The organism is Pseudomonas sp. GL_093 (genome assembly GCF_057837605.1).
The window spans coordinates 2809182-3260483 of sequence record NZ_CM174448.1 but is presented as its reverse complement, the minus strand read 5'-3'; the positions used below and the strand labels follow the sequence as shown (position 1 = coordinate 3260483).

Annotated in this window: 436 protein-coding genes, 2 tRNA genes and 10 pseudogenes (2 of these 448 running past the window's edge); 209 read left to right on the top strand and 239 right to left on the bottom strand. The window is 59.5% G+C overall.

What is annotated here, in order from left to right; all coding sequences use genetic code 11:
• On the bottom strand, positions 1 to 226 hold the 5' portion of the coding sequence (locus AC3IUE_RS15140) for a DUF4946 domain-containing protein (protein WP_191623506.1). It extends 299 nt beyond the left edge of the window; the window shows 226 of its 525 coding nt (coding positions 1-226); the start codon lies at positions 224 to 226; its stop codon lies beyond the left edge, outside the window.
• 145 nt (positions 227 to 371) lie between these two features.
• Here AC3IUE_RS15140 and gloA point away from each other — a divergent pair, with 145 nt between their 5' ends.
• Positions 372 to 893, top strand: a complete 522-nt coding sequence (gene gloA / locus AC3IUE_RS15135; protein ID WP_056739858.1) for a lactoylglutathione lyase — start codon at positions 372 to 374, stop codon at positions 891 to 893.
• Between the two features lie 68 nt (positions 894 to 961).
• Here gloA and ahpF read toward each other — a convergent pair whose 3' ends face one another.
• The 3 genes from ahpF to AC3IUE_RS15120 form a co-directional block, all read right to left on the bottom strand.
• Positions 962 to 2524, bottom strand: coding sequence for an alkyl hydroperoxide reductase subunit F (gene ahpF, locus AC3IUE_RS15130; protein ID WP_489268461.1), 1563 nt, complete (start codon positions 2522 to 2524; stop codon positions 962 to 964).
• Positions 2525 to 2664: 140 nt separating this feature from the next.
• Positions 2665 to 3228, bottom strand: a complete 564-nt coding sequence (ahpC, locus tag AC3IUE_RS15125; RefSeq protein ID WP_489268459.1) for an alkyl hydroperoxide reductase subunit C — start codon at positions 3226 to 3228, stop codon at positions 2665 to 2667.
• 145 nt (positions 3229 to 3373) lie between these two features.
• Entirely contained in the window at positions 3374 to 4318 is a 945-nt protein-coding gene (locus AC3IUE_RS15120; RefSeq protein ID WP_489268457.1) for a site-specific integrase, read from the bottom strand.
• A 178-nt stretch (positions 4319 to 4496) separates the two neighbouring features.
• On the opposite strand from AC3IUE_RS15120, the gene AC3IUE_RS15115 reads away from it, so the two are divergent.
• Entirely contained in the window at positions 4497 to 5516 is a 1020-nt protein-coding gene (locus AC3IUE_RS15115; RefSeq protein ID WP_489268455.1) for a DNA-binding protein, read from the top strand.
• On the opposite strand, the gene gorA is transcribed toward AC3IUE_RS15115, so the two are convergent.
• Together gorA and galU are read right to left on the bottom strand one after the other, a co-directional pair.
• Positions 5513 to 6871: a glutathione-disulfide reductase gene (gorA, locus tag AC3IUE_RS15110; RefSeq protein ID WP_429509727.1), complete on the bottom strand. Its 1359-nt coding sequence runs from the start codon at positions 6869 to 6871 to the stop codon at positions 5513 to 5515. The two genes, AC3IUE_RS15115 and gorA, sit on opposite strands and share 4 nt — an antisense overlap.
• A gap of 130 nt (positions 6872 to 7001) precedes the next feature.
• Positions 7002 to 7841: a UTP--glucose-1-phosphate uridylyltransferase GalU gene (galU, locus tag AC3IUE_RS15105; protein ID WP_056739849.1), complete on the bottom strand. Its 840-nt coding sequence runs from the start codon at positions 7839 to 7841 to the stop codon at positions 7002 to 7004.
• Between the two features lie 266 nt (positions 7842 to 8107).
• Between galU and AC3IUE_RS15100 the strand changes: the two genes are divergently transcribed.
• Both AC3IUE_RS15100 and AC3IUE_RS15095 read left to right on the top strand, forming a co-directional pair.
• A complete protein-coding gene (locus tag AC3IUE_RS15100) occupies positions 8108 to 8296 on the top strand; it encodes a hypothetical protein (RefSeq protein WP_489268453.1) in 189 nt (62 codons plus the stop codon).
• Between the two features lie 138 nt (positions 8297 to 8434).
• Positions 8435 to 8716, top strand: coding sequence for a hypothetical protein (locus AC3IUE_RS15095; protein WP_056740098.1), 282 nt, complete (start codon positions 8435 to 8437; stop codon positions 8714 to 8716).
• Between the two features lie 11 nt (positions 8717 to 8727).
• Here the strand turns inward: AC3IUE_RS15095 and AC3IUE_RS15090 are convergent, their stop codons facing one another.
• Entirely contained in the window at positions 8728 to 8958 is a 231-nt protein-coding gene (locus tag AC3IUE_RS15090; protein WP_008155098.1) for a hypothetical protein, read from the bottom strand.
• A gap of 71 nt (positions 8959 to 9029) precedes the next feature.
• The gene (locus tag AC3IUE_RS15085; RefSeq protein ID WP_489268450.1) at positions 9030 to 9386 is read right to left on the bottom strand and encodes a hypothetical protein; all 357 of its coding nucleotides are present in this window, start codon (positions 9384 to 9386) and stop codon (positions 9030 to 9032) included.
• A 212-nt stretch (positions 9387 to 9598) separates the two neighbouring features.
• Here AC3IUE_RS15085 and AC3IUE_RS15080 point away from each other — a divergent pair, with 212 nt between their 5' ends.
• The 6 genes from AC3IUE_RS15080 (at position 9599) to ada (ending at position 13271) form a co-directional block, all read left to right on the top strand.
• Positions 9599 to 9901: a DUF1883 domain-containing protein gene (locus AC3IUE_RS15080; protein WP_024164534.1), complete on the top strand. Its 303-nt coding sequence runs from the start codon at positions 9599 to 9601 to the stop codon at positions 9899 to 9901.
• 28 nt (positions 9902 to 9929) lie between these two features.
• Complete coding sequence (locus AC3IUE_RS15075; RefSeq protein WP_156400794.1) at positions 9930 to 10106, top strand: hypothetical protein; 177 nt, start codon at positions 9930 to 9932, stop codon at positions 10104 to 10106.
• A 126-nt stretch (positions 10107 to 10232) separates the two neighbouring features.
• Positions 10233 to 10739: a methylated-DNA--[protein]-cysteine S-methyltransferase gene (locus AC3IUE_RS15070; protein ID WP_489268448.1), complete on the top strand. Its 507-nt coding sequence runs from the start codon at positions 10233 to 10235 to the stop codon at positions 10737 to 10739.
• The gene (locus tag AC3IUE_RS15065; RefSeq protein WP_489268446.1) at positions 10736 to 11440 is read left to right on the top strand and encodes a 2OG-Fe(II) oxygenase; all 705 of its coding nucleotides are present in this window, start codon (positions 10736 to 10738) and stop codon (positions 11438 to 11440) included. The genes AC3IUE_RS15070 and AC3IUE_RS15065 overlap by 4 nt, the downstream gene beginning before the upstream one ends.
• Positions 11430 to 12110, top strand: a complete 681-nt coding sequence (gene alkB / locus AC3IUE_RS15060; protein WP_489268444.1) for a DNA oxidative demethylase AlkB — start codon at positions 11430 to 11432, stop codon at positions 12108 to 12110. Before AC3IUE_RS15065 ends, alkB begins: the two co-directional genes overlap by 11 nt.
• 87 nt (positions 12111 to 12197) lie before the next feature.
• Positions 12198 to 13271, top strand: coding sequence for a bifunctional DNA-binding transcriptional regulator/O6-methylguanine-DNA methyltransferase Ada (ada, locus tag AC3IUE_RS15055; RefSeq protein WP_489268851.1), 1074 nt, complete (start codon positions 12198 to 12200; stop codon positions 13269 to 13271).
• Here ada and AC3IUE_RS15050 read toward each other — a convergent pair.
• Both AC3IUE_RS15050 and acuI read right to left on the bottom strand, forming a co-directional pair.
• The gene (locus tag AC3IUE_RS15050) at positions 13235 to 13723 is read right to left on the bottom strand and encodes a GyrI-like domain-containing protein (protein WP_489268442.1); all 489 of its coding nucleotides are present in this window, start codon (positions 13721 to 13723) and stop codon (positions 13235 to 13237) included. The genes ada and AC3IUE_RS15050 overlap by 37 nt on opposite strands.
• A gap of 52 nt (positions 13724 to 13775) precedes the next feature.
• Complete coding sequence (gene acuI, locus AC3IUE_RS15045) at positions 13776 to 14759, bottom strand: acrylyl-CoA reductase (NADPH) (RefSeq protein WP_489268440.1); 984 nt, start codon at positions 14757 to 14759, stop codon at positions 13776 to 13778.
• A gap of 189 nt (positions 14760 to 14948) precedes the next feature.
• On the opposite strand from acuI, the gene AC3IUE_RS15040 reads away from it, so the two are divergent.
• From AC3IUE_RS15040 to AC3IUE_RS15005, 8 genes are all read left to right on the top strand, one after another.
• Positions 14949 to 16013, top strand: a complete 1065-nt coding sequence (locus tag AC3IUE_RS15040; RefSeq protein ID WP_489268438.1) for an NAD(P)H-dependent flavin oxidoreductase — start codon at positions 14949 to 14951, stop codon at positions 16011 to 16013.
• A gap of 264 nt (positions 16014 to 16277) precedes the next feature.
• On the top strand, positions 16278 to 17045 hold the full coding sequence (modA, locus tag AC3IUE_RS15035) for a molybdate ABC transporter substrate-binding protein (RefSeq protein ID WP_489268436.1): 768 nt from the start codon (positions 16278 to 16280) through the stop codon (positions 17043 to 17045).
• Positions 17046 to 17726: a molybdate ABC transporter permease subunit gene (gene modB / locus AC3IUE_RS15030; RefSeq protein WP_489268435.1), complete on the top strand. Its 681-nt coding sequence runs from the start codon at positions 17046 to 17048 to the stop codon at positions 17724 to 17726. It begins immediately after the preceding gene.
• A gap of 3 nt (positions 17727 to 17729) precedes the next feature.
• On the top strand, positions 17730 to 18809 hold the full coding sequence (gene modC / locus AC3IUE_RS15025) for a molybdenum ABC transporter ATP-binding protein (protein ID WP_489268433.1): 1080 nt from the start codon (positions 17730 to 17732) through the stop codon (positions 18807 to 18809).
• Between the two features lie 75 nt (positions 18810 to 18884).
• Positions 18885 to 19925, top strand: coding sequence for a DNA topoisomerase IB (locus tag AC3IUE_RS15020; RefSeq protein ID WP_489268431.1), 1041 nt, complete (start codon positions 18885 to 18887; stop codon positions 19923 to 19925).
• 72 nt (positions 19926 to 19997) lie between these two features.
• The gene (locus tag AC3IUE_RS15015; RefSeq protein ID WP_046047413.1) at positions 19998 to 20219 is read left to right on the top strand and encodes a hypothetical protein; all 222 of its coding nucleotides are present in this window, start codon (positions 19998 to 20000) and stop codon (positions 20217 to 20219) included.
• Between the two features lie 127 nt (positions 20220 to 20346).
• Positions 20347 to 20577 (top strand): hypothetical protein, encoded by a 231-nt coding sequence (locus tag AC3IUE_RS15010; protein WP_007946177.1) that lies wholly within the window; start codon positions 20347 to 20349, stop codon positions 20575 to 20577.
• Between the two features lie 310 nt (positions 20578 to 20887).
• Positions 20888 to 21172, top strand: a complete 285-nt coding sequence (locus AC3IUE_RS15005; RefSeq protein WP_046047412.1) for a hypothetical protein — start codon at positions 20888 to 20890, stop codon at positions 21170 to 21172.
• Here the strand turns inward: AC3IUE_RS15005 and AC3IUE_RS15000 are convergent.
• Positions 21169 to 21588 (bottom strand): annotated as a pseudogene (locus AC3IUE_RS15000) (TetR/AcrR family transcriptional regulator); the annotation flags it as partial. The gene AC3IUE_RS15005 and the pseudogene AC3IUE_RS15000 sit on opposite strands and share 4 nt — an antisense overlap.
• 109 nt (positions 21589 to 21697) lie before the next feature.
• Between AC3IUE_RS15000 and AC3IUE_RS14995 the strand changes: the two are divergent.
• Positions 21698 to 21907, top strand: coding sequence for a hypothetical protein (locus AC3IUE_RS14995; protein WP_056739825.1), 210 nt, complete (start codon positions 21698 to 21700; stop codon positions 21905 to 21907).
• Between the two features lie 146 nt (positions 21908 to 22053).
• On the opposite strand, the gene AC3IUE_RS14990 is transcribed toward AC3IUE_RS14995, so the two are convergent.
• Together AC3IUE_RS14990 and AC3IUE_RS14985 are read right to left on the bottom strand one after the other, a co-directional pair.
• Positions 22054 to 22785, bottom strand: coding sequence for an SDR family oxidoreductase (locus AC3IUE_RS14990; protein ID WP_489268428.1), 732 nt, complete (start codon positions 22783 to 22785; stop codon positions 22054 to 22056).
• A gap of 26 nt (positions 22786 to 22811) precedes the next feature.
• Positions 22812 to 23405 (bottom strand): TetR/AcrR family transcriptional regulator, encoded by a 594-nt coding sequence (locus tag AC3IUE_RS14985; RefSeq protein WP_489268426.1) that lies wholly within the window; start codon positions 23403 to 23405, stop codon positions 22812 to 22814.
• Between the two features lie 101 nt (positions 23406 to 23506).
• On the opposite strand from AC3IUE_RS14985, the gene AC3IUE_RS14980 reads away from it, so the two are divergent.
• The 3 genes from AC3IUE_RS14980 to AC3IUE_RS14970 all read left to right on the top strand — a co-directional run bounded on the left by AC3IUE_RS14980 (position 23507) and on the right by AC3IUE_RS14970 (position 26468).
• Positions 23507 to 24478, top strand: a complete 972-nt coding sequence (locus tag AC3IUE_RS14980) for a quinone oxidoreductase family protein (protein WP_489268424.1) — start codon at positions 23507 to 23509, stop codon at positions 24476 to 24478.
• A 110-nt stretch (positions 24479 to 24588) separates the two neighbouring features.
• Entirely contained in the window at positions 24589 to 25437 is an 849-nt protein-coding gene (locus AC3IUE_RS14975; RefSeq protein WP_489268422.1) for an MBL fold metallo-hydrolase, read from the top strand.
• Between the two features lie 80 nt (positions 25438 to 25517).
• Positions 25518 to 26468, top strand: a complete 951-nt coding sequence (locus tag AC3IUE_RS14970) for a D-2-hydroxyacid dehydrogenase family protein (RefSeq protein ID WP_489268420.1) — start codon at positions 25518 to 25520, stop codon at positions 26466 to 26468.
• 221 nt (positions 26469 to 26689) lie between these two features.
• Here the strand turns inward: AC3IUE_RS14970 and AC3IUE_RS14965 are convergent, their stop codons facing one another.
• From AC3IUE_RS14965 to AC3IUE_RS14945, 5 genes are all read right to left on the bottom strand, one after another.
• Positions 26690 to 27571 carry a LysR family transcriptional regulator gene (locus AC3IUE_RS14965; RefSeq protein WP_489268419.1) on the bottom strand — a complete coding sequence of 294 codons (882 nt, stop codon included), beginning with the start codon at positions 27569 to 27571 and terminating at the stop codon, positions 26690 to 26692.
• 91 nt (positions 27572 to 27662) lie between these two features.
• On the bottom strand, positions 27663 to 28415 hold the full coding sequence (locus AC3IUE_RS14960) for a maleate cis-trans isomerase family protein (RefSeq protein WP_489268417.1): 753 nt from the start codon (positions 28413 to 28415) through the stop codon (positions 27663 to 27665).
• Positions 28416 to 28441: 26 nt separating this feature from the next.
• Complete coding sequence (locus tag AC3IUE_RS14955; protein ID WP_489268415.1) at positions 28442 to 29761, bottom strand: MFS transporter; 1320 nt, start codon at positions 29759 to 29761, stop codon at positions 28442 to 28444.
• Positions 29762 to 30006: 245 nt separating this feature from the next.
• Positions 30007 to 30111 carry a hypothetical protein gene (locus AC3IUE_RS14950; protein ID WP_489268849.1) on the bottom strand — a complete coding sequence of 35 codons (105 nt, stop codon included), beginning with the start codon at positions 30109 to 30111 and terminating at the stop codon, positions 30007 to 30009.
• A gap of 874 nt (positions 30112 to 30985) precedes the next feature.
• Positions 30986 to 31912, bottom strand: a complete 927-nt coding sequence (locus AC3IUE_RS14945; protein ID WP_489268413.1) for a LysR family transcriptional regulator — start codon at positions 31910 to 31912, stop codon at positions 30986 to 30988.
• Positions 31913 to 32008: 96 nt separating this feature from the next.
• Between AC3IUE_RS14945 and AC3IUE_RS14940 the strand changes: the two genes are divergently transcribed.
• From AC3IUE_RS14940 to AC3IUE_RS14930, 3 genes are all read left to right on the top strand, one after another.
• The gene (locus AC3IUE_RS14940) at positions 32009 to 32353 is read left to right on the top strand and encodes an NADPH-dependent FMN reductase (RefSeq protein ID WP_489268411.1); all 345 of its coding nucleotides are present in this window, start codon (positions 32009 to 32011) and stop codon (positions 32351 to 32353) included.
• Complete coding sequence (locus AC3IUE_RS14935; protein WP_489268409.1) at positions 32350 to 33189, top strand: pirin family protein; 840 nt, start codon at positions 32350 to 32352, stop codon at positions 33187 to 33189. Before AC3IUE_RS14940 ends, AC3IUE_RS14935 begins: the two co-directional genes overlap by 4 nt.
• A gap of 88 nt (positions 33190 to 33277) precedes the next feature.
• On the top strand, positions 33278 to 34357 hold the full coding sequence (locus tag AC3IUE_RS14930; protein WP_489268407.1) for an alkene reductase: 1080 nt from the start codon (positions 33278 to 33280) through the stop codon (positions 34355 to 34357).
• Positions 34358 to 34834: 477 nt separating this feature from the next.
• On the opposite strand, the gene ggt is transcribed toward AC3IUE_RS14930, so the two are convergent.
• The 3 genes from ggt to eutH all read right to left on the bottom strand — a co-directional run bounded on the left by ggt (position 34835) and on the right by eutH (position 38289).
• The gene (ggt, locus tag AC3IUE_RS14925; RefSeq protein ID WP_489268405.1) at positions 34835 to 36562 is read right to left on the bottom strand and encodes a gamma-glutamyltransferase; all 1728 of its coding nucleotides are present in this window, start codon (positions 36560 to 36562) and stop codon (positions 34835 to 34837) included.
• A gap of 66 nt (positions 36563 to 36628) precedes the next feature.
• Complete coding sequence (locus tag AC3IUE_RS14920) at positions 36629 to 36985, bottom strand: DUF1937 family protein (protein ID WP_489268403.1); 357 nt, start codon at positions 36983 to 36985, stop codon at positions 36629 to 36631.
• A gap of 56 nt (positions 36986 to 37041) precedes the next feature.
• On the bottom strand, positions 37042 to 38289 hold the full coding sequence (gene eutH, locus AC3IUE_RS14915) for an ethanolamine utilization protein EutH (protein ID WP_489268847.1): 1248 nt from the start codon (positions 38287 to 38289) through the stop codon (positions 37042 to 37044).
• Positions 38290 to 38780: 491 nt separating this feature from the next.
• Between eutH and AC3IUE_RS14910 the strand changes: the two genes are divergently transcribed.
• Positions 38781 to 39563 (top strand): DeoR/GlpR family DNA-binding transcription regulator, encoded by a 783-nt coding sequence (locus AC3IUE_RS14910; protein WP_489268401.1) that lies wholly within the window; start codon positions 38781 to 38783, stop codon positions 39561 to 39563.
• Between the two features lie 41 nt (positions 39564 to 39604).
• On the opposite strand, the gene AC3IUE_RS14905 is transcribed toward AC3IUE_RS14910, so the two are convergent.
• The 6 genes and pseudogenes from AC3IUE_RS14905 to AC3IUE_RS14880 all read right to left on the bottom strand — a co-directional run bounded on the left by AC3IUE_RS14905 (position 39605) and on the right by AC3IUE_RS14880 (position 47460).
• Positions 39605 to 40693 carry a methyl-accepting chemotaxis protein gene (locus tag AC3IUE_RS14905; protein WP_489268845.1) on the bottom strand — a complete coding sequence of 363 codons (1089 nt, stop codon included), beginning with the start codon at positions 40691 to 40693 and terminating at the stop codon, positions 39605 to 39607.
• Between the two features lie 357 nt (positions 40694 to 41050).
• Positions 41051 to 41137 (bottom strand): annotated as a pseudogene (locus AC3IUE_RS14900) (hypothetical protein); the annotation flags it as partial.
• A gap of 538 nt (positions 41138 to 41675) precedes the next feature.
• Positions 41676 to 43148, bottom strand: coding sequence for an amino acid permease (locus tag AC3IUE_RS14895; RefSeq protein ID WP_489268399.1), 1473 nt, complete (start codon positions 43146 to 43148; stop codon positions 41676 to 41678).
• 234 nt (positions 43149 to 43382) lie between these two features.
• On the bottom strand, positions 43383 to 44798 hold the full coding sequence (locus tag AC3IUE_RS14890) for an FGGY family carbohydrate kinase (protein WP_489268397.1): 1416 nt from the start codon (positions 44796 to 44798) through the stop codon (positions 43383 to 43385).
• A gap of 27 nt (positions 44799 to 44825) precedes the next feature.
• Positions 44826 to 46064, bottom strand: a complete 1239-nt coding sequence (locus AC3IUE_RS14885) for an NAD(P)/FAD-dependent oxidoreductase (RefSeq protein ID WP_489268395.1) — start codon at positions 46062 to 46064, stop codon at positions 44826 to 44828.
• Positions 46051 to 47460 (bottom strand): NAD(P)/FAD-dependent oxidoreductase, encoded by a 1410-nt coding sequence (locus AC3IUE_RS14880; protein ID WP_489268393.1) that lies wholly within the window; start codon positions 47458 to 47460, stop codon positions 46051 to 46053. Before AC3IUE_RS14880 ends, AC3IUE_RS14885 begins: the two co-directional genes overlap by 14 nt.
• A gap of 623 nt (positions 47461 to 48083) precedes the next feature.
• Here AC3IUE_RS14880 and pyk point away from each other — a divergent pair.
• Positions 48084 to 49525: pseudogene (gene pyk, locus AC3IUE_RS14875) on the top strand (pyruvate kinase).
• A 170-nt stretch (positions 49526 to 49695) separates the two neighbouring features.
• Positions 49696 to 49851 (top strand): annotated as a pseudogene (locus tag AC3IUE_RS14870) (integrase); the annotation flags it as partial.
• A gap of 94 nt (positions 49852 to 49945) precedes the next feature.
• Here AC3IUE_RS14870 and AC3IUE_RS14865 read toward each other — a convergent pair.
• The 3 genes from AC3IUE_RS14865 to AC3IUE_RS14855 form a co-directional block, all read right to left on the bottom strand.
• Positions 49946 to 50032 (bottom strand) — tRNA-Leu (locus AC3IUE_RS14865).
• A gap of 195 nt (positions 50033 to 50227) precedes the next feature.
• Positions 50228 to 50301, bottom strand: a tRNA-Cys gene (locus tag AC3IUE_RS14860).
• A gap of 204 nt (positions 50302 to 50505) precedes the next feature.
• Entirely contained in the window at positions 50506 to 50727 is a 222-nt protein-coding gene (locus AC3IUE_RS14855) for a DUF3079 domain-containing protein (RefSeq protein ID WP_033055179.1), read from the bottom strand.
• A gap of 170 nt (positions 50728 to 50897) precedes the next feature.
• Between AC3IUE_RS14855 and AC3IUE_RS14850 the strand changes: the two genes are divergently transcribed.
• From AC3IUE_RS14850 to AC3IUE_RS14830, 5 genes are all read left to right on the top strand, one after another.
• Complete coding sequence (locus AC3IUE_RS14850; RefSeq protein WP_462037688.1) at positions 50898 to 51245, top strand: hypothetical protein; 348 nt, start codon at positions 50898 to 50900, stop codon at positions 51243 to 51245.
• Positions 51246 to 51338: 93 nt separating this feature from the next.
• Positions 51339 to 51869 carry an iron transporter gene (locus tag AC3IUE_RS14845; protein WP_008153602.1) on the top strand — a complete coding sequence of 177 codons (531 nt, stop codon included), beginning with the start codon at positions 51339 to 51341 and terminating at the stop codon, positions 51867 to 51869.
• Positions 51870 to 52202: a cupredoxin domain-containing protein gene (locus AC3IUE_RS14840; RefSeq protein WP_489268390.1), complete on the top strand. Its 333-nt coding sequence runs from the start codon at positions 51870 to 51872 to the stop codon at positions 52200 to 52202. It abuts the gene before it with no gap.
• A 22-nt stretch (positions 52203 to 52224) separates the two neighbouring features.
• On the top strand, positions 52225 to 53079 hold the full coding sequence (locus AC3IUE_RS14835) for an FTR1 family iron permease (RefSeq protein WP_489268388.1): 855 nt from the start codon (positions 52225 to 52227) through the stop codon (positions 53077 to 53079).
• Entirely contained in the window at positions 53067 to 54446 is a 1380-nt protein-coding gene (locus AC3IUE_RS14830; protein WP_489268387.1) for a 4Fe-4S binding protein, read from the top strand. The genes AC3IUE_RS14835 and AC3IUE_RS14830 overlap by 13 nt, the downstream gene beginning before the upstream one ends.
• A gap of 30 nt (positions 54447 to 54476) precedes the next feature.
• Here AC3IUE_RS14830 and AC3IUE_RS14825 read toward each other — a convergent pair whose 3' ends face one another.
• The 13 genes and pseudogenes from AC3IUE_RS14825 to AC3IUE_RS14765 all read right to left on the bottom strand — a co-directional run bounded on the left by AC3IUE_RS14825 (position 54477) and on the right by AC3IUE_RS14765 (position 70956).
• Positions 54477 to 55181, bottom strand: a complete 705-nt coding sequence (locus tag AC3IUE_RS14825) for a methyl-accepting chemotaxis protein (protein ID WP_370655155.1) — start codon at positions 55179 to 55181, stop codon at positions 54477 to 54479.
• A gap of 396 nt (positions 55182 to 55577) precedes the next feature.
• Positions 55578 to 56096: pseudogene (locus AC3IUE_RS14820) on the bottom strand (MCP four helix bundle domain-containing protein); the annotation flags it as partial.
• 93 nt (positions 56097 to 56189) lie between these two features.
• Positions 56190 to 56885 (bottom strand): anaerobic ribonucleoside-triphosphate reductase activating protein, encoded by a 696-nt coding sequence (locus AC3IUE_RS14815; RefSeq protein WP_461998241.1) that lies wholly within the window; start codon positions 56883 to 56885, stop codon positions 56190 to 56192.
• Entirely contained in the window at positions 56882 to 57049 is a 168-nt protein-coding gene (nrdD, locus tag AC3IUE_RS14810; RefSeq protein WP_017338867.1) for an anaerobic ribonucleoside-triphosphate reductase, read from the bottom strand. The genes AC3IUE_RS14815 and nrdD overlap by 4 nt, the downstream gene beginning before the upstream one ends.
• A gap of 32 nt (positions 57050 to 57081) precedes the next feature.
• Positions 57082 to 59097, bottom strand: coding sequence for a ribonucleoside triphosphate reductase (locus tag AC3IUE_RS14805; protein WP_489268384.1), 2016 nt, complete (start codon positions 59095 to 59097; stop codon positions 57082 to 57084).
• 377 nt (positions 59098 to 59474) lie between these two features.
• Complete coding sequence (gene moaA, locus AC3IUE_RS14800; RefSeq protein WP_489268382.1) at positions 59475 to 60467, bottom strand: GTP 3',8-cyclase MoaA; 993 nt, start codon at positions 60465 to 60467, stop codon at positions 59475 to 59477.
• Positions 60468 to 60492: 25 nt separating this feature from the next.
• Positions 60493 to 61452 carry a peptidylprolyl isomerase gene (locus AC3IUE_RS14795; protein WP_489268380.1) on the bottom strand — a complete coding sequence of 320 codons (960 nt, stop codon included), beginning with the start codon at positions 61450 to 61452 and terminating at the stop codon, positions 60493 to 60495.
• 10 nt (positions 61453 to 61462) lie between these two features.
• Positions 61463 to 62143 (bottom strand): respiratory nitrate reductase subunit gamma, encoded by a 681-nt coding sequence (gene narI, locus AC3IUE_RS14790; RefSeq protein ID WP_461998237.1) that lies wholly within the window; start codon positions 62141 to 62143, stop codon positions 61463 to 61465.
• Positions 62136 to 62891 carry a nitrate reductase molybdenum cofactor assembly chaperone gene (gene narJ / locus AC3IUE_RS14785; RefSeq protein WP_134102494.1) on the bottom strand — a complete coding sequence of 252 codons (756 nt, stop codon included), beginning with the start codon at positions 62889 to 62891 and terminating at the stop codon, positions 62136 to 62138. The genes narI and narJ overlap by 8 nt, the downstream gene beginning before the upstream one ends.
• 2 nt (positions 62892 to 62893) lie before the next feature.
• Positions 62894 to 64432 (bottom strand): nitrate reductase subunit beta, encoded by a 1539-nt coding sequence (gene narH / locus AC3IUE_RS14780; protein ID WP_046047388.1) that lies wholly within the window; start codon positions 64430 to 64432, stop codon positions 62894 to 62896.
• A gap of 1 nt (position 64433) precedes the next feature.
• Complete coding sequence (locus tag AC3IUE_RS14775; RefSeq protein WP_461998236.1) at positions 64434 to 68207, bottom strand: nitrate reductase subunit alpha; 3774 nt, start codon at positions 68205 to 68207, stop codon at positions 64434 to 64436.
• 69 nt (positions 68208 to 68276) lie between these two features.
• On the bottom strand, positions 68277 to 69674 hold the full coding sequence (locus tag AC3IUE_RS14770) for a NarK family nitrate/nitrite MFS transporter (protein WP_056739478.1): 1398 nt from the start codon (positions 69672 to 69674) through the stop codon (positions 68277 to 68279).
• On the bottom strand, positions 69652 to 70956 hold the full coding sequence (locus AC3IUE_RS14765) for an MFS transporter (protein WP_461998234.1): 1305 nt from the start codon (positions 70954 to 70956) through the stop codon (positions 69652 to 69654). Before AC3IUE_RS14765 ends, AC3IUE_RS14770 begins: the two co-directional genes overlap by 23 nt.
• A gap of 304 nt (positions 70957 to 71260) precedes the next feature.
• On the opposite strand from AC3IUE_RS14765, the gene AC3IUE_RS14760 reads away from it, so the two are divergent.
• The 4 genes from AC3IUE_RS14760 (at position 71261) to AC3IUE_RS14745 (ending at position 74938) form a co-directional block, all read left to right on the top strand.
• Positions 71261 to 73063, top strand: a complete 1803-nt coding sequence (locus tag AC3IUE_RS14760) for a HAMP domain-containing protein (RefSeq protein ID WP_489268375.1) — start codon at positions 71261 to 71263, stop codon at positions 73061 to 73063.
• Complete coding sequence (narL, locus tag AC3IUE_RS14755) at positions 73060 to 73707, top strand: two-component system response regulator NarL (RefSeq protein ID WP_461998232.1); 648 nt, start codon at positions 73060 to 73062, stop codon at positions 73705 to 73707. Before AC3IUE_RS14760 ends, narL begins: the two co-directional genes overlap by 4 nt.
• An 86-nt stretch (positions 73708 to 73793) precedes the next feature.
• Entirely contained in the window at positions 73794 to 74468 is a 675-nt protein-coding gene (locus AC3IUE_RS14750; protein ID WP_489268373.1) for a Crp/Fnr family transcriptional regulator, read from the top strand.
• Between the two features lie 74 nt (positions 74469 to 74542).
• Complete coding sequence (locus AC3IUE_RS14745) at positions 74543 to 74938, top strand: putative zinc-binding protein (RefSeq protein ID WP_461959586.1); 396 nt, start codon at positions 74543 to 74545, stop codon at positions 74936 to 74938.
• A gap of 1091 nt (positions 74939 to 76029) precedes the next feature.
• Here AC3IUE_RS14745 and ubiT read toward each other — a convergent pair.
• The 7 genes from ubiT to norR all read right to left on the bottom strand — a co-directional run bounded on the left by ubiT (position 76030) and on the right by norR (position 82746).
• On the bottom strand, positions 76030 to 76500 hold the full coding sequence (gene ubiT, locus AC3IUE_RS14740) for a ubiquinone anaerobic biosynthesis accessory factor UbiT (protein ID WP_046046528.1): 471 nt from the start codon (positions 76498 to 76500) through the stop codon (positions 76030 to 76032).
• Positions 76494 to 77384, bottom strand: a complete 891-nt coding sequence (locus AC3IUE_RS14735) for a U32 family peptidase (RefSeq protein WP_095133606.1) — start codon at positions 77382 to 77384, stop codon at positions 76494 to 76496. Before AC3IUE_RS14735 ends, ubiT begins: the two co-directional genes overlap by 7 nt.
• A gap of 10 nt (positions 77385 to 77394) precedes the next feature.
• Positions 77395 to 78390, bottom strand: coding sequence for a ubiquinone anaerobic biosynthesis protein UbiU (ubiU, locus tag AC3IUE_RS14730; protein ID WP_033059066.1), 996 nt, complete (start codon positions 78388 to 78390; stop codon positions 77395 to 77397).
• A gap of 76 nt (positions 78391 to 78466) precedes the next feature.
• Positions 78467 to 79702, bottom strand: coding sequence for a molybdopterin molybdotransferase MoeA (locus AC3IUE_RS14725; protein WP_489268369.1), 1236 nt, complete (start codon positions 79700 to 79702; stop codon positions 78467 to 78469).
• Entirely contained in the window at positions 79699 to 80253 is a 555-nt protein-coding gene (gene moaB / locus AC3IUE_RS14720) for a molybdenum cofactor biosynthesis protein B (protein WP_489268367.1), read from the bottom strand. The genes AC3IUE_RS14725 and moaB overlap by 4 nt, the downstream gene beginning before the upstream one ends.
• A gap of 243 nt (positions 80254 to 80496) precedes the next feature.
• Positions 80497 to 81144 (bottom strand): pyridoxamine 5'-phosphate oxidase, encoded by a 648-nt coding sequence (pdxH, locus tag AC3IUE_RS14715; protein ID WP_489268365.1) that lies wholly within the window; start codon positions 81142 to 81144, stop codon positions 80497 to 80499.
• 72 nt (positions 81145 to 81216) lie between these two features.
• Positions 81217 to 82746: a nitric oxide reductase transcriptional regulator NorR gene (gene norR / locus AC3IUE_RS14710; RefSeq protein ID WP_489268363.1), complete on the bottom strand. Its 1530-nt coding sequence runs from the start codon at positions 82744 to 82746 to the stop codon at positions 81217 to 81219.
• Between the two features lie 155 nt (positions 82747 to 82901).
• Here norR and ytfE point away from each other — a divergent pair, with 155 nt between their 5' ends.
• On the top strand, positions 82902 to 83576 hold the full coding sequence (ytfE, locus tag AC3IUE_RS14705) for an iron-sulfur cluster repair protein YtfE (protein WP_056739463.1): 675 nt from the start codon (positions 82902 to 82904) through the stop codon (positions 83574 to 83576).
• A 75-nt stretch (positions 83577 to 83651) separates the two neighbouring features.
• Here the strand turns inward: ytfE and AC3IUE_RS14700 are convergent, their stop codons facing one another.
• Positions 83652 to 84092, bottom strand: a complete 441-nt coding sequence (locus AC3IUE_RS14700) for a CopD family copper resistance protein (protein ID WP_056739461.1) — start codon at positions 84090 to 84092, stop codon at positions 83652 to 83654.
• Positions 84093 to 84117: 25 nt separating this feature from the next.
• Positions 84118 to 85308 (bottom strand): NnrS family protein, encoded by a 1191-nt coding sequence (locus tag AC3IUE_RS14695; protein ID WP_489268360.1) that lies wholly within the window; start codon positions 85306 to 85308, stop codon positions 84118 to 84120.
• Positions 85309 to 85755: 447 nt separating this feature from the next.
• Between AC3IUE_RS14695 and AC3IUE_RS14690 the strand changes: the two genes are divergently transcribed.
• The gene (locus tag AC3IUE_RS14690) at positions 85756 to 86439 is read left to right on the top strand and encodes a Crp/Fnr family transcriptional regulator (protein ID WP_046046537.1); all 684 of its coding nucleotides are present in this window, start codon (positions 85756 to 85758) and stop codon (positions 86437 to 86439) included.
• Complete coding sequence (locus AC3IUE_RS14685) at positions 86436 to 86636, top strand: protein DnrP (RefSeq protein ID WP_218536985.1); 201 nt, start codon at positions 86436 to 86438, stop codon at positions 86634 to 86636. The genes AC3IUE_RS14690 and AC3IUE_RS14685 overlap by 4 nt, the downstream gene beginning before the upstream one ends.
• A gap of 173 nt (positions 86637 to 86809) precedes the next feature.
• Here the strand turns inward: AC3IUE_RS14685 and AC3IUE_RS14680 are convergent, their stop codons facing one another.
• The 6 genes from AC3IUE_RS14680 to AC3IUE_RS14655 form a co-directional block, all read right to left on the bottom strand.
• A complete protein-coding gene (locus AC3IUE_RS14680; RefSeq protein ID WP_489268358.1) occupies positions 86810 to 88651 on the bottom strand; it encodes a nitric oxide reductase activation protein NorD in 1842 nt (613 codons plus the stop codon).
• Positions 88652 to 88729: 78 nt separating this feature from the next.
• On the bottom strand, positions 88730 to 90157 hold the full coding sequence (locus tag AC3IUE_RS14675) for a cbb3-type cytochrome c oxidase subunit I (protein WP_056739455.1): 1428 nt from the start codon (positions 90155 to 90157) through the stop codon (positions 88730 to 88732).
• A 3-nt stretch (positions 90158 to 90160) separates the two neighbouring features.
• The gene (locus AC3IUE_RS14670; protein ID WP_033062194.1) at positions 90161 to 90601 is read right to left on the bottom strand and encodes a c-type cytochrome; all 441 of its coding nucleotides are present in this window, start codon (positions 90599 to 90601) and stop codon (positions 90161 to 90163) included.
• Between the two features lie 263 nt (positions 90602 to 90864).
• A complete protein-coding gene (locus AC3IUE_RS14665) occupies positions 90865 to 91122 on the bottom strand; it encodes a cytochrome C oxidase subunit IV family protein (RefSeq protein WP_489268356.1) in 258 nt (85 codons plus the stop codon).
• A gap of 10 nt (positions 91123 to 91132) precedes the next feature.
• Positions 91133 to 91720 carry a cytochrome c oxidase subunit 3 gene (locus AC3IUE_RS14660; protein WP_489268354.1) on the bottom strand — a complete coding sequence of 196 codons (588 nt, stop codon included), beginning with the start codon at positions 91718 to 91720 and terminating at the stop codon, positions 91133 to 91135.
• Positions 91704 to 92507, bottom strand: a complete 804-nt coding sequence (locus tag AC3IUE_RS14655; protein WP_046046542.1) for a CbbQ/NirQ/NorQ/GpvN family protein — start codon at positions 92505 to 92507, stop codon at positions 91704 to 91706. The genes AC3IUE_RS14660 and AC3IUE_RS14655 overlap by 17 nt, the downstream gene beginning before the upstream one ends.
• A gap of 199 nt (positions 92508 to 92706) precedes the next feature.
• On the opposite strand from AC3IUE_RS14655, the gene AC3IUE_RS14650 reads away from it, so the two are divergent.
• From AC3IUE_RS14650 to AC3IUE_RS14600, 11 genes are all read left to right on the top strand, one after another.
• The gene (locus tag AC3IUE_RS14650; RefSeq protein WP_489268352.1) at positions 92707 to 94395 is read left to right on the top strand and encodes a cytochrome D1 domain-containing protein; all 1689 of its coding nucleotides are present in this window, start codon (positions 92707 to 92709) and stop codon (positions 94393 to 94395) included.
• A 24-nt stretch (positions 94396 to 94419) separates the two neighbouring features.
• Positions 94420 to 94734: a c-type cytochrome gene (locus tag AC3IUE_RS14645; RefSeq protein ID WP_489268350.1), complete on the top strand. Its 315-nt coding sequence runs from the start codon at positions 94420 to 94422 to the stop codon at positions 94732 to 94734.
• A gap of 16 nt (positions 94735 to 94750) precedes the next feature.
• Positions 94751 to 95077, top strand: coding sequence for a c-type cytochrome (locus tag AC3IUE_RS14640; RefSeq protein ID WP_046046545.1), 327 nt, complete (start codon positions 94751 to 94753; stop codon positions 95075 to 95077).
• Positions 95074 to 96252, top strand: coding sequence for a cytochrome D1 domain-containing protein (locus AC3IUE_RS14635; protein ID WP_489268348.1), 1179 nt, complete (start codon positions 95074 to 95076; stop codon positions 96250 to 96252). Before AC3IUE_RS14640 ends, AC3IUE_RS14635 begins: the two co-directional genes overlap by 4 nt.
• Before the next feature lies 1 nt (position 96253).
• Positions 96254 to 96712, top strand: coding sequence for an Lrp/AsnC family transcriptional regulator (locus AC3IUE_RS14630; protein WP_046046547.1), 459 nt, complete (start codon positions 96254 to 96256; stop codon positions 96710 to 96712).
• Positions 96709 to 97224, top strand: a complete 516-nt coding sequence (gene ahbB / locus AC3IUE_RS14625) for a siroheme decarboxylase subunit beta (protein WP_489268345.1) — start codon at positions 96709 to 96711, stop codon at positions 97222 to 97224. The genes AC3IUE_RS14630 and ahbB (AC3IUE_RS14625) overlap by 4 nt, the downstream gene beginning before the upstream one ends.
• Positions 97217 to 97660 carry an Lrp/AsnC family transcriptional regulator gene (locus AC3IUE_RS14620; RefSeq protein ID WP_489268343.1) on the top strand — a complete coding sequence of 148 codons (444 nt, stop codon included), beginning with the start codon at positions 97217 to 97219 and terminating at the stop codon, positions 97658 to 97660. Before ahbB (AC3IUE_RS14625) ends, AC3IUE_RS14620 begins: the two co-directional genes overlap by 8 nt.
• Positions 97635 to 98150 carry a siroheme decarboxylase subunit beta gene (gene ahbB / locus AC3IUE_RS14615; protein ID WP_489268341.1) on the top strand — a complete coding sequence of 172 codons (516 nt, stop codon included), beginning with the start codon at positions 97635 to 97637 and terminating at the stop codon, positions 98148 to 98150. Before AC3IUE_RS14620 ends, ahbB (AC3IUE_RS14615) begins: the two co-directional genes overlap by 26 nt.
• A gap of 183 nt (positions 98151 to 98333) precedes the next feature.
• Complete coding sequence (gene nirJ, locus AC3IUE_RS14610; protein ID WP_489268339.1) at positions 98334 to 99512, top strand: heme d1 biosynthesis radical SAM protein NirJ; 1179 nt, start codon at positions 98334 to 98336, stop codon at positions 99510 to 99512.
• A 70-nt stretch (positions 99513 to 99582) separates the two neighbouring features.
• Complete coding sequence (gene cobA / locus AC3IUE_RS14605; protein WP_150655768.1) at positions 99583 to 100422, top strand: uroporphyrinogen-III C-methyltransferase; 840 nt, start codon at positions 99583 to 99585, stop codon at positions 100420 to 100422.
• On the top strand, positions 100419 to 101912 hold the full coding sequence (locus AC3IUE_RS14600; RefSeq protein ID WP_489268337.1) for a cytochrome D1 domain-containing protein: 1494 nt from the start codon (positions 100419 to 100421) through the stop codon (positions 101910 to 101912). The genes cobA and AC3IUE_RS14600 overlap by 4 nt, the downstream gene beginning before the upstream one ends.
• Before the next feature lie 1181 nt (positions 101913 to 103093).
• Here the strand turns inward: AC3IUE_RS14600 and AC3IUE_RS14595 are convergent.
• The 19 genes from AC3IUE_RS14595 to gabT all read right to left on the bottom strand — a co-directional run bounded on the left by AC3IUE_RS14595 (position 103094) and on the right by gabT (position 126900).
• Entirely contained in the window at positions 103094 to 103837 is a 744-nt protein-coding gene (locus AC3IUE_RS14595; RefSeq protein ID WP_489268336.1) for an SDR family NAD(P)-dependent oxidoreductase, read from the bottom strand.
• A 109-nt stretch (positions 103838 to 103946) separates the two neighbouring features.
• Complete coding sequence (locus AC3IUE_RS14590) at positions 103947 to 104450, bottom strand: nitrous oxide reductase accessory protein NosL (protein ID WP_489268334.1); 504 nt, start codon at positions 104448 to 104450, stop codon at positions 103947 to 103949.
• 32 nt (positions 104451 to 104482) lie between these two features.
• A complete protein-coding gene (locus tag AC3IUE_RS14585; protein WP_033062172.1) occupies positions 104483 to 105313 on the bottom strand; it encodes an ABC transporter permease in 831 nt (276 codons plus the stop codon).
• A complete protein-coding gene (locus AC3IUE_RS14580) occupies positions 105310 to 106233 on the bottom strand; it encodes an ABC transporter ATP-binding protein (RefSeq protein WP_489268331.1) in 924 nt (307 codons plus the stop codon). The genes AC3IUE_RS14585 and AC3IUE_RS14580 overlap by 4 nt, the downstream gene beginning before the upstream one ends.
• A complete protein-coding gene (locus AC3IUE_RS14575; protein ID WP_489268329.1) occupies positions 106230 to 107519 on the bottom strand; it encodes a nitrous oxide reductase family maturation protein NosD in 1290 nt (429 codons plus the stop codon). Before AC3IUE_RS14575 ends, AC3IUE_RS14580 begins: the two co-directional genes overlap by 4 nt.
• Positions 107520 to 107546: 27 nt before the next feature.
• Positions 107547 to 109469, bottom strand: coding sequence for a TAT-dependent nitrous-oxide reductase (gene nosZ, locus AC3IUE_RS14570; protein ID WP_489268842.1), 1923 nt, complete (start codon positions 109467 to 109469; stop codon positions 107547 to 107549).
• A 53-nt stretch (positions 109470 to 109522) separates the two neighbouring features.
• A complete protein-coding gene (nosR, locus tag AC3IUE_RS14565; protein WP_489268327.1) occupies positions 109523 to 111736 on the bottom strand; it encodes a transcriptional regulator NosR in 2214 nt (737 codons plus the stop codon).
• A gap of 283 nt (positions 111737 to 112019) precedes the next feature.
• The gene (gene hemN / locus AC3IUE_RS14560; RefSeq protein ID WP_489268325.1) at positions 112020 to 113408 is read right to left on the bottom strand and encodes an oxygen-independent coproporphyrinogen III oxidase; all 1389 of its coding nucleotides are present in this window, start codon (positions 113406 to 113408) and stop codon (positions 112020 to 112022) included.
• A gap of 22 nt (positions 113409 to 113430) precedes the next feature.
• Entirely contained in the window at positions 113431 to 114774 is a 1344-nt protein-coding gene (locus AC3IUE_RS14555) for an oxygen-independent coproporphyrinogen III oxidase (protein ID WP_489268323.1), read from the bottom strand.
• Between the two features lie 116 nt (positions 114775 to 114890).
• Positions 114891 to 115334 carry a CopD family copper resistance protein gene (locus AC3IUE_RS14550; protein WP_489268840.1) on the bottom strand — a complete coding sequence of 148 codons (444 nt, stop codon included), beginning with the start codon at positions 115332 to 115334 and terminating at the stop codon, positions 114891 to 114893.
• A 1397-nt stretch (positions 115335 to 116731) separates the two neighbouring features.
• A complete protein-coding gene (locus AC3IUE_RS14545; protein ID WP_046046902.1) occupies positions 116732 to 117172 on the bottom strand; it encodes a CBS domain-containing protein in 441 nt (146 codons plus the stop codon).
• 40 nt (positions 117173 to 117212) lie between these two features.
• A complete protein-coding gene (gene nirD, locus AC3IUE_RS14540) occupies positions 117213 to 117590 on the bottom strand; it encodes a nitrite reductase small subunit NirD (RefSeq protein ID WP_489268320.1) in 378 nt (125 codons plus the stop codon).
• Positions 117590 to 120151 carry a nitrite reductase large subunit NirB gene (nirB, locus tag AC3IUE_RS14535; protein WP_489268318.1) on the bottom strand — a complete coding sequence of 854 codons (2562 nt, stop codon included), beginning with the start codon at positions 120149 to 120151 and terminating at the stop codon, positions 117590 to 117592. Before nirB ends, nirD begins: the two co-directional genes overlap by 1 nt.
• 361 nt (positions 120152 to 120512) lie before the next feature.
• Positions 120513 to 121856, bottom strand: coding sequence for an OprD family porin (locus tag AC3IUE_RS14530; protein ID WP_489268316.1), 1344 nt, complete (start codon positions 121854 to 121856; stop codon positions 120513 to 120515).
• A 66-nt stretch (positions 121857 to 121922) separates the two neighbouring features.
• The gene (locus AC3IUE_RS14525; protein WP_056743923.1) at positions 121923 to 123128 is read right to left on the bottom strand and encodes an acetyltransferase domain-containing protein; all 1206 of its coding nucleotides are present in this window, start codon (positions 123126 to 123128) and stop codon (positions 121923 to 121925) included.
• Positions 123129 to 123156: 28 nt separating this feature from the next.
• A complete protein-coding gene (locus tag AC3IUE_RS14520) occupies positions 123157 to 123927 on the bottom strand; it encodes a DUF4198 domain-containing protein (RefSeq protein WP_489268314.1) in 771 nt (256 codons plus the stop codon).
• Positions 123928 to 124321: 394 nt separating this feature from the next.
• Positions 124322 to 124810 carry an Lrp/AsnC family transcriptional regulator gene (locus AC3IUE_RS14515; RefSeq protein ID WP_008055821.1) on the bottom strand — a complete coding sequence of 163 codons (489 nt, stop codon included), beginning with the start codon at positions 124808 to 124810 and terminating at the stop codon, positions 124322 to 124324.
• Positions 124811 to 124855: 45 nt separating this feature from the next.
• Positions 124856 to 125512, bottom strand: coding sequence for an HAD family hydrolase (locus tag AC3IUE_RS14510; RefSeq protein ID WP_489268311.1), 657 nt, complete (start codon positions 125510 to 125512; stop codon positions 124856 to 124858).
• A gap of 95 nt (positions 125513 to 125607) precedes the next feature.
• Entirely contained in the window at positions 125608 to 126900 is a 1293-nt protein-coding gene (gene gabT, locus AC3IUE_RS14505; protein ID WP_489268309.1) for a 4-aminobutyrate--2-oxoglutarate transaminase, read from the bottom strand.
• A 272-nt stretch (positions 126901 to 127172) separates the two neighbouring features.
• Between gabT and AC3IUE_RS14500 the strand changes: the two genes are divergently transcribed.
• The gene (locus AC3IUE_RS14500) at positions 127173 to 128099 is read left to right on the top strand and encodes a 2-hydroxyacid dehydrogenase (protein WP_489268307.1); all 927 of its coding nucleotides are present in this window, start codon (positions 127173 to 127175) and stop codon (positions 128097 to 128099) included.
• Positions 128100 to 128234: 135 nt separating this feature from the next.
• On the opposite strand, the gene AC3IUE_RS14495 is transcribed toward AC3IUE_RS14500, so the two are convergent.
• The 13 genes from AC3IUE_RS14495 to AC3IUE_RS14435 form a co-directional block, all read right to left on the bottom strand.
• Entirely contained in the window at positions 128235 to 129314 is a 1080-nt protein-coding gene (locus AC3IUE_RS14495) for a tartrate dehydrogenase (RefSeq protein WP_489268305.1), read from the bottom strand.
• A 25-nt stretch (positions 129315 to 129339) separates the two neighbouring features.
• Positions 129340 to 130797: an NAD-dependent succinate-semialdehyde dehydrogenase gene (locus AC3IUE_RS14490; protein WP_489268303.1), complete on the bottom strand. Its 1458-nt coding sequence runs from the start codon at positions 130795 to 130797 to the stop codon at positions 129340 to 129342.
• A 252-nt stretch (positions 130798 to 131049) separates the two neighbouring features.
• Entirely contained in the window at positions 131050 to 132207 is a 1158-nt protein-coding gene (gene argE, locus AC3IUE_RS14485; RefSeq protein ID WP_489268301.1) for an acetylornithine deacetylase, read from the bottom strand.
• A complete protein-coding gene (locus AC3IUE_RS14480) occupies positions 132204 to 133358 on the bottom strand; it encodes an NAD(P)/FAD-dependent oxidoreductase (RefSeq protein ID WP_489268299.1) in 1155 nt (384 codons plus the stop codon). The genes argE (AC3IUE_RS14485) and AC3IUE_RS14480 overlap by 4 nt, the downstream gene beginning before the upstream one ends.
• A complete protein-coding gene (locus AC3IUE_RS14475; protein WP_489268297.1) occupies positions 133355 to 134746 on the bottom strand; it encodes an FAD/NAD(P)-dependent oxidoreductase in 1392 nt (463 codons plus the stop codon). Before AC3IUE_RS14475 ends, AC3IUE_RS14480 begins: the two co-directional genes overlap by 4 nt.
• On the bottom strand, positions 134728 to 135036 hold the full coding sequence (locus AC3IUE_RS14470) for a (2Fe-2S)-binding protein (RefSeq protein ID WP_415769402.1): 309 nt from the start codon (positions 135034 to 135036) through the stop codon (positions 134728 to 134730). Before AC3IUE_RS14470 ends, AC3IUE_RS14475 begins: the two co-directional genes overlap by 19 nt.
• Positions 135033 to 136874, bottom strand: coding sequence for an ABC transporter ATP-binding protein (locus AC3IUE_RS14465; protein ID WP_489268294.1), 1842 nt, complete (start codon positions 136872 to 136874; stop codon positions 135033 to 135035). The genes AC3IUE_RS14470 and AC3IUE_RS14465 overlap by 4 nt, the downstream gene beginning before the upstream one ends.
• A gap of 1 nt (position 136875) precedes the next feature.
• On the bottom strand, positions 136876 to 137751 hold the full coding sequence (locus AC3IUE_RS14460; RefSeq protein ID WP_033062146.1) for an ABC transporter permease: 876 nt from the start codon (positions 137749 to 137751) through the stop codon (positions 136876 to 136878).
• Positions 137748 to 138704 (bottom strand): ABC transporter permease, encoded by a 957-nt coding sequence (locus AC3IUE_RS14455; RefSeq protein ID WP_056743945.1) that lies wholly within the window; start codon positions 138702 to 138704, stop codon positions 137748 to 137750. The genes AC3IUE_RS14460 and AC3IUE_RS14455 overlap by 4 nt, the downstream gene beginning before the upstream one ends.
• A gap of 45 nt (positions 138705 to 138749) precedes the next feature.
• Positions 138750 to 140387: an ABC transporter substrate-binding protein gene (locus AC3IUE_RS14450; protein ID WP_489268291.1), complete on the bottom strand. Its 1638-nt coding sequence runs from the start codon at positions 140385 to 140387 to the stop codon at positions 138750 to 138752.
• A gap of 95 nt (positions 140388 to 140482) precedes the next feature.
• Positions 140483 to 141757, bottom strand: coding sequence for an NAD(P)/FAD-dependent oxidoreductase (locus tag AC3IUE_RS14445; RefSeq protein ID WP_489268289.1), 1275 nt, complete (start codon positions 141755 to 141757; stop codon positions 140483 to 140485).
• Positions 141758 to 141814: 57 nt separating this feature from the next.
• The gene (locus AC3IUE_RS14440; RefSeq protein ID WP_056743952.1) at positions 141815 to 142483 is read right to left on the bottom strand and encodes a haloacid dehalogenase type II; all 669 of its coding nucleotides are present in this window, start codon (positions 142481 to 142483) and stop codon (positions 141815 to 141817) included.
• Between the two features lie 515 nt (positions 142484 to 142998).
• Positions 142999 to 144471 (bottom strand): aldehyde dehydrogenase family protein, encoded by a 1473-nt coding sequence (locus tag AC3IUE_RS14435; RefSeq protein WP_489268287.1) that lies wholly within the window; start codon positions 144469 to 144471, stop codon positions 142999 to 143001.
• 242 nt (positions 144472 to 144713) lie between these two features.
• Between AC3IUE_RS14435 and AC3IUE_RS14430 the strand changes: the two genes are divergently transcribed.
• Positions 144714 to 145571 carry a GNAT family N-acetyltransferase gene (locus tag AC3IUE_RS14430; protein ID WP_489268285.1) on the top strand — a complete coding sequence of 286 codons (858 nt, stop codon included), beginning with the start codon at positions 144714 to 144716 and terminating at the stop codon, positions 145569 to 145571.
• A gap of 40 nt (positions 145572 to 145611) precedes the next feature.
• Positions 145612 to 146325 carry a cupin domain-containing protein gene (locus AC3IUE_RS14425; protein ID WP_489268283.1) on the top strand — a complete coding sequence of 238 codons (714 nt, stop codon included), beginning with the start codon at positions 145612 to 145614 and terminating at the stop codon, positions 146323 to 146325.
• 81 nt (positions 146326 to 146406) lie between these two features.
• On the opposite strand, the gene AC3IUE_RS14420 is transcribed toward AC3IUE_RS14425, so the two are convergent.
• Both AC3IUE_RS14420 and AC3IUE_RS14415 read right to left on the bottom strand, forming a co-directional pair.
• The gene (locus AC3IUE_RS14420) at positions 146407 to 147633 is read right to left on the bottom strand and encodes an RtcB family protein (RefSeq protein WP_489268281.1); all 1227 of its coding nucleotides are present in this window, start codon (positions 147631 to 147633) and stop codon (positions 146407 to 146409) included.
• A 240-nt stretch (positions 147634 to 147873) separates the two neighbouring features.
• Entirely contained in the window at positions 147874 to 148818 is a 945-nt protein-coding gene (locus AC3IUE_RS14415) for an AraC family transcriptional regulator (RefSeq protein ID WP_489268838.1), read from the bottom strand.
• 174 nt (positions 148819 to 148992) lie between these two features.
• On the opposite strand from AC3IUE_RS14415, the gene AC3IUE_RS14410 reads away from it, so the two are divergent.
• From AC3IUE_RS14410 to AC3IUE_RS14395, 4 genes and pseudogenes are all read left to right on the top strand, one after another.
• Entirely contained in the window at positions 148993 to 150042 is a 1050-nt protein-coding gene (locus AC3IUE_RS14410) for an NAD(P)-dependent alcohol dehydrogenase (protein ID WP_489268279.1), read from the top strand.
• Between the two features lie 54 nt (positions 150043 to 150096).
• Positions 150097 to 150267: a hypothetical protein gene (locus AC3IUE_RS14405; protein WP_489268277.1), complete on the top strand. Its 171-nt coding sequence runs from the start codon at positions 150097 to 150099 to the stop codon at positions 150265 to 150267.
• Positions 150233 to 150433 (top strand): annotated as a pseudogene (locus AC3IUE_RS14400) (alpha/beta hydrolase); the annotation flags it as partial. The gene AC3IUE_RS14405 and the pseudogene AC3IUE_RS14400, both read left to right, overlap by 35 nt.
• A gap of 86 nt (positions 150434 to 150519) precedes the next feature.
• Positions 150520 to 151719 carry an MFS transporter gene (locus AC3IUE_RS14395; protein WP_489268275.1) on the top strand — a complete coding sequence of 400 codons (1200 nt, stop codon included), beginning with the start codon at positions 150520 to 150522 and terminating at the stop codon, positions 151717 to 151719.
• A 73-nt stretch (positions 151720 to 151792) separates the two neighbouring features.
• On the opposite strand, the gene AC3IUE_RS14390 is transcribed toward AC3IUE_RS14395, so the two are convergent.
• Positions 151793 to 152536 carry an SDR family NAD(P)-dependent oxidoreductase gene (locus tag AC3IUE_RS14390; RefSeq protein WP_489268273.1) on the bottom strand — a complete coding sequence of 248 codons (744 nt, stop codon included), beginning with the start codon at positions 152534 to 152536 and terminating at the stop codon, positions 151793 to 151795.
• A gap of 180 nt (positions 152537 to 152716) precedes the next feature.
• Here AC3IUE_RS14390 and AC3IUE_RS14385 point away from each other — a divergent pair, with 180 nt between their 5' ends.
• Positions 152717 to 153049 carry a winged helix-turn-helix transcriptional regulator gene (locus AC3IUE_RS14385; protein WP_201784098.1) on the top strand — a complete coding sequence of 111 codons (333 nt, stop codon included), beginning with the start codon at positions 152717 to 152719 and terminating at the stop codon, positions 153047 to 153049.
• 11 nt (positions 153050 to 153060) lie between these two features.
• Here AC3IUE_RS14385 and AC3IUE_RS14380 read toward each other — a convergent pair whose 3' ends face one another.
• The gene (locus AC3IUE_RS14380) at positions 153061 to 153990 is read right to left on the bottom strand and encodes a LysR substrate-binding domain-containing protein (RefSeq protein WP_489268271.1); all 930 of its coding nucleotides are present in this window, start codon (positions 153988 to 153990) and stop codon (positions 153061 to 153063) included.
• Positions 153991 to 154219: 229 nt separating this feature from the next.
• On the opposite strand from AC3IUE_RS14380, the gene AC3IUE_RS14375 reads away from it, so the two are divergent.
• A complete protein-coding gene (locus AC3IUE_RS14375) occupies positions 154220 to 155509 on the top strand; it encodes a dicarboxylate/amino acid:cation symporter (protein ID WP_489268269.1) in 1290 nt (429 codons plus the stop codon).
• A gap of 10 nt (positions 155510 to 155519) precedes the next feature.
• Complete coding sequence (cuyB, locus tag AC3IUE_RS14370) at positions 155520 to 156992, top strand: cysteate racemase (protein ID WP_489268835.1); 1473 nt, start codon at positions 155520 to 155522, stop codon at positions 156990 to 156992.
• Positions 156993 to 157544: 552 nt separating this feature from the next.
• On the opposite strand, the gene metC is transcribed toward cuyB, so the two are convergent.
• The 10 genes from metC to AC3IUE_RS14320 all read right to left on the bottom strand — a co-directional run bounded on the left by metC (position 157545) and on the right by AC3IUE_RS14320 (position 168314).
• A complete protein-coding gene (gene metC, locus AC3IUE_RS14365) occupies positions 157545 to 160298 on the bottom strand; it encodes a cystathionine beta-lyase (RefSeq protein ID WP_489268267.1) in 2754 nt (917 codons plus the stop codon).
• A gap of 23 nt (positions 160299 to 160321) precedes the next feature.
• A complete protein-coding gene (locus AC3IUE_RS14360; protein ID WP_489268265.1) occupies positions 160322 to 160978 on the bottom strand; it encodes a glutathione binding-like protein in 657 nt (218 codons plus the stop codon).
• Positions 160975 to 161571 (bottom strand): cysteine dioxygenase family protein, encoded by a 597-nt coding sequence (locus tag AC3IUE_RS14355; protein WP_489268263.1) that lies wholly within the window; start codon positions 161569 to 161571, stop codon positions 160975 to 160977. Before AC3IUE_RS14355 ends, AC3IUE_RS14360 begins: the two co-directional genes overlap by 4 nt.
• Before the next feature lie 17 nt (positions 161572 to 161588).
• Positions 161589 to 162425, bottom strand: coding sequence for an amino acid ABC transporter ATP-binding protein (locus AC3IUE_RS14350; RefSeq protein WP_489268261.1), 837 nt, complete (start codon positions 162423 to 162425; stop codon positions 161589 to 161591).
• Positions 162412 to 163200, bottom strand: a complete 789-nt coding sequence (locus AC3IUE_RS14345; RefSeq protein ID WP_489268259.1) for an amino acid ABC transporter permease — start codon at positions 163198 to 163200, stop codon at positions 162412 to 162414. Before AC3IUE_RS14345 ends, AC3IUE_RS14350 begins: the two co-directional genes overlap by 14 nt.
• On the bottom strand, positions 163190 to 163924 hold the full coding sequence (locus AC3IUE_RS14340; protein WP_489268257.1) for an amino acid ABC transporter permease: 735 nt from the start codon (positions 163922 to 163924) through the stop codon (positions 163190 to 163192). The genes AC3IUE_RS14345 and AC3IUE_RS14340 overlap by 11 nt, the downstream gene beginning before the upstream one ends.
• Positions 163921 to 165132 carry an aminotransferase class I/II-fold pyridoxal phosphate-dependent enzyme gene (locus tag AC3IUE_RS14335; protein ID WP_489268255.1) on the bottom strand — a complete coding sequence of 404 codons (1212 nt, stop codon included), beginning with the start codon at positions 165130 to 165132 and terminating at the stop codon, positions 163921 to 163923. The genes AC3IUE_RS14340 and AC3IUE_RS14335 overlap by 4 nt, the downstream gene beginning before the upstream one ends.
• Entirely contained in the window at positions 165129 to 166553 is a 1425-nt protein-coding gene (locus tag AC3IUE_RS14330) for an FAD-binding oxidoreductase (RefSeq protein ID WP_489268253.1), read from the bottom strand. The genes AC3IUE_RS14335 and AC3IUE_RS14330 overlap by 4 nt, the downstream gene beginning before the upstream one ends.
• Complete coding sequence (locus AC3IUE_RS14325) at positions 166550 to 167401, bottom strand: transporter substrate-binding domain-containing protein (RefSeq protein WP_056745083.1); 852 nt, start codon at positions 167399 to 167401, stop codon at positions 166550 to 166552. The genes AC3IUE_RS14330 and AC3IUE_RS14325 overlap by 4 nt, the downstream gene beginning before the upstream one ends.
• 70 nt (positions 167402 to 167471) lie before the next feature.
• On the bottom strand, positions 167472 to 168314 hold the full coding sequence (locus AC3IUE_RS14320) for a transporter substrate-binding domain-containing protein (protein WP_489268250.1): 843 nt from the start codon (positions 168312 to 168314) through the stop codon (positions 167472 to 167474).
• 252 nt (positions 168315 to 168566) lie between these two features.
• Between AC3IUE_RS14320 and AC3IUE_RS14315 the strand changes: the two genes are divergently transcribed.
• The gene (locus AC3IUE_RS14315; RefSeq protein ID WP_489268248.1) at positions 168567 to 169436 is read left to right on the top strand and encodes a LysR substrate-binding domain-containing protein; all 870 of its coding nucleotides are present in this window, start codon (positions 168567 to 168569) and stop codon (positions 169434 to 169436) included.
• Between the two features lie 35 nt (positions 169437 to 169471).
• Here AC3IUE_RS14315 and AC3IUE_RS14310 read toward each other — a convergent pair whose 3' ends face one another.
• On the bottom strand, positions 169472 to 169687 hold the full coding sequence (locus AC3IUE_RS14310; protein ID WP_008145745.1) for a TOBE domain-containing protein: 216 nt from the start codon (positions 169685 to 169687) through the stop codon (positions 169472 to 169474).
• A gap of 136 nt (positions 169688 to 169823) precedes the next feature.
• Entirely contained in the window at positions 169824 to 171086 is a 1263-nt protein-coding gene (locus tag AC3IUE_RS14305) for an OprD family porin (protein WP_489268833.1), read from the bottom strand.
• Positions 171087 to 171352: 266 nt separating this feature from the next.
• Here AC3IUE_RS14305 and AC3IUE_RS14300 point away from each other — a divergent pair, with 266 nt between their 5' ends.
• From AC3IUE_RS14300 to AC3IUE_RS14270, 7 genes are all read left to right on the top strand, one after another.
• Complete coding sequence (locus AC3IUE_RS14300; protein ID WP_489268246.1) at positions 171353 to 172300, top strand: LysR family transcriptional regulator; 948 nt, start codon at positions 171353 to 171355, stop codon at positions 172298 to 172300.
• Between the two features lie 91 nt (positions 172301 to 172391).
• A complete protein-coding gene (locus tag AC3IUE_RS14295; RefSeq protein ID WP_489268831.1) occupies positions 172392 to 173195 on the top strand; it encodes a putative hydro-lyase in 804 nt (267 codons plus the stop codon).
• A gap of 616 nt (positions 173196 to 173811) precedes the next feature.
• Positions 173812 to 174831 carry a substrate-binding domain-containing protein gene (locus AC3IUE_RS14290; RefSeq protein ID WP_489268829.1) on the top strand — a complete coding sequence of 340 codons (1020 nt, stop codon included), beginning with the start codon at positions 173812 to 173814 and terminating at the stop codon, positions 174829 to 174831.
• A complete protein-coding gene (locus AC3IUE_RS14285) occupies positions 174819 to 177839 on the top strand; it encodes an EAL domain-containing protein (RefSeq protein WP_489268244.1) in 3021 nt (1006 codons plus the stop codon). The genes AC3IUE_RS14290 and AC3IUE_RS14285 overlap by 13 nt, the downstream gene beginning before the upstream one ends.
• 47 nt (positions 177840 to 177886) lie before the next feature.
• Positions 177887 to 178939: an alpha/beta hydrolase family protein gene (locus AC3IUE_RS14280; protein ID WP_489268242.1), complete on the top strand. Its 1053-nt coding sequence runs from the start codon at positions 177887 to 177889 to the stop codon at positions 178937 to 178939.
• A 58-nt stretch (positions 178940 to 178997) separates the two neighbouring features.
• Entirely contained in the window at positions 178998 to 179528 is a 531-nt protein-coding gene (locus tag AC3IUE_RS14275) for a DUF2867 domain-containing protein (protein ID WP_489268240.1), read from the top strand.
• Positions 179529 to 179590: 62 nt separating this feature from the next.
• Positions 179591 to 180262 carry a DUF1214 domain-containing protein gene (locus tag AC3IUE_RS14270; RefSeq protein ID WP_489268238.1) on the top strand — a complete coding sequence of 224 codons (672 nt, stop codon included), beginning with the start codon at positions 179591 to 179593 and terminating at the stop codon, positions 180260 to 180262.
• Between the two features lie 195 nt (positions 180263 to 180457).
• Here the strand turns inward: AC3IUE_RS14270 and AC3IUE_RS14265 are convergent, their stop codons facing one another.
• Positions 180458 to 181033, bottom strand: coding sequence for a TetR/AcrR family transcriptional regulator (locus AC3IUE_RS14265; protein WP_056745095.1), 576 nt, complete (start codon positions 181031 to 181033; stop codon positions 180458 to 180460).
• A gap of 147 nt (positions 181034 to 181180) precedes the next feature.
• Between AC3IUE_RS14265 and AC3IUE_RS14260 the strand changes: the two genes are divergently transcribed.
• The 4 genes from AC3IUE_RS14260 (at position 181181) to AC3IUE_RS14245 (ending at position 185135) form a co-directional block, all read left to right on the top strand.
• Complete coding sequence (locus AC3IUE_RS14260; RefSeq protein WP_489268236.1) at positions 181181 to 182281, top strand: alkene reductase; 1101 nt, start codon at positions 181181 to 181183, stop codon at positions 182279 to 182281.
• Positions 182282 to 182353: 72 nt separating this feature from the next.
• Positions 182354 to 183142, top strand: a complete 789-nt coding sequence (locus AC3IUE_RS14255) for an SDR family NAD(P)-dependent oxidoreductase (protein WP_489268234.1) — start codon at positions 182354 to 182356, stop codon at positions 183140 to 183142.
• 47 nt (positions 183143 to 183189) lie between these two features.
• Positions 183190 to 184059, top strand: a complete 870-nt coding sequence (locus tag AC3IUE_RS14250) for an alpha/beta fold hydrolase (protein ID WP_489268232.1) — start codon at positions 183190 to 183192, stop codon at positions 184057 to 184059.
• 77 nt (positions 184060 to 184136) lie between these two features.
• Positions 184137 to 185135 (top strand): NADP-dependent oxidoreductase, encoded by a 999-nt coding sequence (locus AC3IUE_RS14245; RefSeq protein ID WP_489268230.1) that lies wholly within the window; start codon positions 184137 to 184139, stop codon positions 185133 to 185135.
• Between the two features lie 255 nt (positions 185136 to 185390).
• Here the strand turns inward: AC3IUE_RS14245 and AC3IUE_RS14240 are convergent.
• Positions 185391 to 185510: pseudogene (locus tag AC3IUE_RS14240) on the bottom strand (universal stress protein); the annotation flags it as partial.
• Positions 185511 to 185535: 25 nt separating this feature from the next.
• Positions 185536 to 186156 carry a cell wall hydrolase gene (locus AC3IUE_RS14235; RefSeq protein ID WP_489268228.1) on the bottom strand — a complete coding sequence of 207 codons (621 nt, stop codon included), beginning with the start codon at positions 186154 to 186156 and terminating at the stop codon, positions 185536 to 185538.
• 176 nt (positions 186157 to 186332) lie between these two features.
• Between AC3IUE_RS14235 and AC3IUE_RS14230 the strand changes: the two genes are divergently transcribed.
• Both AC3IUE_RS14230 and AC3IUE_RS14225 read left to right on the top strand, forming a co-directional pair.
• Entirely contained in the window at positions 186333 to 187184 is an 852-nt protein-coding gene (locus tag AC3IUE_RS14230) for a CAP domain-containing protein (RefSeq protein WP_046049321.1), read from the top strand.
• A 196-nt stretch (positions 187185 to 187380) separates the two neighbouring features.
• On the top strand, positions 187381 to 188280 hold the full coding sequence (locus tag AC3IUE_RS14225) for a bestrophin family protein (protein ID WP_489268225.1): 900 nt from the start codon (positions 187381 to 187383) through the stop codon (positions 188278 to 188280).
• 62 nt (positions 188281 to 188342) lie between these two features.
• Here AC3IUE_RS14225 and AC3IUE_RS14220 read toward each other — a convergent pair whose 3' ends face one another.
• A complete protein-coding gene (locus tag AC3IUE_RS14220; protein WP_489268223.1) occupies positions 188343 to 189131 on the bottom strand; it encodes a DeoR/GlpR family DNA-binding transcription regulator in 789 nt (262 codons plus the stop codon).
• Between the two features lie 462 nt (positions 189132 to 189593).
• On the opposite strand from AC3IUE_RS14220, the gene speF reads away from it, so the two are divergent.
• Positions 189594 to 191777: an ornithine decarboxylase SpeF gene (gene speF / locus AC3IUE_RS14215; RefSeq protein WP_489268221.1), complete on the top strand. Its 2184-nt coding sequence runs from the start codon at positions 189594 to 189596 to the stop codon at positions 191775 to 191777.
• Between the two features lie 4 nt (positions 191778 to 191781).
• Here the strand turns inward: speF and AC3IUE_RS14210 are convergent, their stop codons facing one another.
• A complete protein-coding gene (locus tag AC3IUE_RS14210; protein ID WP_489268219.1) occupies positions 191782 to 192675 on the bottom strand; it encodes a LysR family transcriptional regulator in 894 nt (297 codons plus the stop codon).
• An 85-nt stretch (positions 192676 to 192760) separates the two neighbouring features.
• On the opposite strand from AC3IUE_RS14210, the gene AC3IUE_RS14205 reads away from it, so the two are divergent.
• The 3 genes from AC3IUE_RS14205 (at position 192761) to AC3IUE_RS14195 (ending at position 196386) form a co-directional block, all read left to right on the top strand.
• Entirely contained in the window at positions 192761 to 193552 is a 792-nt protein-coding gene (locus AC3IUE_RS14205) for an NAD(P)H-dependent oxidoreductase (protein ID WP_056745112.1), read from the top strand.
• A 188-nt stretch (positions 193553 to 193740) separates the two neighbouring features.
• Entirely contained in the window at positions 193741 to 195417 is a 1677-nt protein-coding gene (locus AC3IUE_RS14200; protein WP_489268216.1) for an MFS transporter, read from the top strand.
• 117 nt (positions 195418 to 195534) lie between these two features.
• On the top strand, positions 195535 to 196386 hold the full coding sequence (locus AC3IUE_RS14195) for an alpha/beta fold hydrolase (RefSeq protein ID WP_489268214.1): 852 nt from the start codon (positions 195535 to 195537) through the stop codon (positions 196384 to 196386).
• Between the two features lie 183 nt (positions 196387 to 196569).
• Here the strand turns inward: AC3IUE_RS14195 and AC3IUE_RS14190 are convergent, their stop codons facing one another.
• A complete protein-coding gene (locus AC3IUE_RS14190; protein ID WP_489268212.1) occupies positions 196570 to 196992 on the bottom strand; it encodes an HD domain-containing protein in 423 nt (140 codons plus the stop codon).
• Positions 196993 to 197058: 66 nt separating this feature from the next.
• Complete coding sequence (locus tag AC3IUE_RS14185) at positions 197059 to 197430, bottom strand: PH domain-containing protein (RefSeq protein ID WP_046049313.1); 372 nt, start codon at positions 197428 to 197430, stop codon at positions 197059 to 197061.
• A 199-nt stretch (positions 197431 to 197629) separates the two neighbouring features.
• Between AC3IUE_RS14185 and AC3IUE_RS14180 the strand changes: the two genes are divergently transcribed.
• Entirely contained in the window at positions 197630 to 198055 is a 426-nt protein-coding gene (locus tag AC3IUE_RS14180; RefSeq protein ID WP_489268210.1) for a hypothetical protein, read from the top strand.
• 13 nt (positions 198056 to 198068) lie between these two features.
• Here the strand turns inward: AC3IUE_RS14180 and AC3IUE_RS14175 are convergent, their stop codons facing one another.
• Both AC3IUE_RS14175 and AC3IUE_RS14170 read right to left on the bottom strand, forming a co-directional pair.
• Positions 198069 to 198533 carry a GNAT family N-acetyltransferase gene (locus AC3IUE_RS14175; protein WP_489268208.1) on the bottom strand — a complete coding sequence of 155 codons (465 nt, stop codon included), beginning with the start codon at positions 198531 to 198533 and terminating at the stop codon, positions 198069 to 198071.
• Between the two features lie 220 nt (positions 198534 to 198753).
• On the bottom strand, positions 198754 to 199233 hold the full coding sequence (locus tag AC3IUE_RS14170) for a VOC family protein (protein ID WP_489268206.1): 480 nt from the start codon (positions 199231 to 199233) through the stop codon (positions 198754 to 198756).
• Positions 199234 to 199406: 173 nt separating this feature from the next.
• Between AC3IUE_RS14170 and AC3IUE_RS14165 the strand changes: the two genes are divergently transcribed.
• Together AC3IUE_RS14165 and AC3IUE_RS14160 are read left to right on the top strand one after the other, a co-directional pair.
• The gene (locus AC3IUE_RS14165; protein WP_461998745.1) at positions 199407 to 199949 is read left to right on the top strand and encodes a DinB family protein; all 543 of its coding nucleotides are present in this window, start codon (positions 199407 to 199409) and stop codon (positions 199947 to 199949) included.
• A 235-nt stretch (positions 199950 to 200184) separates the two neighbouring features.
• Entirely contained in the window at positions 200185 to 200553 is a 369-nt protein-coding gene (locus tag AC3IUE_RS14160; RefSeq protein ID WP_046049310.1) for a DUF5064 family protein, read from the top strand.
• A gap of 16 nt (positions 200554 to 200569) precedes the next feature.
• Here AC3IUE_RS14160 and AC3IUE_RS14155 read toward each other — a convergent pair whose 3' ends face one another.
• The 3 genes from AC3IUE_RS14155 to AC3IUE_RS14145 are packed head-to-tail and all read right to left on the bottom strand — an operon-like array spanning position 200570 to position 203931.
• On the bottom strand, positions 200570 to 202339 hold the full coding sequence (locus AC3IUE_RS14155) for a SulP family inorganic anion transporter (RefSeq protein WP_489268203.1): 1770 nt from the start codon (positions 202337 to 202339) through the stop codon (positions 200570 to 200572).
• 49 nt (positions 202340 to 202388) lie between these two features.
• Positions 202389 to 203210 carry a polyphosphate kinase 2 gene (gene ppk2 / locus AC3IUE_RS14150; protein ID WP_489268201.1) on the bottom strand — a complete coding sequence of 274 codons (822 nt, stop codon included), beginning with the start codon at positions 203208 to 203210 and terminating at the stop codon, positions 202389 to 202391.
• A gap of 58 nt (positions 203211 to 203268) precedes the next feature.
• A complete protein-coding gene (locus tag AC3IUE_RS14145) occupies positions 203269 to 203931 on the bottom strand; it encodes a VIT1/CCC1 transporter family protein (RefSeq protein WP_046049307.1) in 663 nt (220 codons plus the stop codon).
• Between the two features lie 180 nt (positions 203932 to 204111).
• Here AC3IUE_RS14145 and AC3IUE_RS14140 point away from each other — a divergent pair, with 180 nt between their 5' ends.
• The 12 genes from AC3IUE_RS14140 to AC3IUE_RS14085 all read left to right on the top strand — a co-directional run bounded on the left by AC3IUE_RS14140 (position 204112) and on the right by AC3IUE_RS14085 (position 216467).
• Positions 204112 to 205386, top strand: a complete 1275-nt coding sequence (locus tag AC3IUE_RS14140; RefSeq protein WP_489268198.1) for a peptidase MATCAP family protein — start codon at positions 204112 to 204114, stop codon at positions 205384 to 205386.
• A gap of 160 nt (positions 205387 to 205546) precedes the next feature.
• Positions 205547 to 206857 (top strand): flavin-containing monooxygenase, encoded by a 1311-nt coding sequence (locus AC3IUE_RS14135; RefSeq protein ID WP_489268196.1) that lies wholly within the window; start codon positions 205547 to 205549, stop codon positions 206855 to 206857.
• A 24-nt stretch (positions 206858 to 206881) separates the two neighbouring features.
• Entirely contained in the window at positions 206882 to 207298 is a 417-nt protein-coding gene (locus AC3IUE_RS14130; protein ID WP_415756678.1) for a RidA family protein, read from the top strand.
• A gap of 157 nt (positions 207299 to 207455) precedes the next feature.
• Positions 207456 to 208133, top strand: coding sequence for a DUF1028 domain-containing protein (locus AC3IUE_RS14125; protein WP_489268194.1), 678 nt, complete (start codon positions 207456 to 207458; stop codon positions 208131 to 208133).
• Positions 208130 to 209281: an acetylornithine deacetylase gene (gene argE, locus AC3IUE_RS14120; RefSeq protein WP_489268192.1), complete on the top strand. Its 1152-nt coding sequence runs from the start codon at positions 208130 to 208132 to the stop codon at positions 209279 to 209281. The genes AC3IUE_RS14125 and argE (AC3IUE_RS14120) overlap by 4 nt, the downstream gene beginning before the upstream one ends.
• A 355-nt stretch (positions 209282 to 209636) precedes the next feature.
• Positions 209637 to 211052: a purine-cytosine permease family protein gene (locus tag AC3IUE_RS14115; protein WP_489268190.1), complete on the top strand. Its 1416-nt coding sequence runs from the start codon at positions 209637 to 209639 to the stop codon at positions 211050 to 211052.
• A 192-nt stretch (positions 211053 to 211244) separates the two neighbouring features.
• Positions 211245 to 211463 (top strand): PLD nuclease N-terminal domain-containing protein, encoded by a 219-nt coding sequence (locus AC3IUE_RS14110; protein WP_489268188.1) that lies wholly within the window; start codon positions 211245 to 211247, stop codon positions 211461 to 211463.
• A gap of 566 nt (positions 211464 to 212029) precedes the next feature.
• Complete coding sequence (locus AC3IUE_RS14105) at positions 212030 to 212323, top strand: fructose-bisphosphate aldolase (protein ID WP_489268187.1); 294 nt, start codon at positions 212030 to 212032, stop codon at positions 212321 to 212323.
• Positions 212324 to 212517: 194 nt separating this feature from the next.
• Positions 212518 to 213996 (top strand): hypothetical protein, encoded by a 1479-nt coding sequence (locus AC3IUE_RS14100; RefSeq protein WP_489268185.1) that lies wholly within the window; start codon positions 212518 to 212520, stop codon positions 213994 to 213996.
• Between the two features lie 94 nt (positions 213997 to 214090).
• A complete protein-coding gene (locus tag AC3IUE_RS14095; protein ID WP_461998755.1) occupies positions 214091 to 214924 on the top strand; it encodes a suppressor of fused domain protein in 834 nt (277 codons plus the stop codon).
• Between the two features lie 381 nt (positions 214925 to 215305).
• Positions 215306 to 215824, top strand: coding sequence for a hypothetical protein (locus AC3IUE_RS14090; protein ID WP_489268183.1), 519 nt, complete (start codon positions 215306 to 215308; stop codon positions 215822 to 215824).
• Positions 215825 to 215837: 13 nt separating this feature from the next.
• Positions 215838 to 216467: a hypothetical protein gene (locus AC3IUE_RS14085; RefSeq protein WP_461998758.1), complete on the top strand. Its 630-nt coding sequence runs from the start codon at positions 215838 to 215840 to the stop codon at positions 216465 to 216467.
• Positions 216468 to 216515: 48 nt separating this feature from the next.
• Here the strand turns inward: AC3IUE_RS14085 and AC3IUE_RS14080 are convergent, their stop codons facing one another.
• The 4 genes from AC3IUE_RS14080 to AC3IUE_RS14065 all read right to left on the bottom strand — a co-directional run bounded on the left by AC3IUE_RS14080 (position 216516) and on the right by AC3IUE_RS14065 (position 222084).
• A complete protein-coding gene (locus AC3IUE_RS14080) occupies positions 216516 to 217064 on the bottom strand; it encodes a cupin domain-containing protein (protein WP_007895886.1) in 549 nt (182 codons plus the stop codon).
• 591 nt (positions 217065 to 217655) lie between these two features.
• A complete protein-coding gene (locus AC3IUE_RS14075; protein WP_489268180.1) occupies positions 217656 to 218939 on the bottom strand; it encodes an NAD(P)/FAD-dependent oxidoreductase in 1284 nt (427 codons plus the stop codon).
• 56 nt (positions 218940 to 218995) lie between these two features.
• Positions 218996 to 220486, bottom strand: coding sequence for an aldehyde dehydrogenase (locus AC3IUE_RS14070; RefSeq protein WP_489268178.1), 1491 nt, complete (start codon positions 220484 to 220486; stop codon positions 218996 to 218998).
• Positions 220487 to 220707: 221 nt separating this feature from the next.
• Entirely contained in the window at positions 220708 to 222084 is a 1377-nt protein-coding gene (locus tag AC3IUE_RS14065; RefSeq protein ID WP_415756690.1) for a glutamine synthetase family protein, read from the bottom strand.
• 280 nt (positions 222085 to 222364) lie between these two features.
• Here AC3IUE_RS14065 and AC3IUE_RS14060 point away from each other — a divergent pair, with 280 nt between their 5' ends.
• From AC3IUE_RS14060 to AC3IUE_RS14040, 5 genes are all read left to right on the top strand, one after another.
• Entirely contained in the window at positions 222365 to 223126 is a 762-nt protein-coding gene (locus AC3IUE_RS14060; protein WP_489268175.1) for a gamma-glutamyl-gamma-aminobutyrate hydrolase family protein, read from the top strand.
• 366 nt (positions 223127 to 223492) lie between these two features.
• The gene (gene potA, locus AC3IUE_RS14055; RefSeq protein ID WP_489268174.1) at positions 223493 to 224635 is read left to right on the top strand and encodes a polyamine ABC transporter ATP-binding protein; all 1143 of its coding nucleotides are present in this window, start codon (positions 223493 to 223495) and stop codon (positions 224633 to 224635) included.
• Between the two features lie 29 nt (positions 224636 to 224664).
• Complete coding sequence (locus AC3IUE_RS14050) at positions 224665 to 225546, top strand: ABC transporter permease subunit (protein ID WP_161990859.1); 882 nt, start codon at positions 224665 to 224667, stop codon at positions 225544 to 225546.
• Positions 225543 to 226427: an ABC transporter permease subunit gene (locus tag AC3IUE_RS14045; protein ID WP_056745156.1), complete on the top strand. Its 885-nt coding sequence runs from the start codon at positions 225543 to 225545 to the stop codon at positions 226425 to 226427. The genes AC3IUE_RS14050 and AC3IUE_RS14045 overlap by 4 nt, the downstream gene beginning before the upstream one ends.
• A gap of 59 nt (positions 226428 to 226486) precedes the next feature.
• Positions 226487 to 227584, top strand: a complete 1098-nt coding sequence (locus AC3IUE_RS14040; protein WP_489268171.1) for a polyamine ABC transporter substrate-binding protein — start codon at positions 226487 to 226489, stop codon at positions 227582 to 227584.
• A gap of 247 nt (positions 227585 to 227831) precedes the next feature.
• On the opposite strand, the gene thpR is transcribed toward AC3IUE_RS14040, so the two are convergent.
• Entirely contained in the window at positions 227832 to 228371 is a 540-nt protein-coding gene (gene thpR / locus AC3IUE_RS14035) for an RNA 2',3'-cyclic phosphodiesterase (protein WP_489268169.1), read from the bottom strand.
• A gap of 60 nt (positions 228372 to 228431) precedes the next feature.
• Here thpR and AC3IUE_RS14030 point away from each other — a divergent pair, with 60 nt between their 5' ends.
• Positions 228432 to 228626, top strand: coding sequence for a hypothetical protein (locus tag AC3IUE_RS14030; protein ID WP_033056474.1), 195 nt, complete (start codon positions 228432 to 228434; stop codon positions 228624 to 228626).
• Positions 228627 to 228640: 14 nt separating this feature from the next.
• Here AC3IUE_RS14030 and AC3IUE_RS14025 read toward each other — a convergent pair whose 3' ends face one another.
• On the bottom strand, positions 228641 to 228994 hold the full coding sequence (locus AC3IUE_RS14025; RefSeq protein WP_134097413.1) for a DUF1428 domain-containing protein: 354 nt from the start codon (positions 228992 to 228994) through the stop codon (positions 228641 to 228643).
• A 2-nt stretch (positions 228995 to 228996) separates the two neighbouring features.
• Positions 228997 to 230082, bottom strand: a complete 1086-nt coding sequence (locus tag AC3IUE_RS14020) for a hypothetical protein (RefSeq protein WP_489268166.1) — start codon at positions 230080 to 230082, stop codon at positions 228997 to 228999.
• Positions 230083 to 230517: 435 nt separating this feature from the next.
• Between AC3IUE_RS14020 and AC3IUE_RS14015 the strand changes: the two genes are divergently transcribed.
• A complete protein-coding gene (locus AC3IUE_RS14015) occupies positions 230518 to 230778 on the top strand; it encodes a hypothetical protein (protein ID WP_046049286.1) in 261 nt (86 codons plus the stop codon).
• Here AC3IUE_RS14015 and AC3IUE_RS14010 read toward each other — a convergent pair.
• From AC3IUE_RS14010 to AC3IUE_RS13985, 6 genes are all read right to left on the bottom strand, one after another.
• Positions 230750 to 231697, bottom strand: coding sequence for an NAD-dependent epimerase/dehydratase family protein (locus AC3IUE_RS14010; RefSeq protein WP_461998765.1), 948 nt, complete (start codon positions 231695 to 231697; stop codon positions 230750 to 230752). The genes AC3IUE_RS14015 and AC3IUE_RS14010 overlap by 29 nt on opposite strands.
• 3 nt (positions 231698 to 231700) lie before the next feature.
• Positions 231701 to 232816 (bottom strand): HlyD family secretion protein, encoded by a 1116-nt coding sequence (locus tag AC3IUE_RS14005; RefSeq protein ID WP_056745169.1) that lies wholly within the window; start codon positions 232814 to 232816, stop codon positions 231701 to 231703.
• A gap of 6 nt (positions 232817 to 232822) precedes the next feature.
• On the bottom strand, positions 232823 to 233671 hold the full coding sequence (locus AC3IUE_RS14000) for a hypothetical protein (protein WP_489268163.1): 849 nt from the start codon (positions 233669 to 233671) through the stop codon (positions 232823 to 232825).
• Between the two features lie 2 nt (positions 233672 to 233673).
• Positions 233674 to 235002, bottom strand: a complete 1329-nt coding sequence (locus AC3IUE_RS13995) for a glycosyltransferase family 2 protein (RefSeq protein ID WP_461998767.1) — start codon at positions 235000 to 235002, stop codon at positions 233674 to 233676.
• 5 nt (positions 235003 to 235007) lie between these two features.
• Positions 235008 to 236345, bottom strand: a complete 1338-nt coding sequence (locus AC3IUE_RS13990; RefSeq protein ID WP_489268160.1) for a TackOD1 domain-containing metal-binding protein — start codon at positions 236343 to 236345, stop codon at positions 235008 to 235010.
• Positions 236346 to 236878: 533 nt separating this feature from the next.
• Complete coding sequence (locus tag AC3IUE_RS13985; RefSeq protein ID WP_489268158.1) at positions 236879 to 237769, bottom strand: LysR family transcriptional regulator; 891 nt, start codon at positions 237767 to 237769, stop codon at positions 236879 to 236881.
• Positions 237770 to 237903: 134 nt separating this feature from the next.
• On the opposite strand from AC3IUE_RS13985, the gene AC3IUE_RS13980 reads away from it, so the two are divergent.
• Positions 237904 to 239334, top strand: a complete 1431-nt coding sequence (locus AC3IUE_RS13980) for an MFS transporter (RefSeq protein WP_489268156.1) — start codon at positions 237904 to 237906, stop codon at positions 239332 to 239334.
• 13 nt (positions 239335 to 239347) lie between these two features.
• On the opposite strand, the gene AC3IUE_RS13975 is transcribed toward AC3IUE_RS13980, so the two are convergent.
• From AC3IUE_RS13975 to AC3IUE_RS13950, 6 genes are all read right to left on the bottom strand, one after another.
• Positions 239348 to 239788, bottom strand: coding sequence for a cupin domain-containing protein (locus tag AC3IUE_RS13975; RefSeq protein WP_489268154.1), 441 nt, complete (start codon positions 239786 to 239788; stop codon positions 239348 to 239350).
• A gap of 561 nt (positions 239789 to 240349) precedes the next feature.
• A complete protein-coding gene (locus tag AC3IUE_RS13970) occupies positions 240350 to 241285 on the bottom strand; it encodes a Ppx/GppA phosphatase family protein (RefSeq protein ID WP_489268152.1) in 936 nt (311 codons plus the stop codon).
• Between the two features lie 104 nt (positions 241286 to 241389).
• Entirely contained in the window at positions 241390 to 242238 is an 849-nt protein-coding gene (locus tag AC3IUE_RS13965; protein ID WP_489268151.1) for a sugar phosphate isomerase/epimerase, read from the bottom strand.
• Between the two features lies 1 nt (position 242239).
• A complete protein-coding gene (locus AC3IUE_RS13960; RefSeq protein WP_489268149.1) occupies positions 242240 to 243481 on the bottom strand; it encodes an NAD(P)/FAD-dependent oxidoreductase in 1242 nt (413 codons plus the stop codon).
• An 18-nt stretch (positions 243482 to 243499) separates the two neighbouring features.
• Positions 243500 to 243820 (bottom strand): MocE family 2Fe-2S type ferredoxin, encoded by a 321-nt coding sequence (locus AC3IUE_RS13955; RefSeq protein ID WP_489268147.1) that lies wholly within the window; start codon positions 243818 to 243820, stop codon positions 243500 to 243502.
• Between the two features lie 37 nt (positions 243821 to 243857).
• Positions 243858 to 244970, bottom strand: coding sequence for a fatty acid desaturase family protein (locus AC3IUE_RS13950; protein ID WP_489268145.1), 1113 nt, complete (start codon positions 244968 to 244970; stop codon positions 243858 to 243860).
• Positions 244971 to 245150: 180 nt separating this feature from the next.
• Between AC3IUE_RS13950 and AC3IUE_RS13945 the strand changes: the two genes are divergently transcribed.
• Positions 245151 to 246194 carry a LacI family DNA-binding transcriptional regulator gene (locus AC3IUE_RS13945; RefSeq protein ID WP_489268143.1) on the top strand — a complete coding sequence of 348 codons (1044 nt, stop codon included), beginning with the start codon at positions 245151 to 245153 and terminating at the stop codon, positions 246192 to 246194.
• Positions 246195 to 246428: 234 nt separating this feature from the next.
• Here the strand turns inward: AC3IUE_RS13945 and AC3IUE_RS13940 are convergent, their stop codons facing one another.
• Positions 246429 to 248435: a sigma-54-dependent Fis family transcriptional regulator gene (locus AC3IUE_RS13940; protein ID WP_489268141.1), complete on the bottom strand. Its 2007-nt coding sequence runs from the start codon at positions 248433 to 248435 to the stop codon at positions 246429 to 246431.
• A 193-nt stretch (positions 248436 to 248628) separates the two neighbouring features.
• Between AC3IUE_RS13940 and AC3IUE_RS13935 the strand changes: the two genes are divergently transcribed.
• From AC3IUE_RS13935 to AC3IUE_RS13925, 3 genes are all read left to right on the top strand, one after another.
• A complete protein-coding gene (locus tag AC3IUE_RS13935) occupies positions 248629 to 249651 on the top strand; it encodes a Gfo/Idh/MocA family oxidoreductase (RefSeq protein WP_046049273.1) in 1023 nt (340 codons plus the stop codon).
• Complete coding sequence (locus tag AC3IUE_RS13930; RefSeq protein ID WP_489268139.1) at positions 249648 to 250436, top strand: TIM barrel protein; 789 nt, start codon at positions 249648 to 249650, stop codon at positions 250434 to 250436. Before AC3IUE_RS13935 ends, AC3IUE_RS13930 begins: the two co-directional genes overlap by 4 nt.
• 268 nt (positions 250437 to 250704) lie before the next feature.
• Positions 250705 to 251631 carry a sugar ABC transporter substrate-binding protein gene (locus tag AC3IUE_RS13925; RefSeq protein WP_056745199.1) on the top strand — a complete coding sequence of 309 codons (927 nt, stop codon included), beginning with the start codon at positions 250705 to 250707 and terminating at the stop codon, positions 251629 to 251631.
• A 57-nt stretch (positions 251632 to 251688) separates the two neighbouring features.
• On the opposite strand, the gene AC3IUE_RS13920 is transcribed toward AC3IUE_RS13925, so the two are convergent.
• From AC3IUE_RS13920 to AC3IUE_RS13910, 3 genes are all read right to left on the bottom strand, one after another.
• Entirely contained in the window at positions 251689 to 253092 is a 1404-nt protein-coding gene (locus tag AC3IUE_RS13920; RefSeq protein WP_056745201.1) for an MFS transporter, read from the bottom strand.
• A 626-nt stretch (positions 253093 to 253718) separates the two neighbouring features.
• Positions 253719 to 254156 (bottom strand): DUF1801 domain-containing protein, encoded by a 438-nt coding sequence (locus AC3IUE_RS13915; protein ID WP_489268827.1) that lies wholly within the window; start codon positions 254154 to 254156, stop codon positions 253719 to 253721.
• A 42-nt stretch (positions 254157 to 254198) separates the two neighbouring features.
• Complete coding sequence (locus AC3IUE_RS13910; RefSeq protein ID WP_489268136.1) at positions 254199 to 254435, bottom strand: hypothetical protein; 237 nt, start codon at positions 254433 to 254435, stop codon at positions 254199 to 254201.
• Positions 254436 to 254607: 172 nt separating this feature from the next.
• Between AC3IUE_RS13910 and AC3IUE_RS13905 the strand changes: the two genes are divergently transcribed.
• Complete coding sequence (locus AC3IUE_RS13905) at positions 254608 to 256371, top strand: L-lactate permease (protein ID WP_046049267.1); 1764 nt, start codon at positions 254608 to 254610, stop codon at positions 256369 to 256371.
• A gap of 996 nt (positions 256372 to 257367) precedes the next feature.
• On the opposite strand, the gene glcC is transcribed toward AC3IUE_RS13905, so the two are convergent.
• Positions 257368 to 258135 (bottom strand): transcriptional regulator GlcC, encoded by a 768-nt coding sequence (glcC, locus tag AC3IUE_RS13900; RefSeq protein WP_008157088.1) that lies wholly within the window; start codon positions 258133 to 258135, stop codon positions 257368 to 257370.
• A 234-nt stretch (positions 258136 to 258369) separates the two neighbouring features.
• Between glcC and glcD the strand changes: the two genes are divergently transcribed.
• Genes glcD through AC3IUE_RS13875 form a run of 5 tightly spaced genes read left to right on the top strand, consistent with a single transcriptional unit; the run spans position 258370 to position 264812 of the window.
• Positions 258370 to 259869 (top strand): glycolate oxidase subunit GlcD, encoded by a 1500-nt coding sequence (glcD, locus tag AC3IUE_RS13895; RefSeq protein ID WP_489268133.1) that lies wholly within the window; start codon positions 258370 to 258372, stop codon positions 259867 to 259869.
• Positions 259869 to 260933 carry a glycolate oxidase subunit GlcE gene (glcE, locus tag AC3IUE_RS13890; protein WP_489268131.1) on the top strand — a complete coding sequence of 355 codons (1065 nt, stop codon included), beginning with the start codon at positions 259869 to 259871 and terminating at the stop codon, positions 260931 to 260933. The genes glcD and glcE overlap by 1 nt, the downstream gene beginning before the upstream one ends.
• Before the next feature lie 3 nt (positions 260934 to 260936).
• On the top strand, positions 260937 to 262154 hold the full coding sequence (glcF, locus tag AC3IUE_RS13885; protein WP_489268129.1) for a glycolate oxidase subunit GlcF: 1218 nt from the start codon (positions 260937 to 260939) through the stop codon (positions 262152 to 262154).
• A gap of 20 nt (positions 262155 to 262174) precedes the next feature.
• Positions 262175 to 262576, top strand: a complete 402-nt coding sequence (locus AC3IUE_RS13880) for a heme-binding protein (RefSeq protein WP_489268127.1) — start codon at positions 262175 to 262177, stop codon at positions 262574 to 262576.
• A gap of 55 nt (positions 262577 to 262631) precedes the next feature.
• A complete protein-coding gene (locus tag AC3IUE_RS13875) occupies positions 262632 to 264812 on the top strand; it encodes a malate synthase G (protein ID WP_489268125.1) in 2181 nt (726 codons plus the stop codon).
• A gap of 113 nt (positions 264813 to 264925) precedes the next feature.
• Here the strand turns inward: AC3IUE_RS13875 and AC3IUE_RS13870 are convergent, their stop codons facing one another.
• Entirely contained in the window at positions 264926 to 266386 is a 1461-nt protein-coding gene (locus AC3IUE_RS13870; protein WP_489268123.1) for an MFS transporter, read from the bottom strand.
• A gap of 607 nt (positions 266387 to 266993) precedes the next feature.
• Between AC3IUE_RS13870 and yghX the strand changes: the two genes are divergently transcribed.
• Positions 266994 to 267881 (top strand): YghX family hydrolase, encoded by an 888-nt coding sequence (gene yghX / locus AC3IUE_RS13865; RefSeq protein ID WP_489268121.1) that lies wholly within the window; start codon positions 266994 to 266996, stop codon positions 267879 to 267881.
• On the opposite strand, the gene mug is transcribed toward yghX, so the two are convergent.
• A complete protein-coding gene (mug, locus tag AC3IUE_RS13860) occupies positions 267878 to 268399 on the bottom strand; it encodes a G/U mismatch-specific DNA glycosylase (protein WP_489268118.1) in 522 nt (173 codons plus the stop codon). The two genes, yghX and mug, sit on opposite strands and share 4 nt — an antisense overlap.
• A gap of 8 nt (positions 268400 to 268407) precedes the next feature.
• Positions 268408 to 269034 carry a TetR/AcrR family transcriptional regulator gene (locus tag AC3IUE_RS13855; RefSeq protein WP_489268116.1) on the bottom strand — a complete coding sequence of 209 codons (627 nt, stop codon included), beginning with the start codon at positions 269032 to 269034 and terminating at the stop codon, positions 268408 to 268410.
• A 226-nt stretch (positions 269035 to 269260) separates the two neighbouring features.
• Between AC3IUE_RS13855 and AC3IUE_RS13850 the strand changes: the two genes are divergently transcribed.
• The 5 genes from AC3IUE_RS13850 to AC3IUE_RS13830 all read left to right on the top strand — a co-directional run bounded on the left by AC3IUE_RS13850 (position 269261) and on the right by AC3IUE_RS13830 (position 275543).
• On the top strand, positions 269261 to 270397 hold the full coding sequence (locus AC3IUE_RS13850) for an HlyD family secretion protein (protein WP_489268114.1): 1137 nt from the start codon (positions 269261 to 269263) through the stop codon (positions 270395 to 270397).
• Positions 270397 to 271881, top strand: coding sequence for a DHA2 family efflux MFS transporter permease subunit (locus AC3IUE_RS13845; protein ID WP_489268112.1), 1485 nt, complete (start codon positions 270397 to 270399; stop codon positions 271879 to 271881). The genes AC3IUE_RS13850 and AC3IUE_RS13845 overlap by 1 nt, the downstream gene beginning before the upstream one ends.
• Positions 271882 to 271900: 19 nt before the next feature.
• Entirely contained in the window at positions 271901 to 273391 is a 1491-nt protein-coding gene (locus AC3IUE_RS13840; protein ID WP_489268110.1) for an efflux transporter outer membrane subunit, read from the top strand.
• 23 nt (positions 273392 to 273414) lie between these two features.
• Entirely contained in the window at positions 273415 to 274365 is a 951-nt protein-coding gene (locus AC3IUE_RS13835) for an aldo/keto reductase (RefSeq protein WP_489268108.1), read from the top strand.
• Positions 274366 to 274604: 239 nt separating this feature from the next.
• A complete protein-coding gene (locus AC3IUE_RS13830; RefSeq protein ID WP_461998794.1) occupies positions 274605 to 275543 on the top strand; it encodes a LysR family transcriptional regulator in 939 nt (312 codons plus the stop codon).
• Positions 275544 to 275606: 63 nt separating this feature from the next.
• On the opposite strand, the gene AC3IUE_RS13825 is transcribed toward AC3IUE_RS13830, so the two are convergent.
• The gene (locus tag AC3IUE_RS13825) at positions 275607 to 275879 is read right to left on the bottom strand and encodes a DUF2790 domain-containing protein (RefSeq protein WP_046046833.1); all 273 of its coding nucleotides are present in this window, start codon (positions 275877 to 275879) and stop codon (positions 275607 to 275609) included.
• Positions 275880 to 276117: 238 nt separating this feature from the next.
• Here AC3IUE_RS13825 and AC3IUE_RS13820 point away from each other — a divergent pair, with 238 nt between their 5' ends.
• Positions 276118 to 276570, top strand: coding sequence for a hypothetical protein (locus AC3IUE_RS13820; RefSeq protein ID WP_489268104.1), 453 nt, complete (start codon positions 276118 to 276120; stop codon positions 276568 to 276570).
• A 9-nt stretch (positions 276571 to 276579) separates the two neighbouring features.
• Here AC3IUE_RS13820 and AC3IUE_RS13815 read toward each other — a convergent pair whose 3' ends face one another.
• From AC3IUE_RS13815 to AC3IUE_RS13795, 5 genes and pseudogenes are all read right to left on the bottom strand, one after another.
• Positions 276580 to 278163, bottom strand: coding sequence for an ATP-binding cassette domain-containing protein (locus tag AC3IUE_RS13815; protein ID WP_489268102.1), 1584 nt, complete (start codon positions 278161 to 278163; stop codon positions 276580 to 276582).
• The gene (locus tag AC3IUE_RS13810) at positions 278160 to 278855 is read right to left on the bottom strand and encodes a 4'-phosphopantetheinyl transferase family protein (protein ID WP_489268100.1); all 696 of its coding nucleotides are present in this window, start codon (positions 278853 to 278855) and stop codon (positions 278160 to 278162) included. The genes AC3IUE_RS13815 and AC3IUE_RS13810 overlap by 4 nt, the downstream gene beginning before the upstream one ends.
• A gap of 460 nt (positions 278856 to 279315) precedes the next feature.
• A pseudogene (locus tag AC3IUE_RS13805) lies at positions 279316 to 279597 on the bottom strand (MFS transporter); the annotation flags it as partial.
• A 46-nt stretch (positions 279598 to 279643) separates the two neighbouring features.
• Positions 279644 to 280009, bottom strand: a complete 366-nt coding sequence (locus tag AC3IUE_RS13800) for a hypothetical protein (protein WP_489268098.1) — start codon at positions 280007 to 280009, stop codon at positions 279644 to 279646.
• Positions 280010 to 280221: 212 nt separating this feature from the next.
• Positions 280222 to 280539: a carboxymuconolactone decarboxylase family protein gene (locus AC3IUE_RS13795; RefSeq protein WP_489268096.1), complete on the bottom strand. Its 318-nt coding sequence runs from the start codon at positions 280537 to 280539 to the stop codon at positions 280222 to 280224.
• 212 nt (positions 280540 to 280751) lie between these two features.
• Between AC3IUE_RS13795 and AC3IUE_RS13790 the strand changes: the two genes are divergently transcribed.
• The 5 genes from AC3IUE_RS13790 (at position 280752) to AC3IUE_RS13770 (ending at position 287009) form a co-directional block, all read left to right on the top strand.
• Positions 280752 to 282125, top strand: coding sequence for a glutamine synthetase family protein (locus AC3IUE_RS13790; protein WP_489268094.1), 1374 nt, complete (start codon positions 280752 to 280754; stop codon positions 282123 to 282125).
• 10 nt (positions 282126 to 282135) lie between these two features.
• Positions 282136 to 283527, top strand: coding sequence for an aldehyde dehydrogenase family protein (locus AC3IUE_RS13785; RefSeq protein ID WP_489268092.1), 1392 nt, complete (start codon positions 282136 to 282138; stop codon positions 283525 to 283527).
• Between the two features lie 3 nt (positions 283528 to 283530).
• On the top strand, positions 283531 to 284691 hold the full coding sequence (locus AC3IUE_RS13780; RefSeq protein WP_489268090.1) for an iron-containing alcohol dehydrogenase: 1161 nt from the start codon (positions 283531 to 283533) through the stop codon (positions 284689 to 284691).
• Between the two features lie 154 nt (positions 284692 to 284845).
• Positions 284846 to 286411 carry an amino acid permease gene (locus AC3IUE_RS13775; RefSeq protein WP_489268088.1) on the top strand — a complete coding sequence of 522 codons (1566 nt, stop codon included), beginning with the start codon at positions 284846 to 284848 and terminating at the stop codon, positions 286409 to 286411.
• Positions 286412 to 286553: 142 nt separating this feature from the next.
• Positions 286554 to 287009, top strand: a complete 456-nt coding sequence (locus AC3IUE_RS13770; RefSeq protein WP_489268086.1) for a VOC family protein — start codon at positions 286554 to 286556, stop codon at positions 287007 to 287009.
• 14 nt (positions 287010 to 287023) lie between these two features.
• Here the strand turns inward: AC3IUE_RS13770 and AC3IUE_RS13765 are convergent, their stop codons facing one another.
• The gene (locus AC3IUE_RS13765) at positions 287024 to 287185 is read right to left on the bottom strand and encodes a DUF2986 domain-containing protein (RefSeq protein ID WP_080932575.1); all 162 of its coding nucleotides are present in this window, start codon (positions 287183 to 287185) and stop codon (positions 287024 to 287026) included.
• Between the two features lie 259 nt (positions 287186 to 287444).
• Between AC3IUE_RS13765 and AC3IUE_RS13760 the strand changes: the two genes are divergently transcribed.
• On the top strand, positions 287445 to 288782 hold the full coding sequence (locus AC3IUE_RS13760) for a M15 family metallopeptidase (RefSeq protein ID WP_489268084.1): 1338 nt from the start codon (positions 287445 to 287447) through the stop codon (positions 288780 to 288782).
• 217 nt (positions 288783 to 288999) lie between these two features.
• Positions 289000 to 289740: a hypothetical protein gene (locus tag AC3IUE_RS13755; RefSeq protein ID WP_056745259.1), complete on the top strand. Its 741-nt coding sequence runs from the start codon at positions 289000 to 289002 to the stop codon at positions 289738 to 289740.
• Between the two features lie 39 nt (positions 289741 to 289779).
• Here AC3IUE_RS13755 and AC3IUE_RS13750 read toward each other — a convergent pair whose 3' ends face one another.
• Positions 289780 to 290586: a hypothetical protein gene (locus tag AC3IUE_RS13750; RefSeq protein ID WP_489268825.1), complete on the bottom strand. Its 807-nt coding sequence runs from the start codon at positions 290584 to 290586 to the stop codon at positions 289780 to 289782.
• Positions 290587 to 290786: 200 nt separating this feature from the next.
• Between AC3IUE_RS13750 and AC3IUE_RS13745 the strand changes: the two genes are divergently transcribed.
• The 15 genes from AC3IUE_RS13745 (at position 290787) to AC3IUE_RS13675 (ending at position 306271) form a co-directional block, all read left to right on the top strand.
• Complete coding sequence (locus tag AC3IUE_RS13745; RefSeq protein ID WP_174553771.1) at positions 290787 to 291458, top strand: GntR family transcriptional regulator; 672 nt, start codon at positions 290787 to 290789, stop codon at positions 291456 to 291458.
• Between the two features lie 114 nt (positions 291459 to 291572).
• Entirely contained in the window at positions 291573 to 292505 is a 933-nt protein-coding gene (locus AC3IUE_RS13740; RefSeq protein WP_489268081.1) for a 4-hydroxyproline epimerase, read from the top strand.
• Positions 292502 to 293617 carry an NAD(P)/FAD-dependent oxidoreductase gene (locus AC3IUE_RS13735; RefSeq protein WP_489268079.1) on the top strand — a complete coding sequence of 372 codons (1116 nt, stop codon included), beginning with the start codon at positions 292502 to 292504 and terminating at the stop codon, positions 293615 to 293617. The genes AC3IUE_RS13740 and AC3IUE_RS13735 overlap by 4 nt, the downstream gene beginning before the upstream one ends.
• Positions 293610 to 293846, top strand: coding sequence for a (2Fe-2S)-binding protein (locus AC3IUE_RS13730; RefSeq protein ID WP_008157207.1), 237 nt, complete (start codon positions 293610 to 293612; stop codon positions 293844 to 293846). The genes AC3IUE_RS13735 and AC3IUE_RS13730 overlap by 8 nt, the downstream gene beginning before the upstream one ends.
• A complete protein-coding gene (locus AC3IUE_RS13725) occupies positions 293843 to 295099 on the top strand; it encodes an FAD-dependent oxidoreductase (RefSeq protein ID WP_489268077.1) in 1257 nt (418 codons plus the stop codon). Before AC3IUE_RS13730 ends, AC3IUE_RS13725 begins: the two co-directional genes overlap by 4 nt.
• 74 nt (positions 295100 to 295173) lie before the next feature.
• A complete protein-coding gene (locus AC3IUE_RS13720; RefSeq protein ID WP_489268823.1) occupies positions 295174 to 295923 on the top strand; it encodes an AraC family transcriptional regulator in 750 nt (249 codons plus the stop codon).
• 250 nt (positions 295924 to 296173) lie between these two features.
• Complete coding sequence (locus AC3IUE_RS13715) at positions 296174 to 296992, top strand: ABC transporter substrate-binding protein (protein ID WP_008157204.1); 819 nt, start codon at positions 296174 to 296176, stop codon at positions 296990 to 296992.
• Positions 296993 to 297002: 10 nt separating this feature from the next.
• Positions 297003 to 298781, top strand: coding sequence for a cis-3-hydroxy-L-proline dehydratase (gene lhpI, locus AC3IUE_RS13710; RefSeq protein WP_489268074.1), 1779 nt, complete (start codon positions 297003 to 297005; stop codon positions 298779 to 298781).
• A complete protein-coding gene (locus tag AC3IUE_RS13705) occupies positions 298774 to 299439 on the top strand; it encodes an amino acid ABC transporter permease (RefSeq protein WP_008157202.1) in 666 nt (221 codons plus the stop codon). Before lhpI ends, AC3IUE_RS13705 begins: the two co-directional genes overlap by 8 nt.
• Positions 299440 to 299449: 10 nt before the next feature.
• Positions 299450 to 300100 (top strand): amino acid ABC transporter permease, encoded by a 651-nt coding sequence (locus tag AC3IUE_RS13700; protein WP_056745275.1) that lies wholly within the window; start codon positions 299450 to 299452, stop codon positions 300098 to 300100.
• Positions 300093 to 300815, top strand: coding sequence for an amino acid ABC transporter ATP-binding protein (locus AC3IUE_RS13695; protein WP_008157200.1), 723 nt, complete (start codon positions 300093 to 300095; stop codon positions 300813 to 300815). The genes AC3IUE_RS13700 and AC3IUE_RS13695 overlap by 8 nt, the downstream gene beginning before the upstream one ends.
• A gap of 115 nt (positions 300816 to 300930) precedes the next feature.
• Positions 300931 to 301959 (top strand): trans-3-hydroxy-L-proline dehydratase, encoded by a 1029-nt coding sequence (locus AC3IUE_RS13690; protein WP_076030925.1) that lies wholly within the window; start codon positions 300931 to 300933, stop codon positions 301957 to 301959.
• Between the two features lie 138 nt (positions 301960 to 302097).
• On the top strand, positions 302098 to 303015 hold the full coding sequence (locus tag AC3IUE_RS13685; RefSeq protein ID WP_056745283.1) for a dihydrodipicolinate synthase family protein: 918 nt from the start codon (positions 302098 to 302100) through the stop codon (positions 303013 to 303015).
• Positions 303016 to 303088: 73 nt separating this feature from the next.
• The gene (gene abaF, locus AC3IUE_RS13680; RefSeq protein ID WP_489268070.1) at positions 303089 to 304486 is read left to right on the top strand and encodes a fosfomycin efflux MFS transporter AbaF; all 1398 of its coding nucleotides are present in this window, start codon (positions 303089 to 303091) and stop codon (positions 304484 to 304486) included.
• A gap of 204 nt (positions 304487 to 304690) precedes the next feature.
• Positions 304691 to 306271, top strand: a complete 1581-nt coding sequence (locus AC3IUE_RS13675) for an aldehyde dehydrogenase (NADP(+)) (protein WP_489268068.1) — start codon at positions 304691 to 304693, stop codon at positions 306269 to 306271.
• 139 nt (positions 306272 to 306410) lie between these two features.
• On the opposite strand, the gene AC3IUE_RS13670 is transcribed toward AC3IUE_RS13675, so the two are convergent.
• On the bottom strand, positions 306411 to 307418 hold the full coding sequence (locus AC3IUE_RS13670) for an Ldh family oxidoreductase (protein ID WP_489268821.1): 1008 nt from the start codon (positions 307416 to 307418) through the stop codon (positions 306411 to 306413).
• Positions 307419 to 307652: 234 nt separating this feature from the next.
• Here AC3IUE_RS13670 and AC3IUE_RS13665 point away from each other — a divergent pair, with 234 nt between their 5' ends.
• The 4 genes from AC3IUE_RS13665 to AC3IUE_RS13650 all read left to right on the top strand — a co-directional run bounded on the left by AC3IUE_RS13665 (position 307653) and on the right by AC3IUE_RS13650 (position 309765).
• A complete protein-coding gene (locus AC3IUE_RS13665; protein WP_415768568.1) occupies positions 307653 to 308093 on the top strand; it encodes an Ohr family peroxiredoxin in 441 nt (146 codons plus the stop codon).
• Between the two features lie 76 nt (positions 308094 to 308169).
• Positions 308170 to 308622, top strand: a complete 453-nt coding sequence (locus tag AC3IUE_RS13660) for an Ohr family peroxiredoxin (protein ID WP_489268065.1) — start codon at positions 308170 to 308172, stop codon at positions 308620 to 308622.
• Between the two features lie 107 nt (positions 308623 to 308729).
• A complete protein-coding gene (locus tag AC3IUE_RS13655) occupies positions 308730 to 309170 on the top strand; it encodes an Ohr family peroxiredoxin (RefSeq protein WP_489268063.1) in 441 nt (146 codons plus the stop codon).
• Positions 309171 to 309303: 133 nt separating this feature from the next.
• Positions 309304 to 309765 (top strand): MarR family winged helix-turn-helix transcriptional regulator, encoded by a 462-nt coding sequence (locus tag AC3IUE_RS13650; RefSeq protein ID WP_056745307.1) that lies wholly within the window; start codon positions 309304 to 309306, stop codon positions 309763 to 309765.
• Positions 309766 to 309802: 37 nt separating this feature from the next.
• Here the strand turns inward: AC3IUE_RS13650 and ptrR are convergent, their stop codons facing one another.
• A complete protein-coding gene (ptrR, locus tag AC3IUE_RS13645; protein WP_489268061.1) occupies positions 309803 to 310687 on the bottom strand; it encodes a putrescine utilization regulator PtrR in 885 nt (294 codons plus the stop codon).
• Positions 310688 to 310787: 100 nt separating this feature from the next.
• Here ptrR and AC3IUE_RS13640 point away from each other — a divergent pair, with 100 nt between their 5' ends.
• On the top strand, positions 310788 to 312179 hold the full coding sequence (locus AC3IUE_RS13640) for an aldehyde dehydrogenase family protein (RefSeq protein WP_489268058.1): 1392 nt from the start codon (positions 310788 to 310790) through the stop codon (positions 312177 to 312179).
• A gap of 44 nt (positions 312180 to 312223) precedes the next feature.
• Here AC3IUE_RS13640 and AC3IUE_RS13635 read toward each other — a convergent pair whose 3' ends face one another.
• On the bottom strand, positions 312224 to 312595 hold the full coding sequence (locus AC3IUE_RS13635; RefSeq protein ID WP_056745311.1) for a nuclear transport factor 2 family protein: 372 nt from the start codon (positions 312593 to 312595) through the stop codon (positions 312224 to 312226).
• 148 nt (positions 312596 to 312743) lie between these two features.
• Between AC3IUE_RS13635 and AC3IUE_RS13630 the strand changes: the two genes are divergently transcribed.
• Positions 312744 to 313424, top strand: a complete 681-nt coding sequence (locus AC3IUE_RS13630) for a glutathione S-transferase family protein (RefSeq protein WP_489268056.1) — start codon at positions 312744 to 312746, stop codon at positions 313422 to 313424.
• Positions 313425 to 313442: 18 nt separating this feature from the next.
• On the opposite strand, the gene AC3IUE_RS13625 is transcribed toward AC3IUE_RS13630, so the two are convergent.
• Positions 313443 to 314387: an aldo/keto reductase gene (locus tag AC3IUE_RS13625; RefSeq protein WP_489268054.1), complete on the bottom strand. Its 945-nt coding sequence runs from the start codon at positions 314385 to 314387 to the stop codon at positions 313443 to 313445.
• 408 nt (positions 314388 to 314795) lie between these two features.
• Between AC3IUE_RS13625 and AC3IUE_RS13620 the strand changes: the two genes are divergently transcribed.
• The gene (locus AC3IUE_RS13620; protein WP_489268052.1) at positions 314796 to 315584 is read left to right on the top strand and encodes an alpha/beta hydrolase; all 789 of its coding nucleotides are present in this window, start codon (positions 314796 to 314798) and stop codon (positions 315582 to 315584) included.
• A gap of 16 nt (positions 315585 to 315600) precedes the next feature.
• On the opposite strand, the gene AC3IUE_RS13615 is transcribed toward AC3IUE_RS13620, so the two are convergent.
• Together AC3IUE_RS13615 and AC3IUE_RS13610 are read right to left on the bottom strand one after the other, a co-directional pair.
• Positions 315601 to 315921, bottom strand: a complete 321-nt coding sequence (locus tag AC3IUE_RS13615; protein WP_489268050.1) for a DMT family transporter — start codon at positions 315919 to 315921, stop codon at positions 315601 to 315603.
• 83 nt (positions 315922 to 316004) lie between these two features.
• Complete coding sequence (locus AC3IUE_RS13610; protein ID WP_489268048.1) at positions 316005 to 316460, bottom strand: carboxymuconolactone decarboxylase family protein; 456 nt, start codon at positions 316458 to 316460, stop codon at positions 316005 to 316007.
• A 194-nt stretch (positions 316461 to 316654) separates the two neighbouring features.
• On the opposite strand from AC3IUE_RS13610, the gene AC3IUE_RS13605 reads away from it, so the two are divergent.
• From AC3IUE_RS13605 to AC3IUE_RS13595, 3 genes are all read left to right on the top strand, one after another.
• Positions 316655 to 317284, top strand: a complete 630-nt coding sequence (locus tag AC3IUE_RS13605; protein ID WP_489268046.1) for an FMN-dependent NADH-azoreductase — start codon at positions 316655 to 316657, stop codon at positions 317282 to 317284.
• Between the two features lie 27 nt (positions 317285 to 317311).
• Positions 317312 to 318730 carry a MocR-like pyridoxine biosynthesis transcription factor PdxR gene (gene pdxR, locus AC3IUE_RS13600; RefSeq protein WP_489268044.1) on the top strand — a complete coding sequence of 473 codons (1419 nt, stop codon included), beginning with the start codon at positions 317312 to 317314 and terminating at the stop codon, positions 318728 to 318730.
• Between the two features lie 121 nt (positions 318731 to 318851).
• Entirely contained in the window at positions 318852 to 319451 is a 600-nt protein-coding gene (locus AC3IUE_RS13595) for an LOG family protein (protein ID WP_489268042.1), read from the top strand.
• A gap of 2 nt (positions 319452 to 319453) precedes the next feature.
• Here AC3IUE_RS13595 and AC3IUE_RS13590 read toward each other — a convergent pair whose 3' ends face one another.
• From AC3IUE_RS13590 to AC3IUE_RS13575, 4 genes are all read right to left on the bottom strand, one after another.
• Entirely contained in the window at positions 319454 to 320731 is a 1278-nt protein-coding gene (locus tag AC3IUE_RS13590; RefSeq protein ID WP_489268040.1) for an epoxide hydrolase family protein, read from the bottom strand.
• A 401-nt stretch (positions 320732 to 321132) separates the two neighbouring features.
• On the bottom strand, positions 321133 to 322437 hold the full coding sequence (locus tag AC3IUE_RS13585) for an IS4 family transposase (protein WP_489268819.1): 1305 nt from the start codon (positions 322435 to 322437) through the stop codon (positions 321133 to 321135).
• A gap of 190 nt (positions 322438 to 322627) precedes the next feature.
• Positions 322628 to 323044, bottom strand: a complete 417-nt coding sequence (locus tag AC3IUE_RS13580) for an organic hydroperoxide resistance protein (protein ID WP_489268038.1) — start codon at positions 323042 to 323044, stop codon at positions 322628 to 322630.
• A gap of 150 nt (positions 323045 to 323194) precedes the next feature.
• Positions 323195 to 324526, bottom strand: a complete 1332-nt coding sequence (locus AC3IUE_RS13575; RefSeq protein WP_489268036.1) for an aminotransferase-like domain-containing protein — start codon at positions 324524 to 324526, stop codon at positions 323195 to 323197.
• An 83-nt stretch (positions 324527 to 324609) separates the two neighbouring features.
• Here AC3IUE_RS13575 and AC3IUE_RS13570 point away from each other — a divergent pair, with 83 nt between their 5' ends.
• Complete coding sequence (locus AC3IUE_RS13570) at positions 324610 to 325500, top strand: DMT family transporter (protein WP_489268034.1); 891 nt, start codon at positions 324610 to 324612, stop codon at positions 325498 to 325500.
• On the opposite strand, the gene AC3IUE_RS13565 is transcribed toward AC3IUE_RS13570, so the two are convergent.
• Complete coding sequence (locus AC3IUE_RS13565) at positions 325448 to 325855, bottom strand: hypothetical protein (RefSeq protein ID WP_489268032.1); 408 nt, start codon at positions 325853 to 325855, stop codon at positions 325448 to 325450. The genes AC3IUE_RS13570 and AC3IUE_RS13565 overlap by 53 nt on opposite strands.
• Before the next feature lie 173 nt (positions 325856 to 326028).
• Here AC3IUE_RS13565 and AC3IUE_RS13560 point away from each other — a divergent pair, with 173 nt between their 5' ends.
• Positions 326029 to 326889 (top strand): CAP domain-containing protein, encoded by an 861-nt coding sequence (locus tag AC3IUE_RS13560; protein WP_489268030.1) that lies wholly within the window; start codon positions 326029 to 326031, stop codon positions 326887 to 326889.
• A 16-nt stretch (positions 326890 to 326905) separates the two neighbouring features.
• Here the strand turns inward: AC3IUE_RS13560 and AC3IUE_RS13555 are convergent, their stop codons facing one another.
• The 4 genes from AC3IUE_RS13555 to AC3IUE_RS13540 form a co-directional block, all read right to left on the bottom strand.
• Entirely contained in the window at positions 326906 to 327535 is a 630-nt protein-coding gene (locus AC3IUE_RS13555; protein WP_489268029.1) for a Vgb family protein, read from the bottom strand.
• A gap of 36 nt (positions 327536 to 327571) precedes the next feature.
• Positions 327572 to 328792 carry a helix-turn-helix domain-containing protein gene (locus tag AC3IUE_RS13550; RefSeq protein ID WP_489268028.1) on the bottom strand — a complete coding sequence of 407 codons (1221 nt, stop codon included), beginning with the start codon at positions 328790 to 328792 and terminating at the stop codon, positions 327572 to 327574.
• A gap of 69 nt (positions 328793 to 328861) precedes the next feature.
• Positions 328862 to 329533: a DUF2238 domain-containing protein gene (locus tag AC3IUE_RS13545; protein WP_489268027.1), complete on the bottom strand. Its 672-nt coding sequence runs from the start codon at positions 329531 to 329533 to the stop codon at positions 328862 to 328864.
• Between the two features lie 110 nt (positions 329534 to 329643).
• Positions 329644 to 330561 (bottom strand): LysR substrate-binding domain-containing protein, encoded by a 918-nt coding sequence (locus AC3IUE_RS13540; protein ID WP_489268025.1) that lies wholly within the window; start codon positions 330559 to 330561, stop codon positions 329644 to 329646.
• 199 nt (positions 330562 to 330760) lie between these two features.
• Here AC3IUE_RS13540 and AC3IUE_RS13535 point away from each other — a divergent pair, with 199 nt between their 5' ends.
• The 4 genes from AC3IUE_RS13535 to AC3IUE_RS13520 all read left to right on the top strand — a co-directional run bounded on the left by AC3IUE_RS13535 (position 330761) and on the right by AC3IUE_RS13520 (position 335941).
• Positions 330761 to 332053 (top strand): MFS transporter, encoded by a 1293-nt coding sequence (locus tag AC3IUE_RS13535; protein ID WP_236713347.1) that lies wholly within the window; start codon positions 330761 to 330763, stop codon positions 332051 to 332053.
• 30 nt (positions 332054 to 332083) lie between these two features.
• Positions 332084 to 333310, top strand: a complete 1227-nt coding sequence (locus AC3IUE_RS13530) for a CaiB/BaiF CoA transferase family protein (RefSeq protein ID WP_489268023.1) — start codon at positions 332084 to 332086, stop codon at positions 333308 to 333310.
• The gene (gene scpB, locus AC3IUE_RS13525) at positions 333307 to 334101 is read left to right on the top strand and encodes a methylmalonyl-CoA decarboxylase (protein WP_489268021.1); all 795 of its coding nucleotides are present in this window, start codon (positions 333307 to 333309) and stop codon (positions 334099 to 334101) included. The genes AC3IUE_RS13530 and scpB overlap by 4 nt, the downstream gene beginning before the upstream one ends.
• A gap of 535 nt (positions 334102 to 334636) precedes the next feature.
• Positions 334637 to 335941, top strand: a complete 1305-nt coding sequence (locus AC3IUE_RS13520) for an IS4 family transposase (protein WP_489268817.1) — start codon at positions 334637 to 334639, stop codon at positions 335939 to 335941.
• A gap of 283 nt (positions 335942 to 336224) precedes the next feature.
• Here AC3IUE_RS13520 and AC3IUE_RS13515 read toward each other — a convergent pair whose 3' ends face one another.
• Positions 336225 to 337247 carry an IS110 family RNA-guided transposase gene (locus AC3IUE_RS13515; protein ID WP_489263402.1) on the bottom strand — a complete coding sequence of 341 codons (1023 nt, stop codon included), beginning with the start codon at positions 337245 to 337247 and terminating at the stop codon, positions 336225 to 336227.
• Positions 337248 to 338002: 755 nt separating this feature from the next.
• Complete coding sequence (locus AC3IUE_RS13510; RefSeq protein WP_489268019.1) at positions 338003 to 339409, bottom strand: purine-cytosine permease family protein; 1407 nt, start codon at positions 339407 to 339409, stop codon at positions 338003 to 338005.
• 325 nt (positions 339410 to 339734) lie between these two features.
• Here AC3IUE_RS13510 and AC3IUE_RS13505 point away from each other — a divergent pair, with 325 nt between their 5' ends.
• From AC3IUE_RS13505 to AC3IUE_RS13480, 6 genes are all read left to right on the top strand, one after another.
• On the top strand, positions 339735 to 340220 hold the full coding sequence (locus tag AC3IUE_RS13505; RefSeq protein WP_489268017.1) for a flavin reductase family protein: 486 nt from the start codon (positions 339735 to 339737) through the stop codon (positions 340218 to 340220).
• Between the two features lie 102 nt (positions 340221 to 340322).
• The gene (locus AC3IUE_RS13500; protein ID WP_489268015.1) at positions 340323 to 341366 is read left to right on the top strand and encodes an LLM class flavin-dependent oxidoreductase; all 1044 of its coding nucleotides are present in this window, start codon (positions 340323 to 340325) and stop codon (positions 341364 to 341366) included.
• Positions 341367 to 341429: 63 nt separating this feature from the next.
• Positions 341430 to 341582, top strand: a complete 153-nt coding sequence (locus AC3IUE_RS13495) for a hypothetical protein (RefSeq protein WP_177338838.1) — start codon at positions 341430 to 341432, stop codon at positions 341580 to 341582.
• A 92-nt stretch (positions 341583 to 341674) separates the two neighbouring features.
• Positions 341675 to 342352 carry a cysteine hydrolase family protein gene (locus tag AC3IUE_RS13490; RefSeq protein WP_489268013.1) on the top strand — a complete coding sequence of 226 codons (678 nt, stop codon included), beginning with the start codon at positions 341675 to 341677 and terminating at the stop codon, positions 342350 to 342352.
• A gap of 5 nt (positions 342353 to 342357) precedes the next feature.
• Positions 342358 to 343722 (top strand): purine-cytosine permease family protein, encoded by a 1365-nt coding sequence (locus tag AC3IUE_RS13485; RefSeq protein WP_489268011.1) that lies wholly within the window; start codon positions 342358 to 342360, stop codon positions 343720 to 343722.
• Between the two features lie 147 nt (positions 343723 to 343869).
• Positions 343870 to 344133, top strand: coding sequence for a hypothetical protein (locus tag AC3IUE_RS13480; protein WP_082555782.1), 264 nt, complete (start codon positions 343870 to 343872; stop codon positions 344131 to 344133).
• 217 nt (positions 344134 to 344350) lie between these two features.
• On the opposite strand, the gene AC3IUE_RS13475 is transcribed toward AC3IUE_RS13480, so the two are convergent.
• From AC3IUE_RS13475 to AC3IUE_RS13450, 6 genes and pseudogenes are all read right to left on the bottom strand, one after another.
• Positions 344351 to 345697, bottom strand: coding sequence for a glutamine synthetase family protein (locus AC3IUE_RS13475; protein WP_056740492.1), 1347 nt, complete (start codon positions 345695 to 345697; stop codon positions 344351 to 344353).
• Positions 345698 to 345721: 24 nt separating this feature from the next.
• On the bottom strand, positions 345722 to 346276 hold the full coding sequence (locus AC3IUE_RS13470) for a helix-turn-helix domain-containing protein (protein WP_008154577.1): 555 nt from the start codon (positions 346274 to 346276) through the stop codon (positions 345722 to 345724).
• A 24-nt stretch (positions 346277 to 346300) separates the two neighbouring features.
• Positions 346301 to 347590: an NAD(P)/FAD-dependent oxidoreductase gene (locus AC3IUE_RS13465; protein WP_489268008.1), complete on the bottom strand. Its 1290-nt coding sequence runs from the start codon at positions 347588 to 347590 to the stop codon at positions 346301 to 346303.
• A gap of 159 nt (positions 347591 to 347749) precedes the next feature.
• Positions 347750 to 347935: pseudogene (locus AC3IUE_RS13460) on the bottom strand (NAD(P)/FAD-dependent oxidoreductase); the annotation flags it as partial.
• A 19-nt stretch (positions 347936 to 347954) separates the two neighbouring features.
• Positions 347955 to 348290 carry a hypothetical protein gene (locus AC3IUE_RS13455; protein ID WP_056740486.1) on the bottom strand — a complete coding sequence of 112 codons (336 nt, stop codon included), beginning with the start codon at positions 348288 to 348290 and terminating at the stop codon, positions 347955 to 347957.
• 70 nt (positions 348291 to 348360) lie between these two features.
• On the bottom strand, positions 348361 to 348579 hold the full coding sequence (locus tag AC3IUE_RS13450) for a hypothetical protein (RefSeq protein ID WP_056740484.1): 219 nt from the start codon (positions 348577 to 348579) through the stop codon (positions 348361 to 348363).
• Between the two features lie 170 nt (positions 348580 to 348749).
• Between AC3IUE_RS13450 and AC3IUE_RS13445 the strand changes: the two genes are divergently transcribed.
• Together AC3IUE_RS13445 and osmE are read left to right on the top strand one after the other, a co-directional pair.
• The gene (locus AC3IUE_RS13445) at positions 348750 to 348989 is read left to right on the top strand and encodes a hypothetical protein (protein ID WP_056740482.1); all 240 of its coding nucleotides are present in this window, start codon (positions 348750 to 348752) and stop codon (positions 348987 to 348989) included.
• Between the two features lie 13 nt (positions 348990 to 349002).
• Positions 349003 to 349353: an osmotically-inducible lipoprotein OsmE gene (gene osmE, locus AC3IUE_RS13440; RefSeq protein ID WP_489268006.1), complete on the top strand. Its 351-nt coding sequence runs from the start codon at positions 349003 to 349005 to the stop codon at positions 349351 to 349353.
• Between the two features lie 57 nt (positions 349354 to 349410).
• Here osmE and AC3IUE_RS13435 read toward each other — a convergent pair whose 3' ends face one another.
• A complete protein-coding gene (locus tag AC3IUE_RS13435; protein ID WP_489268004.1) occupies positions 349411 to 349614 on the bottom strand; it encodes a DUF2188 domain-containing protein in 204 nt (67 codons plus the stop codon).
• Between the two features lie 211 nt (positions 349615 to 349825).
• Here AC3IUE_RS13435 and AC3IUE_RS13430 point away from each other — a divergent pair, with 211 nt between their 5' ends.
• Positions 349826 to 350188 (top strand): NUDIX hydrolase, encoded by a 363-nt coding sequence (locus AC3IUE_RS13430; RefSeq protein ID WP_489268002.1) that lies wholly within the window; start codon positions 349826 to 349828, stop codon positions 350186 to 350188.
• Positions 350189 to 350194: 6 nt separating this feature from the next.
• Here AC3IUE_RS13430 and AC3IUE_RS13425 read toward each other — a convergent pair whose 3' ends face one another.
• From AC3IUE_RS13425 to AC3IUE_RS13385, 9 genes are all read right to left on the bottom strand, one after another.
• On the bottom strand, positions 350195 to 350893 hold the full coding sequence (locus tag AC3IUE_RS13425; RefSeq protein WP_489268000.1) for an alpha/beta hydrolase: 699 nt from the start codon (positions 350891 to 350893) through the stop codon (positions 350195 to 350197).
• A gap of 41 nt (positions 350894 to 350934) precedes the next feature.
• Complete coding sequence (locus AC3IUE_RS13420) at positions 350935 to 351708, bottom strand: 1,6-dihydroxycyclohexa-2,4-diene-1-carboxylate dehydrogenase (RefSeq protein ID WP_489267998.1); 774 nt, start codon at positions 351706 to 351708, stop codon at positions 350935 to 350937.
• 189 nt (positions 351709 to 351897) lie between these two features.
• Complete coding sequence (benC, locus tag AC3IUE_RS13415) at positions 351898 to 352911, bottom strand: benzoate 1,2-dioxygenase electron transfer component BenC (RefSeq protein WP_489267996.1); 1014 nt, start codon at positions 352909 to 352911, stop codon at positions 351898 to 351900.
• 10 nt (positions 352912 to 352921) lie between these two features.
• Positions 352922 to 353410 carry a benzoate 1,2-dioxygenase small subunit gene (gene benB, locus AC3IUE_RS13410; protein WP_095129739.1) on the bottom strand — a complete coding sequence of 163 codons (489 nt, stop codon included), beginning with the start codon at positions 353408 to 353410 and terminating at the stop codon, positions 352922 to 352924.
• On the bottom strand, positions 353407 to 354771 hold the full coding sequence (gene benA / locus AC3IUE_RS13405) for a benzoate 1,2-dioxygenase large subunit (protein WP_461997946.1): 1365 nt from the start codon (positions 354769 to 354771) through the stop codon (positions 353407 to 353409). Before benA ends, benB begins: the two co-directional genes overlap by 4 nt.
• 311 nt (positions 354772 to 355082) lie before the next feature.
• The gene (locus tag AC3IUE_RS13400) at positions 355083 to 356042 is read right to left on the bottom strand and encodes an AraC family transcriptional regulator (protein WP_056740468.1); all 960 of its coding nucleotides are present in this window, start codon (positions 356040 to 356042) and stop codon (positions 355083 to 355085) included.
• A 210-nt stretch (positions 356043 to 356252) separates the two neighbouring features.
• Entirely contained in the window at positions 356253 to 357182 is a 930-nt protein-coding gene (catA, locus tag AC3IUE_RS13395; protein WP_056744826.1) for a catechol 1,2-dioxygenase, read from the bottom strand.
• A 55-nt stretch (positions 357183 to 357237) separates the two neighbouring features.
• Positions 357238 to 357528 carry a muconolactone Delta-isomerase gene (gene catC, locus AC3IUE_RS13390; protein ID WP_046047438.1) on the bottom strand — a complete coding sequence of 97 codons (291 nt, stop codon included), beginning with the start codon at positions 357526 to 357528 and terminating at the stop codon, positions 357238 to 357240.
• 10 nt (positions 357529 to 357538) lie between these two features.
• A complete protein-coding gene (locus AC3IUE_RS13385) occupies positions 357539 to 358687 on the bottom strand; it encodes a muconate cycloisomerase family protein (protein WP_489267992.1) in 1149 nt (382 codons plus the stop codon).
• Between the two features lie 127 nt (positions 358688 to 358814).
• On the opposite strand from AC3IUE_RS13385, the gene AC3IUE_RS13380 reads away from it, so the two are divergent.
• The gene (locus tag AC3IUE_RS13380; RefSeq protein WP_461997944.1) at positions 358815 to 359699 is read left to right on the top strand and encodes a LysR family transcriptional regulator; all 885 of its coding nucleotides are present in this window, start codon (positions 358815 to 358817) and stop codon (positions 359697 to 359699) included.
• 161 nt (positions 359700 to 359860) lie between these two features.
• On the opposite strand, the gene AC3IUE_RS13375 is transcribed toward AC3IUE_RS13380, so the two are convergent.
• From AC3IUE_RS13375 to AC3IUE_RS13355, 5 genes are all read right to left on the bottom strand, one after another.
• Positions 359861 to 360103 (bottom strand): DUF1652 domain-containing protein, encoded by a 243-nt coding sequence (locus AC3IUE_RS13375; RefSeq protein WP_056744830.1) that lies wholly within the window; start codon positions 360101 to 360103, stop codon positions 359861 to 359863.
• A 119-nt stretch (positions 360104 to 360222) separates the two neighbouring features.
• Positions 360223 to 361122: a polysaccharide deacetylase family protein gene (locus AC3IUE_RS13370; protein WP_489267989.1), complete on the bottom strand. Its 900-nt coding sequence runs from the start codon at positions 361120 to 361122 to the stop codon at positions 360223 to 360225.
• A 98-nt stretch (positions 361123 to 361220) separates the two neighbouring features.
• The gene (locus AC3IUE_RS13365; RefSeq protein ID WP_489267987.1) at positions 361221 to 361538 is read right to left on the bottom strand and encodes an AtuA-related protein; all 318 of its coding nucleotides are present in this window, start codon (positions 361536 to 361538) and stop codon (positions 361221 to 361223) included.
• The gene (locus AC3IUE_RS13360; RefSeq protein WP_489267985.1) at positions 361535 to 362899 is read right to left on the bottom strand and encodes an acyclic terpene utilization AtuA family protein; all 1365 of its coding nucleotides are present in this window, start codon (positions 362897 to 362899) and stop codon (positions 361535 to 361537) included. The genes AC3IUE_RS13365 and AC3IUE_RS13360 overlap by 4 nt, the downstream gene beginning before the upstream one ends.
• Positions 362900 to 364192, bottom strand: a complete 1293-nt coding sequence (locus tag AC3IUE_RS13355) for a CitMHS family transporter (protein WP_489267983.1) — start codon at positions 364190 to 364192, stop codon at positions 362900 to 362902.
• Between the two features lie 131 nt (positions 364193 to 364323).
• Between AC3IUE_RS13355 and AC3IUE_RS13350 the strand changes: the two genes are divergently transcribed.
• Entirely contained in the window at positions 364324 to 365241 is a 918-nt protein-coding gene (locus tag AC3IUE_RS13350) for a LysR family transcriptional regulator (protein WP_489267981.1), read from the top strand.
• 15 nt (positions 365242 to 365256) lie between these two features.
• On the opposite strand, the gene AC3IUE_RS13345 is transcribed toward AC3IUE_RS13350, so the two are convergent.
• Positions 365257 to 366204, bottom strand: a complete 948-nt coding sequence (locus tag AC3IUE_RS13345; protein ID WP_489267979.1) for an ABC transporter substrate-binding protein — start codon at positions 366202 to 366204, stop codon at positions 365257 to 365259.
• Positions 366205 to 366500: 296 nt separating this feature from the next.
• Here AC3IUE_RS13345 and AC3IUE_RS13340 point away from each other — a divergent pair, with 296 nt between their 5' ends.
• From AC3IUE_RS13340 to AC3IUE_RS13315, 6 genes are all read left to right on the top strand, one after another.
• The gene (locus AC3IUE_RS13340) at positions 366501 to 367499 is read left to right on the top strand and encodes an aliphatic sulfonate ABC transporter substrate-binding protein (RefSeq protein WP_489267977.1); all 999 of its coding nucleotides are present in this window, start codon (positions 366501 to 366503) and stop codon (positions 367497 to 367499) included.
• Positions 367500 to 367548: 49 nt separating this feature from the next.
• Positions 367549 to 368385: an ABC transporter permease gene (locus AC3IUE_RS13335; protein WP_489267975.1), complete on the top strand. Its 837-nt coding sequence runs from the start codon at positions 367549 to 367551 to the stop codon at positions 368383 to 368385.
• A gap of 3 nt (positions 368386 to 368388) precedes the next feature.
• Positions 368389 to 369102: an ABC transporter ATP-binding protein gene (locus AC3IUE_RS13330; protein WP_489267973.1), complete on the top strand. Its 714-nt coding sequence runs from the start codon at positions 368389 to 368391 to the stop codon at positions 369100 to 369102.
• A 65-nt stretch (positions 369103 to 369167) separates the two neighbouring features.
• A complete protein-coding gene (locus tag AC3IUE_RS13325; protein WP_489267971.1) occupies positions 369168 to 369848 on the top strand; it encodes an SOS response-associated peptidase in 681 nt (226 codons plus the stop codon).
• A 264-nt stretch (positions 369849 to 370112) separates the two neighbouring features.
• Complete coding sequence (locus AC3IUE_RS13320) at positions 370113 to 370385, top strand: hypothetical protein (protein WP_489267969.1); 273 nt, start codon at positions 370113 to 370115, stop codon at positions 370383 to 370385.
• A 91-nt stretch (positions 370386 to 370476) separates the two neighbouring features.
• A complete protein-coding gene (locus AC3IUE_RS13315) occupies positions 370477 to 370704 on the top strand; it encodes a DUF6555 family protein (protein ID WP_489267967.1) in 228 nt (75 codons plus the stop codon).
• A gap of 64 nt (positions 370705 to 370768) precedes the next feature.
• Here the strand turns inward: AC3IUE_RS13315 and AC3IUE_RS13310 are convergent, their stop codons facing one another.
• From AC3IUE_RS13310 to AC3IUE_RS13300, 3 genes are read right to left on the bottom strand one after another with little or no spacing between them, the layout of a single operon-like run.
• Positions 370769 to 370930 (bottom strand): hypothetical protein, encoded by a 162-nt coding sequence (locus tag AC3IUE_RS13310; RefSeq protein WP_008157331.1) that lies wholly within the window; start codon positions 370928 to 370930, stop codon positions 370769 to 370771.
• 59 nt (positions 370931 to 370989) lie between these two features.
• Positions 370990 to 371301: an AzlD domain-containing protein gene (locus AC3IUE_RS13305; RefSeq protein ID WP_165353329.1), complete on the bottom strand. Its 312-nt coding sequence runs from the start codon at positions 371299 to 371301 to the stop codon at positions 370990 to 370992.
• The gene (locus tag AC3IUE_RS13300) at positions 371301 to 371999 is read right to left on the bottom strand and encodes an AzlC family ABC transporter permease (protein WP_462051327.1); all 699 of its coding nucleotides are present in this window, start codon (positions 371997 to 371999) and stop codon (positions 371301 to 371303) included. Before AC3IUE_RS13300 ends, AC3IUE_RS13305 begins: the two co-directional genes overlap by 1 nt.
• Before the next feature lie 418 nt (positions 372000 to 372417).
• Between AC3IUE_RS13300 and dapA the strand changes: the two genes are divergently transcribed.
• From dapA to AC3IUE_RS13285, 3 genes are read left to right on the top strand one after another with little or no spacing between them, the layout of a single operon-like run.
• Positions 372418 to 373293 carry a 4-hydroxy-tetrahydrodipicolinate synthase gene (gene dapA / locus AC3IUE_RS13295; RefSeq protein ID WP_489267964.1) on the top strand — a complete coding sequence of 292 codons (876 nt, stop codon included), beginning with the start codon at positions 372418 to 372420 and terminating at the stop codon, positions 373291 to 373293.
• 60 nt (positions 373294 to 373353) lie between these two features.
• On the top strand, positions 373354 to 373728 hold the full coding sequence (locus tag AC3IUE_RS13290) for a DUF2784 domain-containing protein (RefSeq protein ID WP_489267962.1): 375 nt from the start codon (positions 373354 to 373356) through the stop codon (positions 373726 to 373728).
• 22 nt (positions 373729 to 373750) lie between these two features.
• Positions 373751 to 374668, top strand: coding sequence for a LysR family transcriptional regulator (locus tag AC3IUE_RS13285; RefSeq protein ID WP_415764468.1), 918 nt, complete (start codon positions 373751 to 373753; stop codon positions 374666 to 374668).
• A gap of 2 nt (positions 374669 to 374670) precedes the next feature.
• Here the strand turns inward: AC3IUE_RS13285 and AC3IUE_RS13280 are convergent, their stop codons facing one another.
• The 6 genes from AC3IUE_RS13280 to AC3IUE_RS13255 form a co-directional block, all read right to left on the bottom strand.
• Positions 374671 to 376248 carry a sensor domain-containing diguanylate cyclase gene (locus AC3IUE_RS13280; protein ID WP_489267959.1) on the bottom strand — a complete coding sequence of 526 codons (1578 nt, stop codon included), beginning with the start codon at positions 376246 to 376248 and terminating at the stop codon, positions 374671 to 374673.
• A gap of 844 nt (positions 376249 to 377092) precedes the next feature.
• The gene (locus AC3IUE_RS13275) at positions 377093 to 377860 is read right to left on the bottom strand and encodes an ABC transporter ATP-binding protein (RefSeq protein WP_489267957.1); all 768 of its coding nucleotides are present in this window, start codon (positions 377858 to 377860) and stop codon (positions 377093 to 377095) included.
• Between the two features lie 21 nt (positions 377861 to 377881).
• Positions 377882 to 378595, bottom strand: a complete 714-nt coding sequence (locus AC3IUE_RS13270) for an ABC transporter permease (RefSeq protein WP_046048148.1) — start codon at positions 378593 to 378595, stop codon at positions 377882 to 377884.
• Positions 378592 to 379281, bottom strand: a complete 690-nt coding sequence (locus AC3IUE_RS13265; RefSeq protein WP_489267955.1) for an ABC transporter permease — start codon at positions 379279 to 379281, stop codon at positions 378592 to 378594. Before AC3IUE_RS13265 ends, AC3IUE_RS13270 begins: the two co-directional genes overlap by 4 nt.
• 92 nt (positions 379282 to 379373) lie before the next feature.
• The gene (locus AC3IUE_RS13260) at positions 379374 to 380162 is read right to left on the bottom strand and encodes an ABC transporter substrate-binding protein (RefSeq protein ID WP_489267953.1); all 789 of its coding nucleotides are present in this window, start codon (positions 380160 to 380162) and stop codon (positions 379374 to 379376) included.
• A gap of 39 nt (positions 380163 to 380201) precedes the next feature.
• Positions 380202 to 381371: a M20 aminoacylase family protein gene (locus tag AC3IUE_RS13255; RefSeq protein ID WP_489267951.1), complete on the bottom strand. Its 1170-nt coding sequence runs from the start codon at positions 381369 to 381371 to the stop codon at positions 380202 to 380204.
• Between the two features lie 85 nt (positions 381372 to 381456).
• On the opposite strand from AC3IUE_RS13255, the gene AC3IUE_RS13250 reads away from it, so the two are divergent.
• The gene (locus AC3IUE_RS13250) at positions 381457 to 382446 is read left to right on the top strand and encodes a LysR family transcriptional regulator (RefSeq protein WP_162247456.1); all 990 of its coding nucleotides are present in this window, start codon (positions 381457 to 381459) and stop codon (positions 382444 to 382446) included.
• A 239-nt stretch (positions 382447 to 382685) separates the two neighbouring features.
• On the opposite strand, the gene AC3IUE_RS13245 is transcribed toward AC3IUE_RS13250, so the two are convergent.
• Positions 382686 to 383213: a DUF3087 domain-containing protein gene (locus AC3IUE_RS13245; protein WP_056744869.1), complete on the bottom strand. Its 528-nt coding sequence runs from the start codon at positions 383211 to 383213 to the stop codon at positions 382686 to 382688.
• A 211-nt stretch (positions 383214 to 383424) separates the two neighbouring features.
• Between AC3IUE_RS13245 and ppnN the strand changes: the two genes are divergently transcribed.
• Positions 383425 to 384798 carry a nucleotide 5'-monophosphate nucleosidase PpnN gene (gene ppnN / locus AC3IUE_RS13240; RefSeq protein WP_008151729.1) on the top strand — a complete coding sequence of 458 codons (1374 nt, stop codon included), beginning with the start codon at positions 383425 to 383427 and terminating at the stop codon, positions 384796 to 384798.
• A gap of 116 nt (positions 384799 to 384914) precedes the next feature.
• Here the strand turns inward: ppnN and AC3IUE_RS13235 are convergent, their stop codons facing one another.
• Entirely contained in the window at positions 384915 to 385976 is a 1062-nt protein-coding gene (locus tag AC3IUE_RS13235) for an alpha/beta fold hydrolase (RefSeq protein ID WP_489267948.1), read from the bottom strand.
• 74 nt (positions 385977 to 386050) lie between these two features.
• Positions 386051 to 386314, bottom strand: coding sequence for a DUF2790 domain-containing protein (locus AC3IUE_RS13230; RefSeq protein WP_489267946.1), 264 nt, complete (start codon positions 386312 to 386314; stop codon positions 386051 to 386053).
• Between the two features lie 184 nt (positions 386315 to 386498).
• Between AC3IUE_RS13230 and AC3IUE_RS13225 the strand changes: the two genes are divergently transcribed.
• The 4 genes from AC3IUE_RS13225 to AC3IUE_RS13210 all read left to right on the top strand — a co-directional run bounded on the left by AC3IUE_RS13225 (position 386499) and on the right by AC3IUE_RS13210 (position 389042).
• Positions 386499 to 387239: a response regulator gene (locus tag AC3IUE_RS13225; protein WP_046056498.1), complete on the top strand. Its 741-nt coding sequence runs from the start codon at positions 386499 to 386501 to the stop codon at positions 387237 to 387239.
• Between the two features lie 196 nt (positions 387240 to 387435).
• Entirely contained in the window at positions 387436 to 387738 is a 303-nt protein-coding gene (locus AC3IUE_RS13220) for a hypothetical protein (RefSeq protein WP_056744880.1), read from the top strand.
• 240 nt (positions 387739 to 387978) lie between these two features.
• Positions 387979 to 388710 (top strand): substrate-binding periplasmic protein, encoded by a 732-nt coding sequence (locus AC3IUE_RS13215; protein WP_489267944.1) that lies wholly within the window; start codon positions 387979 to 387981, stop codon positions 388708 to 388710.
• A gap of 107 nt (positions 388711 to 388817) precedes the next feature.
• Complete coding sequence (locus tag AC3IUE_RS13210; protein WP_010455083.1) at positions 388818 to 389042, top strand: hypothetical protein; 225 nt, start codon at positions 388818 to 388820, stop codon at positions 389040 to 389042.
• Positions 389043 to 389281: 239 nt separating this feature from the next.
• On the opposite strand, the gene AC3IUE_RS13205 is transcribed toward AC3IUE_RS13210, so the two are convergent.
• The 8 genes and pseudogenes from AC3IUE_RS13205 to AC3IUE_RS13170 form a co-directional block, all read right to left on the bottom strand.
• A complete protein-coding gene (locus AC3IUE_RS13205) occupies positions 389282 to 390721 on the bottom strand; it encodes an FAD/NAD(P)-binding protein (protein WP_489267941.1) in 1440 nt (479 codons plus the stop codon).
• Between the two features lie 23 nt (positions 390722 to 390744).
• Positions 390745 to 390831 (bottom strand): annotated as a pseudogene (locus AC3IUE_RS13200) (ABC transporter ATP-binding protein); the annotation flags it as partial.
• 27 nt (positions 390832 to 390858) lie between these two features.
• Complete coding sequence (locus tag AC3IUE_RS13195; RefSeq protein ID WP_489267939.1) at positions 390859 to 391764, bottom strand: AMP-binding protein; 906 nt, start codon at positions 391762 to 391764, stop codon at positions 390859 to 390861.
• A gap of 203 nt (positions 391765 to 391967) precedes the next feature.
• Complete coding sequence (locus AC3IUE_RS13190; RefSeq protein ID WP_489267937.1) at positions 391968 to 393371, bottom strand: LLM class flavin-dependent oxidoreductase; 1404 nt, start codon at positions 393369 to 393371, stop codon at positions 391968 to 391970.
• Complete coding sequence (locus AC3IUE_RS13185; protein WP_489267935.1) at positions 393371 to 393808, bottom strand: acyl-CoA dehydrogenase; 438 nt, start codon at positions 393806 to 393808, stop codon at positions 393371 to 393373. Before AC3IUE_RS13185 ends, AC3IUE_RS13190 begins: the two co-directional genes overlap by 1 nt.
• Positions 393809 to 393818: 10 nt before the next feature.
• Complete coding sequence (locus AC3IUE_RS13180; RefSeq protein WP_489267933.1) at positions 393819 to 395021, bottom strand: SfnB family sulfur acquisition oxidoreductase; 1203 nt, start codon at positions 395019 to 395021, stop codon at positions 393819 to 393821.
• A gap of 274 nt (positions 395022 to 395295) precedes the next feature.
• A complete protein-coding gene (locus AC3IUE_RS13175; protein ID WP_489267931.1) occupies positions 395296 to 395622 on the bottom strand; it encodes a hypothetical protein in 327 nt (108 codons plus the stop codon).
• A 155-nt stretch (positions 395623 to 395777) separates the two neighbouring features.
• A complete protein-coding gene (locus AC3IUE_RS13170; protein ID WP_489267929.1) occupies positions 395778 to 396341 on the bottom strand; it encodes a helix-turn-helix domain-containing protein in 564 nt (187 codons plus the stop codon).
• Between AC3IUE_RS13170 and AC3IUE_RS13165 the strand changes: the two genes are divergently transcribed.
• From AC3IUE_RS13165 to AC3IUE_RS13135, 7 genes are all read left to right on the top strand, one after another.
• Entirely contained in the window at positions 396336 to 397361 is a 1026-nt protein-coding gene (locus tag AC3IUE_RS13165; RefSeq protein ID WP_489267927.1) for a DMT family transporter, read from the top strand. The genes AC3IUE_RS13170 and AC3IUE_RS13165 overlap by 6 nt on opposite strands.
• Before the next feature lie 272 nt (positions 397362 to 397633).
• Complete coding sequence (locus tag AC3IUE_RS13160; protein ID WP_489267925.1) at positions 397634 to 400552, top strand: monovalent cation/H+ antiporter subunit A; 2919 nt, start codon at positions 397634 to 397636, stop codon at positions 400550 to 400552.
• Positions 400552 to 400896, top strand: coding sequence for a Na+/H+ antiporter subunit C (locus AC3IUE_RS13155; protein ID WP_007986256.1), 345 nt, complete (start codon positions 400552 to 400554; stop codon positions 400894 to 400896). Before AC3IUE_RS13160 ends, AC3IUE_RS13155 begins: the two co-directional genes overlap by 1 nt.
• The gene (locus AC3IUE_RS13150; protein WP_056744899.1) at positions 400893 to 402575 is read left to right on the top strand and encodes a monovalent cation/H+ antiporter subunit D; all 1683 of its coding nucleotides are present in this window, start codon (positions 400893 to 400895) and stop codon (positions 402573 to 402575) included. Before AC3IUE_RS13155 ends, AC3IUE_RS13150 begins: the two co-directional genes overlap by 4 nt.
• The gene (locus tag AC3IUE_RS13145) at positions 402572 to 403060 is read left to right on the top strand and encodes a Na+/H+ antiporter subunit E (protein ID WP_489267922.1); all 489 of its coding nucleotides are present in this window, start codon (positions 402572 to 402574) and stop codon (positions 403058 to 403060) included. The genes AC3IUE_RS13150 and AC3IUE_RS13145 overlap by 4 nt, the downstream gene beginning before the upstream one ends.
• Complete coding sequence (locus tag AC3IUE_RS13140; RefSeq protein ID WP_008151692.1) at positions 403057 to 403335, top strand: K+/H+ antiporter subunit F; 279 nt, start codon at positions 403057 to 403059, stop codon at positions 403333 to 403335. Before AC3IUE_RS13145 ends, AC3IUE_RS13140 begins: the two co-directional genes overlap by 4 nt.
• Positions 403332 to 403694, top strand: a complete 363-nt coding sequence (locus tag AC3IUE_RS13135) for a Na+/H+ antiporter subunit G (RefSeq protein ID WP_056744902.1) — start codon at positions 403332 to 403334, stop codon at positions 403692 to 403694. The genes AC3IUE_RS13140 and AC3IUE_RS13135 overlap by 4 nt, the downstream gene beginning before the upstream one ends.
• Positions 403695 to 403819: 125 nt before the next feature.
• On the opposite strand, the gene AC3IUE_RS13130 is transcribed toward AC3IUE_RS13135, so the two are convergent.
• Complete coding sequence (locus tag AC3IUE_RS13130) at positions 403820 to 404257, bottom strand: DUF3995 domain-containing protein (protein ID WP_489267919.1); 438 nt, start codon at positions 404255 to 404257, stop codon at positions 403820 to 403822.
• A 95-nt stretch (positions 404258 to 404352) separates the two neighbouring features.
• Here AC3IUE_RS13130 and AC3IUE_RS13125 point away from each other — a divergent pair, with 95 nt between their 5' ends.
• Both AC3IUE_RS13125 and AC3IUE_RS13120 read left to right on the top strand, forming a co-directional pair.
• Positions 404353 to 404739 carry a DUF2946 domain-containing protein gene (locus AC3IUE_RS13125; protein ID WP_489267917.1) on the top strand — a complete coding sequence of 129 codons (387 nt, stop codon included), beginning with the start codon at positions 404353 to 404355 and terminating at the stop codon, positions 404737 to 404739.
• Between the two features lie 89 nt (positions 404740 to 404828).
• Positions 404829 to 406961, top strand: a complete 2133-nt coding sequence (locus AC3IUE_RS13120) for a TonB-dependent receptor (RefSeq protein ID WP_489267915.1) — start codon at positions 404829 to 404831, stop codon at positions 406959 to 406961.
• A gap of 101 nt (positions 406962 to 407062) precedes the next feature.
• On the opposite strand, the gene AC3IUE_RS13115 is transcribed toward AC3IUE_RS13120, so the two are convergent.
• From AC3IUE_RS13115 to AC3IUE_RS13105, 3 genes are all read right to left on the bottom strand, one after another.
• Positions 407063 to 408079: an ABC transporter substrate-binding protein gene (locus AC3IUE_RS13115; RefSeq protein WP_056744909.1), complete on the bottom strand. Its 1017-nt coding sequence runs from the start codon at positions 408077 to 408079 to the stop codon at positions 407063 to 407065.
• Positions 408080 to 408197: 118 nt separating this feature from the next.
• On the bottom strand, positions 408198 to 408401 hold the full coding sequence (locus AC3IUE_RS13110) for a hypothetical protein (RefSeq protein WP_489267913.1): 204 nt from the start codon (positions 408399 to 408401) through the stop codon (positions 408198 to 408200).
• On the bottom strand, positions 408401 to 408871 hold the full coding sequence (locus AC3IUE_RS13105; protein ID WP_008151679.1) for a hypothetical protein: 471 nt from the start codon (positions 408869 to 408871) through the stop codon (positions 408401 to 408403). Before AC3IUE_RS13105 ends, AC3IUE_RS13110 begins: the two co-directional genes overlap by 1 nt.
• 413 nt (positions 408872 to 409284) lie before the next feature.
• On the opposite strand from AC3IUE_RS13105, the gene AC3IUE_RS13100 reads away from it, so the two are divergent.
• The 3 genes from AC3IUE_RS13100 to AC3IUE_RS13090 all read left to right on the top strand — a co-directional run bounded on the left by AC3IUE_RS13100 (position 409285) and on the right by AC3IUE_RS13090 (position 410291).
• Positions 409285 to 409533 carry a hypothetical protein gene (locus AC3IUE_RS13100; protein WP_489268814.1) on the top strand — a complete coding sequence of 83 codons (249 nt, stop codon included), beginning with the start codon at positions 409285 to 409287 and terminating at the stop codon, positions 409531 to 409533.
• A gap of 156 nt (positions 409534 to 409689) precedes the next feature.
• Positions 409690 to 409920, top strand: coding sequence for a hypothetical protein (locus AC3IUE_RS13095; RefSeq protein WP_461997903.1), 231 nt, complete (start codon positions 409690 to 409692; stop codon positions 409918 to 409920).
• 131 nt (positions 409921 to 410051) lie between these two features.
• On the top strand, positions 410052 to 410291 hold the full coding sequence (locus AC3IUE_RS13090) for a DUF2789 domain-containing protein (protein ID WP_008151672.1): 240 nt from the start codon (positions 410052 to 410054) through the stop codon (positions 410289 to 410291).
• Here AC3IUE_RS13090 and AC3IUE_RS13085 read toward each other — a convergent pair.
• From AC3IUE_RS13085 to AC3IUE_RS13015, 15 genes are all read right to left on the bottom strand, one after another.
• Positions 410288 to 410503, bottom strand: a complete 216-nt coding sequence (locus tag AC3IUE_RS13085) for a hypothetical protein (RefSeq protein WP_046048115.1) — start codon at positions 410501 to 410503, stop codon at positions 410288 to 410290. The two genes, AC3IUE_RS13090 and AC3IUE_RS13085, sit on opposite strands and share 4 nt — an antisense overlap.
• Before the next feature lie 933 nt (positions 410504 to 411436).
• The gene (locus AC3IUE_RS13080) at positions 411437 to 413041 is read right to left on the bottom strand and encodes a methyl-accepting chemotaxis protein (RefSeq protein ID WP_489268811.1); all 1605 of its coding nucleotides are present in this window, start codon (positions 413039 to 413041) and stop codon (positions 411437 to 411439) included.
• 200 nt (positions 413042 to 413241) lie between these two features.
• A complete protein-coding gene (locus tag AC3IUE_RS13075) occupies positions 413242 to 413646 on the bottom strand; it encodes a TraR/DksA family transcriptional regulator (RefSeq protein ID WP_007907888.1) in 405 nt (134 codons plus the stop codon).
• Positions 413647 to 413974: 328 nt separating this feature from the next.
• Entirely contained in the window at positions 413975 to 414997 is a 1023-nt protein-coding gene (locus AC3IUE_RS13070; protein WP_489267910.1) for an ABC transporter permease, read from the bottom strand.
• Positions 414998 to 415054: 57 nt separating this feature from the next.
• Positions 415055 to 416620: a sugar ABC transporter ATP-binding protein gene (locus AC3IUE_RS13065; RefSeq protein ID WP_462005065.1), complete on the bottom strand. Its 1566-nt coding sequence runs from the start codon at positions 416618 to 416620 to the stop codon at positions 415055 to 415057.
• Positions 416621 to 416690: 70 nt separating this feature from the next.
• Positions 416691 to 417617 (bottom strand): sugar ABC transporter substrate-binding protein, encoded by a 927-nt coding sequence (locus AC3IUE_RS13060; RefSeq protein ID WP_489267907.1) that lies wholly within the window; start codon positions 417615 to 417617, stop codon positions 416691 to 416693.
• Positions 417618 to 417773: 156 nt separating this feature from the next.
• Positions 417774 to 418826, bottom strand: coding sequence for a Gfo/Idh/MocA family protein (locus AC3IUE_RS13055; protein WP_489267905.1), 1053 nt, complete (start codon positions 418824 to 418826; stop codon positions 417774 to 417776).
• A gap of 135 nt (positions 418827 to 418961) precedes the next feature.
• On the bottom strand, positions 418962 to 419822 hold the full coding sequence (locus AC3IUE_RS13050; RefSeq protein ID WP_489267903.1) for a sugar phosphate isomerase/epimerase family protein: 861 nt from the start codon (positions 419820 to 419822) through the stop codon (positions 418962 to 418964).
• A 144-nt stretch (positions 419823 to 419966) separates the two neighbouring features.
• Positions 419967 to 420992, bottom strand: a complete 1026-nt coding sequence (iolG, locus tag AC3IUE_RS13045; RefSeq protein WP_489267901.1) for a bifunctional inositol 2-dehydrogenase/D-chiro-inositol 1-dehydrogenase — start codon at positions 420990 to 420992, stop codon at positions 419967 to 419969.
• A 42-nt stretch (positions 420993 to 421034) separates the two neighbouring features.
• A complete protein-coding gene (gene iolD, locus AC3IUE_RS13040; protein WP_489267899.1) occupies positions 421035 to 422966 on the bottom strand; it encodes a 3D-(3,5/4)-trihydroxycyclohexane-1,2-dione acylhydrolase (decyclizing) in 1932 nt (643 codons plus the stop codon).
• A gap of 147 nt (positions 422967 to 423113) precedes the next feature.
• Positions 423114 to 423935 (bottom strand): TIM barrel protein, encoded by an 822-nt coding sequence (locus AC3IUE_RS13035; RefSeq protein ID WP_489267897.1) that lies wholly within the window; start codon positions 423933 to 423935, stop codon positions 423114 to 423116.
• Between the two features lie 25 nt (positions 423936 to 423960).
• Entirely contained in the window at positions 423961 to 425463 is a 1503-nt protein-coding gene (locus tag AC3IUE_RS13030) for a CoA-acylating methylmalonate-semialdehyde dehydrogenase (protein WP_046049572.1), read from the bottom strand.
• 44 nt (positions 425464 to 425507) lie between these two features.
• Positions 425508 to 426317 (bottom strand): 5-deoxy-glucuronate isomerase, encoded by an 810-nt coding sequence (iolB, locus tag AC3IUE_RS13025; RefSeq protein ID WP_489267895.1) that lies wholly within the window; start codon positions 426315 to 426317, stop codon positions 425508 to 425510.
• Positions 426314 to 427207, bottom strand: coding sequence for a myo-inosose-2 dehydratase (iolE, locus tag AC3IUE_RS13020; RefSeq protein ID WP_489267893.1), 894 nt, complete (start codon positions 427205 to 427207; stop codon positions 426314 to 426316). The genes iolB and iolE overlap by 4 nt, the downstream gene beginning before the upstream one ends.
• Before the next feature lie 168 nt (positions 427208 to 427375).
• Entirely contained in the window at positions 427376 to 429313 is a 1938-nt protein-coding gene (locus tag AC3IUE_RS13015) for a bifunctional 5-dehydro-2-deoxygluconokinase/5-dehydro-2-deoxyphosphogluconate aldolase (RefSeq protein ID WP_489267891.1), read from the bottom strand.
• 311 nt (positions 429314 to 429624) lie between these two features.
• Between AC3IUE_RS13015 and AC3IUE_RS13010 the strand changes: the two genes are divergently transcribed.
• Positions 429625 to 430545, top strand: a complete 921-nt coding sequence (locus AC3IUE_RS13010; RefSeq protein WP_046049576.1) for a MurR/RpiR family transcriptional regulator — start codon at positions 429625 to 429627, stop codon at positions 430543 to 430545.
• Positions 430546 to 430621: 76 nt separating this feature from the next.
• Positions 430622 to 431233 (top strand): glutathione S-transferase, encoded by a 612-nt coding sequence (locus AC3IUE_RS13005; RefSeq protein ID WP_489267889.1) that lies wholly within the window; start codon positions 430622 to 430624, stop codon positions 431231 to 431233.
• A gap of 302 nt (positions 431234 to 431535) precedes the next feature.
• Here the strand turns inward: AC3IUE_RS13005 and AC3IUE_RS13000 are convergent, their stop codons facing one another.
• Complete coding sequence (locus AC3IUE_RS13000; protein WP_489267887.1) at positions 431536 to 432474, bottom strand: hypothetical protein; 939 nt, start codon at positions 432472 to 432474, stop codon at positions 431536 to 431538.
• Between the two features lie 301 nt (positions 432475 to 432775).
• On the opposite strand from AC3IUE_RS13000, the gene AC3IUE_RS12995 reads away from it, so the two are divergent.
• A complete protein-coding gene (locus AC3IUE_RS12995) occupies positions 432776 to 433459 on the top strand; it encodes a response regulator transcription factor (protein WP_489267885.1) in 684 nt (227 codons plus the stop codon).
• Complete coding sequence (locus AC3IUE_RS12990; RefSeq protein ID WP_489267883.1) at positions 433437 to 434831, top strand: sensor histidine kinase; 1395 nt, start codon at positions 433437 to 433439, stop codon at positions 434829 to 434831. Before AC3IUE_RS12995 ends, AC3IUE_RS12990 begins: the two co-directional genes overlap by 23 nt.
• 134 nt (positions 434832 to 434965) lie before the next feature.
• On the opposite strand, the gene AC3IUE_RS12985 is transcribed toward AC3IUE_RS12990, so the two are convergent.
• The 3 genes from AC3IUE_RS12985 to AC3IUE_RS12975 form a co-directional block, all read right to left on the bottom strand.
• On the bottom strand, positions 434966 to 435718 hold the full coding sequence (locus AC3IUE_RS12985) for an HvfC family RiPP maturation protein (protein ID WP_489267881.1): 753 nt from the start codon (positions 435716 to 435718) through the stop codon (positions 434966 to 434968).
• The gene (locus AC3IUE_RS12980; RefSeq protein WP_489267879.1) at positions 435711 to 436550 is read right to left on the bottom strand and encodes an HvfB family MNIO-type RiPP peptide maturase; all 840 of its coding nucleotides are present in this window, start codon (positions 436548 to 436550) and stop codon (positions 435711 to 435713) included. Before AC3IUE_RS12980 ends, AC3IUE_RS12985 begins: the two co-directional genes overlap by 8 nt.
• A 76-nt stretch (positions 436551 to 436626) precedes the next feature.
• Positions 436627 to 437961 (bottom strand): acetamidase/formamidase family protein, encoded by a 1335-nt coding sequence (locus tag AC3IUE_RS12975; RefSeq protein WP_489267877.1) that lies wholly within the window; start codon positions 437959 to 437961, stop codon positions 436627 to 436629.
• A 440-nt stretch (positions 437962 to 438401) separates the two neighbouring features.
• Here AC3IUE_RS12975 and AC3IUE_RS12970 point away from each other — a divergent pair, with 440 nt between their 5' ends.
• Positions 438402 to 439448: a class I SAM-dependent methyltransferase gene (locus AC3IUE_RS12970; RefSeq protein WP_489267875.1), complete on the top strand. Its 1047-nt coding sequence runs from the start codon at positions 438402 to 438404 to the stop codon at positions 439446 to 439448.
• Between the two features lie 89 nt (positions 439449 to 439537).
• A complete protein-coding gene (locus AC3IUE_RS12965) occupies positions 439538 to 440380 on the top strand; it encodes an NAD-dependent protein deacetylase (protein ID WP_489267874.1) in 843 nt (280 codons plus the stop codon).
• A gap of 115 nt (positions 440381 to 440495) precedes the next feature.
• Here the strand turns inward: AC3IUE_RS12965 and AC3IUE_RS12960 are convergent, their stop codons facing one another.
• A complete protein-coding gene (locus AC3IUE_RS12960) occupies positions 440496 to 441398 on the bottom strand; it encodes a LysR family transcriptional regulator (RefSeq protein WP_489267872.1) in 903 nt (300 codons plus the stop codon).
• A gap of 151 nt (positions 441399 to 441549) precedes the next feature.
• Between AC3IUE_RS12960 and AC3IUE_RS12955 the strand changes: the two genes are divergently transcribed.
• Genes AC3IUE_RS12955 through AC3IUE_RS12945 form a run of 3 tightly spaced genes read left to right on the top strand, consistent with a single transcriptional unit; the run spans position 441550 to position 444143 of the window.
• Positions 441550 to 442248, top strand: a complete 699-nt coding sequence (locus AC3IUE_RS12955; protein ID WP_045060543.1) for a CoA transferase subunit A — start codon at positions 441550 to 441552, stop codon at positions 442246 to 442248.
• A 36-nt stretch (positions 442249 to 442284) separates the two neighbouring features.
• Complete coding sequence (locus AC3IUE_RS12950) at positions 442285 to 442950, top strand: CoA transferase subunit B (protein ID WP_010455523.1); 666 nt, start codon at positions 442285 to 442287, stop codon at positions 442948 to 442950.
• Positions 442951 to 442961: 11 nt separating this feature from the next.
• On the top strand, positions 442962 to 444143 hold the full coding sequence (locus AC3IUE_RS12945; protein ID WP_046049589.1) for an acetyl-CoA C-acetyltransferase: 1182 nt from the start codon (positions 442962 to 442964) through the stop codon (positions 444141 to 444143).
• Positions 444144 to 444420: 277 nt separating this feature from the next.
• On the opposite strand, the gene AC3IUE_RS12940 is transcribed toward AC3IUE_RS12945, so the two are convergent.
• Entirely contained in the window at positions 444421 to 445023 is a 603-nt protein-coding gene (locus AC3IUE_RS12940) for an NADPH-dependent F420 reductase (protein ID WP_489267868.1), read from the bottom strand.
• A gap of 111 nt (positions 445024 to 445134) precedes the next feature.
• On the opposite strand from AC3IUE_RS12940, the gene AC3IUE_RS12935 reads away from it, so the two are divergent.
• Positions 445135 to 446037, top strand: a complete 903-nt coding sequence (locus AC3IUE_RS12935; RefSeq protein ID WP_489267867.1) for a LysR family transcriptional regulator — start codon at positions 445135 to 445137, stop codon at positions 446035 to 446037.
• A gap of 127 nt (positions 446038 to 446164) precedes the next feature.
• On the opposite strand, the gene AC3IUE_RS12930 is transcribed toward AC3IUE_RS12935, so the two are convergent.
• Positions 446165 to 447484 carry an Nramp family divalent metal transporter gene (locus AC3IUE_RS12930; protein WP_461997878.1) on the bottom strand — a complete coding sequence of 440 codons (1320 nt, stop codon included), beginning with the start codon at positions 447482 to 447484 and terminating at the stop codon, positions 446165 to 446167.
• Positions 447485 to 447641: 157 nt separating this feature from the next.
• Between AC3IUE_RS12930 and AC3IUE_RS12925 the strand changes: the two genes are divergently transcribed.
• From AC3IUE_RS12925 to AC3IUE_RS12915, 3 genes are all read left to right on the top strand, one after another.
• Positions 447642 to 448436: a hypothetical protein gene (locus tag AC3IUE_RS12925; RefSeq protein WP_489267865.1), complete on the top strand. Its 795-nt coding sequence runs from the start codon at positions 447642 to 447644 to the stop codon at positions 448434 to 448436.
• Between the two features lie 145 nt (positions 448437 to 448581).
• Complete coding sequence (locus tag AC3IUE_RS12920) at positions 448582 to 449256, top strand: glutathione S-transferase family protein (RefSeq protein ID WP_489267863.1); 675 nt, start codon at positions 448582 to 448584, stop codon at positions 449254 to 449256.
• Between the two features lie 28 nt (positions 449257 to 449284).
• Positions 449285 to 449611 (top strand): putative quinol monooxygenase, encoded by a 327-nt coding sequence (locus AC3IUE_RS12915; protein WP_046049596.1) that lies wholly within the window; start codon positions 449285 to 449287, stop codon positions 449609 to 449611.
• An 83-nt stretch (positions 449612 to 449694) separates the two neighbouring features.
• Here the strand turns inward: AC3IUE_RS12915 and AC3IUE_RS12910 are convergent, their stop codons facing one another.
• Positions 449695 to 450063 carry a DUF6124 family protein gene (locus AC3IUE_RS12910; protein ID WP_489267861.1) on the bottom strand — a complete coding sequence of 123 codons (369 nt, stop codon included), beginning with the start codon at positions 450061 to 450063 and terminating at the stop codon, positions 449695 to 449697.
• Between the two features lie 698 nt (positions 450064 to 450761).
• On the opposite strand from AC3IUE_RS12910, the gene AC3IUE_RS12905 reads away from it, so the two are divergent.
• On the top strand, positions 450762 to 451302 hold the 5' portion of the coding sequence (locus AC3IUE_RS12905; RefSeq protein ID WP_489267859.1) for a DcrB/PsbP domain-containing protein. It continues 47 nt past the right edge of the window; only the first 541 of its 588 coding nucleotides appear in the window; the start codon lies at positions 450762 to 450764; the stop codon falls past the right edge of the window.

The window sequence follows — 451302 nt, the reverse complement described above, 5'->3', positions numbered from 1 at the left end:
CACTTTCCACCTGAGTCATGGTCAACTCCATCACCATTACCGGCGTGCCGCCCTGATCGTTTTTCACCGCGCGCTGGCGGGATACCTGGGCGTTGGCATCATCTTGCGGGACGGCTTCGACCTCCCAGCCGTTGGGCCAGGTCATGACTGGCTCGTCTGCGTGAGCGCTGTTAACACCTGAAAGCACACAGATCAGGACGACCATCGATTTACAGAAACGAATCATTGCACTGAACACTCACGGATTGAACCGTAAAGTCTGAGCCTCGCCCGTCTGTCAGGCAATAGCCGACGCTTTGGGTTTGGTGATGTCCGAGCCCTTGCGTATCATTGTCGCCATTCGTTAGCCCCACTTATTTTCCGGAGGGCCCATGAGCCTGTACGAATTGAACACCTTCCCAGGCGTGACTGCCCAACCTGACACCGCCACCCAGAAGTTCGTCTTCAACCACACCATGCTGCGGGTCAAGGACATCACCAAGTCCCTGGATTTCTACACGCGCATTTTGGGTTTCTCGCTGGTGGAAAAACGCGATTTCCCGGAAGCCGAGTTCAGCCTGTACTTCCTGGCGCTGGTCGATAAAAACCAGATCCCGGCCGACGCCGCTGCGCGCACCGAGTGGATGAAGTCGATCCCGGGCATTCTCGAGCTGACCCACAACCACGGCACCGAGAACGACGCGGATTTCGCTTACCACAACGGCAACACCGACCCGCGCGGTTTTGGCCACATCTGCATCTCGGTGCCGGATATCGTCGCTGCGTGCGAGCGCTTCGAAGCGCTGGGCTGCGATTTTCAGAAACGCCTGAATGACGGCCGTATGAAGAGCCTGGCGTTCATCAAAGACCCGGATGCGTACTGGGTTGAAATCATCCAGCCTGCACCGCTGTAAAAAAAGCTCGCTGCCACAAAAAAACCCCATGATCGCTCATGGGTTTTTTGTGTTTTCAGCGTCGGGTTTTATGCCGGGGCCGAGGTCCGGATCAGGTGATCGAATGCGCTCAGGGAGGCTTTGGCGCCCTCGCCCACCGCAATCACGATCTGCTTGTACGGCACGGTGGTCACGTCACCGGCGGCGAACACACCCGGCATCGACGTTTCACCGCGGGCATCGACAATGATCTCGCCGCGAGGCGACAACTCGATGGTGCCTTTGAGCCAATCGGTGTTGGGCAGCAAGCCGATCTGCACGAAGATCCCTTCCAGCTCGACAGTACGCAACTCGTCCGACTGACGATCCTTGTAACGCAGGCCGTTGACCTTCTGACCGTCGCCCAACACTTCAGTGGTTTGCGCACTGGTGATCACGGTGACGTTCGGCAGGCTGTGCAACTTGCGCTGCAAGACCGCATCGGCGCGCAGCTGCACGTCGAACTCCAGCAGTGTTACGTGGGACACGATGCCCGCCAGGTCGATGGCCGCTTCGACGCCGGAGTTACCGCCGCCAATCACCGCCACGCGCTTGCCTTTGAACAGCGGACCGTCGCAGTGCGGGCAGTACGCCACGCCTTTGTTGCGGTATTGCTGCTCACCCGGGACGTTCATTTCACGCCACCGCGCACCGGTCGCCAGGATCACGGTCTTGGCTTTCAAGGTCGCGCCGCTGGCGAAGTGGACTTCGTGCAACTCGCCGTTCTTGCCCGGCACCAACTTGTCGGCGCGTTGCAGGTTCATGATGTCGACGTCGTATTGCTTGACGTGTTCTTCCAGCGCCACGGCCAGTTTCGGTCCTTCGGTTTCCTGCACGGAGATGAAGTTCTCGATGGCCATAGTGTCCAGCACCTGCCCACCAAAACGTTCAGCCGCCACGCCAGTGCGAATGCCTTTACGGGCGGCGTAGATCGCGGCCGCAGCACCGGCCGGGCCACCCCCGACGACCAGTACGTCGAAGGCTTCTTTGGCGCTGATTTTCTCGGCTTGACGCTCGATGCCGCTGGTGTCGATCTTGGCGAGGATTTCTTCCAGGCCCATGCGGCCCTGGCCAAAGTTCACGCCGTTCAGGTAAACGCTTGGCACGGCCATGATCTGACGGTCATCGACTTCGGCCTGGAACAGCGCGCCGTCGATGGCGACGTGACGGATGTTTGGGTTCAGCACGGCCATCAGGTTCAGTGCCTGGACCACGTCCGGGCAGTTCTGGCAGGACAGCGAGAAGTAAGTCTCGAAGCTGAACTCGCCTTTGAGCGAGCGGATCTGTTCGATCACCTCAACACTGGCTTTCGAAGGGTGGCCGCCGACTTGCAGCAAGGCCAGCACCAGGGATGTGAATTCGTGCCCCATCGGGATGCCGGCGAAACGCAGGCTGATATCGGCACCCGGGCGGTTGATCGAGAACGATGGTTTACGCGCATCGTCACCGTTGTCGAGCAACGTAATCTGGTTGGAAAGACTGGCAACGTCTTTGAGTAATGCGAGCATTTCCTGGGATTTCGCACCGTCGTCGAGGGAGGCAATGATCTCGATCGGCTGGGTGACCCGTTCCAGGTACGATTTCAACTGGGCTTTAAGATTGGCGTCCAACATACGGGCGATTTCCTTTTTTTGCAGTTACATAAAGAGCCGACATAAAAAAACGCCCGAGCGAATCTCGCCCGGGCGTTTTTATTGGGCGGTTGCAGCTTACTTAGGTGCGGAAACCCGCCCTGATGATGCGATCCACAGACTTAGATCTTGCCGACCAGGTCCAGGGACGGAGCCAGAGTGGCCTCGCCTTCTTTCCACTTGGCTGGGCAAACCTGGCCTGGGTGAGCAGCGACGTACTGAGCAGCCTTGATTTTGCGCAGCAGCTCGGAAGCGTCACGGCCAACGCCGCCATCGTTCAGTTCAACGATTTTGATCTGGCCTTCAGGGTTGATCACGAAGGTGCCACGGTCAGCCAGACCAGCGTCTTCGATCAGTACGTCGAAGTTGCGGGAGATGGCGTGAGTCGGGTCGCCGATCATGGTGTACTGGATTTTGCTGATGGCTGGCGAAGTGTTGTGCCAGGCAGCGTGGGCAAAGTGGGTATCGGTGGAAACGCTGTAGATCTCGACGCCCAGTTTCTGGAACGCGTCGTAGTTGTCAGCCAGGTCTTCCAGTTCGGTCGGGCAAACGAAGGTGAAGTCGGCAGGGTAGAAGAACACGACAGACCATTTGCCTTTCAGGTCAGCGTCCGACACTTTTACGAAGTCGCCATTTTTAAAGGCGTCAGCTTTGAACGGTTTAACTTGGCTGTTGATGATAGGCATCGATGACTCTCCGTCAGGGTTGAAAAGTTTGGTTGAGAAGTTGATGGAGTGAATCCTACCCACTCGATTGCCGGATGGCTCATTGGCAAAGCTCATGCTGCTCATTGGTTTTCGCTATTAGCGGTACGTATTAATAGAAGAAAACTTACTTAGCAGCGCCAATGGTTTTTTCCGCGAGCGGTGTCATCCCGAGAAACGGGCTGGCTTCAACATAGCGCATGGCGGACTTCATATCCTTCCAGCCCACGTAACTCATCAACGACTTCAAATCCCAACCGCTCTGATGCGCCCAAGTGGCAAAGCCGCGCCGCAAGGAGTGACTGGTGTAGTGCTCGGCCGGGATGCCCGCACGCTCCAGCGCCTGGCGCAGTAATGGAATCACGCTGTTGGCGTGCAGCCCCTCCTCGCTCAGGTGGCCCCAACGGTCGATGCCTCGGAATACCGGCCCGCGAACCAACGCGGCTTCGGTGATCCAGTCGATGTACGCCTGCACCGGGCACAGGCGCTGCAACGCCGGCGTCTGGTAAGTCTTGCCGAGGTTTTCGCGATCGCTCTTGGTTCGCGGCAAATAGAGCGTGATGCCTGAGCCGGCAGCCGCTTGCACATGCTCGATCTGTAGCCGGCACAGCTCATCACTACGAAAGCCGCGCCAGAAGCCCAACAGGATCAGCGCCCTGTCGCGCCTGGCCCGCAACAGAGCCGGTTGATCGTGTACAGATCGTGCGGTTTGCGCTTCTTGCTCCAACCAGGCAACCACTTGCTCCAGATGCTGAAGTTGTAACGGCTCGGCCTGTTTTTCTTGAGCCGGGTGCAGCGCACGAATGCCCTTGAAGACCTTGCGCACCACCGGCGCCTTGGTGGGATCAGGAAAACCCTGACTGTTGTGCCATTGCGCCAGTGCTGACAAACGCAACTTCAAGGTATTGATCGACAGCACACCCGCATGAGCGACGAGGTAGCGCGCCACGCTGTCGCTGGTCGCCGGCAGGAAGCCGCCCCAACTGACTTCGAAATGCTCGATAGCCGCCCGGTAGCTGCGACGGGTGTTGTCGCGGGTGGCGGCTTGCAGGTAACGATCCAGCTCAGTCATCGGCTCAACTCTCTAAAACGTACCGCTCTGGCGGGTGAAAACGCGCCACAGGGCTCATCACACGGGGTAATACCAGTATATCCCGCATGAATACCCATCGTATTTTAAGTTTTTCGTTAGCGTGGTACATTGTGTACTTAAGTGGCATGTACCACAGTACGAAATCGTAGGAGAACACATGGCTCGTGGCGGCGTTAATAAAGCAGTGGTGCAAGCGGCACGTTTGGCAATTCTCGCCCGAGGTGAAAACCCCAGCATCGACGCGGTACGGATCGAGATGGGCAATACCGGCTCGAAAACCACTATCCACCGCTATTTGAAGGAGCTGGATGACGGCAGCGAGCGCATCGAAACGCCTTCCGAGCCCATTGATGATGAGCTGGCAGGCTTGGTCTCACGCCTTGCGCAACGCCTCAAGGAACAGGCGCAAGAACCCATCGATCAGGCACGCGCGCAGTTCGATCAGCAGCGAAAAGAGTTGGAAATACAGCTGAAGGAAGCTCAACAAGCCAATGGCGAATTGCATCAGCAGTACGAGATTCAAAGTCTGGCACTGACCCAAGAGTCCGAGGCCCTGCAAGAAACCGGTGCCATGCTGCAGACCGAGCAAACCCGCAACGCCGGCCTGAACCAGGCGCTGGCCGATTTCGAGTTACGCTTGCAAGACAAGGAAGAGCAGATCCGCTCCCTTGAAGAGAAACACCTGCACGCTCGCGATGCCCTGGAACATTATCGCAACGCCGTCAAAGAACAGCGCGAGCAGGAACAACGCCGCCACGAAAGCCAGGTGCAGCAGATTCAGATGGAATTGCGCCAGGCCCAGCAGAGCGCATTGGTGCGCCAGGATGAGATCACGCAACTGCACCGCGACAACGAGCGTTTGTTAACGGAGAACCGTGGCACCCTGAGAGAGTTGAGCCTGCTGCAGGATCAACTCAAGCAAACCAACGCTCGACAGGATCAGTTGCTGGAACAGGTCAACCGTATCGACAGCGAGCGCACCCTCCTCCAGGAACGCTTGCGCGCTGCCCTGCTGGAAAGCCAGTCGTTGAAACAGAGCGTTGACGAGCAGTCGCAGATAAACAAAGCGCTGGAAATTGAGTTGCTCAAGACTCAGGCGAGCCTCGATGAGAGCGTGCGCCTGGCGGCCGTCATTGCGACAGCGCCAGACGCATCAGAGCCCCAAAAGGACGATTAACCTGCGACCGGCGTGCGCATGGTGACGAACTCTTCGGCGGCAGTCGGGTGCACGCCGATGGTTTCATCGAAATCGCGCTTGGTGGCACCCGCTTTCAAGGCGATCGCCAAGCCCTGCACAATTTCCCCAGCCTCCGGACCGACCATGTGACAGCCCAAAACCTTGTCGGTCTTGGCGTCCACCACCAACTTCATCAAGGTGCGTTCCTGGCATTCGGTCAGGGTCAGTTTCATTGGACGGAAGCGGCTTTCGAAGATCACCACATCGTGACCGGCCTCCCGGGCCTCTTCCTCGGTGAAACCAACCGTGCCGATGTTCGGCAAGCTGAATACTGCGGTCGGGATCATCTTGTAATCGACCGGGCGGTATTGCTCAGGCTTGAACAAGCGACGCGCAACGGCCATGCCTTCGGCCAACGCCACCGGCGTCAGCTGAACCCGACCGATCACATCGCCAAGCGCCAGGATCGACGGCTCAGCCGTCTGATACTGCTCGTCGACCTCGACGAAACCTTTCTTGTCGAGTTTGACCCCGGTGTTTTCCAGCCCAAGATTGTCGAGCATCGGACGTCGACCGGTGGCGTAGAACACACAATCCGCTTCCAGCTCACGGCCGTCCTTGAGGGTCACCTTCAGGCTGCCATCGGACTGCTTGTCGATACGTTCGATGTCGGCGTTGAATTGCAGGTTCATGCCGCGCTTGGTCAGCTCTTCTTGCAGGTGTTTGCGCACCGCACCGTCGAAACCGCGCAGGAACAGTTCACCGCGATAAAGCAACGTGGTGTCGGCGCCCAGACCGTGGAAGATCCCGGCGAATTCGACGGCGATGTAACCACCGCCTACCACCAGAACGCGCTTGGGCAGTTCTTTGAGGAAGAACGCCTGGTTGGAACTGATTGCGTGCTCATGCCCGGGAATTTCCGGAATCTGTGGCCATCCACCGGTAGCAATCAGGATGTTCTTGGCGGTATAGCGCTCGCCATTGATCTCGACCTGGTGCGGATCAACGATTTTGGCGTGGCCTTCATGCAAGGTCACGCCGCTGTTAACCAGCAGATTGCGATAGATGCCGTTCAGGCGATTGATCTCGCGATCCTTGTTGGCGATCAGCGTCGCCCAATCGAATTTCGCTTCGCCCGGTGTCCAGCCAAAACCCGAAGACTGCTCGAAGTCTTCGGCGAAGTGTGCGCCGTAGACCAGCAGCTTCTTCGGCACACAGCCGACGTTCACACAAGTGCCGCCCAGATAGCGGCTCTCCGCCACGGCCACTTTCGCGCCAAAACCGGCAGCAAAACGCGCAGCCCGCACACCGCCGGAACCGGCGCCAATCACATAAAGGTCAAAATCGTAGGCCATTTTCAATCTCCTCGGCAGTCCACAAGCATACCCGCAGACGTCCGCTGGGCAAGCGCTGCAATCGATATGGGGACGGAAAATGAAAAAGCCACCCGAAGGTGGCTTTTCAATACAAGTGGGTCAAAGGCTATCAGTAAGCCTTGCCAGTCTTGTAGAAGTTCTCGAAGCAGAAGTTGGTGGCCTCGATGTAGCCTTCAGCGCCACCGCAGTCAAAACGTTGGCCCTTGAACTTGTAGGCAATCACGCAACCGTTTTTCGCCTGCTTCATCAGGGCGTCGGTGATTTGAATCTCGCCGCCTTTGCCTGGCTCGGTTTGTTTGATCAGCTCGAAAATATCCGGCGTCAGGATGTAACGACCGATGATCGCCAGGTTCGACGGTGCGTCTTCCGGGGCTGGTTTTTCGACCATGTTGCGAACGCGGTACAAATCATCAGCGATCAGCTCGCCAGCGATCACGCCGTACTTGTTGGTTTCCTGCGGATCCACTTCCTGGATCGCAACGATGGTGCAGCGATACTGCTCGTACAGCTTGACCATCTGGGTCAGGACGCCATCGCCTTCGAGGTTGACGCACAAGTCGTCCGCCAGCACTACCGCGAACGGTTCGTCACCGATCAGTGGGCGGCCAGTCAGGATCGCGTGGCCCAAGCCTTTCATTTCGGTCTGACGGGTGTAGGAGAACGAGCACTCGTCCAACAGTTTACGGATGCCGACCAGGTATTTTTCCTTGTCGGTACCTTTGATCTGGTTTTCCAGCTCGTAGCTGATATCGAAGTGGTCTTCCAGAGCGCGTTTACCGCGACCGGTAACGATGGAAATTTCGGTCAACCCAGCGTCCAGTGCTTCTTCGACGCCGTACTGGATCAGTGGCTTGTTTACCACCGGCAGCATTTCTTTGGGCATGGCTTTAGTCGCTGGCAGGAAGCGAGTACCGTAACCGGCTGCTGGGAACAAGCATTTCTTGATCATATAAGTCCTTGATAGGGCTGTGTGTACGAGTTTCGGCGCAGTCTAATCAGGCGGCGTGCACCTTACAATGCCCCGCACTGGCTAACCGATGCCATCATAGAGAAATATTTTCGCGGATAGTTCCCGAGATAGCTCCGCAGCCTTTATAGATAGCACAGACCATCAGATCTGCACGGCCGCGAATCGAACCACCCTACACCATCAGCACCCGTTGAGTGCATTTGGCGCTATCATTGCGCGATTGAACCAGCCAACGAGGCAGATAGATGTCGGAAGCAAAAAGTGTCAACGGGTTCCTGATCAATCAGGCGAAAGACGGCCAGTGGTGGGTAGACAGTGCCAGCGGCGAGAATATCGCCGGGCCTTTCCCTACCGAAGTGTCGGCGATTGAAGTGGCATCCGTATTGGAGCTCGAACACCCAGCCCCGAAGCGTCGCGGCAAGGACAAGTCCTGAGAAGCACCCGACTCGACCCAAGCCCTGCTCGCGCAGGGCTTTTTTGTGATTGCCTGCAACCAAGTGGCCATTCGCTATAACCTTTTGATGCCAGCGCTGTCACAGGCTCAGCCCCTTCATCCTGACGACGACAACGACATGAATAAATTTTTGCCACTGATCGCGGCGCTGGCCCTGAGCGGCTGCGCCACTTCCGAAACAACCTACCTGAACAACGGCGAGCAAGGCCTGGCCATCGACTGCTCCGGGGAAGCCAATTCCTGGGCGACCTGCTACGAAAAAGCCGATGCCTCTTGCGCTGGCACCGGCTATCGGATCGTCGGTACCGACGGAACACCTTCGACCAAGGAAAGCGACAAGACGCTGGGTGTCGACGTCGGCAACTACAAGAACCGCAGCGTCGTGGTGGTCTGCAAGTAAGGCACCCTGCCCTACATGTGAATTTCGGCGAACTTGATCCCGAGGCCGCGCACCGTCTCGATCAATTCATCGAGGCTACTGAAGGATTCGACTTCATCGTTTTCATCCACCAGAAAATAACTGCGCCCGGCGCTTTTCTTGAAAAACACGATCCATTCTCCCGGATTCGCCGGATTCTGAATCACGTGGGTGGCAGAGATGTGACCCTCTGCATGGCGCTCCCGTACCTGCTCTCGCTTCATGCTCACTCCAGAAATGACAATGCCGCCAAAGCGCGGCTTTGGCGGCATCGGTGCTGACGGGCGACAGTCTATCAGCCGGAAATGCACGCCGTAGCGGCATTGCGTACATCCATGGGGCGCAACGGCACATTGGAGATGCGCTCATGCAATTTGATGCTGCTGCCGCCGGAGCGGTCTTCGATATCAAATACGGCGGCCGGGCCCGAGGAGAACTTCTGCGGAACGATGACTCGCATACCGTCCTTGTGCGGCTCGACTTGCAGGGCTCCCCGGCTGCTGGCCAGCTTTTCGGTCAGGCATTGCGCGTACTCATGAGGCTTCTTGCCTGAAATCACGCTCATGGTCGGCAGCGTCTGATTGATCTCCGAGACACTCGCACAACCACTCATCGCTATCGCCATAGGCAGGACCAGTACACCCCACTTCATACAACACCTCCGATAAAGACACTCCGACAGTACAAATGCTGTTTTTCTCCGAGGCTTGCTGCGTTTATCGCTCATAGAATTCCGTATAACTGTTTTTAATTGTCAAAGCAGACCTCGACGACCGGATAATAACCCGTTCGGGCTGATAAACTGCGCCAATCGCACATGCTATCGTTTTGATTTTGTAGAAAAAGCCCTTCTGGAGGCGCCTCATGAAATTTATCCACCAGCGCGAGCACCTCAACGAAGACGACATCGTCGTCATTCAATGCTCCCAAACATGCAATATCCGCTTGATGAACGACGCCAATTTCCGCAGCTTCAAGAATGGCGGCCGCCACACTTACCATGGTGGAGCATTCGACACTTTCCCTGCCCGGATTACTGCACCGAGCACCGGTTTCTGGAACATCACCATCGACACGGTCAACCGCCGGCCGATCAGCGTGACTCGCAAACCGACCCTGACTCACACCATCAAGATCATCCGCCGCTCCAGCACGAAACTGAGCTGAGTGACACCCAAACACCAAGACAGCAGGTATGACCGTGGCCCAAACGACCAAATACGTCATCAAATACAAACTCAATGGTGAGCGTCGCTTCGAATTTGCCCAGCTTGAAAACGGCACCGAAGAAGAAGCCAAGGCCGCGCTGGATGCTCTTCATGGTTCGAGCGACGACGTCATCAGCGAAATAAGCGTCAGCAAAGCGTTGTAACGGGATCTGGAGCGACAACATGGACGTCTGCTCCCGCCTCTCGAATTCAACCGCAAGCGCCGGAGTGTTCACTCCAGCCTCGCTCCCTAGACTGGCCACCTCAACCTTTGGTTAAGGAGTCAGAACATGTCTACTTCCTCGATTCGCTTCATCAGCAGCACTTCCAGCCTTGGCGTCTTGCTGCTCGCGTTCAGCGCCGAGGGTCTGTGTGCGCTGCTGATCGGTGATGACCTGGCAATGCTGGAACGCGATCTTTCGCGACGCTTCCCCGGCCAACAAGCACCGCAGCGCGATGAAGGCTTGATGCCTGCGCTGGAGCAAACCCTGCGCCACCTCGAAGATCCGCACTCCGCCCTGGATTTGCCGCTGGATCTGACGGGCAGCGTGTTTCAACGGCGAGTCTGGAATGCCCTGCGACAAATACCGATAGGTGAAACCGCCAGCTACCAGGACATCGCCCGACAACTGGGGCAACCCACGGCTTTTCGGGCGGTGGCCAATGCCTGCGGAGCGAACCCGCTGGCGGTGATCGTGCCGTGCCATCGAGTGCTGCGTCAGGATGGCAGCCTCGGCGGCTACCGTTGGGGGCTGGAGCGCAAACGGCAACTGCTGGAGCGTGAGGCACAGCAATGAGTGCACAATTTCTCGACGGACTGGACTGGGAAGCGCTGGCACAACAACTCGATCAGGATGGCTGCGCGATCATCAGGTCGCTTTTAAGCCACAAGGCATGCGATGAAATCAGCGCTCTGTATGCCCGCCCCGAGCCGTTTCGCTCGCAAGTGGTCATGGCTCGTCACGGCTTTGGCCGTGGCGAGTACAAATACTTCAAATACCCGTTGCCAGATGTCGTCGCCCGCTTGCGCAGTGCGCTCTATCCTCGATTGGTGCCAATTGCCAATCGCTGGTACGAGCAGATGGACCTGCCGACCCGTTTCCCTGAAACCCACGAAGCGTTCCTCGAACGCTGCCATGACGCCGGTCAGGAACGCCCGACACCGTTGTTGCTGCAATATGGACCGCAGGACTACAACTGCTTGCATCAGGACCTGTACGGCGAACACGTCTTCCCGCTGCAAGTGGCGATTCTGCTGTCAGAACCGGACGACGATTTCACCGGCGGCGAGTTCGTGCTGACGGAACAGCGCCCACGGATGCAGTCGCGCCCACAGGTCATTGGCCTGAAGAAAGGTGACGCACTGATCTTTGCCGTCAACCAACGACCGGTCAAAGGCGTTCGTGGCTATTACCGGGTCACCCTGCGCCACGGCGTGAGTCGCCTGCACAGTGGAAAACGGCATACCCTTGGAATCATCTTTCACGATGCGTTATGACCCCATGAGCCCGATCACCTTCGACTTGTTTGCCGACGCGGAACCCGAGCAGCAATCCAGGCTCGATCGGATCGGCGAACAGTCTTGCGTCCTCAGAGGTTTTGCCCTGCCCTGGCTGGATCAGTTGCTGCCCGCACTGGACGCGGTTCTGGCGGCGGCACCGTTTCGGCAGATGATCACGCCCGGGGGCTTTACCATGTCGGTCGCCTTGAGCAGTTGCGGCACGCTGGGCTGGACCACCGACCGCAGCGGTTATCGCTATACACGCCATGATCCGCTGACCGGAAATCCCTGGCCGAAAATGCCCGAGGTGTTTCTCGAACTGGCGCAAGCGGCGGCGCGGGAAGCAGGGTTTGTGGATTTCGTGCCTGATTCCTGCCTGATCAACCGCTATGTTCCCGGGGCCAAGATGTCATTGCACCAGGACAAAGACGAAGTTTCCTACGCAGCGCCCATCGTTTCAGTGTCCTTGGGATTACCGGCAATGTTCCTGTTCGGCGGCTTCGAGCGCAGCGATAAAAGCCAACGAGTGCCGCTGTTGCATGGCGACATTGTGGTCTGGGGTGGCGTGGATCGTTTGCGTTATCACGGGGTCTTGCCGATCAAGGACGGCCAACACCCGCGACTGGGCGAGCAACGGATCAACTTCACCTTTCGTACCGCCGGATGAAGCCTTCGAATTCGACCGCAAGACCCGGGGTGCAGCGACCCCGTCGGCTGGTTAATCTGCATGAAACGGATCAACGGACATGAAGCCATGACAAGCCATTCGACAAAGATTGCCACCGAGAACGATCCTCGCTGGGCCGCCGTCGTCGCGCGTGATCCCCGGGCAGACGGACAGTTTGTGTATGCGGTGAAAACCACCGGCATTTACTGCCGCCCCAGCAGCCTGGCGCGCTTGCCGAAACCGCAGAACGTCGAATTCTTCGACACCGCCGAGCAGGCCCAGGCGGCGGGTTATCGCCCCAGCAAACGCGCCGCGAAAGATCAAAGCGACATCGCCGCGCAACATGCTGCGACCGTGGCGGCCGCTTGCCGCCAGATCGAAACCGCGGAGAATCTGCCTGTCCTGAGCGAACTGGCTGTTGCTGCGGGCCTGAGTAGCTTTCACTTCCATCGGGTATTCAAAGCGGTAACCGGTCTGACACCCAAGGGTTACGCCGCGGCCCATCGTTCACGCAGGGTCCGTGAGCGTCTCGCGGACGGAGACTCGGTGACCGACGCGCTGTATGACGCCGGCTTCAACTCCAACAGCCGTTTCTATGAAGCCGCCGATCAGCTATTGGGCATGAAACCCGGTGATTACCGCGCCGCCGGTCAGAACAACGACATTCGTTTTGCCGTCGGCCAATGTTCCCTGGGAGCGATTCTGGTGGCGCAGAGTGAGCGTGGTGTTTGCGCGATCCTGCTGGGCGATGACCCGCACCAACTGGTCTGCGATCTGCAGGACAAGTTTCGACGGGCGAATCTGATTGGCGCCGATCACACGTTCGAGCAACTGATCGCCAAGGTGGTTGGTTTTATCGAAGCGCCGGCCCTGGGCCTGGACTTGCCGCTGGATGTTCGTGGTACCGCTTTTCAAGAACGGGTCTGGCAAGCCCTGCGGGAGATTCCCGCCGGCTGCACCGCCAGCTACGCCGATATCGCTCAGCGAATCGGCGCGCCAAAAGCGATGCGCGCCGTGGCTCAAGCCTGCGGCGCGAACAACCTGGCAGTGGCGATTCCGTGCCACCGCGTGGTGCGCAGCGACGGCAACCTGTCGGGCTATCGCTGGGGTGTGGAACGCAAGCGTCAGTTGCTTGAGCGCGAAAACCCGTCTGAGTCCTGAATGCCGATATAGACCGACACTGAATCCGGACTGGTATAGACCTCGAAGTCTGTGGCGAACGAGCGGCAAACCTGCGGGTTGTCCTTAAAGTAGGCCCAGATCAGGCCCCACGTCTGAATGACACTGTCCGGCATCGGCCCTTTGGCGCTGAACACCAGGTATTCGCCTCCCTCCACCTGAACCTGGGGAAAGTCCTCGGAGGGCGCAGTGACCGCCACCCCCGCAGTCACATCGAAGTGGCCCGAAGCGTCGGATTCGTAGTTGGAATAGACGCCGTACACAAAGGAATCCGGCTGTTTGTGGGCGATCTTGTCGAAGATTTGCTCAACGAAGAATTGTTCCCACATCGGGCCGATACGCGCAGTGTCTGGTTGATGCTCTGCGGCATTGCAGGTGCGCACTTGCAGACCCGAGACGCTAAAGGGCCGCACTTCACGCTGCTTTACATCCATGGTCGATAGTCCTTGTCTCTGTCGTTTGTCTGTTTGATTGGCGGTGAGACAGTCAACGATTGACGTCGACCACCACCCGCCCACGCAATTGACCGGCGAGCAATCGCGGTGCAGCCTCGATCACTTCGCTCAAACCGATTTCGTGGCTGATCAGCGGCAGCAAGGTGAAGTCTAGATCCTTGGCCAGACGATTCCAGGCCAGTATCCGCTTGGCTTTGGGCTGAGTCACGCTGTTGATCCCGGCCAGGGTCACACCGCGCAAAATGAACGGTGCGACTGAAGCCGGGAAGTCCATGCCTTGCGCCAGGCCACACGCGGCGACAGTGCCGTTGGACTTCGTGCTGGCACAGGCATTGGCCAACGTGTGGCTGCCGACCGAGTCGATGACCGCCGCCCAACGCTCCTTGGCCAAGGGTTTGCCCGGCTCGGACAGGGTGGCGCGGTCGATGATTTCGCTGGCGCCGAGTTGCTTGAGGTAATCGTGTTCGGAGGTGCGGCCAGTGGACGCGACCACCCGATAGCCGAGCTTGCTCAGCAGTGCGATGGCGAAACTGCCTACACCGCCATTGGCGCCGGTGACCAATACTTCGCCTTGATCGGGCGTCACGCCATTATGTTCCAGCGCCAGGATGCTCAGCATCGCCGTGTAACCCGCCGTGCCGATGGCCATCGCTTGCGCCGTGGTGAATGCCTTGGGTAGCGGAATCAACCAGTCGCCGTTCAAGCGAGCCTTCTGCGCCAGTCCGCCCCAATGTCCTTCGCCAACACCCCAGCCATTGAGTACGACCTGATCACCGACCTTGTAGTCCGGATGCCCACTGACTTCGACAGTACCCGCCAGATCGATCCCCGGCACCATCGGGAATTTTCGCACCACCGGGCTGCTGCCGGTGATCGCCAGGCCATCCTTGAAGTTCAGCGTGCTGTACGCCACACGCACCGTCACATCGCCCTCGGGCAGTTGATCGTCATTGATCTCTTGCAGTGTGGCCCGGTAACCGCTGTCGTCTTTGTCGATCAATATGCCTTGGAACATTGCTGCCTCCAGATGGAATCACTGAGTTGTTGTGCAGTTGAAATAACACATAGCAACATTTCACCGTACTCGACTTTAAGCCAAGAGTGGCATACGAAACGAAAACTCGACTGGCCTTATGTCCGTCATAACTGATACAAAAACGGTCCTACCGTCCCTGCCCTGTTATGACGTCGGAGAACCCCTCAAATGAGCAAATGGCCAGATACCCGCATTCTTGACCTGCTTGGCATTGAGCTGCCGATCATCCAGGCGCCCATGGCCGGCGCGACCGGTTCGGCCATGGTTATCGCAGCCAGTAACGCTGGCGGCCTGGGCTCGATGCCTGCCGCCATGTTGAGCATCGATCAGTTGCGCGAGGAACTGAAAACGATTCGTCAACACACTCAGCTCCCGATTAACGTCAACTACTTCTGCCATCAAACTCCCGCCGCCGATGAGCAACGCGCTCGAGACTGGAAGAATCTGCTGGAACCCTATTACCGGGAACTTGGCGTGGACTTCGACGCGCCGACGCCGGTGTCCAATCGAGCACCGTTCGATAACGCGGCCTGCGAAGTGGTCGAAGAGTTTCGCCCCGAAGTCGTGAGTTTCCACTTCGGCCTGCCGGAAAGGTCCCTGCTGGACCGCGTGAAAGCCACTGGAGCGAAAATTCTCTCATCGGCCACCACTGTCGAAGAGGCCATCTGGCTCGAACAGCAGGGCTGTGACGCGATCATCGCCATGGGGTACGAAGCCGGTGGCCATCGGGGCATGTTTCTCAGTGATGATCTGAGCAGCCAGGTGGGCCTCTTTGCGCTGGTGCCGCAGATTGTCGATGCGGTGAAAGTGCCGGTGATTGCTGCCGGCGGGATTGCCGATGCACGAGGCGTCGCGGCGGCTTTCCTGTTGGGGGCCTCGGCGGTGCAAGTGGGCACGGCGTACTTGTTCACGCCAGAGGCCAAGGTCAGCGCCTCTCATCACAAGGCGTTGCGCACCGCCAAGGAAAGTGAGACAGCCGTCACTAACATTTTCACCGGACGCCCGGCGCGCGGCATTCTCAATCGGGTGATGCGCGAACTCGGGCCGATGAGCGCAAAAGCACCAGCCTTCCCGCTGGCGGGTGGTGCGCTGATGCCATTGCGGGCCAAGGGGGAAGCGGATTTCAGCAATCTCTGGGCGGGTCAGGCATTCACGCTGGGCGTTGAAATGACCACGGGTGAACTGACCCGGCGTCTGGCTGAGGAAGGATTGGCGAAATTGGTGGGTCGGTAACGCACGTCCGTGTAGCAGCTGCCGAAGGCTGCGTTCGGCTGCGCAGCAGTCGTAAATCCAGCTGCCACGGTTAGCCTGAAAGACCGCGGTGTCTGGTTTTACGACCGCTTCGCGGCCGAACGCAGGCTGCGCCAGCTGCTACAAGGTTCAGCGTGGCCTCAATAACGCGCATTCAACACATTCCGTTTGCAGGCATTTCGCTATATATTCCGCTATATAGCGTTTACCCCCCCTCGCTGCACTTGCCTACAACGGAGCCGTTTCATGACCATTCGTGCCTCACGTTTTGCCCCCACCTGCCTGGCAACCCTGCTGGCAGTGTTCGCTTTCGGGTCCGCCCAGGCGGACGAAGTCCAGGTCGCCGTCGCCGCCAACTTCACTGCACCGATTCAGGCGATCGCCGCCGATTTCGAAAAAGACACCGGGCATAAACTGGTCACCTCCTTTGGTGCCACCGGCCAGTTCTATACCCAGATCAAGAACGGCGCACCGTTCGAAGTGTTCCTCTCGGCGGACGACACCACCCCGCAAAAACTCGAAACCGAAGGTGACACGGTCAAGGGCTCGCGCTTCACCTACGCCGTCGGCACCCTGGCGCTGTGGTCGGCGAAAGAAGGTTACGTCGATGCCAAGGGCAAAGTGTTGAGCGACAACCAGTATCAGCATCTGTCCATCGCCAACCCGAAAGCGGCGCCTTACGGTCTGGCCGCTACTCAGGTGCTGGCCAAGCTGGGCCTGACCGACAAGGTCAAAACCAAGATCGTTGAAGGCCAGAACATCACCCAGGCCTACCAATTCGTCTCCACCGGTAACGCCGAACTGGGTTTTGTGGCCTTGTCGCAGATCTACAAAGACGGCAAAGTCACCGGCGGCTCGGCCTGGATCGTTCCAGCCGACATGCACGACCCGATCAAACAAGATGCGGTAATCCTCAACAAGGGCAAGGACAACCCGGCTGCCAAGGCGCTGGTTGACTACCTCAAAGGTCCGAAAGCCGCCGCAGTCATCAAATCCTACGGTTACCAACTCTAAATGACGCTATCGAGTGCCGACTTTTCCGCCATCTGGCTGACCCTGAAACTGGCGTCGCTGACGACGGTTATCCTGCTGGTCATCGGCACTCCGATTGCGTTGTGGCTGTCGCGCACCCGCTCGTGGGTGCGCGGCCCGGTCGGGGCGGTCGTCGCCCTGCCCCTGGTGCTGCCGCCGACGGTGATTGGCTTTTATTTGTTGCTGGCACTCGGCCCTAACGGGTTTATCGGCCACTTCACCCAATCACTGGGCCTCGGCACCCTCACTTTCAGTTTTGCGGGGTTAGTGATCGGCTCGGTGCTCTACTCGATGCCGTTCGTGGTCCAGCCACTGCAAAACGCTTTTTCTGCCATCGGCACTCGCCCATTGGAAGTGGCCGCGACCTTACGCGCCAATCCCTGGGACACGTTTTTCAGCGTGATCCTGCCGCTGGCCCGCCCCGGTTTCATCACCGCTGCCATTCTCGGTTTCGCCCACACCGTGGGTGAGTTCGGCGTGGTGCTGATGATCGGCGGCAATATTCCCGACAAGACCCGCGTGGTCTCGGTGCAGATCTACGACCACGTCGAAGCCATGGAATACGCCCAGGCCCATTGGCTGGCCGGGGCGATGCTGGTGTTCTCCTTTATTGTGTTGCTGGCGCTCTACTCCAGCCGTAAAACCAAAGCGGGCTGGAGCTGATCGATGATTCATACGCGTCTGAAACTGAAGTATTCAGGGTTCGCCCTGGAGGTGGATCTGCAATTGCCCGGTCGCGGCGTCACTGCCCTTTACGGTCATTCCGGTTCAGGCAAGACCACCTGCCTGCGCTGCATTGCTGGCCTGGAGAAGGCCGAGCAGGGTTTCATCCAGGTCAACGATGAAGTCTGGCAGGACAGCGACAAGAAGATTTTCGTGCCACCACACAAACGTGCGCTGGGTTACGTCTTCCAGGAAGCCAGCCTGTTTCCCCATCTGTCGGTGCTGGCCAATCTGGAATTCGGTCTCAAGCGCATTCCTCGCCAACAGCGGCGGGTCGACATGGCACACGCGACTGAACTGCTCGGGATCGGCCACTTGCTGGATCGCCATCCGCAGCACCTTTCCGGCGGTGAACGGCAGCGGGTCGGCATCGCGCGCGCCCTGCTCACCAGCCCGAAACTGTTGCTGATGGACGAGCCGCTGGCGGCATTGGATAGCCAACGCAAAAACGAAATCCTGCCTTACCTGCAACGACTGCATGATGAACTGGACATCCCGGTGCTGTACGTCAGCCATTCCCAGGATGAAGTGGCGCGATTGGCCGATCACATCGTCTTGCTGAGTGAAGGCAAGGCGCTGGCCAGCGGTGCTATCGGAGAAACCCTGGCCCGTCTCGACTTACCCTTGGCGCTGGGCGATGACGCCGGCGTGGTGATCGAGGGGCACGTCAGTGCCTATGACACAGACTATCATTTGCTGACGCTGCAACTGCCCGACAACACCCTGAACATTCGGGTGGCTCACTCACCGATGACCCTGGGTCAGGCGCTGCGCTGCAAAGTTCAGGCGCGGGATGTCAGCCTGAGTCTGCAAAGCGTCGAGCACAGCAGCATCCTCAATCGCCTGCCGGTCACCGTGATCAGTGAAATGGGTGCGGACAATGCCGCCCATGTGCTGATCCGTCTGGACGCTGGCGGCACACCGCTGCTGGCGCGAATCACTCGCTACTCCCGGGACCAATTGGGCGTGCACCCCGGTCAGCAACTCTGGGCACAGATCAAGGCGGTGGCGGTGCTGGCATAAATCCGCTGGCACGACTGCAACGGCGCGCGGTCAATGGCTGTAACGGCCCCTGCTCCCTCGCCAAGGACTACCGCCATGCCCGATACCGCGCTGCCCGATGTGCTGCCATCCGACCTGCATTACGTCGATGACACCCAGCCCGGCATCACCCGCAAGAAACTGCGCGACAAGTTCTGCTACTTCGACCCCGCGGGTCAACGCATTACCGATCAAGACGAAATCAAACGCATCAATGCCCTCGCCGTGCCCCCGGCCTACACCGATGTGTGGATCTGTGCCGACCCGCGCGGCCATCTGCAAGCTACCGGTCGTGATGCCCGAGGCCGCAAGCAATACCGTTATCACCCGCGCTGGCGAGAAGTACGTGATGCCGACAAGTACTCACGTTTGCGGGACTTTGGGCTGGCGCTGCCGAAACTGCGCAAACAGCTTGAAGCACTGCTGGCGGCTCCCGGCTTCAGTCGCGACAAAGTCATGGCCACGGTCATCACCTTGCTCGATGCGACGCTGATCCGGGTCGGCAACACCCAGTACGCTCGGGACAACCGCTCCTACGGCTTGACCACCCTGCGCAACCGTCACGTCGAGGTCAACGGCAACGCGATCCTGTTCCAGTTCCGTGGCAAGAGCGGCGTCGAGCACCAGATCACCGTGAAAGACCGACGCCTGGCGCGGATTATCAAACGTTGCCTGGAAATTCCCGGACAAAACCTGTTTCAGTACCTGGATGAAAACGGTGAGCGGCACACCGTCAGCTCCTCCGACGTCAACGCCTACCTGCAAACCCTCACCGGTGCCGACTTCACTGCCAAGGACTACCGCACCTGGGCCGGCAGCGCGCTGGCGTTGGCGGTTTTGCGGGAACTGCAGTGGGAACCCGAGTCGGACGCCAAACGGCATGTGGTGGAGATGGTCAAGAACGTTGCCAAGCAATTGGGTAACACTCCGGCAGTCTGCCGCAAGTGCTACATCCACCCGGCGGTGCTCGATGGTTTTCTTTTGGGGGCGTTGGCTGAGCTGCCCAGACCACGAGCGCGAAAAGGGCTCAGGGCAGAGGAAGTCGGGCTTGCGGTGTTTTTGGAGAAGATGCTCGCAACCGTTGAAGCGACGAACTGACCTGTCTATTTTTTGCACGATCGCAAATGACTTCTATAGTTGTTGTGAACCTGAATTAGCTGTGGTGAGGCCATGGAAGACATTTTCGTTGTGAAGCGTTGCAACAAGATCATCATCTATGGCCGCCGAGCCGGAGATACCAACCATCCACCACCCGATGCCGCCGTCTGGTATCGCATCGCCGATACTCGAACCCGTGGCTTCATCGGTGACGGTTTCGACCATGAAGAAGACGCCCGGCGTGAATGCCGGCAGCTCAATGCCAGGTCGCAAGTGACGGTCCGAGAAGGCTGATGCTACCTGCCTTTCACGGGTCTATACTGAAAAAAGCTGAAGGATTAGCGACCCCATCGGCAGACAGCTCGCTCCCCCGCGGGCTTTTTGCTGCCAATTAAAGGTTTCTTGAACGGAGGTGTTTGCCATGTCCGAAAAAGAGTCCATCACCACCCTGCTCACCCTGCTCGACTCCCGTCAGGCTCGCCTGGCAGCGGCATGCAAGGAAATCGCCGACTGGGTCGATCATCAAGGCGGGCACCCGACGGCCCTCAGAATCCGTGATCGTCTGAACGACATCGAGAAGGACACGCCACTGATTCGCAATACGCTGTCGTCGCTCAAACCTGTCGACCCGCCCCTGCCGCGATTCAGATGATTCGATCTGGACATCCTCAAGGACACGGCCTGATTCAGGACGCATGAACGGCGACCTTATCGTCACCGGGTGCGTCCTTGCCTGAACACTTCCTGCTACATCCCCAACCCAGCCTGACGCTGGGCTTTTTTATGGCTGCGCGATCTGTTTCACACTGCATTCACATCTCAGGCTCTAGATTGATCGGACTCCTTTGAAGAATCTCCCTGGCCCGCCCGCATGCGGGCCTTTTTTTTTGCCCATTACGCAGGCAACGAACGTCACCGTACGGCGGAGGTCAAACGATCACACGTCACGAAGGAGGCGTCTGATGGTTACTCACTTCAAAGTCGGCGGGCATCTGGCCTGCGGTCACAAAGGCAGCAAACTCGTTTCAACCAGCGAACTTACCCGGGTGAAATGCAGAAGCTGCCGCAACACCGACGCGTTCAAGGATGCGCGCAAAGACCAGCGCAACGCTGCACGCCGCGCCGCACGCAAAGCCAAAGTTACGCATACAGCCAATGACTGGCGCGCGGCTTGGGTCGAACGGCTCACCGCAATGGAAGGACTGCAACGATTGCCTCGTGGTTTTACCGGTCAACCTTTCGTTTAACTGACAGCTTCGGCGGCTGAATCGAATTCACTCGATCCGGCCGCTGGCGCCATGATTTCCAGCAACGACATGCGCTTGAAGGCTTCGACCAGACCACGCCCCTCCTCGGGTGCACAGGTGATGGACAGCCGCATCGTCGCCTCCCCCAGATGCCAGATCAGAAACGCAGATTCCCGAACCCGCAACGCATCGCTGTCGGGAAATACCCAAAGCATCGCATCAGCCAATAACCCGCCCGCAATACGACTCTCCTGCAGTTCCAACGCCATGAGCTGTTTGTCTGCCTGCATCCCGGACCAGATATCACGCATCGCCGGTGTCGCAAAAACGATCTCGTAATACTGATCGAGCAGCTCCGAATAGGCTGCTTGCAATCCTTGCGCGTCCTCGACTGCACCCAACGCCTCTTCGATACTGCCCCTGGCATCCCGCCATTTTTGGCGGCAAACAGATTTCTCGACTAGGGTTCTATCGAACCAAAATTGCGCCGACGGTGTTGGCGGTCACTCATCAAGGAGGGGACAGATGACATCAATTCGAGATACCGAGAAAACCTATCGCACCTGGTCCAGCCCTATCTTGCTTGAACTCAAGGAGAGAGAGGACCAGCTAGACGCTGCAGCCCGCCAGGCCCTTCAAAATGTCTTGGTAGAGAGAAGGCTTGTCGACACCGGCAACCCTGCTGGCGAAGATCGACGCGGCGCTGCTCCAGGGGCTAGCGGCCGGGATCAATAGCCGTGGTCAACTCAAAATAGCGGACCAGAAACAAACAAGGGTTTGCATCAGCTTTCGCTCGCAAACCCTTGATTTAAAATGGTGCCCGACGTCGTAATCAACTCGACACACTAATAATTAAACAAATTTGCGGAAGGTTGTACCCGTCAGATCTGCGCTCTGCCGCCATCGACGAATAGTTCGATTCCCGTGACGAAACTGGAATCATCCGAGGCAAGGAATAGCGCGGCCTTGGCAATCTCCTCTGGAGAGCCCATGCGTCCCATCGGGATGGTGGATACGATACTCGCAATAGCCTCGGGAGGCTGCTGGTCCACCAAAGGTGTCTCGGTCGGACCCGGGCTCAGCACGTTTGAGCGAATGCGGCGGTCCTTCAACTCGACGGTCCAACCTCGCACGAAATTGCGGATGGCAGCCTTGGTCGCGCCGTAAACCCAGAAAGCAGCTGTCCCTTTGGCGCTGGCGACTGAGCCCGTGAGAATGATGGAGGCGCCGTCATTCAATAGCGGGAGGGCCTTCTGGACTGTGAACAGCGTTCCCTTCACGTTGACGTTAAACAGTTTGTCAAAATGTTCTTCGGTGATGCTGCCCAAGGCACACAACTCAGCCAGGCCGGCATTGGCGAAGATGACGTCGATTCGGCGCCCTTCTGCCTTGACGGTTTCGTAGAGTCGATCAAGGTCAGCCAAATTGGAGACGTCTCCCTGGATGCCGGTAACGTTGTCACCAATCGCTTTCACCGCGTCATCAAGCTCCTTCTGACGACGGCCAGTAATGAAGACGTAGGCCCCCTCTTCGACGAAGAGCTTCGCCGCTGCGAAGCCTATGCCTGTGGTGCCACCTGTAATGACCGCCACTTTGCCCTGTAATTTACCCACAGTTATTACTCCTGTTGATGACGGAGTTATGCCAACAATTTCATGGCGGCATCGACGAGGTCGCCCCTCAAATCAGCCGATTCAGCAATTAGGCCGGTGACGTACGCTCCATTGATGAGCAGCGCTAGTTGAGACGCGACACGGGTGGGATCAGCAACGCCAAGCTTGGCAACGATGGTCGCAAGTCTCACCCGCAATTCGTCCTTATTACCCCGAGCGATGACCCGGCCGGGATGGTTGTCGTCAGGAAACTCCGTCATCAGGTTCAGGAGCGGACAGCCGCGGTAATCGGGGCTCCCGATCCGCTCCACTATTCTAGACAGGAGCGCCTCCAGCAAAGCGTGCGGGTCATCAGCGTGCAGCTCCTCCGTGCGGTCCCACCACGCCCAGAACAACCGATTTTTTTCGGCGGCGAAAGCGGCGATCAAATCGTCCTTGGAGCCAAACAGGCGATAGAGGCTCGTCTTCGACACACCGGATTGCTCGACGATCGTGTCAACACCGATGGCGCGGATGCCCTCACGGTAGAACAAGTCGCTCGCCGTCGTAAGGATACGCTCGCGTGCACTGACTTCGCCCTTTGGCGGGGCACCCCGCCGGGGTCGGGTTTCTGACTTCATATCGCACGCTCCGCTTATTCCGATTTTCTGATTGACAAAGTAACAGACCTGTCATCAACTCACAAATAACTTACAGGTCTGTAACTTAATGGAGAGCGGCCATGCGTGCGATCGAGGCGGAAACCTTTTCGGGCTATGACGGGTTGCGGCAGGTTGAATTACCCAAGCCGCAACCGGCTCAGGACCGGGTGCTGGTCCGCGTAACGGTCGCCGGCGTCACGCCGCTCGAATACACGGTCTTGTCGGATGGACACCCTCGGGCCAAGGCGCCGTTGGTGCTTGGTAATGAGGGCGTGGGTGTCATTGAGGACGCAGGCGACTCCGGGCTCGCGGTGGGAGGCCGCGTGATGTTCACGGGACCCTATGGCGTTGGTGAGAATGGCACGTGGCAAGAATGGCTGCTGGTGAGACCTGAGCATCTGATGCTTGTGCCCGACGCGATCGACGATGTCGTCGCGGCCAGCATTCCGGTGGCCTATCTGACCGCGCAGATCACACTGACACAGGCCGGATTCGCGCCGGCCAAGACGGTGCTGGCTCCTGGAATTGGCGGGTCAGTCGGCAACGCGACCTATCAGCTCGCGCGGGCACAGGGCGCCGGCAAGGTGATCTCGACGGCGGGCAGCGCGGCCAAAGCGGCCAGGGCACGCGAGCTTGGTTTCGAAGACGTGATTGACCTCACCTCGGAAGGCCTCGCCGACGGTGTTCACCGAATAACGGCCGGCAAGGGCGTCGATATCGTAATAGATAGCATCGGCGCAAGCGTGACCAGCGAGGCGCTAAGTAGCCTCAGTCTCGGTGGCGTCTTGATCACGTTGGGCTACTCCGCGGGACGTAAAACCACGATCGATTTGACTGACCTGATCTGGAAACGCGCGCGGATGACCGGCTTCTCGCTGTTCGCCCAATCACCGGCCACGATCGCTACGGCGTGGCAGGACATCATCCCGCTGGTCGTGGGTGGATCCGTCAAGCCGATCGTCGAGCGGATCTTCTCCTTCGCCGAAGCAGGCGAAGCCCTGCGCCATCTGATCGAAGACCGGCCATTTGGCAAGGTTGTCCTAACGATGTGACCGATATGACAAGCGGATATTTTGGTGCGATCGATGTGCCTTGGCCGAAGCGGGTCAGGCGATGAGCGGACGAGGTTTCCTCGACGCGATACAACCATGAGGAGAACGTTATGTTGAGTTGGCAGGTGGGCTCAGTGAAAATTACCTGTGTGGTCGAGATCGTGATCCCCTTTCCCGATGGCGCCCTCCTGCCCGAGGCGACGCCGGAGACGCTAAAACCCAGCCCCTGGCTCTTCCCGCACTTCGCCACGGAGGATGGCACCCTCATCGCGGCCGTCCAAGCGCCGCTAGTGGAGGCGTCGGGGCTGAGGCTGGTGGTTGACACCTGCATCGGCAACGACAAGCCGCGCCATTTGACGGGTGGAAATCCGCTGGCGACGCCGTTCCTGCAACATCTGGCGGATGCGGGCTGGGAACCAGACAGTGTGGACTTCGTGGTCTGCACCCACCTGCACGTGGATCACGTGGGCTGGAACACCATGTTGGTAGATGGCAAGTGGGTCGCGACCTTCCCCAAGGCGCGGTACCTGATCGGCAAGCGCGAATTCGAGCACTGGAGCAACGAAGGCGACGATGAGCAGCAAGCGGTCATGGGAGACAGCGTGCGGCCGATATTCGACGCCGGCCTGGTCGACCTGGTTGAGATGGATCACTGCATCTCGCCCGAGGTGCGCCTGACGCCAACCCCCGGGCACACCCCAGGTCATGTCAGTGTGATGATCGAATCGCAAGGGCAGAACGCGGTAATCACCGACGACCTAACCCACCATCCTTGCCAAATGGCGCACCCCGACTGGGCGACGAGCTTCGACAGCGACGCCCAAGTCGCGGCGGTCACCCGCGCGAAGATGTTCGCCGAGTGGGCCGACCAGCCGATTCTGGTTATCGGCACCCACTATGCCGCGCCGACGGCTGGCCACGTGAAGCGTGACGGAGCGGCGTTCTGGTTCGAAGTTTAGAGCCGGGCGCTTTCGTCTACCTCCCACGTTAAGAAAAACTAATCCGCGTGTTTCATAGAAATTTTTCAGGAAGACAAAAAATGAATCCATCCTTGAGCTCCGTAAACGTTGCCGTGTTAGACGACTACCAAGGTGTAGCGACGAGTTTCGCCGACTGGTTGAAGGTTAGCGATCGAGCCAGCATTACAGTTTTCCGCGACCACCTGGCGGACGAAGACGCATTGGCTGAGCGGTTGGCGCCATTTGATGTCGTTTGCATCATGCGCGAACGAACCCCGATGTCGGGATCGTTGCTCAGGCGCCTTCCAAAATTGAAGCTGATTGCGTCCACTGGGCCCGTGAACGCATCGATCGACCTGGCTGTTGCTGCGGAGCGCGGCATCACCATCGCGCACACTGGCTATACCTCCGCACCGACCATTGAACTGACATGGGCCCTCATTCTCTCGAGTGTCCGTCATATTTCGTCCGAAGCTGCCTCGGTGCGTGCTGGCGGTTGGCAGCACACCATCGGCGACGATCTGGCCGGGAAGACCTTGGGCATTCTGGGATTGGGAAGGGTCGGGTCAGCGGTAGCAAAGGTCGGACTCGCATTTGGCATGGACGTGATTGCCTGGAGCCAGAATCTGACATCAGACGTAGCCGCGGCCGCAGGGGCTCGACGGGTGTCGAAGGAGGAGTTATTGCGCGAGGCTGACGTGATTTCGATCCATATGGTGTTGAGTGCGCGAACGATTGGACTGATCGGCGCGAAGGAGTTTGCGTTGATGAAACCATCGGCTCGACTCATAAACACCTCGCGTGGCCCTCTCGTGGTCGAGGCTGCGCTCTTGCATGCGCTCGCCAATAACCGGATAGCTGGGGCCGCTATCGACGTCTACGATGTCGAGCCTCTGCCGCAAGATCATCCCTATCGACATGCCGAAAACCTGCTTGCCACTCCTCATATCGGGTATGTCGCACGCGGTCTCTACGAGCGCTTTTATCAAGACTGCGCGGCTAACATCAGCACATGGCTTGACGGAAGATGAACTGTGGTGGGCGAACATGTCTGCCGCCAATCCGTGTGTGAATTTTCAGAGGTGGAACTACTCCGGGTGTTCGGCTCGCTCTTTTGGCGCTGCCAGGTCCATTTCGTGACTGGGTGGGGAAATGCACGCACTACCCGCGAGAGGTGTGCGAGATGGCACTCGCGCATGACGAGCGATCGGGATAGCGACGCATGAAGTTGGTCAGCAACCCGCAGACAAATTCACTCCCCCATCAAATGCCCCAAAAACAACCCTGCCGCCATCGACAATCCCTCCCGCGATCGCACACACAACGCCAATTCCCGCGACGCCCACTCCTCGTCCAGCACCACCGCCCGCGCGCCGTCCATCTTGTAAATCTCCACACTCCCCTGCGGCATGATGCCGATCCCGACACCCGCCTGAACCATCAAGCACAGCGCGTCGTAGCTGGAGACTTCCATGCGGATCTTCAACGACCGCCCCATGTCGTTCGCAGCTTTGATCAGCTGAAAATTCAGGTGCGTGCCGCTACGCAGGGCCACGTATTCGTAGTCGAGGGTGTCGGTGAACTTGATGGTTTTGCGGTCTGCCAAATGATGACCGTTGGGGACGAGCAGAATCAGGCGATCTTTACGAAACGGGAAGACTTCAATGTCGGCACCGTGGGGCAGCCGGGTGAAAATTCCGATGTCAGCACGGTTTTCGGCGACGGCTTTGGTGATGCCCAGGCTTTCCTTTTCTTCGAGGAGGACGTTGATCAGCGGGTAGAGGTCCATGAACGACTTGATCAGGCCGGGCATGAACTGGGTGATCGCAGAGATGTTCGCCAGCACATGAACAGAGCCGCGGCGTCCGTGGGAATAATCGCGCATCTGCACGACGATTTCGTTGAGGTTGTTCAGCGCGCTGCGGGCCATGTACAGCAGGGAAATACCCGCCGCTGTCGGGGTGACGCCTTTGTTGGTGCGGGTCAGCAGTTTCGAGTCGAGCAGTTCTTCCAGTTCACTCAGACGCTTGCTGACCGCCGCCGCAGCGATGTGTTCGCGCTTGGCGGTGGCAGCGATGGTGCCTTCTTCGATGACGCTGACGAAGAGTTGCAGTGAAACGGGATCGAGCTTCATGTGAGGCACCGGGCTTGCTGGCCTGAATGGCTGCCATAGTACCTCGTCATTCATGCGCCAAGAACGACCCTGCTACTGGAGTGACCGGCAATCAGTACTGGCCGGACAGCAGATGACCTGCGTTCGGCACCTGGGCTTTCAGTCCGAGGGTTTTCAGGATCTGGTACACGGTGGCGACCGAGGCCGACAGCACTGGCTTGCCGAGACGATCCTGCACGACTTGAATTGCTGGCAAAGATGGCATCTGGACGCAGCACGACAGCACCACGCCATCTGCCTGTCCGATGTTCAACCGATCAGCGTGGGCAACCAGGTCCATTGGGTCCAGACGGCCCACCTCCAGGTTGTCGGATACTTCCAGACTAATGGAGTCGACGACTTCGATGCCCGCCGCTTCGATGTAGTCGATGACCTGTTGGGTCAGCGGCTTCATGTAGGGGGTGATGATCGAGACTTTTTTGTAGTTCATCAGGTTGAGGCTGTCGATCAGCGCACCGGCCGAGCTGAGCACCGGGGTCGGCGCCTTGTTGGCTTCGACGGTTTTGCTCAGGCGATCCTGGGACACTTTGTGATAGCCAGCACCTTGGCACATGATCGCCACCAGACAGGCGTAGGCCATCACGTCAACGCGGGCATCGCTCAGTTCCAGCGCGCAACGGTCGCTGTCGATGTCCATCTTTTTCAGCTCTTCCGGGCTGACGTTCATCATGCGCATGCGCGACGAGTGGAAGGTGAAATGCTCTTCCGGCAATAGCGAGTAACGCGAGGTCAGCATCGCAGGGATTTCGGTTTCCATCGTAGTGTTGGAGCTGGGAACGATTTGGCCGATACGAAAGTTTTTCATGGTTCAGTCCTCTAAAAAATCGCAGATCAGTTGCCGCTGGTCAGTTGAACACCCTTGGTTTCCTGAAGGGTGAACACCATGACGGCGGCAATTACGTAGGAAACGGAGGCGAGCGAGATCGTGGCCGTGAAGCCGATAAGTGGAATCAAAACAGGGACCAGCTTGATGCCGGCAATGGCGCCGACGCGGCCGAAGTTGAAGCAAAAGCCCGACGCGGTGGAGCGGATGCTGGTGGGGAACAGTTCCGAGTACCAGGCGCCGAAGCCGCTGAAGTAACCGGTGAAGAAGCCCAGCAATGCAGCCATCGAACCGAGAGTGATGACGTTCTGGGTGGTGAGCAGAAGCTTGCCGTCCGTCAATGGCATCAAGGTCACCGAGTAGGCGAACACGGGCACCATGATCGCCATGCCGGCAAAGAAAACCGCAAACGACAAGCGACGACCGATACTTTCGGCCAGGTAGCCGTAGGCCAGATAACCGATGGTGGCGCCAATGCCGATCCAGATGACAAACACCGGTGCCTGATCGATACGCACATTCAGAATGTTCTGCAGGTAAGCCGGCATGAAGGTGGTGATGATCCAGTAGCCGTACATGCCCAGTATCGAAATGCTCAGGCCCAACAGGGTCGTTTTCAGGTACTGCGGGTGGAAGATTTCCATCAACCGGCCTTTGTCGGTGTTATTACGCATGAATTCGCGGTTGGCCAGCCATACCGGCGACTCCTTCACGAATAGCCAGATGAACACCAGGGTGAAATAGGCCGGGATCGAGGCATAGATGAACAGCGTCCGCCAGGATTCAGAGTTGCTGGCGTCCAGGAAGCTCCAGGCGAAAATCGCCGCCAGCAGACCACCACCCGACCAACCGGTCTGCATCACCGCAAAGGCCTTGGCGCGACCGGCCGGAGGCCAAACCTCCGAAATCAGCGCTGCAGCGGCGGACCACAAGCCACCGACGGCGATACCAACGCAGAAGCGGAACACATTGAGCTGCCAAAGGCTGTCGGCAAACCCACAGAGCAAGGTGCCGGTACCGTAGACGAACACCGAAATCATCATGGTTTTCTTGCGACCGATCTTGTCGGAGATGTTCCCGAGGCAGAAGCCGCCGATACCGGTCGCCAACAGAAACCAGGCCACAGTCGAGACGACATCACCAAGACCGACCGAGAAGGTTTTGGCGATGGCGAGCAGGACAAATCCGAAAACCGTGGCATCCAGGGCATCGAACAACCATGCCGCCCAAGAGCCGCCCAAAGTCATGTAACGCTGGCTGGCGGGCAGCTGACCGCTGCCGTCCACGGTAGCGACGGTTGCCGCCGGCGCTGCAGTAATGTTTTTCATGGGGGAACCTCGTGGGATTCAACTTATTATTTTCGCAAGCTCGCCCGGCAAGTGAAGGACGCTTGAAGGCGAATGGTCATCTGCGATCGATACTAGAAGTGAAGGATGGGGGGTGTATATCAAGCATTCGCGAGCCTGCCATCGCCGATCGCGATGGCAGAAGTCGTAAAAATTGAATTGCGCGCCGCGACATCGAGACGGCCAAACCGCGCGACGGTCTTGTCGACCAGATCGCGGACCCCATCCTACTTGCGGAGCTCGGCGCTGATGAATTCGATCTCCGAACCGATAGAGCGCAACGCCTCAGCGAGAGCCTTACCGGCTTCATCACGCCGACCGCAAACGAACACCTTCGCGCCTTCCTTGGCGAAGGCGACGGCGGTCGCGCGGCCGATGTCGGTGAGGCTCCGGTGATCAAAATAACGGGCTTGTCGTTCTACTCGCCTGGTCGTTATGGACAACGGGCAGCCGATTACGACAAGCGTGCTTAGAAAAAGATTTTGATGATGCGCGAGAGGCCGCCAGCATTCCGAAAGCTGACTTTCAAATGCGAGATTTGCGGGTGAATGCGGCAACAGATGAGGAAGAATTGACAGTTAACATACGCACAGCACGCAATCAGCTGGGACACACCACCGTCGGTATGACAGAGCAGTACATTCGGATACGACCGTCCAATCGCGGATCTTGATCCCCCAATTAGATGCGGGAAGGCTACGAGACTTCGTACAGCCGCCTCGCCGATTCGCGTCGCACCCAGTCTTTAGAGGTCAGTTGCAGAGACTAAACATCATTGGCAAGAGGGATCCGCGCCGACATTTGCAAGATTGGAAAGCTGCACTGGCCCATGTGCACACATTACCTGACGTTGACAGTTCGAGCCTGTTGATCACTGACATAACCGATGTCGCGATACAGCGAGGTGATTTCCTTTGCTTCTCCTCATCACTGACGCGTAGAAGCTGATGATCATCCACCTTAACTCCCTTTACCGGGTAACGCACATTTCCGCTGGCGGTCAGGAGAGCGCCTGAACTTTCACAGGTTACAGACAATTGGGGCTTTTCGGCGTCCGGTAGTTGGCGGACCAGCCCGCTGAAGCTGAGGTTGATCAACACGTTGCCGGACGACGCCCGATGTTCCGTCTCTTTCAGGCTGATGACGGGTGTTACGTCCAGACGGTAACCGTCCCGTTGTATAACGGTCATACACCCAAATACCGTATCAAGCCTGCAGGGGTAAAACCCTCGCAGGGAATGCTTCCTCTTTGAGCTTCTCCATCACCAATCCAATGAATGCTGAAACCGCCAACGGCAAATGTTGCCGACTAGGGTAAAGCACATGCAAGCCGTAACCAGTACGATGGTAATTCGGTAGCACAGGCACAAGGCGGCCAGCCTGAAGATCGAATTTAGTGATAGTGGGCGGTAGCAACGCAATGCCCAACCCAGCCAACGTGGCCTTGCGCAAAGCCTGAGCGGTGTTGCCATTAAATCGGCTGGTAATCTGCACCTCTTCCTCAACACCGTTTGGCCCATAAAGACGCCATGTGGTAACGCCGCTTGGATGACCGAAACTCACACAGTCGTGATCGACCAGATCCTCTAGCGTAATGGGCACACCTCGTTCACGCAGGTACTTAGGGCTGGCGACCAAACCTTCATTGCCTGCTCCAATGAGTTGGCGACCGACGTATCCTGAGTCCTGCAAAGTGCCGCCTCGAAACGCGATGTCGATCCGATCAGCGATCAAATCCGCACGCGCATCACTCAGTACGAAATCAAGCTGCACCCGTGGATATTCGGCTAGAAAATCGGCCACCCACTCCATAGGGAAGAAGTCGAAAAAGTCAGCCATCGCCGCAATGCGCACGATGCCACTCGGCTCCTGGCTTCCCGTCATTAACTGCTGTCCGGCATCGATCAGGCCTTCTACCGCGCCAGAGCACCGGTCATGAAAAGCCTGACCCGAATGGGTAAGTGTGAGCTTGCGCGTGGAGCGCTGCAGCAGCCGCGTGCCGAGCTGAGCCTCGAGCTGTTGAACGCGCCTGCTTAAGGTATTTGAGGGCATTCCAAGCTGCCGCGCCGCTTCGGCAAAGCTGCCATTGCGCACCACTTGTACAAACAACGCGACGTCGTTCAGGTCAAGCATGGCATCGCCACCACATCGAATAATGGATTAGTCCAATCCAATTATGCCATCTAATAAAGCAATGAACAGGCGCATATCCTCTAGGCATAGCTGCAGTTGACCTTCAATCTGCCGGAAAAACCTATGACCTCACCTCTCCCCCTCATCGGCATCGTAATCGGCTCGGCCCGTGAAGCTCGCTTCGGTGAAAAGCACGAGCTCTGGATCCACGAGATAGCAAAGCAGCGCAAAGATCTCGCCATCGAATTGATCAACCTGCGGGATCACTCGCAGCCCTTCTTAGACGAACCGCAATCACCAGCCATCGCTGAATTCATCGCTATCTGGCAACAGGGAAAGAACTTCAACGATTACCCGCATCTGGCCCAGGCAGCCAAAGAACTGCTCGACGATATTGTCTGGTGGGCCCAGGCGCTCAAATCCCCGAGAGAAAACATATGAGCACCGCCGTCACTGTTATGCAACGCGCCATAGTTCATCGCACCAAGGGCAGCACACACGGCCCTATAACACGGCTTATGAGCCCGGGCGATCTGGGTGAGCTTTTGAAACCTTTTATTTTCCTGGATATTTTCAGTTTAAACGCCAGTCGAGGTAAGTCGAGTTTCGGCATGCACCCGCACTCAGGGATCGCGACGGTTACCTTCATGACCAAAGGCGATGTCGCCTATGAGGACACCACTGGCGCGACAGGTGTATTGCTTGCCGGTGGTGTTGAGTGGATGCGCGCCGGCAACGGGGTGTGGCACGACGCTACGCTGGCCAACGAGTCCTCAATGCAGGGATTCCAACTCTGGGTAGCGCTACCACCGTCGTTAGAGAACGCTCCCCCGAAGAGCGTCTACCTGGCGCCCTCCCAAGTTCCGCAATCAGGCCCGGCTCGCGTGCTCCTGGGACGCTACGGTGCTGCGCACAGCCAGATCGAAGCTCCGAGTGAAATGAACTATCTCGCCGTGAATCTGAAAGACGGCGAGCGCTGGCGGTACACCCCGCCGTCCGATCACACCGTTGCCTGGCTCGCGGTTAATGCAGGACGGCTGGACGCAGGGGGCCTGATTAATACCGGCGAGCTCGCCGTATTCGAGGAGTCCGAGCAACACATCGATTTCGTGGCTCAAGGCGATTGCTCATTCGTACTGGGCTCAGCAGTGAAGCATCCGCACGAACTGGTGACGGGCTACTACTCGGTACACACGAGCAAGGCAGCTCTGGCACAGGGCGAAACTGAGATACAGCGTATCGGCGAACGCCTGCGGCGGGAGGGACGACTGGGCTAGCCCCTAAGGCGCGCCTTCAGTCGATACGACTCCCCGCTAAACATCCCGCCAATCCCGAATATCAATCCTCAACCTACTGAGATACATCATGACCACGAGCAATCTCGACCTATTTTTGTCACCGGCGCAGATCGGCCCCCTCCACCTGAAAAACCGCATGGTCATGGCGCCTTTGACGCGAAGCCGAGCTGGAGAAGGTGATGCTCCGACGCCCACCGTGGTTGAGTATTACCGGCAACGTGCCGGAGCCGGCCTTATCATTACCGAAGGTTCTCAGGTCTCGGCACAGGGCAAAGGCTACATGCGAACGCCGGGCATCTTTACCGCCGAGCAAATCGCTGGCTGGAAAGAAGTGACCGACGCTGTTCATGCAGAAGGTGGACGTATATTCCTGCAACTCTGGCATGTCGGGCGTCTGTCGCACCCACTGGTTCAGATCAATAGTGAACGGCCAGTAGCCCCATCAGCGATCAAGGCTGATGGCGAGATTTACACTCCTGAGGGACTGAAATCTTATGAGTTGCCACGGGCTCTAGATCTCGATGAGATTCCCAGCGTGATCTCTGATTTTCGCCAAGGTGCTGAAAATGCGAAACGTGCTGGATTCGATGGTGTCGAGATCCACGGTGCAAACGGTTATCTAATCGACCAGTTCCTGCGCGATGGCACCAATACCCGAAACGATGCCTATGGTGGTTCTGTAGAGAATCGCGCTCGATTTCTTAAGGAGGTAGTCGAGTCCGTTATCGAGGTCTTCGGGGCGAGCCGCGTGGGTGTTCGCCTGTCGCCAATTTTCAATTATTTCTCCATGAGCGACAGCACTCCCCAAGCGACCTTTAACTACGCGGCCAAGATGCTCGGTCGCTATGGGCTGGCTTACATTCACGTTGTGGAACTCGGAGAAGGACAATTCGATTTCGTAGAATTGAAGCGTCGTTTCGGTGGCGCCTACATCGCCAATGGTGGTTATGACGCAGAACGTGCAGAAGACACCCTAAGTTCCGGTAGTGCTGATCTAGTATCGTTTGGCACCGCGTTCCTGGCCAACCCGGATTTGGTAGAGCGTTTCAAACACGGTGAAGCCCTGAACGAAGCAGACCCGACGACGTTCTACCAAGGTGAAGAGCGCGGTTATACGGACTATCCGACCTTGGCGGAATCCCGGTAAACCCTAGAAGCCAAAATGGCCTTGCCCAAAACCTCGATGGCAAAGATATTTTGGACTTAAGTGCATAGGCCGTATCAATGCGTTCAACTGCTGTGCGCACACTCGGGCTGCTGATGCAGCCCGTCTGCCAGGAACGCACCAGGCCCTGGGGTAGTTATGGGGTAGCGCTCGTATTAAAAGATCATTCGAATTGATCCAAACACCTCCGGATCTAGACTGTACGCATCCCAACCGCCTTTCTTGCCGAGCACTGGACGTATTACGGGGCCTTTTGAGTCTACCGGAGCGCCGAACCTTTCTCTCTCCCAGCTCTGGTTGATCCCACCAAAAACAGTCTGTGGTTTGTTCAACTAGGCCGCTGCTTTCTCTTTGTCTGCAAAGACCTGCTGCAGTAAAGCCATTAGAGGTCTAGGTAGATTTGGCGGGAATGTCTAGTTCACCGCCAAAACCCTTTCCAACCTCTAGTCTTTCTAACTTTTAATAGCCCAGCGACAAACCAGTGTTACGTCGCGGGTCGTTCGCGCCGTAGAAGCGGTTGTTGCCTACCGGCTTGCCACCGAGCGACGGTGCGCCGACCAGGATCGCCGCCAGGTGGTTGGCGTCCTGGGGGCCGGCAAACTTGTGGCCCCAGCTCTCGAGGATCTTGCGGGTATCCGGACTGACCGCGAAACTCTCCAGGTTGGTGGTCTCCGGCATCCACTGCTGGTGGAAACGCGGCGCATCCACCGCTTCCTGGATGTTCATCCCGTAGTCGATGACGTTGAGCATGGTCAGCAAGGTCGCGGTGATAATCCGACTGCCGCCGGGCGTACCCACCACCATGACAGCTTTGCCATCCTTGGTGACGATGGTCGGGCTCATCGACGACAACGGTGCCTTGCCAGGGGCAATCGCATTCGCCTCGCCCTGGATCAGGCCGTACATGTTCGGCACGCCGATCTTGGAGGTGAAATCATCCATCTCATCGTTGAGGATGACCCCGGTCTTGCTCGCCATGACGCCGGCACCGAACCAGTCGTTGAGGGTGTAGGTCACCGACACCGCATTGCCCCATTTGTCGACGATCGAGTAATGGGTGGTGTTGTTGCCTTCATGGGGTGCTACGCCGGGCTTGATATTCTGGGAGATCCCGGCCTTCTGCGGTTCGATGGCCGCCCGCAGTTTCTCGGCATAGCCCTTGTCCAGCAGGTGAGCCACCGGGTTCTTGACGAAGTCGGGGTCACCCAGGTAGCTGTTGCGATCCACATAGGCGTGGCGCATGGCTTCGATCTGATAGTGCAGGCCCTGTGCCGAGTGATAACCCAGATCCGCCATCGGATAACCTTCGAGGATGTTCATGATCTCGCAGATCACGACGCCACCCGAGCTCGGCGGTGGTGCCGAGACTACGTGGTAACCACGGTAGTCGCACTCGACGGGCGCCAGTTCGCGGGTCTTGTATTTGTCGAGGTCGGCCTGGGTGATGATGCCCTTGCCGGCCTTGCTCGAATCGACGATGGCCGTGCCGACCCAGCCCTTGTAGAAGCCGTCGGTGCCCTTGGCGGAGATTTCCTTGAGGGTCTTGGCCAGGTCTTTCTGTACCAGCTTCTGACCGACCTGCATCGGCTCGCCCTTGTTCAGGAAGATCGAGCCCGAATCGTGAATGTCGTTCTTGAACTCATCGGTGGCGGTATGCAGCAGGTCGATATCGCCCTGCTCCAGCACAAAACCTTCGTCAGCCAGCTTGATGGCCGGGGCCATGACCTGCGCGCGTTTTTTCGTGCCATATTTTTCCAGAGCCAGTTCCATACCCGAGACGGTGCCCGGTACGCCGACCGCCAGGTGCCCTTTCGAACTCAGGTTGGGGACGACATTGCCGTCCTTGTCCAGGTACATGTTGGCCGTGGCGGCCAAGGGGGCTTTTTCGCGGAAATCGAGGAAGGTCTTGCGACCGTCGGCCAACTGCACGGTCATGAAACCGCCACCACCAAGATTGCCTGCCGCCGGGTAAACCACAGCAAGGGCGTAACCAACAGCCACAGCAGCATCAACCGCATTACCACCTGACTTCAGCACATCAACCCCTACATGTGTAGCAAGGTGTTGAGCGGTTACAACCATCCCATTTTCTGCGGCAGCGGGCGCCTGAGAGGCTGCTTGGGCAAAGGTGTGGTTAAAAAGAAAAGCAGTCGCAATTAACGGCGCGACAATACGTTCATAATTCATCTATTGAGCCTCATCCGTGGTAGTGATGCATAAAAAAGGAGCCCCTTGGCCCCCCTTTCAGATGGTTCAGTTGAACTCGCTAACTACTTCAGACCAAAGACTTACCTTTTGACCCCGATTCTTGAAGAACTCTATTTCGCGCTTGATACCCGAGCTGAGATCCCAACCTGGTAGATCCAGAATGATCAGCTCTTCCATCATGTCCATGAACACAGCGTCCACTGGAGCCCACAGTTTGCCGATGGCGGCGCTGTCTTTGCCTTCAAATGCCAGGTTGATAGGGTGGGACATTGAAACTTGGCTAAACACCACACTGCCCGACTCAATGATGGTTGCCGCCACTTTGTTGCATTGAACGAAACGATCGTGGGTAACCGAAGCGTCTGCATGGCTGTAAGGGCAGGCTAGAAAAATCTTTCTCATTTTTACCTCGTAAAATGGAAGGGCCTACTGCCCTTCCCGACTATGGATTTTCGATTTCAGGCGGTCTGGACTGCTGGGGTACCAAAGTGATCTGCGATTTGAGCTCGCTCCTTTTCCTCAGCCTCAAAACGCTGGGCAGCAGGTACGGATATCTTGATGGCGATCGCAACAGCGAGCAGGCCCCCGAAGAGCTTGGCGAGCACGATTGGCATGATCAGGGTCGGCTGGAAGTTCGCGGTGAAAGCCAAATGATCGCCAATGGTTGCTTGGGCGCAGACGCCCAAGGCAACACACAGGACTTTGTCCCGGGCATTCATCTTCTTGAAGAGGTGGTACACAGCAATGATGTTGGCGAAGACCATAACAAACGCCGCGGCACCATCTGCCGAAAGCCCGAGATGCTTACCCAGGACTTCCATTGGTTTTTTGCAGTAACGCTGGAACAGGTAGCAGATCGGAAATGTGCCCGCGAGCATGATGCCGATGTAGCCAGCAATTTCGATGGCGCGGAACAGCTCCTTCTGGTCAGCGAACATCGGGTCGAATCCCCAAACACCAAAATTCTTCATGAAGAAACCGGTGAAATGCTCGACGATTGCAAGGGCCAGGACGATCTTGATGAAGGCATCCATCAGCTTACCGAACACCAGAAAGCCGGCCACCATGAGCGAAGCTCTGTAGCGCAAGCCAGCGGCCAGCAAGAAGCAGAAGACAAATAGAGGAGCGAGCAATTTGACGCACCCGACGAAGTCGAGTGTCAGGTAGTGAAGCGCGGGTGAAGTCGTAGACACCATCTCACGTACCGGCAGATTGAATGCCGTGATCATCGTCAGCGACGCAAGCACCGCGAAAGGGATGCTGATCAGCCCTGCCATTGCACCTAAAGCCAAATACTTGTGGTCTTTGCGCTCAAGCATCATCAGGCCGACGGGAATGAGGTAAACGATCGTGGCACCGGACGTATAGCCGACGATCATCGCGGTAATCCACATGTCACGGTTTGCCGCAAGTGCATCAGCGAGCTGATACCCGCCCATGTCCACCGCAATGATGGACAGTGCCGCAATCGAGACGTCGGATCCCATCGCACCGAAATACGGCCCGAGGGCGATTTCGATGAATTTCGAGAGGTACGGGATGGCGACCATGATCCCCGCTTGCGCAAGAAACACAGGGCCTATGGAGTGGATACCATTCACGAACTCCTTACCAAGGCCACCTTCAGGCTTGATCACAGAGGCGAATGCACCAACAACGGCGCCTATCATGATCATATAAATTACGTAGTTCCCGATTTCCGCCATCGCCTTTACCTGCACATGTATTGATTCAGTTGCTTTTATGGGTGCAACCAGAATTGGTCGCACCGCCGGAAGAGCACGAAGGCTCATAAATTCATTACTGGATCGTTCCTGATAGTCCGTGGGGGAGTATCAGGCGCGTATCAATGTTCGAATGCCCGATTCTGCGAAAAGTTATCGTCGCAGTGCTGAAGATCAGCGTCCATATGCCTATTTTTCGCAGTATTACTAACCACGACCCATGCCATTTGTTGTTTTTATGTGGTTATGATTGTTAAACATACTAGAATCGGTCATTTTTATTGCGTACTCTTTAGCTGCCCCTTTGAAAGCAATGGGTCGGCCATGAGTGACGGTAAAAGCGAATGCCTAACTCTGAAGTCTCTCGTTGCGAGTAGATCTTCACTGACCTCGTTACCCCGGCATTAATTGTGTGCCTCGGTAACAGCAATGCGCTGCTAAAGAGCATTCGCGTAGCACTGAGAGGATTGAACATGCGCCCCAACGAAAGACGGCAACATATCCTCGAGCTCCTTCGCCAACGGGAGCGGATCTCGGTCGACGAATTGGCCCGAACGCTTAGCACGTCGCAAGAAACGATTCGAAGGGATTTGACCGCCCTATCGGAGGACGGCCAGGTCACCAAATTCCATGGAGGAGCATCGCTTCCTCCAAGCGGAGAGCACGAAAACGCCTTTCAAACCCGAATGAACGAGTTTTCCCAAGAAAAACGAGCGGTCGCCAAATACGCAGCTGGACTCTACGCACCGGGTGATAGCGTCCTCATCGATACGGGCACTACGACCTTATTTTTCGCCCGGGAGTTGGCCAAACTCAATCGCATCACAGTCATTACGAACTCATTGCTAATCGCGGCCAGCATTGGCGCCAGCGGCAATCGTGTATTCATGATTGGTGGGGAATATCGCCCCGAATCGGAACAGAATATTGGGGCATTGGCCATGGAGCAGATCGCGAGGTTTAACGCGGAACATGCCGTTGTGACGATTGGTGCGCTGAGCTCAGATGGCGCTTTCGACTTTTCGATAGAGGAAGCTGAAATCACGCGAGCGATGATTGCGCGCACTCGCTACTTAACCGTGATCGCAGACTCCTCAAAGATGGGAAAGAGAGCGCTATTTCAGGTGTTTCCACTCGAACGGATTGATCGACTGATCATCGATCGCAAACCTATGGGTGAGCTTGCGAAAGCTTTAGAAGAAGCCCAAGTTGAGGTCCTTGAGGCACCACCGCTGAACAAATCAGATTGGCAATGAACAACTGAGGGGCGAGCTCTTTTACACGCCCCCCTGGAGAGTCATCCAGCACGATTGCTGAGCGATCCCAGCCTGCGAGCCAAGTCCTGCATTCCTTGGCTTAACGTGCTGAGTGAGGCCGCATCGCGGGCTCCTTCCTCACTGGCGGCGTGGATGCGAACTGCCAGCTCATTGATCTCTTGAGTGACGTAACTTTGCTCTTGTGCAGACACTGCAATTTGCCGGGCTCTTTGCACAATGTCGTCGAAGCTGGCGACGGTGCCTTCCAATGATTCCTGGAGCACATCCGCTTGCTTCGCCACCACACGAGTGCGGGTCTCGCTCGCAACCATCGTGCTGACCGCTGTCTCAGAAGCTAATCTGAGATCCCCGATCATTTGTTGGATTTGGTCTGCAGAGGCCTGGGTACGTCCTGCCAAAGTGCGGACTTCATCCGCGACTACAGCAAAACCTCTGCCTTGCTCGCCAGCACGTGCAGCTTCGATCGCTGCATTGAGTGCGAGAAGGTTGGTCTGTGAGGAAATCGACTTGATGACATCCAGTACCCCACTTACGCTCTCAATATCAGCGCCTAATTGAGTAATGGCCTCAGCTACTCCTGAAATGTCTCCCGTCAGAGACGCAATGGTTTGACCGCTCTCCCTAACATAGCCTGGGCTGGCTCGAGCACTGGTCAGCGACAACACTGCTGTTTCCGAGCAATCTCCTGTGTTCCTCGCAACTTCCTGCGCGCTGGAAGCCATCTCCGTAACGGCAGTGGCGAGCATCGTATTCTCCTGCCTCTGCTGATCAACTCGCTCGGACATTACAACCGAGAGCTCAGCTACTGCATCCGCTTGCTTCAGGAGAGTTGATGACTCACGCGCAATACTGTCCAGCATGCCCTGCAACCTGCCTGCGTACCCATTGACCGCGACCCTGAGCAAACCGATTTCATCATTTCTCACAATCCTGAGTTGTGCATCACCTGAGCCGCCCGCACTGCCTAGATTATTGATTTGAAGAGTTGTCTCCTTAACGAGTCTCACCAAAGATTTGCCCGCAAGCCACGCCAGGCCAAACAGAATCATCAAGACAGGGATAAGTATCGTCAGAATGTCCCGAGTGAGCTGACCCGCAATTGCAGTCATCCTCTTTTCAGGTGTCACAAGGCCAATAATCCAGCCTGTACTCGGAAGGCTGACCAAACTTGCGTAGGCTCCTGATCCAAAGGATTTCTCAGATTCAATATAAATAGTGCCATTCCCCCCTGCCGACTTGTCCCGCCACTGTTTCACCTGATTCAACCATGGGTATTGAGTCGCCACGTCCGCAGAGTCCGACATCAGGGTTCCTGGCTGAACGTAAGGTAAATACAAAACATTGCCCGTGCGATCGATAGCGAATGCGTATCCCCCCGTCACACCGCCATTGGCTTTAAGAAAATCAGCGAGTCCATTCAACGTGAGGTCGGTTGTGGCCACACCCGCAAATTGCGAGTCTCGACTGTATGCGACAGAACAGGTTGTCATTAACACTTTGCTGACGGGGTCAACGTATGCGTCAGACCATCCACATTTTCCTGAGGTCGCCATGGCGCCTTGTTTGTACCAGTCAGCGTCTTGGTAAGGCGCGATCCAGGTAAGTTGTTTTCATTGGAAAATGTCAGGGCGCCTTGCGCAGATCGAGCCCAATAGAAGCTATGCAGGCTCACACCTGATTTGAACGCATTCGGCTCCGGCCACAAACCTCCCCCCGCTACTGAAATGTCACCGGTAGCGTCGACAATCTTGCTTAGACTCGCCTTCACTTGATCGCCGTCGAGCGGAAGCGACTCACCCAAACTTGCTATAGATGCGGTTCGTCCCTCTATTTCAGCCAGCTTGATTTCCAGCTGTCTGGATATGGCCATCGCTGATTGCTCAGCCGCCTGTGTCTGAGCTTCGATCAGCTTGGGTTCGCCACGCAGAACGATCACACCGTAAATAAACGACGCGATAAACAGCAGGATGAATACGAGTGCCCATGTAAACCGTGAAATTATTGTCTTCGGCACGAGAATGCTCCGCACAATCCTGGACGCAAAAAAAACCTGCGACCCGGAGGGCCGCAGGCAAAACCTAACTTCTGACGTTAAAGATATGAGCCCAAGGCAGGCATGCGCTCAAGTTGCTTTCGACGAGTGATCCAGACAAAGAGGAATACAAACAGGCCTACGGCCATAGATGCCAGGACATACATCTGAGCAACTCGAAAGTCAGCTGGAATAATGAAAACGCACATTTCTATGAAAAGCCAAACACAAGCCCCGACCACTACCGGCCACTCCCACTTACCCAAGCTGAAATCATCAGGGTGGTGGATGTGTTTATGCCGAGTGAAGATATAGAGCAGAACGGTGCCGCTATAGAGCAGCGCAGGGAACAATGTCGCTGCGCCTAATAGTTGGGTCAGGGCGTCAGGACTGGTATAAAAGCTAAGCACGATGCCGATTGAAACAACTGCAGCCAAGACCGTTGCCCATAATGGCCCCCCAGTCGGACGAGGAACGACACTGAGTTTCTCGGAGAAAGGAAGACGCCCGTCGCGTGCCATTGCGTGAATTAGGCGACTATTACTTGTCATAATCACCAAACCACAGGCGAAAATTGCAATACATACAACGACCAGCACGATCTTACTAAACACTTCCCCGAGCGTCATCCGAATGACATCTGCCACGGGAGCGGAACTCTTCGTTAACTCGGCGACATTATCACCCAGCCCAAGACTGATAACGATCAGAAAGAGGGTACCGAGCACTCCACTTACCAAGATGGCATTTACCATGGCACGAGGCACTACTTGCTTAGGATTATGTGTTTCCTCAGCGAGGTTCGCTGCCGACTCCCAACCTACCAAGGTGAAAGCGCCAAGTAAGCCCGACAACATGAACGGGCCCAGCCATCCGAAGTAGTTCTCACTGTGGATGACACCTGTTGAAACAAGATTGGACGTATTGCCTTTTCCGAAGAACAGTACCGCAGCACCGATCGCGACAATCAATCCAAAGACTGCAACGACCTCTGCACCGACCGCCATGTTGTTGATTTTTGTGAGGATGGGTGTAGACCAGATGATCAAAAGCATCTGTATCACAAGCACCGCTACCGTCGTTGAAGCTCCAGTGGCCGCTGTGTACTCCCATCCCAAGAGCGGAAACAACGCTACCTGTGCAAGGCTATAGTCCACCGCCACAGCGACGATGGCGAGAAAAGCAAAACTTGCCCATCCGAACCACCAACCGAGAACAGGATTGACCAACCGACTCGCCCATTGATAACTGAATCCCGACAATGGGATTTTGCTGGCGAGCAGGCCGAACACAAGTGCGACCAGAAGTGTTCCTAACGTAACAAGCGGCCAAGTCCAAATACCTGCTGGCCCACTCGAAGTCAACATACTTCCATAGGTGGCAAACAGACCTGTTGTAATCGAGATAAAGGAAAAAGCAACCGCAAAAGACTCAAACTTACCTAGCGTCCTTTCAAACTGGGCTTGATATCCAACTTCGCCCACTTTTGCGCTCAAGCCATCTGACCGGGCGCTGGCATTATTATTAGACATTGAATGTCTCCTGGATTGTGCAGTACGAACAGACCCCGCCATTTGCCTATTTAAAAGGCAAAAAGATGGAGTTGATATATTTAACGCACTTCGAATGCCAGACTGCCTTTGCGTTGTGGGATTGCGCCTTTGGCACCCCCGAAACGGTCAGACAGATGGCCAACTTCCAGCTGACGCGTTGCGGACAGACAATTGCTCCACGCCAAGCCGTCAGCCGTCAAACGCTCAATTCAATTAACGCCAGTCTCTGCAACGCTTCACCGCGTCGGAGAAAGTGGTTCGCCATTGCAGTGCTTCCTCAGAACTAACTTTCGGTCTGAACTTTGTACTTGTGTTGCGTGGGGGTTTTAATTCGATACCTATCCCTTTTGCGGCGAGCGCGGCGCACCCAAAAGAGGTCAATTCATCAAAACGTTGGGTGACAATGCACCGTTGGAGGGCATCTGCGAGAAACTGAGAAAAATAGGGGCTGCGCGCCAGTCCGCCATCAATGGATAAACGATCGGTCACACTCAGGAAACTATCCATGGCGGTGATCACTTCAACGCTGCGAAGCGCGACGCCTTCCAGCAATGCCTGACACAGATCCTGGCGAGTAGTACCGCCATTCATGCCAACCCAAAGTGCTGCTGCGCTTCGATCCCAGTGAGGGCAAGCCAGTCCGGACAACGCTGGTACAAATGCGAGTTGTCGGGAAATAGCAGGCGACTCATCAAAACCCGCCAGCTCCGAAAAGTCGGAGAACAATCCGAGCCGTCCCGCCCATTCAACCGCCGCACTCGCATCATAGACTCCGCCATCCATGGCATAGGTTGGCTTGCCAGCGATTTGCCAGGCAATGGTCGCCAAAAGCCCCTTTTCCGGAGCCCGTATAATTTGATCGCCGGTCAAGGTCAGAGCAAATGCACCTGTACCAAAAGTAATTTTCGCGTCACCTTCTGCACGGCAACCATGACCGTAGAGTGAAGCCTGCTGGTCGACAATGGACGCGGTAACAGGTGTTACGCCAATCTCACCAAAGTGCCCGACGGTGTCTCGAATCTCTGGTAGCGTCTCAATGGGCACGCCGAACAGTTCACATAATTCGCTGTCCCACTGTCCCGTCGACAGATTCATGAGAGAAGTCCGCGAAGCAGTCGTTACATCGGTTGCAAAGACACCGGCAAGGCGATCCAGGAAATAGGCATCGGTGGTGCCTAGACGCAGTCTTCCGGCTCTTAAAGCACTCTGCGCCGCCGGCAGATTTTGGACTATCCAGGCCAACTTGCTCGCAGAAAAATAAGGGTCGAGCGGAAGTCCGGCACGCTCAAGGGTCAATGCCTCGCACCCATCACTGCGCAGCTTGGCAATCTCTGCGGAGGTTCGGTTGTCCTGCCAAACAATGACTGGAGATAACGGCTCTCCCGTTTGGGCATCCCACGCCAGGCAGCTCTCACCCTGGTTGGCAATGCCGATAGCGTCCACACGGCCAGTGGATTCCAGGCAGCGCTGGAGGTTGTTTAACAGCTCGAGCGGATCATGCTCCACCCAACCTGGATGGGGATGATGCTGCTGATGACGAAGTGAGTGCTGAATGTCGGCAGAACCATTCTGGGTTACTACCAATACACGAGTGCTGGTGGTGCCTTGATCGAGAGCGGCAATACGCATTTTTAAGTCTCCTCGGCAGGTTTCTTGTTATTGGCCGACAAAGTCGACTTCGAGTTGCTGTACGCCCTTCGGCACGTTCAAACTTGCGATCGGTATCAGAATTCGCCGCTCTGGAAGGGAGGAACTTGGGCGTGACCAAAGTTCTTTGCCATCTGCTCGAACGACCAAACGCCCTTTCGCTGCCCTGCTCACCCGCATTTGAAGATGCTTCATCCCCACTACAGAGGAGAGACTTAGCCGTTGTGGTACGCAGAGCTTCAATTCACCCTTGCAGATAATCTCTACCGCCCGGTCTGCAGCAGGAAGCTGCCCATGCAGATCACGGGCGATCATCGCAGCTATTTTTTTTCCCTCACGGAACGACCAGCCTGCAGTTTCAACGGGGCGTAATAGATTTCCTGCGGCGAAGTAAACTGGGTCGGAACAGCGCCCATACTGATCAATTTCCGGCCCACCGCTTTTCAGGTCGAGCTTTAAGTCACTCAATCGGACAAGGCTGGATTCTGGGATAAACCTTCCTGTTAGCAGCACACCGTCACAGTCGAATTCCTTAACGTTCCCGTCAGCCAAACGAACACTCGCGCCTTCCACTCGGCCGGTGCCGTGGATCTCAAGAAGTTGCGCGCCGAAATGCATGGGAACGCCGCAAAGCCTAGGAAAAAGCGACAAAGGCCAACGTGCAGTAGCCCGGCTATTTGCCTCGATCATCGCAACAGGTTTGATCCCCGCACGACGGCAGCTCATAACCGAAGAGAGACTGACGAGCTCCGTGCCCACGATCAAAGGTCGATCAAAGGGTTTGAGGTGCTCCAGGTAGAGATAGGACTGAAAGGCCCCGGTATTGATAACACCAATCGGGCGATCACCACCCACAAGACGAGCCGAACGCGGTGTCTCCCTTGCCCCCGTCGCAATAAGCACCCGACGGGCCTGGATGATGAGTGCCTTCTCAGGACTCACAATCTCCAAGCGGCCGCCATCCCCAAGCCGCGTCACCGAGTGCTTTACACGGATGTCCACGCCGGCTTTTAGCGCTTCTGCGACGTTACGCTTGGCATAGTCAGGGCCTGTGTAGATCCTGCCGTATTCCCGGAATCCAAAAGGAGGATGTCCACAGTGGCGAGGTATGCCGCCAGCTTCTGGTTCACGCTCGATCACAACGACTTTATCTATGCCAAGCTTGCGCAGCTCTATCGCAGCCGAAAGACCAGAAGGCCCACCACCGATAATGGCGACATCAACATTTTCGATTTTATTTGGATTCATGACAAACACCTGTAGCCAGGGGAATGGCGAGATGGCCGGCGCTTAGCTCGGCCACTCGCGCCCCACAATAAAAACCTTGGCAACGTCCCATGCAGGCACGTGTCCGGCGCTTTAAACCGCCCAAGTCACCAGGCGGCAGCGCGCTGGACAATGCATTCTCAATTTCTCTGAGCGTGACCATTTCACAGTGGCAAATAATTTCCCCGTAGCCTGGCCGCTGATAATCCCGAGGCAAGTGTTCAGCCAGATTGGGTAGTGAAGGCCATTGAAGGTTGGTCGGTGCGATCGGCAGATGACGCCCTTCGTAAATACTGAAAACATGCTTTGCGATACCAAGCGCAGCCGTCAGGCCGGTGGAGCGAATGCCACCGACGGTAATCCAGTTCTTACCCTCAACTCGGCGTACTCGATATTCTTTCTTGTCACTTGCAGGTCGCAGTGCTGCATAGGTTGCAGTCACTGGCATTCCCTCAAGCGCGGGAATGCGCTCAACAGCGGCGTCCACCAATTGGCTCAGAATTTCACTATCAAGGCCCGCATGAATGCGATCTTCCTGCTCCTCAGCTGTAGGCCCGACGAGGAGATTGCCGTAGACCGTCTTCGTCAGGACGATGCCCTTGGTGCGCTCGTTGGGCACCGGCAGTACGATATTCGTTAGATAGCGCGAGGCTGCCTTATCGAAAACAACAAATTGGCCTTTACGAGGATGGATGGAGAAGCTCGATTTGCCGAGAAGCTTTTGCTCTAGCAAGTCACCGAACAAGCCGGCGCAATTGATGATCGTCTTGCCTCGAACCACACCGCTTGTGGTATCAAGCGACCAGGTTTCACCATCAAACTTCCCACCGTTAACTTCGCTGTTGAATTTCACTTGAGCGCCATGAATCAGCGCCTGCAGCAGATACCCCAAAGGGGCCGACCAAGGGTCAATCAAATACTCGCCGGGGACTTCTGCCGCCCCGAGCGCATTGAGTGCCAAGCTCGGCTCCAGGGCACGTACACGATTGCGATCAATCAACTTGACGTCCGCGACGCCGTTGTCATGCGCTTGCTGGACAATACCTTCCAGCTTCTGTAGATCATCCTCGTTCCAGGCAACGACCATCGCGCCTGTCTTAAGTACGGGTAGCGACATCTTTTCGTGAATGTCCAGGTACTCGCGGTAGCCATCCTTCATGCACTGGAGTTCAAGACTGCCTCGCGGTGCATCGAAGCCCGTATGCAAAATGGCGCTATTCCCTTTGCTAGCGCCTGAAAGGATATCGGGGCTTTTTTCCAGAAGAAGCACGCGGGCCCCTTCCAGAGTAAATCGCCGTACCATCGCGCATCCCACAACACCGCCGCCAATAACTACAACGTCGTAGGCATCGGTCTGATTCGGGAATGGTTTCGTCATGATCAAGCCTATCTGGTGAAGTAACAGCATCTTTAATGATCGAATAAGGGTGCACTGCATATGCCACTGACCGATTTTAGGTTGGAGTGACCGATTGCCCACTCCTTATCACTCGCTTATTTCCCGACCATCAAAATGATGAGCAAGAAAAACGAGCATAAAAGCTGAGCAGAAAACCAATGTTTATTGAGGTATAAGGCTAAAAAGGTAGATGCGAGAACCTCATTGATCGACTGACCAAATCCACGATCGCCACATGCATTCCGTCAAAACATCTATCCAAGTGAAATTCTGTGGAATCAGTCAACCTGACGAGAAGTGCTACGAGGCTACACAATGGAGCACCAAGTGGTTACCTTTGCACACTTTTATGACTAAAAGCCTTATTCCATATGGGTTACGAGCTATCGATCTTTAGCTGATAACGGCCAATTAAAAAATAAAACTCACAACCTTCGGGCCTTAACTTGCCTGCTGTCGGTCAACAAAACCAAATTAAAATGACAAATATTTAAATATAAACCACATAAAACCACACATAGAAATTACATAGGCACGGATGGTGCGATCTAGAAGGAGCTTTTGCCCGCCCGGGCTTTCCCTTCTTTAGAGATGTCATTGCCATGCAACGCAGAACTAAAATAGTCGCCACCCTCGGCCCTGCAACCAATACTCCTGAAGCGATCGAAGGCCTTGTAGAAGCGGGCGTCGACGTTGTGCGCCTCAACTTTTCCCATGGTTCAGCCGAGGATCATCTGGCCAGAGCCGAGCTCGTCAGGAAAATAGCGGCCAAACATGGTCGATTCATTGCTGTATTAGCCGACCTGCAAGGCCCAAAAATTCGCATTGCTCGCTTCACTGAAGGAAAAGTGAACATCACCAAAGGCCAACAATTCGTTCTGGATGCGACGCTTGAGCGCGACGCCGGTGATGAAACGCGAGTAGGCATCGATTACAAGGCCCTCATTACTGATAGCCGCCCTGACGACATTCTGCTGCTTGACGATGGCCGAATTGAATTGCGGGTACTGACGGTTAATCCCACATCACTTGTTTGCGAGGTTGTCGTCGGAGGGCCTCTCTCCAACAACAAAGGGATCAACCGCAAAGGCGGAGGGCTTTCTGCTTCTGCTCTTACTGAAAAAGATCGTGAAGACATCAAGACTGCAGCCCTGATGCGTGCCGACTACCTGGCAGTGTCCTTTCCCCGTGACGCAGCCGACATTCATCTCGCACGCCAACTGCTGATTGAGGCAGGCGGAGAGGCAGGGCCAAAATCGAGCGGGCAGAAACAGTGCAAGACACTCGAATTCTGGATGCGATCATTTTGGCTTCCGAAGGAGTCATGGTGGCTCGGGGCGACCTTGGGGTCGAGTTTGGCGATGCAGAACTGGTTGCAGTTCAGAAGCTAATCATTGACCGCGCCAGGACGCTGAATCGGGTTGTCATTACAGCTACCCAGATGATGGAAACCATGATCACCCAGTCGATGCCGACACGTGCGGAGGTGTTTGACGTTGCGAACGCAGTATTGGATGGCACTGATGCGGTCATGCTCTCCGCCGAAACAGCTGCCGGCGCGTATCCCATCGAAACAGTACAAGCTATGAATCGCGTCATTCTTGGCGCTGAAAAACACCCTCTGGCTCATCGATCTAAACACCGAGTTGATGAGGTATTTCACAAAATCGACGAATCCATTGCGATGTCCGCCATGTACGCAGCCAATCACTTGCATGGGGTCAAAGCGATAATTTGCATGACCGAAAGTGGCGACACTCCTCGGTTGATGTCACGTATCCGATCTCACCAGCCGATCTTTGCGTTTTCTCGCAACACTCGCACTCAGAACCGCGTTTCGCTCTTCCGAGGCGTAAGTACCGTTCCATTCGATAGCGACGCTTTTCCTCACGAAGAGGTTAATCGTCGTGCCGTTCAAGAGCTCCTGAATCGAGGCGTCGTTGCAGAGGGCGATCACGTCCTGATTACTAAAGGTGACTATTCCAATGCCCAGGGCGGGACGAACTCACCGCGCGTTGTGCGAGTAGGCGACGCCATTCATTGAGGGATGACCTGACCATGAAAACGTATTCCGCCGCTTTAATCGATTTCGCCCGCAAATCGCGCATTTGAAAGTCAGCTTTCGGAATGCCAGCGGCTTCCCGCGCATCATCAAATCTTTTTTTGAGCATGCTTGTCGTAATCGACTGCCCGTTCTCCATCAAGACCAGGCGAGAAATGCGCGATTTGCGGGCGAAGGCGGCGACGGACAAGGAAGAATCGACAGGCAATATACGGGCAGCCCGCGATCAACTTGGGCACACCACCGTCGGTATGACAGAGCAATACATTCGAATGCGCAAAGGGATGAAAGTCACGCCGACAAAATGACCGATGGTAGCGAGTTGCGGAGCAGAGATTGGATTTTGCGGGGCAAAAAAATAAGGGCTTGCGTGAGGTATGTCACGCAAGCCCTTGATATTCATGGTGCCCGAAGCCGGAATCGAACCGGCACGCCCTTACGAGCGGGGGATTTTAAGTCCCATGCGTCTACCAGTTTCGCCATTCGGGCGGTAGCGCGGTGAAGCAGTCTGAAGACTGTCAAATAACGATCTGGCAGTTCTGACGCCTGTGCAGCAGAGGGGGAAATATATACATCCCGCTCTGGTGAAGCAAGTTCGCGACGGACCTTTTCAAGACTAAATCTTGCAGGACAGTGCAAATAAAAAAGCTCCGTAAATCATAGATCTACGGAGCTCGTTTAAAGTGGAGGCCGAGGTCGGAATCGAACCGGCGTAGGTGGATTTGCAATCCACTGCATAACCATTTTGCTACTCGGCCTCAAGCATCGGATGTCATGTAGCACAACATCAAACGCGTACAAACTTGGAATCAGATACGTGATCTAACTCCTTGAAAACATTGAGCTTTTTCAGCAGTCAGTGCTTTCGATGGCGTGAATTATGTACTGATTTCCCGAGGCTGGCAACCCCTTGATTTCAAAAAAAATTCCGTCAGGTGGTTTCCATGTTTCAAGGGGGTTATTCAACCCTTCAGGCCGGGATCGTCCGTTACGTCTTCTACTGCGATCAACGGTTCAATGCCCCAGTCGCCATGCAAATACCAATCGTCTCCGATCATTTCGGCTGGATGCATTGTCCTGTCGGAGCCATTGCCGCACGCCAGGGAATTGGCTGGACAGTATCTGTCGCAGCCCCAGCAAATGCGCTCGGGATGTTTGGGGCTGATGGGAAAGTTCTTGGCCATGTCGATCCCCGGTTTGCCTCTAGGATGTGCCTCCAACCTACATCGCTCGCGCAAAGGTGGCCTTGATACGGATCAAGGTACGACTAAGCTTGTCCTGCCGGGAAATCGGCTACGGCATAGCGTTTTCCGGTCCTTGGGCAGCCACATAAAAACACCTGGAGAAGCTTCTTATGCCTGGTAAAAAAACACCTGCCGGAGACCAAAGCCCTGTCCGATTGTCGACCTGGGATGATGAGGGCGCGGAAAAATCACTCGATGCAGAAGCATTTTCCTCTCCCCCCGAATTGACCAATGCAGAACTGGTCCACCTTCGTGTCCGGGTGATTGCCCTGGAAAACCTGGTCATCGCGTTACTGACACAAGGTTCGGATCAACAGTTAGCCGTCGCTCGCGAAATGGCCGCCTACATTTCACCCCGGCCCGGCTTCACCCAGCATCCGCTGACGATTCACGCAGCTGCGCAGATGAGCGACAGCGTCGACCGCGCCGAGCGGTTTCGAAAGCGTTCCCAGTCATAGGCTTAATCGCTGAAAACTTGATAACAATCATTATTGTTCGCAGGAAAGCTTCCTACACTCGGGCTCTTACTCGTTAGTGCCCAGGAAGACATCATGCGTACGACCTTTTCGCTGTCACTCGCCCTGCTCTTGCTCACACCGTTGGCTCAGGCCAAGGAATACCCGATCGGGGAACCCCAGTTGTGTCCGGGGCTGGAAGTCGGGGCGGTGTATTTGCAGCCGATCGAGATGGCGCCTGCCGGCATGATGCGGGCCACAGCGGATTCCGATGTGCATCTGGAAGCCGACATTCGCGCCACGGCGGACAATCGACAGGGCTTTCAGGAAGGCAGTTTCGTGCCTTACCTCAATGTCTCGTTCAACCTGAAAAAACAGGGCAACGAGAACGAACTCAAAGGCGATTTCCACGCCATGGTCGCCAATGACGGTCCGCACTATGGCGACAACGTAAAGCTGCTCGGTCCAGGCAAATATCAGCTGACCTTCACCGTTTTGCCACCCGGTGGTCATGGGTCCCTCGGCCGCCATACCGACAAGGAAACCGGCGTAGCGCCCTGGTTTGAACGCTGCGAATTGCACTACGAGTTCATCTACGCCGGCATCGGTAAAAAAGGCGGCTATTGAATGAAGCGCCTGCAGATTGCCTGGCTGATGCTTGCCGGAGCAGTGGCGCCGCTCACGGCCTATGCCGAATTACCGAGCTATGAACTCAGCCTGCGCGATGGCCACTTCACCCCCGCGTTGCTGGAGGTGCCGGCCGGACAGCGCTTCAAAATCATCCTGAAAAATATCGGCCAAGGGCCCTCAGAGTTCGAGAGCACACCGTTGCGGGTTGAAAAAGTACTGTCGCCGGGCGTGACGACTTTCGTAGTGATTCATCCCCTCAGGCCCGGTCACTACCCCTTCTTCGACGAGTTCAATCCGCAACTGCCCGAGGGCGGCATCCTCGCGAAATAACCCGTTCCAACACGGAGTTTTCATGAATCAATCAATGTTCATTGTCTGGCGCGAAAGCGTCGAGGCGCTGCTGGTGATCGGCATTCTCCAGGCCTGGGTCAGCCAGCAGCATCAGGGCGATCGACTGGCGAAGTACTTGTGGGCGGGCGTCGTGCTGGGGTTGATGCTTTCGGGCCTGCTGGCGGTGTTGATTCTGTTTGCCGGTGAGGCCATGAGCGGCTCCGCCAGTGAATGGTTCCAGGCCGCACTCGCGCTGATGGCCAGCCTGCTCATTGTGCAAATGGTCGGCTGGATGCACCGCCACGGGCGTACGCTCAAGCACGATTTGCAACGACACGCCGACAGCCACCTGGCCCGGCAAGGTGGCGCAGGTCTGTTACTGCTGGCCATGCTCGCCGTCAGCCGCGAAGGCAGTGAAACGGTGGTCTTTCTCTATGGCGCCGGCGCTCAGTTGCGAGGTCCGCAGCTCGGTTTGTTTGCCATCGGCGGCGCAATGGGGCTGGTGCTGTCGGCGCTGACCATTGCCCTGCTGCACAGTAGTCGCCGGTTCATTTCGTGGCAGCGATTCTTTGCCATCAGCGAAGCTGTTTTGCTGGTACTCGGCGCGGCACTGCTAGTCAGCGGCACCGAGCGAATTGGCGGTCAATTACTTGCCATGGATTTACCGGAGGTGATGTACAGCATCGTTGGTGATGCGCTTTGGGACAGCAGCGCCTTACTCAGCGACAGCCATGGGTTGGGTGGTTTTCTTGCCGGCTTCGCCGGTTATCGCGCGACGCCCAGCGGCATGACGTTACTGGTGCTGGCCGGTTATTGGCTGACCGTCGGCGGTTGGCTGCGTCAACGTGCTGCGGAAAAAGTCCCATGCCTGAGCTGAGTCGCCACAATCGTTTACTCCAGCGACTGGGCGATGGCATGCGTCGCCATGCTCCCGTCATTCGTGCCGTGCAGTGGGTCGTCGTGTTGTTCTACGCGTTGCTGTTGGTGATCCCGGCGGTGTTGCCGCTGCCGGACAGCCAGGCACGGATGCTCGATAACCTGACCCTGTTCGCGCAGTTTCTGTTCTGGGGCGTTTGGTGGCCGTTCGTGCTGCTGTCGATCGTGCTGTTCGGACGACTCTGGTGTGGCGTTCTCTGTCCGGAAGGCTCACTCAGCGAATGGGCCAGCCTTTACGGCAAAGGGTTGGGTGTGCCGCGCTGGTTGCGCTGGGGCGGCTGGCCAACCCTGGCGTTCTGCCTGACGACCCTCTACGGCCAGTTGATCAGCGTTTATGACTACGCCCAGGCGGCGCTGTTGATTCTGGGCGGTTCGACTGTCGCCGCAGTCGTCGTCGGGCTGCTGTTCGCCCGGGGCAAGCGCGTCTGGTGCCGTTACCTGTGCCCGGTCAGCGGCGTCTTCGCCCTGCTCGCTCGCCTGGCTCCCGTGCATTTTCAGGTCGACGAACAACGCTGGATGGAAAATTCCGCACCACGCCTGCCGCCGCCCAACTGCGCGCCCTTGCTCGATATCCGTCGTATGCGAGGCGCCAGTGACTGCCATGCCTGCGGACGTTGCAGCGGACAACGCGGCGCCGTTCAGCTGATCGCCCGCTCCAGCAACCAAGAGATTCTTCACGCGACAGCGCAGACGCTTTCGCCGTGGGACGCGCGCCTATTGCTGTTCGGTGTGATCGGCCTGGCCATGGGCGCATTTCAGTGGACAGTCAGCCCATGGTTCGTCGCCCTCAAACAAACCCTCGCCCAATGGCTGGTCGAGCACGACCAACTCTGGGCCCTGGAGGACAACGCGCCCTGGTGGCTGCTCACCCACTACCCGCAGCTCAACGACAGCTTCAGTTGGCTCGACGGTTTCAGCATCGTCGTTTATCTCGGTTTGAGTTCGATGGTGTTGGGCACGGCGTTGATGATCCTGCTGCGCCTGACGGCGCGACTGGCGCAAAATCCTGCACTGTATTGGCCCCTGGCGCTGACACTCACGCCCTTGGGTGGTGCGGGATTGTTTCTCGGGCTGTCGGCCACAACGGTGAAATTGCTACGCTATGAAGGTCTGCTGCTGGAATGGGTACAACCGGCCAGGGCTTGTCTGTTATTGGCCGCGATGGGCTGGAGTCTGTTGCTGGGTTGGAAACGGCTGGACCGCGAAGGCCTTTCCCTGGCGCGGCGCGGGTTGGGCAGCGCGTGCCTGTTACTGGCCATCGGGACGGTTGGATGTGGCTGGTGGTTGCAATTCTGGGGCTGGGCCTGAGCCCCTCGACACAACCACCCACCGAATCAACTAGACCTTAAAACGCGCCACCGTCTGGTGCAGCGCCCCGGCCATCTGCGCCAAATCGTGACCCGCGGTGTGAGTATGTTGAGCACCCAGCAAAACCTGTTCGGACAAGTTGCGAATCCCCATCAGATTGCGATCCACCTCCCGCGCCACCAATGCCTGCTCTTCCGTGGCACTGGCGATCATCATGTTGCGCTCGTTGATCTGCGAGATTGACCGGGTGATCTCATCCAATGCATCGCCCGAGCGTTGCGCCACTTCAAGGGTGGCCCGCACCAGGTTGCTGCTGCTTTGCATGGCCGTCACCGCATGGCCGGTATCGAGACGAATGTTGCCAATCATCTGCTCGATCTCCTGGGTGGACTCTTGAGTGCGATGCGCCAGGGCGCGCACTTCATCGGCAACCACGGCAAAACCGCGTCCGGCATCACCGGCACGGGCCGCTTCAATGGCTGCGTTGAGGGCCAGCAGATTGGTCTGCTCGGCGATGCTGCGAATCACGTCCAGCACCTTGCTGATGTCCTGCACCCGGCCCGCCAGTTGCTCGATGCGTTGCGAGGTGTCGGTGACGCCATCGGCCAGTGCGCCGATTGAAACCACGGTTTCCTGAACCTGTTCACGCCCGCGCTGTGCGGTTTGCTCGGACTGCCGCGAGGCCTCGGAGGTGCTGACCGCATTGCGCGCCACTTCATCGACCGCAGCGGTCATCTGGTTCACTGCGGTGGCGGCCTGCTCGATCTCCAACCCCTGCAATTGCAGGTTACTGCTGGTCTGGCTGCTGACCGCGCTCAGCTCTTCGGAGGAACTGGCCACCTGGTCAACCGAGGTCGCGATGTGCTTGACCATGGCATTCAGACTTTGCTGCATCTGATGCATGTTCATCATCACGCTGCCGCCGACACTTGAGTTCACGGGCACCTGAATCGTCAGGTCGCCTTGAGCGATCTGACTCAAAAACCGTGCGGCATCATCCGGCTCGCCGCCCAATGGACGGGTCACACTGCGCGTGACGATCACCGCCGCGGCGATGACCAGCGCCACACAGAACAAAAACAACCCGAGCATATTGCGCCGGGCATCGCTGTACAGTTCCTGAGCCGACTGTTCCCGGTCGGCGAATATTTTCCCTTGCAGCACCATCAACTGATCCAGGCTGCCATAAACCTCGCGCTCGGCCGGCACGACCTTTTGTTTCAGCTGTGCCATGGCGTCGTCGAAGGCCCCTTGCCGGATCAACACCTGCACTTGGGTGAACGCCGCCACGTAGGCTTCGCGATTTTTCTTCAGCGTGGCATAAGCGGTTTTGCCCTCAGGCAAATAGAACAACGGCTCAAGCGTTTCGAGTGCCTGAGTGATCCGTTTCTTGGTGGTGTCGATCGACTGCTGCACTTGCTGATTGTTTTTATCGATCAGTAGATCCCGGGTGTTCCTGGCGTTATCGCGCACGCCGGTGGCAATGACCATGATCGGATCGATCTTCGGCCAGTCCTGCTTGACGATGACTACCGCCTGCTCCTTGAGCGTTGCCAGATCGTGCAACGCGTAAAACGCCATGCCCATCAATGCCAACGGCGCGATGGCAAAACCGATGACGATACGTTGTGCTGTCGTTAATTTGGCCATATCAAATGCTCCCCGTTTGATACCTGCCGATTGGCAGCGCATTTGAAAACCTAATGTTGGATGTCTCTGCTAAACGTAAAACCTCAGCCTCGGCTACCCCCGTAACACGAAGGCTGGAAACAACTCGCGCATGGCCTCCCACAGCTCAGGTAGCAAGGCTTGTGCCGAAACACTCGGCAGCAGCGGATCGAACATTCGCTCGGTGCGCACCAGTTGCACGGCGAAGCGTTTGACGCCGAGTTCGCTCAAGCGCTTGGCGAGGATCAGCAGACGCGCCGGTTCGAACAGATGCCAATGCACCGTGGTGCGACACTCGTAGTCGACACCGCTGGCCAGCAGATGCTCAAGGCTGCGCCAGTTGGCTGTTCCGCTGCCCTCGACCCGGGTGATCGCCTGGCAATCCTCGGGCAACGCCTTGACATCGAAACCGACCCAATCGGCCCCGGCCAGTGCCTTGGCGAACGCCAAGGGTTTGATGCCGGCGCTGTGCAAACCGATGCGAAATCCCATCGCCCGCACCTCATCCATGGCGCCGAGCAAACCATCCTGCAAGGTCGGCTCTCCACCACTGAACACCACCGCATCGAGCAGGTCCTGACGCCGTTGCAGAAACGCCAACACCCGCCGCCAATCCACTTCGTCTGTGCCACGAGGCGGGATCAACTGCGGGTTATGGCAGTAACGACAACGCCAGGCGCAACCCTGGCAAAACAGCACGCAGGCGAGCTGTCCCGGATAGTCGATAGTGGTCAGGGGCACCATGCCCCCGACCCGAAGCGTTCGACTCATTGGCGCCCGGCCAGCGCCGCGCTTTCGGTGAAGTGCACCCGCTCGCGGTGCTCCGACTGTTTGCCCGGATTGAACGCCGACACAGGGCGGTGATAGCCCATTACCCGGGTCCAGACTTCGCAGCGTTGACGTTGAGCCTGGGGCAATGTTTGCGATGCAGTCATGGTGAAGCTCCTTGCAGTTGAGTGGATCGAAATCAATGAACGGTGCCGAGTTTCTGTTCTTTCAGCAGCAGTGCTTCGTCGCACTTGGGGCAGAACTCATGCTCGCCATCGAGGTAGCCGTGCACCGGGCAGATGGAGAACGTCGGGGTCACGGTCAGGTACGGCAGGCGGAAGCGGCCAAGGGCTTTGCGCACCAGTTGCTTGCAGGCCTCGGTCGAAGAAATCCGCTCGGCCATGTACAGGTGCAAGACCGTGCCGCCGGTGTATTTGCATTGCAGTTCGTCTTGAAGTTCCAGGGCCTCGAAGGGGTCTTCGGTGTAGCCCACGGGCAGTTGCGAGGAGTTGGTGTAATACGGCGCTTGCACGCTGCCAGCCTGGAGAATCTCGGGGTAGCGCTTTAGGTCTTCCTTGGCGAAGCGGTAGGTCGTGCCCTCGGCGGGCGTCGCTTCCAGGTTGTACATGTGGCCGGTTTCTTCCTGGAATCGCAGCAGGGTGGCACGCACATGATCGAGCATCTTCAGGGCAAACTGGCGGCCGTGCTCGGTGTGCATGCCCTCCTCGTCGCCGGTGAAATTGCGCAGCATTTCATGCATGCCGTTGAGGCCGATGGTCGAGAAGTGGTTACGCAGGGTGCCGAGGTAGCGCTTGGTGTACGGGTACAAACCGGCATCCATGTGGTGCTGAATCACCTTGCGCTTGACCTCCAGGCTCTCCATCGCCAGCTCCATCAGCGTGTCCAGACGCTGCAGCAAACCGCTGGTATCACCCTTGAACACATAGCCCAGCCGCGCGCAGTTGATGGTGACGACGCCGAGCGATCCGGTCTGCTCCGCCGAGCCGAACAAGCCGCCGCCACGCTTGAGCAACTCGCGCACATCCAGCTGCAAACGGCAGCACATCGAGCGCACCTGATTGGGCTGCAGGTCCGAATTGAGGAAGTTCTGGAAATACGGCAGGCCGTAACGCGCAGTCATCTCGAACAGGCGGTCGGCGTTTTCACTGTCCCATGGAAAGTCATGGGTGATGTTGTAGGTCGGGATCGGAAAGGTGAACACCCGCCCTTTTGCATCGCCGGCCTGCATCACCTCGATGTAAGCGCGGTTGAGCAGCTCCATTTCGACTTGCAGGTCGCCATAGGCAAACGGCATTTCCTCACCGCCGATGACGGGTATCTGTTCACGCAAATCCTGCGGGCACACCCAGTCGAAAGTCAGGTTGGTGAAAGGCGTCTGGGTGCCCCAGCGCGAGGGCACGTTGAGGTTGTAGATGAACTCCTGGATCGCCTGGCGCACCTCCTGAAAACTCAGCTGATCCTTGCGCACATAAGGCGCCAGGTAGGTGTCGAACGAGCTGAACGCCTGGGCGCCGGCCCATTCGTTTTGCAGGGTGCCGAGGAAATTCACCATCTGCCCCAGGGCACTGCTCAAGTGCTTCGGCGGACCGGCTTCGACACGCCCCGGCACGCCATTGAGCCCTTCGTGCAACAGGGTGCGCAGCGACCAGCCGGCGCAGTAGCCGGCGAGCATGTCGAGGTCGTGCACATGCAAATCCGCCTCGCGGTGAGCCTGACCGATGGCCTCGCTGTACACCTCGTCCAGCCAGTAGTTGGCGGTGACCTTGCCCGACACGTTCAACACCAGACCGCCCAGGGAATAGCCCTGATTGGCGTTGGCCTGGACCCGCCAGTCTTCACGGTCCAGGTATTCGTTCATTGAGGTCGCCACTTCGACCAGGGTCCGGCGGTCGCGGCGCAAGCGCCCGTGCTGTTCGCGGTAGACGATGTAGGCTCGCATGGCGAGGAAGAAACCGGCGTCCATCAACACCCGTTCAACACGGTCCTGGATTTGCTCGACGTGCAGCCTCGGCAAACCTTCGAGCCTGGCCAATACCGCGTGAAGCAAGCCTTCAACCTCAACCTCGCCGTACTCCCCCGTCGCGTTGCCGGCGGCGATCAATGCCTGACGGATTTTGTCGGCATCGAAGGCGACCTGACTGCCATCGCGTTTGTGCAAGCGGTTACATCCTACTGCGATCAGCGTGCTCTGCATTTGGCCTCCAGACACTACATATAGACTTAAATAAACTTAAAACCACAACATGCAGTGAAGGCTACGGACAAAGTGCTGATCTGCAATTGATCGATATCAAGAATTGACGGACAAAAAAAACCGCCCGAAGACGGCAAAGGAAAACTGTTGGTAAGCCGGGGATTGGTACTCTGATCTGAAATCCACCCCTCACCCTAACCCTCTCCCCAGGGGGGCGAGGGGACTGACCGAGGTGTTCTTTCGAGTGACATCGACCTGAAAAGCCCGAGTCAAACTCAGGCTCGAAAAGCATGAAGATCGGCCCCCTTTCCCCCTCTCCCCTATGGGGAGAGGGCTGGGGTGAGGGGTGGATTTCGGATCAGCACACACCCCCCGAATCAACCCCCACTCATGTTCATGAATCTGACAATCTGTACCTCCCCGTCGGGGCTGAAATCATGGCGCAGAGGCTTACCGCGCAAGGCCTTCTGCACCGCGTTGATCACCGGTTGGTCATCCAGCGGATACCGCCTCAACAATCCACGTAAATCCAGCGCATCATCCTGCCCCAGACACAGCAACAGCTTCCCTTCAACCGTCATCCGCACCCGATTACAGCTGCCACAAAAGTTGTGGCTGTTGGGCGAAATGAAACCGATCCGGGTCTCGGGATGGCGTTCCAGACGCACATAACGCGCCGGTCCACCGCTGTTTTCGGTGCTGTCGAGCAACCGATGCCGACTAGCGATCAACGTGCGCACTTCGTCGCTGGAACAGAACGTTTCGCCCCGGGAACGACCGACGTCGCCCAAGGGCATTTCTTCGATGAAACTGATGTCGATGCGCTGGTCGATGGCGTATTGCACCAACGCCGGGACTTCATCGAAGTTGCGTCCTTTCATCACCACGCAGTTGAGTTTGATCCGCTCGAACCCTGCGTCCCGCGCCGCTTCAATGCCATTGAGTACCTGGTCGAGATCGCCGATGCGGGTGATCGCCCGAAACTTCTGCCCGTCCAGGCTATCGAGGCTGATGTTCATCCGCTTGACCCCGGCGTCGACCAACGGCCGGGCCAGACGGCCCAGCTGCGAGCCGTTGCTGGTCATCACCAGTTCGCGCAAACCGGGCAAAGCGGCGATGTTGCGGCACAGTCCGACAATGCCGGGGCGGATCAGCGGCTCGCCGCCGGTCAGACGGATTTTGCGTACGCCCAGGCCGACGAACAGCGTCGCCAAACGCTGCAATTCCTCCAGCGTGAGCACCTGCTGACGTGGCAGGAACGTCATGTTTTTCGCCATGCAATACACACAACGAAAATCACAGCGGTCCGTCACCGACATCCGCAGATAATCGATCTGCCGCCCAAAACCATCCTGCATCACAGCGTTCATCACTTCTCCCGGTTTGCCTTGATGCTCACTGCACCAGCGGTGAGTCGGCGCCCTGCAAGTGGATGCCACGAATATCGGCTGCACCGATCAGGGTTTGCAGGTATTGCACCAGCGCTTTCTGCCACACGCCTTGCTGCAATTGCGTGCGGATCGCCGTCGACACCACTTCATAGGGCAACGGCATGCCTTCGATTCGCTGATCGACACTGATCACATGCCAGCCGTAGCGACTTTCCAGCGGTTTACTGGCCAGGCCCGGTGCCAGGGTGAACAGCTGACGCTCCAGTTCGGGCACGGTCTGGCCCTTGCTGATCTGTCCCAAAGAACCGCCTTGAGCCTTCGACGGGCAGGCCGAATATTTCACGGCCAGCTCGGCGAAACTGCCGGGGAATTCTTCCAGTCGTTGCAGCAGAACTTCCGCCTGATCATGCGCAACGGCGCGCGCCTCGACATCATCCGGCGCGCATTCGAGCAGGATGTGCCGCACTGCCAGCAAAGGCGCGCTGTGGAAGCGCCCGCGATTGTTTTCGTAGTAACGCAGACTCGACTCCTCGTCGCACTGCGGCACTTTCACCTCACGTTCGAGCAGCAAGCGCGTGGCCGCTTCTTCTTCGTTCTCACCGGCGCCGATCTCCAGCGACACACCGAGCTCGGTGATGCGCTGCTGCAACAACTCGCGGATCACCAGCGCCCGGGCGGCCAGGTAGACCGCCTCCTCGCGGCTTTCGGCCGGGTGATATTGCAGCTCCTGGGCCATCGCCTCCGGGGTGATCGACACCTCGTTGACGCTGATGATCGGCCACTCCTGTTCACTGCTGGCGATCAACTGCGCCGGGGCGTCATCGGCCCCTGCGGGCTCAACCGGCAGGGCTTCAAACTGCGCCTCTGCGACCGGCGCGATGTCGAGAACGGCCTCCGCTTTTTTTGAAGAACCGCAGCCACCGCTGCTCCCATTACCGCCACCACATCCGCATCCACCTGACATGATTGTCTCCTCAGTACTTCTGACGAACGATTTGATAACGACGCCCCAGGTACCAGATCGGTGCGCTGATCATGTGTACGAGACGAGTGAAGGGGAACAGCACAAACAGGGTCAAACCGAGAAACACATGTAACTTGTAAGTCAGTCCGACCGGCGCGATGGACGCCGCCGCTTCCATCGGACGCAACAGCACGGTGTTCTGCGCCCAATCGGCGAGCATCACCATCACCGAGCCATCCATATGCGCGGTGGACGCCGCAATCGTCAGCAGACCGAGCAGCAATTGCGCCAGCAGCACCAGCAGAATCAGGATGTCCGAAGGACTGGAGGTGGCACGGACCCGAGGGTCGCTGAGCCGCCGGTTAACCAGCATCAGCAGGCCAATCAGGCACAACAGACCGAAGAACCCGCCCGAAACCATTGCCAGCAACTGCTTGTTCTCAGTGCTGATCACGTGGTGATAAATCGACGCCGGGGTCAGCAGGCCGACAAAGTGTCCGGCCAGCACGAACAACACACCGATGTGGAAGAAGTTGCTCGCCACGCGCATGCCGCGCTGATTGAGCATCTGGCTGGAGCCTGCTTTCCAGGTGTATTGCGACAGGTCGAAGCGGGCCCAACTTCCGATCAGGCAAATCGCCAGGGCTACGTAGGGATAGACCCCGAACAACAACAGGTTCCATTTAGACATTGCCTACCTCCTTGGCTGGCACGGCGGCCAACCCTTCATGCTGAAAATCCACCCAGTGCAACGGCACCGCGCTTTCCTCACGGGCCTTGCCCGGTGCGCTTGGCAGTCCACTGCAACGGTCCTGCTGTTCGGCCTGGAGGAAGTCCACGGCCTCCTCTTCCCAGATCTTGTCGAGGGCTTCGAGGGAGTCGTCGCGAGGTTCCGCCGCGACCTGCGCCCGCAGGTCGGCGACCGCTTGATGCGGCTCGGCCCCGGCAATTTGCAGCAGCGCCCGGAAGCAGCTGGCATAGGCGCTTTCGCGCTCTTCCAGACGTGCGGCGAGCAAGGCCAGCAAGTGCGAAACATCCGCCAGGCCCTCGCGGGCCTCGATGTCTTCGCGGGTGGAGAGGAACTCCAGGTACAGCGGGATGTAATCGGGCAGCTCTTTGACGCCGATGGCAAAACCGGCTTCTTCGTATTGCGCCATCATGTCGACCATGGCCTGGCCACGGTCGCGGGATTCACCGTGCACATGCTCGAACAACAGCAGCGACAGCGAGCGCCCCCGACCGAACAGCGCACCGTAGTGCTCCTGCCCGTCCATCAGGTCATTGCCGCAGATCAGCTCGAGCAATTCGAACAACGCACCGCGTTGTGTCGGGCTGATTTCCCGTGACTGGATGATCGCTTGCTCCAGTTCGTCGCGACCGCCAATCAGCGTCTCAGTCGGGTAGTCGAGCAGCAGCGAAATCACTTTGAGAATTTGCATGCTCATTCCTCCCACAACTGGACGGTTTTCAGGATGTCGCGGCGGTTGGCTTTCTTGGCGCCGAACATGTTGGTGTCGGAACTGCCGCTGCACCCGCTGCCGAAACTGAAGCCGCAACCAGAACGCTCGGCGAAGGCATCGCTCATGGCGTCTTCACGGTGGGCGCTCGGTACAACAAAGCGGTCTTCGTAGTTGGCGATCGCCAGGTAGCGATACATCTCCTCGACCTGGGCCACGCTCAGGCCGACATCCGCCAGCACTTGCAGGTCCTGAACACCGTCGACTTGCTCGGAACGTTTGTAGGCGCGCATCGCCAGCAAGCGTTTAAGCGCACGCTTGACCGGTTTTTCATCGCCCGCCGTCAGCAGGTTGGCCAGGTACTTCAGTGGAATACGCAGGCTGTCGACGTCCGGGATCACCCCGTTCATACCGACGGTGCCAGCGGTGGCGGCGTTCTGGATCGGCGACAGCGGCGGTACGTACCAAACCATCGGCAAGGTGCGGTATTCCGGGTGCAGCGGCAGTGCCAGTTTCCAGTCCACGGCCATTTTGTAGACCGGCGAACGCTGGGCCGAGTCGATCACCGACTGCGGCACGCCATCGGCCAAGGCCTGACGAATCACCGCCGGGTCATTTGGATCGAGGAAGATCTCCAGTTGTTTTTCGTACAGGTCCTGCTCATTGGCGGTGCTCGCCACTTCGCTGATGCGGTCGGCGTCATACAGCAACACACCGAGGTAGCGAATGCGCCCGACGCAGGTTTCTGCGCAAACGGTCGGCATCCCGGCTTCGATACGCGGGTAGCAGAAGATGCATTTCTCGGACTTACCGCTCTTCCAGTTGAAATAGATCTTTTTGTACGGGCAACCGCTGATGCACATCCGCCAGCCACGGCATTTCTCCTGGTCGATCAGGACAATCCCGTCTTCTTCACGCTTGTAGATCGCCCCGCTCGGGCAAGCCGCTGCGCACGTCGGGTTGAGGCAGTGCTCGCACAGGCGCGGCAAATACATCATGAAGGTGTTTTCGTACTCGCCATAAATGTCCGCCTGGATCTTGTCGAAGTTCTTGTCCTTGCGACGCTTGGCGAATTCGGTGCCGAGGATTTCTTCCCAGTTCGGGCCCCACTCGATTTTCTCCATGCGCTTGCCGGAGATCAGCGAACGCGGGCGCGCGGTGGGCTGATGCTCGCCCAGTGGTGCGGTGTGCAGGTGCTGGTAATCGAAGTCGAACGGCTCGTAGTAGTCGTCGAGGCTCGGCAGGTCCGGGTTGGCGAAAATGTTCGCCAACACGCGGAATTTACCTCCGATGCGCGGGTTGATCGTGCCGTTGGCATTGCGGATCCAGCCGCCCTTCCACTTGTCCTGGTTTTCCCATTCTTTCGGGTAGCCGATCCCGGGTTTCGATTCGACGTTGTTGAACCACGCGTATTCCATGCCTTCGCGGCTGGTCCAGACGTTTTTGCAGGTGATCGAACAGGTGTGGCAACCGATGCATTTGTCCAGGTTCAGAACCATGCCGATTTGTGAGCGAATCTTCATCTCAGTTCTCCTCAATATCGGTCGGCAGTGGACGCGGCAGATCATCACCGGATGAACCATCGAGCCAGTCGACTTTGGACATTTTGCGCACCACGACAAACTCATCGCGGTTGCAACCGACGGTGCCGTAATAGTTGAAACCGTAGGCTTGCTGGGCGTAGCCGCCGATCATGTGGGTCGGTTTGAGCACGACTCGGGTGACCGAGTTGTGGTGACCGCCACGGGTCTTGGTGGTTTCCGAGCCGGGCACGTTCACGATCCGTTCCTGGGCGTGGTACATCATCACCATGCCGTCCTTGACCCGTTGGCTGACCACCGCGCGGGCGGTCAATGCACCGTTGATGTTGAAGCACTCGATCCAGTCGTTGTCCTCGATGCCGGCGCTTTTCGCGTCGTTCTCCGAGAGCCAGACAATTGGCCCGCCACGGCTGAGGGTCAGCATCAGCAGGTTGTCGCTGTAGGTGCTGTGGATGCCCCACTTCTGGTGCGGGGTGATCCAGTTCAGGACGATTTCCTTGTGGCCGTTACTGCGCTTGCCTTTCACCCCTTCGATGGTGCGGGTGTTGACCGGCGGCCGATAACTCATCAGTTGCTCGCCGAACGCCTGCATCCACGGGTGATCCTGATAGAACTGCTGGCGACCGGTGATGGTGCGCCATGGGATCCCTTCGTGAACGTTGGTGTAGCCGGCGTTGTAGCTGACGTGATCGTCTTCAAGCCCCGACCAGGTCGGGCTGGAAATGATCTTGCGTGGCTGTGCCTGAATGTCGCGGAAACGAATGGCCTCGTGGGCCTTGGACAGCGCCAGGTGACTGTGGTCGATGCCGGTGAATTCCGACAGCGCGGCCCAGGCCTTGACGGCGACCTGGCCGTTGGTTTCCGGTGCCAGGGACAGAATCACTTCAGCGGCGTCGATGGCCGTGTCGATTTTCGGCCGACCCTGGCTGATACCGGCATCGCCTTCTTTGTGATTGAGTTCACCGAGGAATTTCACTTCGTCTTCGGTGTTCCAGTTGATGCCTTTGCCGCCGTTGCCGTGTTTTTCCAGCAATGGCCCGAGGGACGAGAACTGTTTGTAGATGTTCGGGTAGTCACGCTCCACCACATGCAGGTTCGGTGCGTTCTTGCCCGGCACCGGTGCCACGCCGTCGCTTTTCCAGTCGGTGCCGCCAAACGGTTGGGCCAGTTCGCCGACGCTGTCGTGCATCAGCGGGATGGTCACCAGGTCCTTCTCAACGCCCAGATGCCCTTCGGACATGCTGGAAAACGCCTTGGCGATGCCTTTGTAGATTTCCCAGTCGGAACGCGATTCCCACGCCGGGTCGATGGCGGCCGACAACGGGTGAATGAACGGGTGCATGTCCGAGGTGTTCATGTCGTCTTTTTCGTACCAGGTTGCCGTTGGCAACACGATGTCGGAATAGACGCACGTCGAGGACATACGGAAGTCCAGCGTAGTGACCAGATCAAGCTTGCCGATGGCGCCCTCGTCCACCCATTCGGCTTCTTCGGGTTTGCAGTCGCCGACCTGGCCGATGTCTTCGTTCATCACCCCGTTTTTGGTGCCCAGCAGGTACTTGAGCATGTACTCGTGGCCCTTGCCCGAGGAGCCCAGCAGGTTGGAACGCCAGATGAACATGTTGCGCGGGAAGTTGACCGGGCTGTCCGGCTGTTCGCAGGAGAAGCGCAGCGAACCGTCCTGCAGCGACTTGACCACGTAGTCTTTGGGGTCCATGCCGGCCGCAGCCGCATCACGGCAAATGTGCAAAGGGTTAGTGTTGAGTTGCGGTGCGCTGGGTAACCAGCCGGCGCGTTCGGCGCGGATGTTGTAGTCCAGGGCATGCTCGGGGAATTGTGATTTATCGGCCAGCGGCGAGAGCACGTCGTGCATGCTCATCTTCTCGTGGCGCCACTGCGAACTGTGGGCGTAGAAGAAGCTGGTGCCGTTCATTTGGCGAGGCGGACGGTTCCAGTCCAGGCCGAACGCCAATGGCAGCCAGCCGCATTGCGGACGGAGTTTTTCCTGGCCAACGTAGTGCGCCCAACCGCCACCGGTCTGACCGACACACCCGCAGAGCATGAGCATGTTGATCAGCCCGCGGTAGTTCATGTCCATGTGGTACCAGTGGTTCATCGCCGCGCCGACGATGATCATCGAGCGGCCCTTGGTCTTGTCGGCGTTGTCGGCGAACTCACGGGCAATCTGGATGGCTTTCTCACGGCTGACGCCGGTGATCTGCTCCTGCCACGCCGGGGTGCCAGGCACCGAGGCGTCGTCGTAATCCTTGGCTACGTTTTCACCACCGAGGCCGCGATCGATGGCCAGGTTGGCGGCCGACAGGTCGAACACAGTGGCGACTTTGGCTACGCTGCCGTCCGCCAGCACCACGTTGTGCACCGGCACGCGGCGGTATTGCACAGCATCGCCGGCCACGTGCTGGAAGTGCTCGTGGGACTCGCCGGCAAAATACGGGAACGCCACTTCGGCGACGTCATCGCCGATCAGGCTCAGCTTCAGATCGATCTCACGGCCTTCGCCGCCTTCACGAGGCAGGATGTTCCACTTGCCCTTCTCGCCCCAGCGATAACCGATGGAACCCTGAGGGGACACCAGTTCGCCGCTGACATCGAGGGCGATGGTTTTCCATTCCGGGTTGTTTTCCTGGCCGAGGTTGTCGGTCAGGTCACTGGCGCGCAGGAAGCGGTCCGGCTGATAACCGGCGCCCGGTGCCTTGTCGACCATTTGCTTGAGCAGTACCAGCACCGGCAAATCGGTAAAGCGCTTGGCGTAGTCGGTGAAATAGGCGCTCGGTTTGTCCAGGTGGAATTCTTTGAAGATCACATGGTTGAACGCCTGGGCCAGCGCCGCATCGGTGCCTTGTTTAGGGTTCAGCCACAAGTCGGTGAGCTTGGCGACTTCCGAGTAGTCCGGGGTGATCGCGACGGTCTTGGTGCCCTTGTAACGGACTTCGGTAAAGAAGTGCGCGTCGGGGGTACGGGTCTGCGGGACGTTGGAGCCCCAGGCAATGATGTAGTTGGAGTTGTACCAGTCGGCCGATTCCGGCACGTCGGTCTGCTCGCCCCAAACCATCGGCGAGGCCGGTGGCAAGTCGCAGTACCAGTCATAGAAACTCAGGCAGGCGCCGCCAATCAGCGACAGGTAACGCGAGCCTGCGGCGTAGCTGACCATCGACATGGCCGGGATCGGCGAGAAACCGACGATCCGGTCAGGGCCGTATTGCTTGATCGTATAGACGTTGGCGGCAGCGATGATCTCGTTGACTTCTTCCCAGTTGGAGCGAATGAAGCCACCCATGCCGCGCTTGCTTTTATAGGAGTCGGCCTTGGCCTTGTCCTCGACGATGCTGGCCCAGGCTTCCACCGGCGCCATGGTCTGCCGCGCATCGCGCCAGAGTTTGAGCAACGGCTTGCGGATTTTCGGGTACTTGAGCCGGTTGGCGCTGTAGATGTACCAGCTGTAACTGGCACCACGCGGGCAGCCACGGGGCTCATGGTTCGGCAGATCGTTACGGGTACGCGGGTAGTCGGTCTGCTGGGTTTCCCAGGTGATCAGGCCGTTCTTGACGTAGATCTTCCACGAGCAAGAGCCGGTGCAGTTCACCCCGTGGGTGGAACGCACGATCTTGTCGTACTGCCAGCGCGAACGGTAGACGTTCTCCCAGTCGCGAGACTCTTTGCGGGTCTCGCCATGACCGTCGGAAAACTCGTTTTGCTTGCGATTGAAAAACCGCAATTGATCCAGTAAATGACTCACGGTGTAGTCCTCTCAGGCTTTGTCGCGGAGTCTGTGCCCCGCCCACGCAATGGTTGGATTCGGGTCGTCTCAGCAGGGTGTCGCGGCGCCTTTGCGCGCGTACCACCACCAGGTCACCACGATGCAGCTCAGGTAAAAGCCGACGAACATGTAGAAGGCCATCTCCGGGCCGCCGGTCAGGGCCATCGAAGAACCGAAGGATTTGGGAATGAAGAACGCACCGAAGGCGCCCATGGCCGAACTGAAGCCCAGGACCGCGGCTGACTCTTTGCCGGCATTCTTCAGCGCTTGTTCGCGCACGGCGGGTGGTTTGCCGGCCGAGGCTTTTTCGTGCTGGGTGCGGAAGATCACCGGGATCATGCGGAAGGTGGAGCCGTTGCCGACACCGGTGGTAATGAACAGCAGCATGAACATGCCGAGGAAGCCGTAGAAGTTGCCGCCCGAACCGTTCTGCGGCAGGAAGTGCAACACGCCGAAGACCATCACGATCATCGCCACGAAGTTCCACAAGGTCACTTTCGCGCCGCCGAGCTTGTCCGCCAGCCAGCCGCCCAATGGACGTACCAGCGCACCGACCAACGGGCCGAGGAAGGCGAATTTCAACGCGATGACGTCAGGGAACGAGGTTTTGATCAGCAGCGGAAACGCGGCGGAAAAACCGATGAACGAACCGAAGGTCGCCAGGTACAACCAGCACATCAGCCAGTTGTGTTTGCGTTTGAAGATGACGGCCTGCTCGCTGAACGAAGCGCGGGCACTGGACAGGTCATTCATGCCGAACCAGGCCAGCACCGTCACCAGGACAATGAACGGCACCCAGATGAAACCGGCGTTCTGCAACCACAACTGGCCGCCATCCGGCAGTGCTTGCGGCGAGCCGCCCATGAAGCCGAACACACCGAAGGTAATCACCAGCGGCACACAGAACTGCATCACCGAGACGCCCAGGTTACCCAGCCCGGCGTTGAGGCCAAGGGCCGTGCCCTGCTGCGACTTGGGGTAGAAGAAGCTGATGTTGGACATGCTCGAGGCGAAGTTGCCGCCACCGAAACCGCAGAGCAAGGCAATCAACACGAACACGCTGTAGGAGGTGCTCGGGTCCTGCACGGCGAAGCCCATCCAGATCGAGGGCAGCAACAGCGATGCGGTGCTCAGGGCGGTCCAGCGACGGCCACCGAAGATCGGCACCATAAAGGAATAGAAGACCCGCAAGGTCGCCCCGGACAACCCCGGCAACGCCGCCAGCCAGAACAGCTGGTCAGTGGTGAAGGTGAAACCGATGGCGTTCAAACGCACGATCACCGTGCTCCAGACCATCCACACCGCAAAGGCCAGCAGCAGCGCAGGAATGGAAATCCACAAGTTGCGCGTGGCGGTCTGTTTGCCGCTACTTCCCCAGAATGCTGGGTCCTCGGGGCGCCAGTCATGAATGACCGGGCCTTTGTCAGGCTTTTGCAGAACGGACATGTTCTTCTCCTAAGGCAATGCTGGAAATCGGGGACGGGGTCAGCAGCGGCGCTTTACCCAGCACCGCGCTTTTGCGTATCTCGCTGAAGTACATCCAGGTGAGGGAGACCCAGACCACGCCGTACATCAACATGAAGCAGGAAGAGCGCACGCCGGTGAGGTCCACCAGGGCGCCGAACAGGATTGGCAACACGAAACCGCCCAGGCCACCGGCGAGGCCGACGATGCCGGACACCGCGCCCATGTTTTTCGGGTAGTCGTTGGCGATGTATTTGAAGACCGAGGCCTTGCCGAACGCGAAGGCGATACCCATGACGAACAGCAGCACGGTGAACAGCGCAGGATTGAGGCCGATGTGGAAATCCACCGGGCCGTTGATCGTTTGCACTTGCAGTTGGGTCTGGGGATACGAGAGCAGGAACAGGCAGATCCAGCTGACCCACAACACCCACCAGGTCACGCTTTGCGCACCCCAGCGATCCGATAACCAGCCGCCGACGGCACGCAGCACGCCACCGGGCAGGGAAAAACAGGCCGCCAGCAGCGCCGCGCTTTGCAGGCTGAAACCGTATTCCTGCACGTAGTACTTGGTCATCCACAGCGCGAGGGCAACATAACCACCGAAGACGATCGAGTAGTACTGGCAGTAGCGCCACACCGCCGGGTCCTTCAGCGAGCTCAACTGCTCACGCAAGGTGGCGCCGGTGGCAATGCGGTGGTCCTTGTTTTCGGCGCTGAGGAACCAGAACAACAACGCGGTAATAAACAGGATCGCGCTGAAGACTTTCGGCACCAGCTGCCAGCTACCGGCAGCGATCAGCGCCGGGGCGAGAAACTTGGTCACCGCAGCCCCGGCATTACCGGCGCCGAAGATGCCCATCGCGAAGCCCTGATTCTCCTTGTCGAACCATTTGGCGACGTAGGCAATCCCGACCGAGAACGAGCCGCCGGCCAGGCCGACGAACAAGCCCAGCACCAGGAACTGCCAGTAGGCGGTGGCGTGACTGATCAGGTACAGCGGCGCCACGCAGGCCAGCATCAGCAGGAAGAACACGCTGCGCCCGCCAAAGCGGTCGGTCAGCAGGCCCAGCGGCAACCGCACCAGCGAGCCGGTCAGGACCGGGGTCGCGGCCAGCAGGCCGAACTGGGTTTCGTTGAGCTGGAGAAGGTCCTTGATCGGTACACCGAGCACGGCAAACATCATCCAGACCATGAAACAGACAGTGAAGGCCAGCGTGCTCATGCCCAGCACCAAGCCTTGTCGTACACGCGGTGGGTTCACAAATGCTCTCCAATCAATTAGCCATGGCGGCAGACTAGAGAGGCCAACCCCGCAAAAACTTGATCCATGTCAACGAAGGCCTAGGGGGCATAGGCCTATGCTTGTGCGGTCTACCTCTAAGGAGGTAGTACAGGGAAACCCTGAAACCGTTGGTTTATCAGCGTCTTAAGGTTTTCCGCCAAGGTTTTTGCTGACAAGGATCAGTCGACAACTCTTTAGAGGTAGCGCGCCCGGGATCGGCGGCAAAACCCATCCTGGAGCTGCAGATGCTCGGTTTTCCTGATTTTTTCCCGGACCTGCGCTGATGGTGCGCTGGTTGCGCAGCTCCCTGCCCGCTCGCGCCGGGCTGGCGGTGATCCTGATCGCCGTGCTCGCCCTCGCCAGTTCGTTGAGCGCCGGACTGATCGCCTGGTTCAGCCAGGGCGATGCGGCCGCCATCAACACCGCGGGCTCGGTGCGCATGGAGACTTACCACCTGAGCTGGAAACTGGCCGCGGGTGCAACCGGCGAAGAAATCATCGCCATCAGCGACAGCCTGCAAACCCGCCTCAACAGCCAGTCACTCAAGGCAGTGCTGGAAGATGGCCCGACCGCCGCGCTGCAAATCAGCTACGGGCAAATTCAGCAACACTGGAACGAGGATTTGCGCCCGGCACTGGAGCGCGGCGATGCCGCCTATTTTCAAGTCCAGGCCCTGCCCTTCATTGAACAACTGAACCAGTTCGTCAACCTGTTGCAGCGCCAAAGCGAACAGAAGCAAGGCTGGCAACAGGTGATCCAGGGGCTGGCCCTGTTCACCACTATGATTATCCTGCTGCTGGGGCTCTACGAACTTCAGTGCGGCGTGGTCACGCCCTTGAAAGAGTTGGTGGATGCGACCCAGCGCTTCCGTCGCGGCGATTTCAAGGTGCGGGTCAATCATCAGTCCCAGGACGAACTGGGCCAGTTGGCCATGAGTTTCAACGCCATGGCCGAGACGATCGAAGATTCGCATCGCACCCTTGAGAGTCAGGTCCAGCAAAAAACCCTGAACCTGCAACAAGCCAATGCCGCCCTTGAGCTGCTGTACCAAAGCAGCCGAAGCCTGGCCACACGCCTGGCCAATGCCGAAGGGCTGGATGAGTTGATCCGGCGTTTCCAGCAACGCCTGCCCGGCTTGCGCCTGTCGCTGTGCCTGCAAGGACAAATGCAGGCACCCGCCCAGCAGTTGCTCGCCCTCCACGGCGCGAACATCCGCGAAGTCTGCGCCAGCAGCGATTGCGCCACGTGTCAGAAGCACCATAAAGCCAGTCCCCAAACGTTCAGCATCAGCAATCAGGGCAGTGAACTGGGTGAACTCAAGGCGCACTTTGTCGACGGACATCCGACGCAAGCCTGGGAAACCCAACTGATCCAGGCCCTGGCCAACCTGATTGGCACCTCACTGTCGCTCAAGCGTCAACGGGAACAGGATCATCGCCTGCTGCTGCTCGACGAACGCACGATCATCGCCCGCGAGCTGCACGATTCACTGGCCCAGGCCCTGTCCTACATGAAGCTGCAAGTCAGCCGCCTGCAGACCCTGATGCGTCGTGGCGAACCGGTCGAAACCCTGGAAAACGTCACCGCCGAACTGCGCGAAGGGCTGAACAATGCCTACCGCCAGTTACGCGAGTTGCTGACCACTTTTCGCTTGCAGATTCACGATGCGGGACTGGTGCAGGAACTCAAGGACACCGCCGAGGAGTTCTCCCGTCGCGGGGAATTCCAGGTGCACCTGCACGTCGATGCGCTGGCCTTTCAGTTATCGGCCAGCGAGCAAATCCACATCTTGCAGATTACCCGCGAGGCGCTCTCCAACTGCCTGCGCCACGCCCATGCGCAAAACGCCTGGCTGCAACTGCGTCAGGACGGTGAAACCGTCAGGCTCATCGTCGAAGACGACGGGCGCGGCTTCAGCGGCAACGTCGACCAACGCGAACACCACGGCCTGAAAATCATGGATGAGCGGGCCCGCAGCTTGCGCGGTCAACTCGAAATAGTCTCCAGGGAGCCGCAAGGCACCCGCGTCCAAATGGAATTCCAACCGGAGTTTCTCGGGCAGCAAACAGAAGGTAGCGTCACATGAACACCTCCCTGCAACACACCATCCTGCTGGTCGACGACCACCCGATGATGCGTCACGGCATCCGCCAGATGCTCGAACTCGAAGATGATTTCCTGATCGTCGGTGAAGCCAACAACGGTGAAGAAGCACTCAGTCTGATCGAACCGCTGCAACCGGATCTGGTGTTGCTCGATAACAACATGCCGCTAATGAATGGCATTGAAACCCTGCGCCAATTACGGGCGATGCACTACACCGGCAAGGTGCTGCTGTTCACGGTCTCGGATGCCGAAGACGATATTCGTGACGCACTGCGTCTGGATGCCGACGGCTATCTGCTCAAGGACATGGAACCCGAGCTGTTGATTCAGTACATACGCAATGCCTTGAACGGCGAATTGGTGATCAGCCCGGGGCTGACCCAAGTCATGGCCCAGGCACTGCGCTCACCGCAGCGCCAGACCGTGGTGGAACTGACCGAGCGTGAACGCCAGGTGCTGAAAACCATCGCCAGCGGCTTCAGCAACAAAGTCATCGGGCACAAGCTGGGCATCACCGAAGGGACGGTCAAGGTTCACGTGAAAAACCTGCTGCACAAACTCGGTTTGCGCTCGCGGGTCGAGGCGGCGGTATGGGCCATGGAGCATCTGCGCAACGCTGGCTGACGGGCATGCCTCCTTGGAGGTAGGCCGGCAGAGGCATATTTCATTCGCCTCTTGCTCTCTACTATGACCGTCAGCGGAGGTACGCCATGCTGACCCACCCTTCCATCGTTTTAACGTTGCGTCGTCATCATCTGTTCAGCCAGTTGCCGGAGAAAATCTTCGAGGAAGTCTGCGGCCTGGCGATGCTCAAGCGCCTGGCCTGTCACAACACACTCATGCACCAAGGGGACCCGGCCAAGCGCTTTTTCCTGCTGGTCAGTGGCCAGATCAAGTTGTACCGGCTTACCGGCGAAGGTCAGGAAAACCTGGTGGAGATCATTCAGCCCGGGCAGACCTTTGCCGAAGCCTTGCTGTTCAGCCAGGCCCGTCTCTACCCGGTGAGCGCCACGGCGCTGAAGGACAGCGTGCTGGTGAGTATCGAGGGCAGCCATTACCGCAACGCCCTCGAAGACCAGCCGAAAGTTTGCCTGGCGATCCTGGCGAGTATGAGTGTGCACCTGCACCTGCGTCTGCGGGACATCGACACCTTGACCATGGCCAGCGCGAGCCGGCGGGTGATCAACTTCCTGTTCCAGGAACGCAACCCGGTCAGCGGTTTGATTGTCTTGCAGGTGTCCAAACGCCTGGTCGCCTCGAAGTTGGGTATCCAGCCAGAAACCTTTTCGCGGATCTTGCACCGCCTGGTGGACAGCGGCCTGATCGCGATGGAACGGCGCAACATCAGCATCCTCGCCGAAGAGGATCTCGCGGCCTTCCAATAAACGGAATTGACCGCCGTCAATGCGCAATGCCACCGGCCTTGCACACTGAAGAAGTCCATCCATGGAGAACGCTCATGTCCCGTTCAACCTTGCCTCTGATTTACTCCTGCTCAGGCTGCTCCAACGTCGCCCAACTGGCCAACACCCTGGCCGTGCGGCTGGATCGCAGTGGCCTGGCTGAAATGTCCTGCATCGTCGGGGTCGGCGGGCATGTGGCGGCGTTGGTCAACAAGGCACGCTCGGGACGGCGGATTTTTGCGCTGGATGGTTGCCCGCTGCAATGTGTTGAAAATTGCCTGAAGCAGCATGGTCTGCATGCTGATGTGCATTTGATTCTTAGCCATTATGGGTTGCGCAAGCGTTATGGCGAGGATTGCACGGAGGCTCAGGGGGATGAGTTGTTTGAAGGAATCAGGCAGTTAATTGCCAGTGATGCTCGGCAGAATCACGCCTCTGAACTGATGGTTTGAGGGCAACGCAGATCAAATGTGGGAGCGGGCTTGCTCGCGAAGGCGTCTTTTGGCTCAGTACATATCCATTTCTGCGGTAACGGCTGCTATTGGTTTCGCTTTTACAGCGAGTCACTTTCGAAAAGCGCGAAAGTAACCAAAGCGCTCATGCCCCTGTCGTTCGGTGCCTCGCCTAGGCTCGGCATGCCCTCGCTCCGGTCCTGCTCCGTGGGCCCGCCGCCATCGGCCATCCATGGCCGGGGGCGGCTAACCCGGCATCCATGCCGGGTTGCCCACTGCGCAGAACCTCCACTCGGCCTCTCGAGGCGGCGAGTACCGCAAAAGCATCGCGAGGCGGCCTACCGGCCGGCCTGTCTCTTCAAGCGTACGCATTCTCCTGTGGGAGCGAGCCTGCTCGCGATGAGGTCCTGTCAGTCGACATCAATGTTGAAGGTAAGTCCGCCTTCGCGAGCAGGCTCGCTCCCACAGTTGGATTTTTGGCGGGCATGACATAGGTGTCCACCGCCGATGACCTTGACAGACATCAGGTCGGCTATCAGGCCGCCTGGGTTTGGCTTTTGATCTTGAAGCGCGAGGCGGCCTACCGGCCGGCCTGTCTCTTCAAGCGTACGCATTTCCCCTGTGGGAGCGAGCCTGCTCGCGATGAGGTCCTGTCAGTCGACATCAATGTTGAATGTAAGTCCGCCTTCGCGAGCAGGCTCGCTCCCACAGTTGGATTTTTGGCGGGCATGACATAGGTGTCCACCGCCGATGACCTTGACAGACATCAGGTCGGCTATCAGGCCGCCTCGCTCTGGCTTTTGATCTTGATCTTGATCTGCCCCGTCGGAAGGCCGAGCGCAGGTTCTGCGCAGTGGGCACCGCGGCAAGGATGCCGCGGTAGCCGCCCCCGGCCATGGATGGCCGATGGCGGCGGGCCCACGGAGCAGGACCGGAGCGAGGGTATGCCGAGCCTAGGCGAGGCACCGTACGTCAGGGGCAAGAGCGTTTGGTTACTTGGCGCTTTTCCAAGTGACTCGCTGTAAAAGCGAAACCAATAGAAGCCATTACCGCAGAAATGGATATGTACTCCAACCAAAAAAACAGCTCGACTAACCGGCCGCCAACCCCTTCCCTGCCCGCTCCAGATTGCGCCACAACCATACAGGCAGAACATCAGGATCAAGACTGTCGATCAAATTCTTCAGCGCCAACCCCAACTCCGTATCCCCCTCAATCACCAAACGCCTGCGAAAGAACAACGTATCCGGATCCTCCTGACGGCTCGCCAACAATAAAAACTCTCGCCAGTTACCGCTGATCGTCACATGCGCCGTGGCATGTTCGGCAATTCGCAACCCTTGACGGGTCAGCGTCAGATACCAGGACAACCCCAAATCCGGAATCCGCAAGCACAACCAACGCCCACGCAACACTTCAAACTCGCCATCACGCAACGGCTCGGCAAGGCAACGATTCAGCGCCTGCTGCAACGCCAGACGCTGCACCGCAAAGGGTACCCGGCGCACCAGCGGCAACAACCGGTCGGCACCTTTCAACAACCACTTTTTACGATTCAACACAGTCCGACCTCCTCGACGCGCAACATCCCGGCCTGGCCATGCCAGTAACCGTTGCAACCGTCGACAAACAGCGGCGGCGTCTCGCCCAGACGAACCCGTTGATAGGCAGCAATAACCTCGGCCATGCCCTGAGCGCGAGGGCTCAGACGCAACAAATCGGCGCCACAAGCCACCAACCCGGTGTAATCCGCCAGCAAGTTGGTCACCTCAGCCGACATCGTTTGAATACCGTTAATGGTGAACAGTGCCTGCCCTTCCTGACTGGTCAACGGCAGGCCGTCGGGGTAGTTAAGACAGCAAAACCGGCAGTCATCCTTGGGCAAGTTTTCCGCCCGAGCGGTGAAACAGCGTGCGGAATAAGCCAACGGCAAATGCCCATAGGCAAAGATCTCGACTTCCGGCACCTCACGGCCCAGTTCACGCACCTGATCGAGCACATCGCCAATCAGCGCCGCCGAGCATTCCACCGGCGGCACCCAACGGGTCATCCCGCAGTCCAGCAGTTGCGCCAGCGTATGACCGTTGTACAAATTCAGTGCCGGGCCGCCCACGAACGGCAACTTGCGCTCGGCCAAAAACTGCACCGCCCCCATGTCGTTGGCCTCCACCAGCAATTGGCCGTTGTCGCAGAGCCGGCGCAGGCTGGAAAGTTCGGAGGCCGCTTCGATCAGCGTCAGGCTGGAGATCACCAACTGTGCCTGGCTGCATTCCTGCAACTCGCGCCCCAGCCCCAGCCATTGATCCAGTGAAAAGGCCCGGCGTTTCGAACACACGGTTTCCCCCAGATAAATCACATCCAGGGGCAAGGCCGACATCTCGGCGTAAAAGTTGCTGAGTTGCTCTTTGTCCCAATAAAACAGGACCGGTCCAAGGCTGAGCTTCATGTCGCCTCCCTCATTGCCATGATCGATGATAAGCACCCAGGGTGGTCTGGCTGCCTTCGGACAAACCGGCCAGCACCCGACGCCATTCTTCCTTGACCCGAAAACTGCCCGGCGAGCCACGATGGGCATCCAGTGCCGCGCGCCAGACACGGGTGACCTGTTCGACATAGGCCGGACTGCGTTGCCTGCCCTCGATTTTGACCGCCTCAACGCCGATGGCCGTCAATTCCGGTAGCAAGTCCAGGGTGTCGAGGCTGGTGGGTTCTTCCAGCGCATGAAAGCGTTTACCGCCGACCAGGAAACGGCCTTTGCACAGGGTCGGGTAACCGGCGGGTTCGTCAGGTGTGTAGCGGTCGATCAGCACTTCACTGAGCCGTGCGCTCAAGCCGTCGGCGTCGTCGCTCCAGCGCACTGCTTTGGCCGGCGAACAGACGCCACAGAGGTTCGGCGACTCGCCGGTGATGTAGGACGACAGATGGCAACGCCCTTCGGCCATGATGCACAAGCTGCCGAAGCCAAACACTTCGATGGGCACCGGGCTGCTCGCGGCGACCTGACGCACTTGCGCCAACGACAACACCCGCGGCAGCACCGCGCGACGAATCCCGTAGCGTTGCGCATAAAACTCCAACGCCGCGGCATGGGTCGCCGAGCCCTGGACCGACAGGTGCAACGCCAATTGCGGATGCCGCTGGCTGGCGTAGTTGAGTACCCCGGGATCGGCGGCGATCAACGCATCCACGCCGAAATCGGCGGCGCGATCGACCGCCCGCTGCCAGCGTTCCCAGCCCTTGGGTTGAGGGTAGGTGTTGACCGCGACGTAGAGTTTGCGTTGATGCTGGCGGATGTGGGCGACCGCTGCGTCGAACTGTTTGTCGTCCATGTTCAGCCCCGCGAAATGCCGGGCATTGGTGTCATCGCGAAAACCGACATAAACGGCATCGGCGCCTTCGCGCACCGCCGCTTTCAGCGCAGGCAGGTTGCCTGCCGGGCAGACCAGTTGCATGGGTAATCCTCATGGAAAAACGCGCTGCCAGTCTAGCGAGACCGGCAGGCAGAGCCTTGACGGCAATCAATTGCCATCAATGCATCAGGTCGGCGAAGGACAGGAACATCACGTTGTCGTGCTTGAGCACTTGCTGCTCGCACTCGATCACCGCCAGCCCGTCGGCCCAACACGCGGCAGTCAACATCGCCGAGCTTTGCTGAGGGTGCAGCTCCACACTCAACTGGCCGTCAGCACCCGGGGTCAGCCGTGCCCGCAGGTACTGCCGACGCTTGTTGCGCTGCAACCAGTCGAACCCGGCGGGCACGGCCATTGGCACCGGCAACACGTCTTTCACGCCTTGAGCCCTGAGCAGGAACGGACGCACCACCACCAACGCGGTAATCAGCGCCGCCGAAGGATTGCCCGGCATGCCGATCCAGGGTTTGCCGGCCACTTCGCCGAAGGCCAGCGGTTTACCCGGCTGAATGGCCAGCCGCCAGAAGTCCAGGCTGCCGAGTTCCTCGATGGCCTGTTTGAGGTGATCTTCCTCGCCGACCGAGACGCCACCGGAACTCAACAACAGGTCGCATTCCGAAGAGGCCAGGCTCAAGGCATGTCGGCTGGCCGCCAACTCATCGGCCATCACGCCGTAGTCATGCACCTCGACGCCCCAACCACTCAACAACGCTGCGAGGCAGTAGCGATTGCTGTTGTAAATCTGCCCGGGCGCCAATGGATCGCCCGGCTCACGCAGTTCATTGCCGCTGCTGAGCAAACACACCTGCAACGGGCGGTAGACCTCGACCCGCGCAATGCCAGCGCCAGCCAGCAACCCCACTTCCTGCGCACGCAGGCGTTTACCGGCCTGGAGCAACAGGTCTCCCCGGCGAACCTCCTCACCTTCCTTGCGCACGTGATCGCCGGCGTTTACGGGCGGAAACCAGACGCGCTCGCCCTCGATCCGGCAGCGCTCCTGCGGCACCACGGTGTCGGCACCCGGCGGCAATGGCGCGCCGGTAAAGATCTGCACTGCCTGCTGCGCGAGCAACGGCGAGCACGCCTGATCACCCGCCGCAATTCGTCCGCCAATCAACAAACAGCCGCCGTCCAGTGGCAGGTCAGCGGCCCTGAGGGCATAACCGTCCATGGCACTGTTGTCCCAGGCCGGCAGGTTGACAGGGGAATGAATGTCCGCCGCCAGCACCCGCCCCAAGGCTTGATCCAGTCCGATCTTTTGCGCCAGGGGCGGCGGCGGTGCCTGATCCAGCAGACGGCTGATGGCCTCGTCTACCGGCATCAGGTGGCCGAGGTCGCACACCCGGCCAGTCATGAGCGTGTCTCGCAGGCGTCGATGACCCGCTGTGCTTGCGGTTTCAAATGCGGGGCGAAATTGCACGGGCCGGTGCGGCTGTCCAATTGTTCGAGCAGGATCTGGTTCCAGGCAGTTCGACACGCGCCCGGCGAACCCGGAACGCAGCACACCAGCACGCCGTTGCTCATCCCGGCCAATGCCCGGGATTGCAGGCTGGACATGCCGATCTCCGCCAGGGACACCTGACGGAACAATTCACCGAAGCCTTCCACGTGTTTGTCCAGCAATGGCAAAACCGCTTGCGGAGTGTTGTCGCGCGCGGTGAAACCGGTGCCGCCGGTCATCAGTATCACTTGAACCTGAGGGTCGGCAATCCAGTGAGAGACCTTGGCGCGGATCTGATAAATGTCGTCCTTGACCAGGTCACGGTCGATCAACACATGCCCGGCCGTTTGCAGTAAATCTGTCAGGGTCTGCCCCGAGGTGTCAGTGTCAAAGGTGCGCGTATCGCTGATGGTCAGCACGGCAATGTTCAGGGGTTCAAACGTGCGTTGCGCCAGATGGACCATATCCAAGCCTTCCCGTGTATGAGGGTATGGGATAAAGCCTGAACCGGAATTAGCAGTGAGCCTATTCCTCCAAGGAGGTACCTCGTCAGGGACATAAGAATATTGTGTTAGGCACACAAAACCTGTGGGAGCGAGCTTGCTCGCGATATCGGTTTGTCAGGCAACATTGATGTCGACTGATCCACCGCTATCGCGAGCAGGCTCGCTCCCACATTGTTCTCTATCGCTGCGCGTTCTGCGGTCTCAAGGCGCCAGGCGATTTCGTTGCCATACGCCGTCACACAACCGGTAATCGAGACGGTCATGCAAGCGGTCGGCACGTCCCTGCCAGAACTCCAGACGCTCAGGGTGCAGGCAGTAGCCGCCCCAATGTTCGGGCCGCGGCACGGTCTTGCCGGCAAAACGTTGGGTGGTTTGTAGCAACAGCGATTCAAGCTCGGCCCGATTGGCCAGCGGTCGGCTTTGCGGTGAAGCCCAGGCGCCCAGGCGGCTGTCTTGTGAGCGGGAATCGTAGTACGCATCCGACAGCGTCGGATCGAGCCTGGTGACCTGGCCTTCGATACGCACCTGACGCTCCAGCCCCGGCCAGAAAAAGGTCATGGCGGCATTCGGGTTAGCGGCCAGTTGCTGACCCTTGTCACTCTGGTAATTGCCGAAAAAGGTGAAGCCTTCATCGCTCAAGCCCTTGAGCAGCAGGACCCGGCAGTGTGGGCGACCGTCACTGTCGACCGTCGCCAACACCATGCTGTTGGCTTCGACAGGCGCGCGCTCGGTGTCGCGGGCCAGTTGCATCCATTGCCGGAACATCGCCATCGGGTCGTCCAGTGCCGACTCGTCTTGCAGGCCAAACAGGGTGTAGTTGCGGCGCATCTGTGCCAGGGAAAGGGGCATGACGGTGATCTCCAAAAAGGTTCTGCCCAGTGTGCAAGACACAGCGCAACAGCACCTTGATCACCATCAACCTTATTTGAGACGCAGACGCCGAGCCAGTTTGTGCAGGTTGCTGGGATCGACTTCCAGAATCCGCGCAGCGCTGGCCCAGTTCTCCCCGGACAGGCTCAAGGCCTGGAGAATTTTCTTGCGCTGGTAATCGTCGACCGCTTCACCCAAAGGCTGGAACGGCTCATCAGCCATAACGTCCAGGGGACTTTCGACGACCGCGCCCTGCCCGCCCATGGCACTGTCGAGGTCCAGAATCTCCGGCTCCAGGGTCATGATCAGGGTACGACTGGTGCCGCGACTGAGCTGCTTCAATGCGGCTCGACTGATCACATGCTCCAGCTCGCGCACGTTGCCCGGCCAGCTGTACGTCAACAGCGCCCGCTCGGCCGCCGGCGACAGACGCAAACCGCGCAGACCGAGCCGCGCCCGATTGAGCTCAAGGAAATGCCCGGCCAGCATCAATACATCATTACCTCGCTCGCGCAGCGGCGGAATCGGCACCGGGTACACCGAGAGCCGGTGATACAGATCGGCCCGAAACAGGCCGTCGCGGATGCTGTCCGGCAGGTGCCGGTTGGTCGCGGCAATGATGCGCACATCGACATGCAACGGCTTGTCGGCGCCGAGGCGCTGGATCTCGCCGTTCTGCAGGGTGCGCAGCAACTTCGCTTGCACGGCCAATGGCAATTCACCGACTTCGTCGAGAAACAGCGTGCCACCGTTGGCGGCATCGAAACGTCCGGCACGGTCACTGGTGGCGCCGGAAAACGCGCCTTTGACATGGCCGAACAATTCACTCTCTGCCAGAGACTCCGGCAAGGCGGCGCAGTTGACCTGCACCAGCGGCTTATGACTGCGGCGCGACAGACGATGCAAGCGCCTTGCGAACAGTTCTTTGCCGACGCCGGTCTCGCCCAACAACAACACCGGCAGCTCGGAATCGGCCAGTACGTCCAGTTCATTGAGTAACTGATGCAGCACCTCGCTCTGCCCGAGGATTTCGCCTTCATCAGCCGGCCGCCGCACGTCTTGAATATCGCTGCGGGACAAGCGCAGGCTGCGGTTTTCCTGCTCAAGTCGGGTGACTCGCACGGCAGCTTCGATCTGCAAGGTGCAGCGCTTGAGTTCTTCGCGCGCACGGCTGTCGAAGGTCCCGGCATGCAGCGCATCAAGGGTGATCGCGCCCCAGATCCGCCCCTCCACATACAGGCTCACGCCCATGCAGTCGTGCACCGGCATCGGTTCGCCAGCGTGATTGTCGAGCAAGCCGTCATAAGGATCCGGCAGGCGACTGTCGGACTCGAACCAGGTGGGTTCGCGCGACGCCATGATCGCCGCCAGGCGCGGATGCTGGGCGATGACAAACCGGCGCCCCAACGCTTCATGCACCAGCCCCACCGTCGCAACCGGCCTCAGACTGTCGTCATCCAGACGCAGCAAACCCACGGCGCCACTGTTGAAGTACTCGCGCAGGGTCTGGACCAATCGTTGCAACCGCACAGCATTGGGCAACTCGACAATCAGGTCGGCCGCCAGGCTTTCACGCAGCATGGTAGTTTTTACCCTCTATGGTTGGATTCACCCTAAAGCGTCCGGGTGTCTATCACCACAACTAAAAATTAAGCCATATTTTTCAATACGTTAAATATGGCATGCCGGATGCAATGAGCCTGGGGAACCGTTGAAATCCAAACAAGGAACCCCTGATGAGCCTGACTCTATTGGAACAAAGCCTCGGCCAACTGGCCTGCGACATTCCCGGCGCCACGCGGATTTTTCACACCTTCAAACTGGACTTCTGTTGTGGCGGGCATAAAAGTCTGCGTGAAGCGGCCGCTGGCAAAGACCTCGATCCGGCCCTGATTGCCGATGCGCTGCACCGGCTGCAAGACACCGGCGAAACCCAACACGACTGGCGCAACGAACCTTCGGAACTGTTGATCGCCCACCTTCTGGCGCGCTACCACGCCCGTCACCGCGAGCAACTGCCGGAACTGATCCGCCTGGCCCGTCGCGTTGAGCAGGTCCATGGTGCGCGCAGTAGTTGCCCTAACGGCCTGGCCGATCTGCTGACCGACATGCAACAAGAACTCGAAGGCCACATGCTCAAGGAAGAACAAGTGCTCTTCCCGATGCTGCAACAGGGCATCGGACCTCAGGCCGCGCCGCCGATCCAGGTGCTGCGCTTTGAACATGATCAACATGGCGAAGCATTGGAGAGGCTGCTCGCGCTGACCAACAACATCACCCCGCCGGCCGATGCCTGTAACACCTGGCGTGCCCTTTATCGTGGGCTGCTGGAGTTTCGTGATGACCTGATGCAACACATCCATCTGGAAAACAACGTGTTGTTTGTTAATGCCTTGAACCGTCGTCATTGATCGATTGCCGCTCACACCCAACCCGCGCCAGCCCACCGGTTGACGCGGGTTTTGTCTGTCAGGGACGGCGGGCGATCAACCGTGCCAATAGAACATCGCCTTGGCCAGGATCACGATCAACACCATGTGCCCGAGGATGCTGCGGCGAATCCAGCTGGCGCGGGTCGCGGTCAGTCGTGCGCTTTTCAGCCAATACGCCAGCAGGAAGTAATGGCCGATGATGCTCAGGGCCAGGACGATCTTCAGGCTCAGCAACGTGCCAAAACTGCTGGCCAGCGGCTGACTCAATACGCCACGGTGCTGCCACGCCAGGCTGATGCCGGCGCCATACAACAGCAACACCACGCCATGCAGCACCTTGCGCGAGCGCACTGCAATCGCTTGATCTGCGGTCGTTTGCGCGGTATCCGCCAACTGCTGGCGGGCGCGGTGCCAGATCACCACCTCAAAAAACAGCGTGCCGATGAAGGCAATCGCCGCCAGCAAGTGGGTGACCAGTAAAAAGGGATATAACACCGGCAGCCTCCATCAGTTCACGTGGTTAGCCCGGATGACCGTCCACCCGGGCCCGGAGCAGCATCGGCCCATAACGCCAGGCGTACAGCGCAAACGCCAGCGCCCAGCACAGACCGGCCAGCCACAACGCAGGCAGGGGAAAGAACAGGATCAACACGACCCGGCTCAGACAGGCCAGGTTGAGCAAAATGAACGCCAACGTCATGCCCGATGGCGGCTCCAGCGCGCGGCCGGTATGCCCCAGGCTGACCCGGGCGATCATCGCCAGCACCAGGCCGCCCATGGCGCCAATCGTCAGGCAATGCACCGCCAGACTCGGGTTGATCGGCACACCGAAATGCCACAGCGCCATTGCGAGACAGGCCACCGCCAACCAGGCATACGCCAGGTACAACGACCACAGCAACGGCACACGCCAGAGGGCGCGATCATGCCAGCGAACCAGACGCACCAGATGCCCTGCGGCCAACACGGCGAACAACAGGCCGACCCAGAGAGTGGGCTCAAGTGCTGGTCCGGCGGCATACAACAACGCCACGAGAGGAGAGCCAATCAGCAGCAACCAATCCAACCAAGGCCAAGGGGTAACGCCCTCGACCTTGCCGAGACCGCGCTGTATGAAGAACGGAATGACCCGCCCGCCGATCAACCCCATCATTGCCGCCACCAGCCAGAGGCCGGTCAGCACGCCTTGACGCTGCCAGCCTTCATGACCTTCGACCAGACCGTACAGGGACAATCCGTCGGCCGCCGCTAACAACAACAGCACCACCGCAATCGGGTAGTTACGTTTCTGCCGCACCTTCCACAAGGTGAAACCCATGAGCGCGGCCACCGCCAGCGGGAACGCCAATTCCAGCACCGCGAGCACCGGCCACGGTGCATTGACCAGCCAGGCCACGCGCGCCAACAACCACAGCAACGCCAGCGCGGCCAGGGGTCGCCCGCTGAGACCGGGACGACCGGTCCAGGTCTGCACGGCCGTCAGCAGAAAGCCCGCAATGATCGCCAAGCCGAACCCGAACAGCAATTCGTGTCGATGCCAGCCCAGCCAGCCACCCGCCGGCTGCCAGCCGGAAAGCGCACCACTGAAGGCGGCCAGCCAGAGCGGAATGGCCAGCACTGCCAGAAGGCAGCCGGCGAGGAAAAATGGCCGGAAGGCCAAACGTAACAGCGGCGCGATGGCCATCGCTTTACGGCGGTCGAGCACTTGCATAAAGCCACTCCTTTACCTTGCTACATGGGGCAATCATCGGGTATTGGCGATCAATTGCCTTTGTCGCAGATCAAGTGTGCAAGGGGCGTGCCCCGATGCTCATTCGAACCCCGTGGTGAGAGGACTTGCCCCCTGTGGGAGCGGCTCAGGGTACAAATGACCATTTAAGGGTTATTTAAACCATATTTGTTGTGGTCTTTTGTACCCTTACCTCTGACAACTCCCGTAAACAAAGGCTTACGAGCATGGCCCGCGTCTTGCTCAAGCTTTCAGCAATCAAAGAAACCTTGATCCTTCTCGATCCCCAGGAGTCGTCATGAAAAAAGTCATCCAGCCACTGGCCTGGTTTGTGGTGTTGACCTCGGTTCTGGCGTTGGCCAGCGGCGTCTCGCTGGGCCTCGTTTGACTTGATCGCCACCCCCTCCTCAATCTTCAGGATGAATTCTTATGGTGCTTCATCGCGTCCATCACCAGATTCTGCGCAGTCATCACTTGTTCGAGCCGTTGAACGAAGAACAGCTGGATGAATTGATGAGTACCAGCCACTTGCTGAGCATCGACAAAGGCGAACCGTTGTTCCGCCAGGGCGAGCCGGCAGACTCGTTCTATTTCGTGATTGCCGGGGCGGTGAAAATCTACCGACTGACACCGGATGGGCAGGAGAAAGTGTTTGAGGTGATCGGCGATCGGCAAACCTTCGCCGAGGCGATGATGCTGATGGACACCCCGAACTATGTGGCCTCGGCCGAAGCGATCTGCCCGACTCAGCTCTATCGGTTATCCAACAACACCTACATGCGCCTGCTGCAGAGCAATAGCCGACTGACCTTTGCGCTGCTCGGCAAGCTCTGCGTTCGCCTGCATCAACGGGTCAACGAAATCGAAACCCTGTCCCTGAAAAACGCCACCCACCGGGTCGTGCGTTATCTGCTGACGCAACTGGTGCGCCAGCAAACCGTTGACAGCCAATTCGAACTGCCAATGGCCAAGCAACTGATTGCCGGGCATCTGTCGATCCAGCCGGAAACCTTTTCGCGGATCATCCGTCGCCTGATCGATGAAAAAATCATCACCCAGGACGGCCGCCAGATCGCCATTCTCGATCGTCTGCGCCTGGAACAGTTCGAGTGAGTGCCATGCCCGTCTGTCTGTATTGCCAACACGCCAACCCCGCACAAGAAACCGAATGCCGCCAATGCGGCATGCCCCTGCCGGCATTGGCTGCACAGGCGGGGGAACGCCGGCTGCGCCAATTCATGTGGTTCTGCATCGGCCTGACGATCTTCTGCGTGACGATGTTTTTCTGGCTGCCACGCAGCATCTCCTGAAGCCCCCACCTATCCCCTGTAGCAGCTGCCGAGCCTGCGAGGCTGCGTTCGGACGAAGCAGTCGTAAACCCTGAACCCACGGTTTAACCGACACACCGCGGCGACTGGTTTTGCGACTGCTGCGCAGCCGAACGCAGCCTCGCAGGCTCGGCAGCTGCTACAGACCGTGTTGATCACGGCTGGGTCAGCTGACGATACAACTGCGGCAAGCGCAGGGGTAATTGCTCGGGCTGGCGGATCAAGGTGTAGCCGTTGGCGCCGAACATGTAAGGCAAGTAATCCCCGGCCTCGCGGTCAATCGTGATACAGAACGGCGTCAACCCCTGACACCGCGCCTCCAGCACCGCCTCGCGGGTGTCTTCAACGCCGTAACGCCCCTCATACAGATCCAGATCATTCGGTTTGCCATCCGTCAGCAGCAGCAACAGCTTACTGCGTCGTTTGCTCTTGCCCAGCAGTTGGGTGGCGTGGCGGATGGCGGCGCCCATGCGGGTGTAATAACCCGGTTTGAGCCCTTGAATGCGACCGCGGGTGTTGTCGTCATAACGCTGGGTGAAGGACTTGAGTTCCTGCATGCGCACTTGATGACGACGCAGCGAGGAAAACCCGTACAGGGCGAAATCATCACCCAGCACCGACAGGGTTTCGCCGAACAGCAGCAAGGTGTCGCGGATCACATCAATCACCCGATGCTCATCGTTCAAATGCGCGTCGGTGGACATCGACACATCGGCCAGCAACAGGCACGCCAGGTCGCGGCGTGTCTGCCGTTGTTCCATGAACAGACCTCGCTCCGCACATTGGCCATGCTCGCGCTCAACGTGAAAATCCAGCCAGGCCTGCATGTCCAGTTCAGACCCTTGGGGTTGCTGGCGTAACCATTGGCGATCATTGCGCAGGTGCTCGAACTGCCGGCGCAAACGGTGCGCCGAGGCCTTCAGCCGTGGCGGCAATGGCTGCGCCTCGCAGTCGCGGGGCACCATCATTTGCAGATTGACGAAGGCGTCCTGCATTTGCCGTTTGCGATAGTCCCACTCCGGCAACTTGATGCCCTCGCCCAGGGGGATATCGTCGACATCGGCCGGTGGCAAATCCAGGTGCAGCTTGAGGCCGCCGCCTTTGCGCAGACGAGTACGCGACAAGCTCAACTCGTCGAGGTCCTCGGCGACTCTGGCCGCGTCCGGATCTTCGCTGTCGTCTGACCAACGATCGAGGTCGACGTGTTCGGTCCAGCTGAACAGGTTTTCCAGGCGCACGATTAACAACCCGCCGTCGCGGCTGCCTTCATCGATCCGCGTGGCGCGTTTACTTGCGCCTTTCTGCTCACCGGGCGGGGTCGTCAGCGACTCTTCCGACTCGTCACCGAGGTCGGCAGCCTGCGGACTCGCAAGGTTTTCTGGCGGGTACAACCACAGCGGCAACGGCCATGCGGCCCGTTCGCTGCGGGGAAAATGTTCGACACTGCCGGGATCGCGTAGCGCCTGGCATAACGCTCGTTCCAAGGCCGCTTCACCGGGATTCAATGTGGCCGGATCCGGGCGTAGTTGCAGATGGGCATCGACCAAACGTTTGTACCGGGCACGCAACGCGGGATAGCGCCGCAACAGCTGTTGCGTCCAGCGCTGATTGTCCCGCCCCCAGTGCCGCATCTGCCCGGCCTGGGCCGCCAGCAATGCGAGCCAACGATAGAGTTCCTCGTTCAGCGCGACTTCAGGAAAAACCGCCAGGCTCGACGGCAGACGAAGGTTCGTCTCGTCGCACCACGCCAAAGGCACTTGTTTGCAGGTGCCGGCAATCTGCTGCAGCACATTGCGCCGCAACAACAGATCACGGTCGCTGGCGGCTTCGACACCGATGCCGTTGGCGCCGCCCATGGCGCGAAACAGCAGCGCCAGCGGGCGTTGCTGACTGGCCAGTTCGACGCGTGCTTCGGGGAAGTCCGGGCTGGCGCGCCGGGTGATGAAACGATGCCAGACGCTGCCGACCCACTCTTCCAGTTCGACGGTAAAGGCCATGGTCATTGTCCTTTTTGTAAAGCAAAAAAACGGCCCGCTGTATCAGCCGGGCCGACCTTTTCTAGCCGTTACAGCGACTCATGAAGGAACAACGGCAGCCGGGGCGCGCAAGGCTGCGCGGCCACGTTGCTTGAAGCTGAACAGGTAACAGAGCAGTCCCGCCAGGAAACCAAGACCGGCGCCAAAACGGGCCCAGAACAGCACCTGCAGATGTTCGACCGTGGCCATGAATGGCAATGCGACGCCATCGACCTGCCAGCGTTGCAGGTAGACCTGAACGACACCGGCAGCGGTGAGGAACAGCGTGATCATCACCATCGACAGGGTCATCAACCAGAAGCCCCAGATTTCGAGGGTCTGCGAGCGCTCATCGCCTGCTTCACCCAGCCCGCGCAGTCGTGGCATGGCGTAGCTGATCAAGGTCATCACGATCATCGCGTAAGCACCGTAGAAAGCCAGGTGGCCGTGCGCCGCCGTCAGTTGCGAGCCATGGGTGTAGAAGTTGACCGGCGCAAGGGTATGCAAAAAGCCCCAGACGCCAGCGCCGAAGAACGCTGTGACGACGGTTCCCTTGGCCCACAAGGTTGCCGCGCGGTTCGGGTGTTGCCGGCGACGGTTCTTCACCATGCTGAAGGCGAATATCACCATGGCCAGGAACGGTAGCGGCTCGAGTGCCGAGAAGATTGAACCGACCCACAACCAGACCTCGGGCGCACCGATCCAGAAGAAGTGGTGACCGGTACCGATGATCCCCGTTATCAGCGCCATGGCGATGATCACGTAGAGCCATTTCTCCACGACCTCCCGGTCCACACCGGTGATCTTGATCAGGACGAAAGCGAGCATCGAACCCATGATCAGTTCCCACACGCCTTCCACCCAAAGATGCACCACCCACCACCAGTAGAACTTGTCGCGGGCCAGGTTGCCGGGGTTATAGAAGGAGAACAGGAAGAACACCGCGAGCCCGATCAGCCCGGTCATCATGACCATGCTGACGGTGGTCTTGCGACCTTTGAGCAGGGTCATGCCGATGTTGTAGAGGAAGCCCAGGCACACCACCACAATGCCCATCTTGGTGATGGTCGGCTGCTCCAGGAACTCCCGGCCCATGGTCGGCAGCAGCTCGTTGTGGGTCAGTCTGGCCAGGCCGGCATACGGCACCAGCAGGTAGCCCAGGATCGTCAATACGCCAGCGGCGGCGAATACCCAAAACAGGATGATCGCCAGTTTCGGACTGTGCAATTCGCGGTCGGCCTCTTCCGGAATCAGGTAGTAGGCGGCGCCCATGAACCCGAACAGCAGCCAGACGATCAGCAGGTTGGTGTGCACCATCCGCGCCACGTTGAAGGGAATGATCGGGAACAGAAAGTCCCCTATCACGTATTGCAGGCCCATGATCAAACCGAACAGCACCTGACCGAGAAACAGGATCAGGGCAAACACGAAGTACGGTTTGGCCACGGCTTGCGAGGCGAATTTCAGATGCGGATTAGCAATGCTCATCGCTTAGCCCTCCTTGTTTGGCGGCCAGCCATTGGTGTTGATTTTCGAGCTCCATTTGAGGAACTCGGCGATGTCATCCACCTCCTGGTCACTCAACTTGAACTGAGGCATCGCGCGACGGCCCGGTACGCCCAGTGGTTGCATTTTCATCCAGGCATGCAGAAAGGGTTTGAAGCCCGCCTCCCCGCCGCGCCGCTGGAACACGTTGCCCAGCTCAGGCGCGAAGTAGGCGCCCTCGCCCAGCAGCGTGTGGCAGCCGATGCAATTGTTTTGTTCCCAGACCAACTTGCCGCGCACCACTGATTCGGTGAGCTGCGCTTCATTGCTGCGCTCTGGAAAGGTCTGTTCCGTGTGATAGGTCAAAGCCAGGAATATCAGGAAGAAGAAAATGCTTCCCCCGAAGTAGATGTTCCTGGCCATGCCTTTGGTGAAGGTGTCTGACATGGTCGCTTCCTCTTTGCTAGGCCCGTCCATGATAGGAAGCGAAGGGTCGAAACCTGCTTGATGGCGATCAAGAAAGTCAGATGGTTTTGGTCGGGTATTACACGTGAGCCGAACTCGGTTCATGTAGCAGCTGGCGAAGCCTGCGTTCGGCTGCGAAGCAGTCGTCAATCCTGCCTCCTCGGTTAATCTGAAACACCGAGGTGCATGATTTCACGACTGCTGCGCAGCCGAACGCAGGCTTCGCCAGCTGCTACAGGGATCGTTTAACGGAACAAAATCAGTGTCATCCCCACCACCGCGGCCAACACCAGCGCCCAGCTCAACATCAAGCGCCGCCACAGTCGCGGCGCATGGCGCATCTCCATGAAGCCGTCGGTGATCAGCCAGGCCTTGCCCACCGCCACCAGCAAGATGGCAATCGACAGCAGCGATGTCGCGCCAACCTGTGCCAGCGCCACCGTGCACACACTTAACGTCGCGAGCGCCGCCCAACAGACGAGCAAAACCCTGGAAACAGACATGAGAACCTCGTCAACTCAGCACGTAGACCAGCGGAAACAGCATGACCCAGATCAAATCGACCATGTGCCAATAGAGCACGCCGGATTCAAATCCACTGCGCGTGTTGGCGTCGTACAGGCCACGGCGACAGCGCTCGGCCAGCCACCCGAGAATGACCATGCCGAGCACTACGTGGAGAAAATGAAACCCGGTGAGAATCCAGTACAACGTGAAAAACGTGTTGTGCTCCATGCCCAGCCCCGAGGCCAGCAAGTGCCGGTATTCCGTGAGTTTCAGCACCACGTAGACACTGGCGGCGAGCAACGCCATCAGCAGGAAGACCGCGCCGTGACGGGATCGTGAGCGCCTGACTTGCTCCTGTGCCAGCGCGGCGAACAGGCCCGCGGTGAGCAGGCTCAGGGTCATCGCCAGCCCGGTGGAGGTGTTCAGCAACAGACGGCTTTCACTGAACATTTGCGGCTTGAGCGCCTGGGTCACGGCGAACGTCAGGATCAGGATGGCGAACACCGACAGCTCGGCCAGAATGAAAAACCACATCGCCAGATCGCCCGGCAAGTGATGGCGCGTGACGCCCGTGGACTCAGCCGAAGTGGACATCAACCACGTCCATCAGCGCGGCAACGGTCAGCGGATCATCACTCAGCGGCTCGGCCAGGCAGGCCATGCAAGCCTCACGCGGGCTCATCCCGGAGCGGATCATCCGCGCGGTAAAAATCAGCAGCCGCGTTGAGGCGACCTCCTCCAGATCATGTTGATCGAGCCGGCGCAGCGCCTGGCCCAGCCGCACCACTTGCGCCGCCAGCGCGCTGTCCACCTGAGCCTCCCGGGCAACGATGCGTTCCTCATCGGCCACCGGCGGATAGCCAAAGCGCATCGCCACAAAGCGTTGGCGGGTGCTGGGTTTCATGCCTTTGAGCAGGTTCTGGTAGCCGGGGTTGTAAGACACCACGAGCATGAAGGACGGCGGCGCCTTCAGCACTTCGCCGGTGCGTTCCAGGAACAACTCCCGACGATCATCGGCCAGTGGATGCAGTACGACCACTGTGTCCTGGCGCGCCTCGACCACTTCGTCGAGGTAACAGATGCCGCCTTCACGCACCGCGCGGGTCAGCGGTCCGTCCTGCCACCAGGTGCCCTGGGCACCGATCAGGTGACGGCCGATCAGGTCGGCTGCGCTCAGATCGTCGTGGCAAGCCACGGTGTACAGCGGCAGTTTCAGCCGATGGGCCATGTGCTGGACGAAACGGGTTTTGCCGCACCCCGTCGGGCCTTTGATCAGCACCGGCATGCCGTGTCGCCAGGCTTGTTCGAACAGCGCCTCCTCATTATTCAGCGGTTGGTAGAAGGGTTCGATCGGGTGTTCGCAAGACTGGGTACGGTCCATGGGCTGCCTGTTCCAAAAGCGGATTCAAGGAACACGCTACGGGCCCCTGCGACAACCTGGCAAGTGAGATGGCCGGCAAACTTGATCGTCGTCAAGCGAACAATGGCCTGCTCGGGCATAGCCTTGCACGGCACTAAGAACCTGCGTTCTGCGCTGCCGTTTCAGCACATCGCAAAGGTCTTGCCTGAGGAGAAATGGAATGCTGATCAGCAATAGAAAAACGTTTGCCCTGACCCTCGCCACATTGTGTTCGTCACTGGCCCTGGCGGTGAGCCATGCCGCCAGCGCTGAAGAGCCCACCGCCGCGGCCAACCCGCCCATGGTCAAAACCGCCGGCGCTCCCGACATGAGCCAGGCCGAGTTCGACTCATCCAAGGAAATCTACTTCCAGCGTTGCGCCGGCTGCCACGGTGTTTTGCGCAAAGGGGCCACGGGCAAACCGCTGACACCGGACATTACCCAGAGCCGCGGGCAACCGTATCTGGAGGCCTTGATTACCTATGGCTCACCGGCGGGCATGCCGAATTGGGGGACGTCCAATGCGCTGACCAAGGATCAGATCACGGTCATGGCCAAGTTCATTCAGCACACGCCGCCGACGCCACCGGAATGGGGCATGGCCGAGACGCTGAAAACCTGGAAAGTGCTGGTCAAACCCGAGGACCGTCCGAAGAAGCAGCTGAGCAAACTCAACCTGCCGAACCTGTTTTCGGTGACATTGCGCGATGACGGCAAGATCGCCCTGATCGATGGGGACAGCAAGAAGATCGTCAAACTGATCGAGACCGGTTACGCGGTGCACATCTCACGCATATCGGCTTCGGGCCGTTACCTGCTGGTGATTGGCCGGGACGCGCGGATCGACATGATCGATCTGTGGCCGGTCGAGCCGACCAAAGTCGCCGAAGTCAAAGTGGGCATCGAGGCGCGCTCGGTCGAGACCTCCAAGTTCAAGGGCTACGAAGACAAATACACCATCGCCGGTTCTTATTGGCCGCCGCAGTTCACCATCATGGATGGCGAAACCCTGGAGCCGAAGCAGATCGTTTCGACCCGCGGCATGACCGTCGACAAGCAGGAATATCACCCGGAACCCCGAGTCGCGGCGATCATCGCCTCCCACGAATGGCCAGAGTTCATCGTCAACGTCAAGGAAACCGGCAAGGTGATGCTGGTCAATTACCAGGACATCAAAAACCTCACCGTCACCTACATCGATGCCGCGCCCTTCCTGCATGACGGCGGTTGGGACAGCACGCACCGCTACTTCATGACCGCCGCCAACAACTCCAACAAAGTCGCCGTGATCGACTCCAAGGAGCGCAAGTTGACTGCGCTGGTGGACGTCGGCAAAACCCCTCACCCGGGTCGCGGCGCCAACTTCAATCACCCGACCTACGGCCCGGTCTGGGCCACCAGCCACCTGGGTGATGACGGCATCTCGCTGATCGGCACCGACCCGACCAAACACCCGCAATACGCCTGGAAGCAGGTCGCCTCACTCAAGGGCCAGGGCGGCGGATCGCTGTTTATCAAAACCCACCCTAACTCTCGCCACCTGTACGTCGACACCACCCTCAACCCGGACGCCAAGCTCAGCCAATCGGTGGCGGTATTCGACATCGACAAGCTCGACGCCGGCTACACCGTGCTGCCCATCGCGGAATACGCGGGCATCAAGCAAGGCGCGATGCGCGTCGTGCAACCGGAATTCAACAAGGCCGGCGATGAAGTCTGGTTCTCCGTCTGGAGCGGCCAGGCAGACGAGTCGGCGCTGGTGGTGATCGACGACAAAACACTGAAGCTCAAGTCAGTCATCAAGGACAAACGACTGATCACACCCACCGGGAAGTTCAACGTCTACAACACCCAACACGACATCTATTGAGCTCCATCAATGCAAGGAAACACCATGAAAAATACTCTGTTCTCACTGTTCGCCCTGACCGCTGCGCTGAGTGCGCAGCCGGCCATGGCCCAAGACGCGCTGGAGCTGTTCAAGAGCAAACCCTGCGCTGCCTGTCATTCCATCGACACCAAGATTGTCGGCCCGGCGCTCAAGGATGTGGCGGCCAAGAACGCTGGCGTACCCGGGGCCGTGGACACCCTGGCCGGCCACATCAAGAACGGCACACAAGGCAATTGGGGCCCGATGCCCATGCCGGCCAACCCGGTGACTGAAGAAGAAGCGAAAATTCTCGCGACCTGGGTACTGACACTCAAATAACCGCCTGGAGGGCGTCATGATGGTTTATCGACACGCTGTGATTCTGGCGGCCCTCCTCCTCATTTGCGCAACCGCAGTTGCGGCGCCTGACGCCCAGCGTCAGGCGCAACTCGAACACCTGCTGACCCAGGACTGCGGCGCCTGCCATGGGCTGCACCTCACCGGTGGGCTAGGCCCCGAACTGACGCGCGCGGCGCTGGCCGGCAAGTCACGGGACAGCCTGATTGCCACCGTCACCCAAGGCCGGCCCGGCACCGCGATGCCCGGTTGGGCCCCGTTGCTCAGCCCCGACGACATCCGTTGGCTGGTCGATCTTCTTCTCCAGGGATATCCCGCACCATGATCCGTTCAATCCTGCTGTCAGCGGCGACCGGGCTGTTGTTGTCCGCTTGCGTTCAGCCACCGTTGCGCGGCACTGGCGACTTGGGCGTGGTCGTGGAGCGCGCCACCGGCAGCGTACAAATCATCGAAAGCGACACCCACACCGCGCTGGCCCGACTCGAGGGTTTCGGCGACCTGTCCCATGCCTCGGTGGTGTTCTCCCGTGACCAGCGTTTCGCCTATGTATTCGGCCGCGACGGCGGGTTGAGCAAAATCGATTTGCTGACCCGGCGTATCGATCATCGCGTCATCCAGGGCGGCAACAGCATTGGCGGCGCCATCAGTCAGGACGGCAAGTTGATCGCGGTGTCCAACTACGTGCCCGGCGGGGTCAAGGTGTTCGATGCCGACACCCTGCAGCAGGTGGCCGATATTCCGGCCACGCCCCTGGCCGATGGCAGCAAGCGCTCCCGGGTGGTCGGCCTGGTCGACGCGCCGGGGCAACGTTTTGTGTTCAGCCTGTTCGATACCGGCGAGATCTGGACCGCCGATTTCAGTCAGGGCGGCACACCGCAAATCAGCCGTTTCACCGGTATCGGTGAGCAACCCTACGACGCCCTGATAACTCCCGATGGGCGCTATTACATGGCCGGCCTGTTTGGTGAGGACGGCATGGCCCAACTCGACCTCTGGCATCCAGAGCGCGGTGTGCAGCGGGTACTCGGTGATTACGGACGCGGCCAGGCGAAACTCCCGGTCTACAAGATGCCGCACCTGGAGGGCTGGGCCGTCGCCGATAACCAGGCCTTCGTGCCCGCCGTTGGCCGGCATCAAGTGCTGGTGATGGATTCACGCACTTGGCAGCAGACCGCTGTGATCCCGGTTGCCGGTCAACCGGTGTTCGTCACCTCGCGCCCGGACGGTCGGCAGCTGTGGGTCAACTTCGCCTACCCGGACAATGATCGGGTTCAGGTCATCGACACCGAAACCCATGCCGTGGTCGCGGATCTGAAGCCGGGGCCAGCGGTGCTGCACATGGAATTCACCGCACGCGGCGACCAGCTGTGGCTGTCGTTACGCGACGGCGATCAGGTGCAAGTCTGGGATCCGTACAGCCTCAAGCTGCTGAGCACCCTGCCCGCCAGTGCGCCGAGCGGCATCTTCTTCAGCAGTCGCGCGCAGAAAATGGGGTATTGAAATGAACCTTGAACTGCTCAGCCGCCAACTCATCGACCGCTTCCAGCACGGCATGCCGCTGTGCCCGTCACCGTACAAAGAGATGGCGCGGATTCTCGGGTGCCGCGAATCGCAAGTAATGACCTGCCTGGAAGAAATGGATCAGGCCGGCACCCTCTCACGGATCGGCCCGGTGTTCGAACACAGCCGCGCCGGGGCCAGCACCCTCGCCGCCCTCGCCGTACCCGCCGAACGCCTGCAACAAGTGGCCGATCGCGTCAGTCAGTACCCGGAGGTCAATCACAACTACGCACGGGAGCATTTCTACAACCTGTGGTTTGTGCTGACCGCCCCTGATCGCCAACACATCGACCGCGTGCTCAAAGAACTGGAGAACGACACCGGCCTCATGCCGCTGGACCTGCCGATGTTGACCGCCTACCGCATCGACCTGGGTTTTGCCTTGGGAGAAAACTCATGAAGCCCGGATTGAGCCCCCAACAAGCGCTGGCGCTGCGCCGGCATCTCGAAGGCGGATTGCCGCTGGTAGCGCGCCCCTATCAATCCCTCGCTGAACGGATAAGCGCTGACGAAAACCAGGTGCTCGAACAAATGCGCCAATGGAGCGAGCAAGGGCTGTTTCGCCGTATCGGCCTGGTGCTGCACCATCGCGCGCTGGGCTTTACCGCCAACGCCATGCTGGTGCTGGACATTCCCGACGCGCTGATCGACGAAGTCGGCCAGCGCCTGGGGCGAGCGCCCGGCATTACCCTCTGCTATCAACGACCCCGGCGCTTGCCGCAGTGGCGGTACAACCTATTTTGCATGGTGCACGGGCGTCAACGTGACCAGGTGGAGGCGCAGATCCAGACGTTGCTGGAAGAGCATCTGCTGAGCGACCTGCCCCATCAATTGCTGTTCAGCACCCAGGTCTTCAAACAGTGCGGCGGACGCTTTGCGCCCTCGCGCACAGGAGCACCGACCCATGGATGACCTCGACCGTCGCCTGATCAACCGCTTGCAACTGGGCCTGCCGCTGGTGCGCCACCCTTGGCGGGTATTGGCGGACGAACTGGAGACCAGCAGCACTGAACTGCTCGGCCGACTGCATGCCCTGCTCGATGACGGCGTGCTCACACGCTTCGGCCCGATGTTCGACATCGAACGGCTGGGCGGCGCCTTCACCCTCGCCGCGCTGGCGGTCCCGGAAGAACGTTTTGAAGACGTCGCCGAGCAACTGCAGGGCCTACCGGAAGTGGCGCACAACTACCGACGCGAGCACGCCTGGAACATGTGGTTCGTGCTCGCCTGCGCAACTGAACATGACCTGACCGAGACCCTGCTCCACATCGAAACCCTGACCGGCTTGCCGCTGCTCAACCTGCCCAAAGAGGAGACCTACCATGTCGGTCTGTATTTCCCGGCCTGAAGACACCCTCGTCCAGCGCCTGATCGTGTTGACCCAGGCCGGTCTGCCGCTGCTGGACGACCCGTGGGCGTGGCTCGCCGAACAGCTGGGGCTGAACATCGAAGCCACCCTGGATCTGCTCAAGCGCTTGCAAGCCGAGGGCGCGATTCGGCGGATTGCCGCCGTGCCCAATCACTACCGACTGGGCTATCGCCACAACGGCATGACGGTCTGGGATGTGCGCGACACCGACATGCCGCGCCTCGGCGCACTGATCGGCGCGCAACCCTTCGTCAGCCACTGCTATCGCCGCCCGCGCCGAGCCGACTGGCGCTACAACCTGTTCGCCATGGTGCATGGCCGCAGCAGCGATGAAATCAACAACTACCGCGAGCACCTGCGCTACTTGCTGGGCGACGCCTGTGGGGCCGACGAGATGCTGGTGAGCAGCCGCATCCTGAAAAAAACCGGCTTGCGTTTAACGCCAGTCAGTTCAACGCAGACCTTGTAGCAGCTGTCGAGCTTGCGAGGCTGCGTTCGGCTGCGAAGCAGTCGTAAAACCGGTGTGCGAGGTTTATCTGAAACACCGTATCGACTGATTTCACGACTGCTTCGCAGCCGAACGCAGCCTCGCAAGCTCGACAGCTGCTACGGGCATCCGCGCTGAACACGTTCCCGACTCAAGGAGAGTTGCATGTTGAGGATCAGCCAATACCTGCGTGCACTGGCCGGCCAGGCCCCTGCGCCCAGAACCAGTCCACCTGGCAGCAATCGGGCGCCGGTGGTGATCTGGAACCTGCTCAGACGCTGCAACCTGACCTGCAAACACTGCTACGCCACCTCGGCCGACAGTGTCTTTCGCGACGAACTGGATACGGCCGCTGCGCTGACCGTGATTGACGACCTGCACGATGCCGGCGTCAAGGTGTTGATTCTTTCCGGTGGCGAACCGCTGTTGCGCGAGGATCTGTTTGTGCTCAGCGCCTACGCCCGGACCAAGGGTTTCTTTGTGGCCTTGTCCACCAACGGCACGCTGATCGATGAGCAGAACATCGCGCAGATCAGCGCGGCGAATTTCGACTACGTCGGGATCAGCATCGATGGCCTGGAAGCCACCCATGACGCTTTCCGCCAACTCAAGGGCAGCTTCGCCCGTTCCATGCAGGCGATCCGGCTCTGTCGCGAGCAGGGCATTCGCGTCGGGCTGCGCACCACCCTGACCCAGGAGAACCATCAACAACTGCCCCAACTGCTGGCGCTGATGCGCGAGTACGACGTGCAAAAGTTCTATCTGTCGCACCTCAACTACAGCGGTCGCGGTAAACGCAGTCGCAAACTCGACGCGCACCAGCAGATGAGCCGCGAAGCCATGACGTTGATCTTTGAGCGGGCCTGGGCAGACATCCAACAGGGCCGCGACAGCGATTTTGTCAGCGGCAACAATGACGCCGACGCCATTCTGCTGCTGCAATGGGCAGGCCTTCATCTGCCTGAGCATTACCCACGTCTGGAAAAAATGCTCCGTGCCTGGGGTGGCAACGCCTCGGGCAGCGGCATCGCCAACATCGACAACACCGGCGAAGTGCACCCGGACACCTACTGGTGGCAGCACTCTGTGGGCAATGTCCGACGCACGCCGTTCCGCACGTTGTGGCTGGATCAGCCGGATGCCCTGCTATCGCGCCTGCGTGAACACCCCCGCGCCGTCGGCGGTCGTTGCGCGCAATGCCGCTGGTTGCCCATCTGCAACGGGAACACCCGAACCCGCGCCTGGGCCGAGGGTGATTTGTGGGGCCAGGACCCCGGCTGCCACCTCAGCGATGACGAAATCGGAATTCCGCCGTCAGTAAACATCCCTTGCATCACCCACTGAATAGCCCGTCCGGCCAACCACCTGACAAAGGCTGGGGCCGGCCAACCTGATGAAGCACCAAGGACGTCCCATGCCTCCATCGATTGCTATACCGGCCACACTTGAGTCCCCGTTCCGGCCGGGCGAAGTTGCCCTGGTCGGCGCCGGCCCCGGCGATCCACGCCTGCTGACCCTGCGCGCCTGGAGCCTGTTGATGCAGGCCGACGCCGTGGTCTATGACCGACTGATCAGCCCCGAGCTACTGTCGTTGATCCCTCTCACCTGCGCCCGCCATTACGTCGGCAAGGCCAGCGGCTGCCACAGCCTGCCCCAGGAACAGATCAACGAACTGCTGGCCGACCTTGCCGATCAAGGGCAGCGTGTGGTCCGGCTCAAGGGCGGCGACCCGTTCATTTTTGGTCGGGGTGCCGAAGAGCTGGAGTACCTGCTGCAACGCGGCATCGACTGCCAGGTGGTCCCGGGCATCACCGCCGCGTCCGGCTGCAGCGCCTACGCGGGCATACCGTTGACCCACCGCGACCTGGTCAATTCCTGCCGGTTCATCACCGGCCATTTGCAACGCGATGGCGAGTTGTCGCTGCCCTGGAGCAGCCTCGCCGACAGTAGCCAGACCTTGGTGTTTTACATGGGCTTGTCGAACCTGGGGATCATCGCTCAACGCTTGATCGAAGCCGGGCTGTCGGCCGATACGCCGGCGGCGCTGATCAGCAACGGCACGCGTCCCGACCAGCACGTCGCCCGTGGCAAGCTGCACCAATTGCCGACCCTGGCGCTGGATTGTCCACCGGGCATTCCGACGCTGACGGTGATCGGCACGGTGGTCGATCTGTTTGGCGCAGAACAACTTGAATACCCGGCGCGGCTTTACCCGGCCCAAGCGCTGCAACGCCATGCCAAGGTGGCGATATGAGGCGTCTGATCCTTGCCCCCTTGTTATGGGTCGGTGCGGCCCATGCCGGCGCTACGAATCCGGCACTTGAACACGCCGCGGAAAACTATCAGCAGCATTGCCAGAGTTGTCATGGCATTAACCGTCTCGGCGGTGCGGGGCCGGCGTTGTTGCCGGAGAGTCTCAGCCGGATCAAACCCGATGAAATCCGCAGCGTGATTCAGAACGGCCGCCCCGCGAGCCAGATGACCGGCTATGCCAACGTGTTCAGCCCCGCGCAGATCGACGCGCTGGTGGACTACCTTCAGCAACCGCCCGCCACCCCGCCCACCTGGAGCAATGACGACATTCTCGGCAGTCACACGATGCTCGCGGACCTCAGCAAGCTGCCCACCACGCCCCAGCATGGCGCCGATCCGCTGAACCTGTTCGTGGTGGTGGAAGCCGGCGACCATCACATCGACATCCTCGACGGTGACCGCTTTGAGGTGCTGGCGCGGTTTGCTTCGCACTTCGCCGTGCATGGCGGGCCGAAGTTCTCGCCGGACGGACGCTTCGTCTACTTCGCCTCCCGTGACGGCTGGATCAGCCTGTATGACTTGCACAACCTGAAACTGATCGCCGAGGTCCGCGCCGGCCTCAACACCCGCAACCTGGCGGTCAGCAAGGATGGACGCTGGGTGCTGGTGGGCAACTATTTGCCCGGCAACGTGGTGGTGCTCGATGCCCGCGATCTGTCACTGGTGAAAACCATTCCCACGATCGGTCAGGACGGCACCGCGTCACGGGTCAGCGCGGTCTACTCTGCCCCGCCGCGGGACAGTTTCATCGTGGCGCTCAAGGACGTGAAGGAAGTCTGGGAACTGTCCTGGGCTGGCACACCGGATTTCCAACCACGGCGGATACCTGCCGGGGATTTCCTCGACGATTTCTCTTTTTCACCGGACTACAAGCAGTTGCTGGCGACGTCGCGCAAGGCCCAGGGCGGTCAGGTGATCGATCTCGACAGCGGCAAGGTGATCACCGACATACCGCTGCCAGGCATGCCGCATTTGGGCTCGGGGACTTATTGGAAACGTAACGGTGAGTGGGTGTTCGCCACGCCGAATATCAGCAAGGGGCTGATCTCGGTCATCGACTTCAAGACCTGGAAACTGATCAAGGAAATTCCGACTCTCGGGCCGGGGTTTTTCATGCGCAGTCACGTCAATTCACGGTATGCCTGGAGTGATGTGTTCTTTGGGCCGGACAACGATGCGATCCACCTGATTGACAAACAGACGCTTGAAATTGCCCACACACTGCGCCCGATGCCCGGGAAAACTGCCGCTCATGTTGAGTTCACTCGGGATGGCCGTTTCCTGCTGCTGAGCATTTGGGCCACCGACGGTGCGCTGATTGTTTACGACAGCAACTCTCTCAAGGAGATCAAACGTATTCCGATGAACAAGCCTTCGGGTAAGTACAACGTGGGGAACAAGATTGAGTTTGCTGAGGGGACTTCGCATTAGGTTTTGGGTGTATATCCGTTGCTACGATAACGGCTTCTATTGGTTTCGCTTTTACAGCGAGTCACTTTGAAAAGCACAAAGTAACCAAACGCTCTTGCCCCTTTCGTTCGGTGCCTCGCCCAGGCTCGGCATGCCCTCGCTCCGGTCCTGCTCCGTGGGCCCGCCGCCATCGGCCATCCATGGCCGGGGGCGGCTAACCCGGCATCCATGCCGGGTTGCCCACTGCGCAGAACCTCCACTCGGCCTCTCGAGGGTGCGGGCACCGCAAAAGCCAAAGCGAGGCGGCCTACCAGCCGGCCTGTCTCTTTAAGCGTACTCATTCCCCTGTGGGAGCGAGCCTGCTCGCGATGAGGCCCTGTCAGTCGACATCAATATTGAATGTAAGTCCGCCTTCGCGAGCAGGCTCGCTCCCACAGTTGGATTTTTGGCGGGCATGACATAGGTGTCCACCGCCGATGACCTTGATAGACATCAGGTTGGCTATCAGGCCGGCCTGTCTCTTCAAGCGTACGCATTCCCCTGTGGGAGCGAGCCTGCTCGCGATGAGGCCCTGTCAGTCGACATCAATATTGAATGTAAGTCCGCCTTCGCGAGCAGGCTCGCTCCCACAGTTGGATTTTTGGCGGGCATGACATAGGTATCCACCGCCGATGACCTTGATAGACATCAGGTTGGCTATCAGGCCGGCCTGTCTCTTCAAGCGTACGCATTTCCCCTGTGGGAGCGAGCCTGCTCGCGATGAGGCCCTGTCAGTCGACATCAATGTTGAATGTCAGTCCGCCTTCGCGAGCAGGTTCGCTCCCACAGTTGGATTTTTGGCGGGCATGACATAGGTGTCCACCGCCGATGACCTTGATAGACATCAGGTCGGCTATCAGGCCGCCTCGTTTTGGCTTTTGATCTTGATCTGCCCCGTCGGAAGGCCGAGCGCAGGTTCTGCGCAGTGGGCACCGCGGCAAGGATGCCGCGGTAGCCGCCCCCGGCCATGGATGGCCGATGGCGGCGGGCCCACGGAGCAGGACCGGAGCGAGGGCATGCCGAGCCTAGGCGAGGCACCGTACGTCAGGGGCAAGAGCGTTTGGTTACTTGGCGCTCTTCCAAGTAACCCGCCGTAAGGGCGGAACCCTAAGCCGCCATCACCGCAGCAACGGATATGTACTCCGAACGTAAATATTTACCCTTCAGCCCAAGGTGTAACCGTTATCAACCTTCCAATCCTGACCATAAACACCCCGAGCCCCCTGCGACAGCTGAAAAACAATCACATTGGCCACCGCCGCCGCATCAAGAAAATGCCCCGGCAACAGACGTTTCCCCAGCGTGTCGGCAACATCGCCAAGCTCCCCCTCGCTCAACCCCAGGTTGTCCCACATCGAAGTAGCCGTCGGCCCCGGCGAGACCAGATTAATGCGCACATCAAAACTCGCAAATTCCACCGCCAGCGTCCGCGCCTGAGCCGCCAGCGCAGCCTTGCTGGCAATGCACGCAGCCAACCCCGGGAAGCTCGAACCGGTCAGAAAACTCCCGACAAACACCACCGAAGCCGGGCTCGCCAATTCACCCCGCAACGCCGCCAGAGTATTCAACGCCCCGGCACCATTAACCGCCCACTGACGCTGGAAGGCCTGCATATCCAGGCTGTCAGCCATTTCGGCAATCCCCGCATTGGGCACCAGATAGTCCACGGGACCCATCGCCGCAGCACGCTCGGCCAACTCGCGCAGGTCTTGCTGACTCGTGACATCCCCGGCAAGCCACTGCAATCGCTCGCCGTAGATCTGTTGCAAGGCCGGCAATTCACCGAGGGTCCGTGACATCGCCAGCACCTTGACCCCGCGCGGTAACAGCGCGGCGCACAGTGCCAGGCCAATCCCGGAGCTGGCACCCGTGACCACCGCCAAACGATCCTGAAACTCGGTTTTCATCATTTACTCCTGGGCATCACGGATGCCAAGCACTGGGGACATAGCGAGCCCTATCTTTGAACAGGAGAAGAAAAAACGACTTGACCGCGATCAGACTTTTTCAATGACGCTAGTGTTGCTGCAACAGCGCCGGAGTGATCTCGCTGAACCGCAGCAAGCGACCGCCCTGTTCAGCGGCAAGCTTTTCAGCGGCCTCGCGACTGGAGAAGGACGCCAGCACCACGCCCATGGCGCCTTTGAGTTGGGTGCCGACCACGTAGAACGCGTCTTTGGCATCGATCAGGTGGGCGTCATCCGGCGCATTCCACGGGCTGCGGCCCATGTCGTGGACATACAGTTTTGCATCGCCATGATGATTTTCCGGCTGCAACCACCAACCGATCATTTCCGCCGTGGAGCAGAACTTCCTGACCCCGGCCCGCTCGACCACTTCGCCCTTGGGCCCGGGGAATCCGTTGATGATCATCCCGCAGACATGGCATTCATCACTGGGATGAAAGGCTGCGGCCGCGCTGCTGTAGGTGGCTTGCGCCGGATTGTCACAGGCCGTCAGTAACAGACACATCATCAGGCCCGCCACCGCACGTACCGTCATCAAATAAAAGGTGTTCATCGTCAACTGCTCCTAAAAACCAAAGTGAAAATTCATGTCGCCCGGCGACGAAACAACAGCCAGGCCGAGCCCAATGGCACCGCCACCCACAGCGACAGGCACAACCAGAGCATCGAGCCCGGCATCGGCAAATCGCTGCCCAGCGTCAGCACACCCGCGGTACTGGCGCCGGGCTCAAAACCGGAGAGGTTGATCAGGCGATAGATGTCGGCCGGATTGAGCAGCAGCAACCAGGGCAGCACTTTGGGGTTGAACTGCCCTTCGCTGAGCACCAACAGCGCCAGCAGAGCCAGGTCGAACACCAGCACGAAGAAGAACCAGACGCCCAGCGCCAGTCCGGCCGCCGTGGATTTCTCGGCCGACACACTGCTCAGCACATAGGCCAGCCCCAGAAACCCCCAGCCCAGCAAGGTCGACGACGCCATGAACCGGCCAAAGGCCCACAGCAGCAAGCTCAGTTCGACATCGTCCACCAGCACCGCGATGGCCAGCATGGCGCAGCCGAAACCGATCAGTGTCGCCAACGCCAGAATCAACCCGTGACCGACAAACTTGCCGAGCAGAATCTGCCCGCGACCCAACGGGTACGTCAGCAACAGCAACAACGTGCCGCTCTCGTCCTCGCCGACGATGGCGTCATAGGCCAACAGCAACGCAATCAACGGCATCAAAAACGTCGCCAGACTGGCGAGACTGGCGATGGTGGCCGGCACCGAGGTGAAGCCCAATTGCCCGGAGGCCGCGGCGCCCAGCCAGGCGATGCCGATGGCCAGCACCGCGAACAACACACTGATCGCCAACAACCAGCGATTGCGCAAACCGTCACTGAATTCCTTGCGGGCCATGTTCCAGACAGCATTCATACGGCCTCCCCGATCGGAGCCGCACCGGCCCGGCTCATGTAGTAGCGGTAGATATCTTCCAGTGACGGCTGATGGATTTCGACGTCGGCCGGTTCGTCTTCATTGAGCAGTTGACGCAACAGCCCGAGCTTGCTGCCATTGAACGCGGCCACTTCAAGACCTTCGACGCCCCAGCGCTCGGTGATGTGCCCGGCGTTGTTCCAGCGTTGCTGCAAGGGTCCGGCGTGCTTCAGGCCGTTGGCGCGAATCAGCGTCGGCAACCCGGCTTCCTCGCGCAAACTGCGCAAACTGCCGAGGGCCAGCAGGCGGCCCTGGGTCAGAATCGCTGCGCGGTTGATGTGCGCCTCGACGCCCGGCAATACGTGGGAACAGAGAATGATGCTGGTGCCCTGGCTGCGCAGACGATCGAGCAACCGATAAAGGTCCTGGGTCGCGATCGGATCGAGGCCAACCGTCGGTTCGTCGAGCAGCAACAAACGCGGCTCGCCGAGCAGCGCTTGCGCCAGCCCCAGGCGTTGACGCATGCCTTTGGAGTAGGTCTTGACCCGTCGATGCGCGGCACCGGCCAGGCCGACTTCCTCCAACAGCACGTCCACCTGAGCGAACGCGGCGCCTTTGAGTCGGGCGAAATGACGCAAGGTCTCAAGACCGCTCAGCTGCGGGTAAAACGTCACGTTCTCCGGCAGATAACCGAGCAGGCGCCGCACATGCGGATCGCTGGGCAAACGGCCGAACACCCTGACCTGCCCTTCGCTGGGCTGGAGCAGGCCAAGCACCAGTTTCATGCTGGTGGTCTTGCCCGCGCCGTTGTGACCGAACAAACCCAGCACTTCCCCTTCCGCCAGGCTGAGGTTGAGCTTATGCAACACGGTGGCGTGCCCATAACGCTGGCTCACGCCTTGCAGGTCGATAACGTTCATGAGGTGGGCTCCTGGGTCAGGGTTTGAGTGGATGACTTCATCAGCGGATGACTGTCCAGCACCCCCGGCGACTTCATCACCGGAAAGGCCCGTTGCACCCAGCGCAGCAACTCGATGCCGGGGCTGTTCATCAACAGCCGCACCTGCGGGTACAGCCACAGCAGACGGTCGACGTTGTCATTGGGTTCGTAGGCGATATCGCCGAGGCCATCGTTGTTGCGGTCCCAGCCCAGGTAGTCGCTCCAGTAATTGCCGCGGCCATCCGCCGACCATTCCTGCAAGCGGGTGGCGACGTACTTGACCTGTCGCTGGTTGCCGACAAACGCGTTGTCGGCGATGCGGTTGTCCTCCGAGCCGGCGGTGAGATGAATACCCACGGCGCTGTGCTCGAAGTGGTTGTGTTCGATGCTGTTGAACAGCGAGTTGTAGATGAACAGCGCCTTGCCCTCGGCGCCGCTGATCATGCTGTCGCCGGTCGAGCCGTCGCGCACGTCAGTGACGAAGTTGTCACGCAAGGTTGAATAGGTGATGTAGTTCATCAGGATCCCGTAGTTCTGATCCTGTTCGGAGCGATTGCCGATCACCGTGAGCTTGCGGCTTTGCATCAAGGCGTAGCCGGTGCGGGTTCGGCGGGTGGTGTTGCCGATCAGTTGGTTATCGTTGGCGAACATGTAATGCACACCGTAGCGCAGGTCCTCCAGGGTATTGCCCTGCAGCAGGTTGCCGTTGGAGGTGTCGATGTAGATGCCGTCGCGGGTGTCGCGCACCTGATTGCCAATGACCTTGGCGCCATGCACGGCATATAGATGAATGCCGTTGCCGCGATCTTGCGAACGCATCGCCGGATCGCCCTGAATGCGGTTGTCGATCAGGCTCACATCCTGCGTACCGTCGACCCAGATACCAAACCCCTGGCCTTGCAGGCGATTGCCTTTAATCACCGCACCGTGGGCCTTGGGCTGGATAAACACCGCTGCATTCATGGCCGTGAGGTCGTGCCCCCAGTCCAGAAAGGTGCAGCCCTCGATGCCGACATCCGGCGCACTGATGATCAAACCATTGCCCTGCCCCTCGCCCTGAAATACCGCGCCCGGCTCGCAGACAATCTGCATCGGTTGATCGACGCTGAACGAGCCACGGTATTCCCCTGCCGGCAGGTGCCAGCGTTGATCGGCGTCCGCCGTCAACGGCAACGTGGTGACGGGTTGCACCGCCAGCGCGCTGCCGGACATCAGCAGGAGCGCCAACGCAATGACCTTCACCGGGTTTCCCTTGCTATCAGTCATTGCTTGGCTCCTGTCGATGGGCAACGGTCAGGCCTTCTCGACCTTCATGCGGCCGACCATTTCCATGTGCAGCGCATGGCAGAACCAGCTGCAGTAGTACCAATGCAGGCCAGCCTTGTCGGCGATGAAGGTGATCGATGAGGTCTGCTGCGGACTGATCTCCATGCTGACGCCATGGTTGGTCATCACGAAGCCGTGGGTCACGTCTTCAATCTGGTCGATGTTGGTGATGGTCACCGTGACCTCGTTGCCCTGTTTGACGGTGAACTCCGGCAGGCCGTAAGCCGGGGCCATCGAGGTCATGTAGACGCGGACTTTGTTACCGTCGCGGATGACCTTGTTGTCGGTCTCCAGCTTGATCCCGTCCTTGGCGGCGATGACCACGGTTTCGGCAAAAAACGGGTCGTTGCGGTCCCAGATCTTTTTGGTCTTGATCTGGTCGCGGCGGGCCATGACGCAGTCGTGGGGTTCGGCAAAGGCCGGGCCGTCGTGCACCAGTTTCATTTCCTCGCCGGAGATATCGATCAACTGATCGTTTTCCGGGTGCAGCGGGCCGGTCGGCAGGAAGCGGTCCTTGGAAAACTTGCTGAGCACCATCAGCCATTGGCCGTCGGCCTCACTGGTTTCAGTCAGCGACGCATGGTTGTGCCCCGGCTGATACTGCACGTCGAGTTTCTGCTTGATGTAGTTGACCTTCTCGCCGGTGTAGGCGCGAACGGCCTCTTCCACGTTCCACTTCACCACCTGACTGTCGATAAACAGCGTGGTGTAGGCATTGCCGCGGCCGTCGTAAGTGGTGTGCAGCGGACCCAGACCCAGCTCGGGCTCGCCGACCACCGCGTCACGCGGATCCTTGAGTTTGTCGTCGAACAGATCATCCAGCTTCGCAGTGGCGATGATCGTGCAAGTGGGCGAGAGTTTGCCGGCGGCAATGAAGTACTTGCCATCGGGCGTCATATTGATCCCGTGGGGGTTCTTCGGCACCGGGATGTAACGCGTGAACGCGCTGTCCTTGCCGTCGTTTTTACGGCCGTCGACCACCGGGACTTTGGAGCCGTCCAGGGTAATGAACTTGCCAGCCTTGATCGCCGCTTCGATGCGCGGGATGTTGAACACCACCACCCAGTCGCGCTCGTTGCGCATCATGCCGCCCAAGTCGTAGGCCTTCTCCGAGTTGTAGCAGGTCGAGGCCGCGTACTTGCCGGTGTAGTCGGCGTCGGTGTTATCGAGGTTGCCGTCGACGATGACCTGGAAGGCCATTTCCATCTTCTCGGCATCAATGGCGTTGAACATCGTGTAGCTGTTCTTGTCTTGCAGGTCGAAGGTGCTGCCGTCATTGGGATGCGGAATCACGAATTCGGCATTGGCGAACACGTACTTGGTGTGCGGCACTTTTTGCAGGCGCAGCCCGTGAACGGCCTGCACATTGGGCACGGTGAGCATCTTGTCGCACTTCATGATGTCCAGACGGATACGCGCAACGCGGCTGTTGGCCTTGTCGTTGATGAACAGGTATTTGCCGTCGTACTTGCCGTCGGTCATCGACAAGTGCGGGTGGTGGCAGTCGCCATTCTGGAAATGCGCGCTGTCGCCCATGATCCGTTTGCTTTCGTTGGTCAGGCCCCAACCGGTGGCGGAATCGACGTTGAACACCGGAACACGCAACAACTCGCGCATCGACGGAATGCCCATGATCCGCACTTCACCCTGATGGCCGCCGCTCCAGAAACCGTAGTACTGGTCCAGCTCGCCCGGCCCGACGTGGGTTTTCAGTTGCGCGTCCTTGGCCGCTGCCGCCCAGGTCTCACGGGTGAACACCGCGCCACCGATGGCCGTGGCACCGGCCAGTACCGCGCCGGTCACCGCGCTGGTGCCCAGGAAGCCGCGACGACTGAGGCCGGTCGGTTCCGGCACTTCAGTGGTTTTTTTGGATTCTGTGTCGTTCATCAGGTGTTTTCCTTGAAGGGATAAAAACGGTCACTGCGGACAGGCGCTCGCGGGGTTCATTCCAGAGCGGTCACTTCCACGACAGGTATCAGTTGCACAGCAGCGGGTGCCGCTTTGCCGCGCTTCTTGCGCTGGTTGATCAGCGGCGGGCATTTGTTGTCGTTCTGGTAAGTCATCTGGCAATCGAGGCAGTAATGGCACTCGTTGGCATTGATCCGGCCGTCGGGATGAATGGCCTGGATCTCGCATTCCTTGGCGCACAGTTGGCAGGGGGTGCCGCAGTCCTTGCGGCGTTTGAGCCAGTCGAACAGGCGAAATTTGCTCGGAATCGCCAGCGCCGCACCCAACGGGCAGATGTAGCGGCAATAGACTTTGCGCGTGAAAATATTGATGACCAGCAGCGCCACCGCGTAGAGCACAAACCACCACTGGCGGTCGAACCTGAGGGTGATGGCGGTCTTGAACGGTTCCACCTCGGCGAACAGTTCGGCGGTGGACATCGACTCCAGGGAGATGCCGAACAGCAGCAGCAAAATGATGTATTTGATCGCCCACAAGCGCTCATGCACGGCGAAGGGCAATTCGTATTGAGGGATTTTCAGCTTGCGTGCGGCCTCGTTGATCAACTCTTGCAAGGCGCCAAACGGACACAGCCAGCCGCAGAACACGCCGCGACCCCACAGCAGAATGCTCGCGGCGGCGAAGACCCAGAGCATGAAAATCAGCGGATCGGTGAGAAACAGTTCCCAGCGAAAATGATCGAACAGCGCATGGGCGAAGGTCAGGACATTGACCACTGACAACTGCCCCAGCGCATACCAGCCGATAAACACCACGGTAAAGACCAGATAACCGCGGCGCAGCCAGTGCAGAAAATGCGGCCGGCGGGTGAACGTATCCTGCAGGAACAGGATCGCCGTCAGCAGCAGCAACGCAGTCCCGAGCACGGCGATCTGGAAGGATTTCTGGTACCAGATGTTCAACCACATTGGCCGACTGGCTTCTTCGAGGGCCGCCAGTTCTTCAGCGCTGGGCAGTGGGCGCTCAAGGTAGGGCTCGGGCAATTGATAGGCCAGTTCGAAGCTGCTGAACGTGCCACTGAGCGGGCCGGTCTGGCGTCGCACCAACAACTCCAGGGACCAGGGCGATCCCGGATCGAACTTCGCCGGTTCGCGCACAATGAAAATCGACATTTCAGTGAATTCCGGCATGCCCTTGGCAAACACATCGGAGAGCCGCTGATGGTCCATGTCGCGAAAACTGATGACGTTGCCGAACTGACGCAATTGCACCCGATCGAAGATCCCGCCGCGCACATACCCCGAGCCTTTATAGGAAAACAGCCCACGACCCAGCACCGCGATGGCCTGCTCGCCGGGCTTGAGGTCTTGCATGAGGAAGCGATATTGATTGTCGCCCAACAACGCGCGGCCGATGGTCGGCGGATTCAGGTCGGCGGTATAGAGTTCGATAAAGGTTTCATCAACCTGATCGGCGCTGGCGTTATCGACGCCTTCGGCATCAGTGCCCTTGAAGGCTACGTCGACTTGTCCACGGGTCAGGTTCAAGCGGCGGATAGCGCCGTTGCCGGTCAGTTGTTCCCAGGTGGCGGGCTCGAAAAAGTCCTGGCGCACGATGGCGGCCTTGCGTGCCACACCAGCCGTGTCCTCGATCAGCTTGAGCGATACGGCCACTTCGTGGGCGGCGCGCATGATGACCTCGTTGACCACCATGGCGGTGACGGTTGCGCCGGCGATGGCATCGACGGTGACGGCATTCGGGTCACTGGAATGGCCGACGACCACCCGCTGACTGACCTTGATCCCTTTGTATTTCGCGCTGAAGCCGTGAAGTTTTGCCTCAGGAATGCCAATCAGCAGAATCGGCTCGTGGTGTTCCAGCACATAGGCATCCTGAATCATGCCGGTGGTGTCGAGGATCACCTGGGTGTTGATCGGTTTGCCCGAGTAGGCCGGAATATCCACCACGTCCAGGCTCTGGAACACATAACCGAGCACCTTGCCGGCGGCGGACAGCGTGCGCACCTTGAACCGGCCTTCGGGGGCGGAAACGGAATCGGTCTGAGGGAAGGTTTTCTCGATGCGCTGCTGCTCGATGTCACCGTATTGCTTGGCCTGCGCTCCTTCGAAGGTGGCGAGCATCAGCATCAGCAGAACCACCAGCCCGACGCCCCAGGCGCGCAGGTTGGCGTGTATCGAAGGCTGATGGATTGTCATGGGTTCGCTGATTTCAAAAGGGCTTTCGGTCATGTTAGGGAGCGTCGCGCCCCCTGCCCTTGATTGAAATCAACTTAGGAAATTAGCCCCGGGAGACCAGTTAAGCCATATCTGCCGCAACGCAAACCTTGTAGCAGCTGGCGCAGCCTGCGTTCGGCTGCGCAGCAGTCGTAAAACCTGAATACACGGTGAGTCTGACACTCCGCGTTGGCTGATTTTACGACTGCTGCGCAGCCGAACGCAGGCTTCGCCAGCTGCTACAGAATTTGCGTTGCGGCTGAAATGGTTTGACTGATCAGCATTAGGCTCCAGGGTCTCAAACCGTGCGTGAAAACTGGCCTTTTTGCTCACCGCCCAGATAGGCGTCAAACGCCATCGCGGCACTGCGCATCATCAAATGCCCTTGTGGCAACAGCACCAATTCGTCGCGGTGAATCTGCAGCAGCCCATCGCGCACATGCTCGCCCAGCTGCGCCAGCGCCTCGGCAAAGTACTCGGTGAAGCGAATGCCATGCCGCGCCTCATACTTCTCAAACGCGATACGGCCGTGGCACATCAGGTCGCTGATCACCTCGCGGCGCAACAGGTCGTCGGCGTTCAAGCGGTAACCGCGATGCACCGGCAACAACCCTTGATCGATACGGGCGTAGTACTGCGATAGCTCCTTGACGCTTTGGCTGTAGCTGTCGCCGACCTTGCCGATCGACGACACCCCAAGGCCGATCAAATCGCAGTCGGCATGGGTGGAATAGCCCTGAAAGTTACGCTGCAGGGTGCCGTTGGCCCGGGCCAGCGCCAGTTCGTCATCCGGCAAGGCGAAATGATCCATGCCGATATAGACATAACCGGCCTCGGTCAGACGGCGAATAGTCAGCTCGAGCAGTTCCAGCTTGCGCTCCGGTGGCGGCATGTCGGCGGGACGAATCAGCCGTTGCGCGCGGACCATCTCCGGCAAATGCGCGTAGCTGTAGGCGGCAATCCGGTCCGGACGCAGCGCGATGATCTTGCTCAGGGTGACGTCGAAACTCTGCACGGTTTGCAGGGGCAAGCCGTAGATAAGGTCGACGCTGATCGACTTGAATTGCGCCTCGCGCGCCGCAGCGACCAGCGCATAAATCTGCTCTTCACTTTGCTGGCGATTGACCGCTGCCTGCACGTCGGGGTCGAAATCCTGCACGCCAAAACTCAGGCGATTGAAGCCCAACTGGCGCAGCGACTGGATCTGCTCGGTGCTGATCGTGCGCGGGTCGACCTCGATGGAAAACTCATGGTCATCGCTGTCATCCATGTTGAACGCCTGGTGCAGGCAGTCCATCAGGTCCGCCAGCTGCTCGCTGGTCAAATAGGTCGGCGTGCCGCCCCCCAGGTGCAACTGAGTGAGTTTGCGGGTGTTGTCGAACAAGGCCGCCTGCATCGCGATTTCACGCTTGAGGTACTTCAGGTACTCGACGGCGCGATGGGTTTTCTGGGTAATGATTTTGTTGCAGGCGCAGTAGTAACAAAGGCTTTTGCAGAACGGGATGTGGATGTACACCGACAACGGTTTCGGCGCGGCCACCTGATTGCTGTCACGGGCGGCACGCTGATAGTCGTCAACGGCAAACGCCTGGTGAAACTGCGGCGCCGTGGGGTAAGAGGTATAGCGCGGCCCCGGGCGGTCGTACTTTTCGACCAGGGCGCGATTGAAATCAAAGGTCGTGTTCATGATCGATCAACTCGCAATGGGATTAATGCTTCGCACCGCCCAAATCCTTTTCAAACAGGTTGCAGATGGCATCCACTTCTGGCCGACCGGCGGGAAGGATGCTGATGAAACGGTCTGACAATTCAATCAACCCATCCCGGCTCAATTGCTCCAGCAACGGCCAGACGGCGGAGAAGTACTTTGAAAAAACCAGCCCATAGCGCCTCTCGATGGCGCGGATATCCAGTTCCTGATCACAGGCCAGGCGCTCCATGACCATTTGCCTGATCTGATCCCCCGCCTCGAAGCGCCAACCTCGACACGTCGGCAATTGCCTCATGTCCAGTTGTTGTTGATAGCGTTCAATCTCGTCGGTGTTTTGCGTGTACAAATCGTCGATCTGGCTGATCGCGCCCAAACCAAATCCAACATGATCGCAATAGCCGTGACGGGAGAAACCCTCACAGGTACGGCGCAACCGGCCTCGCTCTTGAGCGACCGCCAAATCATCATCGGGCCGGACAAACTGCCCCAGACCGATGTAGTGATAACCCGCGCAAAGCAGTTGATCAAAGCAGATCTGGCGCATCGCGCCTTTATCGTCCTGGCTGCACAGCGCTCTGACTTTGTCACCGAGCACCGGACGATAGCGCCGTGGTGGCCGGGCATAATCGAACACCATCAGCCGGTCCGGTTCCAGCTCGATAATGCTCGCCAGCTTCAGCGCAAAACTGTCTGGCGTCTGCCAGGCATGGCCAAAACCCAGATCGACGTTGATGGATCGAAAACCAAAGGTGCGCGCCGCATCCATCAGCGACTGGATCGGCGCCGGGTTCTGGTAGCACGCCACCGACCTGTCACAGTCGGTGTCGATATCCGGCACACCGATGCTGACGTGATTGAATCCCTGATTGCGCAGCAACCCCATGGTCGACCAGTCGGTGTGGTGAAGGTCCACCTCGACGCTGTAGTCGCCACCTTCATGTTCGAGAAAGTTGAACCGGCCACGCAGATGACTCATCAGCCGCTCCAGATGGGCAGGTGCGGGAGTTCCGCCCCCCAGATGAAACTGCTCGACCCGTTGCTCCGCACCCAGGTGACAACCGACGAGGTCGATTTCCTGCTCCAGGTGCTGAAGGTACTGCTCGATACCGTCGTGCTCGCCGGCGATATCACGCGGGGAACAGGAAGACGGTTTGAGGCTGGAAGGCAGCTGCACGTTCAGGGACAGCGGACGGCACTTCTGGCGGCTGACGCGCAATGCACGAAGCAGGTCCAGAGAGCCAATACCGTCATGAAATTTTTGTGTGTCGGCATGGCAGTTAGGGTCAAGCACGCCTTGATCGCACCGGGCGATCTCGCCTGGGTTGTGAAATAAATCGAGCATGACGGTCTCCGAGACTGGCTGCGGACTTTCAGTCTCCGGGTTTAACCATCAATGCTCCTTGATTTGCATCAAGCGCAAGCGAAGTGTCTGCACAACGGACCACCGGTCAAACCCGATTACCACGTCAGGTAAAACATGCCCTTGGCCAGCAGCACGATAACGACCATGTGGCAGAACAGGCTGCCATGGATGAAGTGCAGGTATCGCGGGCTCATCCGGCCGGTTTTGAACAACAACATGGCGCCGAGGAAATGCAGCAGCACGCTCACGGCCACCGCGATTTTCAACGCCAGCAATGTGCCGAACGATGAGGCCAGTGGTGAGGCCAGGGCTGGCAAGTAACGCAACCAGACCATGCCCAGCCCCGCACCGAACAACACCAGCAGCACCCACGGCATCAGCGAGCGGGCCCGGCGTCCGATGCCCTGCTCCACCAGCAGCATCACCCTGGCGGGTAGCTGTTTGCGGATGCTTTCCAGGAACAGGACTTCGAAGAACACCGTGCCGATGAAGATCAGCGCGGCAAACAGGTGCAAGGTCAGAATCAGCGGATAGATCATGGTGTTTTCGCCTTGGGTCAAGGCAACCCGCGCTACGGCGAACATTGGGGTGAGCGCACTGGCTGTCGGTCTCTTGAGACTACAGAGACCGCCTGGTTATGCGGTTGATACCGATCAAGAAAGCCGTTTAAAACCCCCAGGCTCGTGTGCATATCCGTTTTTGCGGTCATGGCTGCTGGCGGTTTCGCTTTTACAGCGAGTCACTTTCGAAAAGCGCGAAAGTAACCAAAGCGCTTTTGCCCCTTTCGTTCGGTGCCTCGCTTAGGCTCGGCATGCCCTCGCTCCGGTCCTGCTCCGTGGGCCCGCCGCCATCGGCCATCCATGGCCGGGGGCGGCTAACCCGGCATCCATGCCGGGTTGCCCACTGCGCAGAACCTCCACTCGGCCTCTCGAGGGGGCGACTACCGCAAAAGCATCGCGAGGCGGCCTACCGGCCGGCCTGTCTCTTCAAGCGTACGCATTCCCCTGTGGGAGCGAGCCTGCTCGCGATCAGGCCCTGTCAGTCGACATCAATGTTGAATGTAAGTCCGTCTTCGCGAGCAGGCTCGCTCCCACGGTTGGATTTTTGGCGGGCATGACATAGGTGTCCGCCGCCGATGACCTTGGCAGACATCAGGTCGGCTATCAGGCCGCCTCGCTTTGGCTTTTGCTCTTGAAGCGCGAGGCGGCCTACCCGGCCGGCCTGTCTCTTCAAGCGTACGCATTCCCCTGTGGGAGCGAGCCTGCTCGCGATGAGGCCCTGTCAGTCGACATCAATGTTGAATGTAAGTCCGCCTTCGCGAGCAGGCTCGCTCCCACAGTTGGATTTTTGGCGGGCATGACATAGGTGTCCGCCGCCGATGACCTTGGCAGACATCAGGTCGGCTATCAGGCCGCCTCGCTTTGGCTTTTGATCTTGAAGCGCGAGGCGGCCTACCGGCCGGCCTGTCTCTTCAAGCGTACGCATTCCCCTGTGGGAGCGAGCCTGCTCGCGATGAGGCCCTGTCAGCCGACATCAATGTTGAATGTCAGTCCGCCTTCGCGAGCAGGCTCGCTCCCACAGTTGGATTTTTGGCGGGCATGACATAAGTGTCCACCGCCGATGACCTTGACCGACATCCGGTCGGCTATCAGGCCGCCTCGCTTTGGCTTTTGATCTTGATCTTGATCTGCCCCGTCGGAAGGCCGAGCGCAGGTTCTGCGCAGTGGGCACCGCGGCATGGATGGCCGATGGCGGCGGGCACACGGAGCAGGACCGGAGCGAGGGCATGCCGAGCCACAGCGAAGCACCGTACGTCAGGGGCAAGAGCGTTTGGTTACTTGGCGCTTTTCCAAGTGACCCGCCGTAAGGGCGGAACCTTAAGTCGCCATCACCGCAGAAACGGATATGTCCCCCAACCTTAGTGACGCTGACCGGTCTAGTGCCCGCGAATGTAATGCTCCAGCTGCCGAATCAAATCCGCCTGCTCAACGATAGCTTCCTTGACCAGATCCCCAATCGATAACAGCCCCATCAGCTCGCCACCCTCCATCACCGGCAGATGACGCAAATGGCTGTCAGTCATGACCGCCATGCAACGCTCAATACTCTGCTGACTGTCAGCCGTCACCACCGGCGCGCTCATGATGTCGCGCACCGGCGTACCAACCGAAGAGCGCCCCTGCAGAACGACCTTGCGCGCATAGTCGCGCTCGCTGATCACGCCGACCACCTGCCCGGCCTCGATCACCGGAAGCGCGCCCACGTTCTTTTCGGCCATGATCCTCAGGGCTTCAAGGACCATCTCATCGGGCGCGATGCTATGCACCTGGCGGTTTTGCACGACCTTGAGTTTGAGCAATTGTGCGGCTGTTTTCATAAATGCCTCCGATGCGGATACGCGATGCTGTTGAACAGGCTCAAGCCACCCCGACTTCCACCACGCCGCTGTTCAACCGCACGGGCCAGACACGCAGACGCTGTTGCGGGTACTCCAGGCAGCTGCCGTCCTCAAGACGGAAATGCTGTTTGTAGATCGGCGATGCAACCACCAGATCACCCTTGATGCTGCCCACCAACCCGCGACCGATGACATTCGCCCCGGATTGCGGGTCATGGTTGTCGATGGCATAGAGGGTCCGACCCTCCGCACTCGGCAGGTAGAACAGCGCCACTTGCGCGCCATCGAGCCAGACGACAACGCCTGAGTTGCTGACCAGGTCCTGTTGCTCGCACACCGTTTGCCAGGCCTCGGTGCTTTCCAGGGAATCGATGCGTTGGGTATTGGACTGGCTCATCAGGCAATCTCCTCGATAACAGGGATAAGGTTGAGTTCGGCGGCCATGATCGGGCGCCGCTGGCCGCGTTCCTGGACAAAGTGGATGTCCGGGTCCGGGCGTTTATCGTTGACGAAGGTACGGAAGCGTTTGAGTTTTTCCGGGTCTTTGAGGGCGTTGGCCCACTCGCATTCATAGCGATTGACCACCAGTTGCATCTGCGACTCGAGCTCTTCACCCAGCCCGAGGCTGTCGTTGATGATCACGTCCTTGAGGTAATCGAGGCCGCCCTCCAGGCTTTCGCGCCACACCGAGGTGCGCTGCAATTTGTCGGCGGTGCGGATGTAGAACATCAGGAAGCGGTCGATGTAGCGGATCAGGGTCGCATCGTCGAGGTCGGTGGCGAACAGCTCGGCATGCCGTGGGCGCATGCCGCCGTTACCGGCGATGTAAAGGTTCCAGCCTTTCTCGGTGGCGATCACGCCAACGTCCTTGCTCTGGGCCTCGGCGCATTCCCGGGTGCAACCGGACACTGCGAATTTGAGTTTGTGTGGCGAGCGCAGGCCCTTGTAGCGGTCCTCGATGGTCAGGGCCATTTGCACGCTGTCTTGCACGCCATACCGGCACCAGGTGCTGCCGACACACGACTTCACCGTGCGGGTCGATTTGCCGTAGGCATGCCCGGTTTCAAAACCGGCTTCGATCAGCTCGGCCCAGATGTCCGGCAGTTCATGCAACTGCGCGCCAAACAGGTCGATACGCTGGCCGCCGGTGATTTTGGTGTAGAGGTCGTATTTCTTCGCCACCACACCGATCGCGATCAGTTTGTCGGCGGTGATCTCGCCACCGGGGATGCGCGGTACCACCGAATAGGTGCCGTTTTTCTGCATGTTGGCCATGAAGGTGTCGTTGGTGTCCTGCAGCGGCACCAGTGACGCGTCCATGATCGGCTGGTTCCAGCACGACGCGAGGATCGAGCCCACCGCCGGTTTGCACACGTCACAACCGGTGTGGCCACGGCCATATTTGGCCAGCAGTTCTTCGAAAGTGATCACCCCTTCTACCCGCACCAGCGCATAAAGCTCTTGGCGGGTATAGGCGAAGTGTTCGCACAGGCTCTTGTCGACGCTGACGCCACGGGCGATCAACTCATGCTCGAAAACCTGCTTGAGCAGCCCGGCACAACCACCGCAACCGGTGCAGGCTTTGGTCTGCGATTTGAGCAGGCCGAGGTCGGTGCAGCCACCGTCGATGGCCGAGCAAATGGAGCCCTTGGTGACGTTGTGGCACGAGCACACCGTGGCCGCTTCGGGTAACGCGCCCGGGCCCAGCGTCGGCGCGCCTTCGGACGACGGCAGAATCAAACTGGCGGGTTCCGCCGGCAGCGCAATCGCGTTCTGCATGTATTGCAGCAGCGTGTCGTAATAGCTGTTGTCACCGACCAACACCGCACCGATGACGTGCTTGCCCGTCGCGTCCACCACCAGGCGACGATAGCTGGCCGTGGTTTCGTCGATGAACTGATAACTGCGCGCGCCCGGCGTGCTGCCGTGCGCGTCGCCGATGGAGCCGACATCGACGCCCAGCAGCTTGAGCTTGGTCGACATGTCCGCGCCCATGAACGGCTCGGCGGTTTCGTTGCACAGCAATGCGGCAACACCGCGCGCCATTTGGTAGCCCGGGGCGACCAGGCCAAAAATGCTGCCGTTCCACGCGGCACACTCACCGATCGCATAGATGTTCGGATCGCTGCTCTGGCATTGGTCGTCAATCACCACACCGCCGCGCGGGCCGACTTCCAGCGAGCATTGGCGGGCCAGTGCGTCTTGCGCACGGATACCGGCGGAGAACACGATCAGGTCGGTTTCAAGGAATTCGTCATTGGCGAAGTTCATCCGGTAACGGTATTCCTCGCCTGCGCTGATCGATTGAGTGCCGCGCGACAGGTGCACACCGACGCCGAGGCATTCGATCTGTGCCTTGAGTGCCAGGCCACCGTACTCGTCCAGTTGCACCGGCATCAGGCGCGGGGCGAATTCCACCACATGCGCTTCCAGCCCCAGGGTTTTCAGGGCGTTGGCCGCTTCCAGACCGAGCAAGCCACCGCCGACCACCACACCGCGTCGGGCGTTGCTTGCTGCGGCACGAATGGCGTCGAGGTCTTCAAGGGTGCGATACACCAGGCGCGAATCGCCCTCGGCGCCTTCGATCGGCGGCACAAACGGATAGGACCCGGTGGCCAGCACCAATTTGTCGTAAGAAATGCACCCTTGCGCGGTGATCACCTGACGGCGGGCGCGGTCGATTTCCAGGACCGGCACCCCCAGATGCAGCGTGACGCCCGGGGTCTGGTACAGCGAGGCTTCACCGAGGGCCAGCGACTCGGCATCACGGCCGGAGAAATACTCGGAAAGGTGCACGCGGTCGTAGGCACGCATCGGCTCCTCGCTGAACACGTGCAGCCGATACTGATCAAGGGCACCGCGTTCGATCAGCTGTTCGACACAATGATGTCCGACCATGCCATTGCCGATCACGATCAGCGTTTGCAGCTTGTTCAAAGTGGCAACATTGGAATTCATAAGAGACACCCGTCGATAGCTGTTCAAAAAGCAAAAAAAAACGCCTGAAACCTTGCGGTTCCAGGCGTCTTTGCCTGTTCGTTTACGGTGCTAAGTCAGGCATCTATGCCGGATCCACCGATGTTGCCCGCGACCTGTTCGGCCAATCGATCGTCGTTGACCGAGGGGGCTGCCCACTCGACTGCATTCACAGTGGGCCTGAACAGTGTCTTGCAGACTTTGTGCCAGTCGGCTATTGGCAGTCCTTGCGCCAGTAAACGTTGACCACGGGTGCCCATCAAAACCCGATGTTTGCCTTCGCATAGTGCAGAGGCGTGTTGCGCGGCCTTATAAAAGTGCACAAAGACGATCCCGTTACGGATCAGAATTTGCCACCCAGCGGGTATTCGATCGCCAGGCGGATCTGATTGGCGTCCAGCTCCGCTTGCGCCGCATTCCCGCGATGAACCGCATGGCGCAGGCTGAACGCGAGGTTTTTCGCGACGCCCGACTGCACCACGTATTTGGCCTGCAGATCACGTTCCCAGTGCTTGCCGCCCTGCCCGTAACCCAGCCATTTGTATCCGCCGTTCGGGTCCATGTGCGTACCGTCGATGCCGCTGCCGCGCACGTACAGTGCGCCGAAGGTCAGGCCGGGAATGCCATAACCAGCCATGTTCAGGTCGTAGCGCGCTTGCCAGGAAGCTTCCCGGGGCGCGTTGAAATCGGACAGCGCCACGGCGTTGCTCAGGTAGATCGCGCCACGGGTCACGTAATCGAAGGGCGTGTCGCCATCGACCTTTTGATAACCCAGCCCGAAGCTGTGGGCACCGAGTTTGTAGGTCGACAGCAAACTCCAGGTGGTGTTGTCGATGCGGCCGGACAAGGCTTTTCCGGTGTCCTGGGTTCGGTACAGATTGAGATCAAAGATCAGGTCCTGGCCTTCCGCCAACGGCTGGGTGTAGACCGCGCCCAGGTAATGCTGTCGCCAGGTGTCGGCGTAATCCGCGCTGAACAGGCTGGCGTTGAGCCCTTTGACCGCCGTGTTGCGCACCCCCACCAAGTCAAAGCTGTCGCCCTGTTTGCCGTTGGAGTAATTGACCACAAAGCCTTGGTCATGACTGGTGGCGTTGCGGTCGGTACTTTCGTTGAAATGTCCGCCATACAGGGTGGTGGCGGGCAGTTCGCGACTGGTCAGCAGCCAGCCGGTGGCGGTCTCCGGCAGCAAGCGGCTGTCGGATGAACCGAACACCGGGGTTTTCACCCGCTGCTCGCCGTAACGCAATTCCGTCGAGGAAAACCGCAGCTTGGCCACGGCGCCGCCACGGCTGAATTCATCCTTGGGGTGCCCGTCATTGTCCACGCCCAACACCCGCGTCTTGCCGGCCCGCCCGCCGCCGCTGTCCAGTTCCCAGCCGGAATACACATGGGCGTCCAGGCCCAAGCCCACGGTGCCGGCGGTGTAGCCGGAGGTGAAATCGGCCATCAGGCCGTAGGCCCACTCCTCGGCCAGGTCGCTGCGTTCAGCGCGGGGCTTGAAGGCGTTGCGCGCGCCATTGCTCAGTGAGCCGTGTTCATAGTCGCGACGGTCGTAGAGGCTGCGGTTCAGCAGGCTCCATTGGCTGTCTTCGATAAAGCCTTTTGCGGTGTCTTGCTCTGAAGCCAGGGCGAGCAGGGACTGCCCGCCCAATGCCAATAGCAGGGTATGCGTCGATAGGGTTTTCACAGTGCAACTCCACAGAATTCGGGGTCTGCAAGGTGTCCCGCCGAACGGGGGACACCGTAGGTCACCTCAGAGGTATTTGAGGATCGCGATATCGCGGCGGCGCTGTTTGAGGTTGGCGAACCAGCGCGTCGGGAAGAACAGCAGCACCCCGAGGATCACACTCCACAGCCACACCGTGGGCAGGTTATCGAAGCCATAGTAGGCCCCCTGATTGGCGCCCCAGATCGCGACCGCCACCAGGTACATGGCCTTGAGTACGTACAAGTGCAGCAAATAGAAGAACATCGGCGCCCCGCCGTAAATCGCCAGGGTCGCGGTGGACCAGCGATCCTGCAGCTTCTCGAACAGCGCCAGCAAGATCAGCGAAAGGCCAATCGTCGGCATCAGGAACATCAGCGAGGGCGGGTACTTCTTGGCGCTCATGAAACTCATGAAGGTGCGCAACGCATCACCGGTCTGCACCCAGGGTTTCTCGCCATAGACGTTCAGATAGCGAATGAACACGAACGCTACCAGCAGGCCGGCGCCCAGTTTGAGCAGGCGGGAAATCCGCTCGGCCGGGGCCGTGTCCTTGCCGAACCACGGCCCGATTCCCCACCCCAGCAGGATCACGCCAATCCAGGGCAATACCGGGTAAGTGGTGCGGGCCCGGGTGAATTCGGTGATGTCGATGAACACCCGCTGATGCAGGATCGACCACGGCACAAAGAACGGCGATTCCGGCCCCACGGTCACGCCATCGAGCAGGTTGTGCCCGGCGACAATGGCCACACCGAGCACGATCAACCAACTGCGTTTGAAGTGCAGCAACCCGGCAAGCACGATCATGCAGATGCCGATGCACCAGATCACCTGCAGCCACAGGGTCTTGGGCGGGAACTCGGCGTTCCAGGCAAAGCACACGAAGGTGACTTCGAGAAACACCAGAAACAACCCGCGCTTGAGCAGGAACACCGAGGTTTCTTTCGCCGTGTGTTTCTGGCTGTAGAGCCAGGCCGACAAACCGGTGAGGAAGATGAACGCCGGGGCGCAGATCTCGCTGAGCATGCGGGTGAAGTACAGGTCCGGCGTGACGCTCAACGCATCGATCGGGTCGGTGACCTGACGGTGCAGCAGAAAGGTTTCGCGCACATGGTCGATCAGCATCAACAGCATGACGAAGCCGCGCAAGGCGTCGATCGCCAGCATGCGGGTGTTGGCCTTGACGGCACTGGTTGCAAGCGCAGGGGAAGCGGCTGTCGCCTGCCCTGCCAATCCTGAAGATGGGGTCATATCAGTCACTCATGTAGTGGTCGAGGGGTCAGGCCTGTTTCTTCAGCCTGGCGACTTCCGATGCCGGCAGCTGCGACGGCGCTCGCGGCAACGGCGTCTGGCCCTGTGATCGATAGAACGACAGTGTCGAACTGAAGCTCTTTATATCGAACGGTTCGGCCTTGCCTTGAGGACTGATGCGCTCGCCGGGCGTGCGGTCCTTGTATTCCACGGCCACCACGTAGGTGCCCTGCCACGGCAGCTCGAAGCTGACTTTGCCCGCGGCGTCGGTGCGCTGGGTGAACACGTCACCGGAACCGGTTTCCAGCACCACGTCCTGGTCGGCCAACGGTTTGGACGCATAGAACACCTGGAACTGCGCCTTGCCCGCATCGGCGACGCCGGTCGGCACGATGTCCAGGGTCAGTTCCGGGGTGCGCGCGCGCAAGTCACCGACCCAACGGGTCGCCGGCGTCCAGTGGGTCTTCAGCGCCTTGTCCGCCTCATGAAGGTCGAAGATCGGATAGTGCAGGTCCTGGGCCAGCAGCGAGTCATCGGTCCGGGTTTGATGCGTCACCGCAAAGGCCTGGCGCTGCAAGGTCAGTGTTAACGGCTGGGACTGGTTGCTGATCGACCAGCCCTTGAGTTGCTGGAACCGGTCCATCCCGCCCGGCGTGACTTCCAGCATGTTCTTGTCATATTCCCCGTAGTACAACGCCAGGGGTTGCCCGGGTGGTTGTTCATACCAGATTTGATGTGCCTCGCTGCTGCTCGCCAGCAATAAGACGCCGTAACCCAATAGTGCTTTTGCGTTGCTCATTCGCATTTTTTTACGCTCCGATTGGTGTTATTCAGCGGTTTGTTGCAGCCGTCTCATCCTGTGGAATCAGCGACTTCAAAAACCGCTCCCCTCTCTCTGAACGCATTACAGCGCAGAGACTTTTGCGCTTTGCTCTGAAATCAGTGCATAGGGGGCAATCGGCAACTGTTTTTGTGGCTTGAAACAGCCGTTTATGCGGCTTGCGCCAGGATGAAGCGCGTTGGGCGGTTCTGTTGGATCAATGTCCAAAGAACGTGCACTGCAAAACAACTGTGGGAGCGAGCTTGCTCGCGATGAGGGCATCACATTCAACATCTCTGCTGACTGTGACGTCGCTATCGCGAGCAAGCTCGCTCCCACAGGGGATTTGTATTGGGTTTGAGAATGGAGTCTGTCAGTGGCGCAGCAACTTGCGCAGCGGCACGCCGTCCTTGAGCACTGGAGATTTGATGACGATGTAACTGAAGTACTTGGAAATGCCGATGTTCTTGTCCAGCAGGCTTTCGATCACTTCCTGATAATGCTGGATGCTGCGGGTCATGAAGCGCACCAGATAATCGTAGCCACCGCTGATCAAATGGCATTCGAGCACTTCGTCCACCAGACGGATATTGGACTCGAACTTGGCGAAGTCTTCGCGCTTGTGGTCGCTCAAGGTGATTTCGGTAAACACCGTCACCGAATCGGTGATCTTGGCCAGGTTCAGGTGCGCCTTGTAGCTGGAAATATACCCGGCCGACTCAAGCCGTTTGACCCGTTGCAGGCAGGGACTGGCCGACAACCCCACGGCATCGGCCAGGCTGACGTTGGTCATGCGCCCGTCCTTTTGCAGCTCAACCAGGATGCTGATGTCGATTCGGTCCAGTTTGACTAACCCTTCCATTGCGTACCTCTTGACTGCCGTTTGTAAGACAATCTTCTAGCAAAATCAGCGCCGTAAAGACAGCTGATGCTGAGCTACCAGATCCGCCATGCTGTTAATACAGTAATCCGCCGCGCACGGCGTGGGGTGTTTTGACCGGCCGCGACAGATCAGGCACACGTCTTTGGCCGCCTGTCGACCGGCCGAAGGACGGGTCACTTGCAGGATGTTGCCGGGTTCAAGGTCGTTGGTCTTTAACCACTGCGGATCGAGCAAAGGGTCGCTGGCCAGTGAAATGAAATCGTCGGGCATGATCCCCAGCCGCTCACACAGCAACCCTCGATCCTCGGCATCCCGGTCGCCGTGCACCAGCAAGCGGTAGAACTTGCGCAGGTACAACATTGCCCCGGGCGCGTCCTCGAACAGCGACCAGCCGGCCACCGAACGGGCAAAGCTCATGCCCTCCTCCCAACTGGCTTTCAGGCCCCAGCGCTCGGCCAGCTGGCGATGGGCGAAACACAGCACGCCACTAAAGCCCAGTTCAGCGAAACGCGGATACAGCGCGCGCACCACCTCGCTGTATTCGGCCAGCACCTGTTCCTTGTCCGGATGACCGCCTCGGCTGTCCAGCAGCGGTTGCAGTGCCGTCCAGACACCCGAGTCCCGATCGACCAGGACCTCATCGCAATCGATGAGCAGTGCTCGATAATCAGTCAGCCCCATGGTGTGCAAAGCCTCCGATGATGCATTCCATCAATCCATGCTCCATAAACGCTCACGGACGATGCCTTGTGGCACCGCCCCGAGCGGCCATGAGCTCAGTTCAAGACGCGTGCCAATGCCGCTTCAAGAATCTGCAGCGCTTCATCGACCTGTGCTTCGGTGGCCACCAGCGGTGCGAGGAAGCGCAGCACGTTGCGGTACACACCGCATTTGATCACCAGCAAACCGCCGGCCCGGGCTTCATCGATCAGTCGCTGATTCAGGTCGGCGTCCGGCGTGCGGGCCGCGTCATCCTTGATCAGTTCGATTGCCAGCATGAATCCGGTGCCGCGCACGTCGCCGATTTGCCCGTAACGGGCCTGCAAACGCAGCAGCCCCTGACGCAAACGCTCGCCCAATGCTTCGCCGCGGGCCAGCAGCTGTTCTTCCTCGAAGGCATCGATCACCGCCAGCGCAGCGGCGCAGGACAAGGCGTTGCCACCGTACGTGCCGCCCAGGCCACCGGGTAGCGGCGCGTCCATGATCTCAGCCTTGCCGACCACCCCGGACAACGGCAAGCCACCGGCCAGGCTCTTGGCGACGGTCACCAGGTCCGGCTGAATGCCGGCGTGCTGGAAACCGAACCACTTGCCGGTACGGCCGAAACCGGTCTGGATTTCATCGAGAATCAGCACGATGCCGTGCTTTTCAGTCAGCGCGCGCAGGGCCTGGAGAAACTCCGCCGGTGCCGACAGGAAACCGCCGTCACCCTGCACCGGTTCAATGATGATCGCGGCGACACGCTCAGGGGCAACCTGGGTGGCCAGCAACTCGTCGAGGGCCTTGAGCGCCATCTCGCTGGTGACGCCGCGATAGGCATTCGGATACGGAGTGTGGAAGACCTCTGGCGCGAACGGCCCGAAGTTCTGTTTGTACGGCTGGCTCATGCCGGTCAGCGTGGTGCCGAGCAAGGTACGGCCGTGGAAGCCACCGCGAAAGGCGATCACCGCCGAGCGGTTGGTGTGGGCGCGGGCGATTTTCACCGCGTTTTCCACCGCCTCGGCACCGGAGGTAAAGAACGCCGCTTTATACGCTTCCTTGCCACCGATCATTTCGCACAGACGCTGGGCCAGGTCCAGATAAGGCTTATAGGCCACCACCTGGAAGCAGGCGTGAGAGACCTTTTGCAATTGCGCCTGCACCGCAGCGACCACCTTCGGGTGGTTGTGACCGATGTTCAGCACACCGATGCCGCCGACAAAATCCAGGTAGCGCTTGCCGTCCACGTCCCACAACTCGGCTCCTTGGGCGCGATCGATCACCAACGGGTGAGCGGTAACCAGGCCACGCGGCACGAATTGATCGCGCTGACGGAGCAAATGAGGGGTTTCGTCGACTTTGCTATTCATGGCATATCCCATCGTGAGTCCGGCAACCGGGAGGTGGTTGCGATGGTGTTCAGGTTAAGCCTTGCGCGAAACGATCTACGCCGAACTTGGCCCCTGAGAAATTCGGATCGACTGTTTTCACCCTGCCAAACGGCAGATTCCTTTCACCCGCCGAATCTGCCGGGCCGTCGCTGATCGAACATCGCGAAACCCGTTTAACCCGGCCCTTTCGACAGATCCTGCGCCGACGTTGCGCGATGATGGACAACACCTTCATCCCTCAGGACATGCCCATGGCCCTGCTTTATAAAGCTGACCCTGTGCGCGGCGAACAGTGGAAAGCGCTGTTTGCCGAACACGCCCCGGATATCGAATGGCGCGCCTGGCCGGACATCGGTGATCCCGCGGACATCGAGTACCTCGCCGCCTGGCAGGCACCCGACGATCTCGAGGTTTTGCTGCCGAATCTGAAAGTGCTATTTGCGTTGTCCGCCGGGGTCGATCAACTGGACCTCAGTCGCTTGCCCGCAAGCTTGCCGGTGGTGCGCCTGCTGGACCCGGGCATCACCCGCGGCATGTGCGAGTACGCCAGTTTTGCGGTGCTGAGCCTGCACCGGGACATGCTGCGTTATCGCCAGCAACAAATGGCGCGGTGCTGGCAGGCGCACTTGCTGCAACCGGCGATCACGCGCCGGATCGGCGTGATGGGCCTTGGTGCCCAGGCTCAGCAAATTTTGGCGACGTTACAGCCGTTGGGCTTTGCCTTGTCGGGTTGGGCGCGCAGTGCGCATCAGGTCGCTGGCGTGGAGTGCTATGCCGGTCGCGAGCAACTGCCGGTGTTTCTCAGTCGGTGCGACATTCTGCTGTGCGTGCTGCCGCTGACTGAGCAGACTCAGGGCATTCTTGATCGTGAGTTGTTTCGGCAATTACCCCATGGCGCGGCGTTGATCAACATGGGCCGTGGCGGGCATCTGGTGGAAAGTGACTTGCTGGAGGCGCTGGACAGCGGGCAGCTCAGTGGCGCGGTGCTGGATGTGCTGCAGGAAGAACCGGCGCCGAAGGATCATCCGTTTTGGGATCATCCGCAGATTCTGCTGACCCCGCATATTGCCGCGATGACGCAGCCGGAGAGTGCGTTTGGGGTGTTGTTGGAGAATATTCGGCGGCATCAAAGAGGCGAACCGATGGTGGGCCTGATCAACCGCACCCAAGGTTACTGACACCACATTGATCGTTCCCACGCTCTGCGTGGGAATGCAGCCCGGGACGCTCCGCGTCCCTTTCCAGAGCTGGAACGCGGAGCGTCCCTTGAGGCATTCCCACGCAGAGCGTGGGAACGATCATTCAGTGGTGGCTTAGAGAATGTCGGCGATGGCTTTGCCAACCTCTTGAGTAGAACCCTTCCCCCCCAAATCCGGCGTAATCGGCCCCTGCGCAATCACCCGCTCAATCGCCTGCAAAATCCCGTCATGCGCCGCGCGATAGCGCTCATCTCCATTCCCCAGAAAATCCAGCATCAAAGCCCCTGACCAGATCATCGCAATCGGGTTGGCGATGTTCTGCCCATAGATGTCCGGCGCCGAGCCGTGCACCGGTTCGAACAGCGACGGAAAGCGACGTTCAGGATCAAGGTTGGCCGACGGCGCAATACCAATGGTCCCTGCACACGCCGGTCCCAGGTCGGACAGAATATCGCCGAACAGGTTTGACGCCACCACCACATCAAACCGGTCCGGTTGCAGCACGAAACGCGCGCACAGAATGTCGATGTGCTGCTTGTCCCAGGTGATGTCCGGGTACTGCGCCGCCATCAATGCGGTGCGCTCGTCCCAGTACGGCATGCTGATGGAAATCCCGTTGGACTTGGTCGCCGCCGTCAGGCGCTTGCGCGGTCGGGTCTGGGCCAGTTCGAAGGCGAACTTGAGAATCCGGTCCACGCCGCGCCGGGTAAACACCGACTCTTGCAGCACGAATTCATGCTCGGTGCCTTCGAACATCTTGCCGCCCACCGACGAATACTCGCCCTCGGTGTTCTCGCGGATCACCACGAAATCGATGTCCCCCGGTTTGCGTCCGGCCAAGGGACACGGCACGCCTGGGAACAGCCGCACCGGACGAATGTTCACGTACTGGTCAAAGTCCCGGCGAAACTTGAGCAGCGAGCCCCACAGGGAAATGTGGTCCGGCACCTTGTCCGGCCAACCCACGGCACCGAAGTAAATCGCGTCGAAGCCCTTGAGCTGTTCGAACCAATCGTCGGGCATCATTTGCCCGTGTTCCAGGTAGTAATCGCAATGCGCCCAATCGAGCACTTCGATGCTCAGATCCAGCTGCCATTTCTTCGCGGCCTGCTCCAGTACTCGCAGCCCTTCCGGCAGCACTTCCTTGCCGATGCCATCGCCGGCAATCGCGGCGATTTTGAATGTCTTGCTCATCAATCTGCCTCCCCGTGTCTGTGAATTACAGCCCACCGATGTGGAAGGCTTTGACTTCAAGGTATTCATCCAGACCGTACTTGCTGCCTTCGCGGCCCAGGCCCGATTGTTTGATGCCGCCGAACGGCGCGACTTCCATGGAAATGATCCCGGTGTTGAGGCCGACCATGCCGAACTCCAACGCCTCGCCGAAACGCCATGAACGACGCAAGTCCTGGGTGAAATAGTAGGCACCCAAACCGTAAGGCGTGGCATTGGCCAGGGCGAGGGCTTCGGCTTCATCGGTAAAGCGCATCAGCGGCGCCACCGGGCCGAAGGTTTCTTCGTTGGCCAGCAGCATGCCCGCGTGGGCCTCGCCGAGTACCGTGGGCTGCACGAATTGGCTGTCGCCCTCGGGAATACCACCACAGAGCAACCGCGCGCCCTGACTCAGGGCATCGTCGATGTGCCGGGCGACTTTGCTCACCGCCGCCGGGTTGATCAGCGGACCGATGGTGACGTCGGCGTCCAGGCCGTTACCGACCTTGAGCTTGCCCACCTCCTCCACCAGACGCTGGGTGAAACGTTCGTAGATGCCGTCCTGCACCAGAATGCGATTGGCACAGACGCAAGTTTGCCCGGCGTTGCGAAACTTGCTGAGCATGATGCCGGCGACGGCCTGCTCAAGGTCAGCGTCGTCGAACACAATGAACGGCGCGTTGCCGCCCAGTTCCAGGCTCAAGCGCTTGATGTGTTCGGCGCTCTGGCGCATCAGCAAGCGGCCGACGGCGGTCGAACCGGTGAAGGAAATCTTGCGCACGCTCGGGTTGCCGGTCAGCTCTTCGCCGATGCCGACGGGCATGCCGGTCAACACGTTGAACACCCCGGCCGGGATGCCCACGCGTTCGGCCAGTACCGCCAACGCCAAAGCAGACAATGGCGTCAGGTCCGAGGGTTTGACGATAATCGGGCACCCGGCCGCCAGGGCCGGTGCGCATTTGCGGGTGATCATCGCGTTGGGGAAATTCCACGGGGTGATCGCGGCGCACACACCTACTGGTTGCTTGAGGGTCAGCAGTCGGCGGTCACCGCTGGGGGCCGGCATGGTTTCGCCGTAGACCCGTCGGGCCTCCTCGGCGAACCATTTGACGAAACCGGCGCCGTAGCGAATTTCGCCTTTGGCTTCGTTCAACGGCTTGCCCTGCTCGCAAGTCATGATCAGCGCCAGGTCGTCGAGGTTGTCGATCATGGCCTGATACCAGCGCTCAAGCAGCGCCGCACGTTCCGCCGCCGGGCGTGCGCGCCAGGCCGGCCAGGCTTTTTCGGCCGCTTCGATGGCGCGACGGGTTTCCGCGCCTTGCATCGCCGGTACGCGGGCAAGCAACTGGCCGTTGGCCGGGTCGATGACGTCCAGGGTCGCGGCGTTGTCGGCGCCGATCCACTGCCCGTCGACATAGGCGAGTTCTGCCAGAAGGCTGGGGTCTTTCAAACGATTCTTGAGCATGGTCGAGTCCTGATCCGAGACACGCTCCAGTCTAGGGAGGTGCTGCGGATGAGGATGCTGAAAGTGTGGTTTGCGCGGTGTTGGATGCTGAAATTCGGGGTGGGACGGCAGGCTCTACCGAGAGTCTTATGGTCCGTCAGACAAACACAAAACCCTGTGGGAGCGAGCCTGCTCGCGATAGCGGTGTGTCAGGCGACAACTACATCGACTGGAAGGACGCTATCGCGAGCAGGCTCGCTCCCACAGGGGAAATCACTGTTTCAGGGAACCGAGCAGGCCATCAAGAAACCGCTCCGCGGCCTCCATCTGGCTGATCTCGATGAACTCGTCCGGTTTGTGCGCCTGTTCGATCGAACCCGGTCCGCAAACCACCACCGGCACATCGAGGCGCTGCTTGAACAGCCCGCCTTCGGTGCCGAACGATACTTTGGCGGTGCCGGTATCCGGCGCGGCGAAGTTCTTCAGAAAGCGCACCGCTTCGACGCTCGGGTGCGTATCGAGACCGGGATAGACGTTGACGGTTTCAATCTCAATGGCCGCAACACTGGACAGCTTTTTGGCCTCACGCACGATGACTTCGGCACGCTCGCGCATCTGTTCCAGGAACTGATCCAGATCGTCCGCCGGCAAGTTGCGCACTTCGAAGTCCAGGGTGCACAGGTTCGGCACAATGTTCAGCGCCTTGCCGCCAACGATCTGCCCGACATGCACGGTGCTGTAGGGCACGTCGTAGTCAGCATCCTGGGCGCCCTGCTCTTGCAACTGCTGCTGGCTTTGACGCAGCGCGGCGATGAAATCGCAGGCCACGTGAATCGCATTGACCGAGCGCGGTGCCAGCGAGGAATGCGCTTCCAGGCCGCGACAATACGTGCGGTAAGAACCTTTGCCCTTGTGCCCCAACACAAACTGCATGTTGGTCGGCTCACCAATCAGGCACAAAAACGGTCGCACCGGCGCCAGGTGCAACACGTCCAGCAAACGGCGCACGCCGACGCAACCGGTCTCTTCGTCATGGGACAGCGCCAGTTGCAGCGGTCGGCTCAAGGGGCTGTCCGCCGCGTCGAGCATCGCGTCGATGGCCAATGCAATGAAGCCCTTCATGTCGCAACTGCCACGGCCGTAAATCCGCCCGTCCTGCACCGTTGCCTGAAAGGCCGGGAAGGTCCAGGCCTGCCCCGCCGCCGGCACCACGTCGGTATGCCCGGACAGCAGAATCCCCGGCAACTCGCGTGGGCCGGTGCTGGCGAACAGGTTGGCCTTCTTGCCGGTTTCATCCTTGACGATCAGCGACTCGATGCCTTTGGTCAGCAGTAGCTCGCGCACGTACTCGATCAGGGCCATGTTCGACTCCGAAGACACGGTGTCGAAGGCCATCAGGCGTTTGAGAATTTCCAGTACACGGGGTTTCATGAGGCCTTGCTCCGTTGCTCGGCTGAGAGGGCGAACCGGTTGATGGAGAACGGCTCAATCGACGTGCTGGTGCTGCCGGTGCTGATCAGTTCGGCCATCACATCGCCGACGCCAGGGCCGAGCTGGAAGCCGTGGCCGCAGAAGCCGAACGCATAGAACAAGCCATCGACAGTGCCGCTGGGGCCCATCACCGGCAGGGAGTCAGGCAGATAGCCTTCGATGCCGCTCCAGACCCGAATGATGTTGAGATTGCCGACTCCCGGCAGCAGGCGGCGCATCTGTTCCATCTGATTGAGGATGCTGCGCGGCTCGACATAGGCCCGGCGATTGAGCATGTCCGGTTTGCTGCGGTAACCACCGCCAATGACGATGTTGCCGCGCGGAATCTGGCGGAAATAGATCACTTCCTCGGGAATTTTGGTGTACACGCCGATGACCGTCGGCAAGGCGTAAGGCACCGGTTCGGTTACCGCCATTTGCGGGCCGTGGGTGTCCAGCGGCACTGGCTCGCCGAACTGCGCCGACAGCTTTTGGCCCCAGGCGCCCGCGGTGATCAACAGCTGGGCGGCGCTGAATTGGCGGCCATCGGTGGTGGTGACGCTGAACTCGCCAGCGACCTTCTGCACTTCGGCGACTTCGGTCTGTTCTTCGATCCGCGCGCCAAGGCGTCGTGCGGCACGGGCAAACGCCGGGGCAGCCAACCGTGGATTGGCGTGGCCGTCGTGGGGCGCGTAGGAGCCGCCCTTCACGTCTGGCCCGAGAAACGGGAAGCGCTCGTGCAACTCGGCGCCGCGAAAGATTTTCAGGTCCAGTTGCGCCGCTTCAGGTGCTGCCGCGTAGGCTTCCAGCTCAGGGATTTCGTCTTCGCGGTAACACACACGCATGTGCCCGCTGGCGATGAATTCGAGATCGTCGTCGATCAACTCTGGCAAGCGCTTCCACAGGGCCCACGAACGGTTGGCCAACGCCAGTTGCCCAAGGAATCGGCCCTGGCGCCGTACGTTGCCGAAGTTCACGCCGCTGGCGTACTGACCAATCTGGTCGCGCTCCAGCAGGATCACCGACTGACCGCGCTGACGCAGAAAAAACGCCGCCGCCGAGCCCATCAGGCCGCCGCCGACAATCACGACATCGGCTTTGTGAACCGTCATGGCGACACCTCCTCGGTGAGCATCGAAAGGGGTTTGACCGGCGCCTGACCGCGCTGCCGGCCGACCTGTTGCACGCTGACACCCGCAGCGGCAGCAATCACCTCGGCCCCGGCCTGGGAGCAATAACGACCCTGGCAACGGCCCATGCCGACCCGGCTGAACGCCTTGGCCCGATTGACTTCACAGGCACCTTTTTCGCTGACGGTGCGGCGCAACTCCCCGGCGCTGATCATCTCGCAGCGACAGACGATGGCAGCATCCGGCAAGGCTTTGGCTTGCGCCGACGGCCAGGGAAACGCCTGGGCCAGCCCCAAACGAAACTGATCCATCACCGCCAGCGCGTGGCGTTGTTCGTCGCGCAAACCAGCATTTAAAGGTTGGTGCAGGTCCTCCAACAGCGCCATCGCGACCAGCCTTCCGGCGTGTTCAGCGGCATCTGCGCCACGAATCTTCGAGCCGTCCCCGGCCGCGTACACACCACTGACCGAGGTCCGGCCGTCCTCATCAACCGCCAACAACCATTGACTGGACGCCTCATCGAACCGCAGGCGACAACCGGCCAGGTCCGCCAATTGCGTTTCCGGGCGCAGGTGATAACCCAGGGCCACGGCATCGCAATTGACCGTCAGGGTTTCCCCGCGCGCCGTGCTGACCCGCACGCCACTGACTCCGCTCGCGGCGTCGCCCAGCACTTGCAGGGGTTTGATCCCCAGGTGCACCGGGATCTTCGCCTGATACAACTGCGCCAAGAGTTTCATCCCGGTGAACAGCAATCCGGGACGCGCCAGCAGTTTGGGCATGGCAAGGATGCGTTTGCTCAGCGGCGAGGTATCGAGTACTGCCGCCACATTGGCGCCGGCTTTGACATATTGGCTGGCCACCAGATACAGCAACGGCCCGCTGCCCATGAACACCACGCTGTGGCCGATGGAGACTGCCTGGGACTTGAGCGCGATCTGCGCCCCGCCGAGGCTGTAGGTGCCCGCCAATTGCCAGCCTTCGATTGGCATCAAGCGATCGGTGGCGCCGGTGCAGAGGATCAACGCGTCGTAATCCACCGTCGAGTGCTTGCCCTGACTGACGCAGCACAATTGCCCCGGCGTGAGGTTCCACACCAGTGTGTCCGGGCGGTAGTCGATCGCCCCGCGCAAGCGATCGAAGCTTAGGTGCAGGTCCCGTGACTTGGCGGCTTCGGTGCCGTACAGCGTGGCGTAATCGCGGGTAAAGCCTTCTGGCTGGCGGCGGTAGATCTGCCCGCCATCCCGGCGATTTTCATCGATCAGGATCGGCTTTAAACCTGCGGCCACCAGGGTTTCGGCACAGCGAATCCCGGCCGGCCCGGCGCCGACGATAACGACTTTATTAGAGCTCAGCCGTGCAGTGGCCATGTCGCCTCCGGTTGTGTGGTGACGATGTCCAGCCCTTCACGGACTTCGTTGGAACAGGCACGCAGGCGTTCGCCGCTGCGGGTCCAGACCCAGCAATCCTGGCAGGCGCCCATCAAACAAAAACCGGCGCGGCGGCCAGAATCGAATTCCGACTGGCGCAACGCCGAGCCCTGAGTCAGCAACGCGACCATCAGGGTATCGCCCTGCAGCGCCTCGATGGGTGCGCCGTCCACCTTCAGATTGACGGTCGGCCGGCCCTGCTCGGCCAGCCTCACAAAACGCCCCTTCATGCATAGGCTCCCTGGCTCATGATGTTCAAATCCTGCTGGGTTTTCAGCAGCTCGGCCGTATCGTGGTGGCAAAGGATTTCGCTGCCACCGGCGATGACTCGGCGGTTCGGCGCGGTGCGATTGCACAGGCCGTCGACCCGCACCGGGCACCGATTGAGGAAAGTGCACAGCTCCGGCACGTTGGCCCTGGCGCCGATTGGCGGCAGTTCGCCGCAAGTGGTGCCGCAGTTCTCCAGCCAGCCCTGACGCAGTTCCGGCACCGAATGGATCAACAGGTCGGTGTAAGGATGGAACGGTGCCTGGGCGAACGCTTGCCGAGTGCCGGCCTGAACTTTGTGGCCGCTGTACATCACCACAATGTCATCGCACAGCGCGCGCACGGTGGAGATGTCGTGACTGATGAACAGGTACGAAACCCCCAGTTCCTGACGCAAGTCGCGCAGCAGTTCGAGAATCGCCGCGCCGACCACGGTGTCCAGCGCCGAAGTCACCTCATCGCACAGAATCAGGTCCGGTTTGGCCGCCAGCGCCCGGGCCAGGTTGACCCGCTGCTTTTGCCCGCCGGACAGTTCATTCGGACGCCGTTCGGCCATGGCTCGCGGCAAACGAACGAGATCCAGCAACTCGCCGATGCGCTCGCGCAATGCAGCCCCTTTGAGACCGAAATACATCTTCAGCGGCCGGCTCAGGATGGTGCTGACGCTGTGCATCGGGTTGAGCGCAGTGTCGGCATTCTGGAAGACCATTTGAATGCGTCGGAACTGTTCGGCGGTGCGCTCGGACAGGCTGCCGCCCAGCGGTTGACCATCGAATGTCAGCCCGCCCAGCGCCGGGGTCAGCAACCCCGCCACCACCCGCGCCAGGGTCGATTTGCCCGAACCCGACTCACCGATCACGCCGATGGCCTGGCCCCGGCGCACGGTCAGGTCGATGTCTTCCAGCACCCGAATCGACGGCATGCCGTGCATGTTCTTGTTGCCGTAACCGGCAGTCAGGCCCTGGATGGTCAGCAAGGGCGTGTCTTGCGCCACATCGCAGGGCGGGCGAATCGTGGTGTCCGGCCGTGCCGCCGCCAGCAGGCTGCGGGTGTATTCGTGGGTCGGGCCTTTGAGTAAGGGCGCAGTGGCGCTTTGTTCGAAAATCTCGCCGCCGTTAAGCACCACAATCTGATCGGCCATCTGCGCGACCACCGCCAGATCGTGGGACACGTAAACCGCCGTCGCCCCCCGTTCGCGCACCACCCGTTTGAAGGCGCGCAGCACGTCGATCTGGGTCGTCACGTCGAGGGCCGTCGTCGGTTCGTCGAGCACCACCAGCAGCGGATCGCTGATCAGCGCCATGGCCGCCATCACCCGCTGCAGTTGCCCGCCGGAGACTTGATGGGGGTAGCGCTGGCCAATGCGATCGGGATCCGGCAGCGCCAGGTCGCGGAACAACTCGATCGCCTTGGCTTCGAGCACGGCCCGGCTGCCCAGGCCATGAATCAATGCGCCCTCCACCACTTGATCGATGAGTTTTTTCGCCGGATTGAACGCCGCCGCCGCACTTTGGGCGATATAGGACACGCGGTTGCCACGCAGGCCTTGCAGCTCGCTTTCGCTCAACGCCAGCATGTCGTGCTCGCCGATCTGCACCACGCCGGACGCCAGGCGACAACCGCGCCGGGCGTAACCGAGCAGCGCCAGAGCGATGGTGGTCTTGCCGGAACCGGACTCGCCGATCAACGCCAGCACTTCACCTTTGGCCAGGGAGAAACTCACGCCCTTGACGATTTCCACTTCGCCACGCTCGCCACAGGCGACCACGCGCAGGTTTTCGACTCGAATCAATTCACTCATTTCAATGGCCTCCCGAACGTCGACTACGTCGCGAAGACAGGCGGTCGATAAACAGATTCACACCGATGGTCAGGGTGCCGATGGCCAGGGCTGGAATCACGATGGCCGGCGCGCCCTGGTTGAGGCCGCCAATGTTCTCGCGCACCAGTGAGCCAAGGTCGGCATCCGGCGGTTGCACGCCCAGGCCGAGGAAGCTCATGCCGCTGAGCAGCAGCACGATGAAACCGAAACGCAGCCCCAAATCTGTCAGTACCGGGTTGAGCATGTTCGGCAGGATCTCCACGCACGCGATGTACAGCCGACGCTCGCCGCGAGTGCGGGCCACTTGCACGTATTCCAGGGCTTCGATGTTCACCGCCATGCTGCGGGCGATGCGGAATGCGCCGGGGGTGAAACTCAGCACCGCCGTGCAGATCAGCAAGGTCACCGACGAGCCGAAAGCCGAGACCATGATCAGCGCCAGCATCTTGCTCGGGATCGAAATAAAGGCGTCCATCAAGCGACTGATCACCTCATCCAGCCATTTTGGCGACACCACCGACAGCAGCGCGCAACTGGTGCCCAGACCGCTGGCCAACACGGCCGCCACCAACGCCAGGCCAACAGTGAAACGTGCGCCGACGAGGATACGGCTGAGCATGTCGCGGCCCAGGTAATCGGTACCGAATGGGTAAACGGCGCTGATGCTGTCAAAGACATTGTCAGAGACCACTTCACCCACCGGATGCGGCGCCAGCCAGGGGCCGAAGATCGCCACCAGCAACCAGATAACGCACATCGCAGCCCCGATCAGACCCAGCCAGGCCGGACCATGAGACACCTTGCCAACCGACAGGTCAGGGGTCGCAGGCGTCGATTTCACAATGAGATTGTTCATTGGTTTCTCAGCCTCGGATTGGACAGAATCGCGCACAGGTCGGCCAGCAGCACCAACCCCAGGTACGCCGTGCAAAACAGCATGGTGCAGGCCTGGACCAGCGCCATGTCACGGTTGGTCACCGCATCGACCATCAAGCTGGCGATGCCGGGGTAGTTGAAGATCGTCTCGACGATCACCACCCCGCCCAACAGGTAGGAAAGACTCAGGGCGATGGCATTGGCGATCGGCCCGATGGCATTGGGCAAGGCATGGCGCAGGACGATGCGCATCGGGCTCACGCCTTTGAGCCGGGCCATTTCCACGTAGGGACTGTCCAGTTGATCGATCACCGCGGCCCGGGTCATGCGGGCCATTTGCGCCACGATGACGCAGCACAGCGTCAGCACCGGCAAGGCGTAAGTGCGCATGAATTGCCAAGGTGAGGTGATGTCACTGGCGTACGACAGCGCCGACAACCAGCCCAGGTTCACCGCAAAAATCAGCACCGCCAGGGTCGCCACCAGAAACTCCGGCACCGCGACCATCGCCAGGGTGAAAAAGCTCAGGAAGCTGTCGATGCGCCCACCGCGTCCCATCGCCGAGCCGATACCCAGAATCAACGCCACCGGCACTGACACCAGCGCCGTGGCGGCCGCCAGCATCAAGGTGTTGGGCACCCGCCCGGCCATCAACTCGCTGACCGGCATGGCGTTGGAGACCGACTGGCCCATGTCGCCGCTCAGCAGGTTCATCAACCAATGCAGGTAACGCAACACACCGGGCTGATCCAGACCCAGTTTCAGGCGCAACGCCGCCACCTGTTCCGGCGTGGCGAACTGCCCGAGCGATTGTTGCGCCGCGTCCCCCGGCAGTACCGCCGTGATCGCAAACACGACCATGGACACGATCAACAAGGTCACGATCGCGGCGCCCAGGCGCCGGCCGATCAACCACAGTGTGTTGCTATTCATCGCCCTACCCTCATGCAATGTCCCCGTCGCTTCAATCACCGCTCATCAAGCGTCCAGCCAGACCTGCTCGGCGAACATGTAGCCCATGAAACCGCCCAACGGGTTGCTGCCGTAGCCTTTGATGCGCTGGTCGACACCGTCGATGTTGCTGATGAACACCGGCACGCCGATACCGCTGTGGTCATGCACCAGGGTCTGCATGTCGGCGTACATCTTGCTGCGCTTGGCGTCGTCGGTTTCACCCCGGGCGAGCATCAACAACTGATCGAACTGATCGTTCTGCCAGCCGGATTCGTTCCACGGCGCTTTCGACTGGAAGAACTGCGAGAACATCACGTCGGCGTTCGGCCGCGGGTTGATGTTGCCGAAGCTCAACGGGTGCTTCATCCAGTGGTTGGACCAGTAGCCATCGCTCGGCAGGCGGTTGACGTCGAGCTTGAGCCCGGCCTGTTTCGCCGACTGTTGCAACAGCACCGCGATGTCCACCGAACCGGTGGCGGCCGGCGATGCGACCAGCGGCATGGTGATGCTTTCCATGCCGGCCTTCTTCAGCAGGAATTTGGCTTTTTCCGGGTCGTAGACCCTTTGTGGCAGGTCGGCGTTGTAGTAACGCGAACCGGGGGAAATCGGATGGTCGTTACCGACCACGGCAAAGCCACGGAACACCGCGGATTTGACCTGTTCACGGTCCAGCAGGTGCTTCATGGCCTGGGTGAATTCGGCGCTTTTGCCCGGCATCTGGTCCTGGCGGATGATCAGGTCGGTGTAGTTGCCCGATGGCGCATCGACAACCCGGTGCTTGGGGCTGGCCTTGATGCGTGTGGTTGAGCGCGGGTTGACCTCGTTGATCAGGTGCACGTCGCCCGACAGCAGCGCGTTGATCCGCGACGGTTCGTCGGCAATGGCGATGAATTCGATCTCGTCCAGGTACGGCAGGCCCGGTTTCCAGTAGCCGGTATTGCGCGCGGCAATCGAGCGCACGCCCGGTTTGAATTCCTTGACCTTGAACGGCCCGGTGCCGATGCCCTGGTTGAAGTCGGTGGTGCCTTCCGGAACGATCAGCAGGTGCGACACGGCGAGGATCGACGGCAGCTCGGCGTTCGGCGCGCTGAGGCGGATCTGCACTTCGTTGGGGCCGGTGGCTTTGATTTCTTCGAACTGCGCCATCAGCGGCATGACCTTGGAGCCGGTCAGCGGATCCTTGTGGCGCGACAGCGAATACACCACGTCGGCGGCGCTCAGGGTCTTGCCGTTGTGGAAGGTCACATCCTTGCGCAGGGTGATGGTCCACAGCGTGGCATCGGTGTTGTCGATGCGCTCGGCCAGTTCCAGTTGCGGCACCAGGTGGGCGTCGAAACGGGTCAGGCCGTTGTAGAACATGAAGTGGCGCACGTAGTCGGTGGACAGCGCGCCTTTGGCCGGGTCCAGCGTATCGGCGGTGGAACTGGACATGCCGGCGACACGAATCCGCCCGCCCGGTTTGCCTTTGCCGGGGGTGGCAGCTTCTTCGGCGAACAGTTTACCGGCGGCGCCAAACAGGCTGCCTGCGCCCGCCGCAGCCACACCGGCCACGCCGAGCATTTGCAGGGCATTACGGCGCGACATGCCGCGATTGAGGCCTTCGAATACCCGCAGGCTTTCCTGGCCGGAGATCAGTTGGGAGTCGATCTTGTTGTCAGTCATATCAGTTGTACCTGTCGAAAATGAGAAGGTTCGAGTGCTCGCGGATGTCCGGAGCGTCCTGGAAACGCAAACGACGGTGACGCCACAACATCAACTCAATGCAAATAATCCTGGAAGCGGTAATAGGCGCCCACAAACGGCAGGAACCACGGTTTGCCGAAATGCCCGGGAATCGCCGGCCATTCGAGTTCACGCCAAGGGTTGGCTTCGACGTTGCCGGCCATGACATCGGCCATGACCTGGCCCATGTGCACCGACATCTGCACGCCATGGCCGCTGTAGCCCATGGAGTGATAAATCCCGCCGTGCTGACCGGCACGGGGCAAGCGATCGGACGTCATGTCCACCAGCCCGCCCCAGCAGTAGTCGATTTTCACGTCAGCCAACTGCGGGAACATCTGCACCATCGCCGCTTGCAGCACCTTGCCGCTCTTGGCGTCATTGACGCTGTCCGACATGGCGAACCGCGCACGGCCGCCAAACAGCAGGCGATTGTCCGGGGTCAGGCGGAAGTAGTTGCCGATCATGCGGCTGGTGACATAGGCGCGGCGGCCCGGCAACAACTGCTCGATCAGCGACGGTGGAAGGACTTCGGTGGCAATCACGAAACTGCCCACCGGCACGATCCGCCGCCGGTACCAGCCCAAACCGCCGTGCTGACAGGCGCCCGTGGCCAACAGCACCTGGCCGGCGTGCAGCGATCCCTTGCTGGTGTTGACCTGATAACCGCCGGCCCGGGCTTTCCAGTCCGTCACCGAGGTGCCTTGATGGATCAACGCACCATGGCGAGCGGCGGCCTCGGCCAACCCGACACCGAAGCGCCCGACATGCATCTGCACGCCGTTGCGCTGCAGCAAGCCACCGTGGAACTGAGCGGAATTGACTTCCGCGCGGGTCTGCTCGGCAGTCAGCAATTCGACGTCGGCATCCACTTCCTTGCGAATCAGTTCGCAGGTCCGTGCCAGGCCCTCGTAGTGCATGGGCTTGGCCGCCAGTTTGAGTTTGCCATTGCGAATCAGGTCGCAGGCGATCTGCTCCTGGTCCACTAATGAAACGACACTCTGCACCGCGCTTTCGTAAGCCTGGTAATAAGCCCGAGCCTTGTCAGCACCGAGACTGGCGCTGAGCCCGGAATAGTCCTGGGCAACGCCGGTATTGCACTGGCCGCCATTGCGCCCCGACGCTTCACCGATGACCCGTCCGGCCTCGAGCACCACCACGCTGGCGCCCTTCAAGGCCAGCGCCCGAGCCGCCGCCAGGCCGGTGAAACCACCACCGACGATGGCCACGTCGACCTGCCCGGGCAATGCGCCGAGCTGTGCACCGCTGAACGCCGGTGCGGTGTCGAGCCAGTAGGATTCACTGCCCATGTCTAACCCGCCTATGCCAAAAGAAGAATGCGCTGAAGAGTGCCGTTACCGTTCGACTCAGAGACCCACCAGCGCGGCCAGCCCGCCAATATCGGTGATCTGTTGGTAGCCGTAGAAAGCATTGCCCGGGACTTCGTGACCACGGGCGACGAAGGCCTTGTTCTTGATCTTCATGTCGTGGGCCGGCATCAGGTCGTAACGGAAGCTGGAGGACACATGCAAGATGTCTTCCGGTCCGCAGTTGAGGTTGTCGAGCATGTACTCGAACGCGGCCAGACGCGGCTTGTAGGCCTGGGCCTGTTCGGCGGTAAAAACCTTGTGGAACGGTGCGCCGAGTTTGTCGACGTTGGACATGATCTGGCTGTCGCTGGCGTTGGAGAAAATCACCAGCGGGATCTTGTCGGCGATCTTCGACAGGCCGGCCGGCACATCGGGGTGTGGGCCCCAGGTCGGCACGGCGTCGTAATACAGCTGACCTTCGTCACGGTACTCGATGCCCCAGCGCTTGCAGGTCCGCGCCAGTGCGGTCTTGAGGATTTCGTCATACGGCATCCAGTCACCCATGACCTGGTCCAGGCGATAGGCCGAGAAGTCCTTGACGAACTGATCCATCTGCTCGGGCTTCACGCGATCGGCGAACAGTTCGCGAGTCATCGTGCCCATGTGGAAATTGGTCAGCGTACCGTAGCAGTCGAACGTAATGAATTTGGGGCGAAGAAAGCTCATTGAGTGCGGTCCTGAAGTTCGTTGAGGTCATGGCGTGACAAGCATTCGCTCCGTTACCGAAGCTGTGATGCAACGCTGCAGCACACCGTCATTACAACACTGTGAAATCAGCAGATGGCGTTAAAAGCGACCTCCGCTTGATACAAACCACCGTTTTAACGCCCGCCCTCAGCAGACTTTGCGGCACGCACAAGCCTTGGGCAAACCCCGTATTTGTGCGCTCTTATGGGCCTTTATAGCCCTGCAAGGGCCGATCACGCACCGATCTACCGCAGAACCTGCGCCGGGCTGAACGAAAACGGGCGCTTCCTTGCGGAAGCGCCCGTTTGGGTGCGGTTTGAAACTTCACTTTTGTAGCAGCTGCCGAGCCTGCGAGGCTGCGTTCGGCTGCGCAGCAGTCGTGAATTCAGGCGCCGCGGTCTTTCAGATAAACCGTATTCATAGATTTTACGACTGCTTCGCAGCCGAACGCAGCCTCGCAGGCTCGGCAGCTGCTACAGATGGCGTGCTGCGGGTTACTGGACGATATCGATCAGCACACTCTTGAAGCGTAAATTGGCTTCGAACGCTTCGCGCCCCAGGTCCTTGCCGATGCCGGAGCGTTTGTAGCCGCCGGTCGGCAGGATGTAATCGTTACTGCGCCCGTAACGGTTAACCCAAACGGTCCCCGCCTCCAGCCGCCGAACCAGACGCAGGGCGCGATTGATATCGGCGGTGTGTACGCCCGCCGCCAGGCCGTAGGTGGCGTGTGCGGCCAGGCTCAGCGCCTGCTCTTCATCATCGAATGCCTGCACCGTCAGCACCGGGCCGAAGATTTCTTCGCAGACGGCCGGGTTGTCATTGTCCAGCCCCGTCAGCAAGGTCGGCTGGTAATAAGCACCGCCCAGACCTTCAAACACTCCGCCGCCGGTCAGCACTTCAGCACCGGCCTGACGCGAGCGCTGGACGATGCCGTCGATGCGGCTGGCTTGCAGTCGGGAAATGATCGGCGACAACGTGCTCTCGGCTGACCAGGTCGGCCCCGGGCGCAGCTCCTCGAAATACGCCTGCAAATGCGCAATAAAGGGTTCCATGATCGAGCGCTGGATCAACAACCGCGAACCGGACACGCACACCTGCCCGGCGTTGCCGGTGATGGCCAGCGCCACAGTGCGCGCGGTTTTCGCGATGTCCGGCACGTCGGCGAACACCAGTTGCGGGCTCTTACCGCCGAGTTCCAGTGTCACCGGTTTCGGCCCCACCAGCGCGCAGGTCGACATGATGCTCGACCCCGTCGCCGTGGACCCGGTGAACGTCACCTTGGCCACACGCGGATGGCGACACAAGGCATCGCCGGTGATCCGGCCATCGCCCTGAATGACGTTGAAAATCCCCGCCGGAATGCCCGCCTGCAGCGCCAGTTCGGCAAAGCGCAGGCTGGAGAACGGTGTCAGCTCCGAAGGTTTGAGCACCACGGCATTACCGGCGGCCAACGCCGGGGCCACTTTCCAGGAGGCCATGCTCAAGGGGAAATTCCACGGTGCGATGGCGGCAATGACGCCGTAGGGTTCGGCGATCTGCATACCCAGTCGGTCGGTCTGAGTCGCTGCCACGTGACCGCCATGCTTGTCCGCCAGTTCGGCGAAGAAGCGAATGCCTTCGGCGACATAAGGAATATCCCAGGCAATCACATCTTTATGAGGACGTGTCGAGCCCACGGCTTCCAGCGGTGCCAGAATGGCGGCGTCCGCCTCGATCAGATCGGCCCAGCGGCGCATCACCCGCGCCCGCTCCCGGGGTGGACGACTGGCCCAGTCACTGCGGTTGAACGCCTGCCAGGCATCAGTGACCGCTTCATCCACCACGTCGGCATCGGCGATTGGCAACTGCGCATAGACCTGGCCGTCAGAGGGGCGCACCACCTCAAGCCCGGGTTGTGCATCGCGGTACTTTCCAGCAATGAAGTGAGCGCTGCGCACAGCGATAAGGCGGGGATCGAAGCTATCCATGGAGCACTCCAAATAAGGGACGATGCGTCGTGAACTCAGGTCTCCATCGTAGAAAAAAAGCCCTGGCATTTGCTGCCGACCTTGCGGTGCATTTAAGTAGTAAGTGTGGTCTGCCCGCCTCGGGCTTGCGGAATCTGCCGAATGCTCCAGCCCCCCTTGTCAGGCCTTCACGCAGATGGGATACAGGCACCATCGCGCTGGAAAACCGGCCGCTCGCGCACACTGTCCAACGGAGACTCGCCATGTCCGCCTTGCAACAACCTGCTTATGTCTATCGGCCGATGACGGCCGCCGACCTGCCCTCGGCCCATGCCTTGTCCGTGCAGTTGAAGTGGCCCCATCGCCTGGACGACTGGGCGATGCTGCAACGGGTCAGCGACGGTTTTGTGGTACTCGATGGCGAGCGTCTGATTGGCACGGCATTCGCCTGCCCCCAAGGCGGCTTCACCACCATTGGCCTGGTGATCGTCAGTGATGACTATCAAGGCAAGGGCATCGGTCGCAAGCTCATGGAACAGGCACTGGATGCCTGCCAGTCACGCACCCCGATGCTCAACGCCACACTGGCCGGCGCACCGCTTTACGCCAGTCAGGGCTTTGTCGAATTCGGCCGGATTCAGCAGCATCAGGGCAATGCCAATCCACCTGCACCCGCTGCACTGACCGACGGCGAACATTGCCGTGCGCTGAACGCGGCTGATCAGGCTCGCGTGCTGGCGTTGGCCAATGCCGGCAGCGGGTTGGATCGCAAAGCGGTGCTCGCCGATCTGTTTGAGGTGGTCGAGCATTCGGTGGGGATCGAGCGCGACGGCCAGCTACGCGCCTTCGCCTTGCTGCGCCCCTTCGGCCGTGGGCGTTGCATCGGCCCGGTCGTCGCCGAAAACCTCGAGCAGGCTAAACACCTGATCGCCGTGTTGCTGGCGCAAGTACCTGACGCCTTCGTGCGCATCGACATTCCGGCAGACAGCGGCCTGGCCGAATGGCTGGAGTCGGCAGGTTTGAAGCAGGTCGATACCGTGGCGCAAATGGCCAAGGGCACGCCGCCGCAAACAGCCAATGACGTCCAACAGTTCGCACTGGTGACTCAAGCCATTGGCTGATCGCTGTCCCCACAGTCCTTTTTTATGGAGCGTCACCCGTATGTCTGAATCTACCGTTCTGCTGTTGGCTCGCGCCGACGGCAGCCGCGTTACCACGTCTTTTACAGCAGCGTCTTTGGGTGCTTTTGATCCGTTCAAGGACGGTCGCCAGCTGGCTTACAACGGCCCGGACGGCGTGTCTGCGGGCATCGTGCACGCCAGCGGAACGCTCGATAGCGATGACTTTCCGCACACTGAAGTGATCGTGGTCCACGCCGGTCACGTCGTGCTGCAATCCGAAACGCAGACGCTGAAACTGGGCGTCGGCGCCAGCGCCGTGATCGGTCGCGGTACAGCGCTGCGGCTCCAGGCTCAAGCTGATACGTGCTGGGCCTTTTGTGCCGTCACCAGCCCTACCGCTAGCCCAACACCCGGCCTGACCGCGCTCGACCCGCTGGACATGCTCTCGCCGTCGGCCGCACCGGAACCGCAGATTTTGATCGGGCCGACGCCGCAGTGCCGCTCACACAATGCCTTCGAAGACGACGCCACCCACTTGCGTGTCGGCGTTTGGGATTCGACACCGTATGAGCGTCACGGCCGCCCCCACAAACTCCATGAGCTGATGAACCTGATCGAAGGCAACGTCACCCTGCTGACGCCTGATGGAACAAGCGTGGAAGTCAACACCGGCGACAGCGTGTTTGTGCCGCGAGGCGCACCGTGCGCGTGGAAAAGTACGCGGTATGTGCGCAAGTTCTATGCGGTGAAGTAGTGGCGTAGTGTCTTCCTGAGTGCGCGGCAGTTTGGGCAGGGTACGCTCCACTGCTGCGCGATGAATGCGTGCCTCTTTTTCCTATCCTTTTACGCACACCACCTGACGCAAGGTGTGCAGCACTTCCACCAAATCGCGCTGGGCGTGCATGACGTGGTCGATGTTCTTGTAGGCCATCGGAATTTCATCGATGACGGCAGCATCCTTGCGGCACTCCACGTGGGCGGTGGCACGGATCTGGTCTTCGACGGTAAACAGGCCTTTCGCTTTGGTACGACTCATGGTGCGGCCGGCGCCGTGGCTGCAGGAGCAGAATGAATCCTCGTTACCCAGCCCGCGGACGATGAAGCTTTTGGCCCCCATCGATCCCGGAATAATCCCCAACTCGCCCTTCCTGGCCGATACCGCGCCTTTGCGGGTGACCAGAATTTCCTCACCAAAATGCCGCTCTTTCTGCACGTAGTTGTGGTGGCAGTTCACCGCTTCCAGCGCAGCCTCGAAGGGCTTGCTGATCACTTTCCGCGTCGCCTGAATCACCGCTTGCATCATCAATGCACGGTTCTGCCTGGCGAAGTCCTGGGCCCAGCCGACCGCTTCGACGTAGTCAGCGAAGTGCCGGCTGCCCTCTTTAAAGTAAGCCAGGTCACGGTCCGGCAGATTGGCGAGGTGCTGACGCATGTCCGCCTGAGCCATTTGAATGAACAGGTTGCCGATAGCGTTGCCGACGCCACGGGAACCGCTGTGCAGCATGAACCAGACCCGGTTGGTTTCATCCAGGCACACCTCGATGAAGTGGTTCCCGCTGCCCAGCGTACCCAAGTGCCCACGGTTGTTGGTGTTGGCGAGTTTCGGGTACTTGCCGGTGATCGCCTTGAAGCGCGAATCCAGTGCCGCCCAGGCCCGGTCCGCCTGATGCGGAACGCTGTCCCAGGCGCCCTTGTCCCGACCGCCGCGCCCCCCGGTGCGGCCATGGGGCACCGCTTTCTCGATCGCACAACGCAAGCCATGCAGGTTGTCCGGTAAATCACTGGCGGTCAGCGACGTGCACGCGGCGATCATGCCGCAACCAATATCCACCCCAACAGCGGCCGGAATGATCGCGCCCACCGTCGGAATCACACTGCCGATGGTCGAGCCCTTGCCCAGGTGTACGTCGGGCATCACCGCCAGATGCTTGAAGATGAACGGCATCTTGGCGGTGTTCATCAGTTGCTGTCTGGCTTCGTTTTCTACCGGGACACCTTCGGTCCAGAGCTTGATCGGTTTGCCGTTAGCGACTTCCAGCAGTTGGTAGGTATGTGCTTGCATGATTTCGATTCTTTTCGATTGGCCAACTGTTCGGCGTTGTTCTGGCGCCCGAGGTGAAAAAGGTATTAGCAGCCGACGCGCCAGCTTTGATTCTCCTACTTCGCGGAAAAAAGGGGACAAATTTATTGACTCACCGTGTTCCTGCCCCCTGGCAATCGATTGTCATCGGCAGGAAGCGTTCAATCACCGCGATAATGCATTCCATGAATGTGAATCTGTCACGGTGCCCCCATTGATTTCTCATGACTGCTTTCGCGTTGCAGTGCCATTGGCATTGCCACGCAACACCGCAATATCCCGCTTGGGGGGTACGCCAAACAGACGGCTGTATTCGCGGCTGAACTGGGACGGACTTTCATATCCGACCTTGAAAGCCGCACTGGACACATCCTGATGTTCATTGAGCATCAAACGCCTTGCCTCGTTCAGTCGCAGCCATTTCTGGTATTGCAAGGGGCTCATTGTGGTGAGTTGGCGGAAGTGGTGGTGAAAGGTCGGAGTGCTCATCTGCACGCGGGCCGCGAGTTCATCGACGCGAAGCGCCGAAGTGTAATTCAGCTTCAGCCAATCGATGGCTTTGGCGATCCGGTAACCTTGGCCATCGACAGAAGTTATTTGTCGTAGCCGGCTCGCCTGATCACTCTGCAAGAGACGGTAGTGAATCTCGCGTTGGATCAAGGGGGCCAGAACAGGAATGGATTCCGGTTCATCGAGCAGTGCCAATAAGCGCTCGAATGACGCCAGCATTGCAGGGGTCACTGAACCAATGCCTACCCCCTTCGCAACTGAACGATCACGGGTTGGAGGAAGGTCACTTTGCGCTATCAACTCAGCCAGCATGCGCAGATCGAGCTTCAAAGTCAGTCCCAGGCATGGTTGTTCCGGGCTTGCCGCCAGCACTTCTGAATAGGCAGGCAAGTCCAATGAGGTGATCAGAAATCGCGACGTGTCATACGGGTAGCCTTCGCCGCCTACCCAAAGCTGTTTCTCACCCCGGGCGACGAGGATGATGCTTGGCTCGACCATGCAGACGACAGGCGGTGATGGATGTTCGCGCCTGAAGAAGCCGAGGCCCGTAATGGGCGTTCCGTAATCACCTGGTTTCGGAATCTGCGCGCCGATGATCTGCGCAAGCGATTCTTGCGGCGATGTCTGTTGAGGCGCGGTGTCGTGTTTGATCGTCATGTTCGTCATGTTCGTCTTGTACCTCTTCGCTGAACTCTAACTCGCCAGTTCACGACCGTCCTGCAAAAAAACAGAGACTCATAGAATCAGGCAAGTAATCCAGCGGAATGCACTACAGAGGGTCTGCACAGAGCGGGAGAATGTTCATCCGACAAACCCATCGAGGATGCTCCCATGCTTGTCAAAGCCTACGGTGCTCACGCGGGCGACAAACCCCTTGAGTCAATGCAGATCAACCGCCGCACGCCTGCAGCCCATGATGTTCAGATCGATATCGCCTTCTGTGGCATCTGCCATTCAGATTTGCACCAAGTGCGCGCAGAGTGGGCAGGCACGCAATTTCCTTGTGTACCGGGGCACGAAATTGTCGGTCGCGTATCGGCGGTGGGCGCACATGTAGCGGATTTCAAAGTCGGGGATCTGGTCGGTGTCGGCTGCGTCGTCGACAGCTGTAAAGACTGTGACGACTGTGAGACAGGCCTGGAAAACTATTGCGACGGAATGGTCGGCACCTACAACTTTCCGACACAGGACGCACCCGGCTGGACGCTGGGCGGCTACTCGCAAAACATTGTGGTGCATGAGCGCTACGTGTTGCGCATCCGCCATCCCGAGGCGCAACTGGCTGCCGTCGCACCGCTGCTATGCGCGGGCATCACCACCTACTCGCCTCTGCGTCACTGGAACGCTGGACCGGGGAAAAAGATCGGCGTGGTCGGCATCGGCGGTCTGGGCCACATGGGCATCAAGCTGGCTCATGCGATGGGCGCCCACGTCGTGGCGTTTACCACCTCTGAATCCAAGCGCGAGGCGGCAAAGGCGTTAGGCGCCGATGAGGTCGTCGTATCGCGCAACCCTGAAGAAATGGCTGCACATACCAAAAGTTTCGACTTCATTCTCAACACCGTCGCAGCCCCCCACGACCTTGATGCGTTTCTGGTGCTGCTCAAGCGTGATGGTGCGCTGACGCTGGTTGGTGCGCCCGCCTCGCCACACCCATCGCCGAACGTATTCAACCTGATCATGAAGCGTCGAACGATTGCCGGTTCGATGATCGGAGGCATCCCCGAAACACAGGAAATGCTGGATTTCTGCGCCGAGCACAGCATCGTCGCCGACATCGAACTGGTTCGAGCAGACCAGATAAATGAATCCTACGAGCGAATGCTCAAGGGCGACGTCAAGTACCGCTTCGTGATCGACAACTCCACATTGGTTGACTAAGCGCCTCAGATTCAAGAACGCAAATGGACACCATCCAAAAGTAAGGATTATCGAATGAACAGACTCTTTCTTGCCCTGGGGCTGCTTATCGCCTCTTTCTCATCAATGGGAGCTGATATGTCCAACGGTGCTGACAACTTCTACAAAAGCGAAAAGGTAATCGCAGAAAAGGTCACCTTTAAAAACCAATACAAGATCGCCACGTCCGCTTCTGTTTATCGCTAGCTCCGAGGCTCATTCTCGTGAATACAGTGAAGATGCCTACAAGCGTGCAGCGGAGCCTAAAGAGTTGGTCATCATTCCGGGCGCCAACCACGTCGATCTCTACGACCGGGTCAACCTCATTCCATTCGACAAGCTGACTACGTTCTTCAAAAGCAACCTGAAGTAGCCCGTTCGGTGCCCTGGCCGGGCATCGTTTCTCTCGTAGCCTCGTCCTCGGGGCTACGACGCTTCGCGCAATACAGGATTCAACCAATGACTGATCACACCATCCCAGTGCCCCATAAATCATGGGGTGCCGTATTTGCCATGTCGCTCGCCGCCTTCGTGCTCGTGGCATCGGAGTTCATGCCCGTCAGCCTGCTGACACCCATTGCCGCGGATCTGCATATCACCGAAGGACAAGCCGGTCAGGGCATTTCCGTTTCGGGGCTGTTTGCCTTGTTCACCAGTCTTCTGATCGCATCGGTGGCTGCGCGGGTTGACCGCAAACCGCTGCTCCTTTTACTGACACTGCTTATGATTTTTTCTGGAACAGTGGTCGCGTTCGCGCCGAACTACTGGGTGTTCATGATCGGCCGCGCGCTGATCGGCGTTGCGATAGGTGGCTTCTGGTCATTGTCGGCGGCAATCGCCATGCGCCTGGTGCCTGATGACCAGATCACTCGCGCAATGGCAATCGTCAACGGCGGCAACGCTTTGGCGACGGTTATTGCAGCGCCATTGGGCAGTTTTCTCGGCGCCCTGATTGGCTGGCGCGGGGCATTCTTGTGCGTCATCCCAGTCGCGATAGTCGCTTGTGTATGGCTGTTGTTAAGCCTTCCACCGATGAAATCGCAAAACGGTTCAGGCACTGGCAACGTCTTCAAGTTGATGAAAAGCACGCCGGTCGCGTTAGGCATGGTGGCGGTCAGCGTGTTTTTCATGGGCCAGTTCATGCTGTTTACCTATTTGCGCCCGTTCCTTGAAACGGTCACGCACGTCAGTGTTTCCATGCTGTCGTTGATGTTGCTCGTCCTGGGTCTTGCGGGCCTCGCAGGAACCTTCCTGATTGAAGCGTTCTTGAAAAATGGCCTGCATCGAACACTCATCGTCATCCCGATCTTGATGGCGGTGATTGCACTGGCGCTTGTTTCATTCGGTAGCTCGGCGGCCACCACGACCGTCTTGCTTGGCGCATGGGGACTGGTTGCGACTGCAGCGCCTGTGGGATGGTGGACATGGCTGGCGAGAACGTTGCCAGACGCTGCCGAAGCGGGAGGCGGCTTAATGGTAGCGATCATCCAACTGGCAATCGCATCTGGCGCAACCGTTGGCGGGCTGGTCTTTGACTTGAGCGGCTATCAGGCGACCTTCGAGTTGAGCGCCGCTGTGCTGGGCGTGGCGGCCGTTCTTGCCTTCCTGGCTGCACGCGCAGCATCGCGGGAGCCTCTTGCCGCGGCGAATATCGCTTGAAATAACCACAAGACACGCCAAGGCATATCTTGTGGTTTCGGGTGAGCGTGCGCACGCTGGTTGGACGTGACGATCACCGTGCGCTGTCGATGATTTGGCCACCGTCCGGCGTCAGGCTGTAACCCGTCAGGAATTGTGCATCCTTGCTGGCGAGGAATAGCACGACCGGCGCAATGTCCTCTTCGGGTGATCCATAACGGCCAAGTACGTTAGTGGGTGCGGGCGCATTGGCCGCAGCACCCCAAGTGTCTGCAACCGGCATCACATTGTTTACTGTGATCTTGTCAGCCCCCCACTCCCTTGCCGCCGAGCGAGTCAAGGCGCGCACCGCCTCCTTCGCCATGTTGTACGGGGCGTATCCCTGCAGGCCGATGACACCGGCCAGCGAGGCGAAGTTGATGACCCTCCCCTCCCCGCTGGCTTTGAGGTGGGGGTAACAGGCTTGCATCGTCCGTAGATAGGCAATCGGCCCCATTTCCAAATTGCGTTGCAATTGCTCGGTCGACAGATCGAGAACCGATGAAAAGACGACAGAGGGATCGAAGGCATTGTTCACAAGAATATCGATCCGGCCATACACAGCCACCACCTTTTCTACAGCAGCTTTGATCTGATCCGGATCGGCGATATCACAGACTACTCCGAGGGCGATCCCGCCCGCTGCCTGGATCTCGGCGACAACAGCAGCGACATTTTCAGCCGTGCGTGAAACGACCGCCACCTTCGCACCTTCCTCCGCGAAAAGCTTCGCTGTGGCTCGGCCGATGCCGCGGCCGGCGCCAGTGACAATGGCAACTTTTCCATTGAGTCGGGACATGTTGATCTCCAATCAGTTAGGGGTTACTTGATATGCCGTGGTTACTTGGCCGTAAGGTGAATGCGTCGACTCAGGTCAAAGATGTCGCCTAATATGAAAAGCTACAAGTAGGATGAAAAAGTGGTGCTTAGTATGGAAAACCAGACTATTGGCGACGTTCAGATCAACATGCACGAGGAAATGCGCCGCGCATTTGCGCTGCTCTCAGGCAAGTGGAAACTGGAAATCATGTGGTTGTTGAACCAGCGAATCTATCGTTTCGGAGAACTGCGCAAGGCGATTAGCGGCATCACCCAGCACATGCTGACGGCACAACTTCGGGAGCTCGAAAACGATGGCCTGGTATTGCGAACAGTCTTCGCGGAAGTGCCCCCGCGCGTCGAATATGAAATGACGGCAAAGGCTCGTGCGCTAGGGCCGACGATGGAGGCACTCGCGTTATGGTGGAGCGAGTATGGGAAGAGCGTGCCGGTGAAGCCAAGCTCGCGTGGACGCAAACCAAAAAGCACTTAAGCATTAAATGATCAATTGGCTATTTTGCCATGGAGATCGCGGGAAGCTCCTTCGAGAGTTTTCCATAAGCTGCGCATCGTAGGGTTCTCATTGGTGATGGAACAGTAGGAGCGTATCTCCAGTCGTGTACTCCATTCATCACCACCCGCTTTTACCAACTGACCTCGCTGAAGCTCGTCAATGACGGCGCTTTGTGGCAACCATGCCACGCCATACCCCTCTATCGCCATTCGCATCAAAAGCATCGCCATGTCTGCCTCATAGCAGCGCTCCAGCACACTCACACTTGGGCCATTTTTGATGATTATGTCTGCTACGCGGCCTAAAAAAGTTGTGGCCGTATAAGCGAGGTGAGGTACTGCTTTGGCTGAGGTACCGGGCAAGCGATACAGCGGTTGCCCGTTGTTGTCAGGGGCACACAACGGAATAAAGGCGTCATGTCCCAACGTCAGGCAACCGAATTTTTCCGGGTCTAGAAGAATGGGTGCCAAGGGATGGTGGTAGACGATCATCAGATCGCAACTCCCCTCCTCCAAGGCGATAACGGCGTCATGAATGTTCGCTGCAACGACTCGGGCGTTGAACTGCTCATTGTGCTGCTGAAATTGGGTTAGCCATTTCGGTAGAAACGTCATTGAAAGGCTGTGACCAGCAGTGACCTGGATGGATCGCCCGGGCATTCGCTCAACCTCTCGCAGGGCTGAACGCAGTCTCAATAACCCCGCCAATGCCTCGCGGCCCTCTTCACAAAAACTTCGCCCCGCAGGCGTGAGCTGAACGGGATAAGTTCCGCGATCTACCAACTCTGCTCCAACCCATTCCTCAAGTGACCGTATGCGACGCGACAGTGCTGACTGGGTCACGCACCGTACTTCCGCAGCACGAGAAAAGTTTTTCCACTCGGAAATCGCTAAAAGATCATCCAGCCATTTGATTTGCATACCGGCACCTCACGCTCCGAATGCGCAGTGTACTGCGCCTCAGTCAGGACGAAGCAGCTGTTTCGAAAACTATTCCAAAAGCGCATGAGGCTATCGGGATTACTCATCACGACGATTCAAACCCGACCCTAGAATCGTAATCGTTGAAGCGACGCTAGAGAGCTTCGACCCAATGACACTTGTCTCCTGCCAAGTAACAAAAGCAAAAAAACCACTTGAGGAAAGCTCCGTGAAGAAAAATAAACTTCCGCGTCGGATCGCAATTGGCATCGCCTCAGGCGTGCTTGTCGGTTGGGCGTGTCACCATTTCGCAGGGAGCGAACAAAGCGCCAAAGAGATCGCCTCTTACTTCTCGATGGTCACCGACATCTTTTTACGCATGATCAAGATGATCATCGCGCCTCTGGTGTTCGCTACCTTGGTCGGCGGCATCGCGAGTATGGGTAACTCCCGCTCCGTTGGCCGGATTGGCTTAAGAGCCATGGCCTGGTTCGTCACCGCTTCGGTAATCTCGCTGGCAATCGGCATGGGCCTGGTCAACCTGTTCCAACCCGGTGCGGGACTGAACATGGAGGTTGTCCAGCATGCGGCAAGTCCCGTGGTGGTCAACACCGGGGATTTCAGCCTCAAGGTTTTCATCAGTCACGTGTTCCCTCGCAGCATTGCTGAAGCAATGGCCAATAACGAAATCCTGCAAATCGTGGTGTTCTCGTTGTTCTTCGGGTTTGCCTTGGCGGGTGTGAAGCGAGCGGGTTACACAACGATTGTCGATAGCATTGAAGAGCTGGCCAAGGTGATGTTCAAGGTCACGGACTTCGTCATGGCCTTCGCGCCAATTGGGGTTTTCGCAGCTATCGCATCGGCTATCACCACGCAAGGGCTTGGCTTGATAGTCGATTACGGAAAACTGATTGCCGAGTTCTACTTGGGCATTGTGATTCTGTGGTGCGTGTTGTTCGCTGCCGGCTACCTGTTCCTGGGTCGTTCAGTGTTTACCTTGGGCAAGCTCATTCGCGAACCCATCCTCCTCGCATTTTCCACTGCCAGCAGCGAATCCGCTTACCCGAAAACCATGGAGGCACTGGAGAAATTTGGTGCGCCCAAGCGCGTATCCAGCTTCGTCCTTCCGTCGGGGTACTCATTCAATCTTGATGGTTCGATGATGTATCAAGCGTTCGCCATCATGTTCATTGCTCAGGCCTACAACGTCGACTTGAGCTTCACACAACAACTGCTCATCTTGCTGACGCTGATGATCACCAGCAAGGGAATGGCGGGTGTAGCCCGAGCATCGGTGGTCGTGGTGGCGGCTACGTTACCCATGTTCAATCTTCCCGAAGCCGGCATTTTGTTGATTCTTGGCATTGACCAATTCCTTGATATGGCCAGGACTGCCACCAACGTCGTTGGCAACAGCATAGCGACGGCTGTGGTTGCCAAATCAGAACCGCATGAAGAAGCTGAAGATGCGCCCGGCACTGAATCTCCGCTCCCCATTCATACTGCAGCCACAGCCTGAGAACCTTAAAATGAAAGGTAAATCGAAGCCGTCCAGCGGGTCATCGTTTGCTCGCAAACTAGGTATCGTCGGCGGGCTTGGCTCACTGGCCGGCGGCGATCTTTTCTACAAATTGGTGAAGTCCAGAGCTGTTCTGGAGGATCAAGGTCGCTATCACTTCCTGTTTGAACAACACCCGTTCAAGGACGTGCTGATGCCTCTTGATCAGGGTGCCAGCATGACCTCCAGAAAGTTCTACGTATTTCAGGTTTGCCAGACGTTCGAGGCGAGCGAAGTCAATGCAGTCTTACTGCCTTGTTTTGCCAGTCACACCTTTCGGGAGGAGATCCAGGAGGAAATTGGGATACCCGTTCTGGATATGATGGCGGCGTTACGCAAGCATGTGGATCATGTCGCTGAACACGGCAGTACGTTGGGAATCATCGCATCCGACTATGTTCGGCACTCCGGGTTGTTTGAGGGCTATTTTGGCAATGACTTCAAGCTGGTTTATCCAAACGATAACGCGCAATCCGGGTTGATGGACGCCATGTACGGGGTTAACGGCATCAAAGATGGATTCCTTGACGGTGTACCACTCGAATGTGTTTATCAGGCCTGCCTGTCGCTTCAGGATCAGGGGGCCACAATCATCCTGCCAGGTATGACTGAGCTTTCGTTGGTCTGCGGTGATCTACAACGGCGTGGCTTGACGGTCCTGGATATCAACGAGATTTATGCCGCTTTCGCCACCTTGGAGAAAGGCCAGTCGACCCGTCCGCCTTTCAAGCTTGGGATTGTAGGTGGAGTTGGGCCAGCGGCAACGGTCGACTTCATGGGTAAGGTTGTGGCGCACACACCGGCAGGTCGCGATCAGGAACACATCAAAATGGTGGTGGAACAGAACCCCCAGATCCCTGATCGCACAGCCAATCTGCTGAACGACGAAACTGATCCGACGATGGCGATGTATGCAACGTGCAAACGACTGGAAAGCGCCGGTGCCAATGCCATTGCGATTCCGTGCAACACAGCACACGCCTTTGTTGAGCGCATCCAGACGCACCTGCGTGTACCTATCGTGAATATGCTGACTGAAACGGTAGAGGCTATCGTGCAGCGGTACGGTGCCGGCAAAACCGTCGGGCTGCTAGCGACGTCCGGCACCATCAAAAGTCAGGTTTATCACGAGGCAGCTCGACAAGCAGGGCTTCAAATAATTGCCCCTGGCGTGGATTACCAAGCGTTGGTGATGGAGTCGATTTACGGACATCACGGAATCAAAGCAGGTTTCACAGAGGGCATATGCAAAGACCAGCTCCTGACCGCCGCAGAACACTTATGTGAATTGGGTGCTGATGTGCTCATCCTGGGATGTACGGAGCTACCGCTGGTGCTTGAGCATAGCGAATCCTACATGATCAAAAATCATGAGGTCGCACTGGTCGACCCGACAACCATTTTGGCATTGAAGTGCATTGAGCTAGCGCTCAGTACACAGTAGAAAACAGCCGCCGACACTTTTCTCCTGTCAGCACCGATAACAGAAACGCCGCTCAGTGAGCGTAATGCTGTTCACTTAAGGTTGGGGGACATATCCGTTTCTGTGGTGATGGCGACTTAGGGTTCCGACGGGGCAGATCAAGATCAGAAGCAAGATCAAAAGCCCGGCGTTGTACCTGTGGGAGCGAGCCTGCTCGCGAAAAACGTCCGGACACCGCGTTCATTCAGACAGCACGCGTCACCGTTGACGTCCTTCGCGAGCAGGCTCGCTCCCACAGGGGATTGCGTACGATTGAAGAGAAAGGCCGGCCGGTAGGCCGCCTCGCTTTTGCTTTTGCGGTGCACGCCCCCTCACGCCCTGAGCCTGTCCGTCAACCTGTGACGACCTCCATCGGCGCCTCTACCAACGTTGATCCACCGCCCCCTCGCTACACATGTGTGTACCTGGAAACACCGAGCTTAAGTGAACAGCATTACGCTCAGTGAGCGGCGTTTTTTTATGAGTTCTGCTGGAATAACGAATAGGCACCCTTTCAACTGTTGGCGGTGGAAGCTAGTTATCCATAGCTGCAAACCCGCGCTGCAGGTCCTCAATCAACGCCTCGACATCCTCAAGCCCGATATGCAGCCGTAACACCGGATTCAACGAACGATCCGCAACACTGTCGCGATCCGTGGTATCGGCGACGGTGACCAGGCTTTCATAACCGCCCCAGGAAGCGCCGAGCCCAAACAACTGCAGCGAATCAATAAAGCGTTCGACGTAGGTCGGGTCCGCATCACGCAGCTCGAAGGACAGCAAACCATTGCTGCCATTGAAATCGCGCTGCCACAGGGCGTGACCGGGATGCTCGGGCAGCGCTGGATGGAACACCCGTTTCACCTGCGGTTGCGCTTGCAGCCAATGGGCGATTTCAAGCGCCTGGCGTTCGTGCACTTCCAGTCGCGGCGCCAGGGTTCGCGCGCCGCGCAGCACCAGATAGGCGTCGTCGGGGCTGACGGTGGCGCCAAAGGTGTCGCCCATGGACGCCAGTGGCTGCCAGACTTCTTCGCGGGTGCAGACGCTGCCCATGACCACGTCGCTGTGGCCGCACAGGTACTTGGTCAACGCCATGATCGAGATGTCCGCGCCCAGCGTCAGCGGTCGGTACAGGTAACCCGAGCCCCAGGTGTTGTCGACGGCCAGGAGAATGCCTCGCGGTTTGCACAGGGCGGCGATGGCCGGCAAGTCGCAGAGCTCATACAGCAAGGAGCCCGGCACTTCGGTGTAGACCATTTTGGTGTTGGCTTGCAGTTGCGCTTGAAGGCCACTGCCATCAGGGGCGAAGTAGCTGACCTGGATGCCGAACGGCTGAAGAAACTCACGGGCCAGCCGTCTCACGGGCGCGTAGACCGCGTCGCTGATCAGTACGTGATCGCCGGGCCGCAGGTAGGCCAGGAAGGTCTGCGCGATCGCCGCCAGCCCGGTGCCGAACAAGCGCGTGCGGTAACCACCCTCCAGCTCCGTCACCAGATCTTCCAGGGCGAAGGCCGTCGGATTGCCTCGGGCGCCATAGCTCAAGACCCGCTCGCTATCACGGCGAGCACGGGCGTCGCGCATTTGCGCCAGGTTATCGAACAGCACCGTGCTCAACCGCGTGACCGGCACGTTGACTGCCCGACCGCCATTGCCCTGTTCGGTACGCGCCGAATGGACCAGACGCGTACGCACCCGGGCATCGCGGGGCGCTGTGACGCGCAGCGGCTTGAGACTGGCGATCTCGTCGTCGCTCATCTGCGCCAACAAACCGATTTCCCAGGCCAGGTACTGACGCGCCGCGTCCTTGTTACCGGCGTGACGGTCGTGAGTGAAGAACAGAAAATCGATGCACTGCTGATCGGAAGGCGTGGTCGGATTTTCCTGCACCGCGAACCCTTCTGCGCGCCAGGCATCGATCCCGCCGTCCAGCAGCCTGACTTGAAGGCGCTGATTTTCCGGCAGCTCCTGCGCCGCGAAAGCAGCCAGCCGCGGATCATCGGCGACCAACACCAGTGGCCGTTGCTCACCGGCCACTTCAGACACCAGCAACGAGCGAATCGACCAGCGCGACCCGGCGATATTCCCCTTGCGGAAGGTCATGCTCGGTCGCAGGTCAATCAGTGCGACCGCGTCATCCTTCAGCGCGTCGGCCAAGGCCCGCGCCGTGATCGATGGCAACGCCTCGTGAGCGATCACCTCAAACGCGGGCAACACCAGATCACTGCTCACGCCGCCTGCCAGCACATACGCCTCATGCCCCAACTGTCGAAGCCAACTGGCAACGATCGGTGCGCGCACGCCATCACTGTCGAGCAGCACCAACCGCGTCTGACGCACGCCGATATAAAGATCGGTGGATTGAATCAACTGCCCGCCCGGCGTGTGTTGCGCACCCGGCAGACTGCCCGCAGCAAACTCCTCGGCAGTGCGCACATCGCATAAAAACAGGCTGCGCCCGGCCTCCCTGGCCCATTGCTCGACCTGCGCCGCCTCAACGGTCTTCACGCCAGCCCGCTCCGCCAGTTGCGCAGCAGCGAGTCGCTGCCCCGGCAACGGGCCAGACGACACCGCCTCGGCATAACGTCGGGTGCTGCCATGCTCCAGCTGAAAATCTTCCAGATACCAACCCTGGGTTCCGTTCTCCAACGCGTAGACCGGGTTCTTCAACCCCAGATTGATCAACGTCTGGGCGCCGATAATGCTGCGGGTCCGACCGGCACAATTGACCACAATCGGGGTGCTTTCGTCCGGCACCAGATCGTGGACGCGATAACCCAGTTCACCATTCGGGCAGCACACCGAACCAGGAATGGTCATCTTGCGGTACTCATCGAACGGCCGACCGTCGAGCACCACCAAGGGCTCGCCCCGGCGTTGCCATTCGGCCAGTTGCTGCGCGGTGACGTGCGGCGTATGGCTGGCCTCTTCGACCAATTCACCGAAGGCCTTGGAAGGCACATGCACCCCGGCAAACAGCTGGAACCCGGCAGCCTGCCAGCCATCGGCACCGCCCTCGAGCACATGCACCTGGCCATATCCGAGCGCCCGCAGACGCTGAGCAGAACGCGCCGCGACATCCCCGCCGTCCTGGTCGTAGATCACCAGCCGAACCTGGGGATTCGGCGCCAGACGCCGGACCTCCAGCTCCAGACGGCTGTAGGGCAAATTCACCCCGAAAAACAGGTGAGCTTCGCCATATTGGCCGTGCTCGCGCACGTCAAACAGGGCAATTTCCTGCCCGTCGAACAGCCACTGCTGCAGTTGCCCTGGAGTTACGGTCTGGCTCATGGGAGTCCCGTTTGAAAAAAGAGTTATTGAAGCGCCAGAGAGCGCTCATTGGACGCGACTTCCCGGCCCTTCACGTACGCACGCTGAATCGCCGGTCGCGCCTTGAGGCGTTCGCGCCAGGCATGGACGTGCGGGTAATCCGCCAGGTCCTGGCCCTGTCGCAACGGTTGAATCCACGGAAAAATAGCCATGTCAGCGATGGAGTAATCGCCTGCCACAAACGGCACGTCAGACAGACGCGTTTCCAGCACCCGATACAGCCGCGTGGCTTCGGCATTGAGCAAGTCCAGGGCGAACGCAATCGGTTCCGGAGCCTTCTCCTTGAACAGCTGCAACTGACTCAGGTACGGGGTGATATGCCCCACCTGCCAGAACAGCCATTCTTGAACTTTTTGCCGCTCGGCACTGCCGGCCGCCGGCAGGTAACGCCCGGCCTTGTCGGCCAGGTAAATGAGGATGGCGCCGGACTCGAACAGGCTCAGCGGCTCGCTCAAGCCCTGCGGCGCATGGTCGACAATCGCCGGAATCCGTCCATTGGCGCTGATGCGCTGGAACGCTGCCTGCTTCTGCTCGCCTTCTCGGATGTTGACCGGCAGCACGCGGTACTCAAGCTCCAACTCTTCAAGCAGGATACCGATCTTCAAGCCGTTGCCAGTCGGCCAGTAATACAGATCGATCATGCGTAGGCCTTGATCGACGGCGCCATTTGCGAGGCGTTGTAATTGAGGATGCGCCCGTCGGCTTCCACGCCGTAACGGCCGTTGAGGGACTCCAGCGGCAAACCGTACAGGTGGAAATGCAGGGTCGCCTGCTCGCCTTCGACACGAATGCCATGCAGGTCTTCGCCGAGAAACGAGATGGAGGTGCCGGGTTGCACGATCACTTGTTTTTCCAGGTGCAAGGTGGTGAAACCGGGCTCGCGGCCTTCGTCGTCTCGACGGTAGACGTAGTTGATTTCCTGGCCTTCGACCGCGCTGATGATCGCCCAGGTTTCATGGTTGTGGGGGATGGTGCTTTTACCCGGCAACAACGAGTTCAGGTACAGCGTCGGCGTGTCGCCATCGTCATTGAGACGGTAGCGGAACGCGGTGCTGCCCTGCCCCGGCACCGGCGCGGGGAACTCGTCGAAATTGAACAGATCGCGGCGCTCGGCCAGGACTTCAAGCAAGGAAACGATTTCCACCAGCGCGGCACGGTCGACGCCCCGTTGATGGATGACGCGGATTTTCTTCAGGAAATCCTCAATGACGGCGGCACGGTTATCGGTACTCATGAACAGACTCCTCGGTATTAGACGGACAGGCTGTAGCGACCCAGGTTGGTCAACAGATACGGATCATTGGCGATGGGCGGCCGGCGCCCCGGATCACCCAGGGCGTGACGCAAAAACTCCTGGGTGCGCTCGCTGGTGGGATGCTGAAAGATTTGCGCGGCGCTGCCGTGCTCGACGATCACGCCGTTCTCGGTGAAGTAGACGATGTCGCTGATCTCTTCGGCGAAACGCATTTCGTGGGTGACCAGCACGCAGGTCATGCCCTCTTCGGTCAGCTCGCGAATCACCGTCAGCACTTCGCCGACGGTCTCCGGATCGAGGGCCGAGGTCACCTCATCAAACAGAATCAGTTCCGGGCGCATCGCCAGGGCGCGGGCAATCGCCACCCGTTGTTGCTGACCGCCCGAGAGCTGGCCCGGATAGGCATCGGCCTTGTGCTCCATCCGCACCTTGGCCAACAAGGCGCGGGCGTCTTTCTCGGCGTCGATCCGGTTGCGACCCAGCACCTTGCGCGGGGCAATCACCAGGTTTTCCAGTACCGACAAATGCGGGAACAGGTTGTATTGCTGGAACACAAACCCGACACGCTTGCGCAACTCGATGCGTTGGGCTTCCTGGGCGAGGGTGTGAACCTCGGTCGTACCGACGCGGATGCTGCCGCGCTGGGGCTGCAACAGGCCGGTAATGCAGCGCAGGATGGTCGATTTGCCTGAGCCGGACGGGCCGATGATTGACACGGCCTGGCCGCGATGCACGTCGAGGTCGATGCCTTTGAGCACCGTGTTAGTGCCAAACGACAGGTGCAAGTCGCGCAGACTGACCAGAGGCTCGGCGACGGTTTCAGTAGAAGGCATAACGTCGCTCCAGGCGTTGGGTGAGTCGGGAAATCGGGTAGCAATAGGCAAAGAACAGCACCAACAGGCTCAGGTAAATCACCACGGTGAAGCCAGTCATGTTCACGGTGTTGCTGGCGATTTGCGCGGTGTCGATCACGTCATGCACGCCCACCAGGGACGCCAGCGCGGTGCCCATGGTGATCACCGCGTAAAGGTTCATCCACGGCGGCAACATGCGCTTGAAGCACTGCGGCAGGATGATCGAACGGAAAATCTGCCCGCGAGTGAATGCGAGGGAACGTGCGGCTTCCCATTGGGTGCTGGGGATCGAGGCAATGGCGCCACGGAAGATTTCCGCGACGTTGGCACTCGCCGGCAACGCCAGGCCGAGGGTGACCTTGACCCAGTCCGGGAACGAGACATAGGCACTGCCGATGTGGATCTCGAACGGGAACACATAGGTGGTGAAATAGATCAGCACCAGCCAGGGCGCATTGCGAAATATCTGCACCCAGATCCGTGCCGGCAAGCGCAGCAGTCGAAGTGGGGACAGCGCCAACGCTCCGACCAACAGCCCCAGCAACGACCCCAGGCCGATGGCGACGAGGCTGATCAGAATGTTCTGACCAAAGCCCACGGCCAAGGCCGGCGACCATTGCAACAAGGCCTTGAACACCGGACTGTGCGGGGCGATATACACCAACCACAGTGCGACGCACACCAACAACAGCAGCTTGCCGACATGCCGCCGAGGCCAGGCCGCCGGTGCGCTGACGGACGATTCAATGGCCATAGCCGGGCATCCTCAGGCGCGCTTCAAGGTAGCGCCCCACACAATTGACGATAAAACTCAGCAGGCCGAAAAAGCTCAGGATCAGAATCATCAGCTCCAGCACGTTGTCACTCTGGGTCCAGATCATGATCGCCGCGTAAGTGATGTCCCCCACGGCAATCGCCGAGGCCACGGCCGTCATCTTCACCAGGTCGATCAAGTTGTTGATCAGCGAAGGCAAGGCAAAACGCAGGGCCAACGGCAGCTGCACGTTCCACAGCAACTGACGGCTGCTGAACGCCAGCGAACTGGCCGCTTCCAGCGTTACGGTGGGCACCGCCTCGATGCCGGCGCGCAAGGCTTCGGCATGGAACGCGCCCTTGTGCAACGAAATCACGATCACCACCCAGGCGAACGGCGTCAGCGGGTTGGCCGCGCCGACAGCCTGTGTCAACAGCATGTTCAGCACCAGGAAGGCGCAATACAGCTGCACCAGGGTCGGTGTGTTGCGGGTGACCTCGACAAATATGCGGGCCGATTTTGCCAGCCAGGGTTTTCCAGAGGTCAGCATCGCCGCCAATCCAACACCGGCCAGCAAGCTGCCGACAATGGTGAACAGGCAGAGCAGCACCGTGGTCAACGCGCCCTGCGCCAGGGTTCCGCGTTGGTAGGCGTCCAGCAGAAAACCGTAGTTCAGGCCGAACCCGGCAGTCCAGTGGACAAAAAGCTCCAGCCAATGACTCATGGTTCGCCCCGCAATTGTCCGCAGGCGTGAGCGATGCGACGCCCGGCTTCGGCAACGCTGTCGGTCGCCGTGGCGATGGACAGGCGAAACCACGGTGACAGGCCGTAAGCGCCGCCCGCCACACCGGCCACGCCCTCCTCCAGCAGATACGCCACGACATCGGTGTCGCTGTTGAGGCATACGCCATCCGGACGATAACGCCCCAGCAACCCCGCGCAGCGAACAAACACGAAGAAGCCGCCTTGGGGTTCCAGCACTTCAAGACCGTCCACGTCGCGTAAGGCGCTCACCAGTAAATCCCGGCGTTGCTGATAGGCCGCCACCTGCTCCGGCAAGAAGTCCAGGCCACCCTCGAAGGCCGCCAACGCAGCAGCCTGTCCTACCGAAGATGCTCCCGACGTAGATTGCGACTGCACGACTGCCATGGCGTTGGTCAGCACTTGCGGCCCGGCACCGAAACCGATGCGCCAGCCGGTCATCGCGTACGTCTTGGACACACCGCCCACCAGCAGGCAGCGCGGCTGCAGATCCGGCGCGACATTGAGCAGGCTTTGCGCGGGCTGACCGTCAAAGCGGATATGTTCGTAGAGTTCATCCAGCAGAATCAGCACCTGCGGATGGCGACGCAGCACTTCGGCCAAGGCTTGCAATTCGGCCGCGCTGTACACCGCGCCGCTGGGGTTGCCGGGGCCATTGAGGATCAGCCAGCGAGTCCGCTCGCCAATGTGCTGGTTCAGCTGTTCTGCGGTGAGCTTGCAGCCCTGCGCCAGTGCGCACTCGATAAACACCGGCTCGCCGCCATTGAAGCGCACGCTGTCCGGGAAGGACGGCCAGTACGGCGTCGGCACCAGCACTTCATCGCCGTCGTCGAGGGTCGCGGCGAAGGCGTTGAAGATGATCTGCTTCGCCCCGTTGGCAATCAGGATCGATTCCAGCGGATAGTCCAGGCGGTTTTCCTGCTGGAGTTTGCGTTGCACGGCGACACGCAAGGCTTTTACGCCCGGCGTCGGGGTGTACTTGGTGGCACCGGCGGCGATGGCGGCATAAGCAGCCTGTTTGATGTGCTCGGGGGTGTCGAAATCCGGCTCGCCGGTGGTCAGGTCGAGGATGTCGCGACCGGCATCACGCAACGCCGTGGCCTGGGATTTGGCGGCGGCATTGGCCGACAGCGAGACGCGCTGCACGCGTTTGGACAGACGAAGTGTCATGGCTGAATCACCTCCAATACCTTGCCCGGATTGAGCAGGTTTTTCGGGTCCAGCGCCTGCTTGATCCGGCGCATCAGGTCCAGCTCCACCGGACTTTTGTAGCGCCCGAGCATGTCCCGTTTTCGCTGGCCGATGCCGTGTTCGGCGCTGATCGAACCGCCGTGGGCATGGGCGCTGTCATGAACCAGCAAGCTGAGCGCCGCGTAGTTAGCCATGTGCGCCTCAACCGTCGAATCAAGAGAATGAGCAACGTTGTAGTGCAGGTTGCCGTCGCCCAAATGGCCGAAGGTGAAGTGACGGACACCGGGGAAATGCGCCTGCAACAACGCATCGGTGTGGGCGACAAACGCCACGACCTGGGAAATCGGCACTGAAATGTCGTGCTTCATGTTGCGACCGGCGCGCTTCTGCGCCTCGCTCATGTTCTCCCGCAACAGCCACAGGGCTTCGCTTTGGGCCAGGCTTTCGGCGATCAACGCATTGGCCAGCAACTCGCGTTCGAAGGCCTCCCCCAGCACTTCTTCAAAGGCTTGGCGGGCATGGGCTTCGCTGTGGTTGTCGGACAGTTCCAACAGCGCAAACCAAGGCTGATCAGCACCGAGAAAAGGTTGCGGACCTTGCGGAAATTGCTCGCGCAGCAGCGCGAGGCAGTCAGCACTGAGCAGTTCGAACGCGGTGAGGCTGGCACCGAAACCGGCGCGGGCATGGGACAGCAATTGCACCGCTTGTTCCAGGGTGTTGAAAGCCAAGAGTGCCGTCGCCTGCGCCTTGGGCAGCGGAAAGAGTTTCAGGGTCGCTGCGGTGATGATGCCGAGGGTGCCTTCGCTGCCGATATACAGGTCACGCAAGTCGTAGCCGGTGTTGTCCTTGCGCAAGCCGCGCAGGCCATTCCAGATTTCGCCCTCGGCGGTGACCACTTCCAGGCCCAGGGTCAGCTCGCGGGTATTGCCATAACGCAGCACCGCGGTGCCGCCGGCATTGGTGCCCAGATTGCCGCCGAGGGTGCAACTGCCTTCGGCACCCAGACTCAGGGGAAACAACCGGTCGGCGTCACGAGCAACCTCCTGGACGGTTTGCAGTATGCAGCCCGCTTCGACGGTCAGGGTGTCGTTGTCGGTGTCCACCGTCCGCACACGATTCAGCCGATCGAGCAACAGCAACACCGCTCGGCCGCTGCCATCCGGGGTCGCGCCACCCATCAGTCCGGTATTGCCGCCCTGCACCACCACCGGCGTATCACTGGCCACACAGGCACGAACCACGGCCGCGACTTCTTCGGTGTTCGCCGGATGCACCGCAGCGATGACCTGCCCGACGTAACGGCCCTGTTTGTCGGTCAGGTAAGGCGCAGCCTCTTCGCTGCTCTGCACATGGCTGGGGCCGAGCAGTTGCTGCAAGGCCACAATCAATTGCCGACTCATGGTTGCGACGCCAGCGGAGTCGAGTTGCGGTACTGCTCATGCAGATCACGCAACGCTTGGGACGGCGTCATGCCGGTGCGCTCGCCCAGTTCGATCAGCCAGCCGCTGCGGTGCCAGTCGCGCACGATGGCATCGAGTTTCGCCTGGGTATCGTGCTCGCCTTTGCGCAGCCAGATCACCGAGTTCGACGGGATCAAATCACCCGGCAGCGGGATTTCATAATCAGCCCACTCGGCATCGCTCAGCAGCGCATGCATGGTCGGACTGACATGCACCGCCGCCACGCAACCATTGCCGCGCAGCGACAACAACGATTCGGATTGGCTGCGGAACGCCTTGATCTCTGCGCCGTAGGTTTCCTGCAAGGGCTTGATGAAGTTGCTGCCTTGGGACACGCACACCGGCTTGCCCTTGAGATCAGCCCATTGAGTCACGCCAGCGCCTTTGCGAATCAACGCCGCGCCGCCAACCTCTTCATAAGGCGTGGGCACGTAATCGAGAATCTCGCCGCGTTCTTCGGTGAACTGCATATTGGCGATCAGGATGTCGACCTTGCCCTGCTGCAGGAACTGCACACGGTTGGGCGCCAGTACCGAAACGGTCTTCGCTTCGACGCCCAATGCCTTGGCGATGCCCTTGGCCAGTTCGACGTTGTAGCCCAGGTGTTCACCGGTCTTCGGGTCGATGGTGCCGAATGGCGGACCACTGAGAATCACCCCGACGCTGATGGCGTGGCGTTGCTCGATCTTGTCCAGCGTGGCATCGGCCTGGGCAAGGCTGGCGCCTAACGCGGCGGACCAGGCGAGGCAAAGCGTGGTCAGGCTTCTGGCGGAAAAATATCGGTTCATGCACGACTACCTTGAACGACCGCCCGGCAAAAGGACGGTCTGTTGAAAACGATGAGGTGGAGAACCGGGATCAGGCGCCGTTGGCCTGGAACTGTTTCTGCAGTTCCACCAGAGCGGGCGACGCGGGGGTGATGTGGTTGCGGGTCTGGGCCTCAATCAACCAGCCGCTGCGGTGCAGCTCCTTGATGATCGGATCGAGCTTGGCCTGGGTATCGCTTTCTCCGGGGCGGGTCCAGATCACCGACGGCGCCGGGTTGAGTTCCGGGCTGAGCGCGCGATAGCCCTGCCATTCGCCGTTGTCGGCGATCAACGGGTTGATCAGCGTGGCGTCATGCACCGCCGCGACGCAGTTGTTGCCGCGCAAGGCCAGCAAGGATTCCGAAGAGCTCTTGAAGGCTTTGATCTCAGCGCCCAACTCGGTCAGCGGCTTGATGTAACTGCTGCCCTGGGAGGTGCAGACCGGCTGGTTTTTCAGGTCTTCCCAACGGGTGATCTTGCTGTCCTTGAGCACCGCTGCGGTTCCGCCTACGCGGTAGAACGGTGTCGGCACAAACCCGAGGATCTCGCCGCGCTCGGCCGTCCATTCCATGTTGGCTATCAGCAAATCGACTTTGCCCTGCTGCAAAAACTGCACGCGGTTGGCGGGCAATACCGGCACCAGCTGCACTTCGGCACCCAGTTGCCGTCCCAGCTCCTGAGCGAGATCGACATTCAAACCGCGCGGGTTTTGGGTCGTTGGATCAATCCCGCCAAACGGGCCGCCGGACAGCAATACGCCGACCACCAGCACATGCCGTTGCTCGATCTTGTCCAAGGTTGCATCAGCCCGGGCACCGGTGCTGGCAACCAGCGAGATCAAGGCGCCCAGCATCACAGGCAACAATTGTTTAACGGCTGAGCACTTTTTCGACATGGATCTTCCCCTGATGATTGATCGGCGTACCCCGACCTGATGTGGAGGCATCCTAGGTACAGCGTTGAAGTAACGGAAATTCAAATATCTAATATCGTTATAACTTCCCGTGTTCGCACCGGGAGCGCATTTCAACAAGCTCCGTATTTACAGGCGATAAAGATCAAACAAATAAAAAATAAGCAAAAATACATAAATAAACGTAATGTTTATGTTTTCAGCCTTGATGTAAAAACAGCCCCGGAAATGCCCATGCCGACCTCACCCACTCTCGATCTCGAATTACTGCGCACCTTCATTGCCGTGGTTGATCACCACAGTTTTGCCGAGGCCGGCGCGCAATTGGCCCGCACGCAATCGTCGGTCACCCAACACATGCAACGTCTGGAACAGCAAGTGGGAGTGAGCCTGTTCGAAAAGCGCGGGCGGCAAAAGCAACTCACCGAACCCGGCTTGCAGTTGCTGCGTCATGCCCGGCAGATGCTGTCGCTCAACGACGAGGCGCTGAACTCCCTGCGTGAAAGCAGCTTGAGCGGTGTGTTGCGCATCGGTTCGCCCCACGACATTGCCGACACCATCCTGCCGCCGATCCTCAGCCACATCGCCCGCTCGGCACCGCGCTTGCGTCTGGAGATCGATGTCGGGCGCAGCCCGTTTCTGATGGACGACTTGCACCGGGGCAAGGTCGACATGGTGATTTCCACCCGCCAGGACCCAAGCCTGGAAGGCTTCGCCTTACGCACTTCGCCGGTGTGGTGGATCTGCTCGGCGCAGTACATTCACAACCCCAGCGAACCGTTGCCACTGATCCTCGTGGACGAACCGAGCATCTACCGACGCTATGCCCTGGAGGCGCTGGAGCGCGCCAACATCAGTTGGCGCCAGGCGTACCTGGCGTCGAATCTGATTGGCATCAAGGCCGCGACCCGTGCAGGCCTGGGTGTCACCCCCAGAAGCATGGAGATGCTCGGCCCAGACATGCGCGTGCTGGGTGAAAATGACGGATTGCCGCGACTGCCGGACGTGACCTACTACCTGTGGATCAGGCCCAACACCGCCAACTTGATTGCCCGCAAGGCCTATGACTTGATTCGTGCGAGCCAGGGGCTGTCCTTTTCCTGACGTGAGCGGCTCCGCGGATTCAAGCCCTGGCCATTTCAGAGCTTGGCGATCGAGACCTCGGTGGATTTGACGAAGGCAATCACCTCGCTCCCCACTTTCAATTCAAGATCGCGCACTGAACGGGTGGTGATCACCGAAGTGACGATGCCGGAGGCGGTTTGCACATCGATTTCGGAGACCACTTCGCCTGTCACAATTTCCTTGATGACACCCTTGAACTGGTTGCGGACGTTGATCGCTTTGATGGTCATGATGAGGCTTCCTGTCTGATGTCGAATACATCCGCACGGATGTGCAGGCCTTCAAAATGAACCTCACGAACAAATATTAAAAGGAATAAATATCGATTTGCTTATTCCTGTATCGAATATAAAGCCCACCCAGCATTTACCACAACGCCACGGTATAGCTGACGATCAGCCGGTTCTCATCCAGATCATTACCGAAGTTCGAACGCACTGACGCGTTACGCCATTTGAGGCTGAGCCCTTTCAACGAACCGTCCTGCACCACGTAAGCAATATCGGTGTTGCGCTCCCATTCCTTGCCTTCACCCGGCGCAGTGCGTTGCACATTGTCGCCAGAGATGTAGCGCGTCATGAAGGTCAACCCCGGCACACCGAGGGCCGCAAAGTTGTAGTCGTAGCGCGCCTGCCAGGAATGTTCATCGATGTTGGCGAAGTCACCGATCTGCACGAAGTTGACCAGGTACGGATCGCTGCGCCCGATATACGGAAACGGATCGTCGCCGCTCATGCGCTGATAGCCGAAACCCAACGCATGGCCGCCCAGGCTATAGGTGAACAACGCACCGAAGGCCTGGTTGTCGATATCACGAAAGTTGCCGTCTTCGGTGCTGCGCGCATAGCGTACGTCGCTCTTGAGCGATTGCCCGGAGCCCAGGTCCAGCGCGTGCACAAGCCCGAGGTAATTTTGCTGGTAGATGTTTTCCAGCTGGCCGTAGCGGTATTGCGCGGTCAGGTTCGGCAGGAACTGATAGTCAGCCCCGGCAAATTGAAACCTGTCGCTCTGCCCGCCAATACGGTTGGCGGTCATGTCTTGATAGTCGGTGGAGTCGACAAAATTGATCTGTGTGAGTTGACCGCCCGTGAGCTTCAAACGATCGATTTCCTGCACATTCACCAAGCCGCCCTTGAACGTGCTCGGCAACAGGCGGGTATCGTTGGAACTCACCACCGGGTCCTTGATCTGCAACGTCCCGAATTTCAGGGTGCTGTTGGACACGCGCATTTTCGCTGTCAGGCCTAACTCGCCATAGCGATCCTGTGAGCCGCCGGACAAATCCGGTGGCAACAGATTAGTCCCCGCCGTCCCGCCACCGGAGTCCAGCTTGAAACCGGCCATGCCCAAAACATCCAGGCCAAACCCCAACGTGCCCGCGGTGTAACCCGACTCCATCCGCAACAGAAAACCCTGCGCCCATTCCTCGGCCTTGTCGCGCGAACCGTCCTGGCGAAAATCGCGGTTGAAGTAGAAGTTGCGCGCTTCCAGGCTGCCTTTACTGTCCGCGACGAAATCCGCCTGAGCGGTCGGTGCACAGAGCAGACCCAGGCCGAGCAATGTACCAACCGGGGCGTACCCATTGAATGGGCGGGTGCGACCCACTTTTGAAGGCACGTGGACAGTCATGATTTTTCCCATGGAAGAGGTTCCTGCGGCAGCAAGCGAAGATGACGGACACGCCTCATTGTTTTTTTGTGAAGGCGTTGTCGTGGGGGGCGGACGCAGCGACCTGCGTCGTGGAGCGGATTCTTCGTGCCGGAGCAGAACGGCGTCAAACGGGAAAAAGACGAGGTTATGCATAAGAAAATTTGATGCCCGCGAAGGCGGACTCTGGAGTAACAATTGCAACTCGCCCCTTCATTACAAGAGCCATAAGCGCCAAGGGAACCGCCATGAACCTCAAATTCCTCGAAACCTTCGTCTGGGTCGCCCGCCTGCAAAGCTTCAGCCTGACCGCCGAGAAGATGTTCAGCACTCAGGCAGCGATCTCCAGCCGGATCGCCGCGCTGGAAGATGAGTTGGGACTGCGCCTGTTCGTGCGCGATTCACGCGGGGTGTCGCTGACGCCCGAAGGTCTCAAGGTGCTCGACTATGCCGAGCAGATGCTCGAGGTTCAGCGCGCGCTGAAACACTCGTTGGACAACACCAGTCCGCAACAAGGGCTGGTGCGCATCGGCGTGATGGATACGGTGATTCACACCTGGCTCAGCCCGTTGATGTCGACCCTGATGCAGACCTTCCCTGCCGTGGAAATCGAAATCACTGCCGACGCCGCGCGCAATCTCTGCGAGCAACTGCAAAAGGGCTATCTGGACATCGTTTTCCAGACGGACCTGATCCGCCACGAAAGCGTGCGCAACCTTGAGCTGGCGCATTACCCCATGCACTGGATCGCCGCCAGCAATTCGATCTACGCCCGGCCTTATGCCTCGCTCACCGAGATGGCCGGTGAGCGCATCATCACCTTCGTCAAACACTCAAGACCGCATCAGGATGTGCTCAACCTGTTGCACGCTCATGGCATCGGCGCACCGCGCGTCAGTTGCGTCAACTCGGTGTCGGCCATGACCCGGTTGATTCGTGACGGCTTCGGTATCGGCGCCCTGCCGGCGGCACTGGTGGCCAAACCCCTGGCCAGCGGCGAGTTGATCCAGCTGGATCCCGGCAGCCGCTTGCCGCAACTGGATGTCGTGGCCTCGTGGCGTGCGGGGGCTGGGCTGGAACTGATCGAGAACATCATCGAGATGAGCCGCCAGGTGGTCTGCCAATACGCGGCGGATGTCGGTCCGCTACTCATGGTCGCGGCACCGGGCCTCGACAGTCGATTGCCCCCTGAATAACTTTTAGTTGTCTGGGGGCAACAACATTCCTTGTTGGACGGCATCACCGCGGTTTTCTAAAAAGGGTCAACGATCCTGCCGAGATGCCATGATGAATCAACCCGCCCTGTCCTTCGAACAACTGCAGCGCAGCACCCCTTTCGCCCTGCGCCAAAGCATCGCTGCCGGGCACTATCAGGGTCACACCAGCGGCCTGGGCCAAGGCCGGGTGCAAGCCAATATTGTGATTCTGCCCAGTGATTGGGCCAACGAGTTCCTCAGGTACTGCACCCTCAATCGTCAAGCCTGCCCGTTGCTCGACATTACCGAGCCGGGCGATCCGTACTTTCGCAATCTCGGGACAGCCATTGATGTTCGCCACGACGTGCCCCGATACAGGGTTTATCGCCATGGCGAACTGAGCGATGAACCGCTGGATATCGAGCACCTTTGGCAGGATGACCTGGTGGCCTTCGCCATCGGCTGCTCGTTCTCCTTCGAACAACCGCTGCTGGATGCCGGCATCCCCCTCAAGCACATCGATCTGGGGCGCAATGTCGCCATGTACCAGACCAACATCGACACGCGCCCCACCGCTCGCCTCGGTGGCAAGCTAGTGGTGAGCATGCGGCCGATGAAAGCCGTCGACGCCATCCAGGCCATTCAAATCACCGCACGTATGCCCAACGTCCACGGCGCTCCCGTGCACATCGGCGATCCGTCGCTGATCGGCATCCACGCACTCAACAACCCGGACTACGGTGATGCCGTCCCCATTGAAGCTGACGAAATACCGGTGTTCTGGGCCTGCGGTGTGACGCCTCAATCGGTGGTGCAGGCTTCACGTCCGCCACTGTGCATCACCCATGCCCCCGGCTGCATGCTGGTGACGGATTTGTACAACAGTGCTTTGTAACGGCGTGGGTGTGCCGTAATGCCAATCAGTTAAGGAACGACACCATCCGTAGCAGCTGTCGAGCTTGCGAGGCTGCGTTCGGCTGCGCAGCAGTCGTAAAACCTGTGTGCGAGGTTTAACTGAAACACCGCACTGTCTGATTTCACGACTGCTGCGTCCGATCGCGGCCCGAGCCGAACGCAGCCTCGCAAGCTCGACAGCTGCTACAGATCGTGGTTTGGCTGCCTATGCAAAGTCGAAGCCTTGTAAAACCACTCAATGTGGTCAACGATGCAATTGGCCTTCGTCCCTTGTTTTGTGCCATGGACCCTGTCCCATTTCCTGAATGTTCAGGACTAAAGTTCGCGCACTTTACCCACAAAAGACCGGATGACAGCAGAACCGACTATCCTTTCGGACAGTGAACGCTGCACTCTTGGCAAAAAGGGACGCCATGCCAGACTATGATCGCGCCATCGGCTCCAGCCCCGGCATCACAGGCGGTGATCGAACCCGTTTGATCAGGCCCGGGCCACTCTGGATGGCTTCAATTACGGTTTTCTGTCTTTTCACGGCAACTCCCGGGTTCGGCCAGAACCTGCCAACCGCAGCGGGTGCCGAAAACGCCACGGTTACGGTGATTCAAGCGCAGGAAATTGTTTCCAGGGCCACCCTCGATGCCGTTCGCTGGAGCGGCCCTGTATCCGGCCCGCAAGCCCCGCGGGGCAAGAGCATCGCCTTTGTCGCAGAAGATTTGCGTAACGGAGGAATTGTCGGTGTCGCGCAGGGCGCTCGCGAGGCAGCCAAGGCGATGGGCTGGACGCTGAAAATATTCGATGGCGCTGGATCATCGGCCGGGCGCGCAAAGGCCTTTTCCGATGCCCTGGCAGCGAAACCCGACGGCCTCATTCTGTGCGGCTCCGATGCCCTTGAGAACAATGCGGCACTGATCCTCTTCGCCAAACGGGATGTGCCGGTGGTTGGCTGGCACGCCGGGGCACGACCCGGGCCGATTGACGGCACGCCGGTGGCCATGAACGTCACGACCGACCCGCTCGAAGTGGCTCGCCTCACGGCCATGGCGGCAGTGGCACAGTCAAACGGACACGCCGGCGTGGTCATCCTGACCGACTCCAAGTACAGCATCGCCATGGCGAAAGCCAAGGCCATGGAAAACGTCATTCGGGCCTGTCCGGATTGCACGTTGCTGGAAGTGCGCGATGTCGCGATCTCCGAAAGTGGCGAGAAGATGCCGGCGATCACCAAGGAACTGCTTCAGCGCTATGGCAAGCGCTGGACCCACACGCTGGCCATCAACGATATCTATTTCGACTACTCGATTGCCTCATTGACCAACGCCGCAATACCCAGCGACGGCATCAGTCTGTTGTCTGCCGGTGATGGCAGCGCTTCGGCTTTCTTGCGCATACAGGCAAAAACCTACCAGACCGTCACCGTGGCCGAGCCGCTCAACCTGCATGGCTGGCAGGTGATGGATGAATTGAACCGACTGTTTGCAGGTCAGCCGGTGAGCGGCTTCGTCGCACCGATTCACCTGGTCAATGCCGACAATATCGCCTTCGACGGCGGGAAGAAATTCCAGTACGACCCTGACAATGGCTATCGAGACATCTATCGCCACCAATGGAATCCCTGATATTGGACGTTACTTCCCGGCTCGGACGCCAGCTATTGCCGCAATCGCTACGCGCACAGTTCACACTGGCGTTTCTGGCGCTGGCGCTGCTGATCCTGGCGAGTGGTGCAACGGCGGTCTACGCCTTGCGCACGTCAAACAATGCCACCCGCCAGCTGACGGATGAACGACTGGTCCGCATGCAAGATGGGCAAGACATGCTGCAGCGTACCTTGCTGATCGAACGCCAGACCGATCAGTTTCTGACAACCCGCTCCCCCGACACCCTGCGCTCAAGCTATGCGGCGACCGTCGAACAGCTTGAAGCCCTTGATCAACTGGTGCAGCAGCTGACTGCCGCGAACAGTGGCGTGGCGATACTCGACATGCATCAGTCGAGTCAGATGTTCCGCAATACCGCCAACATCGTTGCGCAGCTGCGAGAAAGCCTGCTGCAAACCGAGGTCACCTTCGAGCAAACCATGGAGGATCACACCGCCCGGTTAACCGCGACTCAGGCCCGGGCCAGCCTGGAACTGGCGGTGTTGCTTTTCGATCTGCCGCAGGCTGTTGACAGTGATGCCGTGCAACGGCTGCGGATCCGCTATGAGCGCCTGTCACGCACCGCAGGCAAGTTACCCGACGCTGATGTGGAGACGCCCGATCTCTTCTCCCTGCGCCTGAGGCTCATCAATCAGCACAACGTCATACAGCGCTTCAATGAGGAACTGAAGAATGAGGCTGGGGTTCTGGTCGCGGTGGCCCGCGCACAATCCAGTGCTTACACCGAAGACTATCGCGAAGCCCTGCAGCGCCTGGTCGAGGCCTCAAATCGTAGCCAGCAATGGGTGCTTATCATGTTGGGCGCCAGCCTGGTGTTCGCCTGGTTCGTGACCCGGGTCTTCATGGGCCGTCATGTGCTCGCGCGCCTGAATGAAATCAGCCGGCAATTGCGTCAGGAACACACTGACAAAACGCATTTGATGATGGCGGAACATGGGAAGGACGAGATCGGCAATATGGCTCGCGCGGTGAATCAATTCCTCAAAGACCGACTTCAGCTGGAAAAAAGAACGGTCCAATTGAGTATCGCCACAGAGCGACTCGCCCTGCAAAACAGCCGATTAGAGCAAGAAGCCGTCATCCGTGCCGGACAAGGTCATGTCCTGGAGCTGATCGCCAGAAGCACCGAGCTTGCAGAAGTCCTCGACAGCCTGGCTCACCTGGTGGAGTCCCAGCTAGAGGGGATGATGGTGTCCATCCTGGTGCTGGATGAGGATGGCAAGCACCTGTTGCACGGGGCTGCCCCCAGTTTGCCGAAAGCCTATAACCAGCTCATTGACGGGATTGCGATCGGGCCGAACGTCGGTTCATGCGGCACCGCGGTGTATCGACGAGAACCGGTCATCGTCACGGATATCGAGCTGGATCCGCTGTGGGAGGCGTACCGTTCAGTCGCTGCACCCTATGGATTTCGCGCCTGCTGGTCGACGCCGATTCTGTCCCATGAGCGAAAGGTATTGGGTACGTTTGCCTTGTATTCCAACACCGTACGCAGCCCTAGCTCGACCGAAACGCGACTGATCGACATGGCGACACCGCTTGCCGGCATTGCGATAGAACGCCAACTTACCGAAAAGCGCATTCGCTATATGGGCGACCATGACGCATTGACCGGGCTCCCGAATCGCACACTGCTCGAAGACCGTCTCAAGCAGGCAATACTTTATGCTCAGCGCTACGACCGCCTGGTGACGGTGGTGTTTCTCGATCTGGATAAATTCAAACTGGTGAATGACAGCCTTGGGCACAGTGCTGGAGACGAACTGCTGAAAACCGTCGCCCAGCGCATGCTGGAGTGTGTACGCCGCACCGACACCGTCGTGCGACTGGGTGGCGACGAGTTTGTGATCATCCTGTTCGACCAGCCCTCAGACCTCGACGGCGTTACTCCAGCCCTGCACAAAATCCAGGAAGCCATCCTGCGGCCGATTCAGCTCAGCGGACATACACTCCACGTCACCTGCAGCATGGGGTTGGCCACCTACCCTGCCGACGGCAACGATACCGACACGTTGCTCAGCAACGCGGACGCCGCCATGTACCGGGCCAAGGAGCTGGGTCGCAACAGTTACCAGTTCTATACGAGCGAGATGAAAAACAAGGTCCAGGGCAAGCTCGCCATGCAAGACGGGCTTCGAAACGCACTCAACCATGACGAGTTCCTGCTGCTGTACCAGCCACAGGTGGATTTGCAGTCAGGTCAGATTATCGGCGTAGAGGCACTGATCCGCTGGCAGCACCCCGAGCTCGGCATCGTGTCTCCAATCAAATTCATTCCGCAGGCCGAAGAGACCGGGTTGATCGTGCCCATCGGCGACTGGGTGATTCATGCCGCGTGCAGACAGAACAAGGACTGGCAGGATGCGGGCTGGCCGCCGATCACCATGTCGGTGAATATTTCAGCACGCCAGTTCATCGAAAGGGACCTGATCGACCGGGTGATGCATGCCTTGCAAGAAACCGGACTGGACCCGATGTACCTTGAGCTGGAGCTGACCGAAAGCCTGATCATGCAAGACCTTCAGCAAGCCATCAGCAAAATGAAGGAACTGCAATCAATGGGGATCAGTCTCTCGATCGACGACTTCGGCACCGGCTACTCCAGCCTCGCAGCATTGAAAAGCTTCCCGATCGCGAGGCTCAAGATCGACCAGTCTTTCGTGCGCGATCTGCCCGACAACGAGAACGACAAAGCCATCGCCACCGCGGTGATTTCGTTGGGGCACAAACTGAACCTCAAGGTCATTGCCGAAGGCGTCGAAACCGAAGAGCAGCAAACCTTCCTGCGTGAAAACGGCTGCGATGAAATTCAGGGCCACTTCTTCAGCAGAGCGGTCAGCGCAGAGGAAATCAGTCTGTTACTGCGTACGCCCCGGTTACCTCAACCGAGCCGCATTGCGAGCCCTGACCCGGTAAGGCGAAAACGCGATGTAAAGCGCCCAAGCAGTCCAATGCCCGGGCATTAATAACTCAGCAGTTGCTATGCACTTATCTGATCAAGGAAGAAACGACATTGAAAATAGCTTTTGGCGCCCTGCTGTTGACCTGGCTGACGACTATCGCACTCGCTGACGAGAACCCTGTCGGCTTTCACTCTTCCACACTGGCGGACTCGCACAATGACCGCGCACTGGAGATGGTCGTCTGGTACCCCAGTGCAACTACCGCAGCCACGCAAATGATTGGCGATGATGCGGTGTTCGTCGGTGCTTCTGCCGTTCGTGACGCGCCGCCCGCTGCTGGCAAGCATCCATTGTTGGTGCTCTCCCACGGGTACAGGGGTAACTGGAGCAACCAGATCTGGCTTGCCAGTGCTCTGGCTCATAGGGGTTACATCGTCGCCGCAATCAATCACCCTGGCACCACCACTCATGACCGTAGCCCTCAAGCAGCGGCGCAGTTATGGCAGCGGCCCGTTGATTTGCGCCGAGCCATTGATAGGGTTACGACTGAACCTGAAAAATTCGGCTTGGTCGCCAATGACCGAATTGCAGTGGTGGGCCATTCACTCGGCGGCTGGACCGCCCTGGAGATCGCCGGTGCTCGTTTCGATCCAGACCGCTTCGCCCATGACTGCAAAGCACACCCGCAGTTAGCAAGTTGCACCGTCTATGGAAAGATAAACCCCGCAAGCACCTCTGAATCACAGGCCGCGTTGGCCGCCGATTGGCGCGATAAACGCGTCACTGCCGTGGTTACATTGGACCTGGGGCTTTCACGGGGCATGACCGATGAAAGCCTGGCCGCGCTGCCGGTACCAACGCTGGTGATCGCTGCCGGCGTACCGTCGCGCGAGCTTCCCGCTGAGTTGGAGTCTGCCAACCTGGCCAAACGCCTGCCTGCGGCGTCAAGCCGTTACGTCGAAATCAGCGACGCAAGCCATTTCACTTTTCTGTCGGTGTGCAAACTTGGCGCGGAGGTAATGCTCGAAGAAGAAGTACCAGGCGATGGCATCATTTGTAGGGATGGCGACAGCGCTCGCCCGCGTGGGGTGATTCAACAGCAGATTACATCGCTGATAGCAGAGTTTCTTCAGTCATCTATCTACAAAGAAGACAGTTTGTAAAATCGTGGTACGAGAGCATGTCATCTAATTAGTAGTTAGACCTCAGGAGAGATCCCCGATGCCCAGAGAATTCGAGCTCATTACGTCCGTGCCAGTCCCCTCGAGGTCCGGCATCACCCACCTTTACAAGTCAATGAACCTGGCGGACGCTTTTGCGATTCGGCTCCCTGCGGGCACATCCAGCAATCCAGATTTGCTAGCTCGATTCATCTTTTCCCACCAGCCATCCTGGATCGGATGGCTCATAAAAGTCCGAGACACTATCGTTGCCTGTTTTGGTCTCAAGACAGCCAAACACTTGGCATCACTTGCTAATCGGATTGGAGTCTTCAAGGTCTACAGCACGAACCAGACTGAAATCGTGTTGGGAGAGGACGACAAGCACCTCGACTTCCGGATATCGGTTCTGTGTTCTGGAGAGGCAGAGCCAGAAGGCAGTCACCAACTCGTTTTTTCAACCGTGGTCCAGTGCCACAACCGTCTAGGCCGGGCCTACATCTTCGTCATTGCCCCATTTCACCGCTTGGTTGTTAAGGCCAGCCTCCTCCGTGCAGCGCAAGTCGGTTGGCCTCTGGCTACCTGCCCCTAAGGCTGAGAACGCTGTGTGCCCCAAGGAAAAAGGGGACTGATTTATTTTCTCAAGACATGGAAATGCGCGACATGCTCGCCGCACTGGGTATCGTCAAAGGCAAACCGTTCAAACCAGAGCCTGCCACCCGCGACCTGCTCGACAAGGCAGCGAAAACCGCAAGCAAGATCGGCTATGCCATTTCCTACACACCGCAAACCATTGTCGCCAATGGCACCTGGTATCCGGATCGCAAGTGGTTGAACGTATTCCCCGGCAATGCGACGTTCACCGCCGACACCTTCAATTACATCGACCCGCGCACCGGTTTCTTCACCAATGCCTACTCGGCCAGCCCGGGCATGGCGGTGAACATGGAAAACGTCGGCGCCAAGTACCCGGCCACCTTCGTCGATGCCAAAGGCCAATTCCTGTCCGGCAGCAACAGCTACTCGCTGAACCTGCCCAAAGGCATTCCGGCGGCACTGTTCTGGTCGGTGACGGCGTATGACTCGATCACGGCATCAGGCCTGGATAACGGCCAGCCGTTCCCGTCGCTGAATACCATAGACAAACCCGTCACCAACACCGACGGCTCAATCGACGTGCATTTCGGCCCGAACTCACCAGGCGCCGGTAAAAACTGGATCAAAACCCTGCCGGGCGAAGGTTACTTCGTGATTCTGCGGTTATACGGCCCGACCAAAGCGTTCTTCGACAAGGCATGGAAACCGGGGGACTTGATGAAACAATGATCTGAGATGCGTCTGAACCACATGAGTGCATTAATGCACTCATGTCTTCGGCATTTTTGACCGACAGCTTCGGTCGATTGCAGCCCTTCGCGACAGGCAGCAATCGGTTGTGGATTCAACCGGTCGATGCAACAGATTGGCTAAATCGTTCAGCACGCGTTGTGCGACATCCATCTATCCCCTCTACGACTGAATCTACGATTGAATAGATAATGATGCGGTCATTTGCGCGTGACACGCCGCCAGAATTTCATCGGCCAGCGCCGAGTCGTCAGGACAGGCGCGCGATAACATGATCGCGCCGACCGCGCGCGCAAGCAGGTCGATCATTTTCACCCTCGCCTCACCCGGCACCGCATCCGGCCCGGTCGGGTATTTTTCGCCGAGCGTTTGCAACGTGCGCTCGATGCCTTCAGCGAATGCCGACTTCAAATCGCCTGACTGACGCGCCGCGTCACCGCACAACGCCGCCATGGTGCAACCCGTGGCGCGCCCGTCGCGATGATCCCTGGACACATACACATCGATGAAATCCTTCACGCTCAATGCTTCGGCGCTGGCCAGTGACTGCGCAAGACTGTTGGCCGAGGCTTCGGCCATCAGGTCAGCCTTCGAACCGAAATGTTTGTAGAAACCGCCATGGGTGAAACCGGCGGCGGCCATCAGGTCGGCCACGCCGACACCGTCAAAACCGCGCTCGCGAAACACGACTGAGGCCGTTTCGACGATGTGCTCCCGATTTGCCTGGGCCTGAGCCTTGGACACTCGCATGTTCGATACCTCGCTACCGCTGGAAATTCATCAGCTGATGATACATAGATGCTGATCATAATCAAAACCGTTGACAGTTTAGATTTCGATCATCATCCTAATCGCAAGCGATATGACCATTTACCAACGGGCACGGAACAAACACCCATGAGCGACCTGAATCTGTTTACCCCCTACACGCTTGGCACCCTGACGCTGTCAAACCGCGTGGTTCTCGCCCCGCTGACGCGCAATCGCGCAGGCAAAGGCTTTGTGCCGAGTGAGTTTGCTGCTGCCTATTACAGCCAGCGGGCCAGCGCGGGCTTGCTGATTTCCGAAGCCTCGCAGATCTCGCAGCAGGGACAGGGCTATCAGGACACGCCAGGCATTTACACACCGGCTCAGATAGAGGGATGGCGCAAAGTGACCGATGCCGTTCACGCCAAAGGCGGGAGAATTTTCCTGCAACTGTGGCATGTGGGCCGTGTTTCCCACGTCGATCTGCAACAGCACGGCGCGGCGCCGGTAGCCCCTTCCGTGCTTCGTCCTGCGACCAAGGTGTTCGTAAACAATCGCTTCGAGGACGTTTCCGAGCCGCGAGCGCTGGAGACTGACGAACTGCCGGGCATCGTCAACGATTTCCGCCAAGCGGCGGCAAACGCCATGGCGGCAAGCTTCGACGGCGTGGAAATCCACGGTGCAAACGGCTATTTGCTGGATCAGTTCATCAAGGACGGCGCCAACCTGCGTACTGATGCCTACGGCGGCTCGATCGCAAACCGTGCGCGCCTGCTGCTGGAAGTGACGGCCGCGGTGGCCGCCGAGATTGGTGCTGATCGCACGGGCATTCGTCTTTCGCCTGTCTCGCCGGCCAATGGTGTATCGAGCAGTGATCCACAGGCTCAGTTCGATTACATCGTCGACCAACTCAATACTCTGGACATCGTTTATCTGCACATCGTCGAAGGCGCGACCGGTGGGCCACGCGACGTGGCGCCCTTTGATTTCGACGCCTTGCGCCAGCGCTTCAAGAACACTTACATCGCCAACAACGGCTATGACCTGGACCTGGCCACGGCACGCCTTGCGGATGACAAGGCCAACCTGATCGCCTTTGGCCGCCCTTTTATCGGCAACCCTGATCTGGTGGAGCGGCTCAAGACCGGTGCGCCACTGTCTGCCTTCGACCCCTCCACGCTCTACGGCGGCGGTGCGGCGGGATACATCGACTACCCGACGCTTGCCGAATCAAGCGCTGCCGCGAACTAGGCACTGACTGATCGAGCCTGGTTTTACTCGTGCATCAATCCCACTCCATGTTCCTGATAAAGAGCTGACATCATGACTACTCACCCTACCGTTCTCATCACTGGCGCTTCCACCGGCATCGGCGCGGTTTACGCCGAGCGTTTCGCCCAACGTGGGCATGATCTGGTGTTGGTCGCCCGCGACCACTTGCGCCTGGAAACGCTCGCCGCAAAGCTGCGTGGCGAACACAACGTCGCCGTTGAAGTGCTTCAGGCCGACCTGACTCAACTCAGCGACCTGCACACCGTCGAAGCGCGCCTGCGGGATGACGCGCGCATCGGCATCCTCGTCAACAATGCCGGCGCCGCACAGTCCGGCAACTTCATCGAGCAAAGCACCGACAGCGTTGCGCACCTGGTGGCCCTCAACACCACCGCGCTGGTGCGGCTCGCCAGCGCCATCGCGCCACGCCTGGCCAAAGCAGGTGAAGGCGCGATCATCAACATCGGTTCGGTGGTGGGTCTGGCGCCTGAGTTCGGCATGTCGGTCTATGGGGCGACCAAGGCGTTTGTGCTGTTCCTTTCCCAAGGCCTGAGCCTGGAACTTTTGCCTCAGGGTGTTTATGTGCAAGCCGTACTGCCCGCCGCCACCCGCACGGAGATTTGGGATCGCGCCGGTATCGATATCAACACCTTGAGCGAAATCATGGAAGTGGATGATCTGGTCGATGCCGCACTGGTTGGCTTCGACCGTCGCGAACCGGTGACCATTCCTCCGCTGCATGAAGGCGAGCGCTGGGATGCCCTGCAAACTGCGCGTCAGGGTCTTTTGTCGCAGATCAGGCAGTCCGCCGTGGCGGAACGTTATTTGACTCAAGTCTGACCCATGTCGAGCAGGTCGGCCTCGTCTCGCAATCGGACGGAGTAAACATGACCCATATGGTTATAAGCAATCACCCGGGTTCGCAGTCGTCATTTATCAACGCGGCGAACCAGTCGGTTCTGATTGGCGGGATACCCTTCGCTTATCGTGACCTGGGGCCCAGGACGGAGGTCCCGCTGGTCATGTTCAACCATTGGGGGGCAGTGTTGGATAACTTTGACCCCAGGATCATCGACGGTCTGGCAAAAAACCGGCGTGTCATCACTACTGATTACCGCGGTATCGGTGGCTCGGGCGGCGCCGCGCCATTGACCGTTGGTGAGATGGCTGACGATGCCATCGGCCTGATTCGTGCGCTGGGTTTTGACAAGGTGGACCTGCTCGGCTTTTCACTCGGCGGCTTCGTCGCTCAAGACATCGCCCTGAAAGCTCCCGAACGCGTGCGCAGGCTGATCCTCACCGGAACCGGACCGGCCGGTGGCACAGGCATCGACAGCGTCGGTTCGGTGACCTGGCCATTAATGATCAAAGGTTTGCTGACGCTACGAGATCCCAAGTTCTACCTGTTCTTTACCACCACGGCCAACGGACAACGCGCCGCGTCCGAGTATTTGCAACGATTGAAAGAGCGCCGGCAAGACCGGGACAAAGGCCCGACACCCCGCGCGTTTTTACGGCAATTGAAAGCCATTACTGCGTGGGGCAAGCAGGCGCCGCAAGAACTCGGTCGCCTGCGGATGCCGACGCTGATAGCCAACGGGGACAACGACATCATGGTGCCCACTGTTAACTCGATTGAGCTGGCAAAGCGAATCCCCAACGCGCAACTGATCATTTACCCGGACGCCGGGCACGGCAGCATTTTCCAGCACCATACTGATTTCGTGGCCAAGGCTTTGGCGTTCCTCGACGCCTGACAGCCTGCACGTCTCATCGCATCAACGTTGCCGGGGCCGCGCCCCATTTTCATTCCACCGACAAGAGCAGCTGCAACATGAAGGCATTTTTTATCGACCACTACGGCAAGCAGAACGGAATGATTGGCGAAGTGCCCGACCCTGCGGTCGGTGTGCATGACGTTCTGATCCAGGTGCATGCAACGAGCGTGAACCCGTTGGACTCGAAGATCAGAACCGGGGAATTCAAACTGATCCTGCCCTATACATTTCCATTGGTATTGGGCAATGACCTGGCTGGAGTGGTCGTTCGCACGGGTTCGGCGGTGAAGCGATTCAAGCCAGGAGACGAAGTCTATGCACGTCCTCCCGAGGCACGGATCGGGACGTTTGCTGAACTGATCGCCGTGAACGAAAACGCGCTCGCGCTGAAACCCTCGAATCTCGACATGGCCGAAGCGGCTTCCATCCCCTTGGCCGTCTTGACGGCCTGGCAGGCGCTGGTTGAGACCGCCCAGGTGAAAAAAGGCCAGAAGGTGTTGATTCATGCCGGATCCGGCGGTGTCGGCACGCTTGCCATCCAGCTCGCCAAACACCTTGGCGCCTTCGTTGCGACCACCACCAGCACGGCGAATGTCGAATGGGTGAAAGCACTCGGGGCGGATGTGGTCATCGATTACAAACAGCAGGATTTTGCAAACGAGTTGCGCGATTTCGACGTGGTGTTGAACAGCCTCGGTGCCGATGTACTGGAGAAATCGGTCAAGGTTCTCAAGCCTGGCGGACAGCTCATTTCCCTTTCGGGGCCGCCGACCGCGCAGTTTGCCCAAGAGCAAGGCTTGTCCTGGGTGCTGGGGCAAGTCATGCGCCTGCTGAGCAGCGGTATTCGCAGAAAAGCCCGCAAGCACGGGGTGAACTATGCATTTTTGTTTATGCGTGCCGACGGGATGCAACTGCAAAAAATCACCTCGCTTATCGAGGCTGGCGTCATCAAACCGGTCATCGATCGTTCCTTCCCTTTTGAATCGACTGCCGAGGCGTTGCGGTACGTCGAGCAGGGCAGATCAAAAGGCAAAGTCACCATAACAATCAAATAAGCGCACTACAAAAAATGTCAGTAGATAACGTGCATGCCGCCAAGTATCAGACTCCAGCGCCTGAACCAGAGGAGCAGCCACCGCACAACAGGCATACACAAGAGCAGTTGCAACTGGAAGTCGCGCCTGTAGAAAAGCCGATGATCATTTGGCGTAGCTTGATGCTTGAGCAGTAACGAGAAATGCTTCATCTGCAACACTCCTTCTGCTTACACAGAATTTAGTTGTGTTGCGTCGACCGGTTGAATCCACAGTCTTCAGCCACTTTTCGTTTTCTTGCTGACAGGCCTCACGAAAACGCGCACCGGCGCTCATCAAACCCAAGAGGCTGGAGTCTTCGATAAACACCGTGATGTGCAACGCTGCGCCAGTGGCGTAGACCTCGCTCATGCGAACGTCCCTACTTCGCCGTCCCACCACGCGGCTTGTAAAAAAGAAACATCGAAGTCTCGGTGGTCTTGATGTATTTCCTCGCCCAAGCGGGTTTCACTTTCCTGTCGTGGAAATACATCGCGCCGTGGGTTCGGTCGTTCAGTTGCTTGTTGAGCGCCTTGCGTGCGATTTCCTTGGCAATCGCGTATTGGGTTTCTTCCTGGACCTGATCCGAGCGTCCATCACACCACCACGAAAACTGACAATTTTTGGTTTCAGAGCCCTGTTTGACCACGGCACATACCGTGTCCGGAAAGCCCTCATGGCCCAGGCGGTTCATGACGACGCTGGCGACGGCTTCCATGTCGGCGGGCGATTTGCCTTTGGATTCCCAATAGATGGAGCGAGCCAGGCAGGTGATTGCATCGTCCATAGGCGACTGACCGGCCGGATCGACCGCCTGAGCCTCAGATGTGGTGATGGTTTCGGACTTGGGCACAGGTACATCGGTGCCCTTCTCCGCAGCTTTCTGCTCAAGGACCTCGGCCTTGTCCTCAGCCACTTGCTTTTTTTGCTCTTGCTCAGACGCGATGGCGTGACCGGCAAGAAGGGTTATTGCGAAGCAGGTGGCTATCCAGACAACTCGCATGATCGACCTTTCTGACGGAACCGGAAGCACGCCACACTGGCGACTTTGCTTGATTGTAGTTGCCAGAATTCATTCCAACAGACGGACAAAAAAAACAGTCTTGGGGCGTGAAAAGTCATTGTGCTGGCGGGGGTGAAATCGCGCATCATGGGCGCAGTCAGCTCAAGGGGATTTCCATGCGCTTCAAATCATCTGCTATGCGTCTTGCTACGTTGTCACTGGGGATGTTGTTCGCCGTGAATGCGTTGGCGGCCGACGAGAAACAACTGATTGATTCGATCAACCTCTACCGCAGCCAGGTGCAGCGCTGCGCGGGTCAGGTCTCGCAGGAACTGCCACCGCTGGCCGGCGACCCACGGCTGGCGCTGAACGCCAACAGCGTCGGCAATCTGCAGCAGGCAATGGCCAGCGCGGGTTATCCGATGAAGAATGTACAGGCGATCAGCCTGTCCGGGCCGCGCGATGCGCCGTCGGCGATGAAAGCCATTCAGGAAAGTTTTTGCCAGATCGTGCTGGACCCGCAATTCGTCGATGTCGGCGTCAGCCACCAGGACCGCGAGTGGCGCATCGTGCTGGCGCGGCCACTGTTAAGCGGTCGCCTGGGCGACTGGCAGTCGGAAGGTCAGAAGCTGTTGGCCGAACTCAACATCGCACGCAGTCAGCCGCGCCAGTGCGGCACGCAATCCTTTGCCGCCGCCACGCCACTGGCCTGGAACGCCGCACTGGCGACGGCGGCCGAGGAGCACGCCCGGTCGATGGCCAACAACAATTACTTCGATCACAAGGACCGCGATGGCCGCATGCCGGGTGATCGGGCTGAGCTGGCAGGCTACAGCGGCGGGCAGGTCGGCGAGACCATCGCTGCCGGCCAAGACACTGTGCGCAAGGTGGTCGATGGCTGGGTGTCCAGCGCCGGTCACTGCGCGAACCTGATGAACCCAAATTACCGGGAGATGGGCGCGGCCTATGCGGTTGATCCGAAGAGTGATCCGGGGATTTACTGGACGGCGATGTTCGGGGCGCAGTAACGCCCGTTTTTTTGCAGGCACAAACCCGGAACTCACTGTTGGGCTCCGGACAGTAAAAACCCGTCATAGATTCTGTCGATCACTTGGTCATCCATAGTGATTGGACGTCCCGCCAAGTTGCTTTTAGCCTGCGCTAACCAACTCCGTAAACAGCGCAATAGCCATTAACAATGGACTCCTGCGCAGGCAGAACACCATGATCGTCAGACCCAAACCCAACCTGATCAACATCCTGATTGCGCTCAAGGGCTCGATTGCCAAGCGAATTGCGTTACGTAGCCTGATGGTGACGCTGCTGGCCTCCGCCATCGTGCTCGTCGAAACAATGCACCCCAGCTACTTTGCAAAGGTCAACGCGACGCCCTTCACGTTGCTGGGCTTGTCCCTTTCTATTTTCATGAGCTTTCGCAACAACGCCTGCTATGACCGCTGGTACGAAGCGCGTAAAGCCTGGGGCGAAATGATGGTCGCGATCCGTTCGATGATTCGTGAAACCCAGGTCATCAAGGACGCGGAAGAGCGGCAGAAGATCCTGCGCAACCTCTGCGGTTTCGCCCATGCGCTGAACGCCAAGTTGCGCGCGGAAAATGAACTGGACGCGGGTTGCGACTGGCTTGAGCCGATGCCGAAGGGCAACGCACCTGACATCAGTGGGCGCATTCTGATCCAGGTCGGCCAACAGTGTTCAGCACTTGGCGAGTCAGGGGTAATCAGTGAGTGGCGCTACACGCTAATGGCCAACCACCTGACAAGTCTGACCCGGTCCCAGGCGGTCTGTGAACGAATCAAACACACGCCACTGCCCTTCCCCTACACCCTGTTGCTGCACAGAACCATCTACCTCTTCTGCATTTTGCTGCCCTTCGCGATGGCCGAACCACTGGGCTGGCTGACACCGGTTTTCACCGCCATCGTCAGCTATACCTTTTTCGGTCTGGATGCGATTGGCGATGAGCTGGAGGACCCGTTCGGCCGCGATGAAAACGACCTGCCTACCGATGCAATGGTGCGCAACATCGAACGTGATGTCCTGGCGGCGCTGGGTGCAACGCAGCTTCCCCCGGTTCTGGAACCCGTCGACTATGTGTTGGGGTGAGTTCGGCGTTTGAGTCAGTACGCTCCTTACTTCCGCCCGCAGCAGGCTCATTGCATGGCGCTTCACGCCTCCACCTGCACCACCTCAATCCCGAGTTTCTGATAGTCCTCGACATTGCCCGACGCCACATGACGCTCGGTGATCAGGGTATGAATGCGCTGACACGGCGCAACCACGAACGGCTCCACCGCCCCCAGTTTGTCGGCGGTGGTGACGGCAACGACGTGGGAGGCGCTGGCGAGCATCGCCTGTTTGACCGGCACCTCGTCGAAATGCAGGGAGCTGATGCCGACTTCCGGGTGAATCGCGCAGACCCCGGTGAACAGCAGATCAGCCTTGATGCCCTCGATCAGCCGCAGGGTTTCATGTCCGCTGGCCGACATGGTCGCAGGGTTGAGTTGTCCGCCGGCCAGAATCACCGTGATGCCTTTGTATTCAGCCAGGGTGATCGCGATCATCGGCGAGGCGGTGACAGCCGTAATGGCAATGTCCGACGGTAGAGAACGGGCGATCTGCAGCGTCGTGCTCCCCGAATCGAAAATCACAATCTGGCCGTTGTGTACCTGGCGTGCGGCGAGTTGCGCCAGGTGTGTTTTCACCTCATCGGTTTCGCTGACGCGGGTGAAATAATCCTTGCCGGTATCCTTGGGCCGCGGCAGCGCCCCGCCGTGCACCCGCTGCACCAGCCCGGCGGTCGCCAGCTCTGCCAGATCACGGCGAATGGTGTCTTCGGACACCGCGAAGTGCTGGCTCAACTCGCTAGCCATGACCTTGCCATCACGTTCGAGGATCAATAGAATTTTTTGCCGGCGCAGATGAGGGAGCTCGGCGGCTGAGTGTGAGTCGTGCATGTTTTTGCCCGTTTTTGCCCGTTTTTGCGCGTAATTGCGTGTTTGTGCGAGACTAGCCAAAGCGCGGGATAAACACAAACAGCCGGCTATCAATTGTTTCGATGATTCATATCATGAAGCCGAATTTTTTATTTGTTTGTGACCTATTCAAGATGGCGCCATCAAAAATGTTTTGGATGAAAACTTCATGAATCTAAATTTTGCCTTTGCCTGCATGATCGTGGTCTCGTTCGCGATTGCGTTGGGCCACGCCTGATCAGCAGAAGCCAAGGGTTAGCGAATCAGAGGGGGTCGAGCGCCGCGGTGCTTGGGGAACGCTGGTAGAAAAGCCATAAGCCTTGCCAAACATGGTCTATAACCAGTGTCGACATGATTTGGATCAGGGAGCCTTGAAGTCTCCCTCGCTAAATTGATCTCTTGAAAAAAAGCCGACAAGTGACTGTCCGCTAGGAGATTCCCCGCATGAAAACCCTGAAAATAGCCGCCAGTGATTCCGCGTTCGATTGTTTCCAGACCTCCCGAGAAGTGATTCCGCTCAATCAAACCGACTACACCGACGTCGCGGTTGCGGTGTTCTCTGTGGAGGATGTGATGGCGGGCGCCCTGGACGTCCTGCAACGTACCGGTTTCGATATCCCCATATTTCTCGTCGCCTCCCCCGGTTCCGGCAACCGCGCCCGGGACGTCTACAAGCACCTGCAAGATGTTCTGCTTCAGGTAAATGGCATTTTTGACCCCTCGCGAAACAACGCCGAATACCATGGCAACCAATTGGAGACTGCGGCAAAAGCCTATGAAGAAAGCCTCCTGCCGCCGTTCTTCGACGCGCTCAAGCACTACACCGAATCGGCCAACGCGACGTTCGCCTGCCCGGGCCACCAGGGCGGCCAGTTTTTCCGTAAACACCCGGCTGGCCGGCAGTTCTTCGACTTCTTCGGCGAGACCCTGTTTCGCGCCGACATGTGCAACGCCGACGTCAAGCTCGGCGATTTGCTGATCCACGAAGGCCCGGCACTTCTGGCGCAAAAGCACGCGGCGCAGGTGTTCAACGCCGACAAGACCTACTTCGTACTCAATGGCACATCGGCCTCCAACAAGGTGGTCACCAATGCGCTGCTCACGCCTGGCGACCTGGTGCTGTTCGACCGCAACAACCACAAATCCATTCACCAGGGTGCGTTGATCCAGGCGGGGGCGACCCCGGTTTACCTGGAAACCGCGCGCAACCCCTATGGTTTCATCGGTGGGATTGACGCCCATTGTTTCGAAGAAGATTACCTGCGCGAACTCATCAGAGAAGTCGCACCGGACAAGGCCGAGCTGCCACGGCCGTTTCGCCTGGCGATCATTCAACTGGGTACCTATGACGGCACCATCTACAACGCCAGACAAGTCGTCGATCGCATCGGAAAACTGTGCGACTACATCCTGTTTGACTCGGCGTGGGTGGGCTACGAACAATTCATCCCGATGATGAAGGATTGCTCGCCGCTGCTGCTGGATCTGCACGAGAACGACCCCGGGATCTTTGTCACTCAATCGGTGCACAAACAGCAGGCGGGGTTTTCCCAGGCGTCGCAGATCCACAAGAAAGATCGCCATATCAAAGGCCAGGACCGTTATTGCAACCATGCACGGCTGAACAACGCCTTCATGGCCCAAGCGTCTACCAGCCCGTTTTACCCGCTGTTCGCCTCACTGGATGTGAACGCGCGCATCCATTCCGGCCGCAGTGGCCTGCGCCTGTGGGAAGACTGTGTGAAGTTCGGCATCGACGCGCGCAAGTTGATTCTGGAAGCGTGCACCCTGGTTCGCCCCTTCGTGCCGGATACCATTGACGGGCGCCCCTGGCAGGACCATCCGACTGAAGACATCGCCAACGACATCCGGTTTTTCGAATTCCATCCGAAGGATCGCTGGCATGCCTTTGGCGGTTACGCCGACAAGCAATACTTCATCGACCCCTGCAAGTTGCTGTTCACAACACCCGGCATCGACCCGATCGATGGCAGTTACACCGACTTCGGCATCCATGCCGGCATCCTCGCCAATTTCCTGCGCGAGAATGGCATCGTTCCGGAAAAGTGCGACCTGAACTCGATTCTGTTCCTGCTCACCCCGGCCGAAGACTGGGCGAAGATGACTCATCTCGCCGCACAGATCGCGCGCTTTGAACGCTTCATCAGTGATGACGCGCCGATGAGCCGGGTGTTGCCGGCCATCTATGCGCAGCATCAGGAGCGCTATCGCAACTACACCATTCGCCAACTCTGCCAGGAGATGCACGACCTCTACCGCACCCACAACGTCCAGCAATTGCAGAAGGCAATGTTCCGCAAGGAACACTTCCCGAAGAAGGCGATGAACCCGCAGGCCGCACAGTTCGAATTCATCCGTGGCAACGTCGAACTGGTGGCGCTGGCAGACGCCGAGGGTCGCATCGCTGCCGAAGGTGCGCTTCCCTATCCACCCGGCGTGCTCTGCGTGGTGCCCGGGGAAATATGGGGCGGTGCGGTACTTAAATACTTCCTGGCGCTGGAGGAAGGCATCAACTCACTGCCCGGCTTCACGCCGGAACTCCAGGGCGTGTACTTGAAACAGGAAGGTGATCGCATTCGAGCCTATGGGTACGTGATCAAGACGTGAGTCTTCACACCGCGCCCACAATAAATGCTCGCAGCCATTGATGCGCCGGATCGCGATGACAGCGCTCCGGCCAGAGCATGCTCATCTCGTAACCCGGCACCTCCAGCGGCGGCTCGAGCACCGCCAGCCCATTTACGTCTCGAACCAGCCGTGCTGGCAGCATCGCCACCAGGTCCGTGCTCTCCAGCACCGAGCGGACAAACAGGAAGTGCGGAACCGACAGCACGACCCGGCGCGTCAGCCCGACTTCGGCGAGCGCCCTGTCGGTGGTGCCGTGAAAACCACCGCCATCCGGCGACACGATCACATGATCGAGCTCGCAGAATTGCGCCAGCGTCGGGCGCTTTTGCAGGCGCGGATGGTCGGCACGTCCCACCAACACATAGCGCTCGGTAAACAGTGCCCGGCGATGCATACCGGGTGGCGAGTCCTCGCTGGTATGAAAGGCCAGATCGATGGCGCCCTGCTCCGCTTGTTTGGCCAGTCGTGGCGGGACTAGGTCAAACACCGCCAGGCGCGTGCCCGGTGCTGCCGAACGCAGCCCGGCCAATGCGGGCAACAGGATGGTCGACTCGCCGTAATCGGACGCCATGACCTTCCATGTCTGTTGCGCCTCGGCCGGGTTGAAAGCGTCGGCCGGCGACACCGCGCGCTCCAGTGCTTCCAGTGCCTGGCGCAGCGGTTCGCGCAATTCATCGGCGCGGGCGGTGGGCCGCATGCCCCGTGGGCCCGGCAGCAACAGCGGATCGCCAAAAATATCGCGCAACTTCGCCAGGTGCACACTCACCGACGGTTGCGACAGATTCAGACGGTGAGCCGCGCGGGTCACGTTGTGTTCCGAGAGCAGGACATCAAGGGTCAGCAACAGGTTGATGTCCAGCCGCCGCAGATTATTCATGACAATACCTGGCATATTGGTTATTCATTTCCAATATACCGGTCAACGTCCGATCCTGCAGCCTCCAGACACCGGAGACTCAGTGATGAATGTTTTGCTCGTTTATGCCCACCCTGAACCCAAGTCCTTGAACGGCTCGCTCAAAGATTTCACCGTCGAACGGCTGGAAGCTGCCGGCCACCAGGTCCAGGTTTCAGACTTGTACGCGATGAACTGGAAAGCCCCGCTGGATGCCGATGACAGCATCGGCCGGCCCAGCGACTCGCGTTTCGATCCGTCGTTGGACTCCAAGCGTGCGTACGCAGAAGGCCTGCAACAACACGACATCGCGCGTGAGCAGGAGAAGCTGATGTGGGCGGACGCGGTGATTCTGCAATTTCCCCTGTGGTGGTTTTCGATGCCGGCGATCCTCAAAGGCTGGGTGGAGCGGGTCTACGCCTATGGTTTCGCCTATGGCGTGGGGGAACATTCCGACGCGCGCTGGGGCAACCGTTATGGGGAAGGCACGCTGGCAGGCAAGCGAGCGATGCTGGTCGTGACCGCCGGCGGCTGGGAGTCTCATTACAGCCCGAGAGGCATCAACGGTCCGATCGACGACCTGCTATTCCCGATCCAGCACGGCGTGTTGTTTTACCCAGGTTTCGAGGTGCTGCCACCGTTCATGATCTATCGCACTGGCCGAATGGACGACGCACGCTTTTCAGCGACGTGTGACGCACTTGGGCAGCGCCTGGATGACCTTTGGACGACGCAGCCCATCGCGTTTCGTCCGCAGAATTCGGGGGCGTATGAGATTCCGCAACTGACGTTGCGCGATGAGATTGCTGCGGATGAATTCGGGTTTGCGGCTCACATTGGGGAATCAGCCCGGGGTTGAGCGTGATGGCGAGTGGATATCTGCGCGAAGCCTATTATGCTTCAGGAAACCTTGCAGCGATGCGAGGCCGTCAGCCTGTGTGCATGCTTCGCGCAATCCGTAATCCGACGACATCAGCCCCAGGGCCTGGGTGCGGCAAAAAAGTAACGAGGTACTCCGGCCTATAACAAGAACGACGGAGAAGACTCATGGCCGCAATCGACAACACTTCCACGAGCAGCGCGCCCCACCACGGGATCACCAAGGAGGAGCGCAAGGTCATTTTCGCCTCGTCCCTGGGCACCGTGTTCGAGTGGTACGACTTCTATCTTTATGGGTCTCTCGCCGCGATCATTGCCAAGCACTTCTTCGCCGGCGTCAATGAGACAACGTCCTTCATCTTCGCGCTGCTCGCGTTCGCTGCGGGCTTCGCGGTACGCCCCTTCGGCGCCATCGTGTTCGGCCGACTGGGGGACATGATCGGGCGCAAACACACCTTTCTCATCACCATCGTGATCATGGGTATCTCCACCGCCGTGGTGGGCTTTTTGCCCGGCTACGCGACCATCGGCGTGGCGGCGCCGATCATCCTGATCAGCCTGCGCCTGCTGCAAGGCCTGGCCCTGGGCGGTGAGTACGGCGGCGCGGCGACCTATGTGGCGGAACATGCGCCGAAAGGCAAACGCGGCTACTTCACCTCGTGGATTCAAACCACTGCAACCCTTGGGCTGTTCCTCTCGCTGCTGGTGATCCTCGCCTGCCGCACGATCCTCGGCACAGAAGCCTTCGAGGCCTGGGGCTGGCGGATTCCGTTCCTGCTGTCGATCTTGCTGCTGATCGTCTCGGTGTACATCCGCCTGCAACTCAGCGAGTCGCCGGTGTTCTTGAAGATGAAAGCCGAAGGCAAGTCCTCCAAGGCGCCGCTGACCGAATCCTTCGCCCGCTGGGACAACCTCAAAATCGTGATCATGGCCCTGCTCGGCGGCACTGCCGGCCAGGCCGTCGTCTGGTACACCGGGCAGTTCTATGCGCTGTTCTTCCTGCTGCAGACACTGAAGATCGACCCGCAAACCGCCAACCTGTTGATTGCCGGCTCCCTGCTGATTGGCACGCCGTTCTTCGTCATATTCGGCAGCCTGTCCGACCGCATCGGCCGCAAAGGGATCATCATGGCCGGCTGCATCCTGGCGGCAGTGACCTACTTCCCGATCTTCCAAGCGTTGACCCAATACGGTAACCCCGACGTGTTCATCGCGCAGGAGAAGAACCCGGTCACGGTGGTCGCCGATCCCGGCCAGTGTTCGTTCCAGTTCGACCCGGTGGGCAAGGCCAAATTCACCAGCTCCTGCGACCTCGCCAAGACTGTGTTGGCAAAGCGGGCCATTCCCTACAAGAACGAGAAAGCCGAACCGGGCTCCGTCGCGCAGGTGCGCATCGGCGACAAGGTGATCCAGGGCTTCGAGGGCACCGGCATGCCGGGCGCCGACTTCAAGGTCAAGAACGACGCCTTCGCCGCCACCCTCGGCACCGCACTCAAGGACGCCGGCTACCCCGAGAAAGCCGACCCGGCCAAGACCAACTACCCGATGGTGCTGCTGCTCCTGACCATCCTGGTGATCTACGTGACCATGGTCTACGGCCCGATCGCCGCCTGGCTGGTGGAACTGTTCCCGGCGCGCATCCGCTACACCTCGATGTCGCTGCCCTACCACATCGGCAACGGCTGGTTCGGCGGCTTTCTGCCCACCGTGGCGTTCGCCATGGTCGCGGCCACGGGTGATATCTATTACGGGCTGTGGTACCCGATTGTCATCGCGGTGATGACGGCCATTCTTGGCACGTTCTTCCTGCCGGAAACCAAGGATCGGGAAATTCATCACACCTAAGGCTGGTATCCGCCCTCTCCTGTCTGGGAGAGGGCAATCCAGAGACGATCAAACGGTCTACGCTCATCCACATTGCGTCGGGGGTTCCTTCCCCGCGCACTGATGGAGGGCACCGTCATGATCCGTCTGTTAACCGTTTTTATGCTGCTTGCGCTCAGCATCCCGGTCGAAGGCGTCACGCTCCATGTGCGCGTCGGCGGCAAGGGGCCCGCCGTGGTGCTGCTGCATGGCTTCGGCGACACCGGCGACATGTGGGCGCCACTGGCCGCCGATCTGGCCAAGGATCACACCGTCGTCGTGCCGGACCTGCGCGGCATGGGCCTGTCATCGATCCCGGACAGCCGCTACGACAAGAAGACCCAGGCCGGCGACATCCGTGCGTTGTTGGCAGCGCTGGGTATCGAACACTCGGTGGTCATCGGCCACGACATCGGCACCATGGTCGCCTTCGCCTACGCCTCGCGTTATCCGCAGCTGACCGATCGCCTGGTGGTGATGGATGCGCCTGTGCCGGGCATTCCCCCTTGGAACGATATTGTCCGCTCGCCGATGTTGTGGCACTTCGACTTCGGCGGACCGGATGCCGAACGCCTGGTCGCCGGTCGGGAGCGTATCTACCTGGACCGCTTCTGGAACGAGTTCGCGGGCGACCCCACCAAGGTAGATGAAGCCACCCGTCAGCATTACGCCAAACTCTATGCCCGACCTGGCGCCATGCACGCGGCCTTCGCCCAGTTCCGCAGCATTCGACAGGACACGGTGGACAACGAAGCGTCGACGGCCACGCGGCTGACGATGCCGGTGCTGGCCGTCGGTGGGGAAAAATCATTTGGGGAGAATGAAGCGATCGTGATGCGCAATGCAGCGGACACGGTGACGCAGGTGGTGATTCCGGGTGCGGGACATTGGCTGATGGAGGAAGCACCAACGCAGACCATTCGAGCGATTCGCGACTTCATTGCACAGTAACGCAACTCGTACTGTGTAGCAGCTGGCGAAGCCTGCGTTCGGCTGCGCAGCAGTCGTGTTGTCCAGGCAATGCGATGCTTCAGGAAAACCGTGTGCACAGGTTTACGACTGCTGCGCAGCCGAACGCAGGCTTCGCCAGCTGCTACACAGTGCGGGACGCAATTGATCTATTTGTTCGGCTTGTCAGGAACGCAACACGCCAATCGCCCGTCGATACTTTTCAACCCGCTCCAGGTCTTCCCACGACGGCTGCGCTATCCGCGACAGATCGCTGTTCTCTTCCAGGTCCGCCAGTTTCACCACCCGCCCAATCGGGTTCTGCGCCGCGCGTTCGACGAAGGCTTCGTAGGACTCACCCGGCACTTTGGTCACCGACTCGATGGCTGTCAGAACGGCTTCGCTGAAGCCTTCCTTGCGCAGGTCATCAAGGCTGATGCCGCAGTCCTCAACCACGTCATGCAGCACGGCGACGATGCGTTCTTCCAGCGTCGTGACCCGCAACATGACTTTCAGCGGATGCAGGATGTAAGGGCTACCGCCCTTGTCGATCTGCCCCTCGTGCGCGGTGGCGGCGATGGCAATGGCGCGCTCCAGTGTCTGGCTCATGTCGTTCTCCCTTGGGTAATCGGCGTTCGCATTGGAGCTCGCCGCAATGACCGTGAAAATCCGGGCTCAGCCCAACAGATGCTGTGAGATGAGTTTGGAAATCTCGACCATCGACGTCCTCCCAGTGAACTCAAACTTCACTCTGCCCAGCGCCGAGAAGTAGATTTCCAGCTCAGAATCCAGGTCGAAGGTGCCCGAGGTTTCCACGGAGTAAGCGACGATGTTTTTGTAAGGCAACGAAGTGAAGTCTTTTTTGCTGCCGGTGATGCCTTGCACGTTCACCGCGATGATTCGTTTATTGGTAAACACCACGCCGTCGCGCATGGATTTATAGGCATCAATGACCTGCTCGCCGTCCAGCAGCAACGCGGTGACTCGCTCCGCGTACTCGTTGTTTTGCTTGAGTTTGAAAAAGCCTTTGTTGTTGAAATCGATCATCCGCCATCCCCTTCCTTAAAGAGTGTTCCCTGGACTGCCAGCGCGTGGCGCGGCGAGCATACCATCGGGCCTGGGCTTTTTGCGCCCCCTCCCACAGCGGATCTGAAAAACCAATGGAACCCTGCGCCTCATCGCGTTTTCGAAACCCTATCAGCGCTGATCTTTGAACAAACATGACGCCATTGGAGAGGAAATCCCGATGAACAGTAGACTGCTGTTTCTGCTTGCCAGCCTGAGTCCCGCCCTGGTCATGGCTGAAGGCTGTGACGTGCTGACCCGCTCCCAAAGCCCTGATGTGCCGGTGGTCGAAACGCATAGCTGCTATGAGTACGAAGGCATGCCGGTGAACGCCATCGATTGGTCATGCAGCAACGAGAGTAAAGACATGCTGACCAGCACCAAGAAAAAAGTCGAACAGTGCGCCGATCATTCTCAGGCCACTTGCATCGCCACGTTGACGCAAGAATCACTGGCCAATCCTCACTCCACCAGCAAGGACAAGAGCAGCGCATCGCTGAGTATTCCGAACAATGCTCAGGTCACTACGTATTACTACGGCGCTGAGCATTTGAGTCAGGCGAAAATTGATTGCGAGTCGGGCGGTGGTCACTGGAAAGCGCAGTAGCCACTCAAGAACGTTAAAGCGCCTTCACCATCGGGATGCAAGCGAGTTGCAGGCCAGAGGGCGAATGGTAAATAGCCGTCTGCTCACCGACGAAACCGCATCGCCGGTAGAAGTCAGCAGCGTTCAACGTAGCGTCCAGATTAACGTCCTCCAGACCCAGATCCCGCGCCAGGCATTCAAGGTAATCCAGAATGCGCTTGCCAATGCCCCGCTGCATAAAGCCCGGCAGGACAAAGATCGCGCCGATTTCACGCCTCTCCAGATCAAGCATGCCTGTCGCCACGGGTTCTCCCTGAAGACACCCCAGATAGAAGTGTTTTTCCATCAGGTCGCAATATCCGTCCTCGGCGGCCCCTGCCGTCCAGACGTCCATTTGCTGCGGGGTATAGGCGCCGATGCATTGATGCCGTATCGCTTGACGGCGAATGTCGAATGCCGCCCGGCAATCGCCGTGATGGGCTCGTTTGATCTCTAACATTTCAATCTCCATTAGCCATCGGCGGACGGAGAACTAAAAAGCCCCGTCCATTTCTGGCGGGGCCTTGGTTAATACGTCAGGTTCCAAGCACGCATGACCTCATGGCCCGCCGGAAGCGGTCATGGAGGAATACATCATGTACGTGCGAGGTGTGTAGGTCATGGGCAGATAGTGTTGTTGGAGAAGTGGGTTGTCAATCTTGTGCCCCAAACTGCGCTGGTTAACCCTTAACAGCCGCTTCAATCGCAGCGACGTCGATCTTTCCCATCGCCATCATGGCGTCGAACGCGCGCTTGGCCGCCGCTTGATCAGGATTGGTTATCGCGGCGGTCAGAACGCGTGGTGTGATCTGCCATGACACTCCCCACTTGTCCTGGCACCAGCCGCATACATTTTCGTGGCCGCCATTTCCGACAATCGCGTTCCACAAGCGGTCCGTTTCGGCCTGGTCGTCGGTCGCCACCTGGAACGAAAAAGCCTGGTTGTGCTTGATCGCCGAGCCCCCGTTCAGTCCGAGACAAGGGATGCCCATCACCGTGAACTCGACCGTCAGGACATCGCCCTGCTTGCCTGCCGGATAGTCGCCGGGCGCGCGAAGGACAGCTCCCACCTCGCTGTCCGGGAAGGTTTCAGCGTAGAACGTCGCAGCGTCCAACGCGGTGCCGTCGTACCAGAGGCAAATCGTGTTTTTGCTGATCATCTTGGTTCTCCAGAATCGGAACGGGTCCGTGCATTTTAGCAGCGCATTCAGCGGGGCGGCTTTGGCAACTGGCGTCACCCTGGTCTGCCAACTTCAGTAGCTGCTCCGCATCGGAGGCGATAACATCCCGGCCTCGCATGGAGTGTGCGAACACCTACTCAAAGGATGAACACATGAGCCGCACCGACCACATCTGCCTGATGGCGACCTATAACCAATGGATGAACGCAAAGATCTATGGGGCAACCAGGTGCTTGTCCGATGATGAGCTCTCAGCCGATAGGAAAGCGTTCTTCAAGTCTATTCTCGGGACGCTAAACCACGTGGCAATCGGAGACACTGTGTGGCTAAAGCGATTCGCCAAGCATCCAGCGGACCACTCGGCACTGGCGCCGGTGAGGCAACTTTGCGATCCGGAAAGCCTCGACCAATTGTTGTTCTCTACTGTTCCAGAGCTCTCAGTGCATCGAGAGAGACTCGATCAGATAATCGTCGAATGGGCTCACTCTATTACAGAGTCCGATCTAGACCACGCTCTTCATTACGCCAGCATGAACGGTGTAGTGTCCGATAAGAATTTTTACAGCCTTGTCATGCATTTTTTTAACCACCAAACCCATCACCGTGGCCAGGTTACTACGCTGCTTTCACAGGCTGGTATTGATGTAGTTGATACAGATTTAGTCTTTCTCATTCCATCCCGATCCTGCATATAAAAGCGACAGCTCTGGTTGTTCCTGACAGTCGTTGTCCGGTACTGCCCCTTCAGTCCGGGAACTCTTTTCGTGCACCTTGAAGGTAGAAAACCCCAAGCAATCACCTAAGCTCTAAGGGGAGATTTTGCGCTGCTACAAATTGATAGCACCACACTATGGAACACGCTCCATCAATGCGATTTCCATGGATTGCCGATACCAAGAAGGTAGCCCTCCACCCGAAAAGGAGCCACTCATGTTCAAGCCCGGTCACCTGAACCGTACCAATGCTCCTGGCACTCCCGGAGTCCCGGAATACAACATTGATGTCTTCTATGAAGTCCGCCGCGACCCCAAGGAAGGCATGCTGATGCACTTCAAGATGGACGGAGCGGTATCAGGTAAAAGCTTCACTGAAGAATTCGATATGCACCGCGACACGGCCTTCAACTTTGCCAGCCGCGTGGCAAAGGCTGCGGCCAAGCATGGAGTGCCCGCCAATGCCAGTCTCATCATGCGCGGGCACACAGAATACGACGCGATGTTCGAGGATATTCGCGACAAACTCGGCGTCAAACCGGGCGATCCAGTCAATCTGGATAACGCTGAGAAAGACCGTCGCTGAGTGACGCCAATGCCACTCAGCGCGCCCCCTCCACCGGATGGATCACGAGGTAGCTGTCGACGGCATCGTCGATGGTGGGAAAGAACGCCGATTCGCCAAGCCGTGCGAACAGCCCGAATCGCTTCAGCTTGTCTTTGACCGGGTCCTTCATCTCGGCCACGCGCAACTTGATGCCCGCCGCGTGCAAGGTGTCGTCCAGTTCAGCCAGCATGTCGGCGGAGGTCACGTCCACACTGGTGACGGGTTCCGCCGCAACGACCAACCAGCGCACGGGCGTAGGCGACGACGCCACGGCGTCGAGCACTCGGTCATTGAACAGTTCGGCGTTGGCGAAAAACAACGGCGCATCCCAGCGAAACAGCACCAGGCCGGGGATAAGGCTCGCGTCGGGATAACGCTGGATGTCGTGGTAGCCCTTGACCCCCTTGGCTTGCCCCAGCACCGCGGAATACGGCCGCCAGCCATCCCACAGAAATTCGATGACGGCGATCACGATGGCCAGCCCGATGCCCTCGATCGCGCCGAACACGGCCACACCGACGGTGCAGACGATCGACAACCAGAACTCCCAGCGCTGGATGCGATAAATGCGCCGCAGGTCGGCGACTTCAATCAGGCCGATGGCCGACGCGATCACGACTGCTGCCAGTGCGCTGCTGGGCAAACTCTGCAACAGGTTCGGCGCCACCAGCAACAGCAGGGCAACGGCCAACGCGCCGACAACCCCGGTCAACTGGGTTTTGGCGCCTGCGGCTTCGGCCACGGGGGTACGCGAAGAACTGCTACTGACCGGAAAGCCCTGGAAAAATCCAGCCGCCAGATTGGCAAAACCGAGCCCAGCCATCTCCTGGTTCGGATCGACGAAGGTACGGGTCCGTGCCGCATAGACACGAGAGAGCACGCTGGTGTCGGCGAACGACACCAGGGCCACGGCAAAACCGCCGATGAGCACGGGGACAATATCGGCCTGGGTGATCCAGGGGATGGCGAACGCGGGTAAACCTTGTGGAAGAGCACCGAGGACCGACACTCCCGCGCGCGCGGCAAGGTCCAGCACACCGACGGCGACGGTTGCACCTGCCACTGCGATCAAGATGCTCGGCACACGCTTGTTGCCTTTGAGCAGCAGGATCACGACCAAGGTGGCCGCGCCGATCATGAACGCGGTCCAGTTGGTTTTTCCATCCATCACCCCTGTGACGATGGCCCATATGTTTCTCAGCGGGCCGTGGGACTCAATCGAAAAACCGAAAACTTTGGGTAATTGACTGATCAACACGGTCAGCGCGATGCCGTTCATGTACCCGTAGCGGATCGGCTTGGACAGCAACTCCGTAATGAAGCCCAAACGCATGATGCCCGCCAGGATGCACACGGCGCCTGAAACGATCGCCATCATGCCCGCAAGGGCGACGGCGCGATGCGGGTCGCCGCCCGACAGGGGCAAGACGACAGCCAGGATAACGGCGGCCAGTGAGGAATCCGGGCCCAGCACCAGAATCCGGCTAGGCCCGAACAATGCGTAAGCGAGTAGCGGAACGATGGTCGCGTAGAGGCCATAGATGCCGGGTACGCCCGATGCCACGGCGTAGGCGATGCCGACGGGGACCAACATCGTGGTGAGCACCAGCCCGGCCATGATGTCGTGACGCAACCAGGCAATCTGGTACCCGCGCAGCGTGCGAAGTCCAGGAAGCCAGCGGCCCCAGCCGGTATCGTCGCCGGTATCCCGGCGTGCAATCCGGCCCGGTTCCGGGACGGGAGGCGAAGCATCCGAATCGCTCATAGAACTGTGGCCTTTAGGTGTACAGCGCAGATTCGCTTACACGTGCCCGTCAGAACTTTTCGGGCACTCGCCGGTGCGGATAATCCGGGTCGCGATAGCCGCCTGGCTTCTGCCGCTTGGGCAATATCACCTTCTCGTGTTCGACTTCCTTGTACGGGATGCGACTGAGTAAATCGGTGATGATGTTAAGGCGGGCCCGCCGCTTGTCGTTCGAGTTGGCCACCAGCCATGGGGCATGATCGGTGTCAGTCGCCTTGAACATGTCGTCACGTGCACGTGAATAGTCATACCAGCGGCTGTATGACTTGAGGTCCATGGGGGTCAGTTTCCAGATTTTTCGTCCATCCTTGATGCGCTCCTCAAGCCGCCGGGTCTGCTCCTCTTCGCTGACTTCCAGCCAGTATTTGAGCAGGATCACGCCCGAGTCGACGATTGCACGCTCCACCAACGGCGTTGTCTTCAGGAAATTGGCAACCTGCTCTTTGGTGCAGAACCCCATCACCCGCTCGACGCCCGCCCGGTTGTACCAACTGCGATCGAAGATCACCACTTCGCCAGCCGCGGGAAGGTACGGCAAGTAACGCTGGACATACATCTGGCTTTTCTCTCGATCACTCGGCGCCGTCAGCGCTACCACCCGAAAGACACGCGGGCTGACGCGCTCGGTGATCGCCTTGATCGTCCCGCCCTTGCCAGCGCCATCGCGCCCCTCGAAGACGATGCAGAGCTTGATGCCCTTGGCTTTTACCCACTCCTGTAACTTGACCAGTTCGACGTGCAGGGTGCGCAGTTGCTCAAGGTAATCCTTGCTCTTCAGCTTCGGGTTTTCAGCAGATTTATTCTTAGGGGCTTTTTTCTTGTCCTTTGCCATGACCAAGACCTCATAGATGCCAGTCGCCAGTAGGTAAACAGCGTAGGTTGCTATCTGCTCATCCGCCGAGCGCGATGATCGCGGTGATTAAAACGGCCCCGGTGACGGCCGTCACAAGACCGCCTTGCCACGGTTTTGCGCCGGCGTACTTCGAAAGCATCCAACCGGCGATGAACAGCACCCCGAGTCCGACCAGGTTAGACAGGCGTACCGCGAGCGCTGTCTGATCAAGTAGCAGAAACGGCACGACAAGCGGGAATGTCGAGAACACCACCAACAGGAAAACGCCGACAGCGCCCCTGAAATCATCCCAACCGAGGCGCGGCTGTACCGGCATCGATGAATAATCGACCAGGCGGCGACGCAACGACTCCAACTCTTCAGGGCCGGCCGCTGCTGCGAGACGCGGGGGTAACGCCTCGGCAATGAGCGCTTGCCCGGCAGCTGCATCCGTCGCACCGAGCAGATTGGTACGAAGCGTACGGTTGCGTGTGCGCTCGATCAGGGTTCGCAGTAAATACATCACGGCGTCCGCGAGTCCCCAGGCGAGGTTGCAACCCAGCGCGGCGATCATCATCGTGCGCTCCGCCTCCTGGCCAGACGTGGCCACGCTGATCGTCCCAGTGAAGGTCATTGCCATCAGCAGGCCAAAGATGACCTCCGTGACACGATCGACCGGATCAAGTACACGGGCCCGCTTTTGCTCTCCAGTGCTTTGCATGCGCTCATCCTCGCCACGGCTGCGTCAGCGTGGTCCTGGTTTTCAGCCGTGCCAGGCTGGCCAAGACCCAGCATCCGCAAGCACACCGAACAGCTTAGTTCAGACTTGACCTGTCACCACGCAATGCATCGACAACGACTAAGCTTTTTCGATTGAGCCTTGTTTCCCAAGGAGATCTCCATGAGCGCCGCACCCCTGTCCGAACTCGATGCCGCCCTGCCCGGTCTGGCCCGCAAGATCCGCGTGCTGGAGGCCCTGGCCTGGCCGGATGGGGTCGAAGAAGCATTCCTGACACGTTGGCGCACCGGGCAGGGAGAACTGCCCAGGGTTGAACTGCGCCCGCGCGACCACAGCACCGACATCGCCGCCCTCGAAGCCTTTATCGGCCGCTGCGATGAGGGCCATCCGGCCGGGCGCCACCTCGCCATGACGGCGCGCAGCTATGCCACGGCGGGACACATGCTCGGTGCCATTGGCACACCCGCCTTTACGCAGTATTCGTCAGCGCTGTACCGGCGCCCGGACTTCTACTATTCGCGCCTGAAACTGAGCATGCTGGACGCGGCCCAATTCTTCCTCAAGACCACCGACGCCCTTCTGGGCGGTGCGCGGATTCCACCGTGCCCGGCAGAAATCCCGGCCGAGGCCTTCGCCGCCTGGATGCAACCGGAACTCGACCGCTTCTTCGGACCGGGCCGGATCACCGTCGTGCTCGATCCGACCCTGGCCGCCAAGGCCATCGCCGGGGCCAGTCGCATCCGCCTGCGGGCCAGCGCACTGTTCTCGGAACTGGACAAGAACCAGCTGTTGCAACATGAGGCCTTCGTGCATGTCGCCACGGCACAAAACGGCGCGCTGCAACCCAACCTCAAAAGCCTGGGCCTGGGAGCGCCCCGCACGACCCAGACCCAGGAGGGCATCGCCACCCTGGCCGAGCTGTTCACCGGCAGCATGGACATCAACCGCCTGCGCCGCCTCGCCCTGCGCGTACTCGCGGTCCAGCAGGCGCTGGATGGCGCCGATTTCATTCAGGTATTCGAAGGTTTTCTCGCGGCCGGACAGTCGCAAGAGGAATCCTTCCGCTCAACCCAGCGGGTGTTCCGCGGCGCCGACCTGCGCGGCGGTTCGGCATTCACCAAGGATGCCGCCTACCTGACCGGTTTGCTTGGCGTGCATACCCTGTTGCGCATCGCGATCCGCGACAACCGGCCGGAACTGGTGGGCCATCTGTTCGCCGGGCGCCTCAGCCTGGGGGATACCGTGCGCCTGGCCCCACTCTTCGAGTCCGGCTGGCTCCAGGGGCCGGTCCATGTTCCGGCCTGGGCCTCCGATCTGCGTCTGCTCGCCGCCAACCTGGCGTTCTCCGCTTTTATTTCCCGAATCAAGCTGGATGTACTCGATCTGGAAGTGCTCATGGCCTTCGCCGACGAGCATGAAGCCGATGCCAGTGCCTAGTGTTTAAAGGGAGAGCCACCGAACCAAACGCTCTGCATCAGTTATTTATACTCAAATGCCAGCTTAATAATATTTTACCGATACCAGGGTGATCCCTAGTCTTGACCCCAAGAAATGGCAGGCCGTTACCGACCTAAATCCAACTTCGAAGGGTATTGAGATGACCACTGAAAAAATAAAAACAGATACGCTGATTGTTGGCGCCGGTCAGGCTGGCGTGGCCATGAGTGAACACCTGAGCAAACTCGGCGTGCCGCACCTGGTGCTGGAGCGCAACCGTATCGCCGAGCGCTGGCGCACCGGCCGTTGGGATTCGTTGGTGGCCAACGGTCCGGCGTGGCACGACCGTTTTCCCGGTCTCGATTTCGACGACCTCAGCCCCGACGACTTTGCCCCGAAAGAGCGGGTTGCCGACTACTTCGAAGCCTACGCCAAGAAATTCAACGCCCCGATCCGCACCGGCGTGGACGTGCTGAAGGTCGAGCGCAATGTCGGTCGCCCGGGCTTCACCATTGAAACCTCTGAAGGCGTGATCGAGGCCAACCGCGTAGTGGCTGCCACCGGGCCTTTCCAGCGCCCTGTCATCCCGCCAATCGCGCCGAAAGATCAGCCATTCCTGCAGATCCACTCCGCCGACTATCGCAACCCGGCGCAGCTGCCCGAAGGCGCGGTTCTGGTGGTCGGTGCCGGTTCGTCGGGCGTGCAAATCGCTGATGAACTGCAGCGGGCCGGCAAGAAGGTATACCTCTCTGTCGGCGCACACGACCGCCCTCCTCGCGCCTATCGCAACCGTGATTTCTGCTGGTGGTTGGGTGTGCTGGGCGAGTGGGATCAGGCGGCCATGAAACCGGGCCGGGAACACGTGACCATTGCGGTGAGCGGCGCACATGGCGGCCGCACCGTGGACTTCCGTGGACTGGCCCATCGCGGCATGACACTGGTGGGTTTGACCCAATCGTTCAACGGCGGCGTAGCGACTTTTCAACCGAACCTTGCCGAGAACCTGGCACGCGGCGATGAGAACTATCTGACGCTGCTCAATGCCGCCGATGCCTACATCGAACGCAACGGCCTGGACCTGCCGGAAGAGCCTGAAGCGCGCATTACCTTTTCCGATCCGGACTGCGTGACTAACCCGATCCTTGAGCTCGACCTGGCCAAGGCCGGCGTGACCTCGATCATCTGGGCCACCGGTTTTGCCACCGATTACAGCTGGCTCAAGGTTGATGCCTTCGACGACAACGGCAAACCGGCGCATCAGCGCGGTGTGTCGAGCGAAGCTGGCGTGTATTTCCTCGGTCTGCCGTGGCAGTCCCGTCGCGGCTCTTCGTTCATCTGGGGCGTTTGGCATGACGCTAAGTACGTGGCTGACCACATCGCCATCCAGCGTTCATACCTCGACTACCACGATGCCGCGCAGCGCGAGGCTGAAACCGTCCCGGTCGCCCATAAAACAACTGTCAGCGCTTGAGCCATTCTTCTTTAGGAGCTTCAAATGTCCACGCCAACCCATACCCGTATTCGCATGTTCAACACCAAGGAAACCTACCCGAACCAGAGCCTGGACAATGACTTGTGCCAGGCGGTCCGGGCCGGCAACACCGTTTATGTTCGCGGTCAGGTCGGGACTGATTTCGAAGGCAACCTGATAGGCCTCGGCGACCCGCGAGCGCAAACCGAGCAAGCCATGCGCAACGTCAAACAGTTGCTGGAAGAGGCTGGCAGCGACCTCAGCCACATCGTGAAAACCACCACCTACCTGATCGATCCGCGGTATCGCGAGCCGGTGTATCAGGAAGTGGGCAAGTGGCTTAAAGGGGTGTTTCCGATCTCGACCGGGCTGGTGGTGTCGGCGTTGGGGCAGCCGCAGTGGTTGATGGAGATTGATGTGATTGCGGTGATTCCTGAGTAGACCGAGTCGCGGCCATCGCGAGCAAGCTCGCTCCCACATTTGATCCGCGTCGTACACAAAATCTGCGGCCACTGAAGATCCCCTGTGGGAGCGAGCTTGCTCGCGATGAGGCCCGCACAGACGCCACCTCAACCAAGGCAATACAAGGAGCAAAACCATGACCTTCTCCATCGCAGCACGTTGCCCCGAAACCGGTCAGTTCGGCATTGCGATCAGTTCCTCCAGCATCGCCGTCGGCGCCCGCTGCCCCTGGCTGCTGCCGGGTGTCGGCGCCGTCTCTACACAAAACATCACCCTGCCGTCACTCGGCCCGGAAGTCCTCGCCCTCATGGAGCAAGGCCTCGCGCCTGCTGAAGCACTGGACAAGGTCCTGACCCGCAACGGCTACAGCCAATACCGCCAGATCACCGCGATTGACCACCTCGGCCAAACCGCCCACTTCAGCGGCGCGCAGACCCTGGGCAACCACAACGCCGTGTCCGGCGATCAATGCGTCGCTGCCGGCAACATGCTGGCGGACCGTTCAGTGATCGAAGCGATGGTCGAGGCATTCGAACATGGCGAGGGCCAACTGACCGACCGCTTGCTCGCGGCCATGAAAGCAGCCATTACGGCGGGCGGCGAAGCCGGGCCAGTGCATTCGGCGGCGGTGGTGGTAGTCGGCGAACTGACCTGGCCGATCATCAACCTGCGGGTGGATTGGGCGGATCACGATCCAATCGGTCAATTGGAGAAACTCTGGGACGCCTATCGCCCACAGGTTCAGGACTACATCGACCGCGCCCTGGCCCCCGACAAATCCCCTGGCTACGGCGTCGCCGGAGACGACCGATGAGCAACAGCCTCGATTTGCTGAAAACGTTGGTGGCGTTCGACACCACGAGCCGCGAATCAAACCTGCACCTCATCGAGTTCGTCCGCGACTACCTCGAACGCTTCGACGTGCCTTGCGAACTGGTCTACAACGAGCAGCGCAGCAAGGCCAACCTGTTCGCAACCATTGGCCCGGCGGACCGGCCGGGCATCGTGCTGTCGGGGCACACCGACGTGGTGCCCGTCGACGGCCAGCCGTGGACCGTTGCGCCGTTCGAACTCACCGAGCGCGACGGCAAGTTGTACGGTCGCGGCACGGCAGACATGAAAGGCTACATTGCTTGCGTACTCGCGTTGGTTCCGTCACTGGTAAAGGCCACGCTGCGACTGCCGGTGCACATCGCGCTTTCCTACGATGAGGAGATCGGCTGCCTCGGCGTGCGCTCGCTGCTGTCGGAATTGGAAAAGCGCCCGGTCAAACCGATGCTCTGCATCATTGGCGAACCGACCGGGCTCAAACCGGTGCTTGGCCATAAGGGCAAACTGGCGATGCGTTGCGATATTCACGGTGAAGCGTGCCATTCGGCGTACACCCCACTCGGGGTCAATGCGATTGAATACGCCGCTGAACTGATCGGTGAACTGGGGCGGATTGGCAACCGGCTCAAAGCGCCCGAGCATCACGACACACGGTTCGATCCGCCGTTCAGCACGGTACAAACCGGTGTGATTTCCGGCGGTAAAGCCTTGAACATCGTCCCCGCCGATTGTCGCTTCGACTTCGAAATCCGCGCCCTGCCCTCGCATGATCCGAGTGAGGTTGCGCAGGAGTTGAAAGCCTACGCCGAGCAGCAGGTTTTGCCGCGCATGCGTGCGGTGAGTGAACAGAGTGAGATTCGCTTCAGCGAGTTGTCGGCGTATCCCGGGTTGGTGACCGATGCGCGAAGTGAAGCGGCTGAGATGATTGCTGCCTTCTGCGGCTCCCGAGAGTTCGGAACGGTAGCGTTCGGCACCGAGGGCGGCCTATTCGACGCGGCAGGCATTCCCACCGTCGTCTGCGGCCCCGGCAGCATGGATCAAGGCCATAAACCCGACGAATTCGTCAGCCTCGAGCAATTGAACAGCTGCGATGCCATGCTCCATCGAATGCTGCAATCAATCAGCGAATAGCAAAGATTTTGAACACCCCAAAATCCCCTGTGGGAGCGAGCTTGCTCGCGATAGCGGTCTGTCAGCCAAATCAATTCTGACTGTCAGACCGCTATCGCGAGCAAGCTCGCTCCCACAGGTTTTGTGCCCATCCACTGACTGGTATTCAACCCCGTCTGCCCTCGCGCGGACGCCGTAAAACCAGCCATCACACGCTCCCCACCCGACATACATTTTTTAGCGTCTATACCCACAAACTTACTAATTTATCTCTCACTCCCCACCGCACATCATCAACTCCAACAAGAAAAGCGTCGCCCCCGTGCAGCGCTCACCGAAGTACGTCCACGTACTCACTTTTGCCTTGGAGTCCGTCATGGTTACCGCAGCAACAACCTCCGCCCCGCTCATCGAAAAACACACCATCGGCTACGTGCCGCCTGAAGATTGCCACGGAAAAACCCGCGACCTGTTCACCCTCTGGTTCGGCGGCAACATCGCGCCGTTGCCCATCGTCACCGGCGCCCTCGGCGTGCAAATGTTTCACCTGAACCTGGTGTGGGGCATCGTCGCCATCCTCGTCGGCCACCTGGTCGGCGGCGTGTTGATGGCCCTGCACTCAGCGCAAGGCCCGCAGATGGGCATTCCGCAAATGATCCAGAGCCGCGCCCAGTTCGGCTCGCTCGGCGCACTGCTGGTGGTGCTGATCGCCGGCATCATGTACATCGGCTTCTTCGCCTCCAACATTGTCCTCGCCGGCAAGTCCCTGCACGGCGTGGTCGACAGCGTGCCCGTACCGGTGGGCATCGTCATCGGCGCCCTCGGTTCGGGCATCATCGGCATCATCGGCTACCGCTTCATCCACGTGCTCAACCGCATCGGCACCTGGGTGCTCGGCGCCGGCATCGTGCTGGGCTTCGGCTACATCTTCACCCACGTGCAGACCGCCGACTTCCTCACCCGCGGCAGCTTCAACATCTCCGGCTGGCTCGCCACCGTATCGCTCGCCGCGCTCTGGCAAATCGCCTTCGCGCCCTACGTCTCCGACTACTCGCGCTACCTGCCGGCCAACGTCCCCGTAGCAGCAACGTTCTGGACCACTTACCTGGGCACCGTGCTCGGCTCCAGCCTCTCGTTCATCTTCGGCGCCGTCGCCGTCCTCGCCACACCCGTCGGCATGGACACCATGGACGCCGTCAAACTCGCCACCGGCTCCATCGGCCCACTGATGCTCGTGCTGTTCCTGCTCAGCGTCATCAGCCACAACGCCCTCAACCTCTACGGCGCCGTACTGTCGCTGATCACCCTGGTCCAAACCTTCGCCTACCGCTGGATCCCGACCGCCAAAAGCCGCGCCGTCCTCTCCATCATCGTCCTCGCCGCCTGCAGCTTCGCCGCCGTCGGCGCCTCCACCAACTTCATCGGCCACTTCGTCGACATGGTGCTGGTGCTGCTCGTGGTACTGGTGCCGTGGACCGCGATCAACCTGATCGACTTCTACGCGATTCACAAAGGTCAGTACGACATCGGCTCGATCTTCAAGGTGGATGGCGGGATCTATGGCCGGTACAACCCGCAGGCGTTGTTGGCCTACGCGATTGGCATCGTGGTGCAGATTCCCTTCATGAACACGCCGCTGTACGTCGGCCCAATCTCCGAACACATCAACGGCGCTGACTTGTCCTGGCTAGTAGGCCTGCTGATCACCTCCCCGCTCTACTACTGGCTAGCCAACCGCGACACCGCCTACAAACGCCGGCTCTCAACCGGAAAACTCGCCACCAGCCTGTAATTGGAACCCAATCCCCTGTGGGAGCGAGCTTGCTCGCGATGAGGCCCTAACAGTCAACATCCATATCGACTGTCACACCTTTCGCGAGCAAACCCGTTTTCGCTTTACCCGCCATCCCCACAAAACCCCGAAATTTAATGAACCCCGCCCACACCCGCTCACCTAACTGAATGACTATCAGGAGGGTGACCAATGCAAACCGAAACCATCTGGATCGTACTCGCCGCAATACTTGTGCTGGTCGAGTTATGGGCAATCAACAAACTGCGAAAAGCCGAAGGCAAATCCAGTAATAAACTCGTATGGATGGTGGTAATCGTATTTGTACCGCTATTCGGGCTGATAGCGTGGGCACTGGCAGGACCGAAACACACCGATCCCAACCCGCATTCGCGGCAGGCTAGACAATGACGTCGGAGCGTGTGCGGTAAGGGTTCGAGAACTGCGCAAACTCAAACAACAAAGCCCCGATGATTCGGGGCTTTGTTGTTTCTGACCACCCAATTTCATAAACCTGACGTCCGAAATTCGTGTAGGAACTTACCCTTTGTGGCGAGGGGATTTATCCCCGTTGGGTCGCGAAGCGGCCCCAAAACCTGCACCCCATTTCCCAAGGCACTCCACACGACCCGAATCACCGCGACAAGCCCGAAAACAGTGGCATTCAGCCTTGTCATAACAAACGCCCAACCGTCCTACAGCCCGGTTGTGAGCACAAAAATGGACGCCTATATTCGACCCGTCGCTGACCGCAGTTAGCGATAGGGTTTCGCAGCCCGCTAGATTGACACCAAAGCACCGTCAGGCATGATGCAGCCGTTTCTGATTGCATTAGTTTTATGGCGGTTGTGCGTGGGAGACCCTCGGGTCTGCCGGGTTTTTGGTGTGGGTCTCCGGTCTGCGAACCCGCGCACAGCTGCCACCCATTTGTTTCGCAGCAGAAAGGTGGCAATTCTTCTTTTGTGAGGATTTAGCCCATGACGACCCAAAACCCGCCCCGCCGCTTCACCCCCATGTCCCAATTCGCCACCGACTACCCCGTCCTCCTCATCGACAGCGACGCCCCAATCCGCGAACTCCACAACTGCGTCAGCGAACGCCTCAGCGCCGTCCTCAAGTACCTCAACCTCATGGCCTGCACCAGCCTCCCCGACTACGCCGAAAACGACATCAACACCGTCACCAACATCGCCCGGATCATGTTCCAGGATGTGAGCGATGTGTTTCGGGTAATTGAGCAGCGTGGGTTTGATGTACCAAAGAGTCAGTGATCAGAGTTGAGTCGTAAAAAAACCCGCACTGAGTAGCGGGTTTTTTTGTTTTGTTCAGTACTGTCGAGTTACCGAGAGGATTGTCTTCTTTATCAGCACAGCACGAACACAATATCGTCTCTATAAGCGCCATCCTATTTGGCAGCCAGCACTCATGTTAATATGCCATCACTTTTTTGATGAAGTACACCCGCATGGATGCCACGTCCCACCCTTTCAGCTTTTTTTCACTGCTTACCGCTGCCTTGATCCTTTCTGGATGCCAAGCGACAAAGCCCGCGTCCGCTCAAATCACAACACCTGAGGCCCAGCCGGGCTTTGCGGTTTTCAACAGTGTGATGTTCGAGACACCCGAGCCGAACTCGATCGTGCGCGAGGGAGATCGGATCACCTATGTAGTGACTTCGTCCCCAAGTCCGGAACTCCACTATCTGGCCCGTTTCGACGCCCATTGCAGCCAGCCGGATGCGCAAATGACTTACTACAGCAAAGGGAGAATGTCGCTATTCGCCGCCAACCCGCGGGGGCGTTCGGTTGAATCCTGGCAATTGCCTGCTGAACAAAAGAGCCAGTACCTGCAAAGTGCGCAGTTGAAGCAGGTGTGTGCCCAGACAACACCTCCTCAATGGCGCGTGTTCTCGGCACCCGAGCATCAGGATTGGCAGATGATCGACCGCAGCAGCCTGAAAGTAATAGGTGATGAGGTCACTTTCTGGACGGCTCGGGTACTACCCGGCGAGATGTTGGTGCCCGGCAAAAACGTCTTGTATGGGCAGGTACGCCAGCGGTGGACGGCCAACTGCGCCCTGCAACAACTGACCGCGTTAAGCCATTTCTATCTGGATACTCACAGTCGTGTGCTCGCTGGAAGCGTGCAGACAGATCTCAAAGCCATCGATCTGCAAAGCCTCGGAGTCGATGAGCGTCAGCTGGTTCAAGTGGCCTGTGGCAAACCCCAGTCGCTGGACCAGTACAAACAATTTGAAGGGCGTGAGCAGTCGCCCTTCGAAGCACCGCCCCCAGTCGTTGCCACCCCGGTGTTGAAAGCCATAGAGGCATTGAATATGCCCAAACCGGAGAAAAGCATTCAGCACCTTCGCCAGGTGTTCAAGGATAACTCCGAGCCAAGACAGTATTCAGATGACTCCGTCCTGCTCAAGGGTCGTGACTCGAAATACCTTTCTGGCGAGGCGGGCAATCAACTGACGGAGCGTTTTAAAGAGCGAGGATATCATTGGGTCAAAGCCACTTTCCGAGGCCTGATCGACTTGGCTGAAAGTAAATACAGAACTCATACAGCTGAGATAACGATCGAGACTGAGGCGCTGACGAAACTCAGCTTCGAGGGCGATTGGGCGAACATGCCGGTCGGCGCCCTCCTGCGATACACGACGCAGGATATGCAGCTTCTTTATACCAACGACGGGAAAGGTCCCAGAGCCTTGGTGCCGGTCGACGACAGATTAAGCTGTGAGGTGCAGTCGCAGAAACCCGCCAGCACGTATCACCCGAGTTTGACCGGGACTGCCAAGGTACTCAGTTGCACAAGAGATGCCTACCAATACAGCACCGACATTTACGTCTACCTCGAAACGTATGGAATGTTTGTGCCGATCCAATACGTCACGCGGAACGTGCAGGGCGAATGGATGATTGAGGTGGTGGAATCTTGAGTTGCCTGGCCACTAGCAAAAACAACCGTTGAAGTGGAAGCACAATCTGCTTCCGCGTTTTCACATCAATGCCAAAACCCGACAAGGAACGCACATGAATTTCTTTAAAAAGCTTCTCGACTCACTGAGAAGCCCTGCCACCCAAAACCTCCGGGTCGAACCGCAAATCCAGGCATTCCAGAAGCTGGTTGATATCGGTGAGTTGAACGAGGCTGAAGCGTCCAATCTGGCGGCGCGACTCGCCGGCGAAGCGTGCCTGGATCGTCATTGGCACTCTGTCGGCACCGTCGAGCGGGATGTCATTGCCTATATGATCAGTCCGAGTTTCAGGGGTGGCCCTGACTGGCCCTCGACTCGTCAGGCCTATCGGGTGGTCCGCCGTGGTGACTCGATACTCCTTGCCACCGACGGCCTGTCGGATCCATTCGATGGAGTTGAAGGGATGGGCAATGGTTTCGAGATGGAGTTGTTCATGGAAACAGCTGACATACCCGAGCACGCCCGTGGCGCCCTCGGTGAGGTCGACCCATTAAAAAACAGCTGGGCATTCGAACTGTTGGAGCACGTTGCCAAAACGGTGGCCGACGCTGGAGGAGTCACCGAACGGCTCGATCAGTACGGTACGCTATCTCTCGAAATTCCCGGGTTCAGCCTGTCGCACCACATGAGCGATCAACTTCCCAAACACTTTGTGACCGAAGACGACTGTACCGGCGTTCTGCTGGGCGCGCCGGAGCCGGATTTCCCGACCCGACTGGATGACATGCCGTTATCTCCGGTCAGGTTGGTTCCGATGGTATTGATCACCGCATCGGAGCTTCAATACGTCCGAACGGGTGGGCGAGCAGCACGTGAAGATCTGGTCAGCCGTTTGAACGCCGCCGGCATCGGACATATAAGCAATCTGAATCGTGCTAGCGTTGTGTGAAAACCGAGCGGTCGCTTTCATGTGCACGAAAAAAGGTGACAGATCTATTTATTAATAGATCTGTCACCTTTTACGTTTTTAGTGAATAGTATTTCAAGTCTAGGCATGAAATGGGAATTGAACCTGAAAACACCGCCCCCCTAAGGACTCAACAAAACTCATCACAAAATACAATTTGATTAAGAACCTACCAAGCAAACATTTATCTGGAGTCAGGTACGCAATCTATTATCCAAACGTATCGTACGAGTCGGACGAAAACACTTAAAAACAGGGATGCTGGAGACTCCGGATTCTACACTTGGAGAAAACCATCAGAACCATGTTCCTCCGTGTAAATTCTTATAATTTTCACCCAAACCGCTACGGACAGAAACGCCCATGAAACCGTTGTATTTAGGCTCGCTCCTGCTTCTGATTACGGGCTGCTCCCCGATCCAGCAATACGAAATCCCTGCCAATGCCCCCCAAGCGCAAATTCGCAGTGAAATGGACGCAATGACCAACCGTCGCAACTACCTGACCCTTAGCGCAGCGCCGACCATGGCCTGCAAATATGGCAGGTCGGTACCCGTGACACCCGCTCGGGAACTATTCTCGGTCAGCGGTGGGCACCCATCGAAACCCGAAGGTTTTCGAGCCATTGAAGCGGGCAAACCGATCCACCTGATGCTGGAGGGCGGGGCCAGCGGCAACCGCAGATGCACAGTGGATTTCGTCAGTGAGTTCATGCCGGGCGCCCGCTATGTGATCAAGGGCGGCATCGCCGAAGGCCCCAATGTCATGAGCGGCTGCCAGATCAACATCGTTGATCTGGATTCCGGAGTTCGACTCTTTCAGGCTAAGCAATCACCAGCCAAAGGCTGTGCACTGGATCGGTTATCACTGCCGACGCCTTGAGCGCGCTGGCCGATTGAGCGCTGTCATCTATTCCGTTACTGTTGTTCATTGGCGCTGGAAATATACAAATATGGCGAGAAAGCCTGAAACAACTTGGGAGATGCTGAATGAGGCCATGTCCCATTTCCAGGAGCACATTCGCAACAAGAAGTTAACCTGGGAGCTTTCGCTGGTCGATCTCCTGCACGTAAGCAACTTCAAGGGTGGAAATGCTTCTATAACAGAGCCGATGGCAACGCTGCCCGCGAAGCTGAAATACTACGAAATTGCTCTAAAGGACATCGAAACAACATTTAAGAAAAAGCCTCTGAATAATCTGACAGAAGAGGAGCTGACTCAACTGACTGGTTGCTGCACAGACTTCCTCGCTTTAACAACAAAACCGAAAAGTAAAATACGAGGTCTGGGGCCGTCTTACGCTTCAGCGCTATTGGCAGCGCACTTCATAGATCTCATCCCCGTTCTGGACCGTCGGGCCCTCAACGGCGCCGGCATCAGCGTTAAAACGTATAGCAACCGCCAGGTCAAGGACATCGCTAACCACTACGCCGAACTAATCAAGGCGTTTAGAGCGGCGCTGCGACTGACGCCAGAAATGACGTTGAGAGAATTGGATAAACAATGGTTCAGTAAAAGCCTCTGAGATGTATGAACGGGAGAAGCGGCCACCCGCCGCTTCTATCATCAGGTATCAGAAGTTAGCTGGCGTATTCGCACTAATAATCTCCGCCTCATCCGCCCCAATATTCCGAAACCGATGCGGCAACGTCGTCGGAAAGTAATACCCATCCCCAGCATTCAACACACTAATCTGCCCATCAACCGTCAGTTCAACCGTCCCCCGCGTAACCAACCCACATTCCTCCCCTTCCGAATGCACAATCGGCTCTTCCCCCGAACTCGCCCCAGGCGCGTACTGCTCACGCAATAACCGCATCTGCCGACTCGGCACCGAAGCGCCAATCAGCAACAATCGCAGCCCATGACGACCGAGATCCGGCTGTTCATTGGCGCGGAACACGTATTGATGCTCGCGCGGCGGCTGATCAAAGGTAAAGAAGTCCGCCAAAGACATAGGAATGCCTTCGAGCAGTTTTTTGAGGGAGCTGACGGAGGGACTGACGCGATTTTGTTCGATCAGGGAGATGGTGGCATTGGTGACGCCGCTACGCCGGGCCAGCTCGCGCTGGGAGAGTTTGTAGCTTTCGCGTACTAATTTGAGTCGTGAGCCCGTGTCCATGACAGCCTTATGCGAGGAATACTTAAGGGTTATGGGGGTGGATGGCGGGCGACTTTTGGCCGCGAAAACACCGCTTCCCTGTCCCGGAAATTTGAAAGGCGGGTATTAAATCACGTTTGGTGGTGTTGCTCAGCAGGTTCGATAAATGGTTGGGTAAAAAGGTTGTTTTGGCCTGAAGTTGGGTGGTTTGGCTGTGAGAAATGCAGGTGCGGTTACTGGGTGTCAGTTGGGATTGATAGTGACTGGTATGGCCTCATCGCGAGCAGGCTCGCTCCCACAGGGTAGCGGTGTGTCAGGCAGGATCAATGTTGGCAGTGCTGCCGTCTTCGCGAGCAAGCCCGCTCCCACATTTGGCCAGTGGTGTTTTTGGAATCTGTGTATGGCGCCGAATGGTGGTGATTGGGATGGCCTCATCGCGAGCAGGCTCGCTCCCACAGGTTGGTCTTGGTCGTGTGCAAATTTTGTGTATGCCATGGATCTCTGTGGGAGCGAGCTTGCTCGCGATGGCGGTGTGTCAGGCAACATCAATTTTGACTGTGCCACCGTCATCGCGAGCAAGCTCGCTCCCACAGGGATTGCAGCAGGCTTAACTTAGATACCGAATCGGTCACGCAGCGCGTAGTACGCGGCGCCCATGGCGGTGAGTGGGGCCTGGAAGGTGCGGCCGCCGATCATGGGCATGTGCGGGAGTGAGGCGAAAGCATCGAAGCGTTCGGCGTCGCCGCGGATCATTTCCGAGATCAGTTTGCCGGCCAGGTGCGAGCAGGTGACGCCGTGGCCGCTGTAGCCTTGCATGTAGTAGGCGTTTTTCTCGATCCGGCCGAATTGCGGCATGCGGGACATGGTCAGCAGGAAGTTGCCGGTCCAGCGGTAGTCGATTTTCACGTCCTTCAGTTGCGGGAAGGTTTTGAGGATTTTCGGCTTGATCAGTTGTTCGATGTCGTCCGGTTCGCGGGCGCCGTAGACCACGCCGCCGCCGTACAGCAAGCGGTTGTCAGCGGTGAGGCGGTAGTAGTCGAGCAGGTAGTTGCAGTCTTCGACGCAGTAGTTGTTTTTGATCAGGCTGCGCGCAACCTTTTCGGACAACGGCTCGGTGACGACGATTTGCGAACCGCACGGCATGCTTTTGCGCGTGACGCGGTTGTCGAGGTCTTGAGGCAGGTAGGCGTTGCCGGCGATCAGCAGGTATTTGGCGCGGACCAGGCCTTTGGCGGTGCGTACGGTGATCGGTTCACCGTAGGTGATTTCCACTGCGGCCGATTGTTCGTAGATTTTGCCGCCCAGGCCGATGATGGCCGAGGCTTCGCCGAGGGCCAGGTTCAGCGGGTGGATGTGGCCACCCTGCATGTCGAGCAGGCCGCCGACGTAGTTGTCGCAACCGACTTCGCGTTTGATGTCTGCGGCGTCGAGCATTTTCAGGTTCTTGTTGCCGTAGCGTTCCCAGCTGCTTTTCTGTTCGGCCAGGCCTTTGAGCTGCTTCTTGTTCAGCGCGGCGAAGATTCCGCCGGGCTTGTAATCGCACTGGATGTCGTAGTGTTGTATGCGCTGACGGATGATGTCAGCGCCTTCGAAGATCATGCTACCGAGGACTTCGGCAGTCTTGTCGCCGTAGCGTTCTTCGATGACATCGACGTCACGGCTATAGGAGTTGACCAGTTGGCCGCCGTTGCGACCGCTGGCGCCGAAACCGACTTTGGCGGCTTCGAGCACGGTCACGCTGTAGCCGGCTTCGGCGAGGAATAGCGCCGAGGACAAACCGGTGTAGCCGGCGCCGATCACGCAGACGTCGCAGTCCACCGCTTGTTCGAGCACCGGGAAATCGCCGGTGAAATTGCGGGTGGCGGCGTAGTAGCTGTTTACATGTGCTTGTTTCATAGGTTTCTCCGATGGCCACCGGCAGCGTGCCGGCGACCGTCGCTTTTTTATAGGTGTTAGAGCTTGATCCAGGTCGCTTTGAGTTCGGTGTATTTGTCGAACGCGTGCAGCGATTTGTCCCGACCGTTACCCGACTGCTTGTACCCGCCGAACGGCGCGGTCATGTCGCCGCCGTCGTACTGGTTGACCCAGACGCTGCCGGCGCGCAAGCCGCGCGCGAAGGTGTGGGCCTTGCTGAGGTTGCTGGTCCACACGCCTGCGGCCAGACCGAAGATGCTGTCGTTGGCAATCGCCAGCGCTTCTTCCTCGGTGTCGAAGGTGATCAGCGACAGCACCGGGCCGAAGATTTCTTCGCGGGCGATGGTCATGGCGTTGGTCACGCCGTCGAAGATCGCCGGTTCCACGTACAGGCCACCGGTGGCTTCGAGGGTGCGGCTGCCGCCGGCGATCAGTTGCGCGCCCTGGTCTTTACCGATCTGGATGTAGCGCAGCACGTTGTCCAGTTGACGCTGATCGACGACCGCGCCCACGGTGGTTTCCGGGTCCAAAGCGTGTCCCGGTTTCCAGGCTTGCAGTGCTTCCACCAGCAGCGGAATGAACTGCTCGCGAATCGAGCGTTCCACCAGCAAGCGCGAGCCGGCGGTGCAGACTTCGCCCTGGTTGAAGGCAATCGCACCGGCCGCCGCTTGTGCTGCCGCGCGCAAATCCGGCGCGTCGGCGAACACCACGTTCGGGCTCTTGCCGCCAGCTTCGAGCCAGACGCGTTTCATGTTGCTTTGCCCGGCGTAGATCATCAGTTGCTTGGCAATCGCGGTCGAACCGGTGAAGGCCAGCACGTCGACGTCCATGTGCAACGCCAGCGCCTTGCCGACGGTGTGACCGTAGCCCGGCAGGACGTTGAACACGCCTTTCGGGATGCCGGCATCCAGCGCCAGTTGGGCGATGCGAATGGCAGTCAGTGGCGACTTTTCCGAAGGTTTGAGGATGAACGAGTTGCCGGCCGCGAGGGCTGGGGCGAACTTCCAGCTGGCCATGATCAACGGGAAGTTCCACGGCACGATGGCGGCTACTACACCGGCAGGTTCGCGGGTGATGAGGCCGAGTTGGTCGTGCGGCGTAGCGGCAACTTCGTCGTAGATCTTGTCGATGGCTTCGGCGCTCCAGCGGATCGCGTTGGCGGTCGCCGGGATGTCGATGTTCATCGAGTCGTTGATCGGCTTGCCCATGTCGAGGGTTTCGAGCAAGGCGAGTTCTTCCTGGTTGGCCAGGATGAGATCGGCGAAGCGGATCAGAATGCGTTTGCGCTCGGCCGGGGCGAGTTTGGCCCAGATGCCGGATTCGAAGGTGCGGCGCGCGACGGCGACGGCCGCGTTGGCGTCGGCTTCGTCGGTGCTGGCGACGTTGGCCAGGAAGCGGCCGTCGACCGGGCTCATGCATTCAAAGGTGTCGTCGCTGAGTGCCGGGCAGTATTGGCCGTCGATGAATGCGCGGCCTTCGATGGTTAGGGACTGGAAGCGTTGTTCCCAGTCGCTGCGAGTGTTTGTCATGGTTGTGACTCGACGCAGAGGAATAAGTAGTCGTCAGGCTGATGCCTGTCATTTCAAACCTGGAATGCAATCCCCTGTGGGAGCGAGCTTGCTCGCGATAGCGGTGGATCAGTCAGCATCGATGTCGTCTGATACGCCGCCATCGCGAGCAAGCTCGCTCCCACAGGGGATGGTGGTGGACACAGGCTCTGTGTACACCCACCAATCCCACAGGCTTCCCATCAAACGGTGTGCAAGTACCAGTTGTACTCAAGGTCCGAAATGGAGTTTTCGAACTCGGCCAGCTCGCTTTCCTTGCACGCCACGAACACGTCGATGTACAGCGGGTCGATGTAACGGGCCATGACTTCGCTGTCGTCCAGCTCGCGCAATGCATCACGCAGGTTGTTCGGCAGGCTCTGCTCGTTCTGCTCGTAGCTGTTGCCTTCAACCGGTGCGCCCGGTTCGATTTCGTTGGTCAGGCCGTGGTGAATACCGGCCAGTACCGACGCCATCAACAAGTACGGGTTGGCATCGGCGCCCGCTACGCGGTGCTCGATGCGCACGGAGTCCGGCGAACCGGTCGGCACACGTACTGCAACGGTACGGTTGTCGATGCCCCAGCTCGGCGAGTTCGGCACATAAAACTGCGCGCCGAAGCGACGGTACGAGTTGACGTTCGGGCAGAGGAACGCCATCTGCGCCGGCAGGGTCTCGAGCACACCGCCGATCGCGTGACGCAGTGCGGCGTTCTGCTCGGGATCCTCGCTGGCAAAGATGTTGTTGCCTTCTTTGTCGAGAATCGAAATGTGCACGTGCAAACCATTGCCCGCCTGGCCCGGATACGGCTTGGCCATGAAGGTGGTGTCCATCTCGTGGTCGTAGGCGATGTTCTTCACCAGACGCTTGAGCAACACCGCGTAGTCGCAGGCCTTGATCGGGTCGTTGACGTGATGCAGGTTCACTTCGAATTGCGCCGGGGCGCTTTCCTTGACGATGGCGTCAGCAGGGATGCCCTGCTCTTTCGCGCCTTCGAGGATGTCTTGCAGGCAATCGACGTATTCGTCGAGGTCGTCGATCAAGTACACCTGAGTCGACATCGGACGCTTGCCGGACACCGGCGAACGTGGCGATTGCGGACGACCGTTCACGTTGTCCTGGTCGATCAGATAGAACTCGAGTTCGAACGCGGCGCAGATGGTCAGGCCCATGTCATCGAACTTGCTCACGACCTGACGCAGCACTTCGCGAGGGTCAGCGAAGAACGGCTGGCCTTCGAGTTCGTGCATGGTCATTAACAGTTGCGCGGTCGGGCGCTTCTGCCAGGGCTCGATGCTGAGCGTATCAGGGATGGGGAAGCAGATTCGGTCTGAGTCACCGATGTCCAGACCCAGGCCGGTGCTTTCCACCGTAGAACCATTGATGTCCAGAGCAAACAGCGACGCCGGGAGGTTAATGCCTTTTTCGTAAACCTTATGAAGACTGGTGCGCTCGATGCGCTTGCCGCGCACCACACCGTTCATATCCGCAATCAGAAGGTCGACGTACAAAACCTCAGGATATTTCTTAAGGAATGCGTTTGCTTCGTTGAGTTGAACGGTACGCAGAGGGACCGACATGATGCACCTATTAGCTGTTAATTATTATGTTCACTACCTTGTTGCGAGCCCAGTCAACCCGAACGGCAAAGTGAAGTCAATAGCGAACACTTGGCCTCTCAACCTTTATTTTCGGGCCTTTCTTGGGCACGAGAGTGCCAGATCAGTCTTGCACACCGCGTAAACCCTGAAGATCGGACGTACGGCGTTTAGAATTTTTTACATGAGAGTTGTTAATTAAAATCAACAAGGCTAAGCTCCGGAAAAGCTCGTTCAAGTGTGAAACTTCGAGGTGATAAAAATGGCATTCAAGCCATTGATCGGCGTTACAGCGTGCGTCAAACAGATTGGCCTGCACCCCTACCATGTCAGCGGCGACAAGTACTTGCGTGCTGTCAGCGTCGCGGCTTTGGGGCTGCCGGTTGTCATTCCTTCCTTAGGCGATCTGACCGAAATCGATGACCTGCTCGCGCAGCTCGACGGTCTGCTGCTGACCGGCTCGCCCTCGAATGTGGAACCCTTCCACTATCAAGGCCCCGACAGCGCCCCCGGCACGGATCACGATCCGCAACGGGACGCCACCACCCTTCCCTTATTGCGTGCGGCCATTGCGGCGGGCGTTCCGGTGCTCGGCATCTGCCGGGGTTTTCAGGAAATGAACGTGGCGTTCGGTGGCAGCCTGCATCAGAAGGTCCACGAACTCCCGGGCATGCTTGATCACCGGGAAGCGAATCATCCGGACCTGGCGGTGCAATACGCAGCGGCGCATGCGGTCAACGTGCAACCGGGCGGCGTGTTCGAGGCGCTGGATTTGCCGCAGGTGTTCCAGGTCAATTCGATTCACAGCCAGGGCATCGACCGACTGGCGCCCGGGCTGCGCGCCGAAGCGATTGCGCCGGACGGTTTGATCGAGGCGATCTCGGTGGAACACAGCCCGACCTTCGCCGTCGGTGTGCAATGGCACCCGGAATGGCAGGTTCTGTCGAATCCTCCTTATTTGAGTATTTTCCAGGCGTTTGGTGATGCATGCCGGCGACGGGCGGTGCTGCGTAACAAGCGCTGACTTAACACTTGATTAATCAATTTACTGCCCCGTGAGTCAGGCGGGCGTGCCTTTGCGCGCCGGTCCCTCACGACAACAACAAACGCGATAACAACAAGTACCACCAGGCAGCCAGGACGGCGGCGCCGAATAAGCCCGCTCAGTGTGGGCCAGAGAGTCAAACGCAAACCCCTGTGGGAGCGAGCTTGCTCGCGATGAGGGCGGCCCAGTCAACATTGATGTCGACTGATACACCGCCATCGCGAGCAAGCTCGCTCCCACAGGGGATCACTGCTGGATTCACTGGCGTTACCAGGATCAGGCTTGCAATCAACTATTAAGTCAGGCCGCGTTGGCCCGACGACTGAAACCTGTTGGGAGTTTCACATGGCAAACGCCTCCAGCATCTACAGGAAGGCTCTTGAAGGTCACCAGACATCGAAAAAGGTGTTGGTGAAAGTCGACCGCGTCACCAAGAAATTCGACGAAACCTGCGCAGTAGACGATGTCTCGCTTGAGATTCATCAAGGGGAAATCTTCGCCCTGCTCGGCGGTTCCGGCTCCGGTAAATCGACCCTGCTGCGCATGCTCGCAGGCTTCGAGCGCCCGACCGAAGGGCGGATTCTGCTCGACGGTGTCGACATCACCGACATGCCGCCGTACGAACGGCCGATCAACATGATGTTCCAGTCCTACGCGCTGTTCCCGCACATGACGGTGGCGCAGAACATCGCCTTCGGCCTGAAGCAGGATCGTCTGTCTACCAGCGAAATCGACGCCCGCGTTGAAGAGATGCTGCGACTGGTGCACATGACCCAGTACGCCAAGCGCAAACCCCATCAGTTGTCCGGCGGTCAGCGTCAGCGTGTGGCCTTGGCTCGCTCCCTGGCCAAGCGTCCGAAGCTGTTGCTGCTCGACGAACCGATGGGCGCGCTGGATAAGAAGCTGCGTTCGCAGATGCAACTGGAGTTGGTGGAGATCATCGAGCGGGTCGGTGTGACCTGCGTGATGGTGACCCACGATCAGGAAGAGGCCATGACCATGGCCCAGCGCATCGCCATCATGCACCTCGGCTGGATCGCGCAGATCGGCAGCCCGGTGGACATTTATGAGGCGCCAGTCAGCCGCATGGTCTGCGAATTCATCGGCAACGTGAACGCCTTCGACGGCACGGTTGTGGAAGACCTTGAAGGTCACGCGATCATTCACAGCCCGGACCTGGAGCAGAAGATTTACGTCGGTCACGGCGTCAGCACCTCGGTGCAGGACAAGTCGATCACCTACGCCATCCGCCCGGAAAAACTGCTGGTCAGCACCACCAAACCCGATACCCGCTACAACTGGTCCAGCGGCAAGGTGCATGACATCGCCTACCTCGGCGGTCACTCGGTGTTTTACGTGGAACTGCCTGGCGGCAAGGTTGTGCAGTCGTTCATGGCCAACGCCGAACGCCGTGGTTCTCGTCCGACCTGGGACGACAAGGTCTACGTGTGGTGGGAAGACGACAGCGGCGTGGTACTGCGCTCATGAAAACACTCAATCAGCAGTTTATGCGGCTGATGCCGAGTGGTCGAAAGCTCGTCATCGGGGTTCCTTTCCTGTGGCTGTTCCTGTTCTTCATGCTGCCGTTCTTCCTGGTGATGAAGATCAGCTTCTCGGAAGCGGCTCTGGCCATTCCTCCTTACTCAGAGATCTACACTTTCGCCGAGCAGAAATTTCAGCTGCTGCTGAACCTCGGCAACTACTCGCTGCTGACTCAGGATGAGTTGTACATCTCGGCCTACTTCGGCTCGTTGAAGGTCGCGTTTTTAAGCACGCTGATGTGCCTGGTGATCGGTTTCCCGATGGCCTACGCGATCACCAAAGCGAGCAAGGAAACGCAAAACGTTCTGCTGTTGTTGATCATGATGCCGACCTGGACGGCGATCCTGATCCGCGTTTACGCGTGGATGGGCATCCTCAGCAACAACGGTTTGCTTAATGCGTTCCTGATGTGGACCGGGCTGACCGATCACCCGATCGAGATCCTCAACACCAACACCGCTGTGTATATCGGCGTGGTGTATGCGTATCTGCCGTTCATGGTGCTGCCGCTGTACGCCAACCTGGTCAAGCACGATCAAAGCCTGCTGGAAGCCGCTTCGGACCTGGGTTCGAGCAACTTCAACAACTTCTGGAAAATCACCGTGCCGCTGGCCAAGAACGGGATCATTGCCGGCTGCATGCTGGTGTTCATTCCGGTGGTCGGTGAGTTCGTGATTCCAGAACTGCTGGGCGGCCCGGAGACCCTGATGATCGGTCGCGTGTTGTGGCAAGAGTTCTTCAATAACCGCGACTGGCCGGTGGCGTCTGCCCTGGCGGTGGTGATGCTGTTGATCCTGATTGTGCCGATTCTGCTGTTCAACCGCAGCCAGGCCAAAGAGATGGAGGCACGGGGATGAAACGCTTCGGATTTTCAAAGTTCATGCTGATTTTCGGCTTGTCGTTTATCTACCTGCCGATGTTGATTCTGGTGATCTACTCGTTCAACGCCTCGAAACTGGTAACCGTATGGGGCGGCTGGTCGTTCAAGTGGTACGCCGGCCTGCTCGATAACTCGCAACTGATGGGCTCGGTGGTGCGCTCGCTGGAAATCGCCTGCTACACCGCGATTGCCGCGGTGGCGCTGGGGACGTTGGCGGCGTTTGTGCTGACTCGCGTGACTCGCTTCAAGGGCCGCACGTTGTTCGGTGGTTTGGTGACGGCGCCGTTGGTGATGCCGGAAGTGATTACTGGTCTGTCGCTGTTGCTGCTGTTCGTGGCCATGGCGCAGTTGATCGGCTGGCCGATGGAACGTGGCATCGTCACCATCTGGATCGCCCACACCACGTTTTGTGCGGCGTATGTGGCGGTGGTGGTTTCGGCGCGCTTGCGTGAGCTGGACCTGTCCATCGAAGAAGCGGCCATGGACCTCGGGGCGAAGCCGTTCAAGGTGTTTTTCCTGATCACCATTCCGATGATCGCGCCGTCACTGGCGGCCGGCGGCATGATGTCGTTTGCCCTGTCGCTGGATGACCTCGTGCTGGCGAGTTTCGTGTCCGGCCCGGGTTCGACGACCCTGCCGATGGAAGTGTTCTCGGCGGTGCGTCTGGGCGTGAAGCCTGAGATCAATGCCGTGGCCAGCCTGATCCTGCTCGCAGTTTCTATCGTGACCTTCATGGTCTGGTACTTCAGCCGCCGCGCCGAAGCCACCCGCAAACGTGCGATCCAGGAAGCCATGGACCAGACCGCCAGCGAATCCTGGCAGCAACCTAAAAAGCAAATGGTAGAAGCGACGGCCTAGTGCCGTCGCGTTTCACAGCTTTGCGTTTAGATTTGAATAAAAAGAATGGAGTTGTACCGATGAAAATGTTTGGCAGGACTCTGCTGACACTGTCCTTATTGGGCGCGATTGCCACCGGCGCCCAGGCCAATGACAAGGTACTGCGCGTCTACAACTGGTCGGATTACATCGCCCCGGACACCGTCAAGAAGTTCGAAGACGAGACCGGTATCCGCGTGACCTACGATGTGTTCGACAGTAATGAAACCCTTGAGGCCCGCCTGCTGGCGGGAAAATCCGGCTACGACATCGTCGTGCCGTCCAACAGTTTCCTCGCCAAGCAGATCAAGGCTGGCGTCTATCAGGAACTGGACAAATCGAAGCTGCCGAACTGGAAGAACCTCAATCCGGTGCTGCTGAAAAACGCTGCCGCCAGCGACCCGGATAACGGTCATGCCTTCCCGTACATGTGGGGCTCGATCGGCATCGGCTTCAACCCGGAGAAGGTCAAGGAAGTGCTCGGCAGCAATGCACCGACCAATTCCTGGGACTTGCTGTTCAAACCGGAAAACGCTGAGAAATTGAAAGCGTGCGGCATCAGTTTCCTGGATTCGCCGACGGAAATGCTCCCGGCCGCCCTGCACTATCTGGGTTACCCGGTGAACTCCCAGAACAAGGATCAGATCGCCGAAGCTGAAGCGCTGTTCATGAAGATTCGTCCGTCGGTGGCGTACTTCCATTCGTCGAAATACATCTCGGACCTGGCTAACGGCAATATCTGCGTGGCGGTCGGTTACTCCGGCGATGTGCTGCAAGCCAAGGCGCGCGCCCAGGAAGCTGGCGACAAGGTGAAGGTCGACTACAGCATTCCCAAGGAAGGCGCGGGCAGTTTCTACGACATGGTCGCGATCCCTCGGGATGCGGCAAACGTGGAGAACGCTTACCTGTTCATGAACTTCCTGATGCGCCCGGACATCATCGCCGAGATCACCAACAACATCGGCTACAGCAACGCCAACGCGGCGGCCACGCCTTTGGTGGATGAAGCGATTCGAGATGATCCGGGGTCGTATCCGTCGCAGGCTGTGATGGCGACGCTGTATGCCATTCCGGACATGCCGATCGGCGTTCAGCGGGTGATGACCCGGGGCTGGACACGGGTGAAGCTGGGTAAGTAAAAATATATGCAACACCACTGATCAAATGTGGGAGCGGGCTTGCTCGCGAAGGGTCCGTCACATTCAACATTGATGGGGACTGAACCACCGCTTTCGCGAGCAAGCCCGCTCCCACATTTGATCGGTGGTGTTTTCCTGTTTTCCGTTCACGCAGCGCCTTACCACCGCTGCACTCCTATCTGCAGAACGGCCTCACCTGGCTTCCTCGGTTAAGGTGAATTTGGGCGCCCTCCTCGGGCGCCTTTTTTTATGATGGAACGAGCGGCCATTCGGCCAGCGCTCGGTAGCGGCCCTTATGGGATTCGAACAGGGTGAAGTGATCGGCCCGCAGATAAAACTCGGGCGGCGTCGCGGACTCTGGCACCGGCACTCGGTAATCGCGCATCAGCGTCAGGTGCGGCCGAAACTCCTTCGGCGAATCTTCAAACCCGAACGGCAGCATGGCCTGCTCAAGCGCATACACCAGCCGCAGCAACTCCGGTGATGCCTGCTCCGGCGCGAGCACCAACACCCCTGCCCTGCGCCAGACATCCAACCGATCAAGCGCAACCCTCAAAGGCACACCCGGCGTTCGAACATTGGCAACGGCCGTGCAGATATCGGCGATTTTCGCCACCTCGACAGCGCCCAAAAACATCAACGTCAGATGAAAGTTCTCCACCGGCACCGGGCGTCCGCTCCTGAGCTCAAGTGCGCTGCGCCATTGGGCAATGGCCCGACGTTGCTCGGGTGTGCAGTTCAGGGCAAAAAACAGTCGTTTTAACGGCTCATGGGATTCGTCGCTCATATCTGGCACCTCCTGACATCCAAGTTATAGTTCATGCAAACGATTCAACTGGAGGGGGCCATGCGCGAGATCATCAGCAAGGAACCGTGGTGGGCCGTGCCACCGAAACCCGGTCAGGATGAGTCCGAGCTGGAATGGGGCTGGCTGGTTCATTACAACGAAGGTGAGCCGCGCTTCGAGTTCATCAAAGAGCGGCCGACAGACAGCGAAATCCGTAATCGCAAGAGTTGCAGGATCACCCCGACGCCGGAGTGATCCTGTCGTTGGTTTCAGGCTTTTACGATCATTTCGAACCCGCCAAAGATCAACCTCTGGCCATCGAACGGCATCGGGTTGACGTCCGGTTGCATGCGCGGATCGTTCATGAGTTTTTCCATGCCTGCATCCCGGGTGGTCTTGTCGGGCCAGATGATCCAGGAAAACACCACGGTTTCGTCTTCCTTGAGTTTTACTGCCATCGGAAACGAGGTTACTTTGCCGTCAGGGACGTCGTCGCCCCAGCATTCGGCGACGCTGAGGGCACCGCTTTCCTTGAAAATGACAGCGGCGGTTTCGGCGTGTTTCTTGAATTTTTCGCGGTTGGCGGTGGGTACGGCGGCGATGAAGCCATCAACGTAAGACATGGTCATTCTCCTGCTGGGGGTAGAGGGTCGTTCTGCTGGTTAGTCGATTCCTTCGGCCCCCAATCGACAGATCCGCTGCCCGAACTGACCGACGGTACTTCGGCGCTCCCCGCCAGATTGCCCTCGATCTGCGCCGCCATGTAGAACGTACCGGCCATCACACCGGTGGTCGGGTTTTGCACCAGCTTCAGCCAGGCCTTGTCGAACGTGTTACCCAGACTGCTGCGAATCAGTGCCTCGCTGTCAGGCCGGTCATTGGCCTGGATAAGCGCGCGAATCCCCGCCACGCCCACGGTAATCAGTCCTCCGGCCAGTTTCCCTGCCGCCGCGGCCACTGCACTGGCCGCCCCTCGCGGGGCCATTTCTGCCTCCATCCGCTTGCTGGCGCGCTTGGCCACCGGCGCCATGGCGGTGTCTGTCGAAGCCACCCCCTTGTCACCGCCAGCCTTGTGGATCTTGTCGATCAGCGCTGCATAGGCCGGCAGCGTATTCAGTGGTTGGGTGTGCACGACCTGATACAGCGAGGCGTCCCGGGCCGGCGGTGGCCCGAGGGCGATGGCGGGGATTTTCTGGATTCGGCCATTGAGCTGAGCCATCGGCACGCCGTGACGCTGGGAGATTTTCTGCAGTTCTTCCTGAAGGATGTCCACGTAGAACGCCGTTGCCAGGCCGAGAATCGCGTCGGGATCGACTTCCACCGCGACCGGCGCCAGCACACGCTCTTGGTATTGCTCCAGCAGATAGGCCGCCAGGCGCTTGGCCGAGGCATCTTGTTCGCCCTTGGCGCTGAGCGTGTACCAGCTGACCTTCATCGACAGCCATTCCTGGGTCCAGTAACTGCTGAACCATGGGATGAAGTTCTCTTCGGTCAGTTCATAGACCCGCGTTCGCCAGTAATCCATGGCACCACGCGCGTAGATTTTGGTCTGCTCGGTGGCCGATTGCGACGCCGCGACAATCTCCCGGTCCACCATCTGCCAGGTGCTTTGGGAAACAATCACCGGCACCACTTCCACCGGGGCAGGCGCAGTCGTGACGCATCCCGCCAGCACCACCAACACGGCGACGATCAGCGAACGCAGGTTCAAGATCGCGGTTCCTACAGACTTGCCCGAACGGGATGTCCGGTGTTCAAAGGCCTATTAATTTGAGTATAGGTGTCGGTGTTTGTTCGCTTGGGGTTGAGGTGTTCTTGAGGCCGCCTTCGCGAGCAAGCTCGCTCCCACATTTGATCTTCAGTGAACTCAGTATTTGTGAGCGCCGCCAGACAAATGTGGGAGCGAGCCTGCTCGCGAAGGGGCCCTCAAGAACACCCAAAAATCGTCCATCACTTATGTCGATATTCACCATCGCCGTGAATGCCTTCCGCTCAAAAACCGTCAGCGTAGGATCAGCCTTAACCCAACGCAAAACCCCGCATCGGAGGGGCGAATCATGATTATCCATCTCCTGACCTGCCTGGCCCTGACGGCCGTCACACTGAGCGCTTTTTCCTGGTACGTCCTGTCCGAGGAGCGCACGTCATGATTCACTCCGTGACCCTGGCCGTAAGCTTTGCGGTGTTCGGCAACAACTACTATTCCCAGTCATTCGTTTCGCGCAAAACGTTTGAACTGGTGTTTGACAAAAACTTCGAGGCGTTGCTGATGCCGTCCGCCGCCAATCACTTCAACAATGAAGTGATCGGGCTCAATGATCAGTTCCGATTCCTGAGCGATGTGCTGGAGGAGCACCTGCTGGCGACTGAGCTCGCCGCTACCGCCCCCCGGAATCAATACTTCTGAGCAGCTGCCCCAGACCCTCGGTAAAACAGGTCGGTGAGTTCAAGGAAAAACGCTCAAGCAGGCGACTGTTGTCGGCGCGCGAATGTTTGATATCACCGGAACGCGGCGCGTCGTGGTTCAACGTCACGGGGCGTCCCAGGAGTTCGCTTAACGTCGCCACGAGTTCGTTAACGCTGGTGGACCGGTTAAACCCGACATTGACCGGCTCGACAATCGGCTCTGACTCAGCGACCGCCTGTACCAATACCTTTACGAGGTCATCGACGTAAACAAAATCCCTTGTTTGCTCCCCATCACCGTAAACCGTGATGGGGAGTTTTTTTTGCGCCCTCTCGCTGAAAATGCTGATGACACCGGAGTAAGGCGATGAAGGGTCCTGACGGGGTCCGTAAATATTGAAAAACCGCAGAATGACCGGTTCAAGGCCATGCTGGCGTCGGTAAAAATCGAGGAAATGTTCGCTGGCCAGTTTGTCGGTGGCATACGGGGTCAGCGGATTCTTGGGCGTGTCCTCGGTAATCGCCATGCCCTCGCCATTGTTTCCATAGATCGCCGCACTGGACGCGTAAACCACCCGTCTTACGCCGGCCTGGCGCATGGCTTCGCAGATATTCAGCGTACCGACGAAATTGCTTTGGTGAGTCGCGACCGGGTCATCGACCGACGCCTGCACCGAGGCCACCGCCGCCAGATGCACCACCGCGCTGCAGTCTTTCATCGCCCGTTCCACCGTCGGCGCGTCGGCGACATCCCCCACCACCAGAGTCAAATGGCAGCGATCAATCGGCAAGTTCGACAACTTTCCACTGGAAAGATCGTCCAGAACCCGAACGCTATAACCACTTTCAAGCAGTGCTTCGACCAGGTGCGAACCGATAAAACCGGCACCGCCCGTCACAAGAATTCGATCAGCAGTCATGATTTATTTACTCCCCGGTGCAGTGGTGGGTGTTCGATCCATTGCAATGAAGTCGCCTATTTGCTCGATGAATTCACGGCTGTTACTGAGCATTTGTTCCCAGTCGGTAGGAAAGCGCACATTCAACGGCAGTTGATCGATTCTCCAGCGCGGCGACAGAGGGCGATCAAACCGGGCGGCGACCTGCAAGCCCATTTCGCTGGCAGCGAATGGCCCACGCAACACCGTCGGCGTGCGACCGGCGCTGTCGACGGCCTGGACAACATGGGCCGCCAACCACTCTCCATCGGGCATGCGCACGCGCAGCGGCTGGCCAATCGCGGCATAGCTGATGTTCAGCGGTTCCAGATAAATCCACAGCAGAGGCTCTTCCAGCCGCTCAAGACGCATCAACAACGTTCCCGCACCGACGTTTTCGCCGGGCGTGACCAACACCTCCGCAATCCGACCGCTCTGCGCAGCCTTGACCGACAATGCGGCGAGGCGCGTTTTCAACCACTGCTGTTCGGCGGTCTGTTGAATAATCTCGCGCTCAACGCTCAACGGCGACTGACGGGCCAGTTGCTCGCGGCGCTCGAACGCCAACAGGTCGGCTTTAAAAGCATCAAGTTCAGACTGGGCGGCCAGCACTTCTCCACGAGAGACGGCGCCTGATGTGACGAGGTCTTCAAGCACCTGCACACGCTCCTCCGTCCTGCTCACTCGGGTCTTGAGCAACTGACGCTCCCTGGTGTCCAGTTTGGCGTTGTTGGTGGGCACCGTTTTGGTCGGCATCGCGGCGAGCTGCGAGAGCCGTGCACGCCATTCGGGGTTGTCGAGACTGACCAACGGCTGATCGATCTGGACCTGCTCCCCGGCCATGACGAACAGCTGATCGACCCGACCGGCATCCCGCGCGCGCACCTCAAGAATCGGTAGGCGCAATTGCGCCGGTGCGTCGATCATCAACATGCCGTAAGCCAGCTTCCCTCCCAGCCAGAGCAAGGGACTCGCGACCAGGAACAGGATCAAATACCAACGCACGCGAAACGCCATGCGTTTGCCCGGCGCGTAGAGCACAGTCAAACCCTGTTCCTGGGTGGGGTTCAGTTCTTTGCGACTATCGAATCGAATCTTCATGACGGCTCACCGTTTTGGAAAGTCTCGCCAGGCCTGCCAGTCAATGCCGGCAATTCCCCGTGGTTGCAGCTGTTCGCGCCAGACACTGGTCTGGTGCTGCAACTGCTCAGTCGTCGCGCCGGCCCAGGACTCTGTGGCATCCAGTTGCGGCTCCGTGCTTTGCGCCAGGCGAAACTGCAGAGCAGGCCAACGTTGGGCGATCTGTTCTGCCATTCGTGCGCTGTTTTTCGGGTTACGGGTGTAGATCATCAAGCTGACCTGACGCACGCCCGCCTCGGGAAGCGCGCACGGCAGACAGGTTTTTCCGGGTTTTGCCTCGGCGAACCAGCGATGGTGGCTGGAGATTTCTACCGGCCAAGGGCTGGCTGCGGAGGCGGCGCGCAAGGTGTCGAGCAAGTCTTTCACGCGCTGATCCGGGACCGGCACGCCCAGTTGTTCGAGTTCCAGGTCCAGGTGCAGGCTGGTGAATGAAAGCCCCTTCAGCTTGGCCAGTAAATCGGTGAGCTGATGGCGGTCCTGCGGTTCGATCCAGGCCGAATCGCCGAGCAACAGGCTGACTTGCACCCCCTTGCCGGCCGCGTCCTGCAGCAATTGCTCCAGCCGTTGGCGCGTCGTTGCAAGGTCTTTCAACTGGGAGGACTTGAGGCCAAGGTAGATCTTGTCCATCCCGGCTTTACGCAGTTGCTCGAGCTCTGCCTTACGCTGATAGGGATCGAGCAACGCTTCGCTGTCCCAGACATAACTGGCCTGGGACCATTGGCTCGACGGCGCCCCCACCGCCTGAGCCGAAAGGGGTTGTGCGGCCAGTATCATGGGGGGCAACGACAACGTCAGCAGCAGAAGTATCGATCGCATAATCAAAACCTCGTGGCTCGTTTAAGCACCCACCACGGTGCCATAGAGCTTTCTTCGTGGCCCCGGCGAAAGATCTCGTTGAGCATGGCCACTGCGCTCCAGCACCGCAGGAGTAGCATGAACAGCGGAAAGAAAGGTACCAACAACCCCAGGACCATGTCCTTTGCAGGCCGGTCGGACACCATCAACAACATGGCGCTGAACAACATCGCGGTGATCGTCAGGTACAGCGCATAGATCAGTACAAACAGAAACAACAGCGTCTTGCCCGGCAGAACAAACAACGCCAGCAAGGTGTAGCTGAAGATGAGGAACGGCAGCACCAGCTGAAAAAAGAAGCCGCTGAGCAGGATCATCAGAAAGGTCGGCCAGCCCAACAAGTTGGGGTTGATGTTGCGGTTGTGCTTTCTGATGTACAGAAAAAACAGGTCGCCATCCCAGCGCAAGCGCTGCATCAGAAACTGACTGAGCGTCGACGGTGCATCGGTGTGTCCAATCGCTTCCGGTTCGAAGGGAATCCTCAAGTCGTGTCGCTTGAAGTAACTCTTGATGCGCAACGTCAGGTCCAGATCCTCCGCGGTGTGCGTGTTCCAGCCACCGATTTTCACCAGAAAGCTGCGGCGGAATGCCCCGAAGGCCCCCGAGACGTTATTGACCAGGTTCCATTCGGCCAGACCGATTTTCGACATGTGGATGGACAACAGGTATTCCAGCGCCTGCATTGCGGTCACCCACGAAGCCCAGACATTGCGCACTCGCAGGCTACCGGCGACCGCAGGCACCGACGGGTCCGCGAAATGGCGCACGATGGAGCTGACCATGTTGTTGTCGAAGGACGTGTCACCGTCGAGCGCCATCACGATTTCACCGCTGGCAAGCGACAGGCCGGCGTTCAACGACGACACCCGCCCGCCCCTCTGCCACTTGGCAATCGGGCGCAAATGACGCCGGGGGTACAACTGCGGATCCACGTTGAAACTGCGCACGGCGCTGAGCGTCGGCTGGTTCACCGTGGCCCCGTCCACCACCGGAATCATCTCGATGTGGCCGGGGTACGTCTGCTCGCACAGGCTTAACAGCGTGGTCTGAACGTCCATCCCTTCGCTGTAACAGGTAATGATGCAAGAGACCTTGGGCCGATAGAGACTGATCTTCGGTACACGGGTGCGCCGACGTGTGAACCAGCGCAAAACACCCAGCATAACCATGATCATCAGGGGCAATTCAAAGATCAGAAACAAAGGGAAAAGCATGAAAAACACCCGGCTCAAACCATCCGGTCCCATGATCCCGCTGAGTGCGTTGAGGAGTTGCTCCAGGAAAGGGCTCATGGCGGTCACGCCAACTCACTGGCCAGACGGGCCAGTAGTAGTTCGCCATCTTCCTGCTCGAGCAGATCCTGGGGCGCCGTGATGCTGACGACACGCAAGGAAATGTCGCTGACCTCCGGTGCTGAAAACAACTCGGCGACCCGGCTCAAGCGTTGTTTGACGGTTTCCAGGCCGTTGCCATCGGTATGGGGAAGCATGATCCAGAAGTACTCTTCGGTACTTCGAGAGCAGCGGTCTGTATCCCTGACGGTTTCCTTCAATCGTTCAGCCACGCTATCGATGAAGGCATGGCCGTGGTGTTCACCCAGGCGAGTCAACGTACCGGCCAGGTTGACGAAGCGCAGACCGAGCAGTGAGAAGGCAGGCGACTGGTAGCGGCGTACGACCTGCATCTGCCAGGTCAGCAGGTCATAGAAATCCTTGCCGCCTAACAGATTGAGTCGACCGAAGTGATGGGCCTTTTGATCGCTGAACTCCTGGCGGCAGCGGAAACGGCCGGCCTCGGCCAGGCGGAAATCTCTGACCTCGCGTACTCGCAACTTGTCAGGCGTGTGTGACAGGCCGCAGTCCAGGCAGCGCGCCTGCACGTCGGCATCGACAAAAAACGCCTGACATGACCGACAGCGATAGTTCTCCATCGGGCGGTCGTAATCAGTGCCGATATGGCGCAACCGGTTCAAGCAGTTGGGGCACAACAACACCCCGTCTTTGAGAAAGGATTCCTGTGGCCCCACATGCCCACAGGTAAAGCAGTGCAATGAAGGCTGCCGTGAAATGTCCAGGGCCTGACATTCGGCACACACATCAATGTAATTGAGCCGGCCCGAGCCACACTCCGAACACAGGCGAACGCGATCGACCAGAACCCCCTCTTCCAGCCAGTCCTGTTGCACCATCAAACTGAGCCAGACAAACGAGTTGACCTGCTCGTTATCAGCCAGGGCATCCAGCAACGGATAGCGATAATGCTGAGGCACCTCCGGGTCTCGAAGGGCATAGATGTGAGCGTTGTCGCGCAACCACAACCATGAAAGCACCCGACTTTCAAAACGCTCGGGGGCAGAATCCTGTTTGAACAACCTGTAGCGTTCTCGCCACACCCCCCAGAGGGCTCTTGTTTCGCTGGAATCGACAGGGCACGCGCCATCACCCAAGGCTTCACACCAACCGTTCTGATCACGGCAACAGTAAATGAGGCTGTAGCGATAAGGGGGAATGGCGCGCAACTTTCGAAGCACCCGCCCGGCATAAACCGCTGGCAGGTCCAGCAGCAGGACATCAAAGGCGGGTGCAGCCAACAAGCGGCCCATTTCGGCGAAGTGCTCAAGCTCCGGAAGATTCAAGCTTGGAACTCTATTACCCAGTATCGCAATCCGTGGAGTTGGAGTCGGCATGACGCACGGCCTCTGCAGACAGACAAGTACGGTTAAAAGGAGTTAGAAACACTAGCACCGCATCAGAAAAACGTCAGCATTATTATGAAGTTATTTTTTGATATATAGGCCGCCAATATATCGCCATTGATTTTAATTGGATCCCGCCTTGTTCATCGAGTTTCGGTGCGATAATGCGCCTTATCACCAGAAAAAATAATTACTTATATTTCATAACGTTATACACACTAAGTAACTTAATCATTACAACTATACTCACTACTAGTTAATGGCCATCATTGATAGCGTTGCGCCATTTAATAGTATCAGCAGTTAATTCCCATTTGCGACAAAGGCTTTAGCTACCGCCTGGACATTAATAAGTTCAAAGTGTTTTTATACCAAAATTACTCACTTATAGAACCAGAATAGCCATGCAATAGTTACACGAGTGAAACATCCCTGTTTCAACAATGAACAATAGATCAAATCTGCCAACTTTCTTACTCGGCACAAACCTCCCAAAGGCAACCCCGCAACCAGCGATGCACAGGGTCGGCATCCAGCCGCGGATGCCAGAGCATGGCGACGGTGAATGCCGGCAAAGACAACGGCAGTGCAAAGCTGTGCAGGCCGGCGCGCAGGCTGGCAGTGTGGCGTTCGGGAACGCTGGCGATGAGGTCAGTAGCACGGGCGAGCGCCAGCGCAGTGGAGAAGCCTGCAACGATTGTTGCTATGTGCCGATCCAGTTCCAGGAGCTCAAGGGCTTCATCAATGGGCCCCTTGTCGAGCCCCCGCCGAGAGACGCTGATATGGCTGCCCGCCGCATAACGCGCGGGGGTTATCTCGCCTTCACTCAGCGGATGCCCCATTCGCACGACGCCAATAAATCGATCCCGAAACAAGCCCTGGGTACGCAACTCCGGGCTAGCGGCTGTCCCCACCACCCCCGTTTCCAGATCGACCGTGCCGTCGCGCAGTGACGCACTGTCTTTGTCGGGTTTGTGCATGAAGCGCAGCCGCACACCAGGGGCCTGCTCGGCGACGCGGGCAATCAGGTCCGCGCCAAAATTCTCGACAAAGCCTTCACTGGTGCGCAGCGTGAACGTGCGGCTCAGTTGGCTGAGGTCGGGTTGCTCGGCCGGCCGAAGGACCGCTTCGGCGTCCTGCACCAGCTGACTGACCCGCTCGCGCAGTTCGAGCGCTCGCGGAGTGGCAACCAGACCCCGCCCGGCCCTGACCAACAGCGGATCGCCGGTGGTTTCACGCAATCGCGCCAGTGCCCGGCTCATCGCCGACGGGCTCAGGCGCAAGCGCTTGGCGGCGCGTGCCACGCTGCCTTCGGCGAGCAGCACATCAAGGGTGATCAGCAAGTTGAAATCGGGAGTGGACATGGGGCGCCCCGTGGCAGAGTGATATGGCGTTGAACGCACGTATCAAGTGCAAACGGTGCGCCTTCCGCCATGTTAGGCCGGGGCGTAGATTTCTGATAGCTCCGCTTCGGGAGTGGCCAGAAAAGAGGAACAGCATGAAATCAATCAGTGCAGTCGTAGAGCGTGCGCAACAGATACCGTCGGTTCGGTGGGCGCTGGCCAGTCTTTCGCTGTCGATGTTGCTGTCCTCGCTCGGCACCAGCATCGCCAATGTGGGTTTGCCGACCTTGGCCCAGGTGTTCAACGCCTCCTTCCAGCACGTGCAGTGGATCGTCCTCGCCTACCTTCTGGCCATTACCACCCTGATTGTCAGTGTCGGTCGGCTCGGTGATATCACTGGCCGTCGGCGGCTGCTCTTGACCGGCATCGGCGTGTTCACCCTGGCGTCGGCCCTGTGCGGCTTTGCGCCCACGCTCTGGCTGCTGATTGGCGCCCGGGCACTGCAGGGAATCGGTGCGGCAATCATGATGGCGCTGACCATGGCCTTTGTCGGTGAGACGGTGACGAAGGCAAAAACCGGCAGCGCCATGGGCTTGCTCGGGACGATGTCGGCGATTGGCACCGCGATGGGGCCGTCGCTCGGTGGCCTGCTGATTGGCGGGTTTGGCTGGCGGGCGATCTTCCTCATCACCGTACCGCTGGGCTTGCTGACGCTGGTGCTCGCGCATCGTTACTTGCCCGCCGATCGCCAGAAGCCCAAGACCGATCGCGCCGGCTTCGACCCGCTGGGCACACTGCTGCTGGCGTTGACGCTGGCCGCTTATGCGCTGGCGATGACCCTTGGGCGAGGCAGTTTCGGTCCGTTCAACATCGCCTTGCTGTTGGCGGCGGGCGGCGGCGCCTGCCTCTTTGTATTCACCGAGGCTCGAGTCACCTCACCGTTGATTCGACTGGCGATGTTCCGTGATCCCGTGCTCAGTGGCAGCCTCGCCATGAGCCTGCTCGTCGCGACAGTGATGATGGCGACACTCGTGGTCGGCCCCTTCTATCTCGCGCATGGGCTGGGGCTCGATGCCGTACTGGTTGGATTGGTCTTGTCGGTCGGGCCGTTTGTCGCGGCACTGACGGGTGTGCCCGCAGGCCGTATTGCCGACCGCTTTGGCGCCCAACGCATGACCCTCGCCGGGCTCATCGCCATGGCGACCGGGTGTCTCACGTTATCGATATTGCCGGAGACGTTCGGCATCGGCGGGTATCTCTTGCCGATGGTCGTGATGACCCTCGGCTATGCCCTGTTCCAGACAGCCAATAACACGGCGGTCATGGCGGATGTTCAGCCGGACCAGCGAGGCGTCATCTCCGGCCTGCTTAACCTGTCGCGCAATCTGGGACTCATCACGGGGGCGTCCGCCTTGGGCGCGGTGTTCGCGCTCGCATCGGCCTCGGTCGACATTGCAACGGCGCGACCCGAAGCGGTTGCCAGCGGTCTGCGGATCACCTTCGCCGTGGCGCTGGTGCTGATCGCTGTCGCACAGGCCATCGCGCTGGGAAGCCGCGCGCTGGCAGTGCGTCGTGACCGCCGGTAAGCCGACAGGTCGTTTACTTTTCCAGCACGACCAGTGGCGTGTCTTTTTTCACAATGTACGTCGCCAGCTCAGACGCTTTATTCGCGCCGACGTTCTTCGCGACGTGCGCGGTGCCTGCGGGGATGTACAAGGAATCGCCAGCCTTGAGCGTTACAGGAGGCTGACCCTCGAGTTGATATTCAAACGTGCCTTCAATGACGTGGGCCACTTCCACGCCAGGATGAGAATGCTTGGGTGATACCACACCCGGCTCAAAATCAACGAGAACCTGGATCACTTCACGCCCCGCGACATCGAGATCCTGGCGCAGCAGATCGGTGCGGTGAAGACCCGCCTGCCAGCTTTTTGCTGGAGGCGCCTCTTGTGCTTGAGAGAGACCCGCGAAGGCAGTGAGTGCCGCGGCAACGGCTACGCCGAGCATGCCAGCAGAGAGACGGCGGTTGAAACGGGACATGGCATTTCTCCAATCAGTGCGCGGGAATGCGCGCGGAGCTTGCCGCGGATGCGGTGGCTCTATTTGGAGGCCGCCGTGTATCGCGCAAGTGTCGCCAATGCCCTGGTTTTGTATGCGAAGGTAGCTGCAGGTGCGCGGGATACGTTCCGATACAAACAGATCCTGCGGACACGAAAAAGCCCGCACAAGGCGGGCTTCGTAAATCGAGTAGGTGGCCGGCGCTGGTCTCCGGCTTACAAGGTTTATCAGGCCTCCCACAGAACAGTTTTGTGCTGTCCTGCTTCACACGGCATAAGGGCTGGATCTCAGCGCGGAGATCTTTCTAACCGTGTACCCTTCGGAACGCGCCCCACGTTTCCTCGCCATCCGCTTGCGCATCAGTCTGCGTCTTCACCTACATCTTCAAGAGTAGTCCAAAGTCCAAAGCGCAAGGCGGGCTTTTTAGAACGATTTTGCCCTGTGGGAAGCGCGGCAGGATGGAAAAACACTAACACAAGTGACACACCTCACTGGGGCCAATGACGACCGGGCCTTCATCGAGGTAAGGGTGCTAGGGGTTGATCAGTGTTTACTCATCAGGCCATGCAGAACGCCGAACCTCAGACCCGGCTCGGAAGGCGTCATCTGCGAGACACCAAATACCTTGAATGCCGCCAGCATGAGCACCAGACCGCCAGGCAAGATGCTCTGGCGATGGGTTTGCAAGCCCGCCAGGCCGAGCTGTTTGACATGCCCCACTTCAAGCAGGCGCAACGACAAACGCAACAGACCGCTGTAGGTGATGCCGCTTTCGCCATAGTCGTTCAACCCGTTGGCCTTGAGGACTTTAGCCAGCATCCGTGCGGTGCCTGAAGAGCCAATCACCTGCTGCCAACCCAGCGTGCGATAACGACGCGCCACTTTTTCAAACTGAACAGTGGCCACACGCTCAGCCTCCAGGAGCGCCTTAGCCGTGATACAGCCACCCTGAAAGTAGCGCGCGCCGAAGTTGCCGCTGCCTATGGCAATACTCTCGGTCATCAAGGGCTGAGCGCCCTGCCCCAGAATCAATTCAGTGGAACCGCCGCCGATATCCAGGACCAATCGCCTGTTTTCGGTACCGGGTATCGTATGGGCAACACCGGCGTACACCAGTCGGGCCTCTTCATGCCCAGAGATGACATCAATCCGAAACCCCAGGTGCCGCTCCGCGCTGGCCAAAAACAGTTGCGCATTGTCGGCTTCGCGCACGGCACTGGTCGCCACCGCCCGCACACGACCGGCCTCGAAGCCGCGTAACTTTTTGCCAAATCGCGCGAGCGCTTGCCATCCCCGATCCAGAGCCAACTCGTCCAGCGCGCCACCTTGAAACCCCTCCGCCAAACGGACAGGTTCACGCAGGGTTTTCACTTCCTGGATCACGAACCCCTGACGCCCTCGGACTGACTGGCCGATCATCATGCGAAACGCATTCGAACCAAGGTCAATGGCTGCAAATAGAGAGGCGTCTCCTTTCATGGGCTGGATTCCTTGCAAGCTGAGCGCGCTAGGCGGTTTGCGAGGATATTGCCATGGGGTCGATGACGCTAAGATGACACCCGCTATTTTTACGGATGAGCAGATCAGCGCCCCTCGAGAGATCGTACCTGGCACTCCTTCCAGACCTTGCGCATCAGCTCCTTGAGCATCAACGCCTCGGCCCAGCGATCGGTGATGTCGCCTCCGTCGGCACCCGTAATTGCATACGGCGGCGGACCGAGTTCACAGGTGAAGGACAGACTCGCGGGTGTGTTCGGTCGGGCCAGCCAATCCTCGATCCCATAGCGCCACCAGCCCAGGAAACGCTCCAGCCAGGGTCTATGCTGGGCGAAACTCAAAGGCACCTGGACCTGTTCGCCATTGGCGACACGACCATGGAAACCCCAACTGTGGCGCAGGATCGTGTGGATCTGCTCGTCGTCCTCGGCAGTGGCCAGCTCTGGCAGTTCGCGGCCCACGACATAGTGGGACAAGTCGGCCAACAGTTTGAGATCGGGCATTTCAGCGAGGATGTCGAGGGTGAACAACAGGTCGCTGGTGAGGCGATAACGGTGGGTTTCCAGCAGGATCGGAAAGTCCACCTGTTCGGCCAGACGCTGCCAGCCTTCGATCAGCTTGATCGCTTGCGCCAACGTGCGCGGCCTGACGTCGGCTTGTAGCGTGAGGTGGTGGCAGCCATAGCAGGAGGCGACATCAATCGCCGCCGCCAGATCATCCACCGTGCGAGGGAACAGCTGACCTTCGATTTGCAGGCCCTGCGCCTTGGCGGCGGCACTCAGGCGTGCCGCATGTGGCGCGACCCAGAAATGGTCGGTGATCCCATCGAAGCCGGAGGCGGCGATTTTCTCCAGCTGCGTTTCCAGGGGAAGGTCGCATCGGCCGTGCTGATCTTGCATGGCCCACAGGGACTGAAATACCAGAAATTCACGCATGTCAGCTCCTGAGCAGTTGTTTGAGCGGCACACCGGCATCGGCCAACGCGTCCACCGAGAGGGGGTTATGGTTGGCGATCAGCCGCTCGCACAATTTGATGTCCTTGGCGACGCTATTGCCCTGACCCCAACCGCAAGCACCTTGCAGACGTTGCTCGGCATCAAGGTAGAACAACAGGAATCCGCCATCCGGGGTTGCCCGGCTCGCCGTGGGTTCGGCGTTCGAAATCACACCCACGATCTGCAATCCCCAGTCGTATTGATCGGACCAAAAACCGGGAATGACCTCGAAAGGTTGCTCGCCACCCAAGAGATTCAGGGCGGCGTGATGGCCTTGGGTCTCGGCGTTGCGCCAGGTTTCCTGACGCTGGAAAACCCCTTGCGGGTGCAGCTGAAACTCACAGACATCGCCCGCCGCAAAGATGTCGAGCGCGCTGGTGCGCAACTGAGCATCGACACGGATGCCCTGCCCGACCTCGATCCCAGCGGCTGCGGCCAGTTCAATGTTGGGTTGCATGCCGATGCCCACTACCACCAGGTCGCAAGGCAGAGGCTCGCCGTCGACCAGTTGCACCGCCTCGACGCACGTGTTGCCTTGCACCGCCTCAATGACCACGTTCAAGCGGACATCCACGCCTTGGCTGCGATGCAGTTCCAGCAGGACGCTGGACAGCCGCTCCGGCAACACCCGACCGGCCAGGCGCGGTCCGGCCTCGAGCAAGGTCACCGAGCACCCCAAGGCACGGGCAGTCGCGGCGACTTCGAGTCCGATGAAACCGCCGCCGATGATCACCAACCGAGCACCGGGCCGCAACGAAGCACGCAGCGCCAGCGCTTCGTCATGGGTCCGCAGATAAAGCACATTGCCCAGATGCTCCGGCACAGAGCTCAGTCGCCGCGAGCGCCCTCCCGTCGCGAGCAACAAACGCGCATAGGCCAGCCAGCTACCGTCGGCCAACTGCAGACGATGCTGCTGCGGGTCCAGGTTTTTCACCGGATTGCCGGCCAGGTGTTCGATGTCCAGTTCAGCGAGTCGAGTGCTGTCGCACAAGCTGTAGCCCGCCAGATCTACCGTGCCTTGCAACAGTCCCTTGGACAGCGGCGGACGTTCATACGGAGGGTGAGATTCATCGCCTATCAGAATCAGACGACCGCTATAACCTTCAGCACGCAGGGTCAGCGCGGCGCGGCCACCGGCATGCCCGGCGCCGACGATGACCAGTGGAGCATTGGCAGAATTCATGGGACAGACTCCCTGCAATTAAACCGAGATGGCGAGCAGGACACGCCCCGCCTCGACCCGCACCGGATAGGTCTTGAGGTTGATGCACACCGGTGCGCCAAGGGCTTTGCCGGAGCGGTAGTCGAAGCGACCGTTGTGCTTGGGGCACTCAATGACATGCTCCATCACCAGGCCATCGGCCAGGTGAATGGACTCGTGGGTGCACAGGCCCGCGGTGGCGAAGAACTCGCTGTCGGCGGAGCGGTAGACGGCATAGGTGTGCTGGCCATGGTCGAAACGAATGACGTCTTCTTCATTAATTTCGCCCACGGCACATACATCGATCCATTGATCGGTCATGGCGTTTTCTCTTGTTAGGGGTACAGACAGGAAGGTGTCAGGCCGGCGTTACTTCAGCTTCCGCCTGGACGGTTGCGGCAGCCTCTGCGCGTTGTGGCAAAGGGCGACGGATGAAATAAGTCGGGTCTTTGCGCTGCTTCCAGATGGTCGGGAGGATTTCTTTGAAGGCCTCGAACAGGCTGGTATACGGTGGCGGGCAGTCGTGGCGAATCTCTTCGTGAAGCTGCGCCAGTGCATGAAACGGCACCATCGGATACATGTGATGTTCGAGGTGATAGTTCATGTCGAGGTACATGAAGCGCAGCACCGGGTTCATGTAAATCGTGCGGCAGTTGCTGCGGTGATCGAGTACGTCTTCAGCCAGGCCGACATGCTGCGTCAGGCCAAACAGGTAGGACAGCCAGCCGCCGTACAGGGTTGGCAGACCGATAAACATCAGCGGCAACCAGCTTTGCAGATACAGTGCAGCGCCCACGACAAGCCCATAAATCACCAGCCAGACGCGTGCGTCCCTCGCCACTTTGGGCCACTCGGATTCCGGGATGAACGTCTGCTCTTCTTCATCCATCCGCCCGACTGCATGCCGGCAGACTGACCCCATCGTCTTCAACGCGTAGGGCATTCTGAACAGGCTCAGCACCATATTGATCAGGCTCGGCGGACGCGGTTCGACGATCTCAGGATCGCGGCCGACGATGATGGTGTCGGTGTGGTGCCGCGCGTGGCTCCAGCGCCAGACCTGGGGTTCGAACATGAACATGAAGCTGGACAGCTGGTAGACCGCATCATTCATCCAGCGAGTTTTGAACGCCGTACCGTGACCCGCTTCGTGCCAGCGGGCATTGGACGCCGTGCCGTAAAGCAGCCCATAGACGAAGAAGAATGGAACGCAGGCCCAGGAGCCCCAGAACCAGTAACCACCGAAGCCGGTGACGACCATCGATAGCAACCAGATCGCGGTATCGCGCAAGGCCGGGCCGTCGCGGCGCTGCATCAATTCCTTCATGCGTTTACGGGAAATGGGCGATTGGTACCAGTTGGCCGACACCAAGCCTTTTTGCGCCGCTTTGGCGGCTTCGGGACCGATCAATCGATAATCCCGAGGCACGGGTTTACCGCGGTTTTCATAGGCTGCGTTTTGTTCAGGCATTTTATTGTTCTCCGCAAGCTTGATGGTTTCAGGCACTTTTCGACGCGGGATCACATCGTTGGAGAAAAGATAGAGAGCCCAATGATTACCCTCAAGCCCTTGAATACATTCCCTATCAAGCTATCATCCAGGCCCAGCAAGGCTTGATAGTTTTCTATCAAGGCGTTTTCGGGACCCGCCATGACCAACACTAAACGCCCCACCATCGCCACGGTCGCCGAGCACGCTCGGTTGAGTGTCGCCACTGTGGACCGGGTACTCAACGCCAGGGCGCCGGTCAGCCCGGCCACCGCCGAGCAGGTGTTCCAGGCCGCCGAAGCCGTCGGTTATTTCGCCGCACGGCTGATCGGTCAGCGGATCCGCGAACGGCGTCCCAGTTATCGTTTCGGCATCCTGTTGCTCGGTACCGCCCAAGCGTTCTATTCCAATGTTGCCGTCGCCATTACCGAGGCGGCGCAGCGTCAGACCGGCGCCAACCTGAGCTGTCAGTTCGAGTACGTATTTGATCGCACACCGAGCGCCATCGTTGCCCAGATCGAACAACTGGCGGTGCAGTGCGATGGTCTGGCGGTGGTCAGCTTCGCTCACCCGCTGATCAATGCCGCCATCGCCCAGATCAGAGAGGCCGGCGTGCCGGTGATCGCCCTACTGTCCGACATCGATGAGGCCGCGAATGAGCCTTACGTCGGCCAGGATAACCATGAGGTCGGGCGCACCATGGGCTGGCTGATGGCTCACACCTGTGGTGCGCGCAAAGGCAGCATCGGGGTTCTGCTCGGCGGTCACCGTTTTCTCGGCCATCAGGCACGGGTAGAGGGGCTGCGCAGTTACCTGATGGAACACGCACCCGGGTTGCGGCTGCTTGAAGCGGTGATCAACCTGGACAACTGCGACATCACCGAAGAGGCGACGCTGGAACTGTTGGCGCGGCATGACGATTTGCGGGGTTTGTGCGTGGTCGGCGGTGGCGGCGACGGGATCATCAGTGCCCTGTCGCAGTTACCGAAGCGGCCGTCGCTGTGCTGCATTTTGCAGGAGTCGACCGAGCTGTCGCGCCAGGCTTTGTCGCAGGGTTTGATCAGTTTGGTCATCGATTCCCAGCCGCGATTGCTGGCGGCGGCGCTGGTCGATTTGCTGGTGGAATTGCAGACCGCGCCGGACTTCGATCCGGCCCGGCATCGCATCCATATTCCCTTGCAGATCGTCACATCGGAGAACACTTGAGGCTGAACTCACCCCATCAAAGGTTAACGCTGTTCACTTAAACAATTTCAGCCGCGACGCATTCTTTGTAGCAGCTGCCGAAGGCTGCGTTCGGCTGCGAAGCAGTCGTGAGTCCGGCTGCAGTGGTGTACCTGACGCACCGCAATTGCTGATTTTACGACTGCTTCGCAGCCGAACGCAGGCTTCGCCAGCTGCTACAGATCGCATTACGACTTAAGTGAACAGCATTACCCATCAGAGGTTGGCTCCCACACGAAAAGCCTCGGCACTCAATCCGAACCGATTCATCTTGTTGTACAGCCCGCCACGAGAAACGTTCAGCTGTTTGGCGGCGAGGCGGATGTTGCCGCGGGTATCCTTCAGGGCCGCAATGATCGCATTCATTTCATGGGCGCCAAGGTCCAGGGTGGCCCGGGGTTCGGGCACGCTTCCCGGCGCTGACGGCCGCTGTCTTTGCTTGATTTCAAGCGGTAGATCACCCGGCTGGATCAATTCGGTCACGGCCAGGTTGGTCGCCCGTTCAATGGTGTTTTCCAGCTCGCGAACGTTACCCGGCCAGTGATAGGCCGACAGAATATCCAGCGCCTCTGGCGAGATGCCCTGCACCGACTTGCGCAGTGAGCGGGCGCAACGGCTGAGAAAATGACGCGCCAGTAACGGCACATCTTCGTGGCGCATCCGCAGCGGCGGAACCGTCAGGTTCAGTACGTTGAGCCGATAGTAAAGATCCTCGCGGAAGGCACCCTCGGCCACTGCCTGGCTCAGGTTGCGGTGGGTGGCGGCGATGATGCGGACGTTCACCTGCTGCGATTTTTTCGCGCCCACGCGTGTCACCTCGCCTTCTTGCAAGACACGCAGCAGACTGACCTGGGCATCAAACGACATGTCACCGATTTCATCGAGAAAGATCGTTCCGCCATCGGCCAATTCGAACTTCCCGGCAGAGCCTCCGCGGGCCGAGCCGGTGAAGGCGCCTTCGACATGACCGAACAGTTCGCTCTGCACCAGATCTCGCGGAATAGCTCCGCAATTGACGGCCACAAAAGGACCGCTGCTACGGTCACTGGCGTTATGAATCGCCTGGGCGAATAGCTCTTTACCGGTACCGCTTTCACCCAGAATCAGCGTGGTCGAATCACTGCGACTGGCAATCCGCCCCAGGTGCAACGCGTCCTGTATGGCTCGCGAACTGCCCTGAATGGTCTCGAAGGTGTAACTGGCCTGGGTGCCGATGATTCGCCGGGTAATTTCCCGGATGCGTCGGTTCTCGCGCAACGAGACGATGCGTCCACCCTGCTCCAACGAGCACACGGACACCAGGCACGCCAGTTGACTGCGATCATGCAACTCAAACGTGCAATCCAGGTCCCGTGGCCCTTCCCCGCCGCGCAGCAGAATCTCATCGGTCAGTTCGCTCTGGCCCAGACGCTGGAACGGGCTGCCCAGCAGATCCCGGCCCACACGAAACAATTGGCGGGCGTAACGGTTGAGCGCCTTGATGCAGCCGCGCTCATCCAGCACCACCAGTCCTTCGTTGAGCACTTCAAGCACGGTTTGTTGTTCTTCCAGCAGTGCTTGCAGCGCCATCTGCCGCGAGACCGCTTCGGCCGCTGCCTGGACGGTGCCCAGCGTATGGAAATGAAACCAGCCCGGCTCTGCGGTGAGGGTCAGCATGGCCAGCGTCCGGCCCTGCGCATCCCTGATCGGCGCAGCGGCACAATGCATGCGCCGTCGACGCAGGCCGACGCCGAAATTTTCCTCGGCCAGCACATACACCAATCGGTCTTCGGCAAGCGCCAGCCCCGTGCAGTTGGTGCCCTGCACCGACTCCAGCAGCCGGCTGCCCACCGGCGTGAGGTCCAGGCCGCAGAAATACAGCGTCGTCCCTTCGGCATCGGTCAGGTTGATATGGCCCCGGGGGTTGTAAGCCAGCAACCCGCGCATGACCTCCGCCGCCGCCGTGATCAACACACGATTGGCCGCCAGCGTCGCGGCCAGCACATCGGGGGTGACAAATCGGTACTGACCATCATCAGGATCGAGGCCGGCACTGACACTGCGTAGCCAGGAGTCCCAAATAATCTGCCTGACCCCGACAGGTCGATCGGTGCGACCGTTCAGACACGCCAGCCATGCCTGCTCCAGCTCAGCGATCGGCCCTTCGTTTAACGATGCCGGACCGAGCGCCGTAATGTAATCGAGGTCTTGCACGCTGAAGGCCATTGGCTGTGGGATCACCATTTGCTCCTATGTTCATATTTTCGACATGTCAGTATAGACATGTCATCGAAATGAACACTTATTACAAACACCTTTAAATATTCCCTTAAATATCAATGATTTAAATATTGGCACAGCCCTTGCTCCCTGCTTTGTACCAGCGAGGACATTCCTGCTGTCGAGTCATTGAACAACAATAAAAGGGAGTCATTTCATGAGTACGTCCAAGATCATCCGCCTGGGTCTCATCGGTGCTGGCCGCATGGGCAGCTTTCACGGTCTGACGGCCTCGCGGCACATTCCCGGTGCCTGCCTGGCCGCCATCGCCGACCCGACACCCGGCCAGGCCGCCCGCCTGGCGGCAGAATTAGGTGTGCAGCGGGTCTATACCGATCCACAGCAACTGCTCGATGATCCGGAAATCGACGGCGTGTTGATCGCCGCCCCGGCCCGCAGCCATGCCGAACTGGTGATCAGTGCAGCCCGCGCCGGCAAAGGGGTGTTTTGTGAAAAACCCATGGCCATCACCCTCGACGAAGCCGACCGCGCCATCGCCGCCGCTGCCGACGCACGGGTGACGCTGCAAGTCGGCTTCAACCGGCGCTTTGCCAAAAGCTTCCGCACGGCTCACCTGGACGTGGTCGCCGGTCGTATCGGTACGCCGCAACTGCTGCGCTCGCTGACTCGCGACCCGGCGCTGAACAATCCGGCCGCCTCGCCGCAGTGGGTGATTTTCCTCGAAACCCTGATTCATGACTTCGATACCCTGCGCTACCTGAATCCCGGTGCGGAAGCGGTCGAGGTTTTTGTCATGGCCGATGCCCTGATCGCACCGGACTTCAAGGACAAGGGCTTCCTCGACACCGCCGTGGTCACGATCCGTTTCGACAACGGTGCCATCGCCACGGCCGAGGCCAATTTCCAGGCCGTCTATGGCTACGACGTTCGGGGAGAAGTGTTCGGCAGCGCCGGCATGCTGACCATGGGCAGCGTCAACGAGTCTGACCTGGTTCGTTACTTGGCCAATGGCATCCAGGCCGACACCCAGCGCCTGGACACCGACCTGCTGCGTGATGCGTATGTGGCCGAGCTCAACCACTTTGTCGACTGTCTGCGTACCGGCGAAAAACCCCTCGCCAGCGGCGAAGATGCCCGGGCGGCACTGGCCATTGCCCGCGCGTGTATCGAGTCCTTCCAGCAAGGCAAAGCGGTGCGCGTGCAAGGAGCCCGTTCATGAGTTTCATACCGTTCAAACTGGCGATCAGTGCCGAGATGGTCTTCCTCGACCTGCCGTTCACCGAACGCGTCAAACGGATTCACGCGCTGGGCTTCAGCGCCGAACTCTGGGACTGGACGCAGAAAGACATTCCAGCGCTTGTCGCCACCGGCGCTGATTTCACCTCGATGACGGGTTACATCTCGGGCAACCTGACCGATCCCGACGACATCCAGCACCTGCTCGACAGCGCACGCGAATCGCTGGTCGTCGCCGCCCAACTGAATTGCCCGAGCCTGAACCTGCATGGCACTGGCCTGGGCGACCAAGGCTTGCCAGTCAAACCCGTGGCCCTCACCACGGGACGCATGTGGTTGAGCGCCTGCAAGACCCTGGAAAAAATCGCCCGCCTGGGCGAAGAAGCAGGCCGGGTATTCTTGCTGGAAAACCTCAATACCGAAGTGGACCACCCCGGCACCCCGTTCGCTCGCGCCGACGATACCCTGGCGTTGATCGAGGCCGTGGGCAGCCCGCATTTGAAGATGAACCTGGACCTTTACCATGCGCAGATCGGTGAGGGAAACCTGATCGAACTGATCCAGCGTGCAGGCAGCGCCATCGGGGAAATCCAGGTCGCTGATGTCCCCGGCCGCATGGAACCGGGCACCGGTGAAATCCATTATCCGGCCATTGCCAAAGCGTTGTTTGGCATGGGATACACCGGAGTCGTCGGACTTGAGGGCTGGGCCAGTGGCGACAGCGAAATGGCACTGGAACGCTTTCGACAAGCCTTCACGCTGGATTGAGCCTTAAGCGACGCACTCTTTGTAGCAGCTGTCGAGCTTGCGAGGCTGCGTTCGGCTGCGAAGCAGTCGTGAATCCGGCTGATGCGGTTTACCTGATACACCGCAAGTTCTGGTTTGACGACTGCTTCGTCCGAACGCGGCCCGAACCGAACGCAGCCTCGCAAGCTCGACAGCTGCTACAGATCGCATTACGGCTTAACTGACTGGCATCAGCCCCTCGTTTTTGATCTTGATGAATGTCGACTCATAACAAAAAAGGAAAACCATCATGCGTCGTTGCACACTGCTTTTTGCCACGCTGTTACTACTGTTCAGCCAATGGGCCGCCGCCAGCTATCGCATCGGCGTCAGCATTGCCAGGGTCGATGACAACTTCATGACCTACGTGCGCAGCGGCCTGGAAGAGGCCGCGAAAAAGGAGAATGTCCAGATCCAGTTCGAGGACGCCCAGGGTGATGTGGTTCGCCAGCTCAATCAGGTCGAGGGCTTCCTCAGCCAGAAAGTGGATGCCGTCATCGTCTTGCCGGTGGACACCGCCGCCACCGCCAACATGACGCGCGCCGCCGTCGAGGCGAAGACACCGCTGGTCTACGTCAACCGCCACCCGGACGAACGCGTCTTGCCCAAAGGCGTGGTCACGGTGGCGTCCAATGACATTGAGGCCGGGCAACTGCAGATGCGCTATCTGGCCGACAAGCTGGGGGGCAAAGGCAACATCGCGATCATCATGGGCGACCTGGCGCAAAACTCCACGCACGACCGTACTGAAGGCGTCAAACAGGTACTCAAGGACTATCCGGGGATCAAGATCGTCGAACAACAAAGTGCCGAGTGGCAGCGTAACAAAGGGATGGACCTGACCAGCAACTGGCTGCTGGCGGGCACCAGTTTTGATGCCATCGTTGCCAACAATGACGAGATGGCCATCGGCGCCGCCATGGCATTGCAGCAAGCCGGCAAAGCCAAGGGCGAGATTGCGATTGTCGGCATCGACGGGCTGCCCGACGGCCTGGCGGCCATCAAGCGCGGGATGCTCGTCGCCTCGGTATTTCAAGACCCCAAAGCGCAAGCGACGAGCGCGTTGCAAGCGGCCATCAAAATGATCAAAGGGGAGCCAGTCGAGACGGATGTCTGGGTGCCCTTCCAGCTGATCATGCCGGAGCAAGTGGCCGTGTTTGAGCAACGCTACAAATAGCGTCAAACAGGCGAATGACCTACCGACAGGACGTCAGCAGGTCAATCGCGTCGCCGTTTACAGGTCGGTGATTTCCTTATGACGTGGCACCAGCGCCTTCATCACGCTCCACGCCACCAGATAGGCCAGCGCACAGATGGCAAACATGATCATGTAGCCGGTATGGATATCGCCGATCAGTTTGTAATGGTCGATTACCCAACCACCGGTCTTGGTCATCACGACGCCGCCCAAGCCGCCGGCCAAACCGCCAATGCCGACCACCGATGCGATGGATTTTTGCGGGAACATGTCAGACACGGTGGTGAAGATGTTGCACGACCACGCCTGGTGCGCCGATGCGCCCACACCGATCAGCAGCACCGGCACCCAGAAACTGATGTAACCGAATGGCTGCGCCAGCAGTACCAGCAACGGAAAGAAAGCAATCACCAACATGGCTTTCATACGGCCGTCATACGGCGCATCGCCGCGTGACATGAAATAGCTCGGGAACCAGCCGCCGCCGATGCTGCCCACCATGGTCATGCTGTACAACACGGCCAGTGGTAACACGATGGCCTGGCCTTTCATGCCGTATTGCGCAGACAGGTAGGTCGGAAGCCAGAACAGGAAGAACCACCACACGCCGTCGGTCATGAATTTGCCGAAGGCAAAGGCCCAGGTCTGGCGGTAGGTCAGCAGCTTGAACCACGATACTTTTTTAGCGGCGGCACCCGAGTCTGTGCCGGTGAGCGCTTGTGCGCCCTGATCGCTACGGATGTAGGCCAGCTCTTGCACCGACAGACGTTTTTGCTGCTCCGGTTTTTCGTACAGCGCAATCCATACCGCCACCCAAACGAAGCCCAACGCACCGATCACGATGAACGCCGCTTCCCAGCCCCATATACCGGCGATCAGCGGCACGCAGATCGGTGCCAGGACCGCGCCCACATTGGCGCCGGAGTTGAAGATACCGGTGGCGAAGGAACGCTCCTTCTTCGGGAAATATTCGGCGGTGGCCTTGATCGCAATCGGGAAGTTACCCGCTTCGCCGATCGCCAGCACGGCGCGCGACAGCATGAAACCTGCGATCGAAACCGGGATGACGGCAAGGCCCAAGGCGCTGCTGATGCCGGCAATACCCTCGCCCATCGGCACCGCAAAGGCGTGCATGATCGCGCCGGTCGACCAGATGCCGATCGCTACCACATAGGCGGTCTTGGTGCCGATCTTGTCAACGAAGCGGCCGGCGAACAGCATGGAAATCGCGTACACAAACTGAAAGACAGAGGCGATGTTCGCGTAATCGGTGTTACTCCAGCCAAATTGCGTCGACAGATCCGGCGCCAACAGACTCAGTACCTGGCGGTCCAGGTAATTGACGGTGGTGGCAAAAAACAACAGCGCGCAAATCGTCCAGCGGTACTTGCCGACGGCCTGGCCGATTCGTTGCGGATTGATGGGCTCGTTCAGATTCATGGCATCACTTTATTGTTGGATTATGGTGATGATCTCTCGGTTTCAAGCGAGATCGATTGTGTCGTAGAGCATCGCCAAAACGCGATGAGTCCACACCACTGTATTGCGGGCTCGAAAATGGGTACTCCATGCTCAGTGGCTGGAGTCGGACATTTGGCAAGAGCTATCGGGCGTTTGGTGGGACAGTCGTATGCAACAGGCCTGACTGTGGGGATGGGCAAGCAGTCAAGGTCGAACCATAAGCAGCGGCATTCAGGGAGATGCGCGGGCGGGTTGTATTCATGATGGGGCCGACACTCTTTTTTATTTTTAGGGGTTAACAGCCTGTGATCGTCTGTCGTCGTACAACTGCGCCTTTTATATCGAGTTCACTACCGGGCTGTCAATCTGAAAAAACAGCCGTTCGTCTCGACAAAGGCTGCTCGATAGAAATTCGATCAGGTCCAGAGGACGTAGTCTGTGGGCCAGTTAGCGCTGGGATGTATCGGGTGTTGTCAGCGAGATATGAAGGTTTTGAAGATTAAACATTGTTGTACGACAACGCACTTAAAAAGCTCATGACGAGAGACATCGATAGCAGTCATCTCGTCAGCGTGGTTTTCGACTGCCAGGTCGGCGAAGACGGATCAGGATTTCGCAGCCGGTTTGGTGCGAGCGGCCGCTGTCGATGTGTTGAGCGCCACGGCAGCGAGAATGAGCGCCTTCAAGGCTTTCTCATCGGGCGTGTCGCCCTCATGCACATCAATGGCACGTCGGGTGTTGCCTTCGAGGCTGGCGTTGAAAAGGCCTGAAGGGTCGTCCAGCGAGGCGCCCTTGGCAAACGTCAGCTTCACGACCTGCTTGTAGGTCTCACCGGTGCAGATGATTCCGGCGTGCGACCACACTGGAACGCCCCGCCACTTCCATTCCTCGAGTACGTCGGGGTCGGCCTGCTGGATGAGCGTTCGGACCCGAGCGAGCGTTTCGCCCCGCCAATCGCCCAGCTCCTTGATTCTCGCGTCTATCAGCTGAGAGGCCGAAGCTCCCCCCTCTTCTTCCTTTGCACCGACCTGCTCTTTCTTCATGGTGGTTGTCGCCTGCTTCATGAGGGTGTCCAAAACCGGGCTTTACAGCGTTTTTTGACTGTTGCCGAGGGTCTTTGCCTTTTCGATCCCCCAGTCAAAGGCAGCCTCCATGTCCAGCAGATGCGGTTTTGGATCATGGTCCTCAAAAATGGCCGTGCCGTCCGGCCGGTAAACACCGATGAACATCCCCAGTGAGCCGTCCTTCAAGATCTCGGTTTTGATCTCGATCTTGCATCCGTTCGACAGCGTTTCCTTGTGGTGCATATGGCGTTCAGTCATGGCTGCATTTCTCCCGTCGTTGAAGTCCGAGTAGCGCATTTACCCATTGGCCATGTTAGCTCAGTGCGGCCCACTCAAAGGCCTGCCAGGACAGCGGCGTAATGCCACCTATACTAGAAGCCACCGCCCCCACGGGGTCTGCACTCCCAACAATAAAAAGCAGAGGTGGAACATGGTCTGGCAGCAAATCTACGATCCGTTCGGTAACCCGATACTTTCAACGATCATGGCAGCAGTGCCGGTCGTGGTGATGCTGGCAGCCCTGGCGTTTTTCCATGTCAAGGCGCATCTGGCCGCATTGATGGCCCTCGCGTCTGCACTGGTGATCGCGATCTTCGCCTTCGGCATGCCGGCGAACATGGCTGGCTCGGCCGCACTTTACGGCGCCGCCAACGGCTTGCTGCCCATAGGCTGGATTGTGCTCAACATCATCTTCCTGCATCGGCTGACCACCGAGAACGGCTCGTTCAAAGTGCTGCAGGATTCCCTCGCGCGCATCACTGACGATCGACGCCTGCAACTGCTGCTGATTGCCTTCTGCTTCGGTGCTTTCTTCGAAGGGGCCGCAGGCTTCGGTACGCCGGTGGCGGTGACCGGGGCGATTCTGATCGGGCTGGGCTTCTCGCCGCTGGCCGCGTCTGGCCTGGCGTTGATCGCCAACACCGCGCCCGTGGCGTTCGGTGCGCTGGGCACGCCGATCATCACCCTGGCCAAGGTGACCGGGCTGGATGAAATGGAACTGTCGATGATGGTCGGCCGGCAATTGCCGTTCTTCTCGGTGATCGTGCCGTTCTGGTTGATCTGGGCCTTCGCCGGCTGGCGCAAGATGCTGGAAATCTGGCCGGCGATTCTGGTGGCCGGGGTCAGTTTCGCCGTGCCGCAGTTCCTGGTGTCCAACTACCACGGGCCGATGCTGGTGGACGTGATCGCCGCGCTGATTTCCATGGCCTGCCTGACCGGTTTCCTCAGGGTCTGGAAACCGGCCACCGTGCACACCTCCGCCGCGCTGTCCGGGCGCGTCGACAACTCCAAAATAGCCGAAGAGCATGACGAAAAACCCGTCGCCAGTGCGACCTTTGCCAGCGATGCCAAGCCTGCGGTGATGCGCGCGTGGATGCCGTGGATCATCCTCACCGTGTTCGTGTTCGCCTGGGGCACCCAGGGTTTCAAAAACATGTTCGATACCCGCCCGGCGATTGATCCGGCCACCCATTCGGCGAAACTCGACCCTCAAGGCAAACCGATGCGCGAAGCGAACCCGATCTTCGCTCCGGTCGTGACGTTCACCACGATTCACCAGCAGATCGAGAAGGTTCCGCCGGTGGTGCCCGCGCCTAAAACCGAGGACGCGGTCTACAAGTTCACCTGGTTCACCAGCACCGGTAGCGGCATCCTGCTGTCGGCGATCCTCGGCGGGTTGCTGATGGGGTATTCCATTCCGCAATTGATCCACCAGTACCTGCGAACGCTGTGGGTGGTGCGCTATTCACTGATCACCATTACCGCCATGCTCGCCCTCGGTTTCCTCACCCGTTATTCGGGTCTGGACGCGACCATGGGCCTGGCCTTCGCCGCGACGGGCATTTTCTACCCCATGTTCGGCACCCTGCTCGGCTGGCTCGGCGTGGCGTTGACCGGCTCGGACACGGCGTCCAACGTGCTGTTCGGCGGCTTGCAACGGGTGACCGCCGAGCAATTGGGCCTCAGCCCGGTGTTGATGGCGGCCGCTAACAGTTCCGGCGGGGTCATGGGCAAGATGGTCGACGCCCAATCGATCGTGGTGGCGTCCACCGCCACGCGCTGGTACGGGCATGAAGGGGAAATCCTGCGTTATGTGTTTTTCCACTCGATCATCCTGGCCATTCTGGTCGGTGGTTTGGTGACGTTGCAGGCGTATGTGGCGCCGTTCAGTCATATGGTTGTTGGTGGGCATTGATTGATGTAGTTCGGGGTGGGATGGGGGGCATATCCGTTTCTGCGGTGATGGCGACTTAGGGTTCCGCCCTTACGGCGGGTCACTTGGAAAAGCGCCAAGTAACCAAACGCTCTTGCCCCTGACGTACGGTGCCTCGCCTAGGCTCGGCATGCCCTCGCTCCGGTCCTGCTCCGTGGGCCCGCCGCCATCGGCCATCCATGGCCGGGGGCGGCTACCGCGGCATCCTTGCCGCGGTGCCCACTGCGCAGAACCTGCGCTCGGCCTTCCGACGGGGCAGATCAAGATCAAAAGCCAAAACGAGGCGGCCTGATAGCCGACCTGATGTCTGTCAAGGTCATTGGCGGTGGACACTTATGTCATGCCTGCCAAAAATCCAACTGTGGGAGCGAGCCTGCTCGCGAAGGCGGACTTACATTCAACATTGATGTCGACTGACAGGGCCTCATCGCGAGCAGGCTCGCTCCCACAGGGGAAATGCGTACGTTTGAAGAGACAGGTCGGCCAGTAGGCCGCCTCGCGCTTCAAGATCAAAAGCCAGAGCGAGGCGGCCTGATAGCCGACCTGGTGTCTGTCAAGGTCATCGGCGGTGGACACCTCTGTCATGCCCGTCAAAAATCCAACTGTGGGAGCGAGCCTGCTCGCGAAGGCGGACTTACATTCAACATTGATGTCGACTGACAGGACCTCATCGCGAGCAGGCTCGCTCCCACAGGGAAATGCGTACGCTTGAAGAGACAGGCCGGCCGGTAGGCCGCCTCGCGCTTCAAGATCAAAAGCCAAAGCGAGGCGGCCTGATAGCCGACCTGATGTCTGTCAAGGTCATCGGCGGTGGACACTTATGTCATGCCCGCCAAAAATCCAACTGTGGGAGCGAGCCTGCTCGCGAAGGCGGACTTACATTCAACATTGATGTCGACTGACAGGGCCTCATCGCGAGCAGGCTCGCTCCCACAGGGGAAATGCGTACGGTAGGCAGTCCGCCTGAAGAACCGGGCATTATGCCCACCCCTCAAGTCGCAGCGTGGCCCGAACCAGACGTTGTTCCTCGCTTTCGATTTCCTTGAGGTTCTCGCAGATGCTCTGGATGTGCGCGATGGCCGCCTTGCGTGCCTGTTCCGGCATTCGGCCGGTAACGGCGTTGTAGAGCCGCGCATGTTGACGGTCGATCTGACGCTTTTGCGGTTCGCGGTGATAAAGGTTGTTGACCGAGGCAAACACCGTGTTCAGCAGCAAATCCGTCAACGAGCGCAAGGTCTGCACCAGCACCGGGTTGTGCGAGGCCTCGCAAATCGCCAGGTGAAACGCATGATCGAGTCGAGCGTGTTCGGACGCCTCCAGCGAACGGCTGTGGGCATCGATCAACGCCTCGTAGCTGCGGGTGATGAGGACGAAGTCGGCGTCGGTCCCGCGCAATGCCGCCAGGCGTGCGGACTCGCCTTCGAGCAGGCTGCGGACCTCGAACAAATCGTAGAGCGTGCGCGGTTGTGAGCTGAACAAGTGCATCAGCGGCGACGCGGCACCGTGACCCGAAAGGTCGGCGACAAATGAACCTTTGCCCTGCTCTGTCTTGATAATCCCGCGAGCGCGCAACAGCTTCAGGCCCTCGCGAAGCGCCGTGCGGGAAACGCCGAGTTTTTCGGTCAGACGACGCTCCGACGGCAACAGTTGTCCGGTCTTGAGCACCCCGTCCACGATCAGCCGTTCGATGCGTTCACAGACCACGTCTGCGACTTGTGGATTACGGCTCGTTTCTGCCCTTTCCATCGACTCTCCAACTGGTATGACCAGTCTCGCTGGCAAAACCAAAAATGTTCAAACACAAACATATACCTATGTTTTAAAACTGTTTTTTTGCACCAATAAAAAACCATCGAATAAAAAACTGGTTCGACCAGCCAAACAACACATAGACAGTAGAACGCCTCAAGCCAATCATGCAAGTCAGTGGTAAACGGACACAGACCTCCTATAAAAACAACTGAGGGTCGTCAACCGACTATGAACATTCTTTACGATGAACGCGTCGACGGCGTCCTGCCTGACGTCGACAAAACTGCCCTGCTGCAAGCCCTGCAAACGCAATGGCCGGATCTGGAAGTCCTGCATCAGCAGGAAGAGCTCAAACCGTACGAATGCGACGGACTTTCTGCTTACCGCACCACGCCCATGCTGGTGGTGCTGCCGCGCCACATCGACGAGGTGCAAGGCGTGCTCCGACTCTGCCATGAGCGACAGGTCGCGGTGGTCGCCCGCGGTGCCGGTACCGGTTTGTCCGGCGGTGCATTGCCGTTGGAAAAAGGCGTGCTGCTGGTGATGGCGCGCTTCAACTCTATTCTGCACATCGACCCCGCCGCTCGCACGGCTCGGGTTCAGCCGGGGGTGCGCAATCTGGCGATTTCCCAGGCTGCAGCGCCGTTTGGCTTGTACTACGCGCCGGACCCTTCTTCGCAAATCGCTTGTTCAATCGGCGGTAATGTGGCGGAAAACGCTGGTGGTGTGCATTGCCTGAAGTACGGGCTGACCGTGCACAACCTGCTCAAGGTCGACATCCTCACCGTCGATGGCGAACACCTAAGCCTGGGTTCTCAGGCGCTCGATTCTCCGGGCTTCGATCTGCTGGCGTTGTTCACCGGTTCCGAAGGCATGCTCGGTGTCATCACCGAGGTCACGGTCAAACTGCTGCCCAAACCCCAGACCGCCAAAGTACTGCTGGCGGCGTTCGATTCCGTCGAGAAGGCTGGCCGTGCAGTGGGTGACATTATTGCCGCCGGCATCATCCCCGGTGGCCTGGAAATGATGGACAACCTGGCCATTCGCGCCGCCGAAGACTTTATCCACGCCGGCTATCCGGTCGACGCCGAAGCCATTCTGTTGTGTGAGCTCGATGGCGTTGAAGCCGACGTTCATGATGACTGCGACCGCGTACGCCAGGTGCTGGAACAGGCCGGCGCCACCGAAGTGCGCCAGGCTAAAGATGAAGCCGAACGCGTGCGCTTCTGGGCCGGGCGCAAGAATGCCTTTCCGGCGGTGGGCCGTCTCTCGCCGGATTATTACTGCATGGACGGGACGATTCCGCGCCGCGAGCTGCCCGGCGTGCTGCACGCCATCGCCGCGTTGTCGGCCGAGTACGGCCTGCGGGTGGCCAACGTTTTTCACGCCGGTGACGGCAACATGCACCCGCTGATTCTGTTCGATGCCAACCAACCGGGCGAACTCGATCGCGCCGAAGCCCTGGGCGGCAAGATCCTCGAATTGTGCGTGAAGGTCGGTGGCAGCATTACCGGTGAACACGGCGTGGGCCGGGAGAAAATCAATCAGATGTGTGCGCAGTTCAATAGCGATGAGTTGACCGTGTTCCATGCCGTCAAAGCCGCCTTCGATCCGAGTGGTTTGCTCAATCCCGGCAAGAACATTCCGACGCTGCACCGCTGCGCCGAGTTTGGCGCCATGCACGTTCACATGGGTCAGTTGCCCTTCCCTGAACTGGAGCGTTTCTGATGCGCAGTGAACACGATATCGACGACAGCGCCTCGCTGCTGGAACAGGTCAACCAGGCGCTGCAAAACGCTACGCCGTTGCGCATTCAAGGCTCCAACAGCAAGGCGTTTCTTGGGCGCATCGTGGCGGGCGAAGTGCTCGACACGCGCAGCCACCGAGGCATCGTCAGCTACGACCCGACCGAGCTGGTGATCACCGCCCGCTGCGGCACCCCGCTGGCAGAACTGGCTGAAGTGTTGGACGCGGCACAGCAGATGTTGCCTTGCGAACCGCCATCTTTCGGCGACGGCGCCACCGTCGGCGGCATGATCGCCAGCGGGCTGTCGGGACCACGGCGCCCCTGGTCCGGATCCGTCAGGGACTTCGTCCTTGGGACACGGGTCATCACCGGCCACGGCAAGCATTTGCGCTTCGGTGGCGAAGTCATGAAAAACGTCGCCGGCTACGACCTGTCACGCTTGATGGCCGGCAGCTACGGCTCGCTGGGCGTGGTCACCGAAGTCTCGCTCAAGGTCCTGCCCAAGCCGCGTCAAACCTTGAGCATCAGCCTGGAAATGGACAGCGATCGCGCGTTGCTGCACCTCGCCGAATGGGGGCAACAGCCGCTGCCGATCAGCGCCGCGTGCCACGATGGGCAGCGCCTGCACCTGCGGCTTGAGGGTGGCGAAGGCTCGGTGGCGGCGGCTCATGACCGACTCGGCGGCGAGTTGCTGGACGCTTCCTATTGGGAGGATCTCAACGAACATCGCTTGAGCTTCTTCGATGAGGACCAGGCACTTTGGCGCCTGTCCGTCCCTCACAACACGCCTCGGCTTTCCCTACCTGGCCGTCAGCTGCTCGATTGGGGCGGTGCGCAGCGCTGGCTCAAATCCGACGCGGAGGCAACGTTCATTCGCTCGATCGTCGAAGAAGTCGGCGGACATGTGACCTGCTACACCCATGGCCTGATCGACAGCCCGTTTCAACCGTTGCCTGCCGCATTGATGCGCTACCACCGGAACTTGAAGCAACAACTCGACCCCAGGGGCATCTTCAACCCCGGGCGCCTGTACGCGGAGCTTTGACCCATGCAGACCACCTTGAGCGAACAAGCCCGCCAACTGCCCCGCGCCGAAGAAGCCGAAAGCATCTTGCGCACCTGCGTGCACTGCGGTTTCTGCAATGCCACCTGCCCGACCTATCAATTGCTGGGCGATGAACTGGATGGACCGCGGGGCCGCATCTACCTGATCAAGCAGGTTCTGGAAGGCAACGAAGTTACGCAAAAGACCCAACAACACCTGGATCGCTGCCTGTCGTGCCGTAACTGCGAAACCACCTGCCCTTCCGGCGTCGACTACCACAACTTGCTGGACATTGGCCGGGCGGTGGTCGATGCGGCGGTGCCGCGCCCGCTCGGTCAGCGCTTGTTGCGTGAAGGACTTCGCAGCGTCGTGCCCAATCCTGCACTGTTCAAAGGCCTGGTCAGCAGTGGCCAGGTGTTCCGGGCGTTGTTGCCCAACACCTTGCAGATAAAGTTGCCTCGCCGCGTCTATCCGACCAAGCCGCGCCCGGTCACTCGCCACGCCCGGCAGGTGCTGATGCTCGAAGGTTGCGTGCAACCGAGTCTGTCGCCCAATACCAACGCCGCTGCTGCGCGCGTCCTTGATCGACTGGGGATCAGCGTCACGCCGACCCGCGAGGCGGGCTGTTGCGGCGCCGTGGATTATCACCTCGACGCTCAGGCGGCCGGCCTGGATCGCGCCCGCCGCAATATCGATGCGTGGTGGCCAAGCATTGAAAACGGCGCCGAGGCCATCGTGCAAACCGCCAGCGGTTGCGGCGCCTTCATCAAAGATTATGGTCACCTGCTCAGCAGCGACCCGGCCTATGCCGAGAAGGCGAAAAAAGTCAGTGCGCTGGCCAAGGATCTGGTCGAAGTGCTGCGCGACGAGCCGCTGGAAAAGCTCGGTATCCACAGCACCCAACGCCTGGCCTTTCATTGCCCCTGCACCTTGCAGCACGCGCAGAAACTGGGGGGTGCGGTTGAAGCGATTCTGACCAGTCTGGGCTTCAACCTCACGTCGGTTCCCGACAGTCACCTGTGCTGCGGCTCGGCGGGCACCTATTCGCTGACCCAACCCGAACTGTCCAGGCAACTGCGCGACAACAAGCTCAATGCGCTGGAAAGCGGACACCCCGAAGTCATTGTCACGGCCAATATCGGCTGTCAGTCCCACCTCGACGGTGCGGGCCGAACCCCTGTCAGGCACTGGATCGAACTGGTCGAAGCCGCCCTGCCCTAACCGAGTACTGGAGAATCCCCATGAAAAGCAAAGCTGTACTGAGCCAGACCGAAGTCAGCCAAATCCTCGCGGTGGCACGCACCGAAGCGCAGAACAACCAATGGGCCGTGACCATCGTGATTGTCGATGATGGCGGCCACCCTCTGGCCCTCGAACGCCTTGACGGTTGCGCCCCGATTGGCGCCTACATCGCCACCGAAAAGGCCCGCACTTCGGCCCTGGGTCGACGCGAGTCCAAAGGCTATGAAGAGATGGTCAATGGCGGGCGCCATGCCTTTTTGTCGGCGCCATTGCTGACGTCCCTTGAGGGCGGCGTGCCGATCATCGTCGACGGCCAGGTGATCGGCGCGGTCGGGGTGTCCGGTGTCAAAGCCGAGCAGGACGCACAAGTGGCTAAAGCCGGCGCGCAATGCCTGAACTGAATTGAGCCGGGCGCGGTTTAGCGCTCGATAACACTGTGTGATGGAGATGCAAAAAGTGACCGATTTCGTGAACTGCCAAGGCCTCAAGGTCGCGCCTGTCTTGCAACGTTTCGTTGATCTGGACGTGCTGCCGGGAACCGGCCTGGACCCTCAAGCGTTCTGGAGTGGTTTCGCCGCACTGGTGCATGAACTGGCACCTATCAACCGCGCGCTGCTGGCTGAGCGTGATCGCCTGCAAACCGAACTGGACACCTGGCACCGCGCCCACCCGGGACCGGTGACAGACATGCCTGCTTATCGCAGCTTCCTGAGCGGTATTGGTTACCTGCAACCGCAACCCGCAGACGTCAAGGTCAGCACCGCCAACGTCGATACAGAGATCAGCGTACAGGCCGGACCGCAACTGGTTGTCCCGGCCGTCAACGCGCGTTATGCGCTGAATGCCGCGAATGCGCGCTGGGGATCGCTGTACGACGCGCTCTACGGTACCGATGTGATTTCCAATGACGGCGGCGCCGAAGCGGGCCGGACTTACAACCCGGTGCGCGGCGCGAAAGTCATCGCGTTTGCCCGTGGCTTCCTGGATCAGGCATTCCCCTTGAGCAGTGGTTCCCATGCCGAGGTAGCGCGTTACCGAATCGAAAACGGCACACTGCAAGCCACTTTGAATGACGGCAGCCAAACCGGTTTGTCGAACGCCGCGCAGTACATTGGCTATCAGGGTTCACTCGCTGATCCCACAGCCATTTTGCTGAAAAACAACGATCTGCACGTCGAGATTCAGATCGATCGCCAGAGCGTCATCGGCCAGGCTGACGCCGCAGGGGTCAAGGATCTGCTGATTGAGGCGGCACTCTCGACCATCATTGATTGTGAAGACTCGGTCGCGGCGGTCGACGCCGACGACAAGGTGCAGGTGTACCGCAACTGGCTGGGTTTGATGAAGGGCGACCTGAAAGAGGACCTGGAGAAAAACGGTAAAACCATCACGCGGCGGCTGAACCCGGACCGCGAGTACACTGCGGCCAACGGCAGCTCACTGTCGCTGCACGGGAGGTCGTTACTGTTCATTCGCAACGTCGGACACCTGATGACCAGCCCGGCGATTCTCGACAAGGGCGGACTGGAAATCCCGGAAGGCATTCTCGACGGCGTCATCACCAGCCTGATTGCTCTGCATGATCTGCAACGCCGCGGTAATTCCCGCACCGGCAGCGTCTATATCGTCAAGCCGAAAATGCACGGCCCCGCCGAAGTGGCCTTCGCCGAGCAGTTATTCAGCCGCATCGAAGACCTGCTCCAGCTCGAACGTCATACCCTGAAAATGGGCATCATGGACGAGGAGCGGCGCACCAGCGTCAACCTCAAGGCCTGCATCACCGCAGCCTCGTCACGGGTCGCGTTCATCAACACCGGTTTTCTGGATCGCACCGGCGACGAGATGCACACCGCCATGGAAGCGGGCGCGATGCTGCGCAAGGGCGACATGAAAAACACCCCGTGGATCGAGGCCTACGAACGCAACAACGTGCTTGTCGGCCTGGACTGTGGATTGCGTGGGCGAGCGCAGATCGGTAAAGGCATGTGGGCCATGCCGGACCGGATGGCCGATATGCTCAAGCAAAAAGTCGCCCACCCGAAAGCGGGCGCGAATACCGCGTGGGTGCCCTCGCCGACCGCCGCTACCTTGCATGCGCTGCATTACCATCAGGTCAACGTGCGCTCGGTGCAGGAGTCCCTTGAAACAACGGACTTCGGTGCCGCCAGCCCGGCACTTCTGGACGGCTTGCTCAGCGTGCCGGTCGTCACCGCCCCATCCTGGTCGGCGGACGAGATTCGTCAGGAAGTCGAAAACAATGCGCAAGGCTTGCTGGGGTATGTGGTGCGTTGGGTCGAACAAGGCATCGGCTGCTCGAAGGTGCCCGACATCCATAACGTGGGCTTGATGGAAGATCGCGCGACCTTGCGCATTTCCAGCCAGCACATGGCCAACTGGCTGCGACACGGGGTGATCACCCAGGATCAGGTCGTCGAGATTTTGCAGCGCATGGCGCGGGTCGTCGATGAGCAAAACGCCGGTGATCCGATCTACACGCCTATGGCGCCGGATTTCGAGCAGTCGGTTGCATTTCAAGCGGCCTGCGCACTGGTGTTCGAGGGATGCGCACAACCCAATGGCTATACCGAACCGCTGCTGCATAAATTCCGGCGCGTGTGTAAGCAGTCGAGGGCGTAAACCTAGGGAACAAAGAGACTGAACAGACTGGGTGAAAACCTGGAACCTGCTTGGTAACTTCGAGCACTGAAACAGTCGGGCCGTGTGGCAAACGGCCCGACGTTCGTTTTCGATCACTGCCCTTCAGCAAGCTTCGTCTTCGGTATCCGCAGAGCGCGCCAGGCAATTAAAATCGCCATCAGTGCCAAACCGAACGTCACCCACGAAACCAGATTAATTCCACCCTCGAATGCACTTCCCGCCTGCGTCATCAGCGCTTGTGCTTGATCTTGCGACAACTGCACAGCTACATGATTTGCACCCGATAACGTCTCACTCGCCAGCATCGTCTGAACCTCGCTCAAAAAGCCCGGAAGCTGCAATGCACCGCGATAGTAGGCTGTGACAAGACCACCAAGCACCGTCGTCCCCAAAACAACACCCACTTCATAGGCCGTTTCACTAATGGCGGACGCCGCACCCGCCCTTTCCGGCGGTGCTGCCGATAAAATCACATCGTTGGATACCGTCGCAATCGCGCCCACGCCGATGTTCAGCAAGGCAAAAGCCACCACCAGAACGGTCAGGCTGCTGCCGATGCTGGCGACCAACAAAAACGCCGCCCCAGCAAACGCCATCAGAATCGGTACCAGCACATGCACCGGTACTCGCCGCGCTACAGGCACGACTGCCATTCCCACTACGATCGCCATGATCTGACCAGGTACTAACGCAAAGCTGGCATTCAACGGGGACATCTGAAGGACGATCTGTAAGAACTGAGTGGTGAAGAACACAAAGCCGACGAGGAACGCGAGGCTCATCAAATTGATTAGTACGGAGCCGCTAAAGGCGCCACTTCGGAACAGACTCAGGTCCATCAGCGGCACAGGCAGACGTAACTGCCGATGCACAAACATCCACCCAGCAACCATGCCGATTACAAATGCTGTCAGCGCCATCCAGTCGAGACCATTACTGGCACTGTGTTTAATGCCGTAAACGATGGCACTGAGGGCAACCATCGATTGCAGGATGCTCAGCGGATCCAATGGCCCTGAACAGTCTTTCTCGGACTCGGGCAACAACACTGGTCCCAATACCAACAACGGTACCAATACGGGTATTGCCAATAGGAAAATCGCCCCCCAGCTGAAAAACTCCAGCAAAACTCCACCGACTAAAGGACCGAGTGCTGATCCTACCGTCAGCGTTGTTGCCCAGATCGCGACAGCGACTCTGCGCTCCTCTCGATCCAGAAACACCGAACGTATCAATGCCAACGTCGAGGGCATCAACATCGCACCGAAAACCCCCATGCAAGCTCGCCCGGCAATCAGTTGCATGGCGGTATCGGAGTAGGCGGTCAGCACCGACACAATGACAAAACCCAAAGACCCGGCCAGTAACAACTTTCGATGACCGATACGGTCGCCCAGACTACCCATCGACACCAGTAATCCCGCCAACACCAGCGAATAGGCATCGATCATCCATAGCTGCTGACTAGCGCTCGGATTCAGGGCCTCGGCAATCTTTGGTAACGCGAATCCAAGCACCGTATTGTCTACGGTCACCAGTAGTACTGGCAGCATCAGTACGCTCAGGGCTGACCATCGTTTTGATTTTGCTCTGTGTTGCGCTGTCTCACTTATTAACGGCATTGCTTGAAACTCCTTATTACCCAAAAAAATCACGGGACATTTTGAAATGTTTCCGTGAAACGAACCCTGCGCACTTCCATGGCGAGGGTTCAAGAAAGCAGAACACTTCTATAATTTCGTTACATCACAACTCAATCGGCTATTTGTTTCATATTGTTTGACATGTGGGCTGAAAGCCCTTTTCCGTCTGCCCCCCCAAAAGCAAGCGCCCCAAACAATTTTGGGCGTTTGCTTGAGTCACCCTCTCCGCGTTTTAACCCAGTCTGCGAGGCTAATGCCGATCAGTTAAGGAACGACACAATCCGTAGCAGCTGGCGAAGCCTGCGTTCGGCTGCGAAGCAGTCGTAAAATCAGCCACTGCAGTGCGTCAGGCGGACCGCGTTAGCCGGATTCACGACTGCTTCGCAGCCGAACGCAGCCTTCGGCAGCTGCTACAGATTGCTCCGGCCTCTTTTTTTGTGAACGGCTACGCTCGTTAGGTATCGCCCACCCTGTCCAACCGACAGAGCAATCGGCCCGCCCAAGAGGAAGCGCACAGATGACCCGTCTCACTGCGAAAGACTTTGCTCCGCAACTGCTCGAACTGTACGACTACTACGCCCACGGCAAGATCAACCGGCGTGAGTTTCTGGATCGGGCGGCGTTGTTCACCTTGGGCGGTTTGACCGCCAGCGCCCTCCTCGCCGCGCTGAGTCCGAATTATGCGCTCGCCGAGCAGGTTGAATTTACCGACCCGGACATTGTTGCCGAGTACATCACCTATCCCTCCCCCAAGGGCAACGGGCAGGTCCGTGGCTATCTGGTGCGCCCGGCGAAAGCTGCCGGCAAGGTGCCGGCGGTGGTGGTCGTGCATGAAAATCGCGGGCTCAACCCGTACATCGAAGACGTCGCGCGGCGTGTGGCCAAGGCTGGATTCATCGCTCTCGCCCCTGATGGCCTGACGTCGGTGGGTGGCTATCCTGGCAACGATGAAAAAGGCCGGGAGCTGCAGGCGACCGTCGACCCTGAAAAGCTCATGAACGACTTTTTCGCCGCCATCGAGTGGTTGATGAAGCATGACGCAACCACTGGAAAAGTCGGGATCACCGGGTTCTGCTACGGCGGTGGCGTCGTCAATGCGGCGGCCGTGGCTTATCCAGAACTGGCGGCTGCCGTGTCTTTTTATGGCCGACAGCCAGAGACCAAGGATGTCGCCCGAATCAAGGCGCCGGTGATGCTGCACTACGGCGAACTGGATACGCGCATCAACGAAGGCTGGCCTGCCTACGAGAAGGCACTGAAAGCTGCGGGCAAGACGTATGAGGCGTACATCTACCCCGGGGCCAACCATGGTTTCCATAACGACTCCACGCCACGATACGACGAGGCCGCGGCGAAGCTGGCCTGGGACCGGACGCTGGGGTGGTTTCGGCGGTACCTGGCTTAATGGTGAGGTTGCTCGCCTGTTGCCAAATAGAGTTGGCGGTACGCGCCCACCAGTTGATCCAGTGTGAACGCGCGATTTCGACCACTGGGATTGGGCAGGATCCATACCGAGGCATTGCCAAAGGTCTTCGGCTGAAGGCCCCATGCAATGTCTCGTTGGCCGGACAGCGCGCAATACGCCGCTTTACCGAGAAACGCCACAAAGCGTGGCGCATGACGCACGATTTTTTGTTCAAAGTCCGCAGCGGCAGCGATGAATTCATGGGCAGACAACTGATCCGCTCGCGCCGTCGGCCGCTCCACCACGGCCGTTAATCCACACTGATACTGCAAGATCGTCCGATCGTTTTCCGGGCGCACCTCCTCAGGCGTAAACCCCGCGAGATGCAGCGTGCGCCAGAAGCGATTGCCCCGGCCCGCAAAATGGTGGCCTTGGGCAGCGGCAGTCATGCCTGGGTTGATGCCACAAAAAATCACGGCTAGCTGTTCGGCAAGAATATCGTCGAGTTCTTCACTCACCGTAAACCTCACACACCGCAGATCACGTTGACCGCACTGCGGGCAAGCTCGGTCAACTCAGCGCGGGATTTGCCCGCCCGCGCACGTATGGAAATGCTATGCAGCAGGGATGACGCGAGGACAGCAAGGGCCGCCGGGTCGACATCATTTTTCAACTCGCCGGAGTCGATTGCCGTTCGCAGACGCGTTTCGAGATCGGCATCGAGCCTGCTGAGCCGGTCCGACAGCACGTCGCGTATTTCAGAATCCTCGACGGCTTCGGTCGTCGCCGTGCCGATCGCAAAGCACCCACGCGGCTGGCCGTCACCCGAAAAGTAGATCGACAACTGCCCCTCATAAAACCGCATCAATGCCTGGCTCAAGGTCAGTTCGCTGTCCGTCAGCGCCTCCTGCATGGCGGCAGCGGCGAACTCCCAATACTGCTCCAGCGCTTTGATATAGAGCGCGTGCTTGTCGCCGAATGCCGCATAGAGGCTTGGCCGATTCATGCCGGCGGCCGTGGCGATGCTGTCCAGAGAAGCGCCGGAATATCCGGTACTCCAAAAAACATCAAGTGCCTGCAACAGCGCTGTCTGCGGGTCATACGCGCGTGGGCGGCCGCGGCCTTTCGCCTCTGTAATCTTTTTTTGTGCCATGTCGTACAAAATCCTTGAATGAAGATGGGCTCGGGGGATATTCTTACACCATCGCACAAAATTAAGGAACCAGAAATTCCTTGGCTTTGAGGTTTGTTGTAGCGGAGCTCGAACTGGGTATTGCGGCGACGAAACAGAGGCGGCGGAGCGATCCTCCTGACCGCACACGGTATGGCTGTTTTTGTGGGTGTTAGCCCGACTTCCCGGTTAATAGGTGCATTCGATCATGACCAAACAGTTCGACATCCCAGCTACACAGACCTTCGAGCATCCAGGGCCGAACCCGTCTGACTTGCTCATCAAAAAGCCGTTAAAAGAGAAATTACGGCCAGTGCTGATGGTGGGTGTTCCTCTGCTCTTCGCTGCGGTTGGGTACGCACACTATGTAGCGGGCGAGCCCTTTGTTTCGACCGATAACGCTTACGCCCGAGTGGCGAAGGCATCGATCAACGCGCGCATTTCCGGGCAAGTTGTCGAGATCGCCGTCGAGGACAACCAGCCTGTTCATAAGGGTCAGATTCTGTTTCGGATCGACCCGAAACCGCTGCAGATCGCCGTTGACCGTGCACAAGCACAACTGAGCGTTGCGCGGCTGCGCATCGATGGACTCAAGGCCAGTTACCGCCAGCAGCAGGCCGAACTGCAATCGGCCAAAGAGTCGGCCGATTTCGACCAGCGGGAGTTTGCCCGCAAGAAAGCGCTGGTCGCTACCGAGTTCGTCTCGCGTGCCATTTACGAGCGCGCCGACACAGACCTTAAAGTTGCCCGACAACGAATCGCGTCGGTCGAACAACAGATCGCCAGTACGGTCGTTGCCTTGAACGGTAATCCAAACATCGAAGCCGATAGCCACCCGACGGTTCGCGAGGCCAAGGCTCAGCTCGACGAGGCGCAGCTGTATCTCTCGTACGCGACGGTGTATGCGCCGGACGATGGCATCGTGGCCAAGGTCGACGACTTGCAGGTTGGCAACTATGTGAACAACGGTGCGCCAGCCTTTGCGCTGCTGTCCGATCGAGAGATCTGGGTTGAGGCCAACTTCCGCGAAACCGACGTAACCCACATGCGTCCAGGCCAGGAAGCGACCATCAGTATCGATACGTACCCTGATCGCGTTTTCAAAGCCCACGTGACCAGCATGAGCCCCGGTGCCGGATCGGACTTCGCCCTGCTGCCGCCCGAAAATGCGACCGGCAACTGGGTCAAGGTTGTGCAGCGGGTACCGGTCCGTCTCGAACTCGATGAGAGGGACCCTGCCCTGCCCCTTTTCTCGGGCACCAGCGCCACGGTCAAGGTTGATACCAGGTATCGCACGCCTTGGTGGCATCCGCTCAAAGCGCTGTTGACCGCAGGTAACTTCTGATGAACGCCAATCTTGCCGGACCTCAAGGTGCGGGAACGTTAAGGTTCGCCGCGTTACTCGCCACCTATATGCAGTCGGCGAACCTGCCGCTTCCGAATGCGGTACTCAGGTTGATTCAGGGCAGCCTGTCGATGACCGACGACCAGGCTGGCTGGATATTCACCTCGTACCTCGCGGCGAGCGCCATCACTATGCCGATTGCGCAATGGCTCGCCGGGCGCTATGGCTTGAAGCGGGTTTACCAAGCTGCGTTAGCCTTCTTCGTCCTTGGCTTGCTGCTCGCCACGCAGGCAACGACGCCGCTGGAATTCGTTGGCGCGCGCATTATTCAAGGCTTGGCGAGTGGCGTGCTGGCACCGCTGTCGATGGCGATTGCGCTGGAGACATTGCCACTCGAGAAGCGTGCGAAATTTGGCGCGACGTGGACGGCCATCGTGCTGTTCGGCATCGTCAGCGGCCCGAGCATCGGCGGTTGGGTTGGCGAACATTTCGGATGGCGCCCGATCTTCTACATCAGCCTTCCATTGTCGGCATTTATCTTCCTCGTCATGGCGCTGTTGCTTGCCGAGAAAAAAGCCGAGAAACGTCCGTCGTTCGACCTCTTCGGTTTTGGCAGCTTCACGCTGGGTTTGATCAGCCTGCAAATGTTGCTCGACCGTGGTGAACGCCTGGACTGGTTTTCCTCGACCGAGATCTGGCTGGAAGCGATCGGCTGTGCACTGGGGCTCTACCTGTTCGCTGTGCATGTGCTGACCACGAAGGTGCATTTCCTCAACAAGCGTTTGTTCAACGACCGCAACTTCGTGCTCTCGACAGTCATCTTTTTTGCTGTGGGTTTCGTGCTGTTGTCGACCATGGCGCTGACCTCGCCGATGCTGGACGAGATTCTCGGCTACCCGCCTGACACCACGGGTTCCCTGACGATTCCGCGCGGAATCGGGCTGGTCGGTGCGTTCCTGTTGATGGGCCGTGTGCCCGAGCGTTTCGACCGTCGACTGTTCGTGGCGGCCGGTGTCGCCGTGGTGATGTATGCCAACTGTCTGATGCTCGGCTATTCGCCGTTGATGGACTGGTCACCCGTAGCGGTGGCGGGTGCGATCCAAGGGATTGGCATCGGCATGCTGATGCCGTCGCTGACCAAGGTCGCGTTCAGCACGCTCGACCCGACGTTACGCCCAGAAGGCACCGGTCTGTTCAATCTGTCACGCGTGTACGGCAGCACCCTCGGCGTTGCGATTGTGCAGCTGTTCTTCTTCAACAACACGCAAGCGATGCACATGGCGCTGGCCAGTAACCTGACGCCGTATCGCGCCGCTGCGCATTCCGCGCCGACGTCCCTGCAAGCACTGGCGGGGCTCAACGAAATGATCACCGGCCAGGCAGCTTTTATCGCGGTGGTCGACCAGTTCAAGATTTTGATGTTCGCGATGCTGGTGATCAGCCCACTGGTTGTCTTTCTTCGCAAGCCCGTTCCGACCAACTAGTTTTCGTGGAGTTTGCCAAATGAAATCCAATGCGCGCTTCATCAACAGACAGATGTTCAAAACCACGTTCGCTGCGGTGTCGGCTGTTGCATTCCTGACCGCCTGCACCGTCGGCCCTGACTATCAAATGCCGCCACCGAGCCTGTCGCAGCACTACGATCAACAGGCCGAGCAGCGTCTCGGCCAAGGTGGCAACAAACCCGGTGAACAGCGCATTGACCTGGGCAAGAAGGTCAACGGAGACTGGTGGTCTGCGTTTCGTTCGCCGAAGCTCGACAAGCTTGTCCGTCGCGCCATTGACGGCAATCTTGAGCTCGTAGCGGCAGACGCGACGATCCGGCAAGCGGCTTCCTTCGTCGCTGCGGCGGAAGGTGCGCTGTATCCACAAGTCGATTTTGGCGCCCAGGCTGGCCGCCAACGGGTGCACAACGCGAAAGAACCTTCCATCTCCAATTTCTATGCGATTGGGCCACGGGTTGGCTTCGACCTTGACGTTTTCGGTGGTAACAAGCGCCAGGTCGAACAACAGCAAGCGTTTACCGATCTGCAGACGCATCGCTACGAAGCGGCGTATCTGACCCTGACGGGCGATGTCGCGAGTCAGGCGTTGTTGCTGGCCTCTGCGAACGCGCAGATGGCAGCCGTCGAGAAGCTGCTCGCCAATGACGCAAAGAATCTCGAATTGGTGCGCATGGCGCACGCCAATGGCAGCACTACGCAGATCGATGTTTCGCTGGCCGAAACGCGGCTCGCTCAGGACCGCACGCTGTTGCCGCCCCTCGCCCAGCAGCGTGATTCGGCCCGACACGCGCTCTCGATTCTGACGGGCAAAGGCCCGGCAGACTGGATCGCACCTGACTTCACGCTCGCCGAGTTTGCCTTGCCGGCAAACGTGCCCGTCAGCCTGCCTTCCGAAATGGCCCACGACCGGCCGGACGTACGGCAAGCAGAGGCAGAACTGCACATGGCCAGCGCCGCGGTTGGCGTGGCGACAGCCAACCTCTATCCGCATGTCGAGCTGTCCGCGTCTCTTGCACAGGCGGCTTCAGGCAATGGCGGCGCCGCTCTCTGGGGTTTCGCTGCCGGGCTCACGGCGCCCATCTTCAATGGCGGAACGCTGAAAGCTGAACGTCAGGCCGCCGTCGACGGCTACAAGGCAACCCTCGCCGGCTACCAGCAAACCGTCATTAATTCATTCGGTCAGGTCGCCGACACGCTGCAGGCGATCAATCATGACGCCGAGGAAAACCTGGCCCAGGAGGACGCGTTGCGAGCGGCTGAAACGAGCTTTCGGTTGAACCAACAAGCCTACGCGCAAGGCGAAAACAGCATCCTCCAGGTGTTGGAGGCGGAGCGTGCTTATGAGCAAGCGTTGCTGGGTCAAATCAGAGTGAAGACCGCGCAGTACCTCGACACGGTGCGCCTGTACGTGGCACTTGGCGGTAATTCCGTCGGTGTGTTTGAGCAACGAGTGGCCAGTCGCGAAGACCAGAAACCTTCCTATCAATAGAGCCAGATATTGGAGTCAAAGATATGCCATACGAATCCTTTCACGATGCACTTCGCGATACCCGATTCCCTCTGATCCACGGGTCGGGTGAGATGCCGGCCGTTGGCTTTGGCACGCTATTCAGGGATCTCAGCGTCACAACGCAAGCAGTCAAGGCCGCGCTGGAAGCAGGTTTTCGCCATTTCGATTGCGCAGAACGTTATCGAAATGAAGAGAACGTCGGCGTTGCCCTACAGGAAGTGATTGAGGCGGGTAAGGTTCGGCGCGAGGATGTTTTCATCACCACGAAACTGTGGAACACCAACCATCGTCCCGAGCGAGTCGAACCTGCTTTTGAAGCCAGTTGCCGACGGCTTCAGGTTGATTACATCGATTGCTACCTGATCCATACGCCTTTTGCTTTTCAACCCGGTGATGATCAGGACCCGAGAGACGAGCACGGTCGAGTCATCTACGATTCAGGCGTGACGCTGATAGAAACCTGGCGGGCACTTGAGCGCCTGGTGGACGAAGGCCGCTGCAAGTCCATCGGCTTGTCTGATATCACGCTGGAGCGGTTACAAGAGATTGTGGCAGTGGCCCGGATAAAACCCGCCGTGGTGCAGGTTGAATCCCACCCTTATCTGCCTGAATGGGAACTGCTTAAGTATTGTCAGCAGCACGGAATTATCGTTCTTGCGTTTGCGCCACTCGGCCATGGTATGGAGCCGAACGTACTGGAAGACTCGGTGATTACAGGGATCGCCAAGCGCGTGCAGAAGACCCCGGCTCAAGTGGCATTGGCCTGGTCGGTACAGCGGGGAGTCGCTTTTCTGACCACGTCTGCGACGCCGAGCCATATTCAGGAAAACATTGATATCTCTACCCTGCCGCACAGGGCCATGCGTGAAATTCAGGAAGAGATTACAACCCGGGTACGCTTCAATTCAGTAGTGGAAACGGGAGTACCTGGATTTATTCCGCAGAAAAAGTAATACACCACTAAGGGCTAATGCCGATCAGTTAAGCCAAAACTCGATCTGTAGCAGCTGGCGAAGCCTGCGTTCGGCTGCGAAGCAGTCGTGAAATCAGACGATGCGGTGTTTCAGGAAGACCGCAAACTCAGGTTTTACGACTGCTTCGCAGCCGAACGCAGGCTTCGCCAGCTGCTACGGATCGTGTCGTTCCTTACTGATTGGCCGCCCTTTTTATTCATACCCCTGAGGTGGAAACGATGGACGTTTTCCAAACCATGCGTTTTTTTGTGGCGGTCGCTCAGAGCGGAAGCTTTACCGCGGCGGCAGAGGTGTTGGACACCACAACAACCAACGTTTCCAAAGCGGTCTCCAGCCTGGAGGCCAGGCTTCAAACTCGCCTGATTAACCGGACAACCCGACGCCTGGCGCTGACCGAAGCAGGCCTGCGCTATTTGCAACGCTGCGAGAAAATTCTTGAAGAGGTGCGCGAAGCAGATGAGGAAGCCGGCACTGCTCACACTCTGCCCGTCGGCCGGCTGAAAATTCACGCGATGTCAGCCATTGGCAATCATTACGTGATCGATGCCATCGCCCGCTATAGAGAGACTCATCCCTCGGTGATGTTTGATTTGACCCTGACCAACCGACTCCCTGACTTGCTGGAAGAAGGTTATGACATGTCGATTGTCTTAGCGCGGGATTTACCCGATTCAGGGTTTGTCGCTCAGCGGCTCGGCATGACCTACAGCATCCTCTGCGCTTCGCCTGCGTACCTGAAGAAACGCGGACACCCGGAATCCCCGAGTGCGCTTGGCTCACATGATTGTCTGAGAATTGTTAATACCGTCATGCCGGCTGAAAACTGGGCATTTGAGGGGCCCGAAGGCATGGAAACCGTCAACATCCCGCTGTCTCCCCTGCACATCAACACCGCCGATGGCATGACCATCGCGATTACAAACGGAATGGGCATCGGCATTCAGCCTATTGCTTCGGCAGTCGACGGTCTCAGGGCGGGCACGTTAGTGCGGGTATTACCCGACTATCATCTTGAAGCGCTGAATTTGTTTGCAATCTACCCATCACGAAAATTCGTGGATGCAAAGATCAGGACATGGGTGGAATTTCTTAAAAGTTATATTCCAGGTTTGTTGGCATCCGATGAAAAAATCACAGGCTCACCCGGGAAGCGATAACAACAGTTGAAATCGTCAGTGCGGCAGGCATGGAGTGTCGACCCTCCATCTTCCACACACGACTCAACCATTTGAACAGCCAGTTCCCATGACTTGATACTGCAGGATATGCCGTTGACCGTGAGAGTCTTCATACGTCATTTGCGCCGGGACTGGCCCGCACTGGTCAGGAATATCGGTCACCGTAATGACTTTCTGAATATCCAGTTTCGTGTCGTAAGTGTACGTTTCAACGGGCGTCTTGCTGTCCGCGGCAGTTGAGTGGCTTTCGCCTGCAAAGGCCTGTGTACCTAAAACGCCAAGCGCAAGAACCATCGCAAGTTTTGAAATTTTCATCGTATTCACCCTATCGTCAAAAGTTAACCTCGTGAGCGAGTTGACACTGACTCTATTGGCTCACTCGGTAGAAACGATGCTAGGTGTTTACCCCGCCCTCAAACAGCAGCCCACCGGACAAACACTGTTGCCAGATTCCGCATGAATGGAGAATTTCGAACAGGCAACGCCAGGGAGGTGATTAATGAGCTATACCCGCTAATCTCTCATTGCAGTTCTTCAGCACAGGAGGTTGGCAATGAAGCGCAGAAACTCACTTGCAGCGCTAATGGTCACCGCAAGCCTTTTCGGCTGCACCACTTCATCAAACCATGGCGTGAGCGTTACTTTGGTTGCCACGCGGCAGAACACCGGTCAGATCGGCAATGTAACGTTGGCCGACTGGGGCAAAGACACCGGGTTCAGTTTCTTCATCAGTGGTGCTCCAAGCGGAGCGTCTCTGCCCTTGCGCCTCTTCACCTTCATCAATAAAGGCAGTTGCCAGCACCCCGGGCCAGTCGCTTACGCCATGAATGATCATGTCACCACCGAACGCCAGGCCATACGCGGCTGGGCTTTCTCTAGAAGCGCACCTGTCGCACTGCCGGTCCTGCTTTCCGGTGAGTACTCCATCGTCGTTCGAAGTGCACCGGACAGTGGCAACATCGATATTTTTTGCGGAGATATCAGGCAGAAAAGCTCAGGGAAATAGCCTCGGCGCTCACTTGCTCAACCCAAGGTTGCAGCCCAGATGAATGGCCTGTAAAAAAGCGCTGTCGTGAGAGACCACGATCAATGCCCCTTGGTACTGATTGAGCATCTGCTCCAGCGCGATTTTACTCGGCAAGTCCAAATGGTTGTCCGGTTCGTCCAGCAATAGCAATTGCGGTGGCCGCTGTGCATATAACTGCGCAGCCAGTGCAATTTTCAGGCGTTCGCCGCCGCTCAACTGACAAGTCTTGAGCATCGCACGATCCGCATCAATTCCCATTTGGGCCATGCGGGTCCGCGCCTCGGCTTCGGGCAACTCCGGATTACTCTCGTAGAGCCATTGCACCGCGGTGCGTTCGGGGTACTGTAATCCGGCGTGTTGATCCAGCCAGCCGACATGGCAACTGCGGATGAGTTCGCCTTCGCGCACCGGCAGTTGGCCGGCGATCACTCGCAGCAGGGTCGACTTGCCGCTGCCGTTGGCGCCCAGGATCGCCATGCGCATAGGCCCCGTCAGCGTCAGATTGATCGGTGCCGCGTAACCGAACGGGAGAATGACGTCGTTGAGCTGCACAATCAGCTTGCCATTGGGCACTACGCTTTCCGGAGACAACATCATGCGTTGAATGTCCGGAGCGCACCGCGCACGGGCCTCGGCGATACGTTGTTGTTGCTGCTCCCGGGCCACCTGTTGATTGAGGCGCAATTTTCCCTGACTGTTTTCACTGCGCTCTTTCTGGGCGTTGGTGATCAGCTTGGTCTGATTGCCGTCACGGGCGTGACGGTCGCCGCGGGCATTACGCCGTTGCTGACGCTCCATCTGTACGGCCATCTCACGTTGCTCGCGCTTGGCCTGCGCCCTCTCCCCTTGCAATGCCGACTGGAACGACTGCTGTTCTTGCTCGCGTGCCGCCGCATACTGACTGTAGTTGCCGCCATAAACCGCCAGCCCCAAGGGCGAAAGCTCGACAATTTCGTTCACGTGCTCCAGAAGACCCCGGTCGTGGCTGATCAACACCAGGCCGTTGGGCCAGCGATCGATCTGCTGCGATAACTTGTGTTGCTGATCAATATCCAGGTGATTACTTGGCTCATCCAGAATGAGCCAGTCGGCCCTGGATAACCACGCCCCCAGCAGCGCCACCCGTTGTCGCTCGCCACCACTGAGTGCGTCGGTGTGCGCGTCGGCATTCAAATGACCCAGGCCGATCTGCTGCAGCTCCGCCTCAAGGCGTGTGGCGCAATCCCATTGATCGACCGCCAGCGAATGGTCGTCTTCGTCGACACTGCCCTGAGCAATGCGCTCCAGCGCCGCCAGAATATGGTCGACCCCGGCCAGCGCGGCAACGCTGGGAAAGCGCTCCGGTTCCAGTAACTGCGCCACGGCGTAAACCCGCCCTTCGCGACGGACGATGCCGCTAGTGGGCCGTTGCTCCCCCGTCAGGAGCCGGCCAAGCAAGGACTTGCCACAGCCATTGGCGCCGACGATTCCCGTGACCCTGGTACTGAAGGTGTGGTTCAAGTGATCGAACAGCACGCGCCCGTCGAGCAGGTTGAACGACACTTGATCAAGTTGAAGTAACCGCTGAGTCATGACGCTTCCTTAAACAATCGGCCCGATAGGCACTGAACCACTCCCTGATGGTGCGCAACAGCATCCGGCGGATGGGCAATGACCGTGAACACGGCGCCTGCCCACATTTGAAAATAACCTTCGAACAACATGCCGGCCCTGATCGAACTCGAGAGATCTTGTGTCACCCTCAACACCAAACGTCCCGAGGGCCAATGGACCTCTACCAGGCGCGCCGCATCGAAATCAAAATAACGGCCAACCTGCGGATAAACGGCCTTGAACAGACTTTCCTTGGCTGAAAAAGCCAAGGTCAACATGTGCTCAAAAGGCCCCAGCATTCCAAGGTAGTGGGCTTCTTGGCGGTCGACGATGGTGGCGCTGATCCTGTCGGCGACCTCTGGTGCCAGCCAGCTCTCCAGGTCCAGGCCCAGCAGTCCGACCTCGCAAGACTTGGCCAGACAACTGACGGCGATAGTCGATGTGTGGCTGATGGAGCCGACCCAGCCGCTCGGCCATATCGGCTGACGATGAGCCCCTGAATGAACCTGCGCCGGCGGGAGATTGCGCTTGGCCGAGGTGTTGCACTCGGTTTTTGCGGCCGCCGAGGATAAGGCCCGAAGCGCTTTTGCAAAACCTACGACACTGCACTTCCCAAGAGGAATTAAAATAATCTGATGTATCCACCTCAACGTAGAGGGGACAGCGCTCACGTGCTAAACCTAGTATCGATAGAGACAATTCGTCAATATTTTATAAAAAATCAGAAGTAACTTACAAACATTGAAATCCTGATCCTTGATCAACGAAAGAATCTTCCTAATTACTTGCAAGACTCTTCCTACAACCATCCAGCTTTTTTCAACATCTGGCGTGAAAGGGCCTTCGTCTAGTTATATTGGTCTTCTTACCCGCTGCGCCGCCTAATCCGCTTCCTATTCGTCAGGCCAGCATTTTGCCTAGGGCGTCCTTCAGATTCGCAGTCACCCGCGACACCCCTGCCGTTCCGCTAACACTTCCCCTTGCAGGGTGTGTAGAGGACTTTCACCTCCAAGTCACCATCTGGCCCCCACAGCCAAACTGGTTGCGATACGCGCAACGCGCCATGCCTGGTGCACGCAAAAAAAAATGCCCCGTATCCGTAGATTCGAGGCATGGCACCCACAAATCAGGTCAACCGATTGCCCCCTTGGCAATGTCCGAAGTACCAGCCTGCGTACTCATCTCGCCCACTGTTTTATTCCTAGGCATGGAAATCACGAACACTGCGGAGATGACGTAGAAACCGGCGCAGACGATCAATCCCGCTGCCAGGCTATAAAAGCTGGCAATGCCACTGAGCAGCACGGGGGCAAAAGCCGCCAGCCCTCGGCCCATGTTGAAACAGAAGCCCGCCCCCAGCGCTCGCACCCGGATGGGGTACATCTCGCTGAAGTAAGAACCGAACAACGCAGAAACTCGTGCAGGGCGCCAGGCTTGAGTTGATAGGTACGTTGTTCAATCAGCATGTTGTTTTCTCTTGTTTGGAATGTGCCTGAGACTTGGCTTGGGAGTTGACCTGGGAGTCGGCTTCGATCAGCTTGATCACTGCCGAGATGTCTTCTTCACCGATGCCTTCTTCGATAGCCCTTTGAAAGTACGGCTTCGCGGCATTGAACAAAGGCGCAGCGCAACCAAGTTCCTCTGACCGCTCACTGGACATATCGATGTACTTGTCGAGCGTGGCGAAAGGTCCTGGCGCTGGCACAAAATGACGATCAGCCATCATCGGTGCTCTTGCTCTGAACCCTGCTTTCACGCCAAGGTTCAACGCCTCGGCGGCGGCCAAGGTGTGAATAGTCACCAGAAAGTTGGCGATCAATTTCATCGCGACAGCGCAGCCAAACCCACCGATGTGGAACTGGATGTCGGTGATCGCATACCTAGGCGCAGCCGGGTTTGGGAGCAAACAGCCCAGGTTATGAATAAGTAGAAGCGAGGGTTATACAAAGGGCGTGAACGGGCCCGACACCTCAGCCGGGACGCATCCCCTCGCTGAGGTTCAGGGGGAACCGGTGTGTTGTCTTGCAGCCAACACGTTCACGTATCAATCACATCATCCGCCCAACTGATGGCCGCAACGACGGTCGGGAAACCGATGGTGCTGGTCAGTGAGATCAGCGTGTGGCGGATCTGCTCTGGCGTAGCGCCCGCCTCCAGTGCCCGTCGGGTATGACTGTGCACCGCGCCCTCAGAACGGATGGCCGCCGCGGCACCGAGCTGGATCAGCTGGACAACGATCTCTTCCAGTGGGCCGGTATGACGCACCGCCGTACCCAAGGCCTCCACGGCAGCCAAATAATCCGGGTACTGCTGTTCGAGACGTTGGTAGGTGTTGTGCGCTTTCTTCTTTGCCATGTTGGTTTCCTCGCGTTGGAGAGCGATCAGTTCTCGCCTTTGCGCCCGAGTCATCAGGCTGCGATTTGCGAAACTTGCACACTGCAACAGTAGGCTACGCTTACAGCAGCTTATTGCACACGATGCTCGCGTCTGCAGGTTTTGGTTTGTTCTGGAGAGCGTCTGCAACAGCTATTTCAGACAGGCCCAAACAATTCACGCAGGACTACGTGATGACCGAGCCCCTCCTCAGTTTTGATCAACTCAAGCGTGCCGCCGCCTCCGGCGAGATCGATACCGTTCTTGTTTGCATGGTCGACATGCAAGGCCGACTGGTCGGCAAACGATTCCAGGTCGAGTTTTTCATCGACAGCGGCCATGAAGAAACCCACTGCTGCAATTACCTGCTGGCCGACGACATCGACATGGAACCGGTGCCGGGTTACGCCGCGGCCAGCTGGAGCAAAGGCTATGGTGACTTTGTGCTCAAACCCGACATGGCCACGTTGCGACGGGTGCCCTGGCTTGAGTGCACGGCGCTGGTGCTCTGCGATGTGCTCGATCATCACCATCGGCGCGACCTGCCGCACAGCCCCCGGGCGATCCTGAAAAAGCAGGTCGAGCGACTGCGCGAACGCGGCTACACCGGCATGTTCGCTTCGGAACTGGAGTTCTATCTGTTCGACGAGAGCTACGAGGCGATCCACGAGCGCAATTACCACAAGCCGAAAACGGCCGGTCACTACATCGAGGACTACAACATCCTGCAGACCACTCGCGAAGAGCCGGTGCTGCGGGCTATTCGCAAGCATCTGCAGGCCAGCGGCATTCCCGTGGAAAACTCCAAGGGTGAATGGGGCCCCGGCCAGGAAGAAATCAACATCCGTTATGCCGATGCGCTGACCATGGCCGACCACCACGTCATCATCAAGCACGCCTGCAAAGAGATCGCACAACTGCAGGGCAAGGCGATCACGTTCATGGCCAAGTGGCGTTATGACGCCGCCGGCTCCAGCAGCCACATCCACAATTCGCTGTGGGACAAGAACGGTAAAAAGCCGCTGTTCTTTGACGCCAAGGCTGAGTTCGGCATGTCGAAACTCATGCGTTCCTGGGTGGCCGGGCAGCTTAAATATGCCAACGACATCACCTGTTTTCTCGCGCCCTACATCAATTCGTACAAGCGCTTTCAGGCCGGCACCTTTGCCCCGACCCGGGCGGTGTGGAGTCGGGACAATCGCACTGCGGGCTTTCGTTTGTGCGCAGAAGGCAGCAAATCCATCCGCATCGAATGTCGCATTGGCGGCGCCGACCTCAACCCTTATCTGGCCTTCGCCGCGTTGATCGCGGCGGGACTGGCCGGTATCGACGAGAAGCTCAGCCTCGCGCCCCCCTTCGAGGGCGATGCCTACGTCGACGAACACTTGCCTGAAGTGTCGAAGACCCTGCGCGAAGCCTGCTCCGCACTCCAGGGCTCGACCATGTTGCGCGAGGCGTTCGGCGATGAAGTGATCGACCACTACGTGCACACCGCCGAATGGGAGCAGAAAGAGTACGACCGGCGGATCACCGACTGGGAACTGCAGCGCGGGTTTGAGCGCTATTGAGACCGCCATCATGACTTCAACGATTCAACTGATCTCACCGGTCGATGGCCGGGTCTATGCCGAACGCCGCTGCGCCGATGCGGCGCAAATCGACCAGGCGCTGGCGGCGGCCGAAGCTGCCCAGACGCAATGGAAACGCCGGCCACTGAACGAACGCGCCGCTTTCTGTAGCGCCGCGGTGGACGCGATGCTGGCCATGAAGGCCGACATCGTGCCGGAACTGGCCTGGCAGATGGGCCGACCGGTACGCTTTGGCGCTGGCGAACTGCGCGGTTTCGAAGAGCGTGCCCGGCATATGATCGCCATTGCACCTGAAGCGTTGGCAGCGCTTGAGCCCACGCCCGTCGCCGGTTTTCGACGCTGTATCAAACGCGAGCCGGTGGGTACGGTATTGGTCGTCGCACCCTGGAATTACCCCTATTTGACCGCAGTGAATACGATCATTCCGGCACTGATGGCGGGCAACAGCGTCATCCTCAAACACGCGTCGCAAACGCTGCTGGTGGGTGAACGGTTCGCCGAAGCGTTTCGCCGTGCCAACCTGCCCGAAGGATTGTTCCAGAACCTGCTGCTGAGTCATCTCTATACCGGAGCGATCATTGCCTCTGGACGCGTGCAGCAGGTGAACTTCACCGGCTCGGTCGAAGCCGGCAAGGCCATGGAACACGCGGCCGTCGGAGGTTTCCTCGGCGTGGGTCTGGAGCTCGGCGGCAAAGACCCGGCCTACGTCCGGGCAGACGCCAACCTCGAACATGCGGTGGAAAACCTGGTGGACGGCAGCTTCTTCAACTCCGGGCAAAGCTGCTGCGCCGTCGAGCGTATTTATGTCGATGCAAAAATCTACCCGGTGTTTGTCGAACGCTTCGTCGCGCTGACTCGCCAATACGTGCTGGGTAACCCGCTGGACGAAGCCACCACGCTCGGCCCGCTGGTCACACCGAGCGCCGCTGATTTCGTTCGTGGTCAGATCGCCGACGCACTGACACAGGGCGCTCGGGCGCTGATCGATCCAAAAGATTTTCCTGCCGACGCGCCGGGCAGCGCCTACCTCGCACCGCAGGTATTAGTCGACGTCACCCATCAGATGTCGGTGATGCGCGAAGAAAGCTTTGGTCCCGTGGTCGGCATCATGCCGGTGGCCAGCGACGACGAAGCCATCGCCTTGATGAACGACAGTGAGTTCGGGCTCAGCGCGTCCATCTGGACGCAAGACCTTGCCGTCGCCGAACGCCTGGGCAACGAGATCGACACCGGCACCGTGTTCATGAACCGCTGCGATTACCTGGACCCGGCCCTGGCCTGGACCGGGGTGAAGAACAGCGGGCGCGGCGTCACGCTGTCGCGCCTGGGTTATGACAACCTGACCCGAGCGAAATCCTTCCATTTGCGCCACGAGATCTGAGCCATGAGCCTGACCGCGAACTGGAACTACCCCACAAGCATCCGCTTCGGTGTCGGCCGCATCGCCGAGCTCGCCGAGATCTGCCGCAGCCAAGGGATCCAGCGACCGTTGCTGGTCACCGACAGTGGCCTGGCGCGAGCCCCGATCACCGCCGCAGCGCTGGACGCCTTGCGCACCGCCGGCCTTGGCGTCGCGCTGTTTTGCGACCTTAAGCCCAATCCGGTCGAAGCCAACCTGGCGGGCGGGCTCGACGCCTGGCGAGCCGGCAAACACGATGGCGTGGTCGCTTTCGGCGGTGGCAGCGGCCTGGACATGGGCAAGCTCATCGCCTTCATGAGCGGCCAAACCCGACCGGTGTGGGATTTCGAAGACATCGGCGACTACTGGACCCGCGCCGACGAAGGCAGCATCGCCCCGATCATTGCGGTGCCGACCACGGCAGGGACCGGCTCCGAGGTGGGCCGTGCGGCGGTGATCATCGATGAGCGCACACACACCAAACGCATCATCTTCCACCCGAAAATGATGCCGCGCGTGGTCATCAGCGACCCGGCGCTCACCGTCGGCATGCCGGCCAAGGTCACCGCTGGCACCGGCATGGATGCGTTTGCGCATTGTCTGGAATCGTATTGCGCCCCCGGTTTTCACCCCATGGCCGAAGGGATTGCGGTGGAAGGCATGCGCCTGGTCGCCAATGCCCTGGTGCGGGCCGTACACACACCTTCGGACCTGGAGGCGCGCGCGGAAATGCTCGCGGCGGCCGCGATGGGCGCTACCGCTTTCCAGAAAGGCCTGGGCGGGATGCACGCCCTCTCACATCCGGTGGGCGCCCTGTACGACACCCATCACGGCATGACCAACGCCACGTTCATGCCCTATGTCCTGAAATTCAATCGCCCGGCCATCGAGGAACGCATCACCCGCCTCGCGGCTTATTTGCGCCTGCCCTCGCCCGGCTTCGACAGTTTTCTGGCCTTCGTCCTCAAGTTGCGCAAGGACATCGGCGTGCCCCATACGCTGGTTGAGCTGGGGGTGGATGACCGGCAGGCCGACCTGATCGCGGACATGGCGATTGTCGACCCTTGCGCCGGCGGCAACCCGCTGCCATTGACCCGAAATGGCGCGGCAGAAATTTTCGAAGCGGCGTACCACGGCCGTCTGTAGAGCAGTTGTCTGTCCATGGCCAAGGCGCGAATTCGCAGCATGGACGGGGTTTATCCGCAAGAAACAGGAGCAGTACGACAAGGGGTTGAAAGCCAGCCCATCCGGCCACGTAAAACCCGGATGGATGCGTATCAAAACCTAAGGGGCACACAACATGAATCCAGCAAGCCAGCCCGGCACGAGCGCGCCGCAAGACGATGACGTCAAGGTGCTGCACAGCATGGGCTATGCCCAGCAGCTCTCACGACGGATGGGCGTTTTCTCCAACTTTGCCATTTCCTTTTCGATCATCTGCATCCTCTCGGGTGGTATCAACTCACTCGCCCAGGGCACCTCAGGTGCGGGTGGTGCGTCAATCGGCATCGGCTGGCCGATCGGTTGCCTGATCTCCGGGGTTTTCGCCATGGCCATGGCGCAGATCTCCTCGGCCTACCCCACCGCTGGCGGCCTCTATCACTGGGGTTCGATTCTCGGTAACCGCTTCACCGGCTGGCTGACCGCGTGGTTCAACTTGCTGGGGCTGGTCACCGTGCTCGGCGCGATCAACGTCGGTACCTATTACTTCTTTTTCGGCGCCTTCGGACCGGCCCTGGGAATGGAGGACACAACCACTACCCGGGTGATTTTCCTGGCGATCCTGACCGGCCTCCAGGCCTTGTGTAACCACCTGGGTATCGGCCTGACCGCGAAGCTCACCGACTTCTCGGGTTATCTGATCTTCGCCACGGCGCTCGCGCTGACCATCGTCTGCCTGATCTCTGCACCCAGTTATGAGTTCGCCCGGCTATGGACCTTCAGCAACTATTCCGGCGAGGCTGGCGGCAGCGTCTGGCCACAGGTCTCGAACGGCTGGATTTTCATGCTCGGCCTGCTGTTGCCGATCTATACCATCACCGGTTATGACGCCTCTGCGCACACCTCGGAAGAGACCCGGAATGCCGCCATGTCGGTGCCACGCGGCATGGTCATGTCGGTGGTCTGGTCGCTGCTGTTCGGCTGGGTCATGCTCAGTTCGTTTGTGCTGATGCTGCCGAACATGGACGAGGCGGCGAAGCAAGGCTGGAACGTTTTTTTCTGGGCCATGAACACACAGGTCAACCCAACCGTGAAGCTCGCGCTGTACGTGGCGATTTTCATCTCGCAGTTCCTCTGCGGGCTGGCAACCGTGACCTCGGTTTCACGCATGATCTTCGCGTTCTCCCGTGACGGTGGCCTGCCCTGCTCGAAAGCACTGGCCTCGGTTTCGCCTACCTATCGCAGCCCGGTGGCGGCGATCTGGACCGGTGCCACCCTGGCGGTATTGTTCGACTGGGGATCGTCGGTGATATCGGTCGGCGCAACGCCGGTCTACACCATCGTGGTGTCCTGCACGGTGATCTTCCTGTTCTTCTCCTTCGTCATACCCATCATCCTGGGCCTGTTTACCTACGGCACTTCGAAGTGGCCAACCATGGGACCGTGGAACATGGGGCGCTTCTGGTACTCGGTGTTTGCCATCCTCTCGATCCTCTCGATGGTGATCATTTTCGTCATCGGCATCCAGCCGCCGAACGATTGGGCGCTGTACATCACCCTCGGTTTTCTGGTGCTGACGGCCATCGTCTGGTTCGGTTTTGAAGCCCGACGCTTCCAGGGTCCGCCGATTGGCGACATGATCGTCAAGCGTCAGGCTGAAATTGCGGCGGCTGAAGAGGCGTTGAATAAACGGGCTGGAAGTTGATCGCTAAAGATGAGTAACCTGTGGCGAGGGAGCTTGCTCCCGCTGGGTTGCGCAGCGGCTTTTAAGGCAACACCTGTCTCGAGATCAGGACCCATTTCTCATCCATGGGTCAATAGGACGCCGGTGCGGCAGGAGGCATGCAATGGAACTGAAGTTCAGTCACGTCGATGTACTGGTCAAGAACCTCGAAGAAGCCTGTGCGTACTACGCGCAGATACTTAAAGCCAGGATCTCCAAAACGCTCGTCTGGGAACGACGTGGTCTGCACGTGCGCTACGCGATTGCGCTGATCGGCCAAGAGCGTTTCATGCTTGTACAGCCGTTGGCGGGGAACCTGAAGGAGCTATTGGACTCCTCGGGCGAGGGGATGATTTATCGCCACTGCTACTCGACACCGGACATCGAAAAGGCCTATGACGAATTGATGGTCGCCGGTGTTCAGCCAGAAGACGAAAACGGTAAGCCATTGGCCCGCGCGAACCTGCTATCCCCGTCCGGGACACGCATCATCTGGTTGCCCAAGCGCTTCGGGCACTTCTCTATCGAGATCCTGGAAGACAAGGCGCTGGAGGCATTTGTAGAAGCTGCATTTGCCTGAGTGAGCTACATCGATCAGCTCTCAGAGGAAATGATTGAGTCTTGACTGGATTCAGCCGCCAGCTTCAAACGGTCAGCTTTACTAATGTATTTAGACTTGCTTGACGGTGCCAATTTGGCACTGGCCTTTTTGGCGTGAGCCTTTAATAACTGCTGTATTTTTTTACGACGATTCATTTTTTTCTACTCGGTTTGTAAGTTTTTGAATGATATCAGCTTGCGGTTTGCGCAAAAAAGTAGAAGCGGCCCCGGTGCAGCGGGTCGTGCGATGTTACTGTCACCGGCTTGAGAATCGGCCTCTTTGGAGCCTCGCATGCCTCCTTTCTGCACCCTCCTGCCTTTGCCCTCCTCGACACTGTTTTCGCTTCGGCGATGGATTCTGTGCCTGAGCATAGTCGCGCCCGGCATGGCCGCTGCAGAGACACGACCCGAGAACATGGTGTATCTGCGTACGATTGATCCGGGCATCGAGCAAGACATTCGCTATGCCAGCGCTCACAACTTCACCGGGCACCCACTCGACGGTTACGCCGCGGCGCAGTGCCTGTTATCGCTGGACGCCGCCAAGGCCCTCGCTCGGGTACAAACGGCATTGCGGGCGCAAGGCTACGGTTTGAAGGTGTTTGACTGTTATCGGCCCAGCCGTGCCGTTGCCGATATGGGGCGTTTCGCTTTGGTGCCGGGTGACCCACGCAAGGCCGAGTTCTATCCGCGCGTGGACAAGCAGGACTTCTGGCGCCTGGGTTACGTGGCCCGAGTGTCGAACCACTCCAAAGGCTCAACCGTGGACCTGACACTGACCGGGCCCGATGCCCTGCCCGCCGATAGCTGGACGCCTTCAGCCGGGCAAGTCGATTGCACGGCGCCTTATGGCCAGCGTTGGCACGACGGTGCGCTCGATATGGGCACCGGTTTCGATTGCTTCGATGAGCGAGCGCATACCGACAACCCGACGATCAGCGCTGCCGCCAGGGACAATCGCCAGAAGCTCAGCAGGGCCATGGAGAAAGAAGGGTTTACCGGGTACTCGAAGGAGTGGTGGCACTTCACCTACAGCGGGGAAGGTTCGCCGAAGAACGTCATGGACTTCCCCATCACGCCGCTGGGTACACGCGACGCTCTCGACACCGCCAATCAGCTGATTGTGGTCACCACAAAAAACTGGACTGACATCCAGGGCACCGCCCAGCGCTATGAACGGCAGGGCAACACCTTTCGAAAATATGAAGGGTCGTTTCCGGTAGTGGTCGGCAAGAGCGGGCTGGCGTGGGGCAAGGGCCTGAGCAGCGTTGAGCAACGCGAAGGTCCGGTCAAACATGAAGGCGATGGCAAAGCACCTGCCGGGGTATTCAAACTGGGGACGGCGTTTGGCTACGACAGCACGGCCGACACCAAACTGCCTTACCTGGCGCTGACCCCGACCATCGAATGCGTGGATGACAGCCACTCCGAGCGCTACAACGAGCTGGTCGACGGAGCGACAATTTCGAAAGACTGGAATAGCTCCGAACGCATGCGTCGCGATGATGACATGTATCGAAAAGGCATTTTCATCGAGCACAATACGCCGGCGTCCCCCGCCTCGGGTTCGTGCATTTTCTTCCATATCTGGCGCGGTCCCACCTCCCCGACGCTGGGTTGCACCGCCATGGATCAAGCGGATATTTCTCGCTTGTTCCATTGGCTGGATCCTCGCCAGGCCCCTCTTCTGGTTCAAATACCCGAGGCGGAATATGAGCAAATCCGCGAAAGCTGGAACCTCCCCGAACGTTGATACAACTCCGTTACGCCGGCTGTTACTTCCTGATCTGCACCGGCGCCAATGACCCTCCTGACTGTAACGCCAAGACACTTCGCCGCACTGCGCGACCCGCCTACCGTAAAGCCATCAATGTGCTTACAGGGTCGTGACACATCATCGGCACCGTCCGCCGGATTGGAAACCCGCTGCCCATTGATTGCCCAACACTCAACCAAGGAAGAGGGAAACCATGAGCAAATCAATCGCTGTCAGCCAACACAGCCAGCAACTCCAGGATGACGTGCAAGAAGCCGTCAAGTCGATCCTGGGCGCCACCAAGGCCCTGAGCCCTGCCGACTACGGCAAGGTGTTGAGGTCAACCCTGGCAGCTACTCAAAAAACGGTCACTATCGAGATCGCCGCCGGCGATCTGACTCAGCTCAAGAAGTCCGGCTACAAGCTGTGCTTTGCCAAGAAAGTGGGTACCGAAGACTACAACGTAGTCTGGCAGTCCTATGACAAGTACCTGAGCAACAATGAATTCAGCTGGACGCCCCAGTACCAGCTATTCGCCTCCAACGTGTTCAAGGAAAACGTGCAAGTCAAAGTCTCGACCAACATCGTCAACATCGGACTGGGACAAACGTCGACACTCGCCGACTCCGGCCTGCTGGGCCAGGCAGTGACGGGCGGTCCTAACGTTTCCTTCACGTTTGTGAACAACTACGCGCCCATTCACCCGGGGATCAACCAGTTGTCCACCGGCATCGATGGCAATCAGGTCAGTACGCCCATCTACGTGGCCGTCAACGAGGTGGTCACCGGCAATACGGTTCTGACCCCTGTCGAGACCATTCTCGTGTGGTTCGAACAGAACGTGCAGACCAGCACCATGTTCAGCACCTCGCGCTCCAAGGCTATCGAAATAGACCTGACCTTCACCAATGATGCAGCTCGTCTCTACGAAGGCGGTGAATGGAAAACGATATAACCGTCATACTCAGGGGCAACCTCGCGTTGCCCTTGCTCCTCAGGCATCGTCGCTGCCACCCTTGGCGAAATATCCGGTCAACGACCGGCAGATGGACTCGGCCAGATCTTCCTGAGTGGCAATGCCATAAGGTCGATTGCGATCAAACTGCGCTGACCAACGGATTCGCCCCTGAGCGACATCAATCAAACGTACCGAGGCCCGGACGCGGGCCGGTTCCACCCGCACGCTGCCCTCCAGCGAATAGCTGCCGCGCCTGACCCGCCCCAGGTCCGGTGCTTTTACGCTACTTCGTGGCACCTTCATCAGCACATGGTTCGCCGGCGTTTCCGCCTGTTCAAACGACTCAAACAGCCTGCAACTCAACTCTTCGCACAAGCCCTGGGTAAAGTCGTCGCCGTCGCGGGTGATGCAGGTAAACGGCTGGAGTTGCAGGACAGGATGGCGAACAGCGATGCCTTTGAGTCTGAGTCGTTGATACGCCAGCCGATAACAACCGGCCGGAATGCTCAGGCGCACCGGATCCTGTTGGCCAAACGTGGCGTAATGACTGGCGAGCTTGCGCCGCAACCGGCCTACCTGAACCCGCACCACGGGATCATCGCCGGTGCAGTAGACCGCCGGATCACGGCGAAACACCGCGATGCCGATGGCGTGCTCGGTAAGGGGGATGTCCGGGGACTGAAGGTCGTGCTCGACCAGAAAGCGCAGCAGGCTGCCCATCCGCCTGGACTTGGCGAACAACGGGCTGGCCAATAACAGCGCGAGCACCCGCTCCACTTCTTCCCGGGCGAGAGGCTCGGGAACGATGTCTGCACTTGCATTGCCAATGTGCTTGATCACCACAGCCTGCCTCCTTGCAGGTAACCGCCTGTCGCCCGCCACCTCGATGGCCATGAACGACTCGAGCGCTGCCAGAACGTAGCGTAGCAGTTGCATTCGGATCGGGAAGATATTGCAGTGGCGGAGGTCCTGGTCATCGACGCAGGAACACCCAGGGAAAATTCGTATACCATATCTGCAATTCCATCCTAACGATCACGACCGTGGCCCTGACTAAACTCAACGCTCCCGACCTTGGCAATTCGCCTTCGACGTCGGAAATCATCACCCGTCATCTGCGTGACGCCATCGTCGCCGGGCATTTCGCCGAGGACGAGCCGATTCGCCAGGACGACATCGCCCGCCAGTTCAACGTCAGCAAGATTCCGGTGCGCGAAGCCCTCAAGCGCCTGGAGGCGGAAGGCCTGGTGATGTTCCAGCGCAATCGCGGGGCGATGGTCACCCGGGTTTCCGATGCAGAACTGGCGCAGATGTTCGAAGTGCGCATGCTGCTCGAAGACAAGGTGCTGCGCCTGGCCATTCCCAACATGACCGAAGAAACCTTCGCTCGCGCCGAACGCATCTGCCAGGAGTTCATCGGCGAAGATGACGTGGGACGCTGGGCCGAGCTCAACTGGGAACTGCATGCTTGTCTCTACGAACCGGCGCAACGACCGTTTCTGGTCGGCCTGATCCGCTCGGTCAACGACAAACTGGAGCGCTACCTGCGCATGCAGATGAGCCTGTCGGCCGGCAAGGAGCGCGCCGATCACGAACACCGGGAAATCCTTGCGGCCTGTCGCGCCGGTGACGTGGACCTGGCGGTGAAGTTGCTCGACGAGCACATTGCCGGCGTCTGCAAGACCCTGTTCGAGCACCTGCCTCACCACCACTGACGGCTCGCCGTACTGTGCCGATTTCGTCATCGGCACTGGATAAAACCATCAAGCCGACAAGCCCCCGCACAGGCCACTCTTTCGTTCACTCATCTGAACGGACGTGGCCATCCCATGAAACGCATCACCGTGATCGACTCCCACACCGGCGGCGAACCGACCCGCCTTGTGACCGCCGGTTTTCCTGACCTGGGCAACGGCAGCATGGCCGAACGTCGACAGCGGCTGGCCGAACAGCATGATCATTGGCGCGCTGCCTGCGTGCTCGAACCCCGAGGCAGCGATGTGCTGGTCGGCGCCCTGCTCTGTGAGCCGGTGGACCCGAGCGCCTGTGCCGGCGTGATTTTCTTCAACAACAGCGGTTACCTCGGCATGTGCGGCCACGGCACCATCGGCCTGGTGGCCTCGCTGGCGCATCTGGGCAAGATCGGCCCCGGGGTGCACAACATCGAAACCCCGGTGGGCACGGTGCAGGCAACGCTGCACGAAGACCATTCGGTGAGCGTGCGCAACGTGCCGGCCTACCGTTACCGCAAAGCGCTGTCGCTGCAGGTGCCGGGGATCGGTCAAGTGACCGGCGATGTTGCCTGGGGTGGGAACTGGTTTTTCCTGATTGCCAAGCATGGCTTGCGCATTGCTGGCGATAACCTCGATACATTGACCGCCTACACCTACGCCGTGCAGCAAGCACTGGAGGCACAGGGTATTCGCGGCGAAGACGGCGGCTTGATCGACCATGTCGAGCTGTTCGCCGACGACGAGCAGGCCGACAGCCGCAACTTCGTCCTCTGCCCTGGCAAAGCTTACGACCGCTCGCCCTGCGGCACCGGCACCAGTGCCAAACTGGCGTGCCTGGCGGCCGACGACAAATTGCAGCCGGGACAGATCTGGCGTCAGGCCAGTGTCATCGGTAGCGAGTTCGAAGGTTCCTACGAACTTCAGGGCGAGCGCATCGTGCCGACCATTCGCGGTCGCGCCTTTATCAGCGCCGAAGCCAGCCTGATCATCGAACAGGACGACCCGTTCGCCTGGGGCATTCGCCCGTGAACGAGGGCCTGGTGGCCGATGTGATCGTGATCGGCGCCGGCATCATCGGCGCTGCCTGTGCCCAGGCGCTGGCGGGGCGCGGCTTGCGCGTGCTGGTGCTGGACGCCGGCCTGCCCGGCGCTACAGCGGCGGGAATGGGCCACTTGCTGGTCCTCGACGACAACCCGGCCGAACTGGCCCTCAGTCAATATTCCCTGCAACGCTGGCGCGAACTGGCGCCAGCCCTGCCCGACGGCTGCGCCTACCGTTGCAATGGCACCCTCTGGCTGGCGGCCAATGCTGAAGAGATGGCCGTCGCCCACAGCAAATACCTGAACTTGCAGGCCCAAGGCGTGGCTTGCGAATTGATCTCCCGCGGTGCCTTGCACCAACGCGAATCGGAACTGCGCGAGGGCCTGGAAGGCGGACTGCTGATCAATGGCGACGGCATTTTGTATGCGCCGGCGACCGCCAACTGGATGCTCGACACACCGAACATCAGCCAACGCCGGGCGCGGGTCAGCGAAGTCGATGGCAACCGCGTGCGACTCGACGACGGCCACTGGCTGAGCGCCGAAGCGGTGATTCTGGCCAACGGCATCCAGGCCAACGAACTCTGCCCGGAGTTGCCGATCGAGCCGAAGAAAGGCCACTTGCTGATTACCGACCGCTACCCCGGCAAAGTCACCCACACCCTGGTGGAACTCGGTTACGTCACCAGCGCCCACAACGCCACTGGCCCATCGACGGCGTGCAACATTCAGCCTCGGCCAACCGGGCAATTGTTCATCGGCGCCTCGCGACAATTCGGCACCACCGACCCGCAAGTCGAGGGTTGGATGCTGGCGAAAATGCTCCGGCGTGCCACCGACTACATGCCGGGTCTGGCTCAGCTCAACGGCATCCGCGCCTGGACCGGTTTTCGCGCTGCCAGCCCCGACGGCTTGCCGCTGGTGGGTCAGCACCCGCAACGCAAAGGTTTATGGCTGGCGGTCGGTCACGAGGGCCTCGGCGTGACGACCGCGCCCGGCACCGCGGACCTGTTGGTCGCGCAGCTGTTCGACGAAACGCCGCCACTGGCCGCGCAACCGTATCTGCCGCAACGTTTTCTCGGAGAACCCGTTTATGCCTGAATTGATGCTGGACGGACGTGCCCTGCGGGTTGCCGAGGGCACCAGCGTCGCCGCTGCACTGGCGCTGAGCGGCGACGGCTGCACGCGCACCTCGGTCAGTGGCCAACGTCGCGCACCGCTGTGCGGCATGGGCATTTGCCAGGAATGCCGGGTGACCATCGACGGTCGCCGGCGCCTGGCCTGCCAGACGCTGTGCCGTGATGGCATGCACGTGGAGACTCAAGCATGAGCGAATATGCCGACCTGCTGATCATCGGTGCCGGTCCCGCCGGCATGGCCGCCGCGCTCGCCGCAGCACCAAGCGGTGCGCGCATCGTCCTGCTCGATGACAACCCGCTGCCGGGCGGGCAAATCTGGCGTGACGGACCTCAGGCTAACCTGCCAAACCCGGCGCGTCAGATGCGCCAGCGACTGGAGGCGTGCAGCAACATTCGCCGCCACTCCGGCACTCGGGTGATCGCCTGCGCCGGGCCAAAACAACTGCTGGTCGAAGACGCCGATCGAGGCTGGTTGATTGGTTACGACAAACTGATTCTGTGTACCGGTGCTCGCGAATTATTGCTGCCCTTCCCCGGCTGGACGCTGCCTGGAGTGACCGGGGTGGGTGGCCTTCAAGCGTTAATCAAGAGCGGCCTGCCGGTGCAGGACGAACGCATTGTGATTGCCGGCAGCGGACCGTTACTGCTCGCCAGCGCCGCCACCGCGAAACACAACGGCGCCCAGGTCCTGCGTATCGCCGAGCAAGCCCGCGCGGCCGCCGTCGCAGGTTTCGCCGCGCAACTGCCACGCTGGCCCAACAAGCTGATGCAGTCGGTCACGTTGTTCGACCGCCATTACCGAACCGGGACCCATGTACTGGCCGCCCTGGGCAATGAGCGACTGGAAGGGGTGCGCCTGCAACAGCAAGGGAAAATCGTCGAACTGGAATGTGATCGCCTGGCCTGTGGCTTCGGTTTGATTCCCAATACCCAACTCGGCCTAGCCTTGGGCTGCGAACTCGATGGCCCGGCGATTGCCGTCGATGCCTGGCAGGCCACTCGCCGCGCCGATCACTACGCGGCGGGTGAATGCACCGGTTTCGGTGGCAGTGAACTGGCGTTGGTCGAAGGCGCAATCGCTGGCCACGCCGCTGTCGGTGACCTTGATTCGGCCCGAGCATTGTGGCCGCGCCGTGCACGCTGGCAGGGTTTCGCCAACGCCCTGAACAAGGCCTTCACCCTCGATCCGCAACTCAAGTCGCTGGCACAACCCGACACCCTGGTGTGCCGTTGCGAAGACGTGCCTTACATAGCGCTTGCCGGGCACACTGACTGGCGCGAGGCCAAACTGGCCAGTCGCTGCGGCATGGGCGCCTGCCAGGGCCGGGTGTGTGGCGGCGCGTTGCAGCACCTGTTCGGTTGGCAACCTTCGGCGCCACGCCCGCCCTTCAGTCCGGCGCGGATCGAGACTTTGTTGTGCCTGGACGACACCCCGCCGGCCTGAATGCCGGTCCGGGGCTTTCGGGTCCGTCGCCGAGTCTTTATGATCCCGGGCATTGCCTCCAGACGCCCAGCGCCATGTATGCCTCGCTCACTACCTTCAAACCCTGCGACCTGCCCACTCTGCTGAGCAGTCTGCAGCCGATCGCGGCGCTGCTCGACACCCTGTCGGACGTGGTGTTTTTCATCAAGGACAGCGAGGCCCGCTACGCCTTCGTCAACCAGACCCTGGCCCGGCGCTGTGGCTTCAAACACAGTGACGAGCTGCTCGGGCGCACCGCTGACATGGTCTTTCCCGAGCGCTTCGGCCCGCTGTACACCGAACAGGATCATCGCGTGCTGTCCACCGGCCGCGAACTGGCCGACCAACTCGAACTGCACCTGTATTACGGTAACCAACCGGTCTGGTGCCTGACCCACAAACTCGCGCTGCGCGACCTGCAAGGTCAGATCGTCGGCCTGGCCGGCATCTCCCGCGACCTGCAAACGCCACAGTCCAGCCATCCGGCGTTCCAGAAACTCGCGGCGGTGGACGCGCATATCCGCAGCCATTTCGCCCGCCCTATCAGCCTCGCCGAACTGACCGCGATCGCCGGATTTTCCGTGGCGCAACTGGAGCGCCACTGCAAACGGGTGTTCCAGCTCACCCCACGGCAGATGATTCACAAGGCGCGCCTGGAAGAAGGCTCCCGACTGTTGCTGCACACCGACCTGCCCATCACCGAGATCGCCCTGCGCTGCGGTTACACCGATCACAGTGCCTTCAGCCGGCAGTTCCGTGCCTTGACCAGTCTGGCGCCAAGTCAGTATCGCGAAAGCCGTCGCTGAACCCGGGCGAGTGTTCCTTTAAGGGGCGCCCGGCGTTCCCACTGCTCCCTTCTGTAACACCACCTGATACAGCCCACCGAGGCGTTCTTCTCCTAAGCCCTATTCCTAAAATCTTGCAGGACGTTTAACTCAAGGCTTGGCGATTAATTCTCGCCTCGGTTCGGAAACAGGCACGCTCATTGCTAATCACATATCGTATACGAAATTCACAATACGATATTCAACAGCACTTTCCGACAACGAGGCCTCTATGAAAAACCCCGCATTTGCCGTAGCCCTCAGCGCTGTTCTCAGTACTTCCTTTATCGCCACCGCCCAGGCCGACAAGCTCGACGACATTATTGGTTCGGGCAAGCTGCGTTGCGCCGTGACCCTGGACTTCCCGCCCATGGGTTTTCGCGATGAAGGTAACAACCCGGCCGGTTTCGACGTGGACTACTGCCGCGACCTGGCGAAGATCCTTGGGGTCGACGCCGAAGTGGTTGAAACGCCCTTCCCGGATCGAATTCCGGCGCTGGTCTCCGGGCGTGCCGACGTGATCGTCGCGTCCACGTCCGACACCCTCGAACGGGCCAAGACCGTCGGCCTCACCGTGCCGTACTTCGCCTTTCAGATGGTGGTGCTGACCCGCGACAACACCGGCATCAACAGCTTCGCCGATATCAAAGGCAAAGCCCTGGGCAACACCAGCGGCACCTATGAAGCCATCGCCCTGGAAAAAGATGTGAAGAATTGGGGCACCGGCACCTTCCGCGCCTATCAGTCGCAGAACGACACACTGCTGGCCGTCGCCCAAGGCCACATCGACGCCACTGTGGTCACCAACACCGTGGCCGCCGCCACGATCAAATCGGGCAAATACAAGAACCTGAAAATCGCCGGTAACGCGCCATACACCATCGACTACGTGTCCCTGGGCGCCAAGCGCAACGAGTATGGCTTGCTCAACTACCTCAACCTGTTCGTCAATCAGCAGGTGCGCAGCGGCCGCTACAACGAGCTGTTCACCAAATGGGTCGGCACCGAGATTTCACCCACCGACCTGACCGTGCCCAAGGTCTATTACTGAGGTGTCCGGCATGCCTAGGCCAACCTCTCTGACCGGTCGCAGCCTGGTCGCCGGCGCTGCTCAAGGCGCCTTGCTGTTCGCCGATGTCGGGCTGAGTTTCTGGGGCGGGGTCGACCCGTACAGCGGCGAGGTCATCGACCGTCACCACCCGCTGAGCGGCGAACATCTGGCCGGCCGGGTGCTGGCGATTCCCAGCGGCCGCGGTTCGTGCACCGGCAGCAGTGTGCTGATGGAACTGATCAGCAACGGTCATGCGCCGGCCGCACTGGTGCTGGCCGAACCCGATGAGATCCTGACCCTGGGCGTGCTCGTGGCACAGACCATTTTCGAGCGTTCCCTGCCGGTGCTGTGCATCGGCCGGGAGGCCTTCGCCGCCTTGCGCGGCAAGGTCTTTGCTCGGGTCGAAGCCTCAACGGTGACCGTGTTCGAACACCTGCCGGGCGATGCCTGGCAGGCACTCGACAGTCCGTTGCAGACGGCAGAAAAAAGCACCGCTATCGAACTCACCGAACACGATCAGGCGCTGCTCGACGGCGAGCATGGCAAAGCCGCCCAAGTGGCGATGCAGATCGTCCTGCGCATGGCTGAACTGCAAGGCGCCCGCCATCTGGTGGACGTCACCCAGGCGCACATCGACGGCTGCATTTATACCGGGCCTGCGAGCCTGCGCTTCGCTGAACAACTGGTGCAGTGGGGAGCAAACGTACGGGTGCCGACCACCCTCAATTCCATTTCTGTCGACCAACGCCGTTGGCGCGAGTTGGGCATTGATCCGGCACTCGGTGTGCCGGCCAGTGCTTTGGGCGATGCGTACATGGCGATGGGTGCACAGCTGAGTTTCACCTGCGCACCTTACCTGCTCGACAGCGCGCCGAAGGCCGGCGAGCAAATCGTCTGGGCCGAATCCAACGCCGTGGTGTATGCAAACAGCGTGCTCGGCGCACGCACCCTGAAATACCCGGACTACCTGGACATCTGCATCGCCCTGACCGGCCGCGCGCCCCTGATCGGCTGCCACCTGGACGCGCAGCGTAAAGCGAAACTGCAAATCGAATTACCGGTTTTGAGCGAGTTGGATGATGCTTTCTACCCTTTGCTCGGTTACCACATCGGTGCCCTGGCCGGCAGCCGGATTCCGCTGGTGCTGGGGCTGGAACAGAGCAAGCCGAGCCTGGATGACCTGAAAGCTTTCGGTGCGGCTTTCGCCACCACCTCCGCCGCACCGCTGTTCCATATCGCCGGGGTGACCCCGGAAGCACTCGACCCGACGCAGGTGCTGGAGGCGGATGTCGATGTGCCGGTGGAAAAAATCCGCCTGAAGGATTTGCTGCTCAGCTGGCGCAAGCTCAACAGCGCCCGCGACAACCGGGTAGATGTGGTCTCGCTGGGTAACCCGCATTTCTCCCTCAGCGAATTCGCGCATCTGGCGCGGCTGTGTCGAGGTCGGCACAAACACCCCGAGGTGGTGCTCGCCATCACCTGCGGTCGTGCGGTGCTGGAGCAGGCCCGCGAGGCCGGGCATATCGCGGTGATCGAAGCCTTCGGTGCGACGCTGGTCACCGATACCTGCTGGTGCATGCTCGGTGAGCCGGTGATCCCGCTGGCCGCCAAAACCTTGATGACCAACTCGGGCAAGTACGCCCATTACGCACCTGGCCTGGTGGGCCGCAAGGTGCACTTCGCCAACCTCGCCGAATGTGTCGACGCCGCCTGCAGCGCCACGGCCAGTGGTCGTTTGCCGGCCTGGCTGCAATCGGCCGCCTCTCTGGAGAGCCCCGCGCATGTTTGATTACACCTTCCAATGGCGCGCGACCCTGCGCGCCCTGCCGGACATGCTCGCCGGTGCCTGGGTCACCTTCGAGACCGCCGCGCTGTCGATGATCTTCGGCGTGCTGATCGCCCTGGCCCTGACGGTGATGCGTGAAACCAAACAACCGTTGTTGCGCGGCATCGGCAACGGCTGGGTGTCGATCGCCCGCAACACCCCGTCGCTGTTCCAGATCTACGTCCTCTACTTCGGCCTTGGCTCGCTGGATTTGCATGTCAGCTCATGGTTCGCGCTGCTGGCCGGGATCACCTTCAACAACGCTGGTTACCTGGCGGAAAACTTTCGCGGCGGCCTCAAGGCTGTGCCGGGCACGCAAGTTCGCGCCGCGCGCTCGCTGGGCATGAGTGCCTTCCAGGCTTACCGGATGATCATCGTCCCGCAGCTGCTGCGGATCGTGTTCTACCCGTTGAGTAACCAGATGGTCTGGGCGGTCTTGATGACGTCGCTGGGGGTGATCGTCGGGCTGAACAATGACCTCACCGGCGTGACCCAGGATTACAACGTCAAGACGTTCCGCACTTTCGAATACTTCGCCATCGCCGCGGCGCTGTATTACCTGATTGCCAAGGCGATCGTCGCCGTCGCCCGGCTGATGGCCTGGCGGTTGTTCCGCTACTGAGGAGGTGACCATGTTGACCACCAGTTTTTCCTGGAATGACCTGTTGTTCTTGCTTGATGGCGCCTGGGTCACTCTGAAACTCACGTTCTGGTCGATCATCCTCGGCTCTTTCGCCGGGCTGTTGTTCGGCTTGCTGCGGGCGCTGTTTCCGCGCGCCAGCCTGCCACTGGCCTGGGTGCTGGACGTGTTTCGCAGCGTGCCGTTGCTGATCCAGTTTGTGTTGTTCAACTCGCTAAAAAGCATCGTCGGTTTAAACATCAGCGCCTTCAGCGTTGGTTGCATTGTGCTGGGGGTCTACGCCGCCGCGTACTTCACCGAGATCGTGCGCAGCGGCGTGCTGTCGGTGCCCTTCACTGTGCGCCGGGCCAGTCGTTCCCTGGGCCTGAGCTTCCTGCAGGACCTGCGCTGGATCGTCCTGCCGATGGCCACGCGGGTAGCCTTTCCCGGCTGGCTGAACCTGGTGCTCAGCGTGATGAAAGACACCGCGCTGGTGATGTGGATCGGCATCGTCGAACTGCTGCGCGCCTCGCAAACCATCGTGACCCGCATTCAGGAACCGCTGCTGGTGCTGTGCATCGCGGGCCTCATCTACTACGTCATGAGCCTGGTGGTCGCTCGCCTCGGCGCTCGTCTGGAAAGAAGGTGGCAAGAAAATGATTGAGATCGACAACGTACACAAATCCTTCGGCAACCTCGAAGTGGTCAAGGGCGTCAACCTGACGGTGAACAAGGGCGAGGTGGTGTCGATCATCGGCGGCTCCGGCTCGGGCAAGTCGACCCTGCTGATGTGCATCAACGGCCTGGAGCCGATCCAGAAAGGCAACATTCGGGTCGACGGTGTCGAGGTCCATCACAGCGCCACTGACCTCAACCGTCTGCGGCAGAAGATCGGCATCGTCTTCCAGCAATGGAACGCGTTCCCGCACCTGACCGTGCTGGAAAACGTGATGCTGGCGCCGCGCAAAGTGCTGGGCAAGAGCAAGGCCGAAGCCGAGGAACTGGCGGTCAAGCAACTGACTCACGTCGGCCTGGGCGACAAGCTCAAGGCCTTTCCCGGCAAGCTCTCCGGCGGCCAGCAACAGCGCATGGCGATCGCCCGCGCCCTGGCCATGTCGCCGGACTACATGCTGTTCGACGAAGCCACTTCGGCCCTCGATCCGCAGTTGGTAGGCGAGGTGCTGGACACCATGCGCATGCTCGCTGAAGACGGCATGACCATGGTTCTGGTGACTCATGAAATCCGCTTTGCCCGCGATGTGTCCGACCGAGTGGCGTTCTTTCGCAATGGGCTGGTGCATGAGATTGGTTCGCCCGACCAAGTCATTGGCAACCCGGTGCATGCGGAAACTGCGGCCTTTCTGAAATCGGTGAAATAACTAATGGCCCCATCGCGAGCAAGCTCGCTCCCACAGGGTTAGCGGTGCATATCGAACAATGTAGGAGTGAGCCTGCTCGCGATGAGGCCCTAACAGACAAAACAAGGAGCAGACAATGCGTTCATCGAAAGTGATTCATGTAGTCAGCTGCCACGCCGAAGGCGAAGTCGGCGATGTGATCGTCGGCGGCGTCGCGCCACCGCCCGGGGCTACCGTGTGGGAGCAGTCGCGCTGGATTGCCAAGGATCAGACCCTGCGCAACTTCGTCCTCAACGAACCGCGCGGCGGCGTGTTCCGTCACGTCAACCTGCTGGTGCCGGCCAAGGATCCTCGGGCGCAGATGGCCTGGATCATCATGGAACCGGCCGACACTCCGCCGATGTCCGGCTCCAACTCGCTGTGCGTGGCCACCGTGTTGCTCGACAGCGGCATCCTGCCGATGACCGAACCGCAAACCCGGCTGGTGCTCGAAGCGCCGGGCGGGTTGATCGAAGCGGTGGCCGACTGCCGTGACGGCAAGGTCGAACGGGTGGAAATCAAGAACGTGCCCTCCTTCGCTGACCGCCTCGACGCCTGGATCGAAGTCGAAGGCGTCGGCTCATTGCAGGTCGACACCGCGTACGGCGGCGACAGTTTTGTGATCGCCGACGCCAAGCGCCTGGGCTTTTCCATTCGTCCTGATGAAGCGGCGGAGCTGGTCGAGGTCGGGCTGAAAATTACCCGCGCGGCCAATGAGCAACTGGGCTTCGTCCATCCGCTGAATCCCGAGTGGTCGCACATTTCCTTCTGCCAGATCGCTGCTCCCCTCGTCTATGAAAACGGCATCGCCACCGGCGCCAACGCGGTGGTGATTCAACCCGGCAAGATCGACCGTTCACCGACCGGCACCGGCTGCTCGGCGCGCATGGCTGTGTTGCAGGCGAAGGGATTGATGCAGGTCGGCGAGCGTTTTATCGGCCGTTCGATCATCGGTTCCGAGTTCCACTGCCGCATCGATTCGCTGACGGAAGTGGCTGGACGCCCTGCGATTTACCCGTGCATTTCCGGCAGGGCCTGGATCACCGGCACTCATCAATTGCTGCTCGATCCGAGCGATCCGTGGCCACAAGGCTATCGCCTGTCTGACACCTGGCCTGGGGCCTGAGCACAACCTTACAAACCCTCACCAAAAAACTCTGACAAACGGCTAGTAAAAAACCCCTCGTAACTGAAAAAAGCACTGGCCGAGTCTTTTCACATGCAATATCGTATACGAAATACAATAACTGAACCGGAGGCAACAATGAGCAAGCGCATTAACTGGAGTGGCGTCTTCCCCGCGGTGACCACTCAATTCAACGACGACTTCACCATCAACCTGGAAAAAACCCACCAGGTGATTTCCAACGTGATCCGTGACGGCGTGTCGGGCCTGGTGGTGTGCGGTTCGGTGGGGGAAAACACCTCGCTGACCGCCGAAGAAAAAATCGCCGTGACCGAAGTCGCGGTCGACGCTTCCCGCGGCCGCGTGCCGGTGATCTGCGGTGTGGCCGAATTCACCAGCATTCAAGCGGCCAAAGTCGCCAACGCCGTGCGCCGGGTGGGTGTCGACGGGGTCATGCTGATGCCGGCGCTGGTCTACGGCTCCAAGCCGTTCGAGACCGCCGAGCACTACCGCTACGTGGCCAAGAACGCCGACGTACCGTTGATGGTTTACAACAACCCACCGATCTACAAAAACGACGTCACCCCGGACATCCTGATTTCCCTGGCCGACTGCGACAACGTGGTGTGCTTCAAGGATTCCTCCGGCGACACCCGTCGTTTCATCGACGTGCGCAATGAAGTCGGCGACCGTTTTGTGCTGTTCGCCGGCCTCGATGACGTGGTGCTGGAAAGCATCGCCGTGGGTGCCGAAGGCTGGGTCTCGGGCATGTCCAACGTGTTCCCGAAAGAAGGCGAAACCATCTTCCGCCTGGCCAAGGCCGGTCGCTTCGCCGAAGCCATGCCGATCTACGAATGGCTGATGCCGATCCTGCACCTCGACGCCCGTGCCGACCTGGTGCAGTGCATCAAGTTGTGCGAAGCCATCGCCGGTCGCGGCAGCGCCCTGACCCGTCCGCCACGCCTGGCCCTGCCGGAAGCCGATCGGGTTTTCGTCGAGCAGATCATGGCCAAGGCCCTGGCCAACCGTCCGGAACTGCCAGACGTCGGTCTCTGAGTGATTGCCGGGCGGGTCCCTTGCGGACCCGGCCCGGCTGCCTGTTTTTTGCGCCTCTACAGGAAACGTCAGCATGCCCAATCCTCACAGCACCGCCCGCGCGACCTCACCTTCGGGACTCAAGCGTGTCGTGGCCGCCGCCATGGCCGGCACCGTCGCCGAATGGTATGAATTTTTCCTCTACGGCACCGCTTCGGCACTGGTCTTCGGCCAGCTGTTTTTTCGCCAGACCGACAGCCCGATCGATGGCATCCTCGCCGCCTTCGCCCTGTATGCCGTCGGCTTCCTCGCCCGCCCATTGGGTGGTTTGGTGTTCGGTCACTACGGTGACAAGTTCGGCCGCAAACGCCTGCTGCAATTGAGCCTGGTGGTGGTCGGTATCACCACGTTCCTGATGGGTTGCCTGCCCGGTTTCGACCAGATCGGCTACGCCGCGCCAGTGTTACTGGTGCTGCTGCGGCTGATCCAGGGTTTCGCCTTCGGTGGTGAATGGGGCGGTGCGATTCTGCTGGTGTCCGAACACTGCCCGGACAATCGCCGAGGCTTCTGGGCCAGCTGGCCGCAAGCCGGTGTGCCGGCCGGTAACCTGGTGGCGACCGTCGCGTTGCTGCTGTTGTCGTCGAACCTGTCGGAGGAGCAATTCCTCGCGTGGGGCTGGCGTGTAGCGTTCTGGTTCTCGGCGGTGGTGGTGCTAATCGGCTACTGGATTCGCACCAGCGTCGATGACGCGCCAATCTTCAAGGAAGCCCAGGCCCGTCAGGCACAAAACAAGCAACAGCAATTGGGCGTGGTCGAAGTGCTGCGTCATCACTGGCGTGCGGTGCTGGTCGGTATCGGTGCGCGGTTTGCCGAGAACATCCTTTACTACACCGTCGTGACCTTTTCGATTACCTACCTGAAACTGGTGGTGCACAAGGACACTTCAGAGATTCTGTTTCTGATGTTCGGCGCGCACCTGCTGCATTTCTTCATGATCCCGCTGATGGGTTATCTGTCCGACCTGGTCGGGCGTAAACCGGTGTACCTGACCGGCGCGATCCTCACCGCGTTCTGGGGTTTCATCGGCTTCCCGATGATGGACACCGGCAACAACTGGCTGATCATCGGGGCTATCACCCTGGGCCTGGCGATCGAGTCGATGACCTACGCACCCTACTCGGCGCTGATGGCCGAAATGTTCCCGACCCACGTGCGCTACACCGCGTTGTCCCTGTGCTACCAGGTGGCACCGATCTTCGCCGGCTCGTTGGCGCCGCTGATTGCCCTCACCCTGCTCAACAAGTACCACAGCTCGACACCGATCGCCTGGTACCTGGTCGGCGCCGCGCTGATCTCCATCGTCGCCGTCGGTTTGACCCGGGAAACCCGTGGCAAGTCGCTGCACCTGGTGGATAGCGAATCCGCTGCGCGGATCGCTGCCCTGGACAGCGCCGAACCCGCCAGCGCACGTCGGGGTGATTCTCTGGCTTGACCTCAATACGCAACCTGTAGCAGCTGCCGCAGGCTGCGTTCGGGCGCGTAGCGGTCGTCAATACTGGCGACACGGTGTGACTGTGACACCGCGTTGCATGGTTTTACGACGGCTTCGCCGTCGAACGCAGCCTTCGGCAGCTGCTACAGGTCATGCGCTGCACCTGGCAACGTATTTGGCTTCACATTCCGACAGGAGTTTTTCATGCCCCAAATCATCGGCCACAACTACATCGGCGGTGCGCGCAGTGCCGCTGGCAACATCACCGTGCAAAGCCATGACGCCAGCACCGGCGAAACGCTGCCCTACTCGTTCACGCAAGCCACTATTGAGGAAGTCGACGCCGCCGCCCAGGCCGCAGCAGCCGCTTACCCGGCCTTTCGCAACTTGCCGGCGAGCCGCCGCGCAGAGTTTCTCGAGGCCATCGCCGCGCAACTGGATGCGCTGGGCGATGAGTTCGTTGCCCTGGTCACCCGCGAGAGCGCGCTGCCGACCGGGCGTATTCAAGGTGAACGCGGCCGCACTAGCGGTCAGATGCGCCTGTTCGCTCAGGTCCTGCGCCGTGGCGATTTCTATGACGCGCGCATCGACCGAGCCTTGCCCGAGCGTCAGCCGCTGCCACGGGTGGATCTGCGTCAGTACCGGATCGGCGTCGGCCCGGTCGCGGTGTTCGGTGCGAGCAATTTCCCGTTGGCATTCTCCACCGCCGGTGGCGACACCGCTGCCGCCCTGGCCGCCGGTTGCCCGGTGGTGTTCAAGGCCCACAGCGGGCATATGGCGACTGCCGAACTCGTGGCCAATGCGATCCTCCGCGCCGCTGAGCAAACCGGCATGCCCAAGGGTGTGTTCAACATGATCTACGGCGCGGGCGTCGGCGAAGCACTGGTCAAACATCCGGCGATCCAGGCGGTCGGCTTCACCGGTTCGCTCAAGGGTGGTCGCGCCCTCTGCGACATGGCCGCCGCACGGCCACAACCGATTCCGGTGTTTGCCGAAATGAGCAGCATCAATCCGGTGCTGGTACTGCCCGAAGCCTTGCAACTGAGGGGCGAGAAAATCGCCAGCGAACTTGCCGCGTCAGTGGTGCTCGGCTGCGGCCAGTTCTGCACCAACCCCGGATTGGTGATCGGCATTCGCTCCCCCGAGTTCAGCGCATTTATTGAATCGCTCAGTGCGATCATGGCCGACCAGCCGGGGCAAACCATGCTCAACGCCGGCACGTTAACCAGCTACGCCAAGGGCGTGCAGGCGCTGCACGCGCATCCGCACATCAGCCACTTGGCTGGCCGCGAACAACAGGGCAAGCAGGCCCAGCCGCAGCTGTTCAAGGCCGTCGTCAGCCTGCTGCTCAATGGCGACCCGCTGTTGCAGGAAGAAGTTTTCGGCCCGACTACCGTGTTGGTGGAAGTAGCCAATAAGGCTGAACTGCAACGAGCATTGCAGAGCTTGCACGGTCAACTCACGGCCACCCTGATTGCCGAAGCCGGTGATCTGCAAACCCATAGCGAACTGCTGCCGCTGCTCGAACAGAAAGTCGGTCGGGTACTGTTCAACGGCTATCCGACCGGCGTCGAAGTCTGCGATGCGATGGTGCATGGCGGGCCCTACCCGGCCACCTCCGATGCCCGTGGCACCTCGGTCGGCAGCCTGGCCATCGACCGTTTCCTGCGCCCGGTGTGCTACCAGAACTGCCCGGATGCGCTCTTGCCTGAGGCGCTGAAAAACGCTAATCCGCTGGGCATCGCCCGTCTGGTCGACGGCAACAGCCACCGCCAACCGCTGTAAAAAACACTCAAATGTGCAGCGACCTCCTGTGGGAGCGAGCTTGCTCGCGATGAGGGATTAACATTCAACACATGTGCTGAATGTCAGACCGCTATCGCGAGCAAGCTCGCTCCCACAGGGGACTGGGCTCCCCGTTTCTTCAGCCCAGCAGTGCCTTCAAGTCGCTGTACAAGGCTTCGGGAATCTGCACGCCCTCCACCAAACTGCGTGCTCGCGCCTCGTAACGCCGTTGCGACGGCAAGCGTGCGCCCTGCCCTTGTATGCTCTGGAACATGACTTCGGCACGGGCCAGGTGCTGCTCGGTGGCCTCGCCGAGAAAGCGTCGCGGATCGAGGGCGATGATCAGCTCGCCGTGGTACGGCGACGACTTGCTGCCTGCGTCGTACGCCAGCGATTCGGCACTGGTCAGGTCACCAATCAACGGCCCGGCGATCAACTCCACCATGGCGGCCAGCGCCGAGCCCTTGTGCCCGCCGAACGTCAGCATCGCGCCGGCATCGAGCACCACGTTCGCATCGGTACTCGGTCGCCCGTCTGCATCGACGCCCCAGCCTTCGGGGATCGCTTTGCCGGCGCGTCGATGCAACTCGATCTCGCCACGGGCAATCGCACTGGTGGCGAAGTCGAACACAAACGGATCCTTGCCCGAACGCGGCCAGCCGAATGCGATGGGATTGGTGCCGAACACCGGCTGACTGCCTCCCGCCGGCGCGACCCAGGCATGGCTGGGATTACACGCCAGCGCCACCAGGCCGGCAGCGGTCAGTTGCTCGATCTCGACCCACAGCGCGGAAAAATGCACACAGCGATTGATTGCCAGAGCCGCAATCCCGTTTGCCCGGGTTTTCTCCTCCAGTAATGGCAGACCCGCCTGAAACGCCAACTGGGAAAAACCACCCGCCGCATCGACCCGCACGATCGAAGGTGCCTGGTCGATCACCCGTGGCTCGGCATCGGCCACCACCTTGCCGGCCCTGAGCGAATTTACGCACCCCAATACCCGGTACAGACCGTGGGAGGCACAGCCATCGCGCTCGCCGGCAATTACCGTAGCGGCCACCGCCTGAGCGTGGGCAAGGTTGAAACCGTTGTGCAGCAAGATCGATTCGGCCAGCTCGCGAGCTTCGGCCAGGGACAGTCGTTTCATCATCAACTCCTTGGACAGACCGCTCAGACTGGCCCATTCCCGAAGCCACGGCTTGATCGCTTTAGGCCCGGTCGACGACGAATTCGGCATATCCCGCCAACAAACCACTCGTCGGCTGGACGCCACACCACCCCTTGACACCGATTGAGCTCTGCGCGAGTATTATTTCAATCGCATACGATACAAACGTATACGACAGACAACCCACCTATTGAAACGTTGAGGATTCATTCCATGAGCAAGATCGAAAAAGTACTGTTTACCGGCAAAACCCACACCACGTTCAGCGATGCGACCCGTGCCCACGGCAACCTCGACATCGAGCTGTCGTCGCCAGGTAACGCAAAACCGGCCCACGTGTTCGCAGCCACCCAAGCGCACCCGACCGCCGAGCAACTGTTCGCCGGTGCATGGTCGGCCTGCTACATCTCCGCCATCGAACACATAGCCAAGGCGAAAAAAGTGGTGCTGCCGGCCGATGTGTCTGTCGACATCGAGGTCGATCTGGGCCAGACCGGTCAGGCTTACTTCCTTCAGGCTCGATTCTTCGTCCGCTTGCCGGGCGTGGCACACGACGTCGCAACCGCACTGGCGCACGCCGCACACGAACTCTGCCCGTACTCGAAAGCGACGCTGGGCAACATCGACGTGGCGGTGAACGTCCTGACGGCGTGAAGATCGTTTTAATCCATTAAATATGTCGCATGCGATATAAGCGCATACGCAAACAATAGAAAATTAGGAAATCATCATGAGCAAGATCGAAAAAGTATTGGCCACCGGCAAAACCCACACCACCGTCAGCAACGCTGGCACTACCTCGCGCGGCCATGACGGCAGCCTCGACATCACCCTGTCGACGCCTGGCAACGCCAAGCCAGCCCACGTGTTCGCCGCCACCCAGCCGCACCCGACTGCCGAGCAACTGTTCGCCGGCGCATGGTCGGCCTGCTACACCGCCGCCGTCGGCCTGGTGGCCGGTGAGATGAATGTGGTGCTGCCGTCGGATCTGTCCGTCGACATCGAAGTCGATCTGGGTCAGACCGGTGCGGCCTACTTCCTTCAGGCTCGATTGACCCTGCGTGTGCCGGGTTTGTCCCACGACATCGCGACGACACTGGCGCACACCGCCGATCAAATCTGCCCGTACTCGAAAGCGACGCGGGGTAACATTGACGTGGCCCTGAACGTCCTCACGGCTTGACGCACCGCGCGGCGTTGCTATCGATCGGCATAGTCGATACGCCATATATCGTATGCGCTTTAAGCGCATACGAATCACAAACCCAACAAAACGTTGAGGACTCAACCATGAACAAGATCGAAAAAGTCCTGGCCACAGGCAAAACCCACACAACGTTCAGCGACGGTGACAACTCTTCCCGCGGCCTCTCCATCCAGCTCTCGTCGCCTGGAAACCCTAGACTGGCACACGAGTTCGCAGCCATCGTGCCGCACCCAACGGCAGAGCAGTTTTTCGCCGGCGCATGGTCGGCCTGCTACACCGCTGCCGTCGAGCTGGCGGCGAAAAATATGAAGGTGACGCTGCCGCCCAATCTGGCCATTGATATTGAGGTCGATCTGGGCCAGACCGGTCCGGCCTACTTCCTCCAGGCCCGGCTGACTCTTCGCGTGCCAGGCTTGACGCAAGACGTCGCAACGGAGCTGGCGCACGCCGCAGACCAAATCTGCCCGTACTCGAAGGCGACGCGAGGCAATATCGACGTGGTCATCACCGCCCTGACAGCGTGATGCACCGTACGACCGGTTCGACTTTCGCCGTCGAACCGGTCGCCACCGTCAGTTAGAGTCGTTCCGACACAATCGCATACGAGGTATATTTCGTTTTTTGCGAGCCATCCGTCTTTGGCCAACGAGGATGCACATGAAACCCACCGACAACGCCGTCCCCGCCGACCTGAAGCTCTCCGACTTTCTGTGTTTTGCGGTCTATTCCACCAACCTGGCCTTCGGCAAGGCTTACAAGCCGATACTCGAGCAGCTTGGGCTGACCTATACGCAATACATCACCATCGTCGCGCTGTGGGAGGAAGACAATCAGACCGTCGGCAGCCTGGGCGAGAAGCTGTTTCTCGAATCGAACACACTGACCCCGATCCTGAAAAAATTGGAAGCGATGGGCTTTTTGCAAAGGCAGCGCGATCCCGAGGACGAGCGCCAGGTGCGGATCAGCCTGACGAAGAACGGTCGACAGCTGCGCGAAAGCCAACCGGAAATGGGCCTCGCCGACGCAACGGGCCTGACGCCCGACGAGTTCACGATCCTGCAAAAAGCGGTCGTGAAACTGCGCAACAATCTCATCAAGTCGACGAAAGCCGGGGAATGAGCCGGCACACCGATCTGGACATTCTCAAGCGCGCGAACTAGCGCGCCACTTCATCCCGCACCACCCCGCGCTCCTCAAGCAAGCGCACAAACATGGTCAGACTTTGCGACACCGTTCCCCGGCGCCACACCAGCCAGGTGCGCAAATAGCGGAACGATTCCGATAACGGCCAGACGCTCACGGTGGTGCATCCGGGCATGCTGTTGAGCATGCTGCGGGGCATCAGCGCCAAGCCTGCACCGGCGCTGACGCACGCCAGCATGCCGTGATAGGACTCCATTTCGAAAATCTTGCCGGGCACCGCCGCGTCCTTGGCGAACCAGCTTTCGAAGTGGTGGCGGTAGGAGCAATTGGAGCGGAAGGCATAGATATTTTCGCCATTAACATCCCGCGCACGCTGGATGGGGGAATGGTTGAGCGGTGCGATCACCACCATTTCTTCCTCAAACGCCGGCACGCCTTCCAAGGCCGGGTGCAGCACCGGTCCATCGACAAACGCTGCCGCCAGTCGGCCAGACAACACCCCATCGATCATGGTCCCCGAAGGTCCGGTGGACAGGTCCAGCTCGACCTTGGCGTGCTTCTGGTTATACGCGGCCAACAGCTCAGGGATGCGCACCGCAGCGGTGCTCTCCAGCGACCCAAGGGGAAACGATCCCTGCGGTTCTTCGCCCGCCACGGTGGCGCGAGCCTCCTGGACCAGGTCGAGAATGCGCCGGGCATAATCGAGGAAACTCCAGCCGGCCGGCGACAGGCGCAGGCGGCTCTTCTCGCGGATAAACAGGTCCACGCCCAGATCCAGCTCCAGCTGCTTGATCCGCGTCGTCAGGTTCGACGGCACCCGGTGGATGTGCTGAGCCGCCGCGCTGATGCTGCCGTGTTCGGCGACGGCTTTGAAAATTTCCAGCTGAACCAGATCCAAGGCATTCTCCAAACGTGAACGATATGCTCAGTATTATTCAGTTTCCAGAAAATAAACGCCACCGTAACCTGAGCGCATCCCCACCTAGCAGGACGGTGCCATGACTCAAGTTTCCAGCCTCACCCATGCCATTTCGATCAACCCCGCCAACGGTGAGCAGATCGGCCACTACCCTTTCGAATCCGCATCGGCACTGGACGCCGCCCTGTCCCGCGCTGCTGCCGGGTTCCGCGCCTGGCGCAGCAAACCGGTTGATCAACGTTCGCAGTTGTTGATCGCCCTGGCTCAGGCATTGCGCAACAACGCCGCAGCGATGGCGAACATGATCACCCTGGAAATGGGTAAGCCGATCACTCAGGCGCGCGGCGAAATCGAAAAGTGCGCGCAACTCTGCGAGTGGTACGCCGAACACGGCCCGGCGATGCTGAGCGCTGAGCCGACGCTGGTTGAAGGTGGAAAAGCGCGCATTGAATACCGCCCGATTGGCCCGATTCTCGCGGTAATGCCGTGGAACTTCCCGATCTGGCAGGTCCTGCGCGGCGCGGTCCCAACATTGATCGCCGGCAACACCTACGTCCTCAAACATGCGCCCAACGTGATGGGCAGCGCTTATCTGTTGCGGGAGGCCTTCAAGCAAGCCGACTTCCCTGAAGGCGTGTTCGAGGTCATCAACGTCACGCCGGACGGCGTCTCCACCGCAATCGCCGATCCCCGCATCGCGGCAGTCACCCTCACCGGTAGCGTGCGAGCCGGCATGGCTATCGGCGCTCAAGCCGGTGCGGCCTTGAAGAAGTGTGTACTGGAACTGGGCGGCTCCGATCCGTTCATCGTCCTCAACGATGCCGACCTCGACGAAGCGGTCAAAGCCGCCGTGATTGGCCGCTACCAGAACACCGGGCAAGTTTGCGCGGCGGCCAAACGCTTGATCGTCGAGCAAGGCATCGTCGAGGAATTCACGCGCAAGTTCGTCGAAGCCACGCAAAAACTGGTGGTCGGCGATCCACTGGCCGCCGACACTTACATCGGGCCGATGGCTCGCTTTGATCTGCGTGATGAACTGGATCAACAGGTGCGCGACACCCTGGAAGAAGGTGCGACGTTGTTGATGGGCGGCAAGAAGGCTGAAGGCCCCGGCAACTTTTACGAGCCCACGGTCTTCGGTGATGTCACCGACCAGATGACCTCGTTCAAACAGGAACTGTTTGGCCCGGTGGCCTCGATCATCACGGCGCGCGATGCAGCGCATGCGCTGGCACTGGCGAATGACAGTGAGTTCGGCCTCGCCGCCACCATTTACACACGCAACGTCGAGCTTGCCGAGCAGATGGCCGGTGAACTGGAAACCGGTGGTGTGTTTATCAATGGCTACTGCGCCTCCGACCCACGCGTCACCTTCGGCGGCGTGAAGAAAAGCGGGTTTGGCCGTGAACTCTCGCATTTCGGTGTGCGTGAATTCTGCAATGCCCAGACGGTGTGGCTGGATCGGCACTGATCGAAGCACGATGCCTGGGAGCCGTTGGCTCCCAGGCTCACGCGCTATTCGTTCAGGTAATACAGCTTGTTCACAATCATCCAGCGGTAATTGATGTTCAGTAGCGACAGATAATCGGTAAATCGCATGCCGAGATAGTCATCAGTGACTTTTACCGCGGCGGCATCGCCCGTGACATCGATGCTGAGCACTTCCCAAAACGGTTTGACCTCTTTGGCTGCCGGCCCCTCGGCCTTGATCGCGCTGATAAATTCCTCCAGGGATGCCCATTCAAGCTTTTCTTCGTAATGGCCTATGATGCGGCAAGAAGGATGAAAGGCCTGTCGCAGCAAGGCTTCATCAGCGAACACCATGCCTTCTACATAATTGCGGACCACCACGTTGATGTGTTCTTTAGCCAGCAGTTGAGTCGTCATGTCATACCTCCAGCGTTCTCACCATCGCACCGCCGGATCAGGTTGTTCGATCATCCATCCCACCCTGAAAGTCTAGCACCGCGCGCTTAACAGTCCCGGACGGGCGACTATGATGATGGGGGTCACCTGCCTTTCGAGGAGCTGAGAGATGTCGCTGACTCTTTACTACCATCCACTGTCGTCGTTCTGCCACAAAGTGCTTATCGCGCTCTACGAAAACGCTACCGAATTCGAGAAGCGGATCATCGATCTCGCCAACGATGCAGACAGAGCAGAGCTGCAAGCACTATGGCCGCTCGGCAAGTTCCCGGTCATCCGCGACCACGCTCGCCAGCGCAACGTGGCAGAGACCACGATCATCATCGAGTACCTGGATCGATTTTATCCGGGTGAACATCCCCTCGTTCCGAACGATTGGGACACCGCACTTGAGGTCCGTCTGTGGGACCGTGTCTGCGACCACTATCTCCAGACGCCGCTGCAACAGATTGTGTTTGATCGCCTGCGCGACGCTCACGGCGATTTGACCCGAGAACGTTGCACACTACAGACGGCGTACGGCATGTTCGACCACCAGATGGCGTCCAGAATCTGGCTCGCCAGTGCAGATTTCAGCCTGGCCGATTGCGCCGCGGCCCCGGCACTTTTCTATGCCAGTACGCTCGAGCCGTTCCCCGACGACTACGGTCACTTGAAAGCCTATTTCGACAGGCTGATGAACAGGCCGTCCGTCCAGCGGGTCATTGACGAAGCCAGGCCCTGGTTTTCGTTTTATCCGTTTGCGGAAGCCATCCCGGAGCGGTTTCGCCAGACGCCGGACAACACCTGACGGGCCTCGAAAGTTCGCCTACCCCAGCACGTCGATCAACTGCTCGCGCTGCGCCCCCGTCAGCATCGGACCGAAACCTGCACCGGCATTTTCCGCCATGTAACGCGGGTTGCCGGTGCCGGGGATGACGCAGGTCACCGCCGAATGCGTCAGCAGGAACTTCAGCGCCAGTTGCGCCCAGCTATTGACCCTCACATCCGCGGCCCAGCGCGGTAACGGTTTGTCCTTCAAGCGGGCGAGCAAATCACCGCCGCCGAATGGCCGATTGCAGATCACCGCCACGCCTCGCTCGCGACACAGCGGCAGGATGCGTTTCTCGACGCCTCGATCGTCCAGGGCGTAGTTGATCTGCAAAAAGTCCAACGGCTCAGCCTTGAGTACCGCTTCCACCTCGTCATACGCCGACGCCGTGTAATGGGTGATGCCGATGTAACGAATGCGCCCTTCTTCCTTCCATTTGCGCAGCGTAGGCAAATGGGTTTTCCAGTCCAGCAGGTTGTGAATCTGTATCAGGTCGATCCGGTCGGTTTGCAGCAGTTTGAAGGACTGTTCCATCTGCGCGATGCCTTCTTCGCGGCCACGGGTCCACACCTTGGTGGCCAGAAAGGCCGGCGAGCGCGGCTCATGAATCGACAGCAGTTCACCGGTCGTCTGTTCGGCGCGACCGTACATCGGCGAACTGTCGATCACCTTCCCGCCCTTCTCGAACAACGCGCGCAGCACCGCAGGCAGTTGCTTGTAGGCGGGGCTTGAAGGCTCGACATCAAACCCGCGATACGTGCCCAGCCCAACGATCGGTAGTAGTTCGGCGCTGGAAGGAATGGCCCGGGTCAGCATGTTCTTGCCTCCTGTTTCGCTCGACGGCGTGGATGCTGCAAATGCCGGATCGAAGATGAAAACCGCCGAAGCACCGGCAGCCAGCGTGAGTATTTTTCGACGCGTGTACCCATCAGTGTGGCTCATGGAATTGCCCTTCCACATTTTTGCTGTCAGCCACGGTCCACCGCACTTCTCGCGTCGGACGCACGAGGCTGGCCACATCAGCATAGCTACCGGCGACACAAGCACCGCAATCTCCACCAGCACGCAGAAATGGAAGGCGCAGAACCTGTGGGAGCGAGCTTGCTCGCGATGGCGGTCTTACATTCAACACATACGTTGTCTGCCAGTCCGCTATCGCGAGCAAGCTCGCTCCCACAAGGATAGCGGTGCTCAAATCCTTAGCTGATCAGCACCCCGCTGTTTCGGAAGGCAGGACGTTGAGCCATTTAACAGCGATGGGCATGGCTGCCCCTCCCGCTGCGTCGCGCTATCGGTCTACTACACTCTGACAGCGATCAAGTGATAGCCGTCTTCAGGCCAGAGCCGTCAATGCCGCCCACTAAAGTTAGCCGAATGCCACGAATCCTGGTGTCAATCGTCGTCATCATCGCCATCGTGTATCTGGCGCTGTGCGCTGCGCTGTTCGTGTTCCAGCGCGCCCTCATCTACTTCCCGCAACCCCGCGCAGTCGGCACCTCGGCAACACTGATCACGCTGTCGGTCGACGACGCGCAGGTGGTGGTGTCCGTCAGGCCGCACGAGGGGGCCAAAGCGTTGATCTATTTCGGTGGAAATGCCGAGGACGTCTCCCGGAGCCTGCCTTCGTTTTCCGCAGCCTTTGCCGATCACGCCCTCTACTTGCTGCACTACCGAGGCTACGGTGGCAGTTCCGGATCGCCCTCCGAGGAGATGATTTCGCGCGACGCGATGACCTTGTTTGACCTGGTCTACGCCACCCATCCACACATTACGGTGGTCGGTCGCAGCCTGGGCTCGGGCGTCGCCGTACGCCTCGCCAGCCAACGCCCGGCGGCGCGTCTGGTGCTGATCACGCCCTACAACAGTGTTGAAGAACTCGCCGCCCGGCAGTTCCCCATCTTCCCGGTGAAGTGGTTGCTCAAGGACACCTTTGAATCCTGGAAGTACGCCGCCCACATCACGGTGCCGACGCTGTTGATCGCGGCTGAGCACGACGAAGTGATACCCCGTTCCAGCACGGAGCGGCTCTTCACGCATTTCGCCGACGGGGTGGCATCGCTGAAGGTCATACCGGGTACAGGGCACAACTCGATATCCGAGAGTCCCGAGTACCTCAAGGTGTTGGGTGATGGTTTGTAAGTGAAAGCGCTGGTCCTCAGTTTCCGGCGACCAACCGCAGGCCAATGACACCGGCCAAAATGAGCACGATGCACACTATCCTCAGCGCCGTCGTGGCGTCGCCCAGCAGCACCATGCCCAGGATCGCGGTGCCCGCCGCACCGATACCGGTCCAGACCGCGTAGGCCGTCCCCACGGGCAGTGTTCGCAGCGAGAGTGAAAGCAGAAAGACACTCGACAAGCCAGTGGCGGCCGCCAAGAGTCCAGGGGTTAATCGCGTGAAACCGTCAGAGCCCTTCATGTAGAAGGCGAAGGCGATTTCGAGGATGCCAGCGATGCCAAGCAGTGCCCAGGCCATAGTCATAATTCCGTTGGGTGACTCGCCAAGCGTTACGGCTCGGCGAGACTGGGAGAGAGAGTTCTACTGACTGATGGGGTACTTCAAGCGTTGCCGGCAGCCGCAGGCACCGAGCGGAACGTAACGCCGAGTCGATTGAAGGCGTTCATCAATCCGATCGCATAAGTGAGATCAGCCAGTTCTTTATCGCTGAACTCGGTAGCAGCGGCTTGATAGTCCGCATCGGGAACGCCCGTTTCAGCGACGCGAGTGACCGTTTCCGCCCAACTGAGGGCGGTGCGTTCACGGGTGCTGAACACTTCACCGGCATCGCGCCACACGGGTACCAGTACAAGCTTTTCTACAGTAACGCCGAGTTTCACCAGGTCGCGGGAATGCATATCGATGCAGTAAGCACAGCCATTGATTTGCGAGACCCGAAGGTAGACAAGATCGATCAGCTCGTGTGAGAGACCGCTGTTTTGCAGGTAGACGTACACCCCGCCAAAAGCCTTGTAACCTTCGGGTGAAGCCTTGGCGTAGTCGAGACGATTGCTCATGATGAATCCTTGTAGTGGGGGGTTGAAGGACTCCATCGTGCTGCGGCTTGGCCTATTTGATAAGGTCCATGATCGGTGTTGTGTTCTAGGCCATGATGGCCCAGTGACAAACTCCATTCATGGACCTTTGTCCTGGGTCATAGGCTTCTTAGAATGATTCCCCTCAACCACGCCATTTCAGAAACGGGTGAATCATGAAAATCCTCCACGTGACTTGCAGTCCTCGCGGGCACAGTTCCGAGAGTTTGCGACTTTCTAAAAACATTATTGGGTGTTTACTCAATAACGATCCAACGGCGACTGTCATAAACCGAGTGGTGGCGGGTGACGTTCTATCGCAGGTGGATGAGCCTTACGCAACTTCCCAACAGTCGTCCGCAGACGTCTCCCAAGAAGGCTCTATCTCCCGCTCGGAAGCGCTGATTGAAGAACTGAAGAGTGCCGATGTCGTGGTGATTGGAACGCCTATGCATAACTTCACTGTACCGGCTGCACTGAAGGTCTGGATCGATCATATCGCTCGCGTTCGTCGCACATTCAATGTCGGCCCGGAAGGCAAAACCAGCCTGCTGCGGGACCGTCCCGTCTTTATCGCAGTGTCATCGGGCGGCAGATTTTCCGGGGAACACCCACGTCAGCCAGACTTTCTGACGCCGTATCTGAAAGCCGTGCTGGGCATGATCGGGCTGCATGACCTGACGTTTTTCACCGTCGAAGGAACCGCCTTCGGCCCGGAGGCAGTAGCGCAGGCCCGGAGCAAGACAGATCAGGCGCTGCACGAGTTTTTTCTAACTAATGCCGGCGGCGCTTTTGGCGCAGACTGAGCGCGAAGGCATGCACAGGCGAGGCTAATGGCCAATCAAATCAACAGTTTTTCACCTCTCGATCCCGCCTCCACGGAGCCGATTTACCGGCAAATCTACTGGCGGTTCCGCGGCGCGATCACTGACGGCGTGCTCACACCGGGAGAGCGGATACCTGCGGCCCGGGCACTGGCGAAAGAACTTGGGCTGGCCAGAGGCACCATCGATACCGCGTATTCACTCCTGACTGCCGAGGGGTACATCCAGTCGCGTGGCCAGGCCGGCACGGTCGTGGCGCCGGGGATCAACGTGCGTGCGTCCTCTGCCCCCACGGAGCGCCCCTTCGGTTCAGCGGGAAGCCCTTCCATCAGGCAAAAGGCACCGGTCCTACCCTTTCAAATGGCCCTGCCCGCGCTGGACGCCTTTCCCAGGAAAATCTGGTCGCAAATCGGCGCACGCTGCGTGCGTGCCACGCGGATCCCGGACATGGCCAATCCGTCTGTCTATGGGCTGGAATCGTTGCGCACCGCGATTGCCACCTACTTGCAGGTCGCACGGGGAATTACCTGCTCGCCCGCTCAAGTGTTCATCACCTCGGGCTACCGAAACACCCTGGCGCTGATCGCTTATGCGCTTCTCAAACCGGGAGATCGCGTGCTGGTTGAAGACCCCGGATACCTGCCCACCCGCCAGTTGCTGGAACATCTTCAGATGGACATCACCCCCGTTCCAGTCGACCAGGACGGCATGCTGGTCGCGCAAGGTGTGAACAGTTCGCCCGGCGCGCGTGCGGCGGTTGTCACCCCGGCCCATCAGAGCCCGCTGTGCGTGTCGCTGTCGCTGCCGCGACGTCTGGCGCTCCTTGAGTGGGCGAGCCAACAGCACGCCTGGATTGTCGAAGACGATTACGACGGCGAGTACCGCTACATCAGTCGGCCACTGCCCGCGCTCAAGAGCCTGGATCGTGATGGTCGGGTGCTCTACTCCGGGACCTTCAGCAAAGTGCTGTATCCCGGCATCCGGCTCGCGTACCTGGTGGTGCCGCCAGCGCAGGTCGAACGATTCGAACACGTCAGCCAGACCTTTCTCGGCGGTTGCCCGGAACTCACGCAAGCCATCGTCGCGACGTTCTTGACCGAGGGGCATTTTGCCCGCCACATCCAGCGCATGCGAAAACTCTACGGCGAACGCCGGGAGGCGACTGCGAGGGGGCTGAAGAAAGCCCTGGGCGATCACATTCGCATTGATGCGCAGCCTGGCGGCATGCACCTGATCCTTCGCCTGACGGACCAGCAATCCGATAAGTCGCTGGTCGAGCGTCTGCAACAGGCGGGGATTTATGCAGAAGCCCTGACCGACTGGAGTATCCGTGGCCAGACCGATTCTGCGCTGCTGCTCGGGTTCGCCAACATCGACTCACAGGATGCCGCCGAACAGCTTGGCAAACGCATTCTGGCGTTGATGTAAAAGCATCGGCGCTGCGCACCTGTCGAGGGTCATGGCCCACTCCATCAGCCCATTCTTGGATCTTCTTCGCAGTTCCAGGCGTGCGCATCATGGGGGCTGACCTTCCACCGGGAATAATCCGATGCCCACGCCTCCTCCACTTCGTAGCCTGGCTGTGTTCTCTGGCTCCAATTTCGGCTTCAGCCCCGAGTATGTCGACGGTGCCCAAGCCCTGGGCCGGGAAATCGCAAAACGCGGAATACGCCTGGTCTATGGCGGCACCGACAAAGGCCTGATGGGCGTCATGGCCGATGCGGTGCTCGCCGAAGGCGGTGAAGTCATTGGCATCATTACCCGCCTGCTGTTCGACCTCGGGCATCTTCATGGCGGGTTGACCCGGCATGAAGTGACGCCAGACATGCGCAGTCGAAAGACGCGCATGAGTGAATGCGCCGATGCGTTCATCGCGCTGCCTGGCGGCCTGGGGACATTTGAGGAGCTGTTTGAAGTGGCGACTCTGACGCAACTGGGCGAACACCACAAAGGCGTCGCCTGCCTGAACATCGGCGATTTTTTCAATCCGGTTCGCAGCCTGCTCAACCATGCCGTGAACGAAGGTTTCATGAAAGCCGAACACAGCGAGATGCTGATCTTCCACACCGATCCATCGACGCTGATTGATGCGCTGGAGCAGTGGCGAGCCCCCACCGTCACGAAATGGATTGGTCCCAAGGTTGTTTGAACTTAGCGCAGCGATCGGAACGCCGTGCGAAGTTCCTCGGTAAAAAGCTGCGGCTGTTCCCAGGCCGCGAAGTGGCCGCCCTTGTCGGCCTGGTGGAAGTAGATCAGGTTGCTATAAGCGCGCCTTGCCCATGTTTCTGGCGGGCAGTAGACATCCTCTGGAAACACCGTGACGGCCACCGGCAGCGAAATCTCGGTGGTCTTCTGTGCCGCCGAAGAAAGAGGGCTTCGCCCCATGTTCTCCCAATAGAGCCTTGCTGCCGAAGCGGCGCTATTCGTCAGCCAGTAGAGGGTGATGTCGTCCAGCACTTGATCCTTGGTCGGCGACTGTTGGGGGTCGGCGCCGTATGTCCACCGGGCAAAGCCTGGATGCACGAGCATGAGCGCGGCGAGGAAGGCCGGTGAATCCGTCGCGCCGTAACCGATCATCTGCGGTCGCGCGGCCATCATCGTGCTGTACGCCAGGTTCCCCTGTTTGACGAGCGTGGCGACGGCGTCATAGGTCGCGCGTTCCTTCTCGGTAAATCCCGCCGGCGCCGGTCCGCCGACAGCGAGCGCCGCGCTCGCTTCCGCCGGTATCGTGGCGGGCAGGTTAAGGTGAATACCGCGCAACCCGGCCGGCGCCTGGCGCGCCATCGCGCTGGTAATGGGGGCGCCCCAGTCGCCACCCTGGGCCACGTAGTGAGTGTATTCAAGGCGCTGCATCAGCTGCGCCCAGACCCGCGCGATGTGGTCCGGATCCCAACCGATACCACTCGGCTTGCCAGAGAAGCCGTAGCCAGGAATGGACGGAATCACCACGTCGAAGGCATCTGCCGCATTGCCCCCGTGCGCGGTCGGATCGGTGAGCGGACCGACGACCTTGATGAACTCGAACACGGAGCCTGGCCAACCGTGGGTCATGATCATCGGCAAAGCGTTCGGGTGGGGGGAGCGCACCCAGATAAAGTGGATCTCGACCCCGTCGAGAGTGGTCACGTACTGGGGCAGAGTATTGAGCTGCGCCTCGGCCTTGCGCCAGTCGTAGTCCGTGCCCCAGTAGCGAACCAGTTCCTGCAGCTGTGCCAGTTGTGCGCCCTGTGATTGATCGGAAACTGTCTCTTTGTCCGGCCAGCGGGTCGCTGCTATACGGTTGCGCAGATCGGTGAGGTCCTTGTCCGCAACATTGACGTGGAAGGGTCGAATGTCCTTGGGATCGGCGGCGGGAGCGGCGCTGGCGAGGGCCGAGACGCAAAGCGCGAGGGCCGCTATAGCGACCGCGAATGTGTGCTTCATCTTCATACCTCAGCTGAGGGATACGATGAGTCCGTCCATGGTGAGAATAGCGTGGGCGGAGGTCGGGCGGTGCAAGGCGCCCTTTACGATCTCGACGTCAGAAGGTTAGTCAATCCCGGACGTTTTCACACAACCTGAAACCGGTCATTCATGTTTGAACGCTGAACGCTTGCCGCGTTCCAGACAGCAAAACGCCCTTCCGGCTGGGCGCAGGGAGGGCGATCGGTGACGATGTCGACTCAGGCGCGGGCTTTGCTGAGGCGCGTGAACAGTTCCTTGGGTGCTTCCTTGCCATTGGCTGCGTAACAGGTCCGGCTCAGACCATTATGCTGTTCACTTAAGGTTGGGGTACATATCCGTTTCTGCGGTCACGGCGGCTATCGGTTTCGCTTTTACAGCCAGCCCTTTCAAGGTGTTTTCCCTTTATGGGCCTTAAGCACCCGATCGGTCGACACATGAGCATTGGCAGCCTTTCCCTCCAGCCATTCCTTGGGCTTGGCGATTTTTGGGCCGCGTATGCTTTTGGCGACCTGCTTAGGCTTGATATTCCTGGCCAGCGCCAACAGCCGCTTTGCCAGTGTTTCTGAGGTTGATTGAAGTAACAGGTAATCTGAGGGCAGCGCGATCTGCATGCCCTCATAACCGCTCCGCACTTGCACCGCCAGATGGAAGGTCGAGGCTTCCCAACCTTCAGGCTGCGTCTCGCGGTGAGCCTGTTCCACACTACGTTTGAGAACCGCCAGAACGTTGTAGGCCAAGATCGCTGAGGCAAAACCCAGCAAGGCCGCCCGGGGAGAGCCGAGGCTTTCGATTTCACTGTCCAGCACCGATTCAAGGCGCTGGAACATCCCTTCGATACTCCAGCGACGACGGTATAAATTGGCGATTTGCTCAGCGCTGATGGTGTCGGGCAAATTGCTCCAGAACCACATCACACAGTCGCCTGATTCGGTAGGTGTTTGCAGGCTCAGTTCAACTCGGCGCCAGCGGTAGCCGCCTTTGAGTTCGATAATTTGTTCGCGTACTGTCCCGGCTTCGACAGGCACCGGCTCTTGCCAGTCGCTTTCCTGAATCAACCGTGGATGCTTGCTCGGCTGGCGAATAATGAACGAAGCGCTCGTTTCCTCGCAGGCCTGCATGACGGGCAGCGTGCAATAAAGTCGATCGGCCATCCACAGCTGTCCCGCACTGGCGCGGGCTAACAACGGCAGCACGCTGACGCGCTCACTGGCGTAGGCATCCTCGCAAGGCTGCAAGTCAACGATCTGATCCAGGTCAGGATCGTAAACCACTACCGAAAACCCCGGCCGAGCCGCGCCTCGTTCACGCCGCAAAGCCCCCAAGCGTTTTTCGGTAGACGGCAGGTGATTGCCGTCAACGATGCGCAGCTGCCAGCCGGGCAAAATGGCCGAACAGCCCAACTCTTTTATCGTCGGAGCCAAGCGCTCTGCGCTGCCGGTGACCAAGGCTCGCAGCAATGCCGGTTCTGTGCGGCTGACCTTGTCATAGAGCGCCGCCAAGGTAACCGGTAGAGCATCCATCTGGCGCGCAGCGGCATGTAAGGAAGGCCGTAGGCCCAATGAAACAAGGGACATCAGCTCAACGATGGTCGAAAACAAAAGCTCACGCGGGTACTGGCGTTGACGATGCTCTTCAAACACCTGATCAACCCACTCAGCAGGAATGGCATGCTCCAGTGCCAACTTGACCATGACACTGGCCGGTGCCTTTTTTTCAAACCGCGCTAGAACTTCTGCCCACATCGTTTTCGTCACCCTGACTGGAGTTTTGGGGGATTTTAAACGAAGACCTTGAAAGGGCTGGCTGTAAAAGCGAAACCGTAATCAGCCATCACCGCAGAAACGGATATGTACCCCACCCCAAAGTGAACAGCATTACGGCTCACACCAGATTGATTTCGACGTTGATGTTGCCCCGCGTAGCTTTTGAGTAAGGACACAGTTTGTGCCCTTCATCCACCAGCACCCGGGCGGTTTCGCGGTCCATTCCCGGCAGGCTGATGTTGAGGCGAGCCTGCAGGAGATAACCACCTGCGTTGGTGCCCAAATCAACTTCGGCGTCAATGGCCAGGTCAGGGGGGAGCGTGACCTTCATTTTGCCGGCAGCGACCTGCATCGCACCGATGAAGCAGGCTGACCAACCGGTGGCGAACAACTGCTCCGGATTGGTGCCTTCACCCTTGGTGCCGGGGGACGAAAGCTTGACTTCGAGTCGTCCATCATCACTGCGTGATGCGCCGTCCCGCCCACCCGTGGTGTGGACTTTGGCGGTGTACAGTACTTTTTCGATCTGGGTCATGATGATCTCCTGATTGAAAATGCTGGATGATAAAGATTGCCCTCTGTGGACCAGTCCTTCTTGCTTGATGGATTCGCCACTCGTCAGGGCGCTTGCAACACCTGCAGCGGACTGGACCTTTCAATATAGATGGCGGTGGGCGACTTCAAGCTATGAATAAGCACCAATCACCCACTTAACTTTTTCCAGCGCCTCCCGCAGTGCGCCCATCTCTGCCGACCCCAGCGCCAAGCGAATCGCATGCGGCACATGAGCAGAAGTCGCAAAAGGCTCAGCGGTTGAAACCGCCACTTTTTCACGCAGCAGCGCCGCGGCGATCTGGTCTGCCCTCGCATCTTCAGACAAAGGCAGCCAAAGAAAATAGGACGACGGATGACGAATGCACGGAAGGCCCGCCAGCACTTCTGCGGCCATGGTCTGCCTGGCCTGCGCATCCCGACGTTTTTCAGCTTCCAGTTGCATGACGGTGCCATCGTCGAGCCACGTGCTCGCGATTGCTGTCAGCACACCCGGAGTATTCCAGGTGGTCGCCCTGATCGTTCGCTCCAGCGCAGGCACTTTTTCGGCCGGGGCGGCGACGAAACCTACACGCAATCCGGTGGCCACACTCTTGGAGAGCCCTGAAACGTAAACGGTCCGCTCGGGTGCGAGCTGCGCTAACGGTGCCGGCGGGTCCTCGGCAAGGAAGGCATACGCCGCGTCCTCGATGATCAGCAAGTCATGCCTGCGCGCAATCGTCACCAGCGACTCGCGCTGATCGGCACTCATCACCCACCCGAGCGGATTGTGCAGCGTCGGCATCGAGTACACCGCCCGCACGCGGCGGCTCCGGCACAGACGGTCCAGCGCCTCCAGATCAGGTCCGTGTTCGGTCACGGGAATGGACACGATTTCAAGGTGCAAGGCTTCGGCCAGCACGATGAATCCTGAATAGGTCAGCGCATCCGCTGCGATCACGTCACCGGGTTGTAGCAGCGCCATCATCGTCACGGCCAGTCCATGCTGGGCACCGCTGACCATCAGCACTTGCTCGGCATTCACCGTCAGCCCTCGGGCGAGCAGATGGCGCGCCACCGAGGCGCGCTCATGCAGACGCCCGGCGTGTGGCTGGTAGCGCAACAGCGACTCCAGATCACCGCCGGACGCGAGCTGGCGCAGCGCATTTCGCAAGAGTTCTGCCTGCCCTGGCAGCGAGGGATAGTTGAAGTTGAGGTCGGTCATTCCCACGGCAACGTTTTTCTGGTCGATGCCCAAGCCCGGCGGCAACGACGTCTCCCGCACGAACGTGCCTCGCCCCGTCTCGCCGCTGACCAGGCCCATGGCTTCGAGCTCTGCATAGACCCGACTGGCGGTCACCAGCGCCAGCCCTTCTGTTGCCGCCAGTTGGCGATGCGTCGGCAAGCGCGTGCCCGGCAGCAATCGGCCTGACCGGATGTCAGCCGCCAAAGCATCCACTAATGACTTGTACCGTGAACGAGGCATGTCGAGATGTATCCATGACAATTTTTTGATTGTAGTGATCGTCGATCATACGATGGAACTCTGCAAATTGAGAGTGCCTCCAGATGGAACGGACCCTGCAAAACCCAATGACGGAAAAGACCGCGAGCGGCTGGCTCAACGGATTTATCGGTGTGCTGATTTTCAGCGGCTCGCTGCCGGCCACACGGTTGGCCGTGCTGGAATTCGACCCGGTGTTCCTGACCGTTGCCCGAGCGGCGATTGCCGGGCTCCTGGCGCTGTGCATGCTGGTGCTGTTTAAAGAAAAACGTCCCGCCAAGCATCAGCTTATGCCTTTGGCGATTGTGGCAATGGGCGTTGTAGTAGGGTTTCCGCTGCTCACGGCGCTGGCGCTTCAGTACGTGACGTCGGCGCATTCCATCGTCTTCGTTGGCCTGTTGCCACTCGCCACTGCGGTGTTCGGCGTGTTGCGTGGAGGGGAACGGCCCCGGCCGGTGTTCTGGTTCTTCTCGGTGCTGGGCAGCGCGTTGGTCGTGGGGTTTGCCGTCTCGCAAGGCCTGACCGCTTCGCCGACAGGCGACATCCTCATGCTGCTGGCCATCCTCGCCTGCGGGCTGGGTTACGCAGAAGGCGCAAAGCTTTCAAGAACCCTGGGAGGCTGGCAGGTGATCTCTTGGGCGTTGCTGCTGTCGCTGCCCGTCATGGTCCCGCTGACCTGGCTCATGGCCCCGGCTTCGTTCTCGGGAATCACCTCGTCCGCGTGGTTGAGCCTGGCTTACGTATCGATCTTCAGCATGCTGATCGGTTTCGTATTCTGGTACCGCGGGCTGGCCCAAGGCGGGATTGCCGCCGTCGGCCAGCTGCAACTACTGCAGCCGTTTTTTGGTTTGGCGCTGGCAGCCACGCTGCTTCACGAACACGTCAGCATCGGCATGTTGGGGGTTACCGTCGCGGTGATCCTTTGCGTGGCCGGGGCGCGAAAGTTTTCGAAGTGAGCGGACGCGACAAGCGCTGCTGCCAGTTACCGGCATTGGCGCGCTGACATTCTTCTTCAGAATCGAACTGCACATGGGCCGATACCGGGCTGACGAGAACGTCCGCTTCGCTTAACGCAATGGCGGTCAACTCGAGCATGCGTTCGCTCTGCCCACTGGCCAGCGCCTGATCCTTGTTGGCCTGCGTATCGAAGACCCAGATGACCCGCAGACTGGAGGGAAACAGGTCGTAATCGATCTCGTGGGTCAGCCAGCAGAACCCGAGGATTTCCACTTTGGCCGTCTCACATGCCTCGGTCAGGGTGGCCACCAGGCGACGCTCGATGTGCGCCTGATCGCGTTTGCTTAACGGCATGATTGGGTCCTTGTGACGGGTAAAAAGAAGCCATCATACGACACCGCCATGTCCTCTTTGGCGGACGCTCTGCACCCAGCGCAAATATGTCTCTTTCGCCCGTGAACCTTGTGTTGACGCGCCAGTCATAGCCGAGCCGTGAATTCCACTTGCCCGCTCAGAGCTATTCATCCATGCGCCAAACCCTCCTGTTCGTTCGCGTTGCCTCGCTCTGTTTCATTCCTCTGTTTTCCCTGTTCGCCAACCCCGCCCACGCCGGTGCCGAAAGGCAATTGGTGGAAGCCATCAACGACTACCGCGCTCACCCCGATCGCTGCTCGGGGCGCGCGGGTCGAGCGTTATCGCCGCTGGCATTGAAGTCGAACCTGGCCTTGCCGATCGGCTATGGCGGCGGTTTGCGCGATCGATTGAAAGCGTCTGGCTATCAGGCGGTGAGCGTGCGCACGATTCGCGTGGTCGGTGCGCAGGATGCCGATGAGGCCTTCGACATGCTCCAGAACGATTACTGCGGGGCGTTGCTTGATACCCAATATGCCGACATTGGCGTCAGCCGCGCCCGGAGTGAGTGGCAGGTGGTGCTGGCGCAGCCCGTGCTGGACAGTCGTGTGGGTGATTCGCGAACCGTCAGCAAAGCATTGCTGGCACAGGTCAATGCGGCACGCTCGAAGCCGCGACTTTGCGGTCGTCAGCGCTTCGCCGCCACGCGGCCATTGGCCTGGAACGCAGCCTTGGGCGCAGCGGCACAAGGGCACAGCAAGGCAATGGCCTACGGCAACTACTTCGCACACCAGGACCCCGACGGTGACATGCCCGCGGACCGGGCCAGAGCCGCTGGTTTCCGTGGCCGGCAGATCGGCGAGAACATCGCTGCCGGCCAGGGCTCACCGAACAAGGCCATGTCGGGCTGGCTGGCCAGCCCGGGGCATTGCGCCAACCTGATGAACCCGATGTTTACTCAGGTGGGTGCGGCCTATGCGGCGGACGCACGTAGTGATGAAGGCGTTTATTGGACGATGTTGTTTGGCGCGCCGTGAGTGATTGAGCGGCGCCTTATTTGGGGCGCCGCACCGCCCTCACCTTTCCACTGCCACCGCCGCCGCAGAAAAACTGATCGCCGCCGTCCGATTCAAGCCCCGACACCCCGACGCCGGCCGGCAGCTTCACGCTCTCCAGCACCTCGCCGGTGGTCGAATCGATATGGCGTAACTCACTCTCGTCTTCTTCCCAAGTTCCATGCCACAGCTGCCCCTCGACCCAGGTCACCCCGGTGACAAAGCGGTTGGATTCAAGGGTGCGCAGAATCGCGCCGGTCTCGGGATCGATCTGATGGATCTTGCGATCCCGATACTCGCCGACCCACAGCGTGCCTTCTGCCCACGTCAGCCCTGAATCACTGCCGCCAGGCGCCGGAATAGTCGCGAGTACACGGCCGGTCTGCGGGTCAATTTTCTGGATGCGGTCCTCGGCGATCTGGAACAGGTGCTGGCCATCGAAGGCGGTGCCGGCATGGGCGGCGACATCGATTGAACGCAGTGTCTTGCCACTTTCAGGGTCCAGGGCGTTGAGTTTGTCACCGGTGGCAAACCACACGTGCTGACCGTCCCAGGTGACGCCATGCACTTTGTCGACACCGGCAAAGGGTCCATATTCACGAAGGATTTTAGCTGCTGACTGTTTCATGTTGGCATTCCTCGTTACGGGTGGGTGACGTTCATCCTAGTCACCCGGCAGTGGCACCGGGAGTAACAAGGTCGTCGCGAAACCCGGCACCGGCGGGGTCATCCAGCGACGTGCCCGACCGCGACCGAACGACTGCACCTTGCCCGCGCGGGCCAGTTCATCGAGTGCCCGTTGCACCGTGCGCTGGCTGGCACCGAGGGCCAGTGCCAGGGCCGAGCTCGACCACGACTCACCGTCGACGAGAAAAGCGAACACCGACCCGTGCTTCTCTTCGACGTGTTGCGCCAGCACCACAACGTCAGAGGCAACCAGCGCCACCAGCGCAAAACCACGTGGGGTTGCAGTGACGCCGGCCAAGGGTTTAAGCGCCGCGCGCAGTCGCCCGACTTCGACTCGTAACCGCGCGCGAAGGGACTCATCGGCGTGCTTCAAACGAAAGGCCCGGGCAATCAGCGTTTCCCTCGACACGTCGGCCGGCCACGCTTCGGCCAGTGCCCGCGCGAGGGCGAACAAGACCGGGCGTGTCGCGAGGGGAACCGACATGCCGGCGCCACGCACCACGTAGCGACAGGCGTCCACGACCAGCGACGTGGACGCGAGCAACGCTTCAACCTCATCCAGCAACAGAGGCCGTTCTTCGCCATAGGCAATCAAACGCGCGACGGGCGTGTCCAGGACAAGGGCAGCGTTTTCCACCTCGGCCGTCAACGCAGGAATATCGGCGTCGCGGGCGGCGTGCTCGGCTCTTGTGAGTGCAGACCGCGCCTTGTTCGTCTCGAGTCGTCGCATCGCGATTCCCGCCACGACCAGTTCGTGGGCGGCGCGCAATGCCGGCGGCAAGGGCGCGGGGTCAAGCTCGGCGAGCAGCACCTCGGCCTGTTCGAGATGCCCGATCAGCAGCAAACGCCGGATCTGCAGATACCGCGCATGAGCAGCGTTCACTCGATCGCCGTGTGCCTCAAGCGTCACCCGCGCCGACTCGAGTGCCTTCACCGGCCAGCCCAACTCCCGGGAGGCCAGCGCGATCTCGGCCTCGGCGACCACACACCGCGCCCGAGCCAAGGCCTCCTTCGGCCCGAAGGCCCGCGCCGCCTTCTGCACCAGCGCCTTGGCTCGCACCAGATCACCGAGTTGCGCCATCGCAATCCCGCGCAACGCCAGTGCCGGCGCATCGTCGCGCAACGCGACCCGATTCAGCGCGCCGAGCGGATCACCCGCCGCCAGCGCCTGCGCTGCGGCCGTGATCAGCGAGTCCATCGCAATCCCGCCACCGTTGTCACTCCCACCATAGGATGTTCGCTGTTGAGTCTATCTCACGACGACCCATCACGAAGGAGGCCGCCCGACATTCGAATGTTGGGCCTGAGGAACGGCGCGCTTTTGCTTGCACAGCAAAACCACGCACTCACTGACAAAGGCCCCGGCCACTGCCAACGCCATGTCTTTCTGTGAATCCCAGGGATCGTTCTGCGCGCCGACGAAGGCACGCGAGGTGTCGTCGCCCAGGTAGGCGCCACCAATCCATTCCACCAGTTCGTAAATGGCCGACGTCGACAGAATGATGTTCAACGCCATAAACACCAACCAGAAACCCCGCAACGGCGTCAGGCGCACCAACACTTCTCGAATGGGATAGACCATCAACAGCCCATAACTCAAATGGACCAGCCGATCAAAATGATTGCGATGCAACCCCAGCGCTTTATCGAAGCTGACCCCGGTCAAGGCTGAACACCATTGGTCGTACGGCACCTTGGCATAGGTGTAGTGAGAACCCAGTTCGTGAATGCACAGGAAAACGAATACCAGGCTGATGGAAACAGCCGACAGGCGAAACCGGCCAGAAACCGCCACCAAAGCGCCCACCAGTAACAGCACCAACAGGTTTTCCAGTGCCCAATCCACTCGGCTGCGGGGTGAATAACCCGACACCACGACGATCAACACAAACAGCATCAACAGCGTCAGGTCGTATCGCTGGTGTGCCTTGGGCTGCATGGTTTGAGCTCCTCAATCGGAGAATGACGACGGCTCCAGAGTCCTTCTCAATGGATCAACTGATCGCGAGTCCGGTTCAGGCACACCGACAAAAGGCGGCCCTCACAACGTTATCGCCCTGCCGCCCACCCCGGCTGCCGCCCGAAGTCTTTGAACAGTTCAAAAATGGTCGCTTTGACCTTTTGCACCGCGTTGCTCTCGACGACCGTGTCATGCCAGCACAGCGAAAGATCACGGGTGAACAGTCGATGATCGATCCTGGCCAGTTTGAGCCTGTGTTGCTCAAGTTCAACGTGGGCGGCCGCCCACGGCAGGATCGTCACGCCCAGTTTGGCCAGGACGGCCGAGAACAGCAGGTCCGTGGAGTTGGCCTCGAACTCAACCTCGCAGTGCAGACCCGCCTCCTGGAAGGCCGACTCGACCCGGCTGCGAATCGTGTTCGGCGCACAGGGCAGCACCAGCGGCATCTTCGCCAACGCCTCGATCGACACCGGTCCATCCGGTAACGAAAACTCGGGCCACGCCACCAGGTACAGCGTTTCGGTGAACAGCCGCTGCATGGCCATGCCACGGGTTTCGACCGCATCGACATTCACCGCCAGTGCCACCCGCCCCACCGTGATCAGGCGTCCAAGGTCAGCGCTCGGGGCATCGATCAACTCGAGCTTGATGCCCGGATAGCGACTGCGAATCGTGCGTGCGAGTGGAATCGCCAGCATGCGTGCGGTACTCGACGGCATGCCGACCGACACTTTGCCCTGCGGGAATTCGGCGTCCTGACGCAGCAGTTCCTGGGTACCGTCGGCCTGGCGCAGCAGTTCGATGGCATGCCGATACAGCGTCTGTCCCGCCGCCGTGGGCACCACGCCATGCACGCTGCGCTCGAGCAGTTGCATGTCCATGTCCAGTTCCAGATTGCGCATCTGCTGGCTGATCGCAGGCTGCGCAATGTGCAGCGCTTCGCTGGCGCGAGTGATGTTGCCGCACTCGACCACTTTGATGAAATACCGCAACTGGCGCAGGTCCATGCATCCCTCCAAAGCCATATAACTTTCCGATGGAAGCAGAGGAATATCATATTTGAAGCTTATGAGATACGACGCCTAGACTCGTCTCACAACAAACGAAGCGCCAACGGCCGCCACCGGCCAGCAGCGCTTCTATAGGCCTGATAAGGGTCAATGGGAGATCTCAATGTCTAGAGTGTTAACAGCATCAGCAACGAGCGTGAAACCCATCAAGACGCCCCTGACCCGCGAGCAGATTCGCGGCTTCTGGACGGTCTACGTGGGATGGGTTCTGGATGGCGTGGATTCGGTGATCTTCGCACTGGTTCTGATTCCCGCCCTGACCGAGCTGCTGCCCGCCTCGGGCATTGAGCCCACCGCCACCAACATCGCCATGTACGGGTCGATCACGTTCGGGTTGTTTCTGATCGGCTGGGGGATGTCGTTCATCTGGGGGCCGCTCGCCGACCGCTTTGGCCGGGTGAAGATGCTGGCCGCCAGCATCCTGGTCTATTCACTGTTTACCGGCGCGGCGGCGTTCTCGGAGAACATCTGGCAGTTGGCGGCATTCCGGCTGATCGCCGGGATTGGCGTCGGCGGTGAGTGGGCACTCGCCGGCACCTACGTGGCCGAGAGCTGGCCGGAAGACCGGCGCAAGATGGGCGCGGGTTATCTGCAAACCGGCTACTACTTCGGCTTCTTCATTGCCGCGTTGCTGAACTACACCGTCGGCGCCACTTACGGCTGGCGCGTGATGTTTCTCTGCGGCCTGTTCCCGGCGTTCATTGCGATCTATACCGCGTTGAAAGTGAAAGAGCCGGGCCAGGTGCGCAACGCTGCGCTCAACCTCAAAACGCCCGCGTTGAAGCCTGCAACCCGCGCGTCGTGGTGGGAAATCTTTGCCCCGGCCTTTCGGCGCCGCACGCTGACCAGCTCTTTATTGGTCGGGGTCGCCATCGTCGGCTTGTGGGCCGGTTCGGTGTATGAAGCGACGGCCGTCGTCACGCTGGCCACCCAAGCGGGTATCGATCACGTCGGCGCGGTGCACCTCGCCTCCATCGGTGCGGCGGTGCTGTCGCTCAGCACGATTCTCGGTTGCCTCGTGGCGCCCTGGTTGGCCGAACGACTGGGCCGGCGGGTAGCGCTGGGCATCTATTTCGCCGGCATGGCGGCATCGATCATCGTCGCGTTCGGCTGGGTGTTCTACATGGACGATGGCCTTCATCTGTTCATGGTGTCGCTGGTGTTCCTCGGCTTCTTCGGCGGCAACTTCGCGATTTTCTCACTCTGGCTGCCCGAGCAGTATCCGACCCGCATCCGCGCCACGGCCTTCGCCTTCAATGCCTCGGTCGGCCGCTTCATCGGCGCCGGCGTCAATTTCCTGCTGGCCGCTGCGATTCACTGGTACGGCTCGCTGGGCGCGCCCATCGCCTGGACGGCCGCGGCCTTTGTGGTCGGCATTCTGATCCTGCCGTTTGCCGTCGAAACCCGTGATCAGACCTTGCCGCAATAACACGCACCTGACCATTCATTGGAGAACCCTATGCAAGCTTTGCAAGGCGTGAAGATTGTCGATCTGAGTCGCGCACTGTCGGGGCCGTTCTGCACCATGGTGCTGGCAGACCTCGGTGCCGATGTGATCAAGGTCGAGCCCGGCCCGACCGGCGATATGAGCCGAACCTGGGGCCCGTTCGACCGGGGCGTGAGCACTTACTACCTGTCGTGCAACCGCAACAAGCGCGGCCTGTGCATCGACTTCCGCAATCCCCAGGGATTGGCCACGATCCAGCGGCTGATCGATGATGCCGACGTCGTCATCGAGAACTTCAAACCCGGCACGCTGGAGAGTATGGGGCTCGGTTATGACGTGCTCAGCGCCCGTAATCCGCGACTGATCATGGGCAGCATCAACGCCTTTGGCGCGGACGGGCCGATGAGCAGTTGGCCGGGTTTCGACCAGATTGCCCAGGGTTATTCGGGGTTGATGAGCCTGACCGGTTTCGTCGATGGCGACCCGACGCGCACCGGCACCGCCATCGGCGATTTGACCTCGGGCATGTGGCTGGTGACGGCGGTGCTGGCGGCCCTGCTGGAGCGCTCGACAACCGGGCACGGCCAACACGTGAGCACCTCGTTGCTGGCCAGTTTGGTCGGGCTGTTGAGTGTGCACGGTCAACGTTATCTCAGCCTGGGTGATGTGCCGCGTCGTACCGGCAATGCGCATTCGGTGATTGCGCCTTATGGCGTGTTCCAGACGCTGGACGGCCCGCTCAATCTGGCGCCGATCACCTCGGCTATGTGGGGGCGTTTGTGCGTGCTGCTCGATTTACCAGAGCTGCCGGATGACCCGCGCTTTGCCACCAACGAAGCACGCGTCGACCGGCGTGACGAGTTGCGGGAGATTCTGGAAAGCCGCTTGAAAACCCGCAGCAAACTCGAATGGACCACGCTGTTCGTCGAGGCAGGATTACCCGCCGGTCCGATCAACACGCTCGACGAAGTGTTCGACGACCCGCAAGTGCTGCACAGCCGACTGACCGAGACACTCACGCACCCGACACTGGGCGCATTGCGTCAGGTGGTGACACCGGTGTTCAGCGCCACCAACGGCGCCGCTAGCAGCCCGCCGCCGCTCCTGGGCGAACACACCATCGAAGTCCTGCGCGAAGCCGGTTTCGATGCCGCATCGATCAACGCACTGCTCGCCGCCAAGGTCGTGTTCCAGGACACCGACGATTCGCCCGCACACTCAACAGGAACCGCCCAATGAACCCAACCTCCTCTGCCACTGTGACCGTCAACATCGTCGATGAACGCATCGCGCGGGTGGTGTTCAGCAACCCCACCCACCGCAACGCCCTCAGCGCGCAGTTGCTGGCATCCCTCGACGAAAGCCTCGCCGCCCTCGCCTCACATCGCATCCCGGTGGTGATACTCGGCAGCGAAGTGGGCCAACCGGTGTGGAGCGCCGGCCATGACATACGCGAACTGCAACATGACCGCGACCCGATTGCCTACGGCAAACCCCTCGAACAAGTATTGCGCCGCATCCGCGCCTACCCCGGCGTGGTGATCGCCCTGATTTCCGGCTCGGTATGGGGCGGCGCGGTCGACCTCGCCATGAGCTGCGACCTGGTCGTCGCCGATCACAGCGCCAGCTTCGCGATGACCCCGGCCAACATCGGCTTGCCCTACACCACCAGCGGGTTGTTGCGGTTCTTCAACAACTTGCCGATTCATGTGTTGAAGGAAATGTTCTTCACCGCGCAGAAACTGGATGCCGAACGGGCGGAACGGTTCGGCGTGATCAACCGGCTAGTCGATAGCGAAACGTTGGAAGCGACTGCGCTCGACATGGCCCAAGGCATCGCCGGCAAAGCGCCGCTGGCCATTGCCGCGGTGAAGGAGCAATTGCGGATTCTGGAAGACCTGCAACCAATGCCCGTGCGGGCGATGGAGCAGATTGCCGAACTGCGGCGACAGGCCTGCGAAAGCGCCGATTTCACTGAAGGGTTGGCGGCCTTCACCGAGCGCAGGCCGGCGGTGTTCTGCGGTAAATAGGACTTCCAAGGAACGTTTGATTTACCGAATAAGTAAGGCTCTTTATAGGTAATGCTGTTCACTTAAGGTAGGACCTGAAGCCAAAGCAACGGCAACGGCAACGGCAAGATCAAAAGATCGCAGCCTCGCTTCGCTCGACAGCTCCTACAGGGAAATGCGTTCACTGAAGCCAGGCCGGCTGGCAGGCCGCCTCGCTTTGGCGTTTGCGGTGCACGCCCCCTCGAGAGGCCGAGTGGAGGTTCTGCGCAGTGGGCAACCCGGCATGGATGCCGGGTTAGCCGCCCCCGGCCATGGATGGCCGATGGCGGCGGGCCCACGGAGCAGGACCGGAGCGAGGGCATGCCGAGCCTAGGCGAGGCACCGAACGACAGGGGCAAGAGCCCTTGGTTACTTGGGGCTCTTCCAAGTGACTCGCTGTAAAAGCCAGCCCTTTCAAGGTCTTCGTTTAAAATCCCCCAAAACTCCAGTCAGGGTGACGAAAACGATGTGGGCAGAAGTTCTAGCGCGGTTTGAAAAAAAGGCACCGGCCAGTGTCATGGTCAAGTTGGCACTGGAGCATGCCATTCCTGCTGAGTGGGTTGATCAGGTGTTTGAAGAGCATCGTCAACGCCAGTACCCGCGTGAGCTTTTGTTTTCGACCATCGTTGAGCTGATGTCCCTTGTTTCATTGGGCCTACGGCCTTCCTTACATGCCGCTGCGCGCCAGATGGATGCTCTACCGGTTACCTTGGCGGCGCTCTATGACAAGGTCGGCCGCACAGAACCGGCATTGCTGCGAGCCTTGGTCACCGGCAGCGCAGAGCGCTTGGCTCCGACGATAAAAGAGTTGGGCTGTTCAGCCATTTTGCCCGGCTGGCAGCTGCGCATCGTTGACGGCAATCACCTGCCGTCTACCGAAAAACGCTTGGGGGCTTTGCGGCGTGAACGAGGCGCGGCTCGGCCGGGGTTTTCGGTAGTGGTTTACGATCCTGACCTGGATCAGATCGTTGACTTGCAGCCTTGCGAGGATGCCTACGCCAGTGAGCGCGTCAGCGTGCTGCCGTTGTTAGCCTGCGCCAGTGCAGGACAGCTGTGGATGGCCGATCGGCTTTATTGCACGCTGCCCGTCATGCAGGCCTGCGAGGAAGCGAGCGCTTCGTTCATTATTCGCCAGCCGAGCAAGCATCCACGGTTGATTCAGGAAAGCGACTGGCAAGAGCCGGTGCCTGTCGAAGCCGGGACAGTACGCGAACAAATTATCGAACTCAAAGGCGGCTACCGCTGGCGCCGAGTTGAACTGAGCCTGCAAACACCTACCGAATCAGGCGACTGCGTGATGTGGTTCTGGAGCAACTTGCCCGACACCATCAGCGCTGAGCAAATCGCCGACTTATACCGTCGTCGCTGGAGTATCGAAGGGATGTTCCAGCGCCTTGAATCGGTGCTGGACAGTGAAATCGAAAGCCTCGGCTCTCCCCGGGCGGCCTTGTTGGGTTTTGCCTCAGCGATCTTGGCCTACAACGTTCTGGCGGTTCTCAAACGTAGTGTGGAGCAGGCTCACTGCGAGACGCAGCCTGAAGGTTGGGAAGCCTCGACCTTCCATCTGGCGGTGCAAGTGCGTAGCGGTTATGAGGGCATGCAGATCGCGTTGCCCTCAGACTACCTGTCACTTCAATCGACCTCAGAAACGCTGGCAAAGCGGCTGTTAGCGCTGGCCAGGAATATCAAGCCTAAGCAGGTCGCCAAAAGCATACGTGGTCCAAAAATCGCCAAGCCCAAGGAATGGCTGGAGGGAAAGGCTGCCAATGCTCATGTGTCGACCGATCGGGTGCTTAAGGCCCATAAAGGGAAAACACCTTGAAAGGGCTGGCTTTTACAGCGAGTCACTTGGAAATGTATGGTCAGCCCATCTCCTGCAACCTCATCGGCTGTTTTCGGTAAAGCTGGCTTGCGCTAATGTATCCGGGCTCATTGTGAGCGTTGCGGTAACAACGCTCGGCCCTCGATGAGTAGCCGCTCCCGACTGTCCTAAAAAAGCCCTCAGCCTTTAAAGCTGATTTCCATGCCAGGTTCTCAGTCGGGCCATTTGCCGTTTACTGTCATCAGTCGGTGACGTCGCAAAAGCCGGTGATAAAGCTGTAGTTTCAAGCGTTCGGATGTGGGTTGTACTGGCCACCCTTGGCCAGTACCGCCCACACAATTCGCGCCAGTTTGTTCGCCAACGCACACGCTACGACATTGGAGTGCCGACGCGTCAGCAGCTCCCGAACCCAAGACCCTAGCGCATCCTCTCGTTTGTCGATACGCAGCATGATTGATCGCGCGCCTTGTACCAGTAATCGACGTATGTGCTTGTCGCCGCGCTTGCTGATCCCCAGTAACACCGTCTTTCCACCCGTTGAATACTGCTTTGGCACCAACCCTAACGAAGCGGCAAAATCGCGCCCACTGCGATAGTTCGATGCATCACTCATGTCCGCCAGTAATGCGCTGGCGGTGATGGGGCCGATGCCAGGAATGCTCTGCAAACGGCCGCCGGTATCATCTTCTTTCAACTGCTGATTCAGGTCGGACTCGATGTCCTTGATTTCATCATTGAGCTGTTGAATTTGATGATGCAGGCGCATTACCAAGCCCTTGAGACGCAATGGAACCGGGTGCTGCGGGTCGTCCAACAGCGCCGGCACGCGGTGCAACGCAGCGACGCCAATGGGCAGGCTGATCCCGAACTCCAGCAGAAATCCGTGAATTTGGTTGGTCGCGACGGTGCGATGGCCAATCAATGAATCGCGGACACGATGCAGGGCCGAAAGCGTTTGCTGTTCTGCGGTTTTGATCGAGCAGAAGCGCATGGCGGGGCGGCTTGCCGCCTCGCAAATCGCTTCGGCATCAATGAAGTCGTTTTTGTTGCCTTTGACGAACGGTTTGACGTACTGCGGGGCAATCAGCTTCACCTCGTGGCCCAATGCCCTGATCTGTCGAGCCAGCCAGTGAGCGCCGCCGCAAGACTCCATCACCACCGTGCAGGCGGGTAATTGGACCAATGTGCTGAGTAATTGGCCTCGGCTGGTTTTCTTGCGCAATACCTGATGACCTTTGGCGTCCTGGCCATGCAGGTGGAAACTGTGTTTGCCAATGTCGATACCCAGAAGCGTCATCGTGTTCATGAGAGATCCTCCGACAAAAACGAGAAAAGCCCTGCAAGCGTAAACCTGCAGGGCTTCTCGGTCAGGCTGACCATCTCATTAAGCCCCAAGTAACCAAGGGCTCTTGCCCCTTTCGTTCGGTGCCTCGCCTAGACTCGGCATACCCTCGCTCCGGTCCTGCTCCGTGGGCCCGCCGCCATCGGCCATCCATGGCCGGGGGCGGCTAACCCGGCATCCATGCCGGGTTGCCCACTGCGCAGAACCTCCACTCGGCCTCTCGAGGGGGCGGTGCATCAAGATCAAAAGCTGCAGGCGAGCTAACGCTCGGCCTGTTGAGTGGTGAGGAGCGAAAGCTGTACGCCGATCCATTGTGGGAGCGAGCCTGCTCGCGAAGCTGTTGATCTTGCCGTTGCCGTTGCCGTTGCCGTTGCTTTGGCTTTTGATTTCGATCTGTTGCCCCTTTCCCAGAGGCCGAACGCAGGTATTGCGCAGGGGGCACCGCGGCAAGGATGCCGCGGTAGCCGCCCCCGGCCATGGATGGCCGATGGCGGCGGGCCCCCGGAGCAATGCCGGAGTGAGGGCATGCCGAGCCTAGGCGAGGCACCGAATGGAGGGGCAAAGCCTTTTGGTTCCTTTTTGGCGTTTGAAAAAGGGACTCGCTGTAAAAGCGAAACCGCCAGCCGCCGTTACCGAAGAAACGGATATACACACCACCTAGCACAAACAAAAATACCCGGCAGAAGCCGGGCATTCCAGACGCGAACTCAAGTCAGACGCTAGCTTGTGTAACCCAGTTTCGCGGCCTTGCCCTCTTGCCCCAGCCCACGCGTAGCCAGGCAGTAATACAACGGGCAAGTCACCACCAACCCCACCAGCCACGACAAATCAGCCCCGTCCACCAGATTGGCATACGGCCCAACATACAACGACGTATTGGCAAACGGCAGCTGCACGATAATCCCGATGAAATACGCAACGATCGCATGCAGATTGAACCGCCCGTAAATCCCGCCATCCGCACGGAAAATCGAGGCAATGTCATAGCTGCCACGCTTGATCAGATAGAAATCAATCAGGTTGATCGACGCCCAAGGCACCAACACCAGCAACAGCGCCAAAATCAACCCGATGAACTGCGAGATAAAATCCGCCGAAGCGCCCAATGCGACAAAACAGCAACCCGCCAGCACGACACTCGACAACACCACGCGCACTTTGATGCTCGGCGTCCACTGACTGGCGAAGGTCTGGATCGAGGTGATGATCGACAGCACCGCGCCATACAGATTCAAGGCGTTGTGGCTGATGATGTTGAGCAAAAACAACACCATCAGGATCGGCCCCAGCCAGCCAGTGGATTGCTTCACCGCCGCCATCGCCTCGGTACCTTCCGGAGTGGCCAGCACCGCCACCGCGCCGAAAGTGAACGACAGAATGGTGCCTAGAGTCGCACCCAGATACGTGGCGAAAAACGGCCGGGCAATCCCGATATCCGCCGGCAGGTAACGCGAGTAGTCCGACACATAAGGCGAGAAGCTGATCTGCCAGATGATTCCCAACGACACCGTTGCCAGCCAGCCCGACAGGTTGAAACCGCCGCGGGTGAAGAAGTCCGCCGGCAGGTCATGGGCGAAGATGTAAAGGAAACCGGCGAGCAAGGCACTGCCCATGACCCAGGTCCCGATGCGATTGAGGGTGTGAATGAAGCGGTAGCCGATCACCCCGATCGCGGTGGCGCTCAAGGCGCCGATGAGGATGCTCGCCGGCACCGGAACCGAAGGCGCGATGCCGACAATTGACTTTCCGGCCAGCACGATATTGGAGATGAAAAAGCCGATGTAGATGATCGCTGCAAAGAACACGATCAGCAGCGCACCGTAACGGCCGAACTGGCCGCGGCTCTGCACCATCTGCGGAATCCCCATGCGCGGACCTTGCGCCGACGCCAGGGCAATCACCAGACCGCCGACCATATGTCCGAGCGCAATCGCCAACAGCCCCCAGAACAGGTCAAGGTGGAACACTTGAACCACCATGGCGCCGGTCACGATGGGCAGCGGTGCAATGTTGGTACTGAACCATAAAGTGAAAAGGTCGCGGGCCTTCCCGTGGCGTTCCGCGAGTGGGACGTAATCGACCGTGTGATTCTCGATCAGGGGGTCTTGCCGGGACATCTGGGACATGTGCATGAACTCTAGTTTGTCTGATCTTATAGTTGTACGAAGCCAAACCGGGGGAGCTCTTTGGCCGCCCCTCAGATGCCGGTCATATTATGGTATTCCATCTTTTTAACAAGACTGATCCAGTCTTTTAGCGCCCATCTGAGCCGCAATCCTCAAGCATCAGCGCCCGTTTAAACGGGCTACAAGCCCCGTAAACATTGGCTACAAGACCAAAGACGTACGTTTATCGGGTCAAAAAAAAAGCCCTTGCAAACTATGTATTACGGTATACCATCAGACCTACAAACACATAAAAACCCGCATTACACCGCCAGAGGACCGTCCCATGATCGATGCCGCCATCTACAAACAAGTGATGGGTTCGTTTCCTTCCGGGGTGACTGTGATCACCACGCTGGATGACGATGGCCAAATCGTCGGCCTGACCGCCAGCGCCTTCAGCTCGCTGTCCATGGACCCGGCCCTGGTGCTGTTCTGCCCCAACTACAGCTCCGATTCCTATCCGGTACTGATCAAGAACAAACGCTTTGCCATTCACGTCCTGTCCGGCGGCCAGCAGAGCGAAGCCTATGCTTTCGCGCGCAAAGGCAAAGACAAGGCGCAAGGCATCGAATGGACCTTGAGCGAACGGGGCAACCCGATTCTGGACAACGCCACGGCGGTGATCGAATGCGAGTTGTGGCGCGAATACGAAGGGGGCGACCACGCGATCATGGTCGGCGCGGTGAAGAACCTGATCGTGCCCCAGCAGAACGCCGGGCCACTGGTGTATTGCCACGGCAAAATGGGCGCCCTGCCCGTGCTCGCCTGATCCAGAAAATATTTTGCGCATAGTGCGAATGTCGATACGCCAATAATCAGCCAGCCGACTCCCGATCGACAGGCCAACAATAAAAGATCCGAGGTAAGCGTCATGAAGTTTTCCCTGTTCGTGCACATGGAACGTTGGGACGAAAGTGTCAGCCACCGTCAGCTGTTCGAAGACTTGACCGAACTGACCCTGATGGCCGAAGCCGGCGGTTTCAGTACCGTCTGGATCGGCGAACACCACGCCATGGAATACACCATCTCGCCGAGCCCGATGCCGCTGCTGGCCTACCTGGCCGCCAAGACCACCACCATTCACCTCGGCGCCGGCACCATCATTGCGCCGTTCTGGCACCCGTTGCGGGTCGCCGGCGAATGCGCACTGCTGGACGTGATCAGTAACGGCCGCATGGAAGTCGGTCTGGCCCGTGGCGCTTATCAGGTGGAGTTCGACCGCATGGCCGGTGGCATGCCCGCCTCCTCCGGCGGCCAGGCGCTGCGCGAGATGGTTCCGGTGGTGCGCGCCCTGTGGCAAGGCGATTACGCCCACGATGGCGATATCTGGAAATTCCCGACGTCCACCTGTGTGCCGAAGCCGATCCAGAAGCCTAACCCGCCGATGTGGATCGCCGCTCGCGACCCGGACTCACACAACTTCGCCGTGGCCAATGGCTGCAACGTCATGGTCACGCCGCTGATGAAGGGCGACGAAGAAGTCCTCGACCTGAAGAACAAATTCCAGGCGGCCCTGGACAACAACCCGGACGTGCCACGTCCGCAACTGATGGTGCTGCGTCACACCCACGTCCACGCGACAGATGATCCCGAAGGCTGGAAAGTCGGGGCCAAGGCGATCTCCAGGTTCTATCGCACCTTCGATGCCTGGTTCGGCAACAAGGAAGTGCCGGTCAACGGCTTTCTGGCGCCGAGCCCGGAAGAGAAGTTCGCCGAGCGCCCGGAGTTCAAGCTGGAGAGCCTGCACAAGACCGCCATGATCGGTACCCCGGAAGAAATTATCCCGCGCATCAAGTACTACCAGGAACTGGGGGTCGACGAATTCAGCTTCTGGTGCGATAACAGCCTGCCCCACGCGGAGAAGAAAAAATCCCTGGAGCTGTTCATCAAACACGTGGTCCCGGCGTTCCGCTGAGTCCACCACCCTGCCCCTCGGACGCGAAGCCGGGGGGCTGACTGACGTGTAGGGTCGATTCCAATGATCAATGATCGCCGCCCATCACTCGCCCTTCCCTCCGGCGCCGAGCAGGCTTACCTGCGCGGCGAATGGACCGCTTCGCATCTCCATTTCAAGCGTCTGCGCGCCAGCGTTACCGCCAAGCAGAACGGCTTCTGGCAACCCGTTCACTGAGCCCCCCCGAACTGGAATTCACGCACTCCACGTCTCGTCATCACGAGGCGTGCCCGGTGCTTTGTGCTTCGGCCCATGATCAGGTTTGCTCAATGAACAATAAAAACGCGCTGTTGATCATCGACATGCAGCAGGAGGACGGTTTCGTCCTGGAAAACCTCGACACGGTGGTGACCCACACCGCTGCTCTGCTCGAGACCGCCCGCCGTCAGCGGGTGCCTGTCATCTATACCCGCCACATCAATCAGGCCGACGGCAGTGACTTGCCGCGCGGCGAACCGCGAGCGGCCGACGGCGGCCCCAGCAGCTATCGCGCCGGCACCCGGCAGGTGGAAATCATCGAACGTCTGGCGCCGCAGCCTGATGAACTCATTATCGACAAGGGCCGTTACAGCGCCTTCCATCGCACCGACCTGGATGCCCGACTCAAGGCGCTCGGGGTCGATACCCTGATCGTCTGCGGCGTGTTGACCGATGTCTGCGTGCTCAGCACGGTGTTCGACGCCTTCGCCCTGGGTTATCACATTCGGCTGGTCAGCGATGCCTGCACCACAACCACACTCGCGGGACATTACTCGGCGCTGCTGATCATGGCCAACTGGGTCTACGCCCTGGAAATCCTGACCTGCGCCGAATGCCTGCGAGCCCTGGAGAACCGCGATTATCTAAGCCTGATCCCCGAGCGCCCGGACCTGTTCGCCCACCAGCCCCATGAGCTGGAAAGCACCATCGCCCGTTTGCAAACCCACCTCGCCCGGACTCAGGAGTAATCGCCATGCAAGTCGAAAAAAGAAGCATCGATTTCATCCCTGAGACCGAACGCCATGGCCAACCGGGTTCGCTGTTTTTCATCTGGTTCGGCGCCAACATGAACATCACGACCATTGCGTCCGGTGTGTTGCCGGTGGTGATGGGGCTCAATCTGTTCTGGAGCGCATTGGCGATCATCATCGGCTCGCTGTTGGGGGCGATTTTCATGTCCTCCCATTCTGCCCAGGGGCCAAAACTCGGCATCCCGCAAATGATCCAGAGCCGGGCGCAATTCGGCGTGCTGGGAGCGGTGTTGCCGCTGCTGTTCGTGATGTTGATCTACCTGGGGTTCTTCGTCAGCAACACCTTGCTCGCCGCCCAGGCATTGGAGTCCGTCAGCCCATTGCCGGCCACCGGCAATATCTACCTGATCGGGGCGTTGTGCTTTGTCGTCGCGCTCTACGGTTATCGCCTGATCCATCGCCTGCAGAAAGTGCTGTCGCTGCTTTCGTTGTTGGTGTTCATCGCCGCTACGGTGCTCGCCTTGCAGCTGCCGATCCCGGCCGAACAATGGCTGGCAACGGGCTTCTCATTGTCGAAGTTTCTGGTGGCGGTGAGCATTGCCGTGACCTGGCAACTGTCCTACGCGCCGTATGTAGCCGACTACTCGCGTTACCTGCCGAGCAGCACGCCGACCGCAAAGGTGTTCTGGTACAGCTACGCCGGCACGGTCAGCGGCGGTGCCTGGATGATGATTCTCGGGGCGATCCTCAGCGTCGGCATCAGCGACTTTTCAAGCAACGTCGGCAGCCATGTCGCCGGGCTGTTTGGGAGCGGCGCGTTGCTGCTGTTCGCCTTCATCGTCTATGGCCAGGTGTCGATCAATGTGTTCAACCTGTACGGCGCCTTCATGTCGACCATTACCGTGATCGAACCTTTTGCCCGGCTCAAGGTGACGCCTCGGGTACGCGGTCTGTTCATGCTGGTGATCAGCCTGGTGGCCACGGCCTTGTGCACCATCAGTCAGGACGACTTCATCAACTTTTTCCTCAACTTCATTTTCTTCATGAGCTATTTCCTGATCCCTTGGACGGCGATCAATCTGGTGGACTACTACTGCCTGCGCAAAGGCCAGTACCGGATCGATGACATCTTCGACAAGGACGGGATCTACGGGCGCGTCAACTGGATCGCCTGCGGCAGCTTCGTCTTGGCAATCGCCCTGGAAATCCCCTTCATGAACACCACGTTGTATGTCGGCCCGGTGGCCAACGCCCTGGATGGCGTAGACCTGGCCTGGATCATCGGGTTGCTGGTGCCCGCCCTGAGCTACTACTGGCTGATGAAACTCGCCAAGCGTGCTCCGCTGGTGGGTGAAGCGCTGCCGTAGATCACTGAAAGACACAGCGCCGGTCAAGGCCGGTGCTGTGCCTTGCCATTCATCGGTAAAACTCAACAAACGAAAATGCTTGCCGATAGTCAGGACAATGCCCCATCGTCTGGGGATCCTGGAATGTGTAGCAGCGGGTTAAAGCTGATGAAAGATATCTATCTACTGATCGAGCACGGCATCGATCAGGGCGAAGTGTATGTACTGGGCTATTTCGATGATGAACGCAAGGCTAAGGAAGTCGCCGAGGAGAAGGAGTGGGAGGCGTATCGCGCCAGTTTGAAAGCCGAGCATGTATGGTCCAGCCACAAGCCGTTGGCCCCGGATAAAACAGCTTATCGGCGTTACTGGATCAAAGCGGTTTCCAGGTTTGAGCGCGTACCTGTCCCGAGATCCTCAGCAGTCCACTGAAATTGAGCCAGTGCCGAATTTCAGGCAAAAAAAATCCCAGGCAGCTGATGGACGCCTGGGACTCAAAATGCATAAACCGTGGTGGTGAACGCGGGGCGAATATTACTTAATATTTCTGTCTGTAACAATATATTTTGATTCACTATCCAGTTACTAAATCCTCTAACTCATTAAATATCCACACATTTTTTATGGGCGAGCACCGACAAGGGCCGATTTAGAGGTACCAGCGATACTCCCGCGCACTGATGTCCTGCAGGAATGCCAAATGGTCCTGGCGCTTGTTTTCGCAGTAGACATCCACGAACTCCGCCCCCAAACCCTCGCGCAGCTGCACGTTGTTTTGCATCGAACGCACGGCCTCCAGCATCTCCAGCGGGAAGTCGATTCCGCTGCCACGATCTTCGTTGAGGGATGCAATCGGTTCACGCCCCACTTCCAGCCCTTGCTCCAGCCCGACCAGAATCGCCGCCAACACGAGATAAGGATTGGCATCCGCGCCCGCCAGGCGATGTTCGATGCGCAGATTTTTAGCGTCCGACTCAGGCACCCGCAGGCAGGCGTCACGATCTTCAAAGCCCCAACTGGCGCGCGTCGCGACATTCACCGTGCCGCTCAAGCGACGCATTGCGTTGTGATTCGGTGCAAAGATCGGCATGCAATGCGGCAACACTTCAAGGCAACCGGCCACTGCATGGCGCAGCGCCTGCTGATCGTTAGCCGCCAACAGGTTGGTTCCCGCCTCGTCGTAAAGGCTCACATGCACATGCATGCCGCTACCGGGGTGCTGCAAGTAGGGTTTGGCCATGAAGCTGGCGCGGTGGTTGTGCTTGAGGGCTACGCCCCGTGTGCTGCGGCAGAACAGCGCTGCCCAGTCGGCCGCACGCAGGCCGTCGTCAAGGTGACCGAAATTGATCTCGAACTGGCCCGGGCCCAACTCCGCAGTGATCACCGTGGCATCGATGCCTTGCGCCCGCGCCGTCTCGACCATGTCATCGAGTACCGGTGAAAATCTCGACAGCCGTTCGATGTGCATATTCGGCTGATCATCGGCATCGTCGGTCAGCTGATCGCGAGGGAACTGTGGCAAGCCGTCACGTAGCTGACGATCGAACAGATAGAACTCCAGTTCGAACGCGACCACGGGGAAAATCCCTTTTCGGCCGAGGCGCTCGAGCACCTGCGCCAACACTTCGCGCGGCTCGAAGACGATTGGCTTTTCAGTACCGCTTGAAGTAATCAGCATCTGCCCCAGCAGTTGTTTTTCCCAGCTCACGGGCTTGAGCGTACCGGGCACCAAGCGGCGTGGAGCATCCGGGTCGCCGTCGTTGAAACAGTAGTCGCCGATTTTAAACAGACCGCCCTGCGTGCCCAGCAACACACAGTTTTGCGGCAGCTTGAGCGCGCTGCCTGCGGCGACCTTCTCGAGCATTTCTATCGGGTAGCGCTTACCGTAAAAATGCCCGGGGATATCCAGGGAAATCAGGTCAACGTAACGCACCTGCGGGAAGCGCTGGCGAAACGCGCGAACCTCAGCAACCAGATCAGAGCAGACAGCATCCATCGTTAGTGTTCCTTGTTGTTTTTATCAGGTGTAAACCCAAAGCACCCGGGCGAGCTGATCCGAGAGGTTGCCGTAGCGACAATGTGTGTGACTGGCCAGCTGAAAACTGTCGCCGGTGCGCAATGTCACCGGTTTATCGTCATCCAGCCACAGCGTCAGCTCACCCTCGAGGACATAGCCACCCTGCTCCGAGCTGTCGTTCATGTGCCGATCACCACTGCTGGCGCCGGGCTCCAGTTGGCTTTCAAGCATTGAAAAGGACGCCCTCATCTTCGGAGAGACGAGGATGTCGGTAATCCCGTCGGCGTAGTACAGCGTGCGTCGCTCATCCGGACGGGTCACCCAAGGCAATGCCATGGGCTTGGGCAAGCTGTAGAAATAGGTAGTCGGCACGCCGAGGGTTTCGCTGATGGCGGTCAAGTCCGCCACCGTGGGACGTGACAACCCCCGCTCGACTTGCGAGAGAAACCCGACCGAACGACCGATTTTGTCCGCCAGCTCTTTCAGCGTGTATTTTTTGTGTTTGCGCAGGTCCTGGATCAGGATCGCCAGCGCCGAGATTTCTTCTTGCATGTCCATCTAAGGCTTCCCGAAATTGATGCTTCAAAGGCTGTCGCGCAGCCGATACCAGGCCTTGCCGATGGCTTCCAGCGGTGCGGCCAAATACTTTCCACCGGGAAAACTGCCGTTGATCAAACCCTGGTACAACGCCAGCTCATCCGGCTGGCCAAGTATCGCGTCGGACACGGCACGCGCCCCGGCCAATGTCGGCAGCACGCCATGTCCGGAGTAACCCTGCAGCCAGTAGAGATCGCCACGTCGACCGATGTCAGGCGTGCGCTTGAGGGTCAGATCGATGTGTCCTCCCCAGGCAAAGTCCAGTTCGACGCCCTTGAGCTGGGGGAACACGCGTTCCAGATAGGGCCGTGTCGCAGCGGCGATGTCCGTCGGCATGCCGCCCAGGTAAGTGCAACCACCCCCGAACAGCAGGCGGTTGTCCGGCGTACGGCGGAAATAATCGAGGACAAACTGGTTGTCCGTGACGCACACATTGCTGGGTAGCAGCGCGGTCGCCTGTTGCTCTGAAAGTGGCGCGGTGGCCACCTGATAAGTGCCAACCGGTAACACGCAACTCGACAGCTTCGGATCAAGCCGATCAAGGTAGGCATTGCACGCCAGCACCAGCACGTCGGCGCGAATCCGACCGCGTTCAGTGGTGACCACGTAACGATCGCCGTCTTCGCGATAACTCAACGCCTTGCTCTGTTCATGAATGCGTCCACCGGCCTGTTCAATCGCAGCGGCCAGGCCGAGCGCCAGTTTCAGCGGATTCAAATGCCCGCCTTCAGGATCAAACAGGCCCGCCTGGTAGCGCTCACTGGCGACCCAATCAGGCAACGCCTCGCGCGAAATGAACTGCAAACCATCGTGGCCCCACTTGTGGCTGGCCTCGTGTTGCCATTCTGTCAGCAGACTCACCCGACGCGGCATCACCGACGTCCAGAGGTGGCCGGGCCGATAGTCACAATCAAAACCATGGCGCGCGGGCAAGTCTCGCAACTCCCGTGCCGCCCAGCGCATGCTGTCCCATAACCGGCGCGCTCGCTCATAACCCAGCGCCGCCTCAAACGGCGGCATGTCACACGACCAACCGAGAATGGCCTGACCGCCATTGCGACCCGAGGCGGCCCAGGCCACCCGACTGGCTTCCAGCAACGTCACGCGCTTACCGGACAGGGCCAGACGCAACGCCGTATGCAACCCACTGAAGCCGGCCCCAATGATCAGCACCTCGGTATCCTGCTCGCCCTCAAGAACAGCTCGATCCACCAAGCGATCCGCGCAGGTGTGGGCGTAATAGCTGGCGACGTGCCGGGTAGATTGCTGAAACATGCAGGCCTCGTGAATTTTTATACTTATAATTTCATGAAAAAGTACACGTTAAATTTCACGACCGCAACCGCTCTAGGCGCAAAAAAAATCCCGCCCAAGAGAACCCGGGCGGGATTTTTTCTAAGCAGGCAGCGTTATCGAAGCAACGCTGCCGACGTTTCAGGCGACAGGAATCATCGGATCCGCTGAAGCCAGCGCAGTGACACGATCAGCCGCGGGCGGGTAGATCCACATCGTGTTGATCTGGGTTTTCAGCGCTTTGGCTTCCTCTTTGACCAACTTCACCTGGCGGTCCCAACCCTCGGTGTAGACCGCGCCCCAGGCGCCCAGATCCAGACAGGTGACCGATATCACCGACTAAACCTTACAGACAATCACGCACGGCCTGACGCAACGCGCCTGATTTCGCCCAGGGCGGCCCCTGATAAAGCGATACGTGACTGCCATCCTTCGATTTCACGATATCCACGATCTCGTCGGCCGTGATGATGCTCGGCGCCGTGACTCTGTAGCCGTTGGAAATCGCCGATTGAGTGGTATTGGGTATCTCCCGCTGCCACGCCGGCAGAACGCACGCAGCATAGTCTTTTGGCGCCTTGTCGCTGTACTTGCTGAGATTGGGCTCACCTGGCACCAGGGACGCGGGCAACGAACAGCCCGCCAGCAACGCCAACCCTACTCCCCCAATCAATTTGCGCATGACGCGTCCTTATCCCGAAAAAGGGGAATGTAGCGTGCCGCTGTCCAGACATCCATCCGTTGCACTGACCTCAGCAAGGAGCGTTGTGCTCGCCGGGATCCGGATACGACCTCTCGTTCAGATAAGTCATCCATCTTTCATACGCCTCATGCTGCCATTGAGTCACCCGCTCCCATTCCGGGCCGCTCAACTGATGTGCAGAAATCAGTTTCATCATTTCCGTGGTGGCCGCATCAAGATCAACCATCAGCTCATGGGCATGAAATCTAAAGTCATCAGTAGCCGTCATTTGAAGTTGCCTCGCCCTAGCAAAAATTCACTACTTCACTACGACATCAGATTTGCGGGTTCGCGTTGATTTTCCCGACAAAAGGCTGCACCCACGGCTCAGACGAACAAAACGCCCTGACCCGGGAAATGGGACTAAAATTTCGTAGCGGAGATTGGCAGGAGGTCATCATGTGGCTTAACGAATCTGAAAACGAACTTCGGCGTGACCTGCAAGGTCTTGCGTCGGATCTGAGATGGTCAGCGGTAGAGCTTTTGCGCATCGCAGAGCAGCTACGCCTGGCCGGCAATGACGTGGATGCGCAAGCAACCCTGAAGCTGTGCGAGTTGTTTCAGGGAGATGAAGAACGACTGAAGGGTTATGCCGAGGAAGTGAAAGCCAGGATTATCACTCGAACGAAAGCTCAATAGCAGGAGCACTGCCATGCACAAGCCTCTATGCGTGCTGGTCGTTGTACTGGCCGCGTCGGGTGGCTGCAGTACCGAATCGCGTGTTTATCGGGATCAGCCGCTCGTCGCAAAGGTCGAGACCGGCATGAGCAAGGATCAAGTCCAGCAGATTGGCGGCCAGCCTTTATCCATAACGGATCGCACCGTTGAGCCTGGCACGTGCTTTGACTACAAGCTGACGAAGGCCGGCCATCAGCAGACGTACAACGTCAGTTTCGATGGCGGGGGCAAGGTCGACCATACAAGCTTCATGACCTGCGCGGAATGGAGTCACGCGCAGCAAAAAGCCCGAGAGCCTTCCCGCGGCGGCGGTGGCGGTTATTAGCCCAAGACCTCAGCGCCAGGCAACGAAAAGCCCCGGCGAACCGGGGCTGCAAGCGTACTATTTATCTGATTTCTGGCTGCGTGCAGGCCGACTCGTTTTGGCCTTGTAGCCGGGAAGAGCGGCCGCAAAGGCCAGTGCTTCCTCTCTACTGCCAAAGGCTCCAAGCCGGTCACCTTTGGTGCACACCCGCCATGGGCCGTTGTTCACGCTGAGTACGTCATAACCGTTCATGTGCATTTTGGTCAGCATCGGAACGCTCATAGTCACCTCCATTTCGGCAGTGATGATCCTGGATTCACTTGAATACCTTACACCCGACCTTCCATGAAGTGCCGACCAGACGTCGCGCCGGGATTCCGACATCCGGTTGCACTTTCAACCGCGTCCATCACTCCAACCATTGAGACAGACACCTCGGCTCGAATATTGCATTTTTATGACTGATTTATGACAAACAGCAATCAGGTAACACATGAAAGTACGCGCGACCGTCATTTGCGAGCAGGACCGGCACATTCTCCTGGTGCGCAAGCCAAGGAGTCGCTGGATGCTGCCCGGCGGAAAGGTTGAGCGTGGTGAAGCCATTGCCGACGCCGCCACGCGAGAACTTCAGGAAGAGACAGGGCTTGGGGTCGACGGGATGCTGTACCTGATGGAGTTGCAAACGAGCAGCACCCGACACCATGTGTACGAGGCTGTTGTGACGAACCCGGGTGAGGCCCGCCCGCAAAACGAAATTTTCGATTGCATCTGGTATCCGCTGGAAGCGGTCCAGAACCTGAACACAAGCGACGCCACGCTCAAAATCATCAAAGCGTTTCAGCGTCGCCTGTAAGGTTCTCTATCCTGCGGCCAACGCCGTCGCGGCCTTATCGATGAACGCCGCAATCTCGACCGGCATCGACGCCAGGGACGCATGGCTGGCGTGCAGGGTCAGGATCTCCCTGGCATTCAACCGCTCTGCCATCCATTGCTGATTGTCTGGCGAGATCATCCTGTCATCCGTGGAAACCTGATACCACGACGGCTTCTTCTTCCACGCCACCGTGTTAATGGTGTCGCCGAAGGTGCTGGCCAGCGGCGCTTTCTGGGTGATGCCCATCACCAACCCTTCGGTCTCGGGCAGGTCCTGGCAGAAGCTTTGGTGATAGAGCTCAGGCTTGACCCACAGATAACCGTCGCTGTCGGGAGCCAGGTTGGCCGCCGCTGCGGGTGGATGCCGTTGCGTGATGCCGCCGGGACTTTCACCGACGTCCGGCGCGAAGGCAGCGATGTACACCAGCCCCACCACATTCGGTTGATCGCCGGCCTCGGTGATCACCGCGCCGCCATAAGAATGCCCCACCAGCAACACGGGCCCCGACACTTTGGCGACCATCTTGCGCGTGCGCTCCGCATCGTCTGCCAATGAAGTCAGCGGCATCTCCACCGCGCGGATGTTCGTAATGCCCTTGTGAATCAACTCGGCGATGACCTTGTTCCAGTGGGCAGCACCGCCCCAAAAACCATGGACCAGCACGATCGTGGGTTTGTCGCTCATCACGATGACTCCGATTGAGGATGGGTTGTTGGCAAGTCGCGTCAGCCCTGGTCGCCGCCACCGACCGGCATGATCATGCCGGTGATATAGGATGCTTCGTCGCTGGCCAGAAACAGAATAGCGCTTGCCTGTTCATCCAGCGTGCCATAGCGCTTCATCAAACTGCTGTCGAGCGTCTGGTCGACAATCTGCTGATACCAGACCTTCTCTTGCTCGCTCTGATCGGCGCTGTTACGCGGAATCACCCGCGGCGGCGCTTCGGTGCCTCCGGGCGCGGTGGCATTGACCCGAATCCCGCGACCGGCGGTTTCAAAGGCCAGGCAAGCGGTCAGCGCGTTGACCCCACCCTTCGCCGCACCGTACGGCGCGCGATTGACACTGCGCGTGGCGATGGACGAAACGTTGACGATGGCGCCACTCCCCTGCTCAAGCATGAACGGCAGCGCGGCATGACAGCACCACAGCGTCGGGAACAGCGAACGGCGCACTTCGGCCTCGATCTGCGACGCTTCGTAATGCTCGAAAGGCTTGGTCCAGATCGTCCCGCCCACATTATTGACCAGCACATCCAGACGCCCGAAACGCTCGACGGCGGTTTGCATGACGCGGCTGCATTCGCTGTATTGCTCAAGATCGGCGGTCAGCGCCAGCACCTGGCTGCCCTGCCCCAATTGCTGCTGAACCTCGAACACCAGCTCGGAGCGATCGACCAGAATCAACCGCGCCCCTTCCGCCGCCATGCGCTCGGCAACACGCCGACCGATGCCTTGGGCAGCGCCGGTGATCAGCGCGACTTTATCTGTGAATCTGTTCATACATACCTCGTGGCGAAGATCAATTTCGCAGGGAATCGGCTATCTGTAGCAGCTGCCGAGCCTGCGAGGCTGCGTTCGGCTGCGCAGCAGTCGTCTGGGTCTGCGAGGACTTCGGTCGAGCGCGACCCCGGCTCGAACGCAGCCTCGCAGGCTCGGCAGCTGCTACAAAGACGGTGTCGTTGCTGATACTTACGCCGCGCTGGCGGCAAATTTCTCGTAGTAAAAGTTTGTCGGCGCGATGCCTTTTTCACGGATGAACTGGCTGACCGCCTCGACCATCGGCGGGGGGCCGCACAGGTAGACATCGACGTCGCCTTCGTTCAAATGCTGCGGCTCGATGTGTTGGGTCACGTAGCCCTTGAGCGGGTGCTGACTGTCCGGGTTGGCGACGCAGGCACTGAAGCTGAAGTTCGGGATTCGCGCGGCAAACGCTTCCAGTCGATCCATTTCCACCAGATCGAAATCGTTGGTCACGCCGTAGATCAAATGCAGCGGATGCTCACTGCCCTGCTCGGCGATTTTTTCCAGCATCGCCGTGAACGGTGCCAGCCCCGTACCGCCGGCCAGCAGCAACAACGGACGGCGGATGTCACGCAGGTAGAAACTGCCCAACGGCCCGGCCAGGCTCATGCTGTCGCCCGCCTTGGCCATGCCGGTGAGGAAGCTGCTCATCAAGCCGCCGGGCACGTTACGGATCAGGAAACTGACCTCGCCGTCACGCTGCAACGAGCTGAACGAATAGGCGCGGGTCTGCTCGCTGCCGGGAATCCCGAGGTTCACGTATTGCCCCGGCAGGAACGCCAGTTTGCTCAGGGCTTCGCCCTTGATCGACAGCGCGATGGTGCTGTCGGACAACTGGCGCACGGCGCTGATGGTGGCGTCATAGCTGACCTGACGGGTGCGGCACACCTCAGATGAGGTCGGCACGCGCACCACGCAATCGCTCTGGGCGCGCATCTGGCAGGTCAGGACGAAACCTTGCTCGGCCTCTTCCGCGCTGAGCGCGTCTTCGATGTACTCCTCGCCCAAATCATAACGGCCGGCCTCGGCGAAGCATTTGCAGGTACCACAGGCGCCGTCGCGGCAATCCAGTGGAATATTGATGCCTTGGCGATACGCGGCATCGGCCACGGTTTCGCCGGCGTTGGCGTCGATGAATCGGGTGACGCCGTCTTCGAAATTGAATGCGATGGAATGAGTCATGACGGCTGCCTCACAGGTGGTAAACATCGATGACCTGGCGAACGTAGTCGTTTTTCAGGATCACTTTCTTGGCCTTGATCAGCGGGTTTTCACCGCGCACATCGAGGGTGTAGAAACTGCTGCCGAAATAGCTGTCGACGGTCTTGTAGCGAAAGCTCAGGGTGTGCCAGTTGAAGCGCACTTTGCAGAAGCCGTCAGCCTGTTCGAGCAGCTCGATGTTGCTGATGTTGTGCGAGGTGCGGGTGTCCGGCATGGTGGCGCTGGAACGCTCGGTCTTGATGCGGAAAACGCGGTCTTCCAGGCCGGTGCGGTTGCCGTACCAGATCAGCGAAATTTCCCGCTGCGGGTCTTCAGTCAGCTCGTCGTTGTCGTCCCAGGACGGCATCCAGAACGTCGCGTCCGGGGCGTACAGCTCCAGCCATTCGTCCCATTGCCGGTCATCGAGGTAGCGCGCTTCGCGGTAGAGAAAATCCCGCACGGTGTCATAGGTGATGGTCATTGCACGGCCTCCACAGGAATCAGTTCGGACTGCTCGGCGGCCAGGGCCTTGAGCATGGTCTGCTGCCAATACTTGTGTTGCAGCACGAACAGGCCTTCGTCTTCGGTGCGCACGCCGCTGAGCAGCGGATGCAGGTCGATTTCCTTGGCCGCCTCATCGGCGCCTTCGATCCAGTGTTCGGCGCCACGGGACATGTCGTTCCAGGCGGTCACGCTGCCCTGATAACTGGTCTGGCAGGAACGAAATTCTTCCAGATCATCCGGGGTGGCCATGCCGCTGACGTTGAAGAAGTCTTCGTACTGACGAATCCGGCTCGAACGGGCGTGGTCGCTTTCGCCTTTGGGGGCGATGCAGTAAATGGTGATTTCCGTGCGGTTGACCGAAATCGGCCGGGCGATGCGAATCTGCGAACTGAACTGGTCCATCAGGTACACGTTCGGGTACAGGCACAGGTTGCGCGAGTTCTCGATCATCCAGTCGGCGCGAGCCTTGCCGAAGTCCTGGGCCAGCTCATCGCGACGCTCGTACAGCGGACGGTCTTCGGGGTTGGACCAACGGGTCCAGAGCAACATGTGGCCCTTGTCGAAGGAATAGAAACCACCGCCCTGTTTGGCCCAACTGCCGGCACTCATGGTCGGATTGCAATCGCCGGCCTCGCGCTGCTTGCGCTGGTTCTGAGTGGCGGCGTAGTTCCAGTGCACGGAGCTGACGTGATAGCCATCGGCGCCGTTTTCGGCGGTGAGTTTCCAGTTGCCTTCGTAGATGTAGCTGGAGGAGCCGCGCAACACTTCCAGGCCATCGGCGGACTGGTCGACGATCATGTCGATGATCTTCGCCGACTCGCCCAGGTGTTCTACCAGCGGCAAGACATCGGCCTTGAGGCTGCCAAACAGGAAACCGCGATAAGACTCGAAACGCGCGACTTTGGTCAGGTCGTGGGAGCCTTCGCAGTTGAAGCTCGCCGGGTAGCCCGCTTCGGCCGGATCCTTGACCTTGAGCAGCTTGCCGGAGTTGTTGAAGGTCCAGCCGTGGAATGGGCAGGTGTACGAACTCTTGTTGCCAGACTTGTGCCGGCACAGCGTCGCGCCACGATGGCTGCAGGCGTTGAGGAACGCATTGAGCTCACCGTCCTTGTTGCGCGCAATGAAGATCGACTGGCGCCCCATGGTGGTGGTGTAGAAATCGTTTTTGTTGGGGATCTGGCTTTCGTGGGCCAGGTACAGCCAGTTCCCTTCGAAGATGTGCTGCATCTCGAGATCGAACAGCCGCGGGTCAGTGAACATCTCGCGCTTGCAGCGATAGATGCCCTGTTCTTTGTCATCTTCGAGCAGGGAGTGAAGGTATTCGGGTCGCAGGGACATGGCCGCCGCCTCCATTGTTTTTATTCAGGCAGGGCCATGCTAGGACGGGGGGAAGTGGCGGACTATCCGCTGGGTGCAGACCTGTATCCGTTTTGTGCAATGGGATTTTTTGTAGGAGCAAAGCTTGCTCCCGAGGGCGTCGTGTCAGGCGACATCAATGGCGAATGTACCGGCCCCATCGCGAGCAAGCTCGCTCCCACAGTAATTTCGGTTGGGTCGAGATGTACGTCCAGCCTCTGCCCCCTGTGGGAGCGAATTTGCTCGCGATGGCGTCAGGTCACGCGACATCAATAGTGAATGTAGGTCCGAGATCAATGGCGGCGCTTGAGGGTGTCGGACGGCAATTCGCCGAACTGTTTGCGGTAGCTGTCGGAGAACCGGCCCAGGTGCAGGAAGCCGTAATCCATCGCCACTTCCGTGACGTTGCGCACGTTGCAGGTCGGGTCGCTCAGGCAGGCGTTGATGCGCTCAAGGCGTTTTTGCCGGATGTAGTTTTTCGGCGTGGTGCCGGCGTTGCGTTCAAACAATCCGTACAACGAGCGCAGACTCATCCGCGCCTGGCGTGCCAGTTCTTCGCTGTCGATGTCCTGTTTGAGATGGCCCGCGATGTAGTCGGCGATCACCTCGAACGTAGCCGTCTGTGAGCCGAGACTGATCCGGCTGACATTGGTCTTCATCAGGCTGAGCATCTTGCTGACGATGATCTGTGCGTAGTGCTCCTGCACCTTGGGAATCTGCTCGGTGGCCTCGGCTTCCTGGCAAATCATCGCCAGCAGACCGACAAAGCCTTCCAGTTCATCGAGCTGATAACGGTTCTCCAGAAACCGCACACCCTGCCCCGGATAGCGCCAACGCTGTTCATCGCACACGGATTCCAGCAACGGGGTGGGGACTTTCAGAATGAATTTTTCGCAATCGTCGGAATACGTCAGGTCTACCGGATCGTCGGGATTGATCAGCAGCAACTCGCCGGGTGCGAAGTAGTGTTCCTGGCCGTGGCCGCGCCACAGGCAGTTGCCGCGCAGCAACACTTGCAGGTGATAGATGCTTTCCAGTGCACCGGAAGTGACCCGTACGCTGCCGCCATAGCTGATGCGGCACAGGTCGAGGCTGGCAAACTTGCGGTGATTGAGGCTGGCCAGCGGTCGCCCGGCCCGGGGCATCAGAATGCAATGATTACCGACATGTTGATTGACGTAGCCCGACACCGCGTAAGGGTCGGCGTGGTCAAATACGGTGCTGCGCTGACTCAACAGTTGCGCTTGCATCATCGGGTCACTCTCATTGTTGTTATAGGTAACGTCGGGCCATTCTAGAACAGTGTGTCAGGAGCTTGAGACATTTCCGGCGAGCTGCACAAACCCCTTGTGGGAGCGAGCTTGCTCCGGGCGGCGTTCCGACGATGACGGAGTGCCAGTCAACATCAATGTTGAATGTTAAACCGCTATCGCGAGCAAGCTCGCTCCCACAGGATTCCGCAATCAGTCCTCGAGTGCGCGGACCCGCTCGTGGCGTTGCTGCTCGTCGGGTTGCGCGGAGGTCTGCAAGGTGAAATCGAAGTCGATTTCGGCAAAGCGACCGCTCACACCATGGGCCGCCGCACGCTGTTGATCGTCGCTGAAGGTGATCTTGGCAATCAGCTCGTCACGGGTGGCATAGGCGAAATCGTCGTGTAGGTATTGATCGCCATCGAGGTTGATCTGGGTGGTCAGGTGACGATGATCCGGCGCGGAGATGAAGAAGTGAATGTGCGCCGGCCGTTGCCCATGACGGCCCAGTTGATCGAGCAGTTGCTGGGTCGGACCGTCCGGCGGGCAGCCATAGCCCGACGGCACGATGCTGCGAAAGCGATAACGACCCTCAGCATCGGTGACGATCCGACGACGCAAGTTGAACTCCGATTGAGTGGTATCAAAGTAGGAGTAAGTGCCGCCGGTGTTGGCGTGCCAGACATCCACCACCGCGCCGGCCAACGGTTCGCCGGCGGTGTTCTTGACCTGGCCCTGCATGAACAGCACCACACCCGGATCGACGCCGTCATCCAGTCGCGCTTCGCCGTCCGACAGCGGCGCACCCGCCACGTACAGCGGGCCTTCGATGGTCCGCGGCGTGCCGCCGGCCTTGCCGGCCTGCTCGTCTTCGGCGTCCATCAGCAGGTCAAGGTAATGCTCCAGACCGAGCCCGGCCACCACCAACCCGGCCTCTTGACGCGCACCCAGCACGTTGAGGTAGTTGACGGCTTTCCAGAACTCTTCCGGGGTCACGGCCAAGTCTTCGATGATGTTCACCGAATCACGCAGGATGCGGTAGACCAATGCCTTGGTCCGTGGGTCCCCGGCGTCGTTGAGCAGGCCGCTGGCCTCTTCGAGAAATTTCTGGACTTCGGCAGTGTGGGAAATCTTGACGTTCATTTTGGTGGGTTCCTCATCTTGTAATTATTAGCGTAGCGAACTGAACAGGCTGGGTTCAGCGGTCATCCTCGCGAATGGAAGAAGGATGCCGGCACATCGCGTCGACCTCGATCGCCATGTACGGAAACAGCGGCAATTGCATGAGCAGGTCGTGCAGTTCCTGCACGCTGTCGACGTCGAAAACGCTGTAATTGGCATAGTGCCCGGCGATGCGCCACAGGTGGCGCCACTTGCCTTGCTCTTGCAGGCGCTGGGCCAGGGCTTTTTCGTCAGCCTTCAGCTTCGCGGCTGCTTCGGGATTCATGTCGACCGGCAGGTTCACGGTCATTTTTACGTGGAACAGCATAATGCTCTCCTCAGGCTTGATGAATGGCAGTAGACGTTTTGTCACGGCGGAAGAACGCCAGGCGTTCTTCATCGAGACTCAGGCCCAGGCCCGACGTTTTCGGCACGTGCAACTCAAAATCGCGATAGACCAGCGGCTCGCTGAGAATGTCTTCAGTCAGCAGCAGCGGGCCGAACAGCTCGGTGTCCCACGCCAGCTTGTTCAGCGTGATAAAGGCATGGGCCGAGGCCAGGGTGCCGATGCCACCTTCGAGCATGGTGCCGCCATACAGGCCGATGCCGGCCGCTTCGGCAATCGCAGCGGTTCGCAGCACGGCGCGCGGGCCGCCGTTCTTGGCGATCTTCAAGGCAAACACCGAGGCCGCGCCTTCACGGGCCAGGTTGAACGCATCCTCCACGCATTCGATGGATTCATCGGCCATGATCGGCGCCGGGCTCATGGCGTTCAGGCGCGCCATGCCGGCGCGGTTGTTGCGCGAAATCGGCTGTTCGATCAGGTCGATGCCGTTGGTTCCCAGGATCCGGCAGGCGCGCAACGCGACCGCTTCGTCCCAGGCCTGATTGACATCGACCCGCACACTGGCGCGATCGCCCAGGGCTTTTTTGATCGCAATGACGTGGGCCAGGTCGCGGTTGACCTCACCGGCACCGATTTTCAGTTTGAAGATCCGATGGCGGCGCAGGTCGAGCATTTTTTCCGCTTCGGCGATGTCCTGGCCGGTGTCACCACTGGCCAGGGTCCATGCCACTGGCAGGGCATCGCGAACGCGGCCGCCCAGCAACTCGCTGACCGGCAGCCCGAGGCGTTTGCCTTGAGCGTCGAGCAAGGCGGTTTCGATACCTGATTTAGCAAAGGTGTTGCCACGGATGCTGCGCTCCAGGCGCAACATCGCGGCGTTCACGTTGGCGCTGTCCTGGCCCAGCAGCAGCGGCGCGAAGTGTTTGTCGATGTTGGTCTTGATGCTGTCAGGGCTTTCGTTGCCGTAGGCCAGGCCACCAATGGTGGTGGATTCGCCAATGCCTTCAATGCCGTCGGCGCAGCGCACGCGAATGATCACCAGGGTCTGGTTCTGCATGGTGTGCATCGCCAGTTTGTGCGGGCGGATGGTCGGCAGATCGACGATGATCGTCTCGATCGATTCAATGGCTGTTGCAAGCATGTCGATACCCGTCAGGTTCTTAAAGTTCTGGAACCGATTCTGGTACGGCTTTTTTCGGGAAGCCAATATAGAATTGGTCTGACTTGATACCTTTAAGGTATGCAACCGACTTGCGTCTGGAGGCTCCATGGAACTGCGTCACCTGCGGTATTTTCAGGTGTTGGCTCAAACCCTCAATTTCACCCGTGCCGCCGAGCTTCTGCACATTGCCCAACCACCGCTGAGCCGGCAGATGCAGCAATTGGAAGATGAACTCGGGGTGTTGTTGCTGGAACGCGGGCGGCCACTGAAGCTGACCGATGCCGGGCGGTTTTTCCATGAGCATTCCACCGCCCTGCTCGAGCAACTGGGCAAGGTGTGCGACAACACGCGACGGATCGGTCTGGGTGAAAAGACCTGGCTGGGCATCGGTTTCGCCCCATCGACGCTTTACGGCGTGCTGCCGGAACTGATTCGCCGTTTGCGCAGCGGCGAGCCCCTGGAGCTTGAACTGGGGCTCTCGGAAATGACCACGTTGCAGCAAGTACAGGCGCTCAAGGCCGGGCGCATCGACATTGGTTTCGGCCGAATCCGCATCGACGACCCGGCGATCATCCAGACTGTGTTGACCGAAGATCGGTTGGTCGCGGCCCTGCCCGCCGGCCATCCATTACTGGCCGGGCCGATCAGCCTCCGCGAACTGGCGAAAGAACCGTTCGTGCTGTACCCCGGCAACCCGCGCCCGAGCTACGCCGACCATGTGATCGCGTTATTCGAATCCTATGGCGTGAGCATTCATGTGGCGCAATGGACCAACGAACTGCAAACAGCTATCGGTCTGGTGGGAGCGGGAATCGGCGTCACCCTGGTGCCGGCCTCGGTGCAATTGCTGCACCGCGACGACATTGGTTTCACGCCGCTGCTGGAAGACAACGCGACCTCGCCGATCATTCTCAGCAGGCGCGTGGGCGACGTATCGCCGGGGCTGAATCATTGCTTGCAGATGATTGATGAACTGCAACCGCGGGAGTAATTGCAGCTGTAACGCGATCCGTAGCAGCTGGCGAAGCCTGCGTTCGGCTGCGAAGCAGTCGTGAAATCAGGCACTGCGGTGTTTCAGGTGAACTGCAGATGCCGGTTTTACGACTGCTTCGCAGCCGAACGCAGGCTTCGCCAGCTGCTACATAGTCCACTTCAACCGGCAAACGCCCGGCGCCCGGCACGCATTTCAATGCGCAACTCGCCAATCAGATTGGAGATATCGCGAACGCTGGTCAGCCGTTCGGGTGATACACCGGTAATCAACAGATCAATGCGCCCGGTGGCGGGTTCGTAGACTTTGATCCGCAACGTTTCGTCCGGATTCACTGTGCAGGCACAGGAAAGCGGTTGAAAACCGGACTCAACAATGCGGCAAAGCTCAGGAACTGAAACCATGACTGGCGCCTCCGTGGCAGGTAATCGGATCCAACTTGCTCAGCATAGATGCGCTTTTCCAATCCTGCGCCCGCCAATGGTCAGAAAAAGTGTTAGCTGTTTCTCACTTTGGCAACCTTTCAGTGAGAATCCCCATCCCAGATCCAATTCCAGATCCCCGGCAATTTAACCGCCTCTGAACCGTCGCGAACGGTACGCGCCATGGCCGCCCGTTGCAGCGCTGCCGTGTCGTCGTAAAACGGCTTTTCTGCGATTTTCACACCGGTAGCCTGTGCGCTGTCGAGAAGGATTTGCAGGTACTCGCGCGCGTGCCGGGCGGTGTAGCGATTGAGGTCGTGGAACGTCACCACCACCGGAATCACCCCATCCACCACCGGCAACTCGCCAAGAGCGATGCGCTCGCGCACTTCGGACATTGTGCGCAAGAAGTGGGCCCGCCGCCGTGGGCTGGCGTTGAAGCCCCAGATTTTGCCGTCATTGGCGCTCAGGTCGGTGAGCAATACGTGCATGCCGTGCTGCTGATAGGCGGCGAAGACCCGTTTGTCATAGTTCCAGAATGGCGGACGTACCAGGGTCGGCGGCGCGCCGGTGATCGCGGCGATGTCGGCGCTGCCCTTAGTCAGCGACTGCTCCAGCTCCTCCGGGCTCAGGGAGCGGTGATTGGTGTGCGAGTGGGTCGCCGTGTGGAAGCCCAGAATCTGCCCTTCTGCGTGTTCGCGGCGCATGACCTCGCGACCGATGTCACTGTCGCCCGCCCGCGGGGCACCCGTCTGCACGAAGAACACCGCTTTGAGGTTCGGTTGCACCGGGTTAGTGGCCAGACTGTCGAGCACCGTCATCGTTGGATTCCAGAAACTCGATGCGCTGGGACCGTCGTCGAAGGTCAGCAGAAAACGGACCGGCGGTTGCGCGCTCAGACGCTGTTCGGTCTGCGGCGTCATTTCAATGGGAGAAGCGATGCACCCAACCAGACCGGTGGCGATGATGAGTGCAGAGAGAACCTTGAACAGCTGTTTCATGTTTTGCCCATTTATCCTTCGTCGGCCCGCAGGTCGCTGCGGGCCGAGGTTGGATAAGGGTACACAGTGTTTGGTTCCAGCGTCGCCTCATCGGGTGCTCATAGCTCCAGGTCGAGCAGCGCCGCACCCAACGCCTTGCCGTGGGCGTCGAGCGCCAGGGAGCGGGTCACACCGCCGCGCAGAATGCCCGGCAAGACGAAATTGAGCGCATGGACGTTCGGCAACTCGTAGCGCCGTACCGGTGGATTGTGTGGGCCGAGCAATTCGGCGAAATGTTCGGTCACCCGCTCCACCGTCAGCCACTGACACAGTCGCGGATAGTCTTCGGCACGAAAGGTGATCACCGAAATGTTGGAGGTGTCGCCCTTGTCGCCCGTTCGCGAATGGGCCAGTTCACGCAGTTTGATGCGACTCATGCAATGTCCTCCAAATGAACTTGCAGAGTGACGGCATCGCGCGGCAGCAACAGCGAAGCCACCCCCACCACCTGCCGCACCGACTTGCTGGCCCCGCCACCGCCGTAAGGGCCATTGGTGTAGAGGGTTTCCACTTCATTGCCAATCCGCAGCGCTTCGGCGCGATCGGCGCAACGTGCCGCCACTCGCAGGCGCACTTCCCAGGGCTCACTGTCCGTCCGTGAACCCAATTCAGTACCGTGCAAGGCATCGACGCCGATCAACTCGGCGCGGATCTCCTCAAACACCACGCCCGTCAGTTTCAAGCGCTCCAGTACCACCTCTCGTGCCAATCGCCCTCGCGCCAACGCACCCGGCCCGCCATAGGACATCTGGCCCTCGCCGATCCAGCCGTCGAGATAACCCACCGAGACTTTCAGTGACGGCGGTCGCGCCCGGCCGTCAGCGCCATGGGCCGATACCCGGTCCGGACCTTGGGCCGTGAAGAACACACCCGAAAAATCGGCACTGACATCCGGTGTCAGGTAAGCAGCCGGGTCATGCACTTCATAGATCATCTGTTCGGTGCAGGTCGCCGTATCGATGCGTCCGCCAGAGCCGGCGACCTTGCTGATCACTGCGCGTCCCGTGGCATCCACCTCGGCCAGTGGAAACCCCAGGCGCGCCAGATCCGGCACATCCTTGAACCCCGGGTCGGCAAAATAGCCACCGCTGATCTGGCCTGCACACTCGAGCAAATGCCCCACGAGTGTGCCGCGTCCCAACAGCGACCAATCATCCGCCGCCCAGCCGAATTCGAACATCTGTGGTGCGAGGAACAGCGAAGGGTCCGCCACACGACCGGTGATGATCACGTCGGCATCGGCGTGCAACGCGTCGATGATGCCCTCCACGCCCAGATAAGCATTAGCCGAAATGACACGATCACCCAGGGACGCCAACGTGCTGCCGTTATCCAGGGTCTGCGACAGATCGCGCAATAGTGTCGCCAGCACATCGTCACCGGTCAGCGCCGCCACTTTCAGTCCCGACAACCCCAATTGTGCGGCGATCCGTCGGACTTCACGTGCCGCGGCCAGCGGATTGGCCGCGCCCATGTTGGTGATCACCCGCAAACGTCGGCGCTGGCCATCGGCGCCACGACCGACAAAGGGCAGCACGCGACGCATGCGCTCCCCCAGCAACGGGTCGAAACCCGCATCGGGGTCAACCAGCCGCGCTTGCTGTGCCAGGGCAATGGTGCGCTCGGCCAGGCATTCGAACACCAGATAATCCAGCTCGCCGTGCTCGGCCAATTCGACGGCCGGTTCGATGCGGTCGCCGGAGTAACCGGCACCGGAACCGATGCGTAAGGTTTTCATTCAGAAGACTCCAAGAAGCAGCGCTGTCAGGGTCATGAGCACCGAGGCCGCGAACAGAAAAGGGATGGTGAAGCGCTGGTGATCCGCCAGTTCGATCTTGCACAACCCCACCAACAGAAAAGTCGCGGGGGTCAGCGGGCTGACCGGGAACCCGGTGGTGTGCACCCCCAGCAATGACGCTTGGGCCACTTGCACAGGGTCGACGCCCAAGGCCCGGCCGACTTCAGCCACCACCGGCATGATGCCGAAATAGAAGGAATCGGGATCGAACAGCAGGCTCAAGGGCATGGAAATGAAGCCCACCACCATTGGAATCAACTTGCCGTGCCCGGCGGGAATCTGCGCCACCGCGACCTCAGCCATGGCCTTGAGCATCCCGCTGCCCTGCATGATCCCGGTGAACACACCGGCCGCCAGAAGAATGCTGGCCATGGTCAGCGCCGTTTTCGCATGGGCGTCGATGCGTGCACGTTGGGCATCGACGTTGGGGTAGTTGAGGCACAAAGCGAGCACCGTACCGAGCATGAACATCACCACCGGGTCCACGATCCCGGCAATCATCACGCCCATCACCACCACGGTCAGCACCAGATTGACCCAAAACAGGTGCGGCTTGCGCAACGCAATCTCGGCGTCGCTCAGCACCCGTTTCGGCATCACGTCCACCGACACTCCGGCGCCTAGACCCAAGCGCCGTTCTTCGCGACGACCGAGGAACCAGGCGCAGGTAAAGACGAACCCCAGCCCCACGATCTGCACGGGGATCAGTGGTTGAAACAGGTCGGCTACCGGCACATGCAATGCCGCCGAGGACCGCAGGACCGGGCCGGTCCATGGCAGGAAATTGACCCCGGCGGCCATGGCCGTGACGCAGGCCAGAATGCGCTTATCCATGCCCAGCCGCGTATACAACGGCAACATGGCCGGGATGGTCACCAGGAAGGTGACGGCCCCTGAACCGTCCAGATGCACCAGCAACGCCAAAAGCGCGGTGCCCATGACAATGCGCGTCGGGCGGGTACCGACTCGGTGCAGGATCCGGTCGATGATCGGGTCCAGCATGCCGGCGTCGGTCATCACGCCGAAGAACAGAATCGCGAACACAAACATCCCGACCACCGGGGCGACGTTCTTGATACCGGTAATGATGAAGGCACTGGTCTGCAGGCCGAATCCACCGATCAGTGCGGCGATGATGGGCAAGGCGATCAATGCAACCAGGGGTGAAAGGCGTTTGCTCATGACAGCAGCAAGCAAACAGAGAATGGTAATGACACCGAGTGTGGCAAGCATGGGCAGATCCTGTTCGGCCTCTCTGATCGCCTGGGCGATGAGACGCGCTGTTGTTGTTTTCACCGAGTATTGGAATTGCAGGTAATCTTTGTAAATTGAAATGTTCGGCGGTCATCATTCGGAAAAACAAAATGAAGAACTCGATCCAACACATCCGCGCTTTTCTGGCCGTTGCACAAACCGGTAGTTTTTCCAGGGCGGCGGTGGCACTGAACCTCTCGCCTTCGGCGTTGACCGTGCAAATTCAACAACTGGAGGATTGGCTCGGCGTCGCCCTACTTGAACGCAGCCCACGCCACGTCAGCCTCACCAGCGCCGGGCAAAGCGCATTGCTGCCGATGGAGAAGTTGTTGCTGGACCTTGAAAACATCGTCACCGCCTCGCGGGACCTGGCGTCGTTGCGCCGCGGCGTCGTGACCATCGCCGCCCTGCCCTCGCTGTGCGCCTCAACCCTGCCGCCACTTCTGAAGCAGTTTCGCGAGCAGTTTCCGGGCGTGGAAGTTCGCCTGCGGGACGTCGTCGCCCAACGCATCGACACGCTGGTTCGCGATGGCGAGGTGGATTTTGGCCTCGGCGTCCGGGCACGAATGAGCCATGGGCTGGAATTTCAGGTGGTCATGGAAGATCGGCTGTGTCTGTTCATCCCCATCGATCACCCACTGGCCAAGCGACGCTCGGTCACCTTGGGCGAGCTGACGGCTCAACCGATCATCCTGACCGGGCGCGACAGCAGCGTGCGCGAATTGGTCGAGCAACTGTTCGCCGACGCACAACTGCCGTTGTCGCCGGGACTGGAAGCCAATTACATGTCGACGGTGCTGGCGCTGGTGCGTCAGGGGCTGGGCATGAGCCTGCTGCCCGAGTCGGCGGACGACGGGCGCGATGATCTGGTCAAAGTGCCGGTGGATCATCCGGGCATCACGCGCGCCATCGGCCTGATCACCCGCACAGGACAAGCCATGGCGCCCGCCGCGCTACGGTTCATCGAGATGCTGCAAAGCACCTCGACCGGCGTGCAGAAACTCGGGCAACAAGCGACCCGGCAATGACGCAACGCTGCACGCTTACTCAGCCAAAGCCTGCTGAAACGAGCTGTCGATAATCGGCGCAGTCGCCAATGCAGCCGACAGCGCTTTTACCTTGAACAGGAAGTCCGCGGTGCTTTGCAGATCCTTTGCTGCCTGCGCATCCACCGGGCCGACGGTCATGTGGGCCTGGCGCAACCAGTGGCGCGAGACGTTCTGGTCAAGGTTGGCTTTCTTCGCCCAGAGATCGGCGTACTCGTCGGTGTGGTTGTCGACCCAGGCCCGGGCCTTTTTCAGGCGCACCAGAAAGTCGGCAATGGCTTCGCGCTTGCTGTCGATCGACGGCGCCGAGGCGGCGATGGCGCTCAGGCCGGGCATCAGGTTCTTGGCGGTGAGGATCGGCCGGGCGCCGGAGAACAGAATCTGCTGGGAGATGTAAGGTTCCCAGACCGGGAACGCGTCGATGCTGCCCTGAGGCAACGCGGCGGCGGCATCGATCGGCATCAGCTTGATGAAGTCGACATAGTCTTCCGGCAGGTCGGCTTTTTCCAGGGCGCGCAGGGTCAGTTGCTGGCTCCAGGCACCGGGCCAGTAAGCGACTTTCTTACCCTTCAGATCGGCGATGGTCTTGACCGGCGAATCCTTGGGCACCAGCAAGGCGATGGTGTCGGGGTTCTGCCGCGACACGCCGATCAGTTTCACCGGCGCCTGCTTGGCGGCGAGGAACAGAAAACCCGAATCGCCGAGAAAACCCAGATCCAGCGCGCCGGTGTTCAACGCTTCGGCCAGCGGCGCGGCGGCCTGGAAGTGCTTCCAGTCGACGGTGTACGGCGCATCTTTCAGTACGCCCGACGCCTCCACCGAAGCGCGAACGTTGTAGTAGTTCTGATCACCGACGTGCAGGACGACGGGCTCGGCGGCGTAAGCCAGTGGTGCGGCGAACAGTGCGCTGGTCAGCAGACTGCGTACGAATCGGGACAGGGTCATCGGGGGCTCCTTGAGGGTTATTGCGATAGACCATAACGCTCTTACAGAAGCCATTTGAAATTCGATTTATGCATAAGCTCATGACCAGCAGCAAACAGTGTTTGCCCAGCAACAGCGACCAAACAGACTGTTTTCCCTTGAACATTTCTCTGCCCCTGCTTCATCGCCAAGGCCTTGAAAACACTCGTCACGTAAAACATGGCACAGAGCCTGCAATATTCCTTTTATGCCGGAAGCATTTATAAAAAATGATTTTTTGGAAATAAGAACCTCGCCGCCTTGCCCGGAGCTGTCCCATGAAACCCACCTTCCGTTTTCCCCACGTCAGGTCTCTGCTCAGCGCCTGCGCCCTGGCGCTCAGCCTGCAACCGCTTGCCCAGGCCGCTGAAGCGCCACCGGCCGAAGTGCATCTGGATTACGCCTATTACTCGCCCGTAAGTTTGGTGCTCAAACACTTCGGCTTTCTGGAAAAAGCCCTGCCACAAACCAAGGTCAGCTGGGTACTGAGCCAGGGCAGCAACCGCTCGCTGGAATACCTCAACAGCGGCGGCGTCGACTTCGCCTCCTCCGCCAGCCTCGCCGCCGTGCTGAGCCGCGCCAATGGCAGCCCGATCAAATCGGTTTACGTCTACAGCCGCGCCGAATGGACGGCGCTGGTGGTGCGCAAGGATTCGCCGTACAAGACCGTGGCCGATCTGAAAGGCAAAAAAATCGCCGCCACCAAAGGCACCGATCCGTACCTGTTTACCCTGCGCAGCCTGCAACAGGCAGGCCTGAGCAAAGACGATGTGGAACTGGTGCATTTGCAGCACCCGGACGGTCGCACCGCGCTGGAAAAAGGTGACGTCGACGCCTGGGCCGGACTCGATCCGCACATGGCTGCGAGCCAGGTTCAGGCCGGTTCGCGGTTGCTCTATCGCAACACTGATTTCAACAGCTACGGCGTGGTCAGCGTCACCGACAGCTATGCCAAAGAACACCCACAGACCATCGAAACCGTACTGAATGCCTACGAGCAAGCTCGCGAGTGGGCGGTAAAAAATCCGGAGGAACTGGCGAAGCTACTCGCTGGCGAATCCGGCCTGCCGCTGGAAGTGGCCAAGCTGCAATTGTCGCGCACCGACCTGAGCAGCCCGCAACTGACCGCCAAGGACGTGATCGCCTCCAAGGCTGCCGCACCGATTCTGGTTTCCGAAGAACTGGTTCGTCGTGGGGTGAATGTCGATCAAGTGATCGACCAACTGATCGACACCGGCTTCAAAGAAACCGTGGCTCGTGTAGGAGCTGTCGAGTGAAACGAGGCTGCGATCTCTTGATCTTGATTCGTCGTGACCGGAGAACCCAATGACCAGCAAAAGCAAACACCTGTCCGCCCCGCTGGCATTGCCCGCACTCCGACGCCTCAACAACGCCTGGAAACTCCGCCTCAAGGCCCTCGCCCTACCGGTGCTGATCCTCCTCGTGCTGGAATTCGTCGTACGTATCGGCTGGTTGCCGTCCTACCAAATGCCGGCCCCCAGCGAGATCGCGCTGACCTTGAGCGACCTCGCCGAAGGCGCGCTGTGGAAGCACATCAGCGCCAGCCTGTTGCGGGTGCTGCTGGGTTTCGCCATCGGCGCCGGTCTGGCCCTGGTGTTTGCCGCGTGGGTCGGTTTGAGCCGCGAAGCCGAAGCCTGGCTGGAGCCGACGTTCGCCGGCCTGCGCTCGATTCCGAGCCTGGCCTGGGTGCCGCTGTTGCTGCTGTGGCTGGGCATCGACGAAACCTCGAAAATCGTCTTGATCGCCATCGGCGCCTTCTTCCCGGTGTACCTCAATGGCGTCGCGGCGATCCGCGACATCGACCGCAAACTGGTGGAAGTCGGGCAGATGTACGGCTTCAGCCGGCCGCGACTGGTGCGCCGCATTCTGCTGCCCGCCGCCCTGCCCGGTCTGTTCACCGGGTTGCGCAGCGGCATGAGCCTGGCCTGGATGTTTTTGGTCGCCGCCGAACTGATCGCCGCGACCAAAGGCCTGGGGTATCTGCTCAGCGACGGTCGCGAGACTTCACGCCCGGACATCGTGCTGGCGGCAATCATCGTGCTGGCGCTGCTGGGCAAACTCAGCGACGGCATCCTCGCCGGCCTGGAGAAGCGTTTCCTCGCCTGGCGCGACACCTTCAACGGCCAAAGCGCAGAGGATTGAGCCATGACCGACCACCTGCTGGACATTCGCGTCGAGCGCAAAACCTTCGCAGCCACCACCGTGCTCAAGAACATCCACTTGCAATTGCAACCGCGGGAAGCCATCAGCCTGCTGGGCCCCAGCGGCTGCGGAAAAAGCACATTGCTGCGGATCATCGCCGGCCTGGAAAAGGACTTTGAGGGCGAAGTGCTCAGCAGCGCCGGGGACGTCGCTTTTGTGTTCCAGGAGCCGCGACTGATGCCATGGCTGACGGTCGAACAGAACATCGGTTTCAGCGCCGACGACCATTACGACAAAGCCTGGGTCACGCAACTGATCGACGAAGTCGGTCTCGGCGGTTTTGCTCAAGCCCTGCCCAAAGCGCTGTCGGGCGGCATGGCGCAGCGGGTGGCGATCGCTCGCGGCCTCTACTCGCGACCGCACGTGCTGTTGCTGGATGAACCCTTCAGCGCGGTGGACGCCTTCACCCGCATGAAACTGCAGGACCTGCTGCTGCAACTGGCCGAACGTCACGCCATCGCCCTGCTGCTGGTGACCCACGACGTGGATGAAGCGCTGTACCTCAGTGATCGGGTGCTGGTGATGGACAATCGCCCCAGCAGTATTCGTCAGGAGCTGGCGGTGCAACTGGCCCATCCCCGTGACCGGCGCGACCCTTTGCTGGCGCGCCTCAAGGCTTTGTCGTTGACCGAGTTGCAGCGCGCCCATGTGATCTGAGCAACTAAGCTGAAATCTCCAGTCAGAGCTCTTCAATCGGAGCTCTTCAATCAGAGAATCAGCCAATGTGCGGACGTCTGTCGCAGTACCGTGGCATCCACGATTTTGTCGCGGTGCTGAGCATCCCCGACGCGTTGATCAACCATGTCGGTGATGAACCTCTGGTCCGCTACAACGCGGCGCCCACCACGCAACTCGCCCTCCTGCATCTGGAAAGCAACGGGCTGCACGCCGACTTTCAGCGCTGGGGATGGCGGCCGCACTGGGCGAAGGATCGGGCGGCACCGATCAATGCGCGAGTCGAAAAAGTCGCCCACGGCCCGTTCTTCCGGGCGATCTGGCCGCACCGCGCGATCGTGCCGATCGACAACTGGTTCGAATGGGTCGATGCCGGGGGCTCGACGAAGCAACCGTGGCTCATCCGCCGACGGGACCGGGCGCCGATTTTATGCGCCGCAATCGGACAGTTTCCCCGCGCGGGTGATGAGCCGCGGGCGGATGACGGTTTTGTGATCATCACCGCCGACAGCGCGGGCGGCATGCTCGACATTCATGACCGGCGCCCCGTGGTGTTGTCTGCGCCGCTGGCGCGGGAATGGCTTGACCCGGCCACCCCCAAAGAACGCGCTGAGCAGATGGCGCTGTTGCAGGGCGAAGTCAGCGAGGTTTTCGAGTGGTACAAGGTGGACAAAGCGGTGGGCAATTCAAGAAATCAAGGCGCAGCATTGATTGATGAAATCCTATAAACGTATCAATACAGACATAAATGCAGGCATAAGCAACGGCTATATATACATATTGATCACTTGAACGTTACACAGGCTGTTTCAGCCAAGAGACACTTTGCTTTGTTTGCCATTTAACCTGATAACCGCCTGTCTGACACTTCGATACATTTAGAATAACTATGGATAGCATGCGCGCCGCATTCCCTTCGGCACCCCGCAATTGACCAAAGAGTCAATAAACCAAGGAAATCCTTACAACAACAAGCCTTGCAGAGAATTAAATTGCGCGACGATTTCACAATTAATCAAGTCGATGGTCTGGCGTGTGTTTATCTTTCGAAGACAGAACATTACCCACTCGACTGTTTTATCGGGCAATACATAAAGACCCGCAACCTGGGTTCAATCTCCACTATCAGCAACATTCTTCGTTCAACCCTCGAAAACTATCCGGGCAAACCTCCGATCATGGTTAACGAACTGAACGCCTGGATCGACAAGACCTTGGGTTATAGGGCCTCCCACCCCGATTTTCTGCCGTTGGAAGAGGTTTGAGTTAATGGACCGGGTTCATTCAGCCAAAGAACTGAACGAACCCGACATCGAGCCACTCTCAATAACAGAGCTTCGGCCCAAGGAGGAATATATGAGCAAACTCGTCCCCTATGCCGTTCACTATATGTTCGACGGCGTTCGTCAGCACTTTTTCAAACTGGCTGAACAGTTCTCGGATGTCGAGGCAATACATTCGGCGTCTGCCCATGCTTATCCCGACTCCGATCTTCAAATCGCCGCACACGCCAACCTTGAAACTGCGCGCATCAAAGCGCAGCAATTGGGTATTACGCACATTCGCTGGAATGAAGCGATCTGATTTAATCAACGACCAATGAAAAGCCCCGCTTTGATAGCGGGGCTTTTTTGTATATGCAGCGAGGTCAAGGCTTCAGCGGACGCTCCTGGTCGCGGTCTGACAGTTCTTTACCGTCGTCGGGGTGCTTCCAGTCCGGCGTCGAACGCCTCTGCCGCTCAATCTCTTCTTCCGTGGGTTCGTCATCCACATCTTCATCCGGGTATGGACGCTTTGGATCATTAGCCATGCTCACCTCTCTTCCTGTAGGGGTCCCCTTTAAGCGTAGAACAATTTGACGGGAACGACTTAGAGCCACCAACGCAGCAAAAAGAAAAACCCCATGCTCAACAACATGCTGAGCAAGGTATTGCGGGTGTAAAGCACCAGCCCCACCGCCACCAGCGAACTGATCAGGTACGGGTTGTCCCACTGCAGATTCAGCTGCTTGTCTGGCATGAACACGATCGGCCCGCAGATCGCCGTCAGCATGCCCGGCACCGCAAAACCCAGGAACTGCCGCGCATTGCTGCTCAAGCGCACGGGCAGCCGCGGCTCCAGAAACACATAGCGGTTGAGGAACACCAATAGCCCCATGCCGAAAATCACCGCCCAGACCATCATGTGCGTCCACCGTAGAATTTGTTGCAAATAAAGCCTGCGGTCATGCCCGCCAGCCCCGACAGCACCAGCGCCGAGCCCCATTGCCAGTAGCTGAACAGCACGGAGCAGAACAACGACACCGCCACGCACACCACGGTCGGAACGTTCCGCACCACCGGGGTGATCAGGGCGATAAAGGTCGCCGCGATGGAAAAGTCCAGCCCCAGATGTTCCAGCCCCGGAATGCTGCTGCCCAGCACGATGCCGGCCAGGGTGAAGAGATTCCAGGCGATGTAAAACGTCAGGCCGACACCCAACGCGTACCAGCGATTGAACTGTTGTTTGTCATGCTGACTGGTCAGGGCGAACAGCTCGTCGGTGAGCAAAAAGCCCAACCCCACACGCCAGCGACCCGGCAACGGCGAAATCACCGAACGCATGCTCATCCCGTAGAGCAAATGCTGGGAGGTCAGCAGCAGCGTGGTCAGCAGAATCGAAAAGATCCCGGCACCGCCCTTGAGCATGCCGATCGCCACCAGTTGCGCGGCCCCGGCAAATACGATGCTCGACAAACCCTGGCCTTGCAGGGGCGTGAGATTGGCCTCGATGGCCATGGAGCCGGCCAGCAGCCCCCAGGGCGCGGTGGCCAGGGACAACGGCATGATCGCCGCAGCACCGCGAAGAAAGGCACTGCGCGGCATGAGTGAATTGGACATAACGCTCTACAACCAGGGAAAGACCTCAGACTGTGCCAGCAGTCGTGACCGCTGGCTTGAACAATCTTGCGCACTTGGTCCGCGGCCAGGCACAACGACAGTATGCGTGCGGAGTTGGCTGATTTTCGCGATTGACAAAAATCGCGCTGGCTTTTAAAACTGAGCACCTCATTCAGGGTGTAAGCAAGTATGTCCGCAACCTTCAACCTCAACACTGTCGTCATTGGCTTGAATGCCAAGGCGCAAGGTTGCGTTGCGCACGCCCTCAAATCGAAGAAACAGTCGCTCATGTGACCGGGGCGCGCTGTCCCGTCAGATGAGCTGACAGGACATTGAGCGCGACGGACACCCTCCCCTTGCTTTCTGCCTTCTACGCTTCTGACGGTGACGAAATCGGTCAACCTTCAGGAGTACGTGCATGTCATCGTTTCAAGGTATCTGGGTCCCTCTCGTTACACCGTTTCGCAACGGTGCGATCGATTTCGTCGGCTTGCGCCGGCTGGTCAATCATCTGCTGGAAAAAGGCGTCGATGGCGTTGTGGTCTGCGGCACCACGGCGGAAGCGGCGGCACTGAGCAAACACGAACAGCTGGCGGTGCTCGATGCGGTGCTGGAGCAGGTGCCGGCGGAACGGGTGGTCATGGGCCTGGCCGGCAACAATATGGCCGAGCTGCTGCAATTTCAGAACGAAATCCTGAAACGTCCACTGGCCGGTTTGCTGGTACCGCCGCCGTATTACATCCGTCCGTCCCAGGCGGGCCTCGAAGCGTTTTACCAAACCGTCGCCGATGCCTCCAGCGTTCCGCTCATTCTTTACGACATCCCTTACCGCACCGGCGTGGCGTTCGAGCAGGCAACCCTGCTCAACATCGTCGCCCATGAGCGAATCGTCGCGATCAAGGATTGCGGCGGCAATCAGGCCAACACCCTGGCACTGCTAGGCAGTGGCAAGGTCGACGTGCTGTGCGGCGAAGATAACCAGATCTTCAGCGCCTTGTGTCTGGGCGCCACAGGCGCCATTGCCGCTTCGGCGCATGTTCATCCGGAGCTGTTCGTGGCGTTGTATCAACAGATCCGCGACAACCGGTTAGCGGCGGGTCGAGCGACATTCTTCCAACTGCTGCCGCTGATTCACAGCCTGTTCATCGAGCCCAATCCCGCCCCGGTGAAAACCGCCCTGGCCCTTGAAGGCTTGATCGACGACGAACTGCGCGCGCCGATGCTACGCAGCAGCGAAACCATGGTGGCGCGTCTGAAGGAAGTGCTGGCGGCGTTGAACAGCAACAATCGATAGAGCGCCAGCAACCAGCCCGAGTACCATGGAGCCATTCGCATAACGCGTCAGGGAGTCGACATGTTTTACCGAATCGCCGCCGACGGGCTGGTCCTGTTTCATCTGTTGTTCATTCTGTTCGTGCTGTTCGGCGGGCTGCTGGTGCTCAAATGGCGCCCCCTGATCTGGTGGCACCTGCCCGCGGCTGCGTGGGGCGTGTCGGTGGAAGTCTTCCACTTGATCTGCCCGCTGACCGAGTGGGAAAACCTCATGCGCGACGCGGCCGGACAAACCGGTTATAGCGGCGGTTTCATCGAGCATTACGTGTGGCCGGTCATTTACCCGGCGGGCCTGACACCGGCGATTCAGCTGGGACTGGGCAGCGTGGTGCTGGCGATCAACGTGCTGGTCTACCTTCGGTTGATCAGGCTGTGGAAGTTACGTCGGGCAACCTGAAGCCGATTCGAGGATTCTGCCCATGTTGTCGATTGAAGATCTCACCTTGCTGGAAGCCATCCGGGAAACCGGCAGCCTGTCCCGGGCGGCGGCCCACTTGGGCAAGGCACCCTCGACGGTGTCCTACGCGGCGCGGCAACTGGAGGAACGCTTTGATGCCTTGCTGTTCGATCGCCGTCGCTACCGCTTGCAGCTGACCCCGGCGGGTGAATTGCTGGTGAACGAGGCGGCGCGACTGATGCAAGACGTCTCGCGGCTGACTCAGCGGGTGCAGCAAGTGGCCAATGGCTGGGAGAGCCGGCTATGGATCGTTACCGATGAGTTGCTCGAATTCGAAGCATTGATCCCGGTGATTCACGAGTTCGATGCGCTGGAGTCCGGCGTGCCGTTGCGCATCACTCAGGAAGTCCTCAAAGGTGTTTGGGAAGCCCTGCGTGAAGGCCGCGCGGACTTGATCATCGGCGCCACCAACGAGCCACCGGCGATCCCTTCCTTGCGCTGGATGCAACTGGGGGAAATGGAATGGGTGTTCGCGGTGTCGCCCAGGCATCCGCTGGCCAGGGCCCAGGAGCCGATTTCACGCGCCATGGTTGCGCAGCACCGGGCGATTGTCGTGGCCGATTCGTCCAGAGTGACCGAGGGCAGCACCTACGGCGTCTCCGGCGGCCAACCGGTGCTCGCCGTGCCGACCATGCGCGCCAAGATCCTCGCCCAGTGCGACGGATTGGGCGTGGGTTGGTTACCGAAACATCGGGTCGGCTCGTTGCTGAAAAACGGCACGCTGGTTGAAAAACAGATGGCCGATCCGCGTGAGCCGAATATTTTGTATGCTGGCTGGCGTGGCGATCATGACGGCCGCGCCCTGGGCTGGTGGCTGGAAAAACTCAAGCAATCGTACCTGTCCACCAAACTGGTTCAGGGCAGTGACCGGTTTGTTTGAATTCAGTTGGCAATGACACTCATGTTCCGGCCGCTGGCCTTGGCCACGTACAGCGCCTTGTCGGCCGCAGCCACCAGGTCGCTGGGCTGGGCTTGTGACGCCGGGTCGTAAGCGGCGACGCCCAGGCTGACCGTCACCGTGCCTTCAGCCCCCTCTCTGTGCTCGATGCCGGCCATCTGAACCGCGCGACGGATTTTTTCCGCCACCAGAAACGCTCCCACGTAGTCGGTCCCAGGCAGTACCACCGCAAACTCTTCGCCGCCATAGCGCGCAGCCAGGTCGCCGGGGCGCTTGATGTTGTCCCTGATGATCGTGCTGATGTTGCGCAAACACTCATCGCCGGCCACATGGCCGTAAAGATCATTGAAGCTCTTGAAGTGATCGACATCGATCATCAGCAGCGCGAGGTGGGCCTGGTTGCGCCTGGCGCGGCCCATTTCGGCGAGGATGAACAGATCGAACTGACGCCGGTTGGACAGCCCGGTCAGCGCGTCCTCCAGCGCCAGCAACTCAAGACTGCGGTTGACCTCGATGAGTTTTTCCTGCGCATCCAGCAGAACGCCCTGCACGTGATTCTGCTGCTTCATGAGGCGAATGAGGCGATAACCGAGGACGCCCAGGAACCCCAGGAATAACGAGACGATCCCGGCACTCAGCAGTACCTCCTCACGCCAACCGGCCAGAACTTCATCTTTATTCAGCGCAGCAAAGATGATCAGCGGATAACCCTCGACCCTTCGGAATCCGACCACCCGCTCGACCCCATCCACATAGGAAGGGACGATTGCCGTGCCTGAATTGCCCTTGGGCAACAGTTGCGTAAACAGCGGCCCCTTGGCGACGCTGGTGCCGATTTCAGTTTCTTTGAATGGCCGACGAACAACGATGGTGGCGTCGTCGGCGATCAGGTTGATCACGCCGTTACCGCCCATGTCGATGCTGTCGTAGAGCCCGAGGAAATGGCTGAGATAAATCGTTGCCAACGCCACGCCGGCAAAACGGCCATCCGGATGATTGACGCGGCGGGACACCGTCATGATCCATTCACCGCTCGAACGACTCTTGATCGACGGGCCGATGTGGGGGCCGCGGTCGGGATGATCGCGATGGAAGATGAAATATTCACGGTCGGAATTGTTGGCATCGGGCACGACCGCGCCGTTGGAATTGGCCACCCAGCGCCCTTCTTCATCATAGATAAACAAGCCATGGAGCTGGCTCAACTCACTGCGCTGGGCCTTGAGCAATCGCTCCAGCCGGGGTACCCGGGACTGGACGATGCCGTCGTTTTCGAGGCGATCCACCAGGGTCAACAGCAACGTATCGGCTTGCTTGATCGACGCCTGCGCTTGCGAGGCCAGGGTCTGGGCAAGGTTGGACATCGCCACTTCTTTGTCGTGCAGATGGTACTGGCGCGAGCTCCAGGATTCCCAAATCACGATAGCCGTCATGGACAGGCACACCGCGACCAGCAGAATCACCGCAGAGCGAACCTTGAGAGTTACCCCGGCTTGCTCGGTGACCCAAGGCATGCCATGACGGGATTGTTCAATTCGATTGTTAACGGACGGATGACCCATGACGCTCCCTGAATACTGATCACAGGGCGAATCTTCCCGTTCGCCCATTTTATAACCCCTGACGGGTATGAGCCGCTTGGTGCCAGGCGACTATGCCTCATCAAACACCCGATAGGTTGATATACGCGAGAATTATTCGCACGGATGTCTCGACAAACGGCGTAATGCTGTTCACTTACGATTGGGGGATATATCCGTTTCTGCGGTGATGGCTGATTACGGTTGGGGTGCATATCCGTTTCTGCGGTGATGGCTGATTACGGTTGGGGTACATATCCGTTTCTGCGGTGATGGCTGATTACGGTTTCGCTTTTACAGCGAGTCACTTGGAAAAGCCCCAAGTAACCAAGGGCTCCTGCCCCGCCATTCGGCCTCTGGGAACGGGGCGGCAGATCTGAAGCCAAAGCAAAGCAACGGCAACAGCAAGATCAAAAGATCGCAGCCTCGTTTCACTCGACAGCTCCTACCGGGGAGAGGGGATGCACGCACGCTCCTCACCACTCAACAGGCCGAGCGTTAGCTCGCCTGCAGCTTTTGATCTTGATGCACCGCACCCTCGAGAGGCCGAGTGGAGGTTCTGCGCAGTGGGCAACCCGGCATGGATGCCGGGTTAGCCGCCCCCGGCCATGGATGGCCGATGGCGGCGGGCCCACGGAGCAGGACCGGAGCGAGGGCATGCCGAGCCACAGCGAGGCACCGAACGAAAGGGGCAAATGCGCTTTGGTTACTTTGGCGCTCTTCCAAAGTGACCCGCTGTAAGAGCGGAACCATAAGCCGCCGTGACCACAGAAACGGATATGTACACGATCAACAAAACACAGGTCGACCGGGCGAGGGTTTTACGCTACTTGAGGCTTCCCACCAAAAACTGCTGCAACCGCTCGCTGTCAGGCATATCCAAAACAGTAGACGGTGCCCCCTGTTCTTCAACCCGTCCCTGATGCAAAAACATGACGTGGTTCGACACCTGTCGGGCAAACGCCATTTCATGGGTGACCACCACCATCGTCCGGCCCTCTTCGGCCAGCTGCTGCATGACCTTGAGCACCTCGCCCACCAGCTCGGGGTCCAGGGCGGAGGTCGGTTCGTCGAACAGCATCACTTGCGGCTCCATGGCCAGCGCACGAGCAATGGCGACGCGCTGTTGCTGGCCGCCGGACAGCTGGACCGGATACTGCGTCTCGACCTTTGCCGGCAAACCCACCTTGGCAAGGTAATGCCGCGCCCGCTCCAGAGCCTCCGCCCGTCGGACACCCAGCACGCTCATCGGGCACTCGATGATGTTTTCCAGCACCGTCATGTGGCTCCACAGATTGAAGTGCTGGAACACCATCGACAGCTTGCTGCGCATGACTTGCAACTGCGCGGGATCGACCGCACACAAATCGCCCCGTGAATTCTTGCGGGTCAGCAGCTCTTCGGCATTGACGATGATGCGCCCGGCGGACGGTTGTTCGAGATGGTTGATACAGCGCAAGAAGGTACTTTTTCCCGACCCCGAAGAGCCGATGATGCTGATCACGTCACCCGCCCTGGCCTTCAGTGAGACTCCTTTCAAGACTTCATGGCTGCCGTAGTTCTTATGCACATCTTCAACGATCAATTTATACATTCGAGCATGTCCAGTGAGGGGTCAGTGCGTCCGCGGTTTGAGGTAGCCCAGCCAATGCAGTTCGCCGCGACGAAACAGCCAGATCAGGAAAAACGCGCTGCCGGCATACAGCACCCCGGCAATGCCGAACGCGGCAAAGGATGCATAAGTCGCCGAGTTGACGTCGCGGGCAATTTTCAGCAGATCGGGGACCGTGGCGGTAAACGCCACCGAGGTGGAATGCAGCATCAGAATCACTTCATTGCTGAAAAACGGTAGGGCCCGGCGCAACGCCGACGGCAAGACGATCCGGCGATAGAGGGTGAACCGGCTCATGCCGTAGGCGCTGGCGGCCTCGATTTCGCCATGGGGAGTGGCCCGGATGGAGCCGGCGAAAATTTCGGTCATGTAGGCGCAGGTATTGAGCGCGAACGCCAGCACCGTGCAGTTGAACCCGTCACGGAAAAACGCGTTGAGAAAATCCTGGGATCGGACCACGTGCAAGCTGTACACCCCGGTGTAGAAAAACAGCAGCTGGATGTACAACGGGGTGCCGCGAAATACGTAGGTGTAGCACCAGACCGGCAGACGGATCAGCGGGTTGCGGCTGACGCGGGCAATCGACAACGGCACCGCGAGCAGGAAGCCCGTCACCACCGAAAGAATGAGCAGCCACAAGGTCACCGCCAATCCGGAAAAATGTGGCCCGTCACTCCACAGATACGCCTGCCAGTAGTTTTCGAGAATGCCGGTCATAGCGCAGCCTTCCTGACACCCACCGAATAGCGGTGCTCAAGCCACATCAAGACAACGTTGGACACCGTGGTGATGGCGAGGTAGATCAGGCCGCCGACCAGCGTGAAATAAAAGAACTGCATCGAGCCTTTGCCCGCATCCTGCGTGGCTTTGATGACATCGGTCAGGCCGATGATCGATACCAGCGCGGTCGACTTGATCAACACCTGCCAGTTATTGCCAATACCCGGCAGTGCGTGACGGAGCATTTGCGGGAACAGGATTTTGCGAAAGGTTTTGCCACGGGTCATGCCGTAGGCCCTTGCCGCTTCGAGCTGGCCAGCCGGGACCGCCTGGAAGGCGCCACGAAATGTCTCGGTAAAGTAAGCCCCGTAAATGAAGGCCAGGGTGATGACGCCGGCCAGAAACGGGTCGATGTCGATCTGAGCGATGCCCAGCCAATCGGTCATCCGGTTGAGCAGCATTTGCAAGCTGAAGAACAGCAACAGCATGATCACCAGGTCCGGCATGCTGCGAATCACCGTCGTATAACCGGTGGCCAGCGTTCGCAACAAACGGTTGGAGGACAACTTGGAACTGGCGCCGAGCAGCCCGGCCAGGACCGCGATCAACAATGACCATAACGCCAGTTTGATAGTGGCCAGGGTGCCCAGCAGGATCTGCGGGCCAAAGCCTTCCAGAAGCATTTCACTCTCCTTGTTCTTATTAGGTCGAGGTGAAGGGGGATGCTGCAATGAAGCGGTCAGGCGACCGCTCTGTTTCAATGATCGAAGGGGCGCTACTTCGCGCCGTAGACGTCGAAATCGAAGTACTTTTTATTGATCCGCGCGTAAGTGCCATTGGCCAGAATCGTCGCCAGGGCCTTGTTCAAGTCTTCGCGCAACTCGACATCGCTCTTGCGCAAACCGATGCCGTCACCGACGCCGAAAAAGGCCGGATCATCCAGAGTGGCGCCGGCAAATTCATAGTCCTTGCCCTGCGTGGTGTTGAGGAAGCCGTAGCTGGCTTGAATGGCCCCTTGCACCGAGGCATCGAGTCGGCCCACCACCAGATCCGCATACACTTGGTCCTGATTTTGGTAGGAAAGCACGTCGATGCCCTTCGAACCCCAGATGGCTTTGGCATACGCCTCCTGCGTCGAACCCTGCTCCACACCAATGCGTTTGCCCTTGAGCGATTCGAGGGTGGGCAGCAGGCCCGATCCACGCTTGACGACCAACCGGGCCGGCGCGTTGGAGACCTTGTCGGTGAACGCAATCTGCTCCAGACGCTTGGGCGTCACGGTCATCGACGACGCCACCGCATCGAACTTGCGCGCCAGCAGCGCCGGGATCATGCCGTCCCAGCTGCTTTCAACCCAAATGCAGCGGGCCTTCAACTCGGTACACAGCGCCTCGGCGATGTCGACCCCGAAGCCGGTCAGCGTGCCGTCCTGGTTCTTGTACTCCAGCGGTGGATACGTGGGGTCCACCCCCAGTTTCAGGACTTTGCCAGACCAGTCGGCCGCGCCGGCCAGACCTGTGGCCGTCAACAACACCAATGAAACAGCCGCAATCATCTTGTTCATTATTTTTGTTCCTCTCAGGCCCAACGAAAATACGGCGACTCAACCCAGAAAACGTTCGACCAACTTGACCCAGTAACTCGCACCGATCGGCAGGCAGGCATCATTGAAGTCGTAGCCGGGGTTGTGCAGCAGGCACCCGCTATCGCCCTCGCCGTTGCCGATCACCAGGTAACTGCCGGGGCATTTTTCCAGGACAAAGGCAAAATCCTCACTCGCGGTGAAGGGCCGCAAATCGTCGATCAGTTGCCCTTCTCCCAACCATTCGCGCGCAACTTCTCGGGCAAACGCGGTGGGCTCGGGATGGTTAATCAACACCGGATGACAATGCTGATAATCGATGTGGGCCCGGGCCCCAAAGCTGGCCGCCTGACCGTTGACCAATTCGGTAATCCTGACTTCGAGCAAGTGGCGAATCTCGGGCGTAAGGGCGCGCACGCTCAGGCTCATCTCGGCGCTGGACGGAATCACGTTCGAGGCGCTGCCGGCATGAAGGGAACCGATCGTGATGATCGCCATTTCCTGCGGATTAACGTTGCGCGAGACGATGCTTTGCAGGGCGATCACGATCGAGGAGCAGACCAGCACCGGGTCGACCGCCTTGTGCGGCACCGCGCCATGACCACCGTTGCCGATGATTTTGATGTTCACCGTGTCGGCAGACGCCATGAACGGGCCGCTGTAGAAACCCAGATGCCCGACGGGATAACCCGGCACGTTGTGCATGGCGAAAATCGCATCACACGGGAACCGTTCGAGCAGACCGTCCTCGAGCATTTTCCGCGCACCGCCCAGGCCTTCTTCGGCCGGTTGAAAAATCAGATTTACAGTGCCATTGAACGCCCGGGTCTGCGCCAGGTGTTTAGCGGCTGCGAGCAGTGTTGCCGTATGGCCGTCGTGGCCGCAGGCATGCATGACGCCGTCGATCCGGCTGGCATAGGGCAAACCGGTGGTTTCCTGAATCGGCAGTGCATCCATGTCGGCGCGCAAACCAATCGACCGGCCCTCGCCATTTTTCAGGGTGGCGACGACGCCGGTCTTGCCCACGCCAGTGCTGACCTCAAACCCCCACTGCGTCAAACATTCTGCAACCCGCTCGCTGGTGACGAACTCTTCAAAGCCCAATTCGGGGTGCGCGTGAATGCTATGGCGCAACGCGATCATTTCCTCTTGGATGGCTGCAATACCCGGCAAGACTGGGTCGGCGATCATTGTTGTATTCCTTCGATAAGACCTGAGCGGTTGCTGAGTCGGATCTTAGGGAACGGGCTCTGGGCTGGGGAGGCCCAGTTTGGTTATGATGACAACCATGGGTTGTCACCAGGGTGAGCAGATGAAACTCCATCAATTACAAGCACTGATTGCCAGCGCCGAAACCGGCAGCATCCGCGCCGCCGCGCGTTCGCTGGACATCTCCCAGGCCGCCGTGACCAAAGCATTGCGCGAACTGGAAACCAGTCAGCAGTTACCGCTGTTCACCCGAACCCCCAGCGGCCTGAACTTCACGGAATACGGCAAAGTATTGCTGACCCACGCCCGGCTCGTGATCAAGCAACTGGAGCATGCACAGACCGAGCTCGATCACATGCGCGGCAAGGCCCAAGGGCGTCTGTGTGTCGGGGTCACGCCCTGGATCGCCCTGACCTTCTTGCCCGAGGTGGTTCTGGCGTTTCGCGAGCGCATGCCGGAAATCCGCCTGGAGCTGTACGAAAGCCTGATGGCCGTGGCCCAGCCGTTGTTGCGCGATGGCAGCATGGATTTTGCGATTGGCCAGTTGCACCCGGCGCAATCGACCCAGGAGTTTGCCTGCGAAACATTGCTCGATTACCAGACGTCGGTGCTGGTCCGTCAGGGCCATGCTCGGCAGGACGCTCGGTCGATCCATGAGCTACTGGAGCAGAACTGGACGCTGAACTACGCGCCGGACGGACACGACGGGCTGATGCAGGCGTTGTTCTGGAAACACGGTGCGCAGATCGATGAGAACCGAATCGTTCGGGCCCATTCACTGGCCATCCTGCAAATGATGGTCGAGCGGGCCGACATGTGTACCTGGGGACCGTCCATCGTGAGCGTTGCCCCGCCCTTCCTCGGCCGGGTGGTTGCCCTGGAGCTGGCCGAGCAGTTCGAACCCCGGCAGCTGAGCATCGTGACCCGCCGCAATGGCTCGCTGAGCAATGCAGCGCTGTGCTTTACCGACTGCCTGTTGCAGGTCATTCGGCGCCACGCCCGCTCGGCCAAAAAGGAAGACAGGGAACTCTTTGAAACCCTGCGTCTGCGGGTTTAAGCGCCATAACACGATCCAAGTAGCAGCTGCCGAAGCCTGCGTTCGGCTCTGTAGCAGCTGTCGAGCTTGCGAGGCTGCGTTCGGCTGCGCAGCAGTCGTAAAACCTGAGTGCGAGGTTTTTCTGAAACACCGCGTTGTCTGATTTCACGACTGCTGCGCAGCCGAACGCAGCCTCGCAAGCTCGACAGCTGCTACAAGGTTTGCGTTGCGGCTGTCGGTTTCTGCCCACACCAGAGGTCCTACCGAGGCGTCTGCTTCACGGCCTCGATCCAGGCGGGATTCAATTGCGTCTGATCAGTCTCGATACCCAGCGCTTCCATCCGCGCCTTGTGCTGATCCATCTCGCGGGTCAATTGGCTGTGATCACTGGAGTTGCCGTCCAGCTCGTGCATCTGGCTCAACCCCAGATGGTAGAAACGCAGCAGCTTCATGGCCGTCGGATCCTCCTTCTCCACCGCCGCCGTCACCTGATGCATGACGTTGGTGATGCTCATCAGGCTGCGCTTGAGCTGCCAGCCGTAAACCGCCGGGGCCATCCACGGCTGGGTCCAGAACATGCCACGCATCAGTGCGGCCATCAGCAGCACCGCCACGAACACGCCACCGACGTTAAAGCGCAGATTGTCGCCATCGGGCTCACCGAACAGCGCCACCGCCGTGGTCGACAACACCATCGCCAGGGCCAGGAAAATCAAGGCTATGATTATCGTGCTGCGTCGCGTCTGGCTTCGATAGCGTTCGGGGTTCTGCGGCTGGATTTCGAACATCGCGACGGGGTTCCTTGAGGGCATGGGTAAAAAGACTGCGGGGCATTATCGCCTCTGCAGGGGATTTAGCTATGCTGGGGCTCCTTTTCATCTTTTCATCGTCAAACGGGGAAATGGCGATACAGCGCAGTTCGTGCCATCTTCTTTCATGGATACATACTATTCGGATGCCATTTGCCTGTATGAGTGGCATCGTTTTAAGGATCATTGAATGACCCAACGACAAGTAATCAACGCCTCGGTCAGCCCAAAAGGCAGCCTGGAAACCCTTTCTCAACGTGAAGTACAGCAACTGAGCGAAGCCGGATCCGGCAGCACCTACACCTTATTCCGCCAGTGCGCCCTGGCCATCCTCAATACCGGCGCCCATGTCGATAACGCCAAAACCATCCTCGAAGCCTACAAGGACTTCGAAATCCGCATTCACCAGCAGGACCGCGGCGTACGCCTGGAACTGCTGAACGCCCCGGCCGATGCCTTCGTTGATGGCGAAATGATCGCCAGCACCCGGGAAATGCTCTTCAGCGCCCTGCGCGACATCGTCTACACCGAAAACGAACTCGACGCCCAGCGCATCGACCTGAGCACCTCCCAGGGCATCAGCGACTACGTGTTCCACCTGCTGCGCAACGCCCGCACCCTGCGCCCCGGCGTGGAGCCGAAGATCGTGGTGTGCTGGGGCGGCCACTCGATCAACACCGAAGAATACAAATACACCAAAAAAGTAGGCCACGAACTGGGCCTGCGCAGCCTCGACATCTGCACCGGTTGCGGTCCCGGCGTGATGAAAGGCCCGATGAAAGGCGCGACCATCGCCCACGCCAAGCAGCGCATTCACGGTGGCCGCTACCTCGGTTTGACCGAGCCGGGCATCATCGCCGCCGAAGCGCCCAACCCGATCGTCAACGAATTGGTGATCCTGCCGGACATCGAAAAACGTCTGGAAGCCTTCGTCCGCGTCGGCCACGGCATCATCATCTTCCCGGGCGGCGCCGGCACCGCCGAAGAGTTCCTGTACCTGCTCGGCATCCTGATGCACCCGGACAACGCCGGCCTGCCCTTTCCCGTGGTTCTCACTGGGCCGAAACATGCCGCGCCGTATCTGGAGCAACTGGATGCGTTTGTCGGTGCCACGCTGGGTGAAGCCGCGAAGCAACACTACGAGATCATCATCGATGACCCGGCTGAAGTCGCGCGTCAAATGACTCAAGGTCTAAAAGCGGTCAAGCAGTTCCGCCGCGAGCGCAATGACGCGTTCCATTTCAACTGGCTGCTGAAAATCGACGAAGGCTTCCAGCGCCCGTTCGATCCAACCCACGAAAACATGGCCAACCTGAAACTGAGCCGCAACCTGCCGGCCCACGAACTGGCCGCCAACCTGCGCCGCGCGTTCTCCGGCATCGTCGCCGGCAACGTCAAGGACAAGGGTATCCGACTGATCGAAGAACACGGGCCGTACCAGATCCGTGGCGATGCGGCCGTCATGCAACCGCTGGATCAACTGCTCAAAGCCTTCGTCGCCCAGCACCGGATGAAACTGCCCGGCGGCGCGGCGTATGTGCCGTGTTATCAAGTGGTTGCGTAACAGGCACCATCAAACAACCCTGTGGGAGCGAGCCTGCTCGCGATAGCTGTGTGTCATTCAACCATGATGTTGACTGACACACCGCCATTCGCGAGCAGGCTCGCTCCCACAGTGGTTTATAGGTGATCCGCATCAATGATCGCCTTGGCAAAGGCCTGCGGATCTTCCTGTGGCAAGTTGTGGCCGATGCCGCCGCTGATGAGTCGGTACTCATATTTGCCGGTGAAGCGCTTGGCATAATCCTCGGCAGCCGGATGTGGCGCCCCATTGGCATCCCCTTCCATGGTGATGGTCGGCACCGTAATGACCGGGGCCTTGGCCAGCCGCTGCTCCAGCGCTTCATATTGAGGTTCGCCCTGAATCATGCCCAACCGCCAGCGATAGTTGAAGATCGTAATAGCCACATGATCGGGGTTGTCCAGGGCCACCGCGCTGCGGTCGAAAGTCGCGTCGTCGAAGGTCCATTTCGGGGAGGCCAGCTCCCAGATCAACTTGGCGAAGTCGTGGCGATTTTTTTCGTAACCGGCCTGGCCGCGTTCCGTAGCGAAGTAAAACTGGTACCACCATTGCAGCTCGGCCTTGGGCGGCAACGGGTTCTTGCCGGCGGCCTGATTGCCGATGAGGTAGCCGCTCACCGAGACCAGCGCCTCCACCCGCTCCGGCCAGAGCGCCGAGACGATGTCCGCCGAGCGCGCACCCCAGTCGTAGCCACCGAGCACCGCCTTCTTGATCTTGAGCGCATCCATAAAGTCGATGACGTCACTGGCCAACGCGGCGGGCTGGCCGTTGCGAACAGTCTTGTCGGACAGGAAATGCGTGTCGCCGTAGCCCCGTGCATACGGGATCAGCACCCGGTACCCCTTGGCCGCCAACAAGGGCGCCACTTCGCTATAGCTGTGAATGTCGTAGGGCCAACCGTGCAGAAGAATCACCACCGGACCATCGGCGGGGCCGACTTCGGCGTAAGCCACATTCAGCAACCCGGCGCTGACATGCTTCAGCGGGCCGAACGAGTCCGCCTTGAGGGTGCCGGCGCTGGCCACCACTGGCTCTGGTGTCGCGGCTTGCGCATTGGCAGCACCAAGGGCACCTAACTGCATCAGCGCGAAAGCGAGGACCGATGGGCCAAAGAAACGACGACGTGAGTCGTTTTTTTTGCTCAACACATTCATCTTCATGGTGATTTCCCTGGAAGTCATTGACCTGGTGTTCTGGACGACGTGTTTCGACAGCGATGAGCGTAGTGGAAGGATCAGCCGCCCTGATTGCCGCACTCTGCGAATTTGCTGTAATCGAGGACTTTCTGCGTGCCGCTGGAATCGAGGTAGGTCAGGCGGGCATCGACAATGCCGCAATTGCCGCCGCCGTTGTCGGCGACGGAAACCACTTTCTTGATATCCAGGTGGGTGCCGTGAGAAGTTATCTGCGACGGCGCTTGAACATCAGCATGGGCCGAAAACGCTGCAACGTTCAGGACCGCGAAGAAGCTGGCGGCAATCAGTTTGTTCCAGTTCATGGTGATTTCCTCAGGGTTGCAATGGGCAGTGGTTGTGAGGCAAGTCGTCTTGTCTCGATGGAACCCATTTAATCGGCCCGAGGTATCTGCCATGTGTCGTAAAACCGGAATTAGTAAGGCGTAAGGTGTCTGCGGGGGCACCCGATACAGTGCGATACAAAGCGAACAACAAGAGGCTTGAGCGATGGAACATGTGAACCACATCCTGATCGTCGACGACGACCGGGAGATTCGCGAGTTGGTCGGCAATTACCTGAAGAAGAACGGGCTGCGCACCACCGTCGTCGCCGATGGCCGGCAGATGCGCAGTTTTCTGGAAGCCAATCAGGTGGACCTGATCGTGCTGGACATCATGATGCCCGGCGATGACGGCCTGCTGCTGTGCCGCGAATTGCGCTCGGGCAAACACAAAGCCACGCCGATCCTGATGCTCACCGCACGCAACGACGAAACCGATCGCATCCTCGGCCTGGAAATGGGCGCCGACGACTACCTGACCAAACCCTTCGCCGCCCGCGAACTGCTGGCGCGGATCAACGCCGTGTTGCGCCGCACCCGGATGCTGCCGCCGAACCTGTTGATTACCGAAACCGGCCGATTGCTGGGTTTCGGTCGCTGGCGCCTGGACACCACCGCCCGGCACTTGCTCGACGAAGACGGCACGATGGTGGCCCTCAGTGGCGCCGAATACCGTCTGCTGCGGGTGTTCCTCGATCACCCGCAACGGGTGCTCAGCCGTGACCAGCTGCTCAACCTGACCCAGGGCCGCGACGCCGACCTGTTTGACCGCTCGATTGATTTGCTGGTGAGCCGTCTGCGCCAACGATTGATGGATGACTCACGGGAATCGACCTATATCAAAACCGTGCGCAGCGAAGGCTACGTGTTCTCCTACCCGGTGGAATTGCTCGGCGCAGAATCATGAAGCTCTCCCCAGCAGAACCTGAGGAGCGTTTTTCATAGGGTTTTGTATCCGTCTGTATAAGAACCCGCGACAGATACGCAGACACCGATTTCAGCTTGTTCGAGCACACATCACCGATACACCCGAGCGTTTAACTGTGATCACCGGATAGCAGCCGCTACCGACCCACTCAAACTAAACGCACGGAGAATCACCCATGATCAACTTCTCGAAAGTCTCGTCCCTGGCACTCGGTCTGGCACTGGTTGGTGGTCTCGGCCTGACTAGCCTGGCGTCGGCCCACACCGGCCATGCGGCGTCCCCTGGCCAGGTTCAACAACTGCTGGTGGAAGGCGGTTCCGATCGTCTGATCGAGAATCGCGTGGCTGAAGGCGGTGCCGACCGTCTGCAAGAACTGCGCGAACGTGTGGCATCGGTCAGCCCGAGCAACGCCCTGCGCGGTGGTGTGGTTGTCGCGGAAAACCGTCCTGAATTCGGCTCGAAATATCAGCGGTATTGATCAAAACCTTCACACAACGAGGATCAACTGTGGGAGCGAGCTTGCTCGCGATGGCGGTGTGTCATTCAACATTAATGTTGATTGACAGGGCCTCATCGCGAGCAAGCTCGCTCCCACAGTTGATTGTGTCAAGCCACACCCATAAGTCCTGAGATCTGACGTAAAAGCCCCGATAATTCCTCGGGACAGTTGCAGCACGCCCGTACTAAGATTTGCGCTTCACTTCATCAAGGACGATTCATGAAGCGCATTGCCGGTTGCCTGTTGTCTTTCCTGACCTTTACGGCGGTCGCGGCGGATCTGAACCTGCTCACCGACAACCATCCGCCCTTGCACTTTCAGCAAGGTAATCAACTGGTGGGGTTTGGCGTGGACGTGGTGCAGGCACTGGCCGAACGCACCGGCGACCAGGTGCACTTGCAACAGGTCCCTTTGCTGCGCGCCCTGCACGTCGCCGCGACCGAGCCTGCCACCGGGGTGTTTACCGTGTTGCGCACCGCCGAGCGCGAGAGCCAATACCAGTGGGTCGGTCCGCTGATGGACGTGGAAACGGCGCTTTATTCCGCTAACACCCAGCAACCGGTGCGCAGTTTGCAGGACGCCAGCACCCAGGGCCGTATCGCCGTCCCGCGAAAATGGCTGGCTTACGACTACTTGCGCAAGCAGGGTCTGAACAATCTGTATGGTGTGGAAACGCCCGAACAAATGATGCGTCTGGCACGTCTGGGGCGCGTCGAATTTGTCGTGGCCGACACCCTCTCCATCGCCACCCTCGCCCGGGAAGAAGGCTTGGCGCCCAGCCAGTTGCACTATCAGATGCCGCTGATGAAGCAAGGCACCTACATCGCGTTTTCCCCGCAAACCGATGCGCGCCAGGTCGCGCGCTGGCAACAGGCGCTGGACGAGATGAACCGCGATGGGCGTCTGGAACAACTCAAGCAGCGCTGGCTCAGCGACAACACACCCCGCTGACGATGGATCAACGCTCTCGATAACAACTATGCGTCAGGGTGTTTTTTCATCGCGAAGCTCCAGCTCTACAGTGGCCACATCTTCTCCCCACGCTCTGGAGCACCCTCATGAAAAGCATCATTGGTCTTGGATTCGCCCTTTCGGTTCTTGGCGCTACCTCCGCCATCGCCGCCCCACACGCCACCTCGCAGGTCGTTGCCGCGGCTAAAGTCAGCCAACCGGCCACACTGAACGTGAACACTGTCGGTGTTGATCACAAAGACAGCCAGGCGAGCAAACTGTACGTCGCTGAAAACCGCCCTGAGTTCGGTTCTAAGTATCAGCGTTATTGATCAACGGCGTTGCGCCGCTTGAAACAACAAACCCCGGGTAGATCCAATCTACCCGGGGTTTGTTGTCTTTAATGTTGAAATACAGGCTCGAGATATCTGTAGCAGCTGCCGAGCCTGCGAGGCTGCGTTCGGCTGCGAAGCAGTCGTAAACCCTGTTCACTCGGTTTTCCTGAAACACCGCATCGTCTGATTTCACGACTGCTTCGCAGCCGAACGCAGCCTCGCAGGCTCGGCAGCTGCTACAGAAGCGACGGAGTTGTCAGGCGAGCGGCGAGCGCCTTGGCCTGGCTCGCGACGTCGGTCACTGCGGTGCTTTCCCACCACATGCCGCGCAACGGTGGGCCCATGGCGAACAGACGACTGGCGACGTGTTCATCGGCGCCCAACACCGCGCCATCCACCGCCGCCGCAATCCCCAGCGCCAACGGCCCCGGCCGGACAAGTCCGCGGGCCAGCAGTTGCTGTGGCAGCGGTCGGGCCACCCGCCGCCAGTCGTATTCGATGCCGCTGGAATTGATCAATGCCGCGCCGCTGACAACGGTGGTTTCTGCCTCACCCCGACGGCGGATGCGGATGCTCACTGCGCCGTCCGCTGAAGGCTCCAGCCCTTTGAACGACGCCGCCTGAATCCGCAACCGCCCTTCCTTGTGCAACCGCCCCACCAGTTCGGCACTCAACGGCGGCGAGCGGTGGTGATGACTTTCCCACCACGGCCGCACATGCCGGACGAACTGCCGACGCTGCACGTCCGTCGCCTGATGCCACAAGCGGCCGATATGCGCCCGCACGGTGTCGAGCGGCGCCTGCCAGTCGATGCCTTGAACGATGGCGTCCCGGCAATGCCGACGCAGCTCGCGCACCAGCTGCCGCGGTGTGCGAATGCTCTGATCCTCGGCGAGAAAATCTACCCAGGCCGGTGGCTGACGACGTACATGAGGCAGCAAGCCATGCCGGGAAAACACTTCGATCGGCCCGCGATGCCCGGCCTGTTCCAGCGACACCACGGCATCGACCATGGTCAGGCCCGAGCCGATGATCAGCACGGTCGACTGCGGATCAAGCTGCTGCATGCCAGCGACATCCCATGGATCAAGCGCAGCGGCATTCAAGCCGCTGGACTCGGTCTGTGGCGTGCGCGCCGCGGGGAACATCCCCGTGGCCAACACCGCATAAGCGCCCTGCAAGCGTTGCCCGTCACTCAACGTCAGCAACACAGAATCATCCGCCGTTTGCAGGTCAACCACCTCGGCCCGCACATGCTCGACCGTTGACCCGTTCACCGCCCCCACCGCTTGCGCTTCGGCCAGGCGTTGCTGCACGTACAGGCCGAAAATCCCCCGGGGCGGGAACAATTCGCTGACCGGCACATGTTGCTCGTCAGACTCCGGCCAGCCACCGGCCGCGATGTATTCAGTCAGCCATTGGGTCAGGTCGTCGACGTTGTCCGGGTCGACGCTCATCCGCGCCGCATTGCCGTTGAGCGTGTGGCCCAACTCGACCGCGCTGTACGCCTCGCCCCGACCGAGTTCCGCGCGGGGTTCGATCACCAGCACCTGGCGTTTGCCCGGCAGGCGCAGCAACTGCGCCGCCAGCATTGCGCCGCTGAGGCCGCCGCCGACGATCAGGATGTCCGCGTGGCGGATGGCGTCGGTGGCCTGTCCGCTTTGGGTTTCAGTCATGGCGTTCTCACTGATCAATGTTTCATCTCGAAAATCTCTTGGACGATAATAGGCGCCAAACCCATGGAAGGTTCATCAAGCAGTACCAAAGTAGGACAGAGAAATACCGCTGACTTGCAGGATGGAATCGCTCGAGCTCATGCGATGTCCCGTTTGAATTCGGATAGCCAGGCAGGCGCAGGTTGCGCGTCGGGGGCGCGCGTGGCTTGCCAGATGAAATGCAGGTTTTGAAAGCCCAGCAGTCGGCGAACGCGGTTTTTGATCAGTCGTTGCAGGCCTTTTTCCGGGTGGGCGATGGCCCAGTCGCAGAGGCGTCGGCGCCAGGTGCCTTGGGGGGCGAGACGGCTGTCGATTTCGGCGGCCAGCAGTTGCAGGCGCTCGGCCGATAACAACAATCCCGAGGGTGCCACTTCACGACGGTCGCGGCTGGCACTGTCGAGGCTTTCCGGGAAGGCCAGAGCATGGCCGCGGTTCAGCCAGTGTTCGAGCAAAACGCTGAGGCCGGCCTGCCATTGGGTGCCCTCTTCGCTCCACAATGGCTTGCCTTGTGCCCAGCGGCTCAGGCGTTGCGGGGGTTCAACCGGGCCGAGTAGATCAGCGAAGTTCAACAGCGATTGACCTTCGTTGAGCCAGAGTTTCCGGGGCTGTCGACCCTGGACGAACGCGTGAGTGGGCCGGCTGCGCCGCAGGTTTTTGTGCAGTGATTCGGGGTCGAGGTTGTCCGGCAAGGTCAGCAGTTCACCGCCGATATGTAGCGATGCCAGGGCCAGCAGCAATAAATTCGGCTCGAAGGCGCCGCTCAACGCCAGACGCGATTTTTTTGTGAATCCTTGCTGACTCAAGCCGTCGGCCAAACGCTCGACATCGCGCAAGGCATCGATCCAGCGCCAGACGAACCACTGACCATGGCGTTTGTGGCGCAACGCAGGTTGCAAGGGCCTGACCTGCGCCCAGTGGCGCAATTGCTCCAAAGCCTTGGGCAGATCGACCCGACACTCGGTGGTGTCCGCGATTGGCGGAGGTTTGAGTTCGTGCACGCTCATTGGCTTGACCTCCTGTTCATGGGCAAAAGCGTGCGGTGGTCCGCAGGGCTGAAGGGTTAACGCAATATGTAAAACTCCACCGATCCACTGTGGGAGCGAGCTTGCTCGCGATGGCGGTCTAATAGGCAACATCGATGTTGGATGTGCTGGCCTCATCGCGAGCAAGCTCGCTCCCACAGGGATTTTTGTTGTGCTGAAGTTGTTTAGGCAGACACTAACTTCTTTTCCTGCTGCCGCAACGCCGCCAGGTCTCGATAACCCGCGCCCGGATGAATATCCGGCAATCGCGGCCCTTCACCGAACAACTTCTCGCGCAAGGTCCCCGGCGCGTATTCGGTTTTGTAGACCCCACGCTTCTGCAACTCCGGCACCAGCAATTCCACGGCGTCGATGAAGGTTTCGTGAGTCAATGCATAGGCCAGGTTAAAGCCGTCCACATCGGTCTCCTCGACCCACTCCTGCAGCAAATCGGCGACGGTCTCGGGACTGCCGACAAACAACGGACCAAAACCGCCGATGCCCACCCAGTCAGCCAATTCGTTAGGCGTCCAGACCTTGTTCGGGTCTGCCGTGGAGAACGCTTCCACCGCCGATTGAATCGCGTTGGTGTGCACGTGTTTGAGCGGTTCATCCGGTTTGAACTGGCTGAAATCGATCCCGGTCCAGCCAGAGATCAACGCCATCGCGCCTTCATAACTGACCCAGGTTTTGTATTCCTCAAACTTGGCTTTGGCCTTGGCGTCGGTCTCGCCGAGGATCACGGTTTGCAGGTTGAAGATCAGAATTTTCGACGGATCGCGTCCGGCGTCGGCAGCCCGACGACGGATGTCGGCAACGGTTTTCTTCAGCAGCACTTTCGACGGCGCAGCGACGAACACGCACTCGGCATGCTCGGCCGCGAATTGCTTGCCGCGACTGGATGCGCCAGCCTGATAGAGAACCGGTGTGCGTTGCGGCGAGGGTTCGCAAAGATGAATGCCCGGCACCTGGAAGTGCTTACCGACGTGCTGGATTTCATGGATTTTGCTCGGGTCGCTGAAAATCCGCCGCTCGCGATCCCGCAGAATCGCGCCCTCTTCCCAACTGCCTTCCCAGAGTTTGTAGCAAACCTCCAAATACTCTTCGGCGAAGTCGTAACGGGCGTCGTGTTCGGTCTGGTTTTTCTGGCCGAGGTTCTTCGCACCGCTTTCCAGATAAGAGGTGACGATGTTCCAGCCGGCGCGGCCCTTGGTCAGATGGTCGAGCGTCGACAGGCGCCGGGCGAACGGATACGGGTGTTCGAACGACAACGAAGCGGTCAGGCCGAAACCCAGGTGCTCGGTGACCAGCGCCATCGGCGGAATCAATTGCAGCGGATCGTTGACCGGCACCTGCGCCGCCTGACGGATCGCCGCGTCACCATTGCCGTTGTAAACGTCGTAGATGCCCAGCACGTCGGCGATGAACAAACCGTCGAACTTGCCGCGTTCGAGGATTTTCGCCAGATCGGTCCAGTACTCCAGATCCTTGTACTGCCAGGAGCGATCTCGCGGATGCGCCCACAACCCCGGCGACTGGTGACCAACGCAGTTCATGTCAAAGGCGTTGAGACGAATTTCTCGGCCCATCAAACAGCACTCCTGAAGCTTGGGGGATGGATGCCGTTGAGGCGGAAGTTGCCGATGAGGTGGAGTTTCCGGCGCAGTGGGTCATGCAGTGATCCGGGCAACACCGTGCGTTGGCCGGTGAGTTCGAATTCAGCGTTGCTGACGGCATTTAAAGCATCCGCGCTGGCCAGCTGCGACTCGGCGATGGCGACGCTGATTTCCGTGTCGTCATCCACGCTGTTCAGAAAGTCTTCGGCGCGTTCGAGCAGCGCGGCGGCGACTTCAATGCGGATGTGCAAATCGCCGAAGCGGCTGATGACGTAAGGATCATCCGTGGTTTGGGCCTGCTGCCGGACGAAACGCAACGTCGCATCAAGCAAGCTGCGGGCGTTGTGCAAATCATGCTGACTTTTGGCCAAGGGCTGCCCGGCAACAATCGGTTGAGTCAAAGCGTTCATGGTGGGCTCCTCAGTTCCAGGCGTGGCGCGCAGGCTTCACGCCGTTGAGCAGGTAGTTGCCGATCAGGTGGTATTTCCAGCGTGCCGGATCGTGCAGGGTGTGCGTCCGGGCGTTGCGCCAGTGGCGGTCGAGGTTGTACTTGCCGAGCACCGAGCGGGTGCCGGCCAGTTCGAAGAGTTTGCTGCTGGCAAGCAAGGCGATCTCGGCCGACAGCACTTTGGCCTGGGCAACCACCACCGAAGCGCGGGCCACCGTGTCTTCGTTGGGATTGAGCAAGGCATGGTCAATGGCGCGACCGGCCTTTTTGAGGATCGCTTCGGTGCCGTGGACCCGCCATTCGAGGTCGCCGATGGCGGCGATGCTGAACGGGTCCTGCCAGCCGTGATCGTTACCGCTGTCGATCCACGGGCGGGATTCGCGGGCGTAACGCTTGGTTTCCTCCAGCGCACCCACGGCGATCCCGGTGTCCACAGCGGCCTGGATGATTTGTGAAATCGGGCCATCGGCCGTGGGTTCATCGAATGCCTTGTGGGCCGGGATTACCGCGGTCAAAGGCACTTTCACGGCGTTGAGTGTCACGCCGCCGCTGGCCGTGGTGCGCTGGCCGAAACCGTCCCAGCTGTCGATAACGGTCAAGCCGGGAGTGTCGCGTTCGATGAAGGCGATGAAGGCTTTGTTCTCTTCATTAACCGCCACCGCTGGCACGATGTGCGCGAACAAGGCGCCGGTGCAGTAGAACTTTTCGCCGTCGATCTGCGCGGTGTCTTTATCGAAACGGATTCGGGTTTCGAAGGCACCGGCATTTTTGCTTTTGGATTCGGAGAAAGCGTTGCCGAATCGGTAGCCCTGCAGGACTTTGCCGAAGTAGTAACGCTTCTGCTCTTCGGTGGCGGTTTGCAGCAGGATGTCGAGTACGCCGAGGTGGTTTTGCGGGATCTGGCCGAGGGATGAGTCGGCTGCGGAAATGATCTTGATCACCTCAGCGACGGTCACGTAGGAAACGCCGGCGCCGCCGTATGCCTTGGGAACGGTAATGCCCCAGAGGCCGCTGGCGGAAAACTCGTCGAGCTCGGCGACCGGCAGGCGTCGCTCGCGGTCCCGCGCGCTGGCTTCGATGGCAAAGCGTGCGGCGAGCTTGTGGGCCACGGCGATGGCTTCGGCGTCCGAGCGGATGACGTGGGCGGTGCGAGGGGGTTGGGTTGAGGCTGTCATGGGCCGACTCCTTGATTCCGGGTGGGTACCCGAGACCTCCTTCACAAGTCGTGCCAGGATATTTATTCTTTATTATTCAGATAGTTACGATAAAACACCTGCATTATCCGATAATAATATGCAACAAACTGTCGTTTACCTGTTGCTTGAGCAACAGCCTATAAAGGAAATACTCAGCGCTCTGGTTTACAGAGCGCTGAGCACTCATCGGAACCACAATCAAAATTAATTTCTTAGGCCCCTCTGCTTAAAGACAGGGAGGCTTAAACCGACCTCAAGCCAAGTGAATTTCATAATTAATTGATATGGATGGGATTGGGTTACCCGTGGCTCCCGGATAGAAAATGTATTGAAATGGTACCGGCCCCTGACCGGAGTGGTTCAGGAAGGCAACTTTTGGTACCAACACTTCTATCTCTTTATCGTCCGGCTCCGGAAGATAAATGGAGACAACAACTTTGCCGTTAATGAGAATTTCAATTTCGTCATTAGAATGCGGATCAGTCCGAGGAGGAATAATGGCTGTCCCCCCATTTTCGACTGCCGACATCGTGATCACCCCATTGATAGCTTCTTTAATTTTAAGCGGGTCCAATTCCATTGCCTGATTCCTTCTAGTAGACGTTCGAAAGAAGCGCTATCAGCAAAAAGTTTGCACAGTTGAAGCGCTGAACGTTATTGAGAGCTCAATGACGCTTGACGTCTACTGTCAGAAATAACAGGTATCTCAACGTTTCCGATGAGCGGTATCAGCGGCTAGATCACCACATTTCGCACAAACCGCGCCGCCACCGGCCCATCGTTACGATAGGCGTGGGGCTGGTTGCTGGCGAACATGTAGAACTCGCCGGCAGCGATCTCATGGGGTGTATCGCCCAGCATCAGGGTCAGGCAGCCTTCGAATACATAGATCTGCTCACTCCAACCCTCAGCATCCGGTTGCGACGGGTAAATTTCCCCCGGCTGCAGGCACCACTCCCATTGCTCCACCTCACGGGTGGCGGTGGCTTTGGACAGTAAAACGGCTTTGCTGCCAGGAATTGTCCCGGCCCAGGCCACTTCGTTGATACGACTCGGATCGCGTGCATCCGGGGCCTGGATCAGGTCGCTGAATGCGACGTTCAGCGCTTCGGCCACACGGTCGAGGGTGGTCAGGCTGACGTTCTTTTCGCCAGCCTCGATCGCCACCAGCATTCGGCGGCTGACCCCGGATTTTTCCGCCAGCGCCGCCTGGCTCATGTCGGCGGCGTGGCGCAAGCGTCGAACGTTCTGGCTAACGTGCTGAAGGACCGAAGTCCGTTGCGTGGAATCTTTGTGCACTATATTGCTCACTTGGTGGGGTTGGGCAGTATACTGCGCAACATTCGGCGCATTGTGCGTCCCCCTCAGGTAGCGCGCAAGGTCATGACGTCGGTGAATACCCCTCACACTTCCTCCCGTTTCTCGCGGTTCAGCAAGGCCGAGTGCGTGCTGGTGCTGATCACCATGGTTTGGGGCGGCACCTTCTTGCTGGTGCAACATGCGATGACCGTCAGCGGGCCGATGTTCTTCGTCGGCCTGCGTTTTGCCGCGGCGGCGATCATTGTCGCGCTGTTTTCCTGGCGTCACCTGCGGGAGCTGACCCTGTTCGAATTGAAGGCTGGGGCCTTTATCGGCGTGGCGATCATGCTGGGTTACGGATTGCAGACCGTCGGGTTGCAGAGCATTCCCAGCAGTCAGTCGGCGTTTATTACCGCGTTGTACGTGCCCTTCGTGCCGTTGCTGCAATGGCTGGTTCTGGGGCGGCGTCCGGGGTTGATGCCGAGCATCGGGATCATGTTGGCGTTTACCGGGCTAATGCTGCTGTCGGGACCTGCCGGCGCTTCGTTCAATTTCAGCCCGGGCGAAATCGCCACGTTGATCAGCGCCGTGGCGATTGCGGCGGAGATCATTCTGATCAGCACGTATGCCGGCCAGGTCGACGTGCGACGGGTGACGGTGGTGCAATTGGCAGTCACCTCGGTGCTGGCGTTCTTGATGGTGGTGCCGACTCAGGAAAGGATTCCGGACTTCTCCTGGCTGCTGTTATGCAGCGCGTTGGGCTTGGGCGCGGCCAGTGCGGCGATTCAAGTGGCGATGAACTGGGCGCAGAAGAGCGTTTCGCCGACGCGGGCGACGTTGATTTATGCCGGTGAGCCGGTGTGGGCCGGGATTGTCGGAAGGATTGCCGGGGAGCGGTTGCCGGCGATTGCACTGGTGGGTGCGGGATTGATTGTGGCGGCGGTGATTGTCAGTGAGTTGAAGACCAAGGGTAGGTCTGCTGCGTCTGCGGAAGAGTTGGAGAGGGAAATTCAAGGTTAAGCCGTGAAATTTTCGGCGCTTGATAAATAGCTATCGCGAGCAAGCTCGCTCCCACATTAGGTCTTTGGTGTACACATAACCTATGTACACCACGATTCACTGTGGGAGCGAGCTTGCTCGCGATGGGGCCAGGCCTGCTGAATACAGGTTTTGGAAACAATGTGAATCAGGAATTTTCCGTCTACCTTGTAGGATTCTGCGACAGCTTGGCGTTTGGTGATCCGGGAGCTGGCACGTATGATGCTTCACAAACTTCCGCAGATTAGAAGCCTATGTCCCTGATAGTTCTACTGCTTCTGCCTTTTATCGGCAGCTGTCTGGCAGCCTTGCTGCCGCACAACGCGCGTAACACCGAATCTTTGTTGGCGGGTCTGGTTGCCTTGATAGGCACTGTTCAGGTCGCCCTGCTGTACCCGCAAATCGCCGATGGCGGCGTGATCCGCGAAGAATTTTTCTGGTTGCCCAGCCTTGGCCTGAACTTCGTCCTGCGCATGGACGGCTTCGCCTGGCTGTTCTCGATGCTGGTGCTGGGCATCGGCACGCTGGTTTCGCTGTACGCCCGCTACTACATGTCGCCGGACGATCCGGTGCCGCGGTTCTTCGCGTTTTTCCTGGCGTTCATGGGCGCCATGCTCGGGCTGGTGATCTCCGGCAACCTGATCCAGATCGTGTTTTTCTGGGAGCTGACCAGCCTCTTTTCATTCCTGTTGATCGGCTACTGGCACCACCGCGCCGATGCGCGACGCGGTGCTTATATGGCGCTGATGGTCACCGGTGCAGGCGGTTTGTGTCTGCTGGCGGGGGTCATGCTGCTCGGCCATGTGGTCGGCAGCTATGACCTGGACAAGGTCCTGGCCGCCGGCGATCTGATTCGCGCGCACGCCCTCTACCCTATTCTGCTGCCCCTGATCCTGATCGGCGCCCTGAGCAAAAGCGCACAGTTCCCCTTCCACTTCTGGCTGCCCCACGCGATGGCGGCGCCGACACCGGTTTCTGCCTATCTGCACTCGGCGACCATGGTCAAGGCCGGGGTGTTTCTCCTCGCACGACTGTGGCCGTCGCTGTCCGGCAGCGAAGAATGGTTCTACATCGTCAGCGGCGCCGGCGCCTGCACCCTGTTGCTCGGCGCGTACTGCGCGATGTTCCAGAACGACCTCAAGGGTTTGCTGGCCTACTCGACCATCAGCCACCTCGGTCTGATCACCCTGCTGCTAGGCCTGAACAGTCCGCTGGCCGCCGTGGCCGCGGTGTTTCACATTCTCAACCACGCCACGTTCAAGGCTTCGCTGTTCATGGCCGCCGGGATCATCGACCACGAAAGCGGCACCCGCGACATTCGCAAGCTCAGCGGCCTGATCAAGCTGATCCCGTTCACCGCCACCCTGGCCATGGTCGCCAGCGCTTCCATGGCCGGTGTGCCGCTGCTCAACGGCTTCCTCTCCAAAGAGATGTTCTTCGCCGAAACCGTGTTCATCAATGCCACGGCCTGGATCGAGATGACGCTGCCCATCGTCGCGACCATCGCCGGGACCTTCAGCGTCGCCTACTCGCTGCGCTTTACCGTCGACGTGTTCTTCGGCCCGACCGCCACCGACCTGCCGCACACCCCGCACGAACCGCCCCGCTGGATGCGCGCGCCGGTGGAGTTGTTGGTTTTCGCCTGCCTGGTCGTGGGGATTTTCCCGGCGCAGGTGGTCGGCCCGTTGCTGGCCGCGGCTGCCCTGCCGGTGGTGGGCGGTACCTTGCCCGAATACAGCCTGGCGATCTGGCACGGCTGGAACGCGCCGATGATCATGAGCGTGATCGCCATGTCCTGCGGCATCGTGCTCTATCTGCTGTTGCGCAATCAGCTCAAACAGGGGCGTTTCAAGTACCCGCCGATCATTGGCCGGTTCAACGGCAAGCGCCTGTTCGAACGCAGCCTGGTGATCATGATGCGCCTGGCCCGTCGTCTCGAGCGGCGGATCAGCACCAAGCGCCTGCAAACCCAATTGTTCCTCGTTGTACTCGCGGCCGTGTTGGCCGGGTTGATCCCGATGCTCCACAGCAGCCTGAGCTGGGGCGACCGGCCGAAGATTCCGGGGTCGATCGTGTTCGTGATCCTCTGGCTGCTGGCGATTGCCTGCGCGCTCGGCGCAGCGTGGCAGGCCAAGTATCACCGGCTCGCGGCCCTGACCATGGTCAGCGTCTGCGGCCTGATGACCTGCATCACCTTCGTCTGGTTCTCGGCGCCGGACCTGGCCTTGACGCAACTGGCGGTCGAAGTGGTGACCACGGTGTTGATCCTCCTCGGTCTGCGCTGGCTACCTCGACGGATCGAAGAGGTGTCGCCGTTGCCGAGCACCCTGCGCAAGGCACGCATCCGCCGTATCCGCGACTTGCTGCTGTCGACCGTGGTCGGTGGCGGCATGGCATTGCTGGCCTACGCGATGCTGACGCGCCAGACGCCGAACGACATTTCCTCGTTCTACCTCAGCCGTGCCCTGCCCGAAGGCGGCGGCAGCAACGTGGTCAACGTGATGCTGGTGGACTTCCGCGGCTTCGACACCCTCGGTGAAATCACCGTGCTGGTGGCTGTGGCTTTGACCGTATTCGCCCTGCTGCGACGCTTCCGTCCGCCAAAAGAAAGCCTGCAGTTGCCGGCCCAGCAGCGTCTGCTGGCACCGGACGTGGTGACTGATCTGGTCAACCCGCGTCACGCCAGCGACACCGCGCTCGGTTTCATGATGGTGCCGGCGGTGCTGGTTCGTCTGCTGCTGCCGATCGCCTTTGTGGTGTCGGTCTACCTGTTCATGCGCGGCCACAATCAACCGGGCGGCGGTTTTGTCGCGGGTCTGGTGATGTCCGTAGCGTTCATCCTGCAATACATGGTCGCCGGCACCCAGTGGGTCGAAGCGCAAATGAGCCTGCGACCGCTGCGCTGGATGGGCACCGGCCTGCTGTTTGCCACGGTGACCGGGCTCGGGGCGATGGCCGTCGGGTATCCGTTCTTGACTACCCACACCTGGCATTTCGAACTGCCGGTGTTCGGCGACATTCACATCGCCAGTGCGCTGTTCTTCGACATTGGCGTGTACGCCGTGGTGGTCGGTTCGACCCTGTTGATCCTCACCGCCCTCGCTCACCAATCGGTTCGGGGTCACAAAACCGCTGCCCTGCCCAGATCCGTCGCCACGCAAGGAACCGTCTGATGGAAGAAGTCATCGCAATCGCCATCGGCGTGCTGGCCGCGTCGGGCGTCTGGCTGATCCTGCGGCCACGGACGTTTCAGGTGGTGATGGGCCTGTGCCTGCTGTCCTACGGCGTCAATCTGTTCATCTTCAGCATGGGCAGCCTGTTTATCGGCAAGGAGCCGATCATCAAGGACGGCGTGCCGCAGGACCTGTTGCACTACACCGACCCGCTGCCGCAAGCGCTGGTGCTGACCGCCATCGTGATCAGCTTCGCCATGACCGCGCTGTTTCTGGTGGTGCTGCTGGCTTCCCGGGGCCTGACCGGTACCGACCACGTGGATGGCCGGGAGCCTAAAGAATGAATCTGATGCCGCACCTGATCGCTGCACCGATTCTGCTGCCGCTGCTGACCGCCGCCGTGATGCTGATGCTGGGGGAGAAACACCGTCCGCTGAAGGCCAAGATCAACCTGTTCTCCAGTCTGGTGGGGCTGGGCATTGCCGTGCTGTTGCTGCAATGGACTCAGGAAACGGGCGTCCCCGGCTCCATCGGCGTGTACCTGCCGGGCAACTGGCAGGTGCCGTTCGGTCTAGTGCTGGTGGTCGATCGACTGTCGGCGCTGATGCTGGTGCTGACCGGGATCATCGGCGTCAGCGCCCTGCTGTTCGCCATGGCCCGTTGGGACGGCGCCGGTTCGAGTTTCCACGCGCTGTTCCAGATTCAGATGATGGGCCTGTACGGCGCGTTCCTGACGGCGGACCTGTTCAACCTGTTTGTGTTTTTTGAAGTGTTGCTGGCGGCCTCTTATGGCCTGATGCTCCACGGTTCGGGTCGGTCGCGGGTGTCGGCGGGGCTGCATTACATCTCGATCAACCTGCTGGCCTCGTCGCTGTTCCTGATCGGCGCGGCGCTAATCTACGGCGTCACCGGCACCCTGAACATGGCCGACCTGGCGCTGAAAATCCCGCTGGTACCGGAAGCCGATCGCGGCCTGCTGCATGCCGGCGCGGGGATTCTGGCCGTGGCGTTCCTGGCCAAGGCCGGGATGTGGCCGCTGAACTTCTGGCTGGTGCCGGCCTATTCCGCGGCGAGTGCGCCGGTGGCGGCAATGTTCGCGATCATGACCAAGGTCGGCGTCTACACCTTGCTGCGTTTGTGGACCTTGCTGTTCTCGGGTCAGGCCGGCGCCTCGGCGTACTTTGGCGGCGACTGGCTGATTTACGGCGGCATGGCGACCATCGTCTGCGCCGCCGTGGCGATTCTAGCCGCACAACGACTGGAGCGCCTGGCCAGCCTGAGTATTCTGGTATCGGCCGGGATTCTGCTGTCGGCCATCGGTTTCGCCCAGCCCAACCTGATCGGCGCGGCACTGTTCTATCTGGTCAGCTCGACCCTGGCATTGAGCGCGTTGTTCCTGTTGGCCGAGTTGATCGAGCGTTCGCGTTCGGCCAATGAAATGCCGTTATTCGATGACGGCGATCTGCCGCGACCGATGGAATCCTTGCAGCCGCCCAAAGGCATCAACCTCGATGACGAGCAGAAAGCCGTGGTCGGACAGGTGATTCCCTGGACCAAGGCGTTCCTCGGGTTGAGCTTCATTGCCTGCTCACTGCTGATCATCGGCATGCCGCCGCTCTCGGGATTCATTGGCAAACTCGGCTTGCTCAGCGCCCTGCTCAATCCGCTGGGCCTGGGCAATGGCGCCGATGAGCCGGTTTCTAACGCGGCGTGGGGCTTGCTGGCGTTGCTGATCCTTTCCGGGCTGGCGTCGTTGATTGCCTTCTCGCGCTTGGGCATCCAGCGGTTCTGGACGCCTGAGGAGCGGCCGTCGCCGTTGCTGCGACGCTTCGAATGCGTACCGATCATCGCGCTGCTGGGCTTGAGCATTGCGCTGACCTTCAAGGCCGAGCCGCTGCTGCTCTACACCCAGGCAGCCGCCCAAGCCTTGAACAACCCGCAGCAATACGTGATGGCGGTGCTCGGTACCCGTGCGGTTCCAAGCCCGGAAGCCAAAGCCGCGGTAGCGGAGGTCACACCATGAAGCGTCTGTTTCCTGCTCCTTGGTTGTCGCTGGCACTGTGGTTGCTGTGGCTGGTGCTGAACCTGTCGATGAGCCCCGGCAATCTGCTGCTGGGCGCGGTGCTGGGGTTCTGCGCGCCGTTGATGATGCGCAAGCTGCGGCCACTGCCGATCCGCATTCGTCGGCCGGGCGTGATTGTGCGTTTGTTCTTTCTTGTCGGTCGCGACGTGGTGGTGTCCAACCTCGCCGTGGCCTGGAGCGTGCTCAACGCCGGTCGCCGTCCACCGCGCTCGCGCTTCATCAAGGTGCCGCTGGATTTGCGTGACGCCAACGGCCTGGCCGCGTTGTCGATGATCTGCACGGTGATTCCCGGCACGGTCTGGTCGGAACTGGCGCTGGACCGCAGTATTTTGTTGCTGCACGTCTTCGATCTGGATGACGAAGCGCTGTTCATCCAGCACTTCAAGGCGACCTACGAGCGCCCCTTGATGGAGATCTTCGAATGAGCGCCTTGCTGTCGAACGCGATCCTGCTGAGCCTGTTCATCTTTTCCCTGGCGATGATTCTGACCCTGATCCGGCTGTTCAAGGGGCCGTCGGCCCAGGACCGGGTTCTGGCACTGGATTACCTGTACATCATCGCGATGCTGATGATGCTGGCGCTGGGCATTCGTTATGCCAGTGACACTTACTTCGAGGCGGCGCTGCTGATTGCGCTGTTCGGTTTCGTCGGCTCGTTTGCCCTGGCGAAATTCCTGCTGCGTGGCGAGGTGATCGAATGAGCGCTGAACTGTCTCTGTGGATTGAAATTCCGGTGGCGATCCTGCTGGTGATCAGCAGTCTGTTTGCGCTGATCGGCGCGGTTGGACTGGTGCGAATGAAGGACTACTTCCAGCGCATGCACCCGCCGGCGCTGGCGTCGACCTTGGGCGCCTGGTGCGTGGCGCTGGCTTCGATCATTTACTTTTCGGCACTCAAGTCCGGGCCGGTGTTGCATGCCTGGCTGATTCCGATTCTGTTGTCGATTACGGTGCCGGTGACCACGCTGTTGCTGGCGCGGGCAGCGCTGTTTCGCAAGCGCATGGCGGGGGATGATGTGCCGGCTGAGGTGAGTAGTCGGCGCACGGAGAGCGGGAGTTAAGTTTGAGTTTTTGTGTTGATTGGCAGGGCCTCATCGCGAGCAAGCTCGCTCCCACAGGGATCGGGTGAACACTGAAGATCCAATGTGGGAGCGAGCTTGCTCGCGATAGCGATGTACCGGTCGACTCAGATCCAGGCGACTGCCAACAACCCCGCCCCCAACACCACACACAACGGCGAATACGCCCAGGTGTCGAGCCGGGCAAACTTCGAATCCTTCACCTGTTTGAAGAACCCCATCAGATGCGAATCGCCGATCGCCCGGGCGAACATCAGCATCGCAATCGCGCTGATCACCCATTGCAGCGACCAGTGATGCACCGTCGGCAGATACAGCCCCACTCGCAAGCACACCAGCATCGCAATCAGCAGCAACCCGACCGCCACCAGCAACGTCGCAAAGCCTGAAGGCTTGAAGGCCGGCCTGGGTTCTGCGCCGTCCTCCGCGGATATTCGCGGGACCGCCGCCTCGCTACCCAACTTGCCACCTGCCGCCCAGTACAGGTGGATCAGGCTGATCAACAGGAAGATGGCAGCCATCCATTGCGCGATCAATAGGCTCATGTTCGGACTTCCAGCGTGAAATGTCGCAGCAGGATGAACTTACTTGAACGATTTTGTAAGGGTATTCGTCATCGGCGATGATAAAGTGCCGCTCCATGAAACTCGCCCGAACTGACCGCACATTGATGGCCTGGATGCTTTATTGCTGCGTCCTGTTCAACGTGTTCGCCTGCAGTATCGGTCACGGGCAAATGGTCGGGATGCAGCTCAACGGCATCGGCGGCCAGTTCTGTACCGTCGACCCGACCAGCCAGTTGCCGGCCTCGTCGAACACCTCCGACGACAAACTGCCGACCCTGTCCAAGGCCTTCGGCTGCCCGTTGTGCTCCACCGGCGGCATGGGCCCGGCGCTCAACTCCAGCCTGACCCTGGCAATCCTCCCGCAGCAACACAGTCCGCCCTTGGCCGTCGTCGCCAACGCTGACCTCCCTGCCCGCTTCACCTGGCCCTCGGCCAATCCTCGTGCTCCGCCTGTCGCCTGAATTTCTTCGTCTTTTCCGATCAGCCCACTTCGCCAACGCGTGGCGTTGGCGTGTGCGCTGTTTCCTAGTCAAGCATTCAGGACTCATCGATGAAACGCATTCCTTTACTGGCAAGCCTGTTCGGCTGCCTGTCTGTAAACGCTTGGGCGCAATCCACAATCGACCTCGCGCCCACCACCATTGACGGCGAAGCGGCGGCCGAGCCGGGGCTGAGTCTGGATCAGTCCAGCGGCATGGCGTCGCGGCTTGGCCTGAGCGTGCGCGAAACCCCCGCCTCGGTAGCCGTGGCCAACCGCAACGACATCGAGCGCCACGGTGCGCAGAACTTCCAGGACGCTGCCAACACCCTACCGGGCGTCAACGCCAGCGCACCACCGGGTTTCGGTGGGTTCGTCTCCTACCGCGGTTTCACCAGCAGCCAGATCACCCAGATGTTCAACGGCATCAATGTCTCCGGCGGCCTCGCCCGGCCGGTAGACGCCTGGATCTATGATCGAGTGGAACTGGTCGGCGGCCCGTCATCGCTGATCAATGGTGCTGGCTCGGTGGGCGGTTCGCTGAACTACGTGACCAAACTGGCGACTCGCGAAGAGCAAGCCGTCGAAGGCCGGGTCAGCTACGGCAGTTACGACACCACCGAGACCGCATTCGGCCTCAACCACGCCCTGAGCGATGCCAGCGCGGACGTGCAGCACTACGCGCGGCTCGATGTCAGCCACAACACCGGCAACGGCTACATCGACCGTCAGGAGCGTGATGCGTGGAGCGTGGCGTTCTCGCTGCTCAGTGACCTGACGCCCAACCTGTCTCACACCCTGGCCCTGGAATATCAGGATGAACACGAAGACAGCCCTTACTGGGGCACGCCGGTGCTCAACCCCAAGGCCGGCGAATTGAAGATCGACAAGCACAACCGCTTCAACAACTACAACGTCGAGGATGGCCGCTACGAGCAGCGCACGATCTGGGTGCGCTCGATCATCGACTACCGGATCAACGACAGCACCACCCTGCACAACACCCTCTACCACCTCGACAGTCAGCGCGATTACCGCAACCTGGAAACCTACCAGTACAACGCCGACAACAGTGCGGTGAATCGCTCCACGGCGTATCAGGTCCGGCATCAGGGCGAGCAGAACGGCAACCAGTTCGAACTGCGCCACGACAACACGTTGTTCGGGCTGGACACGACCTGGTCCGGCGGCTTCGAGTACAAGGTCAACCAGACCACCAACTCACCACTGAACGTCAAAGGTGCCAGCACCGTCGACCCGAATCACCTCCAACCGGGTCACTTCTACGACATCCCGGGCACCAAACCGGGGGTTGTCAGCGACAAGACCAACGAAGTCACCACCAAAGCCCTGTTCGCCGAGAACCTTTTGGCCCTCACTGACAAACTCGCGCTGCTGACCGGCCTGCGTTATGACGACATCGACCTGGACGTGACTAACCACCGGGAAGTGACCGCCAGCAATCCCCGGCACCTCAAGCGCAGCTGGGAGCCGGTGACCGGCCGGGTCGGCCTGACTTACCAATTCATTCCCGAAGCCAACGTCTACGTGCAATACAGCACCGCCGCCGAACAGCCCAACGGCACGCAAGACTTCGACGTGTCCACCGGCAAGCAATGGGAAGTCGGCAGTAAATTCGACTATCTGGACGGCCGCGGCTCGGCGACAGTGGCGGCTTACACGATCGAGCGAAAGGACTTCGCAGTGACCGATCCACTGGATCCGACCAGCAGCATTCCCGTGGGTCAGCAGACGTCCAAAGGGATCGAACTGGCCAGTTCGTTCAGGATCACCGATAAGCTATTGGCCGAAGGCAACTTCGCCTGGGTCGATGCGCAGTACGACGAATTCAACGAGAAGAATGCGGCGGGTGTGGTGGTTTCACGCAAAGGCAACACACCGACCAACGTGCCGGACCGGGTCGGCAATCTGTGGCTGACCTATGACTTCGCGCCGCAATGGCAGGGCGGTGTCGACGCGCGGTATGTGGCTTCGGTGTTTGCCGACAGCGCCAACACCCTGACCGTGCCGTCGTACACGCTCTACGGAACATTCCTCAGCTACAAGGTCGATCAACACACCACCGTCACCGGCCGGGTGCGCAACCTGACCAATGAGGTGTATGCCGAATTTGCCCATGTGTCACCGGCGTACTACCTCGGTACGCCGCGTACCTTCGAGTTGGCGGTGCAGACCCGATTCTAAAAGCAAAAACAAAAGCATCGCGAGCAAGCTCGCTCCCACAGTTGATCGCGTACTCCTGTGGGAGCGGGCTTGCTCGCGAAGGCGGCATCAGACTCACTGCATCACTTCAACTCGGCAGAGACTTTATCCGCCACTTCCTTGGGCACCCAGGCCTGCCACACGTCCGGGTGCGCCTTCATGAACGCCTGCGCCGCCTGCCGTGGCGGAGTGTGCTTTTCGCTCATCTCGGCCAGCGCCCTGTTCAATGGATCGATTGGCAAGTCGACCTTGGTGAAGAACTCGGCAATCTGCGGATATTGCTTCTGGAATGGCGCGGACACGCCAATGGACAGCTTCGAGGGCAGTGAGCGAGTCGGTTTCGGATTCGGGTTGTCGGCGTCGGTCAGGGTTTTCCAGGCATCGGCGTCGAACGGCGGCTCTTCCAGCTGAACCAGTTTGAAGCGGCCGAGCAACGGAGTTGGCGACCAGTAATAGAACAGCACCGGTTTGCCGCGCCGAATCGAAGAACTGATCTCCGCATCCAGCGCTGCGCCGGAACCGCTGCGGAAATTCACATAGCTGTCATCCAGCCCATACGCCTTGAGTTTCTGTTTGTTGACCACTTCCGACGTCCAGCCGATCGGGCTATTGAGGAAGCGCCCCTTGCCCGGGGTTTCCGGATCGCTGAACACGCCCTTGTATTTCGGCAGGTCGCTGACACTGCGCAGGCCCGGTGCCAGCGGCTTGATGCCTTTCGCCGGGTCGCCCTTGATCACGTATTCGGGCACCCACCAACCTTCGGTGGCGCCCTTGACCGTATCGCCGAGACTCGCGACTTTGCCTTCAGCCTCAGCCTTGACCCAGACCGGACTGCGACCGGCCCACTCTTCGCCAATGACCTGAATGTCATTGTTGGCCAGTGCGGTCTCCAGGGTGATGGTCGTCCCCGGCAAGGTATCGGTCGGCAGCCCGTAGCCCTTCTCGACGATGATCCGCAGGATATCGGTGATCAGGCTGCCGCTTTCCCAGTTCAGGTCGGCGAAGTGGATCGGCGCCTGGGCCGCGAACACCGGAATGGGTGAAGCCAACAATCCGAAAGTGGCCAGGGTAGCGGCCAGCAACCGTCGAAATCCGTTCATGCTTTTGCACCTCGTGCTGTTCACAGCAATAGCAGGATGGCCTGGCAGAAGACCGCAAAGCCTCTGAATACTCAGTCATCTGACTGTAGTAGAGGTTCCTGCTTTCGAGGGAGGTCAATCAGTTTTCGGAAGGTTCCTGCAAGCGCGCCAGCGCTCTTCGTACCATGCTGGCGTATTCCGCCGGACGCAACGTATAGATCTGTGACGCCACCCAACCCAGCCATGCACCTTGCAAAACAACCTTCTGGTCGAACATCCGCTGGGCTTCGGCTTGCGCACTGGCCTGGTTCTGTTCGTGGAAGTCGGCGCGGGTCAGGGTCATTATTCGCTGGCCTTGAAGGTGACCAGTTCGCCTTTGCGCCACTTGGCCGCCTTGGCGGTCACGGCTTTCAGGGTTTTGGTCAGGCCTTCCTGCAACTGTTGGTGGGCGGCGAACACCATCACCACGCTATGCCCTTCCTTGAACACGATCCCGTGACCATCAGCAGTGGTGACGAAGGCGTAATCACCCAGGCCGTAAACCGTCAGTTTGATTTCGCGGAACTTGATGTCCAGCTTGCCGCCTTCGCGACTGGGCAATACAGAGGCGCTGAAATGATCGCCGACCTTGAGTTTAAGCCCTGGTTTGTCATCAACCACCAGCGCCTCTTCGGTGTCGATCTCGGCAATGTAAATGCCTTCAGCGTTCTGTTCGGTGATGTAAACAAAACGTGACTGGAACTGTTTAACCAGCTTTGCGCGCAAATCACCCAGCACGAACAAAGCATGCATATCGAGATTACTTACTGCCAAGGAAACATCCCCACATCTGAAAATGATGCTGCACGCAGGAAAACAGCGCACAGCAGAAAAAAGCGGCAATGCCGAAGGTGTAGCCAAATGACCCGGGTTGAAATCCTGAAACGAGCAGAGCGCTCATTCATCGCGAGGTTTGAGAAGACTACTGGAACAACACTCACGTCGTCTTGCCTGGTGTTCGTCAGAGGTTGAAGGAAAAAGCCCTTCCGACGGCCAGAAAAACGGGACTACCAACTTTAGGGAAAAAACTCTTTAAAAAAAGCACTTTTCCGACATATCGCCAGCAAAAAATTGCTTTAGATGAACATCGATCGCCAAACACTGACGGTGATTCTAGAGCAGCGATGCTCATCGAGACTACCCAAAACCACGTACGCACGTCGGTAAAACTACGAAAAGGACTTCATATGTGCACGCTGACACATTTTGCTCACCCTCAGGCGCCCAATACGAACCGCTCGAGGACACTGCCCCCAGGGATGTTTCAACCGCATGAATACTACCCTGAAGAGCTCGCCCGGCCACGCTTTCAGGTCATTCTGGCCGGCAATGCCTTTTTTCATATCAAGGAAATTTCCACCGGCTGCGTCAGAGGTTTCCGCGGCAATCATAACGAAGCCTGCGCCCTTGCCCGCTCGCTCGAGTTACGCGGTTGACGGTCCCGCCCGTTCATTTCCATAGACGCTTCGTCATGCCGGCGACTTAACTCAGCCGCCAGCATGCAACTACTGCCATACTGCCCGACCAATGAAATCCGTCCCCAGGGTGGGCGGCGTTCAAAACAACAGAATATTTCAAGGGAAGGCGGCTACGTGACGGAATTTGATATCGGTGAATTTTTTATCCGGGGCGAAGCCAGAGAAGTCGAAGGCGAATTCCAGGCAGTCATTATCATGCGCGCCAAACCACCGCTGACCGCCGTGACGTATCACCAGGTCGAGAAGGATCGCTGGTTCAAGACCTCGGACGTTGCCGCCGTTGCCGCCCAGGAGGCCGCCAAGGCGCTGAAGGTTGCGGTCGATGAAGGGGCATTGAAAGCCTGATAGTCGGTTTGCAGTCTATGCTCATTTTTGCTTACGAACATCGCCATCGAACTCCTGAAGCGCGGCTCTCTCAGATGTATTGAAGCCGCCCCTCAGATCTCGCACTCGACGCGACCCGCAAGGAGATGAACATGGATTCACCTACGCACGACTTGAAAGGTTTGTTCGACCAACTCGGTCTGGACTCCAGCGAGAAGGCCATCGACGATTTCATTGCCAGTCATTCGCCCTTGGCTGACAACAAAAAACTCATCGATGCCGAGTTCTGGACCCCGCAACAAGCAGGCTTCCTGAAAGAACAATTGCGTGAAGACGCCGATTGGGCGCGGGTGGTCGACGACCTGAACCTGCGTATGCATCAGATCCACTAGCCTCTGATTCCATGCAGGCTGTCGGGTGTTTCGGCGTTCAGTTGCGCCAACCAGGCAGCCCTGCACTCCTGCGCCTCTTCGCGACTTGAGAATGCCGTTCCGCGGCGTTCGCCATTGAGCAGCACCACCCAACAGACGCTCTTCCCCAGCGAACGCAAACTGGCAGGCACACCGCTGCCTATCATGACGGCGACATCGACTTTACTTTGCATGCTGACCTCTCGAGCTTCATTAGCAACCTAACTATGTAGGCATGGTAATGAGTTCATCCTCTGGGAAACAGCAATGCAACTGAACAGCTTTGTTGTTGGACCGGTAACAATGGTTGGTCTATCAACGTAGTACTTTTTACTTAAGCTCGGTGTTTCCGGGTGCACACATGCGTAGCTAGGGTTTTTTTGGATCAAGAGCGAGGCGGCCGAGCTGTGTTTTGTTTTATGTGTGCATATCCGTTTCTGCGGTCACGGCGGCTATCGGTTTCGCTTTTACAGCGAGTCACTTGGAAAAGCGCCAAGTAACCAAGCGCTCTTGCCCCTTTCGTTCGGTGCCTCGCCTAGGCTCGGCATGCCCTCGCTCCGGTCCTGCTCCGTGGGCCCGCCGCCATCGGCCATCCATGGCCGGGGGCGGCTAACCCGGCATCCATGCCGGGTTGCCCACTGCGCAGAACCTCCACTCGGCCTCTCGAGGGGGCGGTGCATCAAGATCAAAGGCTGCAGGCGAGCTAACGCTCGGCCTGTTGAGTGGTGAGGAGCGTGCGTATACCCCTTCCCTCGGTAGGAGCTGTCGAGTGAAACGAGGCTGCGATCTTTTGATCTTGCTGTGGCTGTGGCTGTAGCTGTGGCTGTGGCTTTTGATCTACTGCCCCTTTCCCAGAGGCCGAACGCAGGTATTGCGCAGGGGGCACCGCGGCAAGGATGCCGCGGTAGCCGCCCCCGGCCATGGATGGCCGATGGCGGCGGGCCCCCGGAGCAATGCCGGAGTAAGGGCATGCCGAGCCTAAGCGAGGCACCGAATGGAGGGGCAAGAGCCCTTGGTTACTTGGGGCTTTTCCAAGTGACTCGCTGTAAAAGCGAAACCGCCAGCAGCCATCACCGCAGAAACGGATATGTACCCCAACAACCCTAAGTGAACAGCATCACGGTCTATCAACGAGGGCTTTCCGGCTTGTAACCCAATCGCAGACCACCCCAATGCCGGCCCTTGAGCATGATGGGCACCGAAAGGTCGTGCATCAGCTCACCGGTGTCGCGGGTGTAGGTTTGCAACAGTACGGCCTGCTGGTGACTGCCGCAGCGGATCCCGGTGCGGTCGGCGAACTTGCGTTTGGTGCGGTTCTGCAAGGTATCGACCTGCGCATCACCGGTCAGTGGTTGGCTGAAGACCTTGTTGTGGGTCGGCACATAGCCCTGCTGCGTACAGGCGATGGCGAACACCAGGCCTTCATGACGCGGCAACAAGGGTTCCTGGATCAATGGCAAGACCTGATCGGCGTAGCGATCGAAGCGAGTCTGGTATTTCGCCGGGCTGGTGTTAGGAATGGTTTGGTAATTGCGGTCAAACAGGTCATCGAGGCTCACGCGGCCCTCGTCGATATCCGCTTCAAAACGCGCTGCGATCTGACTCGCGCCTTCGCGGGCCAGGTCATAGATCCGCTGGTGATAGTCATCCAGCCCGACTTCGGCGAGGCGTTCGCTGATGGTTTCGGCCTGACCTTCCATTTGCACCGCGGCCTGGGCCAGGCGCTGGGTCTGTTGGTCGCTGATCGCCAGGTCGCTGCGCATCTGTTCGATGGCGTGAAACAGGCTGTCGAGTTGTTCGCGATTGGTGTCGGCGCCCCTGGCTATTTCCCCGACCTGGCTTTCGACACCGGCAGCCAGACGCGCAATGTTCTCCAGATGCTGACCGGTGTGCTCGACCTGCTCGACACCGATGTCGAGGTCGCTGGACAGTTGACGGATCTGCTCCACCACTTGCGCGGTGCGTTGCTGAATATCAGCGACCATTTCCCCGACTTCGCCAGTGGCCGTCGCCGTGCGCGCGGCCAGACCGCGAACCTCATCGGCCACCACCGCAAATCCACGACCATGTTCGCCGGCCCGCGCCGCCTCGATCGCCGCGTTCAATGCCAGCAGATTGGTCTGGCTGGCGATGGACTGGATCACCAGGGTGACCCGTTGGATATCGTCACTGCGCAGGCTCAGGGCTTCGATCAGTTCACGGCTGTTACTGGCGCGTTGACTGAGTTGATGCATACGGGCGATGGACTCGATCAGTTCCGTACGCCCTGCCGCGCTGCTCCTATGAGCCTCGCTGGCCGCACTGAGGGCTTCCCGGCTGAGTGTCGAGGTGGCTTGTTCGGTCGCGATCATCACTTCGGCGTTGCTGACAATCTGCGCCGCGGCACCGAGCTGCGATTGCAGTTTGTCGGCCAGTTGCTTGACCGAAAAGGCCACACCGGCGGCAGACAACGCATTATGACTGGTGGTGTAGGAAAGATCGCGAGTCAACTCGGCAATCGCGCTGGCGCTGTCGACGGGGGGTGCCTCAGGGATGGCGCGCGTGCGCAAGCGAGGTAGCCAGATCACCAGCACCGCCAATGGCAGGCCAAGGTAAAGCGACCAGCCGCCCAGCGTCATGCCGCACAACAAGAGCATCAGGGCGATGCTTTGCAGGGTCGGCGTCAGCCAAAGGTTTTTCGGCAAAAGTACGGGTGCAGACACTGCTGCAACCACAGATCCGTCACGCGTCATCTTCGTCATCCCCCGAGTCATTCTAATTGTTGTATCGGCATTAAACGCCACTACAAGGCCATTATCTATGGTCCATTAGTAGTGGGCCTTGCAGCAGATCAATAGAAGTGCGCGGGTTTTTCGCAGACGAAAAAAAGCATCGCGGGCAAGCCTTGCTCCTACAGGAGTGAGGCTTGCCCGCGATGCGGGGCGTTACGAAATCAGGCCTGACGCTGGTGCTTGTCGATCTGTTCGTGACGCTCTTGAGCTTCGATGCAGTACTTGGTGGTCGGGCTGATCAGCAGGCGTTTCAGGCCAATGGCCTCGCCGCTGTCGTCGCACCAGCCAAAGCTGTCTTCCTTGATGCGTTCCAGAGCCTGTTCCAACTGAGGCAGCATGCGCTGGTCACGATCGATCGCGTTTACCAGCCAGGTGCGCTCTTCTTCAACAGAAGCAGCGTCGGCCGGATCGGCCGGGGTGTCCAGGCTTTCGATGGCGATGCGGTTCTGTTCGATGCGCTCATGGGTTTCGACTTTCATGTTCTGCAACAGCTCAGAGAAAAAAGCATGTTGCTCGGCATTCATGTAGTCATCCGCCGGCATGGCCAGCAACTTGTCCTTTGTCATTGATATCTCTATAAAAAAACGTGCATTAAGGCGAATTAGGGAGCGTTCCGGCGGACCTGGGTTGGCCATCGGAACGGCGCCGTGTAATTCCAAGCGCCACCCGGCACTCAATTTACGAGGGGCGGCAGTCTAAGGCCGACTTGAGGCCTCAGCAACTGAAAAGACAGCGAATTTGTCCGACAAAGCCCTGAAAGTGCTCGATGGCAGTCTTTTCGGTGGTTATCGGAGTGCGTTTATAGCAAGAAATTCAATCGTGCGGCTGTATATAGAAGACAAATGGCTGCGCCACGCGGGTCAGGCGTGGCGCATTGGCTGCTTTATCTGAGGCTCAGCGCTTGAGTTTGCGCTTGTTGCGGTACTGATCGATGACCACTGCGACCACGATGATCAGGCCTTTTATGATGTCCTGAATGTAGGCATCGACGCCGACAAAGGTGAAGCCGCTGGCCATGACCCCGAGGATCAGTGCGCCGATGACCGTGCCGGTGATGCGCCCTACTCCGCCGGCCAGACTGGTGCCGCCGATCACGGCCGCGGCAATCGCGTCCAGCTCATAAGACATGCCCATCCCGGCCTGCCCGGTCGCGGCCCGTGCCGACGCCACCACACCCGCCAGGCCTGCCAGCAACCCGGCGATGCTGTAGACGATCACCAGATGCCGCTTGACGTTGATCCCCGAGGTACGCGCCGCCTGCATGTTGCCGCCGATGGCGTAGGTGTACTTGCCGTACTTGGTGTAACGCAGGGCGATGTGAAAGATCACCGCGACCACCAGGAAAATGATCACCGGCATCGCGCCGTGTCCGATCGCCGTGTAGGAATCCGAGAGCATGCTCACCGGTTGGCCTTCGGTGTAGTAACGCGCGAGACCACGAGCAGAAACCATCATGCCGAGGGTGGCAATGAACGGCGGGATACCGGTAACGGCAATGATGCTGCCGTTGATCGCCCCCGCCAGCAGTCCCACCCCGAGCCCGGCAATCACCGGAATCCACACTGGCAAGTCAGTCAGCGACGGGAACACCGCCCGAGCGAAGTCCGAGGTCTGGGCCAGACTGGCAGCGATCATCGCCGACAGCGCCAGCACCGAGCCGGAGGACAGGTCGATACCGGTGGTGATGATGACCTGGGTCACGCCGATCGCCAGCAGTCCGATGATCGACACCTGCAGAATCATCAGCACCAGACGCTGGGAGTTCATCAGGAAGCTCTGGTCGCGCACGATCCAGCCAAACACTTCAAAGACCAGGCCGATGCCAATCAGCACCAGGAAAATACTCAATTCGGTCGGAAAGCGCCGGCGACTCTTGACCGGTGCCGTTGCTGGCTTGTTTTCCAGTATCGCGTTCATAAACACTCACCCTTCTATCGCGTCGCCGACGCTGGCCACAACCAGCGCCGGCATCCATTAGTGAACCGCGGACATGCCCGAGGCCAATTGCATCACTCGTTCCTGGGTCGCTTCGCTGCGGTCGAGGGTGCCCATCAGGTCACCCTCGTGCATGACCATCACCCGGTCGCTCATGCCGAGCACTTCCGGCAGTTCCGAGGAAATCATGATCACCGCCATGCCTTCGCTGGCGAGGTAGGAGATGAGCCGGTAGATCTCGGCCTTGGCGCCGACGTCAATACCACGGGTCGGCTCGTCGAGAATCAGGATCCGTGGATTGGTCATCAGCCAGCGCGCCAGCAAGGCTTTCTGCTGATTACCGCCGGACAAGGTGTCGATGCACTGCTCCAGCGACGGGGTTTTGACCCGCAGCTTTTTGCACATGTCTTCGCACAAGGCTCGCAGGGCTTTTTGCTGGATGAAACCGTGGCCGGCGTAATGCGGCAACACCGCCATTTCCATGTTCTCCAGCACCGACAGGCACGGGAACAGGCCGCTGAGCTTGCGATCCTCGGTCAGTAACGCGAAGCCCTTCTCGATCGCCATGTGCGGATCGCTGATGCGCACCACTTCGCCGTCGAGACGAATTTCGCCACCGTCGCTTGGGGTAATGCCGAAAATCGCTTCGGCGACGTTGGTCCGTCCCGAGCCCATCAACCCGGCGATGCCGAGGATCTCGCCGGCGTGCAGGTCGAAGGAAACATCCTTGAAAATGCCGTCCAGTTTAAGGTCGCGCACCGACAGCAGCAGATCGCCGATCGGCTGTTCACGCACCGGAAACAACTGGCTCAGTTCGCGGCCGACCATCATCGAAATCAGGCTGTCGCCGTCCATGCTGTCGGCCCGCTGTAGGCCGATGTAAGCGCCGTCACGGAACACCGCCACTTCATCGGCGATGCTGAACACTTCGTTCATTTTGTGGGTGATGTAGATGATGCCTTTGCCCTGACTCTTGAGGTCGGCAATGATCGAGAACAGATGCGCAACTTCCTTGTCGGTGATGGCCGAGGTCGGTTCATCCATGATCAAAATGTCGGAATCGTAGGACACGGCTTTGGCGATCTCGACCATCTGCCGTTCGGCGATGCTCAGGTTGCCGACCTGCTCTTCCGGATCGAGGTTGATCCGCAGGCGTTCCAGCAGTTTCGCCGTGCAGCGATGCATTTCACGGTGGTCGATCATGTGGAAACCGTTGAGCTGCTCACGGCCGATCCAGATGTTCTCGGCGATGCTCATGTGCGGCATCAGGTTGAGTTCCTGGTGGATCATCGCGATCCCGGCCTGCAGCGCAGCCAATGGCGTTTCGAAAACCACCGGTTTGCCCCTCAGGCGCAGTTCACCGGCGTCCGGCTGGTAGATGCCGGCAATGATTTTCATCAGGGTGGATTTGCCCGCGCCGTTTTCGCCCATCAGGGCCAGCACGGAACCGGGGCGTACCCGAAGCTGCACATCGGACAAGGCCACCACACCGGGAAATCCCTTGCTGACGTTGATGATCTCCAGCAGGTACGGCTCATCGACAGGTGTTGCAGTTGGCTGGATACCCACCAACGGGGTGCTCGAAGCAGTCGCTGAAGCGAACATGATCAGGTACTCCATCAGCAAGGTCGCGGTCGCAACCTTGCGTGTTTATTGTTGTTATTGAACGGACGGGCTATTTGAACGTGTCGACGTTTTGCAGTGTAATCAAGCGATACGGCACCCACACGGCCGGCTCGACCGGCTCGTTTTTGGCCATTTTCACTGCCGTCTCGATCGAACCGTCGGCCTGCCCCTTGGCGTCCTGGAACACCGAGACGACCAGGGAGCCCTTCTTCACCGCGTTCAAACCGTCAGGCGTACCGTCAACACCGGCGATCAGAATACTGCCCTTTTCCACTCCGGCCTGTTGCAGGGCCATCGCGGCGCCAATGGCCATCTCGTCGTTGTTGGAGACGACCGCGTCGAACTTGCGGCCCTGGGTCAGCCAGTCGTTGACCAGGGTCATGCCCTTGTCCCGCGACCAGATGCCGGTTTGCTCTTGCTCGATCTTGATGTTCGGGTACTTGGCCAGCACCTCTTTCACGCCCTTGGTACGGTTGGTGGTGGAGTTGTTCGCGAGGTCGCCCAGCAGAATCACGATATCGCCCTTTCCGCCCATTTTGTCGGCCAGGTATTGCATTTGCATTTGACCAGCCTCCAGGTCGTTGGAGGCGACAGTGACCACGCCTTTGGGCAGGTTCAGGTCATCGGGGCGGCGGTTGACGTAGACCAGCGGGATGCCGGCCTTAACGGCGGCTTCAGTGATTTTCTTGGTGGCGGCGGTATCCACCGGGTTGACCACGATGGCATCGACCTTCTGGCTGATGAAGTTTTCGACCTGACTCAACTGCTTGACCACGTCGCTGCGCGCGTCTTCGAACTGCAGCTTGACGCCATCGGGATAGGACTTGGCTTTGGTGTCCATGGACTCACGCAGGTAGGTCAGCCAGGTGTCATCGAATTGGGACATGCTGACGCCGATCTTCATATCGGCGAGCGCCGCACCACTGGCGAACATCAGGGACAAGGCAAGTGAGGCGAAGCGGATCTTGGTCTTCATGAAAAGTCTTTCTCCACATTCTTGTTGGTTTTATGGATGAGGCGTGACGATTTCAGTAAGCAGGCAAGCGGGAAAAGGCTTGAAACAGGTTGCGAGGCAGGTCGCTGAAAATGACTTTATTAGAAAATAATTTCTATATCAACTCATTTTAGAATTTTATTCTGATTTTATTCCATGGCTCTTGAACGGGCTCAATTCCACCACTTGATGCCGCTCGGCGCTCAGTCGTGCAGCGTCTAGCACGCGGGTGGTCGCCAGTGCATCACGGGCGTCCACAGGCAGTGGGCCACCGCTCTGCAATGCGGCTTGCAGCTGTAAATAGAACTGATTCCAGCAACCGCGCTCGGAGGGAACCCGCTCGCGCACTTCGCCCTGTTCGAACCAGCCCCAGCGGCGATGCTCTTCAACGCCCCAGCGTTCACCTTCGGATTTTGGCGAGAGCCCGGCGAGTGCCGATGCTTCTTGCCCGTCCAGGCCATCGACGCTGTAACAGCCTTGGGTGCCGGTCACCCGAAAGCGCGGGCCGGGGGTGTTTTGCAGGCAACTGCCGCCCAGGTGTGAGGTGACGCCACTGGCATGGGTCAGGGCCATAAAGAAGCCGTTATCGAAGACCTGGCCTTTTTTTAGGTAATCCAGTTCGGCGTAGACCCGTGTCACCGGACCGAACAACAGCAACGCCTGATCCACCAGATGGCTACCGAGATCGCGCAGGAAGCCACCGCCACTGCCGTTGTTCACCGCCTGCGGTGAGTAACGCTCGATCCGCGATTCGAAACGGGTGACCTGGCCCAACGCGCCGGACTCGATGAGTTTGCGCACAGTCAGGAAGTCCGAGTCCCAGCGACGGTTCTGATAGACGCTGAGCTGCACGCCCTGGCGCTCGGCCATGGTGATCAGGGTTTGGGCTTGCTGCGCGTCAGCGGCGAACGGTTTGTCGCTGACCACCGCCACACCGTGTTCGATGCCATCGAGCACCAGTGCCGGACGGCCCTTGAGCGGCGTGGACACCACCAGCACATCGATCCCGGCCTCCACCAGTTGGCCGATGCTGTCAAACGCTGGCACCCCGGGGTGCTCGGCCGCCAGCAATTGTCGGCGTTCCGGCGAACGGGTGACCACACCCACGAGCGTCGCCGCCGGCAAACTGCTGATCAGCGGAGCATGGAAAAACCGGCCACCATGGCCGTAACCGACAAGTCCGATACGCATGAAAACATTCTCCTTATAGAACACGGCCCCTGTGGGAGCGAGCTTGCTCGCGATGGCGGCTCCACATTCAACATCTATGTGACTGTCAGACCGCTATCGCGAGCAGGCTCGCTCCCACAGGGTTTTGTGCAGGTCTTAGCGACAGAGTTCGCTTTTAACGCGTTCGAGCATCATCCGGTTGGACTCATCCGGCCGGTCTTCCCAGGCAAACACCGAGATCGTGGCGATGCCGTCGAACTGAATCTCGCGCAAGGTGCCGAAAAACGCATCCCAATCGACCTCACCCTGACCGATGTCCAAATGCTGGTGCACGGTGGCGACGACACCCGGCGGGTTGACGATGTAGCGCAACCCCGAAGACGCCTTGTGGTTGTAGGTGTCGGCGATGATCAGGTGGCTGAGCTTCGACCCGGCATACTTGAGCATCGAGGCGATATCGCCTTTGCCGTCGTCATAGAAGAAGGTGTGCGGGGCCGCGTAAAGGTAGTTGATCCATTCGCGATCCAGACCGCGAATGATGTCCACCGACTCGTTGTTGCGCTCGCAAAAATCGTAAGGGTGGGCCTGGATATCCAGCTTGATGCCTTCGCGTTCGAACTCCGGGATCAGCTCGTCCATGGAGCGCATGAACTGGTTCTCGCAGACCAGCGGGTTGTCTGACTGACCAGTGAACTCGGTGTTGACCAGCTCGCAGTCCATCTCTACGGCAATCTGGATCGCCCGTTTCCAGTTGCGTACGGCGGCAACTCGCAGGCCTTCGTCGGCAGCGGCCCAGTGGTACATCGGTAATAGGGAAGAGAGCTTGACGCCGGTGTCGCTCAGGGCTTTGCGAAACTCCTTGATCCGCGCCTTGTCGACCCGCGGAGCTTTGTAGAACGGCAGGAAATCTTCCCGGGGCGAGAGTTCGATGTGTTCATAACCGAGCTCGGCGACCTTATCGACCATCTTGCCCAGGGACAGGGTGCGGTACATGTAGGGGTCTAGTGCGATGCGCATGTTTTTGTTCTCCTTCACCAATGCCGCAGCCACGACACTCCCCCTGTGGGAGCGAGCCTGCTCGCGATGACGGCAGCACATTCAACATCCATGTGACTGTCAGATCGCAATCGCGAGCAGGCTCGCTCCCACAGGGAATCGGGGTTAGCCGTAGAAGTGTGGGCGGTCTGGCAGGCTGACTTTGACGATCTGGCCGCTGTTCTGTGCTTCGATGCACGCGTCTGCCGCGACGGCAGCGGCGAAGCCATCCCACGCCGAAGGCCCACCGACCTGCCCGGCCCGCACACCATCGATGAACGCCTGCAACTCGACGTCGTACGCCGCGATGAACCGATCCTTCCAGTCCATCAGAATCGCGTTGGACAACTTCGCCCCGCTGCGCAACTGAACCTGCGACGGCTCGGGCAGTTTGGCGATGCCGGTCTCCCCCACCACTTCGCACTGGATGTCGTAGCCGTATTGGCAATTAACGAACACTTCCACGTCGATACGCGTGCCTTTGGCGGTTTCCAGCAGCACGATCTGCGGGTCTTTCAAATGCGCGAGGGCCTTGCTGGTCTTGCGCGGGAACACCACTTGCACCGACACGTAATCGTCATCGAGCAACCAGCGCAACACGTCCAGTTCATGGATCAGCGTGTCGGTGATCGCCATGTCAGTCTTGTAGTTTTCACCCACGGTCGGGTTGCGGTGCGCGCAGTGCAACATCAGTGGCTCACCAATCTGACCGCTGTCGATCACCGCTTTGAGTGCCCGATAACCTTCGTCATAAGGGCGCATGAAACCGACCTGGACCAAGCGTTTGCCGTGGGCCACTTCGGCCTCGACGATCTTGCGGCAGCCTTCGGCGGTAACGGCCAGCGGCTTCTCGCAGAACACCGGCTTACCCGCCGCAATCGCTGCCAGCACGAACTCTTCGTGGCTCGGGCCCCAGGAGGTGACGAGGATCGCTTCGACTTCTGGCGCCTTGATCAGCGCGTGGCCGTCGGGATAGACCTCGGCGGTCAGTTTCAAGTCAGAAACGACCTTCGCGGCTTGCTGCAAGTTGATGTCGGTTACAGCAATTACCTGGCTATTGAGCAAGGTCTGGCTGCAACGACGGATATGGTCCTGGCCGATGGCCCCGGTGCCGATGACGCCGACCCGCAGTGAATTAGAGAGCAAAGACATGAAGTTTCTCCTGCGAAAAATTGTTGTTGGTATCAGGGGCAATCAGTACTGACGGGCCTTGGCCAGTCGTTCATTCAGGGTCTTGGCCACTGCATCGGTGCGGGCGCTGGTGGAGACTTGCGCCACGCCGACCCGCCACCACGACAGGTATTTGTGAATCATGGTTTTGGGCAGGACCTTGATGTCGATCAGCGTCGACACGGTCTGCAATCGCGCATCGGCCAATGCAGCTTGCAGCTCTTCAACGGTGTTCACCTTGTAGGTTTTGCAGCCATAAGCCGCCGCGCTCATGGCGAAATCCACCGGCACGAAACCACCGTCGAGCTTGCCGGTTTCCGGGTTGCGGAACCGGAACTCGGTGCCGAAGCTGTCCATGCCGTGTTCCATCTGCAGGTTGTTGATGCAACCGAAGGTCATGTTGTCGAGCAACACCACGTTGATCTTGCGTCGCTCCTGAATCGAGGTCGCCAGTTCGGAATGCAGCATCATGTAAGAGCCGTCGCCAACCAGCGCGTAGACCTCACGATCCGGCTCGGCGAGTTTCACGCCCAGTGCGGCGTTGACCTCGTACCCCATGCAGGAATAGCCGTACTCGACGTGATAAGTGTTCACCCCCTTGCTGCGCCAGCTGCGTTGCAAGTCACCGGGCAGGCTGCCGGCGGCGGCAACGATCACGGCGTCATCGGCCAGGGTTTCATTGAGCACGCCGAGCACTCGGCTCTGTGTCAGGCAGGAACCGGTCAGTTCGATGAACTCGCGCAGCACCGCCGGGTCCATGTGGTCGTTGATTTCCGGGATGAAGTCTTTGTCCTGGTATTCGACCTGATAGATACGGTCGACTTCCTCGTCCAGTTGCGCCTTGGCTTGACGCGGTTGATCACCCCACGCAGAACGGTAATCGCCCAAGATTTCAGCCAAGGCTTGCAAGCCGACTTTGGCGTCCGTCAACAGTTGCACGCCGTCGAGCTTCAAGGCATCGCAGGGGCTGATGTTCAGATTGAGAAATTGCACGTTCGGATGCTGGAACAGGGATTTCGACGCGGTGGTGAAATCGCTGTAGCGGGTGCCGACACCGATGATCAGATCCGCGTCTTTGGCCAACAGGTTCGCGGCCAGGCAACCGGTTTCGCCAATGCCGCCAACGTTCAGCGGGTGACTGGACACCACCGCACTCTTGCCGGCTTGGGTTTCGGCGAAGGGAATATCGAAGCGCTCGGCAAACGCCTGCAATGCCGCATTGGCGCCGGAGTATCTGACCCCACCACCGCAAATGATCAGCGGTTTGCGCTTGCCTTTGAACAGCGCCAGCGCATCACCCAGCATCGCTTCAGTCGCCGGACGACGTTCGATGCGATGCACGCGTTTTTGCAGGAAGTAATCGGGGTAGTCGTAGGCCTCGGCTTGCACGTCTTGCGGCAAGGCCAGGGTTACCGCGCCGGTTTCGGCAGGATCGGTGAGCACGCGCATGGCGTGGATCGCAGCCGTCATGAGTTGCTCGGGACGGTTGATGCGGTCCCAGTATTTGCTCACGGCCTTGAATGCGTCATTGGTGCTGATGCTCAGGTCGTGGAACTGCTCGATCTGTTGCAGCACCGGGTCCGGCTGGCGGCAGGCGTAAACGTCGCCGGGCAACAGCAGCAAGGGAATGCGGTTGGCGGTCGCCGTCGCGGCGGCGGTCAGCATGTTCGCCGCGCCCGGCCCTACCGATGAGGAGCAGGCGTAGATCTTGCGCCGCAGGTGTTGCTTGGCGAAACCGATGGCCGCGTGGGCCATGCCTTGCTCGTTGCGACCTTGATGGACGATCAGGTCGCCGCTGTCCTGCTCCAGGGCCTGGCCCAGGCCCAGCACGTTGCCGTGACCGAAAATGGTAAAGATCCCGGCGACGAATTTGCTTTGAACCCCATCGACCTCGATGTACTGGTTATCGAGGAATTTCACCAGGGCCTGGGCCATGGTCAGTCGTGTCGTAGTCATAACCGATCCTTCAATACGTGAAGAAACCCTGTGGGAGCGAGCCTGCTCGCGATTGCGGTGTGTCAGGCGCTATCAATGTTGAATGTGCTGCCATCATCGCGAGCAGGCTCGCTCCCACAGTTGATCTCCATCAGTTCATAAGTGTTGTCAGGCCAGGGATTTCTGTAGGTGATCCATGCTCGCGCCGATCGCCTGCTGGATATCCGCCAGGCCATGGACGCTGTCGGCAAACGGTTCGAACGACAGGTAGCCGCTGTAACCGCTGCTGAGCAAGGTGTCGATTTGCGCCGCGTTGCCGAGGATGTCGCCCTCGCCCACCAGCACCCGGTGGCCATCGCGAATGCTCGCCAACGGGGCTTCGGCATCCTCGACACCGGAGATGTGCACCAGCCCGGTCAGCTCGGGGAAGAACTCATGCTCGCTGGCCAGGTGATGGTGAAAGGTGTCGTGAACCAGACGGAACACATCCAGCCCGCCGATGGCCTTGATCGCGTCCACCGCCGTGCGCTTGCGGCGCAGTGAGCACTCTTCGAAACCCAGCGGTTCGATGAAACCGAGAATGCCGTGTTCGCGCAGGATCGGCGCCAGTTCAGTCAACGCCGTGCGCAAACCTGAAGCACGTGCGGCCTCATTACGCGGGTCGGCACGGTCATTGAGCGGACACATGACCAACCCTTGAGCGCCGCAATCGCGGGCGTAAGCGGCCAGCTTCAAGGCCTGTGCACGACGCTCGTCATTCCACACATCAAACGGATAAAGCGCGTTGATCGACAGCACCGTAATGCCTTTGGCGGCACACAGCTCACGGACGCGCTCGGGCGCGGTGCCGTCTTCGATCTCGATACCTTTAAGGTCGTTGCGAATTTCGATGGCGTCAGCCTTTAGGGTCACCGCCAGCTCGATGAACGCCGGCAGGGACAAACGTGGGGCGACCATACGGTTCAGGGCGAAACGCAGGGGTTTGCTCATTATTGTTGTTCTCCGCACAGGTGAATTAGTTGGCCGTTGGCATGCTGAATTCAGGGCCCTTGGCAATGCTGTCAGGCCAGCGCTGCATCACGCTTTTGTAGCGACTGTAGAAGCGGATGCCTTCTTCGCCGTAAGCGTGGTGATCGCCGAACAGCGAGCGTTTCCAGCCGCCGAAAGAGTGCCAGGCCATCGGCACCGGAATTGGCACGTTGATGCCGACCATGCCGACCTTGATCGTGCGAGCGAACGCTCGGGCGATGCCGCCGTCGCGGGTGAAACAGGACACGCCGTTGCCGAACTCGTGGGCGTTGATCAACGCGACGGCGCTCGCGAAGTCCGGCACCCGCACGATGCCCAGCACCGGGCCGAAAATTTCCTGCTGGTAGATGCTCATCTCGGTCGTGACGTTATCGAACAGGGTCGCACCGACGAAGAAGCCGTTCTCGGCGCCCGGCACCTTGAAGTGGCGACCATCGACAATCAGCTGCGCGCCCTGGGCCACGCCTTCGTCGATGAAACCTTCGACCTTGGCCTTGTGCTCGGCGGTCACCAGCGGCCCCATGTCGCTGTCGCCCTTCAGGCCGTTGCCGACTTTCAGTTGATCGATACGCGGCAGCAGTTTGGCAATCAGTTGGTCGCCGACATCGCCCACCGCCACGGCAATCGAAATTGCCATGCAGCGCTCGCCGGCCGAGCCGTAAGCGGCACCGATCAAGGCATCCGCCGCTTGATCCAGATCCGCGTCGGGCATGACGATCATGTGATTTTTCGCCCCACCCAGCGCCTGCACGCGCTTGCCGCGGGAGGTGGCTTGCTGGTGGATGTACTCGGCAATCGGCGTCGAGCCGACAAAGGAAATCGCCTCGATGTCCGGGTGTTGCAGCAACGCGTCGACCGCGGTCTTGTCGCCCTGAACCACGTTGAACACGCCGTCCGGCAAACCGGCTTCGCTCAACAGTCGGGCCATCAGCACACTGGCGGACGGGTCGCGCTCGGACGGCTTGAGGATGAAGCAGTTACCGGTGATCAGCGCCAGCGGGATCATCCACAGCGGCACCATCACCGGGAAGTTGAACGGCGTCACGCCGGCACACACGCCCAGCGGCTGACGCAGGTTCCAGTTGTCGATGCCGCCGCCGATGTTGTCGCTGAACTCGGTTTTCAGCAGGTTCGGCGCCCCGCAGGCGTACTCGACGATTTCGATGCCCCGGGTGACTTCGCCCTTGGCGTCCGAAAACACCTTGCCGTGTTCGCGACTGATGATTTCTGCCAGCTCATCGTGATGTTGGTCGAGCAATTCCTTGAACTTGAACATCACCCGCGAACGGCGCAGGGACGATTGTTCGGACCAGGCCGGAAACGCTTTCAGGGCCGAGGCGACGGCTTCGTCGACGGTCTTCTGGCTGGCCAGCCCGACGCGCGCCTGAACGCTGCCGGTGGCCGGGTTGAAGACGTTGCTGAACCGTTCGCTGCTGCTGTCTTGCACTTGACCGTGGATGTAATGGCCGATGATCGGGGCGTTGCTCATTGATCGTGTTCTCCGTGCAGAGGTTGGAATTCAGGCTTTTTAGTTCAGAGATCAAGCAGCCAGCTGTGCTGCGGATCGTTATGGAACTGCCAGACACGTTTCGGGCCGGCCATCACGTTCAGGTAATACGACTCGTAGCCGTACGGCACGCTGACCGGGTGGTAACCCTTGGGCACGACCACGAGGTCGCTGTTTTCCACGGCCATGGCCTGATCGATGCTGCGATCGTCGGTGTAGACCCGCTGGAACACGAAGCCCTGGGGCGGGTTGATCTGGTGGTAATAGGTTTCTTCGAGAAAACTCTGGTGCGGCAGGTCGTCGGTGTCGTGTTTGTGCGGCGGATAGCTCGACGAGTGACCCGACGGTGTACGCACTTCCACCACCAGCAGCGAATGGGCCGGCTCGGTGTCCGGCAGAATGTCGCAGACGTAACGGGTGTTGGCGCCTTTGCCGCGCACGCTGCGCTTCATGGTGTCGGGTTTGATCAGCCGTGGGCCGAGGCCGTTGCTCGTTGAGCCGGGTGCGGCGCACACGGCGATTTGCACATCGCTGAGCGCGACCACTTGCGCCTGACTGCCGGGTGGCAAGTACGCGGCGAAGGGGGATTTGTCTTCGAACACCGACTGACGATCGCCGATGTTGTCCCAGTCGAACGCACCCTGCCCCGGCGCTTCACCCTTGATGCTGACCCGACCGCTGAGCAGCACCAGGCACAGTTCTTTATCACCGGCCGACACCGGCAGGGTTTCGCCCAGGCTCAAGCGGTAAGCGGCGAAGCCGACGTATTCCAGCTCACCTTTACCCAGCTCGACCATGGTCCGGCCACGGGCATTGCTTTTGATCAGCAGGCTCATAATGCAGTCCTCTCGTCGAGCAGCGCACGCAAGGTGTCGTAGCCTTTTTTGGCGTAGACATAACTCGGTGCCACCGCTGGGTCCTGCTCGGCTTCGACCACCAGCCAGCCGTGGTAATCGGCCGCCAGCAGCACGTCGAGCAAGGCTCCGAAATCGATGTCGCCATCGCCGGGCACGGTGAACGTGCCGTTGATGATGCAGTCCGGGAAGCTCCACAGGTTGTTGCGGGCCAGTTGCACCACCGGTTTGCGCACGTCCTTGAAATGCACGTGGCAGATGCGTTCGATGTGTTTGCGCAGCACCTGCAACGGTTCGCCGCCGCCCATGTAGCAATGGCCCGAATCGAACAGCAGGCCGACTTCACTGCCGGTCAACGCCATCAACTTGTCGATATCCGCCGGGGATTCGACGTAGGCGCCCATGTGGTGGTGATACGCCAGGCGCACGCCTTGGGACAAGGTGAAGCGTGCCAGTTCGGTGAGCTTGTCGGCGTATTCCTGCCAGGCCTGTTCGGTGTGGAAACGTGGGCGCTCGACCAGCGGAATGCGCTGGCCTTGAATGGAGTCAGCGACTTCACCGTACACCAGCACCTTGGCGCCGTTCTTCGCCAACAGCTCGACATGGCTGCCGATGGCGTCGATTTCTTCGGCCACCGAGCGACGGGCCAGACGACTGGAATACCAGCCGGACACCAGCGCCAGGTCGTAAGGGCGCAGTACATCGCCGACACCCTTGGCGTCTTTGGGGAATTTGCCGTTGAGTTCGAAACCTTCGTAGCCGATTTCCTTGCCTTCGCTCAGGGCGGTGCTCAGCGGCGTCTCGCCACCGAGGGACGGCAGGTCGTCGTTGCTCCAGGAGATCGGGTTGATGCCAATTCGAATAGCGGGCATGGCTGCACCTTTTATTGTTTTTACATAACCAGTAAGAGCGACACAAAACCCTGTGGGAGCGAGCCTGCTCGCGATGGCGGTGTGTCAGGCGCCAACAATGTTGACTGTCAGTCAGCTATCGCGAGCAAGCTCGCTCCCACAGGTTCAGTGTTCACACATTGAAAATGTTCAGCTTCGGGCCGTACGCCAGGCATCGATCAGTTCGACGAACGTGCCTTGCACCTGACGGATCAGCGCCTCATCGTCGATTTCACCGGCCATCCACGCGCGGCTCGGCTCCTGGAAAATCGTCCGGCCGACTGCAAACCCACGGCAAGTCTGGCTCTGACTGGCCTGCTGAAACCCTTCGGCCAGCGCCGCTGCCGGTGCATTCAGCCCCAGCAACACCACGCCTCGGCAGTACGGATCACGCTCCTGAATCAGCTCGTCGAGTTGCTTCCACTCTTCGGCACTCTGCGCTTCGATCTTCCACCACGCAGGGTAAATGCCCAGGTTGTAGAGGCGTTTGAGGGCGCGATACAGCACGTCCGGATGGGGCGACGGATGATCCTTGGGCGGGATGATTTCCAGCAGCAGCTCATGACCGCTGACTTGGGATGCCTGATACAAACCCTTGATTTGCGCTTCCTGTTCCAGACGCAGAAGCGGCTCGTCGTCGGGGTGGAATTGCACCAGGCACTTGATGATTTGTTCCTGCGGCCAGGCGATCAGGTTGCTGCCGATGGAGCGCCCATGTTCGAAGGCCAATGGCCGCGAGCCTTGCACTTCCACCGGACGCGCCACCCACCAGCCGCGGCCGGTGGCGGCGTTCAGCGAGTCCTGGCCAAAACGTTGATCGGCCAGCAGCCCGACATCAGCCTCGATGCCTTGCTTGCGCAAATCGGCTTCGACCCGTTCCACAGCCTTGATAAACAGTTGCTTGAGTTCGCCGATGGCGTTCAGGTCGCGACCGCCCTTGTGCGCCAGTTCCACCAGTTGCCCGCGATGGTCGAAAGCAAAGATGAACAGTTGCTTCCACTGTTTGCGCGGCACGCTGACCTGATGCAGACGCTGCAACACCGCGTCCTGATCCGGCCGGGTAATCGGCACCGGGCTGTTAAACAGATAATCGAGTTCGGCGCGGGTCGGCATGGCCGGGGCGCAGGCATGGCGCGACACCACCAGACCGCCGCAGGCATTGGCCAACTGGCAGCAGCGCTCGTCACTCGCATCCTCCAGCCAACCGGCGAGGAAACCGGACATGAAGGCATCGCCGGCGCCCAGCACATTCAACACTTCCACCCGAACGCCGGGGTAAATGGCGCCGTCTTCGAGACGTGCCGGAATCACTCCGTGAATCACCGTGCAGCCTTGCGGGCCGAGCTTGACCACCAGGGTCGCCGCGCTCAGGCGCCGCACATTGCGCAGCGCGGTGAGCAAATCCTCGGAACCGCCGGCAATCAGGAATTCTTCTTCCGTACCGACGATCAGGTCGAAACGCGGGAGGATTTTCTGCACATGCTGGCTGACGTTCTGGTCGGCGACGAAGCGGGTTTCGCCGTCGGCCTTGCCGGCCAGCCCCCAGAGTACCGGGCGATAGTCGATGTCCAGTACCCGTTTGACGTTGTGCTTCTCGGCGTAATCCAGCGCCTGGATGCTCGCCTTGTAGACGCCGTCGGTGGAGAAATGAGTGCCGGTGATCAGCAAGGCTTTGCTGGAAGCGATGAAGGCTTCACTGATGTCTTCGGCCCGCAGCGCCATGTCGGCGCAGTTTTCGCGGTAGAAGACTAAAGGAAAGGTTTCGCGATCCTTGAGGCCCAGCAGGACCATGGCGGTCAGGCGCTCCGGATCGACCTTGATGCCGCTGACATCGCAACCTTCGCGGGTCAGGGATTCCACCAGGAAGCGGCCCATGTGGTCGTCCCCTACCCGGCTCAGCATCGCCGATTTCAGACCCAGCCGAGCCGTGCCGAAGGCGATGTTGGCGGACGATCCACCGAGGTATTTGGCGAAGCTAGAAACATCTTCCAACCGCGCCCCGACTTGCTGCGCATAGAGGTCGACGCCTAGGCGCCCCAGGCAAATCAGATCCAATTGACGCCCACTGGCAAAACGAGTCTGGCCCATGCTGGCTCCTGTTATTTTTATCAGCCTGCGTTCGGGGCGATGACCGCACCGAACACTCTTGGTGGATGCAGACTAAAACGTCCGGGACCGAACAATCAATAATTATTCTAAATATTTTTTACGTGGAATATTTTTTCCAATAAACTTTGGTACAGGCGTTCCAGAGGCAGTGCATCGTTTCAGCACACCTCGTACTGACCGCAAGCTCAAGATTTTATTCAGGCCTACCCTGTAGACTGCGCACAGCCAACCTATTGTCAGGGGATGACGCCATCCGTCCTCCCTATAAGAACAAGCCAGAAGGATTCCTTATGACCCGCACCGATCAGCCGGCGACGACCGAGAGCACGCCCGACAGCGATCTCGCCAGCCCCCCGATCAACGCCGAGCGTCTGCTGCAGCTGATCACCAACGAATACGAAAGCCTGCCGCGCCAGCTCAAACGCATCGCCAGTTACATGAGCCAGCAGAGCGACCGGATCATGGTCGACCGCATCAGCGACATCGCCCGCGAGTGCGAAGTGCACCCGTCGGCGATCGTGCGGTTTTCCCAGCGTTTCGGCTTCAGCGGCTTCAGCGAAATGCAGGCGCTGTTCCGCGAGGCCTATACCCACAAGACCACGCCGGTTCAGAACTACCAGCAGCGCATTCGCAGCATGATCGCCAACAAGTCGCAGAAGGCCAGCGGCGGCGATCTGGCGCGCGAGTGCATCGATGCGACCCTGTCGGGCATCGAACGGCTGGGACTGGAACTCGATGATCAAGCCTTCGACAAGGCCGTGGATCTGGTGGTGAATGCCGACAATATCTACGTGGTCGGCGTGCGTCGCTCATTCGCGGTGGCCGACTACCTGGTCTACAACCTGCAACACACCAACAAGCGCATTCATTTGGTCTCGGGGCTCGGCGGCAGCTACCGCGAGCAGATGCGCAGCGTGCGCGCCAATGACCTGGTGATCGCCATCAGCTTCACGCCCTATGGCAAGGAAACCCAGCACTGCCTGCGCATTGCCCAGCACCATCAGGCAAAAACCCTGATCATCACCGACAGCAACCTCTCGCCTCTGGCAAAGCGCGCCAACACTGTGCTGCTGGTCAACGAAGGCAGTTCGTTTGCCTTCCGCTCATTGAGTGCGACGCTGTGCCTGTGCCAGGCGCTGTTTATCGCCGTGGCCTATCGGCTGGAATTGAAGGTCGATGAGATTCACGAGCAGGTCGGCTTCGAAGATTAGCGCCACGCCGTTTGCAGCTCGCTGAAGCTAAACTAAGGTTGTCCATCCCGAAATGGACATCTGAAGGAGCGGTTCAATGAAGCTGATCGGCATGCTGGATTCGCCGTACGTGCGGCGCGTCGCCATCTCTGCCAAACACCTTGGCATCCCACTGGAACATCAGTCGGTTTCGGTGTTTCGGCATTTCGAGCAATTCCAGCAGATCAACCCGGTGGTCAAGGCGCCCACCCTGGTGCTCGACGACGGCGAGGTGTTGATCGACTCGACGTTGATCATTGACTACCTCGAAGCCTTGGCTGGTCCTGGCAAGAGCCTGATGCCCGATGATCTCGCGCAACGCCTGCGCTCGTTGCGCCTGATCGGCCTGGCGTTGGCGGCGTGCGAAAAGTCCGTGCAGCTTTACTACGAACGCAACCTGCGGCCGGCGAATATTCAATTTGAACCGTGGGTGGAGCGGGTCGAAGGGCAACTGGCGGCCGCCTATTCGGCGCTGGAGCGCGAGCTGGAAATGCAGCCGCTGAAGACTGACGGGACGATTGCTCAAGACGGGATTACGTTGGCGGTGGCGTGGAGTTTCACAAATCTGGTGGTGCCGGATCAGGTGGATGTGAATCGGTTTCCACAGATCAGTGCGTTTACCGAATACGCCGAGGGGCTTGAGGTGTTTGTCAGTACACCGATCGAATAGATGGATTTGCTGTGCCTGATCGGGCCCCATCGCGAGCAAGCTCGCTCCCACATTAGATCGCGCTTGTCTGGGCAACTCGGTCAACTGTGGGAGCGAGCTTGCTCGCGATGACGGAGTGACAGTCAACATCAAAGTAAATGTCAGTCCCGATCACACCAAAACGCCGCTTCCACCAAAGGCAGAAGCGGCAGCGGCCTGTGCCCCAGCGTAAGTCAGTGCATGAACAGGGCGATCAGGATGATGATCGGGATCGGTACGCCGAGAAAGAACAGCAGTAATGAGCGCATGGTAGTTCTCCTGGGTTAGCGGACAGGCAGTGAAGTGGTGGTCACGTAAGCGTCGGATTCCAGATACACCACGGCATCCCGACGACGGCCGCCAAAGGTTGCCGCGAGGCTGGCGAAAAACGCACCGATCAGCAGCGCAATGAACATCCACAGCGAAGTCCAGGCAGCGACTTTGGCGGCGGTGTCGGCGGCTTGTTGGGCGGCGAGTTTGGCGTCGGCCACGGCTTTTTGCGTGCGGGCATACACTTCATCAACGCGACGTTCCGCGTCCGCTTGAGTGAGGTTGGTCCGTTGGGCGACCAGTTGCGCCAGGTAGGTGCGGTCTTCGGCAGCCAGTTGCCCGTCGTTGCTCAGGCTACGCACGAAGATGCGCGTCACGGTGCCACGAACGGCATCATCACTGACCGCCGCCGGGCGATCATCGCGGAACAGGCTGTCGACGAAGTAACCGTACGGGTCACTGTCAGTGTTGCCGACAGCCGTGCCGGCTGCTTGAGTCGCGGCACTCGCGGCGCCGCCAACCACGCTCGCCCCGGCCTGCACGCCACCGCTGACGATGCTGCTGACCGAGCCGACCACCAGCGTCGCCGTCACCAGCGTCGCCACGCACCAGGCCAGAAAGCCATGGGCGGTGTCACGGAAATAAACTTCATCACCGTGCATGTACGCCCACTTCACCCGCAGACGACCGGCGATGTAACCGCCAAGCCCGGACGCCACGATTTGCGTAGCGGCCAGCCAGACAATCGTTGAAATGCCCAGGCCCTTGGCGCTCACGCCTTCATTGGCCCACGGCGACACCGCCGAAAAACCCAGGCCAAAGCCGAGCAACACGAGGATCAGCGACAACGCTGCCGCCGCAGCAGCCCCCGCGAAGATCGCGCCCCAGGACACGCCAGAGAGCGTGCTCGTTTCTTCGAAGGCAGGATAGAAACCATCAGAGGATCTATTCATTGTTATATCGCTCCTGGCAGGAAAGATGGTGTTACAACTCTTCAACGGAGGAAGTGCAGTCACCGTGCCAGTCACCAACTTTAAATAAATCTCGGGATTTCAGTGATTTAGAAAGTTTGAACTTCCAATGGCCATGCAATTTGCAAGGAACTGTCTGTAGCGGCGGGTTTTATGCATTGACCGGGATCGGTGTTTTCGATGGAAAAATCAAAAGATCGCATGAAGTTTTATTTAGAAAGCCTGCCATCATTTCTTGGCAAAATGCCGCTCAACATTGAGTACTCTTAATCAGGCCCGCCCTATGACCCGCATCTTGACCATCGAAGACGACGCCGTGACTGCCCGGGAAATCGTCGCCGAACTGAGCAGCCACGGCCTCGACGTGGATTGGGTCGACAACGGCCGCGAAGGTCTGGCGCGCGCGGTCAGCGGCAACTACGACTTGATCACCCTCGACCGCATGCTGCCCGAGCTCGATGGTCTGGCAATTGTCACCACGTTGCGGACCATGGGCGTGGCCACGCCGATTCTGATGATCAGCGCCCTCTCCGACGTCGATGAGCGTGTGCGCGGCTTGCGCGCGGGCGGTGACGATTACCTGACCAAACCGTTCGCCACCGATGAAATGGCCGCCCGGGTCGAAGTCCTGCTGCGCCGGCAGAACACCGTGACCGCCCAGGCCACCACGTTGCGGGTGTCGGATCTGGAGCTGAACCTGATCAGCCATGAAGCCAGCCGCGACGGTCAGTTGCTGACGCTGTTGCCCACCGAGTACAAGTTGCTGGAATTCCTGATGCGCAACACCGGGCAGATTCTGTCGCGAATGATGATTTTCGAAGAGGTCTGGGGCTACCACTTCGACCCCGGCACCAACCTGATCGACGTGCACATCGGCCGGCTGCGCAAGAAGATCGACCCACCCGGCAATCTCCCATTGATCCGGACCGTGCGAGGCTCGGGTTATGTCATTGCCGAACCCGTCTAAAGGCTGGCGTTCCTCCAGCAGCCGACTGCTGGCGCTCTACAGTTCGCTGTTCGTGCTCTGGAGCGCCATTCTCATGGGGGTCATGTACTACGAGGTGTCCGATTACCTGGACAACCTGGCCAAACACTCGCTGATGCAGCGCCAGCATTTGTTTTCGCGCTTTCAAGGCGAACAACTGATGGACGCCCTCGCCGTCAGCATGACCTTCGACATTCGCGGCATCGACGCCTATGGCCTGTTCGATGGTCAGCATCGCTACCTCAATGGCGCCCTGCAGCACATTCCCGAAGGCCTGCCGCTGGACGGCAAGATTCACATGCTCAGCGACTGCGCCGACTCCGACGACCCGACCCTGCCCGCTGACAGCTGCGACGCCGTGGCGACCCAGACCCGGGATGGACGCTGGCTGGTGCTGGTGCGCGACAACGGTTCGTTATTCGCCGTGACCCGGATCATCCTCCACGCGTTGTTCTGGGGCGTGACCCTGACGATCCTGCCGGGCATCGCCGGCTGGCACTTGTTGCGCCGCCGCCCCTTACGGCGTATTCGCGGGATTCAGGCCAGCGCCGAGGCCATCGTCGCCGGTGACCTGACCCGCCGCCTGCCATTGTCCAATCGCCGCGATGAGCTGGACATGCTCGCCGCCATCGTCAACGCCATGCTCGAACGTATTGAACGCTTGATGAACGAGGTCAAGGGCGTCTGCGACAACATCGCCCACGACCTGCGCACGCCGCTGACGCGCCTGCGGGCGCAGCTGTACCGGATTCAGCAACAGGCTGATGAAGGTTCGACGCTGGCGGTGCAACTGGACTCAGTGCTCGGTGAAGCGGACACCCTGATGGCGCGCTTTCGAGGGTTGCTGCGGATTTCCGAGCTGGAAGATCGTCAGCGGCGTTCGGGTTTTGTGCAGCTGGATCCGGTGCCGTTGTTGCAAGAGCTGCACGACTTTTATCTGCCGCTGGCGGAAGAAGGCGAACTGGTTTTCAAGCTGCAACTGCCTGACGTCTTGCCGCCACTGAATGGCGACCGCGCGTTGCTGTTCGAAGCGGTGGCGAACCTGCTGAGCAACTCGATCAAGTTCACGCCGCCGGGTGGCGAGGTGATTTTGCGGGGGGGCAATGAGGGTGGACGTACGCGGATCGAAGTGCTCGATTCGGGTCCTGGCATTCCGATGGCCGAACGAGAGGCGGTGTTCCAGCGTTTCTATCGTGCTGACGGCGGCAACCAGAAAAGCGGGTTCGGGTTGGGGCTGTCGATCGTTGCGGCGATTGTCAGCTTGCATGGGTTTGCGCTTGAAGTGGGCACCAGTGAACTTGGAGGGGCGCGGTTGGTGCTGGATTGCCAACAAAGCTTGATTCCCCAGACCTGACACTAACTCAAGAACAAAGTAGATCCTTGTGGGAGCGAGCTTGCTCGCGATGGCGATGTGTCAGGAGACATCATTTTCGCCTGATAGACCACTATCGCGAGCAAGCTCGCTCCCACAGGGGATTGGTGGTGGTTTCAGTAGCCCACCACCCCTTCTTCATGCATCTGCTGCAGTAATGCCAAGCCACTTTCCATAAACTCCGGCGACCCAGCCATCCCCGCCTCCACCGCCAATCCCTCCAGCTGCTTACGCCCGTCCAGTTGAGGAAATTCCTCAATCCGCTGCAACAACCGCCACGCCAGCGGGCTCAGGGCAGAAAACTTCACACTCCAGTCTTCAGCCCGACGCACCAGCAACAATGTCGGCTGAGCCGGCGCTGCCTCCGGTTGATAATCCGGCCCCACCAACTGCACCGGCCAGGCATACGCCAGCGGCCAGGCCAGTGGCGAAACCTGCAACGGTCGGTCCAGCAACAACCCGGCATCGCTCAGCGGCAACGGTTCGGCCTCGGACTGCTGCAACGCCATCTCGATCCACTCGTAATGCGCCAGTTCCACCATGAACGGCGGCCACCGCCCTTCGGCCAACGCTTGCGGTTCCGAGGCCAGGAACTCGACAAACTCCTTGGCGATCTCGCCGAATTTTGGCGTGTGCGCGCGGTAGTCGCGCAGGAAAATCCGTACCAGTGAACGCCAGTGTTGATCACCGAGAATCTTGATCAGCACCGGAAAAGTCCCGCTGAGCAACGACGACAGGTTCGCGAAAATCAGGTCTCGGTAAACCTGCGCCCGACTCACGTCCATCCCGGCCGGTGGCGCGCAATGATCGGGATCGCGCAGGTAAAGGCCCAGGGTGTTTTGCTGCTGAAACAGACTCGGCTTATCCACGGCTCACCCCCTCGGTTTGCAGGCGGCGAATGGTCTGCAACTCGGCCAGCAGTTCGGAAAATGCCGGGAAATTGAAATCCCGTTCCAGCAGCGTCGGTTGCGCGCCGAATCGAGCGTAAGCCTCAGCCAGCAACGACCAGACCACCGGTTTGACCGAAGCGCCGTGGGTGTCGATTTTCAAGGTATCGGACTCATCGAAATGCCCGGCCACGTGCATGGCCACCACCCGGCCCGAATCGATGCCGGCCAGAAAGGTCTGCGGATCGAAACCGTGATTGATCGAGTTGACGTAGACGTTGTTGACGTCCAGCAGCAGGTCGCAATCGGCTTCGCGCAGCACCGCGTTGGTGAAGGTCACCTCGTCCATGTCTTGCTGTGGCGCGGCATAGTAGGAGACGTTTTCCACCGCCAGACGCCGACCAAGAATGTCCTGGGCCTGGCGAATTCGCGCGGCGACGTGATGCACCGCTTCTTCGGTAAAGGGCAACGGCAGCAGGTCGTAAAGGTGACCGTCATCGCTGCAGTAGCTCAAGTGTTCGCTGTACAGCGGCACGTTGTAGTGATCGAGGAAAACCCGGACTTCCTGCAGAAACCCGACATTCAGCGGGGCCGGGCCGCCCAAAGACAGGGACAAGCCATGACAGGACAACGGATAACGCTCGGCCAGGGCACGCAACGCATGGCCATGAGCGCCGCCGATGCCGATCCAGTTCTCCGGCGCGACTTCCAGAAAGTCGAAATCGCCCACGCGGGCGGCTTGGAGGTCTTTCATTAAACCGCGACGCAAACCGAGCCCGACGGTCGCCTTCGCTGATGTGATGGGGGTCTGCATGATGTCGATCTCAATGATTGTCAGAACGGAATCACAGGGGTCTGTACACACTGTGGTACAGACCCGCCGTTGCGCGTTAAGCCAGGTCGTACTTCTCGCGTACCAGATGGCTAATGCCGATGCGATCCAGCACGCTCATCGGGCACAGGAACGTCACGCGGACGGTGCCCGGCAAGCGGCTGATGTCGATCGAGCCGGTGATGGTCGCGCGGTTGAGCACTTCGTCGTACGGCAGACCGGTGACCAAGGCGGCGCGTTTCAAGCCGTTCTCTACCGCGACGTTTAGGTTCTCGCCGCTGCCGATAAAGGTGATCGGCCCGCTCTGCTCAATGTCGTGCTGGCCCCAGCGCTCGCCCAGCTCACGGACTTTCTGCCGCTGCTGGGCATTCATCGGCCTGGCCATGGGCGGCAAGTCGTCGAGGTTTTGCAGCAGGATCGGCCCTTCCAGCGTCAGGTGCTTCACCACTTCCACCACCACTTCGGTTTCCCCGGAGCAGTCGGTGGCATGCCCGGCGATCTCGCCGTTGCCCTGCTGGGCGTGCATGTCGCCCATGTACACGCCGGCGCCTGGCACCTTGACCGGGCAGATCAACACGCAGCCCTCGCGGATCGAGTTGGTGTCCATGTGGCCGTCAGTCTTGGCCGCGTGCAGTTCTTCGCGGGTCATGCCGAAACGGTGCGGCGCGCCGATCAGGTACTGGCCGAAATCGGCGCAGTTGTGGGAGTCGGGCAAATCACGGGACGGCGTGGTGCCGATGTTGCCGAGGAACGGCCGCATGTGCGCCGCCACACCGGGGATGTCGGCGCGCGCCAGGGACAGGATCGAATGTTGCGCGGCGAATTCCGGCAGCGCCGACATCTCGGCTGCGTTACCGGCCAGTTGATTGGCGACGTCCTGATTGACGGTCAGGCTGACCTGATTCTGCGCATCGAACACGATCACGTAGCCGTGGCTGAAGCGAAACGCGCTGACCTCGGCGCCACAGGTGTTACAGCGAATCGCGTCTTCGCCGATGCCTTCGACATGGCTGGCCGGGTGTTCGGTACCGCACTTGGCGCAGAATTTGGAAACGAACGGATCGCCGTTGTAGCGACCTTCAACGAATTTCATCACCCCGGACGAGGTGGCAAGTGAGGTGACGCGCATGCTTTTGATCTTGATCGCCACCGCGTCGCCGATTTCCGCACCGGCAATGGCCACCGGTTGCGTCACTTCGTGGCCACCCTCGAAGGCCGGCGTGATCATCGGCCCCCAGCAGCCCGGCGGTGTGCCGGTGATCAGGGTGCCGCCGTCGGCCAGTGGCCCGAGCATCGGCTGGCTTGGGCCGATGATGCCGCTGGTGTATTGGTCGACGCGCAGGCGATTGACGGGTGTGGGTTTCAAGTCGGTTTCAGGCAGGAGCGTGGTCATTGTTGTCCCCTTCACGGTGTATAGGGTGCCAAATGGCCTACGCAGTTCATCGCAGGTTTGTATCTCGCCTGTGTTCGGCAGTAGCCCTGAGTTAGCGGGCTCTGTATCGGGAGACCGGTTAGATACAGTGGGATACACAAATCCCTTGTGGGAGCGAGCCTGCTCGCGATAGCGGATTTTCAGTCGACAAGGATGTTGCCTGGCCCACCGCCATCGCGAGCAGGCTCGCTCCCACAGGGGTTGGTGTCTAACAGGAGTTCGATGTGAGTCAGGGAAATGTAACTTTCGTCGCTCAAGGCAGCGGTGCACGCCCCCCGGACTAAACTTAGTGCACGCAGGGCGTGCTTATCGTCCTGTTCATTCCCACGACCACCGTCCAGAGGTGAACGCCTCGAAAAACAAGGCCTCCGGACTGTGATCCTGCTGAAGGAGCACACGTGATGGACGAGGCCAGACTCAATGATTTCATGGGCAAACTGGTGAGCGACATGGGCGGCGCGGCGATGCTCGCCAACGTCATCCTCGGCGAAGAGCTCGGACTGTACCGGGCCATGGCCGACAGTCAGCCAGTCACCCCTGAAACCCTCGCTGAAAAAACCGGCTGCAACCCCCGCCTGATACGCGAATGGCTCAGCGCCCACGCCGCTTCCGGTTACATGGAACACCGCGACGGCCAGTTCCGGCTGCCCGAAGAGCAGGCCATGGCATTGGCGATCGAAGACTCACCGGTCTATATCGCGGGTGGCATCGGGGTGGTCGCATCGTTTTTCCATGACAAGGACAAACTGGTCAACGCCATGCGCGGCGACGGAGCCCTCGCCTGGGGCGATCACCATCCGTGCATGTTCAGTGGCACGGAGCGGTTCTTCCGGCCAGGTTACAAAGCGCATCTGGTCGCCGAATGGCTACCGGCGCTCGAAGGTGTGGTCGCCAAACTGGAGGCTGGCGCCAAGGTGGCGGATATCGGCTGCGGCCACGGCGCATCCACCGTGATCATGGCCCAGTCGTTCCCCGATTCGCGGTTCGTCGGTTTCGACTACCACGCGCCCTCCGTCACCGTCGCCACCCAGCGCGCCGAAGAAGGTGGCGTGGCCGGGCGTGCGCGGTTCTTCCAGGGCACGGCAAAAAGCTTCCCCGGCGATGACTATGATCTGGTCTGCTACTTCGACTGCCTGCACGACATGGGCGACCCGGTGGGCGCGGCGCGGCACGCTTATGACGCACTAAAACCGGACGGCACGGTGCTGCTGGTAGAACCGTTCGCCAATGACTCGCTCGACGACAACGTCAACCCGGTTGGCCGCTTGTTCTACGCCGCCTCGACCTTCATCTGCACCCCGAACTCGCTGTCCCAGGAAGTCGGCCTCGGGCTCGGCGCCCAGGCTGGCGAGGCCCGGCTGCGCAAGGTCTTCACCGAGGCGGGGTTCAAGACGTTCCGGCGGGCCACGGAAACACCGTTCAACCTGATTCTGGAGGCGCGTAAATAAACGTCGGATCATCACCCGGACGGGCAACCTGTCCGGGTGACCGACAAATGCTACCCTGCAAACACTCATGGTCCACCGGAGTGTTGAACATGCTCGACAGCCTCATCCGCGAACAACTCGACCGCCTTCAGCAGCTAATGACGGACCAGCCGTTTGTGGTCCTGACCGGCGCCGGCATCAGCACCCCGTCGGGCATTCCGGACTACCGCGACAACCAGGGCGTGCGGCGTGGCCGGCAACCGATGATGTATCAGGAATTCCTCTCCGCCCCCGAATCCCGGCGTCGCTATTGGGCGCGGGCGATGCTCGGTTGGCCGCGGGTGCGCCAGGCCCAGCCGAACGTGGCCCACGAGGCCTTGGCCAGTTTGCAAAGTTCGCAGCAGATCAGCGGGCTGATCACTCAAAACGTCGACACCCTGCACGACCAGGCCGGCAGCCATGACGTCATCGAACTTCACGGCAGCCTGCACCGGGTGTTGTGCCTGGACTGCGGCAAGCGCAGCGAACGGGATTCGATCCAACAACTGATGGAGGCGCAGAACCCGTATCTGGCCGGCGTGGATGCGGTGCAAGCCCCGGATGGCGACACGCTGCTGGATGCGGCGTTTGAGGCGCGGTTTCAGGTGCCGCATTGCCCGCACTGCGCGGGTGAACGGATGAAGCCGGACGTAGTGTTTTTTGGCGAAAATGTGGCGCAGGCGACGGCGGCCAAAGCAATGAAAGCGGTCGAAAAGGCTGCGGGGTTGTTGGTCGTAGGGTCTTCGTTGATGGCGTATTCGGCGTTTCGGTTGTGCCGGGCGGTGGCGGATCAGGGGAAGCCGTTGATTGCGATTAATTTGGGGAAGACTCGGGCGGATGACTTCCTTGATTTGAAGATTGAGGCTTCATGCGAGCAGCTTTTGCCCTTACTGGCCCAGCACCGTAGAAACTGACGAAACCACAACCCCTGTGGGAGCGAGCTTGCTCGCGATGGTGGGTCAGGCAATGAAGATGTTGAATGTGCCGACGCTATCGCGAGCAAGCTCGCTCCCACATTGGATCTGTGTTTCATTGCGCAGATAAGCGCTGGCCGAGGTTTTCGGCTTTCAGAATATCGAACAGCGCCTGCGCCGCTGCCGACAGTTCAACCCCCGGCTTCGTCAACACCCCAATCGCCCGCTCCACCACCGGATCGCGCAAGGTAATGCACCGCGCCCCCAGTTCCAGCATCTGCCCGACACACAACGCCGGCACCGCGCTCACCCCCAATCCACTGGCAACCATCCTGCCCACTGTCGCCAACTGATGGCTTTCAAACTCCACCGGCAATTTCATCCCACGCGCCTGCAAGTGCTCTTCGAGCATCACTCGAACCGTCGACGGACGCTGCAAGGTAATGAACGGTTCCTTGAGCAAGGTCTGCCAATCGATGTCTTCCCGTTCGGCAAAAGGAGAATCTTTCGGCACCACCGCAACGAAACGATCCATGTACAACGGCGTGAATGCCAGTGACGAACTCTGACTCGGTTCAAATGCCACCCCCAGCTCAACCTGCCGGTCACGCACCATCTCCAGCACCTGCTCGTTGATCACGTCATTCACCGTGACGTTGACCTTGGGATAGCGCGCGCGGAAGGTTTTCAGGATCGGCGGCAGCAGGTTGCCGGCAAATGAGGGCATCGCCGCCAAGGTCACGCGACCGCGCTGGAGGGTAAAGCGTTGGCGCAGCTCATCCTCGGCGTTGTCCCAGTCGGCAATCAGACGACGCGCCAGTGGCACCAGCGATTCGCCCTCCGCGGTCAGCGCAACATTGCGCGTGTTGCGGGTGAACAGACGCCCGCCCAGCCCCTCCTCCAGCGCCTTGATGGTCAGGCTCAGCGCCGATTGCGACAGGTGCAACCGCTCGCAGGCCACGGCAAAACTCAAACTCTGGGCCACGGCCAGGAATGCGCGGATCTGCTTGACTGTCATGACCACTGGCTCCAACGTAGTACAGATGATTGATTGGTGAGTTTTATCTATCAATCAACCTTAAAAATCAACTTAACAAATGAATACTGCGGCGAGACACTCCATCCCCATACGGCTAGCCAGCCGCCCACAAAGAATAAAAGAGGTGCATATGGCAGGTTTCGACAAGCGCGTGAGTTCCTACGAGGAAGCCCTTGCAGGTCTTGAAGACGGCATGACCGTGATCGCCGGCGGCTTTGGCCTGTGCGGGATCCCGGAAAACCTCATCGCCGAGATCAAGCGCAAAGGCACACGCGACCTCACCGTGGTTTCCAACAACTGCGGCGTCGACGGTTTCGGCCTCGGCGTGCTGCTGGAAGACCGGCAGATCAGCAAAGTGGTGGCGTCCTACGTTGGTGAGAACAAACTGTTCGAAGACCAACTGCTGAAAGGCGAAATCGAAGTGGTCCTGACCCCTCAAGGCACCCTCGCCGAAAAAATGCGCGCTGGCGGCGCCGGCATCCCCGCTTTCTTCACCGCCACCGGCGTCGGCACTCCGGTAGCCGACGGCAAGGAAGTCCGCGAATTCCATGGCCGCCAGTACCTGATGGAAGAATCCATCACCGGTGACTTCGCCATCGTCAAAGGCTGGAAAGCCGACCATTTCGGCAACGTCATCTACCGCCACACCGCCCAGAACTTCAATCCGCTGGCCGCCACTGCCGGCAAGATTACCGTGGTCGAAGTCGAAGAAATCGTCGAACCCGGCGAGCTGGACCCGGCGCAGATCCACACCCCTGGCATCTACGTCGACCGGGTCATTTGCGGCACGTTCGAGAAGCGCATCGAACAGCGCACCGTGCGTAAGTGATCCCCTGCCCCCGGACCGAATGAAGGAATAACAACAATGGCACTTTCCCGCGAACAAATGGCTCAACGCGTCGCCCGCGAAATGCAGGACGGCTTCTACGTGAACCTGGGCATCGGCATTCCGACCCTGGTCGCCAACTACATCCCTGAAGGCATGGAAGTCATGCTGCAGTCGGAAAACGGCCTGCTGGGCATGGGCCCCTTTCCTACTGAAGAAACCATCGATGCCGACATGATCAACGCCGGCAAACAAACCGTGACCGCGCGTATCGGCGCGTCGATCTTTTCCTCGGCCGAGTCCTTCGCGATGATCCGCGGTGGTCATGTCGACCTGACCGTACTCGGTGCGTTTGAAGTGGACGTGCAAGGCAACATCGCCTCCTGGATGATCCCCGGCAAACTGGTCAAGGGCATGGGCGGCGCCATGGACCTGGTGGCCGGCGCAGACAACATCATCGTCATCATGACCCACGCGTCCAAGGACGGTGAGTCCAAGCTCCTGTCCAAATGTAGCCTGCCGCTGACCGGTGCCGGGTGCATCAAGCGTGTGCTGACCGACCTGGCCTACCTGGAAATCGAAAACGGCGCGTTCATTCTCAAGGAACGCGCACCGGGCGTCAGCGTCGAGGAGATTGTCGCCAAGACCGCCGGTAAACTGATCGTGCCGGATCACGTTCCGGAAATGCAGTTCGCTGCCCAGTGAGGAATCATTCCATGCAAGAAGTCGTCATTGTCGCCGCCACCCGTACCGCCATCGGCAGTTTCCAGGGTGCCTTGGCCAACGTGTCCGCCGTTGACCTCGGTGCTGCGGTGATCCGTCAGCTGCTGGCGCAAACCGGTCTGGACGTTGCTGAAGTCGATGAAGTGATCATGGGCCAGGTGTTGACCGCCGGCGCCGGGCAAAACCCTGCGCGCCAGTCCGCGATCAAGGCCGGTCTGCCCTTCACCGTGCCTGCGATGACCCTGAACAAGGTCTGCGGTTCGGGCCTCAAAGCGCTGCACCTGGCCACTCAGGCGATTCGCTGCGGCGATGCCGACGTGATCATTGCCGGCGGCCAGGAAAACATGAGCCTGTCCAATTACGTCATGCCGGGCGCTCGCACCGGTCTGCGCATGGGTCACGCGCAAATCGTCGACACCATGATCAGTGACGGCCTGTGGGATGCGTTCAACGATTACCACATGGGCATCACTGCCGAGAACCTGGCCGAGAAGTACAGCCTGACTCGCGAGCAACAAGACGCCTTCGCCGCGGCCTCCCAGCAGAAAGCCACGGCCGCCATCGAAGCCGGGCGTTTTGCCGACGAGATCACGCCGATCCTGATTCCTCAGCGCAAGGGCGATCCGGTCGCCTTCCAGGTTGACGAACAGCCACGGGCCGGCACCACCGCCGACTCCCTGGGCAAACTGAAACCGGCCTTCAAAAAGGACGGTTCGGTGACCGCCGGTAACGCCTCGTCCCTGAACGACGGTGCCGCCGCCGTAATCCTGATGAGCGCGGAAAAGGCCAAGGCCCTCGGCCTGCCCGTGCTGGCGAAAATCGCGGCTTACGCCAATGCGGGCGTTGACCCGGCGATCATGGGCATCGGCCCGGTCAGCGCGACTCGTCGTTGCCTGGACAAGGCCGGCTGGTCCATCGACCAACTGGACCTGATCGAAGCCAACGAAGCCTTCGCTGCGCAATCTCTGGCGGTGGCCAAGGACCTGGAATGGGACCTGAACAAAGTCAACGTCAACGGCGGCGCTATCGCCCTGGGCCACCCGATCGGTGCGTCGGGTTGCCGGGTGCTGGTGACTCTGCTGCATGAAATGATCAAGCGTGACGCCAAGAAAGGCCTCGCCACCCTGTGCATCGGTGGTGGTCAGGGCGTGGCACTGGCGATCGAACGGGCGTAAAGCGTTCAACAGACGGCGCGGGGACCCACGAATATCCGTTCGCCGTCTGGCAATACACCCGGTGCGACTCACGTCGCACCGGGTCCTACAGTCAGTCATAAATCTACGCTGCGCCGCATACTTTGTAGCAGCTGGCGAAGCCTGCGTTCGGCTGCAAAGCAGTCGTCAAACCTGAGCACGCGGTCTGCCTGAAACACCCTATCGTCGGATTTCACGACTGCTTCGCAGCCGAACGCAGGCTTCGCCAGCTGCTACGCCGAGTGCGGTGAATGAAGAGTCAGGCAAATTTCACCAGATTCAGCACCGGCAGCGGACCGCCTGGAAACTGCACCAGCCGCGCCCCGATGCTCAATTCCCCCAGATCAATCCCGAAGAAGCCCAGCTGTTCGATCAGCGCCGCCACTTGAGCTTTCGCATCGGCATCATCACCCGAGAGAAACAGCACCCGCCGCCCGCCCTCCGCCGTCGGATCGCTGTCCAGAAAACGCGCCTGAAGATGATTGAACGCCTTCACCACCCGCGCACCGGGCACCCATTCGGCAAACACTTCACTGGACATTCGCCCCTGCAAATCCACCGCCTTGAACGACGGCGCCTCGATTGAGTTGTTGGCGTCGATGACAATCCGCCCGCCAAAATCCGGCAGACCGGCGAGCGCGGTTGGCAACTTCGACCAGTTGACCGCGACCAAAACGATGGCTTGTGCGGCGGCCTCCTCGCGGGTTCCGGCACGCGCCGTTGGCCCGAGTTCTTCCACCAGCGAGGCCAGGCTTTGCGGGCCACGGCTGTTGGCGATAACCACTTCAATGCCTTGACGCGACAGTGCTCTGGCAAAAGCTGCGCCGATTGCGCCGGCGCCGATGATTCCGATGGTGCTCATGGTTGTTCACTCCGAGGGTTGTCGTTGGCGTGAATACTGCGCTTGCCATTAGTGTTTGATTAGCGGGTAATGCCTTGAATGATCTTCAAGCATGACTAGCAGGTGCCCGCCATGGAAACCCTCGCCAACCTCGAATCTTTCGTCCGCAGCGCGGAGACCGGCAGTTTTTCCGCCGCCGCACGGGTGCTCGCGCTGACCCCTGCCGCTGTCAGCCGCAACGTAGCGATGCTCGAACGCAACATCGGCGTGCGGCTGTTCCAGCGCTCGACCCGCAAGCTGTCCCTGACCGAAGCCGGGGAACGCTTTCTGACGAGTATCGGCGGCAATCTGGAAGCGTTGCAGACAGCGATCAGCACGGTAAGCAGCGACCAAGGCGAACCGGCGGGCGTGCTCAAAGTCAGTCTGGCGCCGACGTTTGGCATCGGTCATGTCTTGCCGCTGCTGCCGGCGTTCCTGGCGCGCTACCCGCTGATTCGCCCGGAATGGCATTTCGAAAACCGCCCTGTGGATTTGATTGCCGAAGGGTATGACGCGGCCATTGGCGGCGGCTTCAAGTTGACGCCCGGGGTGGTGTCGCGGACGTTGGCGGCGGCGCATGTCGTGGCGGTCGCCTCTCCCGCCTACCTCGCAGGACGCAGCCTGCCCGACAGTCCGGCAGACCTGTCCGGACACACCGGTATTGTGATGCGCGGCACCCGCACCGGGCGGATTCGCCAATGGCTGATGCACGATGGCGCGGGCAACGAAGCACCGGCGAATTTGAACGAACACATTGTGCTCAATGACCCGGCCGCCATGCGCGAAGCGGCGATACTCGGCCTGGGCGTGACGCTGCTGGTGTTGCCGGATGTGCTGGCGAATATCCAGCGTGGCGAACTGGTGCGCCTGCTGCCCGACTGGTACGCCGACGCGGGACCTATTTCGCTGTACTACCCGAGCCGGACGTTGATGCCGGCCAAGACCCGGGTGTTCATCGATTTTGTGGCCGAGGCGTTTCAGAGGGAGACCGCGTAATCGTTCTTCGCGAGCAGGCTCGCTCCCACAGTTGATCTGCGGTGAACACTAAATCTGAGAGCCCCCAATCCCATGTGGGAGCGAGCCTGCTCGCGAAGGGGCCCGGTCAGGCAACGCAGCTTCAGGCTCAGGCTACGAACTGCAGGATCAACCAGCTATTCGCCCCGCTTATCACCACAAACAATCCCCACACGAGCACCCGCGTCGGCCACCGATTCACCAACGGCCCCATGAGCGTGTGGTCGTTGGTCATGCGAATCAGCGGATACAACGCAAACGGCAACTGCAGACTCAACACCACCTGACTCAACACCAGCAGCTTGCCGATCGCATTGTCGCCCATCAGCCAGACGCCAATGAACGCCGGGATCAGCGCCAGCCCGCGCGTGAGCAATCGCCGTTGCCAGCAAGGAATCCGCAGGTTCAGGAAGCCCTCCATGATCACTTGCCCGGCGATGGTCCCGGTGAAGGTCGAGCTCTGACCCGAAGCCAGCAACGCGACGCCGAACAACACACTGGCCAGCGCCCCGCCCACCAATGGGTCGAGCAGGTGATAAGCGTCCTGGATATCGACCACGTCGGTATGCCCGGTCTTGTGGAACGCCGCCGCGGCGAGGATCAGGATGGCCGCGTTGACCAGCAACGCCAGGGCCAGAGAGCCGATGGTGTCGATGCGCGCCAGTTTCACCGCGTCCTGCTTGCTGGCCAGGTCCTTGCCAATCATCCGGGTCTGCACGATGGAGGTGTGCAGGTACAAGTTATGCGGCATCACTGTGGCCCCGAGAATACCAATGGCCAGGTACAGCGGCGCAGCATCACCGATGGCGGACAGTGACGGCGTGAACCCCCGGGCGACGTCCGGCCAGTAGGGTTTGATCAGCAGCAATTCAACGAAGAAACACACGCCGATGGTGCCCACCAGCACCAGCATGATCGCTTCGAGTCGGCGGAAGCCACGGTTTTGCAGGGCCAGCACCAGCAAGGTGTCGAATGCCGTGAGCGCGATGCCGAAGGTCAGTGAACAGCCCAGCAACAAATGGAACGCCAGGGCGCAGCCGAGCACTTCGGCCAGGTCAGTGGCGATGATCGAGATTTCCGCCAACACCCACTGGGTCCGTGCGGTCCGCGTGCTGTAGCGCTCCCGGGACAACTGCGCCAGATCACGCCCGGTGGCGATGCCCAGGCGCGAACACAAACACTGCACCACCATCCCCGCCAGACTCGCCAGCAGCACGACGAACAACAAGCTGTAACCAAACCGCGAGCCAGCTTCGATGGCGGTCGCCCAGTTGCCCGGGTCCATGTAGCCGATGGACACCAGCAAGCCAGGACCGGCAAAACGCAGCATCCGGTTGAAGAACGAGGCGCGGGGATCGACGGCAACGCTGCCGGCCACTTCCGGCGGACAGAACGGCGCCGTGGCGGTTTTGGGCAAACTGAATTTCACGCAAACATCCAGAAACAAGTGGGAGGGAGGCAGCTTAGACGTTTCGTCCTGAGCCCCCAAGGGGCAGTAACTTTGTATACAAAATCTTGCAATCCATAGAGCAATCCACCGCCTGCAATGCTAACGTTGCCGCCTCACTCAGGTCGGAGGTGCGTGCGTGCTGCTACTCAAACTGCTGGTTATCCCAGGATTTCTCTTGCTGATTTCCCTGGCCGGTAAACGCTGGGGACCGAGTGTCGCCGGTTGGCTGTCGGGGTTGCCGGTGGTGGTCGGGCCGATTCTGTTCTTTCTCGCCATCGAACAAGGCCAGGTGTTCGCCGCTCAATCGGCGACGGCAGCACTATCGGCGATGTTCGCCATGATTGCCTTTTGCGTGACCTACGCTCAGGTTGCCCAACGCGCGAAGTGGCCGTGGGCGCTGATGATTTCACTGTTGGTCTGGGCCACGGCGGCCGTTGTACTGTCGTTGATTCCGCCGTCCCTGGTGTTCTCGGTGATCGCCGCCGCGACCGCCCTGCTGGCGGCACCGTATCTGTTTCCCTCGGTACAGCCAATCGTTTCAGGCCCGGCGCCGAAGTCCGACAAACTGCTGCTGCGCATGATTGCCGGCGCCCTGCTCACCCTCGCGGTCACGTTGTTGGCCAGCACCGTTGGCGAGCGCTGGAGCGGCCTGCTCGCCGTGTTCCCGGTGCTGGGCAGCGTGATGGCGGTGTTCTCTCAGCAAACCCGCGGGCCCGCCTTCACCGCTGCATTGTTGCGGGCCACCGCGACCGGGATGTATTCGTTCGCCGCGTTTTGCCTGGTGTTGGCGCTGGCCTTGCCAGGCATGGGTTTGAGCGCGTTCGCCCTGGGCGTCGCCGTGTCAGTGGGGATGCTCGGGGTGACCAAGCGCTTGTTGGCCAAGCCGGCGAGCCCGGTACCGGACGCTGGGCGTACGGCTATCAAACGCTAAGCTGCTTGATGCCATCGGGCCAGGATGGTCGATAACACGTTCGATAGTTTCGAACGAGTAAAGCAAAAAGCTCGCACGTCATTCGAACAGGTTTACTTCAACATCAGCCTCAGTTCAAAACCAATCACTGACTGAGGCCAACACCATGAAGTTCTTTTTCCACCCTTCGCCCAACCCGATGAAAGTCGCCCTGCTACTTGAAGAACTGCAAACGCCCTACGAATTGATCGGCGTCGACACTTTCAAGGGCGAGCAACACCTGCCAGCCTTTTTGGCAATCAACCCGAACGCCAAGGTGCCAGCCCTGGTCGATGGCGACGCTACTGTCTTCGACTCCCAGGCGATCCTGCTGCATCTGGCGCAAAAACATCAGCGCTTCCTGCCGACCTCCGTGGCCGGGCAAGCCGAGCTACTGTCCTGGCTGATGTTCATCGCGACAGGGCTGTCACCATTTTCCGGCCAGGCGGTGCATTTCCTGCACCACGCACCGGAAGACCTGCCTTACGCAAAAAACCGCTACCTCAAGGAAGTCGAACGCCATTACCGCGTGCTCGATCAGCGACTGGCCGACCATCAGTACCTGGCCGGCGACACCTACAGCATCGCCGACATGGCGCTCTGGGGTTGGGCCAATTACGCGCCGTACATCCTCGGCGAGAACGGTCTGGCGGCGTACCCGAACGTCAAGCGCCTGTTCGATGACATCAGCGCCCGTCCAGCCGCCCAGCGGGCCCACGGTCTTAAAGAGAAACTGGTGCTGAAGGCCGAGTTCGACGAAGAAACCCGTCGCAATCTGTTCCCGCAGAACCAGGCGCAGTAACCCGTTCACAGCATTCGAAGGTGATGAAATGAGTGATCAAGTCGCGTTTATCGTTTACCTGCCGGCCAAACCGGAACGTTTCGCCGAAATGAAAGAGCGGCTGCTGGACGTGGTGCACCAGATGTCGGCCGAGCCGGACTTCGTCAACACCTGGGTTCACCAACTTCAGGACGACCCGAACACCTTGGTGCTTTACGAAACCTGGAACTGCAGCAAGGACGACTTCATTACGCGTCACCTGAACAAGCCGTATCGACAGGCGTATGAACAGCTGCTCCCGCAGTTGCTGGTCAGCGAACGTCGCATTGAGTTTCTGGATGTGATCAAGAGCTATCCGGTGCGACGTGGGGTCTGAGAGGACGCTTCCAGCGTGACAACGAACCGCGTGAATGCTGCTAAACAGCGAGGGCGCAAGCGCCCTCGCTACCCGCCTGGCGACTACCCAGGCTTGTGGTTGTCCAGTAATCGATTGACCGCTAACTCACCCAACATGATGACCCGTTGCAGCACCAGCATCGTTTGGCGTCGTGGTCCGTCCGTCAAATCGGTGAGATCGTTGACCATGGCGCTGGCTGATGCCAACGATTCGCAGGCCTCGACGAGCAACGTTTCGTCATCCACCGCTGCGTCGATGGTGAAAATGGTGCTGGGCTTGCGGGGCGGTATCTGCGTTTTCGACGCCCCGGGATTGAGGTAGAAGCTGAGTGCGCGGTCGGCCGCCTCTGTCATTTTCTTGGGGTCAAGATCACGAAAGACGTCGTAGGGTACCGGACCGGTATTCGGGGGGTTGGGCGTAACTTTGAACATAGATGGAACTCCTCATGTAGCAAATAAAGGAGCCAACCAACTTCGCTACCAAACGAATGGTGGTGGCCATACTCAGGTTGGTAGACCGGACATGAGGAGCCGGCGCACCCGAAGGTGCCCTGTGCATGACCACCATAATGCCAAGACGAAAAAACGCCGCGAATGGTGATGCTGTGCAACTCTCATGTATGGGCTACCAAACCCGATCGCTGTTTTTCAGCGATGGGGAAACGATAAAGCCCCACACCAAGGCGCACAAGCCAGCGGATTCTGGCGTACGCGTAGGCAACGGCGCAAGGCGTTGTAGCCGTTAGGACGTAACAACGAGTGTCTTTAAACGCGTACGTTAAACGCATGAAAGCTTCCCAAAGATCGAGGAAGCGTCCGACATTTTTCCGGGGGCGCGACCTTACCCGCTGGCTGCTTTAAATCCTGCCGGACTCGCGTGGCGACGTAGTGTTTTTGAAGAGGTTTTGGTAGGCGGATGCCGGATTGGTCGTCGTCGATGCGTGCGGTGAGTGGCCGTTCCAGGCCGATGACGCCCAGCAGTGGTTGGTTGGAGCGGGTCCATAAGTAGCCATAGGTAATTGCGCTGCCCAAAGGAACATGACCGTCCGTTAGACTGCGCTGGAATGCGCCGCAACCTCCATGGGATGATCGCCCCCCACCGCGAGACCGACCATCCCTGGAGTTTCTGAATGTCATTGTTGAGTAAAAAAGCCGTTGTCCTGTTGTTGACGGCGGTTACCAGTCTGGGAGCGCTGAATGCGCAGGCCGCCAAAGCCACTGCCAGCAATACCGCGCCCGCACAGAAAGTCTCGATGCTCGGCGGCAAGTTCACGTTCAACCTGCCTAAAGGCTTCGTCGCCAACCCGTTGCCTGCTGGCGACGCGGCCACCGGCACCGCCGGGGCAACGGGTACCATGTACACCAATCAGGCGACTAAAACCGTCGTGATCGCCGCTGAAAATACCATTTCCGGCGGCCTCAACGTCAAAGACAACGACGGTCAATTCCTCGACTCCGCGGCGTCTGACTTCGCCACCGCACAAGCCACGGCGCTGCCGGACTTCACCAAACTCAGCGAAAAAAGCCTGACTCAGAAAGGCACCGGCCTGGGACTTCGGCAGATCGACAGCACCGCCACCCAGGGCGGCGGCAAAACCCTCGACACCACAGTGATGGCCGCGTCCAACACGCGCATGGCGATCGTTCAGGTGATTTCCCGTCTCAGCGACA

Excerpts from the sequence above, each read along its gene's own strand:
- gloA (WP_056739858.1), top strand. The coding sequence starts at position 372 with ATGAGCCTGTACGAATTGAACACCTTCCCAGGCGTGACTGCCCAACCT.
- ahpF (WP_489268461.1), bottom strand. The coding sequence starts at position 2,524 with ATGTTGGACGCCAATCTTAAAGCCCAGTTGAAATCGTACCTGGAACGG.
- ahpC (WP_489268459.1), bottom strand. The coding sequence starts at position 3,228 with ATGCCTATCATCAACAGCCAAGTTAAACCGTTCAAAGCTGACGCCTTT.
- AC3IUE_RS15120 (WP_489268457.1), bottom strand. The coding sequence starts at position 4,318 with ATGACTGAGCTGGATCGTTACCTGCAAGCCGCCACCCGCGACAACACC.
- AC3IUE_RS15115 (WP_489268455.1), top strand. The coding sequence starts at position 4,497 with ATGGCTCGTGGCGGCGTTAATAAAGCAGTGGTGCAAGCGGCACGTTTG.
- gorA (WP_429509727.1), bottom strand. The coding sequence starts at position 6,871 with ATGGCCTACGATTTTGACCTTTATGTGATTGGCGCCGGTTCCGGCGGT.
- galU (WP_056739849.1), bottom strand. The coding sequence starts at position 7,841 with ATGATCAAGAAATGCTTGTTCCCAGCAGCCGGTTACGGTACTCGCTTC.
- AC3IUE_RS15100 (WP_489268453.1), top strand. The coding sequence starts at position 8,108 with ATGTCGGAAGCAAAAAGTGTCAACGGGTTCCTGATCAATCAGGCGAAA.
- AC3IUE_RS15095 (WP_056740098.1), top strand. The coding sequence starts at position 8,435 with ATGAATAAATTTTTGCCACTGATCGCGGCGCTGGCCCTGAGCGGCTGC.
- AC3IUE_RS15090 (WP_008155098.1), bottom strand. The coding sequence starts at position 8,958 with ATGAAGCGAGAGCAGGTACGGGAGCGCCATGCAGAGGGTCACATCTCT.
- AC3IUE_RS15085 (WP_489268450.1), bottom strand. The coding sequence starts at position 9,386 with ATGAAGTGGGGTGTACTGGTCCTGCCTATGGCGATAGCGATGAGTGGT.
- AC3IUE_RS15080 (WP_024164534.1), top strand. The coding sequence starts at position 9,599 with ATGAAATTTATCCACCAGCGCGAGCACCTCAACGAAGACGACATCGTC.
- AC3IUE_RS15075 (WP_156400794.1), top strand. The coding sequence starts at position 9,930 with ATGACCGTGGCCCAAACGACCAAATACGTCATCAAATACAAACTCAAT.
- AC3IUE_RS15070 (WP_489268448.1), top strand. The coding sequence starts at position 10,233 with ATGTCTACTTCCTCGATTCGCTTCATCAGCAGCACTTCCAGCCTTGGC.
- AC3IUE_RS15065 (WP_489268446.1), top strand. The coding sequence starts at position 10,736 with ATGAGTGCACAATTTCTCGACGGACTGGACTGGGAAGCGCTGGCACAA.
- alkB (WP_489268444.1), top strand. The coding sequence starts at position 11,430 with ATGCGTTATGACCCCATGAGCCCGATCACCTTCGACTTGTTTGCCGAC.
- ada (WP_489268851.1), top strand. The coding sequence starts at position 12,198 with ATGACAAGCCATTCGACAAAGATTGCCACCGAGAACGATCCTCGCTGG.
- AC3IUE_RS15050 (WP_489268442.1), bottom strand. The coding sequence starts at position 13,723 with ATGGATGTAAAGCAGCGTGAAGTGCGGCCCTTTAGCGTCTCGGGTCTG.
- acuI (WP_489268440.1), bottom strand. The coding sequence starts at position 14,759 with ATGTTCCAAGGCATATTGATCGACAAAGACGACAGCGGTTACCGGGCC.
- AC3IUE_RS15040 (WP_489268438.1), top strand. The coding sequence starts at position 14,949 with ATGAGCAAATGGCCAGATACCCGCATTCTTGACCTGCTTGGCATTGAG.
- modA (WP_489268436.1), top strand. The coding sequence starts at position 16,278 with ATGACCATTCGTGCCTCACGTTTTGCCCCCACCTGCCTGGCAACCCTG.
- modB (WP_489268435.1), top strand. The coding sequence starts at position 17,046 with ATGACGCTATCGAGTGCCGACTTTTCCGCCATCTGGCTGACCCTGAAA.
- modC (WP_489268433.1), top strand. The coding sequence starts at position 17,730 with ATGATTCATACGCGTCTGAAACTGAAGTATTCAGGGTTCGCCCTGGAG.
- AC3IUE_RS15020 (WP_489268431.1), top strand. The coding sequence starts at position 18,885 with ATGCCCGATACCGCGCTGCCCGATGTGCTGCCATCCGACCTGCATTAC.
- AC3IUE_RS15015 (WP_046047413.1), top strand. The coding sequence starts at position 19,998 with ATGGAAGACATTTTCGTTGTGAAGCGTTGCAACAAGATCATCATCTAT.
- AC3IUE_RS15010 (WP_007946177.1), top strand. The coding sequence starts at position 20,347 with ATGTCCGAAAAAGAGTCCATCACCACCCTGCTCACCCTGCTCGACTCC.
- AC3IUE_RS15005 (WP_046047412.1), top strand. The coding sequence starts at position 20,888 with ATGGTTACTCACTTCAAAGTCGGCGGGCATCTGGCCTGCGGTCACAAA.
- AC3IUE_RS14995 (WP_056739825.1), top strand. The coding sequence starts at position 21,698 with ATGACATCAATTCGAGATACCGAGAAAACCTATCGCACCTGGTCCAGC.
- AC3IUE_RS14985 (WP_489268426.1), bottom strand. The coding sequence starts at position 23,405 with ATGAAGTCAGAAACCCGACCCCGGCGGGGTGCCCCGCCAAAGGGCGAA.
- AC3IUE_RS14980 (WP_489268424.1), top strand. The coding sequence starts at position 23,507 with ATGCGTGCGATCGAGGCGGAAACCTTTTCGGGCTATGACGGGTTGCGG.
- AC3IUE_RS14975 (WP_489268422.1), top strand. The coding sequence starts at position 24,589 with ATGTTGAGTTGGCAGGTGGGCTCAGTGAAAATTACCTGTGTGGTCGAG.
- AC3IUE_RS14970 (WP_489268420.1), top strand. The coding sequence starts at position 25,518 with ATGAATCCATCCTTGAGCTCCGTAAACGTTGCCGTGTTAGACGACTAC.
- AC3IUE_RS14965 (WP_489268419.1), bottom strand. The coding sequence starts at position 27,571 with ATGAAGCTCGATCCCGTTTCACTGCAACTCTTCGTCAGCGTCATCGAA.
- AC3IUE_RS14960 (WP_489268417.1), bottom strand. The coding sequence starts at position 28,415 with ATGAAAAACTTTCGTATCGGCCAAATCGTTCCCAGCTCCAACACTACG.
- AC3IUE_RS14955 (WP_489268415.1), bottom strand. The coding sequence starts at position 29,761 with ATGAAAAACATTACTGCAGCGCCGGCGGCAACCGTCGCTACCGTGGAC.
- AC3IUE_RS14945 (WP_489268413.1), bottom strand. The coding sequence starts at position 31,912 with ATGCTTGACCTGAACGACGTCGCGTTGTTTGTACAAGTGGTGCGCAAT.
- AC3IUE_RS14935 (WP_489268409.1), top strand. The coding sequence starts at position 32,350 with ATGAGCACCGCCGTCACTGTTATGCAACGCGCCATAGTTCATCGCACC.
- AC3IUE_RS14930 (WP_489268407.1), top strand. The coding sequence starts at position 33,278 with ATGACCACGAGCAATCTCGACCTATTTTTGTCACCGGCGCAGATCGGC.
- ggt (WP_489268405.1), bottom strand. The coding sequence starts at position 36,562 with ATGAATTATGAACGTATTGTCGCGCCGTTAATTGCGACTGCTTTTCTT.
- AC3IUE_RS14920 (WP_489268403.1), bottom strand. The coding sequence starts at position 36,985 with ATGAGAAAGATTTTTCTAGCCTGCCCTTACAGCCATGCAGACGCTTCG.
- eutH (WP_489268847.1), bottom strand. The coding sequence starts at position 38,289 with ATGGCGGAAATCGGGAACTACGTAATTTATATGATCATGATAGGCGCC.
- AC3IUE_RS14910 (WP_489268401.1), top strand. The coding sequence starts at position 38,781 with ATGCGCCCCAACGAAAGACGGCAACATATCCTCGAGCTCCTTCGCCAA.
- AC3IUE_RS14905 (WP_489268845.1), bottom strand. The coding sequence starts at position 40,693 with ATGACTGCAATTGCGGGTCAGCTCACTCGGGACATTCTGACGATACTT.
- AC3IUE_RS14895 (WP_489268399.1), bottom strand. The coding sequence starts at position 43,148 with ATGTCTAATAATAATGCCAGCGCCCGGTCAGATGGCTTGAGCGCAAAA.
- AC3IUE_RS14890 (WP_489268397.1), bottom strand. The coding sequence starts at position 44,798 with ATGCGTATTGCCGCTCTCGATCAAGGCACCACCAGCACTCGTGTATTG.
- AC3IUE_RS14885 (WP_489268395.1), bottom strand. The coding sequence starts at position 46,064 with ATGAATCCAAATAAAATCGAAAATGTTGATGTCGCCATTATCGGTGGT.
- AC3IUE_RS14880 (WP_489268393.1), bottom strand. The coding sequence starts at position 47,460 with ATGACGAAACCATTCCCGAATCAGACCGATGCCTACGACGTTGTAGTT.
- AC3IUE_RS14855 (WP_033055179.1), bottom strand. The coding sequence starts at position 50,727 with ATGGCCAAGAACTTTCCCATCAGCCCCAAACATCCCGAGCGCATTTGC.
- AC3IUE_RS14850 (WP_462037688.1), top strand. The coding sequence starts at position 50,898 with ATGCCTGGTAAAAAAACACCTGCCGGAGACCAAAGCCCTGTCCGATTG.
- AC3IUE_RS14845 (WP_008153602.1), top strand. The coding sequence starts at position 51,339 with ATGCGTACGACCTTTTCGCTGTCACTCGCCCTGCTCTTGCTCACACCG.
- AC3IUE_RS14840 (WP_489268390.1), top strand. The coding sequence starts at position 51,870 with ATGAAGCGCCTGCAGATTGCCTGGCTGATGCTTGCCGGAGCAGTGGCG.
- AC3IUE_RS14835 (WP_489268388.1), top strand. The coding sequence starts at position 52,225 with ATGAATCAATCAATGTTCATTGTCTGGCGCGAAAGCGTCGAGGCGCTG.
- AC3IUE_RS14830 (WP_489268387.1), top strand. The coding sequence starts at position 53,067 with ATGCCTGAGCTGAGTCGCCACAATCGTTTACTCCAGCGACTGGGCGAT.
- AC3IUE_RS14825 (WP_370655155.1), bottom strand. The coding sequence starts at position 55,181 with ATGACCGCTGCGGTCGATGAAGTGGCGCGCAATGCGGTCAGCACCTCC.
- AC3IUE_RS14815 (WP_461998241.1), bottom strand. The coding sequence starts at position 56,885 with ATGAGTCGAACGCTTCGGGTCGGGGGCATGGTGCCCCTGACCACTATC.
- nrdD (WP_017338867.1), bottom strand. The coding sequence starts at position 57,049 with ATGACTGCATCGCAAACATTGCCCCAGGCTCAACGTCAACGCTGCGAA.
- AC3IUE_RS14805 (WP_489268384.1), bottom strand. The coding sequence starts at position 59,097 with ATGCAGAGCACGCTGATCGCAGTAGGATGTAACCGCTTGCACAAACGC.
- moaA (WP_489268382.1), bottom strand. The coding sequence starts at position 60,467 with ATGAACGCTGTGATGCAGGATGGTTTTGGGCGGCAGATCGATTATCTG.
- AC3IUE_RS14795 (WP_489268380.1), bottom strand. The coding sequence starts at position 61,452 with ATGTCAGGTGGATGCGGATGTGGTGGCGGTAATGGGAGCAGCGGTGGC.
- narI (WP_461998237.1), bottom strand. The coding sequence starts at position 62,143 with ATGTCTAAATGGAACCTGTTGTTGTTCGGGGTCTATCCCTACGTAGCC.
- narJ (WP_134102494.1), bottom strand. The coding sequence starts at position 62,891 with ATGCAAATTCTCAAAGTGATTTCGCTGCTGCTCGACTACCCGACTGAG.
- narH (WP_046047388.1), bottom strand. The coding sequence starts at position 64,432 with ATGAAGATTCGCTCACAAATCGGCATGGTTCTGAACCTGGACAAATGC.
- AC3IUE_RS14770 (WP_056739478.1), bottom strand. The coding sequence starts at position 69,674 with ATGTCCGTTCTGCAAAAGCCTGACAAAGGCCCGGTCATTCATGACTGG.
- AC3IUE_RS14760 (WP_489268375.1), top strand. The coding sequence starts at position 71,261 with ATGGTGCGCTGGTTGCGCAGCTCCCTGCCCGCTCGCGCCGGGCTGGCG.
- narL (WP_461998232.1), top strand. The coding sequence starts at position 73,060 with ATGAACACCTCCCTGCAACACACCATCCTGCTGGTCGACGACCACCCG.
- AC3IUE_RS14750 (WP_489268373.1), top strand. The coding sequence starts at position 73,794 with ATGCTGACCCACCCTTCCATCGTTTTAACGTTGCGTCGTCATCATCTG.
- AC3IUE_RS14745 (WP_461959586.1), top strand. The coding sequence starts at position 74,543 with ATGTCCCGTTCAACCTTGCCTCTGATTTACTCCTGCTCAGGCTGCTCC.
- AC3IUE_RS14735 (WP_095133606.1), bottom strand. The coding sequence starts at position 77,384 with ATGAAGCTCAGCCTTGGACCGGTCCTGTTTTATTGGGACAAAGAGCAA.
- ubiU (WP_033059066.1), bottom strand. The coding sequence starts at position 78,390 with ATGCAACTGGTCTGCCCGGCAGGCAACCTGCCTGCGCTGAAAGCGGCG.
- AC3IUE_RS14725 (WP_489268369.1), bottom strand. The coding sequence starts at position 79,702 with ATGACTGGCCGGGTGTGCGACCTCGGCCACCTGATGCCGGTAGACGAG.
- moaB (WP_489268367.1), bottom strand. The coding sequence starts at position 80,253 with ATGGTCCATCTGGCGCAACGCACGTTTGAACCCCTGAACATTGCCGTG.
- pdxH (WP_489268365.1), bottom strand. The coding sequence starts at position 81,144 with ATGCCCCTTTCCCTGGCACAGATGCGCCGCAACTACACCCTGTTTGGC.
- norR (WP_489268363.1), bottom strand. The coding sequence starts at position 82,746 with ATGCTGCGTGAAAGCCTGGCGGCCGACCTGATTGTCGAGTTGCCCAAT.
- ytfE (WP_056739463.1), top strand. The coding sequence starts at position 82,902 with ATGAGCCTGACTCTATTGGAACAAAGCCTCGGCCAACTGGCCTGCGAC.
- AC3IUE_RS14695 (WP_489268360.1), bottom strand. The coding sequence starts at position 85,308 with ATGCAAGTGCTCGACCGCCGTAAAGCGATGGCCATCGCGCCGCTGTTA.
- AC3IUE_RS14690 (WP_046046537.1), top strand. The coding sequence starts at position 85,756 with ATGGTGCTTCATCGCGTCCATCACCAGATTCTGCGCAGTCATCACTTG.
- AC3IUE_RS14680 (WP_489268358.1), bottom strand. The coding sequence starts at position 88,651 with ATGGCCTTTACCGTCGAACTGGAAGAGTGGGTCGGCAGCGTCTGGCAT.
- AC3IUE_RS14675 (WP_056739455.1), bottom strand. The coding sequence starts at position 90,157 with ATGAGCATTGCTAATCCGCATCTGAAATTCGCCTCGCAAGCCGTGGCC.
- AC3IUE_RS14670 (WP_033062194.1), bottom strand. The coding sequence starts at position 90,601 with ATGTCAGACACCTTCACCAAAGGCATGGCCAGGAACATCTACTTCGGG.
- AC3IUE_RS14665 (WP_489268356.1), bottom strand. The coding sequence starts at position 91,122 with ATGTCTGTTTCCAGGGTTTTGCTCGTCTGTTGGGCGGCGCTCGCGACG.
- AC3IUE_RS14660 (WP_489268354.1), bottom strand. The coding sequence starts at position 91,720 with ATGTCCACTTCGGCTGAGTCCACGGGCGTCACGCGCCATCACTTGCCG.
- AC3IUE_RS14655 (WP_046046542.1), bottom strand. The coding sequence starts at position 92,507 with ATGGACCGTACCCAGTCTTGCGAACACCCGATCGAACCCTTCTACCAA.
- AC3IUE_RS14650 (WP_489268352.1), top strand. The coding sequence starts at position 92,707 with ATGCTGATCAGCAATAGAAAAACGTTTGCCCTGACCCTCGCCACATTG.
- AC3IUE_RS14645 (WP_489268350.1), top strand. The coding sequence starts at position 94,420 with ATGAAAAATACTCTGTTCTCACTGTTCGCCCTGACCGCTGCGCTGAGT.
- AC3IUE_RS14640 (WP_046046545.1), top strand. The coding sequence starts at position 94,751 with ATGATGGTTTATCGACACGCTGTGATTCTGGCGGCCCTCCTCCTCATT.
- AC3IUE_RS14635 (WP_489268348.1), top strand. The coding sequence starts at position 95,074 with ATGATCCGTTCAATCCTGCTGTCAGCGGCGACCGGGCTGTTGTTGTCC.
- AC3IUE_RS14630 (WP_046046547.1), top strand. The coding sequence starts at position 96,254 with ATGAACCTTGAACTGCTCAGCCGCCAACTCATCGACCGCTTCCAGCAC.
- ahbB (WP_489268345.1), top strand. The coding sequence starts at position 96,709 with ATGAAGCCCGGATTGAGCCCCCAACAAGCGCTGGCGCTGCGCCGGCAT.
- AC3IUE_RS14620 (WP_489268343.1), top strand. The coding sequence starts at position 97,217 with ATGGATGACCTCGACCGTCGCCTGATCAACCGCTTGCAACTGGGCCTG.
- ahbB (WP_489268341.1), top strand. The coding sequence starts at position 97,635 with ATGTCGGTCTGTATTTCCCGGCCTGAAGACACCCTCGTCCAGCGCCTG.
- nirJ (WP_489268339.1), top strand. The coding sequence starts at position 98,334 with ATGTTGAGGATCAGCCAATACCTGCGTGCACTGGCCGGCCAGGCCCCT.
- cobA (WP_150655768.1), top strand. The coding sequence starts at position 99,583 with ATGCCTCCATCGATTGCTATACCGGCCACACTTGAGTCCCCGTTCCGG.
- AC3IUE_RS14600 (WP_489268337.1), top strand. The coding sequence starts at position 100,419 with ATGAGGCGTCTGATCCTTGCCCCCTTGTTATGGGTCGGTGCGGCCCAT.
- AC3IUE_RS14595 (WP_489268336.1), bottom strand. The coding sequence starts at position 103,837 with ATGAAAACCGAGTTTCAGGATCGTTTGGCGGTGGTCACGGGTGCCAGC.
- AC3IUE_RS14590 (WP_489268334.1), bottom strand. The coding sequence starts at position 104,450 with ATGAACACCTTTTATTTGATGACGGTACGTGCGGTGGCGGGCCTGATG.
- AC3IUE_RS14585 (WP_033062172.1), bottom strand. The coding sequence starts at position 105,313 with ATGAATGCTGTCTGGAACATGGCCCGCAAGGAATTCAGTGACGGTTTG.
- AC3IUE_RS14580 (WP_489268331.1), bottom strand. The coding sequence starts at position 106,233 with ATGAACGTTATCGACCTGCAAGGCGTGAGCCAGCGTTATGGGCACGCC.
- AC3IUE_RS14575 (WP_489268329.1), bottom strand. The coding sequence starts at position 107,519 with ATGACTGATAGCAAGGGAAACCCGGTGAAGGTCATTGCGTTGGCGCTC.
- nosR (WP_489268327.1), bottom strand. The coding sequence starts at position 111,736 with ATGACCGAAAGCCCTTTTGAAATCAGCGAACCCATGACAATCCATCAG.
- hemN (WP_489268325.1), bottom strand. The coding sequence starts at position 113,408 with ATGAACACGACCTTTGATTTCAATCGCGCCCTGGTCGAAAAGTACGAC.
- AC3IUE_RS14555 (WP_489268323.1), bottom strand. The coding sequence starts at position 114,774 with ATGCTCGATTTATTTCACAACCCAGGCGAGATCGCCCGGTGCGATCAA.
- AC3IUE_RS14550 (WP_489268840.1), bottom strand. The coding sequence starts at position 115,334 with ATGATCTATCCGCTGATTCTGACCTTGCACCTGTTTGCCGCGCTGATC.
- AC3IUE_RS14545 (WP_046046902.1), bottom strand. The coding sequence starts at position 117,172 with ATGAAAACAGCCGCACAATTGCTCAAACTCAAGGTCGTGCAAAACCGC.
- nirD (WP_489268320.1), bottom strand. The coding sequence starts at position 117,590 with ATGAGCCAGTCCAATACCCAACGCATCGATTCCCTGGAAAGCACCGAG.
- nirB (WP_489268318.1), bottom strand. The coding sequence starts at position 120,151 with ATGAATTCCAATGTTGCCACTTTGAACAAGCTGCAAACGCTGATCGTG.
- AC3IUE_RS14525 (WP_056743923.1), bottom strand. The coding sequence starts at position 123,128 with ATGACCCCATCTTCAGGATTGGCAGGGCAGGCGACAGCCGCTTCCCCT.
- AC3IUE_RS14520 (WP_489268314.1), bottom strand. The coding sequence starts at position 123,927 with ATGAGCAACGCAAAAGCACTATTGGGTTACGGCGTCTTATTGCTGGCG.
- AC3IUE_RS14515 (WP_008055821.1), bottom strand. The coding sequence starts at position 124,810 with ATGGAAGGGTTAGTCAAACTGGACCGAATCGACATCAGCATCCTGGTT.
- AC3IUE_RS14510 (WP_489268311.1), bottom strand. The coding sequence starts at position 125,512 with ATGGGGCTGACTGATTATCGAGCACTGCTCATCGATTGCGATGAGGTC.
- gabT (WP_489268309.1), bottom strand. The coding sequence starts at position 126,900 with ATGAATAGCAAAGTCGACGAAACCCCTCATTTGCTCCGTCAGCGCGAT.
- AC3IUE_RS14500 (WP_489268307.1), top strand. The coding sequence starts at position 127,173 with ATGGCCCTGCTTTATAAAGCTGACCCTGTGCGCGGCGAACAGTGGAAA.
- AC3IUE_RS14495 (WP_489268305.1), bottom strand. The coding sequence starts at position 129,314 with ATGAGCAAGACATTCAAAATCGCCGCGATTGCCGGCGATGGCATCGGC.
- AC3IUE_RS14490 (WP_489268303.1), bottom strand. The coding sequence starts at position 130,797 with ATGCTCAAGAATCGTTTGAAAGACCCCAGCCTTCTGGCAGAACTCGCC.
- argE (WP_489268301.1), bottom strand. The coding sequence starts at position 132,207 with ATGAAACCCCGTGTACTGGAAATTCTCAAACGCCTGATGGCCTTCGAC.
- AC3IUE_RS14480 (WP_489268299.1), bottom strand. The coding sequence starts at position 133,358 with ATGACGGTTCACAAAGCCGATGTCGTGATTGTCGGCGGCGGCCTGATG.
- AC3IUE_RS14475 (WP_489268297.1), bottom strand. The coding sequence starts at position 134,746 with ATGGCCACTGCACGGCTGAGCTCTAATAAAGTCGTTATCGTCGGCGCC.
- AC3IUE_RS14470 (WP_415769402.1), bottom strand. The coding sequence starts at position 135,036 with ATGAAGGGGCGTTTTGTGAGGCTGGCCGAGCAGGGCCGGCCGACCGTC.
- AC3IUE_RS14465 (WP_489268294.1), bottom strand. The coding sequence starts at position 136,874 with ATGAGTGAATTGATTCGAGTCGAAAACCTGCGCGTGGTCGCCTGTGGC.
- AC3IUE_RS14460 (WP_033062146.1), bottom strand. The coding sequence starts at position 137,751 with ATGAACAATCTCATTGTGAAATCGACGCCTGCGACCCCTGACCTGTCG.
- AC3IUE_RS14455 (WP_056743945.1), bottom strand. The coding sequence starts at position 138,704 with ATGAATAGCAACACACTGTGGTTGATCGGCCGGCGCCTGGGCGCCGCG.
- AC3IUE_RS14450 (WP_489268291.1), bottom strand. The coding sequence starts at position 140,387 with ATGACTGACAACAAGATCGACTCCCAACTGATCTCCGGCCAGGAAAGC.
- AC3IUE_RS14445 (WP_489268289.1), bottom strand. The coding sequence starts at position 141,757 with ATGGGCAGTGAATCCTACTGGCTCGACACCGCACCGGCGTTCAGCGGT.
- AC3IUE_RS14440 (WP_056743952.1), bottom strand. The coding sequence starts at position 142,483 with ATGAGCTTTCTTCGCCCCAAATTCATTACGTTCGACTGCTACGGTACG.
- AC3IUE_RS14435 (WP_489268287.1), bottom strand. The coding sequence starts at position 144,471 with ATGGATAGCTTCGATCCCCGCCTTATCGCTGTGCGCAGCGCTCACTTC.
- AC3IUE_RS14430 (WP_489268285.1), top strand. The coding sequence starts at position 144,714 with ATGTCCGCCTTGCAACAACCTGCTTATGTCTATCGGCCGATGACGGCC.
- AC3IUE_RS14425 (WP_489268283.1), top strand. The coding sequence starts at position 145,612 with ATGTCTGAATCTACCGTTCTGCTGTTGGCTCGCGCCGACGGCAGCCGC.
- AC3IUE_RS14420 (WP_489268281.1), bottom strand. The coding sequence starts at position 147,633 with ATGCAAGCACATACCTACCAACTGCTGGAAGTCGCTAACGGCAAACCG.
- AC3IUE_RS14415 (WP_489268838.1), bottom strand. The coding sequence starts at position 148,818 with ATGACGATCAAACACGACACCGCGCCTCAACAGACATCGCCGCAAGAA.
- AC3IUE_RS14410 (WP_489268279.1), top strand. The coding sequence starts at position 148,993 with ATGCTTGTCAAAGCCTACGGTGCTCACGCGGGCGACAAACCCCTTGAG.
- AC3IUE_RS14405 (WP_489268277.1), top strand. The coding sequence starts at position 150,097 with ATGAACAGACTCTTTCTTGCCCTGGGGCTGCTTATCGCCTCTTTCTCA.
- AC3IUE_RS14395 (WP_489268275.1), top strand. The coding sequence starts at position 150,520 with ATGACTGATCACACCATCCCAGTGCCCCATAAATCATGGGGTGCCGTA.
- AC3IUE_RS14390 (WP_489268273.1), bottom strand. The coding sequence starts at position 152,536 with ATGTCCCGACTCAATGGAAAAGTTGCCATTGTCACTGGCGCCGGCCGC.
- AC3IUE_RS14385 (WP_201784098.1), top strand. The coding sequence starts at position 152,717 with ATGCGCCGCGCATTTGCGCTGCTCTCAGGCAAGTGGAAACTGGAAATC.
- AC3IUE_RS14380 (WP_489268271.1), bottom strand. The coding sequence starts at position 153,990 with ATGCAAATCAAATGGCTGGATGATCTTTTAGCGATTTCCGAGTGGAAA.
- cuyB (WP_489268835.1), top strand. The coding sequence starts at position 155,520 with ATGAAAGGTAAATCGAAGCCGTCCAGCGGGTCATCGTTTGCTCGCAAA.
- metC (WP_489268267.1), bottom strand. The coding sequence starts at position 160,298 with ATGAGCCAGACCGTAACTCCAGGGCAACTGCAGCAGTGGCTGTTCGAC.
- AC3IUE_RS14360 (WP_489268265.1), bottom strand. The coding sequence starts at position 160,978 with ATGATCGATCTGTATTACTGGCCGACTGGCAACGGCTTGAAGATCGGT.
- AC3IUE_RS14355 (WP_489268263.1), bottom strand. The coding sequence starts at position 161,571 with ATGAGTACCGATAACCGTGCCGCCGTCATTGAGGATTTCCTGAAGAAA.
- AC3IUE_RS14350 (WP_489268261.1), bottom strand. The coding sequence starts at position 162,425 with ATGCCTTCTACTGAAACCGTCGCCGAGCCTCTGGTCAGTCTGCGCGAC.
- AC3IUE_RS14345 (WP_489268259.1), bottom strand. The coding sequence starts at position 163,200 with ATGGCCATTGAATCGTCCGTCAGCGCACCGGCGGCCTGGCCTCGGCGG.
- AC3IUE_RS14340 (WP_489268257.1), bottom strand. The coding sequence starts at position 163,924 with ATGAGTCATTGGCTGGAGCTTTTTGTCCACTGGACTGCCGGGTTCGGC.
- AC3IUE_RS14335 (WP_489268255.1), bottom strand. The coding sequence starts at position 165,132 with ATGACACTTCGTCTGTCCAAACGCGTGCAGCGCGTCTCGCTGTCGGCC.
- AC3IUE_RS14330 (WP_489268253.1), bottom strand. The coding sequence starts at position 166,553 with ATGAGTCGGCAATTGATTGTGGCCTTGCAGCAACTGCTCGGCCCCAGC.
- AC3IUE_RS14325 (WP_056745083.1), bottom strand. The coding sequence starts at position 167,401 with ATGAACCGATATTTTTCCGCCAGAAGCCTGACCACGCTTTGCCTCGCC.
- AC3IUE_RS14320 (WP_489268250.1), bottom strand. The coding sequence starts at position 168,314 with ATGTCGAAAAAGTGCTCAGCCGTTAAACAATTGTTGCCTGTGATGCTG.
- AC3IUE_RS14315 (WP_489268248.1), top strand. The coding sequence starts at position 168,567 with ATGCCGACCTCACCCACTCTCGATCTCGAATTACTGCGCACCTTCATT.
- AC3IUE_RS14310 (WP_008145745.1), bottom strand. The coding sequence starts at position 169,687 with ATGACCATCAAAGCGATCAACGTCCGCAACCAGTTCAAGGGTGTCATC.
- AC3IUE_RS14305 (WP_489268833.1), bottom strand. The coding sequence starts at position 171,086 with ATGACTGTCCACGTGCCTTCAAAAGTGGGTCGCACCCGCCCATTCAAT.
- AC3IUE_RS14300 (WP_489268246.1), top strand. The coding sequence starts at position 171,353 with ATGAACCTCAAATTCCTCGAAACCTTCGTCTGGGTCGCCCGCCTGCAA.
- AC3IUE_RS14295 (WP_489268831.1), top strand. The coding sequence starts at position 172,392 with ATGAATCAACCCGCCCTGTCCTTCGAACAACTGCAGCGCAGCACCCCT.
- AC3IUE_RS14285 (WP_489268244.1), top strand. The coding sequence starts at position 174,819 with ATGGAATCCCTGATATTGGACGTTACTTCCCGGCTCGGACGCCAGCTA.
- AC3IUE_RS14275 (WP_489268240.1), top strand. The coding sequence starts at position 178,998 with ATGCCCAGAGAATTCGAGCTCATTACGTCCGTGCCAGTCCCCTCGAGG.
- AC3IUE_RS14270 (WP_489268238.1), top strand. The coding sequence starts at position 179,591 with ATGCGCGACATGCTCGCCGCACTGGGTATCGTCAAAGGCAAACCGTTC.
- AC3IUE_RS14265 (WP_056745095.1), bottom strand. The coding sequence starts at position 181,033 with ATGCGAGTGTCCAAGGCTCAGGCCCAGGCAAATCGGGAGCACATCGTC.
- AC3IUE_RS14260 (WP_489268236.1), top strand. The coding sequence starts at position 181,181 with ATGAGCGACCTGAATCTGTTTACCCCCTACACGCTTGGCACCCTGACG.
- AC3IUE_RS14255 (WP_489268234.1), top strand. The coding sequence starts at position 182,354 with ATGACTACTCACCCTACCGTTCTCATCACTGGCGCTTCCACCGGCATC.
- AC3IUE_RS14250 (WP_489268232.1), top strand. The coding sequence starts at position 183,190 with ATGACCCATATGGTTATAAGCAATCACCCGGGTTCGCAGTCGTCATTT.
- AC3IUE_RS14245 (WP_489268230.1), top strand. The coding sequence starts at position 184,137 with ATGAAGGCATTTTTTATCGACCACTACGGCAAGCAGAACGGAATGATT.
- AC3IUE_RS14235 (WP_489268228.1), bottom strand. The coding sequence starts at position 186,156 with ATGCGAGTTGTCTGGATAGCCACCTGCTTCGCAATAACCCTTCTTGCC.
- AC3IUE_RS14230 (WP_046049321.1), top strand. The coding sequence starts at position 186,333 with ATGCGCTTCAAATCATCTGCTATGCGTCTTGCTACGTTGTCACTGGGG.
- AC3IUE_RS14225 (WP_489268225.1), top strand. The coding sequence starts at position 187,381 with ATGATCGTCAGACCCAAACCCAACCTGATCAACATCCTGATTGCGCTC.
- AC3IUE_RS14220 (WP_489268223.1), bottom strand. The coding sequence starts at position 189,131 with ATGCACGACTCACACTCAGCCGCCGAGCTCCCTCATCTGCGCCGGCAA.
- speF (WP_489268221.1), top strand. The coding sequence starts at position 189,594 with ATGAAAACCCTGAAAATAGCCGCCAGTGATTCCGCGTTCGATTGTTTC.
- AC3IUE_RS14210 (WP_489268219.1), bottom strand. The coding sequence starts at position 192,675 with ATGAATAATCTGCGGCGGCTGGACATCAACCTGTTGCTGACCCTTGAT.
- AC3IUE_RS14205 (WP_056745112.1), top strand. The coding sequence starts at position 192,761 with ATGAATGTTTTGCTCGTTTATGCCCACCCTGAACCCAAGTCCTTGAAC.
- AC3IUE_RS14200 (WP_489268216.1), top strand. The coding sequence starts at position 193,741 with ATGGCCGCAATCGACAACACTTCCACGAGCAGCGCGCCCCACCACGGG.
- AC3IUE_RS14195 (WP_489268214.1), top strand. The coding sequence starts at position 195,535 with ATGATCCGTCTGTTAACCGTTTTTATGCTGCTTGCGCTCAGCATCCCG.
- AC3IUE_RS14190 (WP_489268212.1), bottom strand. The coding sequence starts at position 196,992 with ATGAGCCAGACACTGGAGCGCGCCATTGCCATCGCCGCCACCGCGCAC.
- AC3IUE_RS14185 (WP_046049313.1), bottom strand. The coding sequence starts at position 197,430 with ATGATCGATTTCAACAACAAAGGCTTTTTCAAACTCAAGCAAAACAAC.
- AC3IUE_RS14180 (WP_489268210.1), top strand. The coding sequence starts at position 197,630 with ATGAACAGTAGACTGCTGTTTCTGCTTGCCAGCCTGAGTCCCGCCCTG.
- AC3IUE_RS14175 (WP_489268208.1), bottom strand. The coding sequence starts at position 198,533 with ATGTTAGAGATCAAACGAGCCCATCACGGCGATTGCCGGGCGGCATTC.
- AC3IUE_RS14170 (WP_489268206.1), bottom strand. The coding sequence starts at position 199,233 with ATGATCAGCAAAAACACGATTTGCCTCTGGTACGACGGCACCGCGTTG.
- AC3IUE_RS14165 (WP_461998745.1), top strand. The coding sequence starts at position 199,407 with ATGAGCCGCACCGACCACATCTGCCTGATGGCGACCTATAACCAATGG.
- AC3IUE_RS14160 (WP_046049310.1), top strand. The coding sequence starts at position 200,185 with ATGTTCAAGCCCGGTCACCTGAACCGTACCAATGCTCCTGGCACTCCC.
- AC3IUE_RS14155 (WP_489268203.1), bottom strand. The coding sequence starts at position 202,339 with ATGAGCGATTCGGATGCTTCGCCTCCCGTCCCGGAACCGGGCCGGATT.
- ppk2 (WP_489268201.1), bottom strand. The coding sequence starts at position 203,210 with ATGGCAAAGGACAAGAAAAAAGCCCCTAAGAATAAATCTGCTGAAAAC.
- AC3IUE_RS14145 (WP_046049307.1), bottom strand. The coding sequence starts at position 203,931 with ATGCAAAGCACTGGAGAGCAAAAGCGGGCCCGTGTACTTGATCCGGTC.
- AC3IUE_RS14140 (WP_489268198.1), top strand. The coding sequence starts at position 204,112 with ATGAGCGCCGCACCCCTGTCCGAACTCGATGCCGCCCTGCCCGGTCTG.
- AC3IUE_RS14135 (WP_489268196.1), top strand. The coding sequence starts at position 205,547 with ATGACCACTGAAAAAATAAAAACAGATACGCTGATTGTTGGCGCCGGT.
- AC3IUE_RS14130 (WP_415756678.1), top strand. The coding sequence starts at position 206,882 with ATGTCCACGCCAACCCATACCCGTATTCGCATGTTCAACACCAAGGAA.
- AC3IUE_RS14125 (WP_489268194.1), top strand. The coding sequence starts at position 207,456 with ATGACCTTCTCCATCGCAGCACGTTGCCCCGAAACCGGTCAGTTCGGC.
- argE (WP_489268192.1), top strand. The coding sequence starts at position 208,130 with ATGAGCAACAGCCTCGATTTGCTGAAAACGTTGGTGGCGTTCGACACC.
- AC3IUE_RS14115 (WP_489268190.1), top strand. The coding sequence starts at position 209,637 with ATGGTTACCGCAGCAACAACCTCCGCCCCGCTCATCGAAAAACACACC.
- AC3IUE_RS14110 (WP_489268188.1), top strand. The coding sequence starts at position 211,245 with ATGCAAACCGAAACCATCTGGATCGTACTCGCCGCAATACTTGTGCTG.
- AC3IUE_RS14105 (WP_489268187.1), top strand. The coding sequence starts at position 212,030 with ATGACGACCCAAAACCCGCCCCGCCGCTTCACCCCCATGTCCCAATTC.
- AC3IUE_RS14100 (WP_489268185.1), top strand. The coding sequence starts at position 212,518 with ATGGATGCCACGTCCCACCCTTTCAGCTTTTTTTCACTGCTTACCGCT.
- AC3IUE_RS14095 (WP_461998755.1), top strand. The coding sequence starts at position 214,091 with ATGAATTTCTTTAAAAAGCTTCTCGACTCACTGAGAAGCCCTGCCACC.
- AC3IUE_RS14090 (WP_489268183.1), top strand. The coding sequence starts at position 215,306 with ATGAAACCGTTGTATTTAGGCTCGCTCCTGCTTCTGATTACGGGCTGC.
- AC3IUE_RS14080 (WP_007895886.1), bottom strand. The coding sequence starts at position 217,064 with ATGGACACGGGCTCACGACTCAAATTAGTACGCGAAAGCTACAAACTC.
- AC3IUE_RS14075 (WP_489268180.1), bottom strand. The coding sequence starts at position 218,939 with ATGAAACAAGCACATGTAAACAGCTACTACGCCGCCACCCGCAATTTC.
- AC3IUE_RS14070 (WP_489268178.1), bottom strand. The coding sequence starts at position 220,486 with ATGACAAACACTCGCAGCGACTGGGAACAACGCTTCCAGTCCCTAACC.
- AC3IUE_RS14065 (WP_415756690.1), bottom strand. The coding sequence starts at position 222,084 with ATGTCGGTCCCTCTGCGTACCGTTCAACTCAACGAAGCAAACGCATTC.
- AC3IUE_RS14060 (WP_489268175.1), top strand. The coding sequence starts at position 222,365 with ATGGCATTCAAGCCATTGATCGGCGTTACAGCGTGCGTCAAACAGATT.
- potA (WP_489268174.1), top strand. The coding sequence starts at position 223,493 with ATGGCAAACGCCTCCAGCATCTACAGGAAGGCTCTTGAAGGTCACCAG.
- AC3IUE_RS14050 (WP_161990859.1), top strand. The coding sequence starts at position 224,665 with ATGCCGAGTGGTCGAAAGCTCGTCATCGGGGTTCCTTTCCTGTGGCTG.
- AC3IUE_RS14045 (WP_056745156.1), top strand. The coding sequence starts at position 225,543 with ATGAAACGCTTCGGATTTTCAAAGTTCATGCTGATTTTCGGCTTGTCG.
- AC3IUE_RS14040 (WP_489268171.1), top strand. The coding sequence starts at position 226,487 with ATGAAAATGTTTGGCAGGACTCTGCTGACACTGTCCTTATTGGGCGCG.
- thpR (WP_489268169.1), bottom strand. The coding sequence starts at position 228,371 with ATGAGCGACGAATCCCATGAGCCGTTAAAACGACTGTTTTTTGCCCTG.
- AC3IUE_RS14030 (WP_033056474.1), top strand. The coding sequence starts at position 228,432 with ATGCGCGAGATCATCAGCAAGGAACCGTGGTGGGCCGTGCCACCGAAA.
- AC3IUE_RS14025 (WP_134097413.1), bottom strand. The coding sequence starts at position 228,994 with ATGTCTTACGTTGATGGCTTCATCGCCGCCGTACCCACCGCCAACCGC.
- AC3IUE_RS14015 (WP_046049286.1), top strand. The coding sequence starts at position 230,518 with ATGATTCACTCCGTGACCCTGGCCGTAAGCTTTGCGGTGTTCGGCAAC.
- AC3IUE_RS14010 (WP_461998765.1), bottom strand. The coding sequence starts at position 231,697 with ATGACTGCTGATCGAATTCTTGTGACGGGCGGTGCCGGTTTTATCGGT.
- AC3IUE_RS14005 (WP_056745169.1), bottom strand. The coding sequence starts at position 232,816 with ATGAAGATTCGATTCGATAGTCGCAAAGAACTGAACCCCACCCAGGAA.
- AC3IUE_RS14000 (WP_489268163.1), bottom strand. The coding sequence starts at position 233,671 with ATGCGATCGATACTTCTGCTGCTGACGTTGTCGTTGCCCCCCATGATA.
- AC3IUE_RS13995 (WP_461998767.1), bottom strand. The coding sequence starts at position 235,002 with ATGAGCCCTTTCCTGGAGCAACTCCTCAACGCACTCAGCGGGATCATG.
- AC3IUE_RS13985 (WP_489268158.1), bottom strand. The coding sequence starts at position 237,769 with ATGTCCACTCCCGATTTCAACTTGCTGATCACCCTTGATGTGCTGCTC.
- AC3IUE_RS13980 (WP_489268156.1), top strand. The coding sequence starts at position 237,904 with ATGAAATCAATCAGTGCAGTCGTAGAGCGTGCGCAACAGATACCGTCG.
- AC3IUE_RS13975 (WP_489268154.1), bottom strand. The coding sequence starts at position 239,788 with ATGTCCCGTTTCAACCGCCGTCTCTCTGCTGGCATGCTCGGCGTAGCC.
- AC3IUE_RS13970 (WP_489268152.1), bottom strand. The coding sequence starts at position 241,285 with ATGAAAGGAGACGCCTCTCTATTTGCAGCCATTGACCTTGGTTCGAAT.
- AC3IUE_RS13965 (WP_489268151.1), bottom strand. The coding sequence starts at position 242,238 with ATGCGTGAATTTCTGGTATTTCAGTCCCTGTGGGCCATGCAAGATCAG.
- AC3IUE_RS13960 (WP_489268149.1), bottom strand. The coding sequence starts at position 243,481 with ATGAATTCTGCCAATGCTCCACTGGTCATCGTCGGCGCCGGGCATGCC.
- AC3IUE_RS13955 (WP_489268147.1), bottom strand. The coding sequence starts at position 243,820 with ATGACCGATCAATGGATCGATGTATGTGCCGTGGGCGAAATTAATGAA.
- AC3IUE_RS13950 (WP_489268145.1), bottom strand. The coding sequence starts at position 244,970 with ATGCCTGAACAAAACGCAGCCTATGAAAACCGCGGTAAACCCGTGCCT.
- AC3IUE_RS13945 (WP_489268143.1), top strand. The coding sequence starts at position 245,151 with ATGACCAACACTAAACGCCCCACCATCGCCACGGTCGCCGAGCACGCT.
- AC3IUE_RS13940 (WP_489268141.1), bottom strand. The coding sequence starts at position 248,435 with ATGGTGATCCCACAGCCAATGGCCTTCAGCGTGCAAGACCTCGATTAC.
- AC3IUE_RS13935 (WP_046049273.1), top strand. The coding sequence starts at position 248,629 with ATGAGTACGTCCAAGATCATCCGCCTGGGTCTCATCGGTGCTGGCCGC.
- AC3IUE_RS13930 (WP_489268139.1), top strand. The coding sequence starts at position 249,648 with ATGAGTTTCATACCGTTCAAACTGGCGATCAGTGCCGAGATGGTCTTC.
- AC3IUE_RS13925 (WP_056745199.1), top strand. The coding sequence starts at position 250,705 with ATGCGTCGTTGCACACTGCTTTTTGCCACGCTGTTACTACTGTTCAGC.
- AC3IUE_RS13920 (WP_056745201.1), bottom strand. The coding sequence starts at position 253,092 with ATGAATCTGAACGAGCCCATCAATCCGCAACGAATCGGCCAGGCCGTC.
- AC3IUE_RS13915 (WP_489268827.1), bottom strand. The coding sequence starts at position 254,156 with ATGAAGAAAGAGCAGGTCGGTGCAAAGGAAGAAGAGGGGGGAGCTTCG.
- AC3IUE_RS13910 (WP_489268136.1), bottom strand. The coding sequence starts at position 254,435 with ATGACTGAACGCCATATGCACCACAAGGAAACGCTGTCGAACGGATGC.
- AC3IUE_RS13905 (WP_046049267.1), top strand. The coding sequence starts at position 254,608 with ATGGTCTGGCAGCAAATCTACGATCCGTTCGGTAACCCGATACTTTCA.
- glcC (WP_008157088.1), bottom strand. The coding sequence starts at position 258,135 with ATGGAAAGGGCAGAAACGAGCCGTAATCCACAAGTCGCAGACGTGGTC.
- glcD (WP_489268133.1), top strand. The coding sequence starts at position 258,370 with ATGAACATTCTTTACGATGAACGCGTCGACGGCGTCCTGCCTGACGTC.
- glcE (WP_489268131.1), top strand. The coding sequence starts at position 259,869 with ATGCGCAGTGAACACGATATCGACGACAGCGCCTCGCTGCTGGAACAG.
- glcF (WP_489268129.1), top strand. The coding sequence starts at position 260,937 with ATGCAGACCACCTTGAGCGAACAAGCCCGCCAACTGCCCCGCGCCGAA.
- AC3IUE_RS13880 (WP_489268127.1), top strand. The coding sequence starts at position 262,175 with ATGAAAAGCAAAGCTGTACTGAGCCAGACCGAAGTCAGCCAAATCCTC.
- AC3IUE_RS13870 (WP_489268123.1), bottom strand. The coding sequence starts at position 266,386 with ATGCTGCCAGTACTACTGGTGACCGTAGACAATACGGTGCTTGGATTC.
- yghX (WP_489268121.1), top strand. The coding sequence starts at position 266,994 with ATGACCCGTCTCACTGCGAAAGACTTTGCTCCGCAACTGCTCGAACTG.
- AC3IUE_RS13855 (WP_489268116.1), bottom strand. The coding sequence starts at position 269,034 with ATGGCACAAAAAAAGATTACAGAGGCGAAAGGCCGCGGCCGCCCACGC.
- AC3IUE_RS13850 (WP_489268114.1), top strand. The coding sequence starts at position 269,261 with ATGACCAAACAGTTCGACATCCCAGCTACACAGACCTTCGAGCATCCA.
- AC3IUE_RS13845 (WP_489268112.1), top strand. The coding sequence starts at position 270,397 with ATGAACGCCAATCTTGCCGGACCTCAAGGTGCGGGAACGTTAAGGTTC.
- AC3IUE_RS13840 (WP_489268110.1), top strand. The coding sequence starts at position 271,901 with ATGAAATCCAATGCGCGCTTCATCAACAGACAGATGTTCAAAACCACG.
- AC3IUE_RS13835 (WP_489268108.1), top strand. The coding sequence starts at position 273,415 with ATGCCATACGAATCCTTTCACGATGCACTTCGCGATACCCGATTCCCT.
- AC3IUE_RS13830 (WP_461998794.1), top strand. The coding sequence starts at position 274,605 with ATGGACGTTTTCCAAACCATGCGTTTTTTTGTGGCGGTCGCTCAGAGC.
- AC3IUE_RS13825 (WP_046046833.1), bottom strand. The coding sequence starts at position 275,879 with ATGAAAATTTCAAAACTTGCGATGGTTCTTGCGCTTGGCGTTTTAGGT.
- AC3IUE_RS13820 (WP_489268104.1), top strand. The coding sequence starts at position 276,118 with ATGAAGCGCAGAAACTCACTTGCAGCGCTAATGGTCACCGCAAGCCTT.
- AC3IUE_RS13815 (WP_489268102.1), bottom strand. The coding sequence starts at position 278,163 with ATGACTCAGCGGTTACTTCAACTTGATCAAGTGTCGTTCAACCTGCTC.
- AC3IUE_RS13800 (WP_489268098.1), bottom strand. The coding sequence starts at position 280,009 with ATGAAATTGATCGCCAACTTTCTGGTGACTATTCACACCTTGGCCGCC.
- AC3IUE_RS13795 (WP_489268096.1), bottom strand. The coding sequence starts at position 280,539 with ATGGCAAAGAAGAAAGCGCACAACACCTACCAACGTCTCGAACAGCAG.
- AC3IUE_RS13790 (WP_489268094.1), top strand. The coding sequence starts at position 280,752 with ATGACCGAGCCCCTCCTCAGTTTTGATCAACTCAAGCGTGCCGCCGCC.
- AC3IUE_RS13785 (WP_489268092.1), top strand. The coding sequence starts at position 282,136 with ATGACTTCAACGATTCAACTGATCTCACCGGTCGATGGCCGGGTCTAT.
- AC3IUE_RS13780 (WP_489268090.1), top strand. The coding sequence starts at position 283,531 with ATGAGCCTGACCGCGAACTGGAACTACCCCACAAGCATCCGCTTCGGT.
- AC3IUE_RS13775 (WP_489268088.1), top strand. The coding sequence starts at position 284,846 with ATGAATCCAGCAAGCCAGCCCGGCACGAGCGCGCCGCAAGACGATGAC.
- AC3IUE_RS13770 (WP_489268086.1), top strand. The coding sequence starts at position 286,554 with ATGGAACTGAAGTTCAGTCACGTCGATGTACTGGTCAAGAACCTCGAA.
- AC3IUE_RS13765 (WP_080932575.1), bottom strand. The coding sequence starts at position 287,185 with ATGAATCGTCGTAAAAAAATACAGCAGTTATTAAAGGCTCACGCCAAA.
- AC3IUE_RS13760 (WP_489268084.1), top strand. The coding sequence starts at position 287,445 with ATGGTGTATCTGCGTACGATTGATCCGGGCATCGAGCAAGACATTCGC.
- AC3IUE_RS13755 (WP_056745259.1), top strand. The coding sequence starts at position 289,000 with ATGAGCAAATCAATCGCTGTCAGCCAACACAGCCAGCAACTCCAGGAT.
- AC3IUE_RS13740 (WP_489268081.1), top strand. The coding sequence starts at position 291,573 with ATGAAACGCATCACCGTGATCGACTCCCACACCGGCGGCGAACCGACC.
- AC3IUE_RS13730 (WP_008157207.1), top strand. The coding sequence starts at position 293,610 with ATGCCTGAATTGATGCTGGACGGACGTGCCCTGCGGGTTGCCGAGGGC.
- AC3IUE_RS13725 (WP_489268077.1), top strand. The coding sequence starts at position 293,843 with ATGAGCGAATATGCCGACCTGCTGATCATCGGTGCCGGTCCCGCCGGC.
- AC3IUE_RS13720 (WP_489268823.1), top strand. The coding sequence starts at position 295,174 with ATGTATGCCTCGCTCACTACCTTCAAACCCTGCGACCTGCCCACTCTG.
- AC3IUE_RS13715 (WP_008157204.1), top strand. The coding sequence starts at position 296,174 with ATGAAAAACCCCGCATTTGCCGTAGCCCTCAGCGCTGTTCTCAGTACT.
- lhpI (WP_489268074.1), top strand. The coding sequence starts at position 297,003 with ATGCCTAGGCCAACCTCTCTGACCGGTCGCAGCCTGGTCGCCGGCGCT.
- AC3IUE_RS13705 (WP_008157202.1), top strand. The coding sequence starts at position 298,774 with ATGTTTGATTACACCTTCCAATGGCGCGCGACCCTGCGCGCCCTGCCG.
- AC3IUE_RS13700 (WP_056745275.1), top strand. The coding sequence starts at position 299,450 with ATGTTGACCACCAGTTTTTCCTGGAATGACCTGTTGTTCTTGCTTGAT.
- AC3IUE_RS13695 (WP_008157200.1), top strand. The coding sequence starts at position 300,093 with ATGATTGAGATCGACAACGTACACAAATCCTTCGGCAACCTCGAAGTG.
- AC3IUE_RS13690 (WP_076030925.1), top strand. The coding sequence starts at position 300,931 with ATGCGTTCATCGAAAGTGATTCATGTAGTCAGCTGCCACGCCGAAGGC.
- AC3IUE_RS13685 (WP_056745283.1), top strand. The coding sequence starts at position 302,098 with ATGAGCAAGCGCATTAACTGGAGTGGCGTCTTCCCCGCGGTGACCACT.
- abaF (WP_489268070.1), top strand. The coding sequence starts at position 303,089 with ATGCCCAATCCTCACAGCACCGCCCGCGCGACCTCACCTTCGGGACTC.
- AC3IUE_RS13675 (WP_489268068.1), top strand. The coding sequence starts at position 304,691 with ATGCCCCAAATCATCGGCCACAACTACATCGGCGGTGCGCGCAGTGCC.
- AC3IUE_RS13670 (WP_489268821.1), bottom strand. The coding sequence starts at position 307,418 with ATGAAACGACTGTCCCTGGCCGAAGCTCGCGAGCTGGCCGAATCGATC.
- AC3IUE_RS13665 (WP_415768568.1), top strand. The coding sequence starts at position 307,653 with ATGAGCAAGATCGAAAAAGTACTGTTTACCGGCAAAACCCACACCACG.
- AC3IUE_RS13660 (WP_489268065.1), top strand. The coding sequence starts at position 308,170 with ATGAGCAAGATCGAAAAAGTATTGGCCACCGGCAAAACCCACACCACC.
- AC3IUE_RS13655 (WP_489268063.1), top strand. The coding sequence starts at position 308,730 with ATGAACAAGATCGAAAAAGTCCTGGCCACAGGCAAAACCCACACAACG.
- AC3IUE_RS13650 (WP_056745307.1), top strand. The coding sequence starts at position 309,304 with ATGAAACCCACCGACAACGCCGTCCCCGCCGACCTGAAGCTCTCCGAC.
- AC3IUE_RS13640 (WP_489268058.1), top strand. The coding sequence starts at position 310,788 with ATGACTCAAGTTTCCAGCCTCACCCATGCCATTTCGATCAACCCCGCC.
- AC3IUE_RS13635 (WP_056745311.1), bottom strand. The coding sequence starts at position 312,595 with ATGACGACTCAACTGCTGGCTAAAGAACACATCAACGTGGTGGTCCGC.
- AC3IUE_RS13630 (WP_489268056.1), top strand. The coding sequence starts at position 312,744 with ATGTCGCTGACTCTTTACTACCATCCACTGTCGTCGTTCTGCCACAAA.
- AC3IUE_RS13625 (WP_489268054.1), bottom strand. The coding sequence starts at position 314,387 with ATGAGCCACACTGATGGGTACACGCGTCGAAAAATACTCACGCTGGCT.
- AC3IUE_RS13620 (WP_489268052.1), top strand. The coding sequence starts at position 314,796 with ATGCCGCCCACTAAAGTTAGCCGAATGCCACGAATCCTGGTGTCAATC.
- AC3IUE_RS13615 (WP_489268050.1), bottom strand. The coding sequence starts at position 315,921 with ATGGCCTGGGCACTGCTTGGCATCGCTGGCATCCTCGAAATCGCCTTC.
- AC3IUE_RS13610 (WP_489268048.1), bottom strand. The coding sequence starts at position 316,460 with ATGAGCAATCGTCTCGACTACGCCAAGGCTTCACCCGAAGGTTACAAG.
- AC3IUE_RS13605 (WP_489268046.1), top strand. The coding sequence starts at position 316,655 with ATGAAAATCCTCCACGTGACTTGCAGTCCTCGCGGGCACAGTTCCGAG.
- pdxR (WP_489268044.1), top strand. The coding sequence starts at position 317,312 with ATGGCCAATCAAATCAACAGTTTTTCACCTCTCGATCCCGCCTCCACG.
- AC3IUE_RS13595 (WP_489268042.1), top strand. The coding sequence starts at position 318,852 with ATGCCCACGCCTCCTCCACTTCGTAGCCTGGCTGTGTTCTCTGGCTCC.
- AC3IUE_RS13590 (WP_489268040.1), bottom strand. The coding sequence starts at position 320,731 with ATGAAGATGAAGCACACATTCGCGGTCGCTATAGCGGCCCTCGCGCTT.
- AC3IUE_RS13585 (WP_489268819.1), bottom strand. The coding sequence starts at position 322,437 with ATGGTCAAGTTGGCACTGGAGCATGCCATTCCTGCTGAGTGGGTTGAT.
- AC3IUE_RS13580 (WP_489268038.1), bottom strand. The coding sequence starts at position 323,044 with ATGACCCAGATCGAAAAAGTACTGTACACCGCCAAAGTCCACACCACG.
- AC3IUE_RS13575 (WP_489268036.1), bottom strand. The coding sequence starts at position 324,526 with ATGCCTCGTTCACGGTACAAGTCATTAGTGGATGCTTTGGCGGCTGAC.
- AC3IUE_RS13570 (WP_489268034.1), top strand. The coding sequence starts at position 324,610 with ATGGAACGGACCCTGCAAAACCCAATGACGGAAAAGACCGCGAGCGGC.
- AC3IUE_RS13565 (WP_489268032.1), bottom strand. The coding sequence starts at position 325,855 with ATGCCGTTAAGCAAACGCGATCAGGCGCACATCGAGCGTCGCCTGGTG.
- AC3IUE_RS13560 (WP_489268030.1), top strand. The coding sequence starts at position 326,029 with ATGCGCCAAACCCTCCTGTTCGTTCGCGTTGCCTCGCTCTGTTTCATT.
- AC3IUE_RS13555 (WP_489268029.1), bottom strand. The coding sequence starts at position 327,535 with ATGAAACAGTCAGCAGCTAAAATCCTTCGTGAATATGGACCCTTTGCC.
- AC3IUE_RS13550 (WP_489268028.1), bottom strand. The coding sequence starts at position 328,792 with ATGGACTCGCTGATCACGGCCGCAGCGCAGGCGCTGGCGGCGGGTGAT.
- AC3IUE_RS13545 (WP_489268027.1), bottom strand. The coding sequence starts at position 329,533 with ATGCAGCCCAAGGCACACCAGCGATACGACCTGACGCTGTTGATGCTG.
- AC3IUE_RS13540 (WP_489268025.1), bottom strand. The coding sequence starts at position 330,561 with ATGGACCTGCGCCAGTTGCGGTATTTCATCAAAGTGGTCGAGTGCGGC.
- AC3IUE_RS13530 (WP_489268023.1), top strand. The coding sequence starts at position 332,084 with ATGCAAGCTTTGCAAGGCGTGAAGATTGTCGATCTGAGTCGCGCACTG.
- scpB (WP_489268021.1), top strand. The coding sequence starts at position 333,307 with ATGAACCCAACCTCCTCTGCCACTGTGACCGTCAACATCGTCGATGAA.
- AC3IUE_RS13520 (WP_489268817.1), top strand. The coding sequence starts at position 334,637 with ATGGTCAAGTTGGCACTGGAGCATGCCATTCCTGCTGAGTGGGTTGAT.
- AC3IUE_RS13515 (WP_489263402.1), bottom strand. The coding sequence starts at position 337,247 with ATGAACACGATGACGCTTCTGGGTATCGACATTGGCAAACACAGTTTC.
- AC3IUE_RS13510 (WP_489268019.1), bottom strand. The coding sequence starts at position 339,409 with ATGTCCCAGATGTCCCGGCAAGACCCCCTGATCGAGAATCACACGGTC.
- AC3IUE_RS13505 (WP_489268017.1), top strand. The coding sequence starts at position 339,735 with ATGATCGATGCCGCCATCTACAAACAAGTGATGGGTTCGTTTCCTTCC.
- AC3IUE_RS13500 (WP_489268015.1), top strand. The coding sequence starts at position 340,323 with ATGAAGTTTTCCCTGTTCGTGCACATGGAACGTTGGGACGAAAGTGTC.
- AC3IUE_RS13495 (WP_177338838.1), top strand. The coding sequence starts at position 341,430 with ATGATCAATGATCGCCGCCCATCACTCGCCCTTCCCTCCGGCGCCGAG.
- AC3IUE_RS13490 (WP_489268013.1), top strand. The coding sequence starts at position 341,675 with ATGAACAATAAAAACGCGCTGTTGATCATCGACATGCAGCAGGAGGAC.
- AC3IUE_RS13485 (WP_489268011.1), top strand. The coding sequence starts at position 342,358 with ATGCAAGTCGAAAAAAGAAGCATCGATTTCATCCCTGAGACCGAACGC.
- AC3IUE_RS13480 (WP_082555782.1), top strand. The coding sequence starts at position 343,870 with ATGAAAGATATCTATCTACTGATCGAGCACGGCATCGATCAGGGCGAA.
- AC3IUE_RS13475 (WP_056740492.1), bottom strand. The coding sequence starts at position 345,697 with ATGGATGCTGTCTGCTCTGATCTGGTTGCTGAGGTTCGCGCGTTTCGC.
- AC3IUE_RS13470 (WP_008154577.1), bottom strand. The coding sequence starts at position 346,276 with ATGGACATGCAAGAAGAAATCTCGGCGCTGGCGATCCTGATCCAGGAC.
- AC3IUE_RS13465 (WP_489268008.1), bottom strand. The coding sequence starts at position 347,590 with ATGTTTCAGCAATCTACCCGGCACGTCGCCAGCTATTACGCCCACACC.
- AC3IUE_RS13455 (WP_056740486.1), bottom strand. The coding sequence starts at position 348,290 with ATGCGCAAATTGATTGGGGGAGTAGGGTTGGCGTTGCTGGCGGGCTGT.
- AC3IUE_RS13450 (WP_056740484.1), bottom strand. The coding sequence starts at position 348,579 with ATGACGGCTACTGATGACTTTAGATTTCATGCCCATGAGCTGATGGTT.
- AC3IUE_RS13445 (WP_056740482.1), top strand. The coding sequence starts at position 348,750 with ATGTGGCTTAACGAATCTGAAAACGAACTTCGGCGTGACCTGCAAGGT.
- osmE (WP_489268006.1), top strand. The coding sequence starts at position 349,003 with ATGCACAAGCCTCTATGCGTGCTGGTCGTTGTACTGGCCGCGTCGGGT.
- AC3IUE_RS13435 (WP_489268004.1), bottom strand. The coding sequence starts at position 349,614 with ATGAGCGTTCCGATGCTGACCAAAATGCACATGAACGGTTATGACGTA.
- AC3IUE_RS13430 (WP_489268002.1), top strand. The coding sequence starts at position 349,826 with ATGAAAGTACGCGCGACCGTCATTTGCGAGCAGGACCGGCACATTCTC.
- AC3IUE_RS13425 (WP_489268000.1), bottom strand. The coding sequence starts at position 350,893 with ATGAGCGACAAACCCACGATCGTGCTGGTCCATGGTTTTTGGGGCGGT.
- AC3IUE_RS13420 (WP_489267998.1), bottom strand. The coding sequence starts at position 351,708 with ATGAACAGATTCACAGATAAAGTCGCGCTGATCACCGGCGCTGCCCAA.
- benC (WP_489267996.1), bottom strand. The coding sequence starts at position 352,911 with ATGACTCATTCCATCGCATTCAATTTCGAAGACGGCGTCACCCGATTC.
- benB (WP_095129739.1), bottom strand. The coding sequence starts at position 353,410 with ATGACCATCACCTATGACACCGTGCGGGATTTTCTCTACCGCGAAGCG.
- benA (WP_461997946.1), bottom strand. The coding sequence starts at position 354,771 with ATGTCCCTGCGACCCGAATACCTTCACTCCCTGCTCGAAGATGACAAA.
- AC3IUE_RS13400 (WP_056740468.1), bottom strand. The coding sequence starts at position 356,042 with ATGATGCAAGCGCAACTGTTGAGTCAGCGCAGCACCGTATTTGACCAC.
- catA (WP_056744826.1), bottom strand. The coding sequence starts at position 357,182 with ATGAACGTCAAGATTTCCCACACTGCCGAAGTCCAGAAATTTCTCGAA.
- catC (WP_046047438.1), bottom strand. The coding sequence starts at position 357,528 with ATGCTGTTCCACGTAAAAATGACCGTGAACCTGCCGGTCGACATGAAT.
- AC3IUE_RS13385 (WP_489267992.1), bottom strand. The coding sequence starts at position 358,687 with ATGCTTGCAACAGCCATTGAATCGATCGAGACGATCATCGTCGATCTG.
- AC3IUE_RS13380 (WP_461997944.1), top strand. The coding sequence starts at position 358,815 with ATGGAACTGCGTCACCTGCGGTATTTTCAGGTGTTGGCTCAAACCCTC.
- AC3IUE_RS13375 (WP_056744830.1), bottom strand. The coding sequence starts at position 360,103 with ATGGTTTCAGTTCCTGAGCTTTGCCGCATTGTTGAGTCCGGTTTTCAA.
- AC3IUE_RS13370 (WP_489267989.1), bottom strand. The coding sequence starts at position 361,122 with ATGAAACAGCTGTTCAAGGTTCTCTCTGCACTCATCATCGCCACCGGT.
- AC3IUE_RS13365 (WP_489267987.1), bottom strand. The coding sequence starts at position 361,538 with ATGAGTCGCATCAAACTGCGTGAACTGGCCCATTCGCGAACGGGCGAC.
- AC3IUE_RS13360 (WP_489267985.1), bottom strand. The coding sequence starts at position 362,899 with ATGAAAACCTTACGCATCGGTTCCGGTGCCGGTTACTCCGGCGACCGC.
- AC3IUE_RS13355 (WP_489267983.1), bottom strand. The coding sequence starts at position 364,192 with ATGCTTGCCACACTCGGTGTCATTACCATTCTCTGTTTGCTTGCTGCT.
- AC3IUE_RS13350 (WP_489267981.1), top strand. The coding sequence starts at position 364,324 with ATGAAGAACTCGATCCAACACATCCGCGCTTTTCTGGCCGTTGCACAA.
- AC3IUE_RS13345 (WP_489267979.1), bottom strand. The coding sequence starts at position 366,204 with ATGACCCTGTCCCGATTCGTACGCAGTCTGCTGACCAGCGCACTGTTC.
- AC3IUE_RS13340 (WP_489267977.1), top strand. The coding sequence starts at position 366,501 with ATGAAACCCACCTTCCGTTTTCCCCACGTCAGGTCTCTGCTCAGCGCC.
- AC3IUE_RS13335 (WP_489267975.1), top strand. The coding sequence starts at position 367,549 with ATGACCAGCAAAAGCAAACACCTGTCCGCCCCGCTGGCATTGCCCGCA.
- AC3IUE_RS13330 (WP_489267973.1), top strand. The coding sequence starts at position 368,389 with ATGACCGACCACCTGCTGGACATTCGCGTCGAGCGCAAAACCTTCGCA.
- AC3IUE_RS13325 (WP_489267971.1), top strand. The coding sequence starts at position 369,168 with ATGTGCGGACGTCTGTCGCAGTACCGTGGCATCCACGATTTTGTCGCG.
- AC3IUE_RS13315 (WP_489267967.1), top strand. The coding sequence starts at position 370,477 with ATGAGCAAACTCGTCCCCTATGCCGTTCACTATATGTTCGACGGCGTT.
- AC3IUE_RS13310 (WP_008157331.1), bottom strand. The coding sequence starts at position 370,930 with ATGGCTAATGATCCAAAGCGTCCATACCCGGATGAAGATGTGGATGAC.
- AC3IUE_RS13305 (WP_165353329.1), bottom strand. The coding sequence starts at position 371,301 with ATGGTCTGGGCGGTGATTTTCGGCATGGGGCTATTGGTGTTCCTCAAC.
- AC3IUE_RS13300 (WP_462051327.1), bottom strand. The coding sequence starts at position 371,999 with ATGTCCAATTCACTCATGCCGCGCAGTGCCTTTCTTCGCGGTGCTGCG.
- dapA (WP_489267964.1), top strand. The coding sequence starts at position 372,418 with ATGTCATCGTTTCAAGGTATCTGGGTCCCTCTCGTTACACCGTTTCGC.
- AC3IUE_RS13290 (WP_489267962.1), top strand. The coding sequence starts at position 373,354 with ATGTTTTACCGAATCGCCGCCGACGGGCTGGTCCTGTTTCATCTGTTG.
- AC3IUE_RS13285 (WP_415764468.1), top strand. The coding sequence starts at position 373,751 with ATGTTGTCGATTGAAGATCTCACCTTGCTGGAAGCCATCCGGGAAACC.
- AC3IUE_RS13280 (WP_489267959.1), bottom strand. The coding sequence starts at position 376,248 with ATGGGTCATCCGTCCGTTAACAATCGAATTGAACAATCCCGTCATGGC.
- AC3IUE_RS13275 (WP_489267957.1), bottom strand. The coding sequence starts at position 377,860 with ATGTATAAATTGATCGTTGAAGATGTGCATAAGAACTACGGCAGCCAT.
- AC3IUE_RS13270 (WP_046048148.1), bottom strand. The coding sequence starts at position 378,595 with ATGACCGGCATTCTCGAAAACTACTGGCAGGCGTATCTGTGGAGTGAC.
- AC3IUE_RS13265 (WP_489267955.1), bottom strand. The coding sequence starts at position 379,281 with ATGCTTCTGGAAGGCTTTGGCCCGCAGATCCTGCTGGGCACCCTGGCC.
- AC3IUE_RS13260 (WP_489267953.1), bottom strand. The coding sequence starts at position 380,162 with ATGAACAAGATGATTGCGGCTGTTTCATTGGTGTTGTTGACGGCCACA.
- AC3IUE_RS13255 (WP_489267951.1), bottom strand. The coding sequence starts at position 381,371 with ATGATCGCCGACCCAGTCTTGCCGGGTATTGCAGCCATCCAAGAGGAA.
- AC3IUE_RS13250 (WP_162247456.1), top strand. The coding sequence starts at position 381,457 with ATGATGACAACCATGGGTTGTCACCAGGGTGAGCAGATGAAACTCCAT.
- AC3IUE_RS13245 (WP_056744869.1), bottom strand. The coding sequence starts at position 383,213 with ATGTTCGAAATCCAGCCGCAGAACCCCGAACGCTATCGAAGCCAGACG.
- ppnN (WP_008151729.1), top strand. The coding sequence starts at position 383,425 with ATGACCCAACGACAAGTAATCAACGCCTCGGTCAGCCCAAAAGGCAGC.
- AC3IUE_RS13235 (WP_489267948.1), bottom strand. The coding sequence starts at position 385,976 with ATGAAGATGAATGTGTTGAGCAAAAAAAACGACTCACGTCGTCGTTTC.
- AC3IUE_RS13230 (WP_489267946.1), bottom strand. The coding sequence starts at position 386,314 with ATGAACTGGAACAAACTGATTGCCGCCAGCTTCTTCGCGGTCCTGAAC.
- AC3IUE_RS13225 (WP_046056498.1), top strand. The coding sequence starts at position 386,499 with ATGGAACATGTGAACCACATCCTGATCGTCGACGACGACCGGGAGATT.
- AC3IUE_RS13220 (WP_056744880.1), top strand. The coding sequence starts at position 387,436 with ATGATCAACTTCTCGAAAGTCTCGTCCCTGGCACTCGGTCTGGCACTG.
- AC3IUE_RS13215 (WP_489267944.1), top strand. The coding sequence starts at position 387,979 with ATGAAGCGCATTGCCGGTTGCCTGTTGTCTTTCCTGACCTTTACGGCG.
- AC3IUE_RS13210 (WP_010455083.1), top strand. The coding sequence starts at position 388,818 with ATGAAAAGCATCATTGGTCTTGGATTCGCCCTTTCGGTTCTTGGCGCT.
- AC3IUE_RS13205 (WP_489267941.1), bottom strand. The coding sequence starts at position 390,721 with ATGACTGAAACCCAAAGCGGACAGGCCACCGACGCCATCCGCCACGCG.
- AC3IUE_RS13195 (WP_489267939.1), bottom strand. The coding sequence starts at position 391,764 with ATGAGCGTGCACGAACTCAAACCTCCGCCAATCGCGGACACCACCGAG.
- AC3IUE_RS13190 (WP_489267937.1), bottom strand. The coding sequence starts at position 393,371 with ATGGGCCGAGAAATTCGTCTCAACGCCTTTGACATGAACTGCGTTGGT.
- AC3IUE_RS13185 (WP_489267935.1), bottom strand. The coding sequence starts at position 393,808 with ATGAACGCTTTGACTCAACCGATTGTTGCCGGGCAGCCCTTGGCCAAA.
- AC3IUE_RS13180 (WP_489267933.1), bottom strand. The coding sequence starts at position 395,021 with ATGACAGCCTCAACCCAACCCCCTCGCACCGCCCACGTCATCCGCTCG.
- AC3IUE_RS13175 (WP_489267931.1), bottom strand. The coding sequence starts at position 395,622 with ATGGAATTGGACCCGCTTAAAATTAAAGAAGCTATCAATGGGGTGATC.
- AC3IUE_RS13160 (WP_489267925.1), top strand. The coding sequence starts at position 397,634 with ATGTCCCTGATAGTTCTACTGCTTCTGCCTTTTATCGGCAGCTGTCTG.
- AC3IUE_RS13155 (WP_007986256.1), top strand. The coding sequence starts at position 400,552 with ATGGAAGAAGTCATCGCAATCGCCATCGGCGTGCTGGCCGCGTCGGGC.
- AC3IUE_RS13150 (WP_056744899.1), top strand. The coding sequence starts at position 400,893 with ATGAATCTGATGCCGCACCTGATCGCTGCACCGATTCTGCTGCCGCTG.
- AC3IUE_RS13145 (WP_489267922.1), top strand. The coding sequence starts at position 402,572 with ATGAAGCGTCTGTTTCCTGCTCCTTGGTTGTCGCTGGCACTGTGGTTG.
- AC3IUE_RS13140 (WP_008151692.1), top strand. The coding sequence starts at position 403,057 with ATGAGCGCCTTGCTGTCGAACGCGATCCTGCTGAGCCTGTTCATCTTT.
- AC3IUE_RS13135 (WP_056744902.1), top strand. The coding sequence starts at position 403,332 with ATGAGCGCTGAACTGTCTCTGTGGATTGAAATTCCGGTGGCGATCCTG.
- AC3IUE_RS13130 (WP_489267919.1), bottom strand. The coding sequence starts at position 404,257 with ATGAGCCTATTGATCGCGCAATGGATGGCTGCCATCTTCCTGTTGATC.
- AC3IUE_RS13125 (WP_489267917.1), top strand. The coding sequence starts at position 404,353 with ATGAAACTCGCCCGAACTGACCGCACATTGATGGCCTGGATGCTTTAT.
- AC3IUE_RS13120 (WP_489267915.1), top strand. The coding sequence starts at position 404,829 with ATGAAACGCATTCCTTTACTGGCAAGCCTGTTCGGCTGCCTGTCTGTA.
- AC3IUE_RS13115 (WP_056744909.1), bottom strand. The coding sequence starts at position 408,079 with ATGAACGGATTTCGACGGTTGCTGGCCGCTACCCTGGCCACTTTCGGA.
- AC3IUE_RS13110 (WP_489267913.1), bottom strand. The coding sequence starts at position 408,401 with ATGACCCTGACCCGCGCCGACTTCCACGAACAGAACCAGGCCAGTGCG.
- AC3IUE_RS13100 (WP_489268814.1), top strand. The coding sequence starts at position 409,285 with ATGTGCACGCTGACACATTTTGCTCACCCTCAGGCGCCCAATACGAAC.
- AC3IUE_RS13090 (WP_008151672.1), top strand. The coding sequence starts at position 410,052 with ATGGATTCACCTACGCACGACTTGAAAGGTTTGTTCGACCAACTCGGT.
- AC3IUE_RS13085 (WP_046048115.1), bottom strand. The coding sequence starts at position 410,503 with ATGCAAAGTAAAGTCGATGTCGCCGTCATGATAGGCAGCGGTGTGCCT.
- AC3IUE_RS13080 (WP_489268811.1), bottom strand. The coding sequence starts at position 413,041 with ATGACGCGTGACGGATCTGTGGTTGCAGCAGTGTCTGCACCCGTACTT.
- AC3IUE_RS13075 (WP_007907888.1), bottom strand. The coding sequence starts at position 413,646 with ATGACAAAGGACAAGTTGCTGGCCATGCCGGCGGATGACTACATGAAT.
- AC3IUE_RS13070 (WP_489267910.1), bottom strand. The coding sequence starts at position 414,997 with ATGAACGCGATACTGGAAAACAAGCCAGCAACGGCACCGGTCAAGAGT.
- AC3IUE_RS13065 (WP_462005065.1), bottom strand. The coding sequence starts at position 416,620 with ATGTTCGCTTCAGCGACTGCTTCGAGCACCCCGTTGGTGGGTATCCAG.
- AC3IUE_RS13060 (WP_489267907.1), bottom strand. The coding sequence starts at position 417,617 with ATGAAGACCAAGATCCGCTTCGCCTCACTTGCCTTGTCCCTGATGTTC.
- AC3IUE_RS13055 (WP_489267905.1), bottom strand. The coding sequence starts at position 418,826 with ATGCGTATCGGACTTGTCGGTTACGGCCATGGTGGCCGGTTTTTCCAT.
- AC3IUE_RS13050 (WP_489267903.1), bottom strand. The coding sequence starts at position 419,822 with ATGCGCATCGCACTAGACCCCTACATGTACCGCACCCTGTCCCTGGGC.
- iolG (WP_489267901.1), bottom strand. The coding sequence starts at position 420,992 with ATGTCTTTGCTCTCTAATTCACTGCGGGTCGGCGTCATCGGCACCGGG.
- iolD (WP_489267899.1), bottom strand. The coding sequence starts at position 422,966 with ATGACTACGACACGACTGACCATGGCCCAGGCCCTGGTGAAATTCCTC.
- AC3IUE_RS13035 (WP_489267897.1), bottom strand. The coding sequence starts at position 423,935 with ATGAGCAAACCCCTGCGTTTCGCCCTGAACCGTATGGTCGCCCCACGT.
- AC3IUE_RS13030 (WP_046049572.1), bottom strand. The coding sequence starts at position 425,463 with ATGAGCAACGCCCCGATCATCGGCCATTACATCCACGGTCAAGTGCAA.
- iolB (WP_489267895.1), bottom strand. The coding sequence starts at position 426,317 with ATGAGCCTGCTGATCAAAAGCAATGCCCGTGGCCGGACCATGGTCGAG.
- iolE (WP_489267893.1), bottom strand. The coding sequence starts at position 427,207 with ATGCCCGCTATTCGAATTGGCATCAACCCGATCTCCTGGAGCAACGAC.
- AC3IUE_RS13015 (WP_489267891.1), bottom strand. The coding sequence starts at position 429,313 with ATGGGCCAGACTCGTTTTGCCAGTGGGCGTCAATTGGATCTGATTTGC.
- AC3IUE_RS13010 (WP_046049576.1), top strand. The coding sequence starts at position 429,625 with ATGACCCGCACCGATCAGCCGGCGACGACCGAGAGCACGCCCGACAGC.
- AC3IUE_RS13005 (WP_489267889.1), top strand. The coding sequence starts at position 430,622 with ATGAAGCTGATCGGCATGCTGGATTCGCCGTACGTGCGGCGCGTCGCC.
- AC3IUE_RS13000 (WP_489267887.1), bottom strand. The coding sequence starts at position 432,474 with ATGAATAGATCCTCTGATGGTTTCTATCCTGCCTTCGAAGAAACGAGC.
- AC3IUE_RS12995 (WP_489267885.1), top strand. The coding sequence starts at position 432,776 with ATGACCCGCATCTTGACCATCGAAGACGACGCCGTGACTGCCCGGGAA.
- AC3IUE_RS12990 (WP_489267883.1), top strand. The coding sequence starts at position 433,437 with ATGTCATTGCCGAACCCGTCTAAAGGCTGGCGTTCCTCCAGCAGCCGA.
- AC3IUE_RS12980 (WP_489267879.1), bottom strand. The coding sequence starts at position 436,550 with ATGCAGACCCCCATCACATCAGCGAAGGCGACCGTCGGGCTCGGTTTG.
- AC3IUE_RS12975 (WP_489267877.1), bottom strand. The coding sequence starts at position 437,961 with ATGACCACGCTCCTGCCTGAAACCGACTTGAAACCCACACCCGTCAAT.
- AC3IUE_RS12970 (WP_489267875.1), top strand. The coding sequence starts at position 438,402 with ATGGACGAGGCCAGACTCAATGATTTCATGGGCAAACTGGTGAGCGAC.
- AC3IUE_RS12965 (WP_489267874.1), top strand. The coding sequence starts at position 439,538 with ATGCTCGACAGCCTCATCCGCGAACAACTCGACCGCCTTCAGCAGCTA.
- AC3IUE_RS12960 (WP_489267872.1), bottom strand. The coding sequence starts at position 441,398 with ATGACAGTCAAGCAGATCCGCGCATTCCTGGCCGTGGCCCAGAGTTTG.
- AC3IUE_RS12955 (WP_045060543.1), top strand. The coding sequence starts at position 441,550 with ATGGCAGGTTTCGACAAGCGCGTGAGTTCCTACGAGGAAGCCCTTGCA.
- AC3IUE_RS12950 (WP_010455523.1), top strand. The coding sequence starts at position 442,285 with ATGGCACTTTCCCGCGAACAAATGGCTCAACGCGTCGCCCGCGAAATG.
- AC3IUE_RS12945 (WP_046049589.1), top strand. The coding sequence starts at position 442,962 with ATGCAAGAAGTCGTCATTGTCGCCGCCACCCGTACCGCCATCGGCAGT.
- AC3IUE_RS12940 (WP_489267868.1), bottom strand. The coding sequence starts at position 445,023 with ATGAGCACCATCGGAATCATCGGCGCCGGCGCAATCGGCGCAGCTTTT.
- AC3IUE_RS12935 (WP_489267867.1), top strand. The coding sequence starts at position 445,135 with ATGGAAACCCTCGCCAACCTCGAATCTTTCGTCCGCAGCGCGGAGACC.
- AC3IUE_RS12920 (WP_489267863.1), top strand. The coding sequence starts at position 448,582 with ATGAAGTTCTTTTTCCACCCTTCGCCCAACCCGATGAAAGTCGCCCTG.
- AC3IUE_RS12915 (WP_046049596.1), top strand. The coding sequence starts at position 449,285 with ATGAGTGATCAAGTCGCGTTTATCGTTTACCTGCCGGCCAAACCGGAA.
- AC3IUE_RS12910 (WP_489267861.1), bottom strand. The coding sequence starts at position 450,063 with ATGTTCAAAGTTACGCCCAACCCCCCGAATACCGGTCCGGTACCCTAC.